This window comes from Streptomyces sp. SDr-06 (assembly GCF_003324565.1).
GTDB lineage: Bacteria > Actinomycetota > Actinomycetes > Streptomycetales > Streptomycetaceae > Streptomyces.
Map to the genome: position 1 here is coordinate 567,601 of NZ_QOLA01000001.1, position 325,181 is coordinate 892,781.

At 71.5% G+C, this 325,181-nt stretch carries 381 protein-coding genes, 2 rRNA genes, 1 pseudogene and 2 riboswitches (1 of these 386 running past the window's edge); of the genes and pseudogenes, 137 read left to right on the plus strand and 247 right to left on the minus strand.

Translation table 11 applies throughout. The features are described from left to right. Nucleotides 1-619: the 5' portion of a PLP-dependent cysteine synthase family protein gene (locus tag DT019_RS02555; protein ID WP_114034891.1), read on the minus strand. The gene continues 482 nt to the left of window position 1, outside the view; 619 of the gene's 1,101 nt are visible here — the first part of the coding sequence; it begins with the start codon at nucleotides 617-619; its stop codon lies beyond the left edge, outside the window. A 219-nt stretch (nucleotides 620-838) separates the two neighbouring features. Here DT019_RS02555 and DT019_RS02560 point away from each other — a divergent pair, with 219 nt between their 5' ends. Together DT019_RS02560 and DT019_RS02565 are read left to right on the plus strand one after the other, a co-directional pair. Next, on the plus strand, nucleotides 839-1,168 hold the full coding sequence (locus tag DT019_RS02560) for a hypothetical protein (RefSeq protein WP_114034892.1): 330 nt from the start codon (nucleotides 839-841) through the stop codon (nucleotides 1,166-1,168). Nucleotides 1,169-1,320: 152 nt separating this feature from the next. After that, complete coding sequence (locus DT019_RS02565; RefSeq protein WP_114034893.1) at nucleotides 1,321-1,830, plus strand: ATP-binding protein; 510 nt, start codon at nucleotides 1,321-1,323, stop codon at nucleotides 1,828-1,830. Between the two features lie 77 nt (nucleotides 1,831-1,907). Here DT019_RS02565 and DT019_RS02570 read toward each other — a convergent pair whose 3' ends face one another. Next, nucleotides 1,908-2,195 carry an SHOCT domain-containing protein gene (locus DT019_RS02570; RefSeq protein WP_114034894.1) on the minus strand — a complete coding sequence of 96 codons (288 nt, stop codon included), beginning with the start codon at nucleotides 2,193-2,195 and terminating at the stop codon, nucleotides 1,908-1,910. Nucleotides 2,196-2,348: 153 nt separating this feature from the next. Here DT019_RS02570 and DT019_RS02575 point away from each other — a divergent pair, with 153 nt between their 5' ends. Genes DT019_RS02575 through DT019_RS02585 form a run of 3 tightly spaced genes read left to right on the plus strand, consistent with a single transcriptional unit; the run spans nucleotide 2,349 to nucleotide 4,415 of the window. After that, nucleotides 2,349-2,933 carry a TetR/AcrR family transcriptional regulator gene (locus tag DT019_RS02575; protein WP_114034895.1) on the plus strand — a complete coding sequence of 195 codons (585 nt, stop codon included), beginning with the start codon at nucleotides 2,349-2,351 and terminating at the stop codon, nucleotides 2,931-2,933. A 34-nt stretch (nucleotides 2,934-2,967) separates the two neighbouring features. Beyond that, on the plus strand, nucleotides 2,968-3,537 hold the full coding sequence (locus tag DT019_RS02580; protein ID WP_114034896.1) for a DUF4865 family protein: 570 nt from the start codon (nucleotides 2,968-2,970) through the stop codon (nucleotides 3,535-3,537). Then, nucleotides 3,531-4,415 carry a phosphotriesterase gene (locus DT019_RS02585; RefSeq protein ID WP_114034897.1) on the plus strand — a complete coding sequence of 295 codons (885 nt, stop codon included), beginning with the start codon at nucleotides 3,531-3,533 and terminating at the stop codon, nucleotides 4,413-4,415. The genes DT019_RS02580 and DT019_RS02585 overlap by 7 nt, the downstream gene beginning before the upstream one ends. On the opposite strand, the gene DT019_RS02590 is transcribed toward DT019_RS02585, so the two are convergent. After that, the gene (locus DT019_RS02590) at nucleotides 4,403-5,623 is read right to left on the minus strand and encodes an ROK family protein (RefSeq protein WP_114034898.1); all 1,221 of its coding nucleotides are present in this window, start codon (nucleotides 5,621-5,623) and stop codon (nucleotides 4,403-4,405) included. The two genes, DT019_RS02585 and DT019_RS02590, sit on opposite strands and share 13 nt — an antisense overlap. 189 nt (nucleotides 5,624-5,812) lie before the next feature. Here DT019_RS02590 and DT019_RS02595 point away from each other — a divergent pair, with 189 nt between their 5' ends. Next, the gene (locus DT019_RS02595; RefSeq protein WP_114034899.1) at nucleotides 5,813-7,057 is read left to right on the plus strand and encodes an MFS transporter; all 1,245 of its coding nucleotides are present in this window, start codon (nucleotides 5,813-5,815) and stop codon (nucleotides 7,055-7,057) included. Nucleotides 7,058-7,081: 24 nt separating this feature from the next. Here the strand turns inward: DT019_RS02595 and DT019_RS02600 are convergent, their stop codons facing one another. Continuing rightward, the gene (locus tag DT019_RS02600) at nucleotides 7,082-7,486 is read right to left on the minus strand and encodes a MarR family winged helix-turn-helix transcriptional regulator (RefSeq protein ID WP_114034900.1); all 405 of its coding nucleotides are present in this window, start codon (nucleotides 7,484-7,486) and stop codon (nucleotides 7,082-7,084) included. Nucleotides 7,487-7,646: 160 nt separating this feature from the next. On the opposite strand from DT019_RS02600, the gene DT019_RS02605 reads away from it, so the two are divergent. Beyond that, nucleotides 7,647-7,934, plus strand: a complete 288-nt coding sequence (locus DT019_RS02605; protein WP_114034901.1) for a DUF6332 family protein — start codon at nucleotides 7,647-7,649, stop codon at nucleotides 7,932-7,934. On the opposite strand, the gene DT019_RS02610 is transcribed toward DT019_RS02605, so the two are convergent. The 3 genes from DT019_RS02610 to DT019_RS02620 form a co-directional block, all read right to left on the minus strand. Beyond that, complete coding sequence (locus DT019_RS02610) at nucleotides 7,895-8,560, minus strand: response regulator transcription factor (protein ID WP_114034902.1); 666 nt, start codon at nucleotides 8,558-8,560, stop codon at nucleotides 7,895-7,897. The genes DT019_RS02605 and DT019_RS02610 overlap by 40 nt on opposite strands. Further along, nucleotides 8,557-9,816 (minus strand): sensor histidine kinase, encoded by a 1,260-nt coding sequence (locus DT019_RS02615; protein ID WP_114035292.1) that lies wholly within the window; start codon nucleotides 9,814-9,816, stop codon nucleotides 8,557-8,559. Before DT019_RS02615 ends, DT019_RS02610 begins: the two co-directional genes overlap by 4 nt. 103 nt (nucleotides 9,817-9,919) lie before the next feature. After that, nucleotides 9,920-10,618, minus strand: coding sequence for a TetR/AcrR family transcriptional regulator (locus DT019_RS02620; protein ID WP_114034903.1), 699 nt, complete (start codon nucleotides 10,616-10,618; stop codon nucleotides 9,920-9,922). A gap of 169 nt (nucleotides 10,619-10,787) precedes the next feature. On the opposite strand from DT019_RS02620, the gene DT019_RS02625 reads away from it, so the two are divergent. Next, a complete protein-coding gene (locus DT019_RS02625) occupies nucleotides 10,788-11,243 on the plus strand; it encodes a nitroreductase family deazaflavin-dependent oxidoreductase (protein ID WP_114034904.1) in 456 nt (151 codons plus the stop codon). Nucleotides 11,244-11,280: 37 nt separating this feature from the next. Here the strand turns inward: DT019_RS02625 and DT019_RS02630 are convergent, their stop codons facing one another. The 4 genes from DT019_RS02630 to DT019_RS02645 form a co-directional block, all read right to left on the minus strand. Continuing rightward, nucleotides 11,281-12,591: an alpha-glucosidase/alpha-galactosidase gene (locus DT019_RS02630; protein ID WP_114034905.1), complete on the minus strand. Its 1,311-nt coding sequence runs from the start codon at nucleotides 12,589-12,591 to the stop codon at nucleotides 11,281-11,283. Between the two features lie 61 nt (nucleotides 12,592-12,652). Then, nucleotides 12,653-13,540, minus strand: a complete 888-nt coding sequence (locus DT019_RS02635) for a carbohydrate ABC transporter permease (protein ID WP_114034906.1) — start codon at nucleotides 13,538-13,540, stop codon at nucleotides 12,653-12,655. Further along, nucleotides 13,537-14,535, minus strand: coding sequence for a carbohydrate ABC transporter permease (locus DT019_RS02640; protein ID WP_114034907.1), 999 nt, complete (start codon nucleotides 14,533-14,535; stop codon nucleotides 13,537-13,539). Before DT019_RS02640 ends, DT019_RS02635 begins: the two co-directional genes overlap by 4 nt. Nucleotides 14,536-14,566: 31 nt before the next feature. Then, nucleotides 14,567-15,913, minus strand: coding sequence for an ABC transporter substrate-binding protein (locus DT019_RS02645; RefSeq protein ID WP_114034908.1), 1,347 nt, complete (start codon nucleotides 15,911-15,913; stop codon nucleotides 14,567-14,569). A 367-nt stretch (nucleotides 15,914-16,280) separates the two neighbouring features. On the opposite strand from DT019_RS02645, the gene DT019_RS02650 reads away from it, so the two are divergent. Next, the gene (locus tag DT019_RS02650) at nucleotides 16,281-17,000 is read left to right on the plus strand and encodes a TNT domain-containing protein (RefSeq protein ID WP_114034909.1); all 720 of its coding nucleotides are present in this window, start codon (nucleotides 16,281-16,283) and stop codon (nucleotides 16,998-17,000) included. A gap of 41 nt (nucleotides 17,001-17,041) precedes the next feature. Here DT019_RS02650 and DT019_RS02655 read toward each other — a convergent pair whose 3' ends face one another. Continuing rightward, on the minus strand, nucleotides 17,042-18,343 hold the full coding sequence (locus DT019_RS02655; RefSeq protein WP_114034910.1) for a geranylgeranyl reductase family protein: 1,302 nt from the start codon (nucleotides 18,341-18,343) through the stop codon (nucleotides 17,042-17,044). Nucleotides 18,344-18,484: 141 nt separating this feature from the next. Between DT019_RS02655 and DT019_RS02660 the strand changes: the two genes are divergently transcribed. After that, nucleotides 18,485-19,849, plus strand: a complete 1,365-nt coding sequence (locus DT019_RS02660) for a dipeptidase (RefSeq protein WP_114034911.1) — start codon at nucleotides 18,485-18,487, stop codon at nucleotides 19,847-19,849. An 84-nt stretch (nucleotides 19,850-19,933) separates the two neighbouring features. Beyond that, complete coding sequence (locus DT019_RS02665) at nucleotides 19,934-20,644, plus strand: MBL fold metallo-hydrolase (RefSeq protein ID WP_114034912.1); 711 nt, start codon at nucleotides 19,934-19,936, stop codon at nucleotides 20,642-20,644. Here the strand turns inward: DT019_RS02665 and DT019_RS02670 are convergent. Then, a complete protein-coding gene (locus DT019_RS02670) occupies nucleotides 20,603-21,643 on the minus strand; it encodes an NUDIX hydrolase (protein ID WP_114034913.1) in 1,041 nt (346 codons plus the stop codon). The genes DT019_RS02665 and DT019_RS02670 overlap by 42 nt on opposite strands. A gap of 242 nt (nucleotides 21,644-21,885) precedes the next feature. On the opposite strand from DT019_RS02670, the gene DT019_RS39315 reads away from it, so the two are divergent. Continuing rightward, nucleotides 21,886-22,059, plus strand: coding sequence for a hypothetical protein (locus DT019_RS39315; protein WP_189389042.1), 174 nt, complete (start codon nucleotides 21,886-21,888; stop codon nucleotides 22,057-22,059). A gap of 135 nt (nucleotides 22,060-22,194) precedes the next feature. After that, nucleotides 22,195-22,911, plus strand: coding sequence for a 2OG-Fe(II) oxygenase (locus DT019_RS02675; protein WP_114034914.1), 717 nt, complete (start codon nucleotides 22,195-22,197; stop codon nucleotides 22,909-22,911). A 9-nt stretch (nucleotides 22,912-22,920) separates the two neighbouring features. Here the strand turns inward: DT019_RS02675 and DT019_RS02680 are convergent, their stop codons facing one another. The 5 genes and pseudogenes from DT019_RS02680 to DT019_RS39320 all read right to left on the minus strand — a co-directional run bounded on the left by DT019_RS02680 (nucleotide 22,921) and on the right by DT019_RS39320 (nucleotide 26,181). Continuing rightward, nucleotides 22,921-23,826, minus strand: a complete 906-nt coding sequence (locus DT019_RS02680; RefSeq protein WP_262985301.1) for an AAA family ATPase — start codon at nucleotides 23,824-23,826, stop codon at nucleotides 22,921-22,923. 26 nt (nucleotides 23,827-23,852) lie between these two features. Continuing rightward, the gene (locus tag DT019_RS02685; protein WP_223279273.1) at nucleotides 23,853-25,058 is read right to left on the minus strand and encodes a T4 RnlA family RNA ligase; all 1,206 of its coding nucleotides are present in this window, start codon (nucleotides 25,056-25,058) and stop codon (nucleotides 23,853-23,855) included. 79 nt (nucleotides 25,059-25,137) lie between these two features. Beyond that, on the minus strand, nucleotides 25,138-25,410 hold the full coding sequence (locus DT019_RS02690) for a hypothetical protein (protein ID WP_114034916.1): 273 nt from the start codon (nucleotides 25,408-25,410) through the stop codon (nucleotides 25,138-25,140). A 200-nt stretch (nucleotides 25,411-25,610) separates the two neighbouring features. Beyond that, a pseudogene (locus DT019_RS02695) lies at nucleotides 25,611-25,754 on the minus strand (carbohydrate ABC transporter permease); the annotation flags it as partial. 175 nt (nucleotides 25,755-25,929) lie between these two features. Continuing rightward, entirely contained in the window at nucleotides 25,930-26,181 is a 252-nt protein-coding gene (locus DT019_RS39320) for a hypothetical protein (RefSeq protein WP_189389162.1), read from the minus strand. Nucleotides 26,182-26,538: 357 nt separating this feature from the next. On the opposite strand from DT019_RS39320, the gene DT019_RS40695 reads away from it, so the two are divergent. Continuing rightward, nucleotides 26,539-26,685 carry a helix-turn-helix transcriptional regulator gene (locus DT019_RS40695; protein WP_114035294.1) on the plus strand — a complete coding sequence of 49 codons (147 nt, stop codon included), beginning with the start codon at nucleotides 26,539-26,541 and terminating at the stop codon, nucleotides 26,683-26,685. 402 nt (nucleotides 26,686-27,087) lie between these two features. Here DT019_RS40695 and DT019_RS39060 read toward each other — a convergent pair whose 3' ends face one another. Together DT019_RS39060 and DT019_RS02705 are read right to left on the minus strand one after the other, a co-directional pair. Continuing rightward, the gene (locus DT019_RS39060) at nucleotides 27,088-27,294 is read right to left on the minus strand and encodes a hypothetical protein (protein WP_147267251.1); all 207 of its coding nucleotides are present in this window, start codon (nucleotides 27,292-27,294) and stop codon (nucleotides 27,088-27,090) included. Between the two features lie 93 nt (nucleotides 27,295-27,387). After that, a complete protein-coding gene (locus DT019_RS02705; RefSeq protein WP_114034917.1) occupies nucleotides 27,388-28,572 on the minus strand; it encodes a helix-turn-helix domain-containing protein in 1,185 nt (394 codons plus the stop codon). Nucleotides 28,573-28,688: 116 nt separating this feature from the next. On the opposite strand from DT019_RS02705, the gene DT019_RS02710 reads away from it, so the two are divergent. Together DT019_RS02710 and DT019_RS02715 are read left to right on the plus strand one after the other, a co-directional pair. Next, nucleotides 28,689-29,237, plus strand: coding sequence for a flavoprotein (locus DT019_RS02710; protein ID WP_114034918.1), 549 nt, complete (start codon nucleotides 28,689-28,691; stop codon nucleotides 29,235-29,237). Nucleotides 29,238-29,458: 221 nt separating this feature from the next. After that, complete coding sequence (locus tag DT019_RS02715; RefSeq protein ID WP_114034919.1) at nucleotides 29,459-29,695, plus strand: hypothetical protein; 237 nt, start codon at nucleotides 29,459-29,461, stop codon at nucleotides 29,693-29,695. 1 nt (nucleotide 29,696) lies between these two features. Here DT019_RS02715 and DT019_RS39070 read toward each other — a convergent pair whose 3' ends face one another. Next, nucleotides 29,697-29,885 carry a hypothetical protein gene (locus DT019_RS39070; RefSeq protein WP_147267253.1) on the minus strand — a complete coding sequence of 63 codons (189 nt, stop codon included), beginning with the start codon at nucleotides 29,883-29,885 and terminating at the stop codon, nucleotides 29,697-29,699. A gap of 187 nt (nucleotides 29,886-30,072) precedes the next feature. On the opposite strand from DT019_RS39070, the gene DT019_RS02720 reads away from it, so the two are divergent. Further along, nucleotides 30,073-30,402 carry a DUF6233 domain-containing protein gene (locus DT019_RS02720; RefSeq protein ID WP_114034920.1) on the plus strand — a complete coding sequence of 110 codons (330 nt, stop codon included), beginning with the start codon at nucleotides 30,073-30,075 and terminating at the stop codon, nucleotides 30,400-30,402. On the opposite strand, the gene DT019_RS02725 is transcribed toward DT019_RS02720, so the two are convergent. Further along, on the minus strand, nucleotides 30,399-31,325 hold the full coding sequence (locus DT019_RS02725; protein ID WP_114034921.1) for a Ku protein: 927 nt from the start codon (nucleotides 31,323-31,325) through the stop codon (nucleotides 30,399-30,401). The two genes, DT019_RS02720 and DT019_RS02725, sit on opposite strands and share 4 nt — an antisense overlap. 100 nt (nucleotides 31,326-31,425) lie before the next feature. Between DT019_RS02725 and DT019_RS02730 the strand changes: the two genes are divergently transcribed. Further along, nucleotides 31,426-31,644: a hypothetical protein gene (locus tag DT019_RS02730; protein WP_114034922.1), complete on the plus strand. Its 219-nt coding sequence runs from the start codon at nucleotides 31,426-31,428 to the stop codon at nucleotides 31,642-31,644. A 105-nt stretch (nucleotides 31,645-31,749) separates the two neighbouring features. Here the strand turns inward: DT019_RS02730 and DT019_RS02735 are convergent, their stop codons facing one another. Beyond that, nucleotides 31,750-32,319: a recombinase family protein gene (locus DT019_RS02735; protein WP_114034923.1), complete on the minus strand. Its 570-nt coding sequence runs from the start codon at nucleotides 32,317-32,319 to the stop codon at nucleotides 31,750-31,752. Between the two features lie 274 nt (nucleotides 32,320-32,593). Between DT019_RS02735 and DT019_RS02740 the strand changes: the two genes are divergently transcribed. The 3 genes from DT019_RS02740 to DT019_RS02750 are packed head-to-tail and all read left to right on the plus strand — an operon-like array spanning nucleotide 32,594 to nucleotide 33,605. Then, nucleotides 32,594-32,926, plus strand: coding sequence for a hypothetical protein (locus DT019_RS02740; protein WP_114034924.1), 333 nt, complete (start codon nucleotides 32,594-32,596; stop codon nucleotides 32,924-32,926). Between the two features lie 3 nt (nucleotides 32,927-32,929). After that, on the plus strand, nucleotides 32,930-33,292 hold the full coding sequence (locus DT019_RS02745) for a hypothetical protein (RefSeq protein ID WP_114034925.1): 363 nt from the start codon (nucleotides 32,930-32,932) through the stop codon (nucleotides 33,290-33,292). A gap of 55 nt (nucleotides 33,293-33,347) precedes the next feature. Then, on the plus strand, nucleotides 33,348-33,605 hold the full coding sequence (locus tag DT019_RS02750) for a hypothetical protein (RefSeq protein ID WP_114034926.1): 258 nt from the start codon (nucleotides 33,348-33,350) through the stop codon (nucleotides 33,603-33,605). A gap of 107 nt (nucleotides 33,606-33,712) precedes the next feature. Here the strand turns inward: DT019_RS02750 and DT019_RS02755 are convergent, their stop codons facing one another. From DT019_RS02755 to DT019_RS02770, 3 genes are all read right to left on the minus strand, one after another. Beyond that, nucleotides 33,713-35,329, minus strand: a complete 1,617-nt coding sequence (locus tag DT019_RS02755; RefSeq protein WP_114034927.1) for a TROVE domain-containing protein — start codon at nucleotides 35,327-35,329, stop codon at nucleotides 33,713-33,715. 687 nt (nucleotides 35,330-36,016) lie between these two features. Next, on the minus strand, nucleotides 36,017-36,568 hold the full coding sequence (locus tag DT019_RS02765) for a phospholipase D-like domain-containing protein (RefSeq protein ID WP_114034928.1): 552 nt from the start codon (nucleotides 36,566-36,568) through the stop codon (nucleotides 36,017-36,019). 33 nt (nucleotides 36,569-36,601) lie between these two features. Beyond that, entirely contained in the window at nucleotides 36,602-36,820 is a 219-nt protein-coding gene (locus tag DT019_RS02770) for a hypothetical protein (RefSeq protein ID WP_114034929.1), read from the minus strand. A gap of 155 nt (nucleotides 36,821-36,975) precedes the next feature. Between DT019_RS02770 and DT019_RS02775 the strand changes: the two genes are divergently transcribed. Beyond that, entirely contained in the window at nucleotides 36,976-37,392 is a 417-nt protein-coding gene (locus tag DT019_RS02775; protein ID WP_189389045.1) for an HNH endonuclease signature motif containing protein, read from the plus strand. A gap of 669 nt (nucleotides 37,393-38,061) precedes the next feature. Here the strand turns inward: DT019_RS02775 and DT019_RS02780 are convergent. From DT019_RS02780 to DT019_RS02920, 28 genes are all read right to left on the minus strand, one after another. After that, entirely contained in the window at nucleotides 38,062-38,355 is a 294-nt protein-coding gene (locus tag DT019_RS02780; protein ID WP_114034931.1) for a hypothetical protein, read from the minus strand. A 12-nt stretch (nucleotides 38,356-38,367) separates the two neighbouring features. After that, nucleotides 38,368-38,724 (minus strand): hypothetical protein, encoded by a 357-nt coding sequence (locus DT019_RS02785; RefSeq protein WP_114034932.1) that lies wholly within the window; start codon nucleotides 38,722-38,724, stop codon nucleotides 38,368-38,370. A gap of 1 nt (nucleotide 38,725) precedes the next feature. Further along, complete coding sequence (locus DT019_RS02790) at nucleotides 38,726-39,655, minus strand: glycoside hydrolase family 25 protein (protein ID WP_114034933.1); 930 nt, start codon at nucleotides 39,653-39,655, stop codon at nucleotides 38,726-38,728. A 1-nt stretch (nucleotide 39,656) separates the two neighbouring features. After that, nucleotides 39,657-40,418 carry a C1 family peptidase gene (locus DT019_RS02795; RefSeq protein ID WP_114034934.1) on the minus strand — a complete coding sequence of 254 codons (762 nt, stop codon included), beginning with the start codon at nucleotides 40,416-40,418 and terminating at the stop codon, nucleotides 39,657-39,659. Nucleotides 40,419-40,467: 49 nt separating this feature from the next. Continuing rightward, nucleotides 40,468-40,998, minus strand: a complete 531-nt coding sequence (locus DT019_RS02800; RefSeq protein WP_114034935.1) for a hypothetical protein — start codon at nucleotides 40,996-40,998, stop codon at nucleotides 40,468-40,470. Between the two features lie 11 nt (nucleotides 40,999-41,009). Next, complete coding sequence (locus tag DT019_RS02805) at nucleotides 41,010-43,871, minus strand: hypothetical protein (protein ID WP_114034936.1); 2,862 nt, start codon at nucleotides 43,869-43,871, stop codon at nucleotides 41,010-41,012. A 13-nt stretch (nucleotides 43,872-43,884) separates the two neighbouring features. Beyond that, a complete protein-coding gene (locus tag DT019_RS02810; protein WP_114034937.1) occupies nucleotides 43,885-47,022 on the minus strand; it encodes a phage tail tape measure protein in 3,138 nt (1,045 codons plus the stop codon). A gap of 43 nt (nucleotides 47,023-47,065) precedes the next feature. After that, complete coding sequence (locus DT019_RS02815; RefSeq protein ID WP_114034938.1) at nucleotides 47,066-47,530, minus strand: hypothetical protein; 465 nt, start codon at nucleotides 47,528-47,530, stop codon at nucleotides 47,066-47,068. Nucleotides 47,531-47,533: 3 nt separating this feature from the next. Continuing rightward, nucleotides 47,534-47,749 (minus strand): hypothetical protein, encoded by a 216-nt coding sequence (locus tag DT019_RS02820; protein ID WP_114034939.1) that lies wholly within the window; start codon nucleotides 47,747-47,749, stop codon nucleotides 47,534-47,536. 47 nt (nucleotides 47,750-47,796) lie between these two features. Further along, complete coding sequence (locus DT019_RS02825) at nucleotides 47,797-48,213, minus strand: hypothetical protein (RefSeq protein WP_114034940.1); 417 nt, start codon at nucleotides 48,211-48,213, stop codon at nucleotides 47,797-47,799. An 87-nt stretch (nucleotides 48,214-48,300) separates the two neighbouring features. Continuing rightward, a complete protein-coding gene (locus DT019_RS02830) occupies nucleotides 48,301-49,446 on the minus strand; it encodes a phage tail tube protein (RefSeq protein ID WP_114034941.1) in 1,146 nt (381 codons plus the stop codon). After that, nucleotides 49,443-49,658, minus strand: a complete 216-nt coding sequence (locus DT019_RS02835) for a hypothetical protein (protein ID WP_114034942.1) — start codon at nucleotides 49,656-49,658, stop codon at nucleotides 49,443-49,445. The genes DT019_RS02830 and DT019_RS02835 overlap by 4 nt, the downstream gene beginning before the upstream one ends. Before the next feature lie 59 nt (nucleotides 49,659-49,717). Continuing rightward, nucleotides 49,718-50,200, minus strand: a complete 483-nt coding sequence (locus DT019_RS02840; RefSeq protein WP_147267254.1) for a hypothetical protein — start codon at nucleotides 50,198-50,200, stop codon at nucleotides 49,718-49,720. Between the two features lie 530 nt (nucleotides 50,201-50,730). Further along, nucleotides 50,731-51,393: a hypothetical protein gene (locus tag DT019_RS02850; protein ID WP_147267256.1), complete on the minus strand. Its 663-nt coding sequence runs from the start codon at nucleotides 51,391-51,393 to the stop codon at nucleotides 50,731-50,733. Between the two features lie 43 nt (nucleotides 51,394-51,436). Further along, on the minus strand, nucleotides 51,437-51,766 hold the full coding sequence (locus DT019_RS02855; RefSeq protein WP_189389049.1) for a hypothetical protein: 330 nt from the start codon (nucleotides 51,764-51,766) through the stop codon (nucleotides 51,437-51,439). After that, a complete protein-coding gene (locus DT019_RS02860; protein ID WP_147267257.1) occupies nucleotides 51,720-51,977 on the minus strand; it encodes a hypothetical protein in 258 nt (85 codons plus the stop codon). The genes DT019_RS02855 and DT019_RS02860 overlap by 47 nt, the downstream gene beginning before the upstream one ends. A 112-nt stretch (nucleotides 51,978-52,089) precedes the next feature. Then, nucleotides 52,090-53,454 (minus strand): hypothetical protein, encoded by a 1,365-nt coding sequence (locus DT019_RS02865; protein WP_114034948.1) that lies wholly within the window; start codon nucleotides 53,452-53,454, stop codon nucleotides 52,090-52,092. 116 nt (nucleotides 53,455-53,570) lie between these two features. After that, nucleotides 53,571-55,583: a hypothetical protein gene (locus DT019_RS02870; RefSeq protein ID WP_114034949.1), complete on the minus strand. Its 2,013-nt coding sequence runs from the start codon at nucleotides 55,581-55,583 to the stop codon at nucleotides 53,571-53,573. Then, a complete protein-coding gene (locus DT019_RS02875; RefSeq protein WP_114034950.1) occupies nucleotides 55,583-55,801 on the minus strand; it encodes a hypothetical protein in 219 nt (72 codons plus the stop codon). Before DT019_RS02875 ends, DT019_RS02870 begins: the two co-directional genes overlap by 1 nt. Continuing rightward, nucleotides 55,798-56,304 (minus strand): hypothetical protein, encoded by a 507-nt coding sequence (locus tag DT019_RS02880; RefSeq protein ID WP_147267258.1) that lies wholly within the window; start codon nucleotides 56,302-56,304, stop codon nucleotides 55,798-55,800. Before DT019_RS02880 ends, DT019_RS02875 begins: the two co-directional genes overlap by 4 nt. 15 nt (nucleotides 56,305-56,319) lie before the next feature. Next, nucleotides 56,320-57,090 carry a hypothetical protein gene (locus tag DT019_RS02885; protein ID WP_147267259.1) on the minus strand — a complete coding sequence of 257 codons (771 nt, stop codon included), beginning with the start codon at nucleotides 57,088-57,090 and terminating at the stop codon, nucleotides 56,320-56,322. Nucleotides 57,091-57,176: 86 nt separating this feature from the next. Beyond that, nucleotides 57,177-57,374: a hypothetical protein gene (locus DT019_RS02890; protein WP_114034953.1), complete on the minus strand. Its 198-nt coding sequence runs from the start codon at nucleotides 57,372-57,374 to the stop codon at nucleotides 57,177-57,179. Beyond that, complete coding sequence (locus tag DT019_RS02895) at nucleotides 57,371-58,897, minus strand: phage portal protein (protein ID WP_114034954.1); 1,527 nt, start codon at nucleotides 58,895-58,897, stop codon at nucleotides 57,371-57,373. Before DT019_RS02895 ends, DT019_RS02890 begins: the two co-directional genes overlap by 4 nt. Next, nucleotides 58,885-60,390 carry a terminase large subunit domain-containing protein gene (locus DT019_RS02900; RefSeq protein WP_189389052.1) on the minus strand — a complete coding sequence of 502 codons (1,506 nt, stop codon included), beginning with the start codon at nucleotides 60,388-60,390 and terminating at the stop codon, nucleotides 58,885-58,887. The genes DT019_RS02895 and DT019_RS02900 overlap by 13 nt, the downstream gene beginning before the upstream one ends. Next, the gene (locus DT019_RS02905) at nucleotides 60,362-60,895 is read right to left on the minus strand and encodes a hypothetical protein (RefSeq protein WP_114034956.1); all 534 of its coding nucleotides are present in this window, start codon (nucleotides 60,893-60,895) and stop codon (nucleotides 60,362-60,364) included. The genes DT019_RS02900 and DT019_RS02905 overlap by 29 nt, the downstream gene beginning before the upstream one ends. Before the next feature lie 15 nt (nucleotides 60,896-60,910). Continuing rightward, nucleotides 60,911-61,324: a hypothetical protein gene (locus DT019_RS02910; RefSeq protein ID WP_114034957.1), complete on the minus strand. Its 414-nt coding sequence runs from the start codon at nucleotides 61,322-61,324 to the stop codon at nucleotides 60,911-60,913. 10 nt (nucleotides 61,325-61,334) lie between these two features. Next, the gene (locus DT019_RS02915) at nucleotides 61,335-61,661 is read right to left on the minus strand and encodes a hypothetical protein (RefSeq protein WP_114034958.1); all 327 of its coding nucleotides are present in this window, start codon (nucleotides 61,659-61,661) and stop codon (nucleotides 61,335-61,337) included. Then, complete coding sequence (locus DT019_RS02920; RefSeq protein WP_147267260.1) at nucleotides 61,658-62,566, minus strand: hypothetical protein; 909 nt, start codon at nucleotides 62,564-62,566, stop codon at nucleotides 61,658-61,660. The genes DT019_RS02915 and DT019_RS02920 overlap by 4 nt, the downstream gene beginning before the upstream one ends. Here DT019_RS02920 and DT019_RS02925 point away from each other — a divergent pair. Continuing rightward, nucleotides 62,532-63,155, plus strand: a complete 624-nt coding sequence (locus tag DT019_RS02925; RefSeq protein WP_147267261.1) for a hypothetical protein — start codon at nucleotides 62,532-62,534, stop codon at nucleotides 63,153-63,155. The genes DT019_RS02920 and DT019_RS02925 overlap by 35 nt on opposite strands. Nucleotides 63,156-63,409: 254 nt before the next feature. Here the strand turns inward: DT019_RS02925 and DT019_RS02930 are convergent, their stop codons facing one another. The 13 genes from DT019_RS02930 to DT019_RS02985 all read right to left on the minus strand — a co-directional run bounded on the left by DT019_RS02930 (nucleotide 63,410) and on the right by DT019_RS02985 (nucleotide 69,083). Then, nucleotides 63,410-63,922, minus strand: coding sequence for a hypothetical protein (locus DT019_RS02930; RefSeq protein ID WP_114034961.1), 513 nt, complete (start codon nucleotides 63,920-63,922; stop codon nucleotides 63,410-63,412). 9 nt (nucleotides 63,923-63,931) lie between these two features. Further along, nucleotides 63,932-64,450: a hypothetical protein gene (locus DT019_RS02935; RefSeq protein WP_114034962.1), complete on the minus strand. Its 519-nt coding sequence runs from the start codon at nucleotides 64,448-64,450 to the stop codon at nucleotides 63,932-63,934. Next, nucleotides 64,450-65,082, minus strand: a complete 633-nt coding sequence (locus DT019_RS02940) for a hypothetical protein (RefSeq protein WP_114034963.1) — start codon at nucleotides 65,080-65,082, stop codon at nucleotides 64,450-64,452. Before DT019_RS02940 ends, DT019_RS02935 begins: the two co-directional genes overlap by 1 nt. A 5-nt stretch (nucleotides 65,083-65,087) precedes the next feature. Beyond that, entirely contained in the window at nucleotides 65,088-65,288 is a 201-nt protein-coding gene (locus DT019_RS02945) for a hypothetical protein (protein WP_114034964.1), read from the minus strand. Nucleotides 65,289-65,293: 5 nt separating this feature from the next. Then, complete coding sequence (locus tag DT019_RS02950; RefSeq protein ID WP_114034965.1) at nucleotides 65,294-65,545, minus strand: hypothetical protein; 252 nt, start codon at nucleotides 65,543-65,545, stop codon at nucleotides 65,294-65,296. Between the two features lie 30 nt (nucleotides 65,546-65,575). After that, nucleotides 65,576-65,767: a hypothetical protein gene (locus DT019_RS02955; RefSeq protein WP_147267262.1), complete on the minus strand. Its 192-nt coding sequence runs from the start codon at nucleotides 65,765-65,767 to the stop codon at nucleotides 65,576-65,578. 182 nt (nucleotides 65,768-65,949) lie between these two features. Further along, nucleotides 65,950-66,180, minus strand: a complete 231-nt coding sequence (locus tag DT019_RS02960; protein ID WP_114034967.1) for a hypothetical protein — start codon at nucleotides 66,178-66,180, stop codon at nucleotides 65,950-65,952. Between the two features lie 114 nt (nucleotides 66,181-66,294). Continuing rightward, complete coding sequence (locus DT019_RS02965) at nucleotides 66,295-67,041, minus strand: hypothetical protein (protein WP_114034968.1); 747 nt, start codon at nucleotides 67,039-67,041, stop codon at nucleotides 66,295-66,297. A 67-nt stretch (nucleotides 67,042-67,108) separates the two neighbouring features. Further along, on the minus strand, nucleotides 67,109-67,357 hold the full coding sequence (locus DT019_RS02970; protein ID WP_114034969.1) for a hypothetical protein: 249 nt from the start codon (nucleotides 67,355-67,357) through the stop codon (nucleotides 67,109-67,111). An 11-nt stretch (nucleotides 67,358-67,368) separates the two neighbouring features. Continuing rightward, complete coding sequence (locus DT019_RS39325; RefSeq protein ID WP_189389055.1) at nucleotides 67,369-67,536, minus strand: hypothetical protein; 168 nt, start codon at nucleotides 67,534-67,536, stop codon at nucleotides 67,369-67,371. Nucleotides 67,537-67,550: 14 nt separating this feature from the next. Continuing rightward, a complete protein-coding gene (locus tag DT019_RS02975; RefSeq protein ID WP_147267263.1) occupies nucleotides 67,551-68,261 on the minus strand; it encodes a DUF6221 family protein in 711 nt (236 codons plus the stop codon). Beyond that, nucleotides 68,258-68,488 (minus strand): hypothetical protein, encoded by a 231-nt coding sequence (locus tag DT019_RS02980; protein ID WP_114034971.1) that lies wholly within the window; start codon nucleotides 68,486-68,488, stop codon nucleotides 68,258-68,260. Before DT019_RS02980 ends, DT019_RS02975 begins: the two co-directional genes overlap by 4 nt. Nucleotides 68,489-68,696: 208 nt before the next feature. Further along, nucleotides 68,697-69,083 (minus strand): hypothetical protein, encoded by a 387-nt coding sequence (locus DT019_RS02985; RefSeq protein WP_114034972.1) that lies wholly within the window; start codon nucleotides 69,081-69,083, stop codon nucleotides 68,697-68,699. 118 nt (nucleotides 69,084-69,201) lie between these two features. Between DT019_RS02985 and DT019_RS02990 the strand changes: the two genes are divergently transcribed. The 3 genes from DT019_RS02990 to DT019_RS03000 all read left to right on the plus strand — a co-directional run bounded on the left by DT019_RS02990 (nucleotide 69,202) and on the right by DT019_RS03000 (nucleotide 70,308). After that, entirely contained in the window at nucleotides 69,202-69,420 is a 219-nt protein-coding gene (locus DT019_RS02990; protein WP_114034973.1) for a hypothetical protein, read from the plus strand. Next, a complete protein-coding gene (locus DT019_RS02995; RefSeq protein WP_114034974.1) occupies nucleotides 69,417-69,851 on the plus strand; it encodes a DUF6221 family protein in 435 nt (144 codons plus the stop codon). The genes DT019_RS02990 and DT019_RS02995 overlap by 4 nt, the downstream gene beginning before the upstream one ends. A 91-nt stretch (nucleotides 69,852-69,942) precedes the next feature. Next, nucleotides 69,943-70,308 carry a hypothetical protein gene (locus DT019_RS03000; protein ID WP_114034975.1) on the plus strand — a complete coding sequence of 122 codons (366 nt, stop codon included), beginning with the start codon at nucleotides 69,943-69,945 and terminating at the stop codon, nucleotides 70,306-70,308. A gap of 73 nt (nucleotides 70,309-70,381) precedes the next feature. Here the strand turns inward: DT019_RS03000 and DT019_RS03005 are convergent, their stop codons facing one another. The 22 genes from DT019_RS03005 to DT019_RS03095 all read right to left on the minus strand — a co-directional run bounded on the left by DT019_RS03005 (nucleotide 70,382) and on the right by DT019_RS03095 (nucleotide 81,042). Then, on the minus strand, nucleotides 70,382-70,561 hold the full coding sequence (locus DT019_RS03005) for a hypothetical protein (protein ID WP_114034976.1): 180 nt from the start codon (nucleotides 70,559-70,561) through the stop codon (nucleotides 70,382-70,384). A 2-nt stretch (nucleotides 70,562-70,563) separates the two neighbouring features. Then, nucleotides 70,564-70,902, minus strand: a complete 339-nt coding sequence (locus DT019_RS03010) for a hypothetical protein (protein WP_114034977.1) — start codon at nucleotides 70,900-70,902, stop codon at nucleotides 70,564-70,566. 2 nt (nucleotides 70,903-70,904) lie between these two features. After that, entirely contained in the window at nucleotides 70,905-71,093 is a 189-nt protein-coding gene (locus tag DT019_RS03015; RefSeq protein ID WP_114034978.1) for a hypothetical protein, read from the minus strand. A gap of 11 nt (nucleotides 71,094-71,104) precedes the next feature. After that, the gene (locus DT019_RS03020; protein WP_114034979.1) at nucleotides 71,105-71,323 is read right to left on the minus strand and encodes a hypothetical protein; all 219 of its coding nucleotides are present in this window, start codon (nucleotides 71,321-71,323) and stop codon (nucleotides 71,105-71,107) included. Continuing rightward, a complete protein-coding gene (locus DT019_RS03025) occupies nucleotides 71,320-71,556 on the minus strand; it encodes a hypothetical protein (protein WP_114034980.1) in 237 nt (78 codons plus the stop codon). Before DT019_RS03025 ends, DT019_RS03020 begins: the two co-directional genes overlap by 4 nt. A gap of 52 nt (nucleotides 71,557-71,608) precedes the next feature. Beyond that, nucleotides 71,609-71,836: a hypothetical protein gene (locus DT019_RS03030; RefSeq protein ID WP_114034981.1), complete on the minus strand. Its 228-nt coding sequence runs from the start codon at nucleotides 71,834-71,836 to the stop codon at nucleotides 71,609-71,611. Nucleotides 71,837-71,849: 13 nt separating this feature from the next. Beyond that, nucleotides 71,850-72,389, minus strand: a complete 540-nt coding sequence (locus tag DT019_RS03035; RefSeq protein WP_114034982.1) for a hypothetical protein — start codon at nucleotides 72,387-72,389, stop codon at nucleotides 71,850-71,852. Beyond that, nucleotides 72,389-72,976, minus strand: coding sequence for a hypothetical protein (locus tag DT019_RS03040; protein WP_147267264.1), 588 nt, complete (start codon nucleotides 72,974-72,976; stop codon nucleotides 72,389-72,391). Before DT019_RS03040 ends, DT019_RS03035 begins: the two co-directional genes overlap by 1 nt. Before the next feature lie 173 nt (nucleotides 72,977-73,149). After that, complete coding sequence (locus tag DT019_RS03045; protein WP_114034984.1) at nucleotides 73,150-75,204, minus strand: hypothetical protein; 2,055 nt, start codon at nucleotides 75,202-75,204, stop codon at nucleotides 73,150-73,152. Next, nucleotides 75,204-76,532 (minus strand): hypothetical protein, encoded by a 1,329-nt coding sequence (locus DT019_RS03050; RefSeq protein WP_114034985.1) that lies wholly within the window; start codon nucleotides 76,530-76,532, stop codon nucleotides 75,204-75,206. The genes DT019_RS03045 and DT019_RS03050 overlap by 1 nt, the downstream gene beginning before the upstream one ends. Before the next feature lie 21 nt (nucleotides 76,533-76,553). Beyond that, entirely contained in the window at nucleotides 76,554-76,784 is a 231-nt protein-coding gene (locus DT019_RS03055) for a hypothetical protein (protein ID WP_114034986.1), read from the minus strand. A 106-nt stretch (nucleotides 76,785-76,890) separates the two neighbouring features. Then, nucleotides 76,891-77,076 carry a hypothetical protein gene (locus DT019_RS03060; RefSeq protein WP_114034987.1) on the minus strand — a complete coding sequence of 62 codons (186 nt, stop codon included), beginning with the start codon at nucleotides 77,074-77,076 and terminating at the stop codon, nucleotides 76,891-76,893. 16 nt (nucleotides 77,077-77,092) lie between these two features. After that, nucleotides 77,093-77,398, minus strand: a complete 306-nt coding sequence (locus tag DT019_RS03065; protein ID WP_114034988.1) for a hypothetical protein — start codon at nucleotides 77,396-77,398, stop codon at nucleotides 77,093-77,095. Between the two features lie 94 nt (nucleotides 77,399-77,492). Continuing rightward, nucleotides 77,493-77,666, minus strand: a complete 174-nt coding sequence (locus DT019_RS39330; RefSeq protein WP_189389058.1) for a hypothetical protein — start codon at nucleotides 77,664-77,666, stop codon at nucleotides 77,493-77,495. 180 nt (nucleotides 77,667-77,846) lie between these two features. Then, nucleotides 77,847-78,167, minus strand: a complete 321-nt coding sequence (locus DT019_RS03070; RefSeq protein ID WP_114034989.1) for a hypothetical protein — start codon at nucleotides 78,165-78,167, stop codon at nucleotides 77,847-77,849. A gap of 148 nt (nucleotides 78,168-78,315) precedes the next feature. Next, a complete protein-coding gene (locus DT019_RS39075; protein ID WP_147267265.1) occupies nucleotides 78,316-78,519 on the minus strand; it encodes a hypothetical protein in 204 nt (67 codons plus the stop codon). Continuing rightward, on the minus strand, nucleotides 78,516-78,779 hold the full coding sequence (locus DT019_RS03075; RefSeq protein WP_114034990.1) for a hypothetical protein: 264 nt from the start codon (nucleotides 78,777-78,779) through the stop codon (nucleotides 78,516-78,518). Before DT019_RS03075 ends, DT019_RS39075 begins: the two co-directional genes overlap by 4 nt. Then, entirely contained in the window at nucleotides 78,779-78,916 is a 138-nt protein-coding gene (locus tag DT019_RS39335; RefSeq protein WP_189389061.1) for a hypothetical protein, read from the minus strand. The genes DT019_RS03075 and DT019_RS39335 overlap by 1 nt, the downstream gene beginning before the upstream one ends. Further along, nucleotides 78,916-79,224, minus strand: coding sequence for a hypothetical protein (locus tag DT019_RS03080; RefSeq protein ID WP_114034991.1), 309 nt, complete (start codon nucleotides 79,222-79,224; stop codon nucleotides 78,916-78,918). Before DT019_RS03080 ends, DT019_RS39335 begins: the two co-directional genes overlap by 1 nt. Next, entirely contained in the window at nucleotides 79,221-79,913 is a 693-nt protein-coding gene (locus tag DT019_RS03085) for an HNH endonuclease signature motif containing protein (RefSeq protein ID WP_114034992.1), read from the minus strand. The genes DT019_RS03080 and DT019_RS03085 overlap by 4 nt, the downstream gene beginning before the upstream one ends. Then, nucleotides 79,913-80,140, minus strand: a complete 228-nt coding sequence (locus DT019_RS03090) for an excisionase family DNA-binding protein (RefSeq protein WP_114034993.1) — start codon at nucleotides 80,138-80,140, stop codon at nucleotides 79,913-79,915. The genes DT019_RS03085 and DT019_RS03090 overlap by 1 nt, the downstream gene beginning before the upstream one ends. Nucleotides 80,141-80,283: 143 nt before the next feature. After that, nucleotides 80,284-81,042, minus strand: coding sequence for a GntR family transcriptional regulator (locus DT019_RS03095; RefSeq protein WP_114034994.1), 759 nt, complete (start codon nucleotides 81,040-81,042; stop codon nucleotides 80,284-80,286). A 249-nt stretch (nucleotides 81,043-81,291) separates the two neighbouring features. Here DT019_RS03095 and DT019_RS03100 point away from each other — a divergent pair, with 249 nt between their 5' ends. The 3 genes from DT019_RS03100 to DT019_RS03105 all read left to right on the plus strand — a co-directional run bounded on the left by DT019_RS03100 (nucleotide 81,292) and on the right by DT019_RS03105 (nucleotide 82,964). Next, nucleotides 81,292-81,747, plus strand: a complete 456-nt coding sequence (locus DT019_RS03100) for a DUF6907 domain-containing protein (protein ID WP_114034995.1) — start codon at nucleotides 81,292-81,294, stop codon at nucleotides 81,745-81,747. Continuing rightward, nucleotides 81,744-81,914 carry a hypothetical protein gene (locus DT019_RS39340; RefSeq protein WP_189389064.1) on the plus strand — a complete coding sequence of 57 codons (171 nt, stop codon included), beginning with the start codon at nucleotides 81,744-81,746 and terminating at the stop codon, nucleotides 81,912-81,914. The genes DT019_RS03100 and DT019_RS39340 overlap by 4 nt, the downstream gene beginning before the upstream one ends. A gap of 255 nt (nucleotides 81,915-82,169) precedes the next feature. Beyond that, nucleotides 82,170-82,964, plus strand: coding sequence for a phosphotransferase (locus tag DT019_RS03105; protein ID WP_114034996.1), 795 nt, complete (start codon nucleotides 82,170-82,172; stop codon nucleotides 82,962-82,964). Between the two features lie 58 nt (nucleotides 82,965-83,022). On the opposite strand, the gene DT019_RS03110 is transcribed toward DT019_RS03105, so the two are convergent. Together DT019_RS03110 and DT019_RS03115 are read right to left on the minus strand one after the other, a co-directional pair. Then, nucleotides 83,023-83,565 carry a hypothetical protein gene (locus tag DT019_RS03110; RefSeq protein WP_114034997.1) on the minus strand — a complete coding sequence of 181 codons (543 nt, stop codon included), beginning with the start codon at nucleotides 83,563-83,565 and terminating at the stop codon, nucleotides 83,023-83,025. Nucleotides 83,566-83,642: 77 nt separating this feature from the next. Next, nucleotides 83,643-83,891: a hypothetical protein gene (locus tag DT019_RS03115; protein ID WP_114034998.1), complete on the minus strand. Its 249-nt coding sequence runs from the start codon at nucleotides 83,889-83,891 to the stop codon at nucleotides 83,643-83,645. A 96-nt stretch (nucleotides 83,892-83,987) separates the two neighbouring features. On the opposite strand from DT019_RS03115, the gene DT019_RS03120 reads away from it, so the two are divergent. After that, the gene (locus tag DT019_RS03120; protein ID WP_114034999.1) at nucleotides 83,988-84,182 is read left to right on the plus strand and encodes a hypothetical protein; all 195 of its coding nucleotides are present in this window, start codon (nucleotides 83,988-83,990) and stop codon (nucleotides 84,180-84,182) included. A gap of 16 nt (nucleotides 84,183-84,198) precedes the next feature. On the opposite strand, the gene DT019_RS03125 is transcribed toward DT019_RS03120, so the two are convergent. From DT019_RS03125 to DT019_RS03360, 54 genes are all read right to left on the minus strand, one after another. Next, nucleotides 84,199-84,552, minus strand: a complete 354-nt coding sequence (locus DT019_RS03125) for a hypothetical protein (RefSeq protein WP_114035000.1) — start codon at nucleotides 84,550-84,552, stop codon at nucleotides 84,199-84,201. A 55-nt stretch (nucleotides 84,553-84,607) separates the two neighbouring features. After that, nucleotides 84,608-84,754, minus strand: a complete 147-nt coding sequence (locus DT019_RS39345; RefSeq protein ID WP_189389066.1) for a hypothetical protein — start codon at nucleotides 84,752-84,754, stop codon at nucleotides 84,608-84,610. 97 nt (nucleotides 84,755-84,851) lie between these two features. Continuing rightward, nucleotides 84,852-85,148 (minus strand): hypothetical protein, encoded by a 297-nt coding sequence (locus DT019_RS03130; protein WP_114035001.1) that lies wholly within the window; start codon nucleotides 85,146-85,148, stop codon nucleotides 84,852-84,854. After that, nucleotides 85,145-86,260 carry a hypothetical protein gene (locus DT019_RS03135; RefSeq protein WP_114035002.1) on the minus strand — a complete coding sequence of 372 codons (1,116 nt, stop codon included), beginning with the start codon at nucleotides 86,258-86,260 and terminating at the stop codon, nucleotides 85,145-85,147. The genes DT019_RS03130 and DT019_RS03135 overlap by 4 nt, the downstream gene beginning before the upstream one ends. Continuing rightward, entirely contained in the window at nucleotides 86,253-86,516 is a 264-nt protein-coding gene (locus DT019_RS03140) for a hypothetical protein (protein WP_114035003.1), read from the minus strand. Before DT019_RS03140 ends, DT019_RS03135 begins: the two co-directional genes overlap by 8 nt. Further along, nucleotides 86,513-86,692 carry a hypothetical protein gene (locus DT019_RS03145; RefSeq protein WP_114035004.1) on the minus strand — a complete coding sequence of 60 codons (180 nt, stop codon included), beginning with the start codon at nucleotides 86,690-86,692 and terminating at the stop codon, nucleotides 86,513-86,515. Before DT019_RS03145 ends, DT019_RS03140 begins: the two co-directional genes overlap by 4 nt. Further along, complete coding sequence (locus DT019_RS03150; RefSeq protein WP_114035005.1) at nucleotides 86,689-86,916, minus strand: hypothetical protein; 228 nt, start codon at nucleotides 86,914-86,916, stop codon at nucleotides 86,689-86,691. Before DT019_RS03150 ends, DT019_RS03145 begins: the two co-directional genes overlap by 4 nt. 545 nt (nucleotides 86,917-87,461) lie before the next feature. Then, nucleotides 87,462-87,656 carry a hypothetical protein gene (locus tag DT019_RS03160; RefSeq protein WP_114035007.1) on the minus strand — a complete coding sequence of 65 codons (195 nt, stop codon included), beginning with the start codon at nucleotides 87,654-87,656 and terminating at the stop codon, nucleotides 87,462-87,464. 163 nt (nucleotides 87,657-87,819) lie between these two features. Further along, nucleotides 87,820-88,038 (minus strand): LuxR C-terminal-related transcriptional regulator, encoded by a 219-nt coding sequence (locus DT019_RS39350; protein ID WP_189389069.1) that lies wholly within the window; start codon nucleotides 88,036-88,038, stop codon nucleotides 87,820-87,822. Then, complete coding sequence (locus DT019_RS03170; RefSeq protein ID WP_114035009.1) at nucleotides 88,035-88,331, minus strand: LuxR C-terminal-related transcriptional regulator; 297 nt, start codon at nucleotides 88,329-88,331, stop codon at nucleotides 88,035-88,037. Before DT019_RS03170 ends, DT019_RS39350 begins: the two co-directional genes overlap by 4 nt. Then, nucleotides 88,328-88,567, minus strand: a complete 240-nt coding sequence (locus tag DT019_RS03175) for a hypothetical protein (RefSeq protein ID WP_114035010.1) — start codon at nucleotides 88,565-88,567, stop codon at nucleotides 88,328-88,330. The genes DT019_RS03170 and DT019_RS03175 overlap by 4 nt, the downstream gene beginning before the upstream one ends. Further along, complete coding sequence (locus tag DT019_RS39355; RefSeq protein ID WP_189389072.1) at nucleotides 88,564-88,725, minus strand: hypothetical protein; 162 nt, start codon at nucleotides 88,723-88,725, stop codon at nucleotides 88,564-88,566. Before DT019_RS39355 ends, DT019_RS03175 begins: the two co-directional genes overlap by 4 nt. Next, nucleotides 88,722-88,892, minus strand: coding sequence for a hypothetical protein (locus DT019_RS39360; protein ID WP_189389075.1), 171 nt, complete (start codon nucleotides 88,890-88,892; stop codon nucleotides 88,722-88,724). Before DT019_RS39360 ends, DT019_RS39355 begins: the two co-directional genes overlap by 4 nt. Nucleotides 88,893-88,923: 31 nt before the next feature. After that, the gene (locus DT019_RS03180; protein WP_114035011.1) at nucleotides 88,924-89,253 is read right to left on the minus strand and encodes a hypothetical protein; all 330 of its coding nucleotides are present in this window, start codon (nucleotides 89,251-89,253) and stop codon (nucleotides 88,924-88,926) included. Between the two features lie 78 nt (nucleotides 89,254-89,331). Then, nucleotides 89,332-89,625 (minus strand): hypothetical protein, encoded by a 294-nt coding sequence (locus DT019_RS03185; protein ID WP_114035012.1) that lies wholly within the window; start codon nucleotides 89,623-89,625, stop codon nucleotides 89,332-89,334. A gap of 27 nt (nucleotides 89,626-89,652) precedes the next feature. Then, on the minus strand, nucleotides 89,653-90,378 hold the full coding sequence (locus DT019_RS03190; protein WP_114035013.1) for a hypothetical protein: 726 nt from the start codon (nucleotides 90,376-90,378) through the stop codon (nucleotides 89,653-89,655). 21 nt (nucleotides 90,379-90,399) lie between these two features. Then, entirely contained in the window at nucleotides 90,400-90,567 is a 168-nt protein-coding gene (locus DT019_RS39365) for a hypothetical protein (protein WP_189389077.1), read from the minus strand. 17 nt (nucleotides 90,568-90,584) lie between these two features. Further along, nucleotides 90,585-90,803 (minus strand): hypothetical protein, encoded by a 219-nt coding sequence (locus DT019_RS03200; RefSeq protein WP_114035015.1) that lies wholly within the window; start codon nucleotides 90,801-90,803, stop codon nucleotides 90,585-90,587. Further along, nucleotides 90,800-91,108 carry a hypothetical protein gene (locus tag DT019_RS03205; protein ID WP_223279275.1) on the minus strand — a complete coding sequence of 103 codons (309 nt, stop codon included), beginning with the start codon at nucleotides 91,106-91,108 and terminating at the stop codon, nucleotides 90,800-90,802. Before DT019_RS03205 ends, DT019_RS03200 begins: the two co-directional genes overlap by 4 nt. Next, entirely contained in the window at nucleotides 91,105-91,437 is a 333-nt protein-coding gene (locus DT019_RS03210; RefSeq protein WP_114035017.1) for a hypothetical protein, read from the minus strand. The genes DT019_RS03205 and DT019_RS03210 overlap by 4 nt, the downstream gene beginning before the upstream one ends. Continuing rightward, entirely contained in the window at nucleotides 91,430-92,149 is a 720-nt protein-coding gene (locus tag DT019_RS03215) for a hypothetical protein (RefSeq protein WP_114035018.1), read from the minus strand. Before DT019_RS03215 ends, DT019_RS03210 begins: the two co-directional genes overlap by 8 nt. Next, on the minus strand, nucleotides 92,146-93,132 hold the full coding sequence (locus DT019_RS03220; protein WP_114035019.1) for a hypothetical protein: 987 nt from the start codon (nucleotides 93,130-93,132) through the stop codon (nucleotides 92,146-92,148). Before DT019_RS03220 ends, DT019_RS03215 begins: the two co-directional genes overlap by 4 nt. Before the next feature lie 71 nt (nucleotides 93,133-93,203). After that, complete coding sequence (locus DT019_RS03225) at nucleotides 93,204-94,034, minus strand: DUF6551 family protein (RefSeq protein ID WP_114035020.1); 831 nt, start codon at nucleotides 94,032-94,034, stop codon at nucleotides 93,204-93,206. Next, nucleotides 94,021-95,010 (minus strand): ParB N-terminal domain-containing protein, encoded by a 990-nt coding sequence (locus DT019_RS03230; RefSeq protein WP_114035021.1) that lies wholly within the window; start codon nucleotides 95,008-95,010, stop codon nucleotides 94,021-94,023. The genes DT019_RS03225 and DT019_RS03230 overlap by 14 nt, the downstream gene beginning before the upstream one ends. A 91-nt stretch (nucleotides 95,011-95,101) precedes the next feature. Continuing rightward, nucleotides 95,102-95,545 carry a hypothetical protein gene (locus DT019_RS03235; protein ID WP_114035022.1) on the minus strand — a complete coding sequence of 148 codons (444 nt, stop codon included), beginning with the start codon at nucleotides 95,543-95,545 and terminating at the stop codon, nucleotides 95,102-95,104. Further along, nucleotides 95,542-96,405, minus strand: coding sequence for a hypothetical protein (locus DT019_RS03240; RefSeq protein ID WP_114035023.1), 864 nt, complete (start codon nucleotides 96,403-96,405; stop codon nucleotides 95,542-95,544). Before DT019_RS03240 ends, DT019_RS03235 begins: the two co-directional genes overlap by 4 nt. Further along, on the minus strand, nucleotides 96,402-96,668 hold the full coding sequence (locus DT019_RS03245) for a hypothetical protein (protein WP_114035024.1): 267 nt from the start codon (nucleotides 96,666-96,668) through the stop codon (nucleotides 96,402-96,404). Before DT019_RS03245 ends, DT019_RS03240 begins: the two co-directional genes overlap by 4 nt. After that, nucleotides 96,665-97,000: a hypothetical protein gene (locus DT019_RS03250; RefSeq protein WP_114035025.1), complete on the minus strand. Its 336-nt coding sequence runs from the start codon at nucleotides 96,998-97,000 to the stop codon at nucleotides 96,665-96,667. Before DT019_RS03250 ends, DT019_RS03245 begins: the two co-directional genes overlap by 4 nt. Next, entirely contained in the window at nucleotides 96,997-97,323 is a 327-nt protein-coding gene (locus DT019_RS03255) for a hypothetical protein (RefSeq protein ID WP_114035026.1), read from the minus strand. The genes DT019_RS03250 and DT019_RS03255 overlap by 4 nt, the downstream gene beginning before the upstream one ends. 61 nt (nucleotides 97,324-97,384) lie before the next feature. Further along, entirely contained in the window at nucleotides 97,385-98,263 is an 879-nt protein-coding gene (locus DT019_RS03260) for a hypothetical protein (protein ID WP_114035027.1), read from the minus strand. After that, a complete protein-coding gene (locus DT019_RS03265; RefSeq protein ID WP_223279276.1) occupies nucleotides 98,260-99,135 on the minus strand; it encodes a PD-(D/E)XK nuclease-like domain-containing protein in 876 nt (291 codons plus the stop codon). Before DT019_RS03265 ends, DT019_RS03260 begins: the two co-directional genes overlap by 4 nt. Continuing rightward, entirely contained in the window at nucleotides 99,132-99,830 is a 699-nt protein-coding gene (locus DT019_RS03270) for a 3'-5' exonuclease (protein ID WP_114035028.1), read from the minus strand. Before DT019_RS03270 ends, DT019_RS03265 begins: the two co-directional genes overlap by 4 nt. A gap of 119 nt (nucleotides 99,831-99,949) precedes the next feature. After that, nucleotides 99,950-100,123 carry a hypothetical protein gene (locus tag DT019_RS39370; RefSeq protein WP_189389080.1) on the minus strand — a complete coding sequence of 58 codons (174 nt, stop codon included), beginning with the start codon at nucleotides 100,121-100,123 and terminating at the stop codon, nucleotides 99,950-99,952. Beyond that, nucleotides 100,123-100,614, minus strand: coding sequence for a hypothetical protein (locus tag DT019_RS03275; protein WP_114035029.1), 492 nt, complete (start codon nucleotides 100,612-100,614; stop codon nucleotides 100,123-100,125). The genes DT019_RS39370 and DT019_RS03275 overlap by 1 nt, the downstream gene beginning before the upstream one ends. Then, a complete protein-coding gene (locus DT019_RS03280) occupies nucleotides 100,611-100,994 on the minus strand; it encodes a DUF6915 family protein (protein ID WP_114035030.1) in 384 nt (127 codons plus the stop codon). Before DT019_RS03280 ends, DT019_RS03275 begins: the two co-directional genes overlap by 4 nt. Nucleotides 100,995-101,101: 107 nt before the next feature. Further along, complete coding sequence (locus tag DT019_RS03285) at nucleotides 101,102-101,890, minus strand: DNA-methyltransferase (protein WP_114035031.1); 789 nt, start codon at nucleotides 101,888-101,890, stop codon at nucleotides 101,102-101,104. After that, on the minus strand, nucleotides 101,890-102,444 hold the full coding sequence (locus tag DT019_RS03290) for a hypothetical protein (protein WP_114035032.1): 555 nt from the start codon (nucleotides 102,442-102,444) through the stop codon (nucleotides 101,890-101,892). Before DT019_RS03290 ends, DT019_RS03285 begins: the two co-directional genes overlap by 1 nt. Then, complete coding sequence (locus DT019_RS03295) at nucleotides 102,441-102,806, minus strand: hypothetical protein (protein ID WP_147267266.1); 366 nt, start codon at nucleotides 102,804-102,806, stop codon at nucleotides 102,441-102,443. Before DT019_RS03295 ends, DT019_RS03290 begins: the two co-directional genes overlap by 4 nt. Further along, a complete protein-coding gene (locus tag DT019_RS03300; RefSeq protein ID WP_114035034.1) occupies nucleotides 102,803-103,075 on the minus strand; it encodes a hypothetical protein in 273 nt (90 codons plus the stop codon). The genes DT019_RS03295 and DT019_RS03300 overlap by 4 nt, the downstream gene beginning before the upstream one ends. Beyond that, a complete protein-coding gene (locus tag DT019_RS39375) occupies nucleotides 103,072-103,224 on the minus strand; it encodes a hypothetical protein (protein ID WP_189389083.1) in 153 nt (50 codons plus the stop codon). The genes DT019_RS03300 and DT019_RS39375 overlap by 4 nt, the downstream gene beginning before the upstream one ends. Further along, nucleotides 103,221-103,685, minus strand: coding sequence for a hypothetical protein (locus DT019_RS03305; RefSeq protein ID WP_114035035.1), 465 nt, complete (start codon nucleotides 103,683-103,685; stop codon nucleotides 103,221-103,223). The genes DT019_RS39375 and DT019_RS03305 overlap by 4 nt, the downstream gene beginning before the upstream one ends. Further along, complete coding sequence (locus DT019_RS03310) at nucleotides 103,675-104,226, minus strand: DUF3560 domain-containing protein (protein ID WP_189389085.1); 552 nt, start codon at nucleotides 104,224-104,226, stop codon at nucleotides 103,675-103,677. Before DT019_RS03310 ends, DT019_RS03305 begins: the two co-directional genes overlap by 11 nt. Next, a complete protein-coding gene (locus tag DT019_RS03315) occupies nucleotides 104,223-104,459 on the minus strand; it encodes a hypothetical protein (protein ID WP_114035037.1) in 237 nt (78 codons plus the stop codon). The genes DT019_RS03310 and DT019_RS03315 overlap by 4 nt, the downstream gene beginning before the upstream one ends. Nucleotides 104,460-104,562: 103 nt before the next feature. Continuing rightward, nucleotides 104,563-104,814, minus strand: a complete 252-nt coding sequence (locus DT019_RS03320; RefSeq protein WP_147267267.1) for a hypothetical protein — start codon at nucleotides 104,812-104,814, stop codon at nucleotides 104,563-104,565. Next, nucleotides 104,811-105,323, minus strand: a complete 513-nt coding sequence (locus tag DT019_RS03325; RefSeq protein ID WP_147267268.1) for a hypothetical protein — start codon at nucleotides 105,321-105,323, stop codon at nucleotides 104,811-104,813. Before DT019_RS03325 ends, DT019_RS03320 begins: the two co-directional genes overlap by 4 nt. Further along, entirely contained in the window at nucleotides 105,304-105,546 is a 243-nt protein-coding gene (locus DT019_RS03330) for a hypothetical protein (RefSeq protein WP_114035040.1), read from the minus strand. Before DT019_RS03330 ends, DT019_RS03325 begins: the two co-directional genes overlap by 20 nt. Continuing rightward, on the minus strand, nucleotides 105,543-105,782 hold the full coding sequence (locus tag DT019_RS03335) for a hypothetical protein (protein ID WP_114035041.1): 240 nt from the start codon (nucleotides 105,780-105,782) through the stop codon (nucleotides 105,543-105,545). The genes DT019_RS03330 and DT019_RS03335 overlap by 4 nt, the downstream gene beginning before the upstream one ends. Then, a complete protein-coding gene (locus tag DT019_RS03340) occupies nucleotides 105,782-106,093 on the minus strand; it encodes a hypothetical protein (protein WP_147267269.1) in 312 nt (103 codons plus the stop codon). The genes DT019_RS03335 and DT019_RS03340 overlap by 1 nt, the downstream gene beginning before the upstream one ends. After that, the gene (locus tag DT019_RS39380) at nucleotides 106,090-106,260 is read right to left on the minus strand and encodes a hypothetical protein (protein ID WP_189389089.1); all 171 of its coding nucleotides are present in this window, start codon (nucleotides 106,258-106,260) and stop codon (nucleotides 106,090-106,092) included. Before DT019_RS39380 ends, DT019_RS03340 begins: the two co-directional genes overlap by 4 nt. Continuing rightward, the gene (locus DT019_RS39080; protein WP_147267270.1) at nucleotides 106,257-106,493 is read right to left on the minus strand and encodes a hypothetical protein; all 237 of its coding nucleotides are present in this window, start codon (nucleotides 106,491-106,493) and stop codon (nucleotides 106,257-106,259) included. The genes DT019_RS39380 and DT019_RS39080 overlap by 4 nt, the downstream gene beginning before the upstream one ends. Continuing rightward, nucleotides 106,490-106,903, minus strand: a complete 414-nt coding sequence (locus DT019_RS03345; RefSeq protein WP_114035043.1) for a hypothetical protein — start codon at nucleotides 106,901-106,903, stop codon at nucleotides 106,490-106,492. The genes DT019_RS39080 and DT019_RS03345 overlap by 4 nt, the downstream gene beginning before the upstream one ends. Beyond that, nucleotides 106,900-107,169 carry a hypothetical protein gene (locus tag DT019_RS03350; protein ID WP_114035044.1) on the minus strand — a complete coding sequence of 90 codons (270 nt, stop codon included), beginning with the start codon at nucleotides 107,167-107,169 and terminating at the stop codon, nucleotides 106,900-106,902. The genes DT019_RS03345 and DT019_RS03350 overlap by 4 nt, the downstream gene beginning before the upstream one ends. Next, nucleotides 107,166-107,450 (minus strand): hypothetical protein, encoded by a 285-nt coding sequence (locus DT019_RS03355; protein ID WP_223279277.1) that lies wholly within the window; start codon nucleotides 107,448-107,450, stop codon nucleotides 107,166-107,168. The genes DT019_RS03350 and DT019_RS03355 overlap by 4 nt, the downstream gene beginning before the upstream one ends. A gap of 88 nt (nucleotides 107,451-107,538) precedes the next feature. Next, nucleotides 107,539-107,820 (minus strand): helix-turn-helix transcriptional regulator, encoded by a 282-nt coding sequence (locus DT019_RS03360; RefSeq protein ID WP_189389092.1) that lies wholly within the window; start codon nucleotides 107,818-107,820, stop codon nucleotides 107,539-107,541. A gap of 530 nt (nucleotides 107,821-108,350) precedes the next feature. Here DT019_RS03360 and DT019_RS03370 point away from each other — a divergent pair. The 3 genes from DT019_RS03370 to DT019_RS03375 all read left to right on the plus strand — a co-directional run bounded on the left by DT019_RS03370 (nucleotide 108,351) and on the right by DT019_RS03375 (nucleotide 110,600). Further along, nucleotides 108,351-108,770 carry a hypothetical protein gene (locus DT019_RS03370; protein ID WP_114035048.1) on the plus strand — a complete coding sequence of 140 codons (420 nt, stop codon included), beginning with the start codon at nucleotides 108,351-108,353 and terminating at the stop codon, nucleotides 108,768-108,770. A 155-nt stretch (nucleotides 108,771-108,925) separates the two neighbouring features. Beyond that, nucleotides 108,926-109,237, plus strand: a complete 312-nt coding sequence (locus tag DT019_RS40115) for a hypothetical protein (RefSeq protein ID WP_223279278.1) — start codon at nucleotides 108,926-108,928, stop codon at nucleotides 109,235-109,237. Then, nucleotides 109,161-110,600, plus strand: a complete 1,440-nt coding sequence (locus tag DT019_RS03375) for a tyrosine-type recombinase/integrase (RefSeq protein ID WP_223279279.1) — start codon at nucleotides 109,161-109,163, stop codon at nucleotides 110,598-110,600. Before DT019_RS40115 ends, DT019_RS03375 begins: the two co-directional genes overlap by 77 nt. A gap of 13 nt (nucleotides 110,601-110,613) precedes the next feature. On the opposite strand, the gene DT019_RS03380 is transcribed toward DT019_RS03375, so the two are convergent. From DT019_RS03380 to DT019_RS03395, 4 genes are all read right to left on the minus strand, one after another. Then, nucleotides 110,614-111,537 (minus strand): carbohydrate ABC transporter permease, encoded by a 924-nt coding sequence (locus DT019_RS03380; protein ID WP_114035050.1) that lies wholly within the window; start codon nucleotides 111,535-111,537, stop codon nucleotides 110,614-110,616. Further along, nucleotides 111,534-112,448, minus strand: coding sequence for a carbohydrate ABC transporter permease (locus DT019_RS03385; protein ID WP_114035051.1), 915 nt, complete (start codon nucleotides 112,446-112,448; stop codon nucleotides 111,534-111,536). Before DT019_RS03385 ends, DT019_RS03380 begins: the two co-directional genes overlap by 4 nt. 55 nt (nucleotides 112,449-112,503) lie before the next feature. After that, nucleotides 112,504-113,799, minus strand: coding sequence for an ABC transporter substrate-binding protein (locus DT019_RS03390; protein WP_114035052.1), 1,296 nt, complete (start codon nucleotides 113,797-113,799; stop codon nucleotides 112,504-112,506). Between the two features lie 372 nt (nucleotides 113,800-114,171). Then, nucleotides 114,172-115,125, minus strand: a complete 954-nt coding sequence (locus DT019_RS03395; protein WP_114035053.1) for an ROK family protein — start codon at nucleotides 115,123-115,125, stop codon at nucleotides 114,172-114,174. Nucleotides 115,126-115,282: 157 nt separating this feature from the next. Between DT019_RS03395 and DT019_RS03400 the strand changes: the two genes are divergently transcribed. After that, nucleotides 115,283-116,320, plus strand: coding sequence for a LacI family DNA-binding transcriptional regulator (locus DT019_RS03400; RefSeq protein ID WP_114035054.1), 1,038 nt, complete (start codon nucleotides 115,283-115,285; stop codon nucleotides 116,318-116,320). A gap of 48 nt (nucleotides 116,321-116,368) precedes the next feature. Here the strand turns inward: DT019_RS03400 and DT019_RS03405 are convergent, their stop codons facing one another. The 6 genes from DT019_RS03405 to DT019_RS03430 all read right to left on the minus strand — a co-directional run bounded on the left by DT019_RS03405 (nucleotide 116,369) and on the right by DT019_RS03430 (nucleotide 122,709). Further along, nucleotides 116,369-118,051 (minus strand): serine/threonine-protein kinase, encoded by a 1,683-nt coding sequence (locus DT019_RS03405; protein ID WP_114035055.1) that lies wholly within the window; start codon nucleotides 118,049-118,051, stop codon nucleotides 116,369-116,371. A 90-nt stretch (nucleotides 118,052-118,141) separates the two neighbouring features. After that, nucleotides 118,142-119,440 (minus strand): DUF6986 family protein, encoded by a 1,299-nt coding sequence (locus DT019_RS03410; RefSeq protein ID WP_114035056.1) that lies wholly within the window; start codon nucleotides 119,438-119,440, stop codon nucleotides 118,142-118,144. Nucleotides 119,441-119,603: 163 nt separating this feature from the next. Continuing rightward, the gene (locus tag DT019_RS03415) at nucleotides 119,604-120,566 is read right to left on the minus strand and encodes an electron transfer flavoprotein subunit alpha/FixB family protein (RefSeq protein WP_114035057.1); all 963 of its coding nucleotides are present in this window, start codon (nucleotides 120,564-120,566) and stop codon (nucleotides 119,604-119,606) included. 101 nt (nucleotides 120,567-120,667) lie between these two features. Then, nucleotides 120,668-121,453 carry an electron transfer flavoprotein subunit beta/FixA family protein gene (locus DT019_RS03420; RefSeq protein WP_114035058.1) on the minus strand — a complete coding sequence of 262 codons (786 nt, stop codon included), beginning with the start codon at nucleotides 121,451-121,453 and terminating at the stop codon, nucleotides 120,668-120,670. 200 nt (nucleotides 121,454-121,653) lie between these two features. Further along, on the minus strand, nucleotides 121,654-122,163 hold the full coding sequence (locus tag DT019_RS03425; RefSeq protein ID WP_114035059.1) for a flavin reductase family protein: 510 nt from the start codon (nucleotides 122,161-122,163) through the stop codon (nucleotides 121,654-121,656). Nucleotides 122,164-122,385: 222 nt separating this feature from the next. Next, nucleotides 122,386-122,709: a TlpA family protein disulfide reductase gene (locus DT019_RS03430; protein ID WP_223279280.1), complete on the minus strand. Its 324-nt coding sequence runs from the start codon at nucleotides 122,707-122,709 to the stop codon at nucleotides 122,386-122,388. A 260-nt stretch (nucleotides 122,710-122,969) separates the two neighbouring features. Between DT019_RS03430 and DT019_RS03435 the strand changes: the two genes are divergently transcribed. Beyond that, nucleotides 122,970-123,701: a lysophospholipid acyltransferase family protein gene (locus DT019_RS03435; RefSeq protein ID WP_114035061.1), complete on the plus strand. Its 732-nt coding sequence runs from the start codon at nucleotides 122,970-122,972 to the stop codon at nucleotides 123,699-123,701. Nucleotides 123,702-123,705: 4 nt separating this feature from the next. On the opposite strand, the gene DT019_RS03440 is transcribed toward DT019_RS03435, so the two are convergent. From DT019_RS03440 to DT019_RS03460, 5 genes are all read right to left on the minus strand, one after another. After that, nucleotides 123,706-124,410, minus strand: a complete 705-nt coding sequence (locus DT019_RS03440) for a B3/4 domain-containing protein (RefSeq protein ID WP_114035062.1) — start codon at nucleotides 124,408-124,410, stop codon at nucleotides 123,706-123,708. Nucleotides 124,411-124,423: 13 nt separating this feature from the next. After that, nucleotides 124,424-125,023, minus strand: a complete 600-nt coding sequence (locus DT019_RS03445; RefSeq protein ID WP_114035063.1) for a transglutaminase-like domain-containing protein — start codon at nucleotides 125,021-125,023, stop codon at nucleotides 124,424-124,426. Between the two features lie 85 nt (nucleotides 125,024-125,108). Further along, nucleotides 125,109-126,170, minus strand: a complete 1,062-nt coding sequence (locus DT019_RS03450; protein WP_114035064.1) for a threonine aldolase family protein — start codon at nucleotides 126,168-126,170, stop codon at nucleotides 125,109-125,111. After that, nucleotides 126,167-126,922, minus strand: coding sequence for an SDR family oxidoreductase (locus DT019_RS03455; RefSeq protein ID WP_114035065.1), 756 nt, complete (start codon nucleotides 126,920-126,922; stop codon nucleotides 126,167-126,169). The genes DT019_RS03450 and DT019_RS03455 overlap by 4 nt, the downstream gene beginning before the upstream one ends. Before the next feature lie 26 nt (nucleotides 126,923-126,948). Next, entirely contained in the window at nucleotides 126,949-128,349 is a 1,401-nt protein-coding gene (locus DT019_RS03460) for a DUF6421 family protein (RefSeq protein ID WP_114035066.1), read from the minus strand. A 375-nt stretch (nucleotides 128,350-128,724) separates the two neighbouring features. On the opposite strand from DT019_RS03460, the gene DT019_RS03465 reads away from it, so the two are divergent. Both DT019_RS03465 and DT019_RS03470 read left to right on the plus strand, forming a co-directional pair. Beyond that, nucleotides 128,725-129,369 (plus strand): PadR family transcriptional regulator, encoded by a 645-nt coding sequence (locus tag DT019_RS03465; protein WP_189389095.1) that lies wholly within the window; start codon nucleotides 128,725-128,727, stop codon nucleotides 129,367-129,369. 327 nt (nucleotides 129,370-129,696) lie between these two features. Then, nucleotides 129,697-130,380 carry a glycerophosphodiester phosphodiesterase gene (locus tag DT019_RS03470; protein WP_114035068.1) on the plus strand — a complete coding sequence of 228 codons (684 nt, stop codon included), beginning with the start codon at nucleotides 129,697-129,699 and terminating at the stop codon, nucleotides 130,378-130,380. A 7-nt stretch (nucleotides 130,381-130,387) separates the two neighbouring features. Here the strand turns inward: DT019_RS03470 and DT019_RS03475 are convergent, their stop codons facing one another. Next, complete coding sequence (locus tag DT019_RS03475; RefSeq protein WP_114035069.1) at nucleotides 130,388-130,936, minus strand: GNAT family N-acetyltransferase; 549 nt, start codon at nucleotides 130,934-130,936, stop codon at nucleotides 130,388-130,390. A gap of 82 nt (nucleotides 130,937-131,018) precedes the next feature. On the opposite strand from DT019_RS03475, the gene DT019_RS03480 reads away from it, so the two are divergent. The 7 genes from DT019_RS03480 (at nucleotide 131,019) to DT019_RS03510 (ending at nucleotide 136,821) form a co-directional block, all read left to right on the plus strand. Next, nucleotides 131,019-131,405: a VOC family protein gene (locus DT019_RS03480; RefSeq protein ID WP_114035070.1), complete on the plus strand. Its 387-nt coding sequence runs from the start codon at nucleotides 131,019-131,021 to the stop codon at nucleotides 131,403-131,405. Between the two features lie 187 nt (nucleotides 131,406-131,592). After that, a complete protein-coding gene (locus tag DT019_RS03485; protein ID WP_114035071.1) occupies nucleotides 131,593-132,153 on the plus strand; it encodes a DUF5134 domain-containing protein in 561 nt (186 codons plus the stop codon). Between the two features lie 91 nt (nucleotides 132,154-132,244). Beyond that, the gene (locus DT019_RS03490) at nucleotides 132,245-133,186 is read left to right on the plus strand and encodes a M56 family metallopeptidase (protein ID WP_114035072.1); all 942 of its coding nucleotides are present in this window, start codon (nucleotides 132,245-132,247) and stop codon (nucleotides 133,184-133,186) included. 27 nt (nucleotides 133,187-133,213) lie between these two features. Continuing rightward, a complete protein-coding gene (locus DT019_RS03495) occupies nucleotides 133,214-133,879 on the plus strand; it encodes a phosphatase PAP2 family protein (protein WP_189389099.1) in 666 nt (221 codons plus the stop codon). 19 nt (nucleotides 133,880-133,898) lie between these two features. Beyond that, entirely contained in the window at nucleotides 133,899-134,603 is a 705-nt protein-coding gene (locus DT019_RS03500; protein ID WP_114035074.1) for an HAD family hydrolase, read from the plus strand. 174 nt (nucleotides 134,604-134,777) lie between these two features. After that, the gene (locus DT019_RS03505; RefSeq protein WP_114035075.1) at nucleotides 134,778-135,380 is read left to right on the plus strand and encodes a TetR/AcrR family transcriptional regulator; all 603 of its coding nucleotides are present in this window, start codon (nucleotides 134,778-134,780) and stop codon (nucleotides 135,378-135,380) included. Between the two features lie 94 nt (nucleotides 135,381-135,474). Further along, nucleotides 135,475-136,821: an FAD-dependent oxidoreductase gene (locus tag DT019_RS03510; RefSeq protein WP_114035076.1), complete on the plus strand. Its 1,347-nt coding sequence runs from the start codon at nucleotides 135,475-135,477 to the stop codon at nucleotides 136,819-136,821. Between the two features lie 10 nt (nucleotides 136,822-136,831). Here the strand turns inward: DT019_RS03510 and DT019_RS03515 are convergent, their stop codons facing one another. Then, complete coding sequence (locus tag DT019_RS03515) at nucleotides 136,832-137,221, minus strand: ArsR/SmtB family transcription factor (protein WP_189389102.1); 390 nt, start codon at nucleotides 137,219-137,221, stop codon at nucleotides 136,832-136,834. Between the two features lie 79 nt (nucleotides 137,222-137,300). Between DT019_RS03515 and DT019_RS03520 the strand changes: the two genes are divergently transcribed. Beyond that, the gene (locus tag DT019_RS03520) at nucleotides 137,301-138,392 is read left to right on the plus strand and encodes an NADH:flavin oxidoreductase/NADH oxidase (RefSeq protein ID WP_411292682.1); all 1,092 of its coding nucleotides are present in this window, start codon (nucleotides 137,301-137,303) and stop codon (nucleotides 138,390-138,392) included. A 17-nt stretch (nucleotides 138,393-138,409) separates the two neighbouring features. On the opposite strand, the gene DT019_RS03525 is transcribed toward DT019_RS03520, so the two are convergent. Together DT019_RS03525 and DT019_RS03530 are read right to left on the minus strand one after the other, a co-directional pair. Further along, entirely contained in the window at nucleotides 138,410-140,293 is a 1,884-nt protein-coding gene (locus tag DT019_RS03525; RefSeq protein ID WP_114035079.1) for a neutral/alkaline non-lysosomal ceramidase N-terminal domain-containing protein, read from the minus strand. 10 nt (nucleotides 140,294-140,303) lie between these two features. After that, the gene (locus tag DT019_RS03530) at nucleotides 140,304-141,128 is read right to left on the minus strand and encodes a class II aldolase/adducin family protein (RefSeq protein WP_114035080.1); all 825 of its coding nucleotides are present in this window, start codon (nucleotides 141,126-141,128) and stop codon (nucleotides 140,304-140,306) included. Between the two features lie 139 nt (nucleotides 141,129-141,267). On the opposite strand from DT019_RS03530, the gene DT019_RS03535 reads away from it, so the two are divergent. From DT019_RS03535 to DT019_RS03555, 5 genes are all read left to right on the plus strand, one after another. After that, entirely contained in the window at nucleotides 141,268-141,876 is a 609-nt protein-coding gene (locus tag DT019_RS03535) for a TetR/AcrR family transcriptional regulator (protein ID WP_114035081.1), read from the plus strand. Between the two features lie 90 nt (nucleotides 141,877-141,966). Then, nucleotides 141,967-143,055, plus strand: a complete 1,089-nt coding sequence (locus DT019_RS03540; protein WP_114035082.1) for a WD40/YVTN/BNR-like repeat-containing protein — start codon at nucleotides 141,967-141,969, stop codon at nucleotides 143,053-143,055. Nucleotides 143,056-143,100: 45 nt separating this feature from the next. Continuing rightward, nucleotides 143,101-143,778 carry a uracil-DNA glycosylase gene (locus DT019_RS03545; RefSeq protein WP_114035296.1) on the plus strand — a complete coding sequence of 226 codons (678 nt, stop codon included), beginning with the start codon at nucleotides 143,101-143,103 and terminating at the stop codon, nucleotides 143,776-143,778. After that, nucleotides 143,775-144,758 (plus strand): N-acetylglucosamine kinase, encoded by a 984-nt coding sequence (locus DT019_RS03550; protein ID WP_114035083.1) that lies wholly within the window; start codon nucleotides 143,775-143,777, stop codon nucleotides 144,756-144,758. Before DT019_RS03545 ends, DT019_RS03550 begins: the two co-directional genes overlap by 4 nt. A gap of 121 nt (nucleotides 144,759-144,879) precedes the next feature. Beyond that, the gene (locus DT019_RS03555; RefSeq protein WP_114035084.1) at nucleotides 144,880-145,809 is read left to right on the plus strand and encodes a sirohydrochlorin chelatase; all 930 of its coding nucleotides are present in this window, start codon (nucleotides 144,880-144,882) and stop codon (nucleotides 145,807-145,809) included. Between the two features lie 71 nt (nucleotides 145,810-145,880). On the opposite strand, the gene DT019_RS03560 is transcribed toward DT019_RS03555, so the two are convergent. Continuing rightward, nucleotides 145,881-146,924: a lactonase family protein gene (locus tag DT019_RS03560; RefSeq protein WP_114035085.1), complete on the minus strand. Its 1,044-nt coding sequence runs from the start codon at nucleotides 146,922-146,924 to the stop codon at nucleotides 145,881-145,883. 141 nt (nucleotides 146,925-147,065) lie between these two features. Then, nucleotides 147,066-148,571 (minus strand): FUSC family protein, encoded by a 1,506-nt coding sequence (locus tag DT019_RS03565; RefSeq protein WP_114035086.1) that lies wholly within the window; start codon nucleotides 148,569-148,571, stop codon nucleotides 147,066-147,068. A gap of 221 nt (nucleotides 148,572-148,792) precedes the next feature. On the opposite strand from DT019_RS03565, the gene DT019_RS03570 reads away from it, so the two are divergent. The 3 genes from DT019_RS03570 to DT019_RS03580 all read left to right on the plus strand — a co-directional run bounded on the left by DT019_RS03570 (nucleotide 148,793) and on the right by DT019_RS03580 (nucleotide 151,305). Next, nucleotides 148,793-149,269, plus strand: a complete 477-nt coding sequence (locus tag DT019_RS03570; protein ID WP_114035087.1) for an Lrp/AsnC family transcriptional regulator — start codon at nucleotides 148,793-148,795, stop codon at nucleotides 149,267-149,269. A gap of 40 nt (nucleotides 149,270-149,309) precedes the next feature. Continuing rightward, the gene (locus tag DT019_RS03575) at nucleotides 149,310-149,993 is read left to right on the plus strand and encodes an HAD family hydrolase (RefSeq protein WP_114035297.1); all 684 of its coding nucleotides are present in this window, start codon (nucleotides 149,310-149,312) and stop codon (nucleotides 149,991-149,993) included. 259 nt (nucleotides 149,994-150,252) lie between these two features. After that, a complete protein-coding gene (locus DT019_RS03580) occupies nucleotides 150,253-151,305 on the plus strand; it encodes a chitinase (RefSeq protein ID WP_114035088.1) in 1,053 nt (350 codons plus the stop codon). Between the two features lie 51 nt (nucleotides 151,306-151,356). Here DT019_RS03580 and DT019_RS03585 read toward each other — a convergent pair whose 3' ends face one another. Next, nucleotides 151,357-151,830 carry a luciferase family protein gene (locus tag DT019_RS03585; protein ID WP_189389105.1) on the minus strand — a complete coding sequence of 158 codons (474 nt, stop codon included), beginning with the start codon at nucleotides 151,828-151,830 and terminating at the stop codon, nucleotides 151,357-151,359. 712 nt (nucleotides 151,831-152,542) lie between these two features. On the opposite strand from DT019_RS03585, the gene DT019_RS03590 reads away from it, so the two are divergent. The 7 genes from DT019_RS03590 to DT019_RS03620 all read left to right on the plus strand — a co-directional run bounded on the left by DT019_RS03590 (nucleotide 152,543) and on the right by DT019_RS03620 (nucleotide 161,140). Beyond that, complete coding sequence (locus DT019_RS03590; RefSeq protein ID WP_114035089.1) at nucleotides 152,543-152,770, plus strand: type A2 lantipeptide; 228 nt, start codon at nucleotides 152,543-152,545, stop codon at nucleotides 152,768-152,770. A gap of 85 nt (nucleotides 152,771-152,855) precedes the next feature. Then, the gene (locus tag DT019_RS03595) at nucleotides 152,856-153,662 is read left to right on the plus strand and encodes an HlyD family efflux transporter periplasmic adaptor subunit (protein ID WP_114035090.1); all 807 of its coding nucleotides are present in this window, start codon (nucleotides 152,856-152,858) and stop codon (nucleotides 153,660-153,662) included. Next, entirely contained in the window at nucleotides 153,647-155,932 is a 2,286-nt protein-coding gene (locus tag DT019_RS03600; RefSeq protein ID WP_114035091.1) for an NHLP family bacteriocin export ABC transporter peptidase/permease/ATPase subunit, read from the plus strand. The genes DT019_RS03595 and DT019_RS03600 overlap by 16 nt, the downstream gene beginning before the upstream one ends. Nucleotide 155,933: 1 nt before the next feature. Further along, entirely contained in the window at nucleotides 155,934-158,777 is a 2,844-nt protein-coding gene (locus DT019_RS03605) for an NHLP bacteriocin export ABC transporter permease/ATPase subunit (protein WP_114035092.1), read from the plus strand. Between the two features lie 155 nt (nucleotides 158,778-158,932). Next, the gene (gene htpX / locus DT019_RS03610; RefSeq protein ID WP_114035298.1) at nucleotides 158,933-159,838 is read left to right on the plus strand and encodes a zinc metalloprotease HtpX; all 906 of its coding nucleotides are present in this window, start codon (nucleotides 158,933-158,935) and stop codon (nucleotides 159,836-159,838) included. Between the two features lie 37 nt (nucleotides 159,839-159,875). Then, entirely contained in the window at nucleotides 159,876-160,454 is a 579-nt protein-coding gene (pspAB, locus tag DT019_RS03615) for a PspA-associated protein PspAB (protein WP_114035093.1), read from the plus strand. A 113-nt stretch (nucleotides 160,455-160,567) separates the two neighbouring features. Next, complete coding sequence (locus DT019_RS03620) at nucleotides 160,568-161,140, plus strand: phospholipase domain-containing protein (RefSeq protein ID WP_147267271.1); 573 nt, start codon at nucleotides 160,568-160,570, stop codon at nucleotides 161,138-161,140. 24 nt (nucleotides 161,141-161,164) lie between these two features. On the opposite strand, the gene DT019_RS03625 is transcribed toward DT019_RS03620, so the two are convergent. The 5 genes from DT019_RS03625 to DT019_RS03645 all read right to left on the minus strand — a co-directional run bounded on the left by DT019_RS03625 (nucleotide 161,165) and on the right by DT019_RS03645 (nucleotide 165,017). Continuing rightward, the gene (locus DT019_RS03625; protein WP_114035095.1) at nucleotides 161,165-161,632 is read right to left on the minus strand and encodes a DUF3574 domain-containing protein; all 468 of its coding nucleotides are present in this window, start codon (nucleotides 161,630-161,632) and stop codon (nucleotides 161,165-161,167) included. A gap of 72 nt (nucleotides 161,633-161,704) precedes the next feature. Next, nucleotides 161,705-162,658: a DNA-binding protein gene (locus DT019_RS03630; protein ID WP_223279281.1), complete on the minus strand. Its 954-nt coding sequence runs from the start codon at nucleotides 162,656-162,658 to the stop codon at nucleotides 161,705-161,707. Then, entirely contained in the window at nucleotides 162,655-163,869 is a 1,215-nt protein-coding gene (locus DT019_RS03635; RefSeq protein WP_114035096.1) for an MAB_1171c family putative transporter, read from the minus strand. The genes DT019_RS03630 and DT019_RS03635 overlap by 4 nt, the downstream gene beginning before the upstream one ends. Then, the gene (locus tag DT019_RS03640; RefSeq protein ID WP_147267272.1) at nucleotides 163,866-164,441 is read right to left on the minus strand and encodes a hypothetical protein; all 576 of its coding nucleotides are present in this window, start codon (nucleotides 164,439-164,441) and stop codon (nucleotides 163,866-163,868) included. The genes DT019_RS03635 and DT019_RS03640 overlap by 4 nt, the downstream gene beginning before the upstream one ends. A 153-nt stretch (nucleotides 164,442-164,594) precedes the next feature. Beyond that, entirely contained in the window at nucleotides 164,595-165,017 is a 423-nt protein-coding gene (locus tag DT019_RS03645) for a YjbQ family protein (RefSeq protein WP_114035098.1), read from the minus strand. Nucleotides 165,018-165,466: 449 nt separating this feature from the next. Here DT019_RS03645 and DT019_RS03650 point away from each other — a divergent pair, with 449 nt between their 5' ends. From DT019_RS03650 to DT019_RS03670, 5 genes are read left to right on the plus strand one after another with little or no spacing between them, the layout of a single operon-like run. Beyond that, nucleotides 165,467-166,351, plus strand: a complete 885-nt coding sequence (locus tag DT019_RS03650) for an ABC transporter permease (RefSeq protein WP_114035099.1) — start codon at nucleotides 165,467-165,469, stop codon at nucleotides 166,349-166,351. Next, nucleotides 166,324-167,073: an ABC transporter ATP-binding protein gene (locus tag DT019_RS03655; RefSeq protein WP_114035100.1), complete on the plus strand. Its 750-nt coding sequence runs from the start codon at nucleotides 166,324-166,326 to the stop codon at nucleotides 167,071-167,073. The genes DT019_RS03650 and DT019_RS03655 overlap by 28 nt, the downstream gene beginning before the upstream one ends. Nucleotides 167,074-167,098: 25 nt before the next feature. Next, entirely contained in the window at nucleotides 167,099-168,130 is a 1,032-nt protein-coding gene (locus DT019_RS03660; protein ID WP_114035101.1) for an ABC transporter substrate-binding protein, read from the plus strand. After that, nucleotides 168,130-169,338 carry an LLM class flavin-dependent oxidoreductase gene (locus tag DT019_RS03665; protein WP_114035102.1) on the plus strand — a complete coding sequence of 403 codons (1,209 nt, stop codon included), beginning with the start codon at nucleotides 168,130-168,132 and terminating at the stop codon, nucleotides 169,336-169,338. The genes DT019_RS03660 and DT019_RS03665 overlap by 1 nt, the downstream gene beginning before the upstream one ends. A gap of 40 nt (nucleotides 169,339-169,378) precedes the next feature. Further along, on the plus strand, nucleotides 169,379-170,461 hold the full coding sequence (locus tag DT019_RS03670; RefSeq protein WP_114035103.1) for an NAD(P)-binding domain-containing protein: 1,083 nt from the start codon (nucleotides 169,379-169,381) through the stop codon (nucleotides 170,459-170,461). Nucleotides 170,462-170,483: 22 nt separating this feature from the next. On the opposite strand, the gene mltG is transcribed toward DT019_RS03670, so the two are convergent. Further along, nucleotides 170,484-171,311, minus strand: a complete 828-nt coding sequence (gene mltG, locus DT019_RS03675; RefSeq protein ID WP_114035104.1) for an endolytic transglycosylase MltG — start codon at nucleotides 171,309-171,311, stop codon at nucleotides 170,484-170,486. A gap of 386 nt (nucleotides 171,312-171,697) precedes the next feature. Beyond that, the gene (locus tag DT019_RS03680; protein ID WP_114035105.1) at nucleotides 171,698-173,509 is read right to left on the minus strand and encodes an ABC transporter ATP-binding protein; all 1,812 of its coding nucleotides are present in this window, start codon (nucleotides 173,507-173,509) and stop codon (nucleotides 171,698-171,700) included. A gap of 116 nt (nucleotides 173,510-173,625) precedes the next feature. Here DT019_RS03680 and DT019_RS03685 point away from each other — a divergent pair, with 116 nt between their 5' ends. From DT019_RS03685 to DT019_RS03695, 3 genes are all read left to right on the plus strand, one after another. Beyond that, on the plus strand, nucleotides 173,626-174,084 hold the full coding sequence (locus DT019_RS03685) for a MarR family winged helix-turn-helix transcriptional regulator (protein WP_114035106.1): 459 nt from the start codon (nucleotides 173,626-173,628) through the stop codon (nucleotides 174,082-174,084). A 22-nt stretch (nucleotides 174,085-174,106) separates the two neighbouring features. Then, nucleotides 174,107-177,052: an FAD-binding and (Fe-S)-binding domain-containing protein gene (locus DT019_RS03690; RefSeq protein WP_114035107.1), complete on the plus strand. Its 2,946-nt coding sequence runs from the start codon at nucleotides 174,107-174,109 to the stop codon at nucleotides 177,050-177,052. Between the two features lie 317 nt (nucleotides 177,053-177,369). After that, nucleotides 177,370-178,770 carry a Gfo/Idh/MocA family protein gene (locus tag DT019_RS03695; protein ID WP_114035108.1) on the plus strand — a complete coding sequence of 467 codons (1,401 nt, stop codon included), beginning with the start codon at nucleotides 177,370-177,372 and terminating at the stop codon, nucleotides 178,768-178,770. 90 nt (nucleotides 178,771-178,860) lie between these two features. Here the strand turns inward: DT019_RS03695 and DT019_RS03700 are convergent, their stop codons facing one another. Next, the gene (locus DT019_RS03700) at nucleotides 178,861-180,468 is read right to left on the minus strand and encodes a peptide-N4-asparagine amidase (protein ID WP_223279282.1); all 1,608 of its coding nucleotides are present in this window, start codon (nucleotides 180,466-180,468) and stop codon (nucleotides 178,861-178,863) included. 160 nt (nucleotides 180,469-180,628) lie between these two features. Here DT019_RS03700 and DT019_RS03705 point away from each other — a divergent pair, with 160 nt between their 5' ends. Beyond that, nucleotides 180,629-182,434: an ABC transporter transmembrane domain-containing protein gene (locus tag DT019_RS03705; protein ID WP_114035110.1), complete on the plus strand. Its 1,806-nt coding sequence runs from the start codon at nucleotides 180,629-180,631 to the stop codon at nucleotides 182,432-182,434. Then, on the plus strand, nucleotides 182,431-184,212 hold the full coding sequence (locus DT019_RS03710) for an ABC transporter ATP-binding protein (protein ID WP_114035111.1): 1,782 nt from the start codon (nucleotides 182,431-182,433) through the stop codon (nucleotides 184,210-184,212). Before DT019_RS03705 ends, DT019_RS03710 begins: the two co-directional genes overlap by 4 nt. 490 nt (nucleotides 184,213-184,702) lie before the next feature. Here the strand turns inward: DT019_RS03710 and DT019_RS03715 are convergent, their stop codons facing one another. Continuing rightward, the gene (locus tag DT019_RS03715; protein ID WP_114035300.1) at nucleotides 184,703-185,494 is read right to left on the minus strand and encodes a metal-dependent hydrolase; all 792 of its coding nucleotides are present in this window, start codon (nucleotides 185,492-185,494) and stop codon (nucleotides 184,703-184,705) included. Between the two features lie 84 nt (nucleotides 185,495-185,578). Here DT019_RS03715 and DT019_RS03720 point away from each other — a divergent pair, with 84 nt between their 5' ends. From DT019_RS03720 to DT019_RS03730, 3 genes are read left to right on the plus strand one after another with little or no spacing between them, the layout of a single operon-like run. Continuing rightward, on the plus strand, nucleotides 185,579-188,152 hold the full coding sequence (locus DT019_RS03720) for a DEAD/DEAH box helicase (RefSeq protein ID WP_114035112.1): 2,574 nt from the start codon (nucleotides 185,579-185,581) through the stop codon (nucleotides 188,150-188,152). Between the two features lie 32 nt (nucleotides 188,153-188,184). After that, complete coding sequence (locus DT019_RS03725) at nucleotides 188,185-189,066, plus strand: acyl-CoA thioesterase (RefSeq protein ID WP_114035113.1); 882 nt, start codon at nucleotides 188,185-188,187, stop codon at nucleotides 189,064-189,066. A 31-nt stretch (nucleotides 189,067-189,097) separates the two neighbouring features. Continuing rightward, nucleotides 189,098-189,586: a glutathione peroxidase gene (locus DT019_RS03730; RefSeq protein ID WP_114035114.1), complete on the plus strand. Its 489-nt coding sequence runs from the start codon at nucleotides 189,098-189,100 to the stop codon at nucleotides 189,584-189,586. Nucleotides 189,587-189,651: 65 nt separating this feature from the next. On the opposite strand, the gene DT019_RS03735 is transcribed toward DT019_RS03730, so the two are convergent. After that, entirely contained in the window at nucleotides 189,652-189,879 is a 228-nt protein-coding gene (locus DT019_RS03735) for a hypothetical protein (protein WP_114035115.1), read from the minus strand. Between the two features lie 118 nt (nucleotides 189,880-189,997). On the opposite strand from DT019_RS03735, the gene DT019_RS03740 reads away from it, so the two are divergent. Then, nucleotides 189,998-190,750 (plus strand): TetR/AcrR family transcriptional regulator, encoded by a 753-nt coding sequence (locus DT019_RS03740; protein WP_223279283.1) that lies wholly within the window; start codon nucleotides 189,998-190,000, stop codon nucleotides 190,748-190,750. Here the strand turns inward: DT019_RS03740 and DT019_RS03745 are convergent. Beyond that, nucleotides 190,747-191,973, minus strand: a complete 1,227-nt coding sequence (locus tag DT019_RS03745) for an acyl-CoA dehydrogenase family protein (RefSeq protein ID WP_114035116.1) — start codon at nucleotides 191,971-191,973, stop codon at nucleotides 190,747-190,749. The two genes, DT019_RS03740 and DT019_RS03745, sit on opposite strands and share 4 nt — an antisense overlap. A gap of 177 nt (nucleotides 191,974-192,150) precedes the next feature. Here DT019_RS03745 and DT019_RS03750 point away from each other — a divergent pair, with 177 nt between their 5' ends. Beyond that, nucleotides 192,151-192,804, plus strand: coding sequence for a TetR family transcriptional regulator (locus DT019_RS03750; protein ID WP_114035117.1), 654 nt, complete (start codon nucleotides 192,151-192,153; stop codon nucleotides 192,802-192,804). A 146-nt stretch (nucleotides 192,805-192,950) separates the two neighbouring features. On the opposite strand, the gene def (DT019_RS03755) is transcribed toward DT019_RS03750, so the two are convergent. Beyond that, nucleotides 192,951-193,487, minus strand: coding sequence for a peptide deformylase (gene def / locus DT019_RS03755; protein ID WP_114035118.1), 537 nt, complete (start codon nucleotides 193,485-193,487; stop codon nucleotides 192,951-192,953). Between the two features lie 117 nt (nucleotides 193,488-193,604). Between def (DT019_RS03755) and DT019_RS03760 the strand changes: the two genes are divergently transcribed. The 5 genes from DT019_RS03760 to DT019_RS39385 all read left to right on the plus strand — a co-directional run bounded on the left by DT019_RS03760 (nucleotide 193,605) and on the right by DT019_RS39385 (nucleotide 198,150). Continuing rightward, a complete protein-coding gene (locus DT019_RS03760; protein WP_114035119.1) occupies nucleotides 193,605-194,852 on the plus strand; it encodes a Mur ligase family protein in 1,248 nt (415 codons plus the stop codon). Nucleotides 194,853-194,876: 24 nt separating this feature from the next. Continuing rightward, nucleotides 194,877-195,605, plus strand: coding sequence for a type 1 glutamine amidotransferase (locus DT019_RS03765; protein ID WP_114035120.1), 729 nt, complete (start codon nucleotides 194,877-194,879; stop codon nucleotides 195,603-195,605). A gap of 199 nt (nucleotides 195,606-195,804) precedes the next feature. After that, the gene (locus DT019_RS03770; protein WP_114035121.1) at nucleotides 195,805-196,830 is read left to right on the plus strand and encodes a 6-phosphofructokinase; all 1,026 of its coding nucleotides are present in this window, start codon (nucleotides 195,805-195,807) and stop codon (nucleotides 196,828-196,830) included. Between the two features lie 135 nt (nucleotides 196,831-196,965). Continuing rightward, nucleotides 196,966-197,922, plus strand: a complete 957-nt coding sequence (locus tag DT019_RS03775; protein WP_114035122.1) for a cytochrome c oxidase assembly protein — start codon at nucleotides 196,966-196,968, stop codon at nucleotides 197,920-197,922. A 63-nt stretch (nucleotides 197,923-197,985) separates the two neighbouring features. Next, nucleotides 197,986-198,150 carry a hypothetical protein gene (locus DT019_RS39385; protein WP_189389108.1) on the plus strand — a complete coding sequence of 55 codons (165 nt, stop codon included), beginning with the start codon at nucleotides 197,986-197,988 and terminating at the stop codon, nucleotides 198,148-198,150. A gap of 14 nt (nucleotides 198,151-198,164) precedes the next feature. On the opposite strand, the gene DT019_RS03780 is transcribed toward DT019_RS39385, so the two are convergent. After that, nucleotides 198,165-200,591, minus strand: coding sequence for a polysaccharide lyase 8 family protein (locus tag DT019_RS03780; protein WP_114035123.1), 2,427 nt, complete (start codon nucleotides 200,589-200,591; stop codon nucleotides 198,165-198,167). Between the two features lie 205 nt (nucleotides 200,592-200,796). Here DT019_RS03780 and DT019_RS03785 point away from each other — a divergent pair, with 205 nt between their 5' ends. Together DT019_RS03785 and DT019_RS03790 are read left to right on the plus strand one after the other, a co-directional pair. Beyond that, nucleotides 200,797-201,498, plus strand: coding sequence for a lysophospholipid acyltransferase family protein (locus DT019_RS03785; protein ID WP_114035124.1), 702 nt, complete (start codon nucleotides 200,797-200,799; stop codon nucleotides 201,496-201,498). A 95-nt stretch (nucleotides 201,499-201,593) separates the two neighbouring features. Then, complete coding sequence (locus DT019_RS03790; RefSeq protein WP_114035125.1) at nucleotides 201,594-202,631, plus strand: NAD-dependent epimerase/dehydratase family protein; 1,038 nt, start codon at nucleotides 201,594-201,596, stop codon at nucleotides 202,629-202,631. Nucleotides 202,632-202,682: 51 nt separating this feature from the next. On the opposite strand, the gene DT019_RS03795 is transcribed toward DT019_RS03790, so the two are convergent. The 9 genes from DT019_RS03795 to DT019_RS03835 form a co-directional block, all read right to left on the minus strand. Next, nucleotides 202,683-204,206 (minus strand): alpha/beta hydrolase, encoded by a 1,524-nt coding sequence (locus tag DT019_RS03795; RefSeq protein WP_114035302.1) that lies wholly within the window; start codon nucleotides 204,204-204,206, stop codon nucleotides 202,683-202,685. A gap of 206 nt (nucleotides 204,207-204,412) precedes the next feature. Then, nucleotides 204,413-205,180, minus strand: coding sequence for an urease accessory protein UreD (locus tag DT019_RS03800; protein ID WP_114035126.1), 768 nt, complete (start codon nucleotides 205,178-205,180; stop codon nucleotides 204,413-204,415). Beyond that, nucleotides 205,168-205,845: an urease accessory protein UreG gene (gene ureG / locus DT019_RS03805; protein ID WP_114035127.1), complete on the minus strand. Its 678-nt coding sequence runs from the start codon at nucleotides 205,843-205,845 to the stop codon at nucleotides 205,168-205,170. The genes DT019_RS03800 and ureG overlap by 13 nt, the downstream gene beginning before the upstream one ends. A gap of 159 nt (nucleotides 205,846-206,004) precedes the next feature. Further along, entirely contained in the window at nucleotides 206,005-206,679 is a 675-nt protein-coding gene (locus DT019_RS03810) for an urease accessory protein UreF (protein WP_114035128.1), read from the minus strand. 14 nt (nucleotides 206,680-206,693) lie between these two features. Continuing rightward, entirely contained in the window at nucleotides 206,694-208,415 is a 1,722-nt protein-coding gene (locus tag DT019_RS03815) for an urease subunit alpha (RefSeq protein WP_114035129.1), read from the minus strand. Next, a complete protein-coding gene (locus tag DT019_RS03820) occupies nucleotides 208,408-208,719 on the minus strand; it encodes an urease subunit beta (RefSeq protein WP_114035130.1) in 312 nt (103 codons plus the stop codon). Before DT019_RS03820 ends, DT019_RS03815 begins: the two co-directional genes overlap by 8 nt. A gap of 13 nt (nucleotides 208,720-208,732) precedes the next feature. Then, nucleotides 208,733-209,035, minus strand: coding sequence for an urease subunit gamma (locus tag DT019_RS03825; protein ID WP_114035303.1), 303 nt, complete (start codon nucleotides 209,033-209,035; stop codon nucleotides 208,733-208,735). 300 nt (nucleotides 209,036-209,335) lie between these two features. Next, nucleotides 209,336-209,620 (minus strand): type II toxin-antitoxin system Phd/YefM family antitoxin, encoded by a 285-nt coding sequence (locus tag DT019_RS03830; protein WP_114035131.1) that lies wholly within the window; start codon nucleotides 209,618-209,620, stop codon nucleotides 209,336-209,338. 136 nt (nucleotides 209,621-209,756) lie between these two features. Then, a complete protein-coding gene (locus DT019_RS03835) occupies nucleotides 209,757-210,452 on the minus strand; it encodes a lysophospholipid acyltransferase family protein (protein WP_114035132.1) in 696 nt (231 codons plus the stop codon). Between the two features lie 249 nt (nucleotides 210,453-210,701). Here DT019_RS03835 and DT019_RS03840 point away from each other — a divergent pair, with 249 nt between their 5' ends. From DT019_RS03840 to DT019_RS03850, 3 genes are all read left to right on the plus strand, one after another. Beyond that, nucleotides 210,702-211,334 (plus strand): ATP-dependent Clp protease proteolytic subunit, encoded by a 633-nt coding sequence (locus DT019_RS03840; RefSeq protein WP_114035133.1) that lies wholly within the window; start codon nucleotides 210,702-210,704, stop codon nucleotides 211,332-211,334. A 6-nt stretch (nucleotides 211,335-211,340) separates the two neighbouring features. After that, nucleotides 211,341-211,649 (plus strand): hypothetical protein, encoded by a 309-nt coding sequence (locus DT019_RS03845; RefSeq protein ID WP_114035134.1) that lies wholly within the window; start codon nucleotides 211,341-211,343, stop codon nucleotides 211,647-211,649. 325 nt (nucleotides 211,650-211,974) lie between these two features. Then, a riboswitch (cyclic di-AMP (ydaO/yuaA leader) is annotated at nucleotides 211,975-212,169 on the plus strand. A 4-nt stretch (nucleotides 212,170-212,173) separates the two neighbouring features. Beyond that, entirely contained in the window at nucleotides 212,174-212,647 is a 474-nt protein-coding gene (locus DT019_RS03850) for a C40 family peptidase (RefSeq protein ID WP_114035135.1), read from the plus strand. Nucleotides 212,648-212,715: 68 nt separating this feature from the next. On the opposite strand, the gene DT019_RS03855 is transcribed toward DT019_RS03850, so the two are convergent. After that, nucleotides 212,716-213,150, minus strand: coding sequence for an ATP-binding protein (locus DT019_RS03855; protein WP_114035136.1), 435 nt, complete (start codon nucleotides 213,148-213,150; stop codon nucleotides 212,716-212,718). A 235-nt stretch (nucleotides 213,151-213,385) separates the two neighbouring features. Here DT019_RS03855 and DT019_RS03860 point away from each other — a divergent pair, with 235 nt between their 5' ends. Together DT019_RS03860 and DT019_RS03865 are read left to right on the plus strand one after the other, a co-directional pair. After that, complete coding sequence (locus DT019_RS03860; protein ID WP_114035137.1) at nucleotides 213,386-214,249, plus strand: helix-turn-helix domain-containing protein; 864 nt, start codon at nucleotides 213,386-213,388, stop codon at nucleotides 214,247-214,249. A gap of 23 nt (nucleotides 214,250-214,272) precedes the next feature. Next, nucleotides 214,273-214,494: a DUF397 domain-containing protein gene (locus tag DT019_RS03865; RefSeq protein ID WP_114035138.1), complete on the plus strand. Its 222-nt coding sequence runs from the start codon at nucleotides 214,273-214,275 to the stop codon at nucleotides 214,492-214,494. Nucleotides 214,495-214,501: 7 nt separating this feature from the next. Here DT019_RS03865 and DT019_RS03870 read toward each other — a convergent pair whose 3' ends face one another. After that, the gene (locus DT019_RS03870) at nucleotides 214,502-215,644 is read right to left on the minus strand and encodes an 8-amino-7-oxononanoate synthase (RefSeq protein ID WP_114035139.1); all 1,143 of its coding nucleotides are present in this window, start codon (nucleotides 215,642-215,644) and stop codon (nucleotides 214,502-214,504) included. Nucleotides 215,645-215,789: 145 nt separating this feature from the next. Here DT019_RS03870 and bioB point away from each other — a divergent pair, with 145 nt between their 5' ends. From bioB to DT019_RS03925, 11 genes are all read left to right on the plus strand, one after another. Further along, nucleotides 215,790-217,001, plus strand: a complete 1,212-nt coding sequence (gene bioB / locus DT019_RS03875; RefSeq protein WP_114035140.1) for a biotin synthase BioB — start codon at nucleotides 215,790-215,792, stop codon at nucleotides 216,999-217,001. Then, on the plus strand, nucleotides 216,994-218,283 hold the full coding sequence (locus DT019_RS03880; protein WP_114035141.1) for an adenosylmethionine--8-amino-7-oxononanoate transaminase: 1,290 nt from the start codon (nucleotides 216,994-216,996) through the stop codon (nucleotides 218,281-218,283). Before bioB ends, DT019_RS03880 begins: the two co-directional genes overlap by 8 nt. Nucleotide 218,284: 1 nt before the next feature. Further along, entirely contained in the window at nucleotides 218,285-218,977 is a 693-nt protein-coding gene (gene bioD / locus DT019_RS03885; protein WP_114035142.1) for a dethiobiotin synthase, read from the plus strand. Then, entirely contained in the window at nucleotides 218,977-219,339 is a 363-nt protein-coding gene (locus DT019_RS03890; protein ID WP_114035143.1) for a VOC family protein, read from the plus strand. The genes bioD and DT019_RS03890 overlap by 1 nt, the downstream gene beginning before the upstream one ends. Nucleotides 219,340-219,427: 88 nt before the next feature. Then, the gene (locus DT019_RS03895) at nucleotides 219,428-220,108 is read left to right on the plus strand and encodes a class I SAM-dependent methyltransferase (protein WP_114035144.1); all 681 of its coding nucleotides are present in this window, start codon (nucleotides 219,428-219,430) and stop codon (nucleotides 220,106-220,108) included. A gap of 142 nt (nucleotides 220,109-220,250) precedes the next feature. Continuing rightward, nucleotides 220,251-221,078 carry an ABC transporter ATP-binding protein gene (locus DT019_RS03900; RefSeq protein ID WP_114035145.1) on the plus strand — a complete coding sequence of 276 codons (828 nt, stop codon included), beginning with the start codon at nucleotides 220,251-220,253 and terminating at the stop codon, nucleotides 221,076-221,078. Between the two features lie 6 nt (nucleotides 221,079-221,084). After that, nucleotides 221,085-223,652 carry an ABC transporter permease gene (locus tag DT019_RS03905; protein WP_114035146.1) on the plus strand — a complete coding sequence of 856 codons (2,568 nt, stop codon included), beginning with the start codon at nucleotides 221,085-221,087 and terminating at the stop codon, nucleotides 223,650-223,652. Between the two features lie 24 nt (nucleotides 223,653-223,676). Beyond that, nucleotides 223,677-224,561, plus strand: a complete 885-nt coding sequence (locus tag DT019_RS03910; RefSeq protein WP_114035147.1) for a TIGR03621 family F420-dependent LLM class oxidoreductase — start codon at nucleotides 223,677-223,679, stop codon at nucleotides 224,559-224,561. An 87-nt stretch (nucleotides 224,562-224,648) separates the two neighbouring features. Next, nucleotides 224,649-225,071: a GNAT family N-acetyltransferase gene (locus DT019_RS03915; protein WP_114035148.1), complete on the plus strand. Its 423-nt coding sequence runs from the start codon at nucleotides 224,649-224,651 to the stop codon at nucleotides 225,069-225,071. 164 nt (nucleotides 225,072-225,235) lie between these two features. Then, complete coding sequence (locus DT019_RS03920; RefSeq protein WP_114035149.1) at nucleotides 225,236-226,573, plus strand: hemolysin family protein; 1,338 nt, start codon at nucleotides 225,236-225,238, stop codon at nucleotides 226,571-226,573. Next, the gene (locus tag DT019_RS03925) at nucleotides 226,570-227,595 is read left to right on the plus strand and encodes a hemolysin family protein (RefSeq protein ID WP_114035150.1); all 1,026 of its coding nucleotides are present in this window, start codon (nucleotides 226,570-226,572) and stop codon (nucleotides 227,593-227,595) included. Before DT019_RS03920 ends, DT019_RS03925 begins: the two co-directional genes overlap by 4 nt. Nucleotides 227,596-227,649: 54 nt before the next feature. Here DT019_RS03925 and DT019_RS03930 read toward each other — a convergent pair whose 3' ends face one another. Next, entirely contained in the window at nucleotides 227,650-227,904 is a 255-nt protein-coding gene (locus tag DT019_RS03930; protein WP_223279284.1) for a holin, read from the minus strand. A gap of 217 nt (nucleotides 227,905-228,121) precedes the next feature. Here DT019_RS03930 and DT019_RS03935 point away from each other — a divergent pair, with 217 nt between their 5' ends. Continuing rightward, nucleotides 228,122-228,964: an SGNH/GDSL hydrolase family protein gene (locus DT019_RS03935; protein WP_114035151.1), complete on the plus strand. Its 843-nt coding sequence runs from the start codon at nucleotides 228,122-228,124 to the stop codon at nucleotides 228,962-228,964. A gap of 84 nt (nucleotides 228,965-229,048) precedes the next feature. On the opposite strand, the gene DT019_RS03940 is transcribed toward DT019_RS03935, so the two are convergent. Next, nucleotides 229,049-229,771, minus strand: coding sequence for a GNAT family N-acetyltransferase (locus tag DT019_RS03940; protein ID WP_114035152.1), 723 nt, complete (start codon nucleotides 229,769-229,771; stop codon nucleotides 229,049-229,051). A 255-nt stretch (nucleotides 229,772-230,026) separates the two neighbouring features. Between DT019_RS03940 and def (DT019_RS03945) the strand changes: the two genes are divergently transcribed. The 3 genes from def (DT019_RS03945) (at nucleotide 230,027) to mug (ending at nucleotide 232,806) form a co-directional block, all read left to right on the plus strand. Next, complete coding sequence (gene def / locus DT019_RS03945; protein ID WP_114035153.1) at nucleotides 230,027-230,674, plus strand: peptide deformylase; 648 nt, start codon at nucleotides 230,027-230,029, stop codon at nucleotides 230,672-230,674. Between the two features lie 121 nt (nucleotides 230,675-230,795). Next, the gene (purB, locus tag DT019_RS03950) at nucleotides 230,796-232,238 is read left to right on the plus strand and encodes an adenylosuccinate lyase (protein ID WP_189389111.1); all 1,443 of its coding nucleotides are present in this window, start codon (nucleotides 230,796-230,798) and stop codon (nucleotides 232,236-232,238) included. Nucleotides 232,239-232,251: 13 nt separating this feature from the next. After that, entirely contained in the window at nucleotides 232,252-232,806 is a 555-nt protein-coding gene (gene mug / locus DT019_RS03955; RefSeq protein WP_114035305.1) for a G/U mismatch-specific DNA glycosylase, read from the plus strand. Nucleotides 232,807-232,833: 27 nt separating this feature from the next. Here mug and DT019_RS03960 read toward each other — a convergent pair whose 3' ends face one another. Then, nucleotides 232,834-233,268, minus strand: a complete 435-nt coding sequence (locus tag DT019_RS03960; protein ID WP_114035155.1) for a hypothetical protein — start codon at nucleotides 233,266-233,268, stop codon at nucleotides 232,834-232,836. Between the two features lie 66 nt (nucleotides 233,269-233,334). Beyond that, nucleotides 233,335-233,508 carry a hypothetical protein gene (locus DT019_RS39390; protein WP_189389114.1) on the minus strand — a complete coding sequence of 58 codons (174 nt, stop codon included), beginning with the start codon at nucleotides 233,506-233,508 and terminating at the stop codon, nucleotides 233,335-233,337. A gap of 103 nt (nucleotides 233,509-233,611) precedes the next feature. Between DT019_RS39390 and DT019_RS03965 the strand changes: the two genes are divergently transcribed. Continuing rightward, on the plus strand, nucleotides 233,612-234,769 hold the full coding sequence (locus tag DT019_RS03965) for an ROK family transcriptional regulator (RefSeq protein ID WP_114035156.1): 1,158 nt from the start codon (nucleotides 233,612-233,614) through the stop codon (nucleotides 234,767-234,769). Between the two features lie 84 nt (nucleotides 234,770-234,853). On the opposite strand, the gene DT019_RS03970 is transcribed toward DT019_RS03965, so the two are convergent. After that, complete coding sequence (locus tag DT019_RS03970) at nucleotides 234,854-235,618, minus strand: GntR family transcriptional regulator (RefSeq protein WP_114035157.1); 765 nt, start codon at nucleotides 235,616-235,618, stop codon at nucleotides 234,854-234,856. Nucleotides 235,619-235,960: 342 nt separating this feature from the next. On the opposite strand from DT019_RS03970, the gene DT019_RS03975 reads away from it, so the two are divergent. Continuing rightward, the gene (locus tag DT019_RS03975) at nucleotides 235,961-236,830 is read left to right on the plus strand and encodes an alpha/beta fold hydrolase (protein WP_114035158.1); all 870 of its coding nucleotides are present in this window, start codon (nucleotides 235,961-235,963) and stop codon (nucleotides 236,828-236,830) included. Nucleotides 236,831-236,874: 44 nt separating this feature from the next. Here DT019_RS03975 and DT019_RS03980 read toward each other — a convergent pair whose 3' ends face one another. Then, entirely contained in the window at nucleotides 236,875-237,285 is a 411-nt protein-coding gene (locus tag DT019_RS03980) for a VOC family protein (RefSeq protein WP_114035159.1), read from the minus strand. A 329-nt stretch (nucleotides 237,286-237,614) separates the two neighbouring features. Between DT019_RS03980 and DT019_RS03985 the strand changes: the two genes are divergently transcribed. The 3 genes from DT019_RS03985 to DT019_RS03995 all read left to right on the plus strand — a co-directional run bounded on the left by DT019_RS03985 (nucleotide 237,615) and on the right by DT019_RS03995 (nucleotide 242,495). Continuing rightward, on the plus strand, nucleotides 237,615-239,171 hold the full coding sequence (locus tag DT019_RS03985; RefSeq protein WP_114035160.1) for an alkaline phosphatase D family protein: 1,557 nt from the start codon (nucleotides 237,615-237,617) through the stop codon (nucleotides 239,169-239,171). A gap of 159 nt (nucleotides 239,172-239,330) precedes the next feature. Continuing rightward, nucleotides 239,331-240,737, plus strand: coding sequence for a GNAT family N-acetyltransferase (locus DT019_RS03990; RefSeq protein WP_411292683.1), 1,407 nt, complete (start codon nucleotides 239,331-239,333; stop codon nucleotides 240,735-240,737). 81 nt (nucleotides 240,738-240,818) lie between these two features. Further along, nucleotides 240,819-242,495, plus strand: a complete 1,677-nt coding sequence (locus DT019_RS03995) for a DUF885 domain-containing protein (protein WP_114035162.1) — start codon at nucleotides 240,819-240,821, stop codon at nucleotides 242,493-242,495. A 48-nt stretch (nucleotides 242,496-242,543) separates the two neighbouring features. Here DT019_RS03995 and DT019_RS04000 read toward each other — a convergent pair whose 3' ends face one another. Further along, on the minus strand, nucleotides 242,544-243,029 hold the full coding sequence (locus DT019_RS04000) for a rhodanese-like domain-containing protein (protein WP_114035163.1): 486 nt from the start codon (nucleotides 243,027-243,029) through the stop codon (nucleotides 242,544-242,546). A gap of 94 nt (nucleotides 243,030-243,123) precedes the next feature. On the opposite strand from DT019_RS04000, the gene DT019_RS04005 reads away from it, so the two are divergent. Further along, nucleotides 243,124-243,570: an Lrp/AsnC family transcriptional regulator gene (locus DT019_RS04005; RefSeq protein WP_114035164.1), complete on the plus strand. Its 447-nt coding sequence runs from the start codon at nucleotides 243,124-243,126 to the stop codon at nucleotides 243,568-243,570. A gap of 136 nt (nucleotides 243,571-243,706) precedes the next feature. Here DT019_RS04005 and DT019_RS04010 read toward each other — a convergent pair whose 3' ends face one another. The 4 genes from DT019_RS04010 to fusA all read right to left on the minus strand — a co-directional run bounded on the left by DT019_RS04010 (nucleotide 243,707) and on the right by fusA (nucleotide 250,716). Next, complete coding sequence (locus tag DT019_RS04010) at nucleotides 243,707-246,721, minus strand: AAA family ATPase (RefSeq protein WP_114035165.1); 3,015 nt, start codon at nucleotides 246,719-246,721, stop codon at nucleotides 243,707-243,709. Further along, on the minus strand, nucleotides 246,718-247,872 hold the full coding sequence (locus tag DT019_RS04015; protein ID WP_114035166.1) for an exonuclease SbcCD subunit D: 1,155 nt from the start codon (nucleotides 247,870-247,872) through the stop codon (nucleotides 246,718-246,720). The genes DT019_RS04010 and DT019_RS04015 overlap by 4 nt, the downstream gene beginning before the upstream one ends. 93 nt (nucleotides 247,873-247,965) lie before the next feature. Further along, a complete protein-coding gene (locus DT019_RS04020; protein WP_114035167.1) occupies nucleotides 247,966-248,592 on the minus strand; it encodes a YigZ family protein in 627 nt (208 codons plus the stop codon). Nucleotides 248,593-248,649: 57 nt separating this feature from the next. Next, a complete protein-coding gene (gene fusA / locus DT019_RS04025) occupies nucleotides 248,650-250,716 on the minus strand; it encodes an elongation factor G (protein ID WP_114035168.1) in 2,067 nt (688 codons plus the stop codon). Nucleotides 250,717-251,247: 531 nt separating this feature from the next. Here fusA and DT019_RS04030 point away from each other — a divergent pair. The 3 genes from DT019_RS04030 (at nucleotide 251,248) to DT019_RS04040 (ending at nucleotide 255,140) form a co-directional block, all read left to right on the plus strand. Next, a complete protein-coding gene (locus DT019_RS04030; RefSeq protein ID WP_114035169.1) occupies nucleotides 251,248-253,650 on the plus strand; it encodes a polysaccharide lyase 8 family protein in 2,403 nt (800 codons plus the stop codon). A 117-nt stretch (nucleotides 253,651-253,767) separates the two neighbouring features. Further along, entirely contained in the window at nucleotides 253,768-254,175 is a 408-nt protein-coding gene (locus DT019_RS04035) for a CoA-binding protein (protein WP_114035170.1), read from the plus strand. 101 nt (nucleotides 254,176-254,276) lie between these two features. Beyond that, nucleotides 254,277-255,140 carry an alpha/beta fold hydrolase gene (locus DT019_RS04040; RefSeq protein WP_114035171.1) on the plus strand — a complete coding sequence of 288 codons (864 nt, stop codon included), beginning with the start codon at nucleotides 254,277-254,279 and terminating at the stop codon, nucleotides 255,138-255,140. 48 nt (nucleotides 255,141-255,188) lie between these two features. Here the strand turns inward: DT019_RS04040 and fxsT are convergent, their stop codons facing one another. The 5 genes from fxsT to DT019_RS04065 all read right to left on the minus strand — a co-directional run bounded on the left by fxsT (nucleotide 255,189) and on the right by DT019_RS04065 (nucleotide 264,454). Beyond that, nucleotides 255,189-259,163 (minus strand): FxSxx-COOH system tetratricopeptide repeat protein, encoded by a 3,975-nt coding sequence (gene fxsT, locus DT019_RS04045; RefSeq protein WP_114035172.1) that lies wholly within the window; start codon nucleotides 259,161-259,163, stop codon nucleotides 255,189-255,191. Further along, nucleotides 259,156-260,550 carry a TIR-like protein FxsC gene (locus tag DT019_RS04050; protein ID WP_223279285.1) on the minus strand — a complete coding sequence of 465 codons (1,395 nt, stop codon included), beginning with the start codon at nucleotides 260,548-260,550 and terminating at the stop codon, nucleotides 259,156-259,158. The genes fxsT and DT019_RS04050 overlap by 8 nt, the downstream gene beginning before the upstream one ends. A 190-nt stretch (nucleotides 260,551-260,740) precedes the next feature. Then, the gene (locus DT019_RS04055; RefSeq protein ID WP_114035174.1) at nucleotides 260,741-263,164 is read right to left on the minus strand and encodes an FxsB family cyclophane-forming radical SAM/SPASM peptide maturase; all 2,424 of its coding nucleotides are present in this window, start codon (nucleotides 263,162-263,164) and stop codon (nucleotides 260,741-260,743) included. Nucleotides 263,165-263,184: 20 nt separating this feature from the next. Continuing rightward, nucleotides 263,185-263,376, minus strand: a complete 192-nt coding sequence (locus DT019_RS39395; protein ID WP_114035175.1) for a hypothetical protein — start codon at nucleotides 263,374-263,376, stop codon at nucleotides 263,185-263,187. A 505-nt stretch (nucleotides 263,377-263,881) separates the two neighbouring features. Then, nucleotides 263,882-264,454, minus strand: a complete 573-nt coding sequence (locus DT019_RS04065; protein ID WP_114035176.1) for a helix-turn-helix domain-containing protein — start codon at nucleotides 264,452-264,454, stop codon at nucleotides 263,882-263,884. A gap of 140 nt (nucleotides 264,455-264,594) precedes the next feature. Between DT019_RS04065 and DT019_RS04070 the strand changes: the two genes are divergently transcribed. Beyond that, on the plus strand, nucleotides 264,595-265,461 hold the full coding sequence (locus DT019_RS04070) for a DMT family transporter (RefSeq protein WP_114035306.1): 867 nt from the start codon (nucleotides 264,595-264,597) through the stop codon (nucleotides 265,459-265,461). Here DT019_RS04070 and DT019_RS04075 read toward each other — a convergent pair whose 3' ends face one another. Both DT019_RS04075 and DT019_RS04080 read right to left on the minus strand, forming a co-directional pair. Next, the gene (locus tag DT019_RS04075; protein WP_114035177.1) at nucleotides 265,462-266,205 is read right to left on the minus strand and encodes an acyltransferase; all 744 of its coding nucleotides are present in this window, start codon (nucleotides 266,203-266,205) and stop codon (nucleotides 265,462-265,464) included. A 59-nt stretch (nucleotides 266,206-266,264) separates the two neighbouring features. Beyond that, entirely contained in the window at nucleotides 266,265-266,795 is a 531-nt protein-coding gene (locus DT019_RS04080) for a gamma carbonic anhydrase family protein (RefSeq protein ID WP_114035178.1), read from the minus strand. Nucleotides 266,796-266,889: 94 nt separating this feature from the next. On the opposite strand from DT019_RS04080, the gene DT019_RS04085 reads away from it, so the two are divergent. Continuing rightward, the gene (locus DT019_RS04085; protein ID WP_114035179.1) at nucleotides 266,890-267,333 is read left to right on the plus strand and encodes an SRPBCC family protein; all 444 of its coding nucleotides are present in this window, start codon (nucleotides 266,890-266,892) and stop codon (nucleotides 267,331-267,333) included. Between the two features lie 51 nt (nucleotides 267,334-267,384). Here DT019_RS04085 and DT019_RS04090 read toward each other — a convergent pair whose 3' ends face one another. From DT019_RS04090 to DT019_RS04100, 3 genes are all read right to left on the minus strand, one after another. Then, nucleotides 267,385-268,038, minus strand: coding sequence for a DedA family protein (locus DT019_RS04090; RefSeq protein WP_114035180.1), 654 nt, complete (start codon nucleotides 268,036-268,038; stop codon nucleotides 267,385-267,387). A 75-nt stretch (nucleotides 268,039-268,113) separates the two neighbouring features. Next, entirely contained in the window at nucleotides 268,114-270,594 is a 2,481-nt protein-coding gene (locus DT019_RS04095; protein WP_114035181.1) for a beta-glucosidase family protein, read from the minus strand. A gap of 256 nt (nucleotides 270,595-270,850) precedes the next feature. Next, nucleotides 270,851-271,288 carry a DUF4442 domain-containing protein gene (locus tag DT019_RS04100; protein ID WP_114035182.1) on the minus strand — a complete coding sequence of 146 codons (438 nt, stop codon included), beginning with the start codon at nucleotides 271,286-271,288 and terminating at the stop codon, nucleotides 270,851-270,853. A 108-nt stretch (nucleotides 271,289-271,396) separates the two neighbouring features. Between DT019_RS04100 and DT019_RS04105 the strand changes: the two genes are divergently transcribed. Continuing rightward, nucleotides 271,397-272,449, plus strand: coding sequence for a hypothetical protein (locus DT019_RS04105; RefSeq protein ID WP_114035183.1), 1,053 nt, complete (start codon nucleotides 271,397-271,399; stop codon nucleotides 272,447-272,449). A gap of 77 nt (nucleotides 272,450-272,526) precedes the next feature. Continuing rightward, the gene (locus tag DT019_RS04110) at nucleotides 272,527-273,825 is read left to right on the plus strand and encodes an MFS transporter (protein WP_114035184.1); all 1,299 of its coding nucleotides are present in this window, start codon (nucleotides 272,527-272,529) and stop codon (nucleotides 273,823-273,825) included. Here DT019_RS04110 and DT019_RS04115 read toward each other — a convergent pair. Both DT019_RS04115 and tuf read right to left on the minus strand, forming a co-directional pair. Then, entirely contained in the window at nucleotides 273,787-274,647 is an 861-nt protein-coding gene (locus tag DT019_RS04115) for a spermidine synthase (protein ID WP_114035185.1), read from the minus strand. The two genes, DT019_RS04110 and DT019_RS04115, sit on opposite strands and share 39 nt — an antisense overlap. A gap of 144 nt (nucleotides 274,648-274,791) precedes the next feature. Further along, nucleotides 274,792-275,961: an elongation factor Tu gene (tuf, locus tag DT019_RS04120; RefSeq protein WP_114035186.1), complete on the minus strand. Its 1,170-nt coding sequence runs from the start codon at nucleotides 275,959-275,961 to the stop codon at nucleotides 274,792-274,794. 354 nt (nucleotides 275,962-276,315) lie between these two features. Here tuf and DT019_RS04125 point away from each other — a divergent pair, with 354 nt between their 5' ends. Beyond that, complete coding sequence (locus tag DT019_RS04125; RefSeq protein WP_114035187.1) at nucleotides 276,316-277,020, plus strand: TVP38/TMEM64 family protein; 705 nt, start codon at nucleotides 276,316-276,318, stop codon at nucleotides 277,018-277,020. A 201-nt stretch (nucleotides 277,021-277,221) separates the two neighbouring features. Next, on the plus strand, nucleotides 277,222-278,094 hold the full coding sequence (locus tag DT019_RS04130; protein ID WP_114035188.1) for an undecaprenyl-diphosphate phosphatase: 873 nt from the start codon (nucleotides 277,222-277,224) through the stop codon (nucleotides 278,092-278,094). Between the two features lie 30 nt (nucleotides 278,095-278,124). Here DT019_RS04130 and DT019_RS04135 read toward each other — a convergent pair whose 3' ends face one another. After that, a complete protein-coding gene (locus tag DT019_RS04135; RefSeq protein WP_114035189.1) occupies nucleotides 278,125-278,505 on the minus strand; it encodes a hypothetical protein in 381 nt (126 codons plus the stop codon). Between the two features lie 220 nt (nucleotides 278,506-278,725). Here DT019_RS04135 and DT019_RS39400 point away from each other — a divergent pair, with 220 nt between their 5' ends. The 3 genes from DT019_RS39400 to DT019_RS04145 all read left to right on the plus strand — a co-directional run bounded on the left by DT019_RS39400 (nucleotide 278,726) and on the right by DT019_RS04145 (nucleotide 280,071). After that, complete coding sequence (locus tag DT019_RS39400) at nucleotides 278,726-278,902, plus strand: hypothetical protein (RefSeq protein WP_189389117.1); 177 nt, start codon at nucleotides 278,726-278,728, stop codon at nucleotides 278,900-278,902. A 117-nt stretch (nucleotides 278,903-279,019) separates the two neighbouring features. After that, nucleotides 279,020-279,217: a hypothetical protein gene (locus DT019_RS04140; protein ID WP_114035190.1), complete on the plus strand. Its 198-nt coding sequence runs from the start codon at nucleotides 279,020-279,022 to the stop codon at nucleotides 279,215-279,217. 53 nt (nucleotides 279,218-279,270) lie between these two features. Beyond that, nucleotides 279,271-280,071 carry a GNAT family N-acetyltransferase gene (locus tag DT019_RS04145; protein ID WP_114035191.1) on the plus strand — a complete coding sequence of 267 codons (801 nt, stop codon included), beginning with the start codon at nucleotides 279,271-279,273 and terminating at the stop codon, nucleotides 280,069-280,071. Nucleotides 280,072-280,080: 9 nt separating this feature from the next. On the opposite strand, the gene DT019_RS04150 is transcribed toward DT019_RS04145, so the two are convergent. Beyond that, nucleotides 280,081-280,866, minus strand: a complete 786-nt coding sequence (locus tag DT019_RS04150) for a crotonase/enoyl-CoA hydratase family protein (RefSeq protein WP_114035192.1) — start codon at nucleotides 280,864-280,866, stop codon at nucleotides 280,081-280,083. An 83-nt stretch (nucleotides 280,867-280,949) separates the two neighbouring features. Between DT019_RS04150 and DT019_RS04155 the strand changes: the two genes are divergently transcribed. Next, complete coding sequence (locus DT019_RS04155; protein WP_114035193.1) at nucleotides 280,950-281,429, plus strand: nuclear transport factor 2 family protein; 480 nt, start codon at nucleotides 280,950-280,952, stop codon at nucleotides 281,427-281,429. Between the two features lie 110 nt (nucleotides 281,430-281,539). Then, a complete protein-coding gene (gene lnt / locus DT019_RS04160; protein ID WP_114035194.1) occupies nucleotides 281,540-283,111 on the plus strand; it encodes an apolipoprotein N-acyltransferase in 1,572 nt (523 codons plus the stop codon). Here lnt and DT019_RS04165 read toward each other — a convergent pair. Continuing rightward, a complete protein-coding gene (locus DT019_RS04165; RefSeq protein WP_114035195.1) occupies nucleotides 283,035-283,940 on the minus strand; it encodes a Gfo/Idh/MocA family protein in 906 nt (301 codons plus the stop codon). The genes lnt and DT019_RS04165 overlap by 77 nt on opposite strands. Continuing rightward, nucleotides 283,937-285,175 (minus strand): FAD-dependent monooxygenase, encoded by a 1,239-nt coding sequence (locus tag DT019_RS04170; RefSeq protein ID WP_114035196.1) that lies wholly within the window; start codon nucleotides 285,173-285,175, stop codon nucleotides 283,937-283,939. Before DT019_RS04170 ends, DT019_RS04165 begins: the two co-directional genes overlap by 4 nt. A gap of 73 nt (nucleotides 285,176-285,248) precedes the next feature. Here DT019_RS04170 and DT019_RS04175 point away from each other — a divergent pair, with 73 nt between their 5' ends. From DT019_RS04175 to DT019_RS04185, 3 genes are all read left to right on the plus strand, one after another. Further along, nucleotides 285,249-285,851 (plus strand): TetR/AcrR family transcriptional regulator, encoded by a 603-nt coding sequence (locus DT019_RS04175; RefSeq protein ID WP_114035197.1) that lies wholly within the window; start codon nucleotides 285,249-285,251, stop codon nucleotides 285,849-285,851. Between the two features lie 56 nt (nucleotides 285,852-285,907). Next, nucleotides 285,908-286,444, plus strand: a complete 537-nt coding sequence (locus DT019_RS04180) for a DinB family protein (RefSeq protein WP_114035307.1) — start codon at nucleotides 285,908-285,910, stop codon at nucleotides 286,442-286,444. 105 nt (nucleotides 286,445-286,549) lie between these two features. Further along, on the plus strand, nucleotides 286,550-286,990 hold the full coding sequence (locus DT019_RS04185) for a hypothetical protein (protein WP_114035198.1): 441 nt from the start codon (nucleotides 286,550-286,552) through the stop codon (nucleotides 286,988-286,990). A 21-nt stretch (nucleotides 286,991-287,011) separates the two neighbouring features. Here the strand turns inward: DT019_RS04185 and DT019_RS04190 are convergent, their stop codons facing one another. The 7 genes from DT019_RS04190 to DT019_RS04220 all read right to left on the minus strand — a co-directional run bounded on the left by DT019_RS04190 (nucleotide 287,012) and on the right by DT019_RS04220 (nucleotide 293,106). Further along, on the minus strand, nucleotides 287,012-287,485 hold the full coding sequence (locus tag DT019_RS04190) for a hypothetical protein (RefSeq protein WP_189389119.1): 474 nt from the start codon (nucleotides 287,483-287,485) through the stop codon (nucleotides 287,012-287,014). Between the two features lie 159 nt (nucleotides 287,486-287,644). After that, entirely contained in the window at nucleotides 287,645-288,328 is a 684-nt protein-coding gene (locus DT019_RS04195; protein WP_114035199.1) for a uracil-DNA glycosylase, read from the minus strand. A 91-nt stretch (nucleotides 288,329-288,419) separates the two neighbouring features. Beyond that, nucleotides 288,420-289,973, minus strand: a complete 1,554-nt coding sequence (locus DT019_RS04200) for an ABC transporter substrate-binding protein (RefSeq protein ID WP_223279294.1) — start codon at nucleotides 289,971-289,973, stop codon at nucleotides 288,420-288,422. Between the two features lie 169 nt (nucleotides 289,974-290,142). Then, nucleotides 290,143-290,904 carry an SDR family oxidoreductase gene (locus tag DT019_RS04205; protein ID WP_114035201.1) on the minus strand — a complete coding sequence of 254 codons (762 nt, stop codon included), beginning with the start codon at nucleotides 290,902-290,904 and terminating at the stop codon, nucleotides 290,143-290,145. 17 nt (nucleotides 290,905-290,921) lie between these two features. Then, on the minus strand, nucleotides 290,922-291,683 hold the full coding sequence (fabG, locus tag DT019_RS04210) for a 3-oxoacyl-ACP reductase FabG (RefSeq protein ID WP_114035202.1): 762 nt from the start codon (nucleotides 291,681-291,683) through the stop codon (nucleotides 290,922-290,924). A gap of 149 nt (nucleotides 291,684-291,832) precedes the next feature. Continuing rightward, entirely contained in the window at nucleotides 291,833-292,216 is a 384-nt protein-coding gene (locus DT019_RS04215; RefSeq protein WP_114035203.1) for a DUF3037 domain-containing protein, read from the minus strand. Continuing rightward, nucleotides 292,213-293,106 carry a HipA family kinase gene (locus DT019_RS04220; protein WP_223279286.1) on the minus strand — a complete coding sequence of 298 codons (894 nt, stop codon included), beginning with the start codon at nucleotides 293,104-293,106 and terminating at the stop codon, nucleotides 292,213-292,215. Before DT019_RS04220 ends, DT019_RS04215 begins: the two co-directional genes overlap by 4 nt. 158 nt (nucleotides 293,107-293,264) lie before the next feature. Here DT019_RS04220 and DT019_RS04225 point away from each other — a divergent pair, with 158 nt between their 5' ends. Continuing rightward, nucleotides 293,265-293,726: a Rieske (2Fe-2S) protein gene (locus tag DT019_RS04225; RefSeq protein ID WP_114035204.1), complete on the plus strand. Its 462-nt coding sequence runs from the start codon at nucleotides 293,265-293,267 to the stop codon at nucleotides 293,724-293,726. Here DT019_RS04225 and DT019_RS04230 read toward each other — a convergent pair. Beyond that, nucleotides 293,713-294,363, minus strand: a complete 651-nt coding sequence (locus tag DT019_RS04230) for a cysteine hydrolase (protein ID WP_114035205.1) — start codon at nucleotides 294,361-294,363, stop codon at nucleotides 293,713-293,715. The two genes, DT019_RS04225 and DT019_RS04230, sit on opposite strands and share 14 nt — an antisense overlap. 107 nt (nucleotides 294,364-294,470) lie before the next feature. Between DT019_RS04230 and DT019_RS04235 the strand changes: the two genes are divergently transcribed. Further along, nucleotides 294,471-294,947 carry a pyridoxamine 5'-phosphate oxidase family protein gene (locus DT019_RS04235; protein WP_114035206.1) on the plus strand — a complete coding sequence of 159 codons (477 nt, stop codon included), beginning with the start codon at nucleotides 294,471-294,473 and terminating at the stop codon, nucleotides 294,945-294,947. Nucleotides 294,948-294,957: 10 nt separating this feature from the next. Here DT019_RS04235 and DT019_RS04240 read toward each other — a convergent pair whose 3' ends face one another. Further along, on the minus strand, nucleotides 294,958-295,860 hold the full coding sequence (locus DT019_RS04240) for a LysR family transcriptional regulator (protein ID WP_114035207.1): 903 nt from the start codon (nucleotides 295,858-295,860) through the stop codon (nucleotides 294,958-294,960). A 73-nt stretch (nucleotides 295,861-295,933) separates the two neighbouring features. On the opposite strand from DT019_RS04240, the gene DT019_RS04245 reads away from it, so the two are divergent. Further along, nucleotides 295,934-296,899: a DMT family transporter gene (locus DT019_RS04245; RefSeq protein ID WP_114035208.1), complete on the plus strand. Its 966-nt coding sequence runs from the start codon at nucleotides 295,934-295,936 to the stop codon at nucleotides 296,897-296,899. Here the strand turns inward: DT019_RS04245 and DT019_RS04250 are convergent. Then, the gene (locus DT019_RS04250; protein WP_114035209.1) at nucleotides 296,893-298,233 is read right to left on the minus strand and encodes an aminotransferase class I/II-fold pyridoxal phosphate-dependent enzyme; all 1,341 of its coding nucleotides are present in this window, start codon (nucleotides 298,231-298,233) and stop codon (nucleotides 296,893-296,895) included. The two genes, DT019_RS04245 and DT019_RS04250, sit on opposite strands and share 7 nt — an antisense overlap. Before the next feature lie 23 nt (nucleotides 298,234-298,256). Between DT019_RS04250 and DT019_RS04255 the strand changes: the two genes are divergently transcribed. Then, on the plus strand, nucleotides 298,257-298,940 hold the full coding sequence (locus DT019_RS04255; RefSeq protein ID WP_114035210.1) for a pyridoxamine 5'-phosphate oxidase family protein: 684 nt from the start codon (nucleotides 298,257-298,259) through the stop codon (nucleotides 298,938-298,940). Between the two features lie 70 nt (nucleotides 298,941-299,010). Here DT019_RS04255 and DT019_RS04260 read toward each other — a convergent pair whose 3' ends face one another. From DT019_RS04260 to DT019_RS04270, 3 genes are all read right to left on the minus strand, one after another. Continuing rightward, entirely contained in the window at nucleotides 299,011-299,961 is a 951-nt protein-coding gene (locus DT019_RS04260) for a DMT family transporter (protein ID WP_114035211.1), read from the minus strand. Between the two features lie 190 nt (nucleotides 299,962-300,151). Further along, the gene (locus DT019_RS04265) at nucleotides 300,152-301,135 is read right to left on the minus strand and encodes an EamA family transporter (RefSeq protein ID WP_114035212.1); all 984 of its coding nucleotides are present in this window, start codon (nucleotides 301,133-301,135) and stop codon (nucleotides 300,152-300,154) included. Nucleotides 301,136-301,246: 111 nt separating this feature from the next. Beyond that, complete coding sequence (locus DT019_RS04270) at nucleotides 301,247-301,870, minus strand: Clp protease N-terminal domain-containing protein (RefSeq protein ID WP_114035213.1); 624 nt, start codon at nucleotides 301,868-301,870, stop codon at nucleotides 301,247-301,249. A gap of 244 nt (nucleotides 301,871-302,114) precedes the next feature. On the opposite strand from DT019_RS04270, the gene DT019_RS04275 reads away from it, so the two are divergent. Both DT019_RS04275 and DT019_RS04280 read left to right on the plus strand, forming a co-directional pair. After that, nucleotides 302,115-302,306 carry a hypothetical protein gene (locus DT019_RS04275; protein ID WP_114035214.1) on the plus strand — a complete coding sequence of 64 codons (192 nt, stop codon included), beginning with the start codon at nucleotides 302,115-302,117 and terminating at the stop codon, nucleotides 302,304-302,306. A gap of 117 nt (nucleotides 302,307-302,423) precedes the next feature. Next, nucleotides 302,424-302,852 carry an SRPBCC family protein gene (locus DT019_RS04280; RefSeq protein ID WP_114035215.1) on the plus strand — a complete coding sequence of 143 codons (429 nt, stop codon included), beginning with the start codon at nucleotides 302,424-302,426 and terminating at the stop codon, nucleotides 302,850-302,852. A 52-nt stretch (nucleotides 302,853-302,904) separates the two neighbouring features. Here DT019_RS04280 and DT019_RS04285 read toward each other — a convergent pair whose 3' ends face one another. After that, complete coding sequence (locus tag DT019_RS04285) at nucleotides 302,905-303,510, minus strand: PadR family transcriptional regulator (RefSeq protein ID WP_114035216.1); 606 nt, start codon at nucleotides 303,508-303,510, stop codon at nucleotides 302,905-302,907. A 239-nt stretch (nucleotides 303,511-303,749) separates the two neighbouring features. Here DT019_RS04285 and DT019_RS04290 point away from each other — a divergent pair, with 239 nt between their 5' ends. Beyond that, on the plus strand, nucleotides 303,750-303,998 hold the full coding sequence (locus DT019_RS04290) for an SCO4226 family nickel-binding protein (RefSeq protein WP_114035217.1): 249 nt from the start codon (nucleotides 303,750-303,752) through the stop codon (nucleotides 303,996-303,998). Nucleotides 303,999-304,164: 166 nt separating this feature from the next. Beyond that, on the plus strand, nucleotides 304,165-304,980 hold the full coding sequence (locus DT019_RS04295; protein WP_114035218.1) for a PhzF family phenazine biosynthesis protein: 816 nt from the start codon (nucleotides 304,165-304,167) through the stop codon (nucleotides 304,978-304,980). Between the two features lie 67 nt (nucleotides 304,981-305,047). Here the strand turns inward: DT019_RS04295 and DT019_RS04300 are convergent, their stop codons facing one another. After that, nucleotides 305,048-305,830: a CPBP family intramembrane glutamic endopeptidase gene (locus tag DT019_RS04300; protein ID WP_189389122.1), complete on the minus strand. Its 783-nt coding sequence runs from the start codon at nucleotides 305,828-305,830 to the stop codon at nucleotides 305,048-305,050. A gap of 184 nt (nucleotides 305,831-306,014) precedes the next feature. On the opposite strand from DT019_RS04300, the gene DT019_RS04305 reads away from it, so the two are divergent. Next, nucleotides 306,015-307,799 (plus strand): VWA domain-containing protein, encoded by a 1,785-nt coding sequence (locus DT019_RS04305; protein WP_114035220.1) that lies wholly within the window; start codon nucleotides 306,015-306,017, stop codon nucleotides 307,797-307,799. Here DT019_RS04305 and DT019_RS04310 read toward each other — a convergent pair. Next, nucleotides 307,796-309,310 carry a glutamate--cysteine ligase gene (locus DT019_RS04310; RefSeq protein ID WP_114035221.1) on the minus strand — a complete coding sequence of 505 codons (1,515 nt, stop codon included), beginning with the start codon at nucleotides 309,308-309,310 and terminating at the stop codon, nucleotides 307,796-307,798. The genes DT019_RS04305 and DT019_RS04310 overlap by 4 nt on opposite strands. Nucleotides 309,311-309,798: 488 nt before the next feature. Here DT019_RS04310 and DT019_RS04315 point away from each other — a divergent pair, with 488 nt between their 5' ends. After that, nucleotides 309,799-310,386, plus strand: a complete 588-nt coding sequence (locus DT019_RS04315) for a hypothetical protein (RefSeq protein WP_114035222.1) — start codon at nucleotides 309,799-309,801, stop codon at nucleotides 310,384-310,386. 331 nt (nucleotides 310,387-310,717) lie between these two features. Next, on the plus strand, nucleotides 310,718-310,924 hold the full coding sequence (locus DT019_RS04320) for a DUF5999 family protein (RefSeq protein ID WP_053729707.1): 207 nt from the start codon (nucleotides 310,718-310,720) through the stop codon (nucleotides 310,922-310,924). Nucleotides 310,925-311,025: 101 nt separating this feature from the next. Here DT019_RS04320 and gcvP read toward each other — a convergent pair whose 3' ends face one another. Continuing rightward, the gene (gene gcvP / locus DT019_RS04325) at nucleotides 311,026-313,911 is read right to left on the minus strand and encodes an aminomethyl-transferring glycine dehydrogenase (protein WP_114035224.1); all 2,886 of its coding nucleotides are present in this window, start codon (nucleotides 313,909-313,911) and stop codon (nucleotides 311,026-311,028) included. Between the two features lie 192 nt (nucleotides 313,912-314,103). Beyond that, nucleotides 314,104-314,210: riboswitch (glycine riboswitch) on the minus strand. Nucleotides 314,211-314,346: 136 nt separating this feature from the next. Between gcvP and DT019_RS04330 the strand changes: the two genes are divergently transcribed. Continuing rightward, nucleotides 314,347-314,724, plus strand: a complete 378-nt coding sequence (locus DT019_RS04330) for a PRC-barrel domain-containing protein (RefSeq protein ID WP_189389124.1) — start codon at nucleotides 314,347-314,349, stop codon at nucleotides 314,722-314,724. Here the strand turns inward: DT019_RS04330 and DT019_RS04335 are convergent. From DT019_RS04335 to DT019_RS04390, 12 genes are all read right to left on the minus strand, one after another. After that, nucleotides 314,640-316,124, minus strand: a complete 1,485-nt coding sequence (locus DT019_RS04335) for a DNA polymerase IV (RefSeq protein ID WP_114035309.1) — start codon at nucleotides 316,122-316,124, stop codon at nucleotides 314,640-314,642. The genes DT019_RS04330 and DT019_RS04335 overlap by 85 nt on opposite strands. 56 nt (nucleotides 316,125-316,180) lie before the next feature. Next, nucleotides 316,181-316,768, minus strand: a complete 588-nt coding sequence (locus DT019_RS04340) for a MerR family transcriptional regulator (RefSeq protein WP_114035226.1) — start codon at nucleotides 316,766-316,768, stop codon at nucleotides 316,181-316,183. Nucleotides 316,769-316,990: 222 nt separating this feature from the next. Next, nucleotides 316,991-317,464, minus strand: coding sequence for a bifunctional nuclease family protein (locus DT019_RS04345; protein ID WP_006123076.1), 474 nt, complete (start codon nucleotides 317,462-317,464; stop codon nucleotides 316,991-316,993). 53 nt (nucleotides 317,465-317,517) lie between these two features. Beyond that, nucleotides 317,518-318,261, minus strand: coding sequence for a MerR family transcriptional regulator (locus DT019_RS04350; RefSeq protein WP_114035227.1), 744 nt, complete (start codon nucleotides 318,259-318,261; stop codon nucleotides 317,518-317,520). A gap of 21 nt (nucleotides 318,262-318,282) precedes the next feature. Beyond that, on the minus strand, nucleotides 318,283-319,227 hold the full coding sequence (locus DT019_RS04355) for an FHA domain-containing protein (protein ID WP_114035228.1): 945 nt from the start codon (nucleotides 319,225-319,227) through the stop codon (nucleotides 318,283-318,285). Nucleotides 319,228-319,309: 82 nt separating this feature from the next. Beyond that, nucleotides 319,310-320,128 carry a DUF881 domain-containing protein gene (locus DT019_RS04360; protein WP_114035229.1) on the minus strand — a complete coding sequence of 273 codons (819 nt, stop codon included), beginning with the start codon at nucleotides 320,126-320,128 and terminating at the stop codon, nucleotides 319,310-319,312. Continuing rightward, entirely contained in the window at nucleotides 320,125-320,457 is a 333-nt protein-coding gene (locus tag DT019_RS04365; RefSeq protein WP_031069011.1) for a small basic family protein, read from the minus strand. Before DT019_RS04365 ends, DT019_RS04360 begins: the two co-directional genes overlap by 4 nt. Continuing rightward, on the minus strand, nucleotides 320,454-321,386 hold the full coding sequence (locus tag DT019_RS04370; protein ID WP_189389130.1) for a DUF881 domain-containing protein: 933 nt from the start codon (nucleotides 321,384-321,386) through the stop codon (nucleotides 320,454-320,456). Before DT019_RS04370 ends, DT019_RS04365 begins: the two co-directional genes overlap by 4 nt. Nucleotides 321,387-321,474: 88 nt before the next feature. Continuing rightward, on the minus strand, nucleotides 321,475-323,970 hold the full coding sequence (locus DT019_RS04375; RefSeq protein ID WP_114035231.1) for a mannose-1-phosphate guanyltransferase: 2,496 nt from the start codon (nucleotides 323,968-323,970) through the stop codon (nucleotides 321,475-321,477). 113 nt (nucleotides 323,971-324,083) lie between these two features. Continuing rightward, on the minus strand, nucleotides 324,084-324,692 hold the full coding sequence (locus DT019_RS04380; protein ID WP_114035232.1) for a CDP-alcohol phosphatidyltransferase family protein: 609 nt from the start codon (nucleotides 324,690-324,692) through the stop codon (nucleotides 324,084-324,086). Between the two features lie 195 nt (nucleotides 324,693-324,887). Further along, nucleotides 324,888-325,004, minus strand: a 5S ribosomal RNA gene (gene rrf / locus DT019_RS04385). A gap of 90 nt (nucleotides 325,005-325,094) precedes the next feature. Further along, a 23S ribosomal RNA gene (locus DT019_RS04390) occupies nucleotides 325,095-325,181 on the minus strand; the annotation flags it as partial.

Below are 325,181 nucleotides of genomic sequence, written 5' to 3' on the forward strand. Positions count from 1 at the left end.
TGGTGGCCGAGGTGCCGCCGGTGCCGGCCGTGGCGACGATCCACGCGGGCTCGGGGTAGCGCTCCAACCTCAGCTGCTGGTAGATCGATTCGGCGATGTTGTTGTTGCCGCGCCAGTCGGTGGCCCGCTCCGCGTAGGTGAACTGGTCCATGTAGTGGCCGCCGGTCTCGGCGGCGAGCCTGGCGGACTCCTCGTACATCTTCATCGAGTCGTCGACGAAGTGGCACTGGCCGCCGTGGAATTCGATCAGGCGGCACTTCTCGGCGCTGGTGGTGCGGGGCATGACCGCGATGAACGGCACGCCGATCAGCTTGGCGAAGTACGCCTCGGAGACGGCGGTCGAGCCGCTGGACGCCTCGATGACCGGCTTGCCCGGCCGGATCCAGCCATTGCACAGGCCGTAGAGGAACAGCGAGCGGGCGAGGCGGTGCTTGAGGCTGCCGGTGGGGTGGGTCGACTCGTCCTTCAGATAGAGGTCGATGCCCCAGGCCTCGGGGAGGGGAAAGCGCAGGAGGTGGGTGTCGGCGGAGCGGTTGGCATCGGCCTGGACCTTGCGCACGGCTTCCTTGAGCCAGGCGCGGTACTCCGGATCGCTGCGGTCCACATCGATGGTTTCCATGCCACTCCTCGTCGTGTTCTGCGTGCCGCCCCCTCACCCGACAATACCCCTCTCACCTGCACAAACGTTCCCTTTGGGGATCCATAGGAGTGGCTTGTGGGACGCCTGGTGACGGCTGGGCGCACCTGGCCCGGACCCGATCCCCCGTGCGCCCTGGTGCGTAGGCTCGTCGTTGTGCAGACTGCCCACCAGGAACGATGCGAAGGGGGCCGGACGGTCATGGCGGAACCCGAGTTCAGTGCGAAGGGTGTACGGATCGAGCGGTGGACCCGCTCGCTGACGCGAGCCGGCCAGGTGCTGATCAAGGACGGCCGGCTGGCGCTGCTCACCAGCAACGGGCGGGAGATCGACAGCGCGCCCGTCGACGCGGTCAGCGCGGCACGGCCCCGGTTGCCGTGGCTCGCCAAGGACGACCGCACGGTGGCGCGGCTGAACGGCACCCGCTACCGCCTGACGATGGGCGAGGAACCCGACCGCTCGCGGGGCAGCGAGCTGACGCAGCGCTTCCTGCAGGCCATCCGCCAGACGACGCACGGCGCGCACGGCTGAACCGCGTGAGATTCCAGGGGGCGCGAGTTGCGGAGCACCCACCCCTGAGTCACGCTGATGTCACATCACCGAGGGTTGACCGGCGGTGACGCTCTGAGCAAGGCCGCCGGGCCAGACAGCTACTTCCGGACCTCATTCAGGGAGTCGCAACCGTGATCAGCCAGCCAAGCAGGCAGTGCACGGTGGAGCTCCAAGCCCTGCCGTCGCGGATCGGACAGGTCCGCAGAATCGTATCGGCGCAGTTGCGCTACTGGCATCTGGATCCGTTGATAGACGAGGCGGCGCTCGGCGTCACCGAGTTGCTCACCAACGTCCACCGGCACGCCGAGCCGGACAAGATGTGCACCGTGGTCATCGAGCTGCTGCTCGACCGCCTCACCATCTCCGTCCACGACCACGATCCGACGCTGCCCGCCGTGCGCGACGCCGACGCCGTGGCCACCAACGGCCGCGGGCTCGCCCTGATAGCCGCGGTCAGCGAGAGCTGGGGCGTGCGTCCGCTGGGCGAGTCCGGCAAGACCGTGTGGTTCACGCTGGCCGTCCCCTCGCCCGCCGTGGCCCTGCCGCCGTACCCGCTGTACGGATCGGAGCCGGCCACGCCGTTCACCGGAAGCCGGGCCTCGCGCACGGCGCGCGGACGGGCGACGGCCGCCGCGGGCTGACCGGGCAAGCCAGGGTGCCCACTTCGCGGTCACCGGGCCGTGAGGCTTGACGGCGTGGACGACCCGGGCGGCAGTGGTCACGCCGCGCCGCCCTTGCCCGGAGGGGTCAGGGTGGTCCGCCCGAAGTGTTCCTCCAGGACGGAGATCCGGCGCCAGTACTCCTCCTCGTCGATCTCGCCGGCGGCGAACCTGCGTCCGAGCACGGCGATGGGTGAGCGGTCGTCCATCGGCGTCCGCCACGGTCCGCGGCGGCCCCGCGGTCCGCCGCGGCGCAGCACGGTGACGACGGTGAGGATCACGGCGGCCCAGATCAGCGGGAAGAAGAGGATCCAGGGTCCGGGTCCCGCGTAGGCCAGGGTGTTCATCCTTGTCAGCTCCCTCGGTGGGGGTGGTTCGGTGATGCTTCGAGCCTCCCTCCGGCCGGGGGTGCGAGTCGTCGTACGGCCGGCGGCGGTCGGCGTACCCCGCGGGAAGTAGAGCGGCGTTCGCCGTCTGCTCTGGATTCTGTACCTACTGGTATGTACAGTGGCCTCATGAGCACTCCGGAGCGTCTGATCGAGGCCACGCGTGAGCTGTTGTGGGAGCGGGGTTACGTAGGGACCAGCCCCAAGGCGATCCAGCAGCAGGCGGGCGCGGGCCAGGGCAGCATGTACCACCACTTCGCGGGCAAGCCCGATCTGGCGCTGGCCGCGATCCGGCGCACCGCCGAGGAGCTGCGGGCCGCCTCCGCGGCCGCGTTCGGGGGCGACGGCACGGCGTGCGAGCGGATCTCGGCTTACCTGCTGCGCGAGCGTGACGTGCTGCGCGGCTGTCCCGTCGGGCGGCTGACGATGGACCCCGAGATCATCGCGAGCGCCGAGCTGCGCGCACCCGTCGACGAGACGCTCGACTGGCTGCGCGCCAGGCTCGCCGAGATCGTTCAGGAGGGCCTGGACCGGGGCGAGTTCGCCGCGCGGCTGGTGCCGGACGACGTCGCCGCCACGGTGGTGTCGACCGTGCAGGGCGGCTACGTCCTGGCCCGCGCCTCCGGTTCGGCCGACGGCTTCGACGCGGCCGTGCGCGGACTGCTCTCGCTGCTCGCCCCGCCCGCCGCGTCCCGCTGAAGCACCGCCCACCCCACCGCCCGAGGAGTACGCGATGCACGCCCTGCAGTACGAGATCACACTGCCCGCCGACTACGACATGGAGATCATCCGCAAACGCGTCGCCACCCGGGGCCATCTCCTGGACGACTTCCCCGGGCTCGGCCTCAAGGCCTATCTGATGCGCGAGCGCGCGGCCGGGTCACCGGTCAACTCCTATGCCACGTTCTACCTGTGGTCCACTGCCGAAGGCATGAACTCCTTTCTGTGGGGCCCTGGTTTCCAGGGGCTCGTCGACGACTTCGGGCGCCCCCGGGTGCAACTCCTGACGGGCCTGTCGTACCAGGAGGGGCCCGCGTCCGGCGCCGCGCCCGCTGCCGCGACGCGGGTGCGCGTGCCGGTCCCGCACGACGTGGAGCCTGCGCGTTTCGTGGCGGACGAGGCGGCCGGGGAGACTGCGCCCGGGGTGGTGGCGAGCGCCGTGGCCATCGACCCGAGCCGCTGGGAACTGGTGCGGTTCACGCTGTGGGAGCAGCCCGACCCGCCCGCGCGGGGCGAACGCTTCCAGGTGCTGCACCTCTCGCAGCCCGGGCGTGCGGGGCTGCGGTCGGGGCGGCAGTGGTGAGCGCCGCGCACACGGTGCTCGGCCCGGTGCCGGCCGACCTGCTCGGGGTCGTCGACGCCCACGACCACCTCTTCATCCGCAGCCCGCTGCTGCCGGGCCAGGAGCTGGCCGACGTGACGGACGCGGCGGCGCGGCTCGCCGGGTTCGGCGCGCTCGGCGGCGGCACGGTGGTCCAGTGGACGCCGTACGGCATGGGGCGCCGGATCGCCGAGCTGCCCGCCCTTTCGCGCACCACGGGGGTGCATGTCATCGCGGCCACGGGACTGCACCAAGCCGCCCACTACGGGGCCGAGTTGCTCGACGCGGTACGCGGCCGGCTCGCCGAGCTGTTCGTCGCCGAGCTGACCGAGGGCATCGGCGACACCGGCGTCACGGCGGGCCTGATCAAGGTGGCGGGCGGCTTCCACGGGCTCGACGAGCACGCCGCGCTGACGATGGGGGCCGCCGCCGAGGCACATCACCGCACCGGGGCGCCGATCGCCGTGCACCTGGAGCTGGGCACGGGTGTGCTCGACGTACTCGACCTGCTCTGCGGGGAGTTGGAGGTGCCGCCCGGCTCGGTGATCCTCGGCCACCTCAACCGCTCCCCCGACTTCGCGGTGCACCGCCTGGCCGCCGAGGCGGGGGCCAACCTCGCCTTCGACGGGCCCTCGCGGGCCAACCACGCCACCGACTGGCGGATGCCGGACGCGCTGCGGGCCCTCGCGGACGCCGGGTTCGCCGACCGGCTGCTGCTCGGCGGGGACACGGTGACCCCGGACACGCCGGGCATGCCCTATCTGCTGCGCCGGGTGCGGCCCAGGCTCGAACTCGGCCTGGGCAAGGACCTGGTGGAGCAGATCCTGATCAACAACCCTGCGCGGGTCTACGCCTGGTGAGTGAGCGCGCCGAGCGGGTCGTCGAGCACCGGCTGCCAGGCCAGCTCGGCCGCTCCGACCAGGCTGTTGTGGTCGAGGGAGCAGGCGAGGATCGGGACACCGCCGCTCTGGCCCCACAGGCTGCGGTCGGCCACCACGGCCCGCAGCCGGTCCGGGTCCGCCTCCAGGAGCGCCTTGTGGAGGCCGCCGAGGACGATCCGGTCGGGGTTGAGGATGTTGACGAGTCCGGCGAGGCCGAGGCCGAGCCGGTCGATGAGCTCCTCGGCGGCGCGGCGCACGGCGGCGTCCGCGTACGCGTGGCGCAGCAGTCCCCGTGACTGTTCGAGGAGCGACACCTCGGGTCCGGGGACGCGGCCCGCGGCCGTGAGGAACGCCAGCGGGTCTGCCTCGACGTCGAGGCAGCCGCGGCTGCCGCAGTAGCAGGGGCGGCCGTCCGGGTTGACGGTGAGGTGGCCGACCTCCAGGGCCAGGCCCGAACTCCCCGTGTGCAGACGGCCGTCGAGCACGAGCGCGCCGCCGACGCCGCGGTGGCCGGTGGCGACGCAGAGCAGGTGCTGGGCGCCGCGGCCCGCGCCGTGCCGGTGTTCGGCGAGCGCCGCGAGGTTGACGTCGTTGCCGGTGAAGGCGGGGCCGGTGATGCCGGCCGCGCGGACGCGTTCCGCGAAGATCTCGCGCACCGGGGCACCCGCGGGCCAGGCCAGGTGCAGGGGGTTGAGCGCGGTGCCCTCCGGTTCGGCGACGGCGGACGGCACCGCCAGGCCCGCGCCCACACATCTGCGGCCACTGCCCCTGAGGAGGGCGGCGCCCGCGTCGACGACCTCGCCGAGCACCTGCGCGGGGTCCGCCGAGACGATCACGCAGCCGGGGTCGGTGGCGACGATCTCGCCGCCGAGGCCGACGAGCGCGGCGCGGAAGCCGTCCGCGTGCACCTGCGCGGCGAGCGCGACGGGCCCGTGGTCGTGGACGGCGAGCCGGTGCGAGGGGCGGCCCTGCGAACCGGCCGCGGCGGGCCGGGAGTCGACCTGGATGAGACCGAGCGCTTCGAGCTCGGCGGCGACCGCGCCCGCGGTGGCGCGGGTGACGCCCAGTTCGGCGGTGAGCACGGCGCGGGTCGGCGCGCGGCCGGTGTGTACCAGTTCGAGGGCGGGTCCGAGCGCGCCGCGGCCCCTCTCCAGCCTGGTCCTGATGGTCGTCGCCTTGCCGTTCATGGGGGCGAGTCTCCCATGGCCCCGGACGGAAGCGATCCTTCCGGAAGTTGGCCGGGCGACGGGTCGGGGGGCGGGTCCCGGATGCCGGGCCGCCGGGCTCCGCCTGGGACGACGCAGGCGGCCGCGCGGGCCGTCCCCGCGCCGTCCGGGCCGGTTGATGCGCCGCCGCGCTGCCCCTATCCTGACTTTGTGCCGCTACTAAACAAAGTACGGACGGCCGCTCCGGGGGGACCTGGCGAGAACAGCGCCGCGCCCTCCCTGTTCCGCCTCCGCTCCGCCCTGACCGTGTTCTTCGCCCTCGACGGCTTCCTGTTCGCAGGCTGGGTCGTCCGCATTCCCGCGATCAAGCAGCAGACCGGGGCCTCCGCGGGCGAGCTGGGTCTGGCCCTGCTCGGCGTCTCCGCCGGGGCGGTCGTGACGATGGTGCTGACCGGGCGGCTGTGCCGCAGGTTCGGCAGCCATCCGGTGACCGTCGCCTGCGGCGCGCTGATGGCCCTCACCCTCGCGCTTCCTCCGCTGACCCACTCGGCCCTCGCCCTCGGACTGGTGCTGCTGGTGTTCGGCGCCGCGTACGGCGGCATCAACGTGGCGATGAACAGTGCCGCCGTCGACCTGGTCGCGGCGCTGCGCCGCCCGGTGATGCCGAGCTTCCACGCGGCGTTCAGTCTCGGCGGGATGGTCGGCGCGGGCGTCGGCGCGCTGGTCGCGTCGGGCCTCTCCCCCACCGCGCACCTGCTGGCCCTCACCGGGGTCGGCCTGGTCGTCACCGCGTCGGCCGGGCGGGAGCTCCTGCGGCACCCGGCGCCGGTGCACGCGAGCACACCCCACACACAAGGGCGCCGGCTCGACGGACGGGCCCGGCGTCTGGTGCTGCTCTTCGGCGTGATCGCGCTGTGCACCGCGTACGGCGAGGGCGCGATGGCGGACTGGGGCGCACTGCACCTGGAACAGGACCTGGCCGCGGCGCCGGGCGTCGCCGCCGTCGGCTACTCCCTGTTCGCCCTGGCGATGACGGCCGGGCGGCTCTCGGGCACCGCGCTGCTCGAACGGCTCGGCCAGACCCGCACGCTGGTGACGGGCGGGCTCACCGCCTGCGCCGGGATGCTGCTGGGCGCCCTGGCTCCGACGGTCTGGCTCGCCCTCGCGGGCTTCGCCGTGATGGGCCTCGGCCTCGCCAACATCTTCCCGGTCGCCGTCGCGCGGGCCGGCGCGCTCGCCGGGCCCGGCGGGGTGGCCGCGGCCTCCACCCTCGGCTACGGCGGCATGCTGCTCGGGCCGCCCGCGATCGGGCTGCTCGCCGAGTGGTCGTCGCTGCCGCTCGCCCTGACCACGGTCGCCGTCCTGGCCGCGGGCGCCGCGCTGATCGGCTGGACCGCGCGGCACGCGAGCGCGCCTCAGAACCGGGGCCGGGTGACGGAAAGTCAACTGCCCTGACCTGAAAGGGAGGTGGCGGACGTGCTAGCGGGAGTCGCGGTGCGTGAGCATCCGGGAGAGAACCGCACGCTGGAGCGGAAGCACCTCGGCATGGCGGGACCGGCCCGACTCGGTGATCGACACGCTCACCCCGCGCCGGTCCTCGCTGCACATCCCCCGCGCGACCAGGCCGTCCTTCTCCAGACGCCCCACCAGGCGGGACAGCGCGCTCTGACTGAGGTGGATGCGCGAGGCCAGCTCCTGCACGCGGAACGTGCAGCCGGGGTCGCCCGCGCAGCCCTCGGCCAGAACGTCGAGGACCTCGAAGTCGCTCGCGCCGAGCCCGTAGGGATGGAGCTCGCGGTCGAGTTCGCACGTGGTGCGCGCGTGCAGGGCGAGGAGTCCCCGCCATTCCTCCACGAGCAGGCGCTCGGTCTTCTCAGCTGCCATGGCCGCACGGTAGCAGAGCCGGGCCGGTTTGTTGCATGCGAATTAAATGCATTCACACTCAATGCACGCGCATGTACCCTGTGTTGTGCACGCACCGGGGGGAGGGACGGCCGAGGGGCGATGGTTGCCCGTCGGCCGTCCCTGCTGTGAAACTTCGCGCATGGGGACACGGAGCCGGGCCGAGCGGGACGCCATCACGATCGAGATCGGATACGCGCTGGCCAGCGCCCTGTTCGCGGCCGGCGTGGTGTTCGGCGCGATCGGCGGCTCCGGCTACGCGCTCGAACTCCCGCCCGCCCTGCGGCGGGTGCTCCTCCTCATCGGCGGCGGCTGCGCCGTCCTCGTCTTCGTCTGGCGGACCGTGCACGTCCTGTGGCGCTTTCCGCACGGGGCCGGCCGCGGCCCGCGTCAGCCCAGCCAGCCCGGCCGCACCAGACCCGACTCGTAGGCCAGGACGACCAGTTGGGCCCGGTCGCGGGCACCGAGCTTCACCATCGCCCGGCTGACGTGCGTCTTCGCGGTCAGCGGGCTGACCACGAGCCGCCGGGCGATCTCCTCGTTGGAGAGCCCGATGCCGACCAGCGCCATCACCTCCCGCTCTCGGTCGGTGAGTTCGGCCAAGCTGTCGGCGCCGGCCGGTTCCTTCGAGCGCGCGGCGAACTCGGCGATCAGGCGCCGGGTCACGCCGGGTGAGAGCAACGCGTCGCCATCGACCACCGCACGGACCGCGCGCAGCAGTTCGTCCGGTTCGGTGTCCTTCACGAGGAACCCGGAGGCACCGGCGCGGATCGCCTCGAAGACGTACTCGTCGAGCTCGAAGGTGGTGAGCATGACCACCTTGACGGCGCCCAGGTCCGGGTCCGAGGTGATCGCGCGAGTGGCGGCGAGACCGTCGAGCCTCGGCATGCGGATGTCCATCAGGACGATGTCCGGCCGTAGCCCGCGCACCAGCTCCAGCGCCTCCTGCCCGTCGGCGGCCTCCCCCACCACTTCGATGTCGGCCTGGGCGTCGAGCAGCGCCCGGAACCCCGCCCGTACCAGGAGCTGGTCGTCGGCCAGCACTACGCGGATCACGCGTCCTCCTTCGCTTCGGCGGCCAGCGGGAGGCGGGCGGTGACGCGGAAGCCTCCGGCCGGGACCGGCCCCGCGTCGATGGTGCCACCGAGCGCCGCGGCCCGCTCCCGCATCCCGATCAGTCCGTTGCCGCTGCCGCCCGCGTCGCCGCCCGACGCGGGCCCCTCGTCGTCGACGCGCAGCACCAGGGCACCGCGCTCGTAGGCGACCTCGACCCGGGCGGTGCGCGCCGCGGAGTGGCGTACGACGTTGGTCAGCGCCTCCTGCACGATGCGGAAGGCGGCCAGGTCGGTGCCGGGCGGAAGGGTCCCGCGCCGGCCGGTCGTCGTGGTCTCGACGGTGAGTCCGGCGCTCGCGGCCTGCTCGACCAGTTCGGGGAGGCGGTCGAGGCCGGGGGCCGGGGAACGCGGTGCCTCGCCGCGCGCCCGCAGCGTCTCCAGGACCTGGCGCACCTCGCCGAGCGCCTCCTTGCTCGCCGACTTGATGGTGGTCAGCGCGGTGCGGGCCTGCTCGGGGTCGGAGTCGAGCAGGGCGAGGCCGACCCCCGCCTGGACGTTGATGACCGAGATGCTGTGGGCGAGCACGTCGTGCAGTTCGCGGGCGATCCGCAGCCGCTCCTCGTCGGCCCGCCGCTTCGCCGCGGCGGCCCGCCCGGCCCGTTCCCTGGCCCACTGCTCCCGTCGTACGCGCACCACCTCGGCGACCGCGATGATGGCCACCGCCCAGGCGGCGATGCCCAGTTCCTGACCCCAGGGGGCGGCGCCGTCGCCCGCCGGGGGGAGCCAGCGGTAGAGCCAGTGGGCGACCAGGAGGTGCCCGAGCCAGAGCATGGCGATCGCGGCCCAGGCCTGGCGGCGGCAGCCCGCGACGACCGCGGCGAAGCAGCCGACCATGACCGGCAGGAACACCGGGCCGTAGGGGTATCCGGCACCGAGGTAGACCATGACGGCGGCCGACGCGGCGAACACCGCGACGACAGGGTGGCGACGACGGACCAGGAGCACCCCGCAACCGGCGACCAGGAGCCCGTGGGCGAAGGCGTCCAGCGGAGCCCGGCCCGTCTGCACATGGGCGGCGAAGTGGGAGCCCGCCAGGACGAACACGGTGAGCGCGGCCGTGGAGGGCCAGGGCAGCCGCACCGCGCGGGCGTCCTCGTCGCCGGGTCCCCGCACCCAGCGCCGCGGCAAGGGCGGCGGCCCCTCCTGTCGCCAGGACGGGCCGCCGCAGCGTGCGGGGCCGGGTGACTGCTTCTCCATGGCGGCCACGCTAGACCGCGGCCCGGGCCCGCGGCGTCAGCCGTGCGAGGTGATCACCCGTACTACGCGGGGAGTACGGGCCCGGGCGGACGGCGGGGAGGGGCTACGCGGGAAGCACCAGGCCCACCGAGCGGGCCAGCTGCTCCGCGGCCTGCGCGAAGAACGGCTCCCGGTCCTCGACGACGCGGTGGAACTGGCCGAACACCTCGAAGGAGACGAGTCCGAAGAGCTGCGCCCAGGCCGCGACCAGCGCGGCGGCCACGGCCGGGGGCAGGTCGGGGGCGAAGTCGGCGGCCATCCGCTCGGCCTCGGCGCGCAGCGGCGCGGCGAGCGGCGGGGGCGCGATGCCCTTGCCCTGGTGGGCGTCCCGGGCGATCGAGATGAGGACGAGTCCGACCCGGGCGGCGGGGCCGACGGTCGCCTCGGGGGCGGTGTAGCCGGGGACGGGCGATCCGTAGATGAGCGCGTACTCGTGGGGGTGGGCCAGCGCCCACGCGCGCACCGCGCGGCAGACCGCGGTCCAGCGGGCCGCGGGCGACGCAGCGGCCCGCTGCCTGGCCAGGGCCTGCTCGGCGGCTTCGCCCACCGCGTCGTAGGCGTCAACGATGAGGGCGGTCAGCAGCTCGTCCCGGCTGGGGAAGTACCGGTAGAGGGCCGAGGAGACCATGCCGAGCTCCCGGGCGACGGCACGGAGCGAGAGTCTGGTCGCACCGTCCGCCGCCAGCTGCTTTCTGGCCTCGTCCTTGATGGCCGCGGTGACTTCGATACGTGCCCGTGCGCGGGCTCCCTGGACGGTGCTCATGGCCTCAGTCTGCCAGCCGGGAGAGCAGTGGCCAAGAACGCGACTGCCGCACACAAAACAGATCGGCGAACCTTTCTGTGAGCAGTGCTCTTGCTTTGGGGCACCGCTGCGGTGCAGACTGCTCACGAACGAGAGCACCGCTCTCTCTCACCCTCACGGGAGACACACCATGTCCGCATCCGCACACGTCCAGAAGCCCGGCTGGTTCACGGTCAACGTCCTCAACCGCGCCGTCGCCTGGATGACCCGCCGCGGCATCAGCGTCTGGGGCTCGCGGGTCCTGGCGGTCCGCGGCCGCAAGAGCGGCGAGTGGCGCCGCACCCCGGTCAACCTGTTGACCTTCGAGGGGGCCCAGTACCTGGTGGCCCCGCGCGGGCACGTCCAGTGGACGCACAACATGCGGGCGGCGGGCGGCGGCGAACTGCACCTGGGCAAGAAGACCGAGGTGTTCACCGCGGTCGAGGTCGCCGACGACGACAAGCCCGCCCTGCTGCGCGCCTACCTCAAGCGCTGGAAGGCCGAGGTCGGCGTGTTCTTCAACGGCGTCGGCCCCGACTCCAGCGACGAGGAGCTCCGCCGGATCGCCCCCGACCACCCCGTCTTCCGCATCACGATCACCCAGTGACCCCATCCGGTCGCCCGGCCCCCTCCCCCACCGGGGCTCAGTGCCCCAACACGGCCCTCAACTCGGGCTGCAGCAGCGGCTCGTGCGCCCGTACGAGGTCGTCACACAGGTCCCAGATCCGCTCGACGGGCAGCGCGGCGGCCGTCGCCGGATCGCTCATCGCGGCGTGCCGGATGTGGCGGGGCTCGCCGAGGACGGCGGCCCGCACCACCAGGTCGGTCACCGACACATAGGCCCGGTTGAGCGCCGCGCACTGCGCCGGCAGGGCGCCGATCCTGGTGGGCTGCACCCCCAACGCGTCGACCAGGCACGGGACTTCGACGACCGAGTCGGCGGGCAGGTTGTCGATCAGGCCCTGGTTGGGCACGTTGCCGTAGACGGTGCGCGGGGTGCCGGTGACGATGCTGTGGACGATCTGCGGGGCGTACTCCATGGTCCCCTCCACCGGCAGCGGCCGCCCCGCGGCCAGCGCGTCACGGGTGCGGGCGTAGGTGGCGAGGTTGTCCTCGACGATGTCGAGGTAGACGCCCACCGGCAGGCGCAGCCGGTCGACCTCCGTGTCGTGGTGCAGATACCAGGGCACGTACTCCGAGGAGTGCTCGCTGGTCTCGGTGGGGTAGTGGCCGAGCCTGCGGTACATGTCGACGCGCACCCGCCGCAGCAGTTCCGGGTCCTTGGCGATGACCTCGTCGAGGAGCGGGTACAGATCCCGGCCGGCGCGCTCGAACCGCAGCACCCAGGACTGGTGGTTGACCCCGGCCGCGAGGTAGGAGACCTCCTCGAAGGTGGTGCCGACCAGTTCGGACAGGTCGTGCATCGTCCAGTACACCGAGTGGCACAGGCCGACGGCCCGCAGCTCGGGGGCCACCCGGTGCAGGTACAGCAGGTTCATCGCCATGGGGTTGGTGTAGTTCAACAGCCAGGCGTCCGGGCAGAGTTGGGCGAGGTCGGCGGCGAGCGAGCGCAGCAGCGGGAAGGTGCGCAGGGCGCGGAAGATGCCGCCGACGCCGAGGGTGTCCCCGATGGTCTGGCGGAGTCCGTAGCGGGCGGGGATCTCGAAGTCGGTGCGGGTGGCCCGGTCCATGCCGATCTGGACGGTGTTGATGACGAAGTCGGCGCCGTCGAGCGCCGCGCGCCGCTCCAGGTGGGCGGTGACCGTCGGCGCCGCGCCGAGCTCGCCCGCGATGTGGTGGGCGGCAGCCTCGCTGGTGGCCAGGCGCTCGGGGTCGATGTCGTGGAGCGCGATGCGGGCGCGGGCGAACTCGGGGAAGGCGAACAGGTCGGCGAGCAGCCCCTGGGTGAATTCCACGCTGCCCGCGCCGATGAAAGCGATCTTGGTCTCGGTCATGCCGTGCTCCCTCGTGCGCGGGCACGGGCGGCGGCCTCGTCCCGGGTGGTGACGGACGGGGTCAGCCCTTCAGGCCGCTCGACGTCAGCGACTGGATGAACGTCTTCTGCGCGAACAGGAACGCCAGGAGCACCGGAAGCACCGTGATGACGTTGCCCGCCATCACCGCGGACCACTTGGTGTGGTGCTGGCCCTGGAAGGTGGTCAGGCCCAGTTGCAGGGTGTAGTGCGCGTCGTGGTTGATGGCGATGAGCGGCCAGGAGAGGTCGTTCCAGGTGGCGAGGAAGGTGAGGACCGCGACCGTGGCGAGTGCCGGGCGGGCCAGCGGGGCCACGATCGAGACCAGGACCCGCAGCCGCGAACAGCCGTCGATCCAGGCCGCTTCCTCCAGCTCCCGCGGCAGGGAGAGGAAGAACTGCCGGAAGAGGAACACCGCGAACGGCGTGACCAGGGACGGCACGATCAGCGCGCCGAGGGTGTCGATGAGCCCGAGCCACTTCATCACCAGGAACGTCGGGATCATGGTCAGCTGGAACGGCACGGCCATCGTCGCGAGCATCAGCCCGAGCAGCATCCGCGATCCGGCGAACCGCATCCGCGCGAAGGCGTAGCCGCCGAGCGCCCCGAGCACGAGGTTCGAGGTGACGGCCACGAACGCGACGATGCACGAGTTCAGGAACCAGCGCGGGAACATCGCGTTGCCGAGCACATAGCGGTAGCCGCCGAGGTCGATGCCGTGCGGCCACAGCGCGGGCGGGAAGCGGTTGATCTCCGCGTTGCTCATCACGGAGCTGATGACCAGCCACACCAGCGGCAGCGCGAAACCGATCGAGAGCGGCGCGAGCAGCAGGTGCCAGGGGCTGAACGGCAGCCGCCGCCGGCGTGCGGTGCGGCGGGCAGGGGCACTGACGGAGGCGGCGGCCCCCTGGGTCATCGAGGGCGCGGTCATCGGCCCGCTCCTTCCGCTGGGACAACGCCCGCTCCCCGTACGCCGGCCGGCTGCGTACGTTCCCGGTGGCGCCGGTAGAGGCGCAGCACGACGGCCGCGGCCACCAGGCCGATCGCGAGGACGTAGGCCGCGGCGGCGCCGTATCCGGCGGTGAAGTTCTGGAAGGCCTGCTCCCAGACGAAGTAGACGATGACGGTGGTGGCGCCGAGGGGGCCGCCCTTGGTGGTGACGTACACGAGGTCGAAGACCTGGAGGGCGATGATGAACTGCCACAGCACGAGGAAGACGGTGACCGGGGTCAGCGAGGGCAGGGTGACGTGGCGCAGCACCTGGGCCCGGTTGGCCCCGTCGAGGCGGGCCGACTCCACGAGTTCGGCCGGTACGTCCTGGAGCGCCGCGAGGTAGACGATCACGCAGAACCCGATGCCGCTCCACAGCGAGATCAGCAGCAGGACGTAGAGGGCCTGGCCCGGGTTGGAGAGGAAGCCCTGCGGGGAGACCCCGATGTGGTGCAGGAGCGCGTTGGCCACGCCGAACTCGGGGTCGAAGATGAACGAGAACAGCACGCCCTGCGCGGTGGCGGAGACCACGAACGGGATGAAGACGAGGGTGCGGTAGAGCCCGACGAGGCGGATGCGCCGGTTCAGGGCGAGCGCGAGGGCGAGCCCTCCGGCCAGGCTCAGGGGGACGTAGACGGCCGCGTAGATCAGGGTGTTCTTGACGGCGGTGCGGAACGCCGGGTCCTTGCTGAGCGCGTGGTAGTTGTCGAGGCCGACCCAGCGGCCCGGGGTGACCAGGTCGTCCGCGCGGAACGAGAGCAGCAGCGACCACAGCAGCGGTACCACGCTGAGCCCGAGGATGACCAGGACGGCGGGGCTTATGAAGGCCCACGCCGTGGCGGTCTCGCCGCGCGCCCGGCGGCGCCTCGCGGCGCGGGCCGCCGGGGTCGGGTCGAGCGTGAGCGGGCGGGGGGTCCGCGGCCCAGTACTTCTCATCTCTCAGGCCCTTCTGGTCACGGAGTCGGCTTCAGCGCGGGATCAGCAGGGCGGCGTCGGCCTTTTCGACGCACTGGCGCATGGCCTTGTCCGGGGAGGAGCGGCCCAGCAGAATCGCGACGACGGCCTCGCCGAACGCCTGCGAGATCTGCGGGTACGCCGGGTGCACGGGCCGTACCCGCGCGGACTCCAGGGCCTTGGTGAACACCGGGAGTCCCGCCGTCTGCGCGGAGTGGTCGACCCAGGCGGGCAGGCGTGCGCTCTCCGCGCTGAGCGGCAGGCTTCCGGCGCCGATGTCCCACTTGGCGTCCTGCTCGGGCGCGATGAGCCACTCGACGAACGTGACGGCGGCCTGGGAGCGGGCGGAGCCGTTGTCGAAGACGGTCCAGGTGTCGGGCCCCGAGATGGTGACCGGGCGCCCGCTGAACGAGGGCAGCGGCACCACCGCGTAGTCCACCTTCGCCGTGATGATGTCCGGCAGCGTCCAGGGGCCTCCCAGCACCATGCCCATGCGTCCCGACAGGAAGACCTGGTAGAGCTGGGCGCTGCCCGGCTTGGGGTCGATGTAGACGCTCTTGCCCTCGACGAGCGAGGCGACGGTCTCCAGGGCCCGGCGGCCCTGGTCCGCGAAGCCGATGCTCTTGCCGCCGGGCGCGATGATCTCCCCTCCGAGATCCCACACCATCGGCCACAGCCGCCAGGTGGTGTCCTCGTCTCCGACCCCGGGCCAGCCGGTGCCGAAGACGCCCTTGGAGGCGTCGGTGAGCTTGTGGGCGGTGTCGATGAACTCGGCCCATTTCCAGCCGGGTTGGGGCAGTGGCAGGCCCGCCCGCTGAAAGAGCGTCTTGTTGCACACGACCGCCATGGAGTCGACGAGGGAGGGCGCGGCGCGCACCTTGCCGTTGACGGTCACCGCGTCGCGCAGCGAGGGCCAGTAGTCGGTCCAGGGCACGGGGCCGTTGCGCAGGGCGGTGGTGAGGTCCACGACGCGCGGGCTGCGGGCGATGCTCGCGATGTCCGAGCCGAAGACGTAGGCGATGTCCGGGTACGAGCCGGAGGCCAGGGCGGCGGTCACCTTCTGGAGCATCACGTCGGAGGTCGCGCCGCCCCCGGTGTCGACGCGGATCTTGGAGTGGGTGCGGTTGAACTCGGCCACCAGGGCCTCGATCGCCTTCTTCGAGGTGTCGGTCTGGCCGTGCCACAGTTCGACGGTGACCGTCCCGTCAGGGCCGACGCCCTCGGCGGAGGAGCCGCAGGCCGCGAGGGCCGGTGCGGCGACGGCAGCCACCGCGCAGCCCGCTGTCGCCCTCAGCAGCGCGCGGCGGTCCGGCGCTCTGTGGGGCGAGGGGGCGGTGGAGTGATCCGGGCCGGCGGGCATGATCCGCTCCATCCCTCGCGGGTACGTCCCCGCCTCGGACCCGGGTCGGATCCTGGCGACTCGGGCCGGATGGGGACCCCGGCATGGGTTCCCCGTCGGCTGGGCGCACCTCTCGCGGTGCCGGATCGCGCCGCGATCCGGGCCACTGGCTGGATGAAAGCGCCTCGTGCCGCCGGGCGTCAAGGGCCCGGAGCCGTGTCGTCGGGGTGCTGCGCCGGATGGGGGTGCCGCAGCTGCGCGCAACGGTCCCGATTCGGACCGCGACCGGCCGCTATTCGGCCGAACTTGCCACCGGGGGCCCTCAAGTCACTTTCTTCCCAGTAGATGTGATGGCTCATCATCTCTGAGGAGGATCCCGGTGAAACCCATGCGCAGACTGCGCGTTCTCGTCGGTACGACGTTCGCGGCACTGGCCGCGACGGCGCTGCTGGGCACCGGCACCGCGCAGGCGGCCTCCGACACGGGCCCCGTCGCGGCCGCCCCGGCGGAGCGTCCGGCCGCGTGCACCGGGACGTACCGGGGTGACGAGCGGCTCGGCCCGCGGAACCTGCCCCGGCGCTGGGACGGACCGGTGGGGCCGCTGGTCCTCGGCTACCACCGCACCGGACACCAGAGCCCTCGGGCGTTCCTGGCCACTTTCTGGGACCCGGCCGCCGGCTCCTGGAAGTACCCGCCGAACGACGGCTTCGCCACCCGCCCCGACGGCACCCCGGACAAGCACGCCGTCGCGCTGCGGGTCGGCGAGGACCTGGACCGGTTCGGCTCCGAGTACGGCTCGTTCCTCGCCCCGGCCGGTGCCCGCTACAGCGAGCGGGCGCTGCCCCCGCAGAGCCTGATCACGCGGGAGGCCGCCCACCCGTGCGCCTATCACGCGTACGCGGTGGTGAAGTCCTTCACCGTGTGGCAGGGGCGGATCGCCCCCTGGTTCGACCAGCCGGGCGGAGGGCGGCAGATCAAGCTGGACCCGGCGTTCGTCGACCCCGGCCAGGGCCAGTCCCTCAACGTCAAGTGGCTGCTCGACCACGGCTACCTCAGGGCCGAGAGCAACCCGGCCGCCGCGGCGAGCGCGCTCGCGGGCCTCGGCTGAACCCGGCCGGGCCGGGGCGGTGAACCCCGGCCCGTGCGGGCTCAGCGGTCGACGGCGTCCAGCGCGCGCCGGGCCATCGGGTGGGTGCGCACCAGACCGGCCAGGGTGGTGGCGCCGCGGGTGATGTCCGCGAAGGCCTTCCACGCGGGCCTGAATCCGGTGATCGCGGCGTGCAGGAGCAGCGGGCGCTTCTCGAAGAGGGCGAGCATCCGGCGGCCCACGCCCATCTCGACGCCGAGCCCGGCCTTGATGGCGAACGCGTAGTTCAGCGCCTGGCGGCGGGCGTCGACGGCGTCCTGCGACTCGGAGATGCGCACCGCCCACTCGCCCGCGAGACGCCCCGAGCGCAGCGCGAAGGAGATGCCCTCGCGCGTCCACGGCTCCAGCAGGCCCGCAGCGTCGCCGCAGACCAGGACCCGGCCGCGGGACAGCGGCGAGTCGTCGCTGCGGCAGCGCGTCAGGTGTCCGGAGGAGACGGCCGGCTCGAAGCCCGCGAGGCCGAGCCGGGCGATGAAGTCCTCCAAGTAGCGCTTGGTGGCGGCGCCCTCGCCGCGCGAGGAGATCACGCCGACGGTGAGGGTGTCGCCCTTGGGGAAGACCCATCCGTAACTGCCGGGCAGCGGGCCCCAGTCGATCAGGACGCGGCCCGCCCAGTCCTCGGCCACGCTCGGCGGCACCGGGATCTCGGCCTCCAGGCCCAGGTCGACCTGCTCGGTCTTGACCCCGACGTGGGCGCCTATGCGGCTCGCGCTGCCGTCGGCGCCGACGACCGCGCGGGCGAGCACGGTCTCCCCGTCGGACAGCACGACGGCGACGGTGCGCCGGTCGGGCACGGCCGCGCCGTGCTGCTCGACCTTGGAGACGGTGACGCCGGTACGGATCACGGCGCCCTCCTTCTCGGCGATCGCGACCAGGCCGGCGTCGAACTCCGGCCGGTTGATCAGCCCGAACAGCATCTTCTTCGACCTGCGGGTGCGGGTCAGCTTCCCGTTGAGGGAGAAGGTGACCGCGTGCACCCGGTCCTGGAGGGGCAGTTCGAAGCCGGGGGGCAGGGCGTCGCGCGAGGGGCCGATGATGCCGCCGCCGCACGTCTTGTAGCGGGGCAGCTCGGCCTTCTCCAGGAGCAGCACCGTGCGCCCCGCGGCCGCCGCCGCGTGGGCCGCCGAGGCCCCCGCGGGGCCGGCCCCGACCACGACGACGTCCCAGACGGGCCCCGCACCCGGTCCGGTCACCGATTCGGCGGCGGGCCCGCCCTGGTGCTCCCCCAGGGGTCCGTCCGTCCCAGCGTCTGCGTTCTCGCTGCTCACGATGTGCCTTTGCTCCCCGTCCGACCCGTGGCCCATGCTGACGACCGCATCCTACGGGGCAGTAGCCCCGCCCTCCTGTCCTGGCCCGCTGTGGGAGGATCGGCCATACCTTCGCCGTACACACACGTACACCTGCGTATCTGTACACACAACGTCGCACCCACGAGGAGCGTGCCCATGACCGCACATCCGATCGCCGAGACCGTCGCGTCCCTGATGCCCCGCGCCAAGGCGGAGCTCACGGAACTGGTCGCGTTCCAGTCGGTGGCGGACGAGGCGGTGGCGCCGAGGAGCGAGTGCGAGGCCGCCGCGAACTGGGTGGCCGACGCGCTGCGCGCCGAGGGCTTCGAGGACGTCGCCCTGCTGGACACCCCGGACGGCTCGCAGTCGGTGTACGGCCTGCTGCCCGGCCCGGTGGGCGCGCCCACCGTCCTGCTGTACGCGCACTACGACGTGCAGCCGAAGCTGGACGAGTCGGCGTGGGTGACCCCGCCGTTCGAACTGACCGAGCGCGACGGGCGCTGGTACGGGCGCGGAGCCGCGGACTGCAAGGGCGGCTTCATCATGCACCTGCTCGCGCTGCGCGCCCTGAAGGCCAACGGCGGCGTCCCCGTCACGGTCAAGGTGATCGTGGAGGGCTCGGAGGAGCAGGGCACCGGCGGCCTGGAGCAGTACGCCGAGGCGCACCCGGAGCTGCTCACCGCCGACGCCATCGTCATCGGCGACACCGGCAACTTCCGCGTGGGCCTGCCCACCGTGACGGCGACGCTGCGCGGCATGACCATGATCCGCGTCCAGGTCGACACCCTGGAGGGCAATCTGCACTCCGGCCAGTTCGGCGGCGCGGCCCCGGACGCGCTGGCCGCGCTCATCCGTGTCCTGGACTCGCTGCGCGACGAGCACGGGCAGACCGTCATCGAGGGCCTGGCCGCGGACTCCGCGTGGGACGGACTGCAGTACCCGGAGGACGAGTTCCGCCAGGACGCCAAGGTCCTGGACGGGGTGGCGCTGCCGGGCACCGGCACGGTCGCCGACCGCATCTGGGCCCGCCCGGCCGTCACGGTCATCGGCATCGACTGCCACCCGGTGGCCGGCGCGACGCCGTCCATCCCGGCCAGCGCCCGCGCCCAGATCAGCCTGCGGGTGCCGCCCGGCCAGGACGCGGCCGAGGCGACCAAGCTCCTCTACGCCCACATCGAGAAGCACGTCCCGTGGAACGCCCGGGTCACCATCGAGCAGGTCGGCCAGGGCCAGCCGTTCCGCGCGGACATCAACAGCCCGGCCTACACCTCGATGGCCGAGGCGATGGCGGTGGCCTACCCGGGCGAGGAGATGCAGTCCTCGGGCATGGGCGGCTCGATCCCGCTGTGCAACACCCTGGCCGCGCTCTACCCGCGCGCGGAGATCCTGCTCATCGGCCTCAGCGAGCCCGAGGCGCAGATCCACGCGGTCAACGAGAGCGTCTCGCCCCAGGAACTGGAGCGCCTGTCGATCGCGGAGGCCCACTTCCTGGTCAACTACGCGGAGTCCAAGCGGGGTTGACCCCCGGGCAGGTTCAGCGCTCGGCGGACATCGCGCAGAGCGTAGATCCATGCGGCGACCGGCGTCGCGCCGTACGTTCGCCGCATGGATCTCCTACCGGTACTCCCCCGGCTGCACCTGTTCCGCTTCCCCGTCGGCCAGGCCTACCTGTGGCGCGACGACGACGGGCTGACCCTCATCGACGCCGGTGACGTCAACGCCGCCGCGCCCATCGAGGACGCGGTGCGCGGGCTCGGCCTCGATCCCGCCGCGATCCGCCGCATTGTGATCACCCACTGCCACCGGGACCACGTCGGCGCGGCCGGGGAACTCGCCGAGCGGTACGGCGCCGAGGTGATCGCGCACCGGCTCGACGCCCCGGTGATCCGGGGCGAGCGGCCGACCCCGGAGCCGGTGCTCCTGGACTGGGAGCGTCCGCTGTACGAGCACGCCCTGACGGTGCCCCCGGCGCCGTCGACCCGGGTGGACCGCGAGGTCGCGGACGGGGACGCGCTGGGCTTCGGGGACGGCGCGGTCGTGGTGCACTCCCCCGGCCACACCGACGGCTCGATGGCGGTCCATCTGCCGCGCCACGGCGTGCTGTTCACGGGTGACAGTGTGGCCGGGGTCGGCCAGGTGATGGTGGGCGTCTTCAACACCGACCGGGAGCGGGCGCTCGCCTCGTTCCGCCGGCTGGCCGGGCTCGCCGCGGACACCGTCTGCTTCGGGCACGGCGACCCGCTGACCGACGACGCGGCGGCCGTCATGAAGGCCTCAGCCGACCGGGACTCCGGCCTCCAGGTTGAGCACGGTTGACCGTTCGCGCGCCCGCAGCGCCCAGCGCAGCCGCTCGAAGCGGGCGGGCGGCAGCAGCTCCGCGGCCTCCTGCTCGCTGACGAAGCGCCAGCCGCGCAGTTCGGCGCCGGGCAGCAGCACGTGCCCGGCCCGGTCGACGTCGAGCGTGCCGCCGTCGAAGAGCAGGCGCAGGCCGCCGAACCCGGGAGGCCTGGGCGGCTCCCAGTCGACGACCAGGAGCCGCGGCAGGCGGTCGAGCCGGACGCCGAGTTCCTCCTCGACCTCGCGCACCCCGGCCCTCGCCGGGGCCTCGCCGCGCTCGACGACACCGCCGGGGAACTCCCAGCCGGGCTTGTAGGTGGGGTCGACCAGGAGCACCCGGCCGTCCTCGTCGAAGAGCAGCACCCCCGCGGCCAGCGTCTCGGCGGTGGGCTCGGGGGTCTGCACGATCTCGCACGCGCGGGCCGCTCCCGAACGGACCGCCTCGGCTATTCGCTCGGCGGTCTCGCGCGGGCCGAGGGCCCCGTTGTCGACGGCGTGGGCGTCGGCGGTGAGCCAGCCGAGCGCGCGCCGGAAGGGTTCGATGTGCTCGTACGCCCATCTGCGAACGCGCTGCTCATCGGCCCCGGGATCGCCGGGGAACTCCACCCGGGCCGCGATCCGGGCCCGCAGGATCGTTTCCTCCTGGGTGAGCAGGACGTGGCGCACGGGGATGCGGCGGGCCGCGAGGCCGCCGAAGATCTCGTCCCGGTACTCCTGCCTCAGCAGGGTCATCGGCACCACGAGCACCCCGCCGACCTCGGCGTGCAGCGCGGCGGCGCCGTCCACCACCAGGCGCCGCCAGATCGGCAGGTCCTGATAGTCGGTCACCTGGTCCAGCATCTTCTGCGGCAGCAGGTGCCGCAGTGCCCCGCCGATCACCTCGGGGTCGTAGAACGTGCTGTTCGGGATCAGGTCGATCAGCTCGCGCGCGGTGCTGGTCTTGCCCGCGCCGAACGCACCGTTGATCCAGACAATCACGGTTCCCCCTCTTCGATAGCCCCCAGTGGACTGCCCGCAACACCCTGCCACGGAAACCCGCGCCCGGCTCGGGCCCCCCTTGATCGCGCACACAACTGTGGCCGGGCCGTTGCCTGCCGCATGCGACCTTCCGGCCCCCCGACGCGTCTTGGTGTACGAGCACCGGCCACGGGGGGCCGTAACGCCGACGACGCGGGCGTCGTTGTGCGAGTGCCGGCCGAGACACAAGGGGGTGCGGCGAAATGCGCCGTACAGTACTGGAACGTTTTCCCGCGGGCGGGCCGCGTGGCCACTGGCCCGCCGAGGAGTTCGCCCGGGAGCGCAGGAACGAGGGCCTCGCGGCGGAGGTCGTCATGGATCTGGAGAGCGACGCCTTCCTGGTCGTCGTCACCCGCCCCGTGCCGGAACCGGTCTGACGCCCGGCCGCGGGCGCGAGCCCAGCACGACGTCCGGATTCCGCCGGTCGGCGCGGCCCGCGGGCGTGACCCTCGATGTGCGGCACCGTCTCGGCCCGGGCCCCACGCTCGGCGCCCCGCACATCGGAGGGCCACATGTCCAGCAACCGCACGGCCGATCGCGTGGGCGCGGGTGACTGGCCGCGGATCGTCGAGGAGCTCGACGCCCACGGCTGCGCCCTGACGCACCGGCTCCTGACCCCGGCCCAGTGCCGAAGCCTCGCCGACCTGTATGACCTGGCCGACCGGTTCCGCGCGACGGTCGACATGGCGCGCCACCGCTTCGGGTCCGGCCAGTACCGCTACTTCGCCGAACCGCTGCCGGACCTGGTGCGGGAACTGCGCGCCGCCTTCTACCCGGTGCTGCTGCCCGTGGCCCGGGACTGGGCGGCCCGGCTCGGGCGTCCGGCGCCCTGGCCCGACACCCTCGACGAGTGGCTGGCCCGCTGCCGAGAGGCCGGCCAGGCCAAGTGCGCGCAGATCCTGCTGCGGTACGCGGCGGGCGACTGGAACGCCCTGCACCGCGACCTGTTCGGCGACGCGGTCTTCCCGCTCCAGGTCGTCATCGGTCTCGACGCGCCCGGCACCGACTACACCGGAGGCGAGTTCCTGCTGGTGGAGCAGCGCCCGCGGGCCCAGTCCAGGGGCACCGCGACCCTGGTTCCGCAGGGCCACGCGCTGGTCTTCACCACCCGGGACCGGCCGGTGGCCTCCCGGCGCGGCTGGTCGGCGGCGCCGGTGCGGCACGGCGTGAGCACCGTGCGCTCCGGACACCGGCGCACCCTCGGCCTCGTCCTCCACGACGCGACCTGATCAACTCCCTCAGAAATCACCGTAGTTGACCTGCCAGGTGGGCAGGCCCATGCGGCGCCACACCGCGACGACCCGGTCGCGGTCGTCCAGGCTCACGCGGACGTTGAACCGGTGGCGCACATGCGCGTCGAAGAGTTCGGCCTTCACCAGGTCGTCCCGCCGCCCGTCGCCGGCCGGCCGCATCCACAGCTCGTCGTACGGCACGTCGTGCGCGGCGAGCCACGCCTGCGTCTGCGGCCGGAACTCCTCGCCCCGCCCCGAGAGCAGCACGATCGTGTCGCCGTGCGCCTGCCGGAAGCCGGTCAGCGCGTCGCGCACACAGCCGTTGAGGCCGTCCTGCTCGCAGCGGGCGAAGTCGTACGGGTTGCGGTTCAGGTTCATCGCGAGCGTGCCGTCGATGTCGCACATCACCGCGCTGGGCAGCGCCGCGTCCGGCGTGTAGGGCTCGACCTCGGCCAGCACGACGGTGTCGTTCATCCAGGCGTCGGTGAGCCGCCAGCCGCCCCGTACCGCCTTGGCGTGCTTGTCGGCGAGCAGGCGGATGATGTCCTCGCCGACCGGGACGGCGCGGGCCGCGTCGCGGCGCAGGCACTCCTCGACGGGCACCCCGGTGAAGTCGTGCACGACGAAGCGGGCCCGGCCCGCCACCGCGGCCTTGAGGCGCTTGGGGATGTGCGGGGTCAGATGGGTGTTGTCGACGACGACGTCGAACCCCGCGGCCAGCGTCTCGCGCACCGCCGCGTCCTGGATGGCGAGGACGGACTGCTCGGCGGTGTGCGAGCGGTCGGGTCCCGCGCCCGCGGGGTTGAGCATGGCGCGCAGGTCGTCGAGGTTGACGCGGCGGCACTGGCCGCCGGAGTCCGCGACGAGTTCGCGGGCGGCTGTGGTCTTGCCGGAGGCGGGCAGTCCGGTCATGACGTGCACGGTGGGCATGGAGCGGTTCAGCTTTCGTCGTCGTTCGTGAAGGGGTCGGCGGCCGCCGGTTTGACGGACCGCCAGATCATGAGGTCGATGCCCCGGCCGTCGAGCAGCTGGAACACGGCCGCGCGGACGGTACGGTCCTCGATTCGCTGGGCGGCGCGGGCGAACGCGCCCCGGTCCTGGGCGAGCCGGGAGACCTCGGCGAACCGCTCGGCGGCGAGTCGGGACAGTTCGCCGGCCTGTCCGTCCAGCCGCGCCGTCACGGCCCGCACCCAGGCGTCGAACTCGTCGGGGACCTGCTGGAGCATGGCCTCCAGCGGGTCGGCGCCGTCGGCGGTGAGTTCCGCGATCTCGCCGGGGGCGCAACCCAGCGCCTGGGCGACCCGCTTGGGGTCCTCGCCGCCGAACCGGCGGATGCCGAGGTAGCGCCAGATGTCGCGTTCGGTGATGCCGGTCAGCACCTTGTGCAGCCGTACGTACTCGCTGATCTTCGCCTTGACGCGCAGGCCCGAGGCGTACCGGATGACATAGCCCTCGGCGTCCGTGCCGGTGGCCTCGCCGCCGTCGGCCCAGACGTTCGCCTCGGCGCGCGCGAGGAGTTCGGCGAGCGGCAGCGCGGGCCAGGACCGGGCCACCGAGCCGACCGGCGCCCAGTCCTCGGCGGCGCGCGAAAGCCCGATCTCCTCGCCCGTCGCGTCGTACGCGGCGAGCAGCACGAGGTCGCGCCGGCCGCCGTAGTCCACGACGATCCGGTTCTCGGGGTAGAGGATCTCCACGAGGTAGGTGACGCCGGGCCGCAGGGTCGCCGTGTCCCGTCCGTCGAGCCAGGCACCGGCCCAGGCGGCCTGTTCGGAGGTGAACGAGCCGCGGGAGGCGACCCGCCACCGGCCCTCGTAGTGGAAGACGATGCCGAGCGAGCCGTCGACCTTGTCGTACACCTCGAACGGCTCGTCGGGCAGCGGCGGCGCGTAGGGGCGGCCGTGGGTGTGCTCGCCGACGTTGAAGAACTTGGGCAGGCAGTGCGCCACGATCGTCCCGGTCGCGTCGTCGACCACGAGTCCGCGACAGCGGGTGGTCACCTCGTCCCACGCCTGCTCGTACTGGCAGGCCCTCGTGTAGGAGAGGATGGAGAGCGGCAGTGCGGGGTGCGCCTTGCGGACGACGTGGCCGGCGTCGATGGCGGCGGCCAGGCCTGCGGGCGGGATGAGGCGGTCGAGGTCGATCACTGCTTGCTCCTGGAAAGGGTGCTGTCACCTGCAGCTTGACCGATCCCGACCGCGGGGGCGAGGTATTTTCGATCAGCGCTCAGGCGGCGAGCGGCACGCTGGGCGCGATGAAGTAGCCGTCCCGGTCGTACCAGCGGATCTCGGTGACGCGGACTTCGCGGACACCGGTGCGCTGGAAGATGGGGTCCATGAGCGCGGCCCCTTCCGGTGCGTCGGCCGGCTCCCACCGCAGGATGGTGACGGTGGGGTTCACCGGGCTGGGCCGCCGGGCGACCTCGCGGCCGGGCAGCGGGTTCCCCGCCGTGTCCAGGTCGTGCAGGAGAGCGGTGGCGACGTGCAGTTCGACGGTCATGGCGGTCTCCGGGGCCGGGCTGCTCCCGCCCGGGTGAGGGCCGGGCGGGTCCGCAGGCGTGTATCTGCTGAGGGTCGCAGACCCTGAGGTGAACGCCTCAAGGCACCCTTGAGGCGTGCTGGAGCCGGGATCGATGTCCGCTCGCGGCCACGCCGAACTCCGGCTGGATTCCGCCTTTCTGACGTTTCGTCAGCCGTACGTCACCCCTTGCTGGAGCCCAGTGTGAGGCCCGCGATGAAGTGCCGTTGCAGCAGCAGGAAGACGACCAGGGTGGGGAGGGCGACGATCACCGAGCCCGCCGCCAGCAGGTTGTAGTCCGTGAAGAACTGCCCGCGCAGGTTGTGCCACCAGCGGATTCGGTCCCCGGAGACCCCAGCAAGGCCCTGAACTGCTGGTATTGACCTCCCCTGACTTGCCGCGGGTGACCCTGAGTGAGGCTTTGGGGGCTCCCTGGATGCTCCCCAGCCGCCGCTCGCTCCCCAGATTCTCCCCAGCGTGAGCGCCAGACAGGCACCCTGTTCAGCGCTTTCGCCCTCGCAGGGGATGGGCGACGTGCCCCGCTTCGTAGGGTACGCCGGCCTTCTCGGCCGCGCGGCGCCGGACGCCTTCCATCTCAACTACGCAGTCGCGGCAGGCGCGGACTTCCAGTGCGCCGTCGTTTCGCGGGTGAAGCGTCGACACGGGTGTCGTGTCGACCTCTCCGCGGGAGGGGTGCCGGAAGCACAGTCCGGGGGTCCACTCGTAGAGCGAGAGGATCTCGCGGCTGTCCATGGAAGATCTCCTACTTCCCGCCCGTGCGATGGCATACATGGCCTCTCCTGTGCTCTTTCCCCAACGACACACGCAGGCTGGGCCTCGTTCACACGATTAGGTGAACTTACGTTCGATTGCGGACATTAGACCTAGCCCGACGGCATATGCCAGCGGGACACAGGACCGTTCAGTGCAGGGTGCCGCCGGGGCGTCTACCGGACTAACTTCAAGATCATTAAATGCCTCAAAGTAGCTGCTGACTTATGATCATGATCGGCAGAGCGTTTTGGGGTGCCAGCCGACCAGCCTCAGTGGATCCTCGACGCCCGTCGAGCCGTCGGCCTACGCGTTCGCGACGCCCGCGTCTGGCGCGACATGACCCAGGAGGAGCTAGCCCACGAAGCCGGGATTGACCGGTCGTCGGTCCAGCGCATCGAGCTCGGCCAGAATGACCCGAGGCTCACTCACCTGCTGCGGATCGCCAGCGCTCTTCACGTCCACGTGCGGGACCTCCTCGGCTAGGCGGCCACGCTGGGGGCTGGGCCGGAGTTACGTGATTGAACCACCGCTTCCGACTGGCGGAAACGGATATGCGCACCTTCGGTGCAACTTGCGGCGACTCAGGAGCGTAGCCCCCGAGCATCCTTACATCGGACACCACCTTGCCCCGCATATGCCAGCAGCGGAAGGGTGCGCGCGCATATATGCACAACTCGCGGGCGCGCTCCGTACACACGGGGTGCGATCCGATGACCAACCGTCAATCTGTGGCCTGAGCTGCGGCGACTGCCCTGCGCCGGTTCGGCCAGCGTTCACCCGTCGCCCAGTTGGAGTGATCCCCGGAATGCCCCGGCTCGTCCAGACAGTGGGTACCTGTGCGCGGGTGCCGGTCCCAGCAGTGCCCCGGCATGCGGGGCGGCTCGCTCACGCCCACGGGAAGGCCATCACCACCGACGGCTCGTCGGTGACGTGGTACAGCGGCTTGATTCCGTGGTCGGCGGCGCAAGCGGCGTGCGCGAACACGGGCCGCGGCGGCCCGCTCGTTATGGCGGCCAGCCGGATACAGCAATCGGCCCCGGGCTGGGGGCAGTAGAAGCACGCCCGCGGGGCTTCGCCGCTTGTCTCGGTCATGTCGGGTCCCGCCCATCATCGTGATCAGGTACGGGACCAGCGTGGCGAACACGGGCGGGCTGAATGCTCACAGTTTTGTGAGCGTGTGAGTGTTCAGAGGCCGATCCAGGCGGCCATGTGGCCGAGCGTGTCGGGGGTGCGGCGGTTGAGGTGGACGAGGCCCTTGATGGTCTCCCTCGCGCCAGGGTGGTAGCGGGTCTGCTCCGGGGCCGCGGAGCGGGCTTCCAGGAGGGACTTGAGCGCGGCGTCGGTCCGGCCGACTTCCATCTCGGCCCTGCCGCGGTCGACGTAGAAGTGGGCGCGCCGGCTGACGGCGAGCGACGGCGGCAGCTTGATCTTCTTCGCCTGTTTGACTGCCTCGTCGTAGTGGCGCATTTCGACGGCGGCCGACATGCGGTGCAGGGCGACGTTGGTCGGCCCGAACGACAGCCAGTGAATCTCTGAGGCGTCGCCGGTCCGCTTCGCGTAGGACACGGCCTCGTCGAGGTGGGCTTCCACGGCGGCGCCGTCTTCCGCACGGGCAGCGATGACGGTGGCGCCGAGGTGGAGCTGGCCGGTCACGGCGAGGGATTCGCGCGTGGTGCCGGTCTGGGCGAGATGGCTGTGCCCTGCCGCGATCAGGCGCTGGCCGATGCGGTACTCGCCCTCGCGGAAATAGACGAGGGCGCGCATGTACTGGCGGACGGCACCGAGGCAGGGGTCCGAGGCGCGTTGGGCTGCCCAGTCCATGCGGTCCAGGGCTACGGCACTCAGGTCGTAGTAGCCGAGCTTGACGGTGATGTCGTGGGCGGTGCGGTACGTCGAGGCGAGGGCCTGCCACAGCTCTGTCGTGGGGGTGCGCCAGGCCGCCGTGGTGAGCTCGGAGATTGCGTCGGGCAGGGCGCGGGCGGCTTTCCCGAGATGGGTGGCCCGGACCTGGGCGCACAGATCGTCAGCGAGGTCGACAAGCTGAGCGACGGGTCTTGTCGTGGCTACGGGGTCGGCGCCGAGGTCGTACAGGTCGAGGGCTTCGCGGATGGGGCGGACGAGCGCGGCCAAGCGGTCCTGCTGGAGCTCCGTCATGTAGGGCTGTCCTGTCAGCACTGTCACGTCGATGCGGAGGGCGCGTGCGACAGCCGCAGTGAAATCAACGGTGGCCACGCGGGCGCCGCACTCGATCTGGTTGAGGAGGCTGTAGGAGTAGGGGATGATCTCGGCGAGTTGGCGTTGGGTGAGGTGGGCGAGCCGCCTCTGTTCTTTGATGCGCGCGCCGGTGTGGTCGTCGCCCAGTCTCGGCATAATGGCTCCGTTCCTTGCTCGCACTCGGAACGGTACTCGCGCTGTCCGGCGCGGGTGAACGCTCCGCCCCCGACTGCCTTCAGTTCGGGGGCGGTTGCGTGTGATCAACTGGGGGCATGACTTCGCGGACCGTGTATCTGTTCTGTTCGGCGGCCCCTCCTGTTTTCGAGGTCGCCACGGTGATCGAGGCGCTGCAGGCGCGAGGCTGGGATGTCTGTCTCGGCTTGACGCCGACCGCGGCGTCGTGGCTGGAGGAGTCCCTGTCGGGGCTGGCCACACTGACGGGGCATCCGGTGCGCTCGGAGTACAAGCGGCCCGGGGAGCCGGATGTGTGGCCCCCGGCGGATGTGATCCTGTTCGCGCCGGCCACCTTCAACAGCGTCAATGCGTGGGCGCTCGGGCTGACTTCCAGCTTCGTCGTCGGCGTCGTCGCGGAGGGCATCGGAAAGGGCATCCCGACAGCGGTGATGCCGTGCGTGAACGCCGCCTACGCGCAGCACCGGGCTTTCGAGCGGAGCGTCACCGAGCTGCGGGGCATGGGCGTGACGGTGTTGTACGGCGAGGGCGGCTTCGTGCCGAACCAGCCGGGAGAGAGCCGCCCGGGCGGCTATCCGTGGGCGATCGCTCTTGACGCGGCCGACGCTCTTGTCCGACCCCGGGAGTAGCCTTGATCCATGCCTCCCACTCCCCCGCCTGACGGCACCGTGCGCTCGTGGCCGCGTCCGGCCGCGGTGGTGAACCAGGAGATCCGTGCCCTGTGGCCGGAGGGTGCGCGGGGTCCGGTTGATGAGGACCGGTACCGGTCGCTGCTGGTGGAGTGGGCTGCGGCGCATCGCGGCGAGGCGGCGCAGGCCGATGTCAGACCCGCGGCTTAAGATCCCGGCTCGTGGCTATCGAACTCTCTGATGAACTGATTGAGCTTGAGCGTGCATCTGTGGCTGAGCAGCTGAAGGCTGAGGCGAGGCCGCATTCGGCGGAGGCGTGGGCGCCGTGGCTGGATGCGGCCGCGAGGGTGCAGGCCGCGATCACCGCGCATGCGGAGGCGACCGGGCAGAACCGTTTCGACGTGGAGGCGGAGCTCAAGCGGGTTGTGCGGCATCCGGAGGAGCCCGACGAGGGCTGAGCTACAGCGCGGACTGGAACGCGGAAGCGCCCGGCGTGCTCGCCGAGCTGGCCGTCGTGACGCGGTCGAGGACGGCTGATCCGTGGCCCGCGTGTTGGGCTGCGGCCCGCGCGGCGAGCGACGGGCGGGGGCCTCCGGCCGGGAGAACAACGGTGCGGCGGGCAGCGGCGGAGACGAGCAGGGTGGTCATAGCGCCATTGTGCACGAACTGGGGCGCTGGGCACGCCAGTTCAGGCAGCGGGCCCGCCGGTCGCTGTTCCGGCGGGCCCCAGCAGCAATCCCCGGCTTCTTCGTAGCCGATGATGAGCGCCACTGTACGGGCGGCCACTGACAACGGCGGGTCGAACGCGCAGGACCAGCGGATTAGACTCGAACACATGTCCGGTCAGCCGTCTCGCCTCGTCCAGCTCCAGTTCCTGCGCCGCTACCTCCTCGGCGAGCTGGAGCGAGTCGAACGCTGGATCGCCACCGAGGAACAGCGCGAGGCTGCCGCACGTCCGACACCCCCGCCCGTGCCGGACTGGGTCCTCTCCTATCCCCGCGCTGGCGCCACCAGCCGCCCGGACGCGGTCCACGTCGGCGACTGCGGCATGGCCGGGAAACGCACTAAGCCGATCACGCGCGACCAGGCGCTGCGTGCGCTGGCCGAGGGCGTCGAGGCGTGTCAGTTCTGCCGCCCCGACAGCGAGCTCGGCTGGCTGGACTAGGCGCTGCGCGGCTTCCGGCCAGCAGTCTTCTTCGCGGGCGCCTTCTTCGCCGTGGTCTTCTTGGCCGCGGTCTTCTTCGCTGCCGCCTTCTTCGCAGTGCGCTTCTTCGGCAGGTCGTGCACTGAGGCGTCCTCGGTCGACTCGCCGCGGTTGGCCTTCGCTTTCTCCACGCTGGCATTCAGAGCGGCCATCAGGTCGACAAGCTGCCCGCCCGACTCCGGTGCCGCCTCCACCGCCTTGGGCTGGCGGTGCTCGGCCTTTGCGGCCAGGAGCTCCTCGACGGCCTCCTGGTAGTGGTCGGTGTAGTCGTCGATGTTGTCGCGGGCCATCGACTCCAGAAGCTGGATCGCCGCGTCGACCTCGTCGTCGGTCAACTCGACCGGCTTCGGGGTCAGAGTCTCGGGGCTGCGGATCTCATCGTCCCAGTGCATCGCATGCAGGACGATCACGTCGTCCTTGACCCTCAGGAGACCCAGGCGCTCCCGGTTGTGCCACGCGAACTTCGCCACCGCCACCTTCGAGCTGCGCTCCAGCGCCATCCGCAGCAGCTTGTACGGTTTCAACGCAACGGGGCCAGCGGCCTCCAGGTAGTAACCGGCGCCCACGCGGACCGGGTCGATGGAGTCGGCCGGGATGAACGCGACGATGTCGATAGCCCTTGCTGTGGGAAGCGGCATCGAGTCAAGCTCCGCATCGGTGACCTGCACGATGGCGTCCTTGGAAACTTCGTAGCCCTTACCGATGTCCTCCTGGAACAGCTCCTGCCCGTCGATCTCGCACACCTTCTTCGTGCGGACGCGTGCCATGTCTTTCAGGTGGATCTGGTGGAAGGCGATGTTGTGGCTCTCGGTGGCAGCCACCACGCGGCACGGGATGCTCACGAGCCCGAAACTGATGGCGCCGTTCCAGATGGGGCGGGGCATTTTTCGCGGCCTCCCAGGACCCCCCTGGTCGGACGTCCAGCCTACGGGCGCCGTCGCTCCTCGGCATGCGGTGCCGGGCCGCCGGGACGACTCTGGGGTCATGGACCCGACGATCATCGTGCACCGGCCCCGCCCGGCAGGCGGTCGGCACGTCACCGTCCTCGGCCAGGACATCGGCGTCGCCTACTCCGACCGCGACCTGATCGAGTTCCTGCGCCAGTCCGGCCTCGACGAAACCGACGCCGAAGCCATGGTCGACGGCGACTCCCCCGAGATCGAATGGCGAGGCGGCAGGCCGCACGACTACGCGGCGGCATAACGAAGGCGCCCACCCCGAAGGGTGGGCACAGGGTGCTCATCGCCGCGTTTACCGCCGCTCCAGGACCCCGAAGCCAGCATGGCAGGGCCGGGCGCCGGCGGGAAGCTACTTCTTCTCCAGGTGCCGGTAGATGGTGGGGCGGCTGACGCCGAACTCGTCGGCGATCTGCTGCACGGTGTACCTGCGCTTGCCGTCGGCGCCGGTCTCGTCGTACATCTCCTGGGCCAGCTTTATCTGGCGAGGGCGCAGCTTCGGCTTCTGCCCGCCGGTGCGCCCGCGGGCTCGGGCGGCTTCGAGGCCTTGCTTGGTGCGTTCGACCATGAGGGAGTGCTCGAACTCGGCGACGGCGCCGAGGATGTGGAAGAACATTTGGCCGACGGGGGTCGAGGTATCGATGCCCTGGTCCAGGACGACGAGTTCGACGCCGCGCTCGCGGAGGTCATCGCCGACGTCCATGAGGTTGCGGAGCGAGCGGCCGAGCCGGTCGAGCTTGGTGATGACGAGGTGGTCGCCGTCGCGGACGGCGACGAGGGCTTTGTCGAGTTCGGGGCGGGAGGCGAGCTTGCCGCTGAGCTTGTCGACGAATATCTGGTCGCAGTTAGCGGCAGTGAGGGCGTCGCGCTGAGCTTCGGGGTGTTGGTCGGAGGTGGACACGCGTCCGTAGCCGATTCGCATAGCCCAGTGTATCGAGAAGGGGGGAGATCGTTACATAGATGCGGACACGGGATGTGTAACAACTCCCGCGCAGGACAGCCGAGTTCGTCGCTACTGGCTCACAGACGTTCGTTTGCGGACAGTCGCTATGGGCGGGTTATCGAGAGTCGTCCATGGTCAACTCCCCACCCCCAACGAGGCGTTAAGCGCCCCCGGCCAACCTGTAGACGCGACTACAGGTTGACTGTAGAGTGGTCTACAGAAGGGGCGAGGGTCGCACCCAAGAGAGGCCGCCATGCTGACGATCACCACGCGCACCGGCGACTACTACGGCGACGGCAACCGCTACCACATCTGGGAGACCCACGACGCCGACGGTGAACTCATCGCGGAGCTCTACATCTCCACCGAACGCAACGAGATCATGAACATCGAGGTCGGCGAAGACCACCGCGGCGAAGGCCACGCCCGCGCCCTCTACGAGGCCGCCAGCTCTCAAATCCCCGTCTTCCACGCCCCCGTAGCCCACCGCACCATCGAAGGCAACGCCTTCGCCGAGGCCGTCGGCGGCGAAACCGTCGCCCCCTACCCCTGCGACTGCGACGCCTGCAACTTCACCGAGGAGTGACGCATGCAGCGCTACGAACTCGAAGCCTGGCTCGGCGACAACCACGCCCTCAACGGCAACCAGATCGCCGAACTCCACCGCGCAGCTGACGACATCGCGCAGCAGTACCCCGACGCCGATGACCGCGACGATCGTGAAGCCGCCCTAACTGCTGCCTACCGGCTCATGACCGAAGCGCCGGAGGACCTCGTCGCAGAACTCGGCAGGGAGCGTATCGATGCCCGACTGGCAGAGCGGAAGGCTTTCATCGGCCTGCGACAGATCGCTGTCACCCGCATCAACAACGGCGACGCCACCGAGGCCGGGTTCGCGAAGCAGGCCGGTATCGACCGCATGACCGTCCGAAAGTGGCTCGGGAAGCGCTGACTGCCTGGACGAGCAAGAGATGGCCGCACGACCTACCACGTGAAGTGAGGACACCATGTTCAAGCTGTGGCACCGTCCGAAGATCCGTAACGAACCGAAGTGCGACCGGTGCGGCGACCCAACAGGCAAGCCGTTCCTCTACGACACGCCAAAGACTCCGTGGTGTTGCGATCCGTGCGAGCAGAAGGTCACAGCGATCCTCCTGGGCGACGCCCACGAACGCATGGTCCACGGCCTCGACAACATCCTGGACGTAGAGGCCGGACTCGCCGACTTGTTCCGCAAGCTCGGCCCGCCACCCGCCGGGAAGTAACGAGCCCCCCGCCTGCCATCAATAGGCGGGGCCCTCCCCGGAACCTACCCGCACAGCGAAGCGGCCCCGCCCCTCCGGAGAGGACGGGGCCGTCGGGTCGCCGCTCGCTACAGCCAGGGCCAGTTGGCGTCCCGGCCGCGGCTCAGCAGGTCGAGCATCGTGAACAGCTGGTCCGAGAACCCGCCGATCTCGAACCGGTTCGGCTGGCTCGTGTCGATCGACGACTTGCCGTACCCCGTCGTGTTGATCCCGAACATCGGCACGTGCGCCGGGACCGACTCCGACACTGACAGGCCTCGGTAGCCCGTCGCCCCCCAGACGGAGCCACGGCCGCCGTGCCCCGGATATGCGAACGCCTGCATGTCCGACACGATGACCACCCGGTCATGGCCCCGGTACGTCGACCGCAGTGCGGCGACCGTCTCCGTGCCGTGGCCCACCTCGCCGACCCGGGCACAGAACGCCTCGGTCTGCCGAAGCACGCTGCCACCCTTGACCAGCTCGTGCCGGAACACTCCGTTCGCGTAGCCGACCAGGTCCACGTCGCAGCCGCGGCCGGCGAGCGCCACCGCGAACAGGGCACCGACGTCGACGTGCCGGATCTGGCTCTTCGCCGACACTGTGCCGGTCATGGACGCCGAGGTGTCCACGAGGACCAGGGTGCGGCCCGGCAGCGAGGGAATGTTCGCCGTCGACGCGAGCAGCGCCTGCTCCAGGGCGTGTCCCCAGCGCAACGAGGGGGCTGCGCGGTAAGCAGACAGGAATCGGTAGGGGAACTGCCGCGAGCGGCGCACCTCTTCCGGGTCCGCGAGCCGGGCCGCAACCAGCGCGGCCACGTCGTCCGGCACGCCAGCCTCGTCGAAGTTCCGCAGATTTCGGGTCAGCGCCATCAGGCCCAAGTGCGGGATGACCGCGGACCAGGCCGCAGCGTCCATCGGGCCGAGGCTCGACAGCTGCTCCCACGTCATGCCCGCCCGGCCGAGCCGCTCGGGGTCCTCCAGGAACCAGGCGCGCCGCTCCGCGTCGGGCATGGCCATTGCGGCCCGGTAGGCGGACAGGACAGGCAGCCGGTCGGTGACCCGTATGGTGTCGCGCTTCCACCGCCGGTCGGCGAGGTAGTCGAACAGGTCGGCCTGCCAGGGTCCTGCCGGTTCCGGCTTAGCGAGCGCGACGACGTCGGCCATGCGCCACTGCGAGGCGCCGCCGTCGTACTTGAGGGCGGCCCGCTCCTTGTACAGGCGCTGGACGGCGTCGGCGACACCGCGCTGGACGCCGCCGGGCAGGGTCTTCTTGCCGGTGCGGGCCTTCCAGTAGGCGATGAACTCGGCGGGCTCGTCGGCGCGGAGCATCGCGTCGGCGACCATTTTGCGGACGGAGATCGTCGGTTCGCGGTCCGTGCCTGCCTTGCGGGCGATAGCGGACTCGGCGGCCATGACGATCGACGCCGAGCGCATGTTCATCGTCCCGCGCAGGTAGGGCACGAACTGGGCGACCCAGTCCGGGTCCTGGCGGGTCGCGGCGTGCACGAGTGCCCGGAACCGGTGGTCGCGGTCGGCGGCGCTCTCGTAGAACGTGTCCTCGCCGACCATGTTGACGACGGCGAACAGGAACAGGTCCGACTTGGCGTCGCGAGTGAAAGCGGCGCCGCCTTCGAAGGTGGTGGTGGTCCCGGTTGTGGTCACGGGGGACGTCGCTGTGCGCGGCGCGGAAGTGAACTTGCCCATCGGTCGCTCCAGATACGGGAGGGTTCCGGGCCGACGGACAGACTGCTGGGCGCCGCGAGTACCAATCGTGCAGGGGTGCGCCCCCGACGGGCGCTACATGGTCCAGACCGCGAGGCGGACCGTGCAGGAATCGAACCTGTACTCATGAAGTAGCCCTGCAACATCGCTTCGCGACGCCTTTGCAGTTGTCGGCCCGGCCGCGAGGCGACCGGAACGAGGATTCAACTGGACACGGGAGGCGGGCGAGTACCAGACGCACGAGCTACATAGCGCTCTACCAGCTGAGCTACCGGCCCCATGGAGGGGGCGCGGGCAGGACTCGAACCTGCGACCTCTCGTTCCTCAAACGAAGTAGGCCCGCACTGCGCTTCGCCAGCCACCCGTATCCAGTTGTCTCCCCGAAGGGTGCTGCGAGTACCAAGCGCCCGAGGACTGTGTCCGTTGGAAGGGAAGTAACCCCGGGCTGCGCTTCGCGGCAACGCCAGCCTACAGCCGTCCACTGACAACCTGTTGGGATTATCCGACCGTGCCGTGGCGGGCGGCTTGCATGACGAAAGCCCCCTCCCGGAGGAGGGGGCAGTTCGTAGCTTCGGCTCAGCAGAGGTTGAGCGAGACGAGCAGGTTCAGGACGAGCGACAGCACACGATCACCTCCCTCCGGCGCGGCGGGCGGACGGCGGTCAGGCGTTCAGGCCGTGCTCCTCGCTCCGGCTGCGGCTGCGGCTTGCAGCATGTGGGTGTGGATCGCATCGACGCGGGCTCGTGCTTCCGCAGCGACCAGCGGATCCCTCAGCACCGTGAGCTGGTTGTCCTGGAGGGTTTCCCCGGAGCGGGACCAGTTCGTGGATCCGGTGACGACGTCGAGGCCGTCGACGATGAGCAGCTTCATGTGCATGATCGCCCCGTGTTCGGAGCGGCCGACCGCCACACTGTTCGCGGGGAACGCCGACTTCGCCAGCAGCTCCCGCTCGTGCACGCCGCCGGCCTGCGACGAGTCGAGGGTGACCTGGACGAAGACGTGCTCGTCGTCGAGTTTCTCGTGCAGTGCGGCGGCGAGTTCGTCGTCATCGAAGCCGTACATGGCGCAGACCAGGCTCGACGTGGCCGACTTGATGATCTCAAGAAGTACGTCGTGGACGGCATCCACGGGTGAGTAGAAGGTGCGGGCGAACGCCGGGTAGCCGGGCGGGAATCCGCCGGTCTTGTGTCCGTCCAGGACGGCCAGGTCAGCGAGAGCCACAGGGGCCTCCGGGAGAGAGCGGACAGGTGCGGGTCAGCCCGTGGGCTGGGAGTCGCGGATGACGGCCCGGGTCTCGGCGTGCTGCCGGTCCGCATGCCGGCGCAGTGCGACATGCTGGGCGACCAGGGCCGGGGTGCCCCAGATCACCGACGCCGCCAAGTTCCCGGCGACGTCCGGCCAGTGGAAGACCAGCAGGTAGACGTCCAGGGCCAGCACCGCGAGGGCGGCGAGTATCCACCGGGTGCGGGGCATTCGACTCGGCGCTGGGCGATCAATCATCACTCACCCCCGTATGCCAAATTGCTGGTAAATATGGCCAGTTGATATTCCGTGCGCGCCATTTGGCCCGTGCGGGCCGGATAGAATTGAGTATGGGAAACCTCACCACTCCCGAAAGGGAGCGATTCATGCTGCGCGTGCGACGCGACAGCGATTGCCTCGTATGGACCGGCCCTCTCGACAAGGACGGTTACGGGTTCTTCTATCTCCGCCGGAAGAACCGCCGCGCCCACCGCGTCGCCTGGTACGACATGCACGGCGAGATACCTGAAGGCATGGTCATCAACCACGTCTGCCGGAACCGGGCTTGCGTCAACGCCCAGCACCTCCAGGTCGTCACCATCAGGGAGAACGTCCTCAAGGACTCGGCGGCCGTGTCCGCGATCAACGCCCGAAAGACCCACTGCAAGCGCGGACACCCGTTTGACCGGGTTTACCGGAAGTCAGGTGACCGCGGGCATCAGCGCTATTGCAGCATCTGTGAGGCAGCAAAAAGCAGGAGGCTCCAAGCGAAATGGAGGGCCGAGGACAAGCTGAAGGTGTAGCCCGCCGCTACCAGCGCCTCCGATTCGGGTCCAGGGCCGCATTCTGCGGCGCCTTGGGTGCGGATGGTGTTGGCTGAGGCTGGTCGGGCTGGCAGTCGTACCGCGGATGGGCCTCATCGAAATTGGATACCGGTGAGCAGGTGTAATTCACCCCGCCGTAGGTGAAGGTCCATCCTGCGGGAGGAGAGCCCGCACTGCCTTGATCGCCCTTTGCGCCCTGGGGGCCCGTTGGGCCAGGAACGGTCGAGTCGCGCCCAGGCGCACCGGTAGGGCCGGCCGGGCCTGGCACGGTTGAGTCCTTGCCATCCCTGCCTGGAGGCCCGGAGGGCCCCACGGGCCCGGTCGAGCCCGGAGCCGGAGTGAGCGTCGGAGCCGCCAGGCCCGGATCGCCCTTGGGCCCTGAAGGGCCGATTGGGCCGGGCGGCCCGGTGACCGACTGGCCCGGGTCGCCCCGGCTGCCGGGCGGGCCGGCGACGGGTTGGTGCCCGAGCCCCTGCACCTGCCGGGCGAGGGCGTCCCTGGCCCCGTTGGCGACAGTGAGGTCGCTCTGCAACTGGTAGATGCTGAGGACAATCCCGGCGAGGACCGCGCCAAGGGCGAGCGCCCCGAACACGGCCCAGGTGTCGCCGCGCCGCCACCGGCGTTCTTCGGCGCGTATTTCGGTGCGGCTCATCCCGTCCCCTTGGTGAGCAGCAGGATCATCGGCAGGAGGACGCTGACCAGCGGGACGATGACCGCGCCGATGAGCCAGCGCCTGGTCGCGACGAGCTTCTCGGCGTCTTTCTCGCGCAAGGTCTCCAGGGTGGAGACGCGTGCGGCGAGGCTCTCGTGCCGCAGGTCGTAGACCCGCTGGTCGACTTTTTCGTCCAGGCGGCGGCCGAGCTGCTGGATGTCCTCGCGGACGTCGGCGAGCCGGTCCTCGAAGCGGCGGGCGATCTCGCCGAGGGTCGGATCGTCCGGCACGTCGTGCTCCGATCAGACAGCCGTCGGACGGCTGATGGCCGGCGCCGGGACCTTCGCGGTGACTTGGGTGCGCACGAACATCGCGATGCCGATCTGTACGGCCGACAGGACGAGGGCTTGCTGGTCGGCGGACCAGTGCAGGCCGAAGCCGACAGCGAGGGCGAGGGCGGCCTGCGTGAGGCCGTACAGCGGTGCGGCCAGTGCGTCGTGGGCCATGACCGCGACCACGAGACCAACGGCCGCGGCCGCGACGGCGTTGAGGACGGCCTGCTGGTCCGAGCTGAGGCCGACGCCGAACGCTGCGAGGAGCTTGATGGCGACGGCGGCGAAGGCCGTGAGGGCCGCCGGTTCCCTTCCGAAGATCTTCATGTCACCACACCTCGATCGAGTAGGAGACGCCCGCGGCGTCGGTCTGGAGGGAGAGCTTCACGTCGGGGGCGGTGATGTCGACGTCGACAACACCCGCGCCGGCGTCGAGGGCGACGTTCTTGATGCCGTGCCAGGCGGCCCCGTTGTGGAGGGCGACCCGCACCGAACCCTTGACCGGCTTGTCGCTGATCTGGTCCATGCCGAGGTGCAGCCGCCGGTTGAACTGGTTCCAGGCGGAGCCGTGCGGGAGCAGGACGACGGTGGGCTGTGCGCCCGGTGCGACCGGGCCGGTGATCCATTGGGGCATGTCGGTCTCCTGAGAGGGCGTGGGAGCGGGGGCCGGGCTGGGCTGGAACGAGAGAGCCCAGGCGCGGAGTTCGGCGGTGGAGGCGAGGTGGCAGTAGTCGCGGTCGACCCCGTTGTCGCTGTACTGGTGGAACAGCCAAGCGGCTTGGATGCCGGGGTCGCCCGCGTTGCGTCCGGCCGTCGCGATCCACAGGAAGTCGCCGTAGTAACCGCTGGTGTCGACGTTGCGCCAGTAGTCCGTGTTGGCGTACATCCCCACCGGGTTGTGGGGAAGGCGGCCCTTCACGTACCGGAGCCAGGCCTCCTTGTAGGCGACCTGGGTGCTTTTCGGGACGTTGGCGTTCGCCGAGTCGTAGCCCTCCCAGTCGAGGACGACCAGGTCGCCGGGCTGCCAGTTGACCTGAGACAGGAAGTAATCCGCCTCGGCCTGCGGCGAGTTACCCATGTGCGGATAGTGATACGCGCCCCACACCAGGCCGTTGGCCTTGGCGTGGTCGCGCTGGGTGTGCCAGACCGGGTTGATGTACGACAGGCCCTCGGTGACCTTGACGAAGGCGAACGAGATGCCGGAGGTATCCGGCTGTGCGGGCTGGTACGAGGCCCAGTCCTGGCCGTAGATTCCCATGTCAGGCCGCCGTCGCGGTGGTCCAGACGGGCACGGTGACGTCGCCCTGCTGGGACAGCAGCCACCGCAGGTCCGGAGTCGTGAGGTAGCCGCGCCCGTCGACGCCCCAACCGGTGCCCCACGAGTTGGTGATCCAGTAGTCGCCGGTCGTCGCGTCGTACTGGGCGATCTCGACCTCGTGGCCGCCCGCGACGGCCGAGTTCTGGTCGACGACGATCCGGCCGTCACCGTCCGGGTCGAACATCGACTCCAGCCAGACGATTCCGATCATCACCGGGCCGTGCTGCAGCGCGGAGGTGAGCGCGGGCAGCGAGAAAGCGTGGCTGTAGCCGGTGGCGAGCCCGAGCGCCTTGAGTGCCTTGGCGACGCCGAGCCCGGAGCTGCCGGTGTCTGTCGGCGGGTAGTGCCCGGGGATCGAGTCGAGGAGCGTCGCCAGCGAGTACAGGCGGACCGCGAAATCCTCGTCGGGCGCGTACACGCCGGGGGTGAAAAGCCCGTGCGAGGCGCGTGCGGCAGCCGTCGAGATCGTCACCGACGTGAGGCCCGGCCTTGCGGCACTGTCCGTGACCAGCAAGCCCGTACCGGCGTTGGCCGTGCACGACCCGAGCTGGCCCTGATCCAAAACGGGAGCGCGCCGGGCCCACGACACGGACTTGATGGCCGTCTCCGGCAGCACGCCGTGCGCGTACTCCAGCGACCGCGGGTCATGCTCAACGTGCCGCCCGAACCGACCGCGGGCAGGCAGAAGCTCGATATGCGTCATGAGCCCTCCCGGGCATGGCGAAGCCGCCGGAGCGGTGAGGGAAAAGGGGTCAGCGGGACAGCCAGAACACTCGCAGCGCGCTGTTGAAGTCCGTGCCGGTGTACGTCGACAGCGTTCCGCCGGAGTCCTGGCGGGCCTGGAGCTCGACGTAGTCCGTGGTGCCGTTCATGACGAAGAAGTCGATCGCGGTGGCGCACCACCAGGAGGCGCCCGAGCCGCCGGCGACGGCCGCGCCGATGGACGTGGAGCCGTTCATGGTCAGGCGGGCGGCGCGCTGGGTCGTCGCCGAGCCGGCGAAAGCGGCGGTGCCGATCACGCAGTAGGTGCCCGCGACGGTCGGCGTGTAGCGGCTGTTGTTGGTGACGTTACTGTGCCCGCCGTCGGAGTCCAGGGTCGAGGTATCGATCGCGACGGAGATCCAGGTGGCGTTGGCGGCGGACTGTGAGGACGCCTGGTAGCCGCGGAAGACCGGCACGGCCAGCGCAAAATTATTGAGATCGCGCACCTGGGCGTTGAACAGGGCGGACGTGTTGAAGTTGCCGGGAACCTCGGTGGGAGGCGACGGTACGGTGCGGGCCATCGGCCCTCCCCTCAGTAGGCGAACGCTGTCGCATCGAACGCGGAGGCCGCGTCCCAGGTGGTCGGGTCCGTGATCCCCGCTGGCAACACCTCGTTGATCAGGTCCCCAGCCGTGTGGCTCTTGGTTGTCGGCGCGGTGAGGGTGAGGACCGCGCTGGTCCAGCCCGTTGAAGTCGCGCCGACCGCCGAGATCGTGATGGTCTCCTGGTTGGCCGTGTTCTGGCCCAAGACGATCTGCGTCCCCGCGGGCAGCTGCGCAGCCAGGGGGTTGGTGTTGTCCTGGCTGTTGTTGACCGTGATCGACGAGACGCCCGAGGCGACCGTGGTCTTCAGCGTCGTATGCCAGGCCGAGAAGATCGCATACGGGGTGAGGTCAACGGGCGAGCACTGGAGCGTGCAGAACGCCTCGGCTTGGTCGTCCATGTCCCACTGGATCGCCTCGACGAAGCACTCGATCTGAATAGGCGACGCAGGGCTGGGCGGACGGCGCATCACCCGGACCCGGGTGCCGAGTTCCAGGCTGAGCAGCACCGGCCACAGGGCCGGATTGGCCGACGGATGGAACTTGATCGAGCTGACGCGGATCGCAGGCTGCTTGTACCGGGAGAGCAGGTAGTTAGCAGCGTCCTGGCATTCCGCGGCTGACGACGAGTTGATGGTGCGGGTCAGCGTGCGCGGGAAGTACGCGGTGATCGAAGCCGAGTCCTGCGCGACGAACTGCTGGTTGGGGGTCTGCTGCGTGATCGTGACCCGGTTCGCCAGGTGGGTGGAGTCATAGTCCAGCTGACAGTCTTCATAGGGCCACTCGCCGAGGTCGGTCCGCTCCCCGAAGATGTACATCGGGGTGAGCGAGTTGTAGCGGGCGCCCCGGGAGCGGAAGTTGACGCGTCCGTCGGTGCCGATGAAGTGGCTGCCGTTCTCGGTGTCGACGACGCCCTGGAGCGCGCTGAGGCCGTCCTGTCCGCCAAATTCGGCCGGGCCCATCGAGGTGGTGAGTCCGGTCTGGAGGTTCGACAGAGCCGTCCATCCCGCATAGCCGAGAATGCGCTTGTACCGGGTGTCCGACGATTCCCCGGCGAAAGCGTTTTTCCACGCGTTGTAAAGGTTGGTGATGCCGACAGCACCGCCGCCTGCGATGCCGTTCCAGTCGGCGAACTCGGCGGCGAAGGCGAGGTCACCCTGGTAGTTGGCTGTGGTGCCGCCCCCGTTGGTGGCATCGACGTATCCACCGAGACTGTCGCTGATCAGTCCTGTCGGCGTGTACGTCGAAGGGATAGATCCGTAGAACGCGGCGAGCGCTCCATCCTGGGAGATCACCACCTGCTGAGTCGTTGTGTTGTAGCCAAAGATCAGAAAATGCCAGTTCCCGTCGGCGCAGTTGGTTGCACCGCCTGCCACATAGGTGCCCCCCGCCCCAGTGGGCCCCCGAAGATCCATGCTCGGATGCCCCGAGGTATCCAGATAGACAGCGATCAGAGATCCCGAAGGCGAGCCGCCGGAGCGCTGGCCATCCATACAGGACCACATGTAAGCACCGCCAGCGATGGCAGGGCCCGTGTAGCAAAAGGCGAGCGTGCGGACCCACAGGGCCGGGTTCGCCGGGCCCGTGATCCCCGACGACGTCAGTTTCAGATAGGTGGCTGGACCCGTAAGGAACTGGCCGGGGTTGGCGTTGGCGATGGCGACAACGGTGCCACCGGACCCGGTGAACACTCCGGTCGCCGGGTTCGTCGCTGTGATCTGGGTGCCGAACGTGAGGGACCCCGCCCCGTATTTGGACACAGCGACCTGCGCCTGCGGATAGTTGCCCGTGGCGTCGCTGGCCCCATTACTGTTCTGCGGGTCGTCCAACTTGAAAAGGAAACGCGGCGAATGGCTGTTGATTTCCTGGGTGAGCGGGTCCGACAACTGGACCTGTGACAGCAGGGACATGGCATCGACGCAGACAGGTGACGTCGTGCCGTAGGTGCCGTTGTGGGTCCACTGGGCGGGCCAGCGCTCCGTGAACCCCTCGAACATCGGATACCAGACCCCCGGCTGGACCCACGCCGAGGCGGTGGAGCCCCTCTCCAGCTGCCAGCCGTCGACCTGCACCGAGCACGTTGCAGCCGCGGTCGCCGCGACCATCACGCCGACGTCCATGCCCATCGCCCCCGCGGGGGCTGTCGCTGTCACGATGATCTGCGTCCATGCTGCGGTCGGCGAGCCGGTGAGGGTGACCGTCGAGCCGTAGGTGAAGCTGCTCGCCGGGGTGGCGTTGGGTGACAGGAACCAGCCGATCCCTGCCTTCACCTGGAGCGACGTGGCTGCGGTGACGTTCCGGACCCGCATCTGCATCGTGTACGTCTGGCCGGGCAGTGCGGCGGTCTGCGGGGTGCGGCAGATTTTCGCCGGGGCGGTGGTGCCCGACGGAATGCTGGCCTGGAGGACGTTGGCGCCCTGCCAGGCCGTCGCCGAGGCGGTGACGATGGCGCTGCCGCTGCTGTCGGTGTCGCTGAAAATGTCGGCGTTGAATGCGCTGGCGCCGACGGCGTAGCCGCCGAGGTCCCCGCCCGTCGCCTGGATCTGCGACAGGAGGTTGATGGACGGCGGCCACATGGCGCGCTTGCGGTAGGACTGGTAGGGCGCGATGTGCCCGTAGAACGGGCCGCCCGTGTTCGCCGGGTCGAGGCTGCCGTCCTTGTTGGCGAGCACTGTCTGGTACTCGCCTGAGCGGACCTGGTCGAGCTCGTACTGGCGGCCCCGCTGGATCGAGGAGCGTCCCCGCGTGGACGGAGTGACCTCGGTGTAGCGGTCCCACGGGGCGCCGGAGGAGCCGTTCCAGTACGAGCCCCAGCCCTCCTCGACGATGGGCCAGTTCGGATTGATCGCCACAGGTCGCCTCCCGTCACCGGTGGTAGGGCTGCCAGGTCTGGGAGTTGCGGGCGCCGAGCTGGAGCATCTGCCGCTGCATCACGTCGCGCAGGTCGCGCTCGGCGAGGATCGAGCCCTGCGGCGAGATGGTGACGTAGTTGTTGTTGACGACGGTGCCGCCCCCGCTACCCGCCAGAGCCAGGGCGGACCCGGACGTGCCGCCGGCCAGGGCAAGTTGGGGGTTGCCGAAACCGCGGGTTGTCGCTGTGGCCAAGTCGCGGGACGCGCCGACGGCAGCCGGGGCCCCCTGCTGGAGGCCCTGGACAAGTCCGGCGACGATGTTGACGCCGTGGCTCATGAACACCCGCGACGGCGAGAAGATCGACAGAACGGACTTGAACGCCCCGGACACGCTTGATCCAATGTTGGAGATGTAGGAGAACAGGGTGCTGGCGGCGGACTCGACGCCGTGGATCAGGCCCCAGATCAGGTCGGAGCCTGCGCTCCACAGCAGCGAGCCGAGGCTGCCGAGGGCCGACAAAACGCGGCCTGGAATTCCGTTGGCCCAGTTCATCAGGGTGAGCACGACGTTGATCGCCGCGTGCCAGGCCTGGCTGAATGCGCTGGTGGCCCAGTTCCACAGGCTTGATCCGAGGGACGACAGGGCGTTGAGGATCTTGCCGGGGAGTTCAATCACCCAGGTGACGTAGGCGGTCGCGACGGTCACGGCTGCGCTTTTCGCCCGGTTCCATGCCTCGGTCGCCCACGTCCACAGCTGCTTTCCCAAGGACGCCAGCGCGGACAGGATCTTGCCGGGCAGTCCGGCGATCCAGGTGACCAGACTGACCACAGTGTCGATCACTGCGTGGTAGGCCGTGGAGAACGCGTCGGAGATCTGCCGCCAGTACTTGGTGATCAGCAGGACGGCTATGCCGATCGGCCCGGTCAGGATCGCCAGCAGCAGCGGCCAGTGGGCCTTGATGAAATCGACGACCCAGCCGACGGCCGTGGCGATCCCGTGGAAGACCGGCTCGAACACGTTGTGCCACAGCCACATCGCGACCGTGGCGACCGCCCGGAATGCGGCCTGCACGATCTCGCGGAAGGTCTTTGAGTGGTTGTAGGCGTAGATCAGCACGGCGACCAGGGCCGCGATCGCGATGACGATCAGCGTGACCGGGTTGGCGTCCATCGCCGCGTTCAGCAGCCACTGGGCTAGCGCAGCCGCCTTCTCGGCGATGGACGTCGCAATCAACGCCACCTTCTCCGCCGTCCAGGCCACCGCCGCCCGCACGCTGGCAGCCACGGCCGTAGCCGTGGACTTCGCGTATTCGAGCGATGCCAAGGCCGCTGTCTTCATCGCGCCGCCCACGGCCTTGACGCCCTTGACGGTGCCCGACCATGCCGCCTCACCGGCCGCCTTCGTCGCGGTGGCCGCCTTCGAGCCGAAATCCGCCACGGCCTTACCCGCCGTCTGCGCCCCGGACTTCACGCCGTCCCAGGCGTACATGCCCTTGAGGCGCACCGTGTCGAGCGCCGAGACAGCTGCGGTACGCATCCCCGACGCCCCGGACTTGATCCCGTCCCAGGCATACATGCCCTTCAGGCGAAGGGTGTCGAAGGCGCTGCCCGCGCCCGACGTGATGCCACTCCAGGGAATCTTGCCTATGACGGTGCTGATGCCGCTCACGGCCTTGACCAGCGGGCTCAGCGCCCCGGCGATGAACTTGACGACGGCACCGGTCAGGACCACGCCGATCGCGACGGCGAGACCTTCGGTGATGGTCTTGTGCTTGGTGAAGAAGCCGATCACCGACGAGACAATGGGGATCAGCTTGGTGCCGATGGTGATGCCCGCGACCTCGACGCGCTCCTTGAGCTGCCCCATCTGCACGTTGAACGTTTTCTGGGTCTTGTCCCAGCCCTCGATGTTCTTGCCCGCGCCCTGCCCGGCCTTGCCGACCGCAGCGACGTTGTTCTTGAAGTCGCCCATGTTCTCGCCGCCGAGCATGAGGGCGGTGTTGAGGCCAGTGGCGCCGCCCATCATCTTCTTCATGGCGTCGTTGTAGGTCTGCTCAGCCGGGCCGCCCGACTTGAGCTGCGTGTTGAAGCCCTTGCTCTTGTTCTCCAGGGTCGCGAACTGGTTGGCGAGGTTGGCCTGGTCGACCGGCAGGGCCTTGATCTGCTTCTTCCACTCGGTGACGCTGAGGCTTCCGCTCGCATATGACTGTGCGAGCTTCTGCAGCGAGGGCGGCATCTGCGAGATCATCGCGGTGGCGTCCGCCGCGGCCTGCTTCGACGTGTTGAAGGCGTTGAGCAAAACCGTTCCGGCCGGGCCCATGTGTTGAAGAACGGCCTGCTGGAGCATCTGGATCGTGCCGGTCAGGCCGCGCTGCCCCAGGTGGGTGGAGACGTCGACACTGGACAGGCCCAGGCGCTGCATCTCCTGCACGGCCACGTTATTGGGGGCTTGCAGCGACCGGATGGAGAAGGCGAGTTCCTGGGTCGCTTCGCGGGCGCTGGTGCCGTGGTTGGTGAGGGTGGCGATGGCGCCGCCGACCTGGTCGAAGCCGAGGTGGGCGGAGGATGCGATCGGCAGGACCGTCGACAGCGAGCTGGAGAACTCGCTGAAGGTCATCTTGCCGTGTCCGACCGCCGCGACCATCTGGTTGGTGATCTGGACGGCGGCCGAGGCGGGCAGGTGGTAGCTCTTGAGCGCCGAGGTGACCGCGTTGGAAACCTCGGCCAGAGGCGCCTGCTCGGCTCGCGCGCCCTGTGCGGCAGCGGAGAGAACCTTCAAGCCGTCGGCGCCATGGAATCCGGCCGACTCCACCATGTACATGCCGTCAGCCAGCGACTTGGTGGACGTCCCGGTCTGCACCGCGATGTCCTTGACGCCCTGGGAGACCTTGCCGAGGTTCGCCTGCGACTCGCCGGCCGTCGTCACCAACTTCTGCATGGACGCCTGAAAATCACCAGCCATCTTGACGCTGACAACTGCGACGCCGACGCCGACCGCGGCAGTCTCGGCACCAACTTTCGACATGGCCGCCGAGACGCCGCCCATCTTGGCGGTGAACGACTCGCCCTCGGTCGCGGCCGTGCGCATACCCGAGGCGAACGGCGCGGTTTCTGCCCGCAGAATCACGAACAGGTCGGCGACCTCGGTCACGGCGCCCCCCTTTTGGATGGTCGGGTGGCGCCGGGGCCGTCGGTCAGGCGACGCGTGTCCAGCCGGCTCCGTAGGCCTCGGTGTAGATGGTGGCGGCGGCGATCTTTACCGCGAAGTGGAAGGCCGGAGCGAGGAAGGGATAGACGGCCCCGTTACGCAACCCGGTCTCCAGATAGAGGCCGTACTTGTTGGCCGGGGTCGGGCGGCGCCCGTAGGGCGGCGTGAAACCAACTCCGGTGCCGACTTTGGTCTCCCAGCCGGTGCCGACCTGCACGATGGGGCTATGGGTGATTGACCGGCGGAGTGTGCCGGAGATGATGGCGGGCCCCGAGCCCGGCCGCGCGGGGGTGCGCGTGCCGTATGCGTGCCGCCCCGACGATGCATTGATCTTTGCTTGCTTCTCGACGGCAGCAGCGAGCGGCTCCAGGGCGATACGGCCCCGAATCCGGCCCTCTTCCGACAGCTTCGCGAAGATCGCTGTGAATTCTCCCGGCTTCAGTTCCGGCATGGTTCACCCCATTCGCTGCGCCCGGTCGGCCTGGCGCTGCATGCGGTCGTTCTCTGCCTGCTCACGCTCGGCCAGTGCGTTGAGGAAGTCCAACGTGTATCGGCGCACGTACATAGGGGTGGCCTGGAGCTCGTCCCAGGACCATTTCATGCGTTTCATGAGGATGAAGTCGCCCCATTCGGCGGGAGCCCCGTCGGAACCCCAAGTGCCTTCGATCATCGACTCGACAGGCAGCAGGACGTCCTCGAAGTACTCCGAGCCGGGGCCTACGAAGGGTCGGCGACCTTCGCGAGCTCCTCACCGATGCGGTTGATGATGGCCATGGGCAGGCGGGCCACATTCTCCGCGGTGATGTCCGTCATCAGTGTCTGATCTACGGTTTCGAGGGCATCCAGCTGCTCCGCAAGGGCCTCGGGGTCGGCGTCGAGATCGATGGTGACCGCGGCGGCCGGTGCGCTTGCGTCGTACACGCGCCACGCGACGATCAGGTTGGCCATGACCTTGTACATGGCCTCGTTGGCTGCCTGCGGATCGAGCGGGTTGCCTTGGGCGTCGACCGCGATGTCCTGTGGGGTGAGTTCGGACGGGGGCAGCAGCTTCGGGTTGCGGATCAGGACGCTGACCCGGTCGCCGAGCTTCGGGAAGGCCAACAGGATGACGCGGCTGGTGTATCCGGCGGACATGGTTCTCCTTGCGGGTGAGGGCGTTGAGGGCGTGGTCCCTGGCCAGGCGCGACGCCCTCACGCGCGGCCCGACCAGGGAGTTGATCTCTAGTACGAGGTGGTCTGGTAGTTCTTCAGCACCGCCTGGACGGCACCGCCGTCGGTCGTGTTGTAGATCCCAGAGAGGCTGAAGTCGCCCTGCACGTAGGCCGATCCGAAGTCTCGCTTGCCCTTGTACCAGCCCGACTTGGACATGGTCAGGGACAGGGACTGGCCGCCGCGGGCCACCGGCTGCGCGAGCGCCGCCGTGGCCGCGGTCTGCGTGTAGTTGAGGTACAGGTTCATGTCGAGCTGGTTCTCGAAAATGCACTTGTAGGTGCCGTCGACCTCGATCGGCCCGGCGAACACCTCGCGCGGCGTCTGCGTACCATCACTGCTGGCGATGGCTTCGGTGGCGCGCTTGACGGTCGCGTCGAACGACAGGCCGCGCGTCGAGCTGGCCCCGCCGTTGGTCATGGTCCAGGACCAGCCGAGCAGCGGGTCATAGGTGCTGAACGTCTCCGACTGGGTGGTCTGCACGACGGACGGGAACGACACGTACTTCAGCGACGCAGTGACCACACCCTTCGGGTCAATCTTCAACTGGAGGTCGGAGAGGCGGCAGTACGAGCACGACAGTGTCTGCGTCGTGTCGTAGATCGTCAGCGAGTACGTCGGCAGCGGGGTCGTGGACTGCTTGAACGTGTGCGTGGTCTGCGACACCACGGTCACCGCCGAGTTGTGTCCCTGCGTCAGGCCCGTCGCCGGGACCGTGATCGGGATCGTGTACGGGCCTGAACCCGTCGGCGTCCCGGTGGTGGCGTACTCCACCTTGGTACCGGTATCGATCGCGATGATCGACCCAACGGGAATCGTCGCCGCCGTCGAAATCGACGTCGCCCCGGCAATCGTCGACGACGACAGCGTCGTGGACACCCCCGGCGTCACGACGTCCGGGCCGATGATCCCCGCCAGGAAGTGGCCCATCAGATCGGGATAGGCCATGACGTCCAACTGCCACTCGGCGTGAACGACGCCCTGGTACATGCCCTGCAGCACCGTGTCATTGCCGCGGACGGACTCGTCCTTCAGCTCGGTGAACATGTCCTCGAAGTCGCCCTTGGTGAAAGGGATTCCGACCGTGGGAGCCAGCCACGTGCCCGGGGTGACCTCCCTGGAGAGGCCGACAGTAGCGAGACGACTGATCTGGGTCACGGCTGCGGCTCCTCACCGACGGGCGCCGACTCGGCGGGCGCGGCCTTCTTGCTGCGGGTGGTCTTGGGGGCATCCGCCTCGCCGGGCGGCGCGTCCTCGACGGGTTCGAAACCGGCGATCGGGTGGGGCCAGTCGACGGTGTCGCCGGGCTGGACGGTCGCCGGGATGTCCGGCACGTCCACCGCGGCCTCGTGGGTACTGCGCTGAAGCACGGGGGCCTCCGGGCATGCGAAAGACCCCCGCGACAGCAGGGGCCAGAACGGGGTGAAGGTCAGCCGGTGATCTCGGTGTCGTCGGCGAAGTAGGTGATTTCGGCGTGGAATTCGGCGAAGCCGAGCGTCTGCTCGGGGTCGGTGAACCGCACCGTCACGTACTCGGGGTTCTCGGCCACGGACAGGAACCGACCGCCGTGGGACTTGTCGCCGACAAAGCCGCCGATGCGGGTCAGCAGCAGGTCGACGGCTGTATCGAAGGCCCGCTGATCGTCCTCGGCACGGCCCTGGCCGCTACTCAGCGGCCAGACCAGCTTGAGGGCGAACTCGTAGGTGGGCATCCTTCGGACGTGCGCGAACCGTTTCTCGTGGATCTGACGCCTGAGGACGAACACGTTCGAGGAGCGCTTGCCGGGGGTTCTCGGCTGGTACGCCTGGATGTTGCCCCACGGGCCGCCCACACTGGCCAACAGCGCCGGCAGGCCGTCGCCGGACGCGTTCAGCCAGGCGACCTCGCGGTCCACCGCGTCAGCAGTCGACACGCCTCACCTCCTGCGGCGTCGTGTGCGGATGCGGGTGGACTTCTTTACGTGGTGGCGGCCGAAGTGCGTGCCCCGGTGGTGTCGCAGCCCGAACCGAGTCGTGCGGTTGTGGTGGTGGCGGAGCCCGAAATGAGTGGCCATGCGGCTGACGCGCTTCCGTCCGCTACGGGTGCGGTGCGCTGTGGTGGTCCTGTGCCCGGCCACCCGTGGATGCGTCGTCCCGGGACGTCGCCCGGCCGTCGGGTGATGCCGCCCTTTCAGCCGGGACGAGATCTTCGCCCGTGTCGCCGCGGACACCGCGTGCCCTTTGTGGTGGCGGCCCTTGAGCTTGGCGGAGATCTTCGCCCGGGTGGTTGCCGAGAGGCGGTGTCCCTTGTGGCGGGGGTGTTTGCCCCTGAGGGCGCGGGCGATCTTGGCGCGTGCCGCTGCCGAGATCTTGTGGCCCTTGTGGGGGTGTTTCTTGCCCTTCATGCGGGCCGAGAGTTTCGCCCGGGTTGCGGCCGACACCACCCGCTTGCGGCGGGCCACGGTCAGCGCCGGGTGTACGGGGCGAGCATCTCCAGCGCGTCCGACCTGAGCGCGTCCGGGTCATGCCCGGAGCGTCCGTCGACGGGGTCGAGCTGCTTCACCGCCATCGACGCGGCCATGTACTGGCACGCCTGCACGAGGTCGGCGGGCACCGTGCTGTAGCCGCCCGAATAGACCACCTGAATTGTGGTGCCCGGCGGGACGAACGTGCCCAAGGCGAAACGCACATGCCCGGTGTCAGGCTCGTACTGGATCGCCGAGACGGACACGGACTGCTGCCCGGAGAATGACCTGAACAGGCTGATTGAGGAGATGCTGCCCGTCCACAACTCCGGGTAGCGGGGCGGGTGCTCGCGGACCCAGAAATGCCGGGTCAGCAGCGTCGAGCCGAGCGACTGGGCGCGGGAGAAGCCGAGTTGCGACGTCGGATCGAGGGGGACGTAGGCGTCCATCGCATCCTCAATGTCCATCGCGTCCGCGCGCTGCGTCTCCACCACCCCCGTAAACGGCGCCAGGCGCCGGTCGCATGCCGACTCGCAGGCGCGCGTGGCCTGGAGCATCAAGTTCGACTGGGCCGTGGTCGAGTAGCCGGACACCAGGTTCGCGAACGGGCCTTCAGTGAAGGACGCCACTGACGCAAGAGGGGTCGGATTGTCGACAGCCAAGCCCGCTCACCCCCTTCTTCCGTAGGCGGACGGGCGGTTGCTGCTACTCGGAGTTCTCGGACTGCGCCGTCTTGCGGGGGCGCCCACGTTTCGTCCGGGCCGGCGCCTCGACGACCTCGGCATCGGCCTCCGCCGCAGCCGTCTCACCGTCGTCGGCGGGTGCCTCGATCACCTCAGCAGGTGCCTCGGCGGCGGCCCCGTCCTGCTTGCCGCCGCTGGCGGCCGGCGCTTCGGCTTCGACGAAACCTGCGTCGGGGATGGCCATGAGATCGAGACCGAGGTCGTCAGGGACCTCCACCACGTCCTGATCCGTGTTCCACACCAGATCACCGGGGGCCGTGCCCGGCACCAGCCGGGTCTTGCGAAGCCACATCTGCCTGCCCTCCTGTCGTCTTCGCTGTCTTCTTCACGGATTTCAGCAGCTTCTTGAGGAGCTTCTTCTCCGTCTTGTCCAGCTGCTTGGGGTCCTGGATGGCTTCCCAGCGGCGGAAGAAGTCCTCCTCGAAGGAGACGTGCGCTGGGCACACCATGTAGCCCTTGACGATCGTCTGCGCCGGAACCTGGTCGCCGTGGAACAAGTCCACGACACACAGACCGGGCGGGGGCGGCATGTCCGCCACAGGAGACCTCCAGGAATGGCGAGAGGCCCGCGCGCGGCGCGGGCCTCTCGGGGGGGGGCGAACCGTCGACCGGCCCTTACAGGGCTGCGGCCACTCGCGAGAGCCTCCCGACGTACTTAGGCGCCCGGACAGCGAGCGTCGAGTCCGTCAATACAGCGAACGGGAGCGAGTCGGGGCTGGTGACGGTAGGCGCCAGCGGCAGGATCTGCATGTCGCGCACGTAGGGGCGGACCAGGAAGTTCGGGTCCCTCGGCACGAGGTAGATGTCCTCCTGTGCGGCGTTGCCCGAGGAGCGGGGCAGCGCACCGGTGTTGGTGCCCTGGTAGCCGGTCGCGCCGGTGTTGCCGGAACTGTTGGTGAGCAGGTTCGACCCGATGTCGATGATCGAGGTGACCGCAGTGCCGGTCGTGTCGAATGCGTCGACGGTACCGAGGAGGGACTCGGTGCCGGTCGACGTGGACCGGTAGACCTTGTACAGGATCGGGGAGGCGCCGTCCGGCAGGCCGGTCGGCGTGGAGAAGCTCAGGGTCACGGTGGAGGTGGTGCCGGTGGTGACCTGGGAGACCTCAGTGGACGCACCGATCTCACCGAACCGCGCCACGACAGCGGAGACCTTGTAGTAGTAGGTCGCCGCCGCGAGGCTGCCGCCGGTGGTGGCGGTCGCCGTGGCGACGGTGCTCATGGTGTTGGTGCGCGGCGACAGGAACGACGACCTGATGATGGGGATGTCGCGGTACGTCGGCACGTTCAGGCCGCCGCCGAGCGCGGTGGTGGGTGCGGTGAATCGCTGCTGGGCGACGAACGCCTGCGACACGGCCGAGGCCATGCGCGGCGACATGACGAGCATGAAGTTCGAGCCGGGCAACATCGCGGCGTTGGTGTCCACCAGGTCGATGAGCTGGTCGAGGTAGTGCAGCGAAAAGCTGCTGTTGACGTCGATGGCGTTGACGTAGTTGTTGGAGCCGGCGCCCGCCGTCCAGTTGCTGACGAGGTAGTCCAGGCCGGAGCAGATCGGGTACTGGCCGTTCGCGGTGGCGCCGTCGCTGCCCCAGATGAACGAGTTCTCCAGGGTGTACAGCATTGACGTGACGGTGCCGTCGAGTTCGATCTGCCGGAGGTCACCTACGACGTCCCTCGTGACCGCCTGGGCGAAGCCGGTCACGGCGCCGACGGCCTGGAACAAGCGGATGTTGAACACGGCCTGCTCGTAGGTGCTGTTGCCGATCGGGCGGGCGCCGCCGTCGACGACACCACCGGAGTCCGGGCGGGACACGCGGCGGTTGAAGAAGTACTGCGTGCTGTTCCAGGCGCGGGTGGGGATCACCGCGAGGAGCGGCGAGTACCGGCGCTGGTATTCCAGGAGCAGTGGGTCGATGCTCTTGGGGATAAGCGGACTTACGGCACCTGCCGTAGTGATGGCTTCTTCCAGCTCAGTGGGCATGGAAGCGCCTCCTTTTCATGCGAAAGCCCCGCACCGTGGTGGCCGGGCGGGGCTGGAAGTGACGGGGGATGCGAAAGGCCCCACCGGGGGTGAGGCCTTGGAGGAGGTGCTGCTGCCTACTGGGCGGCGTTCTGGGGGGCTGCGGGGATGCCGATGGCGCCGAGGAGGATGCTCGCCCGGTCCTCGAACAGGTCGGCTGCGGTGTCGGGGGCCTTGTCGTTCTCGTGGACGCGGTAGCCCTGGCGCGCGGGGAGGCCGTTCTCGCGGAGGAGGGTCTCGCGCAGTTCGTCGCGCTGCTGGGTGAGCGCTTCGGTGAGCTTGGCGTCGAAGGAGGCCTGGAGATCGGCGACGGTCTCTGCGAGGGCGGCCTTGCGTGCCTTCTTCGACTCCTTGGCCTCCTTGGCGGGCTTCGCCTCGGCGGTCTCCTTGGCTTCGGTCTGCGGCTGTGCGGGGGCCTTCTCGCCGACGGCGGCGAGGACCGGGGCCATGGCTTCCTTGAGGCTGTTGCCGAAGATCGCGCCGAGAGCTGCGAGGTCGGCGTCGGTGAGAGACCGGGCGGGGGCTGCCTCGGCCTGGGTGGATTCCTTGGTGGGCTCGCCCATGGCGGCCTCCTCCTCGGTGTTGGTGGTGGCCGCGCCCTGGGCGGGCGGGGCGGTCTCTGCGGGGGCGTCGGTCGCGGGGCGATCGGCCGGGAAGGGCCGGTATGACCCCGCTCCCTTCGCCTCCTGGCGCAGGAGGATGCGTAGGACGGCCTCATCGAGGCCATCCAGGTCCGAGGGCCTCGGGCGCATCTGATTCGACACGAGGTTCTGCAGAGCGCTATCTGTGAGGGCGCCTTCTCCGGCCTGGATGCGTACCTCGTTGACGGTTTGGAAGCCAGCCGGGGCGGATTCCATGCTGTCGTCCGCGCTCACGCCTTCGTCGCCGCTGTCGCCGTCGGTGTCGGCGTGGGGGGCGCCGTCGATGTCGATGTCGGCGTCCATGTCGGGGTCCATCGCCTGGAGGGCGTCGACGGCGGCGGTCATGGCGGCGGCGGTGATGACGCGGAGTTCGGCGGGGTCGATGCCGCAGGCGCGCATGGTGAGGGAGATCGGGCCGTTGTAGGCGTCGATGCAGAATCCTGCGCCGCCGCCGGGTCCGTCGGGGTAGTACTCGCGGATCTCCCCGAGCCGGGTACTGGCGGTCTCCTTCATGCTGCCGTCCTTGTTCCAGGTGTCGGGGATCATGCCGGTGAGGCCGAGGGCCTTGGCGCGGGCGATGATGTGGGCGCGGATCCGGTCGTGGTCGGCGCCGCCCCGGCCAACTGCCTTGATGGCCTTGCGGAGATCCGACTTGGACTTGATGGGGTACGACGGATCGCCCTGGGCGTTGGTCATCGCCTGGCCCTTGTCGGCCATGTCGCGCTTCTGCTTCGCCGAGTACGCCTCGTTCGCGACGATCGTGCGGGCGGCTGCCGCGATCTGCTGCCCCCAGGTCGGGTCAACCCGTTCCTGGTTCCAGGTGAGCGCAAGCTCTCCGACCGGGCCGTCTGCGGTGATGCGGTGGAACTCGTGCGGGCCCGCAGGCGGCGCCTCTTCGGTGATGGGCTCGACGGTGGCTTCGATGCTTTCGCTGATCGGCGTGCGCCCGGCCATCGACTCGGCCGGTGCACGACCATCCAGGTACGAGGCTGCGGCCACCGACGCGCCAGGCACACCGGGGGTCGCCGTGAAGTCCAGCGCGTCGATCTCCAGGTCGTCTCCGGTGGTGACGCTCTCGCCGTCGTGCTTGACCTGCTTGACCGGGCCGAGCCAGTAACCGTGGATAGACACGGACTTGAGAGCGGGTTCCTTGCCGGTGATGAGGGCCGCGATGTCGCGCCCGGCCGCCGTGTCGTAGAGGTCGGCGCGGTAGCGGGCCGCGCCGTCTTCGCCGACCTTGACGTCGGTGAGGCGGCCGACGATGCGGGTGCTGTCATCCCCGGCCTCGTGGTGCGAACGCATGACGATGGGCAGACCGTCGGGGTCGGCGATCCGCTCGGACATCCGCGCAGCCGCCTTGGCGATCAACTCGGCTGAGTACAGGCGTCGGTTACGGGACACGCCGGGGGTGAGCATCGTGCCCGAGATGGTGGCGATCCGCTTGTCCACTAGGCCCTCCCCTTGCGCGTGGTGATGGTCGGCCTCGGTTGGCGGCGGGTTCCGGCGACGAGGCGCAGGATCGCGGCCCGCACGCGCGGGTTGGTGTCGATCGCTTCGAGGAGCCGTTCAGTGAACTCGGCCTCGTCGGCTGCGGCTTCAACGTCGGCGAGCGTCACGGCCTTGCGGGTAGCGCGCTTCTTGGGCGGGATCTCGTACACGTTGATCACCGCCCGACCACCGACGCCGAGAACGTGATCGCCGTTGGGCTCCCTGTGCTGCTCCACCCGAAGCGAGCCGTGCCCGTGAGCACCGCGGTGACGACGCCGGTAGCGGCCGGGAACGGGCCGATCTGCACGCTGGTCACCCCGGCGCTGGTCAGGGATCCGCTCGTCCACACCCGGTACCAGACGCCGTCGGAGCCGAGCCGGTCCGCGAAGAAGGTGACAGCTGGGCTGCTGCCGCCGGTGAAGCCCACGAGGGTGATGTCGACTGCGAGCGCGGACACGGCCGCGGTCGAGAAGGACACCCCGGCGTTGCTCACCGCCTGAGCGCCAGACAGGTAGGTGATGAACGTCGTGGTCGTCGTGGACGTGGTCACCGGCACGCTCGTGCCGCCCACCACGCCCTGGATCGACGTGACGCTGGACGCCGGACTGCCCGCCGTACCGGAGGCGGAGCCGATCACGTTGCCGTTGTTGTCGACCGGCGTGAACACCGGATTTGTAGGCATCAGATCCTCCAGGTCTCAGAGCGGCACCAGGCAGCAGCGGCAGCGGGCGTGAGCGGGCAACGTCGGCGCGCCGAGCAGGCTGTAGGGGCTGGCGGTCTCTCGGGACAGGCAGAGCTCGCAGACGCGTGCGTCGCCTGCGGTCATCCAGACCACCGCTTGGGCGCCGGCGCCGAGGTAGGCGGCGAGCATTCCGGCCCCGTAGGCGGCGGAAACTGTGACGTCGGCGGCGAGCTCCACGTCGAGTCCCTCATCGAGGGTGACCTCGGCGTCACCCGCAGGGTCTTCGTCGCTGTCGGCCATGGAGCGTCCGGCCCGGGTGGCGCCGGCTGTCAAGGCGGAGGAGAGGACGGCGGTCGCGGTGGCGTCGGCTCTGTCGTCGCTCAAGTCGGGTGAGCCGATGGCGTAGGGGTTCTCGGGTTCGTCGAGGTCGCTGTCGTCGGCCTCGTCGCGGGTGACGAGGGCATGTCCGGCGGTCCATCCGGCTCGGTGGGCGCGCTGCGCGGCGAGAGCGAGGGCGGCTCGGGTGCGGCGCCAACTGCGGGCGGCGAGCGTCGCGGCGACGGCTTGGGCTGCCGCTTGCCGCCGGTGCCGCTCCGCAGGGGTGAGCGCTTCGCCGATTGCGAGCCGCCAGGCGTCGACGGCCGGACCCAGGTTGAGGCCGTGCAGGTCGGCCCGCCAGGCCGCGCTGACGATCGCGTCAGCGGTGGCGTGCAGGGCGAGGCGGCGGGCGTAAACCGGCCGCCAGATGCCTTGGAGGCTGCCGATCTGGAGGGTGGCGTCAGGCACGGCCACCCCCTCAACTCAGCCGATCCGCTTGGCGATCAGCGGCCCTACGTCCTGCGCGCGCGTCGGATGCCCGGGTCCCATAGAGGTCACCATCCCTCCTGCTCGATGGGGGCGAGGAATTCGTCGGGGCCCGGCAGGCCGTGGCAGGCCATGTAGTCGGCGAGTTCCTCCATAGAAAGGAACGGGCCCGCGAGATGGCCCGCGTTGTGGGCGTACCAGCGGACGTGGAAGCCGCCGAGCCGGTCGGCATCCAGCTCATTGGCGTGTCCTCGCAGCGCGGTCACAGTTTGGCCAGGGCTTCGTCGAGACAGCGCCGGTACAGGTCGTCCCACAGTTCCTCCGGCGGTTCACCTTGCGCGGCGTCCTTGGCGAGGCCGGGGCCGTCCTCGGGGTCCTGGGGGCCGTCGCCGGTGGGCGGTGGCACCAGATCGTTCGGGTCGGGCGGAGCCTCGCCGGGCGCCGGGGCTTGTGCCTGGGAGCCGAGATTCTTGGTGATGAACGACTTGGCGAGGTCGCCCATGTTCGACCAGTCGGCGATGAACGTGCGCTCCATGAAGATCGCGTCGTCACCGCCGTCGACGGGGGGTTCGCCGATCTCGGCACGCCACCGGTTGAGGGTGTACGCGCCGTTGCGCAGCCTCGTCTCCCGGATATCCTCGACGATCTTCGAGTCCCGGAAGTCGATCTCCTCGAATTCCAGGTGCCAGTCGGTGATCCCGAACCCGAGCTGGAGCAGGTGGAAGTTCAGCTTCTCCAGGATCAGGTTGGCGATCGGGATGATCGTGTTGACGCGGAACGTCTTGTCCTGCGCCTCGCCTGTACCGCCGCCGAGGTTGCCGGTCTCGATGATCCCCAACTTCGCTGGGGGCACTCCGAACGACGCGATGATCTGGTCGCGCAGCTGCCTGTCGGCGTCCAGGTAGTCGGTTACCTTCCGCTGGTCCAGGACGCCAACCACGCCGTTCCCGGTCGTGACCACCGGCTCGCCGACAGCCTTCGGGCCGAGGTTGAAGACGCGGTACATCTCGCGCCATTTCTGCACGTCGCTGTCGCTGTAGTGCCCCAGGTCGACATGCAACCGGGGCGGATCGCCGCGCCGGAAACACTCCTTGAGCGTGGCCATGGTGAACAACCACGCAGTCACGGGCAACAGCACCTTCTGCGCTGGGCTGACGCCGTACAGGCCGCCGCGGGGAGCGTCGAGGCTGATGTGGATGACCTGGTCCGCGTCGAAGCGCGCGATACGGACGCCGTCGACGTCCTGGATGTAGCCGGACACCTCGCCGTGCTCGTCGGACACCACGGTCATCGTGGTGGCGTCCAGCGTGTACAGGGCAACCGGCTCCCCCAGGAGAGCAACGACCTCCAGGTAAGCGTCGCCGAACAGCAGCAGGTCCGTCGCGACGTTCCGCAGCAGCTGGACCATGTCCTCGCGGGCGTTGCAGAACCGCATCAGCCGCCGCAACCGCGCCACCTGCGGGGTCTCGGGCGCAGTTCCGGCCCCGGCAGGGTCGTTCTCCGGTACGGCCTGGAGGCCGCCGGCGGTGACGGTCCGCGCGATCAGGTCGACGCAGGCGGAGACCCAGTTGCACGACATGTAGGCCTGGTGGAGCTGGGCGAGAACCTGCTGCCGCTCCGACGTCGCCGACGTCAGGCTGCTCGTGTTCTGGATGTTGAGTGGGAGACCGTACTCGTAACCGACCCGCCGTACCTGCGCCGGGGTCGGCGCCTCCAGCGACTCGACGACCGCCTGCTCGGCGACGGGGGTGCGCCCGAGGCGCTCGCGCAGCCAGCTCACAGCGCCCACGGGTCACCCCCTGTCAGGATCGGGAAGCTGCCGATCGACGGGACCGCCGGTACGGGCCTGTTGCTGCTCGTGGCGTTCGGGTCGAGAACTGGGGCCACCGGATCCGGCGCCGGGAAGTGGAAGCGCGCCCCGCCACCCAAGTTGATCAACAGGTAGCGGCCCGCGTCGTATGCATGGTCCTCGGCGTTGGTGTCGACGTCCTCCGGGTTGCCGCTCATGGCATGTGGCAGGACCGGCAGCGTGCGGATCAGATTCGCGCAGGTCGTGAACACGTGCACCTTCGGGCACGTCTCCCAGCCCTGGGCACGGTGGTGCGGGCAGGCCGGGGCTTCCGCAAGGTAGGAGTGCCAGCGCTGCAGCCCGGACAGGCGGGAGCCAGGCCCCTTGCCTGCCGGGGTGAGCGGCACGCCGTGCTGGCCATAGACGTCGGCAACAGCCTGCGCGTCGCCCCGGGTTGCCCACATCGAATCGTCGGCGTAGCGGGCCGCAACCTGCTCGTCCGACCCTTCGGCGGCCAGGATCCGGCGGGCCTGTTCGGCCTCGCCGACCTGGGTGGCGTACAGCTCGCGGTAGAACCAGACCCGACCGTCCTCGTCGACAGCCGCCCACAGCACACACCAGGGAGCGGTGTAGCCCCAGTCGATACCGACATAGCGACGCCACGATGCGGGAAGGGCGATCGGGGCGATGGTGTGGCGGTCGTGCCGCCATTCGCTGAGGGCCTGTCCCATGAAAGAGTCCCAGTCCCCGTCGAGGAAGGCCCGGCGGAGCTTGTCCGGGAGCGCTTTGAGGTCGTCGGCGTACTCGGGATTGATGTGCGGGTTGTCGGTGAGCTTGGACGGGATGAAGCGGACCGTCCTGCCGCGCTCGTCGATGACGACACGCTGCCCGTAGCCGGTGGCGTCGACATACCGCTGCTTGACCGTGCCGTGTCCTGGGCCGCCGGGGTTGGTGCCGGCTCGCACTCCGATGACCGGTACGTCGCCGCGGCCGGTGCGCAGCCGCGACTCCAGGAACGCGACTACGTCGGGCGGGGTCAGTGTCAGCTCGTCGAACATCAGCAGCTGGTACTGGCCGCCCTGGCGGCGGGTGGAGTCCTTGAGGGACTCGGCGTAGCGGAACATCAGGAGACTGCCGTTGGGGAAGCGCAGTTCGTATTCGGTGCCGTTCCAGGAGGCCCCGAGAGCTCCGGCGTAGCCGACCGCCGCGAGTTCGGCGAGCAGGGATTCCTTGAGCTCGCCGTAGGTGCGGCGGAATGCCCCGACGCGGATTCCGGGGTAGCGGACGCAGGCCCGGATCGCCTCCATGGTCAGTGCCTTCGACTTGCCCCCGCCGGCCGCGCCGCCCATGAGGACGGCGAATTCCTCGGCGTCGTGGAACAGCTGCTGCCGGGCGGTGGGGGTGTAGTCGAGGAGGCCGAACACGTCGATGCGGCGGAGCCGTTCGGCCTCGCGTCGCCGGACTTCAGCCTGGAGGGCTTTCAGCTCCTCCATCTTCTGAATCTTGAGCTTCAATAGCGGCGAGCTGTTCCCGGGCTTCGATGAGGGCGTGGTCGAGGGCATCGACGGTGAACACCCCCTCGATCCTGGTGGCGGCGTCAAGACCTCGCAGCTTTGCCACCCGGTCGCCGATCTTCACAAGCCGGTCCATGGCCGCCAGCTTCGGCCCCGGATCGAGCAGTGGCTGACCCGTCTCAGGGTCCTCGACGAGCCTCCCGCCAGGCGTGATCACGTAGTGCCGGGCGCGCATCACCACGTGAGCTTCTTCGGCGAGGTGCTCCAGCTCGGCGAGCTGTTCTTCGCGGTACACCTCGACACCGATGCGGAGTCCGGCGATGTTCTCTTCCAGCGTCCGGTAGAAATCCTTGGACGCGGCGTTGGCGTTGGCGTACCCAAGTTCCTCGTAGATCTGCGAATACGGGACTTTACGGCGCCGGTACTCGACGAGCTTGGCGCGCCGGTCGGCGGTCGCGGCGCGTTCAGCGCGGGGACGTGGCATCGGATCCCCCCTTGCTCAGTGCCAGCCGGGTGGGAGTTCCTGCGGCGCGGGGTCCGGTTCGGGTGCGGGGAGCGGCTCGGGCGTGCAGTCGCAGGCGGGCAGCGTCTTCGCGTTGGGTGCGGTGCACGCTTTGGTGTGGATGCGGGCGGCGGCGTCCTGGCCGATGGCGTGGTGGATGCAGGCGCCGACGGCCCGTGTGACGTCCGTCTGCGTGGGCAGCGGTCCGAAGTCGGGCGGCTGCTGCTGCGGGTCGGCGAGGAGGGTGAGTTCGTCGCGGCGGGTCTGGATGGCGTGCAGGTAGTCGGCGAACTCCGGGTCGGTGAGGCGGCGTTGCCAGTGCACGAGAGCTTCGCCGCCGCACAGCCCGCAGGCGAGCGGCGGCGACACCGGGCCGGGAGCCGGGATGGGCGCGGCCAGGGGCTCCGTCATGTCGGCCTCCTCAGGTGATGGTGAGCAGGCCGACGTTGATGACCGGGATCTCGGGACTGTCCATGATTTTGATCCATATGGTGTAGGTGCCCGGGGTGAGCGTGACCGTGCCGCCGGGCCCGACCAGGCACTGTGCCAAGTAAGCGTTGCCGGGCGGGCGGGGCTGGGTGCCGTCCCAGGACCCGGCTTTCCAGTCGGGCCCGGTGGGGGTTCCACTGCCGGTGAGGAACGCGAACTGCACGACGTCACCGGTCGGGTTGAGGGGGTTCCCGCCGACGGTCGCGATGACCGACGCCTGGACGTACTGGAGGCTTGCCGCGGACTGTGTGATCGTCACTTGCCCCCCTTGGCGCGCCATCGGTGAATCATGCGCGTGATCCGCCAGCGCGGGTCGGGGTCCGGGCCCGTCTGCCAGCGGCCCTGCCCCTGGCCCACCTGCCACCGGCCGGGCCCCGCAGATACGGCCCACCGCAGGAGCGGGCCGACGGCCCGGACCACGAGATCGCCGGAGCGCGCGAGGAGCATCGTGGTGGCCGAGTTGGTGGCGACGGTCGCGGCGAGCCGCTGGATGTAGCGGCGGGCGCTGACGATGCCTGTCGTCACCGTTACGGTGGCCTGGCGGGTGATGGCCGCCGCCCGGGCGGCCGTGCCGGTGGCCGTCACGGCTGCCTGCCGGATCAGCATGGTCGAGCGCTGCACCGCCGGAGCCGCGTCCACCGCCGCGGTGCGCCGCAGGCCGACCACCCTGCCGATGCTGCCGGTAAGCCCGGCGACCGCCGCGAGGGCGATGGTGCGCGCACCTTGCAGCGCCACGCTGCCGGTGGTGGAGGTGGTGGCAGCCAGGGTCCGCAGGAAGTGGCGGGCGCTGGCCGCCGCAGCAGTCACGGCCACGGCGGCCGGGCGGGCGAGCGCGGTTGCGCGTTGCAGGGTCGCCCTGTTCGTCGCGGCGGCAGCCCGGCCGAGGCCGGTGGCGCGCAGCACCGACGGGCTGCTGGTCGCGGTGGCCGTGAGCGTCGTCGCCCACGCGCGGACGGCACTCACGCCGGTCGCGGCGATGGCGGTACGTCGGAGTGCCGCAGCCCGCAGCGCTGTTGCGCCTGCCGCCATGCTGGCCGTCAGGACTGTCGTCGAGGTACGGACGGCGTTCGCGCTCGTCGAGACCGTGGCCGTCAGCCTGGTGGTCAGGGCCCGCTGTACACCGGCCGCTGTGTTCGCCGTCGCCGCCAAGGTCTTGGCCGTCATCCGGCCGACTGTGGAGAGCGTCGTCGCCGTGGCGGTGCGGGCCAGTCCGGCAAGCCGCTGGGCGCCGGCGGCGGTCGAGGCGGTTGCGGCCAGGGCGCGGGACCATGTCATCCGTATCGCGGCCGTGGCGCCGGCACTGACTGTCGCCGTTCTGGCCAGGCCTGCGGCGCGCGCCGCAGAGGCCGTGCCGGTGACCGCCGCCGCTTTGGCCAGCGCCGCAGCGCGCGCCAGGGACACGCTGGTGGTGGCCGTGGCCGTAAGCGCCTTGGTCACTGCCCGGACCAGGCTGGTCGCCGTGGCGAGGGTTGTCAACCGTGGCAGAGTCGTGGCTCGCCGTGAGCCGCCCGTTGTTCCGGCGGTGCCCTGGCGGCTGAGCGTCCCGGTGCGAGTCACGCCCGCCGCCGTCGCGGCCGTGACCGTGCGGGCGAGTGCTGCGGTGCGGGTGACGCTGAGGGTGGTCGTGGTCGTGGCGGCGCGGGGCAATGCCGTGGCGCGCTGGGGTGTCGCGGTGCTGGCGATGCTCGAAGTCCGGGGCAGGCCCGTCTGTCGCAGCGTCCCGGCGAGCGTACCGGTCGTTCCCGCCCGCTGAAGTCCAGTGAGCCGCTGAACTGTCGAGGTCGTGGCTGCCGCCGCCGATCGGGGCAGCCCCGCCAGCCGCAGGACCGTGGCGCTGGTGAGTGCCGTTGCCGTTCTGGGCAGTGCCGTCAGCCGCACGAGGTTGCCGCCGGTCGACACGGTCGCCGTGGCGCTAATGTTGTAGTTGTGGGGGCCTGTGGTGAGGTCGGTTCCGAGGCGGATCCGGTCTGGGATCGACCGCCCGAGACGTGCCACGGCAGCCCCCGCTTAGATGAGTTCGATCCAGCGGGCGTAGATGATCGCGTTGACGGTGGCCGCGGTGTTGATGCGGAACTGCAGGTACTGGGCCGATGATCCGCCGAAGCGCGGGTAGTCCTCCAGCGGCCAGATCTTCGCGTAGGCCGAGAAGACCTGCTGCCGGTCGACGGGCCGCAACGTCGTGTTGGAGGTGATCGCGCCGTTGCCGAAGCCGGTCGCACCCGTGCCCATCGTCAGGCGGCTGTTCGACAGGGTGTAGTTGTCGATCGCCGGAAACACCGTCGTCGTGGTGTGCGCGGTGGTCACCGTCGACGCGGTGGCCGTCGAGGCGACCTCAAGGACTGCGGCAGTGGTCTGCACCGCAGCCAGCGACACGCCCCACTCGACGAGAGCGATCTGTCCGTTCGCGGGGATGCCCAGCTGCAAGGCGACCTTGGCGCCTGCGGCGTAGGAGGTGCCGCCGTCGACGTTCGTCGTCGTCGACAGGGCCGAGTTGTAGGCCTGGAACTGGGAGCCGGCCACCGGAGCCTCCTACCAGACGTGGGAGCGGACGATGGCCGGGGCCCGGTTGAGGAGGGCCTGTTCCGGGGGGTAGCCGAAGAACATTTCGTCGCAGTAGTACAGCTGGCTGCCTGCGGTGGCGGTGATGACGATGATCGGGATGCACTGCTGGGTCGTGGCGACCGGGGTCATGGGGGCGCCGATCTGGGTCCAGACGCTGGCGGGGGCGGTGGTGTCCGCGCCGACGCCGGTGGAGATGTACGTCGTGGCGGTGTACCAGTCGACCTCGATGTGCGCGGTGACCTGCACAGGTGGGTAGAGCCAGTAGGACGCCGTGTACTGGGCGCTCACGCTGAGTCCGGTGATGCGGTTGGCGGTGTTGGCGGAGATGGTGCCCGATGCGGTGGAGGTGAGGCGGAGGCTGTGGGTGCCGTCGCGGGCCTGGGTGGTGGACTGGGCGATGGTCGTGTTGCCTCCGGCAGCCCAGCCGGTGATGTCGGTCTCGACGCTCTCGTCGTTGTACGTCAGCAGGTTGCCGGTCAGCGCCACTACGTGATCTTCACGGTCAAGGTATAGGTCACAGCGTCATTGATCGCCAAGGTCTGCGACCCGTGATCCGCATGAAAGAACAGCGTCCCGTTCGTGCCAGCCGTCGACCCCGGAATGTTCCCCAGCGTCACCGTGTCGCCGTTCGACTGCGTCACCGCCGTCGACCCGTTCGCCGCCCGCGCCAGGGTCAGTGCCGTCGACCCGGACCCGGCGGTCACCTGCATGACCTCGCCCCGGCACTGGATGTAGGTGCCGTTGGCGGGGGTGTAGGACGCCGACGCCGTACCCGACGTGCCGCCGGTACCGGTCGGAGCGGTCGCCCACGTGAAGCTGAAGGGCTTCGACGAGGCGTCGGACAGGGCGACTTCGGCGATCGTCTGCCCCGAGGCGGACGTGAACGTGCCCGTCACCTGGTACGTGTCGTTCGCCGTGGTCGTGGTCTGCTGCGAACTGGTGCCCGCAACCCTGGCCTCGGCGGCTTCCTTGTACAGGGCGACGTCCGTGACCGCGGCAGTCAGCGAGTTGGGGTTGTTGCCCCACGCGAGGTTGAGGGGCTCGGCCTGCGTCGGTGACGAGCCGCGCATCCGGCCCGTCATGATGTCGCGGCCCTTGGATGTGACCACAGCGGCCATTGAGGTCAGCCCCTTCCTGTCGTGCGATTGGACTTGGCGATACGCCGGTTAGCGAGCGGCCTGCCGATCAGACGCCACCAGGCCCGTTTGATCGGGTTGTTGAACGTGGCCTCGACGAGCCCGTGGTCGTGGACGGTCCCGTCGGCGCGGGTTACGACCATGTACAGCCGGGACTCGGGCGCCTGCTCGGCGCGCTGCTCGCCCACGACGGTCAGGCCTGCGGTGCCGGCGGTTCGACCGGCGCGTTGCCAAGGAGCTTGGCGATTTCGGCGGCGAGCTTGGCTTCGTCGGTCTTCATGTCGGCGATCAGCTTCTGGAGGTCGGCGAGGAGCTCGGTGCGGGCTTGGTCGAGGAGCGGCGCGAGGTGTTCCTCAACGGCGGTGACGACCTGCTCGATGTCGGCCTTACCGATCGAAGCGAAGCGGCTGAGCAGGTTGTGGAGGTGGTCGACGAGTGCGGACATGGGGGGGGTCTCCTGCGAGTGAGGGCGAGTTCAGGGAACGTCGACGGTCGCGGCGGTGATGAACACGTGCCGCGCGCCGGTGACGGCTTTCAGCACGGCGATCGGGTCGTAGTCGAGCAGCTCGTTCGCGGCGATCAGATCCTGGGCCTGATCGAGGATCAGCACGAACGGGGCGATCTCGTCGATCGAGTCCGGGAGTTGGAGCACCTGGATCCGCGCCACCACTCCCCCGTCCAGAGGTTCCGCCGCCCGGCGTGCTGGCGCACCATGACCCGGCCAGCCTTCGGGCCCTGCCCCGGCCCGGCCGGGCGACGGAAGTTGGGGTCCCGCTGCCCAGCGGGGGTCCGGGCGGGGCAGCGGGACGTCGGGGCCGGCTGGGGGACGGACAGCCCCGAGATGGAGGGTCAGGCAGCCTGTGCGGTGTACGTGCGGCGGGCTCGTTCGCGGGTGGCCTTCTCGGCGCGGATCACGTCGATCGCCAGGAAGAGCGGGCGTCCCTTGCGGTCTCGGCCAGCTATCGAGAGTCGACCGCGGTAGCGCCAGTTGTGGACGACATTCGGGGCGACCCCGGCAGCTTCGGCCGCTTCGGTGACGTTCCACAGTGCGGTCTGCAGGTCGGCGGTCAGGTCGACCATGAGGCGTCCTCCCCGGATACGACGAAAGGCCCCGACGAGTGGGACTCGTGAGGGCCTTGGGCACGTATGGGCATGCGGTTCCGTCGAAAAGTCTCACGCGTGAAAGCGAAAAAATCAAGCCGCCTGAGCGACAACTGCCGCCAGAGCCTTGACATACACGTCGTACTCCGCCGACGTGAGGATCCGCTGACAGTCCGGGTCCCGGCACTCGATGTACGGCCGATCATCGACCAGCCGCAGATCACGGGACTCGGCCAGATACGGCCCCTTGCAGCGCGGGCAGGGCGCGAGCTTGCGGACGTCGAACTGCGGATGCGCCTTGATGAACCTGGTTGCCGCCGCATGCCAGCCCCTGATCTGGCCGCCAGGGTTGGCGTTGCCCCGGTCGTGGAGCTCGGTGGCGGCGGGGTGGTTTTGCATCATCCAGTCGAGGTGGGCGTCGAGGATGTGCGCACAGTCGCTGATCCGCCGGCCCTCGGTGATGCCGTCGCGGCTGGGTTGATGGTCGTCGCGCCAAATGCCGCGCAACGTCAGTACGTCCGTGGCAAGTTCTTCCATCTCGTCGAGGATCGTCTCGGTGAGGAGGCGGGCGGCTTGTCCGGGCCAGGCGGGGGCGTCGCTGGACCTGGTGTGGATGGTGGCCGTGCTCGGGGAACGGGTGGCGTGCAGCGCTTCCAGGTGGGCGGCCGCGAGGAGTTCCGGTATCTCGACCAGGCGCTGTCGCGCGTGGGCGACGCAGCCGTCGCATTGCACGGGCTGGCCCCAGGCGGGGGTCAGGTGGTGTTCGGTGCCGGTTTCGGCGAGGACTTCTTCGGCGCGGCGCCAGGCGTTGTTGCACGGACCAGGGCAGGGAGTGGGCACAGCGGGCCTCCCGGGGCGGGTGCGGGTGCTGAGGCCAGTATGCAACTCTGCGTTACGGAACCGGGATTCAGACGCGATCCCGCTCCCGCTCGCAGACCTCGCCCTCCAGATGCATCTTCAGGCAGGGCTGGCACCATCGATTGACGGGGCCGTCCCAGTCCTCGCCGTAGAAGATGGCACCGCTCGGGTCGGGGGCGTAGCAGCAGCCGCCGCAGTAGTGCTTCCCCATGTGGCCGCGCTGCTTGGAGCAGCCGTGTGATCCCCAGTAGACGCGGCAGGAGCCTTTCCTGGCGAGCTTCTGAGCCTTCTTCCTCACGGGTTCTCCTTTCAGTTGTGCCCGTCGATGGTTTGCCGCAAGAGTGCCTCGGTCTTCGCCTGCTCGTCAGCCCTGCATTGCACGGTGAGGGCGCGTTCCCGCCGCCAGTTCCGGGCAATGGAGACGGCACCGTAGGCGACGGCCACGACCGCGAAAACGGCCCACATCCGGGCGTTCACGATGCCTCTGCGGTTCAGCGCGTGCAGTGGCAGCCGGGTTTGACGTGGATCCAGCCCCACGACGCCTGGTAGCAGCTGTCGGACACGGCGGGCCGGTCCGCACGGCCGGGATAGCAGGAGGGCCGTGTGATCGAGTCGGCGGCGGACTCCAGGAGATTGGCCACTGGGTGCCCGGCCGGCATCGTGTCGACGGTCCGTCGGAGACTTTCTTTCAGGGCTTCAGCGACTGCCGCATAGTTGCGGAGGTCGGCGTCGTGGATGTCCCCGGTCACGTCCTCGGTCCATCCCCAGGCTTCGGCGAGCAGGCGCACCGTGTCGCAGGGGTAGGGCAGCGGTTGATGGAAGGCGCAGCCCAGTTCGTTCGTCTCCTCGCCCTCCTTGGCGCAGGTCGTGCAGTCGTGACAGCCGTCGTCTGCATGGAGTTCGAGGAGCTTTCGGTCGGCGGCGATCCGGCGCAGTACGGCGTTGGGGTCGGCGTGCGTTGCGATCAGGCGCATGTTGGCCAGCGTCCGGCCGGACTTCCCGCGATACTCCTGGCCGCGCACGTAGGCGACGACCTCGCCGAACAGATCGCCATGCTCGCCGTCGTGCTCGGTGTACACCTCGTCGTCCCCCGGATCCGCGGCCTTCGGCGCCCACGGTCCGGGCGTCGCCGCTTCCGCGTCACGCTGTGCCGCGTCCATGGCGTCCCGCAGCCACGCCAGCATGCGATCCGTGGCCGTCACCGGTGCCACCCCAGGTGCTGGAAGAGGAGGGCGAGGCGCCTACCCCGCCTGGCGACCCCGAAGCGGGTGAAGAGCAGGCAGTTCACGGATCGCTCCCACCGATTGCCCGGATTGCAGGCGGCGCAGTGGTAAATGCCGTCCCGGTCGCGACGCAGGCGCGGCGGGTGCGCCTTGTGGGCTTCGACCCCGTCCAGGTACGCCGCTTCCAGCAGTTCCCGTTCGCTCACTGCTCCTCCGCCGACTCGATCCGCATCCCGGCGGCACACAGGTCCGCAGGGAGCATGCTCCCGCCAGTATGCGTGCCCCGGTTCAGCGCTCGGCGGCGATCTCCTCGTCGTCCTCGGGGTCGTCTTCGTCGTCGTGGTCGTAGGCGGCGAGCCAGTAACACTCGTCAGCCTGCGCGGCCTCGGCGACCGTCTCCTCCCAGGGCGTGGTCTATGCGACCTCCGAGAGTTCGACGGCGACCAGGTGACGGGTCCCCTTGTAGGTGCGCAGCCCGACGTACAGCGCAGCATCGGCCGGGGAGTAGACGTACACGCGAATCCAGCAGCCGGTGGTGCGGTGCTGCACCCAGGCACGGGGCGCGTCCTGCCCGTCGTGCGCGGCCCGGTAGGCCTTGGCGACGTGGCGGCCGTACCAGCTCTTCTGTCCGTCGGAGAGGTCGCCGGCGCCGAGCCGGTCGAGCATGTCGCCGGTGCGAATGAGGCGGCCGTCGGCGAGTTGGGTGCCGATGTCGCCGTTGAGGGCGGCGTAGCCGAGGGCACGGGTGGTGCGGAGTGCGGCGGCGATGGTGCGGCAGATCGAGCGGAGCTTGCGGAACATCAGATCCCCCTGGTGTCTATTTTCTAGACACTACGGTCGCACCGCACCCTGCCCACTGTCTACCGTTTAGACAAAACTCGGCTATCGGATAGACACCCCGCCGTGAGACTCTGAAGCCATGACCGACTGGGAGAAGCAGCTCAACCGCCGCGCCACTACCATCGACAAGGCCGAGCTGGCGCGCGACAACGACATCGCCGCCGCACGCCTCGACGGCCACAGCTTCCGCGAGCTCGGCAAGTGGACTCGCATCAACCACGAAAGCGCCCGCAAAATCTGCCTCAGGATCAACGGGCACACCCAGACCCGGAAAGAACGCGAGGCGGGCTCCAAGTGACCGACGACCTGGTGCAGTTCATCCGCGACCGGCTCGACGAGCGCGTGGCACGGCTGCGTGCGCTACCCGCCGGTCCGTGGGAATGGCGCAGGTTCGATGAAGTCACGGAACCTGAGTGGCGGGATTGCCTGGTGGGGCAAGACGGCAGCCCGCTGCTGTCCTCGGAGGACGTCGAGGGCTACCAGTCATGGATCAGGCGTCACGAAGCCTTCGACGGCTACCTCCAGGACATCCAGCCAGAATGCGTCCTCGCCGACATCCAAGCCAAGCGGTCGATCGTCGCTGCCTACGAAGAGGCTGTGGCCTGGTACGACGCCCCCGAGAATCGGCACCACCTGGCAGGCGAAGTGACGGGCCTGTACAGCGCGGTGCGCCTCCTCGCCCTGCCGTTCGCCACCCACCCGGACTACCGGGAGGAATGGCGGCCCTGAGCCGTCCTCCGATCGGGCGGCCTGCCGCACTTCAGGCTCCGCCCGGCTGGTTCGGCTCTACGCTGAGCGCCCACTGCATTGAGGGGGCCCTGTGCGTCGTATCGTCCTGCCTGTCGCCGCGATCCTGCTGACCGCTGCCTGCTCCAGTAGCGGGGGCGACTCGACGCCGCCGTCCAAGCCTGCCGGTTCGCACGCCTTCGATGCGGCGGGCGACACGCAGTGCAGCATCACCTACCAGGATCGTGGCGATTCCATGTCGTGGACGGTGACGACGACGGTCGCCGGGGAGCTGGTCACCCACGCGACCGGGGACCAGACGTACCGGCACGACGACCAGATCGGCGCCGGCCACCGGACGTACACGGCGCCCGTGCCGCTCTCCCAGGTCCACGACATTGGCGGCGTTCTCCACATCAGCGGCACACAGTACGGGTGCTCTATCGGCCCGCAGAAATAGCGGCGGGCACGACTGCGGCCCCGGCCGGTGAAGGCGCGGGGCCGCAAGGGCGGGCTGAACTCGGCTGTACTGGCTATGTGTTGCTCCAGCGGCCGATCGTCCAGGCGAGGCTCGATGAGGTGGCGATGGCCGCGATTCCCGCGACGGCCATGCGGGTTCCGCTCAACTCCGGCGGGCCGGTGAGGATCACGGCGGCGAACACCGCGAGGCCGATCAGACTCGCCAGGCCGACAGTCCTGATGTACAGGGCCATGGTCAGTTCCCTTCCGGGCGGGCCAGGCGTCGGCACTTCTCGGCGTGTGCCTGGGCCCAGGTGTCGGCGTCGTGGTCGGCGGTCTGCCGGTCCTCGACTTCCCAGTCCGCGATGGTGCCGCGGCGCTTCCTCCAGTGCGAAAACTCCATGACCGCCGAGCAGCCGGCGCAGGCGGCCCTGGTCGAGTTGCGGGTTCCGACAATCCCGTCCGGGAACCGGTGCGTGTGCTCGACGACCGTGAGATCGACGGTGGTACGACGGTCGACGGTGCCCGCGATGGTGACGTAGCGGGCGATGACGCCCTCAGGCCAGGCCGCAGTCGGCTGTTCGGTGACGGTCATGGCTACTCCCTGACGAGTGGGGGTTCGGTGATGATGCCGTTGGCGTCGGTGCTGAGTTCGAGGTCGTCGTCGAGGCAGACGAGCCGGTAGCCGCCCGCCTCCGCCCAGACCTTCATCGGCATGCCGCAGTGCTCAGGCGGGTTCGTGACGTCGACCCTGTCGTCGATCCACAGGTCATCGATGTCGGGCATTTTGATCTCCTTCAGTTCGGGTAGGCGGGGCCGTCGTATTCGACGGCGACGATGCGGGCGTTGGGGTGCTCGGCGGCGGTCCGGAGCACGTCGGTGACGATGCAGTCCAGGCTGTTCGTCGAGTTGAAGCTGATCAAGGCGCGCGTGCGGCGGTCGTACAGCCGGTAGTGGATCTCGGTGTACTTCCTGCCGCGATCGGGCAACGGCTCGCCGTTCCACACGTCGGTCATGGGATCCAGTTCTCCAGGTCGTCGGGGTAGGTGTCGGGGTGGTGGCGGGCCATGTCGGCGAGGCGTCGATACCGGGCGGCCACCTTCTGCAGGTGGGCGCGGCCGTCGTCGGTGGCTTTGTCTGCGGCTCGTTCAAACGCCGCGGCTTCCGTTTCGTGGGAGCGGATCACGTAGGCGCGCTTCCTGGCGGCCATCCGCACACGCACCGCCTCCCCGCTCCACTCATCGGTCATGACGGTCTCCTCAGATGCTGGTGTTGGAGCGGCTGCGGTTGTCGGGGTCTGGTCAGCCGTGCCAGTCGACGCTGCCGGGCCCGTTGTCGCGCTCGTAGTCGGCCCAGAAACGGGCGCCACGTTCCTTGCTGGCTCGCTCAGCGTCCTGCCAGCTCTGCTTCATTGCGGCGTCCACGCGCTCTCGGGATTCGCGGTGCTTGCGGTCGGCCCGGGACTCCCGACGCTGCGGGTCGGCTCCGGGGGTATCGGACTTCGGGTACTTGGGCGTGAACAGGCCCATGGTCATTACTCCTTCACTGCTGGTTGTTGGTCTTGGCCCAGACGCCGATGGTCTTGCTCTGGCGCTGGTCCTGGTGGACGTGGGCGTCGCCGTTGAAGTGGTTGTGGACCTCGGCGGGAGCCGCCTCGCCGGCCTCCGTGGCGCCGCGGATCAGCCGGGCGATGGCGAGGATCGGCACGGCGACCGCGGCGGGCGCTGCGCAAATCCAGGCGACCACCGTCGGGTTGGCCTGCCCGGAGGCGAGCAGTGTGCCGATCAAAATCAGGCCGGGCGGGACGGTCGCAACTCCGCAGAACAGGGCGGTGCGGCCGATGTCCGTCGAGCGCTGCGACATGGGCGGAATCCCTGGTTGCGGCACCGGCAGGGCGGTGCCGATTTGGGGGCCGTCCGTCCACGACGGGACGGTCGGGTCAGCGGTGCGGTACGACGTCTGCAAGCCCTCGGCGAGAGCGGCCTCGACGGCTGCGGCGGTGAGGCGGGCGAGGTCACGGTCGGCGGGGGTGGGGTGCCGCTGCCCGGCTGTGGGGCGCGGCTCGGGCAGCGGCATGTTCATCAGGGACCGACCTTGCTCGGCACTTTGGCCGTCGTGGGCGTGCTGGGGGTGGTGTTCTTCGGCGTGGTGTCGGCGACTTGGGCGTACCAGGCGCCGCCGACGGTCTTCCCGCTGTGTTTCTGGCGTTCGTGGGTACGCAGCGCGGCGGTTGCGGCTTTGGCATCGCGGTAGCGGGGCTTCTCCTTCTTCCCGCAGGGGCAGGCCCAGCCGACGAGGCCGGAGTGCTTGTCGGGCCCGAAGCGGGCGGCCATCGCGACGCGCATCCGTCCGGCCTTGGCCTTGGTCGGTTTGGCGGGGCAGGGCTTGGAGCCGGTGAACGAGCCGTCCTTGCCCTTGGTGAAGATCTGCCCGTTGCCCTTGCAGCGCGGGCATCCCTCGTGGGTCATGCGGAGGATTGCGGCGTCCTTGCGGGAGTTGACGGCCTGGAGGTGCTTTTCGCCGTGCTTGGCGACGAAGAACGCGAGCCAGGTAGCAGCCCGCCGTCCGAGCGGGCCGCCGCGGGGCCGGCGCGTGCTGCGGGCGCGGGACACCGGCTTGCGGCGGCGTGGTGCGGTCCGTTTACGGGGGGCCGGCTTCCTCGTGGCCATGATCGGCAACTCCCTTTCTAGAACTTCACATATATGGATCAATAGGGCGTCCAGAGGGCGTCCCGACCCCGTCCACGCCCCGTCCAGAGGGCGTCCCACCTGCGGACCTGGACAGCAACTGGACAGCCCCAGGGCGGGCCTGGGACGGACCTGGGACGGGAGCAGGACGGGGGTCAGGACGGGGCAATCAGGACAGAGGCCGCCTGCTCGACGATCTCCCGATCCCAGCCGCGGACCCGCCGGTCCCCGGCGTAGTCCCGCCGCGAAACGGCGTTGGCCACGAGACTGTCGAGCAGGCCCTGCAACTCGCCGCCGTCGGCTGCAACACCGAACTCGACGATCACTGCGGTCGGGAGCCAGTCGGCTCCCTTGTCATCGAAGAGCTTGAGCAGCTGATGGAGGGTGATCGCGTCTTCCTTCATCGTTTCCCGCGCGAACTCGGCGAGCTGCTCGGTGAGCGACCGTCGCTGGCTGCCCGCCGTCAGGCCCTCGCCGGCTTCGAGGAGCGTGTCGGCGTCCAGCCGGTTGGCGCCCGCCTTAATTCGGGCGGGTACCGCTTCGAGGATCTGGTCGCGGGTGAAACCGTTGAAGCGGTGCCGGATGGCCCGGTTGAAGCCGCCGCCCATGATGAACGACTGCCCGGCATCATTGACGATCTCTCCGACGGCGGGTTCGAGCCGGTCCGGCCGCCAGCCGACGGCGCCCTTGCCGGGGCCGAACAGGAGGCGGATGTCCTCGAAGCGGCAGGCCATGCCAATGCGGAACGGCACGATGCCGGCGATGGCGTCGCCGAGGGCATCCTCAGTGGCTTCCTGCCCGGCAAAGATCAGGTAGATGCCGTACTGCCGTCCCGTGCGCAGGAGCTGGATGGCTCGCTCCTTGCCGCGCGGTGACAGCTGGAGGAACTCGTCAATGAAGATGTACAGGTGAGGGTGCTTGGCGCTGGCCTTCCACCGGTCACCCATCTTCAGACGGGCCATGACCTTGGACCGTGCGGTAACGAACTTCAGAGCCCGCTCCAGCGCCTCCTCGCAGGCCTTGGGGTCACGAGCCCGCAACTCCATGAGGTCGCCGAATTCGTCGAGGCCGCCCTTGAGGGGATCAAGGTCCCAGCACACGGCGTCGATGCAGGCGGTGAGGGCCTCAGCGACGGTACGCAGGGCGCCCAGAGTCTTGCCTGCACCCATGGCGCCGATGATGAGGGCGCAGAACCCGTCGAGGGTGAGCTCGAACGTCGAGCCGTCCATAGCCCGCCCCATGACGATGTTGTCGTGGACGGACAGCGAGTGGGGGGCATGGATGCTCGGGCGTGCCATGTCGGCGAACGGGTCAGATTGGACGAGCCGCATCGTGAGGTGGGCGGCGCGCTGGGGGTCGGTCTCGAACATGGTGCCGCCCTGCGGGATGTCGAAGAGGGCGTCGAGGTCATCGAGGACAGCGCTGACCGCTGCGGGTTTGCTGGCGTTGAGGACGACGTCGAGTTCCCAGCCCCAGCCGCGGTATCCGAGAACCTGCACGCTGCGTGTGCCAATGCCCTTGTGGGCGAGCGCGCGGGAGACGCACTCTTCGACCTGGCCCGGCGACTGGCACATGGCGAGCGGGAACGGCTCGTCGGAGTCGGGGTTGTCGGGGTCGGCGATGATCTGCTCGGGCGCGATGCTGGGGCTGTTGAGCCGGTAGCGGCCGTACAGGGTGAGCAGCGTTCCGGCGACCAGGCCGGTGAACGCGGGGGTGACGGTCCACGACCAGTCGAGGGCGGTCAGGCCGCCGAACTTGACGAGCGCCCACCAGCCGGCCAGATTCAGCGCGGCTGTGGCGCCGGCGGTCCAGCCGAGCGTCCACCAGCGCTTGCGGCGGACGATTTCGACCTTGTTCCAGTGCCCGGAGTTCGACATGCCGCCGAGGACTTCCTGGAGATCGTGGGCGCGGGCGTAGCGGTAGCCGAGGACGCAGGACGACTTCAGCCCGTGACCGAACCAGCCGGCCGCCATCCACGTGCCGCGGGCGGACAGGCCGAGCATCCGGCCCGTCACCGAGGCGACGACCATGGCCGCCCCGCCAGCCTGATACAGGACCGGGCGACGGTACGGACGGACCTCGATCACACCCGGGGCAATGTCGTCCTCAGGCTCGTCGGCATCCGCGGGTGCGGCGTCTACAACCTCGCCGGGGATCACCTTCGTCAGGTCCCAGTCGGCGGGGAGCTGCGGGCGGGCTTCGGTCGTCATCACTGGTCCTTCTGGCGGCTGTCGGCGGCTGCGTGGCGGGCGGTGATGGAGGCCTGCTTACGGGCGGCCTTCACGTACCTGGGGGTGTCGCCGCGGCTGCGTACACCGCGCACTTTCGGCCCCGTCCTGGGAGTGGGGGGCATTTGTGCAGCACGCTGCGTGTTCTTGACCTTGGCGGCGGTGTTCACGGTGGTGTTCTGGCGGGCCGCTTCGACCCGGGTTTCGGCGGCGTTGCGGGCCCGGATCACCTCGGCGGATTCGCCCGGGTCGGTGCCCTCGATGTCGCGGTGCGCGCGCCGCCAGACAGTCTCGGTGACGGTCGTCTCCCCGACCGCCGCGGCGAGCTTCAGGGCGTGCTCCCACACCTTCGGGAACTGCCGGGCGCGGGATTCGGCCAGCTGCTCTATGGCTTCGGCTGCGGCCTTGTCGGCGGCTTCCTTCTCGGCCTGGCTCCGCGCCTCCTCGGCAGCCTTGCGGACGGCCTCGGCGCGCTCAGTCTTCCGCTGCTCCCGCCGCTGCTTGCGGGTCGGGATGCCGTCGCGCTTCCGGATCCGGCCGTGCTCGTGGAGATCCCATACGCCGGGTCCGGCGATCGACGCGAACGCGGTTCCGATCGCGGTGGCCGGGTCGAACGCGTTGAGGCCGTGCCACAGGTTGATGCCGGCCGCGATGAACGCGAACAGCCAGGCGATCAGCCGGTAGTGCCAGCACGCCCGGCGGGCGGCAGAAGCTGCAGCCGCACCCTTCTGGACGACCCAGGCGGCGCCTTCGAGCATGAGGGGGGCGGCCATCAGCCAGACGGCGTGCGGGTTGTAGAACGCGGCGATCTGCACGGGCAGGGCGACGATGGCGCACACGATGTAGAAGCCGCGGGCGTATCCGCGCCACTGCGACTCGGCCGCCTCGGACTCCATCGCGTCTTTGGCGTCGGCGGCCTCCTGTTCGGCGGCCTGCCGGGCTGCATCTTGGCGAGCCCGGTCGGCGTCCTCGCGGCGCCGGTTGTGGTCGGCGATCCGCGCGTCCGAGGCGGCTTCCTCCTCGCGGGCCTTGCGTTCGGCCCGGTCGTTGGCCAGCCGCAGCTTGCGGGCCTCCTCCTCCGCCCTGACGATCTCTGCCTGGGCGGCGGCTTCGGCGGCGATACGAATGGCTTCGGCGTCGGCCCACGCCTGGGCGCGGATCGCTTCGGCCTGGGCCTGTGCCACGACGTCCGGCAGGGGGGCCGTGTCGGGCTCGTCGGCAGGTTTCGGGTCGGTGGTGACGGCCCGCCAGTCCCCGAGTACGGGCATGGCCGGCCGCTGGTGGCCGTTCAGAGGCGGGCTGACAGTCATGGCGCGCGGTGTCCTTCCGGTTCAGTGGTGGGTGTGGCGGCGTGCGGTGTGGCGGGCGTTGCTGCGGGTCAGGACCGTGCGGGTGATCACGAACGCGGAGATTGCGGCGGCGACGGCGAGGAGCCCGTTCGCGCCGAGGTGGGCTGCGCCGTGTCCGGCCAGGTAGCCGGTGGTGCAGGCGGTGATGAACGTCAGCAGGTCGACGACGCTGGACGTCCGGCGTGTGGCGGGCTGCCGGGCTGGCCGGTTCAACTGACGCCCCGGTACGCGGCGAAGGCGAGAGCGGCGAACGAAGCGAAGATCGCGAAGGCGGAGAACAGACGCATGACTTGGTCCTTACGGGCTGGGTGCGGGATGGTCAGTAGTGGTCGAGGTCGTTCGCGGCGCGGCGGGTCTTGGCGGCCCAGTCCTCGCAGACCTCGGCCTTCTCCGTCTCGCCCTTGGCACGGAACTCCTGGGCTTGGCGTTCGGCGTCGGCGGCGGCGTCGCGCTTGCCCTGCGGCGTGTCAAACGGGTCGGACGACTTGCGGCTGAACAGGCCCATGGCGGGCTCCCTCGGGTCAGGTGGTTTCGGTGGCCGGGCGGTCCCAGCCCTTGCGGAACTCGTTCATGAACTCGGCGGTGACCTGCGCCCCGACGACCGCGCCGAGCGGCGGCAGCCCGGTGCGTTCGGCGGCCCAGAACTCGATGCGCATCACCACCTCGGCGAGGTAGATGACGGCCGGCCGGGTGCAGCGGACCGCGAACGTGACCGCGCCGATCAGGACCATCACGCTCATCGCGGCGAGGCGCACCGTCCACGCCCACCCGGCGGCGAGCAGTCGCTGCCATGCCGCAGGCTTCGCGGTGATCACATAGGCGTGCACGGTGAACCTCCCTCAGATCAGGCGTGCGGGTTGCGATGGAAACGCTGTCCTGGCCCCTCGCCGCCGGTACGGGGACCGGCAGTGAGGGCAGCCGTCAGCGGCCGTTGATCTCGGTGACTCGGGCGTGCTCGCCCCATCCGTCTCGGAGACGGACGACCGTGAAGTAGTTGCCGCCGACGTCCGTGATGCGGTGCGGCTCGCCCTTGTACTCGACGTCCGTGCCGACCTGGTCGACGTTCGGGTGCTTCGGGTTGGTGATCCGGTGCATGCGGTTCCCTTCTCGGTTCGGGCCGGACTGTCCGGCCGCCGCACCCCACACCCGGACGACGGTGTGGAGCACAGCGGGCGGACAGCGTCAGCGGGGGTCGGCGGCGAGCACGTAGACGGTGAAGGCGACCATGGCGACGATCCACAACATCGACGCGGCGATCAGGACGTAGACCACGGGTCACACCACCCCACCGTCGCCGGTCTTGACGAGCACCCCGGACGGGGACCGCCGGTAGACGCGGGCTGCGTTGGCGCGGAGCTTCGCCTCGACCGCCTCGCCCAGGTCGATGCCCGTCATCTCGGCGAGCCCGACGAGGTACAGCTGCACGTCGGCCAGCTCCGCACCGAAGCCGGGCAGGCCCTGGCGCCATGCCGTGAACGCTTCGCCGACCTCGGCGGTCAGCAGACCGAACTCCAGCGGCACGTCCGTGACGTTGAAGCCCTTCGCGAGCTTGTTGTCCCAGGCCGCAGCCTGGATCTCCGGCAGCGTCAGCGCCATCACGCCTCACCCCCGTCGTCGGCCAGGTCGTGACTGCCGGGCTCGCACTCGTCGACCCAGCAGCGATGGACAGGGCAGACGTCCGGGTCCGGAGTGAACAGCCCGTGCCACGAGCCTTCCGGCCTCGTCGGCGCCAGGGTCGCGGCGGTCACGACTCGTCCCCGGGCTCGACGTCGGCGAGGACGTCTCCTCCGAAGAGGTGCAGCAGGCCGTCGGCCAAAACCTCCAGGCGGCCGTTCATCTTCGCCACCGCGCTGGCGTCGCCCGTGGGTTGCGCCTTGGACTCGGCCACAACTCCAGCCGCCCACAGGAGACATCGACGCTCGGCGTCCGTCAGATCGGGGCGGCTCATGACCTCTCACCGCCGCCGCGGAGGAGGGCCTCCGCCTCAGCCACGAGCTCGCCAGCGTCCACGGCGTGCGCCTCGGCACCCGCCTCCGCCGCCAACCGCAGCCGCTCCACATCCGCCTCAGTCAGGCGGACCGTGCCGACCAGATCCCCACCCGGAGTGAGGACGATCAGACGGACCGCCGTCCCCGTGTCGGGGCTCATCCCGCCCAGCGCCAACTGCAACTCGATCGCCCGCAGCGCATCGTGTCCCAGCCCGGCCATCACGCCTCCTCCTCACCGGAGGACGCCCGAAGCTGCGCGTCGAACAGCTCGGCCTCGACATCGACACAGTCACCGGACAAGATCCGCTGATAGACCTGCTCGCTCTCGGCGGACATACGGTCCTGGAAGTCAGCCATCACGCCACCTCGCTGTACTGCGCGCCGAACAGCTCGATCGCGTGCAGCTCGTCATACAGCGACGGCTCAACGGGGTGCGCCTTGTCGTAGCGGGAGGCCTCGTTGAGAAGCTGGATCTCAACGTCCCAGTCGCCGCGAGCCAGGGCGTACAACTCGATCAGCCGGGCACGGTAGGCGGAGTCATCGGCGTCGAGCTCGGCCTTCGTCGGGGCCGGGGTGCCGAGGACGCGGCGCAGAGGCTCGCGGGATGCGGCGGTGGAGAGGGGGGTGTACTGGTGATCGCTACCCGGGCGGAGAGTGATAGTCATGACCGGTCCTTCTTCCTTGCTTCGTAGCGGCTTTGAGCAGCGGCTCGGCAAGCACGGCAGTGCTTGTAGCCCTTCGGGTCTACGTAGGTGTTGAGGAGGTCGAGGGCGTGCCCCTTCGCGCAGGACTCGGCGCCGCGGTGGCGCCTTGGCGCGGTGGGCGCATCCAGGTCGATCGGTGCTTGCTGAAGAGGAGCACCAGTCGCAGCGGCGTACCGCTCGCGCCCCAGCGTTATGGCGCAAGTGCGGCAGCTACGGCCGCCATCAGGCGTCACCTGGACGTTGCTGCCGGACAGCGGGTGTCCGCGCTTGCAGTGGGTCTTGTTCGCATTGATCGCAGCCGGAGCGATCGGGGAGCGCATGATGTTCTCGCGGCAGGTGACGGGCTCCAGGTGCTCCGGGTTGCAGCACGGCGGGTTACGGCAGAGGTGATCTGTGTGTAGCCCCTGCTCGATCGGGCCCGTCGTGATCATGTACATCAGGCGGTGCGAATAGACCACCGTCCCCGCGAGCCTGTATCGCCCGTATCCCGTCGGGAATCGGCGACCGTTCCAGATCCAGCAACCGCTCGCGTCGAGCGAAACGAGCGACCACACGTGGTCGAACTGCTCCTGGGTCAGCTGCACTTCACGGCCGTCCGGGAGTCGCATGGGCTTCAGCGTCTTGAAGTTGGGCTTCGTCGGGGTGTTCATCAGGCCACTTCACCCGCAGCAACCCGCGACTTGTGCAGGTACTCGACGACGGCGGACTCCGGGATGCGCAGTCCGCGCCGTCGCACCGACCCACCGCCGATGCGGTGGGCGCGCAGGTCCCCGTTGTCGATGAGTCTGTAGATCGTGGATACGTGAACGGTGAGGCGCCGCGCCAGTTGACCGGCAGTGTGGAACTGCTCTGCCTGCGGCGGTACTTCTTCGCACATGCGGGCTCCATCGGAAAGTGGGACCCGGTGGGTCGCCAAGTTCTACGTAGAAGCCAGTGAAGCCATGTTCTACGTAGAAGTCAAGCTCTCCCGAGGAACCAAAAAAGCCCCCACCGAAAGGTGGGGGCTGCGGGCCGGAACTCCTAGGACTTGAAGGCGTATTCAAGGATGTACTTGGCCGAGCTGAGGGTCATCTCATTGGTCTCAACGACCCGCCCCTCAGCGTCCATCGCATAGCGAGCGATGATCACAACAGGGGTTCCCGGGCCCAGCGCCAAGTCCTCAGCCTCTTGCGGCCGTGGCATCCGAACCCGAATCTCCTCTCGGAAGTCGACCGGCCCGTGCCCAACATCCGCAAGCCGCCCATAGATGCCGCCAGCTCCCGTATCCAACTCGGCGATGGGCGTCCCGGAGGCGAGGTCGGCCGGGATGTAAGAGACCGCCCTCATGACCGGCTCTCCGTCAACGCAGTAGCGCCGCGAGCGGCGCCAAGCCGTTGCACCCTCCTCAAGATCGAGGGCCGCAGCAACGAGGGCGGGCGGCTGGACCTCGTCAACCGAGAGGTCTTCAACGGTGCGCGGCCGATCCGGGGCGTCGATGTCCCACATCGAGACCCCGTCGCCCCAGACCTCGACCGAGAGCCGCTTCGTCGCATTGCGACGAATGGGCATGAAGTCACGCACCACGGTGCCGACACCTTGTCTTGCTTCGGTCAGGCCTTCATTGGCGAGTTCGGCCAGCACCTTACGGGCCGTGTCGGCGGACACCTCCCAGCGCTTGGCGATCTCAGGCTCGCTCGGAACCTGATCACCGGGAGCGAGTGCGTGGCTGTAAATCTTCTCGCGCAGTTCACCAGCGATGACCACGTGCTTGGCAGGCTTCCGCGGTGCCCGATCTGCCACTTTCCCTCCTCGATCAACTTCTACGTAGATCAGGCTAGTGCCCGCATGCGAATACAGCGAACATGGCGACTCTTGCAAGACTCCTTGACTTCTACGTAGAACCTCGGGAGCCTGAGTGTGCACCGCTCGCTGAGTAAGCAGGGTGCATGTACAGCGACGCCCGGACGGCTGTCACCGTCCGGGCGGACAACCAGCGGCTGTCACCGCTGATCAAGAGAGATCCCACCTGCGTGGAAGGAGCGCTCAGATATGAGCGTAGCAAGCGAGCACGCAAGCCCCCAGCCTGTCTCCACCCCGACGTCCCCCGCCTCGCGACTGGTCCCTGCTCTGGTCCACGGCCAGCGGATCTTTGTTGAATGTCCGTCGTGGTGCATCGTCGATCACGTCAAGCTGCACACCGGCGCGGTCGAGGACATCACGCACTGGTCGGAGGGGGCGGGCATGCAGGTGTTGACGATGCTCGATCCTCGGGCGGCGCATTCGGACCTGTTCGCCCGGGTCAATTCTGATCCTGCGCACGGCGATCCACGGATGCGGGCTGCGCATGTTCTGGTGGGCAACGAGTCGGCGGTGGACGCGTTCCTGACGCCGGACATGGCGGACGAGCTGGCGGCCGATCTGGTCGCGTTCGCTGCGGCGGTTCGTCGTGCGGCTCGGACGGCGCGGCGGGCGAACGAGGCCAGCGGCGTGGAGGTGCCAGCATGAGCCAGCTGGTGATCGAGTCGTTCCCTGCGGGTGGTCCGCGTGGCTCCTGGCCTGCGGAGGAGTTCGCGCGTGATCGCCGCAAAGAGGGCGTCAAGGCCGAGGTCGTGATGGACATGGACGCCGATGCGTTCCTCGTCATCGTGCCGCAGCGGCGGGACGCTGGCTGACGGCCCTGTCTCGTCCCCGGCCTGTCGTGGCTGGGGGTGTACGGCGGTGCGGGGTCGGCTCGTGCCGGGCTTCAAAAGCGGAGGTGGACATGCTCAGCAATTGTGATCACGAGTGGGTGCCGTGGAGTGGTCAGCCGCGGTGTCGTAAGTGTGGTGCGACGCAGGGCTGATTGCTCTGGGTGAAGGGTGCGGGGTTGCTTGTGCGGTCCCGCACTGCTGTTGGAGCCTGTGGTCAGGATTGCCGGAAGGGGTGTCATGAACTCTCGTACCGACTGGGCCGACCTGCCTGCGCCTGTCCGGGCCCAGGCGGTGGCTGAGGTGGGCCCGGTCGTGGACTGGGAGCCGGTTGGCAGCGGCCTGAACTGCAGGCTCGCCGTCCACCTCTACACGGAAGACGGGTCCTGCCGGTTCGTGAAGGGCGTGCCGGAGGATGATGCGCACGGCGTGGCAGGGCAGGGCCGGGAGGTGGCCGTTTCTCGGGTTGCGGCTGGCGTCGTCGCGCCGGTGCTGTGGTCCCGGTTGTGCGGCGGCTGGGATCTGCTGGTGTTCCAGTGTGTGGGCGACCAGCATGTTGATCTGACGGCCGGGTCGCGGGACGTGGATCTGGTCGCCGAGACGCTGCACCGTGCGCAGGGGCTGAAGGCAACGGGCCTGGCGGTGCCGCGTCTCGCTGAGCGTTTCGAGGGGTTCCTCGACGAGGACGGGCTGCGGCTGCTCGACGGGGAGGCGTTGCTGCACACGGACACGAACCCGCACAACATGATCCCGTACCTGTCGCAGGTCTATCTGGTCGACTGGGCGATGGCCGCGTCGGGCCCGGCCTGGGTGGATGTGGCGTACACGGCGGTGCGGCTGATGGAGGCCGGCTGGCCCGCGGCCGGCGCGCTGGAGTGGGCTGCCGGGTTCCGGTCGTGGCGGGAGGCGGATCCGCGGGCGGTGGCGGCCTTCGTGTCGGCGTCGTGCCGTCAGTGGGAGGCGATGGTCGGGCCGGTGGACTGCCGGCCGTCGAACCGCCGCTTCGAGGCCCTGTTGACCGCGGTCCACGCCTAGCCCCGCACAGACGACAGCGCCCCCGACCGTGAGGTCGGGGGCGCTTGTGTTTGCCTGGCTACTTTCCGGCGGCTACCTGGTCGGCGTCTTTGTCGGCTTCGGAGAGGGCCTTGTCGATGTCGGTGGTGGCGGGGGCGGGCTGGGTCGCAGTGTCGATGGTGTTCTTCTCGGCCCACTGCTTGATCGCGTCGGCGGCGTTGGCGATGTCGTCGCGCCAGGTGTTGATGCTGTCGGGTTCGGTGTCGGCGGTGAACTGCTTGTCGGCCTTGGTGAACGCGCCCTGATAGGTGAGGTCGAGGAGGGCTTGCTGCTTCCAGGGCCCGAACTTGCTGCTCCCCCAGGTGTTGCGGCCGGCGGCGAGACTGTCACGGTAGTGCTGCACGTTGGCGTGGAGGATCTTCGCGGCGGCGGTGCGGTTGGCGGCGGGTGCGGGCTTCTTCGGTCCGTCGGGCGGGAGCCTCACGTCGACGGTCCCCGTGGCGGTGCCGGGGTTGGCGGCATCGGCGGTCTTGGCTGGCGCGGGGTCGTTGCTGGAGCATCCGGCGAGGAGCAGTCCGACGGCGGCGAGGACAACGACGGTGGCAGTGCGTTTGTGGTTCATGGGGCCCCCAACGAGATGAGGGAGCTATGACACCGCTTGATCTCGTTGGGGCGCTGCGGTGTTGCCGTTTCGTGACGCTACCGTCCGCCGACCTGCCCGTTGTCCTCGTTGTCGGCCATGGTCCCGACCTCGCCGGTGCCCTGGCAGTTCGAGCACTGCACGGTGGTTTCGTTGCCGTCTTCGTCGCGGATGGTGATGGTGCCGCCGTTGCAGTTGCCGCAGCGGGGCACGCGTTCCTCCAGCAGGCGTTGGGTGAGGTTGAGGAGCCGGGTGTACCGGTGGTCTTGTTGGAGTACGGGGATGTACTCGGGGTCTACCCAGCTCATGACGGCCCCCCTTTCGGCTTGGGATTCAGCGTTGCGCTGCGGGGAGGGGCGGGTCAAGGCGCGTAACCCCGTGCGCCGTCGGGGAGTTGACCGGTCATGGACGCTCTCTCCTCCCCCGTGACCGGTACGTATTCGGATGCTCCGCGCGAGCCGTTGGTCACTTTGGTGGAGGCGCGGGAGGCGGTGCGGCTGCTGATGCATTTCGCTGAGGCCGGCGACGGGGACTCCGACGAGGAGCTGGACGCGTACCAGCTGGCCACAGACATCGCCGGACGGCTGCCGTCAGAGTGACCGGTGGCGCCGCCGTTCACGGCCCGGAAGGACCATAGGGTCCGAGGATCTCGTCGTTGCCGTCGATGTAGTAGTCCCACACCGCTACCCACTCCGGTTTGAAGCCGGGCCTGTCCTGGTCTTTCTCGCTGTCCGCGAGGAGCAGGACGGTCCGGTTCCATTGGACGGCGGCGGCAAGGACCTCGGGTGTCGGGTCGGGCTGTTCCGTGACCATGCGGGCGAAGCGGTCCCGGTCGTCGAGGATGAGGCCCTTCGACAGTTGGTCGTGGCCTTTGGGGTAGTAGGTGGTGATGATGTCCCTGTACCAGGCGGCGATCTCGTCCATGTAGCGGGCGAACGGATAGTCGGCGTCGGGGTCGTCGATGCTCATGTCCTCATGCTGGCGGGGCAGGGCGCGTGCTGGTACAGCGCACGGGCGCATCCAGTCAGCGGCGGTGGCTGTGGGGGTTGCCGTTCCAGGCGCGCCGTACAACGCGCCGGTGGGCGGTGGGGAGTGCGAGGGCGGCGCCGATGCAGATCCCGGCGAGGACCCCGGTGACCGTGCAGGCCGCGGCGAGCAGGGTGGGGATCATCGGTCCTCCTCGGTTGGCTTGAACAGCAGGTTGGCGAGCATTCCGGAGGGCACGGAGGCGACCGCGATGACCATGCCGACGTACAGGAACACGCAGCTCACGGGGTCTCCGTCCTGGCCGGATTGTTGGCGGGGGTGCCGTGCCCGTTGGGGATTTCGATTGCCTGGCAGCAGGCGGTACAGCGGCGCCGTCCGAACCGGGAGCCGAGGCCGGGGTAGTCCCAGGCGCGGCGTAGGCGGCAGGCGGCGCGGGCGGGCAGGAGTACGCATTCGTCGATCGCGTCGCGCATTTCGTCGCGGCTGATCGCCGTCCCGGGGATGGCGTGCAGGCGGCGCCATTTCCCGCAGGTGAGCCACCAGTGGTTGTGGTTCTCGGGGATGGGGTGCGACGTCACGGGGTCTCCGGTCCGTTCAGGGCGTCGTTGAGGCGCTGGTCGAGGATCGTGTCAGCCTGCCGGGCACGCCAGTTGGCGAGGCTGATGACGTCGCTCACGGCCTCGCCGAACGGTGTGCCGCCCTCTACCGCGCGGTCGATCTCGGCCAGGTCGTCGGCGGTGATCCGGACGCCGGGTGGTGGGGGCCGGTAGCCGTTCGTCTGGCAGATCGTGGTCAGGATGTAGTGTGCGGCGGCGTCCTCGTTGGGCTGACCAGCAGCAGGGGCGGGGAGCCGCCCGATCCACCGCGTCCGGCACAACGGGCCTCCGCACGACGCGCCATGGTCGCAGCTGAGCCGTTGCTTGCCGGTGGTGGGGCAGCGGGCGACGTCGCAGCCGTCGGCGTGTTCGGCACCGGGCCGTACTCCACAGTCGGGGCAAGTGGACACGGTGCAGCGCCCGTCGGGGAGGCCGCAGTCGCATTCGCTGCAGTGCGCGCAGAACGGGTTGTCCTCGAAGTTCCTGTAGACGATCGGGCCGCCTCCGCAGGCGCAGCAAACCTCGGCGTCGCCGCTGGCGGGCGGGTTGTTCGGGGTTGTCCGGGGGTTGTCTGCCTGCCGGATGGCCTGGTCGAGGAGGTGGGCGGCCTGGGTCCATACGGCGGCCGTGGTGTGGTGGTCCGGGCGAGTGTCGTCGTCGGCGTCGCGTTCGGCACGGGCGGCCTGGACCGCGGCAGCTGTGGCCTGATCGAGGAGGGCCCGGAACGGGGCGAGCGGGTCGGTGTCGCCGGTTCGGTGCCACGTGGCTCCGTTGGCGTCCTGGTGGACGGGCCCGTCGTGCTGGTGGCGGAGGATGCACGGGCCGAGCGGCTGGCGCATGGCGCCGAGGTCCGAAGCGCCGCAGGGCGGTGGTTGGGCTGCCCAGTAGTCGGGGCGGACGGGCTCCCAGTCGCCGTAGGTGATCCGGCGGCGGATGACGGGCCGGTTGCCCGCCTTGAACCCCTCGTTGTCGCCGGGGACGACCCCGTACCGGGTGGGGTCCGGGTAGGCGCCGAGGACGGTGTGGAACTCCCACTCGGGCGGCGGGACGGGCGGCAGGAGATCCTTGCGGACGGGCTCGGGCTGGTCAGACATGGTCGTCTCCGTCGTGGGTGTCGGGCTGCGGGCAGAGTTCGAAGTCGTCCTGCCGTCCACCGGCGAAGCGACCGTGTTCGTCGATCAGCCCGGCGTCCCGCAGCGCGGCGTGGAGGACGGTGGCCTGGGCGATCAGTGCTTGAACGGCGGGCGCGGCGGCTTGGAGCATCCGCTGGGCAGCCGCCCCGAACTCGGCCGCGGCCTGCACGTACTCGTCCCGCTGCTCGTCAGTCAGCGGCTCAGGCTGGTCGGTCACGGCTGACTCCCAGGTTCGGTGAGGGGCAGGGCGGGTTGTTCGGCGCCGCCGCAGCGCGGGGACCGGTACCAGGCGTGCGATTGGCGGGGCTTGAGGTGGTGGCGGATCTTTCCGTCGACGCGGACGTCGAACTCGCGGCGGCAGACCGGGCAGATACCACGGCGGCGGGCGGTCATCGCGGGCTCCCGGTGTCGAGGGCGTATCCGGTGCGGCGCGGCTTGCCGTTGCAGGTAGTCGCAGTGGCGTGGAGCTGGGCGACGAGGATCCATCGGGGGCGCTTGCCGGTGATGGCGTCGACGACGTAGGCGTGATCGTGGCCAGAGGTGTAGGCGTCGATGCGGATCGGTGATCCGCCGCGCGGGTCGCAGGAGCGGTAGATCTGGCCGAGCTCGATGGGCATGTCGGTTCCTTCCGGGCAGGGTTGGGGTGGCGGGGCGCCTGTGCGGCTGTGAGGGCCGTTCTCGGCGCGGCGGGTCGCGGAGTCCGCCGGGGCGCTGTTCGGGCGGGAGAACCACGCCCCGGCGGTCTGCACGGGCTATGCAGGCTCTTCGGCGGGGCTGTCGTCGGTCCGCCAGGTGGCGGTGTCGTTGTCCGCCTCGGGTCCGGGGCAGCACCACGCGGTGCCGAACTTCGCGGCCTTGGGAACGAGTCCGACGTCAGCAGGGTCGGCGCATTGGCGATCGACGCCGAAGGCACCAGTGCGGTGCTTGTTCGCTGCGGTCTCGGAGCTGAAGGTTCGGTGGCAGTTGTCGGCCGGGCAGTGCACGCGGCGGGTACCGGTCCACCATGATCCGCAGCTGTGGACTATCGCGTTCAGCGGGATTCCGTCGTGACCGGGGCGAGGCAGTGACATGGAATGGCCCTTTCTAGGGTTCCGGGTTTTGTGTAGGAGCGATTTACGGGCCGAGGACGTCCTCGGCTGAGTCCGGGGGCTCAGAGCGGCATTCACGACTCAGACACCGACTGCGGCTCAGCGACGGCGGCACGGAGCCGGGCGACCTGGTGCTCTCGCTCGGCCCGGTGCCATGTCCGGCTGGCGAGGAGCGCTCGCACTCGCTCGACGGCGCCCTCGGCGCGCGCCAGCCGCTCGTACAGCGCGTCCAGCTCGTCGTCGTTGATCGTGTCGGCGGTGTGTTTCATCGCTGCCTCCTGGCGGCTCGGGCTTGCCTGCGGCGGGTGGCCCGGTTGGGTCGGGGTTCGGGCGCCTCGTCGTCCACGACGGTCTCGACAGGCCGGAGTTCGGTCTCCCAGCGGACGCCCCGGGTTCCGGCACGCTCACCGCGGGGACTGGACGACGGGGCGGTCACCGCTCGTCCCCAAGCAGTCCGAGGCGGTGGCCGATGTCGACGGCGTGCGGCAGCGACTTGGCACCGAGGCGGGCCCGCAGCCGGGCGGCGGTCTTGCCGACGTTCGACGCGGCCACCCGGTCGCGGACGGCGATCTGCTGGATGGTCTCGCCCGCCGCGAACCGGCGGAGCAGGTCGAGCTGGTGGGCGGTCAGCCGGCCGCCGGGTCGGCTCACGACGCCCACCGCCTGCCGGGAATTCCGGTGGCGAGCTGGCGCCGCGGCTCGGGGATCGCGATGTCCCCCAGCGGCAACAGTCCGAGGGCGATCGCCACCGCGACAGCCTGCGTCCTGTTCGCGGCACCGAGACGCTGGCATGCCAGCCGCGTCTGGTCCTTGACCGTGGACGGCGACACGAACATCGCCTCCGCCACACCGGCCGTGTCGTAACCGTGGGCGTACAGCCGCAGAATCTCGATCCGGCGGGCCGTCAGCAGCGGCCGGGCGTGATCGACGGGACGGGCGGTCATGACGGGCTCCCGAGGATCTGGCGGGCGACGGCGAGGGCGTGCAGGGTCCGTCCGGGCAGCTCGGAACCAGGGACGACTTCGATCAAGCCAGCTTCGAAGTCGAACCAGTCGGCGAGTTCCGGCCCGAAGGTAGCCAGCGCACCGGGCGACCACGGCTGGGCGGGCTCCTCAGCCAGCCAGATGCGGATTCGCTCAGCGGCGGCCCCGAGTTCGGCGGTTGGGCTGGTGTCGGTCATCGCTGCGCCTCCTCGCGTTCGGCGCGCTTGAGGGCGGCGTACTCGGCGCACAGCCGGTCGAAGCGGGCCCTGGCGGCAACGAGCGTCTTGCGGGCTTCCTCGATGTCGGCTTCCAAACGACGGAGGTGGGCGGCGAGATCGGGACTGGGGTCGGTCATCGCTGCGCCTCCCGCTCGCGGTACGCGGCGGCACGGTCCCGGTGGACCTTGCCGGGCTTGAGGGGCGTGCCGCGGGTGTCGAGGCAGCGGGCGCCGGGCACACAGCCACAGCGCGGGCAGGTGACCGTCAAGGCGCGGTTGTAGATCGTGGGTTCGCGGTCGGTCATGGGGTTCCTCCGGGTCGGGTGGTCGGGGCGGTCAGGCAGGACGGTGGGTGCGGCGCCAGGCATCGGCGGCGGTGTGGCCGTTGACCACGAGATCGGGCGCGGCCTGCTTGGCCAGGGCCAGGGCTGAATCGAGGCCGAAGCGGTGGGCTTCGACCCAGTCGTCGTCACGCTCCGAAGGCCTCGGCTCGTACTCCCAAGCGCCGTCCTTGCCAAGGCATTCGTGGAAGCGGCAGACCGCCCAGCGGTCGTCACCTCGCCATTCGACGGTGATCGTGAAGTGGCGCCGGTTGATGTTGTCCTCCGGCAGCAGCGACACCTCGTAGCGGGTCGCCTGAACAATTGGCTCGGGCAGGTCGGGCATCACGGTCTCCTCGGTGTGGTGGCGGGTCAGGGGGCTGGCGGGCGGCCACGGCGGTCGTCGTGGCACGGCAGGTGGTGGTCAGGCGGCTTGGGGTGCGGTGCGGCGGCTGGGCGTGAACCGGGTGCGCAGCGAACGGAGTCGGCGCTTGGTGTCGTCTCCGCCGCCGCCCGTCCACCACCGGTAGGCGAAGAACGCGAACAGCGCGGCGTCGATCACTGCCCACACGCTGTGGCCGCTACGGAAGTTGTCGATCTCGTAGGGCACGTAGGCCAGCGCGAACAGGCCGTCGCTCTGGTACCGGGCCAGACGGCCGGTCAGCTCCCCGGCCAGGCCGCAGACAATGAACGCGACGCCGATCATCGTGAGGGTCATCAGGTCTCTCCTTTCGGGAGTTGGCGGTCAGGCGGCGGGGCTGGTGCGGTCGGCGCGGATCTCGGTGATGCGGCGCGCAATGCGGTCCGGGACGGTCAGGCCGAGCGCCCGGTATTCCTCGGCGCAGTAGCGGGCGAACTCCGGGCCGTGCGCTTCGATGAGCCGATCGACAGCGATCTCACCTGCGTGGTGGCGGAGTTCCTTCACGGTCGCCCCGGCTGCTGCGGCGATCTCCGCGTCCCGGCGGCGGTAGTCGTTCTTGCGGATCGCCTCTGCGTGGACCACGGCCCGGAGTCGGCGGCATTCCTCGACGCGCAGGGTGATCGTGTTGCGGTAGCTGGTGGTGCGCTTGCGCCAGTCGTGGGCTTCGAGGCTGGTGTCGTCCTTGCGGGCTCGCAGTTGCGCTTCGGCGTCGCCGGCGAGCTGGGCGAGGTGGCGCTTCCATCGGCGGAGGTTGAGTTCGTGGCGCAGGACGGCCCGCTGTGCGCGGGTGCCTTCGTTGCGCACGTCGGCGACGACGATCTCGCGGAAGTCGATGTCGGGCATTGCGGCGACTCGTTCGATGTCGGCGCGGTCGGCGTCGTCGGCGGTGAGAGCCGCCGCGACGGTGCCCTTCGTCAAATGCCACCAAGTGCAGACGCATTCGTAGGGCGTGAGCTGGAGGTTGGCGCGCAGGTCGACGCGCTGGCTGGCATTCACGGCGGCGGAGCGGGTCGCGAAGCGGGATTTGGTCGGGTGCGGGCAGGCGGTCATCGGTCGGGCTCCTTCCGGCGGTCAGGCGGCGTCGGCGATCCGTAGGTGGGGTTCGCCGAGGGCGGCGGCCAGGGCCGCGTAGTGGGCGGCTTGTTCGGCCGGGGTCCAGGGTTCGGGCTGTGTGGCCCTGCGGCGGGGCTGTGCGGGCCGTGAGGCGCCGAACGTGCCGTCGGGGACGCCTTCGGCCATCAGGCGCTCCAGCGGCGTCACTGCGGACCTCGCAGGGCCTCTTCCAATTCCTCGTCGCTGGCGTTGTCGAACGCGTCGTGGAAGTCCACGTAGGTCTTGTTCGCCCGGGCCTCGGCGTACAGCTGCCAGTCACGGGTGCAGAGCGGGCTCTGCGCGGCGCCCCATTCCTCGGGAGCAGGGAAGACGACACGGCGCTGTCCGCATCGGGCGCACCTGGCTTCGACGGGCTCGCTCATGCCGCCACCTGCTCGGCCTCGGCGTACCGGCGGGCGTGCACGGTCGCCCGCTCGCGGCCGTCCTCGTGGCACGGGACGGCCGGCGTGACCTGGCAGGTCGGGCAGCAGGCGGTCAGCTCCGCCCAGGCTGAGACCCGCTGCGGGTGCAGTGACCCGCCGGTCAGCAGCCGGGACTTCCCGGCCTGGCACGGCTTGTGCCCGGCCACACCGCACCACGGGCACGGCACCGAACGGGCCGGATGCTGCCCGGCGCGCAGTTGGTGGCGGATCGACTCGGGCATCGGGGCTTGCGAGTGACGGTTCACGGGTTCCTCCTCAGGTCGGTGCAGGGCGGGCATTCGCAGGTCTGGCCGGGGTCTTCGGCGAGCCGGTCACGGTGCTCGGTCGCGACGATGTGCGCCCGGTACGCCTCCAGGGCCGTAGTCCAGGCGCCGGGCGGCTGCGGAGGCGGCGGGCCGGGCGGGCTTGTGCCGGTCGGCCAGGCGCCGGCCCGGTAGCCCGGAGGCTTCGGCGGCACCACGGTCGGGGGCTTGTCGCGGCGGCCACGGCCCTCGGCGATCTGCTGCCGCAGAAACGCCTTCAAGTCCCCCTGAGCGCGCATCTCGCGGATGTCGTCGCGTTCGACGTCAGCCACCGGACGCCTCCCGCTCCCGGTCGGCGAGCTCCTGGAGCTTGGCCATCGACGCGGCACGCCGCCGCTCGATCTCGGCGGGCGACTCCAGTTGCGCGGGACCGCCGTTCGCGACGCGGGTACGGGCGGCATGCGGGGTACGAAGTTCGCGCGGGGGTCGCTTCTCGTCAAAGCCGCCGATCTTGCAGGGGCGGCCGATCGCCGCCTGGCAGGTCGGGCACTGGATGCCGAGCGGGCCGACGCGACGCACCTCGGCAACCGGCCCCTCTCCCCCGACGTCCGGGGTCGAACGGCCCACCTGGGCCAGGGCCTTGAGGACGTCCGGGTGCGGGCCGCCCTCCAGTGCGGGGCGTTCGGTGAGCGCCGGGGTGCTGCCGTCGGCGGTCTTGGCTATCTGGAACCGCAGCCGGGCGAGGTAGTCGGGGTCGTCGTCGCCGGGCGGCGGCTCGTACACGAAGTTCGCCAGCCGCTCGGCGCGGATCTTGCGGGCGATGCCGATGACGTCCGGGGTGGTGACGCGGCGTCGGGCTTCGGGTTCCAGGCCGGCCATTTCGACGGCGTAGAACCGGGTCAGGGCGGCGTCGGCGTCGGCGAACAGGACGCCTGCCGCGTTGAGGTCGGAGTGCCAGGCGAGGATGTCGGCCTCGCCGACGATGCGCTGGTCGCGGGCGGCGGCCAAGCCGAGCAGTCTCCCGGCCTCTTCGTAGGTGATCACTGGTTCTCCTGTTTCTGGGCATCGGCAGCGGCTTGCATGCGGCGGCCGGTTTCGAGGGCTTGCTGAACACGGAGGTCAGATGTGGCTGGGCGCTGGCTGCCGGGCTGAAGGCGGACGACGTTGTCGCCGACCGCAGCTGGCAGACCGCGGGCGGACGGCTGCGGTTCGGGTTCGAGATAGCGCCAGCCCCTGATCCAGGCGGAGGCGCTGGCCGGGGGCCCCTTCTGCTGGGCGCTGTTGGTCGCGTAGATGACCATGTCGGCGATGCCGACGCGTTCCATGGCCTGTCGGGCAATTTCGATCTGCGACGGCTGGAGGTCCCAGGTGATGCCACGGAGCCCGGTGGCGGAGATGGCGGCCTTCAGCTCGGCGAGGGTGTCGTAGCTGCGGTACTCCTCGGGCTCGCGCGCACGCGCTGCAGCAGCATCAGTAGTTCCGTAGGAACTACTGGGAGCAGGCATGGCAGCGGCATGGATACCCGTGACGGAATCGTCACGCCGTGACGTAGTGCCCTGACCTGCGGTGGAGTCCTGGAACTCGGTTTTTTCCAGTACTATTTCACTGTTTTTCGAGGACGATTCGTTCTCGAATCGATTCGTTTTCGAGGAGCTTTCTCCCTCGGAGCCCTTCGTTCCGCGGTGCTTTGCCTGCCGCTCGCGGGCCTTCTTCTTCTCCTCCTCGTACCTCGCCCGCGAGGTATTGCGGCCGTCTTCGAGGAAGTCGTGGATCACGAAGTCACCGGGCTGCGGGTCCGGGCAGCGGGCGCAGTCGTGGCCGTGCGCATGCCACAGCCCGGCCTTGATCAGCTTGTTGGACTGGGCCGCCGTTCCGTACAGCTGGACGACAACGCCCGGCACGATGCCCTCGGTGAGGTGCTGTGCCGCGTAGGAGCCGCAGCGCAGCCACAGGCCGAGCGCGGCGTTCCCGGCCCGCATGAACTTCGGGTGGGAGTGCGCCTTGTCGTCGACCTTGAACCAGGGCATGTGCGGCTTCCCTCAAGCAGTGCGGATAAGAGGAGAGACCGGGGCCGGCCGTGACCAGCCCCGGGGTGGGGCTAGCGCCAGTCGGGCAGGCTTCCCGCGCGGCGGCGGGTGTTGTAGGCGCGCACGACGATTTCGGAGACGCAGTGGGCGACGGTGCCGCCCTTGAAGTCGCGGGCTCCCCGGGCCTTTCCGAGCAGGCCGGAGGGGCCTGCCGGGAACTCGGCCAGCTTCTTGATCAGTGCGGGGAGTTCGACGACCTCACCGAACCGGTTGAAGATCGAGCCGATACCGAGGAGCACGTCGCCGTTGACGGCTTCGCTCTTGTAGCCCCAGGCCTCAGTGACGATCCGCAGTGTGAGAGTGAGAGCCCTCCCGGGGGCCATGGCCGGGTTCTGTGCGCGCTCGCCGTGGAAAAGCCGCTCCAGGCTCTTGACGGCCGTGATGGAGGTGGATCCGGCCTGGTCGCTGATCCTCCAACCGAGGGATGTGGCGATTGCGCTAATAGCCACAGCGTCTGCTTCCCCGGCAGTGACGCGGCCCAGGAACTTGTAGACCGCCTTGACCTGGCGGCCGTCGTTGAGGCCCAGGAACAGGGCTGCCTCCTGCTGGAGGGTCAGGCCAGTAAAGACCTTGCATTCGATCTTCCGGGTGGGCCATCCGGCCTTCCGCAGTAGTTCGCCGCGGTTTTGGCCGTCGAGCCACACCTGCTCGCCGGAAGCCCGGCGGGACACGACGGGCACGCCCAGCCGCGTCAAGTCGAACCCTTCACGGGCCTTGCGCTCGACCCAGGCGCTGTCCACCGGGCGGGTGTTGACCCGCGGGTCGCGGGTGATGTCGGCCGGTGAAAGCCACTCGATGGACGCAGTCTCCAGGCGAGCTGCGGGAATGCTAGCGAGTACCATTGACGTGCTCCTTGAGGATCGTGTTGAAGCTGCGCAGCACACGCAGCACTTGGTCGAGGTCGCGCTGCCACAGCGCGGCCTCTTCTGCGTCGGTGTCTTCGTCCAGCTCGGTAATGCCGGAGAAGCCGATGCAGAGGCCTGAGAGGGCGGCGAGCCCTTCGTTGATGGACTTGCGCTGGGAGCGCTGCGGCATCCGCCGGCCTGCCGCGTCGGTCAGCGGGGGCGCCACAGGAGCTGTCTGCAGCGAACGACGCCGGTTCTGCGGGGCCGCGTCACCGCGATTGACCTTCTTGCCGTCCCATTTCTCGTAGACGGCGGTCACGGTCAGCGGCCTGCCGCCTTCAGCTGGCCGCACTTCCTCACCGGCGCTGATCTTGTCGATCAGTTCCAGTGCTTCGCGGGATTCGGCCTGCCGTTCCGGTGCCACCTCGCTGCGGTGGCCGCGCGATTCGGCGTAGCCGTCTGCCGCGTTCGCGATCTGCTTGATCCGGGAGTAGGTGGCGGTTGACAAGCCGACCGCCTCGGCAGCCTTTTCGCGGGAGTCGTAGCGTTCCGCAGGCTCTTCGTTCGCCGGTACGGAGAGCCTTCCTGCAGTGCTCGCGGCGCCCTTCAGTTGGCCGCGGCGAAGAGCTTCCGCAGCCTTGGGGCGCTCCAATTCCTCGATCTGCCGCCCGAGTGCAATCAGTTCGGATGCGGTCATGGCCTTGCGGCAGGTGTTCTCGTCGCGCTCGGCTTTGAGGAGGTCGACCGCGTCGTGGATGTGTTCGGCGACGACGATGTCAACTTGCGTCATGCCCAGCGCCTTGCAGGCTTCCAGACGGCGGTGGCCTGCGATCAGCCGGTTGTCGGAGGTCACGACGATGGGCTGCAGCAGTCCGAGCACGCGGATTGAATCGGTAAGGGCCGACAGGTCGCCGAGATCGGTGCGAGCCCGGTCTCCAATCTGAACTGAGGCCGTATTGAGGGTGGTTCGCATCACGGGAGCTCCTTGGCGAGCGGTGGCGGTTCGGATCGGGGGTGTCGGCGGCAGGCTTAGTGGGGTCGGGCGCTGGCCGGTCGGGAGGCGGTCACGCGGCGTTCCGGCTGCCGGTGAGGCGGTAGCGGCGGTAGCGGCGGTCGGCGGCGGCGTTGGCGGCGCGGCAGGTGTCGCAGCGTTCGCCGTTCTTCAGGTGTCGGCGGTACATGCGGGGTTCGCCGCAGACGGGGTCCGGCCGGGGCTGGCGCGCTTTCGTTTTGGGGTGGGCGCCGCCGGGCTTCCAGCCGTTGTTTTTCCAGCCTTCGACGGTGGTCGGGTCGGAGCCGATGCGTTCGCCGATGGATTTCAGGGCGACGCCGAGGCCGTCGAGGATTTTGGCGGCGTGGATTTTTTCAGCGCGGGTGAGGGTGACGGGTTCGCCGTTGAGCGCGTATTCGATGGCGATGAGGTCGAGGTCGGCCTTCTCGTCGAAGGTGACCGTGGTGGAGGCGTAGAGACGCTCGCGCTGGCCAGCGCCGACACGGTGTCCGTTCATGCGGGGACCACCGACTCGTCCGCTACGGGCCGGGCCCTGAAAGCGCGGTACAGGTGTTCGCTGGTGATGCCGAGGCGGTGGGCGGCCTGCGGGACGGTGTAGTGCTGTTCTTTGATGAGCCAGCGGGCGTCTTCAGCGATCGCGGTGTAGCGGTCGACATGTTCGCCGAGGTCAGGCGTGGCGGCGGGGCTGTCGATGTAGTCGTCATCCCAGGCGGTGGGCGGCGGCCAGCCGCGCAACGCCGCGAAAACGTGTGCCTGACGGACCCAGCGAGGGGCGACGCCGTGCGAGAGGGGGTCGACGTTCCACAGGCGGTCGTACATGTCCCGAGTGCCACGCGCAGTGGATGCGTAGGCAGGTATCTGCCGGTGGATCTGGTCGTTGACGGTGACCCTGTCGACGCCGAGTTTGTTGGCGAGGGTCCGCTGGGGCCAGCCGATGGCGACGAGTCCCTGGAGCCTTCGGCGGGTGCCGGTGCCGTCGACCAGGGCGCAGGGCGCGGCTGCGTCCAGTGAGGGCTTGACGGCGAGGATACGGTCGGCGGTGGCTGTGCGGACGCGCTTGCTGGGTCCGCTCCCGCGGCTGTAGTCGCCATACAGGAGTCGGCTCATCCCTCCGTTCGAGACGCCGGAGAGAGCGCAGACGCGCTGCCAGCCGATGCTGTAGGACATGAGCATGCGGACGTGCTGGCGGACGGGTTCGGCGTCGACGTAGGGCTGCCAGCGGCCGTAGGCGATGAGCCGGTGGCGGTCGCGGGCGTATTCGGCGGCGCGGTTGCGGCACGGCTGGCACTTGCAGTGATGTGCCTGCGCTCGGGACAGGGTGCCGTGCGGCGGGAGTGGTTTGGTCGTGGTGGTCATCGGTGGTCCTCCTCCCAGGCGGGCATCTGGTAGAGCTGTTCGAGTTGCTGGCGTTCGGGGTTGCTGTCGCGTTGGGCAGGGGTTGCGGGCTTGCGCGTGACGAGCGGGTGGTCGGCGATGCGGCGGGCTGCCCGTCGTTGCCGGATGCGTCGGGTGCCGTGCCAGGCCGCGTACACGGCGGCGGCGAGGACGCCGGTGATGGCGACGGCGGGGATGTAGGGGGCGGCGTCCATCGCCCAGCCGGCGACGTCGAGGACGGTCATGCGGCCCTCCCCTCGACGGCCGCGGTCGTGCCGCGCCAGCGGCGGACGCCGGACTTGTCGCGGGTGAGGCCGAATCCGGCGTACTCGACGATCCCTTCGGCGTGGAGGCGGGCCATGAGCCGTCCCCAGTCGCATTCGCGCTTGGGAGGATCGGGCAGGTCGTACTCGTCTTCGATCTGCCAGGTCACGAAGCGGCGGCGGGTCTTGGCGACCTCGACGAATACGGGCCAGACTTCGGCGACCCAGGTCTCGTAGTCCTCGATCCGGCGCCGGGCTGCGGGGATCTTCGGGGCGGGGATGCTGCCGTCCAGGGCAGGCTGCACGAGGGTCATGACGCGTTCCCCTCGGCCTGCTCGGTCGCGGCGGCGATGCCGTCGAGGACCGCCTTCTGGGCTTCTTCGCGGGCGGCGATGCGGGCGTTCGTCTCGCAGATCTGGCGCATGGTCTCGGCGTCCTGGTTGATCGCCGGGTCGTTCTCCTCCAGCAGGGCCTCGGCGTCGTGGCAGCGGACGCAGAGCAGTGGCTGCTTGTCGCGCATGCACCAGCGGCAGGTGAACTGAGAGGCGCCGAGATGGCCGTGGTCGGGCTCGTACAGGAACAGGGGCCGGGTCTGGTTGCAGTGGTCGCAGCGGGCCTCAAGCGGCTGATCGGTCATGGGTGTGGTCTCCTTGCCGTGGGGCTGCCGTAGGTTCGGGCCGCGACGTCCCCGAAGGCGGTTACGGGGTGGGGACTTCGGCGACGGCGGGCCAGTCCTGCGCGCCGTCGGCGGTCCAGGTGTCGTCGGTGACGGGCTTGGCCTTGTTGCCGACGAGGTCGGCGGCGGTGACCCGCTCGGGCGGGAACTCCTCGTCGCGAGACACTTCGCCGCGCTGGATCGACTGGTAGATCACCTGGAGCTGGGCGAGGTCGTGGTCGGTCCACTTGCCTTGCGGGCGGCCGAGCTTGCTCTCGATGCGGTCGACGTTGATGCCGAGCCCGTCGAAGGCCTTGATGGCGTCGGCGATGCGGGTCGGCAGCGGGACGCCGCCGCCCTTGGCGAGGGTGTTGTTGCAGATGTCCTTGGCCTGCTCGACGTACCAGAGCGGCAGGACCGCAAAGATGGCCTCCCGGACGCGGCGGGCGCCGTTGTTGGCGTTGTTCTCGTAGATGTCGCGCAGGTCGACGAGAGCCTTGGGGCCGCCCTTGACGTCCCTCTTGTGCGGGACGATGAAGGTGGAGGAGTTCCGGGCGTTGCGTTCGACGTCCCAGGCGAAGGCCTGCATCTCGGACTGGCCGAACTCGTCGTCGCGTCGCATTTCCACGAGCCCGTACTGGATGTTGCCCCAGGCGAGGGCGATCTCCCGGGCGAGGTGCACGGTGGGGCCGGAGACGTTGGAGCCGCCGCGGGAGTAGCGGAAGAACGCCCGGTCGGCGAGGGCCTTCTGTTCGCAGGCGGTGCGCATCGCGGCGACGGCGGCCGGCACGTCGCGGGGGCACTGCTGGGCGACCACGATCGCGGCCTGCACTTCGGCGATGGCGCGGGACTGTTCGACGGCGGTGCCCTGTCCGATGCGCGCCGGGGCGCTGTTGGACGGGAGTTGGACGGGCTGGTTCACAGGTACTCCTCTTTGTCGCGGATTTCGGCCCAGGCGGGCAGGGGCAGGTAGGCGATGCCGTCGTCGTAGGCGGGCCAGTGGCCGGTGGCGGTGCACTCGGCGTAGAGCTGGATGGCGCGCCGGTTGCGGGCGGCGCCGATCGCCAGGGCGATCGAGTCGAGTTCGACGACGGTCACCAGGTACGGGGCGGCCTTGGCCTGGAACACGAAGACGAACGCGGGCTCGGAGTCTCCGGCCATGCCGAGGGCTTTGATGCCGTCGAGGTACCAGGCGGCCTGCTGGTGGTAGCCGTGCTCGTAGACGGCTTTCTGGATGGCGTCGGGGCTGACGTCGCGGGCGGTCTTGTAGTCGACGACGATCCGCCGTCCGGCCGGGACGGGAAGCCAGTCCGGACGGGCCCGGCGCCACACTCCGGTCGGGCGGTCCTGCCAGAACAGGGACTGTTCGGCGATGCCAGTCCCGGGGGCGAACAGCTGCCCGGCAACGGTGTGGTTGCGCAGCGCGTCGGCCATCGCCTGGACCTGTTCGTGCTCGGCGGCCAGGAGGGGGACGAGGCCTTCGGCTCGGGCTGCGTCGCGCTGTGCCCGTGCGGATTTCGTCGTGTAGTTGTCGGCGTCGATGACTTCGATGACCGGCCCGTCGTTCAGGACGACGGCGTGGGCGGCGGTGCCGAGGTCGAACTCCCGCTTCGGTGGCTGCCCGTGGTCGAGGTGGTGGCGGAACAGGGCCGGGCAGGAGGGGGCGAGGAGGCGGCGGGCTCCGGTCGAGGACAGGCTGCCGCCGGGGACCGGGTCGGCGTGGTACCGCTCGGCGGTCATGGTGTAAGCGCCGGGCTCGGTGACGGGCTCCGTCGTCTCGGTGGGCGCGGTCACCGGTCACCGCCGTGGAAGCGTGTGAGGGCGTCACCGGCCATCTGCGAGAGCTGTTCATCACTGGCGGCGTAGAAGGCGTCGGGCTGGGTGACGGCGTCGTACACGTCGCGGGCCCAGCGGGCGTCGCCGAGCGCGGTGTGTGCGGAACCGGCGGCCGGCGGTTCGACTTCGACGTGCCGGGAGGCGTCGTAGGACTTCCACGGCCAGCCGACTGCCTCGTTGACCTTGCGGTACCAGTCGGCGTCGCAGTCCTTCCTCGTCCACTCGGCGGCGCGCCCGTACAGGGAGCCGACAGCGAGGGTGGCGACGTCGATGGTGCGGTAGTGCCAGGGCCGGGGCTGCTCGTAGTACAGGCCGAAGAGGTGCGCCAACATCTCCGCGTCGAAGGCCGGGTTGGATCCGATGACGACCGCCCCGTTAAGCAGTGCGTACAGGCGATGGACTGCGGTTTTCGGGTCGTCCCACTGCCAGCCGCCAGCCTGGACCCGCTCGAAGTAGCGGTTGATCTTGAGGGCTTCCGGGTCCGCTTCGGTGATGTCGGGAAGGATCCGGTAAACGTGCTCGGCGTCGTGCCCGTCGACCCGCAGGATGACGGCGATCTCCCACGGGTCGTGGAGGAACGGGTCAAGGCCGGTGGTCTCGGTGTCGATGAACGCCAGAGGCCTGAGGGCGCTCGGCGGGTTCTCGGTGCTCATGTGGCGTGCCTTTCGGGTGTGGGGTGCCGGGGCCGCCGCGTCCCGCAGGGGGTGACGGGGGCGGCGGCCCTCGGCTGCCGCGGAGCCCGGGGGCGGCTCGACGCGGCGGTCAGGTTGGCCTAGAAGAAGTCGCCGATGGTGTCGATCAGGTCGGGGATGATGCGGTGGCCGACCCAGGCGAGGACGGCGACACACAGGCCGATCAGCAGGGCCCAGCCGACGTGGTGGCAGACCGCCCACACGAGGGCTGCGGCTGCGACGCCGGCCAGCAGACCGAGCAGGAAACGGGCCATCAGTCGTGCTCGTAGAAGTCGACGTGGATGCCGTCCCGGCGGACGGTGATCGTGGCGTGGTCGCCGAAGGCGTCGAGGAGGACAGTCTCGAAGTGGCCGCCTTCGACGGCTCCGCTCAGTGCCCTGCACCGGTCGTAGCGAGCTTCGTCGGGCCCCTCGTAGGGCAGGAAGCCGTACTCCCCTGTCTCAGGGTCCTTGCGATACGGACGCTTGCCGAGGGAGCGGTGCGAGTCGACTTCAAGCTCGTACTCGTCGTCGGTGTCCGCGTCCTCTGCAGTGCGGACCCAGGTCCCGTAGACGCTGAATTCGCAGGGGTCGCCGTCATTGAAGTACGGCGTGTACTGGCGCCAGCCGAACTCGATGATCGTGGGGTCGTCGAGGACGGCCTGCAGGATCGGCTGGAGCTCCTCGATCGGCTTCTGCTCAGTGCGGGTTGAGCCTGCGGTGTAGTCGCCCTCAACGGGGATGCCGAGGAAATTTCGGTTCGTCATCGAGTGCCTCCAGCGGCGTCGAGGAGCAGATGGGAGAGGGGGACGGTCTTGCGCTGGCTGCCGGACATCCACTGTTTGATGGGCATGCCGTCGATGTAGTCCGCAGGGCTGGGAAGCCAGCCGAGGTCTTCGAGGACGTGCTGCTCGGCGATGAGGCGGACGGGCACCTGGACGGTGCTGCGAGCTTTGGGGATGTCGAGCGTCACGCCGAAGATTCGCTGGCAGAGCCAGACGCCCTCGGTGTGGTGATAGAGAGAGCGGTGCCGGACGTCGCCGATGATCCGTTTCGAGCTGTCGATGAACTCGTGGACGGGCAGGTAGATGTCGGGTTCACCGCCCCACTTGCGGGCTGAGGACTGTGCGTGGTGCCAGGAATTCACGGTGCTGCTCCTGGAGTTCTGGATGGTGAGCCCCGCCCGAATTCGCCTCGGGCGGGGCGGTGGTCGTCGCCGGCGGGCGGACGCGGAGTCGACACCCGCCGGCGGGTCTAGGTGAGGACCAGCGCGGACAGCCGGAGCGCGGCGGCCTCGGCATACGGTTCGTGAGCCTCGATGCCGACCGCACGTCGTCCGGCCTGGCGTGCGGCGTCCAACGTGCTGCCGCTGCCAGCGAACGGATCGACGACCAGACCGCCCTCGGGGCACGCGTACTTGATCATTGGATCCAGAAGGCCGAGGGGCTTTTCGTCCGGATGGATATTCCGGCCGTGCATGTTGCGGACCTTGAGGACGGACCTCAACAGCCGTTTGCCGTCCCGCACGTGGTTGTGCGGGCCGATCTTCCCGGTGTGGTCGATCCCGGAAGTGACGTTGCGGCGTTCGTACTTGTCACTCGGGTCGTAGACCCTTTCGCGAGGGGTCTGGTGACGCTGGTCCCTCCACGCGCCCTGATACCAGTGCAGAGCGTGCTCGTGGACGCGCTTGAATCGGTCGTTCTGGAATGCTGAGCCGTTCTGCTTCTCCCAGACGACGTTCACATCACCGACGACCGGCTGGCCGTCCTCGTCGTGACCGACGATGTCCTGGCTGAGCTTCCAGCCGTCAAACTGGTCGCGCCGGTCGAGGAACATGCGCATCGACCCGAAGCACCACATCGACGAGGCGACGGTCGCGGCGAGGGTGGGCCAGCCGTCCGGCCACCGATCCCAGGCCAGGCTGGTCTCGGCATACGGTGGATCTGCCACCACAAGATCGGCTTTGAGGTCGAGCGCGGGCAGAACCTCCCGCATGTCGCCGAGGTACAGCGTGACTTGATCGTCCGCGTAGTACGGCTCCATCACGACACCCCCTGTGCGAGCTGGTCGGCGAGGACGGGCAGCGCGACCGTGTCGGTGTCCAGCGCGGCCAGCGCGGGGACGTGCGTGGGGCTGACGGCCTGCGGCGAGTAGTGGAGGCTGACGACCGGCCCGGTGGCAAACCGGGTCCTGAGGTCCCGGACGTCGATGCCGGTCGGCTCGGTCGGGTGGTCGCCGGGGTCGATGTCGCGGTGCCAGGCCGGGACCGTGACCGCGGTTAGGTTTGCGATCTGTGCCCGCAGCGCGCGGACTTCGGTTTCCAGCCGCTCCCGGTCCGCAGTTACGGTTTCGAGTTCGGACTGGGCGCAAGAGGCGACGATCTCGCTGTCGGCGGCGCGCTTGGCCATCTGCTTGTAGGCGTCGTACACGTCGTCGCGGTCTGCGACGAGTCGAGTGAAGTAGTCGTCGGTTGCGGCCTTGACCGCGAGGAGCCACGCGTTGTCGGCCCGGACCTCGGCGAGGTGGCGCTCGGTGCGACGCAGCCTGCCCTCGACGGTGTAGTTGCCGGTGCCCTGCCACGGGAGGGTGATCGTCATGCCTTCGTCACCGCCTGCAGGCGCAGCCGTGCCGACGTCCGCTTGAGCAGGGCGAGGGCTTCGCGCTTGTTGTGGCCTTTCTGCGTCATCCAGGCGGCGAGGGACACCGCGCCGCAGTCCGTGGTGACGGCCTTCTCGGTGTCGGCGACGAGGTTGCTGCCGCCGACCCAGCGCGGGGTTCCATGCACCGCGATGTTGATGGCGCCGAACAGGTCCACCCGGCAGTCCTTCAGCGACGTGCCGCCAGCGGCCTGCTTGGTGTCGTACAGGTAGGTCTTGCAGTAGCCGTTGGCGTCGATCACGTCATACGCCTTGTCGACGACGTCGGCGAGCAGGACTTCGGGGGCCTTCGTCATGGTCACCACGGCTCCACCTCGTTGCCGTCGCGGGTTTCGCGCTCGTCGCATTCGTCGCAGCCGCAGTAGGTCCACGACCCGTCGATGAACTCGGCGTGGCATTCGTCGCCGTCGTCGTCCGGCTCGGCGCTGGAGACCTGGGCCTCCTCGGCCGCATGCCGTTCCTCATCAGCGAAGTCGAGGGCGATCTCGTAGGCCGTCTCCTCGGCGGCCGTGGGGTACTCGCGCTCTTCGCCGGCGTACTGCTCGTAGTCGTGCTCGTCGTGGTCGTTCACTGGTCCCCCTGGCGTTGGTGCGGGATGCGGGTGCGGGCGGCGGCCTGCTGCCGCGTCCGCCGGTTGCTGACGGCCTGGTGGCAGATGAGGGCCGCGAGGATCGTGTAGGCGGTCACCAGGAAGGTGAAGGCGGCCCAACCGGCGGTCATGCGGTCACCCACTCGTCGTCGTCGGGCGGCTCGTCCGGGATACCGAGGGCCCGCTCCAACGTGGCGTTCATGGCCAGCAGTTCGCGGACGTGCGCCTCGGCCTTGTCGGCGCGCTCCTTGTGCGCCCACATGGCCTTGCAGGCCTGCTCGTAGGCGTCGGCGGTCGGGTACGGCTGCCGGTCGTGGGCGACGGCACGCTCGCGCTGCTCGTCGACTTCGACGAGGTAGGCGAGGATCCAGCGGGCCCGCTCGCCCATCCAGCCGTGGAGGTTCGCGGCGAACAGGTTCTCGCCGGTCGGGGCGCTCTGCTGGTGCTCGCGGATGTCACGGATGGACTGGGCGAAGTCGAACAGCAGAGCCGTCTTGGGGACGGTCTGGTTCGGACCGAGCATGACGCGGAGCTGCTGGCGTCCCTCGGCGGTCAAACCCACGGTGTCCGTCGCGTTGAGGTCAGTCGTCATCGCGCTCACCGGCCTCGGGGTCGGTGATGGTCACGCCGTCACGGGTGCGGGACAGGACGCGGTTGTACTCGCGCTTCGGGTCGTCCCAGCCGCCCCCGCCGCCGTCGAGGGTCAGCGTCTTCTTGTTGACCCTCTTGACCCGGTAGGTGCTGGTGCTCGTCTCGAAGACGCGGACGGTGACGATGTCGCCGACCTGGAAGTCGCCGGGCTCCCACGAACGGGACCGAGTAGCGACAGTGTCGGCAATCTTGGTTCGCGCCTCGGCCTTCGCCTTGGCCCACTTCGCTTCCGCCTGGGCACGCTCGGCCGCCTTGTAGGCGTCAATGGCGCGGTCCGAGGCCGCGTCGGCGCGGTCCTTGTCGCGGCGTGCGCTGCGGTACGAGTGGTGGCCCCTGAGGAGCGGCTGACCGCCAGCGAACCGGCCGTACATGGCGGACGCGCGCTCGGTGCGCCGTTCAGCGTCGGCCGTCAGCTTGTCCGCCTTGGCCTTCAGCGCGTCGGCACGTTCCCGGGCCCGCCGGGCGTCGTCTTCGGTCGTCATGACGCGGCCTCGCATCCGGGGTGCGTCTCCGGCTCGGCCTTCCATGCGTCGGCCTGCACGCGCAAGGCCCGGTAGATGTCGGGGACGGTCTTGACGCTGCCGTCCTCGTTCTTGTTGAACGGGTTGAGGGTCTGGGAGAAGGTGCGCTGGCGGCGGACCTTCTTGCCGCAGACGGTGCACGGAACGGACTTCTTCTCGGTCAGCGGATACTCGGTGAAGCGGTAGGTAGGCACGGTCAGTTCCCCCTTGTGCGGATGCGGTGGCCTGCCCAGAAACAGGCGGCGGAGAAGGTGAAGCAGACGGCCATGGCGGCAGCGGCGTGGGCGGCGAAACGGGTCATGCGGCTTCCTGCCTCTCCGGCGTCAGCCCCAGCACGTCGAGGAGTTCGAGCAGTTCGTCGGCCACGGCCGGGTCCTTGGCGACCAGGCGGCCGGCGAGATGCGGCATCACCGCATCCAGGTCATGCGGATGCCGGGCGGCAACCCGGTCGGCGACATGCACCGCCGCCGCCCGCAGCTGCTTGGGTTCGAACCTGCCGAGCGGAATGCCCCGGACGATCCAGCCGAGGAAACGGCTTGACGGGTTCACCACCCCCACCGCCTCAGCGCGTGCGGAGGGTCCCAGGGCGTCACTTCATTCGTGTCCGCACGCCACGTCTGCGCCTGCGTCCAGTCCGCCTCAGGGAAAGCCCCCTGAAGCCAGTGGACGACCTGCCGCTGGGCATCAGTGCGGAGCAGGATCCGCTTGCCCCACGCGTTGCGGGCGACCGTTACGACCAGCCGGTCATTCCCGTCCGCACCCAGCACCGGAGTGACGAGCACGATGCGGGCGCCCGGAACCAGGCGGCCGATACGCCAAGCCAGCTGCTTCTGATGCCGACGGCGCCGGCCCGCCGACGACTTACGCGGATGGGCCGGGTGACTCTCGCGGACCACGCGCCGACGGGAGGCGGCGAGCTCCAGGTATTCGCCGCGCACGCCCTTCGACCAGGCCTTCATGTCGGGGCCGTACACGGTCAGGTAGTCGACGTCGACGGCGATGAGGGCCTGCTCGACCTTCTCGGCGGGGGGCACTAGTTCACGCAGCATCGAGCTCACCGGCCTCGACGCTGTCCTGCTCCAGCCAGTTCGCGATCTCCGACGCTTTCGCGGCGAGGTCCCGCAGCACGGCCGGGTCGGCGACGCCGGGCGTCGCGTGCAACGTCAGCGCACTGCCGACGTGCAGGATGGCGTAGGGGCTCGGCGCGATGCTGTACGAGGCGGTGACGCTGTCGCCACCCAGCGCGAACGCAATAGGGCCAGTGGGGCGAGTACGGTTCATGACGCCCTCCCGGGCTGCCAGTTCGGATAGTCGGCGTCGGTGGAGCACGCCTCCGGGTGAGCGATCAGGAACAGGTCGCCGGCGTAGGCGATCCGGTCCGATTCGCTGGCGGTCTTGGTGAGCGCCGTCTCCAGCACCTGCCGCGCCCGCTGCCGGGCGACCAGGGCCTTTACGTCCGCGTCGAGACGAGCCAGCGGCACGTCCAGGCGCTCGATCGGGTTCGTGGGAGTTGTCATCACTCGGCCCTCCCGGCGTCCTCAGCAGCCCACTTCGCCTCGTAGGCGCGCAGTCGCAGGCCGAGTTCGGCTTCACCTTCGAAGTCGCGGTCATCGCGCGCTTCGGCGGCCGCCGTGCTCAGCACATCGCGGACCCTGCAGCGCTCGGCCTCGATCGCCGGGCGAGCCAACTCGGCCCGCAGGCGTTCGACCTCGGCGACGAGCAGGAGCATCGACTCCTTGGCCCGCGCGCTGTGGAACGAGATCGAAGTCTCGTACCGCAGAAGGCTCTTGATCTCGGAGATACGCTCCGCTGTCAGGGGCTCGGTCATGACGCCCACCCCCCGTCCGTGAGCAGGAACTCCAGGAACGAGCCCGGCTGCGGGGTGACGCTCGACGCGTCGACCGTCGACAGGGGCTTCGAGGCGTACCGCGTGCAGTTCGACTCGTGGCCGCACGCCTCACAGCACGCGCCGCAGTCGCATCCAGGGAGGCTCATGACGCACCGCCTTCGAAGTTGCGAAGGGTGATGATGTCGCCGGGGCGGATCCGGTCCGGCGTTGCCGCCAAGGCCTGCCACTCGCCGATGACTTCGGCGACCCGATCCAGAACCGTGTCGTCCGGGTCGCTGTGCCAGTAGCCGAGCAGCGCACCAGCCAGCTCACTCACCAGATTCCGGCGCTCGGCAGGCTCCAACTCGGAACGCCAAGCCAGCGGGTCACGACTCGTCATGACGCACCCCCGGCGGACTTGTCCCGGCCGGTGACCATGTCCAGCAGCACACCGGCCGCATGATTCAGACCGGGCTTCAGGCGCTCGGGTGCCGACTCCGCCATGCGCGTCAGGCAAGTGCTCGCCTCACGCAGGGCATCGATACGCGCGTCGCTCACCGCGGCGACTCCGTAGGGGGCTTCCGCTCCCCACTGGGCTACGTGGACATCGACGGCTCGCACGATCTTCGCAACCAGCTCGGGCCGCTCCCCGGCCGGGAAGGTCGGCAGCTCGGCGCAGTGGACGTCGGCGGCGACCTCGGCACGGACCTCGGCACGGAGGTCGTCCGCCAGCTCCTCGCACTTGGCGATCGTGACCTCGTTCGGCGTGGCCGACAGCGCGTAGCTCAGCAGCCTTTCCCGGGCGGTCATCGCGCACCTGCCTCGGGCTTCGGGCACGGAACGCTGCCGCCCTGGCACTGGCACAGGCCCTCACGGGCGACCATCACGGCCTGACCCCACGTGAGCGACTCCTGGCGCCTGCCGACGAGTTCGAAATCAGCGGCGACCTGCCTGCGGGTCTCCGTGCGCACCGCCTCGTAGAAGGCGTGCAGCAGATCGGATGCCGCCTCGGCGGGGATGCGCTCGTCGAGGGCCATGACCAGCTGCTTGAACTCGGGCGTGGTCGAGATGCTCATCGTCCACCGCCGTCGATCGCGGCGCGGGTCTCGCGGTCCGCCTGGGCTGCCGCCCAGTACGTGTAGAAGAGGGCGTCGAGCGCCTCCTCCTTCTCCGACTCCGGCAGGCAGTCGAACGCCACCCGGCCGATCTCCTCGACGTCGAAGCCCTCCGGCCGCGTCGCGTACAGCAGCTCCTCGGCCTCGTTCCACACCGCCTGCCAAGGCGACGGCATCGGAACGCCACGGGTGATCTCGTCGAACGTGGTTGTTGGATCAGGGTTCTGAGAGAATGTGGACACGGTCCACGCTCCTGTTCTGCAGGGTTCTGAGGTGTGGTTCCAGGGCCGTCCGTCGGAGGTCAGAGCCCGGCGGCGGCCCGCATAGCCGCTACTTCACGGCTGAGACCCGGCGCTTGCGGGGCTTGCGCGGCTCGGGAGGCCGGCTCTCGACGCTCGGCTCCGCGTGTGGGCTGTCGAGGTTGTCGAGGTACTCGTCGATGACGGTGAGCCGGTAGGCGACCTTGCGGGCGATCGTCACCGACTGGGGCGCGGCGCCTCGCTGGCGGTACTTGTAGAGCGTGCTCTTGGCGAGTCCGGTGAGTTCGACGGCCTTGTCGATCCACACGAAGCCGGGCGGGGGCGGCTGGGGGGTTCGCCGGGGTTTCGGCACTGGGTGCCTCCTTCCTGTTCGTTCAATCTGTTGACGATTCGTCCCGCCACGGGGACGGCGGTGGCGCGAAGAGGACCAGTACGGCGACCCCGAGGGCCTCCGTGACGCTGTGGGCCTCGTCCGCGCTCAGTGCTTCCCTGTCGCCACTGAGCAGGCGCCCCAGCTGGGAGCGGGAGACACCTGTCGCGTCAGACAGGGTTCTGATCGAGTAAGGGGCGCCGCGACCTGGGTGATCCATGATCCATCTGAGGATTTCGCGGTCTCTGAGGATGTAGCGCAAGGCCAATGGATCTCCAGCGGTGCGGAGTTGCTTTGACTAAGACCAGTTAACCGCGACTAGGACACTTCGTCAACAGATTTGGGACGACCGAATCCTACGTTTCAGCCAACAAGCCATCTGGCTAGCATTGATCTGTAGACGTTTCGTCCCCGAGCGGGGATGGTTGTACGGATTGACCTGCTAGTTTGCCGGAACAACATCGAATCTAGAGAGACAGTCGGTACCCACTGTGACCCGAGAGGATGAGGACATGACGGCACCGGCTAGCGCCCCTGCCCCCGGCGCCGCCAACGCCTCCCCCATGGGCGCCCTCTCGCGCCTGGTCCAGAACGCCAACGACTCCGGTATCTCCTATCAGCAGATGGCCGACAAGGCATCGCGTGTCACCCCCCTGACCAAGCAGTACTTCCAGAAGCTCGTGAAGACCCCGCCCGTCAGCCCGCCGAACCCCGAGCAGCTCGAAGCGATCGCGAACGCCCTCGGCAGCCCGGTCCGACGGGTCAAGGAAGCCGCAGCCGAGCAGTGGCTCGCCTACGAAGCCACCGAGCTCGCCGGCTACGACGAGGAGGTCCGCATCATCGTCGGGCACCTCGCAGGGAAGTCGAAGTCCGAGCTGCGCCGTTGGCGCGCAATGATCGAGGCGGACGAACGCGCACAGCGCGAGGAGTAAACAACTCCCCCACCCTCCACAGGCGTTGATCGACATCTTCGCTCGGTAGACATTTCGCGCAACCGATTGTCGAAGCCTTAACGACAGTCGTAACCTTCCACACCCGTGCACTTCCGGCCATCCGCCACCAAGTGCACTGAGCAACGGGAGGGCTCATGCTGCGCGTCATCTATGAAGCTGCGGACCTCGACCCCGAGATGCCGGTCGACGTCGAGGAAACGCGCGGCAAGGTCCGGATCCGGCTCGATCGCAACACCCCCGTCGAGGACATCGCCCAGGCTCTCAACCCTGTCCTGGAGGAGCTCCTCGCCGGAGCACAATGGTTCCAGCTCTGGAAGGGCGAGATCGTCTCTATGGACTCGCCCGAGGACCCACGTGAGGGGGGCACCGTTGCCCGGCTACATCGAGGACCGGTGGTACAAGAAGGGCCCGCCAGATCCCAAGACGGGGAAGCCCACGCGGGTTGAGACCGCCCTCCACGGCAAGGGCAAGCGCTACAAGGTCACCGGCATCCCCGGGGTCCGGTCAAGGTCCTTCGACAAGCGGACCGGGCCGCACGGGGCCGAGGCCTGGAAGGCGAAGGCACAGCACGAGTCCACCAAGGGCGAGTTCATCGACCCGCGCGACGGCAACATGCTGCTGCGGGAGTACGTCGAGGACGCCTGGTGGCCGTCTCTCAAGGCCGACCCGGCAACGCTGGAGACCATCAAGGGCCGCGTCTGGACGCACATCCTGCCGCCGCTCGGGGAGATGAAGCTCCGCGACATCAAGGTCGCGACGCTGCGCGTCTGGGTCAAGGCACTGGAGCAGACCGTCGCACCCGGCACTGCCTTTGCCGTGTGGGGCTACCTCTCGAACATCCTCACCTACGCCGTCGACGACGAGAGGATCACGAGGAACCCCTGCAAGTCCAAGACCATCAAGGCCCCGGTCGTCCCCGAGCAGAAGGCGCGCGCCTGGACCCGCGAGCGCGTAGCCAGTGTGCGGGCCGAGCTCCATGAGCGCTACCGGATCCTGGTGGACATCGGCGTCGGCGCCGGCCTGCGCCAGGGGGAGGCCTTCGCGCTCGACGTCGACCTCGACATCGACGAGAGTGCGGAACTCATTCATGTCCGCCGCCAGGTCAAGCGGGTGGCCGGCAAGCTGGTCTTCGCCCCTCCCAAGACCGGCAAGGAACGCCCCGTCCCGCTGCCTCGATACCTCGCCGCCCAGATCCGTGCCCACAAAGCGGCGTTCCCCCCGCAGAAGGTGACTCTTCCATGGGGCGATCCCCGGCCGGGGACAACGAAGAAGGAGACCGAGGACCGCAGACCGCGGACGCACAACCTCCTGGTGACGAACCTCGAAGGCGACGCCATCAGAGCGTGGTCCTTCAACCAGCACTACTGGAAGAAAGCCTTGGCGGCAGCCGGCGTCATCCCTCCCGCACCGCCGTACAACCCCAAGACCCGCAACATCCCCTACGGGGACACCCGCGAGTTCGGCTTCCATGCGCTGCGCCACACCTACGCCTCGGTGCAGTTGGACGCCCGCGAGTCGGTCGTGGCGGTCTCGAAGTGGCTCGGCCACAAGGATGCGGCGATCACGCTCCGGGTCTACGCGCACTTCATGCCGGAGGCGGACGGGCGCGGGCGTATGGCGATGGACGCCTGGTTCGCTCCTCCGAAGCCCGAGCTGAAAAAGATCTCCCTGGATTCTCCCTCGGCGTTGATTTCGCTCCCTGGAAAGCTGCCGCTGAAGGCGTTCAAAGTCCCCAAGCAGTCCGCCGGACCCCCTCTTCGGAGCGGCTTCAACGGGGCGCCGACCAACGGCCAGCGCCCCGTGTCGTAGCAGGTCGAACCTTCTACCCCTTGCTGGAGCCCAGTGTGAGGCCCGCGATGAAGTGCCGTTGCAGCAGCAGGAAGACGACCAGGGTGGGGAGGGCGACGATCACCGAGCCCGCCGCCAGCAGGTTGTAGTCCGTGAAGAACTGCCCGCGCAGGTTGTTCAGGGCCGACGTGATCGGAAGCTTGTCGCCGTCGGACATGAAGACCAGGGCCCACAGGAAGTCGTTGTACATCCAGGTGAACTGGAGGGTCGCCAGCGCCGCCAGGGCCGGACGGCACAGCGGCAGGGTGATGCGCCAGAACTGGGTCCACACCCCGGCGCCGTCGACGATCGCCGCCTCCAGGATCTCCTGCGGCAGGGTGCGCATGAAATTGGCGAGCACGAAGACGCAGAACCCGATCTGGAAGCCCACCTGGACGGCGATGACGGCCCAGTACGAGTCGAACATCGTCATCGAGTCGGACATCCAGTACGGCAGCGGGACGCGGTTGAACACCACGTACAGCGGCGTCACGATCACCTGCTGGGGCAGCAGGTTGCCCGCCGTGAACAGCATCAGCAGGACGATGGAGCCCCGCAGTCTGAGCCGTGAGACGGCGAAGGCGACGAACGAGGCGAAGAACAGGACCAGGAGCACGCCCGGCACGGCGATGATCAGGGTGTTGACGAAGTACTTCGTCATGCCCGAGTCGGTGAAGGCCTGCTGGTAGTACGCGAAGGAGAGGTGCTTGGGGAGCGAGAAGTAGCCGTAGCGCGAGGTCTCCTCGTAGGGGCGCAGCGAGGCGTAGACGGCGAGCAGCAGCGGCGCGAGGAAGGCGAGCGAGACCGTCAGGAGGAAGGCGTGCACGCCGAGGCGGCCCGGGCGGGCCCGGCGCCGTCGGGCGGCGGGGGCCGCCGCCGGGGCGGTGGCCGTGGGCACCGGCGCGGTGTGAGTGGTCATCGGTTCCTCTCCCCTCGGATCTCCTGGACCAGGTACGTGATGACGAACCCGAGGGAGACGGTCAGCAGCACCACGGCGATCGCCGAGCCGAAGCCGATGCGGCTGGCCTCGCCGATGATGTTGTCGGTGACGAGCACCGAGAGCACTTCGAGGCCGTTGCGCCCGTGGTTGACGGCGTACACGATGTCGAAGGCGCGCAGCGACTCGATGACCGTGATGACGCCGACGATGACGTTGACCGGGCGCAGCGTCGGGAAGACGACCCGGAAGAAGGTCTGGCGCTCGGTCGCGCCGTCGATGGCCGCCGCCTCCTTGAGGGAGGGGTCGACGGCTTTGAGTCCGGCGAGGTAGAGGATCATCACGTAGCCGGTGTGCCGCCAGGCGGCGGCCAGCAGGATCATCCAGATGTTCAGGTTCGGGTCGCCGAGCCAGTCGGTCGGGTGGCCCTTGTCGCCGAGCAGGGCGTTGAGCGCGCCCTGGTCGCGGGAGAAGACCAGTTGGGCGATGAAGCCGACGACGGCGAGCGACAGGACGACCGGCATGTACAGGGTCGACTGGTAGAAGCGGCTGAAGCGTACGCCCCGGTCGATGAGGACGGCGAGCAGCAGCCCGAACGGCGTCGCCACGAAGCCGAGTACGCCCAGCCACATCAGGTTGTGCCGGACCGCCGGCCAGAACGGCGGGTAGTTGGTGAAGAGGTTGGTGTAGTTCCGCGTGCCGACCCACGTGATGTCGCCGATCCCGTCCCAGCTGGTGAAGGACAGGACGACGGAGGCGACGGTGGGGCCCCACACGATGGCGATGTCGAGCAGGACGGGAAGGCCTAGCAGCACGCCTAGGACGACGAGGTCGCGGGCGGTGAACCGCCTGGAACCCCGTCGTCCACCGCGCCGCGCGGTGATGAACGCCACGGCTGAGTACTCCAAGTCGAAGCAAGCGTCGGTCAGTTGGAGGAGCGCCGGGCCCTCAGCCCTCGGTGGCGAAGATGGTCTTCTTCTGCCGCTCGATGTCGTTGACGAGCCCGTCCACGTCCTTCGGGTTGCCGATGAACTGCTGGATGGCCGGGATCATCACGGTGGAGGCGAAGTCGGGGCGGGTGTCGCGGTCCAGGAACTGCGAGATCTGCTTCGCCCCGGAAACCAGCTCGACCGCCTTCTTCTGCAGCGCGGTGTACTTGGCCGTGTCCGCCCCGGTGTTGACCGCGATGTTGTTCGGGTCGCCCGCGAGGTAGATGTCCTCCGCCTTCGGGGTGGCGAGCCACTTGAGCAGGTCCTTGGCGCTCTCCATGGACTGCTTGTTCTTCAGCTCCTTGGCGTTCTTGGCGAGCAGGAAGCCGTCGATGGGCGCCTCCACCGCGTCCTGGCCGTACTGCGGGTCCATCACGGGGAACGGGAAGAACGCGATGTCCTCCTGCTCCGAGGTGGGGAACTGCTGGCCCACGTGCGGCAGGCCGAACACCGCCATGCCGGACTGCTTCTTCTGCAGGCTCTGCGCCGCCTCCTGCCAGGTACGCCCGTTGGCGCCCTGCTGGCAGTAGGGCAGGATCCGGCGCCAGCTGTCGAAGACGTTCTTGACCCGCTGGTCGGTCCACGCCTCCTTGCCCGCCATCAGGCTCTTGTGGAAGTCGTACCCGTTGGAGCGCATGTTGAGGTAGTCGAAGGTGCCCATGGCGGGCCAGCCGTCCTTGTCGCAGAACGCGATGGGGTCGAGCTTGTCCTTCCGCATCTGCTGGGCGAGCTCGACGTACTGGTCGAAGGTCTTGGGCGCCGTGTACCCGTGCTGCGTGAACAGGCTCGCGCGGTGGAAGACCGCCCACGGGTAGTAGTAGTACGGCACGAAGTACTGCTTGCCGTCCGCGCCGGTCGACTGCGCCTTGAGCGCGTCCGAGAAGCCCTGGAAGCCCTGCCACAGGTCGCTGATGTCGTACAGCAGACCCTTCTGGGCGAAGAACTGCATGCGGTAGCCCGCGAACCACATGAAGACGTCGTCCGGCTTGCCCTGCAGATAGCGGTTGATGTTCTCCTGGAACGTGTTGTGGTCAACGGTGTTGACCTTGATCTTGCGGCCGTCCTTGGACTGCTTCTCGTACGCCGCGAACGCGTCGGCGAACGCCTTCTTGGGGACGGCGTCCGAGGAGTTCGACCCCAGCCGGATGGTCTTGGTGTCGCCACCGGGCCCGCTGCCGCACGCCGCGAGCAGCGAGGGCAGGGCGACCGCCCCGGCTCCGATCGCCGCACCACGCAGAAGATTCCGCCGGGACATCCGATGTCCCGCCACGCCGCCGGGCGCTGCAGGACCGTTGAACGATGACTGCGCCATGTCCCCCTCCTCCGGGGTGCAACCCAACACAACCAAACGCGAGGCTTGGATCACACCCCCAAGTCAGGGCGTCGTCAAGGGTTTTGACGCAAAGCCGAGCAACCGTTACCGCTTCTCATCCAACAGACTTCAACAAGCCCTACCGGAAACGCTCGCCCCGCGCGGACGGTCGACGGGAGGGCGGAATCGTCCCACCTGGCGCGGGCGCGGGAGGGCGTGACGATGCGTCACCTTCCGGGCGTACCGGTCTGGTGGTGACACGTCGGAGCGATGGAGGAAGGGGCTGGGCCGCCGACGGCTACGGGATGTTCGTCGTCACTTGAGCAACGCCGCCGCGTCCGCCCGCCGGGCCGAGGCGGCGGCCGCCGCCCCCACCAGACCGGCGTCCGTACCCATCAGCGCCGGCGCCACGGTGAGGCGCTGCACGAAGGAGAGCGTGGCGTAGTCGCGCAGCGCCCGGCGCAGGGGGGCGAACAGGACGTCGCCCGCGCCCGCCACTCCCCCGCCTATGACGGCGATCTCGATCTCGACCAGCGTCGCGGTCGCGGCGATCCCCGCCGCCAGGGCCTGGGCCGCGCGCTCGAAGGAGGCCACCGCGACCGGGTCGCCGCGCCGCGCGGCCGCGGCGACGGCGGCGGCCGAGGTGTCGCCGTCGGGGCCGGGACGCCAGCCACCCTCCAGGGCCCGCCGGGCGATGTTGGGGCCGCTGGCGATCCGCTCCACACAGCCACGCGCCCCGCACGGGCACGCGTCGCCGTCGAGGTCGACGCTGATGTGGCCGATGTGGCCCGCGTTGCCGGTGGGGCCCGGGTGAAGTTTGCCGCCGAGAACGAGGCCGCCGCCGACGCCGGTGGACACGACCATGCACAGCGCGTTGTCATGGCCGCGCGCCGCACCGAGCCAGTGTTCGGCGGCGGTCATCGCGACACCGTCGCCGACGAGCTCGACATCGAGCCCGCCGGTGGCCGCGCGCACCCGCTCGACCAGCGGAAACCCGCGCCAGCCGGGGATGTTGACGGGACTGACCGTGCCCGCCGACGCGTCCACGGGCCCGGCGCTGCCGATGCCGACCGCGCTCGTACGGTGCCACAGCGGGGAGCCGGTCAGCTCGGCGACGACCGCCTCGGCCGCGCGCATCACCGTGTCGCCGTCCTCATGGGCGGGAGTCGGCCGCTGCGCCCGGACGAGAAGTCGCCCGTCGGCGTCCACCAGGGCTCCGGCGATCTTGGTGCCGCCGATGTCGAGCGCGGCCACGAGGTCGGTGTGCATCGAGGTCGGATCTCCTGGTGAGGGACGGGTAACAGCAGGTCAAGATGAGAGTCTCCATGCATGTGACAACGTTGTCCAGGGCCTATGCTCGACGCCACACACCGTTATGGCACCGGACCGCGCCGGACGGCTCCCGACGACGACAGGACAGCGCACTGTGGCCGAGAACGCCCGCCACCACGAGCCCCGCTACGGCAACCGTCCGACGATGAAGGATGTCGCCGCGCGCGCCGGGGTCGGCCTCAAGACGGTGTCCCGGGTGGTCAACGGGGAGGCCGGGGTGACCCCGGACACCGAGCGACGGGTGCAGGAGGCCATCGAGGCGCTGGGCTTCCGCCGCAACGACAGCGCGCGGGTGCTGCGCAAGGGGCGCACCGCCTCGATCGGCCTGGTCCTCGAGGATCTCGCCGACCCGTTCTACGGGCCGCTCAGCCGGGCCGTGGAGGAGGCCGCGCGGGAGCACGGGGCGCTGCTCATCAACGGCTCCAGCGCGGAAGACGCCGACCGCGAGCAGGAGTTGGTGCTCGCCTTCTGCGCCCGCCGGGTCGACGGCCTGATCGTGATCCCCGCCGGGTCCGACCACCGCTATCTCGAACCGGAGATAAAGGCGGGCGTGGCGACGGTGTTCGTGGACCGTCCGGCGGGGCGGATCGACGCCGACGTGGTCCTGTCCGACAGCTTCGGCGGCGCCCGTGCGGGAGTGGCCCATCTCATCGCGCACGGCCACCGCAGGATCGGCTTCATCGGCGACCAGCCGCGCATCCACACCGCCACCGAGCGGCTGCGCGGCTACCACGCGGCGATGGCGGACGCGGGGCTGACCGTCGACGACTCCTGGGTGTCGCTCGGTTCGACGTCCCCCGAGCGCGTACGCGCGGCCGCCGAGTCGATGCTGGCGGGGCCGGAGCCGGTCACCGCGCTGTTCGCGGGCAACAACCGGGTGACGGTCACGGCGGTGCGGGTGCTGGCGGGACGCGAGCGCCCGGTGGCCCTGGTCGGTTTCGACGACATCGAACTCGCCGACCTGCTCGGCATCACGGTCATCTCGCAGGACGCCGCCGCCCTCGGCCGGACGGCCGCCGAGCTGCTCTTCCGGCGGCTCGACGGCGCCGACGAGACGCCCGCCCGGGTCGAACTGCCCACCGCGCTGATCGAGCGCGGCTCGGGCGAGATCCCCCCGCCCACGGACGCGTAGCGCTCGACCGGCCCCCGGCCCCGGCCGTCCGAGGACGGCCGGGCGCGGTCAGCAGGCCTTCAGGCCCGGCACCGGCTGGTCGTTGTCGCCGCCCTTCAGATAGACGACGCTGACGTAGACCTGGGTGTTGCCGCTGTCGTCGTCGGTCCTGGCCCACCAGGTGTTGGTCCACTTCCCGTACGTCTCGCGGCGGCCCAGGTCCTTCTGGCAGTAGAAGTAGTTGGTGCCCGCGTTGAGCACGCCCGCCGCGGCGCCGTCGGACCGGATGGAATTCGCGGCGCGCCACACCTCGCAGTTGAACCTGCCGCCCGCGATCGGCCGGCAGCTGCCGGCCGGGGGTGCGGCGCCGCCCCCGCCGGGACTGCTCGGCGGATTCTTCTTCGGGTCGGGCGCCTTGCCTGCGTCGCCCTTGGCGTCACCGCTCTTGGCGGGGTCTGCCTTGGCGGACGGCTTGCCGCTCGAACGCGGCGCGGACGAGGGCGAGTTGGGGGTCGCGCCGGCCGACGGAGCGGAGGTGCCCTGACGCGCCGCCTCGCCCTGGTCGTCGGCGGGGCGCGGGGAGGTGCCGTTCGCCGCGCCCACGGCCTGCTGCCCGCCGCCGTCCCCCGCGCCGTGGTCGAGGAGCGCGTAGGCCACCCCGCCGCCGACCAGCACCACCGCGGCGGCCCCGGCAGCGACGAGAACCCTGCCACGCCCCTTTCGACCGGCCGCTCGCTCCGGTGGCGCCTGGGCGACCACGGGCCCGAAGGTCTCGGCCGGGTGCGGCCGCGGGACCGGCGCGACCACCGGGCCGAAGCCCTCGGGCCGGTGCGGCAGCGCGTCGCGTACGGTCGCGCTGCGCTGGGGCGCGGCGGGCGCCGGGGCCGGATGGATCGCCGTCGGCGCGGTCAGGGCCGCGCCCGCGGCGACCTCGGCCAGCAGCCCGGCCGCGGTCCGCGCGTCCGGCCGCCGGGCCGGGTCCTTGTCCATGAGGCGCAGCAGGACCGGCCCGAGCGCCCCGGCCCGGCGGGCCTCGGGCAGCGGTTCGACCACGATCGCGTTCAGCGTCGACCAGGTGGAGGTGCGGCGGAACGGCGCCGCGCCCTCGACGGCGGCGTACAGGGTGGCGCCCAGGGCCCAGACGTCGGAGGCGGGACCCGGCTCCTGGCCCTGGGCCCGCTCGGGGGCCAGGTAGTCCAGGGAGCCGACCAGTTCGCCGCTGCGGGTCAGGTGCGTGGCCGAGCCGTCGCCCGGGTCGTCCATGGCGGCGATGCCGAAGTCGGTGAGGACCACGCGCCCGGAACGGTCCAGGAGGATGTTGCCCGGCTTCACGTCGCGGTGCAGCACGCCCGCCTGGTGGGCGGCGGCCAGCGCTTCGAGGACCGTCGCCCCGATCGCCGCGGCCTCGCCCGGCTCAAGGGCGCCCCGCTCGGCCAGCACGTCGTCGAGCGAGGGACCGTCGATGAGTTCCATGACGATGACGGGGCGGCCCTCGTGCTCGGTGACGTCGTGCACGGCGACGACCGAAGGATGGCGCACCCGCGCCGCGGCCCGTGCCTCGCGCTGCATCCGCAGCCGCAGGTCGCCCAGTTCGGGCGCGGAGGCGTCGGTAAAGGTGCGCAGTTCCTTGACGGCGACCTCGCGGCCGAGCACCTCGTCGTGGGCACGCCACACGACGCCCATGCCGCCCCGGCCGAGCTGCTCGACGACCCGGTACCGGCCGGCCAGTAGTTGGCTCTCCCCCGTAGACACCGCTGCCCCGTTCCGCTGTGGCGATTGTGGTCGCGTACAGAGTACGGGGCAGGGGTGACAGCGCTCGGGGGCCGTCCGGTCCCGGTTCCGCTACGGGGCGGTGACGGTCAGGGTGCCGCGGCGGGGCGAGGCGAAGGCGTCGAGGTCGGCGCGGGTCAGGCCGGTCAGGCGGGCCACCTCGTCGTTGTCGAGGGCGCCGCAGTCCAGGCCGCGCAGCAGATAGCCGGAGAGCGCCTTGGCCGTGGCGGGCTCGTCCATGACGTCGCCCTCGGTCTTGGCGACGTACGCGGCGAGGCGTCCGGCGGCCTGCTCAAGACCCTCGCGGTAGAAGGCGTAGACGGCCGCGTAACGGGTCGGCAGGTGTCCGGGGTGCATGTCCCAGCCCTGGTAGTAGGCGCGGGCCAGGGCGCGGCGGGTCAGGCCGTAGTGCAGCCGCCAGGCCTCGTGGACGTGCTCGGTGGAGCCGACCGGCAGCACGTTGGTCGAGCCGTCCGACACGCGTACGCCGGTGCCGGCCGCGGCGACCTGCATGACGGCCTTGGCGTGGTCGGCGGCCGGGTGGTCGCTGGCCTGGTAGGCGGCGGAGACGCCGACGCAGGCGCTGTAGTCGAAGGTGCCGTAGTGCAGGCCGGTGGCGCGGCCCTGGGCGGCGTCGATCATCCTCGCCACGGCGGCGGTGCCGTCGGCGGCCAGGATGGACTGGCTGGTCTCGATCTGGATCTCGAAGCCGAGCCGGCCCTCGGGCAGGCCGTGCGCCTTCTCGAAGGCGCCGAGCAGCCGCACGAACGCGGTGACCTGCTCGGGGTAGGTCACCTTCGGCAGCGTGAGCACGAGGCCGTCGGGGAGCCCGCCGTTGTGCATGAGGGTGGTCAGGAAGATGTCCGTGGTGCGGATGCCGCGGTCGCGGACGGCGGCTTCCATGCACTTCATGCGGATGCCCATGTAGGGGGCGGCGGTGCCGTTCGTGAAGGCCTCGGCGACGAGGCGGGCGGCGCGCGCGGCGTCGGCGTCCTCCTCGGCGTCGGGGCGCGGCCCGTAGCCGTCCTCGAAGTCGACGCGCAGGTCCTCGACGGGCTCGTCGCGGAGCTTGGCGCGCACCCGGTCGTACACGGGCCCGGCGAGCGCGTCGGAGATGCCGAGCACCTTGGCGAAGGAGGCGGCGTCCGGGGCGTGCTCGTCGAGCGCGGCCAGCGCCTGGTCGCCCCAGGAGCGGATGGTGCCGGCGCCGAAGACGTCACCGGGCACGTAGACGGTGTGCACGGGCTGGCGGGTGCCGGGGTCGCCCGGGTAACGGCGGGCGAGCTCCTCGTCCACCGTGACGAGCGAGGCACTGATCTCCTCGCTGACGACCCCGGCGAGGCTCGTTGCCACCTGCTCCTGCTGACCCATCCTGCACCCTCCACACCGTCGAAACTTTTCCGCTTCACGGAATCAACAATCCGTATAGCGAAGTTAGTAGTCAGCTCCTCCTGCGTCAATGGTTGTCCGAAACGGCCCGGGGCCGCGCGGTGAAGATCACCACGCGGCCCCGGGACCGGACAGAACTCGCAGGTCAGCCCTTACGGGAGTTGACCTCTTCGGTCAGCTGCGGGACGACCTGGAACAGGTCGCCGACCACGCCGTAGTCGACCAGGTCGAAGATCGGGGCCTCGGCGTCCTTGTTGACGGCCACGATGGTCTTCGAGGTCTGCATGCCGGCCCGGTGCTGGATGGCGCCGGAGATGCCGTTGGCGATGTAGAGCTGCGGCGAGACGGACTTGCCGGTCTGGCCGACCTGGTTGGAGTGCGGGTACCAGCCCGCGTCCACCGCGGCGCGCGAGGCGCCGACGGCCGCGCCGAGCGAGTCGGCGAGGGCCTCGATGACCGCGAAGTTCTCGGCGCCGTTGACGCCGCGGCCGCCGGAGACCACGATCGCGGCCTCGGTCAGCTCGGGGCGGCCGGTCGACTCGCGCGGGGTGCGCGAGGTGACCTTGGTGCCGGTGGCCAGGGCAGAGAAGGTGACGGCGAGGGCCTCGACGGCGCCCGCGGCCGGGGCGGCCTCCACGGCGGCCGAGTTCGGCTTGACCGTGATGACCGGGGTGCCCTTGGAGACGCGGGACTTGGTGGTGAAGGAGGCGGCGAACGCGGACTGCGTGGCCACCGGGCCCTCGGCACCGGCTTCGAGGTCGACGGCGTCGGTGATGATGCCGGCGCCGATGCGGACCGCGAGGCGGGCCGCGATCTCCTTGCCCTCGGCGGACGACGGGACGAGCACGGCCGCGGGCGACACGGCCTCGTACGCGGCCTGGAGCGCGTCCACCTTCGGCACGACGAGGTACTCGGCGAACTCGGGGGCGTCGGCCGTGAGGACCTTGACCGCGCCGTGCTCGGCGAGCGCGGCCGCGGTGTTCTCGGCGCCGGCGCCGAGCGCGACGGCGACCGGCTCGCCGATGCGGCGGGCCAGCGTCAGCAGTTCGAGGGTGGGCTTGCGGACGGCACCGTCCACGTGGTCGACGTAGACCAGAACTTCAGCCATGGGACTTCAATCTCCTGCACGTGCGAAGAAAAGGCGGGCGGTTGAGGGGCTCGGCGAGCCCTAGGCACGCGGCCCGGAGGGGTTCCGGGCCGGGGCGGCGCCTAGATGAACTTCTGGCTCGCGAGGAACTCGGCGAGCTGCTTGCCGCCCTCGCCCTCGTCCTTGACGATCGTGCCGGCCGTGCGGGCCGGACGCTCGGCCGCGGAGTCGACCGCGGTCCAGGAGCCGCCGAGGCCGACCTCGTCGGCGTCGATGTCCAGGTCGCCCAGGTCCAGGGACTCCACCGGCTTCTTCTTGGCGGCCATGATGCCCTTGAACGACGGGTAGCGGGCCTCGCCCGACTGGTCCGTCACCGACACGACGGCCGGAAGGGACGCCTCGAGCTGCTCGGAGGCGGTGTCGCCGTCGCGGCGGCCCTTGACCGTTCCACCCTCGACCGAGACCTCGGAGAGCAGCGTGACCTGCGGGACACCGAGGCGCTCCGCGAGCAGCGCCGGCAGCACGCCCATGGTGCCGTCGGTGGAGGCCATGCCGCAGATGACCAGGTCGTAGCCGGTCTTCTCGACGGCCTTGGCCAGGACCAGCGAGGTGCCGATCACGTCGGTGCCGTGCAGGTCGTCGTCCTCGACGTGGACGGCCTTGTCGGCGCCCATCGACAGCGCCTTGCGCAGCGCGTCCTTGGCGTCCTCGGGGCCGACGGTCAGCACGGTGATCTCCGCGTCGTCCGCCTCGTCGGCGATCTGCAGTGCCTGCTCGACCGCGTACTCGTCGAGCTCCGAAAGGAGGCCGTCGACGTCGTCGCGGTCGACGGTCAGGTCATCGGCGAAGTGCCGGTCGCCGGTGGCGTCGGGCACGTACTTCACACAGACAACGATCCTCAAGCTCACGCCGGCTCTCCTACTGCATCGTCATTTCTGGGCTGCCTTGTTGCACGCAGCATAGGCGCCTGATGGGGCGGTTTCCGGTCGGGGCGACCGGCGCTCCGAACGAAATATTACTCGCCAGTACACCCAGCTTGTTCCCAGTAAGCAAGCGCTTTGAACTGTGACCTTGCCAACGCTGAGTAATCGGTCCTGCCAGGGAACTCTCAGTCGCGCAGCGCGTTGAAGCGGCCCTGGTGATAGAGGAGCGGGCGGCCCCCGCCCGCGGGGTCGCCGACGACCGCCTGGCCCAGCACGATGCGGTGGTCCCCGGCCGGGACGCGGGCCACCACCTTGCAGACCAGCCAGGCCAGGACGCCGTCGAGGACGGGCACGCCCTCGGGGCCGGTGCGCCACTCGGTGCCGGGGCCGAACCGGTCCGCGCCGCTGCGGGCGAAGGTGGCGGCCAGGTCCTGCTGGTGCTCGCCGAGTATGTGCACCCCGACATGGTCGGCCTCGGCGACGACGGGCCAGCTGGAGGAGCCGGTGCCGATCCCGAAGGAGATCAACGGGGGCTCCGCGGCGACGGAGTTGAGGGAAGTGGCGGTGAAGCCCACGGGCCGGCCGCCGCGCTGGGCGGTGATCACCGCGACACCCGCGGCGTGCTGGCGGAAGACCGACTTGAGGAGTTCGGGAGAGGCGGTCCGTGCGGTACCGAGCTCGGGCGAGGCCGTCATGGAATTGTCCTTCTGCAGAGGGTGCGACGGGGGCTGCGGATGATCAGCGGCCCGGACAGCGCGCACTCGCGTTGCGGGCGAGGTCCACATGGGCGCGTCCATAGAGAAGGAGGTCTGTCGGCACCTCGTCAGACTGACGATTGGACGCCGTCGCAGTCAAGTGCCTTTGCTGATGTGGGAGATCCCTCACTGCGCACCCGGGACCGCGGGTCCGCGCACACCTCACACCGCCTGCCCCAGCGCCGCGATCACGTCCGCCCGGCGCGGCTGCCCGGCCGCCCGGCGCACGATCCGGCCCGTCGCGTCGAGCACGAGCACCGTCGGGGTGCGGGCGATGCCCAGCTCCCGCACCAGGGCGAGCCGCTCCTCGGCGTCGATCTCCACATGGGCGACGCCGTCCACCATCGCGGCCACGTCGGCCAGCGTGCGCCGGGTCGCCCGGCAGGGCTGGCAGAACGCGCTGGAGAACTGCACCAGGGTGGCCCGCCGCCCGAGCCCCGCGCCCAGTTCGGCCTCGCCGAGCCTGCGTCCGCCGTCCTCCACCACGCCGCCTCCCAGCACCGTCGCCCCCGGTCTTCACACCGTCACTACCTGCTCTGTCGTACCGTTGCAGCGCGCACCGGCCCGCAATGATTCCCCGGGCCCCGACCTGCGAAGACGTGACGAGAATCTCCCCTGCGCGCGGCGCCGGGACTGGCCAGCTCGGCGCGCATCGGGCACCATCTGCCCAAAGCCCTAAAACCTACGGCTGCGTAACTTATTCTCCGGGAGCACCCTCCCCGGGCACACGAAGGGTCCCCCCTCAGATGGCAGAACTCGTCTATCGGCCGGTCATCGGCGCCGCTCGCACGATGTTCAAGGCGCTTGACCTGAAGATCGACACGCAGGGTTCGGAGAACATCCCACGCACGGGCGGGGCGGTGCTCGTCAGCAATCACATCAGTTACCTGGACTTCATCTTCACGGGGCTCGCGGCGCTGCCGCAGAAGCGGCTCGTGCGTTTCATGGCCAAGGAGTCGGTGTTCCGGCACAGGATCTCCGGCCCGCTGATGCGCGGCATGAAGCACATTCCGGTCGACCGCAAGCAGGGCGAGGACGCCTATCAGCACGCCCTCGCGTCGCTGCGGTCCGGCGAGGTGATCGGGGTGTTCCCGGAGGCGACGATCTCGCAGTCGTTCACGCTGAAGAGCTTCAAGTCGGGTGCGGCCAGGCTCGCGCAGGAGGCCGGGGTGCCGCTGATCCCGATGGCCCTGTGGGGCACCCAGCGGATCTGGACGAAGGGGCGCCCGCGCAACTTCAAGCGCAGTCACATCCCCGTCACCATCCGCGTGGGCGAGCCGGTGGAGGCCCCCGCCGACCAGTACGCGGGTGCCATCACGCGGCGGCTGCGCGAGCGCTGTCAGGAGCTGCTCGAAGCCGCCCAGCGCGCCTACCCGGTACGCCCGAAGGACGCGAGCGACACCTGGTGGGTGCCCGCGCACCTGGGAGGTTCGGCGCCGACGCCCGAGCAGGTGAAGGGCGCCGAGGCGGCGGGCTGAATCGTCACTCCTGTACGGCGGCGCCGACCGGCGGGTGCACGGTGATCCGCGCGCCGGGGCTGGACTTCTCCAGGAGTTCGGCCAGTTCGGCGCCGGCCGCGACCAGGTCGCAGTGCGGCGCCATCCCTTCAAGGAGGAAGAGCGCGTTGACCGACTCCTCGGTGAGCCTGGTCCGCACTCCCTGGCGCCAGTTCCAGCGGCGGCAAGTGACGCCCTCGTCGTCGCACCACACCACTTCGCCGGCGTCGGGGTGCTCGATGACCGCCTCGCCGCCCGCCACCGTGTGGAAGGACTCCTCCCCCGTGGCCCGTACGAGCCGCATCGTCCCCCTGATGTGATCGGTGTCCTCGCCGCCGACCGGCACGAGATGGGCGACGCTGATGGCGTTGTAGACGTCGACGAGCCGGTTGACGCGCGGGAGCCCGCCCTCGGCCGCCGCCCGCCGGGCCAGCGCCTCGGCCGAGTTGCGGGTGCGGTTGGGCTTGGAGCCGAAGGCGGTGTAGGCGGCGCGCCAGGCGGCCATGTGCGGGTCCTCGTGCGGGGCGCGGCCCGCGAGCCGCTCGGCGAGGCGGCGCGCGGCGTCGTCGAGCAGCGCCGAACTCGCCGCGTCACTGGGCGCGTTGACGAGTCCGGAGGCCTCGACGGCGACATGGGTGAAGTCGGGCGCGACGGCCAGCACGTCCTCGGACACGGTGAGCGTGAGCGTCATGATCGGTGGTGCCTCACAGTTCGGTCGGATGGATCGGCCACAGCGACGGCCGGTCGGGCGCGGCCTTGAGCGCACTCAGAACAGCCGGATGCGGTACATCGTAAAGCACTGGGTAGTCCACTTCATTAAACTCCGGCCGCACCGTCCAGGCGAGGCGCTCCTCGTCGAGCGAGAACCGGGCGTCGATCCCCGGCTTGTTGCCCCGCGCGTCGATCCGCGCCCAGGCGTCCCGCCCCGGCAGCCGGACGGCGACGAGCCCGTGCACGAGGGGGTGGGAGCCGTCGTCGTCGGCGAGCCGCTGGTAGCAGAGGGCGGCCGGAATCGCCTCGGCGCGCAGCAGGGCCACCAGGGCGTGGGACTTGGCACAGCAGATGCCGGTGCGCTCGGCCAGGACGTCGGAGGCACGCCAGGTCACGCGCAGGGCGCCGGAGTCCTCGGAGTGCGGGATCTCGTCCCGGACGAAGGTGTAGGCCGCTTCGGCGTATGAATATGCGTCGGCGGCATGGGCGGCCAGCCGGGCTGCCGTCTCGCGCACCAACGGGTGCTGATGGTCGATGACCTCGTCCGCCGCGAGATAGGCGGAGAGTTGAGGGTTGTGCTGGATGAGCTCCATGGCACGCGAGCGTACGAATGCGGCCGACCGCAAGTCAATGACTTTACGGTCGGCCGCATAAGTATCACCCATCAGGCTCCGAGTGTCAGCGGGCCATCTCTTCCTTCAGCGCCGCGAGGAAGCCGTCCACGTCGTCCTCGGTCGTGTCGAAGGAACACATCCAGCGGACGTCACCGGCCTTCTCGTCCCAGAAGTAGAAGCGGTAGCGCTTCTGGAGCCGCTCGCTGACGTCGTGCGGCAGGCGCGCGAACACGGCGTTGGCCTGCACCTCGTGGAGGATCTCCACGCCGTGCACCTGACGCACGCCCTCGGCGAGGCGCCGGGCCATCGCGTTGGCGTGGCGGGCGTTGCGCAGCCACAGGTCCTTGGCGAGCATCGCCTCCAACTGGACCGAGACGAAGCGCATCTTGGAGGCCAGCTGCATGGACATCTTCCGGATGTGCTTCAGCCGGCGCCCCGCGTCCGGGTCGAGCACGACGATCGCCTCGCCGAACAGCATGCCGTTCTTGGTACCGCCGTACGACAGGACGTCCACGCCGACCGCGTTGGTGAACGTACGCATCGGCACGTTCAGCGACGCGGCGGCGTTGGATATGCGCGCCCCGTCCAGGTGGACCTTCATGCCGCGCTCGTGGGCGTGGTCGCAGATGGCCTTGATCTCGTCGGGCGTGTAGACCGTGCCCAGCTCGGTGTTCTGAGTGATCGAGACGACCTGCGGCATCGCGCGGTGCTCGTCCTCCCAGCCCCAGGCCTGGCGGTCGATCAGCTCGGGCGTCAGTTTGCCGTCCGGCGTCGGCACGGTGAGCAGCTTCAGCCCGGCCATGCGCTCGGGGGCGCCGCCCTCGTCCACGTTGATGTGCGCGGTCTCGGCGCACACCACCGCGCCCCAGCGGTCGGTCAGCGCCTGGAGGGCGGTGACGTTGGCGCCGGTCCCGTTGAAGACGGGGAAGGTCTCGGCGCCCGCGCCGAAGTGGCTGTGCATGACGCGCTGGAGGTGGTCGGTGTATTCGTCCTCGCCGTAGGCGATCTGGTGACCGCCGTTGGCGAGCGCGAGGGCCGCGAGGACTTCCGGGTGCGCTCCGGCGTAGTTGTCGCTCGCGAAACCGCGCACCGCCGGGTCGTGGTGCTGTCGCGCGTCCGTCCTCACGGCTTGGGGGTCAGCCACAGGCGCTGTCCGTTCACTTCTTGGGCGGGCTTGTCCCACACGCCGGCGATGGCGTCGGCCAGCTCCTTGACGTCGGTGAAACCCGCGAACTTCGCGTTGGGGCGCTCGGCGCGCATGGCGTCGTGCACCAATGCCTTGATCACCAGGATCGCAGCAGCGGCTGTCGGCCCGTCGGCCCCCTCGGCGGTCCCCGCCTTGCGGAACGCGTCGCCGAGCGCCAGCGTCCACGCCTCGGCGGCGGCCTTGCCCGCATTGTAGGCGGCGTTGTTCGCGGTGGGCTTGTGCGCGCCGGACTGGCTGACCAGCACGAAGCGGCCCCGGCCGCTGCGCAGCAGCGGGTCGTGGAAGGCGAGCGAGGTGTGCTGCACCGTCTTGATCAGCAGCTTTTCCAGCAGCTCCCAGTCGGCCAGGTCGGTCTCGGGGAAGGAGGCGCTGCCGCGCCAGCCGCCGACGAGGTGGACCATGCCGTCGACCCGCCCGAACTCCTTCTGGATGCGGTCCGCCCAGTCGCGGGTGGCCCGCAGGTCGAGGAGGTCCACGGTGTCTCCGGTGACGGTGGCCCCGCCGTGCGCGTACCGCGCGGCGTCCACGGCCTCGGCGAGCCGCTGCGCGTCCGAGTCGGCGCCCACCACGACGGCGCCCGCCTCGGCGAGGCGCAGCAGGGCGGCGCGGCCGGCCGGGCCGGCGGCTCCGGCCACGGCGACGACGGCTCCGTTGAGAGGTCCGTTGTTCATCTTCTTCGCCCCTTCCGTCCGAGCGCTCACGCGGCGGCTCCGGCCGGAGCGGAAGCGGCGGTGATCCCCTTGGTGGAGGCGATCACGTTCTTCAGCTTCTTGGAGAGCGCCTCATAGAACATGCTGAGCGGAAACTCGTCCGGAAGCACGTCGTCGACGAGCTTGCGGGGCGGCTGCGCGAGATCCAGGGCGTCGGGGCCCTTGGCCCAGCGCGATCCGGGGTGCGGCGCGAGGTAGGTGGAGACCAGCTCGTACGCGGCGAACCAGTGGACCAGCTTCGGGCGGTCGATGCCGTCGCGGTAGAGCTTCTCGATCTCGGCGCACAGCTGGTTGGTGACCTGCGGGGCGCGGTCCCAGTCGATGTGCAGCTTGTTGTCGGTCCAGCGCACCACGTCGTGCTTGTGCAGGTAGGCGAAGAGAAGCTGGCCGCCGAGCCCGTCGTAGTTGCGCACGCGGTCGCCGGAGACCGGGAAGCGGAACATCCGGTCGAACAGCACCGCGTACTGGACGTCGCGGCCGTGCCGGTTGCCCTCGGCGTCCAGCTTCACGGCCTCCTTGAACGCGGTGAGGTCGCAGCGCAGCTCTTCCAGGCCGTACATCCAGAACGGCTGGCGCTGCTTGATCATGAAGGGGTCGAAGGGCAGGTCGCCGTGGCTGTGGGTGCGGTCGTGGACCATGTCCCAGAGCACGAAGGCCTGCTCACAGCGCTCCTGGTCGGCCACCATCTCCCGGATGTCCTCGGGCAGTCCGAGCCCGAGGATGCGCACGGACGCCTCGGTCACGGCACGGAAGCGGGCCGCCTCGCGGTCGCAGAAGATGCCGCCCCAGGTGAAGCGCTCGGGCGCCTCGCGCACGGCGATGGTCTCCGGGAAGAGCACCGCGGAGTGGGTGTCGTACCCGGCGGTGAAGTCCTCGAAGGTGATGCCGCAGAACAGCGGGTTGTCGTAGCGGGTGGCCTCCAGCTCGGCGAGCCACTCGGGCCAGACCATACGCAGCACGACCGCTTCGAGGTTGCGGTCCGGGTTGCCGTTCTGCGTGTACATGGGGAAGAGGACCAGGCGCTGCAGTCCGTCGGCGCGGTCCGCGGCGGGGTGGAACTTCAGGAGCGAGTCCAGGAAGTCCGGCACGTCGAAGGCGCTGTCGGCCCACTTGCGCAGGTCGGCGATCAGGGCGTCGTGGTAGGCCGCGTCGTGCGGCAGCAGGGGCGAGAGCTGCTCGACGGCGGCGATCACCTGGTCGAGGGTGGCCTCGACGACCGCGCGGGGCGGGGCGCCCTCCGCGTCGAAGTCGATCGAGCCGTCCTTGGACTGCCAGGGCCGGATCTCCTCGACGGCATTCTTGAGCGCGGTCCACGCGGGGTGGTCGACCACCCGCCGGTCGGATACTGCGCCCCCCACGGCCGGGTCCTGCACAAGAATTTCCGTCATGTCACTTCCTCCACAGGAGAACCTCGCGTCAAGACACCGTATCCATGTTCGGTTGTTCCGCTCAAGAGGGATCTCAGTAAATTATCCTGCCGCGCGCACGTCACGCCGCTCTTCTTCCTGTGTTCACGCAATGGCACGGATATGGCTTCGGCCCGACGGGGCAGCGGGCAACCCCGGAGGGCGGCTGCCCGCCCGCGGGCCGGGCATGCGTACGGGACCGGGGGCCGCGCCCCGCGCCGGGTTGGCTTCAGGGACCGGTGCCGACGCGCGCCCCGGCGACGGTGGGATCCGCCAACCGCCCGCCCCGGATCACGGAGCATCCGACGTCCCCCCAAGGGCTTGTTTCCGGGCGCCGCGCTCACTTCAATGCGCCGTATGAGCAGCCGTGAGTCGACCGACGGGCCCGGCCCCCCGGCGCAGTTGCCGCCGACGGCGTGGGCAGTGCTCGGGCTGCTCTCGTTCCCCGGCGAGCGGACCGGCTACGAGCTCAAGAAGTGGGCCGACGCCTCGCTGCGGTTCTTCTACTGGGCGCCGGCGGTCAGCCAGATCTACGCCGAGCTGCGCCGCCTGGAGGGGCTCGGATACGTCACGTCCCGCCCCTCGGGGCCCGAGGAGCCGCGCCCCACCCGGCGGTACGCGATCAGCGAGGCCGGCCGCAGCGCGCTCGCCGGGTGGGCGGACTCCCCCGGGGCCGCGGGCCCGGCCGTCCTCAAGCACCCGCTGGTGCTGCGGGTCTGGCTCGGGCACCTGGCGGCGCCGCAGCGGCTGCGCGCTCTGGTCGGGGACCATCTGGTGCGCACCGAGGCCGAGTTGACGCGGGTACGGGCCGCGCTCGCGCGTGCCGAGGACGCCGAGGGCACCGACGGGTGGGCGTATCCCCGGATCGCGCTGCGCTGGAGCGAACGGCGGGAGCTGGCCGAGCTGGAGCTGGCGCGGGCGATGCTCGCCGATCTGGACGTGCTGGCGGCCCCCCGGGGTGGGGATCCGGACAATGACGACGGCTGGCCCGGCCCGGGGTGACGCCCGCGGGGCCCCGCGTCAAGGGCGACAGGAATCGCCCACGGGCGGGTGACACGGGTTGGCCCGCGCGAGGTGCGCACAGGTAGGACGGAGTCCTCCCGCCCCTCGCCCGCACCCCGGAGCCGCCCCCGTGAGTACCCGCGCAGTGCTTGTCGCAGCCCTCATCACCGGCTTCATCCTCGGGATCGCGTCAACCCGGGCGGACGACTCCGATGCCCCGCGCGAGCCGGGGTCCGTTGCGGTGGCGGGCCGTTAGGCTGCGGCTGCCGCGTGCGCACGGGACTGCGTCACGCGCGCATACCGCCGTCGACGGAAGCGAGGCCTGTCTTGACGTTCCTCACCATCGGTCACCGCGGGGTCATGGGTGTCGAGCCGGAGAACACCCTGCGGTCCTTCGTCCACGCGGAACGCGCGGGCATGGACGCCATCGAACTCGATCTGCACCTCAGCAAGGACGGCGCCCTCGTCGTCATGCACGACGCCGAGGTCGACCGCACCACGGACGGGGAGGGCCCCATCGGCGAGATGACCCTCGCCGAGCTGCGGGAGCTGGACGCGGGTCAGGGCGAGCGCATCCCCGTCTTCGAGGAGGTCCTCGACGCGGTGAAGACCCCGATCCAGGCAGAGATCAAGGATGTCGCCGCGGCCCGTTCGCTCGCCGAGGTGATCCTGCGGCGCGATCTCGTGAACCGGGTGGAGGTCTTGTCCTTCCACGACGAGGCGCTCGCCGAGATCGCCTCCCTCGTGCCCGGTGTGCGCACCGGGCTGGTCGACGACAGCTGGGGGCCCGATCTCCTCGACCGGGCCCGCGCCGTCGGCGCGAAGACCCTGGTCCTGAGCATCCACCGGCTCACCCTGGAGACGGTCGAGCGGGCCCACGCGGCGGGGTTCAAGGTGATCGGCTGGACCGTGAACACCCAGGACCACCTGCGTCTGGTGCGCGCCCTCCAGCTGGACGGCGCGACCACCGACTATCCCGAGATCCGCCGCACCGGCCGCTTCACCGCCTAGCGCCGCCTCACCCCAACTCCTTGACCAGCAGCTCGAATTGGAGATCGTCGCGCTGCGGCAGGCCGAAGCGCTCGTCGCCGTACGGGAAGGGCGTCATTTCTCCCGTACGGCGGTAGCCGCGCCGCTCGTAGAAGGCGATCAGCTCGTCGCGCACCGAGATCACCGTCATGTGCATCTCGCGCACGCCCCAGTCGGCCCGGGCGGTGCGCTCGGCCTCCGCGATGATCTGCTTGCCGAGGCCCGCGCCCTGCAGCGCCGGAGAGACCGCGAACATCCCGAAGTAGGCCGCGTCCCCGCGGTGTTCGAGCTGGCAGCAGGCGACCAGCACCCCGTCGCGCTCCACCGTGAGCAGCCTGCTGCCCGGCGTGGTGATGACCGCGCGCACCCCCTCGGGGTCGGTGCGCTGCCCCTGGAGGATGTCGGCCTCGGTGGTCCAGCCGGTGCGGCTGGAGTCCCCGCGGTAGGCCGACTCGATGAGCGGCACCAGCGCCTCGATGTCGGCTTCGGTGGCGTCCCGGTAGCTCAGCTCTCCGGCGGCCCGGCTGGCGGTGTCCATCGCGGTCTCCCTGCTGACTCGATTGCGCTGCGGCGGCCTCCCGAGCGTAACCCGGCCACTCCCGGCCACTAAGGTCCCGGTCATGGTGCACGTACTGAGCAGCCGGACCCTGTTGCGCCCCACCGACCCCGAGCGTTCGCGCGCCTTCTACGGCGGACAACTCGGTCTCCCCGTCTACCGCGAGTTCGGTACGGGGCCCGAGCGCGGCACGGTGTACTTCCTGGGCGGCGGCTTCCTGGAGGTGTCCGGCCGCGCCGAGCACCCTCCGGCGCCGGGACTCCAGCTGTGGCTCCAGGTGGCGGATGTGGCCGGGGCGCACGAGGAGCTCGTGGGGCGCGGGGTGGCGATCGCGCGGCCTCCGGTGCGCGAGCCGTGGGGACTCGTCGAGATGTGGATCGAGGATCCGGACGGGGTGCGCATCGCGGTGGTGGAGGTCCCGGCCGACCACCCGCTGCGCTTCCGCCCCTGACGCCGTCCCTCCGGGATCCCCGGTTCCGTAGCTCCCATTAGGCGTCTCGCGCGACGCCTCCCGACCGGTGGAGATCTCCCGCGCGCTCCCCTCGTGTGTCCCTGCGCCCGCGTATGCGGCCCCGTGGGCGGGCATCGACCTGTCGGCAGGGCGATCCATCGAGCGTCATCGAGCGGGGAGGTACGCCGTGCACGGTCCGGTGCTGCCCGGCTGGCTGCTGGTCGCGCTGTGCGCGGCGACCGGCGCGTCCTGTCTGCTGCGGATGCGCGGTGGTCCCGCGGAGGCCCGCGGCGCGGCGGCCGGCGAGGCGGTGATGGGGTTCGGGATGGCCGCGATGGCCGTGCCGGCCGCGTTCCTCGCACCCTCGCCGTGGACGGCGGCCGTGTACGCGGTGGTCTTCGGCGGCGCCGCGCTGCGGGCGCTGTGGCTGGCGCGGGGCGGTGCGCACCACCTGCACCACGCGGTGGGCTCGCTGGCCATGGTCTACATGGCGCTCTCGATGCCGGGCGGCGCCGCGGGCACCCACGCGGGGCACGAGGGGCACGCGGCGGGCGGGCTGCCGCCGCTGACCGGGGCGCTGCTCGTGTACTTCGCGGTCTACGTCCTGTCGGCGGGGGCGCGGCTGCTGCCCTCGGGCACGGCGGGCGGCCCCACCCTCGCCGTCTCCTGGGGCGCGCGGCCCGAGCTGGCCCTGGCGTGCCGGCTCTCGATGGGGATCGCCATGCTGGCGATGCTGGTGACCGTCTGAGCCGCCGCCCTCGCAGGCCGGCGTCGTGGCGTACGTCACTTGGCGGCCGCCGCCATACCTATCGGAGCAGCCCCGCTCATAGGCTGAGGCCATGACGGTCTCCCTCGCGTTGCTGGTGCTCGGCCTGGTGTCCGCCGTCGCCGCCCCGCGACTGCTGGCCCGCGCCGACTGGGTCGAGCGCGAGCCGGTGGTGGCGCTGTGGGTCTGGCAGTGCGCGGTGGCGGCGGTCCTGCTCTGCTTCGGGCTCGCGATGGTCATCAGTGCCGCGTCCGCCTGGCAGACCGTGCGCGGCCAGGTGTTCGCGCCCGCGCCCCGCGCCGTCGTCGAGGCCTACGCGCTCGGCCCGTACGGCCCCTGGTCGGCGGCGCTCGCGGTGGTCCTCTTCCTCGGTGGCGCCTGGACCGGGGCGATGCTCACGCGGGAGATCAGGGACAGCTGGGCGCGCCGTCGCCGGCGCCGCGCGGAGCTGCGGCTGCGCTCGCCCCTGCTGCCCGGCGAGGAGCCCTCGGGCGAGCGGCTGGTGGTCCTGGAGGCGGCCCGGCCCGACGCCTGGTGGCTGCCCGGCCAGACCCCCCAACTGGTCATCACCACGGCGGCACTTCAGCGCCTGAAGGGCCGTCAGCTCGATGCGGTACTGGCCCATGAGCTCGGGCACGCGCGGGCCCGGCACGACTGGCTGCTGCACTGCTCGGGCGCGCTCGCCCGGGGGTTCCCGCAGGTGCCGGTGTTCGCCGCGTTCCGCGACGAGATGCACCGTCTGGTGGAGCTGGCCGCCGACGATGTGGCGTCCCGCCGCTTCGGACGCCTCACGATCGCGCTCGCGCTGGTCGAACTCAACGAGCACCGGGGAGTGTTCGGGCCCTGTCCCACGCCCGAGGGCCAGCTCCCCCAGCGGGTGCACCGGCTCCTGTCGGCGGCTCCGAGGCTGTCCGCGAGTCACCGGCTGCGGCTGACCGCGTACGCCGCCCTGGTGCCCGCCGTGCCGCTCGTCGTGGCCTTGGTGCCAGGGCTGCACGCCCTGGGCCGGCCGTAGCCGGCCCTCTCCTCCTGGATCTTCCGCATGCTGCTCGCCCCCTCCGAGACCCGCCCGGCCGTGCCGCTGCGCACCGGCCTCGTCTGCGCCCTGCTCGCCGGCGTCCTGCTGGTCGCGGTGGTCGCCCAGTGGGATCCGCTGATGGCATGGGACCGCCTGACGGCCGACGGTCTGCACCGGCGGGCGGTCGCCGATCCGGGCCTCACCCACCTCAACCGGATCCTGAGCGACTGGGTGTGGGACCCGTGGACGATGCGCGCCCTGCTCGCGGTGGTCGTCGCGGTCCTGCTGCGCCGGGGCGAGCGGCTCCTCGCGCTGTGGGTCGCGGCGACGAGCGGCCTCGGCACGGCCGTGCAGCAGGGGCTCAAGGCGGCCGTCGGCCGGGACCGGCCGCGCTGGCCGGACCCGGTGGACTCGGCGGGGTACGCGGCCTTCCCGTCGGGCCACGCGCTGAGCGTGACGGTCGCCTTCGGGCTGCTCGTCTGGCTGCTCGCGCTGCACGGGGCCGGGCGCCGGGCGCGTGCGGCCGTCCTCGCGGCCGGGGTGCTGTCCGCGCTCGGCGTCGGGTTCACCCGGCTGTTCCTGGGCGTGCACTGGTTCTCGGACGTGCTGGGCGGCTGGCTGATCGGGGTGGCGGTCGTCGCGCTGAGCGCGGCCGCCCACGCCCGCTGGGCCTTGAAGCACCGGGGATGAGCACGCGAGGATCGCGGGCATGACGATCAAGGGCGTTCTCTTCGACTTCTCCGGCACCCTCTTCCGCGTCGAGCCGGTCCAGGACTGGCTCTCCGCCGTGCTCGACGCGTCCGGCACCACCCTGCCGCCCGCCGAACTGGCGCGGTGCGCACAGGAGTTGGAGGAGGCCGGTGCACTGCCCGGCGGCGCCAACCCGCTGCGGATACCCGCACACCTGGCGGAGCTGTGGCCCGTGCGGGACCGGAGCGCCGCGCTCCACCGCACGACGTACACCGCTCTCGCGCGCGAGGTGGAACTGCCCGACCCGGCCCTGTACGACCGGCTCTACGACCGCCACATGACCCCGGCCGCCTGGCGTCCGTACCCCGACACCGGGCGGGTCCTCGCCGGGCTGCGGGAGCGGGGCGTCAAGGTCGGCGTGGTCAGCAACATCGGCTGGGACCTGCGGCCGGTGTTCCGCGCGCACGGTCTGGACGACCACGTGGACGCGTATCTGCTGTCCTTCGAGCACGGCGTGCAGAAGCCGGACGCGCGGCTGTTCAAGGCGGCCTGCGAGGCGCTCGCGCTCGACCCGGGCGAGGTGTTGATGGTGGGGGACGACCGGCGGGCCGACGGCGGCGCCGCGGCGCTCGGCTGCGCGGTGCACTTCGTCGACCATCTGCCGGTGGAGGAGCGGCCGGACGCTCTGCTGCCGGTGCTCGCGCGGGCCGCGGAAGGCAGCTGAGCAGCCACCGGGCGCGCCGGGAGAAGGGCTTGGAAGGGGGCCACCCGTCCGGGGTGATCCCCCGCGTCACCCCGAACGAGCAGCCCATGCGCAGGTCAGGCCCCGGCTAGGGGGTACCGCCCTGCGACAGCCTGAGTATATTGGCTCTCAGCCAGTCAACGCAGGAGTTACAGCATGTCCCCGCGCAGCGCAGCGGTCAATGAAGAACTGCGCAGACGTTCTCGCGAGCGGCTGCTGCAAGCCACTGTGGAGCTGGTGGCCGAACGTGGCTATGAGTCGACGACGCTCGGCGACATCGCGGACCGGGCCGGTTCGGCCCGCGGCCTGGTGTCGTACTACTTCCCGGGCAAGCGCCAGCTGCTCCAGTCCGCGGTGCACCGCCTCATGCATCTGACCCTGGAGGCGGGCCTGGAGCGCGAGCCGCGCACCGACGACGGGAGGGAGCGGCTGGCCCGGGCGATCGACGCGATCCTCGGGCTCACGCATGCCCAGCCGGTCCTCATGCGGGCCCACATGGCCGGGATCCTCCAGGCCCAGGGCTTCGTGCAGTGCCCCGAGCAGCAGCGCCTGGCCGCGCTGCTGCGGGACACCGTCGAGCGGTACGGGGCGCAGGACGTGGACACCGAGTACCCGCTGCTGCGCGCCAATCTGATGGGTGCCGTCTTCGCCGCGCTCATCCCGGGCGCCCCGATGGACGCGGCCACCTTGCGGGCCGAGCTGTTCCAGCGGTACGGACTGGAATGGGAGCTGGGCTCGCCGCCCGGCCGGACCCCCTGATCGGCGGCGGACGTCTACCCGCCGTGTGCCGGGCGGTGCCATCCTGAAGACCCCTGCGGTCTTCTGTGGTTCTCTCGTCCAAGGAGCACCCGCCATGCTGCGCATCGCCGTCGTCGGATCCGGGCCGAGCGGGGTCTACACCGCCCAGAGCCTGGTGGAGCAGAGCGCGCCCCAGGACATCCACGTGGACGTGCTCGACCGGCTGCCGTGCCCGTACGGTCTGGTCCGTTACGGGGTGGCGCCGGACCACGAGAAGATCAAGTCGCTGCAGAACAACCTCCGCACGGTCCTGGAGGACGGCCGCATCCGCTTCCTGGGGCATGTCGAGGTGGGCCCGGGCGGCGTACCGCCAGAGCTGCTGCGGCGGCTCTACCACGCGGTGGTGTACTGCGTGGGCGCCAAGTCCGACCGGCGCCTGGGCATCCCCGGCGAGGACCTGCCGGGCAGCTTCTCGGCCACAGAGTTCGTGTCCTGGTACAGCGCGCACCCCGACAGCGACCCCGACTCCTTCGTCCTGGGCGCCCGTTCGGCCGTGGTGATCGGCGCGGGCAACGTGGCGGTGGACGTGGCGCGCATGCTGGCCCGCGGCGCGGACGAGCTGCGGCCGACCGACGTGCCGCAGTCCGCGCTCGGCGCGCTCGCCGTCAGCCGGGTGCGCGAGGTGCACATGGCGGCACGCCGGGGCCCCTCGCAGGCCCGGTTCACCACCAAGGAGCTGCGGGAGCTGGGCGCGCTGCCGGGCGCCGACGTCGCGGTGGACATCGACGAGCTGGCCCTGGATCCGGACTTCGTGGACCCCGCGGCGCTGCCCGGCCCGGTGCGGCGCAACGTGGAGGTGCTGCGGGGCTGGATCGGGCGGCCGCCGCGGCCGGGCACCCGGCGGCTGAGCCTGCGCTTCTACCTGCGACCCGTGGAGCTGGTGGAGCGCGACGGCAGGGTGGGCGCGGTGCGCTTCGAGCGGACGGTGCCGGACGGCTCGGGCGGCGTGCTCCCCACCGGGAGGTACGAGGACATCGAGGCGCAGCTGGTGCTGCGGGCGGTCGGCTACCGCGGGGTGGCGCCGCAGGGCCTGCCGTTCGACCCGGCGACTGGGACGGTGCCGCACGCGGCGGGCCGGGTGCTGCGGGAGGGGGCGCCGTCGCCGGGCGAGTACGTGGCGGGCTGGATCAAGCGCGGCCCGACGGGCGTGATCGGCACCAACCGCCCCTGCGCCAAGGAGACGGTGACCTCGCTGCTCCAGGACGCCCCGCTCCTGGCCGGGCGCCCTGCGGCGGCCGAACCCCTGGACGCGCTGCGGGAGTTGGGGCTGCGGCCGGTGACCTGGCAGGGCTGGCTGGAGATCGAGCGCGCCGAGGCCGAGCTGGGCCGCTCGCTGGGGCGCCGTTCGGTGAAGATCCCCGACTGGGACGGGCTGCTGGCGGCTGCGCTGGGCGCGGGCTGAGGCCGCGCGCTCAGCCGTCGGCGCCCAGGCGCCCGGCCTGCCGGGCCGCCGCGTCCAGGACGCTGTCGAGCAGGCCGGGGAAGAGCGCGTCGAGGTCGGCGCGGCGCAGGCCGTTCATCTTGGCGGTGCCCCGGTAGACCTGCTGGATCACACCGCTCTCGCGCAGCACCCGGAAGTGGTGGGTGGTCGTCGACTTGGTGACCGGCAGCACGAAGTACGAGCAGGAGAGCTCCCCGTCGTGTGCGGCCAGCGCCCGCACCACGCGCATCCGCATCGGGTCGGACAGCGCGTGCAGGATGCCCTCCAGGCGGATCTCGTCGCGCGCGGGGTGGGCGAGTTCACGGGTGTTCGTCGCGGTGGTCACGGGATCGATTGTACGAGACTCGTCGTAGTTTGACATCTGCCGTACTACGATGAGTATCGTACGAAGCGATCCCGGCGCCGCACCGGCGCCCCGGGCCGTCCGACTGGAGTCTGCCGTGTCTGCTGCGAGTGCCCTCTTCGAGCCCTACACCCTGCGGTCCGTGACCACCCCGAACCGGGTCTGGATGGCGCCGATGTGCCAGTACTCCGCCGAGGCCTTCGGGCCCCACGCGGGCGTCGCCCACGACTGGCACTTCGCCCACTACGCGGCGCGCGCCACCGGCGGCACCGGCCTGATCCTGGTGGAGGCCACCGCCGTCAGCCCCGAGGGGCGGATCTCACCGGGAGACCTGGGCATCTGGAACGACACCCAGGTCGAGGCGCTGCGCCGGATCACCGCGTTCCTGGAGGGCCAGGGCACCGTGCCCGGGATCCAGATCGCGCACGCCGGACGCAAGGCCTCCACGGACCGCCCCTGGCGGGGCGGGGCGCCGTTGAAGCCCGGGACCGAGGAGGGCTGGCAGCCGGTCGCGCCGAGCCCGGTCGCCTGGGACGAGCACCACACCGTACCGAGCGAGCTGACGATCGATCAGATACAGGAGATCGTCGGCCAGTTCGCGGACGCGGCCCGCCGGGCGCTGGCGGCCGGGTTCAAGGTCGTCGAGATCCACGGTGCGCACGGCTATCTGATCGGCCAGTTCCTCTCCCCGCACTCCAACAAGCGCACCGACCGCTACGGCGGCTCGTTCGAGAACCGCACCCGCTTCGCCCTCGAAGTCACCGACGCCGTACGGGCGGTGTGGCCCGAGGACCTGCCGCTCTTCTTCCGCGTCTCGGCCACCGACTGGCTGGAGGAGGGCGGCTGGAGCGCGGACGAGACGGTGCGCCTGGCCGCGCTGCTCAAGGAGCACGGCGTGGACCTCCTGGACGTGTCGACGGGCGGCAACGCCGCGGGCGTACGCATCCCGACCGGCCCGGGCTACCAGGTGCCGTTCGCCGAGCGGGTGCACAACGAGAGCCCGCTCGCGGTCGCGGCCGTCGGCCTGATCACGGAGCCGGGGCAGGCCGAGAAGATCCTCGCGAACGGCGAGGCGGACGCGGTCCTGCTGGGCCGCGAGCTGCTGCGCAACCCCTCGTGGGCCCGCCAGGCCGCCCGCGAACTGGGCGGCGAGGTGCGCGTGCCGGACCAGTACCACCGCTCGGTCTGAGCCGGGCGACCCACGGCTCAGCCGACCTCGAAGGGCCCGCTCACCCCGGTGAACGGGCCCTTGGCGCTGTCCCCGTGGTACCCCACCCGGTAGGCCCCGGGCGGGGTGTCCGCCGGGATGTTCCAGGTGACGGTGGCGATCGAGGTCGCGGCGCCGGCGCGGGTCCAGCGGAACACGGTGGACCAGTCGCCGTCGTCCGCGACGCGCGTCCACGATCCGTCGGGGCCGCGGCGCTCCACGGACAGGTAACTGCCGCCCCTGCGCAGGTCGTTGGAGGGGTGTGCGGCCACGAAGGAGGCCGTGGCGCGCCGGCCGATCAGCGAGAAGTCCAGCAGGTCGCCGAACCGGCGGCCCGGATGCGGCGCGTCCGGGCCGGACCGGCGGCGCGCCGGGCGCGCCGGCCGTGCGGGTTCCGGCGTGCCCGGGTCGACGGGGGTGCCGTCGCGCAGCGCGGTCGCGAGGCCCGCCACGCTCTGGCACAGCGCGGGCAGCTCCCAGCGCCCGAACAGCGTGCTGCCCCCCTCGTACTCCTGGGCGTCGTACTCCTCGGGCGTCGTCACATAGTGGACGTAGCCGTTGCTGTATCCGGCGACGAGGACATCACGCGGGTCGGCGCCGACGATCGCGGCGACCGTGCGCCGCAGCCGCAGTCCGGCCACGACGGTGACCTCGCCGGGAATGCCGATGAGGAACAGCGGACCGATGCGCAGGAGTTGGAGGGCCGCGTACTCCTGGACCATCGGCACGATCCGGTTGAGCGGACCGGCGGGGAGGGCGAGCGCCTTGGGGTACTGGGCGTCGCGCAAGGCGGGCGCGAGGGGGTAGACCAGCCGCCGCGAGACCGCGTCCCACAGGGGGTTGGCCCCGGGCCTGAAGCCCCTGAAGCCCGGGCCGTCGACGCGGGCCCCGGCGAAGGCGGCCGCTCCGGCCATGGGCGGCGAGGTGCGGTGGACGCGGCCGTCGCCGGTGAACTCCGGGCGCACCTCGACGGCGGACAGGTGCACGCGGGTGGCGCGGAAGTCGAGCCCGCCGGAGATCACCCTGCCCCCGGTGAGCGCGGCCGCGGCCTCGTACTGGCGGGTGCCGATGATCCGGGTGTTGGCGAACTGGTCGTCGGTCGGACCGCGGCCGGGTGCCAGTCGGAGGTTGGGCGACATGTCGCCCGCGTTCGTCTGCGCGAAGGCGGTCACCAACTCCGGCGCGGCGCCGGAGAGATGGTCCACTCCCCCGACCGCGCGCTCCCAGTGCAGGGCGGCGTAGCCCTTGTTGTCCGCGCTGATCAGCCGGTTGCGGTTGGTCATGCTGGTGTTGTGGGTGGCGAACCAGTTGACGGCGCCGACGAGCCGGCCGTCGCGCTCGATGGCGAGCAGCGTGGTCTGGGGGTCGACGCCGTCCGGAAAGTGGGCGCGCTCGTCCGCCGGGTTGCGCTCGAAGGCCCGGCGCGACCGATTGACGCTGGCGCCGGTCAACTCCCCGTGCGCGAGCCGAAGATGCCCGGGTGCCAGATCGGCGACGGCCGCGCGGGCGGCCTCGGTGATGCCGTCGGTGATCGCATCGAACGTACGCTCCCGGAAGCCGCCGGTGTTGCTGTTGTAGAGCCGGTGGTGGAAGTAGCCGCCAGGTCCGCAGTGGGTGTGGGTGGCGGTCAGCATCACATTGGACGCGCCGTAGCCCTCGGGCAGCCGCCGCAGCACCTCCCGCACGACGGCGTCCGACATCAGCGGCAGCTCGCACACCACAAGGAGGAGCCGGACGCCGTGCTCCTCGAAGGCGAAGGCGCGGGCCCGCTGGCGGGTGTGGATTCCCGCGCTCTGCTGGTCCGCCCTGCCGTAGCCGAGCAGTCCGCACTCGGCGGCCTCCCCGGTGATGTCGGCGATGCCGCGCCCGGCTCGAAATCCCATGCGGGGCAGGCTAGTTGACGTGGTCCGGGTCGGAGTCGGCGATCTGCTCGTAGAGCGGCTGGGCCTGGAACCAGCCCGCGAAGTGGCCGCCGAGCTGGCCCCGGGTGTGCAGGGCGGTCTCGCGGTCGATGTGGCGCGGGGTCCCGGCGGCCATGGCCAGGAGCTGGGCCTGGCAGGAGCGCTCCATGGTGATGAACCACCACACCGCCTCGGCGACCGAGTGGCCCACGGTCAGCAGCCCGTGGTTCTGGAGGATCACCGCCTTGTACGCGCCGAGCGCCGCGGCGATCCGCTTGCCCTCCTCGGCGTCGCTGACCACGCCCCGGTAGTCGCTGTAGAGACCGTGGTCCTCGAAGAAGGCGCAGGCGTCCTGGGTGAGGGGGTCGAGGCGGATGCCGAGGGAGGAGAACGCCTTGCCGTGCAGCGAGTGCGCGTGGGCGGCGGCCACCGCGTCGGGGCGCGCCTGGTGGACCGCGGCGTGGATGACGAACGCGGCGCGGTTCACCGGGCGGTCGCCGTGCAGGAGGTTTCCCTCGTGGTCGACGAGGATCAGGTCGGACGCCCTGATCCGGCCGAAGCTCATGCCGAAGGGGTTCACCCAGAAGCGGTCGGGGTGCTCCGGGTCGCGGACGGTGATGTGCCCGGCCACCCCCTCGGAGAAGCCGAAGCGGCCGAACAGCCGGAATCCGGCGGCCAGTTGCTCCATGCGGTGGCGGCGCTCCTCGGCCACGTCCTCGAAGACCGGCGGCAGGGGAACGGTGGCCCCCTCGGGCATGGGGCCCGCCGCGCCCGCGATCACCTCGGCGGGGGCCGGAGCCGCGCCTTCGTCACTCATCTGGGTGCCTCCTGGGGGGAGTTGGCCGGGCTATGGAGAGGGGTTGCCGGACGGCTCGGATCGGATACATTCGCGTATCCGATACGCGTTCGGATGCTTTCCGAGCGCGCACGCGCTGTCAAGGGTCCGGGAGGGACACGTGCCCAGGGGAATGACGAAGCGGCGGCCGCAGACGCTGGCCCGGCTGCTCGACGCCGCGCTCGACGTGTTCGCGGAGTCGGGGTTCGGGGCGGCCAGGATCGAGGACGTCTGCCGGCGCGCGGGCTACACCCGGGGCGCCTTCTACTCCAACTTCGCCTCCAAGGAGGAGCTGTTCTTCGCGCTCTTCGACGCGCACGCGGCACGCGAACTGGAGCGGATCACCAGGCTGGCCGACGCGACCGACGACGGCGACCTCTCGGTGGCCCGCATCGCCGCACTGCTCGCCCACATCGAGCCGGACGAGCGCACCTGGTATCTGGTGACGACCGAGTTCACCCTGTACGCGATCCGCAACCGCGAGGCGGCCGCCCGGCTGGCCGAGCACGACGCACGGCTGCGCGAGGAGGCCACGGCGCTGCTCGGAGCGCTGCTGGCGCGGGCCGGGCTCCGGCCGCGCGGGGACCTGGCCGAACTCGTACGCGTCGTGGTCGCTCTGCGTGAGGGAGCGCTCGGGCAGAGTTATGTGGAGCCGGATGCCCTGGCACCGGGCGCCCTGGCCGAACGGTTCCTGCCGTACCTGGTGGAAGCGCTGACCGAACCCGCCTGAGCTGCCGCTTTCCTGGTCTTGGAGGCCGTTGTCAGTGGCCGGGTGCACACTGGCCACTATCCGGAACAACGGCGTTTTGGAGGGACCGGCATGTCTGAAGTACTGCTCACCGTGGGTACGCGCAAAGGGCTCTTTCTGGGCCGCAGGCGCGGCGCGATCTGGGACTTCGACGGTCCCCACTTCAACGCCCAGGCGGTGTACTCCGTCGCCATCGACACCCGGCGGGAGCCCACGCCGCGGCTCCTGGTCGGCGGGGACAGCACCCACTGGGGACCGTCCGTGTTCCACTCCGACGACCTGGGCCGCAGCTGGACCGAGCCGAAGCAACCGGCCGTGAAGTTCCCCGAGTTCACCGGCGCCTCCCTGGAGCGGGTCTGGCAGCTGCGCCCGGCCGGACCCGAGGCGCCGGGGGTGGTGTACGCGGGCACGGAGCCGGCCGCGCTGTTCCGCTCCGAGGACGGCGGCGAGAGCTTCGCGCTCGTTCGGCCGCTGTGGGAGCACCCGACCCGCTCGCGCTGGGTCCCCGGCGGCGGGGGCGAGGGCCTGCACACCGTCGTCACGGACCCGCGGGACGCCCGGGCGCTGACGGTCGCCGTGTCCACGGCGGGCGTCTTCCGCACCACGGACGGCGGGCAGAGCTGGGCGCCCGCGAACAGGGGCGTCTCGGCGGTCTTCCTGCCGGACCCGAACCCGGAGTTCGGCCAGTGCGTCCACAAGGTCGCCCAGGACCCGGGCGACCCGGACCGGCTGTACCTCCAGAACCACTGGGGGGTCTACCGCAGCGACGACGCCGGCGGGCAGTGGACGGACATCGGCGCGGGCCTGCCCTCCACCTTCGGTTTCGCCGCCGCCACCCATCCGCGCCGCTCCGGCACCGCCTACGTCTTCCCCATCACGGCCGACTCCGACCGGGTCCCGGCCGACAACAAGTGCCGGGTCTTCCGCACCGAGGACGCGGGCAAGAACTGGGAGCCCCTCTCGGCGGGCCTGCCGCAGGACGCCCATTACGGCACGGTGCTGCGCGACGCGCTGTGCACGGACGACGCCGATCCGGCGGGGGTCTACTTCGGCAACCGCAACGGCGAGGTGTACGCGAGCGCCGACGACGGCGACAGCTGGACACTGCTCGCCTCGCACCTTCCGGACGTGCTGTGCGTACGGGCCGCGGCGATCGGTTGACGGGCGGGGGAATGCGGCGGGTGCTGCGCCAGTAGAGTGACGGCCGTGGCAGCACGACCGTTGAAAGAGATCGTCGAGCCCGGCTGGGCGGACGCACTGGAACCCGTGGCCGGGAAGATCGCCGCGATGGGCGACTTCCTCCGGGAGGAGATCGCGGCAGGACGCACCTACCTGCCGTCAGGACCGAACGTACTGCGGGCATTTCAGCAGCCGTTCCACGACGTCCGGGTGCTGATCGTCGGCCAGGACCCGTATCCGACGCCGGGGCACGCCGTGGGCCTGTCGTTCTCCGTCGCGCCCGAAGTGCGGCCGCTGCCCGGCAGCTTGGAGAACATCTTCCGCGAGCTGCACTCCGACCTCGGCGTGGGGAGGCCGTCCAACGGCGACCTCACGCCGTGGACACGGCAGGGGGTGCTGCTGCTCAACAGGGCGCTGACGACCGCGCCCCGCAAGCCCGCCGCCCACCGGGGCAAGGGCTGGGAGGAGGTCACCGAACAGGCCATCCGGGCACTGGTCGCGCGCGGCACCCCGCTGGTCTCGGTGCTGTGGGGCAGGGACGCCCGCAACCTGCGCCCGCTGCTCGGCGACCTCCCGGCGATCGAGTCCGCGCACCCCTCCCCCATGTCGGCGGACCGCGGCTTCTTCGGCTCACGGCCCTTCAGCCGTACGAACGAACTTCTCCAGCGGCAGGGCGCCCAGCCCGTCGACTGGCGCCTGCCGTGACGGACGGAGGCGCGCCCTGGGTGCTCGGGGTCGACTCGGGCGGATCCGGCGTGCGCTTCGCCCTGCGCCGGTCGGAGCCGGGCTCCCCGGTCGAGACGGTGGCCTCGAAGGAGCCGGTGCGGACCGGCCCCGGCGGGATCGACGCCGGGCACCTGCTTGATCAACTGCTCCCAGCGGCCGATGAGTTGAGGGCGCGCACCGGGGCGGAGCGCATCACGGCGGTGGCGGTCGGCGCGGCCGGGATGGCCACGCTCGGCGACGCGTTGCGGGCCGAACTGCCCGGCGCGCTGGCCCGTTCGCTCGGCGTGCACACCCTCGCCCTGGCCGCCGACGCGGTCACCGCCTACGCGGGCTCGCTCGGCCAGCGGGCCGGGGCGGTGGTCGCCGCGGGGACCGGGATGATCGCGCTCGGCACCGACCTCGACGGCTGGCGGCGCTCCGACGGCTGGGGGCATCTGCTCGGCGACTGCGGTGGCGGCGCCTGGATCGGCCGGGCCGGGCTCGAGGCGGCCCTGCGCGCCCACGACGGGCGGCGGGGCGGCTCGGCGGTGCTGCTCGCCCGGCTGAAGGCGGTGTTCGGCGCCCCGGGCGAGCTGCCGGGGCTGCTGTACCCGCGCGGCGACCGGCCCGCGGTGCTGGCCTCGTTCGCGCCCGAGGTCGCGCGGTGCGCCGCCGGCGACCCGGTGGCGGCCGGCATCCTGCGGGACGCGGCCCGGCACATCGTCGAGGCGGCCGCCGCGGTCTGCCCGCCAAACAGCCGGGAAGCGCCCCAAGTGGCGCTCACCGGGGGCCTGTTCAAGCTGGGCGACCCCCTTCTCGTACCGCTGCGGGAGGAGCTGGGCCGCCAACTGCCGTACGTCCGCACGGTCGAAGCGGCCGGGGATCCGCTCGACGGCTCGCTGCTCATCGCGGCGAGCCTCGCGGGCGCGGAGCTGCGACTGCCGCGTGACCCGCGCATGTTGTGGATCGCGACCGAGTGAGTGCCGGGTCAGACCAGGACAGTTGATCTTTATGTCACTCTCCGGGAAAATCGGGACAGATACCGCTCAGCTGTCCCCTCCCCGAACAGTCGCCCGCGCAAAACCAGTAGCATGCGACGCCATGAGCACCCCCACTGGGCCAGCATCCGGCCTGCCCGTACGAATGCCGCGACCCCGCCAGTCCGGCCGGCACCGCCGCCCGGAACCGGTGGTTGCTCCGGAGGGCGCGCCCGCGCTCGTTCTCGCCGTTCCCGGCACTCCCGGCCCCGCTGTGCGCAGCCTGGCCGACGAGGTCATCAGCATCGCCCGCTCCGAGCTGCCCGGCCTGCACGCCCGCATCGGCTACCTGGACAGCACCGAGGCCGACTCCGCCGAGTACCCCACGCTCGACGCCGTTCTCGCCCAGACCGAGGCCGAGCGCGGCGCGCGCGTCGAGCAGGCGCGCGCGGCGGGCCGCGAGGTCGCCGACCCGCAGGGCCCGGCCGCCGTCGTCGTGCCGCTGCTCGCGGGCCCCGACAGCGCCCTGATCCGCCGGATACGGCAGGCGGTCATGGACAGCCGCGCGGCCGCCGAGCTGACCGATGTGCTCGGCCCGCACCCGTTGCTCGCCGAGGGCCTGCACGTGCGGCTCTCCGAGGCCGGTCTGGCCCGCGCCGACCGCGCCCGGCTCTTCACGGTCGCGACCGCCGCCGACGGGATCATCCTGGCGACGGTCGGCGGCGAGGAGGCCGTGCAGGCCGCCGGGATCACCGGCATGCTGCTCGCCGCGCGGCTCGCCGTGCCGGTGATGGCCGCCGCGCTCGACCAGGAGGGCGCGATCGCGGCGATGGCCGCACAGCTGCGCGGCTCGGGTTCGGTGCAGCTCGCCGTGGCCCCGTACCTGATCGGCCCGGAGGTGGCCGACGGGCTGCTCGACGCCGCCGCCAAGGAGGCCGAGTGCGCGGTCGCCGAGGCGCTCGGCGCCTACCCGGCGATCGGCAAGCTGGTCCTGTCGCAGTACGCGGCGGCGCTGGGCATCACCCCGCAGCCGCAGGGATCGCCGGTTCACTGACCGTACGCACCACGTAAAAAGCGGGGCCGCACCGGACGTCCGGTGCGGCCCCGCCGTGGTGCGGGTCGCCGTCAGCGGAAGACGACGCACGAGGCGGCGGGCGCTTCGAGGGAGCCCGCCCGGGCCGGGATGCCGGTGGAGGCGTCGATCGCGAACCAGGTGACGTCGCCGGAGCGCTCGTTGGAGGCGTACAGGCGGCGTCCCGAGGGGTCGAGGGTGAGATCGCGGGGCCAGTGGCCGCCGCAGTCCACGGTGGTGACGAGGCGGGCCCGCTTCCCCGCCTCGTCCAGCGAGAGGACCGCGATCGAGTCGTGCCCGCGGTTGGCCACCCACACGAAGCGTCCGTCGTGGGCGACGACGACCTCCGAGGGATAGGTCTCCTGGCTCACGCCGTCCGCCACGACGCGCGTCTCCCCGAGGGGTTCGAGGACGCCGCCGTCGGCGTCCCAGCGGCACACGGTCAGCGTGGGCGCCAGCTCGTTGAGGACGTACGCGTGCCGGCCCGCCGGGTGGAAGGCGAGGTGGCGGGGTCCGCTGCCGGGCCGCAGCGCGGCCTCGCTGTGCAGGCGCAGGGCGCCGGTTCGCGGATCCAGTTCGCAGACGCGTACGGAGTCGGTGCCGAGGTCGACGCTGAGGAGCCAGCGGCCGCTCGGGTCGGCGAGCACCTGGTGGGCGTGCGGCTCCCGCTGGCGGTCGGGGTGCGGGCCCGATCCGTGGTGCGTGAGGACGGACGCCGCCGGGCCGAGGTCCCCGCCGGGCCGGACCGGCAGCACGGTGACGCTGCCGGAGCCGTAGTTGGCCGTGACGAGGTGCCCGGCGGCCAGCGCAAGGTGGGTGGGGCCCGCACCGTCCACCGCGACGGGCTCGCCGATCGGCCGGGGCACCGGCGCGGTGATGTCGAAGGCGGCTGCCGTTCCGTCGGCGCTCTCCCCCACGGCGTACAGGACGGCTCCGTCCGCGGAGGCCGCCAGATACGACGGGTTGGCGACGGCCGCCGTGGAGCCGAGCGGCGTGAGCGCTCCGGTCTCCTCGTCGACGGCGACCGCGGTCACCCCCCGACCGCCCGCCGTGGTGAACGACCCGATGAACGCCCGAGCGGCCCTGTCCCTGCCCACGCGCAACCCCTCTCCGCCGAAGCCGCCCCGGCGACCCGGAGCCGACCCGCACCGCTGTGCTCCGGGGACCGTAGCAGGGGGTCTGGACCAACTGGGCGGCGTGGCAGGGGTGTCCAGCCGCGATGGGGCCGGTCCGACCGGTCAGGCCGCTGCCAGCGGCGCCCGGGGTGGAGACGTGAGCGGGGCGGCCAGTTCCGCCAGGGCCCGCTCCAGGCCGTGCAGGTGCTTCAGCGCGGCTTCCGCGCCTGGGTGGTGGTGGGGGGCGGGGACCGATGCGAGGACGGGCGCTGCGAGAGGGTCGGGGCCCGGGGTGACCAGGGCGGCCACCGCCGCCTCCACGCGTCGGCAGGCGACGGTGAGGCGGGCGTCGTGGGAGGCGGCCGGGTCGGCGGCCACCGCGGCCAGGCCCCGCACCTCGCGCGCGCAGTCGTCGAGCAGGACCAGGACCTGGCGGGCGCGGGCCCGGCGGGCGCGCAGCGGGCTGAGCGGGTGGACGAGCGGGGCGAGCGAGAGGCGGACCCGGCCGAGCAGCAGTTCCAGTTCGGCGGCGCGCGGCGCGGGGTCGGCGCTCTCGTCACCGGCCAGCCGGTGCGCGGCCGCACTCGTGCACCGGTGTACGCAGTGCAGGGCCCGCTGGATCCACGCGTCGGTGGTGGCGTGCGTGCTGACCGGAAGGACCAGGGCGACGGCGACCACCGCGCCCAGCGCGCCCACCGCCGTCTCCTGGACGCGGAGCACGAGCAGCCCGGGGTGCAGCACACCGAGCAGTCCGTAGAGCAGGCCCGCCATGACGGTGACGAAGAACATCATCCAGCTGTAGCTGGGCGCGGCGGTGTAGAAGATGCCGAAGACGCACACCGCGACCAGCGCCGCGGTCGGGAGCGGGGCTCCGTGCAGCGGGATGGCGATGAGCAGCCCGGCGGCGATGCCGGTCACCGTGCCGAGGACCCGGCGGAAGCCGCGGACCAGGGTCTCGCCGCGCGAGGCGGTGTTGACGAAGATCCACCAGGCGGCGCCGACGGCCCAGTACCAGCGGGCTTCGGAGAGCACCTGGCCCACCCCCAGCGCGATCGCGCAGGCCACGGTCGCCTGGAACGCCTGCCGAGTGGTGGGGCGGGCGAGCCCGCGCCCGGTGAGCGGCGCGGGAACCGCGGGCGGCGCGGTGCGGCGCTCGACGCACCACAGCCCGAACCGGACCCCGGCCGAGGCGGCGAGCGCCAGCGCGACGGCCCCGTAGAGCTGCGGCAGCTGGGCGGGGACGGCGTGCAGGAACTGGGTGGTGAAGAACATCATGAAGGCGAAGATCCCCAGCGCGTGGCCGCGCGGACCCCAGCGCCGGGCGTACACACCGGCGAAGATCACCACGAGCCAGCAGGCGTCGCGCAGCAGCGGCGTGCCGTGCAGCGCGGCCGCGAGGGCGAGCACCGGGAAGCCCACCGCGGGCAGCAGCGCGGTGGTGACGGCCTGGGCGCGGACTTGCGCGTCGCCGACCGTGAAGAGCGCGAGCAGCGAGGCAAGGCCCGCGGTGATCGAGGCGGGCAGCGAGAGGCCGCACAGCTCCGCGGCGGTCACCGACAGGCCGACACCGAGCACGGCTCGCAGCGAGACACGCAGTCGCACAAGCCCCGGGTCCGGAGCCACAAACATCCTCTTCACGGCGGTAGCCGCGCCCCCTCACGTGCACAGTGCTTCAGGCATGACAAAGGCGCCGCGGGCCCGGACCGGCGTCGTCGCCGTCCCGCGCGCTGAGCGGCGCCGTCCTCAGAGGAAAACATCCGGAGTCACACTGGCTCAACCGACCTCCGTATCACTGAGCCATTGGTACAGTCGACGCCTCATCAGTAGGACCAGAGGGGAGCCAACGGGCCATGACGGTGGACACACTCGACACCCGGATCCTGCGGCTGCTCATTGAGCAGCCGCGCACGAGCATCCGCGAGTACGCGCGCATCCTGGGAGTCGCCCGCGGCACCCTCCAGGCCCGGCTCGACCGGATGGAGCGGGACGGCGTGATCACCGGCACCGGTCCGGCCCTCTCCCCCGCGGCCCTCGGCCACCCGGTGCTCGCCTTCGTGCACATCGAGGTGACCCAGGGGCATCTGGACGAGGTCGGCGACGCCCTGGCGGCGGTGCCCGAGATCATCGAGGCGTTCTCGATCACCGGGGGCGGCGACCTGCTGACGCGGGTCGCGGCCCGCGACAACGCCCATCTCGAAGACGTCATCCAGCGGCTCATCCGGCTCCCCGGCGTGGTCCGCACCCGCACCGAGGTCGCCCTGCGCGAGCGGGTGGCGCACCGGCTGCTGCCGCTGGTGGAGTCGGTGGGGCGCACTGCCGCGAAGTGAGCGGTGCGGGATGCCCGCGGTCCTTGGCATGCTGGGACACATGGGCATATCACGTACCACTTCGGTCATCTTCGACCTCGACGGCACCCTCGTGGACAGCGAGCCGAACTACTACCAAGCCGCGCGCCAGGTGCTCGCGCGCCACGGCCTGCCCGGCTACACCTGGGAGCAGCACGCGCGCTTCATCGGCATCGGCACCCGCGAGACCCTGGAGATCCTGGACCGGCAGCACGCGCTGACCGGGTCCGTCGAGGAGATGCTGGCGGCGAAGAACGCGGCCTATCTGGAGCTGGCCCGCGCTTCCACCGAGGTCTTCCCGGAGATGCGCAAGTTCGTGGAGCGGCTGCACGCGGCGGGTGTGGCGATGGCGGTGGCCTCGGGCTCCTCGCGGTCGGCGATCGAGGCCGTGCTCGGCGGCACCGGGCTCGCCCCGTTCATGGAGCTGGTGGTGTCGGCCGAGGAGGTCGAGCACGGCAAGCCCGAGCCCGATGTCTTCCTGGAGGCCGCCCGCAGGCTCGGTGCCGCGCCCGCCGACTGCGTGGTCCTGGAGGACGCGGCGCCCGGTGCGGCGGCCGCCCACGCCGCCGGGATGCGCTGCGTCGCCGTGCCCTATCTGCCGAGGACCGCCGGTGACCCGGCGTTCGCCACGGCGGGTCTGCTCTTCCCCGGCGGCCAGCGGGAGTTCGACGCCGAGCGGGCCTACGACTGGGTGACGGGCGCCTGATCCACGCCCGGCGCGGGGGCGGGCCACCGCCCGCCCCGCATCCGGCCCGGACGACTGGGCTCGCTCTCAACAAGCCTTGTCCGCAAGGGACTTGACGTGGTGCGTGGCTCCGGTACCAGCTTCGTCCCGAACGATTGACGGAAGGTCTGGACCAATCTACGGTGTGGGACGCCACCCCCCTCGCACCCTCCTCAGGTCCCCCCACGGTCCGGGAGCCGCCGCGCCCCCACGCAGCGCTCCTGGAGGCAAGGAGCGCAGCATGGCCGGTCGTACGTTACGTCTACTGGGAGCCGCTCTGGCGCTGGCTCTCGCGGCACAGGCCCCGGTGGCGGCGGCGCCGGGCTCACCCCACGCCGACACCTGCGCGGTCAAGCCGAGACCCGCGGGCAAGGTGCTGCAGGGCTACTGGGAGAACTGGGACGGCGCCGCCAATGGCGTCCATCCGCCACTGGGCTGGATCCCGGTGACCGACCCCCGCATCGCCGCCCACGGCTACAACGTCGTCAACGCCGCCTTCCCGGTGATCCTTTCGGACGGCACCGTCCTGTGGCAGGACGGCATGGACTCGACCGTGAAGGTGCCCACCCCCGCCGAGATGTGCCAGGCGAAGGCGGCGGGCCAGACGATCCTCATGTCCATCGGCGGGGCCGCGGCCGGCATCGACCTCGGTTCGAGCGCGGTCGCCGACCGGTTCGTGGCCACCCTCGTGCCGATCCTCAAGCAGTACAACTTCGACGGGATCGACATCGACATCGAGACCGGCCTGGTGGGCAGCGGCAGCGTCACCACGCTGTCCGACTCGCAGGCCAACCTCGTCCGCATCATCGACGGCGTCCTCGCCCAGATGCCGCCGGGCTTCGGCCTGACGATGGCCCCGGAGACGGCGTACGTCACCGGCGGCAGCGTGGCCTACGGCTCCATCTGGGGCGCGTACCTGCCCATCGTGAAGAAGTACGCGGACAACGGCCGCCTGTGGTGGCTCAACATGCAGTACTACAACGGCAGCATGTACGGATGCTCCGGGGACTCGTACGAGGCCGGCACGGTCGAGGGGTTCAGCGCCCAGACCGCCTGTCTCGACCGGGGCCTCGTCGTCCAGGGCACGACGATCAGGGTGCCGTACGACCAGCAGGTCCCGGGGCTTCCGGCCCAGCCGGGCGCGGGAGGCGGGTACCTGGCGACCGATCAGGTGGCCCAGGCCTGGAACGCCTTCGGCGGCGGGCTCAAGGGCCTGATGACCTGGTCCCTCAACTGGGACGGCTCGAAGAACTGGACGTTCGGCGACAACGTCATGGCGCTGCAAGGGCGTTGACCCCGCCGGGGCGAGGCCGCGTCTCGGCCCTCCCGGTGCCAAGGCTTGCCCTCAGACTGCCCGGGGTCCGTGGGCGAGGAACCTGCCGACCGCCCGCCGCGCGGCGGGCATCATGCCCCGCACCGGGAGCTCCAGGACGGTCCGCTCCGGACCGCTCTGGAGCGGGACGGCCGGGCGGTACCAGGTGCACGGGGAGAGGAGGGGGCCGGGCGGAGCGCCCGTGTGGGCCTTGAGGGCGACGCTGACCAGGGTGAGCAGCAGGTCCACGTCCGAGTCGCAGTCCAGCAGTATGGTCACCCACGCGGACCCGGGTGTGAGGCGGATCGCGGTGCTGTGTCTCAGCTCGGTCCGCAGTCGCTCGATCGCGGTGCGGGTGAGATGCAGGTCGGCCGCGAATCCGGAATGGAAATGCACCACTTCGCATTCCGCCGTGAAGAGCGCCTCCCCAACGGCGCAGCGGGGCGGGCCACTTACCAGGTTCGGCCATGATTGCAACTGTTCCATGGCGCGATGAGCCGCGGTCATGGCGCCATCCTCGCGCACACTTCACCCGGAGGACCACCCCCAGCCATCCACGGATGAGTTTCGTGGCCGGCCCGTGCCCGGTGACCTGCGCCCCAGGACAGCACTTCGCGGTATTCACCTCGGCGTCATCTTCCGTACAGGTGACCGGATCTCGTGGTCGGGCCCCGGCCGCGGCGGCCCGCCCGGCACGCTTCCGGCCCAGCGCGGCACTCAACTCCCGTAGGCCGTCCGCCCGGTGTTCTGCCCCGACTCGCGTACTGCGCCGCACATGTCCCGGGCCCCGCCCTTATGGGGCCCGAAGTACGGGCGTCGCGGGCCGTCCACTCCCGAGCGCCCAGCGGCACTTGCGTGCCGCGGAGGCAAGCGGAGGGGCGCCTTCCGAAAACCTGCACACCGACTGCGCAGGGCCGTCACCGTGGTCACGGGCGGGTCTCGGGTCCGGACCGGAGCCAGGGGCTTTGGGGCGGGAGTGTCCCAGTTGAGAAAGGTGAGCGCCTCGCCCGAGGAATTCATCTCGTGAAGCTCGTGAAGAATCTGACCCCAAATCATGAACGCACCTGCACGCGACGGCAATTCAGAGCCGCACAGAACCCCTGAACCAGCCCGGAGCGATTGGCTGTGAAAGCCGTTGGCGTGTTTTGATCCTGGCCACTGCGGGAGCCCCGACAAGGAGTTCCCGCCAGGAAATGTCCCCATGAAAGGCAGTACTCCCATGAACAACGCTCCCCAGGTCGAGACCCTCGAGATCTCCGACGCCGACCTCGACAACGTCTCCGGCGGCCTCGTCGGCACCGTGGTCGGCAACGTGACCGGCACCGCCGACTCCGTTCTCCCGGTCTCCGGCATCGTCGGCTCGGTCACGGGTCTCGTCGGCTCGGTCACGGGCGTGAACACCGGCGCCGTCACCGGCCTGGCCTCTGGCCTCGTCGCCGGTCTCTGAGATCGCGCACGAGCCCCGGAACCCTTGGTTCCGGGGCTCATTGCCGATGATGTGCGCATTGGTTCACGGTTAAGGAAAGAGTTCCGTGCAGTTTCGCCAACAGGCCCTTTCCAAACTGCAATCACCGGAGGAACTCGACCTGCCGGTGCGTTTCGCACGACCGCAGGGCCGCCTCGTCCTTTGCGTCACGGTGCTGGTCATGGCCGCCGCCTGTTTCTGGGCGGTGACGGGTTCCGTTTCCTCCACGATCGACGCACCCGGCATCCTCACCCACGCACAGGGCAGCTACGTCCTGCAGAGCCCCCTCGCGGGCCAGGTCACCGGTGTGTTCGCCAAGGAGGGCGAGACCCTCGCGGCCGACGCGCCCCTCCTCAAGGTCCGTACCCCGCAGGGCGACCGGATCGTCCGCGCGATCGCGGCGGGCCGCCTCACCAGTCTCTCCGCCACCATCGGCTCCGTCGTCGCCATGGGTGCGAACGTGGCGAGCGTGGAGCGCACCGGCGGCGCCGACGACCCCCTGATGGTGATGCTGTACGTGCCCGGCGACAGCACCGCGAGCGTCCCGCCGGGCGCGGCGGTCGACCTCACCGTGCAGTCCGTCCCGGCCGAGCGGTACGGGGTACTGCGCGGCCGGGTGGCCGCGATCGGCAGGGCTCCGCAGACCCAGCAGCAGATCGCCGCCTTCCTCGGCGACGGGCAGCTGGCCGAGCAGTTCTCGCAGCACGGCAGGCCGGTGGGGGTGCTGGTGCAACTCGACCGCACGCCCGCCACGAAGTCCGGCTACCGCTGGTCGACGGCCCAGGGCCCGCCGTTCGCCGTCGACTCCATGACCCTGGCCACCGGCACCGTCCACCTGGCCGACCGGCGTCCCCTCGATTGGCTGCTCCCGTGACCGCTCCCTCCTCCACCACACCGCAGCTCCCGCCCACCGGCCACGGCCGCCGGCGCGCGCCCGATCCGTCGGGCGGAAGCCGCCGCGCACGGCCGGGCCGGGCGCCGAGGACACCCCGCGCGAAGACCGTGCGCAGCCCCACCGTCCTCCAGATGGAGGCCCTGGAGTGCGGCGCGGCGTCGCTCGCCATGGTGCTCGCCCACCACGGGCGCCATGTGCCGCTGGAGGAGCTGCGGATCGCGTGCGGCGTCTCGCGCGACGGCTCACGCGCCAGCAACGTCCTCAAGGCCGCCCGCGGCTACGGCCTCACCGCCAAGGGCATGCAGATGGAGCCCGCCGCGCTCGCCGAGGTGCAGGCGCCCGCCATCCTGTTCTGGGAGTTCAACCACTATGTCGTCTACGACGGCATGGGACGGCGCCTGGGGCGGCGGGGCGTGCACATCAACGACCCCGACAAGGGCCGCCGCTTCGTGCCGACGGAGGACTTCGACACCAGCTTCACCGGCGTCGTCCTGGTGCTGGAGCCGGGGCCCTCCTTCCGGCGCGGCGGTAGGAAGCCCGGCGTCCTCGGCGCGCTTCCCGCACGGCTGCGCGGGACCACGGGCACCATGCTGGCCTCGCTGCTCGCCAGCCTGCTGCTCGTGGCCGTCGGCGCCACGCTGCCGGCGCTGAGCCGCACATACATCGACCTGTTCCTGATAGGCCGTCAAACCTCGCTGCTGGGCGTGCTGTTCGCGGCCATGGGCACGATGGTGGCGCTCACCGTCGTGCTGACCTGGCTCCAGCAGGCGAACCTGCTGCGGGGGCGCATCATCTCCTCCACGCTCAGCAGCGCCCGCTTCTTCCGGCACCTGCTGCGGCTCCCTGTCACGTTCTTCGCGCAGCGCAGCCCCGCCGACCTGGTCCAGCGGCTCCAGTCCAACGACGCGGTGGCCGAGACGCTGGCGCGCGACCTGACCGCGGCCGCCGTGGACGGCATCGTGGTCCTGCTCTACGCCTTCCTGCTGTGGACCTACGATCCGCAGCTCACCGTCATCGGGGTGGGCATCGCGCTGCTCAACGTCGTCGCGATGCGCATCGTCGTGCGGCTGCGGGCCACCCGTACGCAGAAGCTGCGCGCCGACAGCGCGCGGCTCACCAACACCTCGTACACCGGTCTCCAGTTGATCGAGACGATGAAGGCCACCGGCGGCGAGAACGGCTACTTCCGGCGCTGGGCCGGTCAGCACGCCACGACGCTGGAGGAGCAGCAGCGCCTCGGGGTGCCGAGCGCCTGGCTCGGGGTGGTCGCGCCCGCGCTCGCCACGCTCAACAGCGCGCTGATCCTGTGGATCGGCGGGCTGCGGGCGGTGGAGGGCCACATCTCCATCGGTCTGCTCGTGGCGTTCCAGGCGCTGGTGACCCGCTTCACCGCGCCGGTCACCCGGCTCAACGGCGTCGCGGGCCGCATCCAGGACTTCGCGGCCGACGTGACCCGCCTCAAGGACGTCGAGAACTTCCCCGTCGACGCGCTGCACACCCGCCCGGAGCCGGCCGCGAACACGCGCCGCCTCAAGGGCCATGTGACGCTCGAGGACATCACGTTCGGCTACAGCCCCCTCGACAAGCCCCTGCTGACCGGCTTCTCGCTGACCGTCGGTCCGGGGCAGCAGGTGGCCCTGGTCGGCGGCTCCGGGAGCGGCAAGTCGACGGTGTCCCGGCTGATCTCGGGGCTCTACGCCCCCTGGGAGGGCACCATCCGCATCGACGGGCAGCGCCTGAAGGACATCCCGCGCGGCGCGCTCGCCGCCTCGGTCTCCTTCGTCGACCAGGACGTCTTCCTCTTCGAGGGCACGGTCCGCGACAACGTCGCCCTGTGGGACCCCTCCATCCCGGACGACGCCGTGGAGGCCGCCCTGCGGGACGCCGCGCTGTACGAGGTCGTCGCACGCCGGCCGGGCGGCATCCACAGCCGGGTCGAGCAGGACGGGCGCAACTTCTCCGGCGGCCAGCGCCAGCGCCTGGAGATCGCGCGGGCACTGGTGCGGCGGCCGAGCATCCTCGTCCTCGACGAGGTCACCAGCGCCCTGGACGCCGAGACCGAGCACGTCATCATCGACAACCTGCGCCGCCGCGGCTGCGCCTGCGTCGTCATCGCCCACCGCCTGAGCACGGTCCGCGACAGCGACGAGATCGTGGTGCTCGACCACGGCACCGTGGTCGAACGCGGGCGGCACGAGGACCTGCTCGCCGCCGCGGGGCCGTACGCCGATCTGGTCAGGGAGCACTGAGGTGACCTCCGCACATCCGGTCGCCGACCCGGGCGCCGCCGGGCACGACGCCGTCGTCGGCGCGCTCGGCGGACTCGGGCAGCACATCGACTGCGCCGGCCTCGGCGGCTTCTCGCTGGAGGGGCCGCAGGTGCTGTGGCTCGTGGTGGGCGGCGCCCTCGACCTGTTCGCGGTCGACGCCGCGGCCCAGGGCCACTGGCACTTCCTGGGCCGCCTGGAGCCGGGCACCCTGCTGCTCGGCCCGGTCGAGGGCCCGCAGCACACCCTGGTCGGGCGCCCCCTGAGGGAGTGCGTGCTGCGCCGCATCCCGCTGCGCGAGCTGTACCGGTCGCCGGACCCGTACGAGGGGCAGTACCTCAGCCAGTACGACACGGGTGACGCGGCCCTCAGCCTCCTGGAGCACGCCTTCTCGCTCGGGGTCGGGCGCGGCCAACGCGTGCTGTTCGAGGCCCCGTTGGACGGCCGCACCGCGCTCGACGAGGCGGTGGCCGACGACGACATCCTGTGGCTTCCGGTGTCGCCGGGCAGCGTGCAGTACGGGGCGGCCTTCAGCGCGGAGGCGGCCGGTGACCTGCTGGTCGACGGCGCCCTGTGGCAGGGCATGGTCAACCGGCAGTACCGGCTGCTCGCCGCCCTCGACCGCTGGATCGAACGCCTGGAGCGGGCGCACGAGGACCGGGCCGCGGCCGGCATCAAGGCGGGCGAGGCCGTCCGCGAGGAGGCCGACCGGGCGCTGCTCACCTCCATCGGCCGGCGGCGCAAGGAGCCTTCGCGCACCCCTGGTTCCACGGACGACGCCACCTACGCGGCGTGCCGCCTGGTGGCCGAGGCGGCCGGAATCACCCTCGCCGACCCCGCGCTCGGCGGCGCCGTGAGCGACCGCGTCGACCCGGTCGAGCAGGTCGCGGTCGCCTCCCGGATCCGTACCCGGCCGGTGCGTCTGGACGGGCGCTGGTGGCGCGAGGACGCCGGCCCGCTGGTGGGCCACCGGGCGAGCGGCACGCCGGTCGCCCTGCTGTGGCGGCGCGGCGGCTACGAGGCCGTGCACCCGGCGTCCGGCCGGCGCACCCGGGTGGGCGCGGACAACGCGGACGAGTTCGAGCCGCGCGCCGTCATGTTCTACCGGCCGCTGCCGGAGAAGGCGCTGGGCAAGTGGGGGCTGCTGCGCTTCAGCCTGCGGGGCACCCGCGGCGACGTGCGCAATCTGCTGCTCGCCGGTCTGGTGACGGTGGCGCTCGGCGCGCTGGTGCCGCTCGCGACCGGTCAGGTGCTCGGCGTGTACGTGCCGCGTGCCGAGAGCAGCCTCATCGTGCAGGTCTCGCTCGCCGTCATCGTCAGCGGCATCGTGTCCGCCGCGTTCACGCTGCTCCAGAACCTCACCATCCTGCGCATGGAGGGGCGGATCGAGAGCACGCTCCAACCCGCCGTGTGGGACCGGCTGTTGAGGCTGCCGACGAAGTTCTTCACCGAGCGCTCGACCGGCGAACTGGCCAGCGCCGCGATGGGGGTCAGCGCGATCCGCCGGGTGCTCTCGGGCATCGGCCCGGTGGCCGTGCAGGCGGGCACGGTCGGCGTGATGAACCTCGTCCTGCTGCTGTGGTTCAGCGTGCCGCTGGCGCTGGTGGCGGTCGCCCTGCTGATCGTGATCGCCGTGGTGTTCCTGACCCTGGGGTTGCGGGAGCTGCGCTGGCAGCGCCGGCTGGTCGAGCTGGGCAACAAGCTCAACAACCAGGCGTTCCAGACCCTGCGCGGACTGCCCAAGCTGCGGGTGGCCGCGGCCGAGAGCTTCGCGTACGGCGCGTGGGCGGGCGAGTTCGCGCGCAGCCGGGAGCTCCAGAAGCGGGCGGGGCGGATCAAGAACCTGACGACGGTCCTCAACGCGGTGTATCTGCCGCTGTGTTCGCTCCTGCTGTTCGTCCTGCTGGCGGGCCCGGCCCGCGGCGCCCTGTCGGCGAGCGCCTTTCTGACGTTCAACACGGCCGTGACCATGCTGCTGACCGCGGTCACCCAGCTCACCGGCGCGTTCATCTCGGCGGCCGCCGTGCTGCCCATGTTCGAGCAGATCAAGCCGGTCCTCGACGAGGCGCCCGAGGTGCGCGGGGCCAGCGCCCAGCCCGGCGCCCTGTCCGGCGGGATCGAGGCGCGGGGCCTGTCCTTCCGCTACACCGACGACGGGCCGCTGGTCCTGGACGACGTGTCCTTGAAGGTGGCGCCGGGCGAGTTCGTGGCGGTGGTCGGGCCGAGCGGCTGCGGCAAGTCGACCCTGCTGCGGCTGCTCATCGGCTTCGACGACCCGGTGTCGGGCAGCGTCCTGTACGACGGCCAGGACCTGGCGGCCCTCGACCGGGCGGCCGTGCGCCGCCAGTGCGGGGTCGTGCTGCAGAACGCCCAGCCGCTCACCGGATCGATCCTGGACTGCATCTGCGGGGCCGAGGTGTTCACGCAGGAGGAGGTGTGGGAGGCGGCCGCGATGGCGGGGCTGGCCGAGGACATCAAGCGGATGCCGATGGGGCTGCACACCATGATCTCCGGCGGCGGGGCCGTGTCGGGCGGTCAGCGCCAGCGGCTCATGATCGCCCAGGCGCTGGTCAGGCGCCCCCGCGTGCTGTTCTTCGACGAGGCCACCAGCGCCCTCGACAACGAGACCCAGCGCGTGGTGATCGAGAGCACCCGGAGCCTCAGGGCCACCCGCGTCGTGATCGCCCACCGGCTCTCCACCGTCCTGGACGCCGACCGCGTGATCGTGATGTCCGAGGGCCGGATCGTCCAGCAGGGCCCGCCCGACGAACTCCTCGCCGACCCCCGCGGGCGCCTGCACGAACTGGTCCGGCGGCAGCTGCGCTGAACGGTCCGCGCGGTGGCATGGTGGAGAGGGAGCAGCACTTCACCGGTCCCGGAGAACGCCATGATCAAGAAGAATGCGCCGTCCCTCCTCGCACCCCCGGCCGCGCGGTCCCGTGCGCGGGCGGGCGACGCCGATCCGGGCCGGGTGTGACGGCCGTGCACAGCCGCTTCGAGCCCGACCGGCAGCTCACCGCCCGGATGCTGACCACGGTGTTCCTGCTCGGACTGCTGTACGTGGCGTTCGTCGCGGCCCTCCTGGTCCTGCTCAGGTCGACGCTGGTGGTCGTCGTGGTGGCGGCCGCCGTCCTGTGGTCGCAGTACTGGTTCTCCGACAAGGTCGCCCTGTACGCGATGCACGGCCGCGTCGTCACCCGCGAGCAACAGCCCCAACTGCACGGCATCGTCGACCGGTTGTGCGCCACCGCGGACATGCCGAGGCCCCAGGTCGCGGTCTCCGACATCGACCTGCCGAACGCGTTCGCGACCGGCCGCAACGCCGATCACGCGGTCCTGTGCGTCACCACCGGGCTGCTGCGGCGCCTGGAACCGGACGAGCTGGAAGGAGTCCTGGCGCACGAGCTGTCGCACGTCGCCCACCGCGACGTCGCGGTGATCACGGTCGCCTCGTTCCTCGGCGTCATCGCCGGACTCGTCGTCCGCTTCGCCTTCTACTCCGAGCTGTACGGGGGCCGCGGGCGGCGCGACCAGAACACCATGGTCGTCCTGATGGGTGTCATGGCGGTCTCGGCGCTGGTGTACTCGCTGAGCTTCCTCCTCATCCGGGCCCTGTCCCGCTACCGGGAGCTGGCCGCCGACCGGGCCGGGGCGCTCCTCACCGGGCACCCCTCGGCCCTCGCCTCGGCGCTGACCAAGCTCGACGGGGACATCGCCCGCATTCCGAGCAAGGACCTCAGGACGGCGAGCGCGTTCAACGCCTTCTACTTCGTCCCGGCCTTCGGCGCGGGCAGCAGCCTCGCCCGGCTCTTCGCCACCCATCCGAGCCTGGAGCAGCGCCTGGAGCGGCTGGCGAAGATCTCCGCGGAGCTGGGCCGTCCGGCCTGAGGCGCGGTCCCCCACCCCCTGACCGAGGACGGAGCGCATGGGCTTCCTGGACATCCTGCTCGGGCGCACCCGGCCCGCCCCGCCCGACCTGGACCGGCTGTTCGCCCTGCCGTCGGCGGCGGTCACCCTGGAGGCGGCCGCCGGGTTCACACCGACCGGCCGTGGCTCGGTGTGCTTCACCACGGTGGAGGGGCCCGCGTTCGCGGGGATCCGGCAGGACGTGACAGACCTGTTGAACGCGGACACCGAACGGGCCGCGTCCTCCGTCGAGTTCAGCCGCGACTCCTACGGGTACTCCTGGCTGCTGTCCCGCCGCACCCCGAGCGACCTGGCCGCGCTCGTCGGCGATCTGCACGCCGTGAACACCGCGCTGGAGGGATCGGGGTTCGGCCCCCAGCTCCTGTGCTCACTGGTCGGGTTCGAGGACCCCGAGGGTCGGGCGTTCGCCCTGGTGTACCTCTACAAGCGGGGCACCTTCTACCCCTTCGCGCCGCTGCCCGGGGAGCGCCGGGACAACGCGCTGGAGCTGCGGATCAGGGCGGTCGTGGCGGACGACCTGCGCATCGAGGGCGATCTGTCGCGCTGGTTCCCGGTCTGGGGCGCGCCGGGCCTGTGAGCCACAGGGGCCCCGACGCGCCTGATGGCCACCGTCGTTGAACGCCGGGCCGCCCGTTCGCGTACTGGAGGACGTCCCTGTCGCGTACCCACCTGCTGCCCGAAGGGCCCGCTGTGAGGCATCCACCGAAGCGCGTCGCGGCCCGCTGGGCCGTGGCGCTCGCGGCCCTGAGCGCCCTCGCGGGCACCGCGGCGGCACGGCCCGCACGGGGGCCCGCGCCGTCCGTGGCGGCGGTCGACGACTGCGCCAGGGACGGGGTGGACGTCACGGCTAGCAACGGGGGCGACGTTCCGTTCACCTTCCGGCTGGCGGGAGTGTCGGCCACCGTGGAGCCGGGCGGGTCGCGGACCATCCTGGTCCCGGTCGCCGAGCGGCAGAGCTACCGCTTCACCGTCCTGGGGCCGGGCGGCTTCCGCCAGGACGTGAGCGGCGTACGGAATTGCGCCTCGGCCTCCCCGGCTCCTCCGCCCGCCCCGTCACCCGCCGCCTCGACGCCGCCCGTGACCGGCGCGGACCGGGCCGCCGAGGCCCGGGCCGCTCCCGTCCCGCCCCGTGGCTCGGCGGCGGGCGGGAGCGGGCACGGGCTCCTGGGCACCGGGTTCAGCGACCTCGACTCCCTGATCACCGGGACGGTGCTGGTGCTGCTCGGCGGGATGCTCTTCGTCGTACGGCGGCTCACGCGCTGAGCGCCGCGCGCCGGCCGGCCGGGCTCAGAAGTCGGCCTGGGCCTTCACGTCGGCCCGGCCGACGGATTCGAGCCCGTACATCGAGCAGTACAGGTGGCGGATGTACTCGATGTCGGGGTCGTGGGTGCGGGCCTCGCGCTGGGGGTAGAGCACCGTGAGTTCGTAGGAGAGCTCGCGGTTGATGCTGCCGGTCTTGTCCCGCCACTGGCCGCGGCCCTGCTGGATCGTCAGTCCGGACGGGAAGCGGGGGGTCACCACGTCGGCGACGAACTTCATGAACTGCTCGTCGGTTATGGGTGGTTCCCCGTTGTGGCGGCCCGTGCCGAAGTACAGATGGGTGGCCAGATACGGACTGCCGTGCGTGGCGGTCTCCGGCTGGGTCGTGGCGGCCCGGCCGTAGGCGACTTCGGACACCGGCCCGCCGGTGGCGAAGAGGAGGACGACCGCCACGATGGCGGCGGCCGCGGGCGTGGACACCCTGATGTGAAGCATGTGGTCCCTGTCTGTCGGGTGGTGTGATGGAACCTGGCTGGTCCTCGCGGGCCGGGCGGCTCCCGGCCGTCCCTAGCGGGAAGGACGTTCCTGGCCGTCGACGTGCCGGGGGACGGATTCCAGAAGGAAGGCCGCCGCGTCCCGCAGGTTCGGGGGCGCCGCCGCGCAGCCGCGTAAGCGGTCGGCGGTGCGGGCGAGGGTCTCGGTCGTCCTGACGGAGCCGATGGCCGCGGCGCGCGGGGCGAGGTCCGTGATGAGGTCCTCGGCCTCGCGCCAGGCTCCGGCGCCGGCCAGGGCGTCGAGGAGTTCCGCGGTGAACAGGTGGCGGTACGAGGGGCCGGGCGCGGTGGCCGCTTCGTACAACAGAGGGATGGCGCGGTCCCAGTCGCCCAGTCTGGCCCGGACCCACCCGTGGTGGCCGGTGAGTTCCGCCTGGTCGATCCACCAGGCCCAGGGCGGGTCGTGGCGCGAGGCGCCGTCCTGGAACCGGCTCCGGGCCCGGCAGATGAGCCCCTCCGCCTCCCGGGCACCGCCCAGCATCGCGATCGCGTGCGCCCGGCGGACCAGGACGAGGGTGGCGACCAGGGTGGGCAGCGGGCGGGATCCGGCCACCCGGGCGGCGCTCTCCAGGGCGGCCCGCGGGCGTCCGGCGCGGGCGTGGAGCATGCTGTCGTTGAGCAGCACCAGGCGGGCGACGGCGAGGTCGCCGCAGTGGTGCGCGAGGGCCAGGGCGCGGGCGTTCATCCGGCGGGCCGAGGCGTTCAGGCCCGCGTCGAAGAGGATCCAGCCGATCACTTCGCAGAGTTCGGCGAGCGCGGCGAGCAGGTCGCCGCGCTCCCCGGCCATCCAAGCGGGGTCGGCCGACAGCTCCGGAACATTCAGCAACAGGTCGCGCACGGCGGGCACCGCGGCCCTCGCCCCGTGGGCGGCGTCGAGGGCCACGAGGCGCTCGACTTCCCGCAGCGCGAAAGCGGTCAGCCGGTCGCGGTCGGCACCGTGGCACGGCGCGGGGCACGCCTGGGTCATGAGGCGATCGTGTCGGGCGCGCGCACCGCCCGGCCCTGGGTGAGGGCGGTGAACGAGGACGCCACCTGGGTCAGCCACTCCACCTCGTCGCGGAAGTCGTCGTACGGCGGCCGCGCGGGGATGTCGGCGGCGTCGGCCTGCTCGTCCCGCTCCTCTGCCGGGCGGTTCAGGACGGCCCGCACCTGGAGTGCCTCGCCGAGCGGCGACGTGGGATCCTCGGGCAGGCCGAGGGAGCGGGCCACGCGGGAGAAGTCGGCGAGCGAGAGCGAGGTGCGCAGCATCAGCTGGCCGTCGCGTATCTCGATGACGCGCCGGTAGAGGCTGTAGTGCGGGTCGCGCGGCGGAATGAGGTCGCGCGCCCAGGACCGGGGCGGGTCGAGCGCGATGTCCGGCGAGGCCTGGTACAGCGCCCACCACAGGGGCCGCAGCCGGAGGTAGGAGCGGTAGCTGCGCAGCCATCCGAGGGCGCGGGTGATGTGGATGCCCCAGGACGGGATGGTCCAGCCGGTGATCTGGAGCAGGGCTCCGACGGTGCCGCACGACCACTGGATGGGGTCGAGGACCGAGGCGTCGTAGTGCAGCCGGGTGCCGGCGATCTGGATGCTGCGGGTGACGCAGTAGACGAGGATCAGGCTGGCGCCGACCGTGACGGTCCGCATGCCGACTTTCAGCCATTGCCGGTTGGCCATCTTGGTGAAGCGCAGCGAGAGCCGGACCGTCTCGAACTGCCCGATGCCGCAGATGACGAGATAGAACGACATGTACAGCGCGTACCGGCCGTCCTGGATGCTGAGCAGGATCGTCGATGTGGCGGTCTTGGCGCTGGCCACCGGACTGACCGCGAGGGAGGCCACCACCAGGACGCACAGGGCGGACCCGAAGAACAGCACCCGGTGCCTGGCCCGGCGCTGGGCCTCCTCGGGCGGGGACGACCAGTGGACGAGGACGACCTGCTGGGCGGCGGTGAGGACCACGACGGCGGCCTGGACGATCAGCGAGGTGATGTTGGGCAGGCCGAACAGGTCGGAGATGTGCACCCGCAGCGCGTCCAGGTCGACCAGGAAGCTGATCCCGGAACACAGGAAGTAGACGCACAGCGCCCACAGGGCGACGTCGTGCCTTCTGCGCAGCAGGTCCGGCAGCCGGTAGGCGAAGGCCGCGAGGCCGCCGAGGGCGCAGACCCAGGTGAGTATGCCGTTGACGGCGTTCATGACGGGTCCGGGTGGCCGACGCCGTTCTCTATCCGGGCGACGATCTCCGCGGCCTCCTCCGGGACGCCCCAGGCGGGTTCCAGCCACCGCTTGGTGGCGCGGGCCAGGATCAACGAGGCCATCGTCTCGGCTTCCTGTTCCTCGTCGTCGCTGTAGCGCGAGCGCATCAACATGCTCTGCACGACCGCCGGTTCGACATCCGTGAACAACTGACTCGTATCACTCCGGTCGAATTCCACGGATCCGCGATGCGCGAAGGCGATATGCGACAGTTCATGGGCAATGATGTGTTCTTTGTGCGACGGGGAGGCAGCCTTCTCGTAAGCGATGATGTCGAACTCGTCGAGTTTCAGCCACAGGCCGAAGAGATGACGTTCCGGGAAGGGCATCGGAATCAGATGGATCGGCCGCTGGTTCTGTGTGCTGAGATAGCGGTGGAGTTCATCAATACCGCACCCGTGCTCCATGCCCCAGTCCGCGAGCAGCGCCTCACAGGTTTGACGAACCTTTTTGAGACGGCGCCTGAGCCGACGGTCCTCCGGCGACGGTAACGCAGAGCCAGACACCTTCATCCTTTAGCCTTCCACGCCTTCCACGCTGGAGAAGCAGGCCGTTGCAATGCCGATTCAGCGGTGCCGGGGATTCAGGCTGCCGACCCCCCGGCAGACAACGCGGCCATGATGCCACACCCTCAACTCACCGAGCGGGTAAGCACCTTTGGCGGCTCAGCCGAGAAAACTCAGCCGCACCTGCCGGTTGGGATTGTCCTTGTTCGTGTCCACCAGGCACACCGACTGCCAGGTGCCCAGGGCGAGCCGCCCGCCGATGACCGGCAGGGTGGCGTGCGGCGGCACCAGGGCGGGCAGCACGTGGTCGCGGCCGTGGCCCGGGCTGCCGTGCCGGTGCTGCCAGCGGTCGTCCGCGGGCAGCAGCGTGTGCAGGGCCGCGAGCAAGTCGTCGTCACTGCCCGCGCCGGTCTCCAGGACCGCGACGCCGGCCGTGGCGTGCGGCACGAAGATGTTGAGCAGGCCGTCGCGGCCCGCCGCCCGTTGGCGCAGGAACTCCTCGCAGTCCCCGGTCAGATCGGCGACCGTCTCGCGGGAGCCGGTCGCGACGTGCAGGATGTGGGTGCTGAAGACGTCGGACATGCCCCCCATCTTCCCGCCCGCGCCCGGTGTTCGCGCGCGGGCGCACCGGGGCGGTGCCCGATGGGCAAGATCGCGCGTCCGAGGGGCGAGACACCGTTGACCTCGTCCGGAACGGGTCGCTACGTTCGCGCCATGTCGCGTACAGCCCTGCTCACCACGCGCGGTCACATCGACCTGCTGCGGGTGGCCTCCGCCGCCTGTTGTCGCGGCCGCTGACGTCGTTTCAGCCGACTCTGACGTCTCCTTCCGCCTGCCGCGGCCGGACGTCGCACCCCGCGCCTTCGTACGCCCCTCCTTCCTCCTGAGCCTCACCGCCGCCCGCTGACGCGTCCGGCCGGACGGCCACGCCCGCACCACCACCCCGTGCCCGCGCACACCGGTGTCGTGGTCGCGCTCGCCGCCGTTCCCGGGCACGTGCGGCCGCTCTCCCCTTCGACCATGGAGTCCCCATGACCGTCGACCATGCGCCGCCGGACATATCCGCCAATACCGGTACGTCCGTCCTGGCCCCGCCCACTGGCCCCGAACTCGAACCGGTCGATCCGCTCGCCTCCCGGCGCGGCCGGTCGCGCTCGGTGCCGCGCTGGCTGCGCCGTACCGTCGGGCCGCTGGCCCTGCTCGTGCTGTGGCAGGTCCTCAGCGCCACCGGGGTGCTGAGCCCCGACACGCTCGCCTCGCCCGGCACCGTGGCCCGCGCCGGGGCCGATCTGGTCGCGGACGGCACGCTGCCGTCCGCCATGGGCATCTCGCTCCAGCGGGTGGCCGTCGGGCTGCTCATCGGTGGCGTGGCCGGGATCGGTCTCGCCCTCCTGTCCGGTCTCTCGCGCCTCGGCGAGGACCTGATCGACGCCACCGTGCAGATGCTGCGCACCGTGCCCTGGGTCGGCCTGATCCCGCTGTTCATCATCTGGCTGGGTATCGGCGAGGCCCCGAAGGTGGCCCTCATCGCGCTGGGCGTGACCTTCCACCTCTATCTGAACGTGTACGCCGGGATCCGCGGCGTGGATGCCCAACTCGTCGAGGCCGGGCAGGCGTTGGGGCTCGGCCGCTGGGGTCTGGTGCGCCATGTGGTGCTGCCGGGCGCGCTGCCCGGCGCCATGACCGGGCTGCGCTACTCGCTCGCCACCGCCTGGCTCGCCCTGGTCTTCGGCGAGTCGATCAACGCGGACGCCGGGATCGGCTTCCTGATGAACCAGGCCCGCGAGTTCTTCCGCACCGACGTGATCGTCGTCTGCCTGGTCGTGTACGCCCTCCTCGGCCTGCTCGCCGACGCCCTCGTCCGCACTCTCGAAAGGCTGCTGCTGCAATGGCGACCGACCTTCACGGGCCAGTGACCACCAGGGCCGCCGACGCCGTACGGGTCGAGGGGCTGACCCGGTCCTTCGACGGGCGGCCCGTCATCGACGGGCTCGATCTCACGCTGCGGGCGGGCGAGTTCACGGCGCTGCTCGGGCGCAGCGGGTGCGGGAAGTCGACGCTGCTGCGGGTGCTCGCCGGGCTCGACCGGGAGATCGAGGGCACGGTGCTCGTGCCCAGGCGGCGGGCCGTCGCCTTTCAGGCGCCCCGGCTGATGCCGTGGAAGCGGGTGTGGCGCAATGTCCTGCTCGGGCTGCCGGGCAAGCCCCAACGGGCCGTCGCCGAGGCCGCGTTGGAGGAGGTGGGGCTCGGCCACCGGTCGGGGGCGTGGCCCAAGACGCTCTCCGGCGGCGAGGCCCAGCGCGCCTCCCTCGCCCGGGCCCTGGTGCGCGAGCCGGATCTCCTGCTGCTCGACGAACCGTTCGGCGCGCTGGACGCGCTGACCCGGATCAAGGCCCAGCAGTTGGTCGCCGAACTGTGGCAGCGCCGCGGCTGCGCGGTCCTGCTCGTCACGCACGACGTGGACGAGGCGCTGCTGCTCGCCGACCGCGTGCTGGTCATGCGGGACGGCGCCATCGCCCATGACGCGCCCGTCGGCCTCGACCGCCCCCGCACGGTCGGTGCGCCGGGCTTCGCGGCCCTGCGCTCCCGCCTCCTGGAGGAACTGGGCGTACGAACGCCCGCCGCCGTCTCCGACTGAACCTTCACGAAGGAAGTACGTACTCGTGCGACGCCACACCCTGCCCGCCCTGCTCCTGCCGATCTCCCTGCTGCTCGCCGCGTGCGGCGGCAACTCCGCCGCCGACGCCAAGAGCGGACCGGGCGCGGGATCCGGCGCGATCACGCTCAACGTCGGTGACCAGAAGGGCGGTTCCGAAGCCGTACTGAAGGCCGCCGGGGAACTCGAGCACCTCGACTACAAGATCAAATGGTCCACGTTCACATCGGGGCCGCCGCTGCTCGAAGCGGTCAACGCCAAGGCCGTCGACATCGGCGCGGTGGGCAACACACCGCCCGTGTTCGCCGCGGGCGCCGACTCGAAGATCAAGGTGGTGGCGGCCAGCCACGGATCCTCCGCCGGCGAGAGCATCCTGGTGCCCGAGGACTCCCCGCTGAAGAACCCCTCGGACCTGAGGGGCAAGTCGATCGCCGTGGCCCAGGGAAGCTCCGCCCACTACCAGTTGCTGGCCTCGCTGAAGAAGGCAGGCCTCACCATCGGCGACGTCCGGCTCAGCTATCTCCAGCCCGCCGACGCGCTGGCCGCCTTCAGCCGCGGCAAGGTCGACGCCTGGGCGGTGTGGGACCCGTACACCTCGCAGGTCCTCGGTGCGCACAAGGGGCGGGTCCTGACGACCGGCGAGGGCGTGGTCAACGGCCTCGGGTTCCAGGTCGCGGCGCCCTCCTCGCTCGGGGACCCGGCGAGGGCCAAGGCCATCGGGGACTATCTCCAGCGCCTCAACCGCGCCCAGGACTGGGTCTTCCGGCACCCCGAGGCCTGGGCGAAGGTCTGGTCGAAGGAGACGGGGCTGCCCTACGACGTGGCGCTCGACTCGGTGCGGCGCAGCAACGGCACGCGTGTCGCGGTGGCCGTGGACGCCGCGGCCATCGCCTCCGAGCAGCAGATCGCCGACACCTTCGCCGACCTCAAGCTGATCCCGCGCCGCTTCTCCTTCAAGGACTACGTCGACACCCGCTTCAACGGCTCCCTGCCCGCCTCCACCACCGCACCCCGCTCGTACGGAAAGGCCTCCTCCTGATGACCGTCCATCTGCACTGGTTCCTGCCCACCGGCGGTGACGGCCGGACGCTGGTCGACCGGCACGCCTACACCGACGGCGGCATCACCCGCTCGCGGATCACCCCGGTCGGCGGGGTGCGCGCGCCCGACATCGAGTACCTGGCCCAAATCGCCAAGGCGGCCGAGCAGTTGGGCTTCGAAGCGGTCCTGACGCCCACGGGCACCTGGTGCGAGGACGCCTGGCTGACGACCGCCGCGCTGTCCCAGCACACCGAGCGGCTCAAGTTCCTCGTCGCCTTCCGGCCGGGCGTCGTCTCCCCCGTCCTCGCCGCGCAGATGGCGGCCACCTACCAGCGCATCACCCGGGGCCGTCTGCTGCTCAACGTGGTGACGGGCGGCGACTCGACCGAGCAGCGCCGCTTCGGCGACCACCTCGACCACGACCGCCGCTACGCGCGGACCTCGGAGTTCCTGTCCGTCGTGCGCGGGGTGTGGCGCGGGCGGCCGTACGACTTCAATGGCGCGCACTACCAGGTGGAGGGCGGTCTGACCGCGCTGCCGCCGGACCCGCTGCCCGAGATCTTCTTCGGGGGCTCCTCGGCGGCGGCCGGACCTGTGGCCGCCGACCACGCCGATGTGTATCTGACCTGGGGCGAGCCGCCCGCGCAGGTGAAGCAGAAGATCGACTGGATCCGGGGGCTCGCCGAGGAGCGGGGGCGCACGGTCCGGTTCGGCATCCGGCTGCACACCATCTCGCGGGACTCGGCGCGCGAGGCGTGGGCGACGGCCGACCGGCTGCTCGGCGACCTCGACGCCGAGACGATCGCCGCGGCCCAGCAGGCGCTCGGCCGGAGCGAGTCGGTGGGCCAGCAGCGGATGCTCGCCCTGCACGGCGGCACGCGGGACCAGCTGGAGATCTCGCCGAACCTGTGGGCGGGCGTGGGTCTGGTGCGGGGCGGGGCGGGCACGGCGCTGGTCGGCAGCCACGCGGACGTGGCCGACCGGATCGAGGAGTACCACGAGCTCGGGATCGAGCACTTCGTGCTCTCCGGCTATCCGCACCTGGAGGAGGCGTACTGGTTCGGTGAGGGCGTGACCCCCGAGCTCGCCGCGCGCGGGCTGCTGCCGCGGATCCCGGCGTCGCCGCTGCTGGGCATACCCGCCGCGAACGGGCGCCCGGCCTCCGCGCCGGGCGGGGCCCCGCTCCTGGTGGGCGGCGGGCGCTGATCCCGGGAAGATCCACGCACCCCCCGTGGTTGGTAGAACCGTGAACGACTTCGGGGTGCGAGACGTGGACGTGGTGGTCATAGGCGCCGGGCAGGCGGGCCTGTCCGCCGCCTACCACCTGCGGCGGGCGGGCCTGGAGCCCGATCGCGGCTTCGTGGTGCTCGACCACGCGCCCCGGCCGGGCGGCGCCTGGCAGTTCCGCTGGCCCTCGCTCACGTACGGCAAGGTGCACGGCATGCACGCGCTGCCGGGCATGGAGCTGACCGGGGCAGACACCGACCGCCCCTCCTCCGAGGTCGTCGGGGCGTACTTCAGCGCCTACGAGGACGCCTTCGACCTGCGGGTGCACCGGCCGGTCGAGGTGCGGGCCGTACGGGAGGGCGAGGGGGGACGGCTGCTCGTCGACACCTCGGAGGGCGGATACGCCGCGCGGGCGCTGATCAACGCGACCGGCACCTGGGACCGGCCGTTCTGGCCGCGCTATCCGGGCCAGGAGACCTTCCGGGGGCGGCAGTTGCACACGGCGACCTATCCCGGGCCCGAGGCGTTCGCCGGGCAGCGGGTGATCGTCGTCGGCGGCGGCGCCTCGGGCACCCAGCACCTGATGGAGATCGCCGAGGTCACCGCGGAGACAACCTGGGTCACCCGGCGTCCGCCGGTCTTTCGCGAAGGCCCCTTCGACGAGGAGGCCGGGCGCGAGGCGGTGGCGATGGTCGAGGAGCGCGTACGGCTCGGCCTGCCTCCCAGGAGCGTGGTCTCGGTGACGGGGCTGCCCCTGAACGACGCCGTACGGGCGGCCCGGGCCAAGGGCGTCCTGGACCGGCTGCCGATGTTCGACCGCGTCACCGAGCACGGGGTGGCGTGGAAGGACGGGCGGAGCGTCGAGGCCGACGTCATCCTCTGGGCCACCGGTTTCCGCCCGGCCATCGACCATCTGGCGCCACTGCGGCTGCGCGAGCCGGGCGGCGGCATCCGGCTTGAGGGGACCCGGGCGGTCAGGGACGAGCGGGTGCATCTCGTGGGCTACGGCCCGTCGGCGTCGACGATCGGCGCCAACCGGGCCGGGCGGGCGGCGGTGCGGGAGATCAAGCGGCTGCTCGACCGGGAGCCCGCCCTGGTGTGATCGGCGGGGCAAGCGGAACTGATCACCCCGCCGCTCCCGTCCTCTTCTGGTTCTCGTTGAACTCCCGCACGTTCAGCTGCTGTTGGGCGTAGCTGTCGGTGAAGCGCGTGTCGCCGGGCGCCACCGTCACGAAGTACAGCCAGGTGCCCGGCGTCGGATTGATGGCGGCGTTCAGCGCCTGCTGCCCCGGGTTTCCGATGGGGGTTGGCGGCAGCCCCTTGTGCTCGTAGGTGTTGTACGGGCTGTCGGTCCTGGTGTCGCCCGCGGTGGTGGTCAGCGTGGAGCGGTTGAGCGCGTAGTTCAGCGTCGAGTCCATCTGGAGCGGCATCCCGCGGGCCAGCCGGTTGCGGATGACGCGCGCGACCTTGCCCATGTCGGCCGTGGAGTCGGCCTCGGCCTGCACGATTCCGGCGACGATCACCGTCTGATACACCGTCAGGCCCCCGCGCCGAACGCCCGCGGTGATGCCGTCCTGGCCGAGGTGCTTGTTGGCGGTCTCGACCATGTAGGCGAGCAGACCACCGGGGGTGGTGTCGTCCGTGATCGGATAGGTCGCCGGAAACAGATAGCCCTCGGGGTTGCCCTTGGCCTCGGCCGGGAGCTTGAGCTCCGCCGAGGCGGCGGCCGCCTTGGTGGTGCCGGGCGGCAGGTCGAGGCGCTTGTCGACGGCCGCGTAGACCTGGGTCGCCCGCCACCCCTCCGGCACGACGAGGGACCTGGCCGGGGCGCCGGTCTCGCGCAGCACCAGAACGAGTACCACACCGGCCACCACGAGCAGCGCGACGAGCAGCAGGATGAGCCGGCCATGGCGGGTGAGCCGGGCCCGTCGACGGTACGAGGTCTCACTCATGGCGGCACGCTACCCCCAGATATAAGACAAATCAGACATTCAACAGGGGCCGACACGCACCGCGCCCAACTCTGGGGAACACACGAACAGGGGATCGGTTGTTCGCCGGTACGCGTGATCGTCTCGGTATTCGTTGCTCAACTCCCTTGTGGCGAAGGATGCTTGAGGGGCGCAAGCGGCGGGCTGCAGACCGGCGGTGCGCAGTCCCACACGGCATCTGTCCGATGCCCATCGCACAAGGAGAAAGCACCACCATGAACCTCATCACCGACCTGCTCGCCGGCGTCCTCCACTTCATCGGCTGGCTCGTCTGACGATCGTCACGCCCGGCGCCGCCGCTCCCCGTCCCACGGGAGCGGCGGCGTCGCCGTGTGCGCCCCCCACCGTCATCCGCGGACGGGAGCCGGCTCGGCGTCCCTGCGGACCAGCGCCGCGTACCGGCCGTCCTGGTCGAGCAGTTCCTCGTGGGTGCCGCGTTCGGCTATCAGGCCGCCGTCCAGGACGACGATCTGGTCCGCGTCGCGCACGGTGGACAGGCGGTGGGCGATGGTGATGGTGGTGCGGCCCCGGGAGAGCGCGTCGATGGCCTGCTGGACCGCGTGTTCGGTGCGGGTGTCGAGGGCGCTGGTTGCCTCGTCGAGGATGAGGACGGGCGGGTCGCGCAGGATCGTACGGGCGATGGCCAGGCGCTGCTTCTCACCGCCGGAGAACCGGTAGCCGCGCTCGCCGACGAGGGTGTCGTAGCCGTTGGGCAGCGAGGCGATGTGGTCGTGGATCTGGGCGGCGCGGGCGGCCTCTTCGAGCTCCTCGTCGGTGGCTCCCGGCTTGGCGAAGCGGAGGTTCTCGGCGACCGAGGCGTGGAAGAGATAGGTCTCCTGGGAGACCACGCCGATCGAGCGGGCCAGGCTGTCGAAGTCCAGCGCGCGCACATCGACCCCGTCCAGGGTGACGCGGCCACCGGTCACGTCGTACAGCCGCGGCACCAGATAGCTGAGCGTGGACTTGCCGGAGCCGGTGGGGCCGACGACGGCGAGGCTGCTGCCCGCGGGCACGGACAGGTCGATACCGCGGAGGGTGGGCCGCTCCTGCTGGTCGTCGTACCGGAAGTCGACGCCCTCGAAGCGGATCTCGCCGCGCGCCCTGTCCAGGCGTACCGGCTCGTCGGGCTCGGTGATGTCGACCGGCAGGTCCAGGTATTCGAAGATCCGCTGGAAGAGGGCGAGCGAGGTCTGCATCTGGACGCCCGTGGACAGCAGGCTCACGGCGGGCCGGAACAGGCCCTGCTGGAGCGAGACGAAGGCGACGAGGGTGCCGAGGGAGGTCGAGGGGCCGCCTGCCTCCAGGGCTATGCCGGCCGCCCAGTAGATGACGGCGGGCATGGCGGCCATGACGATGCCGATGGTGGACATGCGCCAGCGCCCGGCCATGTTGGAGCGCACTTCCAGGTCGACGAGGCGCTCGGACTCGGCGGCGAAGTTCTTGGTCAGCGAGTCGGCCCGGCCCATGGTGCGGCCGAGCAGGATGCCGCTGACCGAGAGCGACTCGGTGACCTCGGCGGCCATGGCGGCCATCTGCTTCTGGCGCTGTGTGGTGATCTTCTTGCGTTCGCGGCCGACCCTGCGGCTGATCCACACGAAGACCGGCAGCAGGAGCAGGGAGACCGCGGTCAGGCGCCAGTCCAGCGCGAGCATCGCGACCACGGAGGCGACGACGGCGGTCAGGTTGGAGACCAGCGAGGTGGCGGTGGAGGTGACGGTCGCCTGCATGCCGCCGATGTCATTGGCGATGCGGGACTGGACCTCGCCGGTGCGGGTGCGGGTGAAGAAGGCGAGCGGCATCCGCTGGAGCTGGGCGTAGACCGCGGTGCGCAGGTCGTGCATGACGCGCTGGCCGACGGTGGTGCTGATGAGCGTCTGCAGCACGCCGAACACGCTGGTCACGACCGCCGTCGCGATCATGCCGAGGGCGAGCAGGCTCAGCAGGCCCGTGCGCTGCCGCGGGATGGCGACGTCGAGGATCTCGCGCAGCAGGAACGGCGAGGCGACCGAGACGAGCGAGGACGCGGCGACCAGCAGGCCGACGACGGCGAGCCTGCCGCGGTAGGGGCGGAACAGGCCGAGGATGCGGCGGGTCTGGGCGGGCTCCCGCGGCCCGGTGCCGCGGGGCGGGGATGTCCAGGTGGAGTGTTCGGGGCGCATGGGCTCCTTCGAGAGGGTGTGAGGGCCTCCGCCCTGGGGCGGAACGGCGAGACTTCGGGAGCATAGCTCATTGTTACCTATACTCACAATGAACGGGGTCCTGTTATTGTTCCCCTATGCAGCCACACATCTCCCGGGCCCCCGACGCCGACGGCCTGCTGGCCGAGCAGCTGCTCCGGCTGACCCGCCGCCTGCACCGCATCCAGAAGCAGCACCTGGAGCCGGTCGGCATCACGCCCGCGCAGTCCCGGCTGCTGCGCACCGTCGCCCACTGGAACGAGCCGCCGCGCATGGCCGATCTCGCCGCCCGCCTCGAAGTGGTCCCGCGCGCCGTGACCACGCTGGTCGACGCGCTGGAGGAGAGCGGTGACGTGCGCAGGGTGCCGGATCCGACCAACCGCCGGGTGATCCGGATCGAGCTGACCGACGCGGGCCGCGCCACGCTGCGCGCGCTGCGCGGCGCGCGCCGGGGCGCCGCGGAGGAGATCCTGGCTCCATTGACCGCCGACCAGCGCGAGGTGCTCGGCGGACTGCTGACGGCTCTGGTGGACGGATCGCCGGAGCGCCGCTGCTGACGGACCCGAGGAGGCCGTGGTCATGCCGCTGCTGGAGCCCGATCCGCGAGCCCTGCGCCCGGAAGGGCACCGCGCGCCGTCGCCCGACCGGGTCCCCGACCGCCTGGCCGAGGGCACCCCGGAGCCGCTGCGCTCGGAGCTGATCGCGCTGCTCGGCGCGGACAAGGTGCTCTGGAAGGTCTCCGACCTCGTGCGGTACGCCTCGGACGCGAGCCCCTACCGCTTCGTCCCGCAGGCCGTCGTCGTCGCCGAGGACATCGACGACGTCTCCGCCGTCCTGTCGTACGCCCACGGCAAGGGCCGCGAAGTCGTCTTCCGGGCGGCGGGCACCAGCCTGAACGGGCAGGCGCAGGGCGAGGACATCCTGGTCGACGTGCGCCGGCACTGGGTGGGGGTCGAGGTGCTCGACGACGGGCTGCGGGCACGGATCCTTCCCGGGACCACCGTCGTGCGGGCCAACGCCGCGCTCGCCCGGCACGGCCGGGTGCTGGGGCCCGACCCGGCGAGCGCGATCGCCTGCACGGTGGGCGGGGTCGTCGCCAACAACGCGTCGGGCATGACGGCGGGCACCACCCGCAACTCCTACCGGACGCTGTCCTCGCTCACCTTCGTCCTGCCGAGCGGCACGGTCGTCGACACCGCCGACCCGGCGGCCGACGAGGACCTCGCGCACGCCGAACCCCGGCTCTGCGCGGGCCTGTTGGCGCTGAAGGCGGAGATCGAGGCGGACCCGGAGCTGACCGCCCGGATCCGCGCCAAGTACGAGATCAAGAACACCAACGGCTACCGGCTGGACGCGTTCCTCGACGGCGCCACGCCGGTCGAGATCCTGCGGGGCCTCATGGTCGGCTCCGAGGGCACCTTCGGCTTCATCTCCGAGGTCGTCTTCGACACGCTGCCGCTGGACCGGCTGGTCTCCACCGCGCTGCTCTTCTTCCCCTCGCTGCCCGCGGCCGCCGCGGCCGTCCCGCTGTTCAACGAGGCGGGCGCCATCGCCGTGGAGCTGATGGACGGCAACACGCTGCGGGCCTCCGTCAGCGTCAAGGGCGTGCCCGCCGACTGGGCCGGGCTGCCCAAGGACACCACCGCGCTCCTGGTGGAGTTCCGGTCACCCGACGAGGCCGCACGGGAGGCGTACGAGCGGGCCGCCGCCGCGGTGCTCGCCGGGCTCGAACTCGTCGCTCCCGTCACCTCGGTGACCAACGCGTTCACCCGGGACGCGGCGACGATCGGCGGGTACTGGAAGGCCCGCAAAGCGTTCGTGACCGCGGTCGGCGGCTCCCGCCCCTCCGGTACGACGCTGATCACCGAGGACTTCGCGGTCCCGCCGGCCTGCCTCTCCGAGGCGTGTGCCGCGCTGCTCGAACTCCAGGCCCGGCACGGTTTCGACGCGGCCGTCGCGGGCCACGCCGCCCACGGCAACCTGCACTTCCTGCTCGCCTTCGACGCCCGCGAGCCTGCCGACGTGGAGCGGTACGCCGCGTTCATGGCGGAGTTCTGCCGCCTCACCGTGGAGCGCTTCGACGGATCGCTCAAGGCCGAGCACGCTACCGGCCGCAACATCGCGCCCTTCCTGGAGCTGGAGTGGGGACCCAGGGCGACCGAGCTGATGTGGCGCACCAAGCAGGTCATCGATCCGGACGGGGTGTTGGCGCCGCGCATCGTGCTCGACCGCGATCCGAAGGCGCACCTGCGGGGGCTCAAGACCATCCCGACGGTGGAACCGATCGCCGACCCCTGCATCGAGTGCGGCTTCTGCGAGCCGACCTGCCCCAGCGGCGACCTGACCACCACCCCGCGCCAGCGGATCGTGCTGCGCCGCGAGATGACGCGCCAGCCGGCCGGCTCCCCCGTCGAGTCCGGCCTGCTCGACGCGTACGGCTACGACGCGGTCGACACCTGCGCCGGGGACTCCACCTGCGCCCTCGACTGCCCGGTCGGCATCGACACGGGCGCGCTGATGAAGGAGTTCCGCCATCGGCGGCACAGCGCGCGCGAGGAGCGGGTCGCGGAGCTCGCCGCCCGGCACTTCAAGGCGGCCGAGGCCTCCGCGCGGCTCGCCGTCGCGGCCGCCGACCGGATCAACGACCGGCTCCTGGCGCGGGCCACCGGGTTCGCCCGCCGGGCCGTACGCCCCGACCTCGTCCCGGACTGGCTGCCCCAGATCCCCGGCGCCGCCTCCGCCGCGCTGCCCCGCACGCGGCGCGTCGGCGCCTCGGCCGTCTACTACCCGGCCTGCGTCAACCGCATCTTCGGTGAACCCGAGGGCTTCCGGGGCCCCTCCCTCCCCCAGGCCATGGTGGCCGTCTCGGAGCGCGCCGGTCATCCGGTGTGGATCCCGGACGACGTGGCGGGGACGTGCTGCGCCACGATCTGGCACTCCAAGGGGTACGCCCGGGGCAACGCCGTAATGGCCAACCGCATCGTGGAGGCCGCCTGGGGCTGGACCGCCGGGGGCCGCATCCCGCTGGTCGTCGACGCCTCGTCGTGCACGCTCGGCATCGCGCGCGAGGTGGTGCCCCACCTCACCGAGGACAACCGGGAGTTGCACCGGGAGCTGACCGTCGTGGACTCGGTGGTGTGGGCCGCGTCCCTCCTGCCCGACCTCACGATCCTGCGCACGGCACGCTCGGCCGTCCTCCACCCCACCTGCTCCACACGGCACTTGGGCGACGAGGCGGAGCTGCGGGCCGTCGCCTCGGCCTGCGCCGAGGAGGTCGTCGTCCCCGACGCCGTCCGGTGCTGCGCGTTCGCGGGCGACCGGGGGATGCTGCATCCCGAGCTGACGGCCTCGGCCACGTCCCGGGAGGCGGCGGAGGTGCGTTCCCGCCCGTACGAGGCGCATCTGTCGGCGAACCGGATGTGCGAGGTGGGGTTGGAACGGGGTACGGGGCGGCGGTACTACTCCGTGATCCTGGAGCTCGAGCGGGCGACCCGGCCCGGGCCGGAGTATCTGCGGCGGAGCTAGGCGCTCCGCGGAGTTCGGGTTCGGGTTCGGCGGGGCGGGGTTCGTCGCGCCCACGCGGCGGAGCCGCACGCATTCACTTCCCCGCGCCCCTGAGGGCTCCCCGACGGCCCCACGGCTCGCGGTGGGGGCGCTCCAGACGTACGACACGCGCCGCCGCGCCCCGGCAAAGCGCGGCCGAAAGTTCGCGGGCCGGTATCAAGAGTTTCGGCGGGGCTCTTGCGCGCCATGTGTCTCACCCTTCAAGGTCCTTACCGAGGTTCGGTCAAGGTCGCGCAAACGTCAGCCCATGGAATTCCAGCCGATCACCTGGAGGTTCGATGAACGACGAGGTACCGGAGCAGCACGACGTCAGTCGGCGGTCCGTCCTGTGGACGGCCGGAGCCGCGAGCGCGGGCCTGGGCCTCGGGGCGTTCGGGGCCCCGCCCGCCGCCGCGGAGGAGGCGGCGCCCGCTCAGGAACACCGGCGGCAGGGCAGAACCATGATCGGGGTGCCCTTCCAGCGGCGCTCGACGGTGCGGGTCGCGCTGATCGGCCTCGGCAATCGGGGCGGGGCGATGATCGACCTGTATCTGGCGCTGCCCGGGGTCGAGGTGGTCGCCCTGTGCGATCCGGTGAAGGCGAAGGCCGAGCGGGCCGCCGCCAAGGTCACGGCGGCCGGACAGCCCGCGCCGGCCGTCTACGTACACGGTGACCACGACTACGAGCAGCTCCTCCAGCGCGGCGACGTCGACTTCGCCCATGTCGCCACCCCCTGGGACTCGCACTTCGAGATCGCCAGGTCAGCTCTTCTGAACGGGGTCCACGTCGGCGTGGAGTGCCCGATCGCGCTCCAGCTCGACCAGTTGTGGGAGCTGGTGAACCTCTCCGAGCGGACCCGCAGGCACTGCATGCAGCTGGAGAACTGCTGCTACGGCCGCAACGAGATGCGGGTGCTGCGCATGGCGCACGCGGGCAAGTTCGGGGACCTGCTGCACGGCGCGGGCGCCTATCAGCACGATCTGCGCGGGTTGATGTTCGACCCCGCCTACTACGAGGGCCCGTGGCGCAGGCTCTGGCACACCCGGCTGCGCGGCGATCTGTACCCCAACCACGGGTTCGGGCCGGTCGCCAACTACATGGACCTCAACCGCGGCGACCGGGCGGTGAGCATCGTCAGCGTCGGCTCGCCCTCACTCGGCCTGGCCCAGTACCGGGCCGCCAACATGCCTGCCAACGACCCGAGTTGGAAGGAGACGTACATCGAGAGCGACCGCACGATCAGCCTCGTGCAGACCGCGAAGGGCCGGGTGATCCGGCTGGAGCACGACGTGTCGACGCCCCATCCGTACAGCCGGATCAACAGCCTCGGCGGCACCAAGGGGCTCTTCGAGGACTACCCCGAGCGGATCTACCTCGAGCCGGACCACAAGAACGACGAGTGGGGCGACTTCTCGAAGTACGCCGAGTGGGACCACTGGCTCTGGAAGGAGCACGCCAACCCGCCGGGCGGCCACGGCGGGATGGACTACCTGCTGGTGTTCCGGCTGATGCAGTGCATGCGCCTCGGCCTGGTGCCCGACTTCGACGTGTACGACGCCGCGACATGGACCTCGCCCGTCCCGCTGAGCAATCTCTCGATCAAGCAGCGGGGCATGCCGCAGCAGATTCCCGACTTCACCCGGGGCGAGTGGAAGAGGCCACGCGCCGGGATGGACTCCGAGAAGCCCGCCGAGGCGTGAGGACCCGGTGCCGTCGGCGTAACACGAGCACAGGAAGGCATCCGGTTCTCCGGGTACCCCCGGCCGGGGCCGGCCGGGGGCGGCGGTGTCTCAGCAGTGCCGGACGTCCTCGGTGAGGGTGCCCTGGACGGTCTTCAGGCTGCGGTCGTAGCAGCCGTCCGAGCCGTACAGACGGTAGCGCTCGGCGGAGGTGCCGACCGCGTGGCGCTGGTCGCGGGGCACGTTCATGGTCCAGGAGGCGTCACCCTGATAGGTGTCGTCGAGGTGCGAGAACGCGGTGGGGCGCGCGCCGCGCAGGGTGAGGGCGTCGGCGCGGTCGCCCAGGGTGATGACGGTGCGCAGCCGGTTGTCCGTGCCGATGGTGGTGGTGCCGTCCATCGTGTACGTGCGGTTGTCGCGGGCGGTCACCGCCGGGCCCCGGCCGCCCGTCGTCACGCTCTCGTCGTCGTGCCAACTCCCCTTCAGCGCATCGGTGTTCTCGCCCTCGGTCCAGCGGTGCACCGATGCGGCGGACAGCGAGCGGGCCACCGTCGTGGTGACGCGGCCGTGCGAGGTGTTGAGGTATCCCCCGGTGGTGAGCCGGTGGCTGCTGCTGGCGTCCAGCCGCAGCTCCGCCGAACCCGGCTTGTACGTGGTCGAGTCGACCGGCGCCGTCTCGTCGTGGCGGGTCAGTGCGCCGGTGACGACCTTGCTCCCCTTGTCCTGCCAGATGAGCAGGTTCGTGGGGGTGGACCAGCCCGCCTGCCCGGCCGGGACGCCGGCGACCGCCACCTCGACCTGGTGGGGGCGGCCGTCGTTGAGCAGTGCCGCGTACGGCGTGAGGTCGTACTCGACGGGCTTGACGTCGAAGGCGCGGGGGGCGGGGACGACGTACCAGAGGAAGGGGTTGGACCAGCCGCCCGTCCACACGGTCGGGAACGGGGCCGCGATGCCCGCGAGTTGGCCGTCGACCCTGATCTGCACCTCGCGGTTGGGCCCGGCCGGCGCCTTGCAGGAGTACGCGGCGGGATCGGGGACCGCGAGGTACCAGAACTCCTCGCAGCCGCCGCCCGAACCGGTCGCGTACACCTCGGCGACGACGCGCTCGGCGTTGCGCGGCGTGGTCACCCGGGGGGTGTCCAGCGGAAGCACCCGGTCGGGGGTCGCGGCGGGCGCGGTGCGGCCCTCGGCGGCGTAGAAGGTGAGCGTCACCTTGACGTCGATGACTCCCGTGTAGGTGTCGTCGACGGTGTTGCCGATGAGCATCTCGACGGGCTGCGCGGAGCGGAAGGTGTCGCTGTAGCGCGTGACGTCCTTCTCGACGTTCCAGGCGATGCCCTCCACCGAGGGCTCGGGCGTCGACGTGCGCAGCACCTCGACGCCGCCCACATGGAGATAGCCGAGCCGGTCGTACTGGCGCCCCTTGACCTTGCCGTCGAGGCGGAGCACCACCTTGCTCCAGCGGTCGCCGCAGCCCCTGGGCGGCGCGTAGTTCCCCTTGAAGGGCGTGTAGTCGCGGAACTGCGTCTCGGCCAGGGTGACTTGGCAGGACCTGGTGTGCGGGGTGGTCACCGGCGGCGCCGCGGTCAGCGGGTCGTGCCAGTCGGTGCCGAACTCGGGGGGCGGGGTGTCGGCCGCGGCTGCCGGGCCCGCGCCGAGCACCAGGCCCGCGGCCAGGGTGAGGCCGCCGAGCATGGACATGATCCTTCGTCGTCTCATGGGTCAGGAGTGAAGCGCGGGCGCGGCCGTGGCGCCAGACCCGGGACACCGACCATGGCGGGTTCTGGGCCCCTACGCGGGAAAATCGGTTGAAAACCGCGCACGGAAAGGGTGAACCTTGCACGGCTTCAGCCACTCGATGCAAGGAACCCCGGACGCCATGCAGATTCGCGATCTTCCCTTTACGGATCCAGGCGAACCGGACGTCCGCTCGGGTCCCCGCTTCCTGTACTGGCTGGGCCGCAACCAGCTCGGCGGCCAGCTCAAGTCCCTGGCCTGGGGGCTGCTGCACCAGTGCGGCATCGCCGGACTGCCGTGGACCGTCGGCCTCGCCGTGCAGGCGGCCGTCGACCGCTCGGGCCACCGGCTCGCGCTGGCCGCCGCCCTCAATGTGCTGCTGGGCGTGGCCATCGCGGTGGGCGACACGATGCTCCACCGCACCGCGGTCACCAACTGGATCACCGCGGCCGCCCGGGTGCAGCAGCTGCTCGCCCGCAAGACGGCCGAGCTGGGCTCGGTGCTCACGCGCCGGGTCGCGGCAGGCGAGGTGGTGGCGGTCTCGACCGGCGACGTCGAGAAGATCGGTTGGTTCGTCGAGGCGCTCTCGCGCTTCGCGGCGGCGGCCGCGGCCCTGGTGACCATCTGTGTCGGGCTGCTGATCTACCAGCCCACGCTCGGCATCGTCGTGGCACTCGGCGTGCCCGTACTGGCCCTGGCCGTCCTGCCGTTGCTGCCGCGGGCCACCCGGCGCGCGGACATCCAGCGCGAGAAGGCGGGCAGGGCGACGGAGTTGGCGTCCGACACGGTCGCGGGCCTGCGGGTGCTGCGGGGCATCGGCGGCGAGGAGCTCTTCCTCGGCCGCTACCGCGAGGCCTCCCAGGAGGTCCGCCGGGCCGCCGTGCGCAGCGCCCGGATGTGGTCGCTGATCTCGGCGGTCCAGGTGCTCCTGCCCGGCCTGCTGCTCATCACGGTCGTCCTGTACGGCGCGCACCTCGCGCTGGCGGGGAGGATCGCGGTGGGCGAACTGGTCACCGTGTACAGCGCGGTGACGCTGATGCTGTACCCGCTCCAGCACTTCGAGGAGATCGCGATGGCGTACTCGTTCTCGCGGCCCTCCGCGAAGCGGGCGGCGCGCGTGCTCGCGCTCCAGCGGGTCACCGATCCGGCCGGGACGGACACGGGGGTGCCGTCCGGGCCGGAGCGGCGGGCCCTGCCCTCCGGCGATCTGTACGACCCGAAGACGGGGCTGCTCGCACCCGAGGGCCGCTTCACGGCCGTGGTGTGCGGGGACCCGGACGCGGCCGGGCGGCTCGCGGACCGGCTCGGCGGGCACGCCGCCGACGGCGACGGGCTGCCCTCGGTACTGCTCGGCGGCGTCGCGCTCGACGGCCTCGCCCTGGACGACGCCCGCACCGTCGTCCTGGTCCAGGACAAGGACCCGGTGCTGCTCTCGGGCACGCTGCGCGAGCTGCTCGACGTGCCGTCGTCGGGACGGGTCGACGCGGCGGACGCGCTGGCGGCGGCGCAGTGCGGTGACGTACTGGAGGCGCTCGCGCAGGCGTCGGTGGACGGCGGGCAGGACCCGATGGCCACCCGCATCACCGAGCGCGGCCGCTCGCTCTCGGGCGGGCAGCGCCAACGCCTGGCCCTGGCACGGTCGTTGGTGACCGACCCCGAGGTGCTCGTACTCGACGAGCCGACCTCGGCCGTCGACTCGCACACCGAGGCGCGGGTCGCGGACGGCATCAAGCGGCTGCGGGCGGGCCGGACGACGGTCGTGTTCACGTCGTCGCCGCTGCTGCTCGACCTGGCCGAGCGGATCGTGTTCGTGCACGACGGCGAGGTCGCGTCCGTGGGGGTGCACCGCGAGCTGGTGCACACCGACGCCCGCTACCGCGCGGTGGTCACGCGCGAGACGGACGAGGAGGAGTCGAAGACGATGCAGAGAGTGGAGGAGTCGGCATGATCGGCGTGGCAGTACCGGAGTACGACCCGGCGGCCCCGCAGTCGGCCACCACCCTGCCGGTGGGGACCCCGGCGACGGTACGGGCGTACGTGAGGGAGCTCTTGGGGCGCCATCGCAGGGCGTTCTCGATCCTGATCGGGGTCAACGCCGTCGCCGTGATCGCGTCGATGGTCGGCCCCTACCTCCTCGGCGGCCTCGTCGAGGACCTCTCGACGGGCGTGCGGGACCTCCATCTCGGACGCACCGCGGCCCTGTTCGCGGTCGCGCTCGTCGTCCAGACGGTCTTCGTCCGGACGGTCCGGCTGCGCGGCGGCATGCTCGGCGAGGAGATGCTGGCCGATCTGCGCGAGGACTTCCTGGTGCGCTCGGTCGGGCTGCCGCCGGGCGTGCTCGAACGGGCCGGCACGGGCGATCTGTTGTCCCGGATCACCACGGACATCGACCGCCTGGCGAACGCGATGCGCGAGGCCGTGCCGCAGCTGGCGATCGGCGTGGTGTGGGCGGCGCTGCTGCTCGGCGCGCTCGGGGTCACCGCACCGCCGCTGGCGCTCGCGGTACTGATCGCGCTGCCGGTCCTGGTCGTGGGCTGCCGCTGGTACTTCCGGCGGGCGCCCTCGGCGTACCGCTCGGAGGCCGCCGGGTACGCGGCGGTCGCCTCCGCGCTGACCGAGACGGTCGACGCGGGCCGCACCGTCGAGGCGCACCGCCTCGGCGCGCGCCGGATCGCGCTCTCCGACCAGCGGGTCAAGGAGTGGACGGCCTGGGAGCGGTACACGCTGTTCCTGCGTTCGGTGCTCTTCCCCGTGGTCAGCGTCACCCACATGACGATCATGGTGTCGGTGCTGACGATCGGCGGGGTGTTCGTCCTCCAGGACTGGATCACGGTCGGGCAGCTCACCACGGGCGCGCTGCTCGCGCAGATGCTGGTCGAGCCGGTCGGACTCATCCTGCGCTGGTACGACGAGCTCCAGGTGGCCCAGGTCTCGCTCGGACGGCTGGTCGGCGTGCGCGACATCGAGCCGGAGCCGGGCGACGCGGACGTGCGTCCCGACGGGCGGCACGTCGACGCGGACGAGGTGCGCTTCGGCTACCGCGAGGGCGTGGACGTCCTGCACGAGGTGTCCCTGTCGGTGGCCCCGGGCACCCGGGTCGCCCTCGTAGGCCCGTCCGGTGCGGGCAAGTCGACGCTGGGGCGGCTGCTCGCCGGGATCTACGCGCCGCGCGAGGGCCGCGTCACGCTGGGCGAGGCCGAGCTGTCGCGGATGCCCGCGGAGCGGGTGCGCGAGCACGTCGCGCTGGTCAACCAGGAACACCACGTGTTCGTGGGCTCGCTGCGGGACAACCTGCTGCTCGCCCGCACCGGCGCGGACGACGCCGAACTGTGGGCGGCGCTCGGCGCGGTCGACGCGGACGGCTGGGCCCGGGCGCTCGACGACGGCCTCGGTACGGAGGTGGGCTCGGGCGGGCTTTCCCTCACCCCGGCGCAGGCGCAGCAGATCGCGCTGGCCCGTCTGGTCCTGGCGGACCCGCACACGCTGGTCCTGGACGAGGCCACCTCGCTCCTCGACCCGCGCGCGGCCCGCCACCTGGAGCGCTCGCTGGCGCGCGTCCTGGACGGCCGCACGGTCGTGGCGATCGCGCACCGCCTGCACACCGCGCACGACGCGGACGTCATCGCGGTGGTGGAGCGGGGACGGATCGCGGAGCTGGGCAGCCACGAGGAGCTGGTCGCGGCCGATGGCGCGTACGCCGCGCTGTGGCGCTCCTGGCACGGCTAGCCTGCGGCGCGCGGCGGGCTCGGCACTCCGGTGCCGGGCGGGGTCGGTTGTCCGGGGCGCCCCCGGGCCCCTGTCCGCCGCCCCTGCGGGCCATGCGCGGTCGGGCGCTTGCCCGGGGCCGCCCCCGGGCTCCTGTCCGCCGCCCCTGCGGGCCGTGCGGGGCTGGTCGCGCAGTTCCCCGCGCCCCTACCAGGGCGCCCCTGGCTCCGAGCGCCCCGAGCGGCGCGAGGAATGCGCGAGCGACCACCCCCGATCCGCGGCGAACAGCGCACGGTCCCCACCAGGGGCGCGGGGAACTGCGCCAGCGACCACCCACGATCCGTGGCCAACCACGAACGCCCACCACCCCCACCAGGGGCGCGGGGAACTGCGCGAGTGGCCGCCCGCGGTCCGCTGTCGGCGACGGCGCACGCCGCCCCTTCCCCCGGCGGGTTTCGGGAAGGGGTGGGGCGGGGGAACCCCGGCCCGAGGCGGCCCGGGCCGCCAGCCGTCAGATGAAGTTCAGCGCGCCCGCCGCGCCCACGCCGCCCAGGACCATGAACGCCGGCATCAGGACCTTCAGCTCGACCCAGCTGCCGGCCCGGAAGCGCATGCCCTTCGGCGGGCCGAGCGGGTGCCAGCGCTTGCGGCCGAGCGGGATCGGCCACAGGATCGGGCAGCCCGAGACGGTCAGGGCGTCGCCGATGTCGTGCACGAGGGCGCCGAGGATGATCGGCAGGCCGAGCCACAGGTACTCCTGGCCGGGACCGCTGAAGAGCCAGTCCGAGCCGTTGCCCGGCTGGTCGAGGATGCCCGCCAGGATCCACGCGCTGGTCGCGCCGAGCGCCCACACCAGGACGTCGCTGGAAACCCGGGCGGCCCGCCACAGCAGGCCTTCCACCGCGAGGACCAGGTGCACGAAGAGGATCGCGAGCACCGCCCAGCGCCCGCCGAACAGGGCCGCCGCGGAGGCGCCCGCGCCTATGAGGACGGCCCACAGCCAGGTGTGGGTCAGGGTGCGGTGGCCGCCGTTGCGGCGCGGGTCGCCGGGACCCCGGGTCGCCTTGTACACGGCGTGCGACAGCTCGTCCACGAGTCCGCACAGGCCCCGGGACACCGGCCCGAAGGCGCGCGATATGGTCGCCGACTTGTGGTCGAGGTCGGGCGCGAGGGCCGCGCCCGCCGTGATCAGGGCGCCCACGACGAGCACCGGCCACGGCATCGGGTGGTCGGCCGCGGCCGCCGCCGCACCCACCCCGAGCCAGGCCGCGGCCCCCGACAGTGAGTGCGCAGGTCCCATCATGACGGTGCCCCGCCCCATTCCTCTTGTTCCGTCGCTCAGTTGACGGCCCGTCCGCAGGCGGGCCGAGCTGGCAGCCTACCCGCGATGATCTTCGTGCCGACGGCCGGTTCCCGCTTCCGGCCCCGCGCCAGGCAAGATGGGGGCGTGACCCTTATCGATCAGCTGCCGCCGAGTGCCGACCCCGATGCCCTTTTCGAGGCCTTCTCCACCTGGGCCGAGGACCAGGGCATCAACCTGTACCCGGCCCAGGAGGAGGCGCTGATCGAGGTCGTGTCGGGGGCGAACGTCATCCTGTCCACCCCGACCGGCTCGGGCAAGAGCCTGGTGGCGGCGGGTGCGCACTTCGCGGCGCTCGCCCGGGACGAGGTCACCTTCTACACCGCGCCGATCAAGGCGCTGGTCTCGGAGAAGTTCTTCGACCTGTGCAAGCTGTTCGGCACCGAGAACGTCGGCATGCTGACCGGCGACGCCTCCGTCAACGCGGACGCGCCCGTCATCTGCTGCACCGCCGAGGTGCTCGCCTCCATCGCGCTGCGCGACGGCAAGCACGCCGACATCGGCCAGGTCGTGATGGACGAGTTCCACTTCTACGCCGAGGCCGACCGCGGCTGGGCGTGGCAGATCCCGATCCTGGAACTCCCCCAGGCCCAGTTCATCCTCATGTCGGCCACCCTCGGCGACGTCTCGATGTTCGAGAAGGACCTGACGCGCCGCACCGGCCGCGAGACCGCCGTGGTCCGCTCGGCCACCCGGCCCGTGCCGCTCTCGTACGAGTACGTCACCACGCCCATCACCGAGACGCTGACCGAGCTGCTCGAAACCCGGCAGTCGCCGGTCTACATCGTGCACTTCACGCAGGCGCAGGCCGTCGAGCGCGCGCAGTCGCTCATGTCGATCAACATGTGTACGCGCGAGGAGAAGGACAAGATCGCCGACCTGATCGGCAACTTCCGCTTCACCACCAAGTTCGGCCAGAACCTGTCCCGCTACGTCCGCCACGGCATCGGCGTGCACCACGCGGGGATGCTGCCCAAGTACCGCCGCCTGGTCGAGAAGCTGGCGCAGGCGGGCCTGCTGAAGGTCATCTGCGGCACCGACACCCTGGGCGTCGGCGTCAACGTGCCCATCCGCACGGTGCTGTTCACCGCCCTGACGAAGTACGACGGCAACCGCGTGCGCACCCTGCGCGCCCGCGAGTTCCACCAGATCGCGGGCCGGGCGGGGCGGGCCGGGTTCGACACCGCCGGGTTCGTGGTGGCGCAGGCGCCCGAGCACGTCATCGAGAACGAGAAGGCGCTCGCGAAGGCGGGCGACGACCCGAAGAAGCGCCGCAAGGTGGTCCGCAAGAAGGCTCCCGAGGGCTTCGTGGCCTGGTCGGACACCACCTTCGAGAAGCTGATCGGCTCCGAGCCCGAGCCGCTGACCTCGCGCTTCAGGGTCACCAACATCATGCTGCTCTCGGTGATCGCCCGGCCGGGCAACGCCTTCGAGGCGATGCGGCACCTCCTGGAGGACAACCACGAGCCGCGCAAGGCGCAGCTGCGCCACATCCGCCGGGCCATCGCGATCTACCGCTCGCTGCTCGACGGCGGCGTGGTGGAGCAGCTGGACACCCCCGACGCCGAGGGCCGCACCATCCGGCTCACCGTCGACCTCCAGCAGGACTTCGCGCTGAACCAGCCGCTGTCGACGTTCGCGCTCGCCGCCTTCGACCTCCTTGACCCCGAGTCGCCGTCCTACGCGCTCGACATGGTCTCGGTCGTCGAGTCCACCCTGGACGACCCGCGCCAGATCCTCGCCGCGATGCAGAACAAGGCGCGCGGCGAGGCCGTCGGGCAGATGAAGGCGGACGGCGTCGAGTACGAGGAGCGCATGGAGCGGCTCCAGGACATCTCGTACCCGAAGCCGCTGGAAGAGCTCCTGTGGCACGCGTACAACGTCTACAAGAAGTCGCACCCGTGGGTCGGCGACCACCCGGTCTCGCCGAAGTCCGTGATCCGCGACATGTACGAACGGGCCCTCACGTTCACGGAGTTCACCTCCTGGTACGAGCTGGCGCGCACCGAGGGCATCGTGCTGCGCTACCTGGCGAGCGCGTACAAGGCGCTCGACCACACCATCCCGGACGACCTCAAGACCGAGGACCTGGAAGACCTGATCGCCTGGCTGGGTGAGATGGTGCGCCAGGTCGACTCCAGCCTGCTGGACGAGTGGGAGCAGCTCGCCAACCCCGAGGTGCAGACCGCCGAGGAGGCCCAGGAGAAGGCCGACGAGGTCAAGCCGGTCACCGCGAACGCCCGCGCGTTCCGGGTGCTGGTCCGCAACGCCATGTTCCGCCGGGTGGAGCTGGCCGCCCTGGACAACGTCGACGCGCTGGGCGAGCTGGACGCGGAGTCCGGCTGGGACGCGGACGCGTGGGGCGAGGCGATGGACAAGTACTGGGACGAGTACGACGACCTCGGCACCGGCCCCGACGCGCGCGGCCCCAAGCTGCTCGCCATCGAGGAGGACGCGGCGCACGGCCTGTGGCGCGTCCGCCAGACGTTCGCCGACCCGAACGGCGACCATGGCTGGGGCATCAGCGCGGAGGTCGATCTGGCGGCCTCCGACGAAGAGGGCCGCGCGGTGGTGCGCGTCACCGACGTCGGCGAGCTCTGACCCCGCCCCCACTCCGAGAGGACCGCGACGACATGACCAACCCGGCGGAGAGACTCGTCGATCTGCTCGACCTGGAGCAGATCGAGGTCAACATCTTCCGCGGCCGCAGCCCCGAGGAGTCCCTCCAGCGGGTCTTCGGCGGCCAGGTCGCGGGCCAGGCACTGGTGGCGGCCGGGCGCACCACGGACGGCGAGCGCCCGGTGCACTCGCTGCACGCCTACTTCCTGCGGCCGGGCCGTCCGGGTCTGCCGATCGTCTACCAGGTGGAGCGGGTCCGCGACGGGCGCTCCTTCACCACCCGGCGGGTGACGGCGGTGCAGCAGGGCCGCACGATCTTCAACCTCACCGCCTCCTTCCACCGCCCGGAGCCCGGCAGCATCGAGCACCAGCTGCCGCCGCGCCTCGACTTCCCCGAGCCGGAGTCGCTGCCCACGGTCAGCGACGAGATCCGCGCACATCTGGGGGCGCTGCCGGAGGCGCTGGAGCGGATGGCACGCCGCCAGCCGTTCGACATCCGGTACGTGGACCGGTTGCGCTGGACGCCCGAGGAGATCAAGGGCGCGGACCCGCGCAGCGCGGTGTGGATGCGGGCGGTCGGCCCGCTGGGCGACGATCCGCTGGTGCACACCTGCGCGCTGACGTACGCGAGCGACATGACGCTCCTGGACGCGGTGCGCATCCCGGTCGAGCCGCTGTGGGGGCCGCGCGGCTTCGACATGGCCTCGCTCGACCACGCCATGTGGTTCCACCGCCCGTTCCGCGCCGACGAATGGTTCCTGTACGACCAGGAGTCCCCGGTCTCGACGGGCGGCCGGGGCCTCGCCCGCGGCCGGATCTACAACCGCGACGGCGAGCTGCTGGTGTCGGTGGTCCAGGAGGGGCTCTTCCGCCCGCTGGCCGCCACCGGCGACTGATCAACTCACCTTTTTCCAGAAGGAGTTACCGATGAGCCTGTACGACATCCCGCTGCGCACCCTGACCGGCGAGCCGACCTCGCTCGCCGACTACGAGGGCCGGGCCGTGCTCGTGGTGAACGTGGCGTCCAAGTGCGGCCTGACCCCGCAGTACGCCGGTCTGGAGCGGCTCCAGAAGGAGTACGGCGACCGCGGCCTGACCGTGCTCGGCGTGCCGTGCAACCAGTTCGGCGGTCAGGAGCCCGGCACCGCCGAGGAGATCGGCACGTTCTGCTCGGCGACGTACAGCGTGACCTTCCCACTCCTGGAGAAGACCGACGTGAACGGCGAGGGCCGTCACCCGCTGTACGCGGAGCTGACGAAGACCGCGGACGCCGACGGCGAGGCCGGTGACATCCAGTGGAACTTCGAGAAGTTCCTGCTGTCCCCGCGGGGCGAGGTGGCCGCACGCATCCGCCCGCGCACCGAGCCGGAGGCCCCCGAGGTCGTGGCGCTCATCGAGGCGAACCTGCCCGCCTGACCGGCTCCGCCGCCCGAGGCGCTCCCCCTCCTGGCGAGGGCGGGGCGCCTTACGCGCGTCCGGGGTCAGCCCCGCTCGCGCCGGCCCAGCGCCTTCGCACGGCTGTGGGCGTACCCGCCGACCAGGGCGCCGGTCGCCGCCAGCGCCAGGTGGGCCATGAGCTGCGCCGGGAAGCCACCCGGGACCCAGCCGAGGAATCCGGTGTCGTCGTGGTGCACCGAGATCCGGAGGGCGCCCTGGACGAAGACGACCATCAGCGCCGCCCCCACGATCTGCAACACGTCGTACTTCATGCGCCGTCACCCGCTCCGTTTCACTCGGCCAGTGATACGAACGTACCAGCGCGAACGCGCCGGATTGTGGGGCTGAGGCGCCTTACGTCACACTAATTCGCCGCCTATAGTCGGTCGGGTGCGTGACGAAAAGGAAGGCCGCTGCGGGCTGTGCGGGACCGCCATCGGCGCGGGAGGACGCGGCCGCCCCGCCGTCTACTGTTCGCGGAGCTGCCAGGCCAGGGCGTACCGCGCCCGAAAGCGGCCACCGCTGCCGGAGCCCGAACCGCGCGAGCCCGAGGAGCGGGAGGGGCGGCGCCGGGAGATCGCCGGGGCGGTGTGGCGCATCGCGGCCGGGCGGGGGCTGCACGAGGCGAGCATGCGGGAGATCGCGGCGGAGGCGGGCGTCTCGCTCCGCTCGGTCCAGTACCACTTCGGCAGCAAGCACCAACTCCTGGTGGGCGCCCTGCAGTTGCTGCACGCGGACAACGAGCGGCGGGCCCGCGGGCGGATCGACTACGACCCGGGCGACCCGCGCGCACTGCTCGACGCGATCCTCCAGGAGTTCCTGCCGCTCGACGAGGAGCGCCGCCTCGCGCTGCGGGTCCTGGCGGCGTACTACGCGCGCAGCCTCACCGATCCCGCCCTGGCGGCGGTGTTCCTGAGCGCCGAGCACCCACTGGAGGACCTGGTCGCGGGCATCATCCGCCAGGCGCAGGACGCGGGCGCCTGCCGGCCCGGCCTCGACGCGGGGCACGAGGCCGATCTCCTGGTGTCGGGGGCCGTGGGGCTCGGCGGCGACATGCTGCACGGACGGCGCGGCGCGGCCGAGGTGAGGGCCACCCTGGGCTACCACCTCGACCGGATCTTCCTGCCGCGCGCCGAGCGCTAGCGGATCGGCACCCCCGACAGGGTGCGGGCGATGACCAGGCGCTGGATCTCGCTCGTGCCCTCGAAGATGGTGTAGATGGCAGCGTCCCGGTGCATGCGCTCCACCGGGTACTCACGGGTGTAGCCGTTGCCGCCGAGAATCTGGATCGCCTGGGCGGTGACCTTCTTCGCGGTCTCGCTCGCGTACAGCTTGGACATCGAGCCCTCGGCCGACTCGAACTTCTTGCCCGTGGTCGCCATCCAGGACGCGCGCCACACCAGCAGGCGCGCCGCGTCGATCTGGGTGCGCATGTCGGCGAGCTGGAAGGCGACGCCCTGGTTGTCGATGATCGGGCGGCCGAACTGCTCGCGGGTCTTGGCGTATTCGAGGGCGTAGTCGTACGCGGCCCGCGCGGTGCCGACCGCCATGGCGCCGACGGCCGGGCGGGAGGCCTCGAAGGTGGCCATGGCCGCGTTCTTCAGGCGCTCGCCGCCCGCCTTCGCCTTCTCGCGGGCCCGGGCCAGACGCTCGTCGAGCTTCTCCTTGCCGCCGAGCAGGCAGTGCCCGGGGACGCGTACGTCCTCCAGCACGACCTCGGCGGTGTGCGAGGCGCGGATGCCGTGCTTCTTGAACTTCTGTCCCTGTGTCAGGCCCGGGGTGCCCGGCGGCACGATGAAGGAGGCGTGGCCCTTGGAGCCGAGTTCCGCGTCCACGACCGCGACGACGACGTGCACGTTGGCGATGCCGCCGTTGGTCGCCCAGGTCTTGGTGCCGTTCAGGACCCACTCGTCCTTGGCCTCGTCGTACACCGCCCGGGTGCGCATGGAGGCGACGTCGGAACCCGCGTCCGGCTCGGAGGAGCAGAAGGCGGCGACCTTGACGTCGGTCACGTCGCCGTACATCTGGGGGATCCAGGTCCCGATCTGCTCCTCGGTGCCGTTGGCCAGGACGCCGACGGCGGCGAGGCCGGTGCCGACGATCGAGAGCGCGATGCCCGCGTCGCCCCAGAACAGCTCCTCCATCGCCACCGGGATGCCGAGACCGGTCGGGTCGAAGAACTGCTGCGCATAGAAGTCGAGGGAGTAGATTCCGACCTTGGCGGCCTCCTGGATCACCGGCCAGGGGGTCTCCTCGCGCTCGTCCCACTCGGCGGCCGCGGGGCGGATCACATCCTTGGCGAAGCCGTGCAGCCAGTCCTGGACCTGCTTCTGGTCGTCGCTGAGATCCATCGTGAACTCGGCCATGTCCCCTCCACCACTCCATGCGTTACTTGCGGTAACCGCAGTCTGTTACCGACGGGTAGCCAATGTCAACCGACCACCGGCCGACCAGCACCCCGGACGAGTGGAGTGTTACGTTGCGCAAGGCTTCCGAGCGAGGGAACCCACGGAAGAACGCGGTACGGGCGGGGAGAAGAACCCATGGAGACCACAGAGCAGGCCGAGCAGCAGCGCACGGCGGCGGAGCGCCGGCGGCGCGAACTGCTGGAGGCGGCGGACCGGGTGGTGCTCCGGGACGGCCCCAAGGCTTCGATGAACGCGATCGCGGCGGAGGCGGGCATCACCAAGCCCATCCTCTACCGGCACTTCGGCGACAAGGGCGGCCTCTACCGCGCCCTCGCCAAGCGCCACACCGACGCCCTGCTCTCCGCGCTGCGGGCCGCGCTCGACGCGCCCGCCGAGCGCCGCGAGCGGGTCGAGGCGACCCTGGAGACCTATCTGGCGGCGATCGAGGCGCGCCCCCAGGTGTACCGGTTCCTGATGCACCCCGCCGAGGACACCCCGGCGCCCGAGTCCGAGCAGGGCTTCGACGTGGGCCGGCACTCCGCGCCACTGCTGCGGCGGATGGGCGAGGACCTGGGGGTGGTCATCGCCGAGCGGATCGACCTCGGTCCCGGCAGCGAGGTGCTCGCCCGGGTCTGGGGGCACGGGATCGTCGGCATGATGCACGCGGCGGGCGACTGGTGGCTGGGCGAACGCCCTTGCTCCCGTGCGGAGTTGGTGCAGGCGCTGGCCGACCTGCTGTGGGGCCGGCTCGCCGCGGCGGGCGACCGGGTGGGCGGCCCGGGCTTCTGAATTGCCACCCCGCCCCTCGCAGCGTGCGTGAACGGGCACTCCCAGCCTGTCATGGGGGTGCCCCTTGGCCCTCAAGGCCTTGGGGGAGTTTGAGGACGAGCGCCCTTCAGGCGCGAACGGGGGCTGGGGGCAGAGCCCCCCGTGCCTCAGCTCCAGGGGGCCTTGCGGATCGCACGCTGCAAGCGGGCCCGGTGGCGGCCCGTGACGCGGTCGGCGTACACCACCCCGTCCAGGTGGTCGCACTCGTGCTGGAGGCAGCGGGCGAAGAACCCGGTGCCCTCGATCCGCACCGGGCCGCCGGACAGGTCCACGCCCTCCACCACCGCGCGGTCGAAGCGCGTGGTCGGCGCCTCGAGGCCGGGCAGCGAGAGGCAGCCCTCGGGGCCGCGCACCTCGACCCCGTCCGCCTCCACCAGGCGCGGGTTGACGACGTACCCCAGGTGCCGCACGTCCTCGTCGTCGGGGCAGTCGTACACGAACACCCGCCGCGCGACGCCGATCTGGTTGGCCGCCAGGCCGACGCCGTCGGCCGCGTACATCGTCGCGAACATGTCCTCGACGAGGCGGTGCAGCGCGGGACCGAAGTCGGTGACGGGCTCGCAGGGGGCGTGGAGCAGCCGGTCACCGAGGAGACTCATCTCTCGTACGGAGCCGGAACTGCCGGGAATGGGGCGGTGGCGCATGGGCGCAAGGGTACGTTCCGGCGGCCGGAGGGCATTCCGGATGGTGGCGCGGTTCGGGGCGCTGACCGGATCTCGATAGGCTGACACCCGACCCAGGCGCAAGGAGGATCAAGGACGATGTCAGGACACGTTGGAGGTGCCGGGCCCCTGTCACCGCGAGCCAAGCTGGCGGTGACCGCGGGCAAGGCCGCCGCGGCGGTGTCGCGCGCGGCGGGGCGGGGCAGTGGATCGGTGATCGGCGGGCGCGTCGCGCTCAAGCTCGACCCCGATCTGCTCGGGCGGCTCGCCACTCATCTGGACGTCGTCCTGGTGTCGGCGACGAACGGCAAGACGACCACGACCCGGCTGATCGCCGAGGCACTGCGGGCCAGCGGCCCGGTGGTGTCCAACGCGCTCGGCGCCAACATGCCCGCGGGCATCACCTCGGCGCTGGCGGGCGGTTCGGACGCCAAGTACGGCGTGATCGAGGTCGACGAGAAGTATCTGGCGGGAGTCGCGCGCGATGTGACGCCGAAGGCGATCGCGCTCCTCAACCTCTCCCGCGACCAGCTCGACCGGGCCGCCGAGACGCGCATGCTCGCCGAGAAGTGGCGCGAGGGCCTGTCGGGTTCGAAGGCCGTGGTGATCGCCAACGCGGACGACCCGCTGGTCGTGTGGGCCGCGTCCTCCTCCCCCAATGTGGTGTGGGTGGCGGCCGGTCAGGAGTGGAAGGACGACGCCTGGTCGTGCCCCGCCTGCGGCGGTGTGATGCAGCGGCCCGGCGACGACTGGTTCTGCGGCGAGTGCGGTTTCCGCCGCCCGGCGCCCAGTTGGGTCCTCAACGGCGACTACGTCCTGGACCCGCACGGGTCGGCCTGGCCGATCCACCTCCAGCTGCCCGGCCGCGCCAACAAGGCGAACGCCGCCACCTCGGCCGCCGTCGCCGCGGTGTTCGGGGTGCCGCCGCAGGTCGCCCTGGAGCGCATGTACCAGGTGCAGGCGGTCGCGGGCCGCTACGACGTCGTGAACTTCCAGGGCCGCGAGCTGCGGCTGCTGCTCGCGAAGAACCCGGCGGGCTGGCTCGAAACGTTTTCCCTCATCGACCCGCCGCCCACGCCGGTCGTCCTGTCCGTCAACGCGCGCGGCGCGGACGGCACGGACACCTCCTGGCTGTGGGACGTCGACTACACCCGGCTCGCCGGCCACCCGATCTTCGTGATCGGCGACCGCAAGCTGGACCTGGCCGTGCGCCTGGAGGTCGCGAACCTGGACTTCCGGGTCTGCGACAGCCTGGAGGAGTGCACGCAGCTGGCGCCGCCCGGACGGATCGAGCTGATCGCCAACTACACCGCGTTCCAGGACGTCCGGCGCGTCGTCGGCAACTGACCCAGTAAGGAGCAAGCAAGCGACATGGCAGACAACAGCCTGCGCCTCGTGTGGGTCTACCCCGACCTGCTGAGCACCTACGGCGACCAGGGCAACGCCCTGGTCGTGGAGCGCCGGGCCCGCCAGCGCGGCCTGGACGTGCACCGGCTCGACGTCCGCAGCGACCAGCCGATCCCGACCTCCGGTGACATCTACCTCATCGGCGGCGGCGAGGACCGGCCGCAGCGGCTGGCGGCCGAGCGGCTGCGCCGCGACACCGGGCTGAGCCGCGCCGCCTCCAATGGCGCGATCATCTTCTCGGTCTGCGCCGGGTACCAGATCCTGGGCCACGAGTTCATCAACGACCTCGGCGAGCGCGAGCCGGGCCTCGGCCTGCTCGACGTGGTCTCGACGCGCGGCGAGGGCGAGCGCTGCGTCGGCGACGTGCTCGGCGACATCGACGAGCGGCTCGGCCTGCCCCAGCTGACGGGCTTCGAGAACCACCAGGGCGTCACCCATCTCGGGCCCACCGCCCGCCCGTTCGCGCGGGTGCGCCTGGGCAAGGGCAACGGCACGGGCGACGGCACCGAGGGCGCGTACAACGACACGGTGTTCGGTACGTACATGCACGGCCCGGTCCTCGCGCGCAATCCGCAGATCGCGGACATGCTCCTGAAGCTGGCCCTCGACGTGAACGCGCTGCCGCCGACCGACGACCGCTGGTACGAGGCGCTGCGCGCGGAGCGCATCGCGTCGGCGACGCAGCCCGCCTAGTCGCGAAAGCGACACCGGGCAACACCGGCGGACACCCCGGACCACCCGGTCCGGCTGCTGGACGGTTCGTACGTTCGTACCACGTCCATCAGTCGGACCTCCGATTCGGCCCCCGTCGCCCTGCGCCGGTAGGGTGACGGGGATCCAACCGGACGACGTGGTCCGGTCGTCGGCCCACGTTGCAAAGGTTCTCCGGGCAATGCGAATTGGTGTGCTCACCTCCGGCGGCGACTGCCCCGGCCTCAACGCCGTCATCCGATCCGTCGTGCACCGCGCGGTGGTCGACCACGGCGATGAGGTCATCGGCTTCCACGACGGCTGGAAGGGCCTGCTCGAAGCCGACTACCGCAAGCTCGACCTCGACGCGGTCGGCGGCATCCTGGCCCGTGGCGGCACCATCCTCGGCTCGTCCCGCGTGCAGCCCGCGCACCTGCGCGACGGCGTCGAGCGCGCCAAGGGACACGTCGCCGAGCTGGGTCTCGACGCGATCATCCCGATCGGCGGCGAGGGCACCCTGAAGGCCGCGACCCTGCTGTCCGAGGCGGGCCTGCCCATCGTCGGCGTGCCCAAGACGATCGACAACGACATCGCCTCGACCGACGTTACCTTCGGCTTCGACACCGCCGTGGGCGTGGCGACCGAGGCCCTCGACCGGCTGAAGACCACCGCCGAATCGCACCAGCGGGTGCTGATCGTCGAAGTCATGGGCCGCCACACCGGCTGGATCGCCCTGCACTCGGGCATGGCCGCAGGCGCGCACGCCATCGTCGTGCCCGAGCGCCCCTTCGACATCGACGAGCTGACCGAGCTCGTGGGACGGCGTTTCTCCGCGGGCAAGAAGTTCGCGATCGTCGTCGTCGCCGAGGGCGCCAAGCCGCGCGAGGGCTCGATGCAGTTCGACGTGGGCGGCACCGACGTCTACGGCCACGAGCGCTTCGCGGGCGTCGCGCGCCAGCTCTCCATCGAGCTGGAGCAGCGCCTGAACAAGGAGGCCCGGCCGGTCATCCTCGGTCACGTCCAGCGCGGCGGCACGCCCACCGCGTACGACCGGGTGCTCGCCACCCGCTTCGGCTGGCACGCGGTGGAGGCCGCCCACCGCGGCGAGTTCGGGATGCTGACCGCGCTGCGCGGCACCGACATCGTCATGGTCCCGCTCGCCGAGGCGACGGCCACCCTGAAGACCGTCCCGGCCGAGCGGTACGCCGAAGCGGAGTGCGTCCTCTAGTTTCCGCCCGCATCCGGCTCGTCCCCGTCCGCTCCCGGATTGTTTCGTACGCAAGGAACCGCCCCCGGCCGCACCACCGGCCGGGGGCGGTTCTAGTCTGGTGCGGAACAACCGGTACGAATCAGGAGTCAGCGGATGGATCACAGCGGGCACGGCATGGACATGAACATGGACCTGCCGCCGTTCACGCTGGCGCGGGGGCTCGCCTGGTCGGCGGACTCCTTCTTCCTCATCGGCTGCCTCCTCGGGCTCGCCCTGTACGCGTGGGGCGTGGTCCGGCTCAGGCGGCGCGGTGACAGCTGGCCCGTCAGCCGGATGATCTTCTGGACCGTGGGCGTCCTGACCATCGGCTTCGTCATGTGCACCAAGCTGAACGACTACGGCATGGTCATGTTCAGCGTGCACATGGTGCAGCACATGGTGATCAGCATGCTGTCACCCATCCTGCTGCTGCTCGGCGCGCCGGTCACGCTCGCGCTGCGTGCCCTGCCGGTCGCCCCGCGCGGCCGCAAGGGTCCGCGCGAGCTGCTCCTGATGCTGCTGCACAGCCGGTACATGAAGATCATCACGCACCCGGCGTTCACCATCCCGCTCTTCATCGCGAGCCTGTACGGGCTCTACTTCACGCCGATCTTCGATTTCCTGATGGAGAGCAAGACCGGGCACATCGCGATGATGGTCCACTTCCTCGCGGTCGGCCTGGTCTTCTTCTGGCCGATCATGGGCGTGGACCCGGGACCGCACCGGCCCGGCTATGTGATGCGCATGCTGGAGCTCTTCGCGGGCATGCCCTTCCACGCCTTCTTCGGCATCGCGCTGATGATGGCCACCGAGCCCATGATCGGCACGTACAAGAACCCCCCGGCCTCGCTCGGCATCGACGCGCTCACCGACCAGCAGGCCGGTGGCGGCATCGCCTGGGCGTTCAGCGAGATCCCCTCCGTGCTCGTGCTGATCGCGCTGGTCTTCCAGTGGTACGCCACCGAGAAACGGCACGCACGCCGCACCGACCGGGCCGCCGAGCGCGACGGCGACAAGGAACTTCAGGCCTACAACGCCTATCTCGCCTCCCTGAACACGCGCGGGCAGTAGCGCCGGGGCCCCTCGCGGGGAGACCATGGACCTCACGGCACCCGCCGGGAGGAAGGGGACGCGATGCCCCGTTCGACGAAGTCGATGATGGTGCTCACGCTCGTGATGCTGGTCCTCATCACGGCGTACACGGTGGCGCTCGGCAGCAGTGGCTGGCTGTGGTTCGGCTGGGTGGTGCTCGGGCTCACCGCGATCGGGACGGCCGCCGCCTCCTCGCGCAGCACCTGAGCCGCACCGCGCGCTCAGCCGAGCCGGACGACGGTCGTCTGGGTGGCCCCTCCGGTGCCGCTCAGATCGCCGAAGCTGAGGGTGAGCGACGAGCCCGTCGTGGCGCCCGTGACGGTGGCCGGACGTGAGGTCACCGAGGCGACGGCCCGCTTCCAGGTGACGGTGAGCGAGGTACGTGCCCGCATCGGATCGCTGACGCAGACCACGGCCGTGCCGTCGCCACGCTCGCTGATCATCACGGCGCAGGGCGCGCTCGCCGTGAGCGGACCCACCGTGCCCCCGAACCAGAAGTTGACCCCGGTGAACCCGAACGAGGGCACCTGGACGCCCTGCTGGTCATCGGTGTTGGCGAGCACGCCGAGCCAGCCGGTGTCGGCGGCGCGGGCCGCGGTCCGGCTCGCGGAGGCGCCCGGCATCAGGAGGTAGGCGTAGCGGGCGCTGGAGGGGTTCGTGCCGTGGTCGGCCCACAGGGTGAGGTAGCGGCGGCTGACCGGCTCCGTCGAGCCGCCCTTGTTGATGTCGCTCCAGCGGCCGGTGCGCTCCTCGCGTCGCGCCTGGATGGTCGCGCGTCCTGGGAAGACGTACCCGCCATGGCCCGCGAGGTGGGCCCAGGACGCGCCGGCCAGGGTCGCGGACCACGGGTGGGTGAGCGGCTGCACGGTGCCGTCGACGGTGAGAGCCGCGGTTCCGGTCGCACCGAGATTGCGGTTGTCAACCGTCGACTCGACGACCGTGCCGTCCGCGCACGTGATGCCCGCGCCCAGGCAGACGATCGTGTCGTCGAGGCAGAACCAGGACTTCTTGGCGAGCAGCGTGCTCCCCAGTCCCTTGAGGTACTGGCCGATCGAGGCCCGCTGCCCGTCGGTGGCCCCGCCCACCCAGTTGACGTCCGGTCTCGACGCCCCCCAGTCACCGCCGGCCGCGTCGGCGAGCACCTTGCGCGAGGCGGTCGTGCCGGGCAGCCGGTAGGGGTCAACGGTGGGCCAGAACGCGTCGCTGTACTGCCCGTTGGCGTAGGTGTCGCCCCACCAGTAGAGCATTCCGGAGCCGGTGTGCCAGCCGTGCAGGTTCTCGCCGTTGCCGGTCTCGTAGTACGTGATGCGCTTGTCGGCCATGCTGAGCGCGGCCGCCCAGGTGGGACGGCGGTGGGTGGCGCGGGCCATGTGGGTGAAGAGCCGGTGGCCGACGGGTTCGGCGATCGCGGGGACGGCGCTGTCGTCCAGAACTCCCTTGAGGCGGGCCAGACTTGCCAGGGGCAGGAAGGCGTCGCTCATCGGCGGGCTGTAGTCGTCGCGCCGCATCCATCCCTGGACGAGCCCGCGCCAGCGGGTGTTCTCGGCGCTGCTCGCCCCCTGGCCGAGCAGCACGATCGAGGCGAGGATCGCGTGGCCCCGCACATGGTCGTCCTGCTGGAGGGCCTGCGGGTCGGCCGCCGAGACGCCCCGGCTGACGGCGCGGCCCGCGACGCCGTCCAGGGCGAGGCCGTTGTAGAGGAAGGGCGCCCAGGCGTTCTCGACGGCGTCGAAGACGATCTGCCGGGCGGGGTCGGTGACCTCCCAGGCGGACCCGGCGAGCAGGGCGAAGAGCAGGCCGAGGCCGCCGAGCATGACCGACCCGTAGGACGCGGTGTAGGGCACATAGGTGTGCTGGATGAAGGAGCCGTCGGCGTAGAGCCCGTCTCCCCCGCTCACGTACGGGAAGACCGGCGAGAGCGCGTTCGCGGCCAGCGTGAGCTTCGCCGAGTTCCTGCCGAGCAGGCCGCGCACCGCGAGCACCCGGCAGAGGTCGACGCGGTTGGCGCCGGTGCTCGTGCCCGAGTACACGGAGACGGCGCTGTCCGGGACGAAGTGGTCGACTGCCGCGAGATAGCCGCCCAGTTGGACCGGTGACAGGTGGTCCCCCAGCAGGACGCAGCTGTCGAGCAGGGCCTGAGGGGCGCCGATCCGCCAGTTGTACCAGTTGCCGTAGGGCGCCTGGTTCTCGTTGTAGACCTCGCTGTGGAGGTGGTCGAGGCCGGTGACGACGGCGGCGGCGAGCCCGCTGTCACCCGTGAGGCCGGTGCCCGGGCGGCTGTAGGCCTCGGCCATCGTGCGCAGCCGCGTGTAGCTGTCGTTCATGCGGGCCGAGTAGCCGTACGACTCCTGGTCGGTGTCCGGGTCGGGGTCCGCGTACACCGCGTCGGGCCAGAGCGAGCCGCTCGCCGGCGCCATCGTGGAGAGCAGGGACGCCGCCGAGGAGCCGAGCCCGGCGAGCCGGGACGTGAACGGCTCGTCGGCGGGGTTGAAGCCGGGGCCGAGGATCAACGTCCGCCATGTGGCGCGGAGCGCGTCGTAGGGATCGGCGGCACCCGCCGGAGCGGCGGCGGTGCCGGTGAGGCCCAGTGCGAGGGCCGAGCCGCCCGTGGCGCGCAGAAAGCCGCGACGGGACCAGGGTGTGGTCATGGGGACTCCAGCCCGGGAAGAGGGAAGGGAGGGGAGCGGTGCACGCGGTGACGTGAAGGGTTTGTACACGCCGCGCTTCGTACCCTCAAGGAGTCCGCCGCAAATGATCGATTGATCGATGTGCGCGGGGTCCGTCGCCGGTGGTTACAGGGGTGGCGGCCGCCCCCTACACTGGCCACCCTTCCGCACGGTGAGGAGCTCGCGGGTGCTCTACTACATCCTCAAGTACGCAGTCCTGGGGCCCCTGTTGAGACTGCTGTTCCGGCCGCGACTGGAGGGCCTTGAGCACATTCCGGACGAGGGTGCGGCGATCGTCGCGGGCAACCACCTCTCCTTCTCCGACCACTTCCTGATGCCGGTGATGCTGAAGCGGCGCATCACCTTCCTGGCCAAGCAGGAGTACTTCACCGGGCCCGGCATCAAGGGCCGGCTGACCGCCGCGTTCTTCCGCGCCATCGGGCAGATCCCGGTGGACCGGTCCGGCAAGGAGGCGGGGCGGGCCGCGATCCGGGAAGGGCTCGGGGTGCTCGCCAAGGGCGAACTGCTGGGCATCTACCCGGAGGGCACCCGCTCGCACGACGGCAAGCTGTACAAGGGCAAGGTCGGCGTCGCGGTGATGGCCATCCGGGGCGGCGTCCCGGTGATCCCGTGCGCGATGGTGGGCACCTTCGAGATCCAGCCGCCCGGCCAGGTCCTCCCGAAGATCAAGCGGGTGGCGATCCGCTTCGGGGAGCCGCTCGACTTCTCCCGCTACGAGGGAATGGAGGGCGAGAAGGCCGTCCTGCGGGCGGTCACCGACGAAATCATGTACAAGGTCATGGAGTTGTCGGGCCAGGAGTACGTGGACCGGTACGCGGCCGATGTGAAGGCTGAGGAGTCGCGGAGGTTCCGGGGCATCATGAGCTGAGAGGGCGAGTTCCCCGGACCGGTCGGCCCTGGGCGGATCCGCGCAGGGCGAAACGGCCTGGCCGCCGTGATCAGCGCGGACGTAGCGTCCCACGCATGACCAAGGGAACCGCGTTCGTCATCGGAGCAACAGGACAGATCGGGCGGGCCGCCGTGCGCGCCCTCGCCGAGGACGGCTGGGAGGTGCGGGCCGCGTCGCGGGGAGGCGGCACCGACCCCGGCTGGCCCAGGGACGTACGGCACGTGCGGCTCGACCGGGAGGACGGCGCCGCGCTCGCCGCGGCACTGGGGGACGGCGTCGACGTCCTGGTCGACATGGTGGCGTTCGACCGGGAGCACGCCCGGCAGCTGACCGGCCTCGGCGACCGGATCGGGTCGGCGGTGGTGATCTCCAGCGGGGCGGTCTACGAGGACGACCAGGGGCGGAGCTTCGACACCCAGGACGAGCCCGACGGATCGCCGCGCTATCCGGTCCCGATCCCCGAGTCAGGGACCACCGTCGCCCCCGGCGAGGCGACGTACGGGACCCGGAAGGTGGCCCTCGAACAGGAGCTGCTGGCCTCCTCGATCCCCTCGACACTGCTGCGCGCGGGGGCGATCCACGGACCGCACTGCCAGACGCCGCGCGAGCTGTACTTCGTGAAGCGGGCGCTGGACGGCCGCCCGGTGCGGGTGCTGGCGTACCGGGGTGAGAGCCGGTTCCATCCGGCGCACGTCTCCAACATCGCCGAGCTCATCAGGCTGGCCGCACGCAAGCCCGGCGACCGGGTCCTGAACGCGGGGGACGGCGAGGCCCCCACGGTCGCCGAGATCAGCGCCGCCGTCGACGAGGTCCTCGGAGTGCGCGGCGAGCTCGTCCTGGTGGACGGGCCCCCGCCGCGGGACGGTGTGGGGGCCACCCCCTGGACCACCCCGCATCCGATCGTGTACGACATGGCGGCGGCCGAACGGGAGCTGGGCTACCGGCCGGTGACCGGGTACGCGCAGTCGCTGCCCGCCACGCTCGAGTGGCTGGCCGGGCAGTTGGCGGGCCGGGAGTGGAGCGAGGCCTTCCCGAAGATGGCCAGGAACTACGCGTCGGCCCGTCTGTTCGACTACGCGGCCGAGGACGCCTGGCTGGCCGGGCGCGCCTAGCGAAGAGGGGCGGCCGGAGAACCTCCGGCCGCCCCTCTCCTCAACTGGCCTTTACGGCACGGGAGTCGCGTGCGGGGTGCACGTGAAGTCCGCGCTGTCGGTCTTGCCGGCGAGCAGGTAGTTCTCGACCCGCGAGTTGATGCACGGGTTGACGAGACCGGTCACACCGTGCGAACCGGCGCCCTTCTCGATGATGAGGCGCGAGTTCTTGAAGGCCTTGTGCAGCTCGACGGCGCCGTGGAACGGGGTGGCGGCGTCATTGGTGGACTGCACGATCAGGACCTGCGGCAGGCCCTTGCCGGTCTTGACCTCGATGGGGTTCTGCTGCTTGGTGTGCCAGGTGGCGCACGGCAGGTTCATCCACGCGTTGGACCAGGTCAGGAACGGGTAGTCCTTGTTCAGACGGGTGTTGTCGCGGTCCCACTTGCGCCAGCTGGTGGGCCACTTGGCGTCCGCGCACTCGACGGCCGTGTAGACCGCGTTGCCGTTCTCCGAAGCGATGTTGCCCGCGATGTCCGACATGTCGGGGGCGGTGGCCGCGATGACCGGCTTGCTGTCACCCGCGGCGTAGGCGCTGAGCGCCTTCGCGACCGGCACCCAGTACGAGTCGTAGTACGGCGCCTTCTGGAAGTACCCGAGCAGCTCGGCCGGGCCGACCTGACCGCCCAGCGGGCTCTTCTTGGCGTCGGCGCGCAGCTTCAGCCAGTGGGCCTCGACCTGCGCACGCGTGGTGCCGAGGTGGAACTTGGCGTCGTACTTGGCGACCCAGTCCTCCCACTCGTTCCAGCGGGCCTGGAAGGCGACGTCCTGCTCCAGGTTGGCCTGGTACCAGATGTTGTCCTGGTCCGGGTTGACCACACTGTCCACGATCATGCGGCGGACGTGCGAGGGGAAGAGCGTGCCGTAGACCGCGCCCAGGTAGGTGCCGTAGGAGACGCCCAGGTAGTTGAGCTTCTTCTCGCCGAGGGCGGCACGGATGACGTCCATGTCGCGGGCGGCGTTCGGGGTGGTCATGTACGGCAGCATCCAGCCGCTGCGCTCGGCACAGCCGTCCGCGTACTCGGCGGCGAGCTTGCGCTGGGCGCGCTTGTCGGCCTCGGAGTCCGGGACCGGGTCGGCCTTCGGCCCCTTGGCGTACTCCTGCGGGTCCACACAGGAGATCGGCGTCGAGTGGCCCACGCCGCGCGGGTCGAAGCCCACGAAGTCGTACGCCTTCGACGTGTTGACCCAGAGCGGGTTCTTCTTGGTCACCCGGGTCGGGAACTGCATGCCCGAGGCGCCGGGGCCGCCCGGGTTGTAGACGAGGGCACCCTGGCGCTCGGCCTTGGTGCCGGTGCTGGCGATGCGGTCGACGGCGAGCTTGATCTGCTTGCCGTTGGGCCGGGCGTAGTCGAGCGGGACGCTGACGTAACCGCACTGGATGGGCTTGGCGATCGCCCAGTCGGTCGGGCAGTCCGTCCATGCGATGCCCTGCTTGGCCGCCCGGTCGGCGGCGACCTGCGCGCCACGCGCCTCGGACCACCCGTGGTCGCGGTTGTCGGCGTTGGCGACCGGAGCCGCTATCGCGCCCACCATCAGCGTGCCCGCGATCAGTGTGCCGGCCGAGCCGAGCACTGCGGTGCGTCTCAAGTGGTACCTCCCCCTGCTGAAGGGCGCTGGCAGTCGCAGCGCGCCGTTTGGGCCTTTCGGGGGATCCTTTCGTCTGTGAGCCCACTGTGCACAGGCCGTACAGGTGTTTTTTTACCGAACCGATAGCCGGTGCGTGGTGTTCCGCTGAGCGGTCAGCGTGTCGCGAGGTGCGTCCGCAGGACGTCGTCGAGCGTCCGGCGCAGCAGCCGGGCGTCCTCGGCGACCGCCGTGACGAGGAGGCCGGGCCCGGCGAGCGGGGTGAGCACGGCGAGCTCGCCGAGCACCCTGGGCTCGGCGGGCCGGTCGGCGAACTCCGGTCCGACCAACAGCAGTTGACCCGCGGCCCGATGCCCGCCGAGCACCGCCGGCCCGTCCCAGCCGCCGGGCGCGCCGGGCCCGTACGCCAGCTCCTGGTCCAGCAGCGGGCGGCCCGCGCGGTGCACGGTGAGGCGGGTGGTGAGGGTGCCGGTCTCCTCGCCGTGGCGGCCGAGCACCTGCTCCTCGCGGAACACGAGGCGGGCACCGGCGGCGAGCTCGATCCTGGTGCGCATCCTGAGGTCGCTGCCGCGCGCCGAGATGAGCTGCTCGGGAAGCCAGCGCAGCTCGGCGCCCTCGCCGACGGTCAGGCGTACGTCGTAGTGCGCCCGCTCGCCGTCGCGGCCGGGCAGCGCGATGGTGGCGGCGCTGGAGTCGACGGCGAGCCGCGCCCCCGCGCGCACCTCCGCCTCGACGGCGATCCGGTCGCCGCCGAGCGGTGCGCTCATCGCCCCCACCACGGTGACCCGGTGGTGGGGGCCGCGGGCCCGGGTGCGGCGCAGCGCGAGCGGCCCCTCGCCCTCCAGGACGGGCAGGCCTTCGGGGGTGGCGACGATGCGGGCGGTGGCGCGCAGACCGGGCGCGCCGAGCGTCAGGCCGTCCATGCCGCGAGCTGCTCCCGGACCCATGCCGCGACCTCGGACACGCCTTCCGGCGACCTCAACGACTGGAAGACGACGGGGAGTTCGGCCCGCTGCTCCTTGGCGTCGCTCGCCATCCTGGCGAGGTCCGAGCCGACGTACGGGGCGAGGTCGGTCTTGTTCACGACGAGCAGGTCGGCGGTGGTGACGCCCGGCCCGCCCTTGCGCGGGATGTCGTCTCCGCCCGCCACGTCGATGACGAAGATCTGGGCGTCGACGAGCCCCTTGGAGAAGGTGGCGGTGAGATTGTCGCCGCCGGACTCGACGAGGATCAGGTCGAGCGGCCCCACCGCGTCCTCCAGGTCCTCGACGGCTTCGAGGTTGGCGGAGATGTCGTCGCGGATCGCGGTGTGCGGGCAGGCCCCGGTCTCCACCGCCTGGATCCGTTCGGGCGGCAGCACGGCGTTGCGCAGCAGGAACGCGGCGTCCTCGCGGGTGTAGATGTCGTTGGTGACGACGGCGATGGACAGCTGGTCGCGCAGTGCGCGGCAGAGCGCGGCCACGGTGGCGGTCTTGCCGGAGCCGACGGGTCCCCCGAGCCCGACGCGCAGCGCCCGGCGGGTGCCGTCGGGGCGGTGGGCGTCCGCGCTGATCGCGGCGGGGCCTTCGTGGGAGTGGTCGAGGTGCATGGGGGGCTCCAAAAGGGGTGGTGGTGAACGTCCTCGACTTGTTGTCGGGTCCCTGGCCTTGAGGCCTTGGGGAGTTCGAGGACGCGCCCGTTCAGGGCGAGGGAGGGAGTAGGTGCGACAGGGGGTTGGGGGCGGAGCCCCCGGAGGGAGGCCCGCTCCCTAGGACGCGAACAGCCGCACCGGCCAGGCCGCATGGGCTTCCGCCATGATGTCGAGCAGCGGGGCCGAGGCGGCAGGCAGCGCGTCGAGCCCCTCGACGACCGCCTCCGCCGCGGCGACGGCGGCCCGCCGCGCCACCGCGTCGAGCTCCGGCGCGAGCCGGGCCAGGACGGCCGTCGCGTCGAACGGGTCGAGGCTCAGCAGACGTACCGCCGCCGTGGCCGGGCCGCTCACCACCTCGTACGCCACGCAGTGGGCCGCATCCTCGGGCCCCAGCCCCGCCGCGCGGGCGGCGAGGCCGAGCACGAGCGGCTGGTGGACGCCGCGCGGGCGGGCGGCGGCCAGCGCGTCGAGTTCGGCCGAGGGCCATGTGGCGCGGGCCGCCCGCATCATCTGTCTGCCCAGCTTGCGGGCGGTGGCCCGCAGCGCCGGGGACGGGGTGCGGGCGTCGGCGGCCTCGTCCAGGGTGAGCGGGTCCAGGCCGGCGGCAGCCGCCGCGGCCAGCGCGGCGGCGGTGAGGCCCGCGGTGTGCAGCCGACCCCGGCAGAACTCCGCGAGGTCGGCCGCGTGGCGGATGCGTCCCGCCTTGACCACCGGTTCGGCGCCGCCCGAATGGGCGTGGCCACCGGCGGGGAAGCGGCCGTCGGCGAGGACGAGCAGGGCTGCGCGGCTCATGTGGTGATGGCCCGTCAGAAGAGGAAGTAGCGCTGGGCCATGGGCAGTTCGGCGGCCGGCGCCGGTTGCACCACGTCGCCGTCGATGGTCACCGTGAACGTGTCCGGGTCGACCCGCACATCCGGCATCGCGTCGTTCTCACGCATGTCCGCCTTGCCCACCCGGCGGGTGTTCTTGATGGCCACGAACCGCTTGCCCAGGCCGAGCCGCCCGGGCAGGTCGTCCTCCAGCGCGGCCTGGGAGACGAAGTTGAGGGAGTTGGCGGCGGGCGCCCTGCCCTGGGCACCGAACATGGGGCGCGGCAGGATCGGCTGCGGGGTCGGGATCGAGGCGTTGGCGTCGCCCATCTGCGCGTACGCGATCTGGCCGCCCTTGATGACGAGCTGCGGCTTGACGCCGAAGAACGCGGGCTCCCACAGCACCAGGTCGGCGAGCTTGCCCGGCTCCACCGAGCCGATCTCGTGGTCGAGGCCCTGGGCCACGGCGGGGTTGATCGTGTACTTCGCGACGTACCGCCGCACGCGGTGGTTGTCGGCCGACCCGTCGCCGGGCAGCGCTCCCCGCCTGACCTTCATGACGTGCGCCGTCTGCCACGTACGCAGCACGACCTCGCCGATGCGGCCCATCGCCTGGGAGTCGGAGGAGATGATGGAGATGGCGCCGAGGTCGTGCAGGAAGTCCTCGGCCGCGATGGTGGAGGGCCGGATCCGGGACTCGGCGAACGCCAGGTCCTCCGGAACGGCCGGGTTGAGGTGGTGGCACACCATCAGCATGTCGAGGTGTTCCTCGATGGTGTTGACGGTGTGCGGCCGGGTCGGGTTGGTGGAGCTGGGCAGCACGTTCGGCTGCGAGACCACGGTGATGATGTCGGGCGCGTGACCGCCGCCGGCACCTTCGGTGTGGTACGCGTGGATCGAGCGGCCCGCGATGGCGGCGAGGGTGTCGCCGACGAAGCCGGCCTCGTTCAACGTGTCGGTGTGGATGGCGAGTTGGGCGCCGGTCTCGTCGCACACGCTCAGGCACGCGTCGATCACGGCCGGGGTGGCGCCCCAGTCCTCGTGGATCTTGAACCCGAGGGCCCCGCCGCGCAGCTGCGCGTGCATGGCCTCGCGCGACATGGTGTTGCCCTTGCCGAGCAGTCCGATGTTGACGGGCGCGTTCTCCAGCGCGGCGAACATCCGGGCCAGGTGCCAGGAGCCGGGCGTGATGGTGGTGGCCTTGGTGCCCTCGGCGGGGCCGGTGCCGCCGCCGACCAGGGTGGTGATGCCCGAGGAGAGCGCCTGGTCGATGAGGGTGGGCGAGATGAAGTGGACGTGGGTGTCGACGGCTCCCGCGGTGAGGATCTTCCCGTTGCCCGCGATGATCTCGGTCTCGGGGCCGATGACGAGGTCGGGGTGGACGCCGTCCATGGTGTCGGGGTTTCCGGCCTTGCCGATGCCGGTGATCCGGCCGTCGCGGATGCCGACGTCGGCCTTGACCACGCCCCAGTGGTCGATGATGACGGCCCCGGTGACAACGGTGTCGGGCGCGCCTTCGGCCCGGGTGGTCCGCGCCTGCCCCATGGACTCGCGGATCACCTTGCCGCCGCCGAACACCGCCTCGTCGCCTGCGCGTCCGGGCCCGCCCGAGCGGTCCTCCTCGATCTCGACCAGCAGGTCGGTGTCGGCGAGGCGGATGCGGTCGCCGGTGGTGGGGCCGAACAGGTCGGCGTAGCCGGCGCGGTCGAGGTCAGTCATCGAGGAACCCTCCGGTCTCGCCACGCAGACCCGGCACGACGCGCCGTCCGGCCAGGGGTACGAGTTCTACGTCGACGGGAATGCCGGGCTCGAACCGGACCGCGGTGCCCGCGGCGATGTTGAGCCGCTTGCCCCGGGCAACCGTTCGGTCGAAGTCGAGGCCGGGGTTGGCCTCGGCGAAGTGGTAGTGGGAGCCGACCTGGACGGGCCGGTCGGCGGCGTTGAGGACGGTCAGGCGCACGGTCGGGCGGCCCTCGTTGAGTGCGATGGGGTCCTCGGCGAAGAGGATCTCTCCGGGAATCACGGCCAGGCTCCCGTCAGACGATCGGCTGGTGGACGGTGACGAGCTTGGTGCCGTCGGGAAAGGTCGCCTCGACCTGGACGTCGTGGATCATCTCGGGGATGCCCGGCATGACGTCGTCCCGGGCGAGCAGCTTCCGTCCGGACGCCATGAGTTCGGCGACGGTCCGGCCGTCCCGGGCGCCTTCGAGGATGTGCGAGGTGATGAGCGCGACGGACTCGGGGTGGTTGAGCTTCACCCCGCGGGCCCTGCGCTTCTCCGCCACATCGGCGGCTACATGGATGAGCAGGCGTTCCTGCTCGTGCGGCGTCAGTTGCACGCTTCCCACCTCACAGTCGTGCCCTTCCGTCCACGGACAGGCGTGGACGGACCCAGCTGGCGTCGAGGGCGGAGACCGACGGGACAGCGCCCGCTCCGCCCGAACGCAGCGGAACCGTATCCGACTTCAACATCCTGTTGAGCCGCGTCTCCGGGCCCTGGGGCCAGGCATTGCACGTTAGAGCGGAAGTTTTTCCAGCGCGTTAACTGACACTTTAGGAACACGTGATGATCAAGGACGCATCACCACGGGTCAGGTCCGTGCAGAGGGCACCTTTGTCTCGACGGGCGGCGCGAGCCGTCAGTCGCCGATGCGCGGGCCGCGGTGTTCGGCGGCGATCCCGAAGCGCCGGGGCTCCACGGGGGCGGGCGGGGTGACGGGGTGCACGGTCGAGAGGGAGCTCGCCACCTGCTCCTCCTCCGGCTCCCGCTCGGCCTCCAGTTTCTCCAGGTCGGCGGCGGAGACCAGGGCGACGAGCGGCTTGCCGTGGCGCGTCACCACGACCCGCTCACCGCCGTACACCACGCGGTTGATCAGCTCCGCGAGCTCTGCGCGGGCTTGCGTCACCGGAATCTCGTAGGCCATGCATCCCAGCTTAGACGCCGCCCACCCGCCGCGTGAGATCCCTGCGAGACGACGACGGCGCAGGTCAGAGCCGCGCCAAGGGGCTCCGGCCGGTCACGGCCGGGGCCCCGCTCCCTCACGGCCGACCGGGGCAAGGTCAGGCGACGGCCGCGCCCGCGGCCCGGGCCGTCCTCGCCTCGGCCGCGTACACGTCGACGTACTCCTGCTCCGACAGCTTCCGCACCGCGTACATGATCTCGTCCGTCACGGCCCGCAGCACCAGGCGCTGGTTCTCCATCCCGGCGTAGCGCGAGAAGTCGAGGGGCTCGCCGAAGCGGATGGTGATCGGGACGCGGCGCGGCAGCCTGCGTCCCTTCGGCTGCGCCTCGAACGTCCCGATCATGGCGACCGGGACCACCGGGGCGCCGGACCTGAGCGCCATCGCCGCCACGCCGACCTTGCCCTTGTAAAGGCGCCCGTCGTGGGACCGCGTCCCCTCGGGGAAGACCCCCAGCACCCCTCCGCCGTCCAGGACTTGGAGCGCGGTGTCGAGCGCGGCCCGAGCCGCGTCCTTGCCGGAGCGGTCGACCGGGATCTGCCCGAGCGCACGGAAGAACGCCGCGGTCGCGCGGCCCGTGAGGCCCGGCGCGGTGAAGTACTCCTGCTTGGCCAGGAAGGTGAGGCGGCGCCTGAGCGTCACGCCCAGCAGGAACTGATCGGTGAACGACTGGTGATTCCCCGCGAGGATCACCGCACCTGCCCCGGGCACCCGCCCGGCGCCCTCGACGCGCGGGCGGAACACCCAGCGCAGCAGCGGCACCAGCACCACGAGACGGAATGCGAAATAGAACACTTCAGTGAGCCCTCTCCCCAGGTGACCCCCGTGCCGGGGACGCTAGCCACCCGCGCGGATCACCGGGAGAGCGCCAATTGAGCCAGCGCCCGGGCCCCTCGGCGGCCGAAACGGCCCGCTCGCTCCCAGCGAAACACCCTCCGACCTGCCGCTTCTCGCGGATCTCCGTCGCCGCGATACCCAGCGGACCGTACGTCCTGTACGTTTTTTACAGAGGCTCTGAGGCCTCCGGTCGAGGAGAGGTATGTCATGAACCACCACCGCCCTGCCGCCCGATATGTGGTGCCCGAGTTCCAGGAGCGCACCGCCTCCGGCGTCCGCACGCTCGATCCGTACTCCAAGCTCTTCGAGGAGCGGATCATCTTTCTCGGCACCCCGGTCGACGACGCCGCGGCCAACGACGTGATGGCCCAGTTCATGCACCTGGAGCACGCGGACCCGGACCGGGACATCTCCCTGTACATCAACTCCCCCGGCGGCTCGCTCACCGCGATGACCGCGATCCACGACACGATGCGGTTCGTCACCTGCGAGGTGCAGACGTTCTGCCTGGGCCAGGTCGGCTCGGTGGCCGCCGTGCTGCTCGCGGCCGGCACGCCCGGCAAGCGCGCCGTGCAGCCCGGCTCCCGGGTGCTCCTCCAACAGCCCGCCATCGAGGAGGCGGTGCGGGGCCAGCCCTCCGATCTGGAGATCCAGGCGGCCGAAGTCCTGCGCGGCCGGGCCCTGTTGACCGAGCTCCTGGCCCGGTACACCGGGAGGACCGCCGAGCGGGTGACCGCCGACATCGAGCGCGACCTGGTCTTCGACGCCGCGGGCGCGGTGGCCTACGGGCTCGCCGACCACGTGCTGGAGAGCCGCAAGACGTCTCTGCGCGGGAGGTGAACCGCCGTGCTGCCACCGGAGCTTCCGCCGCTGCCTGCGCTCACGCGGGCCGAGGCCGAGTTCATCGACTCCTACCTCGAAGTGGTCGATCTGCTCGGCCGGATCAATCCCGCCCACGGCCGTGACACCTACACCGCCCTGCGGGCCGCCCAGGCCCTGGTCGGCCGGGCGGTCGCGGTCAGGGACGCCCTCACGCTGATGCACCTGCGCGGCGAGACGCGGGTGCACAGCGAGACGCTCACGCGGGCCCTGCGCGTCCTGGACGGCGAGCGCCGCGCGGGACGGCTCACCGTGCCGCCGGGGGCCTCGGCCTGAGGGCGCGGGGCGCCGCGAGGGACACCCGACGCGCTCACGGGGCCGGTGAAACGCACCAGACGGGGTACCCCCGTTCGGCCCACGGGCGGCTCCTTTCCCTGGCCCTCATGAGTCGCTCACGGCCCGTGGACAATCCCCGGAATCGATCCTTCCGCTGCTGGTACGGGGCTCGTCAGCCCCTTTCGGGGGTAGGTCGAACCGCCCTTGTCCACCCGAACGGGGCAGTCGTGAGCAGCCTCACACAAAGCCGTTTCGGGTCGGAAATCCGACAGTCGGTGCGTGAAGATCCCTGAGACGACAAGCCCCCGCCACCACGGCGGGGCGGTCCGGGCGGACGCCGAGTCCTGCCGCCGCTCCGGACGTCTGGTCGACAGGAGTGGACCGGCAGGAGTGGAGGACCCGAGTACTTCGGGAGGGCCGGACCAGGTCGTCCCTCGGGGTGTAGCCGTTCGCGCGGCCGGGCATCTTCGCCAGTCCGAACCCGACAGGTCATCCTTCGCAGGCGGTTTGACGAAGGGTTGCGCATGACTGCGCAGACACATGTCCCGTCCCTGGCCGTCCGCCTCGGCACCGTCTGTGCCCTCACCCTCGCCGTGACGGGCGCGACGACACTGGCTCCGGGCGCCACGCCCGACGCGCACGCCGCGGCCGTGGCCGCCAGAGCCCTCCACGTGGCCGCCTCGAAGAAGGGGGCGCCCTACCAGTACGGCGCCACCGGCCCGTACCGCTTCGACTGCTCGGGGCTCACGCTCTACTCGTTCAAGCAGGCGGGTCACAAGCTGCCGCGCTCGGCCCAGCAGCAGTACAACAGCTCCCGGCACATCACCGCGTCCTTGCGCAAGGCGGGCGACCTGGTGTTCTTCCACTCGGGCGGCGGGGTCTACCACGTGGGGATCTACGCCGGTGAGAACAGGATCTGGCACTCCCCCAAGTCCGGGGCCGTGGTCCGCCTGGAACGGATCTGGAGCGACAACGTCTGGTACGGGCGCGTGGGCTGACGCGGCGCCGGTCCGGGCTCCCGGTGCGGTCCCGCGCACCGGGAGGCCTCGTACGCCCGAGGGCGCCGCTAGCCGCTCTGGACCGGGGCCACCCACGGCAGGGCGATCCACACCGTCTTGCCGCCGTCCCCCGTGGGCGCGACCGAGAGCCTGCCGCCGCACTCGGCCGCGAGCCAGCGGATGATCACCATGCCCCGGCCGTTGTCCTGCTGGACGGCCGCGGGCAATCGTTTCGGCCAGCGCGGGTGGCTGTCGGTGACGCCGATCCGCAGCTCCTCCTCGCGCTCGAGGCGGACGTCCACGGTGAAGGTGGGCGACTGGCCGAAGGTGTGCTGGACCGCGTTGGTGGCGAGCTCGGAGACGATGAGCCGCACCGTGTCGGCGGCCTCGGCGTCGGACGGCAGTCCCCAGTCGGTGAGGACCTCGGCGACGTAGCGCCGTGCCGCGGAGACCGAGGCGGGATCGCTCGGCAGAGTGACAGTTGCTTCGAGGTGGTCTGCCATGGCGACGCTGTCCCTTTCCCACCCGGGCCGGCTTGAGGACTCGTAGCGGTTGAGCGCTCGCGAAGACGACATCGGCCTCGGATTGTGCTTCGCGCCAGAGTGCCACTCATCGTGCCGGTCTCGGGTGCGATCCACCAAGATATGCATATATCTGTCGCTCAAAGCGGTGAACTCTCCGACGGTAGACCGTATTTGGGCCCACACTTACCCATCGCCTGACATGAAGGAGGCGGCCATGGGGAACGGGCCGGCGGTGCGCAGACGCAAGCTCGGCGAGGAACTGCGGCGGCTGCGCGATCGTACGGGGCTGACGAGCGGGGAGGCGGCCGGTCTTGTCGGCTGGCATCAGTCGAAGGTGAGCCGGATCGAGACCGGTCGCAGCGGGGTGAAACCGGCGGACGTCGCCCGGCTGCTGGAAGCATACGGGGTGAGCGACCCCCGACTCGTCGCCCTGCTGGCGGCCCTGGCCGACTCGGCGGGCGGCGCGGGGGTGGACTGGGCGCATGCGTACCGCGGGCTGCTGCCGACGCAGTACCGCGACTTCATCAGTCTGGAGTCCCAGGCGCGCACGGCCCGCACCCTGGAGACCTCGGTGGTGCCCGGACTCCTTCAGACCCCGGCGTACGCGCGGGCGGTCACCCGGGCGGCGCTCGGCGGGCTGCCGCCGGAGAAGGTCGACTCCCTGGTGGAGGTGCGGATCGCCCGTCAGGAGGTGCTGCGCGGCGACCCGCCGCTCGCGCTCAGCGCCGTGCTCGACGAGGCGGTGCTGCGCCGTCGGGTGGGCGGCCGGGCGGCCATGCGGGAGCAGTTGCGGCATCTGCTGGAGCTCGCCGCGCTGCCGCACGTGCGGGTGCAGGTCATCCCCTTCCAGTACGGCGGCTATGTCGGCCTCACCGGCCCTTTCATTATCTTTTCTTTTCCGGCCATTTCAGATCTGGATGTGGTCGTTATCGACCACTTGACGAGTAGCCTCTACCTCGAACGGAGAGAAGACCTCGAGGCGTACAGTGCCGCGTTCCAGACCGTTCAGGCACTCGCGCTTTCCTCCGAGGACTCGTTGGATCTCATCGCCCGGACGGTCCGGGAAGGACCGGGCTAGTCCAGGGCGAGTGGGGAGGCTTGATGTCCGCACGCCCTGCGCACGTTCCTTCCAGTACGTCCCTCACCGGTGCCAGCTGGCGGCGCAGTAGCCGCAGCGTGGGCATGAACAACTGTGTCGAGACGGCCCGGCTCAATGGCGAGCTGCTTGCCGTGCGCGACTCCCAACGGATCGACGGGCCCGCGCTGCTCTTCGGCGCCCGGGCCTGGCAGCGCTTCATCTCCCGTTACACACAAGCCGATTGACGGCTCGTCAGGCGGTGGGCGCGGTCCGGAGGATCACGTCCACCGCACTGTCGACCTGCCGCGGCGTCAGATCCGCCCGCGCGGTCAGCCGGATCCGCGAGATGCCGTCCGGCACCGACGGCGGCCTGAAGCACCCGACCACCAGACCGGCCGCACGGCAGTCTGCGGCCCAGGCCACCGCGGCCTCCGGCGAGGGCGCCCGGACCGAGACGACCGCCGCGTCGGGCCGCACCGCGCGCTGCCCGGCGGCGGCGAGCCGGCCATGCAGCTCGGCCGCGACGGCACGGGCCCGGCCAGCACGGTCCGGCTCATCCCGCAGCAGGCGCAGGGCCGCCAGCGCCCCGCCCACCGAGGCGGGCGCGAGTCCGGTGTCGAAGATGAAGGTGCGCGCCGCGTTCACCAGATGACGGATCACCCGGGCCGGGCCGAGCACCGCTCCGCCTTGGCTGCCGAGCGACTTCGACAGGGTGACGGTGGCGACCACGTCGTCCGCGCCCGCGAGCCCGGACGCGTGCGGCGCGCCGCGCCCGCCCTCGCCGAGCACCCCGAGCCCGTGTGCGTCGTCCACCACCAGGGCCGCCCCGAACTCCCGGCAGACCGCGGCCAGTCGGGGGAGGTCAGCGGCGTCGCCGTCCACCGAGAACACCGAGTCCGTCACGGCGAGACCGGGGCCGCCGTGCGCGTCCAGCGCCTTGCGGACCGCCTCCGGCTCGGCGTGCGGCACGACCTCCGTCCGGGCCCGGGCGAGCCGGCAGCCGTCCACGATCGAGGCGTGGTTGCCCGCGTCCGAGACGATCAGCGAACCGTGCGGGCCGAGCGCGGTCAGCGCGGCCAGGTTCGCCGCGTAGCCGGAGGAGAAGACGAGCGCGGCCTCGAATCCGCAGAACGCGGCGAGTTCGCGCTCCAGCTCCGTGTGCAGCGCGGTGGTTCCGGTGACCAGACGTGAGCCGGTGGCGCCCGCGCCCCAGCGGTGCGCCGCCTCGGCGGCGCCGGCCGTGACCACCGGGTGCCGGGTGAGCCCGAGGTAGTCGTTGCTCGCCAGGTCCAGGAGGTCCTGGTCGGCGGCGCGCGGCCGCAGCGTGCGGACCAGACCGGCGCGCTCGCGGCGCTCCGATTCTCCATCGATCCAGTCGAACGGCGCTCGCGGCATGGTCGAGTCCCTTTTTGTAGGCTGCCGACAGACCCTAGCCGGTGCCATGCCAGGTCAGGGTGTGGCGATACACACACCTCAAACGGCCCGTGTTGTGGGATCCCTACCTTGGCCGCAGGCGGTGCCGTGCGCGAAGATCGGCGCCATGGACCTGCTGAACACGCTGGTGGACAAGGGGTTGCGGCGCGAACTGCCGACCCGCGAAGAGGCACTCGCCGTACTGGCGACCTCGGACGACGAACTGCTCGATGTGGTGGCCGCGGCCGGCAAGGTGCGCCGCCAGTGGTTCGGACGCCGGGTGAAGCTCAACTATCTGGTGAACCTGAAGTCGGGCCTGTGCCCCGAGGACTGTTCGTACTGCTCCCAGCGGCTCGGCTCCAAGGCCGACATCCTGAAGTACACCTGGCTCAAGCCCGACGAGGCCTCCAAGGCCGCGGCCGCCGGTGTGGCGGGCGGCGCGAAGCGGGTCTGCCTGGTGGCCAGCGGCCGCGGCCCCACGGACCGCGACATCGCCCGGGTCTCCGAGACGATCAAGACGATCAAGGAGCAGAACGAGGGCGTCGAGGTCTGCGCCTGCCTCGGTCTGCTCTCCGACGGCCAGGCCGAGCGGCTGCGCGCCGCCGGGGCCGACGCGTACAACCACAACCTCAACACGTCCGAGGGGACGTACGGGGACATCACGACCACGCACACCTACCAGGACCGCGTGGACACCGTGACCAAGGCCCACGGCGCGGGCCTGTCCGCCTGCTCCGGCCTGATCGCGGGCATGGGCGAGTCCGACGAGGACCTGGTGGACGTCGTCTTCTCGCTGCGCGAGCTGGACCCGGACTCGGTGCCGGTGAACTTCCTCATCCCGTTCGAGGGGACCCCGCTCGGCAAGGAGTGGAACCTCACCCCGCAGCGCTGTCTGCGCATCCTGGCCATGACCCGGTTCGTGTGCCCCGACGTCGAGGTGCGGCTCGCGGGCGGCCGCGAGGTGCATCTGCGCACGATGCAGCCGCTCGCGCTGCACCTGGTCAACTCGATCTTCCTCGGCGACTACCTCACCAGCGAGGGCCAGGCCGGCCAGGCCGACCTCGACATGATCGCGGACGCGGGCTTCGAGGTGGAGGGCGCGGGCACCACGACCCTCCCGAAGCACCGCGCGGACGCGATCGCCGCCGCGGGCTGCGGTACGAACGCGGGCGCGTGCGGTTCGCACGAGGAGAGCGGCTGTGGCTCCCACGAGGGCGGCGGCTGCGGTCCCTGCGGCGGCCACGCCGTGCCCGAGCAGGCGCCCGCCGACCAGGCGCGCACCGATCTGGTGGCCGTGCGGCGCCGGGGCGCGGGGACGGATCTCGCGCCCAATGCGTGAGTACTCCCCCGCCGACCTGCTCGACCTGGACCGCCGGCACGTCTGGCACCCCTACGGCCCGATGCCGGGACGGCAGGAGCAGCTGCTGGTCGAGTCGGCGTCGGGCGTACGGCTGCGGCTGGCCGAACCGGCCCACGGGCAGCGCGAGTTGGTCGACGGGATGTCCTCGTGGTGGTCGGCCGTGCACGGTTACAACCACCCGGTGCTCAACGAGGCGGCGCGCGCCCAGCTCGACCGGATGAGCCATGTGATGTTCGGCGGGCTCACCCACGAGCCCGCCGTCCGCCTCGCCGCCCGCCTCGTCGAGATCACGCCCGAGCCGCTCCAGCACGTCTTCCTCAGCGACTCGGGTTCGGTCGCGGTCGAGGTCGCCGTCAAGATGTGCCTGCAGTACTGGCGCTCGGTCGGGCAGCCGCGCAAGCAGCGGCTCATGACCTGGCGCGGCGGCTACCACGGTGACACCTGGCAGCCGATGTCGGTGTGCGACCCCGAGGGCGGGATGCACGAGCTGTGGCAGGGCGCGCTGCCCCGCCAGCTGTTCGTGGGGGCGCCGCCCTCGGAGTTCGACGAGGCGTACGCCGACGAGCTGCGCACGGCCATCGAGCGCCACGCCGACGAGCTGGCCGCGGTGATCGTGGAGCCGGTGGTGCAGGGCGCGGGGGGCATGCGCTTCCACTCCCCCGCGTATCTGCGGGTGCTGCGCGAGGCCTGCGACGAGCACGGCGTGCTGCTCGTGTTCGACGAGATCGCGACCGGCTTCGGCCGCACCGGCGAGCTGTTCGCGGCGGGACATGCCGCGCTCTCGCCCGATGTCATGTGCGTCGGCAAGGCGCTGACCGGCGGCTATGTGTCGATGGCGGCGACGCTCTGCACGAGCCGGGTCGCCGACGGCATCTCGTCGGGCGAGGTCCCGGTGCTCGCCCACGGGCCCACCTTCATGGGCAACCCGCTGGCCTCCGCGGTAGCGCTCGCCTCGATCGACCTGCTGCTCGGCCAGGACTGGCGGGGCGAGGTCAAGCGCCTGGAGGCGGGCCTGCTCGACGGGCTCGCGGCGGCCCGCCCGATCGAGGGCGTCCGGGACGTCCGGGTGCTGGGCGCCATCGGCGTCGTGCAGCTGGACCACGCCGTGGACATGAAGGCCGCGACCGCCGCCGCCGTGCGCGAGGGCGTGTGGCTGCGGCCGTTCCGGGATCTGATCTACACGATGCCGCCCTATGTGACGGGCGACGACGATCTGGCGCGCGTCTGCCGTGCGGTGTGCGCGGCCGCGCGGGAGGGCTGAGATGGCGATTCTGGTCGTGAGCGGTACGGGGACCGAGATCGGCAAGACGATCACGACGGCGGCCGTCGCCGCCCTGGCGCTGGCCGCCGGGCGGTCGGTGGCCGTCCTCAAACCGGCCCAGACGGGGGTCGCGCCGGGCGAGCCCGGTGACGTCTTCGAGGTGCGGCGGCTCGCGGGCGAGGCGGTGACCGGCCTCGAACTGGGCCGTTTCCCCGAACCGTTGGCCCCCAACACCTCGGCCCGCCGCGCCGGCATGGCGCCCGTGCGTCCCGAGCAGGTCGCCGAGGCCGCCGCGAAACTGGCCACCGAGCACGATCTGGTCCTGGTCGAGGGCGCGGGCGGCCTCCTGGTGCGCTTCGACGACGAGGGGGGCACGCTCGCGGACGCCGCCCGCCTGCTCGGTGCGCCCGTCCTGGTGGTGACGCCCGCCGGACTGGGCACACTGAACTCGACGGCCCTGACCGGCGAGGCCCTGCGGGCCCGGGATCTCGAGTGCGCCGGGGTCGTCGTGGGCAGCTGGCCGGCCGAGCCGGATCTGGCCTCGCGTTGCAATCTCGTGGACCTGCCGGAGGCAGCCGGGGCACCCTTGCTCGGCACCGTGCCCGAGGGCGCCGGACGACTGGCGCCCGCCGACTTCCGTACCCGAGCGGCCGGTTGGCTCGCCCCGGCGCTCGGCGGCGTTTGGAGTATCTGATGGCTGTGTTACGGGCCCGCCTCGGGCAGCTCGTCGTGGACTGCGCCGACCCGGGGCGGCTCGCCCGGTTCTGGGCCGGGCTGCTCGGCGGGCGACCGGTGGTGCGGGACACCGCGTGGGCGTACCTCGATCCGCCGGGCGCGCCGCGGCTCGCCTTCCAGCGCGTACCGGAGGCGAAGGCGGTCAAGAACCGGCTGCATCTGGACCTCGCGGTCGAGGACGTACGCCGGGCGCGGGCCGCGGCCGTACGGCGCGGTGCGGCTCCGGTGGGGGCGACGGTGACCGACGAGCGGGGGGCCTTCCAGGTGATGCGGGACCCCGAGGGCAACGAGTTCTGCTTCGTGGAGTCCGGGGACGGGTGAGCGGGCGCGGCGCGGGGACAATGGCGGTAACCGGCCGCCCGCGGGATGCCGGTACCGGCCGTCCGCCCGCAGGCTCAGGAGGTCCGCCATGGCGCAGCGCACCAAGATCGCCCCGGATGCCGTGCACCACCCCGTCTTCGCCCGCTTCTACGCGCGGTTCAGCGAGGCGATGGACCTCAGAGCCGGGATCGCCGAGCACCGCAGGGAACTGCTCGCCGGGCTCTCGGGACGCGTCATCGAGATCGGCGCCGGCAACGGGCTCAACTTCGCGCACTATCCGGCGGCCGTGGCCGAGGTGGTGGCCATCGAACCGGAGCGCATCCTGCGGCAGTTGGCGGTGCGCTCCGCGCTCCAGGCCGAGGTCCCGGTGGACGTGGTGCCGGGCGCGGCGGAGGCGCTTCCGGTGAAGAGCGAGGCCTTCGACGCGGCGGTCGCCTCCCTCGTGCTGTGCTCGGTGCGGGACCTGGCGAGGGCGCTCGGTGAGATCCGCCGGGTGCTGCGGCCGGGTGGGGAGCTGCGCTTCTTCGAGCACGGCCGGGCCGAGGGGCGGGCGCTGGCCGCGGTGCAGCGCGGTCTGGACCGCACGCTGTGGCCGGCGCTGTTCGGCGGCTGCCACACGGCGCGCGATCCGCTGGGCGCGATCGAGGCGGCGGGCTTCGAGATCGTCGGCTACCGCCATCTGCGGGTGCCCGCCAAGGGCGTCGCCGCCCCGTCCTCGCCGTGCGTGCTGGGGGTGGCGCGGCGCCCCGCGCTCGGTCCCGACGAATAGCGGGCCCGGGCCGTCGGGTGGCCCTTACATCGGCCTCCGGCACCGGACCCCACGACGGATGGCCACTCCCCGGTCCGGCCCCTACTCTCGTATCCGGTAAGGGAGTTGGAACGGCCATGACGCCACAATCGGGGAGGCGGCCTTGTCCACACCTGCAACGGCGCACGCGTACGGCACGGAGCCCTCGGCGCCGGTCGCCGCGCGGGCGCGCGGGCTCACCAAGGCGTACGGCAGCGGCGAGACCGCGGTGCTCGCCCTGGACTCGGTCGACGTGGACATCGCGCGCGGCGCCTTCACGGCGGTGATGGGGCCCTCGGGTTCGGGGAAGTCCACCCTCATGCACTGCCTGGCCGGGCTCGACACGGTGTCGGCGGGGCAGGTCTGGCTCGGGGACACCGAGATCACGGGGCTCAGGGAGCGTGAGCTGACCCGGCTGCGGCGGGACCGGATCGGCTTCATGTTCCAGTCGTTCAACCTGCTGCCGACGCTCACCGCTGCCGAGAACATCACCCTGCCGATGGACATCGCGGGCCGCGCCCCGGACCGCGCGTGGGTGGACCGGGTCATCGACACGCTGGGCCTGCGCGACCGGCTGAAGCACCGGCCGGCCCAGCTGTCCGGCGGTCAGCAGCAGCGCGTCGCGTGTGCGCGGGCGCTCGCCCCCCGGCCCGAGCTGATCTTCACGGACGAACCGACCGGCAATCTCGACTCGCGAGCGGGCGCGGAGGTTCTGTCGTTCCTGCGCGAGGCGGTGGACGCGCTGGACCAGACGGTCGTGATGGTGACCCACGACCCGGGCGCCGCGTCCCACGCCGACCTGGTGCTCTTCCTGGGCGACGGCAAGGTCGTGGACCGGATGGAGCGGCCCACCGCGGAGGCCGTCCTGGAACGGATGCGGCTCTTCTCGGGCGTCCGGCCGCACCCCGGTGAACCGCCCGCACCCCGGCCCGACCCGCTGCGGAAAAGCTGATCCGCCGTGCTGAAGGCGACCCTGCGCGGCTTCCTCGCGCACAAGGGGCGGCTGCTGCTTTCGGCGCTCGCGGTGGTGCTCTCGGTGGCCTTCGTCGCCGGTTCGCTGATCTTCTCGGACACCGTGGCGCGCACCTTCGACCGGCTCTTCGCCTCGACCTCGGCCGATGTCACGCTCTCACCGAAGAAGGAGATCGACACCGCGCTGCCGTCCGGCGAGACACCCACCGTGCCGGCCGCGCTCGCCGCGCGCCTCGCCGGTGTCGACGGCGTCGCGGCCGCCCGCGTGGACGCCGCGGTCTCCGGCATCACCGTCGTCGACGCCCACAACAAGGCCGTGGGCCCCACCAGCGGCGGTCCCACGATCGCCACCAACTGGTACGTCACCCGGCGCAGTCCGGTGAAGCTGACGCGTGGTCACGCGCCGAGCGATCCGGGTGAGGCGCTGCTCGACCAGGACACCGCGGACAAGAAGAAGGTGCGCGTCGGCGACACCCTCACGGTGCTCGCCCGGCCCGGCTCGTTCACCGTGAAGGTGGTCGGCATCGCGACGTTCACCACCACCAACCCGGGCGCGGCGCTGGTCTTCCTGGACACGCCGACCGCCCAGGTCAAACTGCTCGGCAGGCCGGACGCGGCAACCGGCATCTCGGTGGACGCGGTCCCGGGGGTGGGCGACGACGTACTGAAGCAGCGCATCGCCGCCCAGGTGGGCGGAGCGTACGACCTCAAGACCGCGGCCGAGCAGGCCACCTCCGACGCCGCCCGGCTCGGCGGGTTCCTCGACGTCGTCAAGTACCTCATGCTGGGCTTCGCGGGCATCGCGGTGCTCGTCGGGATCTTCCTCATCGTGAACACCTTCTCCATGCTGATCGCCCAACGCACCCGGGAACTGGGCCTGTTGAGGGCGCTCGGCGCAGACCGCGGCCAGGTGCGCCGCTCGGTGCTCCTGGAGGCGCTGCTGCTCGGCCTGGTCGGGTCCACTCTGGGACTCGCCGCCGGCGTGGGCCTGGCCGCCGGGCTCATCGCGCTGATGGGCCTGTTCGGGATGCACCTGAGCGCCGCCGAGATGGTGTTCCGCCCGCCCACCCCGGTGGCCTCGTACGCGGTGGGCGTCGGGGTGACGTTCGTCGCGGCCTACCTGCCCGCCCGCCGGGCCGCCCGCGTCTCCCCGATGGCCGCGCTCGCGGACGCCGAAGTGGCGGGCGCGGGGCGGCCGTTGCGGGTGCGGGCCGTGGTGGGCGCGCTCGTCGGCGCGGCCGGTGCCGCGGCCCTGGCGGGCTGCGCGGCCGCCGGGAAGGCGTCGAGCGCCGCCGTGCTGCTGGGAGTCGGTCTGGTGCTCACGCTCATCGCCACGGTCGTCGCGGGCCCGCTCCTGGTGCGGCCCGTGATCAGGGTGCTCGGCAGCGGGTTCCCGAGGCTGTTCGGGCCGGTGGGCCGCATGAGCCGGCGCAACGCCCTGCGCAATCCGCGGCGCACCGGGGCCACCGCGTCCGCGCTCATGGTTGGCATCGCGCTGGTCACCGGGCTCTCGGTCGCCAGCACCTCGATGTCCAAGTCCTTCGACCAGCAGATCGACAAGGTCCTCGGCGCGGACTTCGTCGTCCAGAGCGCCGCCTTCCAGCCGTTCCCGCCGGAGGTCACCGAGCGGGTCCGGGCCACGAAGGGCGTGGGAACCGTGGTGCGCCAGCGCTTCGCGCCGATGCGGATCACGCTGCCGGACGGCAGGCGGGTGGACACGACGGCGTCCGGCTACGACCCGAGGCTCGACGAGGTCGCCCATCTGACGTACGCGAGCGGCGGCACGGCCCAGGCGCTCGCCGACGGCGGCCTCGCGATGGACCGGACGTACGCGCGGGACCACGACGTGCGGCTCGGCGACTCGCTGCCCGTGCTGTTCTCCTCCGGGCAGCGGGCGCGCCTGAACGTCGCCGCCCTGACCGACATGGGCCAGGGCAGCGGCGGCTTCGCGACCGAGGGCGCCCTCTTCATGGGTCTGTCCACGCTCGAACGGTATGTGCCCGGCGGGCAGGACGCCGCCGTGTACGTGAACGCGGCCGGCGGCACCTCGACCGGCCGGCTGCGCGCCGCCCTGGAGTCGACGCTCGCCTCGTATCCGCAGGTCCAGGTGAGGAACCAGGCGGACTACAAGAAGCTGGTGCACGACCAGATCGCCGTGCTGCTGTATCTCGTGTACGCGCTGCTCGGCCTCGCGATCGTCATCGCGGTGCTCGGCGTGGTCAACACCCTCGCCCTGTCGGTGGTCGAGCGGACCCGGGAGATCGGCCTGCTGCGGGCCATCGGGCTCTCCCGGGTGCAGCTGCGGCGGATGGTGCGGCTGGAATCCGTCGTGATCGCCGTGTTCGGCGCACTGCTCGGACTCGCCCTGGGCATGGTGTGGGGGGTGGCGGTGCAGCGGGTGCTGGCGCTCCAGGGGCTCGACGCGTTCGCCGTGCCGTGGTCAACGATCGCCGCGGTCGTGGTGGGTTCGGTGGCGGTCGGCCTGGTGGCGGCGCTGCTGCCCGCGCTGCGCGCCTCGCGGATGAACGTGCTCGCCGCCATCGCGCACGAGTAACCACCCCTCACCTCAGGAGAGCCGATGTCCCGTCCGTTCCGATTCGCTGTGAACATGGTGACTCCCGCGGTGGGCGAGGAGTGGCGCAAGCGCTGCCGCCGGGCCGAGGAGCTGGGCTATGACGTGATCCAGGTGGCCGACCACCTCGGCATGCCCGCCCCCGGCCCCGCGATGGTCGCGGCGGCGTACGCGACCGAGCGGCCCCGGGTCGGGATGTTCGTGGTCAACGCGGCGTTCTGGACACCTCAGTTGCTGGCCCGCGAGATCGCCACGGTGGACGCGCTGACCGACGGCCGCCTGGAGATCGGGCTCGGGGCCGGGTACGTCCAGGAGGAGCACGAGCGGGCCGGGGTCCCCTGGCGCACTCCGGGCGGCCGGGTGGACCATCTGGCGCACACCGTGCGGGAGTTGGACCGGCTGCTGGGCGACGAGGCATACGCGCCCCGGCCCGTGCAGCGGCCCCGGCCGCCGTTGCTGATCGGAGGCAACGGGAACCGCATCTTGCGGCTGAGCGCCGAGCACGCGGACATCGCCGCCTTCACTGGTGCGCGCAAGTCCCCGCAGGACGGGACGCTGAGGATGATGACCGCCGACGGGGTCGCGGAACTGGTCGCCACCTACCAGCGGTTCGCGGCAGAGCGCACGGCCCCGGCCGAGCTCAACCTGCTGATCCAGCGCGTGGCCGTGACCGACGACCGCCGGGCCGCGGCACGCGCCGCACTGCACCAGCTCCCGTACCTCACCGAGGACGAGATCCTCGACCTGCCGATGCTGCTGATCGGCACGGTCCGCCAACTGGCCGACCAGCTGCGCGCCCAGCGCGAGCGGTACGGCTTCTCCTACCTCACCGTCCTGGACCCGCAGATGGAGGCGTTCGGGCCGGTGATCGAGGAACTGCGGGGAGAGTGAGCGGGCGGGGCGCCCGCGGACCAGGGCAGGGCGTCCGCATGCCAAAACGGTTCGCCGCCGGCAGCGGCCCGGTGATGGGATGGCGCCATGAACGACTTGCGCATCCGGCCCGCCGGGCCAGAGGACCTGGACGCGGTCCTGGGCTTCTGGAAGACGTCGGCCGAGGGCACCAGCATCAGCGACGACCGCGCCGGCGTGGAGGGCCTGGTCTCCCGTGACCCCGGCGCCCTGATCCTCGCGGAGGACGGCGGCGAACTGGTCGGCACCGTGATCGCGGGCTTCGACGGGTGGCGCTGTCATCTCTACCGCCTCGCCGTGCACCCCGGCCACCGCCGCCGGGGCGTCGGCGGGGCGCTCCTGGCCGCGGCCGAGGAGCGATTCGTCCGGCTCGGCGGGCGGCGCGCGGACGCCATGGTGCTGGTCCGCAACGAGCTCGCCCAGCGTGCCTGGCAGGCCGCGGGCTATGGGGCCGAGGAGCACTGGCGCCGCTGGGTGAAGCCGCTTGGCTGAGCGCCCGGACCACCTTTTGCCATTGCTTTACCATGGGTGGACCACTGCCCACCGACTGAAAGGTGTGAGCGTCCGCCCATGGGCGAGCCTCCCAGTACCAGTACCGCCGCGCGAGATCGCGCGCCGCACCTCCCCCTGGCCGATCATGGGACGGAGGTGACCCGATGACCGAAGTGCTCCTGCTCCTGGCGGCCGTACTGCTCTCGCTGGTCTGCGCGCTCTTCGTCGCCGCCGAGTTCTCCCTCACCACCGCCGAGCGCAGCGATCTGGAGCGGGCCGTCGAGCGCGGCGAACGCGGGGCGTCCAGCGCCCTCAAGGCCGTACGCAGCCTCACCTTCCAGCTGTCCGGCGCCCAGCTCGGCATCACCGTCACCGGCCTCGTCATCGGCATGATCGCCAAACCGTCGATCGCGTCGCTCCTGAGCGGCCCGCTCGAAGCACTCGGGCTGACCCCGACGACCGCGGGCTCGGTGGCGCTCGTGCTCGGCATGGTGATCTCCACCGTGTTCCTGATGGTCGTCGGCGAGCTGGTGCCCAAGAACTGGGCGATCTCCTCGCCGCTCGCCGTCGCCAAGGTCGTCTCGGCGCCGCAGCGCGCGTTCAGCGCGGCCTTTCGCCCGCTGATCAGCCATCTCAACACCTCGGCCAACCATCTGGTGCGCCGCTTCGGCCTGGAGCCCGCCGAGGAGCTGGCCTCCGCCCGCAGCCCGCAGGAGCTGGTCGCCCTCGCGCGGCACTCGGCCAAGGAGGGCGCTCTGGAGGCGGACACGGCGGAGCTGTTCGTGCGGACCCTCAACCTCGCCGAGCTCAACGCGGAGAACGTGATGACGCCCCGCGTCCAGGTCACCGCGCTCGACATCCAGGCCACCGCCGAGGACGTCGCGAACGCGACCCGGGCCACCGGCCTGTCCCGCTTCCCCGTCTACCGCGGCAGCCTCGACTCGGTGGTGGGCATCGCGCACATCAAGGACGTCCTGGCCGTTCCCGCCGAGCGCAGGCGCCTGTACCCGGTGACCTCGCTGCTGCGCGAGCCGCTGCTCGTGCCCGAGACCCTCACCGTGGACCGGCTCCTGGACCAGCTGTCCGGGAAGCGCACCATGGCCGTCGTCATCGACGAGTACGGCGGCACCGCGGGCGTCGTCACCCTTGAGGACATCGTGGAGGAGGTCGTCGGGGAGGTGCGCGACGAGCACGATCCGCACGAGACGCCGGACCTCGCCCCGGCCGGGCAGGACGCCGACGGCCGCACCCTGTACTCCGCGGACGGCGCCGCCCGTGACGACCAGCTCGCCGCCATCGGCCTGCGCGTCCCGGACGGCCCGTACGAGACCCTCGCCGGTCTGGTGGCGACCGAACTCGGCCGGATCCCGGCGGTCGGCGACCGCGTGGAGCTGGCGGGCTGGCTCATGGACGTGGTCGACGCGTCCGGGCGGCGCGCGGCCCGCGTCCTGCTGCACGCACCCCTGAACGCCGACGGCGACGACGAGGAGGCCGGCCGATGATCGCGATCCAGATTCTGATCGGCCTCGCGACCCTGGTCGTGAACGCCTTCTTCGTCGGGGCCGAGTTCGCGCTGATCTCGGTACGCCGCAGCCAGATCGAGCCGCTCGCCGAGGACGGCAACCGCCGCGCCCGCAGCGTCATCTGGGGCCTGGAACACGTCTCGGCCCTCATGGCCGCGGCGCAGCTCGGCATCACCCTGTGCACCCTGGTGCTCGGTGTCGTCGCCGAACCGGCCATCGCGCACCTGGTCGAGCCGGTCTTCGACGCGGTGGGCGTGCCGGCCGGCCTCATCCATCCGGTGTCGTTCGTGCTGGCCCTGGCGATCGCCACGTATCTGCACATGCTGCTCGGCGAGATGGTGCCGAAGAACGTCGCGCTCGCCGAGCCCGCCCGCACCGCGCTGCTGCTCGGCCCGCCGCTGGTGACACTGGCCCGCGCGCTGCGCCCGGTGATCTTCGCGATCAACGCGTTCGCCAACGCGATCCTGAAGCTGCTCAAGGTGGACGCCAAGGACCACGTCACGGCGACCTTCTCGGACGACGAGCTGGCCCGCCTGGTCACCGACGCGGGCGATGCCGGGCTTCTGGACGACCGGGCGGCCGAGCGCCTGCACGACGCCCTCGAACTGGGCCGACGGCCGGTGCAGGACGTGGTCGTGCCGCTGGACAAGGTGGTGCGGGCCGCGGTCGGTACGACCCCGGAGGAGCTGGAGCGGCTCGCCGCGAGCTCCGGGTTCTCGCGCTTCCCGGTCGTCGACGAGGACAGCCGCATCCTGGGCTATCTGCACGTCAAGGACGCGCTGGACGCGGCGCCGCGCGAGGTGGCCTTCCCGGTCTCGGCCCTGCGGCCGATCGCCCGGGTGCGCGCCGCGAGCCCGCTGGACGACGTGCTGACCGCGATGCGGCGCAGCCGGACGCACCTGGCGGCGGTGCTCGGCGAGGACGGCAAGCTGGCCGGTCTGGTCACGATGGAGGACGTCCTGCGGGAGCTCGTGGGACGGCCGCCCGCGGCCACGGCCTAGAGAACGCCCGAGCGCCGGGGCGAGCCCGGCGCTCGGGCGCCCCTCGGCCCCGCTTCACAGGACGGGGTTGGCGGGGTGGCTCGGATTCGGGCTCTCGGTGAGGCCCGGCCCCGGCTGCCCCAGCTGCGAGGTGCCGACCGCCATCAGCACGGCGAGCACCGCGGCCATGCCCGCGGTGGCGAACGCCGCGGTCCAGTGCACGTCGAGGAGATTGGTCGCCCCGGCCGTCAGGACGGCGGCGAGTGCCTGGGCGAAGGTCCGGACGGCACGCTCGGCGGTGGCCTTCCAGAAGGCAGCGGTGAACAACATCGCACGCTCGCTCTCTCACGGGCCGGTCCCGGCCGGGGCCCCGGACATGTTGATGTGTTCCTGGCATACCGCGGAACGGGCCCCACCGACAGGGGCCGAGCAGCGTCTTCGACACGGCCGCCGCCGTCTCGCACCCCCGGCCGGGCGGCCCCTGCCGGTCCCCGCGGGATCACCGCCCGGGGCACCCCTGGCTACCGCGCGGTACGATCGCTCCGCCATGGAGATGAATGCCTCATACACCAGCTTCGCCGCGATCGGGGACTCCTTCACGGAGGGCATGTCCGACCGGCTTCCCGACGGGTCCTACCGGGGCTGGGCCGATGTGCTCGCCGCCCGTCTCGCGGCCCGCACGCCCGGTTTCCGGTACGCGAACCTCGCCGTGCGCGGCAAGCTCATCGGGCAGATCGTCGAGGAGCAGGTGGCCGCCGCGGCGGCGCTGCGCCCCGACGTCATCACCCTGGTCGGCGGCCTCAACGACACGCTGCGACCCAAGTGCGACATGGGCCGGGTCCGCGGCCTGCTGACCGAGGCGGTCGAGCAACTGGCCCCGTCCTGCAAGCAGTTGGTCCTGATGCGCAGCCCCGGGCGCAACGGCCCGGTGATGCAGCGCTTCCGTCCGCGCATGGAGGAGCTCTTCTCCCACGTCGACGAACTCGCCGCCCGGCACGGCGCGTTGGTCGTCGATCTGTACGGCGCCCCCGCCCTCGGCGACCCCCGGCTGTGGGACGTGGACCGGCTGCACCTGACGGCGGAGGGGCACCGCCGGGTGGCCGAGGCCGTCTGGCAGGCGCTCGGCCTCGACCCCGAGGACGACTGGCGCTCGCCGCTGCCGCCCGCCGTCCTGCCCGGCTGGACCGCCCGCCGCACCGCCGACCTCAGCTTCGCCCGCCAGCACCTGGTGCCGTGGATAGGACGCCGGGTGACCGGACGCTCCTCCGGAGACGGGCGGAGCGGGGCCCACTTCAGCGCCGAGGAGGGCCGGGCGTTCTGGGTCACGCCACCGGCGGGCGCGGTGGGCCCGGTGTCCGACTGGGTGCGGGTCGAGGACGCCGAGGACTGAGCCCGGCACCCAAGGGAGTTGACGTGACGTCAACTTCACTCAGCAGTAAGGACATTGAAGGACCATCCCGACCCGGACGAGCCGTCAGGCGGCCGGGCTCGGCTCCGGCACCCGGGCTCCGAGGAACCGCGTGGTGCGGCGGAGCCGGAAGCCCAGCGACTCGTAGAGCCTGATGGCGCCGGTGTTGGCGGCCGCGGTGTGCAGGAACGGGGTCTCGCCGCGCTCCCTGATGCCCGCGGCGACCGCGCGGACCAGCCGGGAGCCGAGCCCCTGGCCGCGGAAGGCGTCGTCCGTGCAGACCGCGCTGATCTCGGTCCAGCCCGGCGGGTGCAGCCGCTCGCCCGCCATCGCGATCAGGCGGCCGTCGCGCCGGATGCCGAGGTAGGTGCCGAGTTCGACGGTGCGGGGCAGGAACGGCCCGGGCCGGGTGCGTTCCACCAGGGCGAGCATGTCGGGCACGTCGTCCGCGCCGAGCGGTATCGCCTCCTCGTCGGGCCGGGCGTCCACGCCCTCGTCGACGAGCTGGACCCCCGCCACGTCGAAGGTGACCTCCCAGCCCTCGGGCGGCGCGACGCGCACGCCCGGGAGCGCCACCTCCGCGCCGGGCCCCACGAGCGCGGCGAGGTCCGCCCAGTCGGCGACGTCCGTGTCCTCGGGCAGCCCGAGCCAGGGCGAGACATCGGTCCGGTAGCGCAGGACTCTTCCGCGCGACTCCGCGAATCGCGCGTGCGGCCCGGTGAGCGAGGCGTATGCGGGGTTGTCCAGCGGATGCGCCGGGATCTCGGTGCGTACGGACGCGTGGGGCATGGTCTCCTCGCTCGGATGGGGCGACGCCGGTGGGGCGGCGTCGGTACTGCGGTGCTTGACGGGGACGCTTGACGGAGGCGGGCGCGTCCCCCTGCTCCGTGGAGTCGGCCGGCCGCCGCGTGCACCGCGCGGCGGGCGGTGCACCGTTACAGGAAAGATCCGATTCCGGCCGCGCATTCCCGAAGGCCGGATTGTTCACACGGCGGACATGAACCCGGGCGCCCGCCGGGTGATCGTTCTTGGCATGCTGTGCGCATGTCCTCCCCCGCGCTCACCGACCTCGTCGACGCCCTGCTCGCCACCCCGGGCCCCTTGCCGATCGTGTCCGCCGGCGACCCCGTCCTGCGGCGGCCCGCCGAGCCGGTGGACGGCCGTCTCGACCGCGAGCGCCTCGACCGCCTGATCGAGGCGATGCGCGAGACGATGCGCGCCGCCCCGGGCGTCGGTCTCGCCGCGCCGCAGGTGGGGCTCCCGCTGCGACTGGCGGTCATCGAGGACGCGGCGGAGGTGTCCGAGGAGATCCGGCACGCCCGCGGCCGCGTGCCGCAGCCGTTCCGGGTTCTGGTCAATCCCTCGTACGAGCCGGTCGGTCCCGGCGTTGCCGCGTTCTTCGAGGGCTGCCTGAGTGTGCCCGGCTGGGGCGCGGTCGTCGCCCGGCACGAGACCGTGCGCCTGCGGGCTCTGGACGAGCGGGGCGACGCGGTGGACGAGGTGTTCACCGGCTGGCCGGCCCGCATCGTGCAGCACGAGACCGACCATCTGAACGGCATCCTCTACCTGGACCGCGCGGAGTTGCGCTCGCTGTCCTCGCGGGAGGCGATGGCCGAGCGCTGGGCCCAGCCGACCCCGGCCGCGGCGGCCGAGGCCCTGGGGTTCGAGGTGGGCGACGCCGCGCGGGAGTGACCGCGCCCGTCACCGCGAGCCGACCGGGCGTGCCGCTCCGTGAGCGACGTTCGCTCTCGTAGCAAGGCACAAACCGGGGTGGGGCGCTGGCCTGCAGAAATCGCCAGTAGACTCTGGACACGTGACTGCTGTGTCTGCGAAGCCTCGCATCCCGAACGTTCTGGCCGGCCGCTACGCCTCCGCGGAGCTCGCCGTCCTCTGGTCCCCCGAGCAGAAGGTCAAGCTGGAGCGCCAGCTGTGGCTCGCCGTGCTGCGTGCCCAGAAGGACCTGGGGATCGAGGTGCCCGAGGCCGCACTCGCCGACTACGAGCGCGTCGTCGACCAGGTCGACCTCGCCTCGATCGCCGAGCGCGAGAAGGTCACCCGGCACGATGTGAAGGCCCGCATCGAGGAGTTCAACGCCCTCGCGGGTCACGAGCAGGTCCACAAGGGCATGACCTCCCGCGATCTGACCGAGAACGTCGAGCAGCTCCAGATCCGGCTGTCCCTCGAACTGATGCGAGACCGCACGGTGGCGGTCCTCGCCCGCCTCGGCAAGCTGTCCGGCGAGTACGCCGAGCTGGTCATGGCCGGGCGCTCGCACAACGTGGCCGCGCAGGCCACGACCCTGGGCAAGCGCTTCGCGACCGCCGCCGACGAACTCCTGGTGGCGTACGGCCGCCTGGAGGACCTGCTCGCCCGCTACCCGCTGCGCGGGATCAAGGGTCCGGTCGGGACCGCTCAGGACATGCTGGACCTGCTCGGCGGCGACGCGTCGAAGCTGGCCGACCTGGAGCAGCGCATCGCGGGCCACCTCGGCTTCGCCCACGCCTTCACGTCGGTCGGCCAGGTCTACCCGCGCTCGCTCGACTACGACGTGGTGACCGCGCTCGTGCAGCTGGCCGCCGCCCCGTCCTCCGTCGCCAAGACGATCCGGCTCATGGCGGGACACGAGCTGGTCACCGAGGGCTTCAAGCCCGGCCAGGTCGGCTCGTCCGCGATGCCGCACAAGATGAACACCCGCTCCTGCGAGCGCGTCAACGGCCTGATGGTGATCCTGCGCGGCTACGCCTCGATGACCGGCGAGCTGGCGGGCGACCAGTGGAACGAGGGTGACGTCTCCTGCTCGGTGGTCCGCCGGGTCGCGCTGCCCGACGCGTTCTTCGCCTTCGACGGCCTGCTCGAAACCTTCCTGACGGTGCTCGACGAGTTCGGCGCGTTCCCGGCCGTCGTCGCCCGTGAGCTGGACCGCTACCTGCCGTTCCTGGCGACGACGAAGGTCCTGATGGCCGCCGTCCGCTCGGGCGTCGGCCGGGAGGCCGCGCACGAGGTCATCAAGGAGCACGCGGTCGCCTCCGCCCTCGCGATGCGCGAGCAGGGCGCCGAGCGCAACGAGCTCCTCGACAAGCTGGCCGCCGACGAGCGCATGCCGCTCGACCGCGCCCAGCTCGACGACCTGATGGCCGACAAGCTGTCCTTCACGGGTGCCGCCGGCGACCAGGTGACCGCGGTGGTCTCCCGCATCGAGGAGATCGTCAAGCAGCACCCCGCGGCCGCCGGTTACGCGCCGGGCTCGATCCTGTGATGCCGCGCCCGTGCTGAGTCCCGAGGAACTCCAGGCCGCTCGCGACACCGTCATCCCCGACGTGATCGCGGGCGGTCTGTCCGTACTCTTCTGCGGCATCAATCCGGGCCTGATGTCGGGCGCCACGGGTCACCACTTCGCCCGCCCGGGCAACCGCTTCTGGCCGGTGCTGCACCTGTCCGGCTTCACCCCCCGGCAGCTGAAGCCCTCCGAGCAGAACGAACTCCTCTCCTACGGTCTCGGCATCACCAATGTCGTGGCCCGGGCCACCGCACGCGCCGACGAAATCGACGCCGAGGAGTTCCGCGAGGGCGGGCGCCTGCTGACGGCGAAGGTGGAGCAACTGCGGCCCAACTGGCTGGCCGTCGTCGGCGTGACCGCGTACCGCACGGCCTTCGGCGACCGCCGGGCCCGGATCGGTCCGCAGGACCGCACGATCGGCGCGACCCGGGTGTGGGTCCTGCCCAACCCGAGCGGCCTCAATGCCCACTGGACCGCCCAAACGATGGCCGAGGAGTACGCCCGTCTGCGCGTCGCCGCGCAGGCCTCCCCCTCCCAGCCCGACTAGCCGAACCGTCCCATGCGGTGCGGGAGTTCAGGGAGGGTCGACCTCCGTCACGGTGACGCTCAGGTCCCAGCCCGCGCCCTCCTCCTCCAGGTCGAGGCCCACGGCGATCCACCGGCCCTCGACCCGCCACAGGTGCAGGAAGTCGAAGCCGACGGCGAACTCCGCCCAGGGCTCCGGTATCGCCTCGCCCGCGACCAGCCGGGCCTGCGCGCTCCAGAGGCTGATCCACTGCGGCTCCTCCCAGCGCCGTGTGAGCTCGGCCACCAGGGCGTCGTGGTCGGCGACGCATTGGGCGCGCTTTTCCAGTCGCTCCGTCAGGTCCTCCCATTCCTCCTCGTCGGCGCTCAGGCACGCGCTGTGGTATCCCGGCCCGCTCACATCCGTGCCGCTGCGGCTGCGCTCCGCGGGGAACTCCCGGGTGCGCAGCCAGTCGATGTGCTGGAGGTACAGAGCGGTGGTCATGCCGTCAGTAAACCGCCCGGCACTGACAATTGGCGGCCCGTCAGTCGCCGCTCGGCCACACCTCGGTCAGGCGTCGCGCCGCCACGGCGCCCACCGGCCGACGGCCACCGGGAGCGCCGCCCAGCCTGCCCTGGCGGCCATGCCGCTCCACGCGCCCAGCGGCCCGGCCGGGTCCTGGAGCAGGATCTTCCGGTCCGCCCGGTCCGGCCGGAAGTGGGCCGCGCCGCCGCCCTGCGACACGTGGCCCCGAGCTGATGCGCCTCCGTTACCGGCCGCCGCTCGCCGTACACCTGACCAGCGAGTACGATCCGGCAGACACGCGCACGAGCTGGGAGGACACACGTTGGGGCGGCTGACCGGCGGAGACCCCTCTCTGCTGCGGAGGATCAATTCCGCGGTGGTGCTGCATGCCCTGAGGGGCGCGGAATCTCCCACACTGACCGATCTGACCCGGATCACCGGTCTGTCCCGGCCGACGGTCGAGGGCGTGGTCGACGGCCTGATGGAGGCCGGGCTCGTCGTCGAGTCCGCCCCCGAGGAGGGCGAGGCACGGAGGCAGGGACGGCCCGCGCGACGCTTCCGGTTCCGGGCCGAGGCCGGGCATCTGCTCGGCATAGAGATCGGCCCGCACCGGGTGGCCGCGCTGCTGTCCGGCCTGGACGGACGGATCTTCGGCGCGGGTTCCCGCGAGGTGCCCGAGACGGCCTCGGCGGACGAACGTCTGGAGCGGGTCCGCCTGACCGTCGCCGACGTGCTGCGCCGTGCCGGTGTGGCGCGCAGCTCGTTGCGGGCGGTCGGTGTCGGCAGCCCGGGCATCGTCGAGGCCGACGGCACGGTGCGGCTCGGCACCGCGCTGCCCGAGTGGACGGGGCTGGCCCTGGGCGAGCGGCTGCGGCGCTCCTTCCGCTGCCCGGTCCTGGTCGAGAACGACGCCAACGCGGCGGCCGTGGCCGAGCACTGGAAGGGTGCGGCGGCCGACTCCGACGACATCGTCTTCGTGATGGCCGGGCTGAGCCCGGGAGCGGGTTCGCTGATCGGCGGTCGGCTGCACCGCGGGTTCGGCGGTGCGGCGGGCGAGATCGGCGCGCTGCACCTGCTCGGCCGCGACGTCACCCCCGAGAAGCTGCTCTCGACGACGGACGAGCCGTTGCACCCGCTGGACGAGCAGGCCGTCGCCGACGTGTTCGCGCTGGCCCGCGAGGGCGACACGCGGGCCCAGGCCGCGGTCGAGCGGTTCCTGCAGCGGCTCGTGCACGACGTGGCCGCGCTGGTACTGGCCCTCGATCCCGAACTGGTCGTCGTGGGCGGCTGGGCGGCCGGTATCGACGGCGTACTGGAGCCGCTGCGCAGGGAGTTGGCGCGCTACTGCCTGCGGCCTCCCCGCGTGGTGCTCTCGATGCTGGGCGAGGCGGTGGTGGCGACGGGCGCGCTGCGCCTGGCCCTCGATCACGTGGAGGAAGAGCTGTTCGCCGTCGAGGGGACGGTGACGGCGCGGCGCTGAGCGCACCCGACGACCGGCAAAAGCGTCACGGCCCGCGGCTTCGACAGCTGCGGGCCGTGGCGCTTTCGGATGCTGGGGCGGCGGTCAGGAGGCCCGGCGCTGCTGGCCGGGGTGGCTGATCTCCACGTCGCCCGAGTCGCCGAAGGTCAGGCGGCAGGTGTCCGCGCGGTAGGTGGCGACCGAGACGGCCACCGTGCGGCCCCCGGCGAAGTACCGGGTGGTCACGACGAGGACGGGGGCGCCGGGCAGCCGGTCGAGCTCCTTGGCGTCGTCGGCGCGCGCGGAGCCCAGCTCCACGGCGCGGTCCTGGCCTTCGAGCTCCAGGCGCTGCAGTTCACGCAGGACGGCGCGGCCGCGGGCGGGGCCCGAGGGGACGTCGATCGCGGACAGTTCGGGCACGGAGGCGGCCGGGACGTAGAGGAGCTCGGCGGCGACGGCCTGGCCGTGGACCACGCGGGTCCGGCGGACGGTGTGCATCTCCTCGCCGCGGGGGGCGTCGAAGAGGCGGGCCACCGCCTGCGGGGGCACGGCGGACGTCGCGTCGGCGGTCTGCCAGGCGTCGCCCGGCGCACCGGGCCAGTCGTGCTGGGCGGTGCCGACCGAGACGGCCGTGCGCGGCGGGGCGACGGTGGTGCCGACGCCGCGGCGCCGCTGGAGCCGACCCTCGAGTTCGAGCTGTTCCAGTGCCTGGCGGAGCGTGGCCCGTGCGACACCGAAGCGGGCGGCGAGGTCACGCTCGTTGGGCAGGATCTCGCCCACGGCGAAGTCCGAGTCGAGCGCCTCGCTGAGTACCGTCTTGAGGTGCCAGTACTTCGGTTCCGGCACCGATTCCAGCTGCGTGGTCCCCACCCTGATCCTCCGCAATCGCCGTGTCCGCGGCGGCTTTCCGTGCCCTTGTTTATTAAAGGTTCCTGCACTAACTCTGCGACCATAGGGCGGCCCACCCCCTTGGTCAAGACCAATCCTCGTTCCGTTACGGAGCGCGCACGAGGGTTGCCGCAGAGCGTTCACACGACGTTCGTGCGCCGGTGACGGCCGCGCGCCACCGGGCCCTCGGGGTGCGATCAAGGGCGAGGGAAGTCGCCGCGCGCGGGCGGCCTGTCCGGTATGCCCCTTGAACTCCACGCTACCGAGCGGTAGTTGTTGCTGACAGGATGTCTAAGCGCGGATCCCAGGACAGGGAGCAGCACCATGACGGCAGAGGTCTCGTTCACCATCGACACTCCCCGGGGGAGCCGCTCCGCCTCGGTCGCCTACCGGCGCGCAGGCACGGGTGAGCCGCTCCTGCTGCTCCACGGGATCGGCCACCATCTGCAGGCCTGGGACCCGGTCTTCGATCTGCTCGCCGCGGACCGCGACGTGATCGCGATCGACCTGCCCGGCTTCGGCGCCTCGCCCGCCCTTCCGGACGGCGTCTCCTACGACCTGGCGACCGTCGTGCCGATCCTCGGCGCGCTGTCCGAGGCCCTGGGCATCGACCGGCCGCACGTCGCGGGGAACTCGCTGGGCGGCCTGCTCGCCCTGGAGCTCGGGCGCAAGAGGCTCGTACGCTCCGTGACGGCGCTCTCCCCCGCCGGGTTCTGGACACCCTCGGAGCGGCAGTACGCCTTCACGGTCCTGCGGACGATGCGGCAGGTGGCCAAGGCGCTGCCGCTCCCGGCCATCGAGCGGATGTCCCGCACACCCGCCGGGCGTACCGCACTGACCAGCACCATCTACGCGCGGCCCGCCCGGCGGTCAGCGGAGGCGGTGGTGGCCGAGACGCTGGCGCTGCGCCACGCGCCCGGGTTCGAGCAGACCCTCGCCGCCGGGCAGGGCGTCCTGTTCACCCATGACGTGCCCTCGGTGCCGATCACCGTCGCCTGGGGCAGCAAGGACCGGCTGCTGCTGCGCCGCCAGGGCGTCCGCGCCAAGCACACCATCCCGGGCGCCCGGCTCGTGCGCCTGCCCGGCTGCGGCCATGTGCCCATGAACGACGACCCGGCGCTCGTCACCCGGGTCATCCTGGACGGAAGCCGCCCGGTCGGCGCGCTCGCCCGTCCGGCGGCCCAACACGCCTGAGCCCGGGCCGGCTTCGGCACGGGCGGGCGGCGCGGTCGCGTGGGTCAGGCGTTGGACCAGCCGCGCTCGCAGAGCACGAGGCGGTAGCCGTCCGGGTCGGCCACGGTCACTCCCCATGCGTTCCAGTACGGGTTCGGCGACCGCACCTCTGCCCCGCCGTGCGCCACCAGGCGGTCGACCAGTTCCCGAGGCACCTCCTCGTCGAGGTAGACGACCAGGAGGTCCTCCTCGGTGGGCCGGGGCTCCACCGGGTGGGCGGCCTCGTGAACCAGTTCCAGATGCCAGTCGGCGTCCGGCCAGCCGAGCATCAGGAGGTCGTGTTCGCCCGGTTCCGAGCCGCCCTCGGCGCGGTAGACGACCTTCAGACCGAGCCCCTCGACCCAGAAGCGCTCCGCCGCCGCCAGATCGCGGGACGGCCGTGCGATGCGGATGTGTGAACGGCCACCGATGGTCATCGGGTCCTCCTCGTGCCTCACCGGCAACCTAGCCAACGAAGATCCGCGGGTCGATCGTCCCTTGGTCCCCGTCCTTGCGACCTAGGGCCTGCCCGGCGCGGGATGCCTGCACGATCGTCGGCCCCTACGGCTTGTTGGTCCCCCGGAGCAGTGGTCCATCACCTTGGCCGACTCCAGCACCGTCTGCTGGGCCGGTCGGCAGGCGGGGCACCGGCCGGTCCGCCGGGCGGGCCCCGGGCGGCTGTTCATCCCGCGTTCGCGTCCGCGCCGCAACCGGCCAGTAGGCATGGCGGGCGACCCCGTGACCCACCTCCCAGGAGGCAATCCCGATGCCCAGCCGCCGTACCGTACTGAAGGGTTCGCTCGCCGCGTCGGCGGGCCTCGCCCTGCCGACCGGGCTCGCCTCGGCACCCGCCTTCGCCCGCTCCGGCAGGCCGAGCGCCTCCTGGGGTGTGCAGGCCGGTGACATCACCGCCTCCTCCGGTCTGGTCTGGGCACGTTCCGACCGGCCGGCCCGGATGGTCGTCGAGACGTCCGCGACGGAGTCCTTCCGGCGGGCCCGCCGATGGCAGGGCCCCCTGCTCGGACCGGGCACCGACTTCACCGGTACGACACCGCTGCACGGCCTCCCGGCGGGCGAGCAGATCCACTACCGCGTCACCCTGGCCGACCCCGACGACCCGACGCGCAGCGGACAGCCGGTCTGCGGCACCTTCCGCACCGCCCCCGGCAGCCGCCACGACGACGTGCGGTTCCTGTGGTCCGGGGACATCGCCGGACAGGGCTGGGGCATCAACCCGGACCTCGGCGGCTACCGCGTCTACGACGAAATGCGGCGTCTGGACCCGGACTTCTTCCTGTCCAGCGGGGACAACATCTACGCCGACGGCGTGATCCTGCCCAGCGTCACGCTGCCGGACGGCCGGGTCTGGCGCAACATCACCACCGAGGAGAAGTCGAAGGTCGCGGAGACCCTCGCCGAGTACCGGGGCAACTTCCGCTACAACCTGCTCGACGAGAACGTGCGCGCGTTCAACGCCCAGGTGCCCTCCATCGTGCAGTGGGACGACCACGAAGTGCGCAACAACTGGTATCCCGGCCAGATCCTGGACGACCCCCGCTACACGGAGAAGAACATCGATGTGCTCGCGGCCCGATCGCGGCGGGCGTTCAGCGAGTACTTCCCGATCTCGTCCCTGGGGACCGGTCCCCGCGCCGGCCGGGTGCAGCGGGTGCTGCGGCACGGCCCGCTCCTGGACGTGTTCGTGCTCGACATGCGCACGTACCGCGACGCCAACTCGCCCGACCGTCAGCCCGACGACCGGGTCGGCATCCTGGGCGCCGAGCAACTGCGCTGGCTGAAGCGGGAGTTGGCGGCCTCCCGGGCGGTGTGGAAGGTCATCGCGGCCGACATGCCGCTCAGCCTGGTCGTCACGGACGGCGCCACCGACTTCGAGGCCGTCTCCCAGGGCGACCCGGGCGCCCCGCTCGGGCGCGAGTTGCAGATCGCCGAGCTGCTGCGCTTCATCAAGCACCGCCGCGTCACGGGCACCCTGTGGCTCACCGCGGACGTGCACTACACCGCCGCCGAGCACTACGACCCCGCCCGGGCGGCGTTCAAGGATTTCGCGCCGTTCTGGGAGTTCGTGTCCGGGCCGCTCGCGGCGGGCGGCTTCCCCGCGAACAAGCTGGACGCCACGTTCGGCCCCCGGCAGGTCTTCGTGCACGCGCCGGCCAGGGCCAACGCCTCTCCCCTGGAGGCTCCGCCGAACTTCGGCGAGATCGAGATCGACGGCGGCTCCGGCGAGCTGACCGTGCGGCTGCGGGCGCAGGGAGGTTCGGTACTCTTCACCCAGGTGCTGCGGCCCGGCCTCGTGGGCCAGTGATCCATGGGCCCGATGGCGGGCCGGGCGGGCCGGGCGGCGGACGCGAACACTCCGCGCCACGCTCGGCAAAAAACAGCCAAAAGAGCATCAGAAGCACACTTAACCCGTCAGTCACAAAGCGTTCGTGATCACGCAACACCGTTGAGTCACAGTGATGCCATGACTGATATGCAGGAATCGATCTCCCAGAAGCAGGCCCGCCGCCGTCACCACTGGCGGCGGGACCTCGTCGAACTCGCCGCGCTCTTCACGGCCGTGGCCGTCGCGGACGGACTCGCGAACCTGGTCGCCCACGGCCCCGACGGGCCCTTCATGCTGATCGCCTCGGCGGTCGCACTCGTCGCCACGGCGGCCTTCCACACCTGGTGGGCCCGGCGCCACAGCCATGCGCCACCTCTCCAGGACACCGCCGGCCCCGGTGATACCGACGGCACGACGACCGGTCCCGGGAGCCGGAACACGCCGCGCGAGACGGCGCTGTGGCGGATGCGGACGACCGTACGGGACGCACCCGGCAGCCTCGCGGCGCTGTGCACCGCGCTGGCCGGCCACCACGTGGACATCCTCACGCTCCAGACGCACCCGCTCGCCGACGGCACGGTCGACGAGTTCCTGCTGCGTACCCCTGCCGAGCTCTCAGCCGCCGAACTCTCCCGAGCGGTCTCCCGGGCCGGTGGGCACGACACCTGGACGGAGCGGGCCGACGCCCACGACCTCGTGGACGCGCCGACCCGGGTGCTCGGCCTGGCCACCCGCACCGCCCTCGACGCGGCCGAACTCCCCCTCGCGCTGCGCCAGTTGCTCGGCCGCTGCACCATCCACTCGCTGCCCGCGGTCTCGCTGACCGGCCGGCCCACCGGCGAGACGGCCCCGGTCGAGGGCGTGCTGGAGTCGACCGTCATGCGGCTGCGCGATCCGAGCGGCGGCGTGATCACCATCGAGCGGCCGCATCTCCCGTTCACCCCGACCGAGTTCGCGCGGGCCCGTGCGCTGGTCGAGCTCGACGCCCGCCTCGGCCCACGCGTCCCGCGCAGCGAGGACGTCCTGACGCTGCCCGAAGGCAACGAGATCACCGTACGGCGCGCCGACCAGAGCGACCTCGACGCCGCCAAGGCCATGCACGAGCGCTGCTCCGACCGCACGCTCGGCCTGCGCTACCACGGCCCTGTCGTCGACGCCGACCGCTACCTCGGCCATCTGCTGAGCCCGCGCTTCGGCCGCACCCTCGCCGTGCAGACCGCCTCCGGGCGCCTGGTCGCGCTCGGCCACCTGCTGTGGGACGGCGACGAGACCGAGGTCGCGCTCATCGTCGAGGACTCCTGGCAGCGCCGCGGCATCGGCTCCGAACTGCTGGGCCGGCTGGTCGACCTGGCCGTCGAGGCCCGCTGCGACAGCGTGTACGCCGTCACCCAGGCCTCCAACACCGGCATGGTCGCGGCCATGCGCGGGCTCGGCCTGCCGCTGGACTACCAGATCGAGGAGGGCACCCTGGTGGTCACGGCCCGGCTCGGCCAGGCGGCTCCCCTGGGCTCCGCCGCCCGGCGCGGGCACTTCGAGCAGCGCTGAGCAGGAGGGCGCGGCGGCCCGGTCAGGCGTTCCGTCAAGATTGGTGGTGACGCGAAGCCCTCGCTCGGAGAGGATGGCCGCATGTCAGTCACTTCCAGCAGCGCGCTGCCCCGCCAGGTCGCCGACGCGTATGTCGACGCACTCATCGAACTCGACCCGATCACCGGGAGCTATCTGGGCGTCAGGGCCAGTCACGCCCTGCTTCCCGACTTCTCCCCCGCAGGACAGCAGGCCGTGGCCGACCTGGCGCGCACGACGCTCGCCCGCCTCGACGAGGCCGAGCGGCAGCCCGGAGCCGACAGCGACGCCGAGCGCCGCTGCGGCCGGCTGCTGCGGGAGCGGCTGACCTCCGAACTCGCCGTGCACCAGGCGGACGAGGGGCTCCGCACGGTCAGCAATCTGCACTCGCCGGCCCACAGCGTGCGGATGGCGTTCACGATGAACCCGACCGACACCGACGAGGACTGGCAGGCGCTGGCCTCCCGGCTGCGCGCGGTGCCCGCCTCCCTCGAGGGCTACCGCGCCTCGCTGGAGCTGGGCCTGGAGCGCAAGCTGTACGGCGGTCCGCGCGCCACCGCCACCGTGATCGGCCAGCTCGGCGAGTGGGTCGACACCGGCTTCTTCGAGGGGCTCGCGGCGCCCGGCCCCGATGCGCTGCGCGGCGAACTCGACACGGCGGCGGGCGAGGCGTCCGCCGCCCTCGCCGCCCTGCGCGACTGGCTGCGCGACGTGTACGCCCCGGCCATCGAGGGCTCATCCGACACGGTCGGCCGCGAGCGGTACCAGCGCTGGTCGCAGTACTACAACGGCACCGCGCTCGACCTGGACGAGGCGTACGCCTACGGCTGGGCCGAATACCACCGGCTGCTGGGCGAGATGAAGACCGAGGCCGCCAAGATCCTGCCCGGCGCGGGGCCTTGGGAGGCGCTGGCCCACCTCGACGAGCACGGCACCCACATCGAGGGCGTCGACGAGGTCCGCGAGTGGCTTCAGTCGCTGATGGACGAGGCCATCGAGGCACTGGACGGCACGCACTTCGAACTCGCCGAGCGGGTACGGAAGGTGGAGTCGCGCATCGCGCCGCCCGGCGGCGCCGCGGCCCCGTACTACACGGGTCCCTCCGAGGACTTCTCCCGGCCGGGCCGCACCTGGCTGCCCACCATGGGCGAGACCCGCTTCCCGGTGTACGACCTGGTGTCGACCTGGTACCACGAGGGCGTGCCGGGCCACCACCTCCAGATCGCGCAGTGGGTGCACGTGGCCGACCAGCTCTCCCGCTACCAGGCCACCGTCGGCCACGTCAGCGCCAACGCCGAGGGCTGGGCGCTGTACGCGGAGCGCCTGATGGACGAGCTGGGCTTCCTCACCGACCCCGAGCGCCGGCTCGGCTACCTGGACGCACAGATGATGCGGGCCTGCCGGGTGATCATCGACATCGGCATGCACCTGGAGCTGGAGATCCCGGCGGACTCGCCGTTCCACCCGGGCGAGCGCTGGACGCCGGAGCTGGCCCACGAGTTCTTCGGCGCGCACAGCAGCCGGCCCGCCGACTTCGTGCGGAGCGAGCTGATCCGCTACCTGTCGATGCCGGGGCAGGCGATCGGTTACAAGCTGGGCGAGCGCGCCTGGCTGCTCGGCCGGGAGAACGCGCGGGCCCGCCACGGCGATGCCTTCGACCCGAAGGCCTGGCACATGGCGGCCCTGTCCCAGGGCTCGCTCGGCCTCGACGACCTGGTCGACGAGCTGTCCAAGCTCTGAGGCCCCGGCGGGGGCGGCTCTTGGGACGAGCCGCCCCCGCACGGCGGTTCAGCAGCCGCAGTCCTCCGAGTCGACCGGCGCGGTCAGCGGGTCGGCGGCGCGCTTCTCCGCGCCCTCCCACGTCTCGAACGCGAAGCCCTCGCGGACCCAGTACTCGAAGCCGCCCAGCATCTCCTTGACCTGGAAGCCGAGCTCGGCCAGCGCGAGCGCCGCCCGGGTGGCACCGTTGCAGCCGGGGCCCCAGCAGTACGTGACGACCGGCACGGACTTGTCCAGGAGCTGCTCGGCCTGCTCGGCGATCAGCGCGGTCGGCAGGTGGAGGGCGCCCGGCACGTGACCCTGGTCCCAGGACGCGGTGGAGCGGGAGTCCAGGACCACGAACCCCGGGTCGCCCTCGGCGTCGAGCGCGGCGGCCACGTCGGAGACGTCGGCATGGAAGACCAGGCTGGCGCGGAAGTAGGCGGCGGCGTCGGCGGGGGCGGCCGGGGCCACCCGCAGAACGGGGTTGGCGGGGGCGGTGAGCTGTGTCGTCATGGCTGAAAATCTATGCGCCGGTGATCAACTCAGGAAGGTCCGATCCCCGGGACATCTCTTGATCTGCCGGGGATTCCACGGTTGTCTGTCCCGCATGACCGCGTATTCCCCCGACGCCACCGACTGGCGCATATTGGAAGCCCTCCAGCAGGAGGGACGGGCCTCCTTCGCCGAGCTGGCCCGCACCGTCTCGATGTCGGCGAGCGCCGTCACCGAGCGGGTACGGCGGCTGGAGGAGGCCGGGGTGATCGCGGGCTACACGGCCGTCGTCGACCAGGAACGCCTCGGCCGCCCGATCCTCGCCTTCGTGCGCCTGCGCTACCCGAACGGCCACTACAAGCCCTTCCACGACCTGGTGGACGCGATGCCGGAGATCATGGAGGCCCACCATGTGACGGGCGACGACTGCTTCGTGATCAAGGTGAGCGCGCGCTCGATGAGTCACCTGGAGGAGATCTCCGGAAAGATCGGCACACTGGGGTCGGTGACGACGAGCGTGGTGTATTCGTCCCCGCTCCCACGCCGCGCGATCGGACGGTGAGCCGACCGGCCCCTTGGCCCGGCCCTGTTCGGTGCGGCTGATCGTCCGGCTGCCGGGCGGGCTGAGGGTGCTCCTGCTGGACGGTGCCGGGTAGCGCACGGGGCGCGGGGAACGCGCGCGGCCCGCGCATGTGCGCTCAGTCCCCGGGGGGTGCCCCCCGCAGCCGTACCGACGAGCCCGTCCGGTCCTTCACCACTTCCAGCTGGGCCGGGATGCGGCGGCGCAGGTCGCCGACGTGGCTCACGATGCCGACGCTGCGGTCGCGTTCGCGCAGGGAGTCCAGGACGTCCAACACCTCGTCCAGGGTCTGGTCGTCGAGGCTGCCGAAGCCCTCGTCGATGAACAGGGTGTCGAGCCGCGCCCCACCCGCCTCGTCGGTGACCACGTCGGCCAGGCCAAGGGCCAGGGCGAGGGACGCGAAGAACGTCTCGCCGCCCGACAGCGTCGCGGTGTCGCGCTCGCGGCCCGTCCACGCGTCCACCACGTGCAGCCCGAGCCCCGAGCGCCCCCGGCCGCCCCTCACGTCGGAGTGGACCAGGGTGTACCGCCCGCCCGACATGCGCTGCAGCCTGGCGGTGGCGGCCGCCGCGACCTGTTCGAGGCGGGCGGCGAGCACATAGGACTCCAGGCGCATCTTGCGCTCATTGTCGGCGGAGGTGCCCGCGGTGAGCCCGGCGAGGCGGGCCACCCGCTCGTACTCCTCGCGCAGCGGCCCGATCCGGCGGGTCTCCTCGGCGGCCCGGGCGCTCAGTGCGCGCAGTTCCGCGCAGCGGTCGCGGGCCGCCGAGAGCGCCGACGCGGCATCCCGCAGGGCCCGTTCGGCCGCGGCGGCCTCGGCGGCCGCCTGCTCGGTGCGGGCCGGCGCGAGCCGCCCTGCGGCGGCCGTCTCCGGCTCCGCGAGGCGCGCGGTGACGGTGGCCTGCTGGTGCTGCCACTCGTCGAGCCGGTGCTGGATGTCGCGCTGGCCCCGCTCGTCGATCAGCGCGGCCGAGGCCGCGGCCGGGGTGTCGAACCCGGCCCGGAACGCCGCCTCCGAGAGCCGCCCGTCAGCCTCCTTGAGCCGCTCGGCGCTGTCCTCGACGGCGCGGACCGCCTCCACCGCCTCGGCCAGGATGGCCGCCCGGTGTTCGAGCAGCCCGGCCTGCTCCGCCACGCTGGCCGCGCCTGCCCGTACTTCGCTCAACTCCCTTTCCAGGGACGCCTGTTCACGATCAAGGGCCTCGCGGCTCGCGGTGCGGGCGGCGATGTTCTGCTGCGCCGTGCGCTGCGCGTTGAGCCGCCGCTCGTGCTCCCGCTCGGCCGCCGCGAGCGCCTCGCGGGCCTCGTGCAGCCCGGCGGCCCCGGTCCGCGCCTCGGCGAGTGCCCGCTGCAACTCGCCTGCCGCGTCAGCCAGTTCGGTCACGCCCGTCTCGCCCGCCTCGGCCCGGGCGACGGCGAGCTCCTGCCGTACGGCCAAGAGTGCGGCCTCGGCCTCGACGCGGGCCCGGTCGGCGCCCCGGTAGGCCTGCTGCGCGGCGTCCTCGCTCGCCCGGTCGACCTGGCCGGTGGCGGGGCGCGCGGGCGCGGGGTGGTCGACCGAGCCGCACACCGCGCAGGCCTCCCCCTCGCGGAGCCCCGCCGCCAGCTCGGCCGCGATGCCGCGCAGCCGTTCCTCGCGCAGCGCGAGCCAGTGTTCGTGCGCCGCGTTGGCCGCTTCGCGGGTGTCGTTGTGGCGCCGGTCGGCGGCGGTCAGGCGGCCGGCCAGCGCGTCCCGCTCGCGGGCCGCGGCGAGGCGGCGCCGGGCCGGTTCGAGCTGACCGGCGAGCTGCTCGGCGCGGGCCGCCGCTTCGTGAGCGGCGTCGATGCGTGCCTGGTGGCCGAGGCGGGCGGCCTCCCAGCCCGCGAGCCAGCCGAGGCTGTCGGTGAGGACGTCCTCGTCGGCGCGGGCCTGCCGGTCGAGGCGGGCGCGCTCCTCGTCGATCTGCGCGCTGCGGCGCTCGGCCCGTCGGGCGGACTCCAGGGCGCCGAGGTCCTGGCGCATCCTGCGCTCCAGGGCGGCGAGTTGATCGGCCCCGGCGTCGGCGAGCTCGGGGTGCAGCCGGGCGCGGGAGCGGTCCCGTTCGGATGCGGCCGTGCGGTGGGCGCGCTGGGCCTGCTCCCACCATTCGAGCGCGGGCGAGACCAGCTCCGCCTTGCGGGCCGTCTCCAGGCGGGCCCGCAGCGCCTCCAGTTCGGGGCGGCGGGCCGCCAACTCGTCGGCGCCGCGGCGCGCTTCGGCGTACTGCTCCTGAAGGGCGGCCAGCTGCCGGGTTTCTTCGGCGACGCGGCGGGCCGCGGCCTGCCGGCTCTCGGCCGCTGCCACGGCGGCCGACGCGATGTCGAGCCGCTCCCGCGCTCCCGCGCGCGCGACGGCCGCCCATTGCAAGACGGCCGCCGCCAGGCCCGGATCGCCCGGCCGGGCCTCCGGCAGCGGCCACTCCCGCGCGTCGGCGGAGTCACCCGCCGCCTGCGCCATCCGCTGGGCGAGGGCGAGCAACTGCTCGTCGCCGTCCTTCACCTGGCGCTCGGCGGTCTTGCGCAGCTCGGCGAGACGGTCCTCCACGGCGGCGAACCGGCGGGTGTCGAAGAGCCTGCCAAGGAGTCGGCCGCGGGCCTCCGCGTCGGACCTGAGGAACTTCGCGAACTCCCCCTGCGGCAACAGCACCACCTGGCAGAACTGCTCCCGGCTCATCCCGATGAGCTGCCCGAGCTCCTCACCGATCTCCTGGTGCGAGCGGCTCAGCGCCTGCCAGGCGCGGGCCGCCGGGTCGTACTCGCGCAGCCAGGTCTGCGCCTTCTCGGTGGTGAGGCCGTTGCCGCGCTTCTTGGGGCGGTCCTGCTGCGGGCGGCGGGTGATCTCCAACCGCCGTCCACCCATGGTCAGTTCGAGCAGGACCTCGGTGAAGACGTCGGGCGCGGCGTGGTCGCTGCGCAGGGGCGTGCCCGGGCTCTGCCGGGCGCCGGGCACCGCTCCGTACAGGGCGAAGCACACGGCGTCCAGGACCGAGGTCTTGCCGGCACCGGTCGGTCCGTGCAGCAGGAAGAGACCCGCGGCGGACAGCGCGTCGAAGTCGATCTCCTGGCTCCCCGCGAAGGGGCCGAAGGCCGTGACGCGCATGCGGTGCAGCCTCACCGGGCCACCTCGCGGACGCCCTCGTCCACGCGTACGGCGTCGAACGCCCCGCGCAGCACCGTCCGTTCCCGGTCGTCCGGGCCGCTGCCACCGCGCACGTGCGCCACGAAGTCCTCCGCGATCTGCTGGTCGGTGCGGCCGCGGAGCCGCTGTGCGTACGAGGCGTACGGATCGTCGTCGGACCGCTCGGGGTCGAAGGCCAGGCTCAGCGTGTGCGGGAAGCGGGTGCTGATCCTCGCCATGGCGTCGGGGGGACGCACGGCGTCGGTCAACGTGGCCTCCACCCAGGCCTGTTCGTGGCGGGTCAGCGCCGGGTCTTCGAGGAGCGCTTCGAGGTGCCCCCGGACGCGGGCCAGGGGGCGGGGCACCGGGCAGTCGATCCGTTCGGCCGTGACGGCTCCGTCCGCGGCCAGGTCCACCAGCCACATGGACTTGCGGTGGCCGGTCTCGGAGAAGGAGTAGGCGAGCGGCGAGCCCGAGTAGCGGACCCGCTCGGTGATCACCTGGCTGCCGTGGAGGTGGCCCAGGGCCACGTAGTCGACGCCGTCGAAGACCCCGGCGGGCACGGCGGCGACCCCTCCCACGGTGATGTCGCGCTCGCTGTCGCTCGGCTCGCCCCCGGCCACGAAGGCGTGCGCGAGGACGACGGACCGGGTGCCTTCGGGGCGGGTCGCGAGGTCGGCGCGCACCCGCTCCATGGCCGCGGCCAGCACCGCCTCGTGACCGGCCTTGGGCGCTCCCAGCCGGTCGCGGACCAGGGCAGGCTCCAGGTAGGGCAGGCCGTAGCAGGCCACGTCGCCGATCATGACCGGGGTGCCGCAGCCCGCCGGGTCGGTCCGCAGATGGATCCCGGCCTGCCGGATCAGCCCGGCGCCGACGCCGAGCCTGCGCGCGGAGTCGTGGTTGCCGGAGATCATCACGGTCGGCACCCCGAGGTCGGCGAGGCTGTGCAGGGCCCGGTCGAAGAGGTCGACGGCGGCCAGCGGCGGCACCGCACGGTCGTACACGTCGCCTGCCACCAGCACCGCGTCCACACCCCGGTCACGGACCGTCGCCACCAGGTGGTCGAGGAACGCCGCCTGGGCACCGAGCAGCTCGACCCGGTGGAAGGACCGGCCCAGGTGCCAGTCCGAGGTGTGCAGGAATCTCATGATCCCCGAGGGTAACGGTGGGGTCCGACATCACGGGCGGTAACCGGGACATCCGGTGGCTCGCCACGCCTCTCGGGCCCCGTGCGGTACGCCTCAGGCCTCCCCGTACGCTTCGCCGCCCAGCTCCAGGGTCGCCGTGCCCGCGGTGGCGTCGGCGAGCCAGCCGCGAAATCCCTCGACCTCGGCCTCGGGCAGCCCGATCTCGATGGTCACCGCCTCCGCGTAGCGCACCTCGCGCACCGCGCGGCCGGTCGCGCGCAGATCGTTCTCCAGCTTGCCGGCGCGCTGGTGGTCGACGGTGACGGTGGCCAGGCGGAACCTCCGGCGCACGATCGTGCCGAGCGCGTCCAGGGCCTCGCCGACGACTCCGCCGTACGCCCGGATCAGACCGCCCGCGCCGAGCTTGACCCCGCCGTAGTAGCGGGTGACCACGGCGACGGCGTACCGCACCTCGCGCCGGGTCAGCATCTGGAGCATGGGCACACCGGCGGTGCCGCCGGGCTCGCCGTCGTCGCTCGCCTTCTGCACGGAGGCGTCGGCTCCGATCACGTACGCGAAGCAGTTGTGGGTGGCCGTCGGGTGCTCCTTGCGGACGCGGGCGACGAAGTCCTGCGCCTCCTGTTCGGTCGCGGCGGGCGCGAGCGCGCAGATGAAGCGCGACCTGTTGATCTCGCTCTCGTGCACGCCCTCTCGGGCGATGGTGCGGTACTGCTCCTGCATCCGCCCAGCCTATGCGCCCGCCCCGCCCCGGCGGACCGGGGCGGGGCGGGCGGTCGGCTACCGGGCCGCCAGGTCGGCGGCGACCGCGGCCGGCACCGGCGCGAGGGGCGCGGGCCGGGTGGTGAAGGTGCCCCGGCCCTGGGTGCGTCCGCGCAGCCGCGAGGCGTACCCGAAGAACTCGGCCAGCGGCACCGTCGCCGTGATCACCGCGGTTCCGGCCGCGGCGGTGGACGCCGTCACCTGGCCGCGGCGGGCCGCGAGGTCGCCCAGGACCGCGCCGACGCCGTCCTCCGGCACGGTCACCGTGACCTCGACGACCGGTTCGAGGAGCCCCATCACGCTCGCCCGCAGCGCCTCGCGCAGGGCGAACCGGCCCGCGGTGCGGAACGCCATCTCCGAGGAGTCCTTGGAGTGGGTCGCCCCGTCGGTGAGCGTGACCCGCAGGCCGGTGACCGGATGGCCGCCGAACGGGCCCGCCGCGAGGGCGTCACGGCAGCCCGCCTCCACGGCGCGCGCGTACTCCTGCGGCACCCGGCCGCCGACCACCGTGGACCGGAACTCGAATCCCACCTCCGTCAGGGGCTCCACGTCGAGGACGACCTGGGCGAACTGCCCGGCCCCGCCGTCCTGTTTGACGTGCCGGTACACGAGGCCGGTCACGCCGCGCAGGACGGTCTCGCGGTACGAGACCTGGGGACGGCCGACGGCGACCTCCACCCCCTGGTCGCGGCGGATCTTCTCCACCGCGACCTCCAGATGGAGTTCGCCCATGCCCGACAGGACCGTCTGGCCGCTCTCCGGGTCGGACCGCACCACGAGGGAGGGGTCCTCCTCGGCGAGGCGCGCGAGGGCCGCCGCGAGCCGCCCGGTGTCCGTGCCGAGCCTCGCCTCGACCGCCACGGACACCACCGGCTCGGCCACCGAGGGCGGTTCGAGCAGGACGGGCGCGTCCGGTGCGCACAGCGTCGCGCCGGGCCGGGCGGCCTTGAGGCCCACCACGGCGACGATGTCACCGGCCATCGCTTCCTCCCGCTCCTCGTGCCGGTCGGCCTGGACCCGCAGGATCCGGCCGACGCGTTCGACGCGGCCGGTCGCCGCGTCGCGTACGGAGTCCCCCTTGCGCAGGATTCCGGAGTAGACGCGTACATGGGTCAGGCGTCCGCGTGCCGTGGCCGCCACCTTGAAGGCGAGGGCCGCGAACGGCTCCGCCGGGTCGGGCGCCCGCTCCTGCTCGACGCCGTCGACGGTGCCGCGCACCGGCGGCATGTCGGCGGGCGAGGGCAGATAGGCGAGGACCGCGTCCAGGAGCGGCTCGATGCCGCGGTTGCGGTAGGCCGAGCCGCACAGGACCACCACCGCGTCCCCGGCGAGGGTCAGCTCGCGCAGGGCCCGCACGAGGGTGGGCCCGCTCAGCGCCGAGGCGGCGCAGAACTCCTCGAAGGCGTCCGGATGGAGTTCCGCCACCGTCTCCTCCAACAGGCGGCGCCGTTGGACGGCCTCGTCGAGCAGCGCCCCTTCGACCTCTCCGGTCACGCAGACGTCGTCGTGCCACACCAGGGTGCGCATCCGCACCAGGTCGACGACCCCGGTGAAACCGTCCTCGCGTCCGACGGGCAGCTGGACCACGAGTGGCACCGCGCCCAGCCGTTCCCGGATGGAGGCGACCGCCGTGTCGAGGTCGGCGCCCGCCCGGTCGAGCTTGTTCACGAACGCGATCCGCGGCACACCGTGCCGGTCCGCCTGCCGCCACACCGACTCGCTCTGCGGCTCGACCCCGGCCACGGCGTCGAACACCGCGACGGCGCCGTCGAGCACCCTGAGGGACCGTTCGACCTCGTCGGCGAAGTCGACGTGGCCCGGGGTGTCGATGAGGTTGATCCGGTGTCCGTCCCACCGGCAGCTCACCGCCGCCGCGAAGATCGTGATGCCGCGGTCCCGCTCCTGCGCGTCGAAGTCGGTGACGGTGGTCCCGTCGTGAACCTCGCCCCGCTTGTGGACGGCGCCGGTCGCGAACAGGATGCGTTCCGTGACCGTGGTCTTGCCCGCGTCGACGTGGGCGAGGATGCCGAGGTTGCGGACGGCGGAGAGGGAAGTCGCGGTGAGGGGAAGCCTGTTGGTGCGCATGGCCTGAGGCCTTTCGAGTGCTTTCGCGAAGGATGCCCGGGAGATTTCGGGCGAGCCGGAAGCGCGATTCAGGACGGCGTCAGGCCTGTCGGCACGGCCGTGCGGAGCACGGCAACGGCGCTGCGAGCATGGCGACTTGACGGAGCGTCACGTAACGTCGGTGAGGGCCGCGCAGCCGTCACCGGGCGACGCGAGACACCAAAATCACGTCGTACCGGGACGAGGGGGCGAAGGCCGCGGTGTGCTGCGTGCGCATGGCCCGGCTCCCCTTCTCTTCGCTCGGCGGTCGTCACTCGACATGAGGGCGCCGCGGTCGGCGGCGCGCAGGTCGAGTGTAGGGAGCGGGACGTCGCGGCCGCACGGGGTTTTCCGCCCGCCCTGCCGCGGCACGGTCACGGGCGTTGACTCGCGCTCCGCGCCGGGGCTACGTTGAGCCCCGCTCATGAGGTTCTCGTATGTGAGTGCCGTTCAAATAGCTGAATCCAGCAGTCGGATCACTCCCTCAGCCACGCCCCGACGTGAGGACGAGCGATGTCGCTTGATCGTCGAGAAGTACTGCGTTACGGAGCCACCGCGGCCCTGTCCACCGCGGTCTCCCTCCGCCCGGTCGAGTCCGCGCTCGCGGCAGCGGGGCCGTCGGACGCGTCGGACCACGCCAGGATCGTGGCGGCCTACCGGGAACTCCAGACGGGCCGCGGGCGCGCCTCCGCCCGGCGCACCCGGGCCGTGGCCGCCCTGGACGAGGTGGCCATCGGCTACGACGCCGCCATGGACGTGACCGCCGACCAGCTCTGGGCGGACCTGCCGGTCGGCCCGGGCAGCACCTACTTCCCCACCATGTACTACCGGTTGCGGACCATCGCCGTGGACTGGGCCACCCCCGGGTCCGCCCTGTCCAACCGCCCGGAGCTGCCCGGCCGCCTCGTGACCGCGCTCACCACCCTCTACCGCACGCAGTACAACGAGCACACCCCGGAGACCGGCAACTGGTACTCGTACGAGATAGGCGTGCCGTACTGGCTCCTCCAGACCGTCGTGGCGCTCGGCGACCGGCTGCCCGGCGCCGATCGCGAACGGGTGCTGCGGCCGGTGCTGCGCTTCGTGGCCGACCCCAACCGGCGCACCGCGACAGCGGGGTTGGTGGAGACCGGCGCCAACCGGGCCGACAAGGCGCTGATCACCGTGGTGTCCGGCGCGCTGGCGGGTGACGCCGCACGGGTCGCCGCCGGTCTCGCGGCCGTGACCGACACCGCGGGCCACGGGGCCGCCGACCTCACCTGGCGGTCCACCGCGGGCGACGGCTACCGCACCGACGGGTCCTTCATCCAGCACGAGGTGGTGCCCTACCCCGGCCACTACGGCCTGGTCCTGCTGAGCGCGATCGCCGCGCTGACGTACGTCACCGACGGGACATCCCGTCAACTCGACCCGGGCGTACGGGAGACGTTCGACCAGGCCGTCACCGAGGTGTACGCGCCGTTCCTGTTCGCCGGGTCGATGATGGAACCGGTCCGCGGGCGGATGCTGTCCCGGCAGGGCGAGACCGGGCACGACGCCGGGCACCAGTTCATCGCCGCCGTGGTGCTCCTCGCCAGAACCGCCGCCGAACCCACTCGCTCCCGGCTCGCCCGGCTCGCCGCGCGCTGGATCTCCGAGGGCACCTGGGCGCCGTACCTCGACGTCTCGGGCCTGGCGCGGTTCTCGGGCGGGCTCCAGCCCGTCGGGGTGCCCGAGGTGGAGTTCGCCGAGCAGCTGCCCGCGCTCCGGCCCGGCCCCGCCGTCCGCGAGCACCGGGTGTTTCCGCAGATGGACCGGATGGTGCACGCCTCCGACGGCTGGTCGGCGTCGCTCGGGGTCGGCTCGCGGCGCATCTGCCGGTACGAGTCCCTCAACGGCATGAATCTGCACGGCTGGTACACCGGCGAGGGCGTGCTGTACACCTTCCTGCCCGGTCAGCAGGGCCACTACAGCGACGCCTACTGGCCGACCGTCGACGCCACGCTCCTGCCCGGCACCACCGTGAAGGACGCGGCGCCGCCCCCGCTCCTGACCGACCCGCCGCGCACCACGACGGCGTACGCGGGCGGGGTGCGCTTCGACGCCGCGCACGGCGCGCACGGGCTGGACCTCGTCTCCCAGGACGGCACCCTGACGGCCAGGAAGTCGTGGTTCTTCACGCCGGACGCGGTGATCTGCCTCGGCGCCGCCCTCACGGACGGTTCCGGTGCCGCCGTTCGGACGGCCGTCGAGAACCGCAACCTGGGCGAGCGCGGGACCGCTCGGCTCCTGGTCGACGGCCGCCCCGTGGGGACCACGCCGGGTGTGACCACCGTCGTACCCCGGGCCCGGTGGCTGCACCTGGAGGGCACGGCGGGGTACGTGCTGCTCGACGGGCAGCCGGTGACCCTGCTGCGCGAGGACCGCACCGGCAGCTGGCTGGGCGTCGACACCGGGGCCAACACCCATGGCACGCCCGCCCCGTACACCCGCCGCTACCAGAAGATCGTGCTCGACCACGGAGCCCGCCCCACCGGCGCGCGCTATGCCTACGCGGTACTCCCCGGCGCCTCGGCGGCCGCGACACGCCGGGCGTGCGGACGCTGGAAGGTCATCGCCAACGCGGCGGGCGTCCAAGCGGTGCGCCTGGAGGGGCAGTTGACCGCAGCGGTGTTCTTCGGGCCGGGGGCGGCCGAGCGGGTCCACGTCTCGGGGCCCGCGGCCATGATCTGGGGCCGCACCCCGCACGGGCACACGTACGCCCTCTCCGACCCCACCCAGACGCAGGACACCGTACGCGTCACCGTGGCCGGACCCGCCCGCCGCGTCCTGCGCACCGACCCGTCCGTCACGGTGGTCGCCACCCGCCCCTCGCTGGTGGTCGACGTTGAGGTGGGAGGGTCACTCGGGTCCACCCACACCTTCACAACGGACTGATTCCACACCCCGCCATGCCGCCGTGCTTCGGGGGCGAGGGCCTGACAGGAATGCCGCCGCGCCCGGACGTGTTGTGCACGGTGACCGTGGAGCGCCCGAGGATGACCAGGAGAGCCCGTGCACGCCGATCAGGAAACCGTCCGCAAGATTCTCACCGCGACCGGGGACACCTGGGCCGTGGTCGGTCTCTCCACCAATCAGGACCGCGCCGCCTATGGCGTGGCCCGGGTCCTCCAGCGCTTCGGCAAGCGGATCGTGCCCGTCCACCCCAAGGCGGAGACCGTCCACGGCGAGCAGGGCTACGCCTCGCTCGACGCCGTCCCGTTCCCCGTCGACGTCGTGGACGTGTTCGTCAACAGCGAGCTCGCCGGCGCGGTCGCCGACCAGGCCGTCGCCATCGGCGCCGAAGCCGTCTGGTTCCAGCTCGGCGTCATCGACGAAGACGCCTACCACCGCACCCGCGCCGCCGGGCTCGACATGGTCATGGACCGCTGCCCGGCCATCGAGATCCCCCGCCTCGGCTGAGCGGAGGGGTCCCCGCCGCCCGCATTCGACGAGTGCGGGTATGTACCACTGAATCGCACACGCTCATACTGTCGCCTACCAGACCTACGGGGAGGCACCAGTTGGGGGAGCTGATTCGTACCAGGGACGGGCGGGACTTAGCGGTCGAGAACTACGGTAACCCTCAGGGAAGACCGGTGTTCCTGTTGCACGGCACACCGGGGAGCCGGCTGGGCCCGGCACCCCGCAGCGCGGTGTTGTACCGCCTCGGGGTCCGCCTCATCACGTTCGACCGGCCGGGGTACGGCGATTCGGACCGGCTGCCGGGCCGCCGGGTGGCGCACGCGGCGGCCGACGTGGAGGCCATCGCGGACGCGCTGGACATCGACGAGTTCGCCGTGGTCGGCCGGTCCGGCGGAGCCCCGCACGCCCTGGCCTGCGCGGCACTGCTCCCGGACCGCACGGCGCGGGCGGCGGCCCTGGTGGGGCTCGCGCCGCGTGACGCGCAGGGGCTCGACTGGTTCGAGGGGATGACCGAGTCCAACGTTCGCGAGTACATCAACGCCGCCGCCGGGCAGCGGCAGTTGGCCACGGCCCTGGAGATGCGGTCGATCACGATCCGGTCCGATCCGCGCCGTTCGGTCGACGACATGCGACACGGCCTGCCCAAGCCGGACCGGCCCATCGTCGCGGACGCCGGGATCAGGGCGATGCTGGAGCGCAACTTCGAGGAGGGGCTGCGCAGTTCCGCCGACGGCTGGGTGGACGACGTGATGGCGTTCAGCAACGACTGGGAGTTCCGGCCGCAGGACATCACCGCCCCGGTCCTGCTGTGGCACGGCGAGCAGGACGTGTTCGCCCCGGTGCAGCACACCCGCTGGCTGGCCGAGCGGATCCCCGGAGCCCAGCTGATCGTCGAGCGGGGCGCCGCACACTTCGGGGCGCTGCGCGTGCTCACCCGCGTGCTGAGCTGGGCCACCTGGTGAGCGGCGGGCAGCGCCCGGGCCCGTGGGCCCGAGCACGCCCCGCGTTCCTCACACCGGCTGCGGCTCCAGGTCCCGGTTGATCCGGCGCCAGGCGCGCGCCGCCTCGGCGATCGGATGGTCCACGCCCAGCTGCTTCGCGGCCGGTTCCAGGATGGAGGCCCGCAGCCGCTGGGCCTCCTCCTCGCGGCCGGCCGCCCGCAGCGTGATCGCCAGGTTGGAACGGCAGGCGAGCACATCGGGGTGCGTGGGCCCGAACCGCTCCAACAGGCCCTTGAGAGCGGTCCGTTCCCAGCGCTCGGCCAGGTCGGGGCGGCCCAGGTCGCCGTAGGCGTTGGCGAGGTTGATCGCCGCGCACAGCGTGAACGGGTGGCGCGCGCCCAGGACTTCCTCCAGGGCGGCCCGCACGTCCTCGCCGCCGCGCACCGCCTCCTCGGCCGCGCCCAGGCCGCGCTGGTAGATGTAGAGGTTGTTGCGGCAGGCCAGCGTGAAGGGGTGCTCCTCCCCCAGCGTGCTCTGGTATCCCTCCAGGGCCTGCAGCGCGAGGTCGAGTGCGGCCTGCTTGTCGCCGGTCGCCGAGAAGTCGGCGGCCAGGTTGAGGCAGCAGGCGAGCGCGTCGGGCGCCTTGGTCCCGTACCGGCCGCGGTAGCGGTTGTACGTCTCCTCCGTCAGCCGCTTCGCCTCGTGCGGGTGGCCCGCCTTGCGCAGGGACACCGCGAGGCTCTTGGCGGTGCGCAGCGCCTCGGGCACGTCCGCGTTGAGGACCCGCTCGAACGCCGACACCACCTCCCGCAGCACCTGCACCGAAGCCGCGTACTCGCCGCTCTCGCGCAGGTCGCGCGCCAGGTGGCCCTTGGTGGTGAGGGTGAAGGGGTGCTCGTCGCCGAGTAAGGCGCTGCGGCGCTCCACCGTCTCCTCGTCCAGCCTGCGGGCCGCCTCGCTGTCTCCGCTGAGCCGGTAGTCGATGGCGAGGTTGTTGGCCGCGATCAGGGTGCGCGGGTGGTTCTCGCCGAAGATCTGCCGCAGCCCCTGGAAGATCCGCAGGTCGCGGGTGAGGGCCTCGTCGAACCTGCCGAGCGCGCGCAGATCGGCGGCGAGGCTGCCGGTGGTGATGAGGATGCTGGGGTGGTCGTCGTTGGGGTGGTCCTTGTGCAGGACGCTGATCTGCCGGGCGAGGGTGTCCTCGTCCATCGCCCGGGCCTCCTGGTACTTGCCCTGGGCGCGCAGCGCGTTGGCGAGCTCGAAGCGGATGTTGAGGGTCTGCAGGTCGTTCTCGCCGAGCTCGCGGGTCCAGACCTTGTTGAGCTGGGTGCCGAGCACCCGGGCGCTCTCCAGCTCACCGCGCTTGAGCAGGTAGCGGATGCGGTCGACCATGAGCTGGCGGACCTTCTCCTCGTCGCAGTCGGCGATGCCGGAGGCGCTCAGGTGCGGCCAGATCAGCTCGAAACTGGGCCAGCTCTTGGGGTCGTTGACCGGGTTGTCGCGGTCGACGCCCTCGACCGGGCGCGCCTCGGCCAGGATGCGGTGCACCTCGTGCTTGGCGGTGTCGGCCTCCTCGTCGCTGAGGCCGGCCCGTACCGCGGCCTGCACGAGGCGGTGCACCTGGATGCTGCTGTCCGCCGGGTCGACCTTGGCCAGCGCGAACCGGTTCAGCGTCTGGATGACCTTGCCCAGCATGTACCGCTCGCGCAGGTCGGGGTCGTACGGCAGCAGGGACTCGAACATCGAGTCGCTGCCGATCAGGCGCATCGAGATCGGTTCCGCGGAGAAGAACGAGCAGAGCTCGAGCAGACGTACCGCCGCCTTGGACTCGTCGCGCAGGCGGCTGATGGAGATGTTCCAGGTCGCGCCGATCTGCTCGGAGTAGTCCTCGGGCTTGCCGAGGGAGAGGACCTTGGTGCTCTGCTCTTTTAGCTGTTCCACATAGGCGTCCACGGGGGTGGCCGTCTCGGCGAGCCAGGCGGCCGCGACCTCGACCGCCAGGGGCAGGTCGCCGACCGCGTCGGCGACCCGGTCGGCGTCGGCGGCGGGCAGTTTGGTGACCCGGCGGCACAGGTGCTCGACGCTCTCGGGGCGGGTGAAGACCTCCACCTCGATGGCCTCCACCTTCGTCGAGGCGGGCTTGTTGCGGCAGGTGGCGAGCACATGGCCGTAGGTCTCGCCGGGGATGGGCTCCATCTCCTCCGGGAGCAGCTTCAGCGCCCGGTCGAGGTCCTCGACGTTGTCGAAGATCAGCAGCCAGCGGGAGTACGGGGCGCCGCGCCGCAGCGCCTGCAGGGCGGCCGTGGCCGCCTCGGCCACCACGTCACCGGCCCTCAGGTCCATCTCGGCGGCGAGCTCCGCGAGCGAGGACACCACGCGGTCGGGCTGCTCGGCCTCGACCCACCACACCAGGTCGTAGTCGGCGCGGAAGCGGTGCGCGTACTCCCGGGCCACCTGCGTCTTGCCGACGCCACCGAGCCCGTACAGGACCTGCGGGAAGCGCTGGGCGGACCGGCTGTCGCCGCGCAGCTGGTCGCGCAGCCGCTCCAGGACGGAGGTGCGGCCGGTGAACCAGGCGTGCCGGGGGCGTACGTTCCAGATCTTGGGGACGCTGCCGGGATAGCGCGGACCGGCCGGCCCGGTCGCCAGCGCGGTGACCGCCTCGGCCCGGTCGAGCGCGTGCAGCACGGCGGCCCCCGCGTCGGTCTCGTCGAGGCGGACGAGGTCGATGACGCCGCGGCTGCTGAGCGGCGGGCTGAGCCGCACGTCGCCGACGCGGACCGGCAGGATCTGGCGTCGCCCGCCCGCGGCGTCGAGGCCGGCCCCGGTCTCCCAGAAGCTGCGGGCCCGCTCGGTGTTGAGGTAGGCCTGTGAGACCACGGGGATGACGCGGTATCCGGCGCCGGTGGTGAACTCGGCCTCCACGGTGGCCGCCCGGGGGGTGCGGACGTCGATCGGCACGACGTGGAAACCGGCCGTCGTCAGGACGTGCACCAGCCAGTCCGCCCACATCTGGTCCTCGGCGACATGGGTCAGGACCAGGTTCGACGGCGGCATGGGACGGCGCCGGGTGTAGGCGGCGACATGGGTGAGGCGGTCGGCCTCGTCCATGGGGGGCAGCGAGTTCACCAGGCCGCCGGTGAGGACGGAGGTGAGCCGTTCGCAGGCGCTGAGCATGGAGCTGCCCACGTTGGGCGCGTCGCCGAAGGTGGCCAGGATCTCCTCGTACGCGTAGAACGGGCGGTAGGGCACCTCCACCGTGCCCCAGTAGTTGCCCAGTTCCTCCGCGCTGAGGCCGCTGGGGAAGCCGGGGAAGCTCTCGCGGGCCAGCGCCCGTCCGGCGTCCGCCTTCTCCTTCTCGCCGTCGTCGATGCGCATCGGGACGGGCAGGATGCGGATGCGCCGCTCGTGGTAGCGCTCCTCGATGTCGCGGGCCACCGCCGAGGCCCCGTCGATGCTCTGGTCGCTCAAGGTGAAGCAGACGACGAGGACTTCGGGCATCTGGACGGTGCAGATGTCGGCGATGTCGCTGAGGCCGGTGCGGCTGTCGATCAGGGTGTAGTCGTAGTGGCGCTGCATGTCGTCGCGCATGGCGTCGAAGAACTGGCCGCCACCGAACCGCTCGTGGAAGTCGTCCCAGTCCATCTTGCCCACGATGGAGGGGTAGTCCCGGTTGCGGCGCCCGGCCGAGAGGAAGTCCAGGCTGCCGCCCTGCGGGAAGTTCCAGTTGAGGGAGGTGGCGTGGGGACGCACGCGCGCGTAGTCGCGGTGCCAGTCGGGGTCGCGGTCGGCGGGGCGGCGGGCCTCGTCCTGGTAGTCGGTGATCAGGTTGATCAGGCCGGGGGTCGCCTCCAGGTCGGCGAGGTCGAGGAAGGGGTGGAAGAACCGGTGCAGTCCCGGCGCCTCCAGGTCCCAGTCGACCGCCAGGACCCGGTATCCGTTGGCCGCCAGGATCCAGGCGCAGTTGGCCAGCGCCATGGTCCGTCCGGTGCCGCCCTTGTACGAATAGAACGTGACGACGGTCCCGTTGCGGTTCTCAGTCATCTGATGAGCCCTCCGCCTTATCCCCGTTGTTCTTGTCCTGGTCCGTGTCCTGGCCGTCCGTGGTCCCGTCGATCTCGTCCAGGTCGTCGTCCATGCCGTGCCCGCGGCCACTCGCGCCGCTGACGCCGTACCCGATGCCGCCCGGCAGCACCCGGGGCATCGGCCCGCCGCTGCCGGGCGGTGGATAGGTCGGCGCGTTGGCCTCGTAGTGTCTGACCGCCGCCTTCACGGCCGCGGGGATCGCCTTGCTGAAGGCTTCCAGGGTGGGAAGGCCCGCACTCGGTGTGCGGTGCCCGTCGGCCTCGTTGACCCGGGCGGCCAGCGCGGCCTCGGTCCGCTGCGACAACTCCTCGTGGTGCGCGCGGCTTTGGGGGTCGGCCTCGTTTCCCGGAACCATGACGCTGATCCACGGCCGGGGGGTGACGGACAGCTGGGCCACCAGGTCGCGGCGTTCCCGGGCGTCCAGGGCCCAGCGGTCGAGCAGCAGCAGTCCGGGCCCGGTGGGCGGCCCCGCGGCCAGCAGCCGCTGGGGCTCGGCCTCGAAATCGCTGAGGTGCACGGTGTAGCTCAGTTTGCGTACGACGTCGGCCGTGTGATCGGCGAGCGGTCTGGAGGAAGCCGCGTGGTACGGGTTCCAGTCGAGGGACTCGGACCCGTAGTAGTTCGGGCTGCGTCCGGTGGGGAGGCTGGATCGGGAGCAGGCGAGGACGGAGACCTCCATCTCGCGGGCGGGCCCACCGGTGGGACCGAAGGCGGGCGGCACCTTGGCATAGTCCTGGTACGGGTCGCCGGGCTCCAGCTGGGTCTGCTGGGCCACGCTCACGATGCGCTTGGCCAGCCGGTAGACGGCCCGTTCGTACTGGTCCCGCAGGTAGTTGAGCTTGATGAGCCCGTAGAAGCCCTCGTCGGCGTACTCGTCGCCGAAGGTGGCGTGGTTGAACTGGAGCCGCTCGGCGGGCTGCGGCAGCTGCCGGGCGGGGACGGGCACCCACAGCGCGGGCACGATTCCCATCACCGGGCCGCTGTTGTTCATGCCGGGGGGCGGCCGGTGGACGGCCCGGCTGGAGAAGGCGAACCACTCCCGGCCGCACTGCTCACTGAGGAAATAACGCGGCGAGTAAAGCGGAACGAACACCTTGCAGAACGCCAGGGCCTCCGAAAGGCGTTCCTGCCAGCCCTCGCCGGGCTGCATCTGCTGGTCCATGAAGCCGGCGCTGCCGGCCGGAAGGGGCGTCAGCTGCATCACATGGGCGCAGAGGTCCCGGAAGAAACGCTGGACCCACAGGTTCGGGTCCTTGTCCTTGGGGTCGCTCTTCGGCGTGTGCGCGTAGCTGAGGAAGAAGTATGGCTTCTGCTCGTCTCCCCCGGCCCCCACTGATCCCTGCACCACTGTCTCCCCCGGTCCAAGTGGATGGGACCTCAGTGTAGGAACGGAGGATTCTCCGGCGGAACAGAACGAACAAACCCATTGGCTGATCCACTCAGGGAGTTTCGATCAGATCATGACCGAAATCGTGCGGCACCCGTCGAGTGGATCAATCAATGAGGGGGAGAATTCGCTCAATTCGCAGGGGAATTCACTCGGCGCGGCCTTCGACGCGGGCTTTCCAGGCCGTCCGATGACGCCGGGCGGAGCCGACCGCGGCGGTGAGAGCGGCCCCGGAGACGGGCTCGTCGAGCCAGCCGCACACCGTCTCGCCCATCCTGCCGACGAAGCGTTGCCCCAGGTCGGTGAGGGATCCCGAGCCGAGCAGCTCCTCGACGGCCTCCGCCGTCTGCTGCCGCCAGCGGGCGAACTCCGCCTCGGCCGCGCTCCGTTGAGCGGCGTCGTCCGCCGTCGTGCGGCGCACCCGCCAGAAGTCGGTCACCGCGATGTGGGCGTACGTGCCCTGCAGCAGCCCGCCGATCGGCCGCGGATCGTCGCGCCAGGGGGCGTAGTAGAGGTTGCGGTCGGTCTTGTCGTACAGGTCGACGGCGTCGAGGACCGCCGCGAGCTTCACGTGCTGGAACTCGTGGACGATCAGCAGGGCGAGCCGGTCGGGCGAGGCGGGCCGCGCCACGCCGATCGCGCCCCACGCCTCCTTGCACGCGGCGCTGACGTTGCTGCCGTGCGGCGCGTGCAGGGGGGTGATCAGACCCAGTCCTGCGGCCACGCCGTCGGCGTAGGCGGGCAGTTCGCGCCGGATCAGGGACCAGGCGCCGGTGAGGTCCTCGGCCCACAGCTTGGCCTCGTCGGCCGCGAGCCGCTCGGCCACGGGCCATTTGTGGCGGTCCCTGAGCGGGTCGGTGTCCTCGATGGCCACGCTCCACCCCTCGCCCTCGAAGAGGCGTACCGGGTGCCAGTGCGGGGTGGGCCCGTCGAGCCCCTCGTGCCAGCCGATGTCGAGCCGCCGGTTGCCCGCGCGCACCGTGAATCCGTCGGCGCCGCCGGTCACTTCGGCGTGCTCGGCCCCGGCGCCGAGCCGGACGCTGCCGAGCCCGGGCAGGCGCAGGACTCCGTCGCGCAGCGGCACCGTGACGCTCCGCTCCAGCCGGGCCCGCAGTGCCGTGGCGGCCGCGATCTCGGCGAGCCCGGCCGCGGGAGCCGCCCGCCCTTCGAGCACGCCGAGCGCCCAGGGCCGGGTGTAGGGGTGGGCGAGGACGGCGTCGAGCTCGGCGGGGGCCTCGGCGTCCAGGTGGGTCACGAGCTCCCAGGCCGCCGCGCCGTCGCGGTCGGAGAGCGCGACGCACTCGCTGACGGCGGCGAGGAGTTCCTGGTTGATGTCCAGCTGGGCGGCGGCCAGCCGCGTGACGGTCCCGGCCCCGCCGAAGCCTGCGGCGAGCGCCTCCAAGTCGTCCTGTTCCACGGGAAGTTGCGCGGGCGTGGGCATAGGCGCGGACACGGCCGCCTCCCGGTCTCGGATGGTGGTGACCAGCGCCAGCAGGTCGGGGCAGAACACGGAGGGGTTGTCGAACGCGTTGCCGCTGCGGTAGCGGTGGGCATAGAGGCCGCCCCCGCAGGACTGCACGACCGGGCAGCTTCGGCACTGGGCGCACAGTTGCTCGGCGCCCTGCTGGCGGGCGAGCATGCCGGGGTGCTGGAGGACGTCGTCGAGCGAGTGCGTGAAGACGTCCATGCCCGTGGCCGGGGCGCCGTCGTACGACGTCTTGAGGCTGTCGGCCTGCTCGAAGGTGCCGTCGGTCTCGATCACCACGAGGTCGGCCGGAGCGAGCCCGAGCGATTCGGTGAGGCTGGCCTCGCCGCGCAGGGTGCGCAGCACGGAGTCGAAGATGCGGACCGGCACCGGGCGCCCGGCCGCGTCCCAGCGCCGGTAGATCGCGTCGAGCCAGTCGGCGTAGGGCGTGGCCGCGCCGCCGGGGCGCGGCGGCGGTGTGTCCCAAGTGGCGTGCGGGAGAAGGAAGTCGATGCGGGGCGGTGCGAGCGCGACCAGCGCGTCGTAGACCGCGAGCGGATCGTTCTCCACGTCGATGGTGCAGAGCAGTCCGGCGAACAGGGGTCGGTAGCGGGGGCGGTTGAGCAGTTCCACCGCGCGGATGACCTTGGCGTGGCTGCTGCGGCCGTCGGCGTAGCGGCGGTGGCGGTCGTTGGAGACCTTGTCGCCGTCGAGGGAGACCCCGACCTTGATGCCGAGTTCGAGGAAGAGCTCGCAGAACTCCTCGTCGAGCAGCACCCCGTTGGTGTGCATGCGCAGATCGAGGGCACTCACGTGGCGCAGGGCCCGCTGGAGTTCCTCGGCGGCCCGCCGCAGCCGGCCGGGCCCGGCGAGCAGGGGCTCGCCGCCGTGCAGGACGACGTGGACCGTGGGGAGCCGGTGGCGCCGGGCGTGCTCGGCGATCCGGTCCGCCACCTGGGCGAGGATCTCCTCGGAGACGGCCCTGGGCCGCCCGCGCCAGCTGGTGTCCGCGTGTTCGTAGACGTAACAGTGATCGCAGGCCAGGTCGCAGCGGCTGTGAACCTTCAGCACGAACTGCGACAGCGCCGGCGGAGTCGGCCGGTCCATGGGTGGGGTCGTTCCGCCCGTCAGAGCGCCGACTGGAAGGCGGACGTACCGGGAACACCGGGGGCCCTGCCCGCCGCCGTCACCCTGATCAGGCTCGCCGGAGCCTTCCCGGCGCTCTGCGCCGCCGCCCGCTGCACGAGCGGCATCCGCCTGCTGGCCGGCCTGTGGGGGGCGGGGCCGGGCCGTTCGGCCGCCGAGACGAGAGCTTCCACGAGAGCGCCTTTCGGATCGGAGCGCCGTTTGCGCAGCAGGGGCTTCCTGGATCACTGCGTAAGAACACGGCTCAAGAACATTGCATGGGCATTTCGTTCGTCGTGCAATTCGGGCCGCACACCCTGCCCATGTGCGCTCATGCGCCACGAGCGACCGGTCCGACCACTGCCGCCTCCCCCGGGACACCACAACTGCGCTGGCCCGTGCCCGGGTTCGGCGATGGCACAGAAACCACTCGCACGAGTGGTTTCGTCCGAGATGAACTCCGCCGCCCTCGCCCTCGCAGACGGGAGAGCGACATGAGTCAGCCTCCACCCGACTCGGCCCCGATGACCAGATACTGGGCCAAAATCGTCCCGAACGCGCCGATGGCCGATCACGGTGCGCGCCCCGGGGGCGCGATCTGGCTCACGGTCGGACGCGGACACCGCACCCCTCCCCCTGGTACGGGCGCGCGTGTCACTACCACGCTAACAGGCCCTGAACGAGAGGCGGTTGAGCGTCTCAGCGTTCGAACGGCACCGAGATGGCCATGGTCATGACGACCGGCTCATCTCCCTCATTGCGGTACGTGTGCGCCGCGTTGGCCTCGAACGATGCCGAGTGGCCCGCGGGGACGAGGTGGTCGACGCCGTCCACGCCGAGGGTGAGCGTGCCCCGCGTCACATGGATCAGCTCGACCGTGCCCGCGGGATGCGGGTCCGAGCCGCTGGCGTCACCCGGCACCAGATGCCAGTGCCACATCTCCAGCGGGCCGGGCGCCTCGGTCCCGGCGAGCAGCGTGCTGTAGCTCCCCTGCTCGGTGGACCACAGCCGCACGGCCTGGTCGGGCGGGACGATGCGCACTTTGGGCCCGCTCTCGTAGTCGAGCAGGGTGGTGACGCTCACGCCGAGCGCGTCACCGATCTTCACCACCGTGCCCACGCTGGGGTTCGTCCGGGCCTGCTCGATCTGGATGAGCATGCCGCGGCTGACTCCGGCGCGGGCCGCGAGCGCTTCCAGGGTGAAGCCGCGCTCGGTGCGCCAGCGCTTGACGTTGCGGGCCAGTGACTGGGTCAGCAGTTCGAGGTCCGACACATTCCGTCCATGAGGTGGGCCCCACAAGGGGCCGTCCAATATTTTCGATGACAGGGTCCAGTTCATTGCACTATCGTGGAGTGCACCCCACTGTTCTTCCGCGTCACCCGCACTGTACTGCGAGGCCCTCCATGCCAGCACTGCCAGCACTGTTCGCCCTGGCCACCAGCCTCCTGTGGGGGCTGGCCGACTTCGGCGGCGGGCTGCTCACCCGGCGCATGCCCGCCCTGACGGTGGTGGTCGCCTCGCAGACCGTCGCCGTGGTGGTCCTCGGCGCGGTCGTCGCCGCCACCGGCGGGTGGCACGAGGCGGGGCCGCAGCTCTGGTTCGCGGTCGCGGCGGGGGCCGTGGGCCCGGTCGCCATGCTCAGCTTCTACAAGGCCCTCGCGCTCGGCCCCATGGGCGTCGTCTCGCCGCTGGGCTCCCTCGGCGTCGCGGTGCCGGTCGGCGTCGGGCTCGTCCTCGGCGAACGGCCCGGCGTCCTCCAGTTCGCCGGGATCGCCGTGGCCGTGGTGGGCATCCTGCTGGCGGGCGGCCCCGAGTTCCGCGGCGCCGCGGTGCGGCGCCAGGCCATCCTGCTCACCCTGCTCGCCGCCGTCGGCTTCGGCGCGGTGATGGCGCTGATCTCCGAGGCGTCCACGACCGTGACCGGGCTCTTCCTGGCGCTCTTCGTGCAGCGCGTCACCAACGTCGCCGTCGGCGGCAGCGCCCTTTTCGTCTCGGTGCGGCGCGGCGCCCGCGCGCTGCCCGAGGACGGCGGGCCGCGCCTGGTGTGGCTCTCGCTGCCCGCGCTCGCCTTCGTGGGCCTCGCCGACGTGGCCGCCAACGGGACGTACTCGATCGCCGCCCAGCAGGGCCCGGTCACCATCGCGGCGGTGCTCGCCTCGCTCTACCCGGTGGTCACCGCGCTGGCCGCGCGCGGGGTCCTCAAGGAGCGGCTGCGCGCGGTGCAGGCGGCCGGCGCGGGTCTCGCGCTGGTCGGCACCGTGCTGCTCGCGACCGGCTGATCAGGCCTCCTCGGGGCTCAACTCCGCGAGGGCGAGGAGCTGTTCGGGCGTGACGCCCGCCGGGATGGGCACCGGGGCGGGCGTGCGCAGCGGCGGCTGCCAGCCGTTCTGCTCGTCCCAGGTGCGCACGATCCGCGCGGGCGCCCCGGCCACCACCGCGTGGTCGGGCACCTCACCGCGGACGACCGCGCCCGCCGCCACGACCACGTTGCGGCCGAGTCGGGCGCCCGGCAGCACCACGGCGCCCGTGCCGAGCCAGCACCCGGGGCCGATCTCGACCGGCTCCATGCGCGGCCACTGCTTGCCCACGGGCTGGTGCGGATCGTCGTAGCTGTGATTGGTCGAGGTGATGTAGACGTACGGGCCGCAGTACGTGTCCGAGCCGATGGTGACCGTCGTGTCGGCGATGACATGGCTGCCCCGCCCGAGCACGACGCCGTTGCCCAGGGTCAGGATCGGCTCGGCGCCCAGGTCGAGCCCGGGCATCATCCCCGCCGTGAGCGTGACCTGTTCGGCGATGATGCAGTGGTCGCCCAGCTCGATCCACGGCTCGCCGAAGACCGTGCCCTGGGGGAAGGCGAGGCGGGTGCCGGCGCCGATCCGGCGGAACCGGAGCCTGCCCGGGTGTTCGGCCGTGACCGCCCCGGCCTCCTTGATCCAGCCCCAACCGCCGTGGACCGCGCGGGAGGCGATGCGGCGCCGCCAGGCGGTCAGCGATGAGAACGTGTTTCTGTTCTTGGGCACCCGCTCACGGTACTCATCGCCGCCCGCGCCGATCAGGGCCGACGCCTGTGATCTTCCGCTCAGCCGCCGTGCGCCTTGCGGTGGTCCTCGGCCAGGCCCAGGTACATCAGGGCGTTGACCTTGATCCCCTCGCGTTCCTCGTCGCTCAGCTCGCGCCGCACCTTGGCCGGTACGCCCGCGACCAGGGAGCCGGGCGGCACGACCATGCCCTGCGGCACCAGCGCGTGCGCCGCGATCAGCGAACCGGCGCCGATCCGGGCACCGTTGAGGACGGTGGCCCCCATGCCGATCAGCACGTCGTCCTCGACGGTGCAGCCGTGCAGCACCGCGTTGTGCCCGACGGTGACCCGCTCGCCGACGGTGACCGGGAAGCCCGGGTCGACGTGCACCGTGCAGTTGTCCTGGATGTTGCTCTCGGCGCCGATCACGATCGGCCCGCAGTCGGCCCGCAGTACCGCGTGGTACCAGACGCTCGCGCCCGCGGCCAGCGTGACCTCGCCGAGCACCACGGAGGTGGGTGCCGTGAATGCGGTCGGGGCGATCTCGGGGGCCTTGCCGCCCACTGCCACGACCAACGCCTGCTCTGCCATGCGCCACTCCTCGTACGGGTTCCATCGCGCCGGGTGTCACGCTAAGCGACCGGGCCGCGGCCCGCGCGGTCGGGGGGCCGCTTACGATCGCGCGATGGCACTCTTCCGGATCGACCGCCGCACTCCGCTCGCCCCCGCCGAGGCGTGGCGCCGGCTCACCGACTGGGAACGGCACGGCGACGGCGTCCCGTTGACCCGGGTCACCGTGCGCACCCCGGCGCCGGTCGACGTCGGCACCGTGTTCGTCGCCCGCACCGGGCTCGGCCCGCTGGGGTTCGACGACCCGATGGAGATCGTGCGCTGGGAGCCGCCCACCGGGGAGCGGCCGGGCCGGTGCCGCCTGGAGAAACTCGGGCGGGCCGTCACCGGCTGGGCCGAGATCGAGGTCGGCGCGGCCGGTTCGGGGGCGTACCTGGTGTGGCGTGAGGACCTGCGGGTGCGCGGACTGCCGCGCGCGCTCGACGCGTTGACGGCGAGGGCGGGGCGGGTGGTGTTCGGCCGGGCCCTGAACGTTCTGCTGCGCGACCGCACACCCTGAGGGCTCGGCCGGGCGCCCTTGACGGGACGGAGCTGCCCCGGGCGGAGGCGATCAGTCTGCGGCGGGCACGTTCTCCTTGGCGGCGTTCGCCTCCGCCTCGGCCATCGACTTCTTCGCGCGGTTCTTGACGATCAGCATCGAGACGACGCCGATGAGCAGGGCGGCCACCAGGCCCAGGTAGGAGAAGTTCTTCAGCCAGGACTCGGCGACGATGCCGAGGTAGTAGATGACGGCGGTCGTGCCGCCCGCCCAGCAGATGCCGCCCAGCACGTTGGCGATGAGGAACTTCCAGTACGGCATGTGCAGGACGCCCGCGAGCGGGCCCGCGAAGATGCGGAGCAGGGCGATGAAGCGGCCGAAGAAGACAGCCCACATGCCCCACTTCTGGAAGGACCGTTCCGCCATGGCCACATGGCCCTCGCTGAAGTGCTTGGGGAACTTGCGGCCGAGCCAGGCGAGGAGCGGCCTGCCGCCCTTGCGGCCGATGGCGTAGCCGATCGAGTCGCCCACCACCGCACCGGCCGTGGCGCAGGCGCCGAGCACCACCGGGTTGATGTGGCCCTGCTGGGAAGCGAGCAGGGCCGAACTGACCAGGACGATCTCGCCGGGCAGCGGGATGCCGAGGCTCTCGACCCCGATGACCAGCGCCACCAGGAGATAGACGCTGACGGCGGGGATGTGCTCCAGCCACTCCTGGATGTGCAACGCCGCTTCCTCCCGCTCGCACCGGGCCCAAGCCCGGAGTGCGCCCCCCTGGCGCACGCCGGGAAGCCTACCCGGTCAGGCCCGGTCGCCCGCGGGGCGCGGTGGGACCAGGCCATGCCCGACGAGGCGGGGCTCGCGCGCCGAGACGCCGACGCTCACCTCGCGCGTTCCGGTGCCGAGGACCCAGCGGTGCCGGCCGGGGTCCCACGAGGAGAGGGAGCGGGCGGAGATCCGTACGCTCACGTGCCGCGCGCGGCCGGGCCCCAACTCCAGGCGGCGGTAGCCGGCCAGCGCGCGGCGCGCCTGGTCGAGGCGGAGGTCGGGTGAGGGGCCGAGGTAGACCTGGGCCACCGTGGTGCCGGTGCGGCGGCCCGTGTTGCGGACGGTGAAGCCCACCGCGAGCCCGTCGCCGTCGGGCCGGACGCTCAGGCCCGTGTACGCGAAGGACGTGTAGGACAGGCCGTGGCCGAAGGGGAAGAGGGGGTTCACGTCCTCGGCGTCGTACCAGCGGTAGCCGACGTGGATGCCCTCGGAGCACTCCTCGGTGCCGTTCACGCCGGGGTAGCGGCGCGGGTTCCCGGCCATCGGGTGCCGGTCGTCGGAGACGGGGAAGGTCTGGGTGAGCCGGCCGCCGGGGTCGCAGTCCCCGAACAGGACGGCGGCGGTGGCCTCGGCACCCTCCTGGCCCGGGTAGTACATCTGCAGTACGGCGCCGACGCGGTCCAGCCACGGCATGGTGGTGCACGAGGAGGTGTTGAGCACCACCGTGGTGCGGGAGTTGGCGGCGGCCACCGCCTCGATGAGCTCGTTCTGGTGGCCGGGCAGCGCGAGGCCGGTGCGGTCGGCGCCCTCGGTGGCGTCCTCGTACGCGAACAGCACGACGCTCCGGGCCGCGCGGGCGGCGCGTACGGCCTCGGCGACGTCGGCGGCGCGGGCGGCTCCGGTGGTGCGGCGCAGCCGGAAGAGCTGGCCCTTGTCTCGGCCCTTCGCGGTGACGGCGAGCCGGTGCGTCCCGGCGGACAGGCGCAGCGTGGCGCGCCGGACGGTGAGCCCGTCGGGGGCGGCGCCGACGAGTCCCCCGGCGAAGAACTCGCCGAGGCCGGGGGCGGGCGGGAAGAGTTCGGCGCCGTCGAGGCGCACCTTGGGCCGGTCGCCGGAGTAGTGGACGCAGAAGGTCCACTCGTCGGCTTCGGTCACGGTGAGCGTGCCGTCGTAGGTCCAGGTGGCGCGGGGTGCGACGGGCTGCCCCTCGAAGTCGGCGCCGGGGGAGGTCCCGGGGAGGGGTTTGCCGAACAGGTCCTCGCCGAGCGCGTAGTCGACCCGGGCGTCGTCGCCGGCCCGGGCCCTCAGAGCGTCGAGCGGGCTGTCCGCGTGGACGGGCACGACGTGGGCGCTGCCGCCGCCGCTGACGAACGGGAGGGCTCCGGTGGGCCCGATCACCGCGATGGCGCGCGCGGCGCGACCGGTGAGGGGGAGGGTGGCGTGCCGGTTGTGGAGCAGGGTGGCCCCCGCCTTGGCGACGTCGAGCGCGAGGCGCGCCCCGGCCCGCGGGTCGCGGTCGGGCCGGGCGGGAGCGCTCCCGTCGAGCAGCCCGAAGCGGTCCATGACGGACAGGATCCGGCGCACCGAACGGTCGACGAACTCCTCCGGGACGCTGCCGTCGAGCACGGCCCGCCGCAGGGCGTCGGCGAAATAGTTTCCGCTCGGCATCTCCATGTCGAGCCCGGCGGTGAGGGCCGCGACGGTGCTGTGGGCCGCGAACCAGTCGGTCATCACCCAGCCCTCGAAGCCCCAGTCACCGCGCAGGATGTCGCCGAGAATTGGCTTGTTCTCGCAGGCGAAGACCCCGTTGACCTTGTTGTAGGCCCCCATCACGGCGCCCGTTCCGGCGGCGACGGCCGCTTCGAAGCCGCGGAGTTCGAGCTCGCGCAGGGCCTGTTCGGCGATCCGCACGTCGATCGTCATGCGGTCCTTCTCCTGGTTGTTCAGGGCGAGGTGCTTGACGGTGGCGATGAGCCCCTGGCTCTGGATGCCGCGGATCTCCTCGGCCACCAGGTCGGCGCCGAGCAGCGGGTCCTCGGAGAAGGTCTCGAAGTTGCGTCCGGCGTACGGGGTCCTGATCAGGTTGACCATGGGCGACAGGAGGACGTCCTGGCCGAGTGCGCGGCCCTCGCGGCCGATCACCTCACCGTACGCGCGGGCCAGCGCGGGGTCGAAGGCGGAGGCGAGCAGCACGGGGGCGGGCAGGGCGGTCGCGTGCGCGGTGACCCGGACACCGGCCGGTCCGTCGGCGAGTCTGAGCGGGGGGATCCCCAGGCGCGGCACCCCGGGGACGTAACCGGCCTGGCCGAGGCCGCGGGGATCGTCGGCGCCGTGCAGCAGGCCGATCTTCTCGTCCAGCGTGAGACGGGCGAGCAGGGCTTCCACCCGGCGCGGGACCGGGGCCGAGGGAAGGGCGCGGGCGGGTGCGGCCAGGGTCCCGGTCGCGGCCGCCGCGACCATGGCGGCGCCGCCGAGCAGACGCAGGGCTGACCTTCGGGACACGGTCTCGGACATGGACCGACACTCCTTTGTGTGCGGGCACGACGTGGTGGACCGCGGCACAGCAGGCGGCGGGCCGGCGTTCGACCTGTGAACGCACTATGCGTCACGACCGAGTTGACAACCCGTCAGGCGCCACGAGGCGCCGGGAAACGTAGGACCGTCCGGTGGAAGAGTCAAGGAAAGGGGCAGGGCAGCTGTCGGGACATGGAGAAGGCGCCCCGGCCGTTGCCGGAGCGCCTTCGGGTTCCGTAGCCCGCGCTGGTGGCGGTCAGGAGTGGGGACGCAGGGTCCACACCACGGTCATCTCGCCCGTCACCGCGCCGTCCGCGCGCTGGATCTCGATGAACACCGGGAACTCGGGGCGCTGCCCCGCGTCGAGCTCGGCCACGACGTCGGCGATCGGGCGGCCCAGGGTCGCGGTCGCGGTGACGACGCCCATGGCGAGCTTCTTGTAGCCGATCTCGGCCTTCACGGCGAGCGGCACGGCGCGGTTCATCTGGTCGCCGAAGGCGGCGATGACGATGGCGCCACTGGCGGACTCGGCGAGCGTGAACATCGCGCCGGCGTGCGGACCGCCCACGTGGTTGTGGTACGCGGCCTGGTCCGGCAGCCGCACCACGGCCCGCTCGGGGGTGGTCTCCAGGAATTCGAGGTCGAGGGTGCGGGCCATGGGGACGGTCGCGGTGAGCATCTCGCCCACGGTCATCTGATCAGCGCTCATGACGTGATGTTACCCATGAGTAGCGACCGTTGGCCATCCCCTGCCGGGGGCGGCCGTAGCAGGAGCACCGGGGCACCTCTATGGTTACTGGCCATGTGGCCAGGACAGCAGCCGCCCGGGGGCGAGCAGAACCCGCAGGATCCGAATCAGAACCCGTACCAGCAGCCGGGGTACCAGCAGCCGAATCCCTACCAGCAGCCGGGGCAGCAGCCCTCGCAGCCCGGGTATCCGCCGCAGGGTTACCAGACGCCCAACCCGTACCAGCAGCCGACGGTGCCGCAGTACCCGGTGGGGAGCCCGCTCGGGGCGCCGCAGCCGCCGGACAGCCCGGACGACAAGAACAAGAAGAAGACCACCCTCATCGCCATCATCGCGGCCACCGCCGTGGTCGTGGCCGCCGCCGTGACCGGCGTGCTGGTCCTCAAGGACGACGGCAAGAGCACCAACCAGGCCGACAAGGACAAGAAGTCGCCGTCGGCGCAGGCCTCCGGCTCGGACGCGCCGTCCTCCCCGGCCCCCAACCCGCGGGGCGCGGGCACCCAGGTCCAGCCGGTCATCGCGGGCTGGAAGGTCGTGGTGAACCCGACCAAGGGCGACGCCTTCGACGTGCCGCCGGACTGGGAGGTCGACAGCCCCGGCATGAGCGTGGGCTGGTCCGACAAGGCCGACCCCAACGGGTTCGGCGGCATGATGATGTCCGCCCCCGCGTACTACAAGTCCAAGTGGTGCACCGCCAAGAACTCCAGCGGCCGCGACGAGAACACCGCGCTGGCCAGCGTCGGGACCAAGGGTGCCAACGGCGCCAAGTCCACCGACGACGCCGCCGAGCAGGCCGACGACTGGCTGTACTACGCCTACACCCAGCCGGACAAGAACCACATCACCTCCGAGAAGCCGGTCCCCTACACCACCAAGTCCGGCCTCCAGGGCAGTGTGGTGCGCGCGAAGACGACGGGCGTGAAGAAGACGGACAAGTGCTCCACCGAGGGCCAGTCCGTGCTGTTCGGCTTCAAGACCGCCAAGGGCGACCTCGCCGCCTGGAGCTTCATCGCCAACACCGGCGTGCCCGACGCGGTCCCCGAGGACACCATCCAGAAGATCCTCAGCACCATCCGTCTGGTGCCGGTCACCGGCTCCGGTTCCTGACGGAGCCGGGGGCCCGGGCGCGAGCCGGGGCCACAAACGGTTTGGCGCCACGGGGTGGCGGCGGCGATAGTCCCTGAGTGACCTCCGCCGCCATCCCCTCGCCCGCGCGCCGCCCCTCCTGGGCGGGCCGCAACTACACCCTGCTGACCGCGGCCGCGGTGGTGACGAACCTGGGCAGCCAGGGCGCGCTGATCGCCGCCGCGTTCGCGGTGCTGCAGTCCGGCGGCAGCGGCGGCGACGTGGGTCTGGTCGCGGCGGCCCGCACCGTGCCGCTCGTCCTGTTCCTCCTGGTCGGCGGCGCACTCGCCGACCGGCTGCCGCGGCACCGGGTGATGGTCGCCGCCAACACCCTCAACTTCCTTTCCCAGGGCGCCTTCGCGCTCCTGGTCCTGACCGGCGATGCCCGGCTCTGGCAGATGATGGCGCTGACCGCGCTCGGCGGCGTCGGCCAGGCCTTCTTCGGTCCGGCCTCCGAGGGCATGCTGATGTCCAGCGTGAGCGGCCCGGAGGCGGGCCGCGCCTTCGCGCTCTACCGGATGGCGATGCACGGCGCGGGCATCGGCGGGGCCGCCCTCGGCGGTGCGCTGATCGCCGTGTTCGGCGCGGGCTGGGTGCTCGCCATCGACGCGGCGGCCTTCGCGGTGGCGGGCGCGCTGCGCGCCTTCCTCGACGTCGCCCACATACCGGCGCGCGAGGCCGGAGGGGGCCTGGTCTCCGATCTCCGCGACGGCTGGCGGGAGTTCGTCTCGCGGCCCTGGCTGTGGGCGATCGTGGTGCAGTTCGCGGTGGTCAACGCCGTGGTCGCGGCGGCCGAGGCGGTGTACGGGCCGCTGGTGGCCCGCGACGAGCTGGGCGGGCCGGGACCCTGGGGGATCGCGCTCGCCGCGTTCGGCGTCGGCACCGTCGCGGGCGCGCTCCTGATGACGCGCTGGAAGCCCCGCCGCCTGCTGCTCGCGGGCACCCTGTGCGTCTTCCCGCTGGCCCTGCCGTCGGCGGCGCTCGCGGTGCCGCTGCCGGTGGCCGCGCTCTCGGCGGTCATGCTCCTGACGGGCGTCTCGATCGAGGTCTTCGGCGTCTCCTGGATGACCGCCCTCAACCAGGAGATCCCGGAGGAGAAGCTCTCGCGCGTCTCCGCCTACGACTGGCTGGGCTCGATCGCCATGGTGCCGCTGGCCACCGCGCTGGCCGGCCCGGCCGAGAGCGCGGTCGGCCGCACGTCCGCGCTGTGGTGCTGCTCGGCACTGATCGTGCTGCTCACCGCCGCGGTGCTGTGTGTGCCCGGCGTACGCCGTCTGACCCGGCGCACCGAGGCGGTGGCCGCGCGCGGCAGCGGGGTGTCAGCCGATGCTGAAGGCGCCGTCGGGCGGCTCGGGTGAGGGCCGCGCGTCCGCGTCGCCGACCGGCTCGGCGTCCTTGACGAAGCGGCGCAGCGCGTCGCCGTGCTCGACCCGCGCCGGGAAGGCGTCGCCCGCAGTGCGCCGGGCCAGCGCGCCGACGTCCAGCGGGTGGTCCGAGGCGAGCAGCACCGCGTTCCCGAAGCGCCGCCCACGCAGCACGGACGGCTCGGCGATGAGCGCGACCTCCGCGAACACGGCCTGGAACGTGGCGAGTTGGGACCGCAGGAACGCGAAGGGCGCGCCGTCCGCGAGGTTCGCCGCGTAGACACCGCCGGGTTTCAGGACCCGCCGGGCGACCCGGGCGTACTCGATCGAGGTGAGGTGCGCGGGCACGCGTGAGCCCCCGAAGACGTCCGCGACGAGCAGGTCCACCGAGGCTGCGGGCGCTCCTTCGGCCCAGGCCCGGGCATCCGCCGCGTGCACGGCGATCCCGCAGTTCCCGGGCACCGGCAGGTGTTCCCGGACGAGTTGGACCAGCGCGCGGTCGGCGTCCACCACGTCCTGGCGGGAGCCGGGCCGCGTCGCCGCCACATAGCGGGGCAGGGTGAGCGCGCCGCCGCCGAGGTGCAGCACGTCGAGCGGGGCGCCCTCGTCGGCCGCGCAGTCCACGACATGGGCGAGCCTGCGGGCGTACTCGAACTCGATGTACGTCGGGTCGTCGAGGTCCACGTAGGACTGCGGGGCGCCGTCCACGGTCAGCAGCCAGGCCCGCTCGCGGTCGATGTCGGGCAGCAGCTTGGCGGTGCCCCAGTCGACCTCCCGGACGACGGGTATCGGCTCGGCGTGCTGGTCGTCGTTCACGGTCCCATTGTGCGCCCGCGGCCGGCTCCGGGCTGCCGGCCGCGGCGGGGGCGACGGCCGAAGCGGCGCCGCACCGTGGCCCGGGAAGCGGCGAGCGCCAACGGCCCGCCTCTCCCCGGGTGGTGGGAGAGGCGGGCCGGCCGGTCACAGGACCGAGGTGACCGTGCCGGCGCCGATGGTGCGGCCGCCCTCGCGGATGGCGAAGCCGAGGCCCGGCTCCAGGGGCGTGTCGCGGCCCAGCTCGACGGTCATGGTGACCCGGTCGCCGGGCCGCGCGACGGCCGCCTCACCGAGGTCGACGTCACCGACCACGTCCGCGGTGCGGAGGTAGAACTGCGGCCGGTAGCCGGTCGATATCGGCGTGGAGCGGCCGCCCTCGCGCGTGGAGAGGACGTACACCTGGGCGGTGAACCTCCGGCTCGGCGTCACGCTGCCCGGCTCGGCGACCACGTGCCCGCGGCGGACCGCGTCACGTGGCACCCCGCGCAGCAGCAGCGCCACGTTGTCGCCGGCCTGCGCCGACTCCATGGGCTTGCCGAAGGTCTCCAGGCCGGTGACCACCGACTCGACGTCCGCGCCCAGCACCTGGACCCGGTCGCCGACCCGCACGGTGCCGCGCTCGACCGCTCCGGTGACGACGGTGCCGCGGCCCGTGATGGTGAGCACGTTCTCGACCGGCAGCAGGAACGGCGCGTCCACGTACCGCTCGGGCATCGGCACATAGGTGTCCACGGCGTCGAGCAGCGCGCCGATCGCCTCGGTCCACCGCGGCTCGCCCTCCAGGGCCTTGAGCCCGGAGACCCGGACCACGGGCACGCTGTCGCCCCCGTAGCCGTGCGCGGAGAGCAGCTCGCGCACCTCCAGCTCGACCAGGTCCGCCAGCTCCTCGTCACCGACGTCGGCCTTGTTGAGCGCGACGACGATGTGGTTCACGCCCACCTGCCGGGCGAGCAGGACGTGCTCGGCGGTCTGCGGCATGATCCCGTCCAGCGCGGAGACGACGAGGATCGCCCCGTCGAGCTGGGCCGCGCCGGTGACCATGTTCTTGACGTAGTCGGCGTGACCCGGCATGTCGACGTGCGCGTAGTGGCGGGTGTCGGTCTCGTACTCGACGTGCGCGATGTTGATGGTGATGCCGCGGGCGGCCTCCTCCGGGGCCCGGTCGATCCGGTCGAACGGCACGAACGTGCCGCTGCCGCGCTCGGCGAGCACTTTGGTGATGGCGGCGGTCAGGGTCGTCTTGCCGTGGTCGACATGGCCCATGGTGCCGATGTTGAGGTGGGGCTTGGTGCGTACGTATGCCGTCTTGGGCATGGCTGAATGTCCCTCGCGTGGTCGCGGAGCTGAGCTGGGACCCCTGCGTCGGGCCGACCCTCCCCGTGCGGGGTCCGCCGGACTGTCCGGGAAGGGTCAGCCTCGGGCGCCGCCGAAGGGCGCCGCGGCCGTGAGTGCGTCGGCCGCTGTGAGGACGGCAGCCTTCGGCGCGTCCGCGACTGCGGACGGCGCTGCGGGGAAGGCGTACCTGGACATGTCGCCGATCATCCCCGTCGGCCGCGGGCGCGTCGAATGGTTTTCGGCGGGCGGAAGTTGGCGGCGGCCCGGTGCGCACGGGGCCCCGCCGCGCCCCCGTTACGGCGATCACATCACCGCGTCGGTTAGTCTCCCCGGATGCTCGACCCCGCCGTCCGCCCGTCCCCCGGCCTCGCCGCCCGCTGCACGCGAGCCGTACTCTCGCCCTGGGCGCGGCTCGCGCTGCTCGTGGTGGTGCTCGCGGCCGCCGGGACCGCCGTGCTGGTGCTCCAGCCGCAGCGGCTGCTCGCCGACGGCTGGCCGCCGCAGGTGGGCGGGGCCGGGGCGGTGGCGCTCTTCGCGGTGGCGTACGGGCTGTGCACGGCGGCGTTCGTGCCGCGCCCGATCCTCAATCTGGCCGCCGGGGCCCTCTTCGCCACCTCGGCCGGGCTGGTGTCCTCGCTCGCGGGCACGGTGCTCGGGGCGGGCATCTCCTTCGGGCTCGGCCGGGTGCTCGGGCAGGACGCGCTGCGGCCCCTGCTGCGCGGGCGCTGGCTGAAGGCCGCGGACGGCCAGCTGTCGCGGCACGGCTTCCGCTCGATGATGGCGATCCGGCTGTTCCCCGGGGTGCCCTTCGCCGCCGCCAACTACTGCGCGGCGGTCTCGCGCATGGGGTGGGCGCCGTTCCTGCTCGCGACGGGCCTCGGTTCGGTGCCCAACACCCTCGCGTACGTGGTCGCGGGCAGCACCGCCTCGTCGCCCACCTCACCCGCCTTCCTGATCTCGATGGGCTTCATCGTGCTGAGCGGGGCCGCGGCCGCCGTGGTGGCCTGGCGCAAGCGGCACCGGCTGCGGGCGCGGTAGCGGGCGGTCCGGCTCCCCCGCGGCCCGGTCGGCCGCGCTTCCTGCGGGCCGCGCGGCGTCAACCGTCCGTTCACCCATGGTCGTTACCGTGCCGCTCACCGCGCAAGATCACCGGTGCAGCCGCGCTGCCCCGGCGCTCCGGCCGGTCCCCTTCATGCCGACCGGCCGCGGCCTCGACCCTCTTGGATGGCACACTTCCCCATGTCCTGGTTCGAATCGTTCATACTCGGGCTCGTGCAGGGGCTCACGGAGTTCCTGCCCATCTCCTCCAGCGCGCATCTGCGGCTGACCGCCGCCTTCGCGGGCTGGCAGGACCCGGGTCCCGCGTTCACCGCGATCACCCAGATCGGCACCGAGACGGCCGTCCTCATCTACTTCCGCGCGGACATCGCGCGGATCGTCTCGGCCTGGTTCCGCTCGCTCACAGACCGCTCCCTGCGCGGCGACCACGATGCGCGGACGGGCTGGCTGGTGATCGTCGGCTCGCTGCCGATCGGGGTGCTCGGCCTCGTCCTGAAGCACCACATCGACACCTCCTTCCGCGATCTGCGGGTGATCGCCACGACGCTGGTCGTGATGGGCGTCGTGCTCGGCGTGGCCGACCGGCTGGCGGCCCGCGACGAGTCGGGCGGCCGGCACCGGGCCGCCCGGGAACGCAAGTCGCTGCGCGAACTCAGCACCAGGGACGGCCTGGTCTACGGCGTCTGCCAGGCCATGGCCCTCATCCCGGGCGTCTCGCGCTCCGGCGCCACCATCAGCGGCGGCCTGCTCATGGGCTACACCCGCGCGGCGGCGGCCCGTTACTCCTTCCTGCTCGCCGTCCCTGCCGTCCTCGCCTCCGGGGTCTTCGAGCTCAAGGACGCGGGCGGCCCGGGGCAGGCGCCGATGGCGGCGACGCTGTTCGCCGCCGTCATCGCCTTCGCCGTGGGGTACGCGGTCATCGCCTGGTTCATGCGGTTCATCTCCAGCAGGAGCTTCATGCCGTTCGTGGCCTACCGCATCGTTCTGGGCACCGCCCTGTTCGCCCTCATCGCGGCCGGGTCCCTCGATCCGGACGCGGGCGAAGGGCTCTGACTCCCCTGTGCGGTGCGGCGGTTGGCGCGCTCAGCGGGCCGCCCGACCGGGGCCGCCCTCCCCCTTCAGCTCCTCCGCACGCAGGGCCAGGTCCTGGAGCACGTCGGCCGACGACACGTCCTGCTCGCCGCCGTCGTGGACCTCGGCAAGCGCCACGAAGGCCAGACTGAAGGCGGCGACCAGCTGCCGGATGGCCCCGCCGACCTCCCGGGCCACCAGGGTGGCCACCTCCTGCGGGGTGGCGTCGGCCGGGATCTCCATGCGCGGCATCGTCTCGTTGAGCAGAGCCGTGACGATGCCGATCTCCCGGTCCCCGACGGCCCGTTCGCCGTCCTCCTCCAGGCGGCGGCGGTAGTCCCCGGCCTCGGTGAGAATGCCGATCACTCGCTTGAGAACCTCGCTCTGCTCCATGCCGCGAGGATAGGCGCAGACGCTCGCCACGGCCCGGACAACGCCCGGGCCGCGCCGGTCAGTTGCCGCACCGCTGCCGCACCCCGGCCGGTTCCCGCCGTCCGGATCACGCCGCCGGACCGATGCGTTCCGGCCGTCCCATCGTCCTCAACCGCCTCATGTTGGCTGAGAGTTCCCACTCCGTGGCGGTGGGTCACCTCCTGGCCGTAGGGTTGTCCTCATGCCCCCGACTCACGACCGCCGCTCCCTTCGCCCTGCCGACGTGGTGAACGCGGAGATCCGCTCCCTGTGGGAGCGGTCCGACGGACGCCTCTCGCCCGAGGAGGAGGAGCGCTACCACTGGCTCCTGGTCGAGTGGGCCGCCGCCGTACGCACGGACGCCGTCCAGGCGGCCTGACCCGGCCCGGCCCAAACCTCCCGAATCCTGTGACCTTGACCACCTCGGACCGCTCCCACCTGGGCTTCGGCCTGTTCGGCGGGGTCGGATGTCCGACCGGACCCGTAGCCTGGTGCCATGTCCTCCTCCCCCGAACGGCCCGGCGCGGCGCCGACCGACGCGGATGCCGCCAACGACGCCATCCGTGCGCTCGTCGACGGCGCGGACGGGCACTGGCCCGCGGAGGAGTACGAGCGGCTGCTCGCCGAGTGGGCCGCGGCCGTGGGTGACGGCGCCCCGCTCGCCGCGGGAACCGTCTCCAAGCCGCAGGCCTGAGCCGCGCGAATTCCAGTTGCCGCGGTCCTTCTCACGGTGTTCAAGTGACCGCCATGGACACGCACACGCCGCACGGCGACACCGCTGACGAACTGCTGGCGATCTTCGACCGGCAGCTGCGCAAGAACGCCCTGCCCGACGGGCCCCTGGCCACCGTCGAGCGGGCCGCCCGTGTCGTACGGCAGGTGGGTCCCGGCCCGGTGTGGAACGGCATCCTCTGGTCGGACCTGACGGCGGACACCGCCGACGCGGAGATCGCGGCGCAGGCGCGCCACTTCGCCTCCCTCGGCCAGGAGTGCGAGTGGAAGCTGTACGCGCACGACCGCCCCGCCGACCTCGGGCAGCGGCTGCGGGCGGCCGGTTTCGAGGCCGAGCCCGAGGAGACCGTCATGGTGGCCCGGGTGGCGGACCTCCCCCTCGACGTCGCGCCCGCGGACGGCGTAACCCTGTGTCCGGTCACCGACGAGGCCGGGGTCGACCTCATGGCGCACGTCCACGACCGGGCCTTCGGCAACGACGGGTCAGGTTTCCGGGCGCGGCTGCTCGCCCAGTTCGCCGAGGCCCCCGAGACCGTCACGGCGGTCGTCGCGATGGCCGGCGACACCCCGGTGAGCGCGGCCCGCATGGACTTCCACCCCGGCACGGACTTCGCCAGCCTCTGGGGCGGCGGCACCCTGCCCGAGTGGCGCGGCAAGGGCATCTACCGCGCCCTGATCGCCTACCGCGCCCGCATCGCCGCCGAGCGCGGCTACCGCTACCTCCAGGTCGACGCGTCCGACCAGAGCCGCCCCATCCTGCGACGCCTCGGCTTCACCCCGCTGACCGTGACGACGCCGTACGTGCGCAAGCCGTAGGCCCCAGTCTCAGCCCCGGCCCTCGAACGCTCCGTGCCGGCCGGCCCCTGCGGCGAACCGCGCCGCGCCCGCGGCCGCCTCGCCCAGCGCGTGCGTGCCGTGCCGCACCTCGTTGAGCAGGGCCTCCGCCTCGCCGAGGCCCTCCTGTTCGAGCAGCGACATCCGGTCGTGGCGCAGGCAGACCGGCGGGAAGGCTGCGATCTCCGCGGCGAGCCGCTCCGCCGCCGCGCGGGCGGTGCCGTTCGCGACGACGCGGTCGGCGAGGCCGATGGCCCTCGCCTCCGCCGCGTCCACCGGCCGGCCGGTGAGGACGAGGTCCATCGCGCGGCCCGCCCCGATGAGCCGAGGAAGGCGCACGGTCCCGCCGTCGATCAGGGGCACGCCCCAGCGCCGGCAGAAGACCCCGAACACGGCGTCCTCCTCCATCACGCGTAGATCGCACCACAGCGCGAGTTCGAGGCCGCCCGCCACCGCGTGCCCGGCCACGGCCGCGATCACCGGCTTGGAGAGCCTGAGCCGGGTCGGGCCCATCGGCCCGTCGCCGTCCTCGGTCACGGTGTTGCCGCGTTCGGTGCCGATGGCCTTGACGTCGGCGCCCGCGCAGAACGTGCCGCCCTCGCCCCAGAGCACCGCCACCGCGGCCTCCTCGTCGGCCTCGAAGGCGCGGAAGGCGTCGGCGAGCAGGCGTGCGGTGGGGCCGTCCACCGCGTTGCGGACGCCGGGGCGCGACAGGATCACCGTGGTGACCGGGCCGCGCCGTTCGCTGCGTACCGGGGGGAGGGTCTCGTCCGTCATGGCGCCAGCCGTAGCACGGGGCGCCAACGGGCCACAAGTGCAGGGCTCTTGGCGTGCGGCGCCGGCTGCCGGAGACTGAGCCGATGACGCAGCGCGTGGATCTCGGCACCCTCCTTGACCGCTTGGCCATCGACGAACTCGTCACCGGATACGCCGCGGCCGTCGACGACGGGGACTGGACCGCCTACCGCGCCCTGTTCTGCGCCGACGGCCGCGCCGACTACCGGCCGGCGGGCGGCATCGAGGGCCCGGCCGAGGAGGTGGCCCGCTGGCTCGCCGAGACGATGCGGCTCTTCCCGGTCCGCCAGCACCTGATCACCAACCGTCTCGTGACCCTCCAGGATCTCGGTGGCTATCCGGGCGACCGGGCCGAGCTGCGCGCCGACTACCTCAACCCCATGTGCTTCGGCGGTGACGGCGGTGGGACGCCCTCCGCGCCCGACTTCGAGTCCGGTGGGCGCTACGCGTTCTCGCTGCTCCGCACGGACACCGGCTGGGGGCTGCGGTCGGTGACCGTGCACGAGAAGTGGCGGCGGATGTCGGGGGCGCTCGCCGGGGGCTGAGCGGCGGGCGGGACGCGCCGGGCGCCCCGCCGTCTGTGCGCGCGGGCGCCGCTCCCCCACACTGGTCAGTGCGGGGGCCACTGATCACGGGGGTGGCGAGGAGGCGCGGTATGCGGATTCCGGTCGGCCGTCATACACCACGACTGACGTCGGCCTGGTGGCGCGGCGCGGCCGCGGTGCTCGCCGGGGCGCTGCCCGCGCTCGCCTTCCCGGCGCCCTCGCTGTGGTGGTTCGCGTACGTGGCGCTCGTGCCCTGGCTGCTTCTGGTCCGCTCCGCGGGCAGTGCGCGGCGGGCCGCGCTGGACGGCTGGCTCGGCGGCACCGGTTTCATGCTGGCCGTGCACCACTGGCTGCTGCCCAGCCTCAATGTCTTCATCGTGGTGCTCGCGGCGCTGCTCGGGCTGTTGTGGGCGCCCTGGGGCGTGCTCGTGCGCTCGACGCTGGGCGGCCGCCCGAGTACCCCGCGGGCGCTGACGGCCGTCGTGGTGGTGCCCTCGGGCTGGCTGATGGTCGAGCTCGTCCGGTCGTGGCAGGGGCTCGGCGGTCCGTGGGGGCTGCTCGGCGCGAGCCAGTGGGAGGTCACGCCCGCGCTGCGGCTGATGTCGGTGGGCGGGGTGTGGCTGGTCAGCCTGCTCGTGGTCGCGGTGAACACCGCCGTCGCCCTGGGTGTGGCACTCCCCCCTGTGCGGATCGCGATGGTCTCGGCCCTGGTGGTGTGCGCCCTCACGACCGGTGCCGTGTGGATGTGGGCTCCGCACATGGAGCGGGACGGACATCTCCGGGTCGCCGTCGTACAGCCGGGTGTGATCGAGAACGGCGATGCCCGCTTCGCCCGCAGCGAGGCGCTGACCCGGGCCCTGGCGGGGCAGCACGTGGACCTCGTGGTGTGGGGCGAGAGCAGTGTCGGTCAGGACCTGACCGCCCGGCCGGACCTGGCCGCGCGGATCGCGGCGCTCTCCCGGGACCTGGACGCGGACATCCTGGTGAACGTCGACGCGCGCAGGTCCGACAAGCCGGGGATCTTCAAGAGTTCGGTCCTCGTCGGCCCCCACGGCCCGACCGGGCAGCGCTACGACAAGATGCGGCTCGTGCCGTTCGGCGAGTACATCCCGGCCCGTTCGCTGCTCGGCTGGGCCACCTCGGTCGGCAAGGCCGCAGGCGAGGACCGCCGGCGCGGCACCACCCCGGTGGTGATGACGCTGCCGGACGCGGTGCGGGTGGGACCGCTGGTGTGCTTCGAGTCGGCGTTCCCCGACATGAGCCGCCATCTGGTGCGCGGCGGCGCCCAGGTGCTCATCGCGCAGTCGTCCACCTCGACGTTCCAGGACACCTGGGCGCCGGCCCAGCACGCCTCGCTGGGCGCGCTGCGCGCCGCCGAGACGGGACGCCCGATGGTCCATGCGACCCTGACCGGCATCAGCGCGGTCTACGGCCCGGACGGCGGCCGGATCGAGACGTGGCTGCCCACCACGGCCAGCACCTCCGCCGTGTACGACATCCCGCTGGCCACCGGCACCACGCCGTATGTGCGCCTGGGCGACTGGGCCGTGTACGCGGCGCTCGTCGCGCTCGCCGTGTACTGCGCGGCCGAGGGCGCCCGTGCCCTCAGGAGGCCTGCTCCCACGCCTCCCGCACCACCCGCTCGCACAGCTCGTGCGTCGCAAGAGCGTCCTGTGCGCTGAGCGTCTTGCCCGCCCGTACGGCGTCGAGGAAGGCGAGGACCGCCTGCTCGATGCCGCGCTGGCGGGCCACCGGCACCCAGTCGCCGCGGCGGCGCACGGTCGGCTGCCCCTTGTGGTCGATCACCTCGGCGAGGTTGAGGACCTGGCGCTTGGTGTCCTGGCCGGAGACCTCCAGGATCTCCTCGGTGGAGCCGTTCATGCGGTTCATGGTGCCGATCGCGGTGAAGCCCTCGCCGGAGAGCTGGAGCACCACGTGCTCCATCAGGCCCGCGCGGACCCGGGCCCGTACGACGGTGTGCTCGATCGGCCCCGGCACGAGGAAGCGCAGTGTGTCCACGACGTGGATGAAGTCGTCGAGCACCAGGGTGCGCGGGTCCTCGGGGAGTCCGACGCGGTTCTTCTGCATCAGGATCAGCTCGCGCGGATGGTCGGCGCACTGGGCGTAGCCGGGGGCGAGCCGCCGGTTGAAGCCGACGGTGAGGCCGACCCCGCGCTCCTCGGCGAGCGCCACGAGCCGCTCGGAGTCGGCGAGTTCGTACGCCAGCGGCTTGTCGACATACGTCGGGACGCCCGCCTCGATCAGCCGGGTCACGATCTGCGGGTGCACCGCGGTCGGCGCGTGCACGAACGCCGCGTCGAGGTCCTGCGCGAGCAGCGAGTCGAGGTCGGCGTGGCACCGCGCGGCGGGGACGCGGTGGGCGTCGGCCACCTTCGCGAGGGTGGCCGGGGTGCGGGTCTGCAGATGCAGTTCCGTACCGGGCAGCGTGGCCAGGACGGGCAGATAGGCCTTCTGCGCGATGTCCCCGAGTCCGATGCAGCCGACCTTCACAGGGTCTCCTGTCGCCGAGTGTTGTCCTGCTTGATTGCCTGGTCAGCATACGTGCGCCCGGGTGGCTGCCAGGTGGCGATGTCCTTGAAGGAGCGGAGCACGAAGGAGGGGCCGAGGCGCGAGAGCGTACCGATGAGGGTGTCGCGGACCGCGATGGCCACCGGGCCGCGCATCAGGTTGAGGCGGGCGGCCCGGTCCGCCCGTCGCGCGATGCCCATGGTGCGCGGCAGCCGCTCGGCGCTGTAGCGGTCGAGTCCGTCGGCGGGGTCGGCCCGCGGCGACATGTGGTGGGCGAGGACCACGGCGTCCTCGACGGCCTGGTTGCCGCCCTGGCCGAGCGTGGGCGCCATGGCGTGCGCAGCGTCGCCGACCAGGGCGACCCGGCCCCGGTGGTAGGCGGGCAGCGCCGTGGCCATCCAGTACACGTCGTTGCGCAGCACCGGGCCGCCCTCGGCCGCGTCGAGGACGGCCGGAACCGGGTCGTGCCAGGTGCCGAACAGCCTGCGCAGTTCGGCCAATTCACCGTCCGCGGCGTGCCCGCCCGGCGCGGTCCTGGCCGCCGCGTACGCGTACACCCGGCCGTCCTTCAGGGGCTGGGTGCCCCAGATGCGGCCGGGCCCCCAGGTCTCGTGCGGAGCGAAGGGCCGGCCGGGGCCGGGCACCACGACGCGCCATGTGGTGAATCCGGCGTAGGCGGGTCCCGGGTGGGCGGGGAAGAGGGCCGTGCGCAGCGTGGAGTGGATGCCGTCGGCGCCGACCACCAGGTCCGCCGCGATGTCCCCGGCGGCGGTGCGGAGCACCGCGGGTCGGTCGGCGCCCCCGTGGTCGACCAGTTCGGCGGCCGCGCCGGTGCGCACGGTGCCTTCGGGCAGCGCGGCGGCGAGGATGTCGATGAGGGTGGCCCGGTGCAGCAGGACGACCGGGCCGCCGAACGCCTCGGCCGCGGCCCGCGGGTCGGTGCGCGAGAGCCAGCGCCCGCCCGGGGTGCGCAGGCCGCCCTCGCCCTGCCAGGCGGCGAGCGCCCGGAGGGGGTCGCCCAGGCCGATGACGTCCAGGGCGCGCTGGGCGTTGGGCGCGAGCGCGATGCCCGCGCCGACCGGCCTCAGCTCCTCGGCCCGCTCCAGGACGGTGACCTGCCAGCCGCGCCGGATCAGCGCGGCGGCGGCGGTGAGCCCGCCGATGCCGCCGCCGACGACCACCGCTCGCGCCGCGGCGCCCCTGCCGTTCCCGCTCATGACACTCCCTCCGACTACACCCGTAGTGCGCGCCACGCTACTACAGCTGTAGTGCGCGGGATAGATTGCTCCCATGACCGCACGCCCCCCGCGCACCCCGCGCGGCGAACTCATCGCCGACACCGCGCTGGCCCTGCTCGTCGAGCGCGGCATGCGCGGGCTGACCCACCGGGCCGTCGACGAGCTCGCCGGACTGCCGCCCGGCTCGACCTCCAACCAGGCGCGCACCCGGCAGGCTCTGCTGGAGGTGGCGGTGGGACGGCAGGCCGAACGGGAGGCCAGAGTGCTCGTTCCCGCCGAGCTGCCGGTGCCCGGCGGCGGCCTCGACGACCTGGCCGCCTCGCTCGCCCTGGCGCTGCACCGCTATCTGACCGGCAACCGCGAACTGCTCGTGTCCCGATACGAGTTGGCCCTGGAGGCGACCCGGCGCCCCGAACTCCGCGCCTACTACGACGCGGCCGGGCAGCGGTTCAGGGAGCCCCTGGTGGCGCTGATGCGGGCGGCCGGGTCCGAGGCGCCCGAACGCCACGCGCTGTCCCTGATCTCCTGGAGCGAGGGGCTGATGTTCTCCTGCGCCGCCGGTTCGTACCACGCCGAGGTGCCCTCCGAGCCGGAGATCCGCCGCGGCTTCACCGAGTTGCTGCGCGGCATGCTCGCCGGGCCGCCGCCGCGATGAACGGTGCGCCGCGATAACCAGTGGCCCCGGTCGCGGCCGTCGGCCAGGATGACGCCATGACGACCCCCGCAGTACCGTCGGCCCCGTCGACCGAGCGCACCGAGCCCGCACTCGACGCCACCGAGCGGGCCATGCTCGACGGCTGGCTGGAGTACCACCGCGAGACCCTGGCCTGGAAGTGTTCCGGGCTCACCGACGAACAGCTCAAGGCGGCCGCCGTGCCGACCTCGGAGCTCACCCTGCTCGGTCTGCTGCGCCATCTGTCCGAGGTCGAGCACTGGTGGTTCGACACCGTCTTCGGCGGCGAGCCCGACCGGGCGGTGTACGGCACCGACGAGGACCCCGACCGCGACTTCCACTTCGGCCCCGAGGACACCTACGCCGAAGCGCTGGCCACCTGGCGCGGCGAGATCGCGGCCGCGCGGGCCCGGGCGGCCAAACACGACCTCGACGACCTCAGCGTCGGCACCGCCCGTGGCGGCCAGCACTTCACGCTGCGCTGGATCTACACGCACATGATCGAGGAGTACGCCCGCCACAACGGCCACGCCGACCTCATCCGCGAGGCCATCGACGGTTCGACGGGAGACTGAACGCCCGGCCGGGGCAGACCGAGGCACCGCGGCAAGGTCACTCGTGCGGGCCATTGTGGGCCCGCGCGGTCGACCAACCGCTTTGTCCGCCAGCAGGGTTGAGCGATGCACCGAACCAGGAACGCGCTGGGGCTCCTGACGGCCGCGGCCACCCTCTGCGGCTGCCTCTCGGGCTGTGTCTCCGTCGAGGCCCGGCCCACGCCCACGGAGCCGCCGCCTCCCTCGCCTCGCCGGCAGGGCGAGGTCGCGCCGCGGATCGTCCAGGCCCCGGCCCGCGAGGCCCTGTCCACGATCCTGCCCCCGGACACCCCCTCTCCCCCGCCGCCTGCCCGCGCCCCGAGGGCGGCCCCGCCGGACCCGGCCCGCCACGAGCACCACCGCCGGGCCCAGCAGCCCCACCCGCCTTCGGCCGCCCCCGGAAAGCATCGCCCCCACCCCGCGGCGCCTCCCGCGGCGGGCGACGTCTGCGCGCTCGGGCGGAGCTACGGCGGCTGGCGCGACGACAGCCCCGAGGCACGCATCTGCCATGACGCCTACGGCAATTGACGGTCTCTCACCTATGTTTTTTCACACGGCATCCAGCCGCCGCTCCAGGCGGAGCAGCGCCTCGCGGATGCCGTTGCCGTACGCGTCGTCGGCCAGCGCGTCCAGGGCGGCGTGGGCGCGGTCGAGGTGGAGCCGGGCCTCCTGGGGGCGGTGCAGCTTCACATAGTCGGCCGCCAGGTTGAGGTGGAGCGAGGGGTAGAAGGCGCGCACCGCGAGCGAGGCGTGGTGCTCGGTCAGGCGCTCCTGGTTCAGTCCGTCGGCCGCCGCCAACGCCCGCAGGTCCCAGGCCAGTTCGTCCCCGGGGTCGTCCTGGGTGTCCGCCATGTAGTGGGCGAGGGTGCAGCGGTGGAGCGCGTCGCCGTCCTCGCCGATCTGCGACCACAGGGCGCCGAACCGGTTGCGCGCCTCCTCGCGGTCGCCGCCGTGGAGCAGCATCATCGCCTGACCGATCCGGGTCATCACGACGTCCCCCGGGGCTTCCTGCATGTCCGTCACCGCTGTCTCCACCCGTCGTCCAGTCGTCACGAAAGTCGAACGACTTCGACGCTAGCCGCCGCCACTGACAATCGGCCTCAGGCTCGGGCGGGGCCCGGGGCCTGTCAGCCGGACGCCGTCACCCGCCCGGCCGACGGCCGCCCGCCCCCGGCCCACAGCTCAGCCCAGGTTCGGCACGCGCCAGTCGATCGGGGTGTGGCCCTGGGCCGCGACCGCCTCGTTGATCTGGGTGAACGGGTGCGAACCGAAGAACTTCTTCGCCGACAGCGGCGAGGGGTGCGCGCCCTTGACCACCACGTGGCGCTCCTCGTCGATCAGCGGGAGCTTCTTCTGCGCGTAGTTGCCCCACAGCACGAAGACCGCCGGGTCGGGCCGCGAGGCGACCGCGCGGATCACCGCGTCGGTGAACTTCTCCCAGCCCTTGCCCTTGTGCGAGTTGGCCTCGCCGGAGCGCACCGTGAGCACCGCGTTGAGCAGCAGCACGCCCTGCTCGGCCCACGGCATCAGATAGCCGTTGTCCGGGATCTCCAGGCCCAGCTCGTCCCGCATCTCCTTGTAGATGTTGCGCAGCGAGGGCGGCGTCCGGACGCCGGGCCGCACCGAGAAGCACAGGCCGTGCCCCTGGCCCTCGCCGTGGTACGGGTCCTGCCCGAGGACGAGCACCTTCACCTGGTCGTACGGCGTCGCCTCCAGGGCCGCGAAGACCTCCTCGCGGGGAGGGTAGACGGGGCCCCTCGCCCGCTCCTCCTCGACGAACGCGGTGAGCTCCTTGAAGTACGGCTTCTGGAGCTCCTCGCCGAGGACGCCCTGCCAGGACTCGGGCAGCATGGCGATATCGGTCACGTCAACAACCTCCGTGGGACATTCGGTTCCCGCACGCTCGCGGTTTCCCGAACCTACCCGCAGCCACTGACAACGCCGCCCGCGCCCACCGCTACCAGCTGGTCTTGCGGTGCAGCTCCCACAACTGCATGACCGTCTGCGGGTCCATGGCGCGCTCACCGCCCGCGATGTCGTCGCTCGCCGCGATGTAGAGCTTGCCCTGCCACAGCGGAAGGAGCCGTACGTCGTCGACGAGGATGTCCTGGGCCCGCTCGAACTGCTTGCTGACGGCGCCCCGGTCGGAGACCTCGCGGGACTGCGGGATCAGCTGTGTGGTGATCTCGCGGGGCTCGTAGGGCGTGCCGACCGCGTTCTCCTTGCCGACGAACGGCGCAATGAAGTTGTCGGGGTCGGGGAAGTCGGGGAACCAGCCGCGTCCGAAGACGGGGAAGTCCCCGGCCTGGAAGCCCTCGGTGTAGGTCTTCCAGGGGCGGCTGTTCAGGGTCACGTCGAACAGCCCGGAGGCGTCGAGCTGGCGCTTGAGCTCCTTGAACTCCGCCTCCATGGAGGAGCCGTAGCGGTCGGTGGTGTACCAGAGCTGGAGCGGGACCGGGGCGGTGACGCCTGCCTTGCGCAGGATGTCCTTGGCCTTGGGGACGCTGGGCGAGCCGAAGGCGTCGAAGAAGCTGGTGGTGTGTCCGTTCACACCGGTGGGGACCATCGAGTACAGCGGCTCCGCGGTGCCCTTGTAGACCTTGGCGACCAGCGCGTCGCGGTCGACGAGCTGGGCGACCGCGCGGCGCACCGCCGGGTTCGCGGCCTGCGGGTCCTTCGGGTTGAACACCAGGAAGCGGATCTCGGTGCCGGTGTTCTCGACCAGTTGGAGCGGCTTGCCCGCGGCCTTCTCGTTGCGGATGTCCTCGACCTCGTCGGCGGTGATGCCGCGGTAGGTGACGTCGATCTGCTTGTTCTTGAGGGCGTCGACCATGGCGCCGGAGTCGCGGAAGTAGCGGATGGTGACGCCGTCGTTCTTGGGCTGCGCGAAGCCCTGGTAGTGGTCGTTCTTCTTCAGGACCGCTCGGTCGCCCGCCTTGTACGACTGCAGCGTGTACGGCCCCGAGCCGGTGAGCCCGCCGTCGTCGCGGAGCTTGTCGGCGGGGTAGGCCCGGGGGTCCACGATGGACATGGCGGGCGCGCCGAGCACATACGGGAAGGTCGCGTCGGGCTTGTTGAGGTGGAAGGTGACGGTCAGGTCGTTGTCGGCGGTGACCTGGTCCAGGCTGCTGAGCAGCCCCTTCGGGCCGGCCTTCACATTGATCTTCACGATCCGGTCGATCGAGTACTTGACGGCGCTCGCATCGAGCTTCGTGCCGTCGGAGAAGGTCATTCCCTTGCGCAACGTGCAGGTGAAGGTGCGGCTCGACTTGTCCTGGAACTGGCAGGACTGCGCGGCGTCGGGCTGCGGGGCCGTGCTGCCGGTCGGGAAGGCCACCAGGGTCTGGAAGACATTGCGGTACAGCTCCCACGATCCGTCCCAGGACGCGGCGGGGTCGAGCGTGCTCGGCTCGCTCGTCGTCCCCACCGTGATCTCCTGCTGGGTCTGCGAACCGCCCCCCGAGAGCAGTCCGCAGCCACCGAGCAGGGATATGGACGCAAGGGCCGCCATGGTGCGCCGGCAGATGGTCCGTTTGAACACGTGCACGCTCCTCGATCGGCCATGGGACCGGCAGACCATACCGCAGTGCCCCGCTGGGTCAACCGACCGTCTCAGCAGGGCACTTGGCATATTCAGGAGCAAATCCGCTCAGGGTCGCCCGGACCGTCGGGGCCCGTCGTCAGTGCACCCCCGCGTTCAGGAAGAGACCGCCGTCGACGACCAGCGTCTGTCCGGTGACCCAGTCCGACTGGTCGGAGGTGAGGAACGCGGCGGCGCCGCCGATGTCGGCGGGCACCCCGAGCCGGCCCAGCGGGTAGGCCGCGGCGGCCTCCTCCTCGCGGCCCTCGTAGAGCGCCTGGGCGAACTTGGTCTTGACCACGGCCGGGGCGATGGCGTTGACCCGCACGGCCGGCGCGAACTCGTGCGCCAGCTGGAGGGTCAGGTTGACCATGGCGGCCTTGCTCATGCCGTACGCGCCGATGAACGGCGAGGGGGAGAGTCCGGCGATGGAGGCGATGTTGACGATCGCCCCGCCGTTCTCCTTCTGCCAGGCCTTCCAGGTCTGCTGGGCGAAGCCGAGCGCGGAGATCACGTTCGTCTCGTAGACCTTGCGCGCGACGTTCAGGTCGAGCTCGGCGATGGGGCCGAAGACGGGGTTGGTGCCGGCGTTGTTGACCAGGTAGTCGACCCGGCCGAAGGCCTCCATGGTGCGCTCGACGACGGTGGCCTGGTGGGCCTCGTCGGCGGCCTTGCCCGCGACGGCGATGACCCGGTCGGAGCCGAGCCGTTCGACGGCCTCCTTGAGGGCGTCCTCGCCGCGTCCGGTGATGCACACCCGGTCGCCGCGGGCGACGAGCGCCTCGGCGACGCCGTAGCCGATGCCGCGGCTGGCTCCGGTGACCACGGCCACCTTGCCCGACAGTGCAGGAAGTTCAGTCATGTTCCTTGCCCCTGGCCTTAGTTGAGCGGTCCGCCGGCCACGTACATGACCTGGCCGGAGACGAAGCCCGCGGCGTCGCCCGAGAAGAAGGCGATCGCGTTGGCGATGTCCTCGGGGAAGCCGACGCGCTGGACGGGGATCTGGGTGGCGGCCGCGGCCTGGAACTCCTCGAAGCCCATGCCGACCCGGGCGGCGGTCTGCGCGGTCATCTCGGTGACGATGAAGCCGGGGGCGACCGCGTTGGCGGTGATGCCGAACTTGCCGAGTTCCTTGGCGAGGGTCTTGGTGAAGCCCTGGAGGCCGGCCTTGACGGCGGAGTAGTTGGCCTGGCCGCGGTTGCCGAGCGCCGAGGACGAGGAGAGCGAGACGATGCGGCCCCACTTCGCGTCCACCATGTGCTTCTGACAGGCCTTGGCCATCAGGAACGCGCCCTTGAGGTGCACGTTCATCACGGTGTCCCAGTCCGACTCGCTCATCTTGAAGAGGAGGTTGTCGCGGAGCACACCGGCGTTGTTGACGAGGATGGTCGGGGCGCCGAGCTCGGCCGCGACCCGCTCGACGGCCGCCTCCACCTGGGCGCTGTCGGAGACGTCGCAGCCGACGGCGATGGCCCGGCCGCCCGCCGCGGTGATCTTGTCGACGGTTTCCTTGCAGGCCGCCTCGTCGAGGTCGAGTACGGCGACGGCCCGGCCCTCGGCCGCGAGCCGGACGGCGGTCGCGGCGCCAATGCCCCGCGCCGCCCCGGTCACGATGGCGACACGCTGCTCGGTGGTGGACATGCTGTTCTCCTCGCCCTGGGATCCGCGGCCCTCAGTCACTGAGCAACCGCTTAGTAGCTTCAGCAGACGAGACGCTAGAAGCCCTGGCACGCGGTGTCAACGGGCCACGGATCCCCCGGCGCATGTCACACCCCGGCGGACGCGGAGAATCAGCGCACCAGCAGGTCGAGCAGCCGCTCGGCCTCCGCCGCCGGGTCGGCGGTCAGGCCCGTGTGGACAGGGCCCGGCTGGACCACCGTGGAGCGCGGCGCGATCAGCCAGCGAAACCGCCGGCCCGCGTCGTCACCGGCCGCCTGCCCGGCCGCCTCGCCGCCGCCGCAGACGCCTTCGACGGCGCGCAGCGCGGCGCGTACGCCCACGACGTCCGCGGCCGGGTCGAGCGCCTTCAGCTTCGCCTCGTCCAGGTGGGTGCGGGCCGCGACATAGGACTGGGCGCGGCAGTAGACCAGCACACCCGCGTTGAAGCACTCACCGCGCTCGACACGTGGCACCACGCGCAGCAGCGCGTACTCGAAGACATCGCGCTTGCTCAACGGTCGGCATCCTTCTGGCTGTTCTGGCTGTTCACGGTGGTGCTGTTCTCGGTGGTGCTGTTCTTGGTGGGGTGGGGCCAGGGCCGGGCGTGCCCGGTCAGCCAGCCGGGGGCCTGGGAGGGCCTGGCGGCGGTGGGGGCGTCCAGCGTGATCCGCTCGTGGATCGTCGCGGCGCGGGCGAGCAGCGGCTCCACGTACGCGCGGCGCAGCGCGTCGGTCGTCTCGAACCCGGGCTCGTCGACCAGCCACTCGCCGGGCACCAGGGCCGTGACCTCGGTCAGGAGCTCCTCGGTCACCAGCGGCGCGAGCTCGGCGGCCGCGGCGGCGATGTCGGGCCCGAACGGCGCGAGCGCGTGGTCCGAGGCGTTGTAGGGCTTGGCCGCCGACGCGGCGGCGCCGGGCCAGTTGTGGTGCCAGATCATCGTGGCGCCGTGGTCGATCAGCCACAGGTCACCGTGCCAGACGAGCATGTTGGGGTTGCGCCACGACCGGTCGACGTTGTTGATCAGCGCGTCGAACCAGACGACCTTCCCGGCCTCGGCCGCGTCCACCTGGTAGGCGAGCGGGTCGAAGCCGAGCGAACCCGGCAGGTAGTCCATCCCGAGGTTCAGCCCACCGCTCGCCTTCAGCAGCTCCTGCACCTCCTGGTCGGGCTCGGACAGGCCGATGACCGGGTCGAGCTGGATGGTGACCAGTTCCGGGACGCGCAGCCCGAGCCGACGGCCGAGTTCCCCGCAGATGACCTCGGCGACCAGCGTCTTGCGGCCCTGGCCGGCCCCGGTGAACTTCATGACATACGTTCCGAGATCGTCGGCCTCGACGATGCCCGGAAGCGACCCGCCCTCACGCAAGGGCGTGACGTACCGGGTCGCGGTGACTTCAGTGAGCATGGGCACAGGCTACTTCGCGGCCGTCGGGCACCCGCTGCCTTTCCCGCCGGCCGCGCCCCCCTGGATTCCGGAGAAGTCGCCGGAGCGCTGAACGCCCCGTCCGTCCCTCGCGTACCCCTCCACGCAGCTACGCGTCGTACGTCGAGAGGACAGTCAGTATGAGCACCGAATCGCAGGCCGGACCCGTGCGGGTACCGGCGCGCCGCACCGTCATCGCGTGTGCCGGAGCCGCCGGGCTGGCCGCCGCGCTCACCGCGTGCGGGAGCGGCTCGGACAGCGCGGGCGGGAGCGACGACACCAAACCCGCCGCGGACGGGGGCAACAAGAACGCCGGGAGCGTGCTCGGCAGGACCTCGGACATCCCGCAGGGCGGCGGGAAGATCTTCGCCGCGCAGGGCGTCGTGGTCACCCAGCCGGTCGCGGGCCGGTTCAAGGCGTTCTCGGCGAAGTGCACCCACCAGGGCTGCGCCGTGTCGTCCGTGTCGGGCGGAACCATCAACTGCCCGTGCCACGGCAGCAAGTTCGACGTCGCGGACGGCAGCGTCAAGGGTGGCCCCGCGCCCTCCCCGCTGCCCGCCGCCGCGATCTCCGTCGAGGGCGGTTCGATCAAGCTCGCGTGACGCGGCGGCCCGCGCCGAGGCAGCCGAGGATGGCATCGGTGCCCGCCACCGTGGCGACGAGGGCGAGGGTGTTGCGGATCATCGCGGGGGTGTAGTCGGCCGGCACCCCCGCGATGGCGTCGGCCGCCACCACCGCCGTGTAGCCGAGGTTGACGGCGTCGAAGACCGCGTTGGGGATCGCCACGTTCGCGGAGACGCCGGTCACGATCAGAGTGCGGCAGCCGAGGTTGCGCAGGAGCGCGTCCACGTCCGTGCCGGCCATCGGCGACAGGCCGTGCAGCCGGCGTACGACGATGTCCTCGTCGGCCACCTCGATCGGCTCGGCGATCCGCACCGCCCGCGAGCCGGAGTACTGCTGCACCGGCAGCCGTTCGGCGGCACGGAACAGGCGCGCGTTGCGGCTGGCGCCGCGCCCGTCGGGGCGCCGCTCGGCGACCGCGTGCAGCACCTGGACGCCCGCCTCGTGCGCGGCCGCCACCAGCCGGGCCACATTGCGCAGCGCGCCCGACTCCCGTGCCACCTTGGCGAGTTCGGGCAGCGCGCTGTCGGCTCCGACCACGCCCTGCTGGCATTCGACGGTCATCAGGACCGTGGAGGCGGGGACGAGCTGTTCCGCGAGAAGTTCCTTCGTCGCCATGGCGCGGGAGGCTAACCGCCATTGCGCGACGAGGGAAGGGCACGCCATGATTCCTGACGCAGCATCAGATGGCTGCTGCGCGTGGAACCTTGGAAGGGGAGGCGCGGATGACCGCCACACAGCGCCGGGGCCGCCGGATCATGATGAGCGACGAGGAGCGGGACGCCTTCCTCGGCGAGCAGCGCACCTGCCGCCTCGCCACCGTCTCGGCGGACGGCACCCCCCACGTCGCCCCGCTCTGGTACGTCTGGGACGGCGCCTCGCTCTGGCTGTACTCGATCACCCGAAGCCGGCGCTGGGCGCAGCTCGGCAAGGACCCGCGGGTCGCGGTGGTGGTGGACGACGGCACGGAGTACGGGGAGCTGCGCGGGGTGGAGCTGAGCGGCAGCGTCGTCCCGGTCGGCGAGGTCCCGCGCACCGGGCAGCCGTGTCCCGAACTCGCCGCTGTGGAGCGGCGGTTCGCGGCCAAGAACTTCGGCCTGGAGGAGATGGTCCACGACGGGCGGCACGCCTGGCTGCGGCTGACGCCGGACACCGTCGTGTCGTGGGACTTCCGCAAGCTGGGCGGCGCGTTCGGGCGGTAGCGGGGCGCGGCTAGGCGAGCCGCTCCCCCGCCGCGGCCAGCGCGTCGACCGCGGCCCGGATCGAGGGCCGGCGGTCGGCGTCGGCGCGCCACACCGCGTACACATGGCGGCTCATCGCATCGCGCACCGGCACCACCCGCACCCCCTCGGGGACCGGGCCCCGGCCCAGGCGCGGGGCGATACTGACGCCCAACCCGGCCTCCACCAGGGCGAGTTGGGTGGCGTGCTCGCGGGCGACATGGGCGGCCCTCGGCTCGATGCCCTTGCCACGCAGGGTGAACATCAGCCACTCGTTGCAGAACTCGCCCTCTGGCCAGGTGATCCACTCGTCCTCGGCGAACTCCTCCAGGTCGACCACGTCGCGCCCGGCCAGCGGGTGGTCGGCGCAGAGCGCGACATCGGCGAGGTCGTCGAGGACCGCGCGCTTGGCGAGGCCGTCGGGCAGCGGCAGCGGCTTGTTGTACCAGTCGAGTACGAGCGCGAGGTCGAGGTCGCCGAGCAGCACGCCCCGCACCGACTCGTCGGCCTCCATCTCCTCGGAGCGCACGGCGAGCCGCGGGTGCTCGGCGCGCAGCGCCGCGAGCGCCGCCGGAAACAGGCCACGGGCCGCGGTGGCGAAGCCCGCGATCCGCAGCTCGCCGACCACGCGGCCCCGCTGGGCCTCCAACTCGGCCTGGGCGACCTGCACCTGGGAGAGGATGCGCGCGGCGTGCTCGGCGAGGAGCCGCCCGGCGTCGGTGAGCCGCACGCCGCGCCCGTTCTTGGCGAGCAGCGGCTGCCCGGCCTCCCGCTCCAGCTTGGCGAGCTGCTGGGAGACGGCGGAGGTGGTCACGTGCAGGGTGTCGGCCGCGCCGCCCACCGAGCCGTGCCGGGCCACCGCGTCGAGGGTGCGCAGGCGCTCCAGATTCAACATGTAAGCGATGCTAACCGATCACCCGCATGGTTTCTCGCTTGTGCTACGCGATGCCGCGCCTCATCGTGGGGGCATGAGCACCGCCGCCCCGTCCCGGGCCCCCTCCTCCCCACCGGCCTCCACCCCGTCCCCGACGGCCGCGCGCCGCCCCGCCCTCGACTGGCGCCTCCGCTTCGCGGCGCTCTCCCTGATCTGGGGCTTCAGCTTCCTGCTGATCAAGGTCGGCACGGACGGCTACGCCCCCTTCCAGGTCACCTTCGGGCGGCTGCTCTTCGGCACCCTGGTGCTCGCCGTCGCGATGGCCGTCAGGCGCGAGCGGGTGCCGCGCGGGCGCCGCACCTGGCTGCACCTCACGGTGGCGGCGCTCCTCCTGAACGCGGCGCCCTTCTCCCTGTTCGCGTACGCGGAACTGACGATCCCCTCGACGCTGGCCGGCATCTGCAACGCGACCTCGCCGCTGTGGGGCATGGCCCTGTCGATGGTCGCGCTCTCGGAGGACCGGCCGACCCGGCGCCGGGTCGCCGGGCTCGGGCTCGGCTTCCTCGGAGTGCTCACGGTGCTCGGCGCCTGGCAGGGCTTCCACGGCCTGGACGTCACGGGTACCGCGATGGCGCTGCTCGCCTCGCTCTGCTATCCGATCGGCTGGATCTACGTCCGCCGCACGCTGGCGGGCAGCGGGCACTCCAACCTGTCCCTGATCGGCTCCCAGCTCGCTGTCGCGACGCTCCAACTGGCCCTGGTCACCCCGCTGTTCGCGGGCGTCCCGAGGTCGTTTCCGCTCGTCCCGCTGCTGGCCGTCGCGGCGCTCGGCGCGCTCGGCACCGGTCTCGCGGTGCTGGTCCAGTACGGGCTCGTCAGCGAGGTGGGTCCGACCACGGCGCAGATGGTCACCTACTTCATCCCGGTGATCGCCACGGCCGCCGGGGTCGCGGTGCTCGGCGAGAGCCTCAGCTGGAACACCCCGGTGGGCGCGGTCATCGTGCTGGCGGGCGCGGCCCTGACCCAGAGCCGGGCCCGGGTGAAGCCCCGCGCTCAGTAGGAGTAGCGGGTGCCGGGGCCCGGGCCGGTCGCGGAGGCGATGGCCTCCGCGAGGGGCTCGATCTCGTCCCGCCGCAGGCTCGACACGGTCAGCCGCACCCCGGGCGCCGAGGCCATCCGGAAGCGGGCGCCGGGCGCCACCGCCCAGCCCGCGTGCAGCAGCCGGGACACCGCCCCCGTCTCGTCGGGCACCGGCACCCAGATCGAGAACCCGCTGCGCCCATGGGCCTCGACCCCCCGCGCACGCAGCGCCCGCAGCAGGCCCTCGCGCCGTTCGCGGTAGGAGCGCGCGACCTTCGCGGGGTCGACCGCGCCCGATGTCCACAGCTCGACGACGGCCCGCTGGAGCAGCCGGCTGACCCAGCCGGGCCCGAGCCGCTGGCGTCCACGCACCCGGTCCAGGGTCACGGCGTCCCCGGTCAGCACGGCGAGCCGCAGATCGGGCCCGTACGCCTTGGCCACGGAGCGGACGAACGCCCAGTGCTCGGTGACCGGGGCGACCGGATGCAGCGGGACGTCGACCATGCCGTGGCCGTGGTCGTCCTCGATGAGCAGCACGCCGGGGTGCGCGGCGAGCACGCCCCGCAGGGCCCGGGCGCGGGCCGCGCTCACGGCGGCGCCCGTCGGGTTCTGCGCCCGGCAGGTGATGACGACGGCCCGGGCGCCCGCCGCCAGGGCGCCTTCGAGCGCGTCGGGCAGCGGGCCCTCGTCGTCGAGCGCCATGGGTTCGGGCCGCAGCCCGAGCGCCGGTACGAGATCGAGCAGCGCGCCCCAGCCGGGGTCCTCGATCGCCACCGCGTCGCCGGGCCGCAGGTGGGCGGTGAGCACGCGCTCGATGGCGTCGAGCGAACCCGAGAGCACCCCGACCGGCCCGTCCGGCACGCCCGCCTCGTCGAAGCCCGCGCGGGCGAGCCCGGCGAGCTCGGCGTCCACGGGCTCCTGCCCGTACAGAAACCGGCCGGGCTGTTCGGCGTTGCCGCGCGCGGCGGCGGCCAGCGCCTCGCCGAGCGGCGGCAGCAGCGCCGGGTCCGGGTTGCCGTCGGCGATGTTGCGCACCCCTTCGGGCACGTCCACCCGGATGAGGTCGCGGGCGGTGCTGGCGGGCCTCGGCCGCACGCGGCTGCCGCGCCGGCCGGCCGTCTCGATCACCCCGCGGTCGCGCAGCAGCCGGTAGGCGGCCGCCACGGTATTGGGATTCACCCCGAGGTCGGTCGCCAACTCCCTCAGTGGCGGCAGGAGTTGACCCGGTTCGAGCCCGCCGGAACCCACAGCGCGCTCCACGCTCTCGGCAATCTCCGATGCGCGCCGCCCCACAATCCGATATCCTCCTAGCACAAACCAGATTATGCACTAGTGCAATGGAGAACGCAATGTCGGACACCGCGACCGCAGCCCCCTACCAGGCGACCGCCCGCACCGTGCCGACCCGTTCACGCGAGCGGGCCTCCTACGACCGCGAGCTGGTGCACGGCATCCTCGACACGGCGTACGTCTGCCACCTCGGCTTCGTCCGCGACGGGGCGCCCGTCGTGCTGCCCACGCTCTACGGCCGGGTCGGCGAGCGGCTCTACATACACGGCTCCACCGGCTCCCGCCCGCTGCGCGCGGCGGGCCAGGCGGACCCCGGGCTCCCGGTGTGCCTGACCGTCACCCACGTCGACGGCCTGGTCCTGGCGAAGTCGGCCTTCCACCACTCGATCAACTACCGCTCGGTCGTGGTGCACGGCATCGCCCACGAGGTGACCGACCCCGAGGAGAAGCGCGCCGCGCTCGACGCCCTGGTGGACCACGTGGTCCCCGGCCGCTCCCTCGACTCCCGCCCGGCGAACGCGAAGGAGCTCGCCGCCACCGCGGTGATCAGCCTCGACCTGAACGAGGTCTCGGCCAAGCTCCGCACCGGCGGCCCGAACGACGACCCCGAGGACCTCGCCCTGCCGCACTGGGCCGGCGTGCTGCCGCTCGCCCCGGCCCACGGCGCGCCCCTCCCGGCGGACGGCGCCTACCCGGAGAGGGCCCTGCCCGACTACCTCGCCGCGCTCTGAGGGCGCGGGCATGCACCCGCGGCGCCGCTGAGCCGCGGCGGGCCCCCGCCCGGCGAAGGCCCGCCGCCCTCTACAGCGCCGGTGCCTCGCGACGGGTCCTGGCGGCCTGCCGGGTCTCGGCCGTCGCGAGCCCGACGACCGCGAGCAGCAGCAGGGCCGTACCCGCCGCCGTGGCCGCGGTGATGCGTTCGCCGAGCACCGACACGGCGATCACGGCGGCGCTGACCGGCTCCAGGAGCATGATCACGGAGACGGTCGCGGCGCGCACCACGGCGGCGCCCGCGAAGTAGAGGGCGTAGGCGAGCGCGGTGGGCACGGCCGCCACGTACAGCAGCAGGACGATCACGCGCACTGGCTCCCCCGTGTGCGGCAGCAGGCCCTCCGCTCCCGCGAACGGCAGCAGGCACAGCGCGGCGACGCCGAAGGCCCAGGCGGTGGTCGCCGACGGATCCCCGGCGCCGCCGTCGCGGCCGAGCCACCTGGTCAGCAGCGTGATGGCCGCGTATCCGGCGGCCGACACCAGGGCGAGGACGATCCCGGCGGGCCGCACCGTGCCGCCGCCGTTGCCGACGCACAGCACCGCGAGCCCCGCGAGCGCGCCGGCGACGGCCGCGCTACCGGCCCAGCCGATCCGCTCGCCCAGCGCGAAGCGGGCGCCGAGGGCGATGAGGACGGGGCCCGCGCCGAGCGTCACCACGGTCGCGACCGCGAGCCCGGTCGCCTCGACCGCCGCGAAGTACGCGCTCTGGAAGATCATCAGGCCGATGCCGTTGCCGAGGACGCGCAGCAGCCTGCGGCGGCGCGGTTCGGGGGCCGTCCGGGCGGGACGGCGGCGCAGCGCCATCGCGCCGAGCAGCAGGACGAGTCCGCCCGCACAGCGCCAGAAGGACAGGGCGAGCGGTCCGAGGTCGCTGGCCCCGAAGACCAGGGCCGCGGCGCCGCCCGCGGTGCCCCAGGCGAACCCGGCGAAGGCGAGATAGAGCAGACCGCGCCCTACGGGCAGGGTGGTGGAAGGGCCCATGGCGAGGCCCGTTGAAGCGTTCGACACGTACGTACTCCGAAGAGGAAGACAGCTGACTGGTCGCCGGCGTGACGTACGCGGGCAGCGACGAGCCGCTCGGGGACTGCCCGAGCCGGGTCTTCGTCAGGAGTGCGGCCGCCCGCGTTACGCGGCGGGAGGCGGCAGTACGGTCGCGTGCATGATCGCCACCCTAGGCGGTCGGCCGTCCGGCCGACAACTCCCCTTCGGCCGGGGCCGGTCCGCCCGCGGCGATCGGCCCCGATGACGCCTTGGGCGCCGCCGACTGGGCGATGAACGCGCCGGTCAGGACCACCGCGCCGCCGATGATCTGGGGCGCGGCGAGGTGCTCGCCGAGCAGCACCCAGGCGAAGACGGTCGCGAGCACCGCCTCCAGACACGCGACCACCCCGGCCACCTGCGGGGAGAGCCTGCGCACGGAGATGACCCCGGTGACGTACGCGATGACGGTGGCGATCAGCACGATCCAGCACAGCAGCAGCGCGGCCGGGACCCGGGTGCCGTCCATGTCGGCACTGCCGCCGAGCACCGACCACGCCATGCCCCAGGGCCGGGCCACGGCGGTCAGGACGAGGGAGCCGATCAGCAGGCCGTAGGCGATCACGCCGAGCGGATCGACCGCGTCCGCGCCCTCGCCGCCCTGGTCGGACAGGACGAAGTAGCCGACCTGGCAGCATGCGGCGCCGAGCGCGAGCAGCAGTCCGACCGCGTCGAAGCTCAGACCGGACCAGACCTCGACGACACTGGCGAGCCCGCCGACGGCGAGCACCACGCCCACCGCGGCGGCCCGGCTCACCGGCCTGCGTTGCACGAACCGGACCCAGCCGAGGACGAGCGCGGGCGCCAGATACTCCACGAGCAGCGCGACGCCGACGGGTATGCGGGAGATGGAGGCGAAGTAGCAGGCCTGGACGCCCGCGACGGCCAGCAGTCCGAACCCGGCGAGCAGCGCGGGTTTGCGCAGCACCAGACGGCGGTGGCGCCAGGCCACCGGAAGCATGACGAGCGCGGCGCCGGTCACCCGCAGCCACACCACGTGCAGCGGGTCGAGGCCCGCCTCGATGAGCGGCTTGGCCGCCACCCCTGAACCACCGAACGCGAAGGCCGACACCAGGGCGAGTCCCAGGCCGACGCTTCTTCCCTGAGACGCGTGCATCGGCACATCATGGCAGCCCGGGTCAGCACCGTCATCCGCGTGACACCTGTCGAGACGGCGGGGCCGCGCGGGGCTCGCCGAGGGCCTTCGGCACGCCCGGCCGCACAGCCCTCAGGCCTGCCGGGAAGGCTCCCCCGCGGGGTCGGCCCAGCCGTGGCCAAAGGGCTCCCGTCCCTGGGTCGGCCCGTATCCGGACGGCTCGGCCGGGCTCGCGCCCGGCCCCGCACCGGACGGCTCCCCCAGCCGTTCCGTCAGCGTGGCCGCGTCCACCCCCGCGTGCCGCAGGACCTGGACGGCTCGGCATTCCGGGTCGACGGCCAGGGCCGCCAGAAGGTCCCGCCCGGTGACCCGCCCGCCACTGCGGGCACCCGCCCGCCGCATCGCGTACTCCATCGCCGTCAGCGCGCTCGGCGACCATCCCGGCTGCGTCATCAGCGGAACCGCGCCGGAGTCCTCGACGGATCCCTGCCAGCGCAGGCCGTAGCCGATGCTGCGCTGCACCAGGTAGCCGAGCACGCGCGCGACCTGCGGACCGTCCTCGAAGGCGGCCCGTACCTCGGGGTCGCTCTCCATCAGCGAGTGCAGCAGATGCGCGGTGTCCAGCTGCCGGTCCCCGTCGCGCAGCGCACGCCTGCGGGCACCCGCGACCACCGAGGCCAGCTCCGCGGTGAGTCGGGCTTCGATGTCTGCGGGGACGGGGGCCTGGTGAGGGGCGCCTGGGGTAGGACTGTGCACCCGTCAACCTCATCATCCGATGACTCGGGGAACATCCCCGCCGGGGAGCATTCGCCCCTCCCACAGAAGGTGGGCACGGATGACCGGGTTCTCCTCCTTACGGATGAGATCTCGGAAATCTCCCCCGCGAGGGCGACCCGGCGGCGCGTGGCGTCCCACCCCGCGCCCCTGGCGCAACCGCGCCGCCGCCCGGGCTCGTCCTTCCCGTATGACACAGCCGTCCCCACCGCCGAGGGAGCCGCCGATGTGCTGGATGGTCGCCCTCCTGGCCCAGGACGGGCTGCAGTACGTGTACCGGGTGTACGCGCCGCGCGACGCGCTCCCCGGCGATCTGTTCTGGGCGGCGTTCCACTGCCACGACGAGTCCGCGCGGCCGCGTGCCTCGGACCTCTTCGACTCGGCCAGGATCTGGGCGCTGGAGGCTCAGAAGATCTGAGCGGAGGGGCGGGAGCGGGCGCCCCGGAACCTGACGGTTCATCAGTATTGAATGTTCGCCCGGCCCCCGCTACGTTCCGCGACACGTCCCCGTCACCGTCCCCGAAGGAGTGGTCGCATGGCCGAGGTCAGCGCGGAGGCACGTATCGAGGCTCCGGCCGAGAAGGTCTGGGCACAGCTCACCGACTTCTCCTCGTACGGCGAGTGGAACGCCACGCACACCAGCTTCCCCGCGGGCGCCCCGGACAGGCTGGAGCTGGGTGCGACCTACGCGGAGAACATGAAGCTCATGGGCTTCCCCGCCGAAGTGGCCTGGACGGTGGACGAGTTCGAGGCCGGCCGGGTGTTCGGGGTCCGCGGCAAGGGCCCGATGGGTGTGAACGTGGCCAACCGCTACACCGTCATCGCCGACGGCGCGGCCAGCACGGTCCGCATCGACGGGGAGTTCACCGGCGCCGCGGTCTCGCTCATGGCGGGCAAGCTCAAGGACTCGGCGACGGCCGCGCTCAACGAATCGCTGCGCAAGCTCGGGGGCCTGTGCGTCTGAGCGCGCGAAAGCCCCGCGGCCGGTGGCCGCGGGGCTGTGCTCCGTACGAGGGTCAGCCCTCGTCGGCAAGGATCAGATAGAGCTTCTTACGGGCGTCGTTGATGACGGCGAGGGCCTTCTGGCGCTGATCGGCGGAGCCGGTCTTCCAGACCTGGCCGAACGCCTCCATGAGCCCGACTCCGGCCTGCCGGATCTCGTGCATGGCCTCCCAGTCGACTCCGCGCCCGGCGTCCTCCCAGGGGGCGTCGGCCCCCGACTCGGCTTCCGTGCGCCCGGCGTCGGTGAGCGTGAACAGCTTCTTGCCGCCCTCGCTCTCGCTGGTGATCAGACCCTCGTCCTCCAGGAGCTGGAGGGTGGGATACACCGAGCCCGGGCTGGGCTTCCAGGCCCCGCCGCTGCGCTCGCCGATCTCCTGGATCATCTCGTAGCCGTGCATCGGCCGGTCCGTCAGGAGGGCCAGGATCGACGCGCGGACGTCGCCGCGCCGCGCCCTGCCCCGGGGACCGCCGCGGCCGCCACGGCCGCCGGGTCCGAACGGCCCGCCCCACGGTCCCCCGCCGAAGCCGGGACCGAACGGGCCGAAGGCGGCACGCCGCCCCTCGAAGTCGCCCCGACCGCGATGGCCGGGTCCTTGCTGTCCGTATCCATGTGAACGCATGGTTTCGCTTCCTTCCATCGTTGATCTGTCGCGATGCGTCAACGATATATCGGTGACTTACGCTTGGCAACCCCTTCCCGGGCTTCGCCGACGGGGCGTCCCGCGGGCCGCCCCTCCCCACTCGCCGCTCCTGCCACGGGGGCGCACGATGGAGGAAGCGGCGCCGGAGCTGGAGCCGACCGGCCCACCCGCCGACTCCGACCGCCCCGGTGCGGAACGTCGAAAGGGGGTGTGGCGTCATGTCGCAGTTCATGGACGTCCACCGCGGGATGACGGGCATCACGGCCGACCAGCTCAAGCAGGCACACCAGGCGGACCTCGCCATCGAGAAGGAGGAAGGCGTCCACTTCCAGCAGGCCTGGGCCGACCCCACGTCGGGCACGGTCTACTGCCTGTCGGAGGCGCCCTCGGCGGAGGCCGTGCAGCGCATCCACGAACGGGCCGGTCACCCGGCCGACGAGGTCCATCCGGTCCCGCTGATCGTGTGAACCCCCGGGCCCGGGACACCGAGCCGTGGCGGCCGGTCCGCCACCTCGGCCGGGCCCGAATGCCCGGCGCGGCACGAACACCGCGAGGCGCACGGCGCCAAAAGGCGGTCCAGCCGTCGCCGATTGGCCTTGGCCCGCGGGTTTTCCCGTGCCGTACGGTGCGGCCATGCGCATCCGAATCGTCGACGCCTTCACCGACCGCCCCTTCGCCGGCAACCCGGCCGGCGTGCTCCTGCTCGACGCCTTCCCGGCCGACTCCTGGTTGCAGGACGTGGCCCGCGAGGTCAACCACGCCGAGACCGCCTTCGCGCACCCGCTGCCGCCGGGCCACGACGTCGACTGGGCGCTGCGCTGGTTCACCCCGGCCGCCGAGGTCGACATGTGCGGCCACGCCACGCTGGCCACCGCGCACGTCCTGCACTCGACGGGGGCCGCGACCGGCACGGTGCGGTTCGCCGCCCGCTGCGGCATCCTCACGGCGACCACCGCCGAGGACGGCACCATCACCCTGGACTTCCCCACCTCCTCGCTCAAGGAGGAGCCGGTCCCGGCGGGCCTCGCCGAGGCGCTGGGCGCCCCGGTGCTCTCGGCCCACGACACCTCCGCCGACATCGGCGACCTCCTGGTGGAGCTGCCCGACGAGGCGGCCGTACGCGCGCTGGCGCCCGACGCCCGCGCGCTCGGGCGGCACTCCAGGCGCGGCATCATCGCCACGGCGGCGGCCGGTGACCCCGCCTCGGGGTACGACTACGTCTCGCGCTGCTTCTTCCCCAACGTCGGCGTCGACGAGGACCCGGTGACGGGCAGCGCCCACACCGCGCTCGCGCCCTTCTGGTCGGCGCGCCTGGGCCGCGCCGAGCTGACCGGCCTCCAGGCCTCGGCCCGCTCCGGGCTCGTCCGCACCCATGTGCGCGGCGAGCGAACCCTCCTCATCGGCCGCGCGGTGACGGTCATCGAGGGCGACCTGCTGACCGCGCCGTAGGCGCGCCGCAACGGCGTAAGGGGCATACGCCTTGGTCGTACGCCCCTTACCGCGACCCCCGCACCGCTCACATCGTCGGCAGCCAGCTCACCTTCCCCGCGAGCAGCGCGTACCCCACGAAGGCCCCGATGTCGAGCAGTGCATGCGCCACCACGAGCGGGCCGACACGCTGCCAGCGCCGGTAGAGCAGGACGAAGACCACGCCCATCACCATGTTCCCGACGAAGCCGCCGATGCCCTGGTAGAGGTGGTAGGAACCGCGCAGCACCGAGCTCGCGACGAGCGCGGCCATCGGCGTCCAGCCCAACTGGCCGAGTCTGCGCAGCAGATACCCGACCACGATCACTTCTTCCAGCACGGAGTTCTGCAGCGCCGAGAGGACGAGCACCGGATACTTCCACCACACGTCCGGAAGCGACTCGGGGACCACGGTCAGATTGCCGCCCGCCGCGCGAGCCACCAGATAGAAGGCGAGCCCCGCACTGCCGATCCCGGCGGCGATCACAACGCCCCGGCCGAGGTCGGACCAGGGCCGCGTCCGGTCGAAACCGATCACCCGCAGACCACCGGCCCGCTCCCGCACCAGCAGGTGCGCGACCAGCGCGACGGGCACGAGCGCGGTCGCGATGCCGACGAGCTGCCAGGTGAGATCGAGCCACGGCCGCCCGGGCGCCAGCGAGGAGTTGAGGTGCGCCGCCTGGTGCTTGAGTCCGCCCGGCCTGGTGAGCGATCCGACGAAGCTGATCAGCGCCGACACTCCGCTCGCGCCGAGCGAGAGCGCCAGCACGAGCACCGTCTCGGACCGCAGGATCCGCGGTGAACTCCCCTGTCCGGGAAGAGAATCAGCCACACGCCCGGCCTCCACCTGCACACCTGCCTCCAGTTGACGAATCCCGTCCCTTCCCCACCGCCGCCCCGCTAGGGTCTCGAAGGACTTGACGAAGATCGTGCGCGACAGGCCGGGGGGCGGGCGCCATGGCGTTGGTGCGGTCCCCTTTTTCCTTGTTCAGGATTCAAGGAGGGGCACCACCGTCATGGGACGTCACAGCTTGCCCGACGCCGCCGCGACCGGGAGCACCGGGGAGGGCGCGGCCTCGGCGCGGCGGCGCACGATCGCCCTCGCCACCGCGCTCGTCCTGACGGTGGCCGGGGGCACGGCCGTCGCCGTGCAGCGCGGGCTGCTCACCTTCCGCCACTCCTGTACGGCGTCCGCGGTGCGGCTGGATCTGGTCGCCTCGCCCGATGTGGCGCCCGCCGTGGAGGCCGTCGCCGACCGGGCCCGCCAGAAGAAGATCGCTTCGGACGGCTCGTGCATGGACGTGCGGGTGAGCGCCCGCGACTCCTACCAGGTCGCGGCTTCGTTCGCCGCGCACGCCAAGCCCGACTTCTCGGTGTGGATTCCCGACGCGTCGATGTGGGTGGACCGGGTGAAGGACACCGGCGGCTCGGCCACCGTCGTCACCGCGGGACACGTCGCCGCCTCCCCCGTCGCCCTCGCCGCGGTCCCGGCGGCCGCCAAGTCGCTCGGCTGGCCGGCGAAGACGTACACCTGGGCCGCGGTGGCCGAGGCCGCCGGGCAGGACGGCACGGTACGCCTGGGCTCGGCCGACCCGGCGCACAGCGCCTGCGGACTGCTCGCGCTGAGTTCCGTCGGCAAGTCGGCGGCGAGCGGGGGAGGCGACGGCGCAGCCCGCACCGCGGCCCTCGCCAAGCTGCTCTCCCAGCGGGTCTCGGACCACGACGGGCAGGTGGTGGACACGCTGCCGCGCGACAACTCGGCCGCGGAGAGCGGCAACGCACGCCGCAACCAGACGTTGTTCCTGTCCGAACAGGCGGCCTTCGCGTACAACGCCTCGCACGGCGCCGACCGCAGGGTGCGGCTCTTCTACCCCAAGGACGGCGCGCCGCAGCTCGACTATCCGTACACGATGATCCGTGAGGCGGGCATGCGCACCAACGAGAGCCGGGCGGCGATGCGCTTTCTGACGCTGCTCGGCGACCCCGGGTCCGTGCGCGTACTGGCCGCACAGGGGTTCCGCCCGCCGGGCGAGAGCCTGGCCGCTCCGGTCGCCTCGGCCGCCGTGGGCAGCTCTCCGCAGCCGTACGCCGGCGCCACCGCCGAGCCTCCCTCCGCCCAGGAGCTGCAGGACGCGCTCGGCATGTGGACGATCACCGTGCAGAGCGCACGGCTGACGACGGTGGTGGACGTGTCCGGCTCGATGGCGGCCATCGTGCCGGGCTCGGGCGGCCGCTCACGGATGGAGGTCACCCGCGCCTCGCTGCTGCGGGCGCTGGCACGGTTCACCCCCGATGACGAGATGGGCCTGTGGGACTCCTCCACCCGCCTCGACGGCTCACGCGCCTACCGTGAGCTGGTGCCGACCGCCCGGCTCGGCGACCCGGCGGGCGCCGGCCGCACCCAGCGCGACCGGCTGTCGGACGCCTTCGCCGCGCTGAGACCGGTGCCGGGCGGCGCCACCGGGCTCTTCGACACGACGCTGGCCGCGTACCAGGAGGCGACCAGGACGTACGCGAGCGGCAAGGTCAACGCGGTGGTGCTGCTCACCGACGGCGCCCACGAGGACCCAGGGAGCATCTCGCGGGCCGACCTGGTCGCGCGGCTGGAGAAGCTCACCGATCCCTCGAAGCCGGTGCCGCTGATCGTGATCGCGGTCGGCCCGGACGCCGATCGCGAAGAGGCGCGGCAGATCGCGCGGGCGACGGGCGGCGCCGGGTACCAGGTGAACGACCCGGCCGGCCTCCAGGCCGTGATCCTCGGGGCGATCATGGGCCTGGGCCGGGCACAGCACCGCGGCTAACGCCCCGACGGGCCGGGGAAGCCCGTGGGCCAGGTGTGCACGGGCTCGCCCGCCAGCATCAGCTCCCGGTAGCGCCGTGTGGTGGCCGCGAGCGCCGCGTCCCGGCCCAGCCCCGCGGTCAGCGCCCGGTGGTAGGTGTCGACCTGCCAGGACGCGCCGTTGACGCGGCGCCGGCACCGCTCCTCGATGATGCCGAGGTAGTGGTCCCGGTCGGCCGGCTCGATCCCCCACGCGTCGAGCCCGGACGCCGCCAGCGGCAGCAGCTCCTCGCGTACGAGCTTGACGGCCGGCACCCGGGCGAGGCTTCCGCCGCGCCGGGGCGCCGGCCACAGCAGCTCGGCGTCGATGCCGTAGCGGCACGCGGTGTCGAAGTTGGCGGCCGCCGACTCGAACGGCAGCCGCGTCCACACCGGCCGGGCGTCCTCCGCCAGGGCGCGCACCAGGCCGTAGTAGAACGCCGCGTTGGCGAGGACGTCGGCGACGGTGGGCCCGGCCGGGAGCACCCGGTTCTCGACCCGGAGGTGCGGGACGCCGTCTGCGATGCCGTACACCGGCCGGTTCCATCGGTAGATCGTGCCGTTGTGCAGCACCAGTTCCTTCAGGCGCGGCACCCCGCCGTCCGCGATGACCCGCAGCGGCTCCTCCTCGTCGCAGATGGGCAGCAGCGGCGGGAAGAAGCGCAGGTTCTCCTCGAAGAGCTCGTACGCCGAGCTCACCCAGCGTTCCCCGAACCAGGTGCGCGGCCGCACCCCCTGGGCCCGCAGCTCGGCCGGCCTGGTGTCGGTGGCCTGCTCGAAGAGCGGCGGCCGCGACTCGCGCCACAGCTCCCGCCCGAACAGGAAGGGCGCGTTGGCGCCCACCGCGATCTGCACGGCGGCGACCACCTGCGCCGCGTTCCACACCGCGGCGAAGCGCGCGGGCGTCACCTGGAGGTGCAACTGCACGGAGGTGCAGGCCGCTTCGGGGGTGATCGAGGCGGAGGTGCACACGAGCCGTTCCACGCCCTGGATGTCGAGCGTGAAATCCTCCCCGCGGGCGGCCACGATCTGATCGTTCAGCAGGGTGTAGCGATCGACGTCGGAAAGGTTCCCGGATACGAGATCGTCCTGGCCCAGGGTCGGCAGAATTCCGATCATGATGATGCCCGCCTCGACCTCGGCGGCTTTGCGATCGGCATAACCGAGCCCGGTCCTCAACTCCTCGGCGAGCTGATCGAATACCCGGCCGCCGAGCCGGTGCGGGGCAATGTTGACCTCCAGGTTGAACATTCCGAGTTCGGTCTGGAAATCCCTGCTCGCGATGCGCTCCAGCACCTCGCCATTCATCATGCGCGGCATACCGTCGGGACCCGCGAGATTCAGTTCCAGCTCCAGCCCCATCAGGTTCCTGGGACGGTCGAACCGCTTCTGGTCCAACAGCTTCCCCAGCCCCTCCAGGCACTGGTGCAGCTTGTCCCGGTAACGGTGCCGATCGGACAGGTCGAATCCGCCTGCCACGACCTTCTCCCCCATCGAAGGGTCCCTCCTCGAATGGGCAGCCAGCGACACCGGCCGCTCGCGTCATGGTCGATAATGCCCCGGCAGACTGATCCATAACGCCTGCGCGGGCGACGCCACCGGAGTAGCGTCGGGGGCCAGGGCCCGCGGCACATTCAGCGGGCATACGGCAACGTGCAGTTACCGCCCGCTCGGTAATGGTGAAAAACACCGACGAGATTCGGCCGACCCCCGGCGGGACGGCATTCCAGGTGGGGGACCCGCACCGGATATGTGCCCGGGTGAATCGCCCGCACGGAAGGACCTGATACCGACTTGCGGGCAATATCGGCGACAGCTAGACGAAACACTGCGTGAACACGTGTCGTATAAACTCCGCAAACGAGGCAGAGAGTTGGCGCCCCGGCCATCGCTCGACGGCCCCCCTCTGACCCCGCACCGCAGACAGCGCCGTCCGCACTGCCCACGCATCACCGTGTCTCCGAAGTGAGAGGCGACCCACCATGCCGCTGCATGTCCCCCCGGCCCCCGCGCCCGCCCTGCGCAGCGTACTCGCGGCACTCGGTTCCCCCACCGCCGTACGCGAGGCCCGCACCCCGGCCCTCCGCTCCGCCGAAGGCCCGCTCACCCCCGAACTCCCGCTCCCGCTCCACGTCCTGGACGGGATCACCCCGGGCGGCCGGACCCCGCGCACCCGCTTGGCCGGCTGGCGCTTCCTCATCAGCGGCCCCGACCATCCGGTCGCCGCCGCGGACACCCGCCTCACCCCGGACGGCTGGGCCTTCTCGCACTTCTTCGAGGGCCCCTACATCGCCTCGACCCAGCGCGCCCTGCGCCAGGCCGAGCTGCTCACCCCGCACTACCAGCCCCGGCTGCTCTCGGTCCCCGAGCTGTACATGCTGACGCTGTGGCTGCACTCCGACGCCACCGCCGACGGCGCCTCGGGCTCCCCCGCACCGCACGACCTGCTGGTGCCGCTGGCGCCCGCGCCGCCCGGCATCTGCGCCCACCGCCCGCTGCGGGTGAGCGAGCTGCTGCCGGTCCTGACCCTTCGTCTGGCTCCCGCTCCGCTGCTCGGCCAGCCCGTCTGACCTCGCCTTCGGCGACGCGCGAGAAAAGTGCCCCGCGACCGGTGTGGTGGCGGGGCACTGGTGTGTCTATGCTGCGTACGCGCCGCCTCCGCCATACGGGCTAGTCCCGGCGGGCCACTGCGAACCACCCGAAAAGACAGGCCAGTTGAGCTGAACCGTCCGCACGGGTGATACGTCATTAAGCAGTAGGAAGCGCTGCCGCGAAATCCCTGCGGATTGACGCCCGTGGGGCAACACTGGGATCGGACCGACCGACTTACTACGGGGGGCGGCCATGAACAACGCATCGAGCCGCAGCACACTCACCACGACGCAGCGAAAGAACGCATCCATGTGCCAGCACCAGCCAGCCTGCCCTACAGCCTTCTCCGCCGACCGGGAAGCCGCGAAGCCCGTGGCACACCACCCGGAGCAGGGGTGGAGCCTGCTGTGCAACGGTGTCCTGCTCTTCGAGGACACCGGTGAGCTGCTGCCGGACGGGCAGATCATCGCCCCGCACCGGTCGCTCACGGCGGAGCAGGTGGCGACGGCCGCCTGACGCGGCCTCGTTCGGCAGTTCTCGTACGGACCCGTCCCGTACGGACACCACAAGGGCCGGCCCGGGGAACATCCCCCGAACCGGCCCTTACGCATGTCCGGTCAGTTGTCGTACTCGTCCAAGGGCGGGCAGGAGCAGACCAGGTTGCGGTCGCCGAAGGCGCCGTCGATGCGGCGGACCGGCGGCCAGTACTTGTCGGCGGCCGACACGCCGGCCGGGAAGACGGCCTCCTCGCGGCTGTAGGCGTGGTTCCACTCGCCGCCGAGCGCGGCCGCGGTGTGCGGGGCGTTGGCCAGCGGGTTGTCGTCGGCCGGCCAGGCGCCGGAGGCGACCTTCTCGATCTCGCCGCGGATCGCGATCATCGTGTCGCAGAACCGGTCGATCTCGTTCAGGTCCTCGGACTCGGTGGGCTCGATCATCAGCGTGCCGGCCACCGGGAACGACATGGTCGGCGCGTGGAAGCCGTAGTCGATCAGGCGCTTGGCGATGTCGTCGACGCTGACGCCGGTCGCCTTGGACAGCGGCCGCAGGTCCACGATGCACTCGTGCGCGACGAGCCCGTTCGGGCCCGTGTAGAGCACCGGGTAGTGCGGCTCGAGGCGCTTGGCGATGTAGTTGGCGGCGAGCACGGCGACCTGGGTCGCGCGCTTGAGGCCCTCACCGCCCATGAGACGTACGTACGCCCACGAGATCGGCAGGATGCCCGCCGAGCCCCACGGCGCGGCCGAGATCGGGCCGACGCCCGTCTCGGGACCGGCGGTCGGCTGGAGCGGGTGGTTCGGCAGGTACGGCGCGAGGTGCGCGCGCACGCCGACCGGGCCGACGCCGGGGCCGCCGCCGCCGTGCGGGATGCAGAACGTCTTGTGCAGGTTGAGGTGCGAGACGTCGCCGCCGAACTTGCCCGGCTTGGCGAGGCCCACCAGGGCGTTGAGGTTGGCACCGTCGACGTACACCTGGCCGCCGGCCTCGTGGACCAGACCGCAGATCTCCGCGACGTGCTCCTCGAACACACCGTGGGTCGACGGGTAGGTGATCATCAGCACCGACAGCTCGTCGCGGTACTGCTCGATCTTGGCGCGCAGGTCGTCCGCGTCGACCTCGCCGTCGTCGGCGGTCTTGACGACGACGACCTTCATGCCGGCCATCACGGCGCTCGCGGCGTTGGTGCCGTGCGCGGAGGACGGGATGAGGCAGATGGTGCGCTGGGTGTCGCCGTTGGCGCGGTGGTAGGCGCGGACCGCGAGCAGACCCGCGAGCTCGCCCTGCGAACCGGCATTGGGCTGGATGGACACCGCGTCGTACCCGGTGACCTCGGCGAGCCGCTCCTCCAGCTCACGGATGAGCGTGAGGTATCCGGCGGCCTGCTCGACCGGCGCGAAGGGGTGCATCTGCCCGAACTCGGGCCAGGTCACCGGCTCCATCTCGGTGGTCGCGTTCAGCTTCATGGTGCAGGAGCCGAGCGGGATCATGCCGCGGTCGAGCGCGTAGTCGCGGTCGGCGAGCTTGCGCAGGTAGCGCAGCATCGCGGTCTCGGAGCGGTGCTGGTGGAAGACCGGGTGGGTCAGGAAGTCGTCGGTACGCAGCAGGGCGTCGGGCAGCGTGTCGGCGGCCACCTCGTCCAGCGCCTCCACGTCGGCGTCGACCCCGAACGCGGCCCAGACGGCGGCGAGTTGGGCGCGCGTGGTGGTCTCGTCGCAGGCGAGGGAGACGGTGTCCGCGTCCACCAGGTGCAGGTTGACCCCGCCCTCGCGGGCCGCGGCGACGGCCTCGGCGGCCTTGCCCGGCACCCGTACGGTCAGCGTGTCGAAGTAGGCGCCGTGCACGACGTCGACCCCGGCGGCCCTCAGGCCCTCGGCGAGCACGACGGCGTAGCGGTGGGTGCGCCGGGCGATCTGCCGCAGCCCGTCCGGGCCGTGGTAGACGGCGTACATCCCGGCCATGACGGCCAGCAGCACCTGCGCGGTGCAGATGTTGCTGGTGGCCTTCTCACGACGGATGTGCTGCTCACGGGTCTGCAGGGCCAGCCGGTAGGCCTTGTTGCCGTCCGCGTCGACGGAGACGCCGACCAGGCGGCCGGGCAGGCTGCGGGCGAACTTCTCCTGGACCGCCATGAATCCGGCGTGCGGGCCGCCGAAGCCCATCGGGACGCCGAAGCGCTGGGTCGTACCGACGGCGATGTCGGCGCCGAGCGAGCCGGGCGAGGCGAGCAGCGTGAGCGCGAGCAGGTCGGCGGCGACGGTGACGATCGCGCCGAGCTCGTGGGCCGCGTCGATGACGGGCTTGAGGTCGCGGACCCGGCCGGAGGCGCCCGGGTACTGGAGCAGCACGCCGAAGACGCCGCGTTCGACGATCTCGGCGGGGATGCCCTCGCTCAGGTCGGCGACGACGACCTCGACGCCGGTGGGCTCGGCGCGCGTCTGGATCACGGCGACGGTCTGCGGCAGGGTGTCGGCGTCGACCAGGAAGACCCCGCCCTTGACCTTGCCCACGCGCCGGGACAGGGCGAGCGCCTCGGCGGCGGCGGTGCCCTCGTCGAGCAGCGAGGCGCCCGAGGTGGGCAGGCCGGTCAGCTCGGCGACCATGGTCTGGAAGTTGAGCAGCGCCTCCAGGCGGCCCTGCGAGATCTCCGGCTGGTAGGGCGTGTACGCCGTGTACCAGGCCGGGTTCTCCATGACGTTGCGCAGGATCACCGGCGGCGTGAAGGTGCCGTAGTAGCCGAGACCGATCATGGGGGCGAGCACCTGGTTGCGGTCGGCGAGCCGGCGCAGCTCGGCGAGCACCTCGGCCTCGGTCCGCGCCTCGGGCAGCCCCAGCGCCCCGGCGCTCTTGATGACCTCGGGAACGGCGGCGGCGGTCAGCTCGTCGAGCGAGCCGTAGCCGACCTGCGCGAGCATCTTCGCCTGGGCCCCGGCATCGGGCCCGATGTGGCGCTGCTCGAACGGGATGCCACGCTCAAGGCTGCTGAGCGGAATGCGGTTGGCGGTCATTACGGAGGCCTCCTGGTCGCACGACCTGCGAGGGGCACCACGGCGCGGGTGCCCGGACGGCCTCCCCCTCTGTCATCTCAACCTGAGAGCTTCACCGGGCGCGCGGGGGCGACCGGTTTTCACCGTCGGTGAGGAAAGGTTCCGCCCGGGCCGGAGTGCCCGTGCTTCCCCCGTCCTGCTTTCCAGAGTGACCTCGTCCGTGCGGTCCGTGGGCCTGAGAGATTCCGGGGAGGAGTTGCTCCTTCGGCGCCCGCCGAGAACTCAGGGAGCTCGCCGGAGGGCTCTCCCGCACGGGGTCAGCAGCCGTTTGCCAGCCTACCAGCGAGGTCCGAGCCCGATTCTTTGTTCCATGTCTCAAGTGGCCAACACTCACGATGTGCACTTTCGTAGTGCTTATGGAGCAGTTGTAACCGGTTGCGACCAGTTGGAGGGACCGTGCAGACCGATATCGATCCGCGCAGCCTGATCGGCCGCAAGGCGTACGACCGGAGTGGACACAAGATCGGAACGGTGGACGAGGTCTACCTCGACGACGCGACGGGCGCACCCGAGTGGGCCGCCGTGCGCACCGGCCTGTTCAGCCGGGACGCCTTCGTCCCCCTGGAACCCAGCACCCTGGTCGAGGAGGCCCTGCACGTCCCCTACGATCGCGCCCTGATCAAGGACGCGCCCGACTTCGGCGTGGGCCGCCACCTCTCCCCGGAACAGGAGCTCCAGCTCTACCACCACTACGGTCTGGACACTGCGGCCCCCGACCCCGGCCCGCCGCCGTCCGACCGCGATTTCGGCCGGCTCGCGGGCGGCGACATCTGACCCCCGACGACAGCCTCCCCGTCCCCGGCCTCGCCCTCTCCCTGCGCCGCGTCCCTTTCACCGACGAGCGGCAGCGGCTCCGCCGCCGTGAGGCCGGGATCGTCCACCCGGAAGGTGCGCACCCGGCCGGGCGCCCCTGATGTCGGCGTCTCGAACCGCACGGTGACCCGGCCGACCCCGCTGCCCTGCACCCACCCCGGCCCGTACTCGGCATGCCGCACGTCGTGCCCGGCCAGCCACCGCCGCTGAGCCGGATCCGGTTCGGCCTCGGCCTCCACCGGCTCCGCCGGGCCCTGCTCGCCCTCTGGCTCCTCCTCCGCACGCTCCCCCGCGGCCTGGGCGAACAGGTCCTCCTGCGTGAAGTCGGCGAGCCCGCTGACCCCCACGCCGAGGAGCCGCACACCGCCCGTCGTGTCCACGGAGTCGAGCAGGCGCCCGGCGGCCTCGCGCACCACCGCCGGGTCGTCCGTGGGGCCGCGCAGCGTCTCGGACCGGGTCAGCGTCGAGAAGTCGTAGCGGCGGACCTTGAGCACGATGGTCCGGCCCGAGTGCCCCGACCCGCGCAGCCGCTGCACGCACCGGTCCGCGAGCCGCCCCACCTCGCTGGTGATCCGCCCCCGGTCGTGCAGGTCGATGTCGAAGGTGTCCTCCACCGACACCGACTTCGCGTCCCGCTCGGCCACCACCGGCCGGTCGTCGTACCCCGCCGCCATCCGGAACAGCGACGCCCCGTGCGACTTCCCCAGCAGCCGTACGAGCTCGTCCTCCCCCGCCTCGACGAGATCGGCGACCGTGGCCATCCCGGCGCGCCGCAGATGCTCCCCGGTGGCCGGCCCCACGCCCGGCAGGGTGCGCACCGTCATCGGCGCGAGAAGCTCCCGCTCGGTGCCCGGTTCTATGAGCACGAGCCCGTCCGGCTTCGCCTGCTCGGAGGCGATCTTGGCGAGCATCTTGGATCCGGCGAGCCCCACCGATCCGCTCAGCCCGGTGACCGCCCTGATGTCCCTGCGCAGCCGCTCACCGGCCTCCCGGGCCGAGGCCGACCCGAAGGCCACCCCGCCGGCCTCCAGGTCCACGAAGGCCTCGTCCAGGCTCAGCGGCTCGACCAGCGGGGACAGCCGCCCGAGCAGCTCCATCACCTGCTCGCTGATCGTGCGGTACAGCTGGAAGCGCGGCACCAGATAGGCCGCGTTCGGACAGAGGCTGCGAGCCTGCGCCATCGGCATCGCCGAGCGCACGCCGAACCGTCTGGCCTCGTACGACGCCGTGGAGACCACCCCGCGCGGCCCGAGCCCGCCGACGATGACCGGCTTTCCGCGCAGGCTGGGCTTCGACGCCTGCTCTGCGGCGGCGAAGAAGGCATCCATGTCCAGATGCAGGATGGTCGGCGCGGCTCTCACACGACCGATGCTGCCGTACGCCACTGACAATCGGCCCGGCGGCGCCGCCGGGGAGGTCAGACCGCCCGGTTGCGCCGTCTGGCCAGCTCGTCGGCCGGGTTGTGCCCGACCAGGGTCTCACCGGTGTCCACGCGCTCGCCGTGCAGCTGCGACAAGGCCGCCTCGACGTCCCGCCACACCACGCCCACGGCGATCCCGAAGATGCCCTGGCCGCCCTGGAGCAGGTTCACGACCTCGTCCGGGGACGCGCACTCGTACACCGTGGCCCCGTCGCTCATCAGCGTCATCCGCTCCAGGTCGCGAAAGCCGCGGTCCCGCAGGTGCTGCACGGCCGCGCGGATGTTCTGGAGGGCTACGCCGGTGTCCAGGAAACGCTTGACGATCTTCAGGACGACGACGTCCCGGAAGCTGTAGAGACGCTGGGTGCCCGATCCGTACGCCGGACGGACACTGGGCTCGACCAGGCCGGTGCGGGCCCAGTAGTCGAGCTGTCGGTAGGTGATCCCCGCCGCCGCACACGCGGTCGGCCCCCGGTATCCGATCGTTTCGGTACTCGGGTCGGCCGCACTGCTGTGGAGCGGGTACGGCCCGCCCTCCCCCGGACTACGTCCGGGAGCGCCCCCTGCCGTACCGTCGCCGCTCATTCTCACGCCGACCCTCCGTCCTTGACCTGCCCACTCGACGGTAGGCAGTCACTCGGGGTGCGTCAACGATCGCCACACTCGGCACGCCGAGTGATAATCACCCTGAGAGTGGTTTCCCGTGACTCTCCAGCGGGAAAGGCTACTCGAATGCGCCGAAACACCCCCGGCGCACGCACCGCGCACGCCGCCATCGCGAGGGCCGCCGGATCACGTATCCGGAGCTCACTGGCTGTTGGTGCCGAAGTCCTCGGGCGAGATCTGGTCGAGGAACTCGCGGAACTTCTCCACCTCGTCCTCCTGCTCGTCCGGGATGGCGATTCCCGCGTCGTCGAGGACACCGTCACTGCCGTAGATCGGCGTTCCGGTGCGCAAGGCCAGCGCTATGGCGTCGGACGGCCGAGCGCTCACCTCGACCCCACTGGCAAAGACCAGCTCCGCGTAGAAGACGCCTTCACGCAGGTCCGTGATGCGGACCTCGGTCAGCTCCTGGCCCACGGCCTCCAGCACGTCCTTGAAAAGGTCGTGCGTCAAGGGCCGCGCCGGCGCCATCCCCTGCTGGGCGAAGGCGATCGCGGTCGCCTCCCCCGGACCGATCCAGATGGGGAGGTACCGATCGCCTCCCACTTCACGCAGGAGCACGATCGGTTGGTTGGAGGGCATTTCCACCCGGACACCCACGACGTCGAGCTCGTTCACACAGCAACCCTAGGACGTGCTCGGCAGGTTTGGGTAGTCGGGCACCTACAAGATCAGTGAAGCCGGACACCCAGAGCGGTCTGCACCAGGGCCGCGTGGAGCCGCACGGAGAGGGCCGCGAGCTCCTTCGTGGTGGCCTCCGCATGGGCCCTGGTCTGCGGATTGCGGTGCAGCCGCAAGGGTGCGACCACCTGCTCGACCAGCCCGGCCTCGCGGTCCGCGGCGGCCTTCATGGCGCGCAGATGCCGCGGTTCCAGACCGAACCGCCCCAGATCCGCCACAAGACGTGCCACATTCACCGACTCCGCGTCGAAGCCGCCCTCGGGGCCGGGCGTGACCAGCCCGTACGACTCCCACTCGGCGAGCTCCGCCTCGGTGACCTCGGCGGCCGCCATCAGCTCCGCGCGGCCCACCCGGGCGGCCGTGGGACGGTCGGCGTCGGGCTCGCCGAAGCCGTCCGGCAGTTCCCGGGACCCGCCCGGTGCGGGCAGGGCAGGCTGCTCACCGCGGCCCAGCGCGTCCAGGTGCTCGCGGATGACCCGGAGCGGCAGATAGTGGTCCCGCTGCATCCGCAGCACCTGCGCCAGCCGCTCGACGTCCTCGGCACTGAATTTGCGGTACCCGGACGGCGTACGCCGCGGCTCCACCAGGCCCTCGGACTCCAGGAACCGGATCTTGGAGATCGTCACCTCGGGAAATTCGTCCCGCAGCTGGTTGAGCACCCCGCCGATGCTCATCAGCCGACCGCCCGCGGCGGCGGTGCCGGATCCGGCACCGCCCGTCGGTGTCTGCAGCATGAACCTTCCCTGGGCCGGTTCTCAGAGCGCGCGCTGGCTCGCGTAGAAGACCAGCCGGTACTTCCCGATCTGGACCTCGTCGCCGTTGGCCAGGTCGACGGAGTCGATCCGCTCTCGGTTCACATACGTGCCATTGAGGCTGCCGACGTCGGAGACGGTGAAACGCCCGTCGGGACCGCGCCGGAACTCCACGTGGCGACGCGAGACCGTCACGTCGTCCAGGAAGATGTCGCTCTGCGGATGACGGCCCGCCGTGGTCAGCTCGCCGTCCAGGAGGAAGCGGCTTCCCGAGTTCGGCCCGCGGCGCACCACCAGGAGCGCCGAGCCCTGCGGCAGGGCGTCGACGGCGGCCTGCGCCTCCGGGGAGAGCGACGGCAGCTGCGTCTGGCCCGTCACCTCGGCGTCGTACGCCTCAAGGCCCGAGATCGAGATGGTCGAGGTGGTCTCGGAGGCGCGCTCCGGAACGACACCCGGCCGCAGCGGGGCGCCGCAGTTGGAGCAGAAGCGGCTGGCGGCAGCATTGCTGTGCCCGCACCTCGTACAAACAGGCATGCCCGACATCGACGGATCCTCCTGCCGCGGCGGCACCGCGTGGGCACTGGTGGCATACGGGTCGGAGCCAAACCCTCCACCCGTACCTGAGGTTGACGGTTCCCCGAAACCTATGCGCCCTGCACCCGCAGGGTCAACAGACGACGCGCCCGGAATGTCACCACCGGAACCAGCCACCTCATCACGGAACAGCGGGCGCTCGCCGCCCTGCTCCTCCGGCCCACCGGGGCGCTGAGCACGGTGCCTGGCGGCGTTGCCGCCGTCCTGGCGTGCGCTCTTGCCGAACAACTTCGCAAACAACTTCACGGGCGATTCCCCTTGACCGAAATAGACCCGCCCGTGGGGCAGGACGAACCCAGAATCAACACACCTGCCGACCCGGACATCCTCACAACGTCCGTATCCGCCAAACAGTTTCCACCACGCACCACTGTTACGGAGCGGCGACCCCCCGCAACCTCCTGCCCTTGTGCGGCAGGTCTCACGCCCGCCCTCATCAGTGCGAGGACGACTGAGCGTAGTCAGGCCGCTTCGCGACTCGCAAGGCGCTCACAACGATCTTCTCCGAGCGGACCACAGTGGCGGTGGCCTGCTCCTTCTCCAGAGTCTGCACGACGCCGCCGGGGATGTTGAGAGCCGGCTCCAGGTCCTGCGGCTTGCCGATCACCTTGAAGACGTACGGCGCGGTGACCTTCCTGCCGTCGACGCCGATCCCCCCGGTCTCGTCCGAGAAGAACGTATTGGCCACCACGCGGACGTCGTTGACCTGGATCGCCTCCGCCCCCGCCGCCCGCAGTTCCTGCACCGTGTCAAGCACCTTGTCCGCCTCGACGGCGCCCTTGGGGTCGCTGATCGTCAACGTGATGCCGGGCCCCTGCGCCGCGACCGTGCCGGCCAGGATGCCGAGCTGCTGCTCCTTCTCCACGGTCTGCTTGCGCGCCTCCTCCGCCTGGTTCGAGCTGGTCTCCAGCTCGGTGCGCTGGCCCTCCAGACGCTGCTTCTCATCCTCAAGACGCTTCGTACGCGAATCCAGTTCATCCAGGATGCGCACCAGATCCTCCTGGCGGGCGCCGCGCAGCGCGCTGTTGTCGCTGTTGGAGCGGACCTGGATCGCCAAGCCGAGGCCGAGGACGAAGAGCAGCAGCGCCACGATGAGCTGCGCTCGGCTGATCCGCGGCGGCCAGAGCCCCGCGGCAAGCCGCTGACGCCCCGTCAGTTCGGCCTTGGTCTCGCCGGATTCACCCGGAGCGTCGACGGGCCGCTCCTCGCCGCCGTCACCCTGATCGGTGTTCTTCACGTCGCTCACCGGCCTCAGGCCCTGAAGACGTGCCGGCGGATGGCGGCCGCGTTGGAGAAGATCCGGATGCCGAGCACCACGACGACGCCGGTCGACAGCTGCGCGCCGACGCCCAGCTTGTCACCGAGGAAGACGATCAGAGCCGCGACCACCACGTTGGAGAGGAAGGAGACCACGAAGACCTTGTCGACAAAGATGCCGTCGAGCATGGCTCGGAGCCCGCCGAAGACCGCGTCGAGTGCCGCGACGACGGCGATCGGCAGATACGGCTCGACCACCGCAGGCACCTCGGGCCGGACGAAAAGTCCGACCACGACTCCCACGACGAGGCCAAGTACGGCGATCACGATGTGCCCTTCCCTGTGTCGGCCGCGCCCTTGCCGGCGCCCGTGGCCATTGGCTTTGCTGTGCGTACGGTCAGGCTCGGCGCCGCGGGCAGACGCACGTCGGCCTCGGCCGAAATGCTCGCCCTGATCCCGTAGTTCTGCTCCAGTACGTGCAGGTACTGACCGTCCGCGCTGTCCTGGAAGTCCGTACTCAGCTTCTTGCCGTCCCCCACCGCGAGGACCGTGTACGGCGGCACCAGAGGCCTGTTGTCGACCAGTATGGCGTCGCCCGCGGCCCGGATCGCCGAAAACGACGTCAGCCGCTGGCCGTTGATGGCGATGGCCTCCGCGCCCGACTGCCACAGCCCGTTGACCACGCGCTGCATGTCACGGTCCCGTACCCGGCCGGTGTCGGCGAAGGTCGTGCTCTCACGCGGGCGGCTGCCGTCGCCCTGGGCGGTGTCCTTGGCGTCGTCGACGACCAGCTTCACGCCCGGCCCGTGCACCTCGGTCGCGCCGGACAACAGCGCCACCAGTTCGCCCTGGTCGCCGCCGTGCTTCTCGAGCGCCTTGCGCTGCCGGTCCCCGACCTCGGTCCGCAGCCCGTCCACGTCGTCCTGCAGCTTGTCGGCGGCCTTGGTCTCCGACTCGACCCGGTCGATCAGCTCCTGGCGCTCCTTGGCGACCACAGGAGCGGTGATGCGGGCCTGCGCGGCCCCGACCGTCACCACCAGGGCGGCGAGCACCAGGCCCCCCGCGAGAGCGAGCTTGGCCCGCAGCGTGCGCGGCATCCCCGCTTCGCCCTCGGCCTCGCGGCGGGCGGTCGCCTCCGCGTAACCGTCGTCGAGCGCGTGGTCCATGACATTGGTCAGCAGCGACATCGACGCGTCGGGACGCGGGGGCGGAGACGGCGTGCTCCGAACGGGGGGCTGCTGCGACATGCCGCACATCGTCGCACGTCGGCACCGCTACCACCGAATGGCCCCACCGGTGTGCCGGGCCACGCCCACAGGGCCGGCCCGGCACACCCCTATGACCTCAGTGACCTGCGCTGTCGACCACCGCGGCCCACTCGTCGAGCAACGCCTGAGCCGACACGTCGTCCGGCCCCTCGGCCCACAGATGAGTGACGGCCTCGGCGGGATCGGGCAGCACCATCACCCAGCGGCCGTCGGCCTCGACGACCCGCACGCCGTCGGTCGTGTCCACGGACCGGCTCCCCGCCGCCTCCACGACCCGGCGCATCACCATGCCCTTGACCGCCCACGGAGTCGGGATGTCCCGCCGCAGCACATGCGCCTGCGGTATCCGCGCGTCGATCTGGCTGAGCGTGAGCTGGGTGCGCGCCACCAGACCGATGAGCCGCACGAAGGCGGCCGCTCCGTCGAAGACACTGCTGAACTCGGGCACGATGAACCCGCCGCGCCCGTCGCCACCGAAGATCGTGGATTCCTCGCGGCCCACCCGGGTCAGATCGTCCGGCGACGTGGTCGTCCACTCCACCTGAGTGCCGTGATAGGCGGCGACCTGCTCGGCGATCCTGGTGGTCGTCACCGGCAGCGCCACCCGACCACTGCGCCGTTCGGCCGCGACCAGGTCCAGCATGACCAGGAGCGCCCGGTCGTCCTCGACGATCCGGCCCCGCTCGTCGACCAGCGAGAGCCGCTCGCCCACCGGGTCGAACCGCACCCCGAACGCGGCCCGCGCCGAGGCGACGATCTCCCCGAGCCGCACGAGCCCGGCCCGCCGGCTCTCGGCGGACTCGGTGGGCCTGGACTCGTCCAGACCCGGATTGATCGTCAGCGAGTCGACCTTGAGCCGACCGAGAAGACTCGGCAGCACCAGACCGGCGCTGCCGTTGGACGCGTCGACGACGACCTTGAGCCCCGCCTCCGCGATCCCGGTGGTGTCGGCCGTGCGCAGCAGCGCCCCGGTGTAGGAGTCGAAGACGCTGGAGGGGAACTGAAGGTCTCCGATCTCCCCCGGGAACGCACGCCGGTACTCCTGGCGCGCGTAGACCCGGTCGAGCTTGCGCTGCCCGGCCTGCGACAGGTCCGCGCCCCGCTCGTCGAAGAACATGATGTCGACGGAGTCCGGAACGCCCGGCGACGTACGGATCATGATCCCGCCCGCACTGCCGCGCGCGGTCTGCTGCCGCGCGACCGGCAGCGGCACGTTCTCCAGATCCCGTACGTCTATGGCGCTGGCCTGCAGCGCCGAGATGACGGCCCGCTTGAGCGCTCGCGCACCACGGGAGTGGTCACGTGCCGTGGTGACGGTCGAGCCCTTCTTCAGCGTGGTGGCGTACGCGCCCGCGAGGCGAACGGCGAGCTCCGGGGTGATCTCGACGTTGAGGATCCCGGAGACGCCCCGGGCTCCGAAGAGATGGGCCTGGCCTCTCGACTCCCAGATCACCGACGTGTTCACGAAGGCGCCGGCCTCGATGGTCTTGAACGGGTAGACCCTCACGTTTCCCTGGACGATCGACTCCTCGCCGACCAGGCACTCGTCCCCGATGACGGCACCGTCCTCGATCCGGGCCGCCCGCATGATGTCGGTGTTCTTGCCGATCACACAGCCGCGCAGATTGCTGTGCTGGCCGATGTAGACGTTGTCGTGGACGACGGCCTTGTGCAGGAAGGCGCCGCTCTTGACGACCACGTTCGAACCCACGACGGTGTGCTCGCGGATCTCCACATCCGCTTCGACCTTCGCGTAGTCCCCCACATAGAGGGGGCCCCGGAGCACCGCGTCCGGATGCACCTCGGCACCTTCCGCGACCCATACGCCCGGGGAGATCTCGAATCCGTCGATCTCGACATCGACCTTGCCTTCGAGCACGTCGGCCTGCGCCTTGACGTAGCTCTCGTGCGTGCCGACGTCCTCCCAGTAGCCCTCGGCGACATAGCCGTAGATCGGCTTGCCCTCCTTCATCAGCTGCGGGAAGACGTCACCGGACCAGTCGACGGACTTGTCCGCCTCGACGTAGTCGAATACCTCGGGCTCCATCACGTAGATGCCCGTATTGACGGTGTCGGAGAAGACCTGTCCCCACGTCGGCTTCTCCAGGAAGCGCTCGACCTTGCCCTCTTCGTCGACGATCGTGATGCCGAATTCGAGGGGATTGGGCACACGGGTCAGGCACACCGTGACAAGGGCGCCCTTCTCCTTGTGGAAATTGATGAGATCGGTCAGATCGAAATCGGTGAGGGCATCACCCGAGATGACCAGAAAGGCATCGTCCTTGAGGGCTTCCTCGGCGTTCTTCACGCTGCCCGCGGTACCGAGGGGCTTCTCTTCGTTGGCATAGGTGAGCTCCATTCCGAGCTCTTCCCCGTCACCGAAATAGTTCCTGACGAGCGACGCCAGGAACTGCACGGTCACGACGGTCTCATTGAGCCCATGCCGCTTGAGCAGCCGCAGCACGTGCTCCATGATCGGCCGGTTCACCACCGGCAGGAGCGGCTTGGGCATGCTCGAAGTCATGGGACGAAGGCGTGTGCCTTCGCCGCCAGCCATCACGACGGCCTTCATGTCGGAAACGTCCTCCTTGCAGAGATGACGGTCTGGCCGACTTCACCCGCACGGGCAGGCCTCTGGCGTCACACATGGCTTCCGGCACGACACCGGGCCCGCGATCACCGAGCTCAATCGGCCGCTACGTCCGCCTTCACCAGTCGGCGGACCTGAACCACATACAAGATTCCTGCCCACCAATACAGAGTTGTACCCCATCCTGCGAACGCCCATCCGAAAATCGCCGCGAGGGAGGCGAGCCAACCGCTTCCGTCACTGAGCAGCAGCAGCGGGAACGCATACATCAGGTTGAAGGTCGCGGCCTTGCCCAGGAAGTTCACCTGGGGCGGCGGATAGCCGTGCCGGCGAAGGATGCCCACCATCACCAGAAGCATCAACTCGCGGGCCACCAGGGCGGCGGTCAGCCAAATCGGCAGAATCTCCCGCCAGGTGAGACCGACCAGCGTGGAAAGGATGTACAGGCGGTCGGCAGCAGGGTCGAGCAGCCGCCCGAGGCTGCTGATCTGGTTCCACCGCCGGGCGAGCTTTCCGTCCAGGTAGTCACTGACACCGCTCAGCGCCAATACCAGCAGAGCCCAGCCATCACTGTTCGGGCCGCCGAAGACGGGGCGGAGAATCAGCCACAGGAAGAGCGGTACGCCGACAAGGCGCGCCATGCTGAGAATATTGGGGATGGTGAGCACCCGGTCCGTCTGAACGCGAGTCTCCTGGACCTCCACCCGGGGGCCTCCTGTGGGAAACGTGCCAACGATGCCCCCTGACCCTACCGTCAGCGAGGGCCCCCGATACACCGGGGGTGCGGGCGCTCCTCCCGGGACCGCAACGGCAGCCCCCGAAACACCCGCAAACGCGAAAAAGCCCCGCACCGTGACCTGTATTCCTACAGATCCGGTGCGGGGCTTTTCCCACAATTTGTTCGGCGGCGTCCTACTCTCCCACAGGGTCCCCCCTGCAGTACCATCGGCGCTGAAAGGCTTAGCTTCCGGGTTCGGAATGTAACCGGGCGTTTCCCTAACGCTATGACCACCGAAACACTATGAAGTTGAACTCAACCGGCACACACCCATCCAGGCATGCGGGAGTTCGTTGCTTCAGAACAAACACAGTGGACGCGAGCAACTGAGGACAAGCCCTCGGCCTATTAGTACCAGTCAGCTCCACCCGTTACCGGGCTTCCACATCTGGCCTATCAACCCAGTCGTCTACTG

Bases quoted from the DNA above. Each gene is read 5' to 3' on its own strand.
- DT019_RS03810 (WP_114035128.1), bottom strand. From the start codon at position 206,679: ATGAGCCGCGCAGCCCTGCTCGTCCTCGCCGACGGCCGCTTCCCCGCC.
- DT019_RS04170 (WP_114035196.1), bottom strand. From the start codon at position 285,175: ATGAGCGGGAACGGCAGGGGCGCCGCGGCGCGAGCGGTGGTCGTCGGC.
- DT019_RS02615 (WP_114035292.1), bottom strand. From the start codon at position 9,816: ATGGAGAAGCAGTCACCCGGCCCCGCACGCTGCGGCGGCCCGTCCTGG.
- DT019_RS03175 (WP_114035010.1), bottom strand. From the start codon at position 88,567: ATGACCGACACCAGCCCAACCGCCGAACTCGGGGCCGCCGCTGAGCGA.
- bioD (WP_114035142.1), top strand. From the start codon at position 218,285: ATGGCGATTCTGGTCGTGAGCGGTACGGGGACCGAGATCGGCAAGACG.
- DT019_RS04315 (WP_114035222.1), top strand. From the start codon at position 309,799: ATGCCGCTGCATGTCCCCCCGGCCCCCGCGCCCGCCCTGCGCAGCGTA.
- DT019_RS03465 (WP_189389095.1), top strand. From the start codon at position 128,725: ATGAGCAGCCGTGAGTCGACCGACGGGCCCGGCCCCCCGGCGCAGTTG.
- DT019_RS04200 (WP_223279294.1), bottom strand. From the start codon at position 289,973: ATGGCGGCCCTTGCGTCCATATCCCTGCTCGGTGGCTGCGGACTGCTC.
- DT019_RS03240 (WP_114035023.1), bottom strand. From the start codon at position 96,405: ATGACCACCACGACCAAACCACTCCCGCCGCACGGCACCCTGTCCCGA.
- DT019_RS02770 (WP_114034929.1), bottom strand. From the start codon at position 36,820: ATGCCCCGCACCCGGTGGATACTCGCCGCCCTCGCGGTGCTGGCCCTG.
- DT019_RS03780 (WP_114035123.1), bottom strand. From the start codon at position 200,591: ATGACCACACCCTGGTCCCGTCGCGGCTTTCTGCGCGCCACGGGCGGC.
- DT019_RS03710 (WP_114035111.1), top strand. From the start codon at position 182,431: ATGATCGGCGTGGCAGTACCGGAGTACGACCCGGCGGCCCCGCAGTCG.
- DT019_RS03090 (WP_114034993.1), bottom strand. From the start codon at position 80,140: ATGTGCGAAGAAGTACCGCCGCAGGCAGAGCAGTTCCACACTGCCGGT.
- DT019_RS03330 (WP_114035040.1), bottom strand. From the start codon at position 105,546: ATGAACCGTACTCGCCCCACTGGCCCTATTGCGTTCGCGCTGGGTGGC.
- DT019_RS04280 (WP_114035215.1), top strand. From the start codon at position 302,424: ATGGCCGAGGTCAGCGCGGAGGCACGTATCGAGGCTCCGGCCGAGAAG.
- DT019_RS03915 (WP_114035148.1), top strand. From the start codon at position 224,649: ATGAACGACTTGCGCATCCGGCCCGCCGGGCCAGAGGACCTGGACGCG.
- DT019_RS39360 (WP_189389075.1), bottom strand. From the start codon at position 88,892: ATGACCGACCGCGAACCCACGATCTACAACCGCGCCTTGACGGTCACC.
- DT019_RS02665 (WP_114034912.1), top strand. From the start codon at position 19,934: ATGGATCTCCTACCGGTACTCCCCCGGCTGCACCTGTTCCGCTTCCCC.
- DT019_RS03730 (WP_114035114.1), top strand. From the start codon at position 189,098: ATGAGCCTGTACGACATCCCGCTGCGCACCCTGACCGGCGAGCCGACC.
- DT019_RS04245 (WP_114035208.1), top strand. From the start codon at position 295,934: ATGAGCACCGCCGCCCCGTCCCGGGCCCCCTCCTCCCCACCGGCCTCC.
- DT019_RS03180 (WP_114035011.1), bottom strand. From the start codon at position 89,253: ATGCCCGACCTGCCCGAGCCAATTGTTCAGGCGACCCGCTACGAGGTG.
- DT019_RS02735 (WP_114034923.1), bottom strand. From the start codon at position 32,319: ATGCGAATCGGCTACGGACGCGTGTCCACCTCCGACCAACACCCCGAA.
- DT019_RS03735 (WP_114035115.1), bottom strand. From the start codon at position 189,879: ATGAAGTACGACGTGTTGCAGATCGTGGGGGCGGCGCTGATGGTCGTC.
- DT019_RS03100 (WP_114034995.1), top strand. From the start codon at position 81,292: ATGAGCGTAGCAAGCGAGCACGCAAGCCCCCAGCCTGTCTCCACCCCG.
- DT019_RS02620 (WP_114034903.1), bottom strand. From the start codon at position 10,618: ATGAGCACCGTCCAGGGAGCCCGCGCACGGGCACGTATCGAAGTCACC.
- DT019_RS03830 (WP_114035131.1), bottom strand. From the start codon at position 209,620: ATGGCCTACGAGATTCCGGTGACGCAAGCCCGCGCAGAGCTCGCGGAG.
- DT019_RS03045 (WP_114034984.1), bottom strand. From the start codon at position 75,204: ATGACGACCGAAGCCCGCCCGCAGCTCCCCGCCGACTGGGACCTGACG.
- DT019_RS39375 (WP_189389083.1), bottom strand. From the start codon at position 103,224: ATGACCGCCGGTTGGGCCGCCTTCACCTTCCTGGTGACCGCCTACACG.
- DT019_RS02905 (WP_114034956.1), bottom strand. From the start codon at position 60,895: ATGCCACGTCCCCGCGCTGAACGCGCCGCGACCGCCGACCGGCGCGCC.
- DT019_RS03775 (WP_114035122.1), top strand. From the start codon at position 196,966: ATGGATCACAGCGGGCACGGCATGGACATGAACATGGACCTGCCGCCG.
- DT019_RS39315 (WP_189389042.1), top strand. From the start codon at position 21,886: ATGCGCCGTACAGTACTGGAACGTTTTCCCGCGGGCGGGCCGCGTGGC.
- DT019_RS02645 (WP_114034908.1), bottom strand. From the start codon at position 15,913: ATGCCCGCCGGCCCGGATCACTCCACCGCCCCCTCGCCCCACAGAGCG.
- DT019_RS40115 (WP_223279278.1), top strand. From the start codon at position 108,926: ATGCTGCGCGTCATCTATGAAGCTGCGGACCTCGACCCCGAGATGCCG.
- DT019_RS04135 (WP_114035189.1), bottom strand. From the start codon at position 278,505: ATGGAGCAGAGCGAGGTTCTCAAGCGAGTGATCGGCATTCTCACCGAG.
- DT019_RS03270 (WP_114035028.1), bottom strand. From the start codon at position 99,830: ATGAGCACCGAGAACCCGCCGAGCGCCCTCAGGCCTCTGGCGTTCATC.
- DT019_RS39340 (WP_189389064.1), top strand. From the start codon at position 81,744: ATGAGCCAGCTGGTGATCGAGTCGTTCCCTGCGGGTGGTCCGCGTGGC.
- DT019_RS02880 (WP_147267258.1), bottom strand. From the start codon at position 56,304: ATGCCTACAAATCCGGTGTTCACGCCGGTCGACAACAACGGCAACGTG.
- DT019_RS03290 (WP_114035032.1), bottom strand. From the start codon at position 102,444: ATGACGATCACCCTCCCGTGGCAGGGCACCGGCAACTACACCGTCGAG.
- DT019_RS04105 (WP_114035183.1), top strand. From the start codon at position 271,397: ATGTGGCCAGGACAGCAGCCGCCCGGGGGCGAGCAGAACCCGCAGGAT.
- DT019_RS04000 (WP_114035163.1), bottom strand. From the start codon at position 243,029: ATGACGACACAGCTCACCGCCCCCGCCAACCCCGTTCTGCGGGTGGCC.
- lnt (WP_114035194.1), top strand. From the start codon at position 281,540: ATGCGGATTCCGGTCGGCCGTCATACACCACGACTGACGTCGGCCTGG.
- DT019_RS03700 (WP_223279282.1), bottom strand. From the start codon at position 180,468: ATGAGACGACGAAGGATCATGTCCATGCTCGGCGGCCTCACCCTGGCC.
- DT019_RS03230 (WP_114035021.1), bottom strand. From the start codon at position 95,010: ATGCGAACCACCCTCAATACGGCCTCAGTTCAGATTGGAGACCGGGCT.
- DT019_RS39365 (WP_189389077.1), bottom strand. From the start codon at position 90,567: ATGGCCGAAGGCGTCCCCGACGGCACGTTCGGCGCCTCACGGCCCGCA.
- DT019_RS03440 (WP_114035062.1), bottom strand. From the start codon at position 124,410: ATGACGCTCACGCTCACCGTGTCCGAGGACGTGCTGGCCGTCGCGCCC.
- DT019_RS03815 (WP_114035129.1), bottom strand. From the start codon at position 208,415: ATGACTGACCTCGACCGCGCCGGCTACGCCGACCTGTTCGGCCCCACC.
- DT019_RS03070 (WP_114034989.1), bottom strand. From the start codon at position 78,167: ATGGCGCTGACGCTGCCGGAGATCCAGGCTGCGGCCTGGGACAACAAG.
- DT019_RS02745 (WP_114034925.1), top strand. From the start codon at position 32,930: ATGCAGCGCTACGAACTCGAAGCCTGGCTCGGCGACAACCACGCCCTC.
- DT019_RS03790 (WP_114035125.1), top strand. From the start codon at position 201,594: ATGACCAAGGGAACCGCGTTCGTCATCGGAGCAACAGGACAGATCGGG.
- DT019_RS02985 (WP_114034972.1), bottom strand. From the start codon at position 69,083: ATGTTCCGCAAGCTCCGCTCGATCTGCCGCACCATCGCCGCCGCACTC.
- DT019_RS03005 (WP_114034976.1), bottom strand. From the start codon at position 70,561: ATGGCCCTGTACATCAGGACTGTCGGCCTGGCGAGTCTGATCGGCCTC.
- DT019_RS02755 (WP_114034927.1), bottom strand. From the start codon at position 35,329: ATGGGCAAGTTCACTTCCGCGCCGCGCACAGCGACGTCCCCCGTGACC.
- DT019_RS04015 (WP_114035166.1), bottom strand. From the start codon at position 247,872: ATGAGATTCCTGCACACCTCGGACTGGCACCTGGGCCGGTCCTTCCAC.
- DT019_RS03505 (WP_114035075.1), top strand. From the start codon at position 134,778: ATGTCCCCGCGCAGCGCAGCGGTCAATGAAGAACTGCGCAGACGTTCT.
- DT019_RS03555 (WP_114035084.1), top strand. From the start codon at position 144,880: ATGAGCACCCCCACTGGGCCAGCATCCGGCCTGCCCGTACGAATGCCG.
- DT019_RS02990 (WP_114034973.1), top strand. From the start codon at position 69,202: ATGACCGACTGGGAGAAGCAGCTCAACCGCCGCGCCACTACCATCGAC.
- DT019_RS02940 (WP_114034963.1), bottom strand. From the start codon at position 65,082: ATGGCCGCTGTGGTCACATCCAAGGGCCGCGACATCATGACGGGCCGG.
- DT019_RS03135 (WP_114035002.1), bottom strand. From the start codon at position 86,260: ATGTCTGACCAGCCCGAGCCCGTCCGCAAGGATCTCCTGCCGCCCGTC.
- DT019_RS03590 (WP_114035089.1), top strand. From the start codon at position 152,543: ATGAACAACGCTCCCCAGGTCGAGACCCTCGAGATCTCCGACGCCGAC.
- DT019_RS03030 (WP_114034981.1), bottom strand. From the start codon at position 71,836: ATGGGCCTGTTCACGCCCAAGTACCCGAAGTCCGATACCCCCGGAGCC.
- DT019_RS04290 (WP_114035217.1), top strand. From the start codon at position 303,750: ATGTCGCAGTTCATGGACGTCCACCGCGGGATGACGGGCATCACGGCC.
- def (WP_114035153.1), top strand. From the start codon at position 230,027: ATGTCCTCCCCCGCGCTCACCGACCTCGTCGACGCCCTGCTCGCCACC.
- mltG (WP_114035104.1), bottom strand. From the start codon at position 171,311: ATGAGTGAGACCTCGTACCGTCGACGGGCCCGGCTCACCCGCCATGGC.
- DT019_RS02600 (WP_114034900.1), bottom strand. From the start codon at position 7,486: ATGGCAGCTGAGAAGACCGAGCGCCTGCTCGTGGAGGAATGGCGGGGA.
- DT019_RS39370 (WP_189389080.1), bottom strand. From the start codon at position 100,123: ATGGCCCGTTTCCTGCTCGGTCTGCTGGCCGGCGTCGCAGCCGCAGCC.
- DT019_RS03855 (WP_114035136.1), bottom strand. From the start codon at position 213,150: ATGGCAGACCACCTCGAAGCAACTGTCACTCTGCCGAGCGATCCCGCC.
- DT019_RS03705 (WP_114035110.1), top strand. From the start codon at position 180,629: ATGCAGATTCGCGATCTTCCCTTTACGGATCCAGGCGAACCGGACGTC.
- DT019_RS03715 (WP_114035300.1), bottom strand. From the start codon at position 185,494: ATGATGGGACCTGCGCACTCACTGTCGGGGGCCGCGGCCTGGCTCGGG.
- DT019_RS04100 (WP_114035182.1), bottom strand. From the start codon at position 271,288: ATGACCGTGGGCGAGATGCTCACCGCGACCGTCCCCATGGCCCGCACC.
- DT019_RS02575 (WP_114034895.1), top strand. From the start codon at position 2,349: ATGTACAGTGGCCTCATGAGCACTCCGGAGCGTCTGATCGAGGCCACG.
- DT019_RS02660 (WP_114034911.1), top strand. From the start codon at position 18,485: ATGACCGCACATCCGATCGCCGAGACCGTCGCGTCCCTGATGCCCCGC.
- DT019_RS02705 (WP_114034917.1), bottom strand. From the start codon at position 28,572: ATGCCGAGACTGGGCGACGACCACACCGGCGCGCGCATCAAAGAACAG.
- DT019_RS02950 (WP_114034965.1), bottom strand. From the start codon at position 65,545: ATGTCCGCACTCGTCGACCACCTCCACAACCTGCTCAGCCGCTTCGCT.
- DT019_RS02710 (WP_114034918.1), top strand. From the start codon at position 28,689: ATGACTTCGCGGACCGTGTATCTGTTCTGTTCGGCGGCCCCTCCTGTT.
- DT019_RS03510 (WP_114035076.1), top strand. From the start codon at position 135,475: ATGCTGCGCATCGCCGTCGTCGGATCCGGGCCGAGCGGGGTCTACACC.
- DT019_RS03795 (WP_114035302.1), bottom strand. From the start codon at position 204,206: ATGGTGGGCGCGATAGCGGCTCCGGTCGCCAACGCCGACAACCGCGAC.
- DT019_RS03910 (WP_114035147.1), top strand. From the start codon at position 223,677: ATGTCCCGTCCGTTCCGATTCGCTGTGAACATGGTGACTCCCGCGGTG.
- DT019_RS03285 (WP_114035031.1), bottom strand. From the start codon at position 101,890: ATGGAGCCGTACTACGCGGACGATCAAGTCACGCTGTACCTCGGCGAC.
- DT019_RS02675 (WP_114034914.1), top strand. From the start codon at position 22,195: ATGTCCAGCAACCGCACGGCCGATCGCGTGGGCGCGGGTGACTGGCCG.
- DT019_RS39070 (WP_147267253.1), bottom strand. From the start codon at position 29,885: ATGACCACCCTGCTCGTCTCCGCCGCTGCCCGCCGCACCGTTGTTCTC.
- DT019_RS03865 (WP_114035138.1), top strand. From the start codon at position 214,273: ATGTCCGCACGCCCTGCGCACGTTCCTTCCAGTACGTCCCTCACCGGT.
- DT019_RS39320 (WP_189389162.1), bottom strand. From the start codon at position 26,181: ATGGACAGCCGCGAGATCCTCTCGCTCTACGAGTGGACCCCCGGACTG.
- DT019_RS03500 (WP_114035074.1), top strand. From the start codon at position 133,899: ATGACGATCAAGGGCGTTCTCTTCGACTTCTCCGGCACCCTCTTCCGC.
- DT019_RS02655 (WP_114034910.1), bottom strand. From the start codon at position 18,343: ATGGGCCACGGGTCGGACGGGGAGCAAAGGCACATCGTGAGCAGCGAG.
- DT019_RS04230 (WP_114035205.1), bottom strand. From the start codon at position 294,363: ATGGCGACGAAGGAACTTCTCGCGGAACAGCTCGTCCCCGCCTCCACG.
- fusA (WP_114035168.1), bottom strand. From the start codon at position 250,716: ATGCGCACCAACAGGCTTCCCCTCACCGCGACTTCCCTCTCCGCCGTC.
- DT019_RS04185 (WP_114035198.1), top strand. From the start codon at position 286,550: ATGCACCGAACCAGGAACGCGCTGGGGCTCCTGACGGCCGCGGCCACC.
- DT019_RS04375 (WP_114035231.1), bottom strand. From the start codon at position 323,970: ATGAAGGCCGTCGTGATGGCTGGCGGCGAAGGCACACGCCTTCGTCCC.
- DT019_RS04140 (WP_114035190.1), top strand. From the start codon at position 279,020: ATGTCCTCCTCCCCCGAACGGCCCGGCGCGGCGCCGACCGACGCGGAT.
- DT019_RS03890 (WP_114035143.1), top strand. From the start codon at position 218,977: ATGGCTGTGTTACGGGCCCGCCTCGGGCAGCTCGTCGTGGACTGCGCC.
- DT019_RS02560 (WP_114034892.1), top strand. From the start codon at position 839: ATGGCGGAACCCGAGTTCAGTGCGAAGGGTGTACGGATCGAGCGGTGG.
- DT019_RS39330 (WP_189389058.1), bottom strand. From the start codon at position 77,666: ATGCACCGGATCACCAACCCGAAGCACCCGAACGTCGACCAGGTCGGC.
- DT019_RS03235 (WP_114035022.1), bottom strand. From the start codon at position 95,545: ATGAACGGACACCGTGTCGGCGCTGGCCAGCGCGAGCGTCTCTACGCC.
- DT019_RS03255 (WP_114035026.1), bottom strand. From the start codon at position 97,323: ATGACCGATCAGCCGCTTGAGGCCCGCTGCGACCACTGCAACCAGACC.
- DT019_RS39080 (WP_147267270.1), bottom strand. From the start codon at position 106,493: ATGACGAGTCGTGACCCGCTGGCTTGGCGTTCCGAGTTGGAGCCTGCC.
- DT019_RS03035 (WP_114034982.1), bottom strand. From the start codon at position 72,389: ATGAACATGCCGCTGCCCGAGCCGCGCCCCACAGCCGGGCAGCGGCAC.
- DT019_RS03880 (WP_114035141.1), top strand. From the start codon at position 216,994: ATGCGTGAGTACTCCCCCGCCGACCTGCTCGACCTGGACCGCCGGCAC.
- DT019_RS03390 (WP_114035052.1), bottom strand. From the start codon at position 113,799: ATGTCCCGGCGGAATCTTCTGCGTGGTGCGGCGATCGGAGCCGGGGCG.
- DT019_RS03075 (WP_114034990.1), bottom strand. From the start codon at position 78,779: ATGGCCGGGCTGGGACACGATGCGCTGCGGGCGATCGAGTTGCAGTTG.
- DT019_RS03460 (WP_114035066.1), bottom strand. From the start codon at position 128,349: ATGACGGAAATTCTTGTGCAGGACCCGGCCGTGGGGGGCGCAGTATCC.
- DT019_RS03895 (WP_114035144.1), top strand. From the start codon at position 219,428: ATGGCGCAGCGCACCAAGATCGCCCCGGATGCCGTGCACCACCCCGTC.
- fxsT (WP_114035172.1), bottom strand. From the start codon at position 259,163: ATGACTGAGAACCGCAACGGGACCGTCGTCACGTTCTATTCGTACAAG.
- DT019_RS03380 (WP_114035050.1), bottom strand. From the start codon at position 111,537: ATGACCACTCACACCGCGCCGGTGCCCACGGCCACCGCCCCGGCGGCG.
- DT019_RS03105 (WP_114034996.1), top strand. From the start codon at position 82,170: ATGAACTCTCGTACCGACTGGGCCGACCTGCCTGCGCCTGTCCGGGCC.
- DT019_RS03640 (WP_147267272.1), bottom strand. From the start codon at position 164,441: ATGAAGGTGTCTGGCTCTGCGTTACCGTCGCCGGAGGACCGTCGGCTC.
- DT019_RS04350 (WP_114035227.1), bottom strand. From the start codon at position 318,261: ATGCTGCAGACACCGACGGGCGGTGCCGGATCCGGCACCGCCGCCGCG.
- bioB (WP_114035140.1), top strand. From the start codon at position 215,790: ATGGACCTGCTGAACACGCTGGTGGACAAGGGGTTGCGGCGCGAACTG.
- DT019_RS03920 (WP_114035149.1), top strand. From the start codon at position 225,236: ATGACCGAAGTGCTCCTGCTCCTGGCGGCCGTACTGCTCTCGCTGGTC.
- DT019_RS03490 (WP_114035072.1), top strand. From the start codon at position 132,245: ATGACGGTCTCCCTCGCGTTGCTGGTGCTCGGCCTGGTGTCCGCCGTC.
- DT019_RS04240 (WP_114035207.1), bottom strand. From the start codon at position 295,860: ATGTTGAATCTGGAGCGCCTGCGCACCCTCGACGCGGTGGCCCGGCAC.
- DT019_RS03085 (WP_114034992.1), bottom strand. From the start codon at position 79,913: ATGAACACCCCGACGAAGCCCAACTTCAAGACGCTGAAGCCCATGCGA.
- DT019_RS03160 (WP_114035007.1), bottom strand. From the start codon at position 87,656: ATGAAACACACCGCCGACACGATCAACGACGACGAGCTGGACGCGCTG.
- DT019_RS03145 (WP_114035004.1), bottom strand. From the start codon at position 86,692: ATGACCGCCCGCCGCCGTGGTATCTGCCCGGTCTGCCGCCGCGAGTTC.
- DT019_RS03585 (WP_189389105.1), bottom strand. From the start codon at position 151,830: ATGACCGCGGCTCATCGCGCCATGGAACAGTTGCAATCATGGCCGAAC.
- DT019_RS39060 (WP_147267251.1), bottom strand. From the start codon at position 27,294: ATGACCGAGACAAGCGGCGAAGCCCCGCGGGCGTGCTTCTACTGCCCC.
- DT019_RS03930 (WP_223279284.1), bottom strand. From the start codon at position 227,904: ATGTTGTTCACCGCTGCCTTCTGGAAGGCCACCGCCGAGCGTGCCGTC.
- DT019_RS03695 (WP_114035108.1), top strand. From the start codon at position 177,370: ATGAACGACGAGGTACCGGAGCAGCACGACGTCAGTCGGCGGTCCGTC.
- DT019_RS02680 (WP_262985301.1), bottom strand. From the start codon at position 23,826: ATGACCGGACTGCCCGCCTCCGGCAAGACCACAGCCGCCCGCGAACTC.
- DT019_RS04235 (WP_114035206.1), top strand. From the start codon at position 294,471: ATGACCGCCACACAGCGCCGGGGCCGCCGGATCATGATGAGCGACGAG.
- DT019_RS02785 (WP_114034932.1), bottom strand. From the start codon at position 38,724: ATGAAGATCTTCGGAAGGGAACCGGCGGCCCTCACGGCCTTCGCCGCC.
- DT019_RS03745 (WP_114035116.1), bottom strand. From the start codon at position 191,973: ATGGCCGAGTTCACGATGGATCTCAGCGACGACCAGAAGCAGGTCCAG.
- DT019_RS02580 (WP_114034896.1), top strand. From the start codon at position 2,968: ATGCACGCCCTGCAGTACGAGATCACACTGCCCGCCGACTACGACATG.
- DT019_RS03625 (WP_114035095.1), bottom strand. From the start codon at position 161,632: ATGCTTCACATCAGGGTGTCCACGCCCGCGGCCGCCGCCATCGTGGCG.
- DT019_RS02740 (WP_114034924.1), top strand. From the start codon at position 32,594: ATGCTGACGATCACCACGCGCACCGGCGACTACTACGGCGACGGCAAC.
- DT019_RS03185 (WP_114035012.1), bottom strand. From the start codon at position 89,625: ATGACCCTCACGATGATCGGCGTCGCGTTCATTGTCTGCGGCCTGGCC.
- DT019_RS02570 (WP_114034894.1), bottom strand. From the start codon at position 2,195: ATGAACACCCTGGCCTACGCGGGACCCGGACCCTGGATCCTCTTCTTC.
- DT019_RS03120 (WP_114034999.1), top strand. From the start codon at position 83,988: ATGGACGCTCTCTCCTCCCCCGTGACCGGTACGTATTCGGATGCTCCG.
- DT019_RS02605 (WP_114034901.1), top strand. From the start codon at position 7,647: ATGGGGACACGGAGCCGGGCCGAGCGGGACGCCATCACGATCGAGATC.
- DT019_RS03960 (WP_114035155.1), bottom strand. From the start codon at position 233,268: ATGACCACCGCTCTGTACCTCCAGCACATCGACTGGCTGCGCACCCGG.
- fabG (WP_114035202.1), bottom strand. From the start codon at position 291,683: ATGTCCACCACCGAGCAGCGTGTCGCCATCGTGACCGGGGCGGCGCGG.
- def (WP_114035118.1), bottom strand. From the start codon at position 193,487: ATGCGCCACCGCCCCATTCCCGGCAGTTCCGGCTCCGTACGAGAGATG.
- DT019_RS39075 (WP_147267265.1), bottom strand. From the start codon at position 78,519: ATGAGCCGCCCCGATCTGACGGACGCCGAGCGTCGATGTCTCCTGTGG.
- DT019_RS03990 (WP_411292683.1), top strand. From the start codon at position 239,331: ATGACTGATATGCAGGAATCGATCTCCCAGAAGCAGGCCCGCCGCCGT.
- DT019_RS04260 (WP_114035211.1), bottom strand. From the start codon at position 299,961: ATGGGCCCTTCCACCACCCTGCCCGTAGGGCGCGGTCTGCTCTATCTC.
- DT019_RS03305 (WP_114035035.1), bottom strand. From the start codon at position 103,685: ATGACGACTGACCTCAACGCGACGGACACCGTGGGTTTGACCGCCGAG.
- DT019_RS03125 (WP_114035000.1), bottom strand. From the start codon at position 84,552: ATGAGCATCGACGACCCCGACGCCGACTATCCGTTCGCCCGCTACATG.
- pspAB (WP_114035093.1), top strand. From the start codon at position 159,876: ATGGGCTTCCTGGACATCCTGCTCGGGCGCACCCGGCCCGCCCCGCCC.
- DT019_RS02730 (WP_114034922.1), top strand. From the start codon at position 31,426: ATGGACCCGACGATCATCGTGCACCGGCCCCGCCCGGCAGGCGGTCGG.
- DT019_RS02815 (WP_114034938.1), bottom strand. From the start codon at position 47,530: ATGCCGGAACTGAAGCCGGGAGAATTCACAGCGATCTTCGCGAAGCTG.
- DT019_RS03190 (WP_114035013.1), bottom strand. From the start codon at position 90,378: ATGACCGCCTGCCCGCACCCGACCAAATCCCGCTTCGCGACCCGCTCC.
- DT019_RS04155 (WP_114035193.1), top strand. From the start codon at position 280,950: ATGACGCAGCGCGTGGATCTCGGCACCCTCCTTGACCGCTTGGCCATC.
- DT019_RS03935 (WP_114035151.1), top strand. From the start codon at position 228,122: ATGGAGATGAATGCCTCATACACCAGCTTCGCCGCGATCGGGGACTCC.
- DT019_RS04265 (WP_114035212.1), bottom strand. From the start codon at position 301,135: ATGCACGCGTCTCAGGGAAGAAGCGTCGGCCTGGGACTCGCCCTGGTG.
- DT019_RS03680 (WP_114035105.1), bottom strand. From the start codon at position 173,509: ATGCGCCCCGAACACTCCACCTGGACATCCCCGCCCCGCGGCACCGGG.
- DT019_RS04320 (WP_053729707.1), top strand. From the start codon at position 310,718: ATGTGCCAGCACCAGCCAGCCTGCCCTACAGCCTTCTCCGCCGACCGG.
- DT019_RS03645 (WP_114035098.1), bottom strand. From the start codon at position 165,017: ATGTCCGACGTCTTCAGCACCCACATCCTGCACGTCGCGACCGGCTCC.
- DT019_RS02650 (WP_114034909.1), top strand. From the start codon at position 16,281: ATGCGCAGACTGCGCGTTCTCGTCGGTACGACGTTCGCGGCACTGGCC.
- DT019_RS04175 (WP_114035197.1), top strand. From the start codon at position 285,249: ATGACCGCACGCCCCCCGCGCACCCCGCGCGGCGAACTCATCGCCGAC.
- DT019_RS03010 (WP_114034977.1), bottom strand. From the start codon at position 70,902: ATGACCGTCACCGAACAGCCGACTGCGGCCTGGCCTGAGGGCGTCATC.
- DT019_RS04150 (WP_114035192.1), bottom strand. From the start codon at position 280,866: ATGACGGACGAGACCCTCCCCCCGGTACGCAGCGAACGGCGCGGCCCG.
- DT019_RS02590 (WP_114034898.1), bottom strand. From the start codon at position 5,623: ATGAACGGCAAGGCGACGACCATCAGGACCAGGCTGGAGAGGGGCCGC.
- DT019_RS03650 (WP_114035099.1), top strand. From the start codon at position 165,467: ATGACCGTCGACCATGCGCCGCCGGACATATCCGCCAATACCGGTACG.
- DT019_RS03940 (WP_114035152.1), bottom strand. From the start codon at position 229,771: ATGCCCCACGCGTCCGTACGCACCGAGATCCCGGCGCATCCGCTGGAC.
- DT019_RS03760 (WP_114035119.1), top strand. From the start codon at position 193,605: ATGTCAGGACACGTTGGAGGTGCCGGGCCCCTGTCACCGCGAGCCAAG.
- DT019_RS02855 (WP_189389049.1), bottom strand. From the start codon at position 51,766: ATGTGGCTTCGCAAGACCCGGCTGGTGCCGGGCACGGCCCCCGGTGAT.
- DT019_RS04225 (WP_114035204.1), top strand. From the start codon at position 293,265: ATGAGCACCGAATCGCAGGCCGGACCCGTGCGGGTACCGGCGCGCCGC.
- DT019_RS03515 (WP_189389102.1), bottom strand. From the start codon at position 137,221: ATGTCAAACTACGACGAGTCTCGTACAATCGATCCCGTGACCACCGCG.
- DT019_RS03170 (WP_114035009.1), bottom strand. From the start codon at position 88,331: ATGACCGCCCGTCCCGTCGATCACGCCCGGCCGCTGCTGACGGCCCGC.
- DT019_RS40695 (WP_114035294.1), top strand. From the start codon at position 26,539: ATGACCCAGGAGGAGCTAGCCCACGAAGCCGGGATTGACCGGTCGTCG.
- DT019_RS03850 (WP_114035135.1), top strand. From the start codon at position 212,174: ATGACTGCGCAGACACATGTCCCGTCCCTGGCCGTCCGCCTCGGCACC.
- DT019_RS02910 (WP_114034957.1), bottom strand. From the start codon at position 61,324: ATGACGGAGCCCCTGGCCGCGCCCATCCCGGCTCCCGGCCCGGTGTCG.
- DT019_RS03110 (WP_114034997.1), bottom strand. From the start codon at position 83,565: ATGAACCACAAACGCACTGCCACCGTCGTTGTCCTCGCCGCCGTCGGA.
- DT019_RS03220 (WP_114035019.1), bottom strand. From the start codon at position 93,132: ATGCCCTGGTTCAAGGTCGACGACAAGGCGCACTCCCACCCGAAGTTC.
- ureG (WP_114035127.1), bottom strand. From the start codon at position 205,845: ATGCACCTCGACCACTCCCACGAAGGCCCCGCCGCGATCAGCGCGGAC.
- DT019_RS03800 (WP_114035126.1), bottom strand. From the start codon at position 205,180: ATGGACGGCCTGACGCTCGGCGCGCCCGGTCTGCGCGCCACCGCCCGC.
- DT019_RS39335 (WP_189389061.1), bottom strand. From the start codon at position 78,916: ATGGCTGACTTCCAGGACCGTATGTCCGCCGAGAGCGAGCAGGTCTAT.
- DT019_RS04055 (WP_114035174.1), bottom strand. From the start codon at position 263,164: ATGGACCGGCCGACTCCGCCGGCGCTGTCGCAGTTCGTGCTGAAGGTT.
- DT019_RS03480 (WP_114035070.1), top strand. From the start codon at position 131,019: ATGGTGCACGTACTGAGCAGCCGGACCCTGTTGCGCCCCACCGACCCC.
- DT019_RS03540 (WP_114035082.1), top strand. From the start codon at position 141,967: ATGTCTGAAGTACTGCTCACCGTGGGTACGCGCAAAGGGCTCTTTCTG.
- DT019_RS03080 (WP_114034991.1), bottom strand. From the start codon at position 79,224: ATGACTATCACTCTCCGCCCGGGTAGCGATCACCAGTACACCCCCCTC.
- DT019_RS02720 (WP_114034920.1), top strand. From the start codon at position 30,073: ATGTCCGGTCAGCCGTCTCGCCTCGTCCAGCTCCAGTTCCTGCGCCGC.
- DT019_RS04145 (WP_114035191.1), top strand. From the start codon at position 279,271: ATGGACACGCACACGCCGCACGGCGACACCGCTGACGAACTGCTGGCG.
- DT019_RS03980 (WP_114035159.1), bottom strand. From the start codon at position 237,285: ATGACCATCGGTGGCCGTTCACACATCCGCATCGCACGGCCGTCCCGC.
- DT019_RS04275 (WP_114035214.1), top strand. From the start codon at position 302,115: ATGTGCTGGATGGTCGCCCTCCTGGCCCAGGACGGGCTGCAGTACGTG.
- DT019_RS03445 (WP_114035063.1), bottom strand. From the start codon at position 125,023: ATGGAGCTCATCCAGCACAACCCTCAACTCTCCGCCTATCTCGCGGCG.
- DT019_RS03345 (WP_114035043.1), bottom strand. From the start codon at position 106,903: ATGACCGCCCGGGAAAGGCTGCTGAGCTACGCGCTGTCGGCCACGCCG.
- DT019_RS03565 (WP_114035086.1), bottom strand. From the start codon at position 148,571: ATGTTTGTGGCTCCGGACCCGGGGCTTGTGCGACTGCGTGTCTCGCTG.
- DT019_RS04285 (WP_114035216.1), bottom strand. From the start codon at position 303,510: ATGCGTTCACATGGATACGGACAGCAAGGACCCGGCCATCGCGGTCGG.
- DT019_RS04095 (WP_114035181.1), bottom strand. From the start codon at position 270,594: ATGTCCGAGACCGTGTCCCGAAGGTCAGCCCTGCGTCTGCTCGGCGGC.
- DT019_RS04030 (WP_114035169.1), top strand. From the start codon at position 251,248: ATGTCGCTTGATCGTCGAGAAGTACTGCGTTACGGAGCCACCGCGGCC.
- DT019_RS39355 (WP_189389072.1), bottom strand. From the start codon at position 88,725: ATGACCGACCCCAGTCCCGATCTCGCCGCCCACCTCCGTCGTTTGGAA.
- DT019_RS03115 (WP_114034998.1), bottom strand. From the start codon at position 83,891: ATGAGCTGGGTAGACCCCGAGTACATCCCCGTACTCCAACAAGACCAC.
- DT019_RS39400 (WP_189389117.1), top strand. From the start codon at position 278,726: ATGCCCCCGACTCACGACCGCCGCTCCCTTCGCCCTGCCGACGTGGTG.
- DT019_RS02630 (WP_114034905.1), bottom strand. From the start codon at position 12,591: ATGACCGAGACCAAGATCGCTTTCATCGGCGCGGGCAGCGTGGAATTC.
- DT019_RS03395 (WP_114035053.1), bottom strand. From the start codon at position 115,125: ATGCACACCGACCTCGTGGCCGCGCTCGACATCGGCGGCACCAAGATC.
- DT019_RS03025 (WP_114034980.1), bottom strand. From the start codon at position 71,556: ATGACCGATGAGTGGAGCGGGGAGGCGGTGCGTGTGCGGATGGCCGCC.
- DT019_RS39345 (WP_189389066.1), bottom strand. From the start codon at position 84,754: ATGATCCCCACCCTGCTCGCCGCGGCCTGCACGGTCACCGGGGTCCTC.
- DT019_RS03200 (WP_114035015.1), bottom strand. From the start codon at position 90,803: ATGAGCGAGCCCGTCGAAGCCAGGTGCGCCCGATGCGGACAGCGCCGT.
- DT019_RS03985 (WP_114035160.1), top strand. From the start codon at position 237,615: ATGCCCAGCCGCCGTACCGTACTGAAGGGTTCGCTCGCCGCGTCGGCG.
- DT019_RS03350 (WP_114035044.1), bottom strand. From the start codon at position 107,169: ATGAGCATCTCGACCACGCCCGAGTTCAAGCAGCTGGTCATGGCCCTC.
- DT019_RS04020 (WP_114035167.1), bottom strand. From the start codon at position 248,592: ATGCAGGAGCAGTACCGCACCATCGCCCGAGAGGGCGTGCACGAGAGC.
- DT019_RS03370 (WP_114035048.1), top strand. From the start codon at position 108,351: ATGACGGCACCGGCTAGCGCCCCTGCCCCCGGCGCCGCCAACGCCTCC.
- DT019_RS02795 (WP_114034934.1), bottom strand. From the start codon at position 40,418: ATGACGCATATCGAGCTTCTGCCTGCCCGCGGTCGGTTCGGGCGGCAC.
- DT019_RS04085 (WP_114035179.1), top strand. From the start codon at position 266,890: ATGGCACTCTTCCGGATCGACCGCCGCACTCCGCTCGCCCCCGCCGAG.
- DT019_RS03635 (WP_114035096.1), bottom strand. From the start codon at position 163,869: ATGAACGCCGTCAACGGCATACTCACCTGGGTCTGCGCCCTCGGCGGC.
- DT019_RS03655 (WP_114035100.1), top strand. From the start codon at position 166,324: ATGGCGACCGACCTTCACGGGCCAGTGACCACCAGGGCCGCCGACGCC.
- DT019_RS03020 (WP_114034979.1), bottom strand. From the start codon at position 71,323: ATGACCGACGTGTGGAACGGCGAGCCGTTGCCCGATCGCGGCAGGAAG.
- DT019_RS03245 (WP_114035024.1), bottom strand. From the start codon at position 96,668: ATGACCGTCCTCGACGTCGCCGGCTGGGCGATGGACGCCGCCCCCTAC.
- DT019_RS04005 (WP_114035164.1), top strand. From the start codon at position 243,124: ATGACCGCGTATTCCCCCGACGCCACCGACTGGCGCATATTGGAAGCC.
- DT019_RS04205 (WP_114035201.1), bottom strand. From the start codon at position 290,904: ATGACTGAACTTCCTGCACTGTCGGGCAAGGTGGCCGTGGTCACCGGA.
- DT019_RS02825 (WP_114034940.1), bottom strand. From the start codon at position 48,213: ATGTCCGCCGGATACACCAGCCGCGTCATCCTGTTGGCCTTCCCGAAG.
- DT019_RS03275 (WP_114035029.1), bottom strand. From the start codon at position 100,614: ATGACGAACCGAAATTTCCTCGGCATCCCCGTTGAGGGCGACTACACC.
- DT019_RS03150 (WP_114035005.1), bottom strand. From the start codon at position 86,916: ATGCCCATCGAGCTCGGCCAGATCTACCGCTCCTGCGACCCGCGCGGC.
- DT019_RS03340 (WP_147267269.1), bottom strand. From the start codon at position 106,093: ATGACCGAGCCCCTGACAGCGGAGCGTATCTCCGAGATCAAGAGCCTT.
- DT019_RS02725 (WP_114034921.1), bottom strand. From the start codon at position 31,325: ATGCCCCGCCCCATCTGGAACGGCGCCATCAGTTTCGGGCTCGTGAGC.
- DT019_RS02900 (WP_189389052.1), bottom strand. From the start codon at position 60,390: ATGGAGGAGCTGAAAGCCCTCCAGGCTGAAGTCCGGCGACGCGAGGCC.
- DT019_RS02690 (WP_114034916.1), bottom strand. From the start codon at position 25,410: ATGACCGTCGAACTGCACGTCGCCACCGCTCTCCTGCACGACCTGGAC.
- DT019_RS03925 (WP_114035150.1), top strand. From the start codon at position 226,570: ATGATCGCGATCCAGATTCTGATCGGCCTCGCGACCCTGGTCGTGAAC.
- DT019_RS03335 (WP_114035041.1), bottom strand. From the start codon at position 105,782: ATGACAACTCCCACGAACCCGATCGAGCGCCTGGACGTGCCGCTGGCT.
- DT019_RS02750 (WP_114034926.1), top strand. From the start codon at position 33,348: ATGTTCAAGCTGTGGCACCGTCCGAAGATCCGTAACGAACCGAAGTGC.
- DT019_RS02960 (WP_114034967.1), bottom strand. From the start codon at position 66,180: ATGGTCGACCTGACCGCCGACCTGCAGACCGCACTGTGGAACGTCACC.
- DT019_RS03665 (WP_114035102.1), top strand. From the start codon at position 168,130: ATGACCGTCCATCTGCACTGGTTCCTGCCCACCGGCGGTGACGGCCGG.
- DT019_RS03525 (WP_114035079.1), bottom strand. From the start codon at position 140,293: ATGGGATTTCGAGCCGGGCGCGGCATCGCCGACATCACCGGGGAGGCC.
- DT019_RS04370 (WP_189389130.1), bottom strand. From the start codon at position 321,386: ATGTGCGGCATGTCGCAGCAGCCCCCCGTTCGGAGCACGCCGTCTCCG.
- DT019_RS02865 (WP_114034948.1), bottom strand. From the start codon at position 53,454: ATGCCCACTGAGCTGGAAGAAGCCATCACTACGGCAGGTGCCGTAAGT.
- DT019_RS03770 (WP_114035121.1), top strand. From the start codon at position 195,805: ATGCGAATTGGTGTGCTCACCTCCGGCGGCGACTGCCCCGGCCTCAAC.
- DT019_RS02790 (WP_114034933.1), bottom strand. From the start codon at position 39,655: ATGGGAATCTACGGCCAGGACTGGGCCTCGTACCAGCCCGCACAGCCG.
- DT019_RS03530 (WP_114035080.1), bottom strand. From the start codon at position 141,128: ATGAGTGACGAAGGCGCGGCTCCGGCCCCCGCCGAGGTGATCGCGGGC.
- DT019_RS03250 (WP_114035025.1), bottom strand. From the start codon at position 97,000: ATGACCCTCGTGCAGCCTGCCCTGGACGGCAGCATCCCCGCCCCGAAG.
- DT019_RS03870 (WP_114035139.1), bottom strand. From the start codon at position 215,644: ATGCCGCGAGCGCCGTTCGACTGGATCGATGGAGAATCGGAGCGCCGC.
- DT019_RS39380 (WP_189389089.1), bottom strand. From the start codon at position 106,260: ATGAGCCTCCCTGGATGCGACTGCGGCGCGTGCTGTGAGGCGTGCGGC.
- DT019_RS02820 (WP_114034939.1), bottom strand. From the start codon at position 47,749: ATGATCGAAGGCACTTGGGGTTCCGACGGGGCTCCCGCCGAATGGGGC.
- DT019_RS03575 (WP_114035297.1), top strand. From the start codon at position 149,310: ATGGGCATATCACGTACCACTTCGGTCATCTTCGACCTCGACGGCACC.
- DT019_RS03040 (WP_147267264.1), bottom strand. From the start codon at position 72,976: ATGGCCACGAGGAAGCCGGCCCCCCGTAAACGGACCGCACCACGCCGC.
- DT019_RS04130 (WP_114035188.1), top strand. From the start codon at position 277,222: ATGTCCTGGTTCGAATCGTTCATACTCGGGCTCGTGCAGGGGCTCACG.
- tuf (WP_114035186.1), bottom strand. From the start codon at position 275,961: ATGCCCAAGACGGCATACGTACGCACCAAGCCCCACCTCAACATCGGC.
- DT019_RS02775 (WP_189389045.1), top strand. From the start codon at position 36,976: ATGCTGCGCGTGCGACGCGACAGCGATTGCCTCGTATGGACCGGCCCT.
- DT019_RS03630 (WP_223279281.1), bottom strand. From the start codon at position 162,658: ATGACCCAGGCGTGCCCCGCGCCGTGCCACGGTGCCGACCGCGACCGG.
- DT019_RS03410 (WP_114035056.1), bottom strand. From the start codon at position 119,440: ATGGGTCAGCAGGAGCAGGTGGCAACGAGCCTCGCCGGGGTCGTCAGC.
- DT019_RS02920 (WP_147267260.1), bottom strand. From the start codon at position 62,566: ATGACGGCCAAGACCTTGGCGGCGACGGCGAACACAGCGGCCGGTGTA.
- DT019_RS03765 (WP_114035120.1), top strand. From the start codon at position 194,877: ATGGCAGACAACAGCCTGCGCCTCGTGTGGGTCTACCCCGACCTGCTG.
- DT019_RS03685 (WP_114035106.1), top strand. From the start codon at position 173,626: ATGCAGCCACACATCTCCCGGGCCCCCGACGCCGACGGCCTGCTGGCC.
- DT019_RS03720 (WP_114035112.1), top strand. From the start codon at position 185,579: ATGATCTTCGTGCCGACGGCCGGTTCCCGCTTCCGGCCCCGCGCCAGG.
- DT019_RS03690 (WP_114035107.1), top strand. From the start codon at position 174,107: ATGCCGCTGCTGGAGCCCGATCCGCGAGCCCTGCGCCCGGAAGGGCAC.
- DT019_RS03310 (WP_189389085.1), bottom strand. From the start codon at position 104,226: ATGACGACCGAAGACGACGCCCGGCGGGCCCGGGAACGTGCCGACGCG.
- DT019_RS03425 (WP_114035059.1), bottom strand. From the start codon at position 122,163: ATGACGGCCTCGCCCGAGCTCGGTACCGCACGGACCGCCTCTCCCGAA.
- DT019_RS03455 (WP_114035065.1), bottom strand. From the start codon at position 126,922: ATGAACAACGGACCTCTCAACGGAGCCGTCGTCGCCGTGGCCGGAGCC.
- DT019_RS03435 (WP_114035061.1), top strand. From the start codon at position 122,970: ATGGCAGAACTCGTCTATCGGCCGGTCATCGGCGCCGCTCGCACGATG.
- DT019_RS04125 (WP_114035187.1), top strand. From the start codon at position 276,316: ATGCTCGACCCCGCCGTCCGCCCGTCCCCCGGCCTCGCCGCCCGCTGC.
- DT019_RS03050 (WP_114034985.1), bottom strand. From the start codon at position 76,532: ATGACTGTCAGCCCGCCTCTGAACGGCCACCAGCGGCCGGCCATGCCC.
- DT019_RS03580 (WP_114035088.1), top strand. From the start codon at position 150,253: ATGGCCGGTCGTACGTTACGTCTACTGGGAGCCGCTCTGGCGCTGGCT.
- DT019_RS03060 (WP_114034987.1), bottom strand. From the start codon at position 77,076: ATGGGCCTGTTCAGCCGCAAGTCGTCCGACCCGTTTGACACGCCGCAG.
- DT019_RS03225 (WP_114035020.1), bottom strand. From the start codon at position 94,034: ATGGTACTCGCTAGCATTCCCGCAGCTCGCCTGGAGACTGCGTCCATC.
- DT019_RS02635 (WP_114034906.1), bottom strand. From the start codon at position 13,540: ATGACCGCGCCCTCGATGACCCAGGGGGCCGCCGCCTCCGTCAGTGCC.
- DT019_RS03995 (WP_114035162.1), top strand. From the start codon at position 240,819: ATGTCAGTCACTTCCAGCAGCGCGCTGCCCCGCCAGGTCGCCGACGCG.
- DT019_RS02800 (WP_114034935.1), bottom strand. From the start codon at position 40,998: ATGGCCCGCACCGTACCGTCGCCTCCCACCGAGGTTCCCGGCAACTTC.
- DT019_RS04310 (WP_114035221.1), bottom strand. From the start codon at position 309,310: ATGGGGGAGAAGGTCGTGGCAGGCGGATTCGACCTGTCCGATCGGCAC.
- DT019_RS39385 (WP_189389108.1), top strand. From the start codon at position 197,986: ATGCCCCGTTCGACGAAGTCGATGATGGTGCTCACGCTCGTGATGCTG.
- DT019_RS04255 (WP_114035210.1), top strand. From the start codon at position 298,257: ATGGAGAACGCAATGTCGGACACCGCGACCGCAGCCCCCTACCAGGCG.
- DT019_RS03975 (WP_114035158.1), top strand. From the start codon at position 235,961: ATGACGGCAGAGGTCTCGTTCACCATCGACACTCCCCGGGGGAGCCGC.
- DT019_RS04295 (WP_114035218.1), top strand. From the start codon at position 304,165: ATGCGCATCCGAATCGTCGACGCCTTCACCGACCGCCCCTTCGCCGGC.
- DT019_RS02625 (WP_114034904.1), top strand. From the start codon at position 10,788: ATGTCCGCATCCGCACACGTCCAGAAGCCCGGCTGGTTCACGGTCAAC.
- DT019_RS03750 (WP_114035117.1), top strand. From the start codon at position 192,151: ATGGAGACCACAGAGCAGGCCGAGCAGCAGCGCACGGCGGCGGAGCGC.
- DT019_RS02640 (WP_114034907.1), bottom strand. From the start codon at position 14,535: ATGAGAAGTACTGGGCCGCGGACCCCCCGCCCGCTCACGCTCGACCCG.
- DT019_RS03725 (WP_114035113.1), top strand. From the start codon at position 188,185: ATGACCAACCCGGCGGAGAGACTCGTCGATCTGCTCGACCTGGAGCAG.
- DT019_RS04220 (WP_223279286.1), bottom strand. From the start codon at position 293,106: ATGCTCACTGAAGTCACCGCGACCCGGTACGTCACGCCCTTGCGTGAG.
- DT019_RS03840 (WP_114035133.1), top strand. From the start codon at position 210,702: ATGAACCACCACCGCCCTGCCGCCCGATATGTGGTGCCCGAGTTCCAG.
- DT019_RS03860 (WP_114035137.1), top strand. From the start codon at position 213,386: ATGGGGAACGGGCCGGCGGTGCGCAGACGCAAGCTCGGCGAGGAACTG.
- DT019_RS03015 (WP_114034978.1), bottom strand. From the start codon at position 71,093: ATGCCCGACATCGATGACCTGTGGATCGACGACAGGGTCGACGTCACG.
- DT019_RS03475 (WP_114035069.1), bottom strand. From the start codon at position 130,936: ATGGACACCGCCAGCCGGGCCGCCGGAGAGCTGAGCTACCGGGACGCC.
- DT019_RS04180 (WP_114035307.1), top strand. From the start codon at position 285,908: ATGACGACCCCCGCAGTACCGTCGGCCCCGTCGACCGAGCGCACCGAG.
- gcvP (WP_114035224.1), bottom strand. From the start codon at position 313,911: ATGACCGCCAACCGCATTCCGCTCAGCAGCCTTGAGCGTGGCATCCCG.
- DT019_RS04080 (WP_114035178.1), bottom strand. From the start codon at position 266,795: ATGGCAGAGCAGGCGTTGGTCGTGGCAGTGGGCGGCAAGGCCCCCGAG.
- DT019_RS04340 (WP_114035226.1), bottom strand. From the start codon at position 316,768: ATGAGCGGCGACGGTACGGCAGGGGGCGCTCCCGGACGTAGTCCGGGG.
- DT019_RS03415 (WP_114035057.1), bottom strand. From the start codon at position 120,566: ATGGCTGAAGTTCTGGTCTACGTCGACCACGTGGACGGTGCCGTCCGC.
- DT019_RS03570 (WP_114035087.1), top strand. From the start codon at position 148,793: ATGACGGTGGACACACTCGACACCCGGATCCTGCGGCTGCTCATTGAG.
- DT019_RS04305 (WP_114035220.1), top strand. From the start codon at position 306,015: ATGGGACGTCACAGCTTGCCCGACGCCGCCGCGACCGGGAGCACCGGG.
- DT019_RS03495 (WP_189389099.1), top strand. From the start codon at position 133,214: ATGCTGCTCGCCCCCTCCGAGACCCGCCCGGCCGTGCCGCTGCGCACC.